Consider the following 461,373-nt stretch of genomic DNA (forward strand, 5'->3'; position numbering starts at 1 on the left):
GTTGCAAAGCCTTGCCGCCGGCCATCTGCCGGAACTGACAGCCTTGATCGGCGCGATCATTGTTCTGGCGGTTTATGCGGTGATTGGCGGCCGGGTCTATTGTTCCTGGGTTTGCCCGATCAATCCTATTACCGACGCGGCCCATTGGCTGCATGAGCGCCTTGACATTCAAAAAGGCTGGCAGCCCAACCGCAACACCCGGCTTTGGGTCCTTGGAACTGTTCTGGCCGTCAGCGCGCTAACTGGCACGATCGCCTGGGAAGTTGTCAATCCGATCACCCTGCTGCACCGCGGGCTGATATTCGGCATGGGTTTCGCCTGGACAATCGTGGCCCTGGTCTTCGTCTTCGACCTGTTTGTCTCCCGGCGCGGCTGGTGCAGCCACATCTGCCCGGTTGGCGCCTTTTATGGTCTGGTTGGAACAAAAAGCATCCTGCGGATAACCGCCGCAGAACGTGCAAGATGTGATGACTGCATGGATTGCTACGCGGTCTGTCCGGAGAACCACATCATATCCCCTGCACTCAAGGGCAAACCTGGCGATACGCCGCTGATCCTGTCCCCTGATTGCACCAATTGCGGACGTTGCATCGACGTCTGCTCAGTCGACGTGTTCGCATTTACCCACCGGTTCGACGACCGGGTCAAAAACATAGATAAGCCGGCCGGGGATTTGTCCACCGGTCCCGCAATTTGAACGGAGCAACGGAGAATAGAGATGAAACTGCAAGTTCTAGTGGGAATATCAGCCCTTGTTGTCTCTACAACTCTGGCAGGCTTTGCAATAGCGCAGTCGTCCGGATCTGTTCAGAGTTTGCGCAGCGGTGATCTGCCGGACACGCTTCGAGCCGAGCAGGTTCACAAACAAATGGAAGGCCGCATGAAGCGGAACTACCGCCAGCAGCCTCCCCTTATTCCGCATTCCAGTTCGCAATATCAGATGGACAAGCGCACCAACCAGTGCCTTGGCTGCCATGACTGGACGGTCGCCGGGGAGCGCGGAGCACCGACCCTGTCGATGACCCACTATCTGGACCGGGAAGGCAATCAGCTCGACACCGTCGCCGGAACGCGCTGGTTCTGCAACCAGTGCCACGTCCCGCAAGCGAACGCTCCAGAGCTGGTCGGCAACGACTTTCAACCGTCCAACGCATTGCGTTAACGTGGGAACAGGAGAGACACGAGCATGTCCGATCCGCAAAACAAACCGAAACAAGGCCTGATCCGCAGGCTCTGGGACGGCTTTTGGAGCCCTGTGTCCGCATTCAGCGTCGGGTTCATCGTCATCGCCGGTTTCCTAGGTGGGATCATCTTCTGGGGTGGTTTCCACTGGACCTTGGAACTGACCAACACCGAAGAGTTCTGTGTTTCCTGCCACACGATGGAGACCAACCTCGGCGAATACCGGCAAACGATCCACTACAACAACCACTCCGGTGTCCGGGCGGTTTGCTCCGACTGCCACGTGCCGCATGAATGGCAGCACAAGGTGAAAGCCAAGATCATGGCGGTCAAGGACGTCTACCATGAGATCGTTGGCACAATCAGCACGCCGGAGAAATACGAAGAGCACCGGTTGCAAATGGCGTCGATTGTCTGGCGGAAAATGAAAGCTTCCGACAGCCGCGAATGCCGCAACTGTCACTCCTTCGACTACATGGATTTCACAATCCAGGAATCACGTGCGGCTTCCGAACACCAGCGCGCCATTGACAACAGCATGACCTGTATCGATTGCCACCAGGGGATCGCGCACGCTTTGCCGCCCGGTCACCAGGAAGAGTACAACAAGATCAAGGAAGACTTTGAAGCGAACGCCGCGCCAAACACTTCGGAAACAAAAAGTGTCGCGGAAATACGCACTTACGTCGACAAACTGTCAAACTGATTCAAGCCCGGGGCGCCAGAAAACCTAACCGGCGCTCCGGAGACTCTCGATATAAAGAAAAGGTCTTAGCATGCTTGGTATTCTCGATTTGCTCGGAACCATCGGCGGAAATGTCCTTAGTTTTCCTGGCATCCTCGGCCTCGGCCTCGGCATGATGACACGCAACTGGATGCTTGCAGCCATCATGGGTGGCATCGTCGGCGTGCTGGAAACCGTTCTCTTTGCCGGTTTCAGTTTTTCGGCGATAGCGCCGCTTGATATGGCGGTTGCCATTGTCGTCGGTGTGCTGGCCGGCAGCTTGGGCTGTGCGATCCGGCACAAGGGCGCTACCGTTTAAGTCCTCTCATCACACCCGTGCAGCTTTGGGATAACTGGAGCTGCCACAACTCAAAAATCAAGATTATGGCAGACCACACTCCGATTTGCGCCGCTGTCGTTTGCTCTGACGGAGCAATGATAGACCGGCTGTTCCAGACTTTGTTCGACGCTTTACGCCAGGACAAACACCCTGTCTCCGGAGTTCTCCAACGGCGGGCCGAATTCGGTGACACGTGCTGTGCCGATATGGGCCTTGAGATGTTGTCGACCGGTGAAACCATCGAGATTTCGCAGCCACTTGGCAAAGAATCCCAAGGCTGCCGGCTTAATCCTGGTGCCTTGTCAGATATCACCGTGCGTCTCACCCGGGAATTGGACACCACACCGGACCTTCTTTTGTTGAACCGGTTTGGCAAGGGCGAGCACGATGGTCAGGGGTTCCGCCAGCTAATCGCCAAGTCACTGGATCAGAGCATTCCGGTGCTGACAGCTGTCCGCCCACCCTATCTGGACAGCTGGCGCGAGTTTACCGGAGACCTGGGTGTCGAATTGCCCGGCGATCTGGAAGCGGTCCAATCCTGGTGCAGCAGCATCTTGCCAGCCCGCCATTAGACGCAAAACTTAGGGATCCAGGAAAAACTGCTCCCTGAGTTTCCGCCAGATCTTTTCGCCGATCAGGCAGTCATACGGTTCTTCGAAGGTGATTTGGGCCGGCAGGACGCGCGGCGGCTTCATTGGCATCCGCCCGCCAATTTCCAGAACAAGTTTCCGCCGGACCGCTTCTGGGAATTGATCCCAATCATTCACCGGAATCATGAAGCTGCCAGGCCCGCCGATCACACAGCGGCGGTAATATTCGTCGAGATCGGGAATATTGAACTGAGTGCCGAAGCCGCTGGTTGTCATCAGTGGCAGGCCGTTGATGACAAATCCGGCCTCCACCGCAATATCCCGCGCGCGTGTTACCGTCAGGCCCTGATTGTTCGGCCCGTCTCCGGAAATATCGATAACAAACCGGTCGGCCGCGTAGGGCACATCCAGCAGCAATCTTGATGCATGGCGGATGGCCCCTGAGATCGAAGTCCGGCGCTGACCGTATGTGGTGTCGGCAAGAACGGCGTCCGAGAACCCTTGAGCATGCTCCAGACGCTCGATCACGGTCCAGGGCACAATTTCGCGTGCGTGGCCATCGTTGGCCCATTCGAACATGGTAAGCGCGATCCGGCCATGAACACCCTGCTTCACGGCCTTGACGACCGCCGGGTCGGCAATGGCGGCAGCATAACCTTTCCGCTGGAGCGTTATTTCATCCGGAGACATGGAGCGGGATACATCGACGGCTAAAACCAAGGCGACATCGACCAGCTCCTCCGCCTTCCCGGCAGATGAAACACCCACGGCGCCCGTCAAAACCATCAGGGCGGCCAACAAGAACAACGGCCTCCGCATGGGCAAAATGATAACCAAAAAGTTGTCAATCGCCAGCGCGGAATGACACGGAGCGGATAACGCATCCGTGAGATTTGGTCTTTTGCTCAGGTCCGCACACTCGCAGACAAGCAAGTGATCAGCTATAAAGCGTCAAACACGCAATTCAGGGAGCCCCTCATGACCGATGCCGCCGCTAACGACACCGTGGAAAAGCCGATGCTGGCAACACTGCTTCACGAAGGTGTCTACCGGATCGTCATGCAGCGCCCGGAACGGATGAATGCGCTGTCGACCGAAATGATGACGGCGCTTTCCGCAGAACTCACCAAGGCAGCTGAAAACCCCGACGTGCGTGTGGTGCTGCTTGGTGCGGAAGGCAAGGTCTTTTGCGCAGGACATGACCTGAAAGAACTGACCAGTGCCCGCGGTGAAGCTGATGGCGGCAAAGCGACCTATGAACGGATCATGCGCCAGTGCTCCGATCTGATGCAGCAGATTGTGCGCCTGCCCAAACCCGTCATTGCTGTTGTCACCGGCGTTGCGACAGCCGCCGGCTGCCAACTGGTCGCTTCATGCGATCTGGCGATTGCCACGGACACCGCCACTTTCTGCACCCCAGGTGTCAATATCGGCCTCTTCTGTTCGACACCGATGGTGGCGCTCAGCCGCAATGTTGCGCCCAAACAAGCCATGGAAATGCTGCTCACCGGTGAAAGCATCGATGCCTCTACGGCGAAAGACTTCGGCTTGATCAACCGGATCGTGCCGCGTGACTATCTGGAACAGGTTGTCCAAAAGTACGCGGAATCGATCGCGTCCAAATCCGCTCATACGGTGAAAATCGGCAAGGAAGCCTTCTACCGCCAGCTGGAAATGCCGCTGTCAGAAGCTTACGACTTTGCCGCCGAAACCATGGTCGGCAATATGATGGCCCGCGACGCGGAAGAAGGCATCAACGCCTTCCTGCAAAAACGCAAACCGGAATGGACGGACAGCTGATCTCAAAGCGGAGGGATCTCCCGAAACCAATAGCTTTCGCTCATGACCGTCAGACAATCGGCAGGAAAATATCGGTTTCTGCGTCCTGTTCAGCTACATCGGGATAGAACGTCAAGCGCTGGACGAAGAGCGGAAAATCCCGGAGGTCTTCGCCGCTTTGGGGGAGCCAATCGCCGTAAAGGCTGCGGATCTTATCTCCGGCATGATCCAGACTTCCCTTGTGGCGGATAACTGCGCAGCGGCCGGCCGGTATCGTCCGGTTGACCACACCAATACCGTTGGGTTCGGCCGGACGTGCCAGTTCACAGCAAACCCCAAACCTGAAGTCCGCCGCATCGCAGTCTTCCGGATCCTCATAAAGGATATTGAAGGTGGCAGACTTCGCGGGCGGCAGGCTGTTTTCGCGGCGCCACGTGATGAACCGCTGCACGGTGCGGGGCAAAAGCGCAGGATCACCGTGGTGAACCAGTTCGGCAACGTATGTTTGGGGAAAATCGATCAGCCGGATCTCGCCGGCCGCAAGTGCGCTGGTCATGAACATTGTCCTCGTCTTGTCAAAGGTTTCAAACACCGATTGCCAAGAAGACCAATCAGCCTCCTTCCGGAACTCTGTGGGAGAACATCCCAAGAGCCGTTTGAATGCCCGCGAAAAACTCTCTGAGTTTTCGTATCCCGCTTGCAGTCCGATGTCTGTTACGGACAGATCTGGCCGGTACGCCAGTTGTTCCCCGGCCCGTTTCAAACGGAGAAACCGGTGGTATTCGGCAACACGCAATCCTGTTACCGCCGCAAACAACCGTTGAACATGAAAGCGCGAATAGGCCGCTTGGGCAGCCATCTGATCAACATTGAGCGGCCGATCAATCGAATCTTCCAGATATTTCAACGCAGCTTGAATCCGCTGCCGGTAGAGTGTCACCTAATAACTCCGCGGTCTTCTGCTTCTGGCACCATTTGATTTAGCCCGCTCCTCCCCTAGTTGCCTGACCGGACGTGCGAAATATCCCTCATGTGCAAAAAACGTTGCTAGCCAATCGGCATCCGGTATTTATATTCACCTCTGCACAGGAGCCGTCTTTTTTCATGAATCACGACACATATTCCGACACCTACATCAAGGCCATCTTGGATGAGGTGAAGACCATTGCCTTGATCGGGGCGAGCGCCAATAGCGTACGGCCGTCCTATTTCGTTTTGAAATACATGCTCTCCAAGGGATATGAGGTTTGGCCTGTTAATCCCGGCCAGGCAGGCAAGGAAATCCTCGGCCAAACGGTCTATGCGTCTCTAGAAGACCTGCCCGGTACGCCGGACATGATCGACATTTTCCGGAATTCCGAAGCGGCCGGTCAGATTGTTGACGATGTGATCGCCAGCGGCCATCTGCCGAAAGTGATCTGGATGCAGCTGACCGTGCGCCACGACGAGGCTGCCAAGCGGGCCGAAGCTGCCGGCATCAAGATGGTGATGGACCGCTGCCCGAAGATCGAATACGGACGCCTGTCCGGTGAAATCGGCTGGGCGGGTGTCAATTCACGCACCCTCTCCTCAAAACGTCCGGCCCTGAAAGCCGGTTTTCAGCACCGGGGTTTGAAGGGGACACAAAAAGACTGAAACGCCATTTTCTCCGGCGTTGAAGCCTTACCTAATTGGTCCGTCCCAAAACTTCTGAACAGTTTTGGCGGCCACACTTGCCGACGTTCGCACAACAGAATACTGCATCAATCCGCGTGCAGCTAAAATCTGATTAACAGTCGATTAAACTGTTAATGGAAGGTTTAGGCGTATATTCATTTTCCTCATCAACACTTTAACGATCTGTTGACTCTTCAAACCGGGAGGTAGTCATGATCGATATGTTGATGCAGTTTTCCTACTTCCATATCGCGATACTGATGGCCGCAGTCATAATAGTCATAGCCAAAGCGATATAGGCCGCGCCGGCGGAAACTTGGAGACTTTCCGCTCTTAGGCCCTCGCGTGGGGCGTCTTTTCTGTTGCTCAGTTTTCCAACAGCGATCCCGCCGCGAACAATCGATACACTTTTAAACGAATTTGTCCCGAATCCGGCGAATGTCCTTACGAGATTTTCCATTCACGGTGTTTAAGATGCGCACTAGATTGAATCTTGATGCCCGAATTGGACGAATGAATGCTTCCCGAAGTTCTTGATACCGGCCTTTTTGCTTGTGCAATGCCGCTCGCGGCGAGCGTACTGCTGTTTGGCATTTACTCGGTCATCCGGACGGAGAGCGCTCTGGAACGAAGCGCACGCGCCGCTTTCGTTTCCGATCAGTCCGCTACTGCTGACGCTCAATAAGCTCAATTCCTTATCTCTCAGAAAAAGAACATTTTTTTTCGTTTTTTTGCGATCTGCGAAATCGATCCTTTGACCTCCCGCACTGCTTTCGCCAAACTGCGCGCAACATACCTAAGGGAGGTTCTTAATGAGCGAAAATATTCCAGGCTTTTCCACGCTGGCCATTCATGCCGGCGCGGCTCCAGATCCGGCGACGGGCGCCCGGGCCACGCCGATCTATCAGACCACATCCTTTGTCTTTGACGATGTCGATCATGCGGCCTCCCTTTTCGGCTTGCAGGCGTTCGGCAATATCTACACCCGCATCACCAATCCGACGACGGCCGTCTTGGAAGAGCGGGTTGCGGCACTCGAAGGCGGAACAGCAGCCCTTGCCACGGCGTCTGGCCACTCCGCGCAGCTTTTGTGCTTCCACACATTGATGCAACCTGGCGACAACATCGTTGCCGCGAACAAGCTGTATGGCGGGTCAATCAACCAGCTCAACCATTCCTTCAAGAGCTTCGGCTGGGGTGTCAAATGGGCCGATCCATCAGATATTGGATCCTTTGAAGCGGCCATTGACGACAAAACCCGTGCGATCTTCATTGAGAGCCTGGCCAATCCAGGTGGCATCATCGTCGACATCGAAGCGATTGCGGCTGTCGCCAAGGCCAAAGGCATTCCGCTGGTCGTCGACAACACCATGGCTTCGCCGTATCTCTGCCGTCCGATTGAGCACGGCGCGGACATTGTTCTGCATTCCCTGACGAAGTTCATGGGCGGCCACGGCAATTCCATGGGCGGTATCATCGTCGATGGCGGGTCTTTTGACTGGTCGGCATCCGGCAATTACCCGCTACTATCTTCGCCGCGCCCGGAATACCAGAACATGGTCCTGCATGAGACCTTTGGTAATTTTGCATTTGCAATCGCCTGCCGGGTACTCGGACTGCGTGATCTTGGCCCGGCGATCTCGCCGTTCAACGCGTTCATGATCCTGTCGGGCATCGAAACCCTGCCACTGCGCATGCAGCGCCACTCCGACAATGCCAAGAAGGTCGCCTTGCACCTGTCCGCCCATGACAAGGTGTCCTGGGTGTCTTATGCAGCGTTGCCGGAAGACCCACATCACGCCTTGCAGCAAAAGTACATGCCAAAGGGTGCCGGGGCAGTATTCACCTTTGGTGTTGAGGGCGGCTATGACGCTGGCGTGAACCTCGTTTCCAAGGTGGAACTCTTCTCGCATCTCGCCAACATCGGCGACACCCGCAGCTTGATCATCCATCCAGCCTCAACCACGCACCGTCAGCTCTCCGACGAGCAGAAAACTGTTGCCGGTGCAGGACCGGATGTGGTGCGGATTTCCGTCGGCCTGGAAGATGTCGATGACATCATTGCCGATTTGGATCAGGCCCTCGCCGGGTAAAGTCTCCAGTTTATTTCAAACAAAACAGCCCGCCAATTGGCGGGCTGTATCTATTTTCGCTTACAAGCAGCTGTCTACACCCGCACTGGGTACTCCCCCTTTAATGCCACCAAATAGTCGACGGCGGCGGCCAGAACAAAAACAGCAAACCCTTGGTGAACCAAAGCGACACCGAGCTGATGCATGGAGAGGTCGCCGGTGAACGCGCCAAATCCAAGCAGCGTTCCAATTCCGAAGACCATCTGCAGGACAACAAAAGCCGCCAGGTGGAACGCCGGCAGGCGCACGCGCTTGGCCTTTGTCTCCGAACACGTCCGCCAGACAAGAACTACGGCCAACGCGACTAGAAGATAGGCTGCCATCCGGTGCTGGAACTGCACGGTCAGGATGTTTTCAAAGAAGTTCAGCCACAGCGGTGTTTCCGACAAGAGACCGGTTGGAATGAACTGCCCGTCCATCAACGGCCAGGTGTTGTAGGTGAACCCAGCATTGAGACCGGCTACTAGCCCGCCGAAGAACAGCTGGACAAAAAGGGCTGCCATAAAAACCCAGCCGAGCGGCAGCAAAGCAGTGCTTGTGTGTTTTGGCGGGGCGTCATGAGGTGCAAGCCGCCGCGCGATCCAGAACAAATACGCAAAGATGATCAGCGCCAGCGTCAAATGCGTCGCCAGCCGGTACTGGCTAACATCGACGCGGTCCACCAGGCCGGACGCCACCATCCACCAGCCGACAAATCCTTGAAGCCCGCCGAGTGCAAGACCAACCACCAGGCGCGGTTTCAACCAGGGCTCAATCCGGCCCGCGGCCCAAAACGCCACCATCGGCACAAAAAACGCAATGCCAATGAAGCGGCCGAGCAGCCTGTGCCCCCACTCCCACCAGAAGATGAACTTGAACTCGTCCAGACTCATGCCCTTGTTGATCAGCTGGTATTCCGGGATCTGCTGGTATTTTTCGAATTCTTCCTGCCAATCGGCATCCGACAACGGCGGAATAGCACCGTGGATCGGCTTCCATTCGGTGATTGACAGTCCTGACTCGGTGAGGCGGGTCGCCCCGCCCACGACAACCATGACCAGGATCAAGAAACAAACCGCATAGAGCCACCACCTGATCATCGTCCGGCTGCTGTGAATGCGCGCTTGTTCTTTCGATCCGAAATTCTGACCGGCAGCCTGAAGGCTATCCGTGGACACTGTCATTGCCCGCTTTCTCCGAATTTTTCTAAACTGGTTTGACCTTTGGTACGGGGAGATATAGGTGCGGAGGGAAAGCGGCAAGCCTTAGCGGCTCAGTCGCGGCAAATCATCGCTTTTAAGTCCCTACCGCACGGATCACACATGGTTCCCTCGTTCCGCAAATTCTTCGGCATGGTTGTGCTGGTCATCTTCGTTGTCGTTTATGCCTTCCTGGCAATGGTGATCGGCGACATGACTTTGCAGCAAGCATCGAACCTCGTGAGATTCGGCTATTTCGCTGTTGCCGGCCTTTTATGGGTCGTTCCGGCAGGCGCAATCATTTGGTGGATGGAACGCGGCGGAAAGAAGAACTCTTAAGTCCGTGCTTTTGTCCGGTCTCTCAATCCGAAACCTGAAGACAGCCAACTGGCTGCGTTATAAAGGGCAAAGGGGGCTCCGGTCAGATACTGATCAATGATTGCCGGATCCTGATAACAGCCGTTCAGCGACACCCGCGGTAACAGCATCAAGTCGCGCGCATTCGCCGACTGCAGGATCCCTGGAAAAGTCGTGACTGCGGATGCAAATCCGTTGGCGCGCGCAATTTCGGCCGCGCCTTCATTTACTGCATTCGGTTTGCCGTAAGGATAAGCAAAGTGCTTTGGCCGCTGGCCGAGTTCATCTTCAAGCCTTTGCAAGCCTTTATCGATGTCCGCGCGAGCAAGATCCGGTTCAAGCCGGGCCAGGGCAAAATGGTCATGAGTGTGGGCCCCAATTGTCACGAGCGGATCTGAGGCGAGTTGCCGGACCTCATCCCAGGTCATCATTTCCCGGTCAGCAAGATCTTGAAGATCAACCCCGTAGCGATCAGCCAACGCTCTGATAATCGCACGTTGTTCCTGCTCACTGGCCTCAAGCGTCAGATAGTCTGTGAGCTTGTTAAAGCACGTACATTTTTCGTCCGCTGTCCGGCAAGAAATCCCCTCTCGGGCACCGTCTTCAGAGAACACAATCTCATCTTGGCTGCCGATCATCAGCTCCAGCGCTTCCCACCAGAGCTCTGTGGTCCGATCAATCAATCCGCTGGCGACAAACACCGTAAACGGCGCCTGCAGTCCTTTCAGAACCGGATAGGCAACGTCCAAATTGTCTCTATAGCCATCGTCGAAGGTCAAGACCGCATACCGCTTTCGTCCGTAGCCGGACTTCAACAGGTCCACGGCCTCATCAAGCGCCAGGATTTCATAGCCATTGGCGCGGATCCGCTCGACCGTCAGCCGTAGAAACTCAGGTGTGATTTCCAGATGACGGTTGGGCTGAAACGCACCGTCCCGCTCCGGGCGGACGTGGTGCAACATGAATACAGCGCCGCAGCCTTGCGTCATGGGCGCCAGAAGCCGGCTTAAACCCGTTTTCTGCAATATCCCAAACGCGCTCGAAAACGCTTTGTAGCGAATGCTCATCTGGCGAAAGGCCCCAACTCTAGAAAGTAATCCAATAACGCACGTTTTCTTTAATAATTATTGATATTTCTAGCGAGAGTTTAGTTCGTATTGAGTGTGAGTCCCTCCGTGTCCGCTGGCTTTTCCCTTGCCGAAAAACCCTCAGAAGTTTCCGTCAGGTCCGATGACATATCTGTGGACGTTCAGAACCAGCACCCTGTGACGACGACTGCAATCGATCTGCAACTGGTTACCGGTTTCGACCAGGCCGCCGAGGACTGGCAACAGCTTTATGAAACCGGATACGCAACGCCATACCAAAGCCGGACATGGTGCCAAGCCTATCTGGAAACGCTTGGCCGGGAGAATGATAACCAGCCGCTAATCGCCGTCGCACGTCAAGCGGGCCAGCCTGTCCTGCTGCTGCCCCTCTTATTAAAGAAGAAGGCGGGGTTTTGTTTTTTGAGTTTCTTAGGTGCCGGCATCGGCAATCAGAACACAGGACTTTGGGACCGAGCGTTTTATGACACTGTTCAAAGCGGCACGATCCAAGATCTCCTTGACCGGATCTGCAGGGCCGCAAAGGCTGATTGTCTCGCATTACAAAATGTCCCGGTCTCGTGGCACGGCCAAAAACATCCTCTTTGCCTGGACAATGCCCAGCCCAGCCCAAGTCCGGTTTTCCGGGGCAATGTCGACAGCGATTTTCAGACGCTTTTTGCTGACACCCATAGCAAGTCCGCCCGCAAAAACCTGACGCGCAAACGGCGGCATCTTCAGGACGCCGGTGACTATGAGTTTGGCCGATGCTCTCAAAAAGAAGAGATTGAAGCCGGGCTCGTGGCATTCTTATCGCAACGCGAAGCCCGTGCCCGGATCACCGGTATCCCGAATGCTTTTTCCGATAAGACAGCGCAGGCATTTTTGAGACATGCCGTAGGTCTTGAAAGGCATGTTGCAGGTACCAATCCTCCGCTTCAAATCTGGACCTTGAAAGTCAGCGGGAAAATACGCGCCACATATTTGTGCGGGCGCCATCAGGACACACTTTACGCCTACAGCAACAGTGTCGCCCATGACGAACTGCTGAAAAACAGTCCAGGGCTGGTTTTGATCCGGGAGATCATTGAAGAGATCTGTGCAGATCCTGACACGACTGTTTTGGATCTCGGCGTCGGAGAAGAAAAGTACAAAACCGGCTGGACATCGCCGGAAGCGCTTTGCGACGGCCTTCTGCCGATCACTGTCAAAGGCCAGATCTTCTCAAAAGCACTGTCTGCAAAAACCCGGCTGAAATCAGCAATCCGGAACTCTGATCGCCTGTGGCCGCTGGTGAAGAAACTCCGGCAATGGCGGGCGCCGGATAAATAGCCCCGCCCTCTCCATTTTCTCAAATTGGACCGATCACCGTTTAGGCAGCATGGCCATCACCGTTGCGCTGCGGCCCTGCACCCGGGTCTCCAGCTACAACGATTTCCACTGAAGCGCCAGTATTGTGGGCAAGAAGGTTTGCCGCGCTTTCCAGTTCATGACTGTGATCCGGCGCACTGGCTGCGATCAACACCCGGTCAGCAAAGCTGAGCATCCGGGCGCTCGCCAGCGTTCCATCGATCGCGCCAAGGTCAACCACGACAGTTTCATAGGTTGACTGGATCGCATCCAAAGCCAGTTTAAACCGGTCGGAGCGGACCATCTCATCGGTAATTGCCAGGCGTCCAGCTTCAATAATATGCGCCTTTGAGCCGGCATCCCGGTAAACAACCTTCGCAAATGGCGCTTTGCCGGCGACAATGTCGGCGAAGCCTTCTGCAGCCCGGGTATCTTCCTGCTCCGGGAAGACTTCCATAAAGAGGGCCGTGTCCCCTTCCCCCGCAGCTTTACGTGCCAGATCAAAGGCCAATTGGTGTGACAGATCCGGCTCATCTACACTCAAAACAACGATCCGCCCCTCGGCCGCAACGTCAGATGCTGCCAATGCATCAGGCGCAGCTGGTTTTGCCTTGCGGCGTGCAGGACGCGGAGAAACCGGTGTCTCCTCCACATCATCTTGTCCAGAACGCAAAGTTCCAAGCCAGTCCGGCGACACATCTTGATCGTAAGCGGCACCACGTTTCCCGCGAAGTGTTTTACGGCGGGGAGCGGGCTCTGCAGGGACTTCTTCTTCAATAGGTTCCGGTTCGTATTCCGGCTCTTCGATTTCATTTGGAGTGTCTTCAACCTCCTCAGGGCTGTTGAGATCACCAATTTTGTTGTCGAATTTGTAGCCCTGATACCCAGTTTGGTAACTCGGGCCCCATGTGAAGGACCCGCTTGTGTCTTTAGCAGGAGGAACGGGCATCTCCGCTGTATCCGGACGCATTGTCCCTTGAGGTTTGCCGGTTGAATAAAGGACCCGGCCGCTCAACAACTCACGCATAACGACATAAGCGCAGCCGAGAATAAAGGTCATCAACGCTGCTACAATTGTGCTCGGAACAACTTTCGGAGAAAACGGTTCAACTGGAACATTCGCCCGGGATACGATACGCGCATCTGCCGGTAGAATCTGCGCCCTCAAGCGGGTGTCGGCTTCCTGAAAGCTGAGCAACAGTTGATCAAGCTGGGCCGCTTTGGCATCGGCTTCCCGCTCCAATTCGCTGAGGCGCGCCTGATCGGCGTTGGATTTAGCTGCCGCTACTTTCAGGTCTTCTAAGCGCCGTCCGAGCGCGAGTGCCTGTTGGTTGGCGACCCGGGCATCGTTTTCCAAGCCCTGCAAAATTTTGCGTGCTTCAGAGCGAATCTGCCTGTCATAGTCGTTCAGCTGCGATTGCAGTGCCTTGATTTGCGGATGGTTCGGCAACAGCGTAATAGACAGTTCCGCAATATTGGACTGAATTTCCACCTGTCGTTCACGCAGCCGCTGAATGAGCTGCGAGTTCAGAACATCACTCGCAGTTTCCAGAGATCCGCCTGAATTCAGAAGTTCGCGGATCAGCTCCGCCTTTGCCTGAGCTTCAGCTTTGGTGGCTTGAGCTGCAGAATAATCGCTGCTGGTGTCTGCCAGTTGCTGCTGATTAAGTGGAATGTTATCTGCGCCAATCAAAAGATCGGCCCGCGCCCGGAAATCTGCTACGGCCTGCCGGGCCGATTGAACGTCCTTGCGCAGTTCGACAATCTGCGGCTCCAGCGCTGCAGACGTCATTTCGGTCGACTGACGCTTGGCGCTGGATTGCAGAGCGAGAAACTCGTCGACAATTGTATTAGCCACCTCGGCCGCCAAAAGCGGATCTTCTGCCGCATAGTCGACCGCAATCACCCGGGATTCATCCAAGCGATAAACGTCCAGGTTTTCAAAATAGTGCTTGAGCACCCGTTCTTCTGCGGTATCGCCCGCGGGACCGCGATCAAAACCAGCGACTGACAGCAACTTTCCAACAAGAGACTGCCCACCGCGCGCGCCAAATTCAGGAACCGCGGCTAAATCCATCTTGCGTGCGACTTTGCGCGCGAGATCCGTTGCCATCAATAGTTGGATCTGACTGGCAACCCCTTCGGAATCAAGAAGCGCCCGTTCCCCTTCAACACCCCGGTTGCCGCCCGGAATATTGATATCCGTGCTCTCAATTAGGATCCTGGCCTCGCCCTTGTATTTCGGCGCGACGAATTGAAGCGCGAAAAACACGCCAAATGCGACGATCAACGTTAAGGGTAATAACCACCCCATGGCACGGCCCAAGGCACGGAACAATCCGCCAAGATCAAGCGCCATATCATCGTCTGAAAGGGTCTGCCGCCCAGAATCCATGTTTCTATTCTCCAGATATACGGCGGATTATGTCCAGTTATGGTAAGCGTTCGGTTAAGCACCCAAAATACAGATCGTGCTGCCTGTTAATTTTTGCATACGCACATTTTACAGGTCAGATTATTTCTCCAACCGCTCTTCACTCTCAATTAACCATAGCTTGCGATCCTCTCCCAGAATTGTAGGAGAGTCGTTGATGCGAATGAGAGCGCTACTTGTTCCGGCATTGTGCCTGGGCCTGGCTGCGTGTAGCGGGTACCGGCAGCCGCCGACTGCGTTTCATGAAACTTTGACCCAGCCGTACCGTCTGGATTCCAGCGACCGGCTGCGCATCATTGTGTTTGGCCAGGACGATCTCTCAAACACCTATGTTATTGATCAGGCTGGATATATTTCATTCCCACTGGTTGGTAGTGTTGCTGCTCGCGGAAAAACCCAGCAAGGTCTGGCCGCCGAAATTTCTGCCAAACTTCGCCAGGGGTATATTCGCGATCCTGATGTATCGGTTGAAGTTGACACCTACCGTCCCGTCTTCGTCATGGGCGAAGTGCAAAACGCAGGCCAATATAACTATGTCGCCGGCATGACTGTGCAGAACGCCATTGCGACCGCGGGCGGATTCAGCTCTCGCGCCCGCCAGGAAGATGTGGATATCACCCGTCAGATAAACGGTGAAATTCTAAACGGCCGCGTTCCGATTTCGGATCCTGTCCGTCCTGGGGACACAATTTACGTCCGGGAACGGTATTTCTAACAAGTCCTGAATTAACCGAGGACTCATCTCCCTTTGTTAGGGTGCACCTTGTCAGCTGAACGGGCTCAAAAAGAAGCCTGAAAGCACAAACAGGGAATTTGCACCATGACAACGCCTCCCATGCGGATCGTGCATTGCGTCCGCGCGCCGGTCGGCGGAATATTCCGTCACGTTAGAGATTTGGCCCGCTGCCAAGAGCAGGCAGGCCATAAAGTCGGTCTGATTTGCGACAGCACGACCGGCGGCGCTTTTGAAGACGCACAGATTGAAGAGCTGCGTGCCGATTTGTCTTTGGGCCTCAGCCGTTTTCCAATGCGCCGCCAGCTGACACTTCAGGATATCTCAGCGACACTCGCCCTTTACCGGCACATAAGGGATTTGAAGCCGACGGTTCTACATGGTCATGGCGCAAAAGGTGGCGCCTATGCCCGGTTGATCGGCACTTATCTCGGCCTGCGCGGTCAAAAGACGGCCCGTATCTATTCTCCGCATGGCGGCAGCCTTCATTATCACCCGCACCGCCTCGAGGGCCGGGTCTACCATACCATTGAGAGCACACTGGGCCGGATCACGGACGGGTTGGTTTTCGTCTCCGATTACGAGAGTGCTGCCTATGAAACCAAAATCGGCACGCCAAAGGCGATTAACCGGATCGTTTACAACGGCTTGGCACCTCAAGACTTTGAGCCGGTGGTTGCCAATCCGGATGCTGCGGATTTTGTCTTTATCGGAATGCTGCGCGATCTGAAGGGGCCGGACCTCTTCATAGAAGCAATTTACAATTTGCGCCTTAAGCGCGGCGAAGCACCAACCGCGGTAATTGTTGGTGACGGACCTGATGAAGCGCGCTACCGGGAAATGGTCGAAAAGCTCGGCTTAAGCGGTTCTGTGACATTCACCGGCCCCATGAAAGCCCGCGAAGCTTTCAAGCTTGCAAAGACCGTGGTGATCCCATCCCGGGCGGAGGCCATGCCGTATATAATCCTGGAAACCGTAGCTGCGCAGCGTCCGTTGATCGCGACCCGCGCCGGCGGGATTCCTGAGATTTTTGGCCGGTTCGCCAACCGTTTGATCGAACCAGGTCATATCAGCCAATTGACACTGACCATGGAAGACGCGCTGGACAATCCAGAGCGCAAAGCGGCCGAAGCTGCCGAAATGCGTCCGTGTCTTGCCGAAACCTTCTCGGTTGAACTGATGACCGACCGGATCAACGCTGTGTACATGGAAGCAATGGGGCTTGCCCCAGCTGAGGCTCCGGCACAGCGGACAACGGCCAGCACCCGCCAGTCTTCAACCATATCTTCCGTCTATGCGAGATCGAGCCAGCGATAATGACCGAACCCGCGTATAAAATGACAGACCAAGGCAGCGCTGCGACCGCCGGTAATGGGCAGCAAGGTGTCAGAAGCCACCTTGAGAACCGGCTGCGGCGCTCGCCATTGGCTGCAATGGAAGCCGCGCAAGCCAATTTGGCCGAAGTTGCAAACAACGGGCTATCGCTTGATGCGCTCGACATTGCGCAAAGCCTGGGCAACAAGGGTATTTCCGTTCCAGTCCTCGGCGGTATGCTCCGCCTGATCGATGTTGCGATCATCCTGACAGCAGGCGCGACAGCTCTTCTTACCGGACCTGGAGCCGGTGTTGCTTCGAGCGCGCATTTTATTGCCGCTGGATTGGCCGTTCTGTTTACGCTTGCCTTCTTTCAGGCCTCTGATGTTTATCAGGTGCCGGTCATGCGCCAGCGCCTCTCCCAGATTGGCCGGGTTTCTGCCGGCTGGACACTCGTCTTTGCCATGTTTGCCGTTCTGCGCACAGCGACCGGCTTTGGCGCCGGCGTTTCCGACGCCTGGATTGGCGCTTGGTACGCGCTTGGCCTTGTCGGGCTTTGCCTGACACGACTTGTGTTGGCACAAATGGTGCGCCGCTGGACAAAATCCGGCAGCTTGGAGCGGCGGGCAATCATTGTCGGCGGCGGTACGGCTGCACAGGAGCTGATCCACGACCTGGAAGCTCAGTCGGACAATGACATCCGGATTTGCGGCATCTTCGATGATCGCTCTAACGAACGCTCGCCAGCTGTTGTTGCCGGTTATCCGAAGCTCGGCAACATCAGCGCACTGGTCGAATTTGCGCGCCTTGCCCGGATTGACATGCTGATCGTCTGCATTCCCTTGCGCGCCGAAAAACGGGTTCTGGAGCTTTTGAAAAAGCTTTGGATCTTGCCGGTGGACATTCGCCTGTCCGCACATACCGATAAGGTTCGCTTCCGTGACCGCGGCACCTCTTTCATCGGCACCGTTCCTTTCGTAGATGTCGCTGAAAAACCAATCGCTGACTGGGATATGGTGGCCAAACGGATCTTCGACCTGGTGTTTTCCGTAATTGCGATCGTCTGCTTGTTCCCGGTCATGATCGCAACCGTCATCGCGATCAAGCTAGACAGCAAGGGACCAGTGCTCTTCCGTCAGAAGCGCTATGGTTTCAACAATGAAATTATCGACGTTCTGAAATTCCGGTCCATGTATACGGATATGGCAGACCCGGACGCGAAAAAGGTTGTGACAAAGGGTGATCCGCGCGTAACCCCTGTTGGCCGGTTTATCCGCAAGAGCTCCATTGATGAGCTGCCGCAACTGTTCAACGTTCTCGCAGGCAGCCTCTCGCTGGTCGGTCCGCGTCCGCATGCAGTCAATGCGCATACCGATAACAAGACCTGGGACGATGTGGTTGACGGCTATTTCGCCCGCCACAAGGTCAAGCCCGGTGTCACCGGATGGGCCCAGATCAACGGCTGGCGCGGCGAAGTGGACACACCGGAAAAGATCCAGAAGCGCGTCGAGTGCGATGTTTATTATATCGAGAACTGGTCGGTCTTGTTTGATCTGAAGATCTTGTTCCTGACACCGCTCAAACTTCTGAACACGGAGAACGCCTATTGACCGTCTGGGCCGACCATGATGGCGGTGCGCTTCCTGCACCGCCCTCTTTTGGCCTCTCAGTCAGGTCACTGGGCAATGGCGCCCTGTGGCTGGCGGCTTTTTTGTCCGGTTTCGTGATCGAAGAGCCGGCGCCTTACGAACTCTACATGGTGATGCTGACGATCATCTGGCTCGCCTGCGGCTTGAAACTGCGCCGCGAGTTTGCCCCGCTGATCATCCTGATGATGGTGTTCATCGCCGGTGGTCTCGGTTCCACGCCGTTTGCCCGGAATTTCGGCGATGCCTTCATGTATATGGCCGTTTCCGGATTTCTGGGCCTGACAGCGATTTTCTATGCTGCAATCCTTGCAGAAACACCCGAGCGCAGCCGGATTATCGAGCACGGCTATATCGCGGGCGCGGTGATCGTCGCCCTCCTCGGTATAGCTGGTTATTTTCATCTGTTTCCAGGTGCGGAATATTTCACAAGGTTTGACCGGGCCCGGGGCACTTTTCAAGATCCCAACGTCTTTGGCCCCTTCCTGGTTCTGCCAACGCTCTTGTTGAGCCAAAGACTGTTGCTCGGTCCAATCCTGCGCAATCTGCATGTGCTTGTGCCGCTTGCCATCTTGGTGCTCGGGATTTTCTTGAGTTTTTCACGCGGTGCATGGGGCGTTCTATTTGCGTCCTTTTTGCTGCTCTACGTGATCCATCTGGTGACAGAACAAAACTCGGCCCGCCGCGGGCGGCTGGTTCTTATTGGGCTCGCCGGTGTGTTTTTAACAGCCATGCTTTTGGCCGTGGCGCTATCCATTGACACAGTCGCGGATATGTTTGCGCAGCGCGCCCGACTCGTTCAAGAGTATGACGGTGGCCGGATCGGCCGGTTTGCACGTTATGCCCTCGGGTTCCAGATGGTGATGGAACATCCGCTCGGCCTTGGACCACTGGAGTTCAACAAGTATTTTCATGAAGATGAGCACAACGTCTATCTGAAAGGCTTCACCACCTATGGCTGGATCGGCGGCCTCGCCTACATTCTGCTGGCGATCTGGACGGTCGCGGCGTTTCTGCCGCTCGTTTTCAAGTCCCGTCCCTGGACACCGTTTGTCCGGGCCGTGTTTTCCGTCTTCATTGCCCATCTGATCTTGTCCGTCATCATCGACACCGATCACTGGCGGCACATGTATATGCTGTACGGCCTCGCCTGGGGACTGATTGCTGCGGATAAACTGGAACGGCGTGGCGTTTGGAGAATTGGGTCGGCGCCGTCCCCGACCCGCTGAGCCTCAAACATCCGGCAACAAAACCAAAAGAGACAAACACAGCTGGGCAAAACCGCTGCGGACCGCGCAACAAGCATCTTGCGCAGGCCTTTCGAACAAGTTAGGTAAGGCCTGTTCGGGCAGTAGCGCAGCCTGGTAGCGCACTTCACTGGGGGTGAAGGGGTCGTCGGTTCAAATCCGGCCTGCCCGACCAACAAAATCAATTAGTTACACGTGTTCCTAGATTTTGTTTGCAAAGAAATCGCAATGAAACCTCTTTTCATCGCGGCGCACCATGGCCTTCAATCGCAAAACATTCCCACACCAAGTTTCGGTCGGAACGATCTGGAGGAATGGCCACGGTCTTCTCCTGTACTGCTTTGACCGAGATATCGACAATCGAAACTTTCATCGCCTGATCACCTGCGTGACCTGCGACGTGTCTTCGCAGACGACGTGATCATCTTCCTCGTGGATGGCGCAAGGGGAATTGGCTTGCAGGAAGGTCAGGACAACTCTGATTTGGACCGAGATACGTTGCTTGGATCGTAGACCGCGTTGCCAGCGAATGGAAAACGCATCTCAAGTTACGCTCTTTCAATTCCTATACCGAGATTTGCGTTTTATAGGCAATGTATGGCGATCCTTTTTGAAACGCCGTTCTCTAGGTTTTCTATTCAATCCCTAGGACATACGTTACATATACGGACGCCGTGACCGGACTGCGCGCATGCACAACCTCAAACGGTTGGCCCAAAAAGCATTATTCCGGTCTCTGGGCGTCGCAGGATCTGGCAGGCCGCACTCTTCATGCCTTGTTAACGCTAAAAAATACGAGTGACTTGTTCGAAAATAATTTCCGTTTGATCAGAAATCGCAGAGAATCAGCAGTTTCCGGACGATTGTAGTCGTTATCACCCTGACGCGAAGTTCTTCGAGCACGGTGCCACCATCTGCCTCCCCTTGTATTTTCTGTTCGCTCGATTATATCGCCGTCGATGAGCAAAATCGCGCGACATTTCGGCAGGATCGCAGCGACGCTATTGGTGGCGTTCGCTTTGATTGCTGGTGCGCGCGCGCCAATGCAACACCAAATGGCTGGAGCTTCCGAGCCCACAACCGTCCAAGCCGGCATGACGTGTGAGAACATGGTCAAGCACGCTGCCGTCGAGATGCCAGGTGGCACACACGACCACGGGTCCTCAGGCAATGACAGATGTTGCGGAGGAATGCTTTGCGCAGGCTATACACTTGGCGGCATTGCTGGTGGTCTCATCCCAAATCTGCTTGCTTTGAGTTTTGCGCAGTCCCCACCTGATGCGCTTCAAGTGGCAGAAATCACCCTCCCAGAACGTCCTCCACGCGTCCTCTGAAACGCCATCTCGCGGAATACCGCGAGCTTTCGTTGTTGATTGGCCCATTGGCTTCCTGCCGATGGCAACTCAGAGGTTATCATGCGTGGACGCTATTCCGCGCTCAGCATCCTGGCCCTTGCCGCAGGCGTGGCAGGTGGGGTGTTTCTTGAGCGACTTTACTTAAATCCCGCCGGCGAAACTGCGTCCGGCGACACCGAAATCCTCTATTGGGTCGCCCCAATGGACCCGAATTTCCGCCAACCCAACCCCGGCAAGTCCCCCATGGGGATGGACCTCATCCCGGTCTACGCCGGCCAGGAACCATCCGGTGATCCGGCCGAGGTGCAACTGTCGGCCGCCGAAATCAATGCAATTGGCGTGCGAACCGCTTTGGCGCGGGTCGGCGAGATAACCCAGAAAATCGAAACGGTTGGATTTGCGGGGTACGACGAACACCTCACCAGTCATATTCACACCCGTGTAGACGGCTGGATCGAAATCCTGAACGTGCGGGCTGTCGGGGATCAGGTGAAAAAGGGCGAAATTCTTTTTGAGCTTTTCTCTCCCGAATTCGGGATTGCAAGTTTTGATTTCCTGCGGTCTCTGGAAAGCGGCACCGGCCTGTCGCTGGAAGCTGCCCGCAACAAGTTGCGCAGCCTTGGCGCTTCCGAAGCGCAGATTTCCGAAATAGAAAAATCCGGCGAGGTTGCCCGAAGCATCCAGGTTGTTGCCCCGCGTGATGGTGTGGTGATTGCCCTGAACGCAGCCGACGGCATGTTTCTGCAACCCGGCACCCAGGCAATGACCATCACCGATCTGGGCGAAGTCTGGCTGATTGTCGATGTCTTTGAGCGGGACATTGCCCGTTTGTCTGAAGATATGCGCGCCGTGGCAAGGTTCGAACACCTTCCGGGCCAGACGTTTGAAGGCGAAATTGATTACATCTATCCCGCACTCGATGCGCAAACACGAACTTTGCCGGTACGCCTCAGGTTCGACAATTCCGAAGGGCTCTTGCGGCCGAACATGTTCGGAAACGTCACGCTGGAGCCGAACACAACGCGGACAGCTGTCACGGTTCCCACCGAAGCGGTCATACGCACCGGAGCTGCGGAACGCGCGATCATCAAGGTCGGGGACGGAACCTTCAAACCCCGTTTGATCACCACCGGCCTACGTGACAATTTCGGCGAGGGCGGTCGAACCGAAGTTGTTCAAGGGTTGGCCCCGGGCGAAGAAGTCGTCGCCTCTGCCCAGTTCCTGATCGACAGCGAAAGTGCGCTCAATGCTGGTCTGATGCGGATGGCCCCGACCAATGAGGCGCCCGCGCGTGGTACCGGCGAGTTGATCGCCCTTGATCGCGCGGCTCGCATTGCAACCATTCGCCATGACGCGCTTGAGAGCGTCGATTGGCCGGCAATGACCTCCAGATTTCCCGTTGTGGCCAATATCTCCCTCGAGAAGTTGAGCGAAGGGCAACAGGTGGCCTTCCGCGCAGCTCGTGGTGCAGATGGCCTTCTTGGACTGATTGACCTGGGCAGCGATGACGGTGTTGCCGCAACCGGCACCGGCATGGTGCTCGCGGTGACCCCGAACGGAAAACTGAAGATGGATCATGGTCCGGTGCCCGAACTTGGCTGGCCGGCCATGCAGATGGATTTGGATGCTGCCGGTTTCGACGCAGCGGGAGTGCCGCTCAACGTCCCGGTCGAATTCGACCTTGCCAAGGATGAGAATGGCCTGTTCTCGATCGTTGCCGTCCGCCGGTCAGGCGCAGAGGAACCTGCCGCCGAAACCGACACAGACGAGCCACAGGTAGCAGCTGCCCCAATCGTGGTCAGCGGAACGATCGACGCCGTGGACATGCAGACCCGCAAGGCCACCATTACTCACGGGCCGATCGTTGAAACTGGCATGCCAGGCATGACGATGGATTTTGCCCTGGAGGACGGTGTTGATCCTGCGGCGCTGCCGGTCGGCACCGAGACCACCCTCACCTTCTCCCGGCCCGATGGCATGACCATGGTCCTGTCCAAGGCCGAGCCGGTTGCGCCTCCGATGGAAGTGCGTGGCACAATCAATGCCGTGGACGACACGGCCCGTTCCGCGAACATTTCCCACGGCCCGATGACAGATATCGGCATGCCCGGCATGACGATGGATTTCGGCATCGATGAGGCGCTCGACTTGTCCAGCCTGCCGGTCGCCGGGGAAGTCACGCTTCTGTTCCGCCGCAATCCCGACTTCACGCTGACGCTTGTCGGCATCCGGCATGAGGAGGGCATGTAATGATCAGCGCAATCATTCGGGCCTCGATCGCGAACCGGATCATCATGCTGGCGCTGGCCGCCATGATGGTTGTGGCCGGTATCTGGGCCGTGCGCGAGACACCGGTCGACGCCATTCCGGACCTGTCTGACGTACAGGTGATCGTGCGCACCCCTTATCCGGGTCAGGCGCCCCAGGTGGTAGAAGACCAGATCACTTTCCCCATGGCGACCGCCATGCTCGCGGTCCCTGGCGCCAGCGATGTCCGCGGCTTCTCCTTCTTCGGCGACAGCTATGTCTACATCGTCTTTGAAGACGGTACGGATCTCTACTGGGCGCGGACCCGCGTCCTGGAGTATCTCGGTCAAATCACCGCAAACCTGCCGGATGGCGTCTCCCCGCAACTCGGGCCCGATGCAACGGGTGTTGGCTGGATATACCAATACGCCCTGATCGACCGGACGGGCAATCACGACCTGTCTCAGCTCAGAGCCTTGCAAGACTGGTTCCTGAAGTATGAACTGCAAACCGTCGACGGGGTATCGGAAGTTGCCACCATCGGCGGCATGGTCAAGCAGTATCAGGTCGTCGTCGATCCAAACAAGCTCAGGGCCTATGACATCACCCTGGCGCAGATCCGCAATGCGATCCAAGCCGCCAACCGGGAGACCGGGGGCAGTGTTATCGAGATGGGCGAAGCGGAGTACATGGTCCGCTCCACCGGCTATGTCGATGAACTGGAAGATCTTGCAAAAGCCCCCTTGATGGTCAACGAGCGGGGCGCCGCCCTGACACTCGGCGATGTGGCGGATATCCGGCTTGGGCCGGAAATGCGCCGCGGGGTCGGCGAATTCGGCGGCGAAGGCGATGCGGTCGGCGGGGTCGTGATCCTGCGCTGGGGTGGCAACGCGCTGGCAACGATCAAGGCCGTCGAGGCCCGGATCGAAGAGCTGCGCAGCAGCTTGCCGGAAGGCGTGGAGATCGTCACGACCTATGACCGCTCCGGCGTGATCGAACGGGCCATCGACAACCTCCAGAAGAAACTGACGGAAGAGTTCATCGTCGTTGTTCTGGTTTGTGCCGCGTTCCTCCTGCACATTCGCTCGTCCCTGGTCATCCTGTTTTCCTTGCCGCTTGGCATTGCCGCCGCCTTCATCATCATGAAGCTGCAGGGTGTGAATGCGAACATCATGTCGCTCGGGGGCATCGCAATTGCCATTGGGGCGATGGTGGACGCGGCCATCGTCATGATCGAGGCGATGCACCGGCGCCTTGAAAACGAAAAGCTGACCAACGAGAACCGGTGGCGGATCGTTGGGGAATGCGCCTCGGAAGTCGGCCCTGCCCTGTTCTTTTCGCTGGCGATCATCACGGTCAGCTTCCTGCCGGTCTTTGTTCTGGAGAGCCAGGAAGGCCGGCTCTTCAAGCCATTGGCCTACACCAAAACCTACGCAATGGCGGCGGCCGCGATCCTGTCGATCACGCTCGTTCCGGTGCTGATGGGATACTTCGTCCGCGGGCGGATCCTGTCGGAGCAAAAGAACCCGCTCAACCGGATCGTGATCTGGATGTACCGGCCATTCCTGGATGCAGCTGTCGCCTGGCCTTGGGCAACGACCCTCCTGGCAGCTCTTCTGGTCGCCTCCATGTGGTGGCCGCTGCAGCGGATCGGCACCGAGTTCATGCCGGAGCTGAACGAGGGCGATTTCCTCTATATGCCAACGCTCTATCCAGGGGTTTCCATCGGCAAGGCACGGGAGGTGCTGCAACAGTCCGATCGCCTGATCGCAACGGTTCCGGAAGTCTTGACTGTTCACGGCAAGCTTGGGCGGGCTGAATCAGCCACCGACCCGGCCCCGCTGACAATGATCGAGACCACCATCCAGCTGAAGCCGCAGTCCGATTGGCGACCTGGCATGACCATGGACGGCATCCGCAACGAACTGGACAAGGCGGTTCAGATCCCGGGCGTCACAAATGTCTGGATCCAGCCAATCAAGAACCGGATCGACATGCTGGCGACCGGCATCAAGACCCCTGTCGGCGTCAAGATCACCGGGGCCGACCTGTCCGTCATCGAGAAGATCGGCATCGAAATCGAGGGCGTTGTCGGCGGAATTGACGGAACGGCCTCGGCCTATGCAGAGCGCCCCCAAGGTGGCCGGTTCATCGAGATCGATGTCAACCGGGAAGCCGCAGCACGTTTCATGATGAGCGTGCGAGACATTCAGGACGTTGTACAGACTGCAATCGGCGGCATGCAGGTGTCTGAATCCGTCGAAGGACTGGAGAGGTTTCCGATCAACCTGCGCTATCCGCAGGACTGGCGCAACAGCCCTGAACGCTTGCGCGAACTGCCTGTGGTCACCCCCTCCGGTGCGCACATCCCACTTGGAGCGCTTGCGGACATCAAGGTCGTGGATGGGCCGGGGATGATCCGATCGGAAAACGCCCGCCGCACCGGCTTCGTCTTCATAGACATCGCCGGGCGGGATCTTGGTGGCTATGTTGCCGAAGCCCGCAAGGTGGTGGCCGACAATGTCCAGCTGCCACCGGGGTACTCGATCGCCTGGTCAGGTCAGTACGAGTACATCCAGCGCATGCAGGAACGGCTCAAGCTGGTGGCTCCGGCAACTCTCCTGATCATCACCTTGATGCTGTTCATGGCGTTCAACCGCGTCATCGAGGTCGGGATCATCCTGGCAGCTCTTCCAGTCGCTCTGGCCGGTGGTGTATGGTTCCTGTGGCACTTGAATTTCGACATGTCGGTTGCCGTCATCGTCGGTTTCATCGCGCTGGCCGGCGTGGCTGTAGAGACTGCAATCGTGATGTTGCTCTACCTCAACCTTGCCTGGGAGAAGCGCAAACAGGTGGTCGCAACCGAGGGCCGCGAGATGACCCCGCAAGACGTTGAAGACGTCGTCTTCGAGGGCGCACTTCTTCGCGTGAGGCCAAAAGTGATGACCGTTGCAACGATCTTCGCCGGCCTAATCCCGATCATGTACGGGCAAGGCACCGGATCGGAAATCATGCAGCGGATTGCAGCGCCCATGGTCGGCGGAATGGCAACCGCCACCCTGCTGACGTTGTTCGTCATTCCTTCGATTTTCGTGATCTGGAAACGTTTCGCACTCACCCGTGTCAATCGCGAGCTGAGTGCGGACATCCGGGAAAATGGCACAGCCGTGCCTGCTGAATAACCCTTTGATCAAATCCTGTATATGAGAAAGGAAACTCCATGAAACTGATCAAAAACCTGGCACTTGCAACCATTGTGGCAGCCAGCACCGCCCCTGCGGCCATTGCCGACTCCAAACACGGTTCGGATCATTCCGGAATGGACCATTCCAACATGGCGATGAACGTCGAGCAGATGGAGGGAGCTGTCCACACAAAGGCAGTCGTCAACTCCCTCGGCGACGGCACGGCCAATGTCACCCATGACCCTATCCCGGAAATCGGCTGGCCGGCCATGACCATGGATTTTACGGTCGTTAAAGGTGCGAAAATGATGGGAGACATCAAGACCGGCGACACCGTCACCTTGATGTTGATGAAGGGTGAAGACGGCTTGTACGCCATCGGCGCGATAATGCCGAACTGATCAACATCCGGCGGACTGCTGCCCGGATCGATTGATCCGGGCGGCGGTTAATGGTGCAAAACGCAACCTAAATGACAACTAAAAACTCTTTGGTGAGATCATGAAACCAAGCAGCATTTCCATCGCGATGGTTCTTGCAAGTCTGCTGACACCGAGTATGCCCCAGACTGCACTAGCAGGTTTTCACCTGCCTCAAAGCGTTGTTCCTCCTATGGACACGCAGGAGAACATGGATCATTCGGCGCTTGAACAGAGTGGCGCACAATTGGTTGGCGCGATCCATCTTCGCGGCGTCGTTAACTCGTTGTCAGAGGGAGCCGTCAACGTCAGCCACGAGGCCAATCAAAGGATCGGTTGGCCGGCGATGACCATGGACCTGCCTCTTGCTCCCTTTGTGCAAGTAACACCCAGCCTTGAACCTGGAATGTCTGTGACCCTGATGCTGACCATGAGCGACCTTGGTCGCTATCAGGTCGCTTCGATTGTTCCAGACGAACAAACCGACGACAGCACGAAAGCAACACCGGACAGCGCAACGCCAACGAAGGACGGTGTGCTGCTGTTTTAGGATCAACGCCGTTTGGAAGTACCAACTCTGGCCGCAGAACGGTGCCGTCAACTTAATCCGAGTCAATACAAGTTGGGTTCATTCCATTTGGGCGTCGAGCTTTGCGTTTCATACGAATGGACAAAAGTTAACCGCCCAAACCATGTTCACCGGTATCCTTGTGGCGTGCGATCGGATTAAATTTCTGTGGGATGATGCACCACCGCGAGTTCTTAGGTTGGGCGGAAAGAAGACGTACCTTCCACTTATATGAATAACAGAAACGGGGTAGACGCGGTCGGGGCAGTTAAAGCAATAGCCGGGCCTTTGTCAGCTCTTGAGATACAGGCTGTATCCCCAGGCGGAAGCGAGCGCCAGAGCCACGACGACCGCAAAAATGACCAGAACGATCACCGCAACCTGCCCGACTTTGGCGAGACTGACACCGGGCCTGCAAAATGGCATCAGGTTGAATGCAAGGCCAGCCACGACGACACCCACGCAACCTGCCGAAAACAGCAGATGGCTAAACGGCTGAAAGATGGAAACCAGTGCCACGACACAGAAACCGATGATCGCAAACTCCAGCCTGCGGGCCCGCGCGGCCGTCATGCCCTTTTGTGCTTGTGAACTCATGACATCACCAATTGTTCATTCTGGTCGAAGACAAGTGTCTGGCCCGGTTTGGGAGTAAGGTTCATCCGTTCGCCGACTTTCACCTTGTGGCTTCTGTCGACCACGACCCGAATATCTGCACCTTGTGTACGGGCATGCAGCAAGGTCTCGGCTCCCATTGGTTCGATCAGTTCGATCTCAACTGAAATGCCGTCTTCACTTCCATAGTCGCGCAATTGAAACGCCCGCGGCCGAATACCCAAGGTTACTTTGGATCCCAGATTCAATCCGCTACCGAGCGGCCCTGCCTCTTTCAAAAAGAGCCGGTCGAACGCGCTGAAGCCCGCCTTGCCATCTTTGGTGGCACAGAAAGTTGCTGGAAGGAGATTCATGGAAGGCGTGCCTATGAACCCGGCGACAAAGAGATTTGCCGGTCGATTAAAGATCTCGTGTGGTGTCGCGATTTGCTCAACCCGCCCCGCGCGCATGACAGCGATCCGGTCCGCCATGGTAAGAGCTTCGAGCTGGTCATGCGTAACAATTACCGTTGCCTTGGAAAGACCGGTCAAGATCTCTTTGATTTCGCCGCGCATCTGTTCACGCAGGGTGATGTCCAGTCGGCTCAGCGGCTCATCGAAAAGAAAGCAGTTTGGGTCCCTGACGATGGCGCGCGCGACGGCTACTCGCTGTTTCTCGCCTTCACCGAGCTGGCCAGGCCGTCGATTGGCGACGTCGTGAAGCTGCAGTGCCGTCATGACCGAGTTTACCTGGGCGTCGACTTCCGCTGAGCCCATTCGAATGGATCGCAGCGGAAAGGCGATGTTCTCTGCAACGGTCAAAGTTGGATAAAGTGCATAGAACTGGAACACCATGGCAATGTCGCGCTCGGATGGCGGCAAGTGATTGACCCGCGTGTTGCCGATATGAATGTCGCCCTCGGTTTCCTGTTGCAATCCGGCAATCATGCGCAACGTCGTCGTCTTGCCGCATCCCGACGGTCCGAGAAGGCACAGGACCTCACCATCTTCGATGGTCATCTCAACATCACTCACAGCTGTGAGGCTGCCGAAACGCTTGGTGAGGTTTTCAATTCTGATCTGTCCCATCTGTCCGCTCCTACTTCTTGACCGTGCCGAAGGTGACGCCACGCAGGAGATGGTTCTGCAAGATGTAGGTGAAGATGAAGATGGGAATCAGAAACAGCGTGATGATCGCCGCCAACAGACCCCAGTCCACACCCAACTGCCCTCCCATGGCACGAGCCATCGCAACCGGCACCGTTCGGGTGTCGTTCCCGGTCAGCAACAGGGCGAACAAGAATTCGTTCCAGGTCAGGATCAACGCAAAGACGACGGTTGCCGCCAGTCCTGCTTTCAGTTGCGGCAGACAGATCTTGAAGAACACTGTCAGGTCGCTTGCACCGTCTAGCCGGGCAGCGTCTTCAACATCTGGCGAAAGTTCATCAAAGAAACTCTTCATCATCCAGACCGAGAAAGCCAGGTTGAACATGGCATACAGCAGAATGATCCCGACATAACCGCCAGATAGACCTGTGACACGGAACATGAGGAAGATCGGAACGATCACGACGATCGGGGGGAGCATGCGAGTTGTTAGAATGACAAACAGGTAGGTATCATTGCCGCGCAGCGGGTACCGGGAAAAGCCATAAGCTGCGAGCGTGCCGATGACGGTTGCCAGCAACACACCGGCGCCGGCAACGAACATGGAATTGAAGAAATAGAGGCCCATACCGGTCGACAGTTGCTCGCCATCTGTGGTCACCCGGTAAAAAACGCGCACGAAGTTTTCCAGAGTTGGCTGGAAGAACAGTTTCGGAGGGGTTGCCAAGGCGTCCTGCCTTGTCTTGAAAGCCGTCAGAACGATCCAAAGGACCGGGGCGAAATAGACAAGACCTATAGCACCGGCAACAAGCGTTCTGCCCCATCCAGCTTCGCGGATCGCGCGCCTTTTCCGTGTCTTGGCTGCCATCGATTAGGCCTCCCGTTCTCGCCGATTGACGAAGTAGAGATAGAGGTTTGTCAGCACGATCACGACGAACAGCAAGATGTAGGAAAGGGCTGACGATTGGCTGGTCTTGAAGAATTGGAAGGCCATCCGGTAGACATAAACAGCGATGGTCTCCGTGGACGAACCGGGTCCACCATTTGTGATGATGTAAACCACATCAAACAGCTTGAAAGTTTCGATCGTCCTGAAGAGAAGGGCCAACAGCAGCAAGCCCTTCACATAGGGAAAGGTAACTGTCTTGAAACGTAGCCACGGCGTTGCCCGATCAACTTCGGCAGCCTCATAAAGATAGTCCGGAACGCTAACGAGACCTGCCAAGACCAGCAGCATGACAAAGGGTGACCACATCCAGGCATCAGCGATCACAATTCCCATGATTGCGCCTGTTTGCGTGGCCAGAAGACCGAACGGCTCACCGGTGAAGTACATGACCGCCTGGGACAGCAATCCAAAAGTCGGCTCATAAAAGAGCTTGAAGAAGACCCCCACCGCGACGAACGACAGCATCATGGGAGTGAGGACCAGCATCATGATCTCACGGCGCAGCGGAAACTTTTTTGCAAACAGTAGCGCCAAGCCAAATCCGATCACCATCTGCATCAGCACGCTGGCGGTAACGATGATTGCGGTTGTCTGAAACCGTTCCCAGACCACCGGGTCACTGAGAACCTTTTCATAGTAGTAGAGGCCCGCAAAACGTGGTGGTTTCAGGGACGATGCCTTGTAGTGGAAGAAACTCAGACCGAACGACCACATCAACGGAAAGATGTTCATGACGAACAGCAAAACAATTGCAGGGGTGACAAGAAGCGCACCTCTCCGTTTCGGGTCCATCAGCCATTGCAGAAAATTCGTCATAAAGTCCGTCCTTGCAGTGCGGCTCGGCACCGCCTGATCGCCATCCCGTTCGAGGGCGTGGGAGGCGGCAGCCGATTGCCGTCGCCCCCCGGTCGCTGGAGGAAGAAGTGTTTGCAGCTGAAGTCAGTCGATACGGCCGGCTTCGGTCAAAAGATCCTGCTGGAACGCGGCAATCGAATCGAGTGCTTCCTTGGCCGTTTTCTGACCGGTGATTGCCTTGTCGAATTCTTCCTGTTGCTGTGTCAGCAGCTCAAAGAATTCAGGCACATGCCAGAAATCTTTCTGCCAAGGAAGAAGCTCTACGTGAGCGCGGTTCCAGGGTTTGAAGTCGTTGTAACCGGGCGCATTCATCACGCTTTTAATGGCTGCGGTTCCCCCGTTAAAGGCAAACGCCTCCTGGGTGTCCTTGGACAGCCACCATTTCACGACATTCAATGCCTCATCGACAACTTCATCGGAGTTCCATGTTGTCAGCACAAAGGGCTGACCGCCGATATTGTCCCAACGGACCATCTCACCGTTGGCATCAATTGTACCGGGTGGCATCGCATAGGCAGTCTTGTCGGCAACCTTGGATACCTCGGGATTGACCGCGGCAGACGAAAGCGCGTTCCAGTTGATGATGGCCGCGATCTTGCCCTGCAGATACAGATCGTTGATCTGGAAGATATCCATCTGACCTGTTTTCCAGACCGGTGGTGAATATTGCAGCAGATCGAGATATTTCTGGAAGGCGGCGACCGCCTCATCGGAGTTGACCACACCGACGGCCTGGGCATTCGGCTGATCGGATTCGTCCCAAATCGAGGCGCCGCCCTGCCAGATGAAAGCGTTGATCTGTCCAGATGAGAAGTCGTATCCTTTGCCGGCTTGGTAAGCGATACCGTAAAAATCTTCAGTCAGCGTTTCACCTGCAAGCGTATCACCCGACTTACGCATGAAGAATTCACCAATATTGCCCCAGGTGTCCCAGTCTACTTCGACCCAGTCTTCGTAGGTGCAAGGCAATTTCTTATCGAATTTTTCCTTGAATGCCGAAGCTTCTCCCTCATGACAAAACAGGTCGGTGCGGAAGGAAACAACCTTGGTATCCGGCATTTGCGGGAAGCCATAGATGTTGTCGGATTTGTAGGGATAGGTTGCATAAGCTTCGGTCAGCGCCGGATGGACATCCTGCAGGATGGCGGCAAGTTCCTGGTCTGCGGCAATACGGTCGTTCAGTTTCAGAAACTGGCCGCCTTCGATGAAGGTGCCGATCCACTGACTGTCTGAAACGACCAGTTGATACTTCTCTTCCCCCGAGGCCATGGACGCAGCAACGCGCTCGTAGAAGCTTGGCCAAGGAATGAAATCGATGGCCAACGTGACATTGTTGCCTGACGGAGATTTGTAAGTCTTGTTCGCATATTCTTGCATGAACCGGGTTGGGCCCCAATCCGGTGCAGCCATTTGAATGGTTATGTCCTTGGCCCAGGCCGGAGGCGCGGTTGCAACGAGGCAGCCCGCTAGAGCGATTGCACTTCCTGTGGTCAACAATTGTTTCATTGTCGTCTCCATACGTTCCTCTCTAGAGTTTAGGCTTATGTTTTTCCTGGACCGGCTGCCTGATGACCGTTCCGGTTTCCTTCGCAAATACATGCGTGGTGTCGAGATCGAAGCCGCAGGTAAGTGAAGCGCCCGGCGGGTAGCCGATGGCCTGCTCTTCCGGCAGGACCATTTTCAGCCGGTTGCCATTGGCAATCAGGTCGAGAATGACCAGGTCGCCGATCGGCTCCGTCAGGTGAACCTTGCAGTCAAATGTCGAACCTCCATCCGCCAGCGACTTGGTCACCGGTTTGATCTCATGGGGCCTAATTCCAAAAATCAGCTCCTCGCCGACAGAAAATTCCGTCAGGGGATTTCGCCAGGGTGCTTCGCGGAATTCGCCAAATCCGGTCACAACGGACGGTTGGTTGTCGTCGCCGCCCCGTTTGGCGTCGATCAGGTTCATTTGTGGTGAACCGACCATCCCGGCAACATAAGAGCTGTCCGGACGATCGTAGAGCTCATCGGGTGTTCCGGTCTGGGCGATACGTCCATCCCGCAAGACCCCGATGCGCTCTCCCATGGTCAAGGCTTCGAGTTCATCTGGGGTGGCGTAAACGATGGTGATTTGGCGCTCACGATGAATTCGCTTGAATTCTGCCCGTGTGTCGTGGCGAAGCTTGGCGTCCAGGTTGGTGAGTGGTTCATCAAGCAGAAGCAGATGCGGCTGGCGAATGAGTGCTCGCCCGATGGCGATGCGTTGCTGTTCACCACCGCTGGCCGTTCCTGGTTTGCGGTCGAGCGTATGCGCCAATCTCAGGAGTTCTGCAATCTCGTCAATGCGCCGGTTCACTTCAGACGCGGCCAGTTTTTGCTGACGCAAAGGGTAAGCGAGGTTATCTCGCACTGTCAGGTGCGGATACAGCGCAAAGGTTTGGAAAACCATGGTGACATCGCGGTCACGCATTGCCGCGTTGGTCACATCCCGTCCGTCGATCTCAATTGTGCCGGAAGTCGGAGATTCTATGCCGCAGATGGTACGAAAGGTTGTCGTCTTACCGCTTGCGCTTGGACCCAGAAGTGCAAAGAATTCGCCGTTTTGAACATCCAAGTTCAAACCGTCAACCGCCCTCACATCGTCAAAGTACTTTACGAGATCCGTTACCCTCAATGACGACATGGGAGATCCAATCGTGGCAATTCATTGAGCGTTATCTGATGAGAGGCGTTCTTTGACATTGGACCCAACGTACGCGTTTGCGCGCGGGTACACCGGTTGCGCTGGCCGCTGGAGGCATGAAGGTTTTGGCGAAATTCGTGAAATTTCTTGCGCTGGCTCCACGCGCCAAACGCGTCAAAATCGTTTGCCGGGATTGCCGTTTTCAGGCCATGAGCCTGATGGGACATGTCACTGCATTTTTCTGACATCTTCGGGCTGCACCCCGCTGTTACAACTGCATGACGTTGCGATAACGGTATCAACTCTTGTCGGAAATGCTTTTGCGCGGCGCAGGTATTTTTATGACTATTCGCTTTTTTGTCGGGTTAGGCAGTCCAGATGGCGAATTGCATTTCTCACAATCCGGTCAGTGCTTGCCTGTATTTCTCGGCATCCCAGTCTACCAATTCCCGTTCCTCTTCCGCTGTGAGGTAGTTCAGAGAGGCTGACAGCGGCAGTCGGATTACAGTGTTCGCCAAGGCTCTCAGCATCTCATGGCCACCTGCCGACAAGGATTTGTCGTGAAACACACCTACCGAACGCAGCGCCACCGCTTTCGGCCACAACGGGTCTTCCGACGATGTTTCAAAGAAAGCGTTCAACTCGTCCTTTGTGTCGACGGCGGCGATTGATTTTCCCAGAAAAACGACATGGTCAGGATAGAGAGACCCCATGCGCGCATATTCGAAACCGTGCGGATCGAGGGCAAGTTGGTGTGTGAGATTGCACTCAGCAGCCACAAAGCCAGTGCCTGAGCAAAGTTGGTTTAGCGTTGGGAAGCAGGCTTTTTTCACCGGTCGAGCGGTTGTCATAAGTCTTGCTTCCAGCTCCAGCATGAGTGCCAGAGTTTCCTGGACCGTCTCGCTTCCAACGACAAGTCCATGATTTTGAATGACTAAAATATTGCAGGTTCTTTTCGACAATACACCGGAGACAAGACGCGTTAGGGGGAGACCCGGTTTGGAATAAGGCACAAAGGCCCAATCGAACCCCTTGAGCTTCTCGGCCAAAATGTTCTCGGCGTTTTTTTGTACTGAATGGACGATGGTATTGATCGAATGCGTATGAAAAACGACTGCGTGCGGCATCAGTGAGTGCAATGTTGTTTCAATTGAGGGACGCAGGCCTAAGACATCATCACTGTAAGATGCCCCAGACAAGGGATCCTCAATTCCCGCCCTGATCTGTTCGTTGATCCTGGTTCGGTTCACCGGGACAAACACTTCTCCGGCTTCGGCCTGCGCCAACCATTTGCCGGACGCTTTCACCCACATCCGGTCGGTTCCGGTCTTGAGTGAGGTGTTGCCGCCGGCGCCTTGTATGAACAATGGGTTCTCGCCGATCCTGCGGGATAATGAGATGAATTCCGGATCAATTTTCTGCACATCAACCTCTCAGAGTGTTGCGGCAACCCAGGTAGGTGCGAACTCGCTTTCGCTCAGCAGTTTTGCGAGGCTGACATTGAAGTCGCCCAGCTCGAATTCGGCGTGATGGATGCCGGTTAGCACCAGCAGACTGTCGAAACCGGCGCGCTCAGCACCGACAATGTCATGATGAAAGGAATCGCCAATAAACAAAGGATTCTTGCAGCCCAAAGCTGCCAATCGGCGGTCAACCCATTGGTAGATCAGGGGATGTGGCTTGCCCACCAATTGGACGTTGCCACCTAGATCACGATAGGCGTGGGCGATCGTTCCTGGGCTCACTGTCAGCCCTTGTGCATCTGGGGCAACGTTGTCCGGATTGCTGCACAGAAGCGGCGCTCCCTTAGCAACCAGGTTCGGCAGAAGGTCGTTCTCCCAGGTGGCGCTCAGGCCAGGAGACATGCCGGACAGATATACAAAATCGCACGCCTCCAGCGTATCGACGAGAGCAAGCCCGCGCACTTTCGACAAGTTCAGACGATCTGCACTGGCACTGGTGATGTTGAAACAGCGCGGCCCGTGGTTTTCCACGTAAGCGGGCAGAATTGCCTGAACAGCGACGTCTCCTGATGTGACCACACCGTCGAAAAGACGTCCTGCCAGGCCCAGTTTTTCCAGGCGGTCATAATTTTCCGGCGCACTTCGCCCGCTATTGGTCAACACTAGAGAGATCTTGCCGGACGATTTCAACTCGTTGAGGACACGCAACACATTGGGATAAAGTTCAGTGCCGTTGTGCAATACACCGAACTGATCAAACACGAAGGAATCGTACTGATCAGCGACCGCTGACAATCCCGAAACAAAAAGATTGCTGAAATCGGCAACCATCAGCGCGCGCGCCCGCCAAGCGATGCCAGCAATGCTGCGCCGTAGGCCGCTTCAGAATGACGGGCTGTCAGAACCGGCACCCCCAGAACCCGTTCGCGAATTCGGTTCCACACGAGGTTCTTGCTGCCCCCTCCAACGGTCCTGACTTGAGCCGGATAGGGAACGCCCTTTTTGCTTAACAGGTCATAACCCTGCCTTTCAATCCGGGCGATCGACTCCAGCAATCCTGCCAGGAAAGCGACATCGCAGCTCGGCCGCGGATCGGTGCTATTCTCTCGTGCCGGATCGGAGATAGGAAATCTTTCTCCCTTCTTTGTCAGCGGGTAATAGTCGAGTTTAGAAGATACCGTCGGGTCGATCTGTTTGGAGAGCCTCTCCAGCTGATCTGGCGCAAAGTATTTCAAGAGCACACCTCCTCCACTGTTGCTTGCTCCTCCTGCCACCCAGTGGTTGAACAGTTTGTGGCTGTAAACACCATTTGAACCGGCATCTACCCGACACGGAGAAACCGCCTTGAGAACCATTGTGGTTCCAAGGGAAGTAACGGCTGTCCCGGGTTTCAGGTCAGCGAAACCACTGGCTGCAAGAAAACCGGCCATTCCATCTGTGGTGCCCGTGTAGACTTTGCAGGTTGCTGACAAGCCGGTTCTGGACGCCATGCTGGCACTAAGTGTTCCGGCCAGGCTCGCTGGAATGCGCACTTCGGGAAGAGATTGTGCAGAAAAAGGCAAGCAAGCAGGGTCGAAAACCCACTCCTTTGCTGCCGGGTCATAACCCAGTTTGAGAGCGTTGTTTTCATCGCTGAAATCGAAACGGCCGCAAAACTGTCCTGCAATCCAGTCAGCCTGATGGGTAACGCGAAACGTTGATGGCCGGTCCATGGTCCAGAGATCGACAACCCGCCCGAGCGTTGGTGGCAGGCTGGCCGCCCCTTTCCCAAGAGCTTTTGCCAGCAAGTCCTTGGCATCTTCACTTGGCTCTTCATGATAGAATTTTGCCGGAGACAGAGGTTTACCGTCCGCATCGCACAGCAGGACCGTGCCGGATTGTCCATCCACAGCCAGACCGGCAATTAATTTCAGATCAACATCCTTCGACAATCGCTCAAGCACCGAGAGGCAAAAGGACACCCAGGACGTTGGTGACAGCCTTTGGGCGCTGGTGAGATACCGATCCTCGGCACCCGCAATGCAAACACCTTTTCTATCCGAAACCACGGCACGTATGCCGGAGGTACCCACATCCAGGCCGAGGTAGAGCTGTTGCTTTCCGCTGGTCAAGATCGGTCTTTCTAATACCTAGATAACACGGTCGTTGCCGCCATCGACAGGCAGCTGTGCTCCCGTCGTCTTTGGCAATGTTCCGTCGACAAATGCCGAGACAGCACGGGCAACATCGCGCGAAGTGATCTCTGTCTTCAGGAGGTTCCGAGTCTTGTATTCTTCGACGCTCAATCCGTAGCGCGCTGCGGATGTCGCAAGGGCCTGTTCGGTCCAGAGGCCGGTATCGAACACTGCATCTGGATGCACTGCATTGACGGTTATGCCGTCTGCTGCAAGTTCCAGGGCAGCCACCCGCATCAACTGGGTCAATCCGGCTTTGGACACAGAATAGGCGGCTGCACCAGCCCCAGGTGCTGTCACGTTTCGCGAGGCAATGAAAACAACAGCGGGCTCGATGCCGTGTCGAAGGAAGGGGATCGCCTGTTTGAGGACCTTACGATGAGCCGACAGGTTGATGGCCATCGACTGGTCCCAGTTGTCGTCTTCCAGCGTTTCGATGGTGTTGCCCGTTCGAAAGATGCCTGCGCTGGTTACCAGAATGTCGAGCCCGCCATAGGTCTCCGCGGTGTGCCGAAAAGCTGCTGCAACGCTGTCCTCGTCAGTCAGATCACAGACCAGACCTTCGAAACCGGGGCGGTTCATGGAGCCAAGAATTGACGGCGATATGTCCAGGCCGACGACCACTGCCCCTTTGTCGGCAAGCAATTCGGCGCAGGCATAGCCAATGCCGGAAGCAGCCCCGGCAACCATCGCAATCTTACCAGTCAATTCAGATGGAGGGGGCTGGCGCTTGAGCTTGGCCTGTTCCAGTTCCCAGTATTCCAGGCCGCGCAGATCGTCTTCACCCAATCCCTGCCAGCCTCCCATTTTGTCGGCGTAGTACATTGCCTTCAAAGAAGTTTCGGCAACGTCGGAGCTGATGGAAGCCCGTTTCAGATCCCGGCCAAAGCTGCGCGTATAGCCGTCTGAGCTGATGGCCCAATGCGGGTAAGGGGGCAACATTTGCAAACTATGATTGCCGGCGCGGTCAAAATAGCCGCGATAATCGTCACGAAAACTGAGTAATCCGGCTTCGGGGTCATCGCCGAGCAGAGCCGGAAAGGGCTTGTTGTGAATCACATGTTCAGGCGTGACCGTGCCGCCTCTCAAAAGCGTTCCATATCGCTTGGCCTTGTCTTGACCTACCTTGGCCGACTTAAGGGATATGACAGGAAAACTGGCTAATTCACTGACAAGGCGTCGAATTCGCGCGATCTCAACCGCGTCTTCGTTGCCTTCCCGGGAAAACCGTGGACTGCCATAATTGTCGAGTAGATACCGTTCAGCCTCGTCGACAACCTTGATCATAGCATTGTAGCTGTCGCGGGCACTGTCGGAGAAGGTAAAGATCCCATGGTGTTCAAGAATGACCGCTTCGTATTGAGACAGATCTTTTTCAGCGATCTGCTGACGGAATTGCAGTGCAAGATCGAAACCGGGTTTCACATAGGGTAGAACCAGAACCCTGTCGCCATAGATTTCGGCAAACCTTGCCGCACCCTCAGGACTGTTTGAAATCGTTAAAATGGCGTCCGCGTGGGAATGGTCGACAAATTTGAACGGAATGAGTGCATGAACGATCGCCTCGATCGAGGCAGCTGCTGCGTTGCTATCTAGCCGCGCCCGTGCCACTTCGTTGACCATGTCGGGGTCACTGAGGTGCTCCAGCCCGGCCAATCGTGTGACGCTGGCAAGGTCCAGGGCGGTGAAGCCTTCCGCCCCCATTGTTCCAAGGTCAAACCCGCTTGCCTTTACCCAGATGACGGGCCGCTGGGCACCGAACCTATCGGCTTCGGTCGACTTCACTGACGTGTTGCCACCGCCGTGAAGAACGAGAGCAGGGTCCTTGCCTATCAGTCTGGACGAATAGGCCCGCAACTCAAGGTCGTTTGAAGCCCGTGCGGCCTCGTCTTCGTTCCAGCGGTTCTTCATTTCGATTGTTCCCTGCTGGTTTCGATCAGGTTTGCGAGCTCTTCAACGGCACGTTCAACGAACTCTTTGTCCTCAGCTGCAGCCTCGACTTCGATGAGAGGAATATGTTTTGGCAGCAACTCGCGGACCGCGTCGTGGAAAATAGCATCGCTCTCCGCGTCAAAGAGCACTCCTCCTGGAACGGAGTAGCTACTGATCCCCTTTTTTGGCAGCATGAAAACCGTGTTCGATTTGGCAGTCCCCAGACGGTCCCGGATCTCCTCCATGATCTGGACAAGCTCAGGGCCCGTCGTGCGCGGAACCAGAATGACAGGGTTGTGGTAGCTGTGTAGGCGGTCCTTGTAGGCCTCGGGCACCGAGTGCGGTTCGTCAAGAACGATGCCGATGTGATCGACGCCACCCGGCACGACAACCTGGGGCAGACCAAGCTCTCCGGCAACCGTCAGACGGTTCTTGTCCGCAGCACGGATCCCTCCGAAAAGGGCGTCGGTTATGTCCCCCAGCGCATAGTCGAAAACCGCGCTGATGAAACCGTCCCGCATCAGTTGTTCCATGGCCCTGCCGCCGGGGCCGACCGCGTGGAAGACGATGGTCTCAAAGCCCCGCTCAGCAAAGAGTTCCATCGCCAGCATGGTTCCCTTGGTCAAAACGCCAAGATTGGTGATACCGATGACGGGTTTGCTGGAATCAAACGCGATTGCCTCGTCCGCATCGGCCATCCCCACCACAGCACCGGCCGCGTTGGACAACATACGGCGGAAAAACGGGTTCAGGCCAAGAATGTCGCTGACGGAGAACATCATCGTGATGTCCTTTATCCCGACATAACCAGATGTGTCTCCCGACGCCATGGTCGACAGCATGACTTTCGGAAATCCGTATGGGAGTGCTTGCATGACCTGACAGCAGTTGTTGGTGCCCTGGGTTCCACCCAGGCTGATGAGGCCGTCGATTTTTCCATTGCTGATCAGATCGAGAACAATGTGGCTTGCCCCCTTGATCATTACCTCTGCGGCGCGGTCGCGTGATGGATCCTGCCTCAGACGGGTAAGCGGGGTACCACCCTTCTCAGCAATCTCTGAATTGGAAATATCGGCTTCAATTTCGCTGTCACCGACGACACCCATGTCGAGCAGCAGGACCGACGCGCCCAGACGCTCAATCTCTCCCTTGAGGCAGCCGCATTCTGCACCCTTGGTGTCCAAAGTTGCCAGTATGGCGATCGTCTTGCCCATGACCGCGCCTCCGTCCTAGCTGTTGAACTTGAGTGAGGTGAACTCCGCAGCAGCGGCACTGACGGCTCGCTCAATCGGAAGCCGTTCCGTGGACGAACCAGTCCAAAAGCCATGACCGCTGGTGTTGTCGAGCATGAATTGAGCGTCTTCGGGGGTCTCCATCGCCGCACCATGAGCGACGAGGATGACGTTAGGGTCGATGGCCCGGGCCGCTTGGTAGACCTTTTCGGTCTCGTCAGCCGTTTCCTGGATGGTCAGGCCTTTGTCGTAACCGGTCAGGCCGCCCTTGGTGGTGCCCGCGTGGTAGCAAAATACATGTGGCCGGGCCTGTTCCACAATCTGAAGTGCATCTTCCATAGTGAACGCTAGGCCGATACTCACCATGTCCATTTCTTCCCGGGCAAGGCGCAGCATCTCGATTTCGTTGTCGAGCGAAATACCGGCGCTTCGGATCACGCGGCCAATTTCGCTATCCTTGTCAACGTAACTGATTGATGGACCGATATTGGACACGGAGTTGACGCCCATCCGCTTGCAGTCGTCCAGCACCATGCGCATGTCCTTGAGCGGATCATTTGCGTTCAGGCAAGCACAGACAAATGCCTTTCCCTCAAGGGCAGGCATGATGTCTTCCCTTGTGTAATCCAGTGTTTGCCGGTTGGAATCCAGGATTGGCCACATCATAGACATCGTGCCCATCCCGTTGGCACGCAGCCTTGCTCCGGAGAAGGTGTTGATGCAGTCAGATCCCGCACGTTCCAGAAGTTTCGCAACGAGGCCGCTCCCTGCACTTGAGATCATGATTGGGTCTCGTCGGTCGACCTTGGCTTGCAGGTTGCTGAGGATTTGCGCAGTAGAAATGCGTTTGGTGATCATTGCTGTCTCCTCCAAAGGGTGAGCTGCTTAGGCGTCTGCCGCCTGCAACGCGTGACTGAGAAATCGGGTGATTGTTTCGACAACGGCCGTACGGTGCTCATCAGGAGCGAGATAACGGGGCGGCGCGTGAAAATATTCCGCCTCGCCAAGGGCTCCCTGGATTTCGCGGGCAATTCTGGAAGGGTGCAGCGGGTCGGCGTTGTTTCCGATAACAAGCGCAGGCATGGAAAGACGACCGAGTTTTTCGATCCTTTGAAAGGGTTGATCCGCTATCAGCGCTCTCAAGATGCCAGCAGCTTCGACGGCCTGGGGACGCGTAAGCGCACCTTTGATCGAGGACGCGCTATTTGGATTTTCCGCTTTTATGGAGTTGAACGTTGGATGTGTTTCCAAGTGCTGTTCAGCGTCTTCCAATCCAAGCAAGTCCAGCCAGCTGCCAATCTCTTCCAGAATGTTCAGGTGCGGCCGCGCCGGACGGTCCAGCCAGGCAGGGCGGACCAGAAGAAGAGCTCTGATCAATCCGGGATGCGATAGGGCCAGGTTTAGGGCTATGCCAGCCCCCATCGAGATCCCCCCGGCGACAACCCTCCGGATACCGAGATGCTGCAAAAGTGCACTAGCAACCTCTGCATACGCATTAAAACCCACTTCAGACACCGAAAAATTGTTATTTGAGAGCCTGGTCTCGCCATGTCCCGGCATATCTACACTGATGATGCGGTAGCCGCTCAAGCCTTCAAGAGCGGCTTTGACCTGCGCTTTGTCAGCTGCCAGACCATGAAGGAAAAGAATATCTTTTCCCTCGCCATGCAGGTCATAGGAAACCTGCAGATTTTTGTGAGTGAAGAAAGCCATGGTCGTGCGAAATTCCAGGTCCCGTAGCTGGGTGAATTTTGCAAAAACCTAGCAAATAGTTCAGTTGACTGCTTTTGTGAGGCGAGTGATTTTTTGTAATTATTCGCTTATCGCCTGACTGTAATTTATTTTTGACCCCAGGTTGCGCGATATCTCTTGGGGGATTGTTCAAAGAATTTCTTGAATTGATTAGCGAAGTAACTCTGGTCTCGGAAACCGCAGGCCAGAGCCACATTGATGATGGACTCATCCGTGGATATGAGCATCTTGGACGCTGCTTGAAGTCGGGTCCGCAAGATGAACTCCTGTGGTGACAAGCGAAACTGCATGCGAAACCGCTTCCTGAAATGACTGTCGGAGAGGCAGGAGATTTTAGCAAGTTCCTTGATGTCGATTTTCTCAGCGACATTTGCCTGGATGAAGTCGATCACTTTGCTGAACTGCTGGTACTCGTCCGGCAATTGTTCCGATCGTGAGATGACGCGCGTGGTTCCCATCAATCCCTTGATTTCGCCATCGGCACCAGCAAGCGGAACCTTGTTGGTCGAAACCCAGGTCAAGTGGCCGGATTCATCCACGATGAGTTCCGTCCGGTTGATAATACGGTGATTGGTGTCAATGACAGTTCGATCATCCTGTTCGATCAATGCAGCGATTTTAGGAGGAAAGAAGTCCTTCTCTGTGGCTCCGACCACCTCGGCCTGATACCGAAAGTTCAGAAGGCGCAAGCAAGCCTGGTTGCACATGACCCATCGGCACTCCCGGTCCTTGATGTAGAAATAGATATCGGGAAGCAACTCGAACATTTGTTCGATCTGACCGCGATCACGCAGGCCTGACATGAAGTTCTCAGCATATGCTTCCAATTCGGACCTCGGGGCTGAAACATCGCAATGGGAGCCTCAGCATAGGTGAAACAAATTCAAAGCGACAAGAGGCAGCATGGAACTGCCCGCAAAGCCGCTGTTGTAATCCCGGCCGAGATCTCAGAGCGCGTCGCAATTAAATGGATCCATTTGATGCTGCAAAATGGATCGTTCGGCAAGGCGCGTCGCGTAAAGCGATCTGGTTGATCGTGCAAGCAGCGCAACGCTGCCGAGGGACTGTTTTGCAGCACCCTTCCATTTGAAACATTTGGACCTGAAAGGGCCGGGCACATTTGATCTCTGGCGTCGTTGGTGTGCGTTTATGATGATCAAACCACCGCACGCAAACCGTCTAGCCAGAAATCAAATTTGCTCCGGTCAAATGAAACCAATAAATCGCGAACCGCTGTAAGAGTTCATCTGCTGATCATGGTTTTAGTCGCGTCTCTCCAACAGGTATGTCGCGATGGCTATCCGGTCCGCTTCGGACAAATACTCTGTGCCATCTCTCACGACTTCTCCCATTGAGCCGCCAAATACGTCGCCGTTGGGCATTATCCCCGTCTGCAAGGCGTAGGATAGTGAGCTTATCGTCCACCCCCCTTCCTTTAGAGAAGCGCTGGTGATGGGGGGCGATTTGCTGCCATCAGGCAGCTTATCTGCCCCGTGCAAATAGAGCTCTGGCTGCCGGGCCCCAAGGAGATTTCGGGGCGTGTGACATGCTCCGCAGTGGGCGGGACCCTCAACAATGAACTTGCCCCGGTTCCACTCTTCGCTCCGGTCCGGATCGGGCCGAAAGGGTTCTGGATCGAGAAATACACCGCGCCAAACCTTAAGACCGGACCGCACATTGAATGGTGGAACCATTTCATGGACCTTCGAGGCTTTCGCGACCGGCGGAACTGTTTGAAATGCCGCCCATAAATCGGCAACGTCCTGATCTGAAAACTTCGCATAAAACGGATAAGGAAAAGACGGGTAGTAAGGATCACCGTCTGGAGACACGCCCTGCCGGACTGCCTTGGCAAAGTCTTCCACGGTCCAGGCACCGATACCGTTTTCCCGGTCAGTGGTCAGGTTGGGGGAATAAAACGTGCCAAAGTCGGTGGGTAGTTTCAGCCCGCCTGCGAGCGGCTTTCCGTCGCCTTCAAAATCCGTATGACACGCGATACATCCGGACATCCGGGCGAGATAGGCGCCGCGCTGCGGATCGCCCTGCGCAGTTGTAAGTTTTACAGGTTTTCCTATGGGCCAGTAATACAGCCCGGCGAACCCCGCTCCTGCTATCGCAAGAGCGGAGAACGCGCCAACAAGCCAAATCCGCACGGGCCTACTTTTTCTCGATGCGGAACTTTGTGTGACAGGCCGAGCACGTTTGCGCTGTCATGTTAAAGAGCCCCTGCACCGGCATTTGCGCAAGGAGCTCGGGATTCTGCATGTGCGACGGATCCCCCATCATGCCGCTCTGGCCCATCATGGTGTCTTGGCCCATCAAGCCGCCCTGGCTCATCATAGTGCCCCCGGCGACCGGTTTGGAAAGTCCGTTGTCTGCGGCTTCTCCCAGAGCGGTTGCGAACAGTTCCAGCTGCCCGGAAATACTGGAAAACTCTTCCCAATTGGACCAAATCTCGGGCTTGGCTTCTGAAGGCCCTTCAATACTGCCTTCAGGAAACTGCTTCGTTAGCGCTTCGCCGGAATGGCTTTGAAGGATTTCTGCCCCCTTGCGAACGGCCGATGCGTCATACTCGGTTTCACCGCGCATCATTGCGGAGAGTGACTTCATGACTTTGCCCATGGCCCCCATGGCATCCATGCGCTCTTTGACAATTCCAGTGGCGCCACCATGCGCCACAGCAGCAGCAACGCCTGAAACAACAAGCGCTCCCGAAAGAAAAAATACGGACAGTTTCATTGGTTTCTCTTTCCTATACCAGAATATATGGCGGCTTGAGCCACCGTTTTGCGCTGGGATTAGGAAAGGTGTCGTGGGGGCGGAGGTTCAACCGCGCCGGATTTTAACAAAACCAGCCCCGTTTCTATGATTTCAACATCGCTGGGGAACGCGGGCGAAATCGGTTCGAATTCGCACGTCAAAGCAAGCAGATTGGCGCCGCAGTGAACTGTTTGCGCCTCAGCAAATCCGATATCCCCTTGATCGGTGTCGACACGATGATGATCAAGTGTGTCTCCTTGCTCATGACCATGATGGTCGTGACCTGTCATCGGATGATTGAACGTGGCACCACCAACCAAAAACATCAGCACTGCGACTGACATCAAAAACTGGCTCAGGAATGTTGGCAGAGCGCTCTTCATTGGACCTTTAATAAATTCCATTGGCTCTTTGAACGAGACGGACATATGCAACAATCAGCTCAACGTTCCGCCGGGTCAAGCCTTCGACCGGGGGCATGTTCCCAAACTGCCAGTGATGTGCCCGAACTCCCTGCTTGACGGCGAGGAAAAACGAACCGTCGGCATGATGGCTCGGTTCGTAAATCTTGTGCACGAGTGGCGGAGCAATGCCTTGCTGTCCGGCAGCGTTCGAGCCATGGCAACTGGCACAATTTTCGTTGTAAGCCCGCTCACCGAGTTTTGTCGTTCCGTCTAGGGGCGGAACGACAACCTCAACCATCGCCTGCCCCTGTTCACCCGAAGGTTCACCGGACCGCTTGCCAAACAGGAAATAACCTCCAGCGGCAATTAAAGCTAAGCACAACAAAAACAGAAGCTTCCGTTGCATCAAGTCAGTTCTCCCGCTCGCTCGTCAATCAAATGCTCAAAAATCCAAACATGACCTAAGTCAGTTTCGCTTCGCCGCGTAGCTCCGTCCATCGCCGGATACACTGGACACGTCAGGGATGGACAAAGACAGTTTGTGTTTCGAGGACATAGAAGCGCCTGATGCGAAGTTAATTGGCGCTCCACAAATGGGACTTCCAGTTGCTGGAAGGTCAACAGACATACTCAAATATTTTTATACAGCTCTACCTGCTGGCCTTACCCAAGCACGAACCTTCATAACCGGCAGTATTTTCGACAAGACGTAAATCATGAAGGTCAGTGATCCGGATAGGAGCTGCGGCCACGATGTTGCAGCGCTCGATATCGCGCCCCAAATAACCTGAATGCAGCCTCGGAGCCATGCGGGTTACCGGGTTTGAACTCCATCAACGTGCGCCGCGCTAATCCGAATTTACTACGAAAAAGCGAGCGGCTGTGCTCACATTACGTTCGCACAGCCTAATGCGGGTTTTCGCCACGTGCGATTGCCAGGTGATGGCTTTGATGATGCATGCCAAGCGTCATGACCCCGATGAAACTTAGGCCCTTGATCTTGGACGCATCTTCAATGGGCCCGGTTACCGTTAACACGGCTCCTTCCGGAACTTCTTCCGCGCTCAGGTTCCAGCCGAACGTTCCGGACATTTCGAGACTGTGTGCAAGAAACATATTCTTGATCGATAGGCGAACAGTGTCCTGTTTTGATGTAACCGTGAACCGAGCGCCGTCAATCAGAGCTTCCACGGCAACGGTTGAATACAGTGTGACATTATCCATGTCAGCCAAATGAACACGGAGAGCCTCCAGATCTACCCGCTCCCAATTCGTTTGCGGATCGGAGAGCAACAGCTCTACGATTTCCTGAACAGAGGCAAAGGCCCCCTGCCCTGGCTCTTTCGGCACAAATGCATCTGAGATCCGATGTTGATGCATGTCGGCGTGACTGTGTGCTGCCGTTTCGGCAAGGCTCGAGCTGATGACAAGCATCAGGACAATGGGCAGCATCAAAAGATGTTTCATGAGAGGGCTCCCTGTAGCGATCTTCAGGGTTTACCCGGCAGACGCAAGCGCTCATATGATAGCGATCATGTCAGATCGGTTGAAAGTTCAGCTATCCAACGAGGCGCAACTTCTTCAACATTGGACAGTCTGTGCGACCACGCGAACAATTTTCAGTCAGCTGCCTCAGTGCGACATCGAGTTGACTTAACTCAGCGATTTTTTCTTGAACATTTGCTCGGTGCGTTTCAGCAATCTTCTTAACAGACTGACAATCGGTTCGCTGCTGTTCAGAGAGTTCCAACAGCGTTTTTGCATCGATCAATTTGAAACCCAGATCCCGGCATTTTCTCAGGAAACGCAACCTGCCGATATCAACAAGCGAGTAAAGCCGCCTGTTGTTGGCAGCCCGGTCAGGTTTGGGGACTATCCCTTCCCGTTCGTAATAGCGAATTGTTTCAATTCCAACTCCGCTTCGACGAGCGGCTTCTCCAATCGCAAACAAGTGGGTGGGCATCGCTTGATCCTGTAGTGGCTACAGGAGTTATAGGTCTCATTCAGCGCCGTCCACAAGGAGCGGCAAGCGAAAACGCATCAGGGAACAAAATATGAGGAGCTATCTCGGGATCAGTTACGTGGCATCCATAGGCTCGATTGGCGTCGCGTCCTGTTGCGTTTTGCCTATGACAATGATGTTGCTAGGGGTTGGCGGCGGTTGGATTGCGATATTCGGGCAAGTCACAGCATACAGCTACTATGTGCTCGGTGTATCGACGGCATTGCTTATTGCAGTCTGGTTCCTGTCGTTCAGAAGGCAGACAATTGGTAGGCTGAAATGGTGGTTGAGCGGATCGACGATCTTTACAGGGACGGCATGGATCATTGTCGCCTATGAGGCAGCGATCAACGACTTCCTAATTTCAAAAATGTAGCCATGACAGATCAAACACCAGTACTGGAAAGCACAATCACATGTCCCAATTGCGGACATGTCGAAATCGAAACCATGCCGACCGATGCGTGCCAGTGGTTCTATGAGTGCAAATCGTGTCACACAGTGCTGAAACCACTGGAAGGTGATTGTTGCGTCTTCTGTTCTTATGCGACGGTTCCGTGTCCGCCGATCCAACAGGGAAGCAATTGTTGCAATTAGGACAGATTGAATACGAAGTCGCATCCAACAAGTTGGTCACGGCTCCCACTCGACCCAGCCAAGAGAGGTCTCGAATTTCGAGAGTTCTTCCCAGGCAACAAGTTCGTTTATGATAGCGAAGTGTCTGATTGGCGTTCATAGGTATTCGCGGATGCAGTCCAGAGATCATTTGAAAAGGCGAACGCCTCTTTCATACGGGCGATGGCATCTTGAACGTGTTTTTGGTACAGGGCGGCCAGATCGATCTGGTTCGGGTCACCCCTTCGGGAAATGAGATCGTGCTGAATAGCGCCAGTCAGGACTCGGTATTGGCCGAGGCCTCTGTGTATTCAGAGGTCTATCACTGCGATGCGATTGCCCGGTGTCAAACCACAGTTGCTCAGCTTGGAACAAACGAATTCAAAGACCGCCTGGCATCCAACCGCGCCTGGGCTGAGAACTGGGCGGCCAGTCTTGCCCATTCCGTTCAAAGGGCACGCTTGAACACGGAAGTCCGCAGCCTGAAAAAAGTATCCGACCGCTTCGACTTCTGGATCAATGTCAAATACAGCTCTTATCCGGATAGACAGATTAAGGACATCGCCGCGGAAATCGGCATGTCACCAGAGGCGCTTTACCGGGAGCTGGCAAAGCGGCGCCATACCGCAAAACAATCGTAACTAGGCATGAAACCTGATCGACCGCATGTTCTAGAGACATAATTCGATAATTTTTTCGACGCTCTTGTTTGGGCGTCGGACAATCCTTACGTTGCCGTCCCTCACTTTGAGGCTAAGTTGTGCAGGGTTATACCCGCTTCTTTTTGGTCGCCTTTGGATCATCAGGCATTTTAGTATCTTCTGCATTCAGGAGGATTCAAACATGAATTTGAACACTATTCTTTTTGCAGTTCTGGCCGTGGCACTACATTTGGTGCCCTTTGCAGCAGTGGCCGAAGACTTTGATTATGTCAGCAGCAATCACAGCTGGTCGATCAGCTGCAACCCATCGGGCTATGTTTTGCGGTCCCAATATCCGGTCACCCGGTTTCATGAAGCCGGAGTCAATTCTTCCGTGACCCGGGAAAAGGAAACGCTCTATCTGGGCCGCTCCTGCGATGCCTCCCACACGGTTTTGGGTAACGGCAAATGGTGCTGGGCAAATGGCGGCTTTTCCGCCGAATTCGATAAAATGCGCATGGGCTTTCCCAGGCAGGAACTGATGTGCCCGACCCCGCAGGACGATTTTCTGGGATGCCGGTGCTAACGGCGTTGCCCGCAGATCCGCAGTGGAGACCGCCATCCCCTTTCCGGCCTAACTGAAGAACAACCTGTCCTACATCAGACGTCTCATCCAATGCAACGGCCGCTCTAACGGACGGTTGCCGGTACCTTCAGCTCCGTGTGCAGTTTCTTAAGCGCATCTTCGGCCCGCCTGATCGATGTTCCATCGACGTTTTTCGCGCTGTAGCCATATAGCGATGCAGCGTTGTCAAAAAAGTTGCCTCTTTTGAAATACGCCTTGTACAGCGTGTTGATCCGCGCGTCCGATTTATCTCCGGTATCAACATATTCAACATAGGTTTCAGCCATTCCCCAACGCTCGGAGAACCGGTCATAAGCCCAAGGGCCTTTTTCGTGGCATTTCGGATAAGTCGGATCCCGTGGCGACTTGCTGATCGGCATTCTCGTGACACTGCGATTATGATAGCCATGTTTGCCATGTTCTTGGGTATAAACAGCAAACCGATCCTGTTGCGTGATGTGGTTCATCCAGAACATCAACTCGATTTTGTCCTGTAATTTGGCCTGCTGGTTCGTGATATCGGGAATTGCCCTGAAATAAGGAGACTTTTTCAGCTCTTCGCGCAGGGTTTCTTTTTCCTTTTCGCTGCGCTTGCTGGTGTCGATCGCTGTTGCGGCCAGCAAGATCTTCAGCCGCAAGCTTCTCACATGCATCTGCAGTTTGGTTTTCATATTGTCCGGGTCTTTGATGATGCTCTCCGCGGAGGCATTCAGCGCCCCGGCAGTCAAAGCGGATTTTGCCGCCGCACTGAGATCTCCCGAAATCTTGTCGTAGACCGAGCCCAAGATGAAGTGCAAGGTGGCGTTGCTGCTGGCAAACTCTGCAGCATTGTACATGCGCATACTGTCTTTTTTGACGATGTAGTCCAGGATAGGGCCATGGAGTGCACTCAAGGCTCCCTTACCGGTCGCAGTTTTTAAGCAAGCCGTTCCGATGGTCGCGGTCAGGATAGAACCGCCGCAGACACTGAGCGCCAGCAAAGCCAAAGCCGCTTTTTCTTCGTTTGCTTTGGCTGCCGCCGCCTTGTCGGCATCTATGGTTGCTTTGAATTTCTTATATGCGTTGTTGTAGGCAATGGAGAAGGGACCGACATATTTGGTGATCCACAAATCCATGGCCGCCATCGCAGCCCGGTCGATTGTCATTCCCTTATACAAATCAGACATCACGGTCTCCCACATCCGGTTCGATGCGCAAATAAAACTTTCCGATTCACCTGAATAAACCGGTCAGCGAGCGGTACGTACCATCCACGTCACGCTCTCTTTTTATGAAAAATCGCACGCATTAACTGTAACACAGAGCACACATACTCTGATTTCAAATGGCGATTACTGAATAGCGACGGAAACACCTATACCACTTGCAGTTGCGCAAGTATCCCTTTTCAAAACCCGAACGAAGAATGGCAGCTTAGCGATCAAAAGCAGTCACCAATCCACCAAGCACCGGGATTTCCCCGGCCACTATTTCCGGGCCCGATCTTTATGTGCGTATTTGTTTTTGGCGGCCATGGATGCGTTTGAGAGTTGAATGAGCCTGTCCTCAATCTTTTGCCAGAACAAAGCTAGCGTCCTGGAGGTGATATAGCCTCTCATGTCTTTATTATAGTTTTGGGTGTTTCCTTGCCGGTCGAACCACTTGAACGATCTCGGGACATTTTCGGAAAAATCCCTCGTCGAATATTCCTTTTGGATCGCACGGTCTGCCGCCACAGCCATTTCCATCATTTGATAAGCAAACTGGGTCGAGAATTGATCGAACAACTTGTCAAATACGTGCCGGTCATAATCGATTTTCTTGATCAGCTCATCGATAATCGCTTTTTCGCTCATAGGCTTGGTGGTCTTTCCAAACAATGCCGTTCCGAGCGCCGCGGTCTGATAGCTAATCAGTTTGTCACCGCCCCTTTGATATACATTGGGGAGTTCGGGTAGCTTCTTTAGGATTTTTTGGCGGAGACCAACCATGCCGGCATTTTGCGGGCGTATCTGGTTCACGCCCTTGGCGAGATACGTCGTAGATTTATTGCCCGGTACCGCGAGGACAGAAATAAAAAATATCATGACTGCTTTGTCCCACAACGCACTGACGGAATTAAAGCGACCTTCCATCCCGACTTGCCTGATTTCATCAATCACCGCCACAGCGACACCGGCTTTCAGTCGGGAGAGAGTCTGTGTGACATATGTGGCCTCGTACCCAGCTACCATTTCGTCAGAGGCCCCAACCCCAGCCCTCCATCTCGCTATGCCTGTTAGAAATCGGGAGGCCAACCCCATTCCCACCACGGACATCGCCGCCGTCCAGAAGGCCGCCTCGCCGATTTTCGATGCGACGAAATAGTTTCCATATTGGTCTAGGGATTTTTGGTGGGCCAACATCGACCGGTAGTAGTTGGCGGCATATTGTCCGGCGTGATTGCGGTACTGCTCAAACATGGGTGGCGGCTCCAATGCTGTCGCCCGCAAGGTTGGTTCTGCGGGGTCCTGACGTTTGGTATCTGACCGCCCCAGGTCAAACGATGCGGGACCACTGTCTTCTATCCAGCCGCTAGTTGCAGTGACAGGAGTCACATTCCGTTTGCGTAATGCTTCAATTAACTTTCAGGAATGATCTCAGCTCGTCACGCCACCTGCCGCGCCTTTTCCAGGCGTCCCAAAAAATCGGACAGCCAGGCGATTTCTCTCAAATAGACCTCCATGCTGAGGGACGCCAGATCCATCAAGAGGCTTTGAGGGTCCGGGTCGTCAAAGCCCGTTTCCAGGAGAAACGCATGATATTCTTTTTGAAAAATCCCCGGCATGTGCATGCTCGCCCCCTGAAGTTCCGCTGCCCTTTGATGCAGCGCCTGTAGCAGGTGTTGGCGGACCATAAGAGAGGCCACTGGGGCATCCGCATTGTCAATTCTATCCTTTCCTCACAATCCCCAGCCGCTATCCTCTTTCGGTAGAGCCAACTGCGGAAAACCCGCTTCCCGGCTGGCGTAGGCTGCTTTTCACTTGTATTTTGAGAAGAATAGCCTTTTGACCGATTCGCCGAGATGCGCGGTCTGCACTTCTCCGTTCCATGAGCCTAGAATGAGCCACACTTCCGATCTTGCTTTTACACCGTTGTCAGATACTTTTGCCCAGGATCCCTATCCGTTTTATGCAGCGCTTCGCGCCCAGGAGGGGTTGACTTATTTCGAGGATTTTGACGTCTGGCTCGCGTCTCGCTTTGATGATGTTTCCGAAATCGTCATGAGCGAACACATGGTCCGCTCCATGGAGCATATTGCAGCTCCTGAAGAGATTGCGCGCCAAAAACGGGATGGCAATTGGCACGACATGCCACACCACTCCCGTTTCGTGCAGTTTTCCCTGCTCGACAGCGACGGCGAGGTGCACGACCGGCTCCGCAAACAGGTTTTCAGACTGTTCACCCCGGTCATGATCAACAAGCTCCGGGACGAGATTCAGGCCTATGTCGACAGTCTGATTGACGGCCTTGCCGACCGGACGGAAATCGACTTTATTGAGGATCTCGCGGCCCATGTGCCCGGCCATATCATCGGCCGTATTTTAGGTGTGCCGGACGAAGACTGTCCCCAACTGCGGATCTGGTCTGAAAACATCGTCCAGTTTTTCGACATCGACCGGTCTGATGAGCGCAAGAACCTCGCTGAGCGCAACACCACCGAGTTTTATCACTACTTGTCGGACTTAAAGCGCCAACGTGAGGCCGCGCCGAAAGACGACCTGATCTCGGTGATGATCGAAGCGCAGAAAACCGGACATATGAACGAGGACGAGTTCATATCGACCGCCATGCTGATCTTGATGGCCGGCCACGGCTCGACCATCGACGTTCTTGGCAGCGGTATGCATGCCCTATTGAAATTCCCGGACCAAATGCAACGGTTGCGGGACGATCAAAGCCTGATGAAGACGGCCGTCCAGGAAATGTTCCGCTATGAATCCCCCCTGCCATTCTTCCACCGTTATGTCAGCCAAGAGATGGACGTCTGCGGCCAAAAATTTCCGCGCGGGACCAAATTCGGCGTGCTCTATGGTTCGGCCAACCGCGATCCCAAACAATTTCCAGACGCGGAAAAATTTGATGTTGGCCGTTCGCCCAACTGGCACATCGCCTTTGGCCGCGGCCCACATTTCTGCCTCGGCAACCACCTTGCCCGATTGGATATGGACATTATCTTTTCCACATTGCTGCGCCGGTTTTCAAAAATTGAATTGGCCGCAGACGATGTCCGTTACAAGCGCGGCTTGTCCGTCAGAGGTCCGGAAGCTTTGAAAATCCAATGGTCGCCAGCATGATCTGGCCGAAAATCCAACTGCGATAATATTGTGAAAATCCGGCGGCCGACTTAGGGAGAACCTGATACCGATGCGTATATTCAAAATGGCTGCTGCGGTAGCCTTTACCGGTTTGGCGGCATCCGCATTCGCCGCCACGATTGAGCTTGGCCCCCGCCCCTATTATCTCATCGACCAGATGGATGACGGCCCGCTGAAGGAGAAACTCAGCGCCTGTATTGGCCAGCCTTTGAAAAGCACTGAGTTTTCCATCGGCCACCGGGGCGCTGCGCTACAGTTCCCGGAACATACAAGAGAAAGCTACAAGGCCGCGGCCCGGATGGGTGCTGGTATCGTTGAGTGTGATGTCACCTTTACCAAAGACAAGGAATTGGTTTGCCGGCACGCTCAAAATGATCTGCACACGACCACAAACATCCTGACGAGCGACCTGGCGGCCAAGTGCACCAGAGGCTTTAAGGCGGCGATTGGCGAAACACCGGCCTCAGCCGAATGCCGCGCTTCAGATGTGACGCTTGCCGAGTTCAAAACCCTCAACGGCAAGATGGATGCGGCCAACAAAAAAGCCACAACTGTAGAAGACTACATGGACGGCACTGCGGGTTGGCGGACCGATCTTTATGCCACCAAGGGCTCCCTGATGACCCACAAGGACTCCATCGACCTGTTTCGCGATTTAGGTGTCAAATTCACGCCTGAGCTGAAGTCACCTTCCGTGGAGATGCCTTATGAGGGATTTTCTCAGGAAGACTATGCGCAAAAGCTAATTGACGAGTACAAGGCCGCAGGTATTCCGGCAGCAGACGTATTTCCGCAGTCTTTCAATCTCAATGACGTGCTTTATTGGATCAAAAACGAGCCAGAGTTTGGCAAACAGGCTGTCTATCTCGAAGGCCGGCTGCGCCAATCCGGGTTTGACCCAATGGCTCCGGAGAACTTGTCGCCTACCATGGCCGAGTTGAAGGAGATGGGCGTCAATTACCTCGCTCCGCCGCTCTGGGTTTTGCTCACGATGGAGGAAGGGAAGATCGCGCCATCAGCCTACGCAAAGGCTGCCAACGCGGCCGGGCTCAAGCTGATTGCATGGACCCTGGAACGCTCCGGTCCGCTCACAAACGGCGGTGGCTGGTACTTCCAGACGGTCAAGGACGCAATAGACAGCGATGGTAAGGTCTATGAGGTTGTCGATGTCCTGGCGAAAGAGGCCGGAGTTGTCGGCATCTTCTCCGACTGGCCTGCAACCACATCCTTTTATGCGTCCTGCATGGGGCTGAAGTGACCGCAAAATTTGGACAAGAACCAAAGACGCCGCCCTTTTCGGGCGGCGTCTTTGGTTTCAAGTGATTTGCAGCTTTTTCCTACCGTGCCCGGTCGAGTGTGCGCTTGCATTCCAGGAGTTCGAACAAGGTCGCCTGAAGGCGGCGAATATCGTCCTTGGAGATCGCAGAGCTTGGGTCCGTTTTAGCAGGTTCCTGCTTTTCACCGCGCAGCCGCCCTAAAATATTCAAACCGCCACCGGATGACGCTGCTGGCGCTTTTTCCGATACCTCCGCCAAAACCCCGTCTGGCAAGGTCTCATATGCAGGGGCCGCCGCGACTTCGGCAACATCCTCGTTGAGGGCTTCTGTTGGTGTCACTGGCAAGGCGTCCGGCACGGGCTCTGCCTGCGGACTTACATCGTCCCGCCAGATCTGCATGACAACGCGCGGCCCTTGTTCCTTCAGGATCCGTTGCACACCTTTGATGGTATAGCCTTCACCATAAAGCAGATGACGGATGCCTCGTAACAGCTCGACGTCATCGGGACGATAATAGCGCCGCCCCCCCCCGCGTTTGAGCGGTTTGATCTGCGAGAAGCGGGTTTCCCAGAAGCGCAGCACATGCTGCGGCAAATCCAGGTCCTCAGCAACTTCGCTGATCGTTCGAAAGGCGTCCGGGCTTTTATCCTGTGAACTCATGCCACCTGTTAGTTGCCGGTCAGAGCGTCATTAATCCGTTGTTTCAATACATTGGATGGTTTGAACACCATCACCCGGCGTGGTGAGATCGGAACCTCTTCGCCGGTTTTCGGATTGCGTCCAATGCGCTCGCCTTTGGAGCGCACAACAAACGACCCGAAACTCGATAATTTTACCGATTCTCCGGTAACAAGACAGTCTGAAATTTCGGAAAGTACACGCTCTACCAATTCAGAAGATTCGGTCCGGGAAAGCCCCACCTTCTGATAAACGGCTTCACACAGATCCGCACGGGTAATAGTCCGGTTGCCCATAACCCCTCCTCAGGAACGCCATTGATCTGGCTGATATTACACAGAAACTCCGCAGCAGGGCCTTACGGTATTGCCTGAAAGGGAGCCGGTCAACAGGAACTCTGCATACCAATACGATTTGTTTAACCGCTCGGCAGAAATAACTACCAGCGCAGAAGTACCGAACCCCAGGTAAATCCGCCGCCCATCGCTTCCAGCATGACGAGATTGTCTTTTTTGACACGTCCATCGCGAACGGCCAGGTCCAGCGCCAAGGGAATCGACGCTGCGGAGGTATTGCCGTGCTTTTGAACCGTAGTCACGACCTTTTCCGGAGCGATTTTCAGCTTCTTCGCGCTGGCATCGATGATGCGTTTGTTGGCCTGATGGGGAATGAACCAGGTGAGATCCTCAGATGTCAGCCCGGTCGCCTTATAGGCATCTTCGATCACATCGGTGATCATACCCACCGCATGTTTGAAGACTTCTTTGCCTTCCATGCGCAAATACCCAACGGTCTGGGTCGAAGACGGACCGCCATCGACAAAGAGCTTGTCCTTGTGACGACCATCTGAACGAAGATGTGATGTCAGAATACCTGTGTCTGCGTTTGTCCCTGCCCCTTCGGCAGCCTCAACAACCACAGCCCCGGCGCCATCGCCAAATAGAACGCAGGTTGTCCTGTCGTTCCAATCCAGGATCCGCGAAAAGGTTTCCGCCCCAATCACCAGGCAGCGCTTGGACATGCCAGAGCGGATATAGGCATCGGCCGTGGTCAATGCGTAGACAAAACCGGAGCACACTGCGTGTACGTCAAAGGCAAAACCATGTGTGATGCCGAGACGTGCCTGAACCGACACAGCGGTTGCCGGAAAGGTGTTGTCCGGCGTGGCGGTCGCAAGAATGATCGTATCGATATCGGAAGCAGTCCGTCCGGCGCTTTCCAAAGCCCGCAAAGCAGCTTCAACAGCCAAATCTGACGTCACCTGCCCTTCAGCAGCCACATGACGCTGTTCGATCCCCGTCCGCTGAACAATCCATTCATCGGAGGTGTCGACCATTTTGGCCAGATCGCTGTTGCTAAGGACTTTTTCCGGCAGATAGCTCCCGGTACCGGTTACGATTGAACGGATCACGCTCACTTATTACCTTCCGATGTCGGCGCGGCTTCGGCGAAGCGCCCGCGATGATAATGCACAAGATCCTGAGCGATCTTATGGGTCAATTCGTTTTTCACCATGTCGTAGGCCAAATCAATAGCCGATGCGAAGCCTTCCGAGTCGGTACCGCCATGGCTCTTGATGACAATGCCATTGAGGCCAAGGAACACGCCGCCATTGACTTTGCGTGGATCCATTTTCTCACGCAGAAGGTCAAATGCCCCTTTAGCAAAAAGGTAGCCCAGCTTCGACATGAAAGTCCGGTTCATGGACGACCGCAAATAACTGCCGATTTGTTTGGCTGTGCCTTCCGCCGTCTTCAGCGCGATATTGCCGGCAAAACCTTCAGTGACAACAACGTCAACAGTGCCAGCACCGAGATCGTTGCCTTCGACAAATCCGGCATAGTCGAGCGACCGCAGTGGAGTTTCGCGCAAGAGGCGCCCCGCTGTGCGGACCTCTTCCAGTCCTTTGACCTCTTCCACACCAATGTTCAACAGGCCGACAGTCGGTTTTTGAACGCCAAACAAGGCGCGCGCCATCGCGCCGCCCAAAATCGCGAAGTCGATCAGCTGCTGTGCATCGGCGCCGATGGTCGCACCGACATCGAGCACAACGGACTCCCCGCGAAGGGTGGGCCAGATCGCGGCAATCGCTGGGCGTTCGATGTTGGCCATGGTGCGCAGGCAGAACTTGGACATGGCCATGAGCGCGCCGGTATTGCCAGCAGAAACGGACACAGCGGCATCACCGGTTTTCACAGCTTCAATGGACTTCCACATACTGGACTTCCAGCGGCCTTGGCGCAGCGCTTGGCTCGGCTTTGTGTCCATGGCGATGGACACTTCGCAATGATGCAAGACTGAGGCGTCCCGCACACGCGGGTATTTGTCCAGCAGCGGGCGGACGACGTTTTCGTTGCCATAGAGCAAGAAACGGATGTCCGGATGGCGGACAAGCGCTATTTCAGCGCCAGGGATCACGACTTCGGCTCCGTAGTCGCCGCCCATGACATCAAGTGAAATTGGAATCGTTTTCGCCATACAAAGTCTTTAGACGTTTACCGGCAAGACGTTGACCGTCTCGCTCTCCCAGATGTTAAACCGATCCCAACGGGTCTCGAACCGGGCGCGAACATAAAGGTTTTGGCTGAGGTGACAACCGTTTTCCTAACTTCTGCGCTCCACGTGCACGAAAATATCCGTGGGATTTCGCCCCGGCATAGCGGGATAGCACCAAACAGATTATTTCTCAGACGGCTCCTTCAAGGCTCCTAAAGCAGCAAAGGGCGATGGCTTTTGTTCGCCTTCCGCGCTCTCCACAACCTCATCACTGTCTCCCCCTTCGAACTCAACGCCGGGTTTACGCGGGAAAGGATCAATTGTCAGTGCCAACTCTTCGCATATCACAGCCCCCAGGTCCAAAACTCCGTCCGTGATGACATCGGGCGGATCCAGAGACTCTAGATCAATTTCGATCTCACCGTCTTCGTTGAGGTCTTTGATCTTGCGCGGCCGGCTCGAGTGGGGTTCGAAGGTTCGATCAATGTCCAGATTAAACTCTTGAACAAAGGGTTCCAGCGAGACGACACAGGTCCGTCTCACGCTTGCTTTTATCGAACCAACCACGCGCAACCCTGCTTTCCGGTAAGGTTTCAGCAGAAGATCCGCTTTTAGACTTTCAATGCCGTCTAAGTCATAGGCCTTTGCAATCGCTGCAAGGTCCCGTTCACCGGGCACCACTTCGATCCTTTGGTCCTTATCAACCACCTGTGCAGCATTGACTTTGAACGTATAGGGGAAAGTTTCGGTCGCCATTTTTGTGTCCCGGGTTCGTTTCAGGAATTCTTGTTGTCCGGATCAAGAAAACGTTCCGCATCTGGCCAGGAGATGTCTCCCTTGATGAGATCGTCCGTTGCTTGCGAGGCCAAACTTGCTGCGGCGCCGATCACATATCGGGCCAAACGCTCCTGAGCAATCGGTTCTTCGTTTTCGGGAAAAATATTCCGTCCAAGAGCTAAAGCCAGTTCTTCTACATTTTCAGTGTCGATCGCAGACATATAAGCATCGGCACGGCCATAAAAAGCCTCTCCCATCTTTCGGACTTTCTTGGGAACCCGTGTATCGCTGACCCCCATTTCCCGCAAAGAACCGTCCATATCCTGAAAGAAGAGATCGAAGACTTCCTGAGTAAATTCAGCCACTTTCTTGCCTTCTCCCTGCATGCGTCGGAAATAAAGCACAGCATGAAGCACGATTAGGTCAAAACGTCCGTCAATCGTGTCAGGTACAAGAAACTCTGAATAAAACACCGGCTGCCGCGCTTGAGCCACGATTTCGCAGTAGGTTTTGTGCTCCGCATCACGGGTTCTTCGGCGGAACAGGCCGAGTATCATTGCGGTCTCCTCAAGATTAAAGGTGTTGCCTTGTGCCCTATCCCACGATAGTGACTTTGCCAAGCAACGAAATTGAAATGCAGCCGGTATGATCTGGCGTTATGGGAATTCATCGATGAACTTCAAGGCCTGCGCCCTGTTTCTTCCCCTGATGGCAACCCTGCCTCTGGGCGGCTGTTTTACCTCAACCTATACACATGGCCATGTGATTACATCGAATATGATGAATCAGGTTCAGGTCGGCTCAAGCCGCGAACAAGTGGAACTGGTGCTGGGAACCCCGTCGACAACGTCAAGCATCGACGGCGATGCGTATTACTACATTTCGCAAAAAACGGCCACGACTGCTTTCCTGGCGCCAGATATCGTTGAGCAGCGCGTCGTCGCAGTTTACTTCGATGAAGACGGGTATGTGAGAGATATGGGCAACTACTCGCTGGAAGACGGCAAAATCGTCGATATCGTGACCCGTGAAACCCGGACGGGCGGTAAAGATTACGGCTTCCTGAGCCAGATCCTGAAAGGTGCGGCCAACCCGGGCCTCGGCCTTTGAACCTAGTCACATTGGAAAACAAAAAAGCCCCGGTTCTCAGAACCGGGGCTTTTCTTGTCAAGTGATCATTCGATCAGTGCGCCAGCACCGCGAGCAGCAGAAGCGCCACGATGTTGGTGATCTTGATCATCGGGTTCACCGCAGGGCCTGCTGTATCCTTATAAGGATCGCCGACCGTATCACCGGTAACCGATGCCTTGTGCGCATCGCTGCCCTTCTGGTGGGTCACACCATCCTTGTCGGTAAAGCCATCTTCAAAGGACTTCTTGGCGTTGTCCCAGGCACCACCACCGGCGGTCATGGAGATCGCCACGAACAGACCGGTGACAATCACACCCAGCAGCATCGCGCCGAGAGCCGCGAAGGCATCGGCTGGTGTTGCCACGGCACGGACGACAAAGAACACCACGATCGGTGACAGAACCGGCAGCAGCGACGGAATGATCATTTCCTTGATCGCCGCTTTGGTCAGCATGTCGACCGCCCGGCCATAATCCGGCCGCTCAGTGCCTTCCATGATGCCCGGCTTTTCTTTGAACTGGCGGCGAACTTCTTCAACCACTGCGCCCGCAGCCCGGCCCACAGCAGTCATGGAAATGCCGCCGAAGAGATACGGCAGCAGACCGCCAAACAGCAAGCCAGCCACAACATACGGGTTGGACAAGGAGAACAAAGTGTCGACATTGATGCCTGCGAAGATCGAACCTTCTTCAGCCGTGCTGCTGAAGTATTTCAGATCTTCCGTGTAGGCTGCGAACAGCACCAGCGCGCCGAGACCAGCAGAACCGATGGCATAGCCTTTGGTCACTGCTTTCGTGGTGTTGCCGACCGCGTCCAGAGCATCCGTTGTCGTACGCACTTCATCCGGCAGGTTGGCCATTTCCGCAATACCGCCGGCATTGTCGGTTACTGGTCCAAACGCATCAAGCGCGACAACCATACCAGCCAGAGCCAGCATCGTGGTCACGGCAATCGCGATCCCGAAGAGACCGGCAAATGCGTATGTCACGAGAATACCTGCGATGATGATCAGCGCCGGCAAGGCCGTTGCTTCCAAAGAGACCGCAAGGCCCTGGATGACGTTGGTGCCGTGACCGGTGACAGATGCCTGGGCAATCGACTTCACCGGGCGATATTCGGTGCCGGTGTAATACTCCGTGACCCAGATGATCAGGCCGGTAACGATCAAGCCAATCAGACCGCAAACAAACAGATCGAAGCCGGTAAAGACTGTGCCACCTGATGTCGTGAATTCAGTTCCAGCACCAAGCCAGCCGAAGACGATGATTGCAAGCGCCACTGCGGACAGAACGGCTGTTGCAATAAAGCCTTTGTAGAGCGCACCCATGATGGAGTTGTTTTCGCCAAGCTTGACGAAGAACGTGCCAATGATGGATGTGACGACACAGCTTGCACCGATAAGAAGTGGCAGCAGCATCAGCTGAATGGCTTCCCCACCGGTGAAGAAGATCGAGGCCAGAACCATGGTGGCAACAACGGTCACCGCGTAGGTTTCGAACAAATCGGCGGCCATGCCGGCACAGTCGCCGACGTTGTCGCCAACGTTATCGGCGATGGTTGCCGGGTTGCGCGGATCATCTTCCGGGATGCCAGCTTCAACCTTACCGACAAGGTCGCCACCAACGTCTGCGCCTTTGGTGAAGATGCCGCCACCCAGACGGGCGAAAATCGAAATTAGGGAAGCACCAAAACCGAGAGCGACCAATGCGTCGATCACACCGCGGTCGGTTGCTTCAAAACCCATTGGGCCGGTTAGGATGGCGTAATAAACGGCCACACCTAAAAGCGCGAGACCTGCGACAAGAAGACCGGTGACAGCACCAGACTTGAATGCGATTTCAAGACCTGCACCCAAACTCTGGCTTGCAGCCTGAGCGGTCCGAACGTTGGCCCGGACGGACACCATCATACCGATGTAGCCAGCCGCACCGGAAAGAACGGCACCAATCGCGAAACCGATAGCTGCAGGTCCAGAAAGCAGGATCCATGCGAGTACAAAGACAACAGCACCGACAATCGCGATTGTCGTGTATTGTCGGTTGAGATATGCGCTGGCCCCTTCCTGGATCGCTTCGGCGATCTCCTGCATACGGGCATTACCCGCATCCGATGCCATAACGGACTGAATTGCCCATGCGCCATACGCAATGGACAAAAGGCCGCAAATAATGATGACGACAAGCTCGATCATGCTTCCTCCCAAGGCTGCGACGGGTGGCTTTTGTTTGTTGTTTTGCCCGCCAAATCACCTCACACATAGATTCCCCAGCGTGAAGCGCCCACACACTAGCAACAAAGCAGCGCGGGCCGTCAAGCTCTTCAAATGTATTATTTCAATATGCCGCTGCGGCATAACATAGCGCACCGCAGCAATTTATGCTGCAATGACGAAGTAAAATTACGTATGAACTTTAAGCGGTTGTAACAGCTCTTCTTTCAGCCACGGCGAGCCAAATAAGCAGACCGATGCAAAGGACTACAAACGGGAAAACCAGGATATTGACGGTTGACCAGCCAAAGGCGTTGAGCAGGGCTCCAGAGGAAAAAGAAGCTGCTGCGACGAATCCAAAAACCAGGAAATCATTGACCGACTGGACAAGGTTGCGTTCCTCGGGTCGATAAGTGTCTGTCAGCATGGCTGTAGCGCCGATAAATCCGAAGTTCCAGCCAAGTCCCAGCAAGACCAGAGCCGTCCAAAAATGGGCCAATTCAAGACCGGCCAGAGCAACAATCGAACAGCCTGCGAGCAAAGAAAGACCTATGGAAACGATCCGTTCTTTACCAAAACGGGCAATCAGACTGCCGGTGAAGAAGCTCGGTCCGAACATTGCCAAAACGTGCCACTGGATGCCAAGCGCAGCATCGGTATCGCTGAGGCCACAACCGATCATCGCGAGCGGTGTTGCGGTCATGACCAGGCTCATCAAAGCGTAGGAGCAAATGCCGCAAGCTGCAGCGACAATAAAGCGCGGCTGCATCATGATCTGCCGCAAGGGCCGCCCACCCGCTTGCTTGTGGTTTTGCCGTGGAGGTTTCGGGATCTTGATGAACGCCAATAGGCACATTGCGATAAAGGCTAGGCCCGCCTGGGCCAGGTATGTCCCGGCAAACAGGATGGGGGCAAACATGTCCTTTGTAGCGATCACGGTCTGTGGACCGACAACCCCGGCCAGAACTCCGCCTGCCAAAACCCAGGAAATCGCCTTTGGCTTGAACGCATCGCTGGCCGTATCTGCTGCGGCAAACCGGTACTGTTGAACAAAGGCTCCGGCAAACCCGCCCACGCTGCAGGCAAAGGCAAACAGCAGGAAGTGGTTCAGCATAACCGCATAGGCAGCCAGGAGACCGGACGCGACACCCAGGAGCGCCGATCCCATGAACCCGGCCCGGCGGCCAAAACGACGCATGATCATACCGGCCGGGATGGTGCCGAAGGCCGTGCCCAAAACCATTGCAGAGACCGGGACAGTCGCCAGTGACTTGTCTTCGCCTAGCATCATGTAGCCAACGAGAGACCCGGTGGAGATCACAATAGAGGCTGAGGCTCCGCCAAGCGCCTGCGCCAGCGCCAGAAGCAGCGCGTTGCGTTTGGCCAAACGGTCATCGACAAGGGTTTCGTGCGAAACTGCGGTCATGAATTAGCGATCTCTAAATGGGCTGAGGCCCGAACAGGAAGGATTTTCTGCCTATCACGGCTTTGGGTAATCACAAAGCACCCGTTGATCAAAATCTAAAAGTGGCGGAAACCAGCACTCTGCCCAGCTGCTAGTGGTGCGCCGTTTTTCGAGAGATGAACGCCGCCAGTTCCCTCTTCCACGCGTCCGATCGCATGCACACGACATCCCGCAACTTCGCTATCCGCTGCAAATGCGGCCGCATCTTGAGCGGGAACTGCGGCCAGGATTTCGTAGTCATCACCGCCATTCAAGCAGCTGAAGAAGGTTTCCGGCGCTGCTTCTTTGATGTGCGCCATTGTCATGGACAAAGGAACAGCTTCCAAGTCGATATGCATGTCGACAGCGCTGGCAGTTGCAATGTGACGGGCATCGGACAAAAGCCCGTCGGACACATCCATGGAGGCCGATGCGTATTTGGCAATGATGGGCGCCATACGGGTGCGCGGCCGCGGTAGCAAATACCGGTCCAGGATGTGTTTTTCTTGATCTTCGTCTAGTCTACTCCGCCGGCAGAACTCAGGATCAAGCCGTGCTTTCAGTCCGGCTGCGGCATCGCCGATCGTCCCGGTGACAAAAAGCTGATCGCCTGGTTTTGCGCCGCAACGCCGCACCGCATTGCCGGCCTCAACCTCACCAATTGCAGTAATAGACACCTGCAAGCCATTGGAAGAGCGAATGGTATCGCCGCCAAAGAGGTCGATATCATAGGCCGCTTGATCGGCTGCCAGCCCATTGCAGAAGCGCTCCAGCCATTCAGCTGTCCAGTCTTTTGGGAGCGCAAGGCCGAGCAGGTATCCGCGCGGTGTCGCTCCCTTGGCAGCCAAGTCTGACAAATTGACCCGCAACGCCTTTGCAGCAATCGCTTCTGGCGCGTCATCTGCAAAAAAATGGATATCGGCGGCCAGAACATCCTTGGTTAAAACAAGGTCGTAGCCATCACGCGGCGACAACACGGCCGCATCATCGGTCAGTCCGACACTGCCCGGATTTTTGGCCAGGGGCGCAAAAAACTGTTTGATCAGCTCAAACTCACCGGGCCGTGCGGCGGACATGATCAGCCCTGTCCGTCCGCATCCTTGGCGTCGAATTCCGGGCTACGCAATTCATGCGCCAGCCGGTCGAGCACACCATTGACCAAGCCTGGTTCATCGTCTTCGAAAAACGCTTTGGCAACATCAATATATTCGGAGATGATTACTTTGGCCGGCACATCCTTGCGTCGCAAAAGCTCATAAGAACCAGAGCGCAGAATTGCCCGAAGCAGACTATCGATCCGCTTAAGCGGCCAGTCTTCCTTCAACGCTGTATGGATGTAGGGGTCCAGAAACTTCTGATCCTGAACCACACCGGCAACGATGTGCTTGAACCATTGTTCGTCGGCATCGCGGTACTGTTCGCCGTCAATTTCCTTGCCCAAACGGAAAGCGGTGTATTCGCTCACCACATTGGTCACTGGCGTTCCGCCGATGTCCATCTGGTATAGCGCTTGAACAGCAGCGAGGCGCGCAACGCCCCGCTTGTTGGCTGGGCGCACGGTTTTGCCGCCTGATTTGTTTGCAGCCGGTTTGTCCTGGTCGGCCTTTCCGGTCATTTGTCTTATACTCCGAGGCGCGCACGCAGTGCGATCATATCAAGGGCTGCCTGAGCTGCTGCTCCGCCCTTATTCTTGTCGTCGACCTTGGCACGGGCCCACGCCTGCTCACTGTTTTCAACCGTCAGAATACCATTTCCGACAGCCAGATCCGCATCAACGATCAAGTCCATGACCACGCGGTTGGATTCATTTGCGACGATGTCGTAGTGCGTGGTTTCCCCACGGATCACAACACCCAGAAGAACAAAGCCATCATACAGCGTACCCTCGTTTTCCATCGCAGTCATTGCCATGGAAAGGGCTGCCGGGATCTCCAAGACCCCCGGAACCGCTACACGATCATAGGCTGCACCGGCTGCTTCGATCGTCTTGATCGCGCCTTCGGCCAGGGAATCGGCCAGGTCATCATAGAAGCGGGCTTCAATGATCAGGAGTTTCGGTGCAGCGCTCATGGGTTTCATCCTTTATAAGGCCGCGACAGGAACCACGTCTGCCCCGGTTTGTCCAGTGTCATTCGTGCAAGACCGTTAAAACCAGGCAACATAGCTGTCACCCGGGTTCACCAGCAGGACCACCTGAGACCGGTCCTCGTTGTTCTTGAAAGTGTTGGGACGTCCCCTACCCGGTCTTGGTGAATTCCGCAAGACGTGCCGCGTAACGGGCCATCATATCCACTTCGAGATTGATCTGGTCGCCAACCTTGCGATCTGACCAGTTGGTCACTTCAAGTGTGTGCGGGATCAGAAAGACGGAAAACAGAAGGCCCTCGACTTCATTCACCGTCAGCGATGCCCCATTCAGGGCAACAGAGCCTTTTTTGGCAATGAACGGGGCCGCCTCTTCTGGTGCCCGGAACTGGAAATAGACAGAATCCGGGTGGTCTTCGCGTTTTGTGACTTCGGCAAGGCCATCAACGTGCCCCAGCACCAAGTGGCCGCCGAGTTCGGCGCCCATGGTCAAGGAGCGCTCTAAGTTGATGTCTTGACCGGCGGCCCAGTCGGCTACATTGGTCAAGGCCAGCGTTTCTGCGGCCGATTCCACTTCAAACCAATTGCCATCGGCACTGTTTTCTTTGGCTGTGACCGTGTGGCAAACACCATCGCAGGCAATCGACGCGCCGATATCGAAACTGTCCGTATCGTAGACGGTCTTTATCCGGGTGCGCTTTCCTGCTGGAATATCGTCGCACTTAATGATTTGGCCAAGGTCGGTCACAATACCGGTGAACATGTCAGGCTCCACGCCGTCTGAGGTAAGTGTATCGATCGGGACCAAAATGTCCGGCACCGATGCGGTCGAAATTGGGGTCGTTGAGCACTTTTGCAAGATCCAGATCGTGCAGAGCCGGTATGCCGCCTACGCCAATCTTGATATCGCCGGTTACGACACACAGGTCATCGATCAGCCCTGCGTTTAGGAATGACGAGGCAAGCCGCGCGCCCCCTTCGACCATGACGCGGGTGATGCCGCGTGTCGCAAGTGCGCTTAAGATCACACTGGGATCAATCCCGGTGTCTGCCGCCGGAACCCGGATAATGTTGACGCCAGCGGCGGACAAAGCATCGATCCGCTCACCATCAGCGTCATTGCTGCAAATCAGCCAGACCGGGACATCCACACAGGTTTTGACCAGCTTTGAAGTCACAGGCAAACGGGCCTGCCGGTCTACGACAACACGAACCGGCGACCGGTGATGCAATCCCGGCAGACGGCAGGTTAGTTGCGGGTCGTCGGCTAGCGCCGTTCCGCTGCCGACGAGAATGGCATCGGATGCAGCCCGGAAGCCATGAACCATACGCATGGAGAGCGGGCCGGATATTTTAATCTGCCCCTCACCTTCCCGGCCGATAAATCCATCTTGGGAAACCGCAAGTTTCAAAAACACACTTGGGCGCTGCTTTACCTGGCGCAGGGTGAAGCCATGATAGACGGCTTTGATGGAAGCTTCCCGTACGCCGGTCACAACTTCGATCCCGGCATCTTCAAGCATTTTGACGCCGCGGCCAGAAACCCGCGGATTGGGGTCGAGCATTCCGACAACCACCCGTTTGACACCGGCCTCAATCAAGGCCAACGAACAGGGCGGCGTACGTCCATAATGAGAACAAGGCTCCAGGGTGACATAACATGTAGCACCCTTTGCCTTATCACCGGCTTGATTGAGCGCGTTGACCTCCGCATGAGCCATGCCTGGCCGCGACGTCACACCCCGGCCAACGAGGGCCGGCAGACCATCTTCGGTTTCGCGGACAATCAGAGCGGCAACGGAAGGGTTCGGCCACACCCGGCCAAGCCCGCGACGGGCAAGCCGTTCGGCTGCCGCCATAAACCGGTTATCAGTGTCACTGATCTTGGACATTGGCGACGCGCGGTTCAGTCTTTGTCCGCCAGCGGCGCATCCGGATCACTCAGCTCATCCAATAGAGCCTCGAAGTCCTTGGCCTCGCGGAAATTCTTGTAAACTGAGGCAAAGCGAACATAAGCAACATCATCGACCTCTTTGAGGCCTTCCATGACGTGATTGCCAATGGTTTCTGCGGTGATTTCGCTTTCGCCGGAACTTTCCAGCTGGCGCACGATGCCGCTGACCATCCGCTCTATCCGCTCCGGATCCACCGGACGCTTGCGCACCGCGATTTGTACCGAGCGCATCAGTTTTTCCCGATCAAACGGGACACGGCGTCCAGAGCGCTTGAGCACCATTAACTCGCGCAGCTGAACCCGTTCAAAGGTGGTGTAGCGGCCGCCGCAGGTGTTGCAGATCCTGCGGCGGCGAATGGCTGTGTTGTCCTCGGTCGGGCGGGAATCCTTAACTTGGGTTTCATCGCCGCCGCAAAACGGACATTTCATGTGTCAAAGCTCCTGAACGAGCCGGTTACCCCCCGTAGATCGGGAACCGTGCTGTCAGTGCTTCTACCTTGGCTTTGACCGCGGCTTCAACCGCTGCGTTGCCCTCTTCACTGTTTGCGGCCTTCAAACCATCCAACACTTCCGTGATCAGCATGCCAACTTCGCGGAATTCGGCCACACCGAAGCCGCGCGTGGTCGCTGCCGGGGTGCCGAGGCGGATACCGGAGGTTACAAACGGCTTTTCCGGGTCGAACGGAATGCCGTTCTTGTTGCAGGTGATGTTGGCCCGGCCGAGAGATTTTTCCGCAGCCTTACCAGTCGCGTTCTTCGGACGCAGATCCACAAGCATCAAGTGGTTGTCGGTGCCGCCGGAAACGATATCCAACCCCTGTTCTTTCAAGGATTCAGCCAAAGCCTTGGAGTTGGCAACAACTGACTGGGCGTAGGCCTTAAACTCCGGCTGAAGCGCTTCCTTGAACGCAACTGCCTTCGCCGCAATCACATGCATCAGCGGGCCGCCTTGCAAACCCGGGAAGACTGCAGAATTGAATTTCTTGGCGAGCGCTTCGTCGTTGCACAGGATCATGCCACCGCGCGGACCGCGCAGGGATTTATGAGTCGTAGTGGTGCAGACATGTGCATGCGGGATCGGTGACGGATGCACACCGCCGGCAACCAGGCCAGCGATGTGGGCCATATCGACCATCAGATAGGCACCGATGCTGTCAGCGATTTCGCGGAAGCGTTTCCAGTCCCAGATGCGGGAATAGGCGGTGCCACCTGCCAGGATCAGTTTCGGCTTGTGCTCATTGGCCAGACGCTCAACTTCGTCCATGTCGAGCAGATGATCGTCTTCCCGTACACCGTAGGAAACAACGTTGAACCATTTGCCGGACATGTTAACCGGCGACCCGTGAGTCAGGTGACCACCGGAATTCAGGTCCAGACCCATGAAGGTGTCGCCCGGCTGCAGAAGCGCCAGGAACACCGCCTGGTTCATCTGGGAACCGGAGTTCGGCTGGACATTGGCGAACTGGCAGCCAAACAGTTCCTTGGCGCGCTCGATGGCCAGCGTTTCTGCCACATCAGCGAACTCGCAGCCGCCGTAGTAGCGTTTACCTGGATAGCCTTCGGCGTACTTGTTTGTGAAGATGGAGCCCTGCGCTTCCAGCACCGCGCGGGAAACAATGTTCTCGGACGCAATCAGCTCGATTTCGTGCTGTTGACGGCCCAGTTCCTTTTCGATTGTTCCGAAGATATCCGGATCGGCCTCAGCAAGACCGCGGGTGAAGAAACCGGACTGAACCGACTGACTGGAGGATTCCATCAAAGACATCGCACCATCCTTGTTAGTTGAGCAAAAGGTGTGGCGTCAGCATTTGCTCACATAGGAGCGGGATCGGGAGCTGTCTGCCATCTTGTGGCGTCGAAGTAACACAGGCTTTCGTGAAACCCAAGGGCAACAGCGACGCAAGCCTTCTTGAAACCGGCATCATTACCAATTGATCGAATTTCTCCGGCACGCACAAGATATCCATATAAAATGCTCAGCAAGAGATATAATCATCGTCATTTATTACAGTAAATACATGAATCCAAACTCATAATTATCAAAACACGTCCAGCATTCCTTAATTTTTACGCACAATAATGCAAGAATTCATCCTGGCATCACCTTGACTAATTCCGGGATCATACTTGGTGGTGAATTTATGAGAATTGCGAATTGGCTGGAAAACTCACGGCACCTTCCAACCATATCTTATTGTTTGGGTCTCGGCCTCATCGCATTAACGGTCACTGCCATTTGGCTGGCCGATATTGCGTTTATTAAAGAACAACAACGCATAGGCGTGGAAGTGAACCTCGCCGGCCGGCAGCGTATGCTGAGTCAGCGGATCGGCATGATCGCCCAGAACATGGCACGTTTTGAAAGGGTCAATGGGGCCAACCCAAGTTTCACCCTTCTGGGATGTGCAGATCAAATGATGCGGGCCCATGTAGCCCTCAAATCCACCGACATACAGCTCATCAGATCCGCACTGTCAGAAGGGTTTAGCTGCCATTTAGGCAAACCGGACGACGTGCCGGTCGGAGAATTGTCGCCAGCACTGCAGGCCGCTTTCTTTGGTGGCAATCACCCCTTAGACGCGATGCTGAGACAGTTTGCAGAAACGGCACGCCGTCTGGCTCAATCCGACCCGCCGGATGAGAAAGACATCGAGCATATTGTAAACCTCGCAAATCTGCACATGCCTGTGAAACTGAATTCACTGACCAATACCTTTCAGCATGAAGGTGAAGAGGCGCTACGTCGGCTTGACACCATTACAACGACCATGTGGGCGCTCACCCTGATTCTGATTGCTGTTGAGATTGTCCTTATTTTCCGACCAATGGCCCGCTCTATTCAACGTAATTTGAGTCGTATCAAAGAGACATTGGCGATCGCAAAACAACGTGAAACCGACCTGCACCTGGCAAACGAGCAGTTATGGGAAGGTATTACCTACGCGCGAAAGATCCAGAAAGGATTGTTGGCCGACGTCCATGAAATGCGCCATTCGGTCGCCGATGTTGCGATGCTGTGGGAACCGCTTCAGGTGGTCAGCGGCGATTTTGTCTGGTCATCAGAACAATACAACAAGGTGGTGTTCTTTGTTGCCGATTGTACCGGTCATGGGGTTCCTGGTGCGCTTTTGACAATGATCGTGTCTTCGGAACTGACAAAAATAATGGACTATGTCGACCTCGATGATCCGGAGAACCTGATGCTCTACCTGGATAAAGCCGTTCGCGCACGGCTTGGTCAGGAGATCCAGGAGGATGACAAGTTTGCAATGAGGGAATCGGACGACGGGTTCGAGGCCGCCCTTGTGATCTTCGACCGCGATGACAATACGCTGACATACGTCGGCGCCGGTATCCCCTTGTTCATCCAATCTTTCGACGGCATCCGGCGGATCGCGGCCGACCGCCGACATCTTGGCTACCGGACTCTAAAACGACCGTCATCTTTCACCGTGCATAAAATAGATATTGAACCAAACGAAACGTTTTACGTCGCAACAGACGGTGCAACTGACCACATTGGCGGGAAGAACAAACGTGCCTTTGGCCGCAAGCGATTGTTTGAGGTCCTTGAATCAAAGGCCTATGCTGACCTGGAAACGCAACTCGACAACCTGAAAGCTGTTTTGTCAGAATACCGCGGCGAAGAACCGGCAAGGGATGATTATACCGTCCTTGCGGTGACTCCAAGATCCGCTGCACAATTGGCCGAAAAAGCGGCAGAATAGGAGCAGGAGATGCTGGCTAAAGACATATATGCATTCCGCTCCGAATTGCAGAACCGGAACACGTTTTTCGCTTATTCCGGATATTTCAGCGAAAATCTGATGCTGTCACTCGGCAATGCCGTAAAGCAGCAAATGGAGCTGCAAAACACGGAGCGCAAAGTTGCGCGCCGGGTGTTCGGTGTCTTTGTGGAACAGGTTCAAAATATCATCCGCTATTCAGATGAACAGGCTTGGCTTTCGGATACCAAAGCATCGCGATTATCCAATGGTGTTGTTGCTTTCGGGCATGAAAATCAGAGTTTTTTTGTCATATGCGGCAATCCAGTCCCTCAGGAGGAAGCTGTAACATTGCGTGAACGTTTGGAGATAATCCGGGGCATGGATGGTGAAACTTTACGCAAACATTATCGGACAAAGCTTCGCGAAGAACCCGAAGCACAGAGCGAAGGCGGTTCAATTGGTCTGATTGAAATCGCAAGGCGAGCAACACAACCCTTGGAGTACGACTTTTACGATATGGACGACGGGCGGAAGTTCTTTGTCCTGAAGGCATTCGTTTAAGAGGAGATCTGAGGCATGACAATGACCCCTCTTGATATCGAAGCAACTGTAAGATCTCCAGAAATTCGCCTGGATCTGAATGCTGGTCATCTATCAATATCCGGTGAAAGCTACCCGGAAGATGCCAGTGCCTTCTTTGGGCCCATCTTGAAGGCCGTTGCCGGTTTCATTGGAGCGACCCACGATCAGACGCTGACGGTGGAGATGAAACTCATCTATTTCAACTCCTCCAGCGCCAAGGCGATCATGAACTTATTCCAGTTGCTTGAGGAAGCGGCGGAAAACGGCAAGAATATTGTCATCAACTGGTATTTTGATCCAGAAGACGACATGATGGAAGAAATGGGCGAGGACTTTTCTGAAGACTTCGAACACGCCAGCTTCCACTTGAAGCCGGAGGCGAGCGCCGAATGAACCGGACCCGAAAGAATACAGAAACGGATTTCACGCTGTTCGACAACGAAGAGCGGGTGATGGAGCACGCCGAGACGATCATTGACGGACTTGAAGAGACCACCGACCTGATCAAGACACTCTCCGCGGCCTATAAGCGCGCAGTGAAGGATCAAAAACGGATGGTCCGCCTCTGTGATCGGATGCAGGAAGAGCTGCGGGCCGTCAAGGAACGGCTCGAAGGGGAAGTGACAGCCCGTGCGGAGTTGGCGGAACAGTTTCGGGTGCAGGCCATTACTGACGGCATGACACAGATATTCAACCGCAGCCACTTCCTTGAGCTGTGCGACCACGAACTGAAATCCCGAGCCCGCACCGAAGCGCCGTTAAGTGTCGCGCTCCTGGATGTCGATCATTTCAAGTCGGTCAACGACACTTATGGCCATGCCGCCGGCGATGAAGTACTGCGGACGGTCGCCCGCACTTTAGAAAACAACCTGCGCCAGAGCGATGTCATTGCGCGCTGGGGCGGTGAAGAGTTCGGGATCTTAATGCCGCGTACCAGCCCGGAAAATGCTGCGGCTTTGGCCGAGCGCTTGCGAAAAGCGGTTCAAGACCAGTCCTTCGATGGAAAAAAGGAAAGGTTTTCCATTACAGCAAGCTTCGGCCTAACCACTTTGGAAGGTCCAAACCCAACAACTAAGAGATCGGGAATGAGCGTTATCGACGGTTTGTTCAAATGCGCCGATGATGCTCTTTATGACGCTAAAAGCTCCGGCCGGAATAAGGTGGTCGCCGCGGAATACGTAAAGGGCGTCAAATTGGACGCGACCGAAGAACCGGCCTAGCCCCAAACCGCCAACTTCGATACCAATGAGTAGGTTTAGTAAAGTGTCGGATCCTGCTGCTGTTTGGCCGCATCCGCCAGCTGGTCAATTCGGCGTTTCAGTTTCCGAACAACAACCCTTTTCAAGTCTTCTTGAGACGTTGAAGCCGGACCGAATGTGGACACTTCTATCCCGGTTGCCGCGTCGATTGCCGTGACTTGCACCTGTTTTCCGACAGGCCGGAATTCCAAATAGATCTCGCCGGGTCTTGGATCACGACTCATCCGGCACACTTCCTTTCATCGATCCCTGACACCATCCCGATCGAGGTCAAACTTTACTTTCCGCCTCAATAGACACGAAACGCCGGCCTCTGCAAGACCGGCGTTTGGAAGTTCTGTCAGGTTCAATACAGCGTTATTGCAAGCTCGCCTGGGTATCGACCCCATAAATATCGTCGCGGTTGTAAATGTCATCGCGGAAGTGAACCACGCCATCGGCATTTGCCCAAGCGGTGACATAGGCCATGTAAAGCGGAATGGACCTTTTCAGTTTCACGTCTTCGCGCGCGCCGCTGCGAATGACCGAATCAACTTTCGTGCGGTCCCAGTCCGGCGTGGTCGACTGAAGCAACCATGTGACCAGCTCGCGCACGTTTTGGACACGAACACAGCCGGAAGAATGGAACCGGTAGCCTTCGCCAAACAGTGTTTTGGACGGCGTATCGTGCAAGTAAACTTGGTGCTTGTTGTGGAAATTGATCCGCACAGACCCAAGAGAGTTTTCCTGCCCGGGATCCTGGGTGAACCGATAATTTGTCGCCTCTTCCGTGTTCCAGTCGATCTGCTGCCAGGAGATTTCCTCATTGCCGCGCCAGTTAAAGATCCGGATCTTGTTCTTGGCCAGATACTCAGGATCTTCCTTCATCTTCGGGATCAAGTCCTTGCGGATGATGGAAACCGGCACGGTCCATGTCGGATTAAAATTCAGCTCATAGATCTTGCTGTTCAAAATCGGCGTCTGCCGGTCAATCTTGCCAACAACTGCTGTATGGCGGGAACGGACACGTCCGTTCTCGACGGCTTCGATCTCGGCCGCCGGAATGTTCACCATCACATAACGGTCGCCAAGGTTCCCGGACATGGCGCGGACGCGGACAAGATTGGTTTCCAACTGCCGCAAACGCACATCAGCCGGAACGTTCAAGGCCTTGACGGTTTCCTCCCCCATAACTCCGTCCGGGATTAGACCATGGCGGAGCTGGAATCGACGTAGAGCCGCATCGACATAAGAATCGAATGTATCGGAAAGGCCAGCCTGCTGTTCCAGATCGCCGGACCCCATCAAACGGCGGCGCAGTTCAACAACCCGCGGATCTTTTTTGCCGATCCGAAGCGTTTTACCGCCCGGCGTAACAGCACCCCATCCGCCCAGCTGAACGATGCGCTGGTAGCGATTGATCGCAATCGCGATGTGATCAGCTGTTTCAGGGGACAAGGTCGGAGCAAAGGACTTCACTTCCGTGATATTGTCCGTTGCGATATCAAAGCTGTCTGCCCATTCAAGGTTCTGGCGATTGCTTTGCAGAGACTGCAGCGCAGTTTGGGCCGATGCGCTCCCGGCGATAGTTGCCGACGCAGCGAGCCCTATAGCCAAAGCGCTAATTTTTCCCAGAAAAGCGTTCCGCTTGAAAGCAAACTTCGTCCCGGCCGATGCGGAAAAAAGTGTCATTACCGACCCCACAGTGCTGCACATATCGCGCGCGTCCGCGCATTTTTGTCTATCAAGTTTCATCGGTCGTCGATTGATCCGGTCAATCTCCGGCTCGCGACCATCACAGGTACCGCAATATGGTTAACAAATCGGTTGATTCCTTAACTTTCCAGCGGACCAGCGCCCCAAAAGGCCATTCCTTTGTGACCACATCATGTCGAAGGGTCACGGGATTACTCTCACCCGAATATTGCGGAGTGTATTGGCTGTCCAACCAAATATCCGTGAGCACAAACAAAAGCACCGCCACAAGGGCGGTGCTTTGTCATCTGGATACGCCGCGAATTTCTCAGAGGCGATAAAGAATCTGATCGGTCCAGAACCGCTCCAGGCGGCGCAGCGACTTATTCAGCGCTACGAAGTCCTGCGGTCCGATTTCACCAACCTGTTCAACAGACAGCATGTGGCGCTCATAAAGATCATTGACGATCTTTGCCACTTCCTGGCCCTTGTCAGTCAGGCTAACACGGACGGACCGGCGGTCCATGCGCGAGCGCTGGTGGTGAATATAACCGGTTTCGACCAGTTTCTTCAGGTTATAGGACACGTTTGAACCGAGATAATAACCCCGGGTCCGGAGCTCGCCGGCGGTCAGCTCGGCATCACCAATGTTGAACAACAACAACGCCTGCACGCTGTTGACGTCCGACCGGCCCATGCGGTCAAATTCATCCTTGATTACGTCCAGCAAACGCCGGTGCAAACGCTCTACGAGCGTTAAGGCTTCTAGGTAGAGCGGCTTGATCGCCACTTCTTCCTCTTCACCCTGTGCCACAGCATCGACTGCCCTACTTGCGGTGATCATGTGATTGCGCCTCTTAATTGTACCTGTCAATCGGCGGATATTTTCCCGCCTTGTCAGATAATCTAACGGACTGATTCTAAAATCCGCTTAAGAGACACGCTGAATCATCAGTTAACTTTTGACCCGCTTTTTAGGTGCCTGATTCAGATTTTGTTTATGATGATCCGCGCAGGAACTTCACAATGGCAGAGAAATCCTGGGCATCGCCACCGGAATTACAGAACATAGAATAGAGCGCAGCCGACTCTGCGCCAAGCGGTGTCGCCGCGCCGGACGAGTTCGCGGCCTCTTGCGCCAATTTCAAATCCTTCAACATCATGCCGGCCGCAAATCCCGGCTGGTAGTCGCGGTTGGCCGGAGACGCAGGCAACGGTCCAGGCACAGGACAATAAGATGTCAACGCCCAGCACTGACCGGAAGCGGTGGAAGAAATGTCGAACAGTTTTTGCGCATCAAGGCCAAGGCGCTCAGCAAGCACAAATGCTTCGGACACACCGATCATGGTAATTCCGAGGATCATGTTGTTGCAGATCTTCGCGGCCTGACCATTACCTGCCCCGCCTGCATGAACAATGGTCTTGCCCATAATGTCCAGATAGGGCTTTGCAGCTTCAAAGGCGCTTTCTTCCCCCCCGACCATAAAGGTCAATGTCCCGCCAGCTGCTCCGGCAACACCACCGGATACCGGCGCATCGACCATCGGCATGGATTTTTCGGCAGCTGCAGCACTGACCACACGGGCACTGTCAACGTCGATTGTGGAGGAATCAATGAGCAAGGTGCCGGCTTTTGCGGTCTCCAAGATACCGCCCTCGCCCATATAGACTTCACGCACATGTTTGCCGGCCGGCAGCATGGTCACGATAACATCAACCTCAGCCGCCATCTCTGTTACGCTGGAAACAGCCTCGCCGCCCTCAGCCACCAGCGCATCCATTGCCGCCTTGGACATATCAAACCCAAGGACCCGGTGCCCAGCCTTCGCCAGATTGATGGCCATCGGACCACCCATATTGCCCAGACCGATAAAGCCGACAGTGGTTGACATAGTTTCCTCCAAAGAATGGTTTTAAGCGCGTTTTCAGTTACATATTCGGATCTGCTGAACAGGATGGCCAAGAACTTCAAAAGTTGAGTCACATATCCTTGTCGCAACCAATCATTTCGATGCGGCATTGATCCTGTTTTCGCGGGTCATCAGATAGGTCAGCCCCACATAGATCAATATGGTCAAAAGGTAGAAGGCGATTTCATAAGGACGGCGGCCATAAAGATCGGAAAACGCGGTGTGCATCACGATCTGACAAAAACAGCGGAACAGCCACATGACCGTTCCCCAGGACACCGTCAGCCAAAGACCGATGGCAGCGACAAGGTCCAAGACGCCAAAGAAAACAACAGCCCCTTGAATGGCAATCGGCATGTCCCAAAACCACATGCCCCGCCATTCAACAATCCCGACGATCCGCGCCCAATAGATCACGCCGCCGCCCATCAGGAGCAGGCCCATTGCCCGCAAGTACCAGATCAGCACCGTACTCCAGGGCGGGCGGGCGTAAAAAAGATCTTGAAAGCTGGTGATCATATCCGGTCCAACGTGGTTACAGCGGCAGATCTCCATCCGCCGGTTCCCGGAAATACGATGCCAGGTCGTCTATGTCTACGTGTGCAAGCTCTGACGGCGACCATTTCGGCGATTGATCCTTGTCGACCAGAAGCGCGCGCACGCCTTCAAAGAAGTCTTCGCCTTTGAGAACCTGAGAAACAATCCGGTACTCCAGCTTCATACAGTCGTTGAAGCTTGAGTTTGCGCCGCGCTGCATCTGCTCAAAGGCAATCATAACGCTGGTCGGGGATTTCTGGCGGATGGTCTCGGCTGCCTTGGTTGCAAAGTCTTCGCTGCTGCCATCCAGGCGTTCCAAGATGGCCGCAACGCTGTTTTCTGAAAAACAGGCTTCGATCAGATCGGCCTGTTGCATCAACGTTCCCGGTTCCACATCCACCAAGAAGGGTTTTAGAGCTGCGTCGGCATCATCGGCGCTAGCTAACGCCTCTTCGATGGCCGCCAGATCCGCTTCTTTCACCGTGTGTGTCAGAACGCCGGAGGCCAATGCGTCGCCCTGTTTCAAACGGCCGGCGGATAGAGCGCAATAAACACCCGTCTTTTTCGGCATGCGCGGCAGGAAATAGGTGCCGCCGACATCCGGAAAGAATCCGATCCCGGTTTCCGGCATGGCAAACATGGTCTTTTCTGTACCGACCCGGTGGCTGCCATGAACGGAAACGCCAACTCCCCCACCCATGACGATGCCGTCGATCAGCGCGATATAGGGCTTCGGATAGGCCTTGATCTGCGCGTTCAGAAGATACTCGTCTTTGAAGAACGTCCCGAGACCATCCATCTGGCCGGCCATTTTGGATTCGTAGATGCCGACAATGTCGCCGCCCGCACAGAACGCCTTGCCGCCTTCGCCGGTTATCACAACATGCGCGATTTCCGGATCCCCGGCCCAGCGTGTCAACTGATCTGCAAGGGCCGTGACCATTCCATGTGTCAGCGCATTGAGCGCCTTTGGCCGGTTGAGGGTTACGAAACCGGCCTTGCCGCGTTTTTCAAACAGAATGTCGCTCACTGCAGATCCTCAAAGGGTCGGTAACATGTCGAGTTAATATGTATTGTGCGGTTCCTACAGCCCTTCCCCCTGGAGGAGAAGGGCAGTGTTTGTCAGGTGAGAGCGTTTTTCTTTTTCAAACATCCGCTCATTGTCCCCCTTCTTTATACAAAAGAGGGCAGCGCTGATCGTTTCAACCCGCTTAGGGTCAGTCTTTCAAAAGATGCCGCGAGATGATCAGGCGCATGACCTCGTTGGTGCCTTCCAGGATTTGGTGCACCCGGACATCGCGCAAGAAGCGCTCGATCGGGTAATCCCGCAAATAGCCATATCCGCCATGAAGCTGGAGCGCGTCATTGACCACTTTGAAACCGGTGTCGGTGGCAAGGCGTTTGGCCATGGCGGCGAATTTCGGCGCTTCCGGGGTTTTGGCATCGACTTCGGTCGCAGCTTTGTAAAGCAGCAGACGGGCCGCTTCCAATTCAGTCGCCATATCCGCCAGGCGGAACTGCAGTGCCTGGAACGCGGTCAACGGTTTGCCGAACTGCTTGCGCTCACGCATATAGGCAATCGCCTGATCCAGGCATTCCTGTGCCGGACCAATGGAGCACGCACCGATGTTCAGGCGGCCGCCGTCGAGCGCTGCCATAGCAATCTTGAAGCCCTGGCCTTCGCCCCCAACAAGGTTGGATTTCGGCACGCGGCAATCCTGGAAGTTAACTTGTGCGGTCGGCTGGCTTTTCCAGCCGAGCTTCACTTCATTGGCGCCGAAGCTCAGTCCTGGAGTTCCTTTCTCGACCAACAGGCAAGAGATGCCGCCCGGTCCCTCGTCGCCTGTGCGGACCATGACCGCATAGAGATCGCTGACACCGCCGCCCGAAATGAACGCCTTGGAGCCGTTCAGGACATAATGATCGCCATCGTCTTTCGCTGTCGTGCGCAGAGCCGCCGCATCCGAGCCGGACCCCGGTTCGGTCAGGCAATAGCTGGTGAGCAGCTCCATGGTGCAGAGTTTCGGCAGAAACTTCTGTCGCAGGTCTTCATTGCCGTAGGTATCGATGATCCAGGACACCATATTATGGATAGACAGGTAAGCGGCCGTTGCCGTACAGCCCTTGGACAGCTCTTCGAAAATGAGCGCTGCGTCCAGACGGGTCAGGGCAGACCCACCGACATCATCCCGCACATATATCCCTGCCAGCCCCAGCTCAGCGGCCTTGCGCATGACCGGAATCGGGAAATAGCTGTCTTCATCCCATTGCGCAGCATGCGGCGCCAGTTCGTCCCGCGCAAAGCTTGCTGCCATGTCGCGGATTGCGCGCCGGTCTTCGTTCAATTGAAAGTCCACGATGTCCTCCCAGGAACTTGCGGGGCCGATTCTGGCCGCGCCGCTAACATTTGATCTGTGGCGCGCATAAAAACACATTTGACGCAAACGTCAAACAATCTATTTTTCTTTTTTATTTTCAGTTATTTTACAGAATGTTGGACGTCGGAAATCTGCGTGATAATGTGGCACGCATGTCCGGCGGACATTCAATCTGATGTTTCTCACATTCAAACAGGCCCGTTTCATGCCGTCCCACCGTTCCCTTCCGCCCATTACGTCCGATCACATGGATACGCTGCTTGCCGGCACCCGCATGCGCCGCAACCGGCAAACCGATTGGTCCCGCCGCCTGATAAGGGAAAACACCTTGACGGCCGATGATCTAATCTGGCCGATTTTTGTGGTCGACGGCGTAAATGTCCGCCAACCGGTGCCCTCCATGCCGGGCGTGGAACGTCTGTCTGTTGATGAAGCGGTGCGCGACGCCAATTTGGCGGCCGAACTCGGCATCCCGGCGATTGCCATTTTCCCGTACACCGATCCGGATCTACGTGATGACAGCGGGTCGGAAGCGCTGAATCCGGAGAACCTGACTTGTCAGGCCTGCCGGGCGATCAAGAAAGAAGGGCTCAACCTCGGCCTGATGACCGATGTCGCGCTCGACCCCTACACCAGCCACGGCCATGACGGTTTGATGGAAGGTGAGAGCATCTTGAACGACGAGACGGTCGACCAGCTCTGCCGCCAGGCGCTCAACCAGGCCGAAGCCGGAACAGATGTGATTGCCCCGTCCGATATGATGGACGGCCGTATCGGCGCCATTCGTCAGGCGCTGGATTCACAGGATTTCCGCGGCACGCAAATTATGGCCTATTCGGCCAAATACGCCTCTGCCTTCTATGGCCCGTTCCGCGATGCTGTCGGCTCGTCCGGCACCTTGAAAGGCGACAAGCGCACCTATCAGATGGATCCGGCCAACACGGACGAAGCGCTACGGGAGGCCGAGCTGGACATTGCCGAAGGCGCGGACATGATCATGGTGAAACCCGGCATGCCGTATCTCGACATCGTCCGGCGCCTGAAGGACGAGTTCCAGGTTCCGACCTACGCCTATCAGGTGTCCGGCGAATTCGCGATGATCAAGGCGGCCAGCGCCAACGGCTGGCTGGACGAAGACCGCGCCATGCTGGAAAGCCTTCTGGCGTTCAAACGCGCCGGCGCCGACGGAATTCTGACCTATTTTGCGCCAACTGTTGCGAAAATGCTGGCTGGTAAAGACTAACAGCAACGACGTCTGCCGCCCCGGCCTCAGCGCCGGGGCCGACTTCGGGCCGGCACAAGCATCTTCGTTCCTGAGGTCCCGAATCAAGTGCGGGAACAGTGCTTCGACAGCCAGACCATTTCAACACGGTCATCCCCGCCCATGAGCGGGGATCTACTCGCAATGCCACTTGGCGCGGGCTCAGAACGTTTACACAAAGGCTCTGCAAACGAGTGGTTCCCCGGTCTCCGCTGCGCTGCGCCGGGGATGACAGCCGTGGGTTTTGCTGAAGCACAATCCCGTCCGGTATCTTGGTCTATCGTTATATCTACACCCGATTGCCCAGCTCTTATAGAAACGGCTGGGGCAGTGGTCCAATCCTTTCTTTCAAAGTACATCAAACGAACACTACCCCCCCATTCGCCATTCGGGCCCCCTCTTCGGCGAGGGAAAAGTAAATGCAGTCCTCTTCAGCTGCGGTGCCATACAGGGACTGTTTAGATGTCAAAGACAAACATTTGCGTTTCTCTGGTCTCCACCCCATATCAAACTCATCACGAATTGGAGAGCCGCAATGTCTGCTGACACAGCATCAAGTTATTCTTCCAGGCAGGATGCGTTTGACCCGCTGCTGCAGCCGGAGCTGTTTGAAGGCGTGCGCAGCCGGCGGATCTTTGCATTTTTCATTGATGCGTTCGTGATCGCACTTCTGACCATGGGCGCGGCGGTGCTGGTCTTTATCCTCGGCATTTTCACGCTTGGCCTCGGCTTTATCCTCTATGCCATTCTGCCCGCCGGTGTTGCCCTGCTTTATGCGGCGTTCACCCTAGGCGGCCCGGCCGCCGCGACGATCGGCATGCGCGCCATGGGGTTGGAGATGCGGCTTTGGTACGGTTCCAAGCCCTACCCGCTGCTCGCTGCGGTGCATCTCTTGCTCTTCTGGTTTTCGGTTTCGCTGCTGACGCCGTTCGTGCTGCTGGTCTCGTTGTTTTCCGACCGCAAACGCCTGTTGCATGACCTGATCCTTGGAACAGTCGTCATCAATTCTGAATACCACCGGGGCTATGTCCGCGATCATCCGGCAGATAGCTGAAGTCCGCAGACGGTGAAAAATTGATCTTCTTTCAACGCATTGCGTAAAAAATCAGCGGCAAAATCAATGTGAAATGGAAAGGATGGCTCTTCCATAGACGCAGTCGGCTGGTCTAAACTGCCCTAGAGTTTTGGGCAGATTGGTTCTAGGCGGGTGAATGCACTCTATTGATATTGCGATGGTGCTGACCTTTGTGGTCATCGCCGCCACCGTCGTTCTTTATGCGTTAGAGCGGTATCCGATCGAAACGGTTGCCCTCGGCTCCGTCTCCGCCTTCATTGTCTTGTTCACGGTGATCCCGGTCACTCAGAGCGATGGCTCTTTAGTGACAACGTCTGATTTCCTGACCGGCTTTGCCAATCCGGCGCTGATCACGGTCATCTGCTTGCTGATCATTGGACAAGGACTGTTTCAAACTGACGCGTTGGAAGGCCCGGCCAAGGCCATCGTCAAATGGACCCGCGGCAAGTCCCAATGGGCGGTCATTCCGATTCTTCTGGTTGTTGCCGTCCTAAGCGCGTTTTTGAACAATACGCCTGTGGTGGTGATGTTCCTGCCGATCCTGACTGCAGTCGCAGCGTCCGCCGGCCAGTCATCGTCGCAGGTTCTAATGCCCCTGTCGTTCATTGCCATTCTCGGCGGCATGACCACCTTGATCGGATCGTCCACCAACCTTCTGGTTGCCAACTATGCGGCGCAGGTCTCGGATCTAAAGCTGACCTTCTTCAGCTTCACCCCTATTGGTTTGATGGTTGCGGGTGCGGGTGCCCTTTATGTCCTCTTCGTCATGCCGCATCTGATGCGCGCGCGGCAAACCATGGCCGAAGAGTTTCAGGCGACCTCGGGCAAACAGTTCATCGCGCAGATCGAAATCACGTATGGCCATCCATTGGTCGGCATGGAAGCTGTCTCGGGCATGTTCCCGAAACTCAAGGATATGACGGTGCGGCTGGTTCAGCGTGGCCAGCAGCCGCTCCTACCCCCTTTTGAAAACGTTGTCCTTGGCCCAGGGGACACGGTCATCGTGGCAGCCACTCGAAATGCCCTTGCGAATGCGCTGGCCAGCCGGCAACCGCTCATGGAAACCGAAACAGGGGACGGCAACACTCCCGCCCGAGACGTTCCCGCGACACAGGCCGGTTCCGTCAGCCTGGCAGAAGTGGTCGTTGCGCCGGCCTCCCGCCTCATGGGCCGGACCCTACCTCAATCTGGTTTCTACACGGATACCGGCTGCCTGGTGATGGGCATTCAGCGGCGCAGCCGCATGCCGCGCATGGCCATGAACGACATCCGTCTGGAAGCGGGCGATGTGCTTCTGGTTGCTGCATCCGAGGACGAAATCGCCCGCCTGCGTGGCAACCGCGATGTTTTGCTGCTCGACTGGTCGACGGCGGAAGTGCCCCGCCGCCGCTATGCCCCCCGCGCCTTGGCGATTTTTGGCGTTGTTGTCGCGCTCGCCGCCTCCGGCATGGTGCCGATTGTTTCGGCCGCCGTCGGCGGCACCTTCGCGATGATCGCCTCTGGCTGCCTCAACATCCGTCAAGCCATGCGTGCCATCGACAGCCGGATCTTCATGCTGGTCGGCGCCTCCCTTGCCGGCGCGGTCGCGCTGGAAGCCACGGGTGGTGCCTCCGCCATCGCCACCACGCTGGCCAGTCTTTTGGAGGGCAGCCCTCCAGCGGTGGTTCTTTCAGCCCTGTTCTTCATTGTGATGGTTCTGACCAACTTTCTGTCCAACAACGCTGCCGCTGTTTTGTTCACACCGATTGCGATCAACCTTGCAGAGCAGATCGGCCAAAAGCCGGAGGCCTTTGTCGTCTGCTTGATCATCGCGGCAAATACCTCCTTTGCGACCCCGGTCGGGTACCAAACCAACCTGATAGTTATGGGACCAGGACATTACCGTTTTGCTGACTTCCTGCGGGCTGGCGTCCCGCTGGCGCTTGTTTTATGGTTGACCTTCTCTTTAATCGCCCCATGGTATTATGGGCTGTGAGACAAGGTTCGGGCCGCAGGAAACAAAGGTGACACGCCACCCTACAGACCATCCGCAATTCTATCTGACAGCACCGGCGCCCTGCCCCTATTTGGAAGGCTGTCAGGAACGGAAGGTCTTCACGCACCTTGTTGGTCATGGTGCCCCAGCTCTCAATGAGGTCCTGACTCAAGGCGGATTCCGGCGCAGTCAGAACATTGCCTATCGCCCGGCCTGCGAGAACTGCCAGGCCTGCATTTCTGTGCGGGTGCGGGTCGATGACTTCAAATGGACGAAGTCGCTCAAGCGCGTCTGGAAATCCGGCACAGATGTTATTGGCGCCCGTTTGCCAGCCAGCCCATCTGCCGAACAATACGACCTCTTTCGCGATTACCTTCAGGCCCGTCATGAAGACGGCGGCATGACCGACATGAGCATTCTCGATTATGCAATGATGGTCGAGGACACCCATGTGGAAACCATGGTGATCGAATACCGCAAACGCGGTCCGGACACCTTCTTGACAGGTGCCGGTGAAGGCCCCCTTCTCGGCGTCGCACTCAGCGATCAGCTCAGCGATGGGCTGTCGATGGTTTATTCGTTTTACGATCCGGATTTCACCGATACAGCGCTCGGCACGTATATGATCCTGGACCATATCGAGCGTGCGCGGCAACTGAACCTGCCGTATATCTATCTCGGATATTGGGTCGAGGGCTCTGCTAAGATGGCTTATAAGGCCCGGTTCCGGCCACAGGAACATCTTGGACCCAACGGCTGGGCACTGTCAGATGCGCCATCCACGACAGAAACCGACTGAGTAAATCAGGACGTTTACGGGATATCCCTGCGGATCGACGTAAACACGGATCGGAACATCTCTTCCGTCAACCGGCCGGTGTTGGTGTTGTATCTGGAGCAATGGTAGCTGTCGTGCAGCACCAGATCCGTTCCCGGCAATTCGTGGCGGCCATTGTGGGAAAACGGATACTGCGCCCGCTTCAAATCCAAAGCCGTTAAGAAGGTCTCGTGAGCAATCCGCCCGAGCGCCAGAACGGCCCGGATCGAAGGGTTGGCCGCCATGGTCGACAGAAGGTAGGGACGGCACGTTTTAATTTCTGCGCCGGTCGGTTTGTTCTGCGGCGGCAAGCATCGGACTGCGTTGGTGATTAGAGCATCAGTCAGCTCCAACCCGTCATCTGGCCGCGCCTGATATTTGCCTTTGGCAAAGCCGAAATCCAACATGGTGTCATAAAGAAGATCGCCAGCGTAATCGCCGGTAAATGGACGTCCGGTGGCATTGGCACCGCGCATTCCCGGCGCCAAGCCAATGACCAAAAGCCGCGGCTTAGCGGAGGTAAAGGACGGAACCGGGGCGTTGAACCATTCCGGATGCTCAGCCTGCAGGCCTTCACGGAATTCCACCAAACGCGAACACGCCCGGCAATCCAGCGGCGGATCGGCGGGCGTGTTAGTATCGGACTGGATCGGCATCTAACCGCTCTTAGTAGTCATCATCCTCAATGTCGTCATCGTCCATTTCCGGGGTAGCCGGACGTTGCGGACGCTCGGACGGATCACGGCCGATCTTATTGGCAAGGCTTGCAAGATCAATGAAGTGATCGGCTTGCCGGCGGAGGTCGTCTGCGATCATCGGCGGCTGGGTTTTCAGCGTTGAGACGACGCTAACCTTCCGGCCCTTGCGTTGCAGAGCTTCGACCAGCGAGCGGAAATCGCCATCGCCGGAGAACAAAACAACGTGGTCGATAGTATCGACCAGTTCCATTGCATCGACAGCCAGTTCGATATCCATATTGCCCTTGACTTTGCGACGGCCCGCACTGTCGACAAACTCTTTCACAGGCTTGGTAATAACTTTATAGCCATTGTAGTCGAGCCAATCGATCAACGGCCGGATTGAGGAATACTCCTGATCCTCGATCAAAGCCGTATAGTAGTAGGCACGCAACAGATAGGCCTGGCCCTGAAACTCCTTCAACAGCCGCTTGTAGTCGATGTCAAAGCCGATTGCTTTGGCTGTCGAGTACAAATTTGCACCGTCGATGAACAAGGCAACCTTTTCTCGTGCATCAAACATTTTTATTGAAACCCTTCTAAGTGGTATGCGCCGCTTGTTTTGGTCCGCTGAAATAAGGCCCACTTCCCACCATTAAGAGCCTCACGGAAATCAAAACGCACTGGACGCATATGTTATCTGATCATTGCGCCTTCTGGGCTTTGGTACGGATCAGATTATTATTAGTTCTTCCAGCGCACCTCTATGAGATATAGGGCGCCAAGTACTGGCGTACACTATCTCATCTATACGCTGCAACGGCCATGCAATAAGAATGGTGAAAAAACAACCAAAATTTTTGCCAATATTTAGGCACTGCCCCGGAAAAACCACAAGGGGTTGCTTTTTGGTAAGTCGATCACTATACGCTTGAAGTTCTTGTTCCTACAGCTATGGAGACGTCGAAATGGCGCGCGTGACCGTCGAGGACTGCATCGACAAGGTCGAAAACCGGTTTGAGCTGGTGCTGCTTGCTGCGCATCGCGCTCGCATGATTTCCAGCGGATCTCCGCTGACGATCGACCGCGACAACGATAAAAACCCTGTCGTCGCCTTGCGTGAAATCGCCGAGCAGACCGTCAGCCCGGAAGACATGAAAGAAGACCTGATTCATTCGCTTCAGAAGTTTGTTGAAGTGGATGAACCGGAAGCAGAAGCCGTGCCGGTTGTCGCGGTTCCTGGCCAGCATCAGGTCACTCAGGTCAATACCGTGGACGACAGTGCCGTCGAGTTTGACCGCATGTCTGAAGAAGACCTGCTGCGCGGCCTGGAAGGCCTGGTTCCGCCAGAGCGGACCGACGACGTTTAAGCAGTTTCATTGGCCGGAGCGTTGCCGGACTGACCCGGCGCTCCGGTCGAGTTTTCTCTGATCCGCCCTATTGCCTGGCGGTTGCATGGGTCAGTCTCGGCCATGATGCGTCAATACGAATTGGTTGAGCGGGTTACCCGCTATAACCCTGAAGCCGATGAAGCCTTGCTCAACAAGGCCTATGTCTATGCCATGCAAAAACATGGCTCGCAGACACGGGCGTCTGGCGACCCCTATTTCTCCCATCCTCTTGAAGTGGCTGCGATCTTAACCGATCTGCGGCTGGATGATGCGACCATTGCGGTTGCTCTTTTGCACGACACGATTGAGGACACAGACGCGACCCGCGCCGAGATCGATTCTCTCTTTGGCGAAGAAATCGGCAAACTGGTCGATGGGCTCACCAAGATTAGCCGGTTGGATCTGGTCTCACGTAAAGCCAAGCAGGCAGAAAATTTCCGCAAGCTGCTGCTCGCCATTGCCGATGATGTGCGCGTTCTTTTGGTCAAACTGGCCGACCGCCTGCACAACATGCGCACGCTTCATCACATGCCGGAGCACAAACGCGGCCGGATCGCAGAAGAAACCATGGAGATCTATGCGCCGCTGGCCGGACGTATGGGCATGCATGACCTGCGTGAGGAACTGGAAGATATCTCCTTCCAAACACTCAATCTGGAAGCTTACGAGACCATCACCGAGCGGTTGGCGGATCTCAGAGAGCGCAACCGGGATCTGATCCTGGACATTGAAACCACCTTGACCGAACGCCTGTCGGAACGCGGCATGGCGGCCCTGGTTAAAGGGCGGGAAAAACGCCCCTATTCCATCTTCCGAAAGATGCAGCGCAAGGCCATCGGTTTTGAGCAATTGTCCGATATCTATGGTTTCCGGGTGACGGTCGGCACCATGGAAGCCTGCTACCGGGTTCTGGGTGTCATCCATACGACTTGGCCAACGGTGCCAGGACGCTTCAAAGATTACATCTCTACGCCCAAGCAAAACGACTACCGGTCTTTGCACACAACGATCGTCGGGCCGTCCCGCCAGCGTGTCGAACTGCAGATCCGCACTGTCAACATGGACCGGGTCGCCGAATATGGCATTGCCGCTCACGCCCTTTATAAGGACGGCGAATATGGCGGCCGGAACATTGCCAATCATACAGAAGATTGCCGGGCTTTTGAGTGGCTACGGCGTACAACAGAGCTTTTGGCCCAAGGCGATACGCCGGAAGAGTTCCTGGAAAACACCAAGCTGGAACTGTTCCACGATCAGGTGTTCTGCTTCACACCGAAAGGCCGTTTGATTGCGCTGCCACGCGGCGCGACCCCAATCGATTTCGCCTATGCTGTCCACACTGACATCGGCAACACCTGCGTCGGCTGTAAGGTCAACGGCAAGATCATGCCGCTGGTCACAGAACTGCACAACGGCGATGAAGTGGATGTGATCCGCTCGCAGGCCCAAACACCGCCACCGGCATGGGAAGCCATTGCGGTCACGGGTAAGGCGCGCGCCGCCATCCGCCGGGCGACCCGCGAATCTGTCCGCAAACAATATGGGGCCCTCGGCGAACATATTCTGAAGCGCGCTTTTGCGCGGGCAGACAAAGCCTATTCGGAAGACCTTCTGGAAGCCGTTCTCGGGGAACACCATCAAAACAGTGTCGCTGATCTTTTAGCGGCGGTCGGCCGCGGGGATTTGAGCGCACAAACCATTTTGAAATCCGCTCACCCGGATTATCAGGATGAACGGGTTGCGATTTTAGGCCCGCCTTCCGGCGAAGGCTGGTTCGACCTCAAACAAGGGCACGGTTTGAAGTTTCGCATTCCTCCAACTGGTCTTGCAGATGGTTCTGAGGAAGATGGGGAAGCCTGGACGGACGGCAGCGCGTTGCCAATCCGCGGCCTCTCCGGTGACATACCCGTGAGCTTTGCACCTAATGGCGGTGCCGTTCCTGGCGACCGGATTGTAGGTATCTTGAACCCGTCCGGCGGGGTGACCATTTACCCGATACAATCGCCGGCCTTGAAGGAATTCGACGACGAGACCGAGCGCTGGGTCGACGTGCGGTGGGATATCGATGTCAACAATCCTGAGCGTTTCCCGGCGCGCCTGGAGATCTCGGCGGCCAACGAACCCGGATCTCTTGCCACGATCGCACAAATAATCGGTGAGAACAGCGGCAATATTGACAATGTCAAAATGGCACAGCGGGCGCCGGACTTCCACCAAATGATTATTGATTTGGAAGTCTGGGACCTTAAACACTTGAACCGCATCATCAACCAGCTGCGCTCAAAACCAAATGTTTCTAGTGTAAGCCGCGTTAACGGCTAACCGGACCCTAAAAGTCAAAAGGACTAAATTTTATGACACGTGACGAGGTTTTGTCAGTCTTCCGCGAGGCGGGCGCTATGCTGGAAGGCCATTTTATTTTGACCTCAGGTCTGCGCAGCCCGATCTTTCTGCAAAAGGCGCGCGTGTTCATGTATCCGGACAAAACCGAGACTCTTTGCAAGGCGCTTGCAGATAAAGTCAAGGCATCCGGTCTTGGCGACATCGACTATGTTGTCTCTCCGGCCCTGGGAGGTCTCATTCCCGGATATGAGACGGCACGCCACCTAGGCATTCCCGCTATGTGGGTTGAGCGCGAAGATGGTGAGTTCCGGTTGCGCCGCTTCGAGATGCCGGAAGGCGCCCGTGTCATCATCGTTGAGGATATCGTCACAACAGGTCTTTCCTGTCGCGAAACGGTAACTTCTCTGAAAGCACTTGGTGCTGAAGTCTTGGCAGTCGCCTGCTTGATCGACCGGTCCGGCGGGGAAGCTGATGCTGGTGTTCCAGTAATAGCGTTAGCCGATTACAAAGTACCGGCCTATGAACCGGACAAATTGCCACCCGAACTTGCGGCCATTCCAGCTGTCAAACCGGGAAGCCGCGGACTGGCCTGATCCGGTCCTTCAGATTTGGGAGAGAGACAGCCGACTGATGCTGTTCCGCCGCAGAAATAGACCGACACAGATCGAGCGCTTGCGTGTTGCCGTTTGGCCGCGCCACAGCTGGGCGCGCTCGACCCGCTATTTCGGCAAGCGTGTTCTGCGATTGACGGCCACACCGCATGCCATTGCCATCGGGTTTGCGGCAGGTGCCTTCGCCTCCTTTACGCCTCTGATTGGCTTTCACTTTCTGACTGCTTTTGCGCTTGCCTGGATCCTGCGCGGCAATCTGATTGCGTCAGCCCTTGGAACCTCCATCGGCAATCCACTGACCTTTCCGTTTATCTGGGCGTTTACATACAAGATCGGCCAATGGGTGCTCTATGGCCAGGCACCGGACACTGACCCGCATGCCGTTCACGCCCAATTCCAAAGCAGCCTGTTTGAAAAATCTCTCGATTCGCTGCTGCCGATGGTCAAGCCAATGTTCATTGGCGCTGTGCCGCTCGGATTAACCGTCGCGACCGTCTCCTATTTCATCGTCTATAAAAGCGTCGAGGTGTATCAACGCCGCCGCCGCACCACGATTGAGACAAATGGCAAACGGTTGTTTCCAGCGCCTGGACGTGCCTATGACGACGAAACTGGCAACTAACCACTTTCCACCCTACATAAATGGTCCGAAACCGTAGGATTGGACGAACCGAACATGATTTTGGGCATCGGCAGCGACCTGATCGACATCCGCCGGATCGAAAAAACCCTTGAGCGTTTCGGTGAACGCTTCACAAACCGGGTTTACACCGAGGTTGAACGGGCGAAATCAGATAAGCGCGCACAGCGGGCGGCCTCTTATGCCAAGCGTTTTGCGGCCAAAGAAGCTTGTTCAAAAGCGCTTGGCAGCGGCATCCGTATGGGTGTGGCCTGGCGGGAAATGGGCGTTGTAAACCTGCCCTCCGGCAAACCAACGATGAACCTTACGGGCGGTGCAGCGGAGCGTTTGAACGCCATGGTGCCCGATGGTTTCCGCGCAACAATCGATCTGACAATCACCGATGACTTTCCGCTGGCGCAAGCTTTCGTCGTCATTTCAGCTTGGCCAAAGGACTGGCCAGAGCCGAATTCTTCAGTGTCTCTCTAACACCGGCCTTGTTTTTCTATAGCAAGTCTCAGGCAAAAATTGGGGTCACAATAGAGTTGTAAGCACCAATTTCGTTAGGACCAGCATGAACTTATCAGGGTCTGACAGTAGCAAGACGAGCAATTTTTCAGAGACGGCGAAGATAATCCTTCAGGCTCTGCTCATTGCCTTGGCGATTCGCACATTCCTGTTCCAGCCGTTTGTGATTCCATCAGGATCAATGAAGAACACGTTGCTGGTTGGCGATTATCTGTTTGTTTCCAAATACAGCTATGGATATTCACGTTACTCATTCCCCTTCGGCTTAGCACCGTTTTCCGGACGGATATGGGGCTCAAAACCGGAACGTGGCGACATTGCAGTTTTCAAACGGTCCACTGATGCGTCCACAGACTACATTAAACGTGTCATCGGATTGCCCGGCGATACGATTCAAATGGTTGACGGCATTCTTCACATTAACGGGGAAGCGGTGGAACGCGAACGCATCACCGACTTCATAGACCAAGGTCCATTTGGAAACGTCAGGCATGTACCACGCTACCGTGAAACGCTGCCCAACGGGGTCAGCTACGACACCCTCGACATGACACCTGTCGGCCAGCTGGACAACACGCGCAGACATGTTGTTCCAGATGGGCACTATTTCATGATGGGTGACAACAGAGACGTTTCCCATGACAGTCGAGTGTTTTCAGATTTCGGGGTGATTCCTCTGGCAAATTTCATTGGCCGCGCGGAAGTCCTATTCTTCTCAATAGATAAAGACACACCGGCCTGGCAGGTCTGGACTTGGCCTTGGACCGTTAAATGGAACCGGATAGGAAAGGTTCTTTGACTGTTTGGCCTGTTCTCCTGCTTTCGGCCTGCGCTAATTGTCCGCGTATCAGCATAAATTGATATGCTTCATCGGCTTTTGACTATCTGCGCAATAAAGGCTTGGCGAACAATCGGTAGCAACAGCCATCAACAGTTCTTCCAAACCCGGAAGAAGACATACAAACGCGTGCATTGCACCTGCCCGCCCGAAAGGCTAAGAGTGGCCCGTATCCAGCCGCCGGACCCGGCGGATTCTACAATTTTTTAGGGACAGCATGAGCGTGACCGAAAACGGAAAAGACAAGGAAAGTGGCCTTTACGAGACAGTTAAGGTCATTATCCAGGCACTTCTGATCGCTCTTGTGGTCCGGACATTCCTGTTCCAACCCTTCAACATTCCATCCGGATCGATGAAGGATACGCTGCTGATCGGCGACTATCTGTTTGTGTCGAAATACAGCTACGGCTATTCGCGATATTCCTTCCCGTTTGGATTGGCACCTATTTCCGGCCGGATCTGGGAAGCTGAACCGCAGCGCGGCGATATTGCCGTCTTCAAACTGCCGACTGACACCTCCATCGACTACATCAAACGGGTGATTGGCCTGCCGGGCGACACCATCCAGATGATCGACGGCGTGGTTCATATCAATGGCGAAGCCGTCGCGCGCGAACAGATCGATGACTATATCGAACAATCACCTTCCGGGGCTGTCCGCCGTGTGCCCCGCTACCGGGAAACGCTTCCCAATGGGGTCAGCTACGAAACGCTCGACCTGACCAATCGCGGCCAACTGGACAACACCCGGGAATATAAGGTCCCGGAAGGCCATTATTTCATGATGGGCGACAACCGGGACAATTCCATCGACAGCCGCGTGCTGAGCCGCGTTGGTTACGTCCCGTATGAGAATTTCATTGGCCGCGCTGAGGTCCTGTTCTTCTCCATAGGAGATGGCACACCAGCCTGGCAAATCTGGACGTGGCCTTGGACCGTGCGCTGGAGCCGGATCGGCCGCGGGCTCTAAGCCAGGTTTAAGTCCTCACACTTTCGGACAGGCAGCGTCCGCTGTATGCAGACGGGCCTCAAAAGATGACAAAAGAAAAAAAGCAAAATCCGATCGCAGCGCTGAAGGCAGCGCTGCAACATGACTTTAACGACCTGGAGCTGCTCCGGGTTGCGTTGACGCACGCCAGCGCCTTGGATCCGGCTGATACCGTGACCGGCAGCTACCAGCGGCTGGAATTCCTGGGCGACCGGGTCTTGGGGCTTGTGGTGGCATCCATGCTGCATCACCATTTCCCCAAAGCCGATGAAGGGGAGCTCGCCCGCCGCTTCAATCATATGGTCAAACGGGAAACCTGCGCGGAAATCGCAGCGGAACTCGGTGTCGGCGATGCCATGCGCATTGGCCAGGCCGAAGCCCAAACGGGAGGGCGCCAAAAGACCGCCCTCCTGGCGGACATTTGCGAAGCACTGATCGCCGCGATTTACCTCGATGGCGGATTTGACGCTGCAGACAACTTCGTCCGGCGCCTTTGGGAGCCGCGTATGTTATCGTGGACCGGACCCTTGCGAGACGCCAAGACTACGCTGCAGGAATGGGCCCAGTCGAAGAGCCTGCCGACGCCGCGATATGAGGTCAGCGGACGGGAAGGCCCCGACCATGCCCCGAGTTTTACGGTCGCGGTACTGGTTCAGGGGCTGAAGAACGGTGAAGGCAAAGGCGGATCGAAACGGATCGCCGAACAGAACGCCGCCGAAGCGGTGCTGCGCCGGGAAGGCGTTTGGAAGGACTAAGAAACTTTGAGCGACGACACCTCGAACGAACCGGACGACTTTGACGTAGATTGCGAGGACGGCACCGAGTTCGTGCCGCTGCAAGGCCGGTTTGACATTCCCCTACCCGATCCGCTCGGCGCCATGCCGTCCGACACCAAGGCCGGTTTTGTCGCGTTGATCGGTGCGCCCAATGCCGGCAAATCGACGCTGATCAACCAGCTGGTCGGCACCAAGGTCTCCATTGTCACTCACAAGGTGCAAACCACCCGCGCCATCGTACGCGGTGTGGCCATGAACGGCACGGCCCAGATTGTCTTCATCGACACCCCTGGGATATTCAAGCCCAAACGGCGGCTCGACCGGGCGATGGTCGATACGGCCTGGGGCGGTGCGCGCGATGCCGATGTCATCGCCCTTTTGATCGATGCCCGCAAAGGCATCGATGAGGAGGTGGAATCCATCCTCAAACGCCTCAAAGGGCAATCGGCACCAAAAGTCCTGATCCTGAACAAGACCGATGTGGCCAACCGCGAAAAACTCTTAAAAATTGCGCAAGCGGCCAACGAACACATTGAGTTTGAAGAAACATTCATGATCTCCGCACTGACCGGTGACGGCACGCAGGCGATCCTGGACTATTTCTCAACCAAAATCCCGGAAGGCCCCTGGCTTTATCCGGAAGACCAGCCGTCTGATCTGCCTTTGCGTATTCTGGCCGCTGAAATCACACGGGAAAAACTGTTCGAGCGCCTGCACCAGGAACTGCCTTATATCTCCACGGTCGAAACCGAACGCTGGGAAACCAAGAAAGACGGCTCGGCCAGGATCGAACAGACGATCTATGTGGAGCGGGACAGCCAGAAGAGCATCGTGCTAGGCAAGAAGGGCCAGACGATCAAACAGATATCTCAGGCATCGCGCAGCGAGATTTCCGAAATCATCGAAGCCCCCGTGCACTTGTTCCTGTTCGTCAAGGTCCGTGAGAATTGGGCCAATGACCCGGAACGCTACCGGGAAATGGGCCTGGAATTTCCAAAATAATTTGCCGATCGATCCGAATCCGGCACATTCTGGCGCCGACCTTAGCGAAGGATCCACCGGTGGAATGGAGCGGACATGGGGTGGTTTTAACCACCCGCAAACACGGCGAAAACGATGTTATTTTGGAAGTGATGACCGCCGAGCGTGGCCGTCACCTCGGCCTTGTGCGCGGCGGCCGTTCAAAACGGCACCGGCCTGCGCTGCAGCCTGGCAATGAACTTGACTTGACCTGGAAAGCGCGGCTTTCCGACCATCTCGGCCAATTCCAGATCGAACCCGTGACAGCGCGTGCGGCTGATCTGATGGCTAGCAGCATTGGTCTTGCCGCCGTTCAGCATCTAGCCTCTCTCGTCCGTCTTCTTCCGGAACGTCATCCCTACCCGCGGATCTATTCAGCGCTCAACGTGGTCCTCGATCATCTAGACGCAGCAGATGCCGCCGCAGCGCTCGTCATCCGGTTTGAGCTGGAACTCCTGCAAGAGCTCGGCGCTGGACTCGACCTGGCCTCTTGTGCCGCCACAGGCACAGAAGAAGATCTGATCTATGTTTCGCCTCGATCTGCGCGGGCCGTCAGCCGGGATGCAGGCTTGCCGTACCACGACAAACTGTTGCCCCTGCCCGCTTTCTTGCTGGACGGCCAGCGTCAAAAGGGCAGTGAACTCACCTGGACTGACATCACGCAAGGCTTTCAGCTCACAGGCTTTTTTCTCGACCGCCAGCTCAGTGAGCGCAACATCACTGACAACGGCACGCGCACGCTTCTTACCAACGCGCTGGAAAAACGCTACAGATCTGAATTCCCTTGGAATTTCTGACGCTTAGTCTAGATCAGCTGGCTCTTGGAAGCCCGTCGATTGAAGATTCAGCCCGATCCGCAAGTCCTGTTGCAAGCAGTTGAGCCAGTTCTGGGCCGTTGCACGGTTTTGAGAAGAGATAACCTTGGACGAATGATGCACCAAGTTCCTTTAAAACCCGCAGTTCATTTTCAGTCTCAACGCCCTCGACCACGCAGGAGATCCCCATGTCCCGGCTGAGTACCAGCAGCGATTTCACAATGCCGTAGCCAGTGCTTCCCGGGCAAAGACCCGAGACAAAACTGCGGTCGATCTTAATGCAGTCAAGTGGCAAACTGTGCACATGGGACAGGCTGGAATACCCAGTTCCAAAATCATCCAGCGAGATCCGGACACCTGCTTCCTTCAAGGTGTCGAGCGCACGGCGTGTCTCCTTGAAGTCCCACAGAACTGAGGTTTCGGTTACTTCACAGCTCAACCGCTGTGGGTCAATTCCCGATCGTTTGAGTATCCGTAGGAATTCAACGATGAACCCTCTCGAAGACAGATTGGATGCCGACAGGTTGAACGACAATCGCAGGCTTTCCGGCCATGTCTTGGCTTGAGACAGGGCTTTTTCGAACAGATCCAAACTGATATGATTGATCACACCGGATCTTTCGGCGAGCGGGATGAAATCGATAGGCGAGACATGGCCAAGTTGCGGATGATGCCAACGGGCAAGGCACTCGACACCCAGGATCAAATTGCTTCGGATATCGACGATCGGTTGAAAGGCTAGGTGGAGACCAATCCTGGCTTCCTCATCGAGCAACGCTGACAGGATCTCAGTGTCCCGGGACCGCCGGGCATCAAGGCAAGCATCATAAGAAACAGAGGTTCCCTTGCGGTTTTCCCGGGCGGTGGATAGGGCAAAATCGGCTCGTTCAAACAATTCCGTTGCGCTTGTAACAGCACCATTGGAGTGAGCTATCCCGGCGGAATAGTTGGGACGGAACCGCCCCTGTTTGGTTTCAACCGGCATCTCAATCAACCGCTCAAATGCCGCTTTCACCCTTTGATATTTTTCTGGATCGCAGGTGCCGAAGAAGCCGAACTCGTCGCCACCGACACGGCCAACAAACACTCCCTCGATTTCCAGGCCGGCCAACCGGTGGGCAACCTCCTTTAACACCTGATCTCCTGCATCCAGCCCGTAAATCTCAGTGATCGATTTCAGCCCGCCGATGTCGAAGATGCACAGGCCGAAACGCTCTCCTGTTTTATTTGCAGCCCGAAGCGCCCGTTCAAGCTCTTGCCGGAAAAAGCGCTTGTTTGCGACACCAGTCAGATGATCTGTGGTGGCGAGCTGATAATTCAACGCATTGAGCTTCTCGGTTTCCCGATGTTTTTGCTCCAGATAATGGCTTTGCTCCTTGAAGCGCGTGCCGGTCTTGATGAGCGAAATGAAGTCCCGATAGGTGTTCATTTCTATGAGCGCCACTAAGAACGTAACCGACACCCCAAAGAGCGCCATCAACTGATAAGCCGGGTCTCCGTACCAACTGAAGAAAAGTGTGTAGATGCCCGTGCTGGAGACTGCATTGGTGACCGCGATTGAGCGCAAATGCGTCAGGCTGAACAAGGCGCTCAAGTTACCAACGAGGATCGTCAGAAAAATCTGAACCTGCGAAAACGCAGTACCATAAGAAAACAGGACAAGAGCCCAGATTGTAAAAATCGAGGGAGCCAGGGCTGCGATGATCTGGGTCCGCTTCCGCCAAACAATCAATGCCTCCAAAGTTCTAGGAGGCGACTCTGGTTTGAACCGAAGACGGCGAATGCGGCAATAGGACCAGGCGGTTGTGCAAATCGGATAGATCAGAACCAGCCAAAGCGGCGCGTAACTTATCTGCGTGACCGCTATGGTCCAGGCGCAAATGAAACGGATTATGTAGAGATATGGGGCCTGGCGCCGCGTCGATTCATACTGCGCCTTTGCAACTTCAATGTCCTGGCTATCATCCAGCAACCAAATGGACAGTGCGGACTTTAATCCAGAAAAAGGACCATAAACTCTGTTCATATCGGTAATGGTCGACAATCCTGCTCGTTATACTTCGGGCAACTTCTCAAACACCCTCGATCCAAGGTGTTAAAAACACCATAATGCGTTTTTATTGTTATTTTTACGGTAAAAAAACAACTAATAGTCGCATCCAAAACCAAAACACCAACACGGACAACGACGATCACCATATGCGTTCGCACATCCTCCCAACACGCAGCGACTGTTGCCTGTGCATGATGCTGAAATCCGTTGAAAATCTGCCGTTTTTGCGCGGATAAGCGTCCCGGTTGATTGAACTCATTCGCCGAACCCGGTAGCAAGCAAGTATGGGAAAAGAAGTCACACCACCGCCAAGCGGCACTGAAGGCATAAATCTGAAGGATGCGCTGGAAGAGCGTTATCTCGCCTATGCTCTCTCGACCATCATGCACCGGGCCCTGCCCGACGTGCGCGATGGTCTGAAACCGGTGCACCGGCGCCTTCTCTACGCCATGCGCCTACTCAAGTTGGATCCTGGCCAGGGTTTCAAGAAATGCGCCCGTGTTGTTGGTGATGTGATCGGTAAATATCACCCGCATGGCGACCAGGCAGTCTATGACGCGCTTGTCCGCTTGGCGCAGGATTTTGCGCAGCGCTACCCGCTGATCGACGGCCAGGGCAACTTCGGCAATATCGATGGCGATAACGCGGCGGCGATGCGGTACACCGAAGCGCGCATGACCGACACGGCCAAGCGTCTGCTGGATGGTCTCGATGAGAACGCAGTCGACTGGCGCGAGACTTATGACGGTGAAGACCGCGAACCGATCGTCCTTCCCGGCGGGTTCCCGAACCTTCTTGGCAACGGCTCGTCCGGCATTGCTGTGGGCATGGCGACTTCCATTCCGCCGCACAACGCCTTTGAGCTGTGCAACGCCTGCCAGCACTTGATCAAGAACCCCGACGCCGAAGTCGATGAGCTCCTGGAGCACATCAAGGGCCCGGATTTCCCGACCGGCGGCTTGCTTGTCTCCGACCAAGGCTCGATCCGCGAAGCCTATGCGACGGGGCGCGGCAGTTTCCGTGTCCGCGCGCGCTGGGAAGTGGAAGAACTTAGCCGCGGTCAGTGGGCGATTGTCGTCACCGAAATCCCCTATCAAGTCCAGAAATCACGCTTGATTGAAAAGATCGCCGAGCTTTTGACAGCACGCAAGCTGCCGCTGCTTGATGACGTGCGTGATGAATCGGCTGAAGACCTCCGCATCGTTCTGGTGCCGCGGTCCAAGAACGTCGATGCCAACTTGCTAATGGAATCCCTGTTCAAGCTGACGGATCTGGAAAACCGGTTCTCGCTGAACATGAACGTTCTGTCCATGGGCAAGGTGCCGATGGTGATGGGCGTCAAGCAAGTTCTGCGCGAATGGCTCGATCACCGCAAGGTGGTGCTGGTCCGCCGCTCTGAACACCGGCTCGGCCAGATCAACCACCGCCTGGAGGTTCTGGAAGGCTATTTGATCGCCTATCTGAACCTGGATGAAGTCATCCGCATCATCCGCGAAGAGGACGATGCCAAGGCGGAACTGATCCGGACATTTGAGCTGACCGATGTTCAGGCCGAAGCAATCTTGAACATGCGCTTGCGCTCCTTGCGCAAGCTGGAAGAGCTGGAAATCCGCAAGGAACATGACAAGCTCTCGGAAGAAAAAGACGGCCTGACCAAACTGCTTGCGTCCGATGCCCGCCAGTGGACAAAAATTTCCAAGGAAATCGGCGAGATTGCCAAGGTCTATGGCCCGGAAACGGACATTGGGAAACGCCGCACCGATAAGGCGGAAGCGCCGGAAGCAGACCTTGTCGATATCCAGCAGGCGATGATCGAAAAAGAACCGATCACGGTGATCATCTCCGAAAAGGGCTGGATCCGGGCACTCAAAGGCCATCAGGCCGACCTATCAAGCCTGTCATTCAAACAGGGCGACAAGCTGAAACTGTCCTTCCATGCAGAAACCACGGACAAGATCCTGGTGTTCTCCACCGGCGGCAAGTTCTTCACGCTGGGCGCCGACCGCCTGCCGGGCGGGCGCGGGCACGGGGAACCGATCCGTCTCATGGTGGAGATGGACGAGGCCCAAGATGTCGTCAGTGCCTTTGTGCACAAGCCGGGCCGGAACCTGCTGTTAAGCACCAACGAAGCGCGTGGTTTTGTCGTCAGCGAAAACGACGTCATCGCCAACACGCGCAAGGGCAAACAGGTTCTGAACATGACGGCGCCGACCGAAGCGGCGCTGTGCGTCGAAGCGAGCGGCGATCACGTTGCGATCATTGGCGAAAACCGGAAACTCCTGGTGTTCCCGCTGGCCCAAATTGCGCAGATGTCCCGTGGTCGGGGTGTGCGCCTGCAGCGCTACCGTGATGGCAATGTGTCCGACATCCGGGTCTTTGCCGGAGAGACCGGTCTCACCTGGACCGACAGTTCCGGGCGCAGCTTCACCCGTTCACTGGAAGACCTTGCCGAATGGCGCGGTGATCGTGGCCAGGCCGGACGCCTGCCGCCAACCGGTTTCCCGCGGTCGAACAAGTTTGGGCCGAAGACGCTCTAAGTTTGCCTGGCGGCATTCAGGTGCCGCCATTTGCCGGGCGACATTCCGTAAGCGCGTTTGAAATGCCGGCTCATGTGGCTTTGATCGGCAAAACCGGTTGTCACAGCAGCACTCGCGAGGCTTTCGCCACCGGCCAGCTCCTGTTTCACCTGCTCCAGGCGCCGCATCACCAGATATCGGTGCGGGCTTGTTCCAAAGGCCTTGCGGAACTGTCGGGCAAGCGCAAAACGATCCAGGTTCGCGATTTCCTCCAAGTTCCCGGAGACCACCGGATCAGACGCATTTTCCTTCAAGAACTCCGCGCATTTTTTCAAGGCGGGCCAGTCAAGCGAGCGTTTGGAAACACTCTTGTCGTCCGAAAAGCGTTTCAAGCAGGCGGATAGATCGGATAAGAGGCTGCTCACTTTGAGATCGCCCATTTCCTGATCAATGTCGTCCAAAGCTTCGACCAAGCTGCGCTGAAAGGCGGGGTCAGAGAGCACGGGTGTTGGAACATGCGGCAGGGCCGATCCACCCAGCGCCTCTGCAATGTGCTCCGGCGGAATATAGAGCATCCGGTACCTGAGGCCGGTGTCCGTCCCCGCACCACCATCATGCAGTTCATCTGGATGAATGACGATGACTTGGCCGGGTTCAGAGGCCCGTTCTTCACCCCGGTATTTGAATCGCTGAATACCGCTGACGGTCAATCCGATCGCATAGGTGTCATGGCGGTGAAAGGAAAACCCGTTGCCGTGAAACTTGGCTTCGATCCGTTCGATACCCGCCTCAGGCTGGGCTGTGCGGATCTCATCTCGGTCAATATTGCACAAACGTTCAAGATCCTGACCGAGTTCATTTTCTAGACTCCCCGTCAGATCCTGCTTCTGAAATCCCCGTGTGGAGTTTCCATTCATGTTTGATACCAAATTCGTCGTTGTCGTTCGCGAAGACCTTGCCGCCTGGCAAAAGCTGAATGTGACGGCGTTTCTATCCACCGGCGTCACAGCAAGCAAACCAGAGCTGATCGGCGAAACCTATCAAGACGCCGCCGGCAATGTCTACAATCCGATGAGTGTGCAACCGATTATCGTTCTGACCGCCAATGCAGATACGATAAAAAAGATCCATCACCGCACGTTGGACCGCAATGTACCGTCCAGCCTCTATATCGAAGAAATGTTTTCCACCGGCCATGACAGCGCCAACCGCAATGTTTTTGCCAAACATTCTCCAGATGACGCCAAGGTTGTCGGCCTTGCCTTTCACACAGATAAAAAGATCGCCGACAAAATCTCCAAAGGCGCCAAGATGCATGGGTAGGTGCTAATGCCCCCACGTCATATCGATTTGCAGAGGGTTTTCTGACCAATTGCCACTCGACGAATGGTATTGAGGTATGCACACTTGGCAAAAATCGGGAGGGCATATGATCGGGGCATTCACATTCAACACCAGCCAGCGGATTGTTTTTGAAAATGGTGCGGCGGCCAAGCTCGCAGACCACGCAGCGGAATTTCTGGGCAATCGGCCGTTTTTGGTTACAGATCCGGGTATTGTTTCCCTCGGTCTTCACTCTGGATGTGAAACCAGCCTGGTCGATAAAGGCCATACCCTCGGCTGCTACTCAGATGTTGTGGCTGATCCACCGCAAAAACTGATTGATGACGCTGTTTCGGCTGCTGGAGAGCATGGCGCGACGTCCATTATCGGATTTGGCGGCGGCTCCTCTCTGGATGTGGCCAAACTGGTTGCTCTGCTCTTGGGCAGCGGTGAAGATCTGGATGACGCCTGGGGCATCGGCAACGCAAAAGGCCCTCGCCTGCCTTTAATCCTTATTCCAACCACCGCCGGCACCGGATCGGAAGTCACGCCCATCTCGATTATTACGGTCGGCGAAGATGAAAAACGTGGTGTTGTCTCCCCGCTCCTCTTGCCGGATCTTGCTGTTCTCGATCCCTTGTTGACGCTTGGCTTGCCCGCCCATGTCACAGCCGCAACCGGTGTCGATGCCATGGTGCATGCCATTGAGGCCTATGCGTCCAAATCGGCCAACAACAATCCGGTCTCCCGGACGCTGGCAGTCGAAGCTCTGAAGCTTCTCGGCGCGAACATCGAACAGGCGGTCTTTGAGCCTGCGGACGAACAGGCTCGGGGCGGCATGCTGCTCGGCTCCATGCTCGCCGGCATGGCCTTTGCCAATTCACCAGTTGCCGCCGTTCACGCCCTCGCCTACCCGATTGGCGGTACGTTTCATGTGCCGCACGGCCTTTCAAATGCTCTGGTCTTGCCGCATGTTCTTGAGTTCAATAACGCTGTCGCAGCAAAGACTTACGCGGAACTCGCTCCGGTTCTGTTTCCTGATCTGATCGATGTTTCGGATGTTGAAAACCGCGCTGATGCATTCGCCAAACGGCTCGGCGGATTGACACAAAAACTTGGTCTTCAAACCAAATTAAGCGAAGTGGGAATTTCGGCCGAAGATCTTCCCAAAATGGCGGCGGATGCCATGAAACAAACCCGCCTTCTGGTGAACAACCCCCGGGATCTCACCGAGACCGATGCCTTCAATATCTACAAGGCGGCTCTATGACGGCACAAGCCCCTCAGCAAGCCTCCCGCCCGGAGCCGCTCGACCGGTCAGAATTCAAGACATTCCTGGATATCCCCACCCGGTGGATGGATGTGGATATCTATGGACATGTGAATAACGTTCAATACCTGAGTTACTTCGATACGGCGGTGAACAGCTGGTACATAGAGAACGGCCTGCTCGACCCGGCGCGCAGCGAGACCGTCTTTCTGGTTGCCGAAACAAGCTGCAACTATTTTGCCGAACTGTTGTTTCCGAGCGTCGTGTCGGCCGGGCTCAAAATCGAAAAACTCGGCCAAAGCTCAGTGATTTTCAGGGTAGGTTTGTTTTCCGGCAAAGACCAATCGACGGCCGCCCATGGCCGGTTCGTACACATCCATGTGGATCGGCACACCCGGCGCCCTATGCCGATTTCCGGCAGCACCCGGGCGATACTGAGCACGCTTTAGCAGCGTATGACCCAACCCCAGTCTCCGGAGCTGAAAATCCTACAAATATTTTAAGCTCCGGAGGAACATAAGCTATTCCATGTTGGCCAAGTGGGCATTGAACTCACGAACAAAAACTTCCGTCTCAGAAGTTGGTTTGCACAGTACACTGTCATCATGAACGGCGACTGGATTTGCCTTGTCATGCGGAAATGGTTCTTTTCCCATCTCCTCAAAGGTCGTGTAAGCGTCCAGTACATAAGCAATAAAAGCATCCAGACGACCGACCTCGAGCTTTTTAATGCTCTGATTGATTGTAGACGCCAAATCAAACTTTATTCCAGCACTCTCGACCGCATTGCCATAGGTCATCCCATGCCGCGCTCCAACCTTTTTGCCAGCAAGATCAGAAAGCGAGTTGACCGGTGCCGACCCTGGAGCCGTCCATATGTAAACTTTTGCCTCGGTCATTGCAGTTGTCACTAGATAGTCCGCAGGATAGTCATAAAAGTCGGTGTTCTTATTTGCAGGCGACAGGCAGCAGTTCTCGCAGCGTTCGAATTCAATTGCGGCTCTGTTGGGAGGAAGAACCTTCAAAGCCACGGGAAAACTCGAGGTCATGGAGGTGAGGACCTCGTCATAGAACCCCTTTCCGTCTCCCTGGTGCAACCCTTCAATTTCGGTTGCAATGATTGTAATCCCGGCAGCTTTGACAGGCAAAGAAAACACATTTACTGACAGCAAACCGACTGCCACAGCTGTCAGAAGTTTCGATTTGTTAGTGTACATGAGGCCTAACCTTCAGCGGGAGAAACTAGGTCGCCGAAGACTATGTATGTGATGTCAACACAACCACTGACCGGGAAGAGAACAGAGTTGAGACGCCATCAAGACGTGCATTTTTGCGCACAACTACCAATACTGTTTTCTGACAATTCGGGAAACCGATTAAGAAGCCGCCAAGAATTTCCCGCTGTGCGAGCGCAATCATAAACCCACCACCTGAAACGACGAGCGGTACAAATGGCAGGTCGCCCATACACAGTGAATTTCTATTCGCCGCTGAGCAGATTCCGGCAGAAGAATTTCCACACCTTGTGAACTGTTTTCCCACCGAAAGTTAACTGGCAACAAGTCACAGGATACGCACAGGTTTCTCACAACCTATGCACTTCCAATCCACAACCAAATAGGCGATCTGTTGCCGGACGTATTGGTAAATCAGGAGAAATTCTTCATTAGCCGCGACTTTTCACGCTGCCAATCGCGTTTCTTTTCCGTTTCGCGCTTGTCGTGAAGCTTCTTACCGCGTGCCAGGGCCAGTTCCAGCTTGGCCTTGCCTTTGTCATTAAAATAGAGCTTGAGAGGGACAATCGTCTTGCCCTCTTTCTGGACTGCGCCGGCCAGCTTGCCGATTTCCCGCTTGTGCAGCAAGAGTTTGCGCGGACGGCGCGGTTCGTGGTTGAACCGGTTGCCTTGCAGGTATTCCGGAATATAGACGTTGTAGATCCAGATCTCGCCCTGATATTCCGCCGCATAAGATTCGCCAATATTCGCCTTGCCGGTCCGAAGAGATTTGACTTCCGTGCCCTTCAGCTCAAGACCAGCTTCCAGCGTATCTTCGATTTCATAATTAAACCGGGCCTTCCGGTTGTCGGAAATGATGGTCCGGCCCGGAACGCCCCCTTTTTTCGGAGCCATTTTGTCTTTCCCAGGGCGTACCAGAGCACGCCCATTTCCTTTAAATCAGTTGATCAGACCGGCGTGTGCCAAAGCGTCCCGGATCTCAGCTTGCGTTCCTTCGGTGATTGGAACCAACGGCAAACGCAGTTCTTCTTCAATCTTGCCCAGAAGGGACAATGCGTATTTCGACCCAGTCGGGTTCGGTTCCAAAAACAACGCCCGGTGGAGCGGTGCAAGCCGGTCTTGATACTCAAGTGCTGTCTTGTAGTCGCCTGCCAACGTCGCCGCCTGGAATTCTGCAGATAGGCGCGGCGCAACATTGGCGGTCACGGAAATGCAGCCGACACCACCGTGCGCGTTGAAAGCCAGAGCCGAAATATCTTCACCAGATAGCTGGTTGAACTCCGGGCCACACAATTGGCGCTGGCGCGACACCTTCGCCATGTCCGCGGTCGCATCCTTGACACCCTTGATGTTTTCACAGGTCTCAAACAGCTCAGCCATCGTTTCCGGTGTCATGTCGATAATCGACCGGCCCGGAATATTGTAAATCAGGATCGGCAAACCAACGGCATCATTGACGGCCTTGAAATGTGCTTTCAAACCCGCTTGGTTTGGCTTGTTGTAATAAGGCGTCACCACAAGAAGGCCATCAGCGCCTGCTTCTTCAGCATGCCGTGCGAAGTCGATGGCTTCAACAGTGTTGTTGGAGCCAGCGCCAGCGATGACCGGCACCCGGCCAGCAGCCGCTTCAATGCAGAGCTCAATGACCCGCTTGTGTTCGGCGTGCGACAAGGTCGGGCTTTCGCCGGTGGTGCCAACCGGGACCAGTCCGGTCGAGCCTTCCTTTATCTGCCAATCGACGAATTCCTGAAACCGTTTCTCATCAACGGCCCCGTCCTTGAATGGCGTGATTAGCGCTGGGATGGAGCCTGTGAACATCTCGGTTTCCTTTAAGATCGGCGATACAGGGTTAAGCCATGCGGGCGGATGCCCATGGAGTTCTAACGGAGGCGCAACATACTCATCCGACCGGCATCGGGCAATCCTGCAACTGCTGTTTAGGTCCCTCATTTTTGCTTTTCTTAGCGGTGTGTTGGTGCCAGCCCACACTTCACCCCTTTTGCGTGTATCTTCGCAGTGCAAACTTCTTATGGCAGCGCGCCAACGGCATCGTTATCTTAAAGAAAACCACATACAGATTCAGGGGAGAAACGCCTTGTCGTTTGCACCGGCGGAAATACCGCCCTTTGATCCAGTTTGGAACGGCGGCGTTCCTTTTTCCTATCAAAGCCCCGACGGCCTGACCCTAGCTGGCCGGGAATGGCGTCCCAGGCAAAGTGCCCCTAGCGTCGAAAAGATCCCGGTTCTCTGTTTGCCCGGGCTTTCTAGAAATACGCGCGATTTCAGAGACATTGCGGCGTTTCTTCAAAAACAAGGGCACCATGTTGTTGCGCTGGATTACCGCGGCCGGGGCGAAAGCGCTTGGGATGACGATTGGCGGAACTATGCTCTCCCTATCGAGGAAAAGGACATTGACGCGGCGATCGAAAAACTAGGTCTTTCCCGCTTTGCGATCCTCGGGACCTCACGAGGTGGCTTGCATGCCCTTGCTATGGCTCGCCGCTATACGCCTGACCGGTTGGCGGCAGTCATTTTCAATGACATTGGGCCGCATATAGAAATGCGGGCTATTCACCGGATTGCCGCAACACTCGGCCGCAACATGTCCTACAGCTCCATGACAGACGTTGCGCAATCACTCAGGCAGCTCCTTGGCATGCAGTTCCCGGTATTTTCCGAAGCCGACTGGCTGAAACTCGCAAGTCAATTGGCGTCAGGGCATGAGGGCAAAGTGGTCCTAGATTATGATCCGGCGCTCGCTCATCAATTTGCCAGTTTGGATGACGCCGCGCCGGTGCCGGATCTCTGGCCACTCTATGACGCGGTAAAAGACCGGCCGGTTTTGATCATCCGCGGATCTCAATCGGACCTTTTGAGCGAAGAGACCGCCAATAGGATGGTTGAAACACACCCAAACGCGGAATTGCATTCTGTCCAGGGTCAAGGACATGCGCCGGTTCTTTGGGAACCGGAGACCCACAAACGGATTGCCGGGTTTCTAAACCGGATTTGATTGGGGTTCGCGCGGTTCGGAGTTTTGAATATCCCGACGAACAATGCAGGCGGATGTCCTAATTCAGCGAAAAGCCTAGCTGGGACTAATTAGACTCTATTCAACAAGTGCGATGTGGCAGCGTTTCCGGCGCTTTCTAATCCCGTAGCCTGGCGCAAGGTTTAAATCACACTCTGAAAACACAAAAAGAAAACCCGGCGCTTCCGCCGGGTTTTCCATCAAACCTTAAGATAAGGATTGATTAGAAGGTGCGCTGAACACGGAAAGTCGCGGTCAGATCGTCGTTGTCGACGCCACCAGCACCGAAGTCGTTGTTGCGGTATTCCATTTCAGCACCGATAACCAGACCGGAAACCGGGGTCCAAGCAAGGGTACCGTGTGCGGACCATGCGTCAACGTCGTTGGCTGTGCCAAGAGCGTCGATGGACCAGTACTGACCCTGTACGGATGCAGACACTGTGGAAGTGAAGGAATGGGTCAGACCAGCAGCGAGGCCCCAACCAGTGGAAGTGGACAGGCCAGTGCCAGCAGCGTTCACAGTAGCGTCGTAGCCGCTGTAACCTTCGTGGATGTAGCCGATTGCGCCGTCAGCATATGCTGCGCGGAGACCCAGGCCAGTGTTGGAGCCGAGCATCGGCAGGTTGAAGCGAGCAGAAGCTGCAAGTGCCCAACCGGTAGCAGAGTCAACTGCTGCAGTGGAAGCCTGGTTGTTGCGAACAACACCAGAAAGGTGTGCCTGGCCCCAGCCCTGGTTTACGCTCAACTTACCGACGAGTGCCGGGATGCGATGACCGCCACGTGCGTAGCCACCGAGGAAGCCACCAGCGCGGCCGCCGTTGTCAGCTTCGACAGAAACGCTTGCGGACATGCCGTTGCCGAATGCAGCGGTGTAAGCAAGAACGTTAGCGCGGGAGTCAAGGCCCTGACCGATCTGAGAACCCCAGGACTCACCAGTCCAGCCGTCAAAGAAAGAACCGGTACGACCGAAGGTGAAGCCACCGAGCTGTACGAATGCTTCCCACATTTCTGTGTTGCCGCCAGCGGAAGCGAACGCAGAGTTGTTGGAAGTGAACCAAACGTCGGTGTATGTGCGCAGCAGGCCGAATTCAGTCTGTGTGCGAGCGTCAAGACGGATGTAACCACGAGCACGGAAGCGTGTGGATTCGTCGGTCTTAGCGTCCCAGTTGTTCGGGCCTGTACCTGCGAAATCCTGGAAGCGGTAGTCGGCACGAACACGGCCACCAACGCGCAGGCAGGTTTCGGTGCCCGGGATGTAGAAGAAGCGAGCGCCGTATGCGTCACAGATACGAACGTAGTCAACCGGCTCCGGAGCAACCGGAAGATCAGCTGCCTGAGCAGTGGTGGCGGTTGCAACGGCTGCAGCGCCGAGCATCATGCCTTTAAAGAGTTTCATGTCTGACCTCCAAAAATCAGTCAAATTACCAGCATCATTATGATGCCATTATCCCCGCGAATAATTTCTGTATTTGCTTCCTGACGGAGGTTGGATGTCCGAGGTATGCAAATCAGCGCGGCCCGAAGCCGCTCGCAGTTGTGACCATACGCATACCGATCTGCCGTTCAACTGAGAAATCCGTTTTGGCGGCGTCAGGAAGGGTTTTGAGAAACCGGTGTTGCGTGAATGTCACAAAATCAGGGTCGGCGTTTAGGATTTGGTAGGATTTAGAAGCGTTTGAGCCCAGAATTTCGTTCAAAATCCGCTTTCTTCTGACTTCCGCTCACTTGCAAACCCGCCCCACTCCCCCCTCGTTTCCGCAGGATTCTCCCAAGGAATCGGCAATTGCAGTGACAGGTGGGCTGCCAGACCAATCAACATCAACTCGCAGCCGGGAGTATTCCCAGGAATGGCATCTGTTCGCGAGTGTTGATTCTCAAGGTTTGGATTCGATCGTGACCGACACTTTGGAACTGTGCCCAGCCGCATCAAGAATCATAAGGTTTGCAAACCCTGTTTCCGGTGCAGACCAAAGGAGCCGTTGATCAAACGCGGCCTCGCCAACCGGAGCGCCGTTCACGAAAAGCCTATAAGGCCGCTGACCACCTTGGAATTTGACGACAAGCGGATCACGAGAACCAGACTGTCGTCTTTCAAGCTGAATTTCCGCGCCATTCGGTGGAAAGGTGATTCCCAACCGACTTTCCCGCCGTTTTTGATCTGGCCGGCTTTTTACACGCGCATAACGCAAGGCTTCTGGAACTTGCCTGGGACCGTTCGCCCCATATCCGTGAGGCGGTTGAGGCAAGGAACGGCGCCCGGCCGACAAACTCTGAAAGGCTTCAAAAAGAATCGGAACCGCTGCAGTTGCCCCCGTTTGACCCGGAACCGGCGATCCATCTGCACGCCCAGACCACACCCCAACCACATAGCGTCCGTCATAACCAACCGCCCAGGCATCCCGGTAGCCGTAAGACGTACCGGTCTTATACGCGATAAGACCTTTTTCCGGATTGAGCGGTTGTGGCAGACCGGACAGCGCTTCCGTCACCTGCCAGGCTGCCTTTTCTGGCAAGACCGGTAACGATTTCCGTCCGGACACTTCGGTGCCGGGGCATGATGACCGGCAACTGCGAAGGTGAACCGTGTCTCCCTGTCGAGCCAGAGCCGCAAAACTTTGGGTCAAGTCGCGCAACGAGAGACCAATTCCGCCAAGCCCAATAGCCAGACCCGGGCCCTGTCCTGTTTCCAGAGTCGGCCGAATACCAGCGCGTTTCAACCGGGCCAGCAGTCTGGACGGACCCACGGCTTCCAGAAGCTGGACTGCTGGTGTGTTCAAAGACAACTGCAGCGCTTCGCGTAAAGTTACAGTTCCCTGGTAGGCCAGATCGAAGTTCGTCGGGCGGTAACCGCCGATATTGGTCGGCCGGTCAACGATCAAACTCTCCGGCTGGCCAATCCCCTCTTCAAAAGCGAGACCATATATATAAGGCTTAAGGGTGGATCCTGGCGAGCGGATCGAGCGGGTCATATCGACATGTCCTGCTCGGCCTTCATCCAGAAGATCCGGAGACCCCACACTCGCCAGAATGTCACCGGTCTGATGGTCTGCAACAACCATCGCCAGCGTGAGCGGTATCGGCTGAACAGAAATGCGCCGGCGAGCAAGACTTTCCAGAGCCTGCTGCACATCCCGGTCCAGCGTCAGCTCCAATACGGCCTGCTTTGGTGAGCCCAAGCGTGCGTGGCGGCTTTCGTGGGCCGCCAAAATCGGCATTGCATGCCGCTTGGCCCGTAGCGGCTCCCGCGCTGCCGATTGAGCCTCTTCCAGATCCAAAACACCGGCAGACACCGCCCGGGCCAAAACCCGGTTCCGCGCGTTTTTGGCATTTTCCGGAAAGCGGTCCGGCCGCCGGCGCTCCGGACTTTGCGGCAGCGCGACCAAAAGAGCGGCTTCTGCCGGTGTCAGCCGGCGGGGTTCTTTGCCAAACCAAATCAAACTGGCCGCGCGGACACCCTCAACATTGCCGCCAAAAGGTGCGCGCAACGCATATAAATGCAGGATCTCGTCCTTCGTTGCAGTTTGTTCCAGTTGAACAGCTTTCAGGATCTGCAAATATTTGCGCTGAACCGTTTTTGTCGGCGTCTCCTCCAGAAGGCGGGCGACCTGCATGGTCAGCGTCGACCCGCCTGAAACAAGGCGGCCATTTTTCAGTGCCTGAAAAAACGCCCGGCCCAGCGCGCGGATATCAACGCCGCCGTGAGACCGGAACCGTTTGTCTTCGTAGGCCTGCAGCATCTCGAAATAGAGCGGGTCGATCCCGGCAGGATCGACCGGAAGCCGCCATTTGCTATCTTCACTGGTGAATGCGCGTAAAAGCCGGTCGTTCCGGTCAAGAACGACAGTGGATACGGACAGATCTGATACAGATGGCATTGGTGGCAGAGCTTGGTAGTCACTCACGACTTTCCAAGTCAGAGCAGCGGCACACAACACGCCGCTTCCTCCGATGGCAAATCCCCAACGTCTGATCGATCCTATTTTCATCCAAAGACGCTTTCCGTGTAACCAGCCTTCCCTAACGTGTCGGCCCCAGCACCACGAACCGGGATGTCTCCGTCACGGCATGCCGCTCCGGCCGGTACATATCTTCAACCGAGGCCGGCGGGTGGGCAAAGTCACCCGGCGTCGCTGCGCGCGCTAGATAGGCAAATGTCAGTTCCTGGTTGCTCCAACGGGTTTGATCAACAGACACTTCGAACGTCCCGGCGTGGAACGAACTGTATTCTGGCGTATCAATAGTTGAGAGAAACGACAGGCCGCCAAGGTCGCCGGAACGCACAAGGCGGGGATTGTCGATGGCCAGCCCTGCAGGCAACCGGTCGACCACCATCAAGCGGCCAGGTTGATCGGTAAGCGCCCGGACCGTGACCACCACAGCAACCCGCGTGTTGACCGGCACGGCGGACGGGTCGAGAAGATTGCCGTCTAGATCGTACAGCGTGCGCTCAACAGCATAGTCCTTGCCTCCGGCTGGTTCCGGGCTCAACGGCTGACCGGAGACGGACATCAGCAACTCGGCGGGTTTCGCTCCGTTGTTGCGCACGTCTACCTGTCCAGCCTTCAAGTCGTCCCATTCTAGGATCCAAGCCAAACGGCCAGGTTCTTCCACACCGCTCACGGAGATAAGCGCCTCATCTGCGGATTTGTTCAAGGCATTTGCCGCAAGCAGCAGCCAGGCCATATCCTGGGTCGACCGGCTTTGCGTGGCGGTATCGGCTGATGAGAGCGCCTCTACTGCCCGGCTATTGAGGTCATCGGTTACCGACGCCGTCACAACATAATCAGTGACACCGGCCGCATCGCGCAAAGGCGAGCCAAAGTCCTCACGATAGGACCGGCCCGGTCCAATCGACAAAGCGTCGATCGCCGCACCAAAACCTGCCGCTGCACGCTCGTCTTCGCCATAAAGAGCGAGACTTGCCGCCAGCTGAGCCTTGGCGAGCGGGGTGGCAAAGCTCTGCAATTTGGCATCGAGGTAATACCGGAGGTCGCCCATGGAAGCCCGGCCGTTTCGCGCCAAGACATAAAGCGCATAGGCAATGTCTTCCCCGCCGCTTTCAAAATCGGATGCATAGGCAATCCGGTTTTCCAAATTGTCGAGTGCAGACGTAAAGGCGATGTCCGGAACTCTGTAACCTTTCTCCCGCGCCCGGGTCAGGAAGTCGGCGACATAGGCATCCAGCCAGGTCCCGCCACTGCCATAACTGTTCCATAAGCCAAAAGAGCCGCCGGACGCCTGATTGGCCAAAACAGCCGCAATCGCCTTTATGACACGCTCCCGGATTGCATCATCGCCGCCGAGACCAGCTGCTTCCGCGACTTCACTTAGATAAAGGAGCGGCAAGGCACGGCTGGTGGTCTGCTCGGTGCAGCCATAAGGATAGCGGTCGAGCGCGCCCAAAAGCCCGGCAATATCAATCCGTGCAGCCCCGCCGGCCGTCAGCGTGACTTTCACGCTGTCATCGCGCAGATCGTCGAAGCTTGCCGCCGACACTTCCAGATTGTTGCCAGGTGCCAGATCAAAGCCATAGTTCCGCACCACAGGCGGCTGGGTATCCTTGATCTCCAAGTTCAGCCGTTTGACGACCGTCTCATCGGAGGAGTTGGACAGGGATGCCACGATTTCTGCGCGTCCCAGAGCCTCTCCGGCAGAAATGGGCACAATCACTTGTGCCTTTTTGCCTGTTTCCAGATCGAGAACCTGAGCGTACCCGCTGCCGCCCCCAAGACTAAGCCCGTCACTGGCGCTCAACTCAAGATCATAGGATCCGGACGGTGCATCGACGGGATCGATTTCCAACAAAAGACGTGAGCTATCTCCCGGCGCCAGAAACGCTGGTGTGCTCGCACTCATGACAATCGGCGCCCGAACTTCCACGTCTTGTTCGCCGTGACCAACGCCGGACGCACTCCAGGCGACCGTGATCAAGCGCAAGGCACCATTGAAGTCCGGAACGTCGAACGTGACGGTCGCTTCGCCTTTGTCATCGACCTTCACCAAACCGGAGAATAAAGCCACCGGTTCATCGTCGGGCGGCGGTGCATCCAAACGCATACCCATGCCATCCCCGCCGGAGCGGACTTTACCGCGCGCACCTGCCGTTCGGTCGATCAATTGGCCATAAAGGTCCCGAATATCAGTGCCGAGGCGGCGCTGGCCGAAATACCAGTTTTCGGGCGCCGGGGTCTCATAGGCTGTCAGATTGAGAATGCCGACATCAACGGCTGCGACTGTGATGTAAGCCTCTTCTCCAGCTTCCAGGTTGGCCAGCCGGATCGGCACATCCAATTGTGTCTGTGGCCGGATCTGTGCGGGGACATCCATGACCACCTGGAGATTTCGATCTTCCGGATCAACTTGCAGCCAGGACAGGCCCATGGCCCGCGACGGCATTTGGCCCTGCGGCAAATCCATCGGCCGGTAGAGACTGGCGGTGACATAGGCGCCCGCCCCCCAACTCTCCTCGACCGGGATATCGATTTCGGTTTCTTCTGCTGAAACATCAACCGTTTGGGTCGAAAGCACACCGTCCGCAACGACGTTGATCAGCGCTGTTCCGGCCATTTGCGGTTTCAACCGGAGTTTTGCGACCTCACCAGGCCGGTAGGTTTCCTTGTCGAGGCCGACATCCAGATAATCCGGCGTGTCAGACGTTGCATTGGCCGTATACCACCCTGCCTGGAACGTCACCCGCGTTGCAGTCTGCAAGTTGCCTGACCCTTGAACGTCCAGCCGATATTCGCCCCACTCGACAGGAAGGGACAGATTGGCCGGCTGCTCTTTGCCGATATCCAGCTTGCCCGATGAAATCCGGCGGGTTGAGGTGATCGGTTCATAGGACCAGCGGCCATCCAGCCGGTACCACTGATAGCGCCGGTCGACCTTTGAGAGCGTCCAGGTCACCCCATCGGCACTGCTGCGTTCACCGTCAGTCCCAATGACAATGACCGAAAAGTCGGCTGGGCCACCTTCATCGACCCCGCCGTCAAAAGCGGCTTTGATGCCAATGCGCGGTCCGTCAAGAACAACGGGCAAATCCAACGTGCGCTCGACATACCGTCCACCTGTTTCAACAAGGCGCGCAACAAGCTCGGCATCGTAAAGACCGGTTGTCTCCGGCAATCCGGGCAATACAGCCCCAAAAGACAGCTGGCCTTGGTCATCGGTCTTGAGACCTGAAGGAAGCGGTGAACGCTCTGAATAGGCGTTCGGGTCTTCAATGCCGAATTTGTAACCTGGATAGGTGGCAAGCGTGCGGACTGGCCGGGCAATCACATCCCCTTCCAGAGACTGGCCGCTCGCCGGCGAGCCATAGAGAAACTTCGCGGATAAAGCGACTTTCAAAGGCGCGGTGCGGCTGAAGGTATTTGCATCCGTTTCCAGGGCAAAATCGACGCGCTCGGGCTGGTAGTCCTCAACCAGAAACGTCTTGTCGGCAAGCGCTTCTCCATCCGGATCCAGGAACACCTGCCAGGACCAAATCCCCTGTTGCGCCGTCGGGCTAAGGGTCACGTCTTTCACATAACCGCCAAGACCACCATCTTGAACGGTGTAGCGGGCATGTTCCACGCCATCGGGACGGCGGATGATGAAAGTCATCGGCAGGCCGGATTGAGCCTCAGCCTTTGCCGTTCTGAGCAAGGCTTGAGCATGCACTGTCTCTCCGGCTTTATAAACGCCCCGATCCGACCAAGCGAAAACATCGAGCGGCCCTGGTGCCGGACGTCCTTCTACGCCGCGGTCGGACAGATCGAAGGCCGGTTTGCGCAAGTCCAGGAAACCGTAGTCACCCTCGGCTGTTTCTGCGACCAACACACCGGGTGCGCTGCCGCCGTGCCCCCGGGTCAGACCAGCGGCAAACTTTGCAAACCCGTCTTTATCCGTTTCTCCGGTTCCCAAGACCTCATTGTTGACCGCAATCAGCCGGACATTCACCCCGGAAATTGCTTTGGCGCGCGACAACGAGCGGACATTGGCCGAAATCCCGCTAGCGCCGGTCATAGCTGTCAGGCCGAGATCGGACACCAGGAACCACTGTGTTGCCAACGGTCCCCATTGGTTTTTCAAATCCAGTTTGGACCTGGCAGTCATGGCATAGATGCCGGGTTCCATCTGGAGCCCCGTCTCCGACAGTGGAATGGCAGTCGTGATGTCTTGATTGAGCTCATTGCCGGTCTCGATCACACCTGACCAAACCTTTTCGCCGAGATCCTGTTCAATCTTTTCGGCCTGATAGCTGCCCAACTGGCGCAGGAACCTGTTGTCCCGCAAGACGTCCGCCACACCCCTGTCGCCGACCCGATAAATGGTGGCCTCAACTTCGTTTGTGTTGACCGAGACGATTGGAATGGTCGGTTCGCCGCCCGCTGGAAGGACATAGGAGCGGCCGAGGAAATTCACCGATGGACTGCGGTCCCGAACATAGACCGACACCTCTGCGGATTTTTCCAGTTTTTCACCGTCGGCGGCCGGCAGCCCGCTGCGCGCGGTCAACTGATACCGTGCACCGTGACGCACACCTTCGGCGCAGATTTGGGCACCGTCGGCTTCAATGGAGACAGTCCCATCACCACGCACCGACACATAGGGACTGAGATCTTCACCGACCGGTAGTTTCTGCGAAAAGACCAGACAGACCCGCGGCGTAGAACTGTCAGAATCCACCTGATGGTCGACGATCCGGAAGCCATGCTGTGCCATCAGCTTGTCATACCGGCGCCGGACTGGGGCACTTTCTTCCAGGACAAGCGAAGCCCGCAGCGCCTTGATGGCGCCCTTGTAATTGTCGCGCAGAACGAGGCCGCGCCCGAGCAGATCGAGGGCGAGCGCGCGCTCGGGTTTTGTCACCGCACGCAAATAGGCGTTTGCGGTAGCCGAGATCAGGTTTTTGCGTTTCGTCTCCTTTTCCTGCCAATCCTTTGGATCCTGTACGATCAGTGCCGAACTCAACTGGACCCAAGGATCGAACTGCGCAGAATCAAACACGATCAACTGGAGAAAATCAGCTTCGGCCAAGGCGCCATCGCGGTTTGCCAGCGCATTCAATCCGTTACGACGATTTGTTTGCGGATCGAGTCCATTTGGACGCGTGGTGTTCTCGATCCTCTGAACATAGGTCTCTGCCGCTTCAAGTGTTTTCTGGCTGAGGAAGGTCAGCTCGCCCTTCCGCTCGATTGTTGCATCGGCGCGGACCGGCTGAACTTCGACAATTCGGCCAGCCACGGCTCCGGCGAAACTCTGCAATTGACCGGCACCGGATTTCAAAAAACACCAACCGGCGCTGGTGTTGAAGGTAAAGGCCCGGCACTGGTTATCGCCGATACACGCCGCCTTGCACCCCTCCAGGTCCACATCCTTGACGGTTCGATAGTCACTACCAAAGAAATCGGCATCGTCGATGGTGACGATCCGCCGGTCTTGGGCAGGCGCTGAAACAGTTGCCCCCAAAAGCGCCGCACTACTGGCCAGAAAAACGCCAGCTATTAAGCAAGTGAATCTAAAAGCGGATCTATCTGATTGTTTTAAAGACAAAAACTTCGAAAAATGCCACATGGCCAGTCCTCCCGGGCCGAATAACTTTTTCCATCAAGGCACCGGATCATGACGAGGACAAGGCAATTTTATTTTTGGTGGCCAAATGCCGCCCGGCCGGGGGTCAGAGCACCGGGCAAAAACGTGGAAGCGCTTGACCCGTCTCATTTGTCTGCTGGCAAGGCGGGCCGGCCGCAGTGGTGCAGGCACCATAAGGGCGGGCCAACGCAGGCCAGCAGGCTCATGAGACGAGGCCCTTTGGGTGACTTTGGCCAGCCCACCGGCTGCGTTGCATATCTTGCCCGATGCCCCGCATCGCGCTGCGTGCCGCGCCTACCCGGATAGACCGGCCAAAGCCATCAAACGGTTCCACGTTTACGACTGGTGCTCTAGCCCACCCGGGCAATCAATTCATCGATCAACTGGCCAACTTCCTGAGAGGCTTTGCTGGAGGGGGCATTTTCAGTCACCGCAATCCCCTTGCCCATGGCAGAGGCAAAGACAGTCCGGTTGCCAAGGCGCGCGCTCAAAGCATCGTAGCCGGAAGACGCGATCGCTTCGGCCATCTCTCCAGTGAGGGAAGCCCGCGGCGGCACCCGGTTCATGACAAGAAGCGCCGGTGTGCTTTCTCTGGCAGCCAAATCAATCGTCTGAGAGGTCGCCCAAAGGTCCACCGGGGTGGGCTGGATCGGAACAATCACAAAGTCTGCCGCATCAATGGCTGGTTTGGCATCGGTATCGGTCTTTGGCGGTGTATCGACGATCACATACCCATGAGAACGTGCCAGGGAGCGTGCTTCGCGGCGTGCCCCCCAACCGGAAGCAGTACGGAACTCCAAGCCAGTCTGGTCTTCGCCGAGGTTGTCTTCGCGGGCCTCGTACCAAGTCCCAAGAGACCCTTGCGGATCGACGTCGAGAATTGCGACCGGTTCACCAGAACGTTCCGCCAGCGCCACAGCCAGATGAGCGGCGATGGTGGTTTTTCCCGAACCGCCCTTTTGCTGCGCAACTGTAAGTATGCGTCCCGACATCACTACTCTCCTATTTTCTTAGCCGCATATTGCGACGCAACGTTTCGCAATGCAACAAAGAGCCGTGTGTTTGATTGAATTAACGTCCCTCTTACACCTTCCCGGCACCATACCTTCCGTGGGATAGTATCAGCCAAGCAACACGGGGGACCGAGCCTGGAACCTTTACTGACCAGAACGTGGCGTCTTCGCTGGCGCAACCCGGCTTTTTGCAAGAGGGTTCTGCGCCGTCGGCTTGACGGGCACTCCCCCCAAAATGTGGGTGCGCGGTCGGTAGAGTTCAATCTTGCCTGGCTGGAACGATGGAGCGGAAACTTTGATCCCGCCAATGCTTATGCCGATGCAGCATTAAAGTTGATGGACCAAAAAACCGATCCAGAGGGTTGGGTTGAAATGATGACCGTCAAAGCGGTCTGTTCCTACAGTCTGGGAAACCATACCCAGGCTGATGAGACACTCAACGAAGCTTATAACATTTTAGGACCGGCCTCCTACTCCGGTGCAGGCATTGAAGTCTTGTCCATTCTGGCAATTTTGGCGAGATACTCTGAGACATATGACAAAGCATATGAATATTTGGATCAAGCCATGCGGATCGCCGAAGATCCGCGGTTCCATTTTGAACCGGCCCGCATCCTGCAAGTAAAATCTCGCGCGGATCTTGATTCTGGTGATATTTCGGCGGCTCTAACATCGGCCCAAGAGTGCATTATTCAATGCATAGAACACCGTAATCGGCTGGTGCTCCCCTACGCCTATGAAGTTTTTTGCGCAGCCCTTGTGGCAAGCGGCGAATTTGAAGAAGCCCGTTTCAATGCGGAAAAAGGAATAGCAGCGGCTGTCTTTACTGAAGACACCCGCGTTACATGCCAGCTGCATTATGAAATCGGCAAAAGCTACCTGAAAGAACACAAACCAGATCTGGCGATCGCAGCTTTCAATACCGGCCTCTCACAGGCCAGAGCGGTTGACTACCTTCTATGGATCCGGAACTTTCACTTGCAGCTTTCACGGACTTATGAACTCAACGGTGCCTACAAAGAAGCTTTGGATCACCTCAAGATTTATACCGATATGCAAGCCGAGCAGTTTAACCGGGAAGCCCAGAGACAAAGCAATGAATTGCGCAGCCAGCTTGAGCTGCAACTTGCCCGCCGGAGCGCAACCTACGAACGCCAATTACGGGATCAGAGCGAAACCCTGAACAAAGAACTTGTGCATGCCAATTCCGCCCTTCGGGATCTTAACGAACAAATGCAATTCAATTCTTTGCATGACGCGCTAACAGGTGTTGGCAACCGCCGTATGATGCAACGTTTTTTCCGCGAGACAGTCTATTCAGATACACCTGCAACAGCGGTTGGCGCGCTCCTGATCGATCTGGACGGCTTCAAAAAGGTCAATGACGACTTTGGTCATGACATCGGAGATGAGGTGATCGTCGCAATCAGCACCCGATTGCAGAACTTGGTCCGTGAGGGAGAACTCTTGGCCCGGATGGGCGGCGATGAATTTCTGATCGCTTCACTACAACGGACAACGCCGTCAAAGCTTCAAGAGTTGGCCGAAACTGTAATCCGGGATGTCAACAGGCCTATTCGGACCGGGGAGATCGTCGTGTCAGTGGGCGCAAGTATCGGTATTTCCGTTTGTCCAGTCGCGGCAGACCTGGAACGGAAGCTGCTTACAACTGCGGACGCTGCAATGTATCGGGCCAAGCACGCCGGTAGGAACCAAACGTCCATACAACCGGTCTCTGATTTTGCGCCCTAGCTGTCCTCATCGGCCACCATCTGCGTCCTACCGCCCACCAAGCGCGTAGTAAACATTCCAGGACGGACGGCCGGTGACTTCCATTCCATACTTGGCTTCGGCAGCACGAATCCCTTTGCGAGTGGCCGGGCCAACTTTGCCGTCCGGGGCTCCAACATTGAAGCCATTTTTGTTCAAGAGTTTCTGCAGCTCGAGACGCTGGGCCCGCGAAAGGCCAGGATTGTTGGTCGGCCAGGGCGTCATGATCGGGTCACCGTCAGAAACAAGTTCTGACAGGACAGCAATCGCCAGACCGTAGGACGTTGAGGCGTTGTAAGACCGGAGCGCCTTGAAATTGCGGGTCACCAGAAAAGCTGGACCATTTGCCCCCGCCGGCCGGATCAAAGCCGTGTCGGCTTTGCTTTTGAACTTGCTGCCGTCCATGTTCCTCAAGCCGCGCTTGGTCCAGGTCGCCATGGAGGCGTATTTCTTGCGACCGGACGGGCCGGAATACCCCTTTGGCACCTTGACCTCAAAGCCCCAGAGGCGGCTGTTGCGCCAGCCTGCGTTTTTCAAGAAATTCGCAGTGGACGCCAAAGCGTCGGGCACAGAATTGACCAAATCCTTGCGGCCATCCCCGTCAAAATCGACCGCCAAGCTGTTGTAGGTCGACGGCATGAACTGAGTCTGACCGAAGGCCCCGGCCCAAGACCCATAAAAATCGCTCATCGGCACATCACCGCGTGACGCGATCTTTAAGGTTTTGATCAGCTCACCTCGGAAATACTTCTGCCGCCGTTTTCCCGCACAGACCAGGTTGGCCAGCGCATGCGGGGTATAGAAATCGCCGCGGAACTGGCCAAAATCGCTCTCAATGCCCCACACTGCAAGGACGATATGTTTGTCGACCCCATAGCGTTGTTCCACTGCATTCAGTGTGCGGGCGTGTTTCTTGAGATTTGCTTTGCCGTCCTCGATCCGTTCGGCGTCAACCAAAAACGCCATATAGTCCCAGATCTGGGTCTTGTATTCCGGCTGGGACGTCGAAAACCGGATAACTTTTTCGTCGTACTTGGCACCGGACAGCATCTTATCGGCAACCGCCGGCTTAACTCCTGCTGAAATCGCCTGCTTTTTCAAGGACGCAACACAGCTTTCAATGGCTTGCGCCGACGTCGCAAAACCTGAAACAGCCAATCCTGCGGCAATCGCCGTTGATGAAATCGTCTTGTAAAAACTCTGCCGCATAACCCGTCCCGCCAGCTGCTGAATCACCTTGAGCGAACGCTGGCACGTTACCGCGACGGAAATGGGGCAGAAAATGGATGTTGGAAGATATCAAGCGGAAAGCTGAGCCGGCAGCGCACCCCAAGGAGCTGAAACTCAGCACTCGGGAATCATGTGACACGTCTTCCCGCCGCGATATAGTTGTGGCTTTGCGCACCACACCTTCCCGCACCCCTTCTATCAATTTGGAGCCTTTCACCCATGACCTCAGCCATCCGATTGCGGCTGGACACGCTTGAAATTCCGGTCAGCGACCTTCAAACCTCCCGGAATTGGTACCAAACCGTTTTTGGTGTCCGGACCAGCTCGTCCGACGAAAACCACTGTCAGATGGCGGCGGAAGAAAACGACGGTCCCGGCGTCAAATTTTTGCTTGTTCAAACTGAATCTGGGCAATCCCTTGGCTTCAAGAACTCCTCAACGGACGTTGATCACAGTTTCGCAGACATGGAAGTCGATGACCTGGACGGGTTTTATGCCGCGTTGAAAGATAAGGGCATAAAGGTGCCGGACCTCGAAGAACCTAAATATGACTGGGCTCCGAAAGGCTTCGCGCTGCAAGATCCGGATGGCAACCGCTTCGGGATTTTCTCTTTCAGGAAAGATTGAAAACGAACTTGTGCTCTACCGGCCCGGCCTTGAGGTATGCAATCGCATTCGGAGATAAATGCGGACGCTGGAAGAGAGGAAGCTCTAACCGCACCTAAGGCAGTCATCCCCGACGCAGCACAGCGGAGATCGGGGATCCACTCGTTTGCGGAGCCTTTGCGGGAACCCTCACACTCTGCGGCAAGCGGGATTGCGAGTGGATCCCCGCATGAAGCGGGGATGACCGTTTCGGAAGTTTTGGCCGCCGACGTCCCGGCTGAAATCTCTCGGTCTGGATCCAGCTAATTCGAATTGGGATTGCCCAGCCTGCTGAGGCAAACAGCGATGGACCATGGTACCACACACGCGGCCGGTCCCGGCTCTGGGCCGGGACGGCGCAGATGGTTACTTGCCTTCGATCAGCTTGCGGCGGAGCCAGCTGGAGGTCTGGTCCATAATAATGACTACGACGATGGTCATCACGATGATATAGCTGGTGTTTTCCCAGTCGCGGGAGGTCTTCATGGTTTCGACCAGCATCAAGCCGATCCCGCCAGCCCCGAGCGCACCGATGACCGTCGCCGAGCGGGTGTTGGATTCCAGATAGTAGAGCACTTGGGAGACAAAAACTGGCAAGATCTGCGGGATCACACCAAAGCGGTATCGCTGGATCTGGCTGGCACCGGTCGCCCGCACACCTTCCACCTGCTTGTTGTCGATGTTCTCAAGTGCTTCGGAAAACAGCTTGCCGAGCGAGCCGGTATCAGTGAAGGCAATGGCCAAGGCACCGGTGAGCGGCCCAAGACCGAAAGCCCGGATAAAGATCAGCGACCAGATCAGCATGTCGATGCCGCGCAGGAAGTCGAACAGGCGGCGCGTGCCGAAGCGCAGGATCATGGAAGGTGTGAAGTTCCGGGCGGCCAGGAAGGCCAGCGGAAGACCAAAGAACGCAGCTGTCAAAGTGCCGAGAACGGCCATCATGATCGTCTCAAAAAGCGCAACGAAGATCTCGCCATGCTGCCAATCCGGATTCTCAAGGAACTCATTCACGATGAACCAGATGTTGGCGGTGTTCGGGTCCAGCCGGTCGGCGCTCAGAGCCAGGGCCCAGAGCTGGCTGAAGGACATGCCGTAAAGCTCTGAATGAAACGGGAACCAGAAGTTTTCCCAGCCGCCGAAATAATTGTGCACCTCGATCTTTGTCTTGGTGACCTGAACACGGCGATCGAGTGTCGGACGCGCATCCAGTTTCTTGGGGCCAACCTTCAGCCAATCCGGTTGATTGCCTTCGGGCAGCACATAATCAACACCAGAGTTGGTGGCCGTCGCAGTGATGAGACCGTAACCTGGGACCGTAAACTCCATGCGCTTGCCGGTGATTTCGACAAGATATCCTTGGCCGAGATCGACGACAGAGTTCGTCCCGTCGACGCTCACCCACTCGGGAAGGTCTTCTTCGCTGTAAGTCGCCCGGCGTTCGCCCTCAATGGCGACTTCCAGGATGTCCCGGCGCAGCAACTTGGTGACGTGGATTTTATAGGCAACAGAGTCGGTTGCGAGAATGACCGCACGTTCCGGCTGAGCTTTGGAAAGCAGCTCCGGCACACCAAAGGCGAACCATGTGTAAGCCAGATAAGTGATGATCGCGAGCGGCACAGCGATGGTTATCCAGGCGCGCTTTTTGACCTTTTGCCAAACCTCGTTTGGGGTAACCACCGGTTCAAATGTATCGACAGACATGTCCCGTCCCCCTAATGCGCGCGGCCGGATCCGACCAGCTTGCCCCTCAGGTAGGACGAAGTCTGATCGATGATCATGATGGTGATGAAGAGCAGGACGAAGATCGCGGCAGTCTCATCGCCCGCGCCCTTGCCCCAGCCGATTGTCCTGCGCAATTCCTGGCCAATGCCCCCTGCTCCAACAAAGCCGAGGATCGCAGAAGCCCGAACGTTGATTTCCAGGCGCAGCAGGAAGTAGCTCAAGTAATTCGGGGCGACCTGCGGCATGACCGCGAAGCGGATGCGCTGCAGCCAGCTGGCCCCACAGGCAGACAAGCCTTCAATCGGCTTGCGGTCGATGTTCTCATTCACCTCTGAGAAGAGTTTGCCCAGCGCGCCTGCGGTATGAAAGGCCACTGCGATCATGGCCGGTACCGGGCTGGAACCGAGGACAAAGATCAAAAACAGGGCGATGATCAGTTCCGGAAAGGCGCGCATGATGTCCATCATGCGGCGCACGACCGGAATGAGCGGACCATAACTGTCAACGTTGCGGGTCGACGCCATTGCCAAGACCACCGCCATGGCGCCACCTAACAGCGTCGCCACTCCAGCGATATTGAGGGTTTCCAGCATGGCCGGAATGTATCTGATGATCAGGCCGAAAAACGCCGGGCCCGCATCCCAGGCTTCCATGACAATTTCGCCCGGATAATCGAAGAACTTCTCCAGCCCTTGCAAGAATCCACCGGAATTCATCGAATTGGACTTCGAATATCCGGAAACCAGAACGGCAACAACCAGCAACAACCCGATCAGGGAATAAAGCTGGCGGCGTTTTCGAAGCGAGAGGATCTCTGCTTCCAGGGCGGCGACGGCCATGTTTTTTATACCTTAAATTATGCCCTTTTCCGCGATCTCATCCCGCGCTCTCCAACTCACCTGCGTCATCCCGGAAAAGCACCCGTTTTATCCGGGATCAGGGCATCACTGGCATCGCTGATGAAGCACTCGGCTGATCCGCTGGGGCTCACCGATCCCGGGTCTGCGCTGCGCTTTGCCCGGGATAACAATGAAGTGCGGTCATCGCAAAAACGCGGGCCGGAAACCGGCCCGCGTCTCACGAAAAGAACGCTTAGTTCTTGTTCTTTGCCTTACGCGCTTCAACGATGTTGACGTAAGCTTCGTGGGTGATCGGCATGAAGCCTTTGGTTTCACCGGCAGCAACGCCATAGGCGCACTCAGGGTCCATGGAGTTCAGAGACGCCATCAGAGCGGTCATCTTGATCTTGACGTCTTCCGGCAGCTTCTTGGACAGAACGATCGGACCTTCCGGGATCACCGGCGAGCGCCAGATTTCACGCAACTCGGTCATGTCAACCAGACCAGCGTCGGACGCCTTGCGCAGAGCGCCGGAGTTGTAGCCATCTTCCCACTCACCAAGGCCGTCAGCCCAGGTCACACCAGCGTCGATGTCGCCGTTGGACACAGCAACGATGGTCTGCTCGTGACCACCGGTGAACTTGACGTCGCCGAAGTAGTCGCCTGGCTCCATGGAGTAGCCTTCCTGCGGAATGGCGATGGACGGGATCAGGTAACCGGATGTGGAGTTCGGATCACCGAAACCGAAGACCTTGCCCTTCATGTCGGCAAGGGAGTTGATTTCAGCGTCGTTGCGGGCAAAGCCGATGGAGTAATAGCCGTAGCCGCCGTCAACGTTGACTTTAACCAGAACCGGATCAACGGCTTCCGGATCGGTGATGTAGACTTTTGCGTAGCCGGACGCACCGAGCCAAGCCATGTCGAGGTTACCGCCGAGCAGGCCTTCGATCACACCGTTGTAGTCAGCCGGTGCGAAGAGCTTGACCGGAACGCCGAGCAGGTCAGCGGTCTTTTCTTCAAGGCAAGAGTAAGCGCGCAGACGGTCGGACGCGTTTTCACCGCCGAGGATGCCGATACGGAATTCGGAGATTTCTTCAGCAACAGCAGCTGTTGCGTTCAGAGCGATCATGCTGACTGCAGCAAGCGCAGCAACTTTGGAAACCAGTTTCATTTGGGACATTCCCCTAAGAGTTCACTGTCGATGACGATTGACTTGGAAGCTGGCGGTTAAACCGCAGCTGCCGCCGGAGCCATCACACCGGCGGGTTCTGTTGCGCCGGTTTGACCGGCATCGATGGCGGTTGATGTTGCCGCCTCGTTGAAACTTTCATCCGCGCCATAAATCTCGCGGGCGACATCTGTGGTCAGGGCTTCTGGCGCCCCATCAAAAACAATGAAGCCATCGCGCATGCCGATCACGCGGTCGCAATAGCTGCGGGCCGTGTCGAGCGTATGGAGGTTGCAGATGACGATCTTGTTGTCGCGTTCGTGGATTTCGCGCAGGGCATCCATGACGATCTTGGCGTTCATCGGATCGAGCGAGGCAATTGGTTCGTCCGCCAGGATCATGTGCGGGTCCTGCATCAGCGCTCGCGCAATCGCAACGCGTTGCTGCTGGCCACCGGAGAGTTCCTCGGCCCGTTTGGTCGCTTCCTGGGCAATGCCAAGACGGTCGAGCGCGGAAAGCGCGCTGTTGACATCGTCCTGACCGAAGATGTTGAAGAGGCTTTTCAACGTGCCATGGCCATTTAGGCGGCCGAGCATGACATTGGTCACGACATCAAGGCGCGGAACCAAATTGAACTGCTGAAACACCATGGCGCAGTCGCGCTGCCAGCGGCGCATCATACCGCCCTTCAGGCTCAGAATATCCCGGTCGTTGAACAGGATCTGTCCCGACGTTGCCGGGGTCAGCCGGTTGATCATTCTGAGAAGGGTCGATTTGCCCGCACCTGACCGGCCGATGATGCCAACCATCTGCGGTTTGTCGATGTTGAAAGAGACCTTATTGACCGCAGTCCGGGACCCGAAAGTCTTGGTGACGTTCTGAAAGTGAATCACGCAGCAGCCCTGTCCGTGTTTGTTCGTATTGCTGCCGGACAAGAGCCATCACGCCATTACAGCGAGATGACAGCTCCTTGTCAGTCCCTTGAAGAAACAGTGACATTTCAATGACAAAAGCCTTCCGGAACATGCCGAGCGCTCGGAACGCGCCTGATTATCCTGCTTCCTCAGTGGGTTCTGCAAAGCTTGGTAAATCTTGGTTGCAACAGAAGAACAAAGCCCGAGAAGCGTGTTTCTGCGCTGAAATACTAGTCAGGGCGCCTGGCGCTATCTGAAACTGAGGAAAAGTCCAAGAATTCATGGATACGTCATCAAAGCGTCACGCTTCGTGATGTGACCAAGGCTATCCATCTGCGCCTGTCATAAATAAATGGAACAAACCATGTCCGCACCACACCAAAAACCCGACCTTACTGAAGCACCCAATATTCATCCGGATGCAATTGTCCAAAACTGTGAGCTCGGAAAATGGACGGAAGTCGGTGGGCTGACCGAAATGCGCGAAAGCCAGATGGACGACTATTCCTACATCGTTCAGGAAGGGGATGTGGTCTGGTCAACCATCGGCAAGTTCTGTTCGATTGCGCGGCGGGTGCGCCTCAATCCTGGCAACCACGCCACCTGGCGCGCCTCCCAGCATCATTTCACCTACCGTGCCGCCGCTTACGGGCTCGGTGACGACGACCAGGACTTCTTCCAGTGGCGCAAGGACGATTGGGTCACCATTGGCCACGATGTCTGGATCGGCCACAATGTGACGGTGCTGGCGGGCGTCACCATCGGCACGGGTGCGATCGTCGCTGCCGGGGCTGTGGTGGCCAAGGATGTCCCGCCCTACACAATCGTTGGCGGTGTTCCGGCCAAACCGATCAAGCGCCGGTTCACCGAAAAACAGGAAGAAGCGCTTTTAGAAATCGCCTGGTGGGACTGGAGCCACGACCAGCTCAAAGAGCGGCTTCCCGATTTCCGCAACCTGCCGATTGATGGTTTTATAGAGAAGTATCGCTGACCTATTATTTTGCAGGCAAATGAAATCTTAACTTGCATTGCAATTCCCTAAGGGAAAACAGTCACCTAGAAAGCGCCGTTTTCCGCGTGTTTTGGACACACTTTTGAACTTTCCCCGGAAGTCACATTGGTTAACAGGGTCGATTCGACAGCGGCAAAAACCTGTGTTGAACTCACTTTCAACAGCACGGCACCAGCCGGTTCCGGACCGCCAACCAGAACCTTCGGTCGTTGCCATCGCTGTCTGGGCACAGTCCCAAGGGGTCGATTTATCGGCTTTCGCGGACCGGCTGTGAGGCACCCAGAATGCGCTAGATGCGGAGCGCTCCGCAGACAGCGCCCCGGCACTCTGACGAGCAGCGGGTTATCTGTTTTGTTGGCGCAGGCTTTCGGACCTTCCGGGGTTTTGATGGTTTGCAGGCGGAGGTTTTCATCCGATTACCATCGTCGCGTTGAGATCAAGATGAACCTTTGGTGCGGCTCCGGCAGCTCCATAAGTTCGGAAAACTTGACCTGAACAGGGGGGTGTTAGTGGAAACTAACACCCTTTCTGTTTTTGTTTTCCGCGAACTTTCAAAGGCGCTTGCACTCCCTGATGCCTTGCGCAGACACACCTTGGAGTTGCACGCGCCACACCTCCTCAATCGCCTGACACTCTATGTCCGCAGCGTGAAAGATGTAGCGGATTTCTATTGCCGCCACTTCGGCTATACCGCTCTTCCGGCCGCCGGTGGCCTCATCGAATTAAAGGCACCTGATGCGGGATGCGATCTTCTGCTGCACCCGTTGGCCAAGGGCCGGAAAGCCGGACAGACGCTGGTCAAACTGGTATTCCAAGTGGAGGATGTTGAAACTGCAAAGTCCGGTTTTGCGGTACACGGGCTCGATTTTGGGCCAATTCATCAGGGCAACGGCTATCAATTCGCCAATGCCAAGGATCCGGCAGGTAATGCAATATCAATTTCCAACCGGATTTTTCAGGCGTCCTGAAGCCACTTCACAGGCTGTCACACCGCCGGACGTTTGATATAGTTGGCGCATGTCCGTTGCAATCATCCCCCTTGCCAAAAACCTTGGGCCCTCCTTGCGCCGCTGGCGGGTGATCAATCGTGTCAAACAGCAGGCACTGGCAGAGGAACTGAAGGTTTCACAATCGAAGATTTCCAGATGGGAAAACGGCACTTCAGAGCCGGAAAGTCCGGAGTTGCGGAGACTTTTAAACTTGCTCGAAGCCCGGCCGGAGACGGCTGCAGACCGGGCGCTGCAGGCTCTGGTCATGCAGTCGTCTCACCCGGTGCATCTGGTTTGTGATCTGACCCACCGGCTGCTGGCAGCGTCCCCAAAAAGAACACGCGACTGGCACATACCGCTGTCTGACTTGATGCATAAGCCCCTCTGGCGTTTTGCCTCTGGCGGCATCCGGGACGCGGAAGACACTCTCGGCGACAACGGCTGGTACGAGCCGCTCGGGCCGGACATTGTCTTTGACACCGAACGGGCTGATTTTGCCGAAATGACCATTCCGAAAAGCCGGATCCGGATTACCCGTTTGCCGCTGTCAGACGGCCGGTTTGTGCGCCTAGTGCGCGATGACGTGACAGTTGCTGCATAAATTATTCAAGCCCTCGCCGGAAACATCTGTGTGCGATAATCTCGCCGCATGACATCTGAGCCAAAAAAATCCCCTGCTCCAGCGATGGACGCTACCCGGCTGGCTGGTCTGCTTGCCTTTTTGCAAGAAGCCGAGCGGCTGAAGGATACGCTTCGATCCGGAACCACCCGGCAGAACCGGCCAGAAAGCACTGCCGAGCACAGTTGGCGCCTCTGCTTGATGGTTCTGCTGTTTGAACGCGAGCTTGCGGACATCGATATGCTGAGGCTTCTAAAGCTGTGTGTGATCCACGATCTGGGTGAGGCGATTTCCGGTGATGTGCCGGCTCCCTTTCAAACTCCCGACGATGACCGCGAAGCGGTCGAGCGCCGGGATTTCGTGGATCTGTGCAGACCTCTACCGGATGACTTGAAGGCTGAGTTGCTGGGTCTCTTTGATGAGTATTCTGCGGCAGAAACAGCAGAGGCAAAGCTCGCCAAAGGTTTCGACAAGCTGGAGACCATTCTGCAGCATCATCTGATGCCTAGTGCCGACGCGGAATTTCACACCTTTAATCTCGGCTACGGTTTGGAGCGGACTAACGCCCTCCCGCTCACCGGGCAGATCCGTGATGTGGTGGACCAGCAAACCCGCCAGATCATCAACCGGCTTACGCAGGTAAAGGCTGATTGAGAGACGAGGCGTATCGCCTACGCACAAACCCGCATTTGGTAAGCAATTTCTTGAACCTTCCCCTGACAGCCGCCACATTTTAAAGCGCCTAACAAGAACCACAGGTGGACGAGCAGATGTACAAGATCCTTCCGCGCAGTGACGGCGCCGTTTTGGGTGTCGAGGTTTCCGGAACAGTCACGATCGAAGAAGAGAAGGAACTGATCGACAAGGCCAATGAACTGGTATCCAAATACGGCAAGGCCAGTTTTCTGGTCGTTCTTGGCGATCACGTCGGCGTTTCATTTGAGGCTGCTGCGGCCGACATCAAGTGGATCGTGACGCACATGAACAAGATCGCCCGGCTCGCTATCGTCACAGACAGCAAACTCCTGGCAGCGTTGGTCGACATTGATGCGACCTTCGCCAAACTGGCCGGTATCAGCGAAAAACACTTCGACAGTGACGAACTTGATCAAGCCTGGGAGTGGATCGAAGAGACTATGCCGACGCCGTAAGCAGTTCTTCATCGCTCAAGAAAGCGCATTGCTCGACTTTGCCATCCGTGACGGCAATCATGTGGCCGTGCGGCACTTCCATCCAGCAGTTCCGGGCTTCGTCCAAGGGTTCGGACACTACCATGACGCCATCGTCGAACTGCCGGTAATAAAGCGTCGGCGGAAAGCGGTCGGAGGCATAGCGGGCGGCATAGAGCGTTTCGCCGTCCGACCAGGCAGAGGCAAAGCGCATATGCGGGGTGGTGCCGGAGTATTTGGAGAGCGCCTCGGCCTCCTGAACGGCACGGGCCATGGCCGCGCGCGGATGGTGTTTGAGCCCATAGGCGAGTGCGACCAAAAACAGGCTTTCACTGTCCGTGCCGCCCATGCGGTCGCGGTAGAGATCATCCGGGATCATATTGTCGAGCCGCCGGCGCACCTTGTCGTAGCCGCCCACCTGACCGTTGTGCATGAAGGTCCAACGGTCATAGGTGAAGGGATGGCAGTTGTCGCGCGTGGTGGCGGTGCCGGTTGAAGCCCGCACATGGGCCAGGAAATGTCCAGAGCGGATGTGCTGGGCAATCTGCAGAAGGTTCGGATCCGACCAGGCTGGGCGGACATCCTTATAGAGGCAGGGTGTCTCTTTCTCCCCATACCAGGCGACCCCGAAGCCGTCGGCGTTGACTGCGGTCTTGCAAGAAACGGCGTTCCGGCTCTGATCGATCAGAGAATGCTCGGGATCGCAGATCACTTCTTCCAGATATTTTGGAGCGCCGCTCCAGGCAGCCCATCGGCACATGTTTTTCGTTTCTCCTGTCAGGCTGCCTGTTCGGTCGCTTTGAACCGTGCGGTGGTCTCGTCGCAGGTGTAGCCGTTCGCGACAGGATACGGGTTGCGGGCCAATTCATCGACCGCCGCAATGATCTTATCCGCCTTTTCTTCGGTCAAAAGAACCGAGAAATTGAGACGCGTCCAGCCAGGCTTTTTCAGCTCCTCACCAGAAAGAATGCCAGCACGCAAGCTTTCAGATTCTTCTTTGCCGATCTCCAGCAAACGGTGCGCATAAGGACCTGCACAAGCGCAACCGCCGCGCGCCTGAACACCGTAAACATCCGACAGCATCCGGGTCACCAGTTGCTGGTGGATATAACCGCCGTTTTCCAGATCCTTGACCCGGAACGAAAACACCGGCAGCGTTTTCGCCGCGTTTGCGTTCCCAAGGATTTCAATGGCCGGATTGTCTTTCCAGGTTGCCAGCGCGCGCTCCCGCCAAGCAGCATTCAGCATGTCCATCTGATGCTGGCCGATGGCTTCCTTAACAAGAAAGCTGAGCGCTGCCCGGATATCGCCAATGACATTCGGCGTGCCGGCCTCTTCCCGCGTTGCAACCTTTTCCGAATAATCGTGCCCCCAAGGCGAGACAAAACGGACCGTTCCACCGCCAGGGAACACCGGCGTTTTTCTGCAAACCGCAGCATCGCGGACGATCATGACACCTGACGCTGCCGGCCCGCCGATAAACTTGTGAGGAGAAACAACAACAGCATCTTTCTCCGTCTCTGTTCTCGCCATCATATCGACCGGAAGATACGGGCCTGAGCCAGCGCAATCCCAAACATTGAGCGCACCATGACGCTTCAGGATGCGGGTAACCGCAACATCATCCGTGACGATGCCTGTGACGTTCGACATCAACGAAAAGGCGCCAACGGTCAGCCGTCCAGCGGATTTTTCTGAAAGAACCTGCTCCAGCTCGTCAAGATCCGGTCCACCGTCTGCGGCCTCATTGATCTCTATGACCTCCGCGCCGCTTTCCCGCCATGGCAGAATGTCGGAGTGATGCTCATAGGGACCCAGGATGACAAGCGGGTTCTCGCCGCGCTCTGCGGCACCGGAAACACCCAGAAGATGGACCAACCGGTTGAGACCGGCGGTCGCGCCAGACCCGCAAAAGACGGTCGAGAACTTGTCGCCCGCATTGCAAACCCGGGAAATCTCGGAACGGGCCGCCTCGCGCATCCGGGTCATGGTCATGCCGCAGTAAGAGGCTTCGGTATGGCTGTTGGCGTAGACCGGCAACACCTCTTCCATGACAAACTCTTCGATCTGGCGCAGCGCCCGGCCGGAGGCAACATAATCAGCATAGATCAGAGCTTTAGGCCCAAATGGCCCCTCAATTGTGATCCCGTCCCCAATCACGCCACTGCGCAAGCGTTCCAGCAGCCCGGGGGCGGAAAGCATGGCTTTGAACTGATCAAGCGCAGTTCCGGTCAATTGGGTTACGTTTGTGTGGGTCATAATCCGCTCCAAATCCTGATATTTGGATCATACGACCAACAACACTTGGATTTCCTCACATATTTTGATTGTTTGATACTCAATATTGTGTCAAATGATCCAATATGGACAAGAAATTCGATCATATTGACCGCGCGCTTCTCAGGGCGCTGCAACGTGACGCCAGAATGTCGCAGCGGGACCTGGCGGATCAGGTCGGCCTGTCGCAAAATGCGTGCTGGCGGCGATTGAAGACGCTCTATGAAAGCGGGCTGATAGAAAGTCACACGATCCGCCTTGATCCAGCCAAGATCGGTCTGAACCTGACGGTCTTTGTCATGATCCGAACCCGCCACCATTCAAAGGAGTGGCTGGAGACCTTCCGAGGTGAGGTTACCAAAATCCTGAATGTGATCGACTTTTACCGGCTGGCTGGGGATTACGACTACATGCTGAAGGTCGTGGCTGAAGATATGAATGCTTTCGATCAGATCTATCAGCGCCTGATCGACAAGGTCGATCTCGACACGGTCACCTCCTACATGACCATGGAAGCCATCGCCGACGCCCGGAATTTGCCGATTTGACGCTGTGAGGCAATTGAACTTGTATTGAGGAAACAGATGCACTTCCCTGTGCAGTCCCGGCCACAGCGCCGGGACCTACCCTCAAAAGGTTGCCAAAAGGTCCCGGATCATGTCCGGGACGGCACCAATGATGGGCGCTCCACCTTCCGTAACAAGAGTACGCAGCCTCTTACCGCCGGCGGCCACCGCCGCGGCCGCCACCGCCACGTGCGGCACGGCCACCGCCTCCGCGCTGCGGACGCGCTTGCTGCGGCCGGGAGCGCTGGACATTGCGCTGACGATTGACTTGCCGATTGCCGGTATTGCGGGCCCTTTGATCCCGGTTGAGATGCGCGGGTGCTTGCGGCCGTTGTGCGGGCCGTGTTGCTGGCCGGTTCGCGGGACGTTGCGCAGGCCGGGTCGCAGGCCGATTGGCCGGGCGGTTGACATTGGGCCGTTGTCCCGCGTTCGGCCGGTTTGCAGGCCGATTGACATTGGGGCGCTGACCGGCATTCGGGCGGTTCGCGGGCCGTTGGCCAGCATTTGGTCTTTGTCCCGCATTCGGTCGGTTTTGGATCCGGTCCCGCGCAGGACGGTTGGCAATCGCCGCCCCGGCGCCGCCAATCGCGGCCCCTGCCCCGATATCCCGCATACGGTCCTGAAGGGCATCGCGCGAAGGCGCATCCACGCCGTTCCAGCGTCCACCTTCAAACCGCTGCCAGTTCTGGCCGTCGCGGCGATAGACACCGCCGTCCCGGCCAGCAAACACGTCCCCGCGCCGCCCGAGTGTCGCCGCACGGCCTGGACCGCCTTGCTGCTGCCAGCGATTGGCAACATTCGTGCGCACCTGTCCCGTCCGCGCCCATTGCGGGCCGCCAACAACGCCGCCGCCTGTCCAGGAGCCATAGATGCCGCGGGCACCGCCAACCACGACCCGATTGCCGGTGCGTGGATTGTAGGCGGAGATAAATCCGGCACTGCCCCTTGGTCCGCTGATAGCGCCGCCCCGGATATATCCACCAGTGCGCGGGTTGTAGATCCCGCCTCCTGCGATACCGCGGCGCGGACCATAGGCATATCCATAGCGGCCATAAACGCCGCGGATCGGATTGTAAAACGCTCCAATTCCGTAAGTGACGGGCCTTGGGAAGTAGATCGGCCGGAAACCGGGCCGGTACCACGGCCGGTAGTACCAGCCGGTGCCGTAGACAAAGACACCCCAGGCCAGGAACCCGGTCAGATACCCCATGGTGTAGCCGTACCAGACCGCATTCGGTTCGGTTTCATAAACCCGGACATAGGTGACATTGTAGACCGGCGACGACGGCGGGATTGTGTAGATCTCTTCCGGAACGGCCTTTGCCACCTCAAACGGACCTTCCGGGCTATCGCCGACAAACCAGACCCCATCCTGCAGCACATAGTATTTCGCACCGACCTGGATCACTTGGTCGTTGGTGTTGACCGCATAGGACATTGATGTGCCCTCGATCTTTGAAAACTCCGGATCGCCCGCATAAGCGACATCGGCCTTGATCGAGCCCAGTTCTACCCGGGCGGTGGTTGGAATGCTTGCCTTAAGCCGCGCCTGGGAGGCTTCGGATGTGCCGGGAATGGAAGAGCGAACGGAGTAGTAGGGAGCGTCTTCCGGAATGTTCAGGAAATCCGATGGCATGTCGGGGGTGGTGAACTCCCAAGGCCCATCGAGCGAAGCTGATTTGAACCAGCGTCCGGACATCAGGATGTACCAGGTCGATGTGGTTTTTAAGAAAAAGACGTCGTGATCCGTATTTGACGCCCATTCCAGATCACCACCCGTGACCGGTTCCAATTTCGGTTCACCATCAAAAACAATCATCTCGGCAGGTTTGTCGGAGTAGATGACTTTTGGGGCCTTATTTTCAGGAAAGGCCTCAGCCGGGATCGCTTCTCGCGTTTCTTTCCAGTTGTCATCTTCCGGAAGTTTGCCGATGAGGTCCGGCAACTCGGTCACAACCTCCCAAGTTCCTGCAATATCCTTTGATGTCAGCCAGGACTTTTCATCGCGCAGATAAAATGCGCCGCTCTCGTCAACTTTCAAAATGTCCCAGTTGGTGTTGACGACAAAACTGAGGCCTTGATCGCCTTTGACTGGAGCTAGTATAGGCTCGCCTTCGGTTTGCACCAGGATGGCAGGTTCATAAGAAATGAAGATTGGCGGCGCTTCCGAGCTCAAGCCCTTTACATCATCCATGCGCTGGTATTCGGCGAGACCGGCCGTGATCCGATCCTCTTTCACGGTCACCGTGCCGGTTGGCATAATCTTGCCCACCTGGATCGAGAGGTCCGACATGGCCGTGCGGTCAAGCGCCGAGAAATCAAGCCGAGTCACCTTGATCTGACTGACATCCACCTCCCCTTTGGCAGGATCGTTGGTTGTCTCGCCGCTGATACCGATCACGCCGAAGACCGGCGCTGCATCCTTATCCTTGACGTATTCCGCTGCAACCAGGGCATTCAAGGTCTTGAAGTCGGTCCATTCCGTGAATTGCGGTTGATACAGGATCAGGGTCGCTCCGGCATCAGTTTCAAAAGCGCGTGGCCAACCGGTCTTGTCTTCAGCTTCCGTCAATTGCAGGTAGTTGCCACTGACAAAGCCGTTCTGGCCGTTGTAAGTGACTGAACACCAGGACCCGGTATCATTGCAGTCCAAAAGCTCAACTGGCGTTCCATTGGGAACGGTGCCCAAAGAGCCAAACCCGGTGCCCGGTCCAGACCGAAAATTCACGTTGGCGGTTGTCACAGCCGGAGCTGCCCAAGCACCATTCACAAACACGGTCTGCAGTACCAGAGCAGACGACAACACAACAGAGACCAGCTTGCGCACGAGAAAACCTCCAAGAAAAATCGGATGGCCCAGCTTCTTCCGGCGGGTTTTTTTTCAATATGGAATGACGTTAGGGGATTTTTTCGGCGAGGTCAGCCACCGGAATTGAAATTCTTCATTACAAATCAAAACGGCACGCTCCGAAGACCGTGCCGTTTACAAAGTGACAAATATGTCTGGTGTGTTCCCGAGTGCAGGAAAACAGCAATCCCGGATCAGGTATTATCGATATCTGAGAGCCCGGTGAATGCAATCAGCACTCAGTCCCGGCTCGCCCTGCGCGCGACCCGGAAGCTCTCTTTTCCTCGATGCCAGACTCAGCAAGCGACCGACGACACCGCCTTGCCGGTTAATGCGACAGCCTGTCCGGTACGCGCAGATTGCTGAGCGGCCAGACCCATTTCAACGGCCCGGCGGCCGTCTTCCAGGGAGACGTCAACTTTAGCCTTTTCGCCGCGCACCACAGCAACAAAGCCTTCATGCTGATAGAAGGTCGAACCATTGTGATCCCCGGCATCCAGAATTGTCGGGTCAACCGGAATATCCAGCTGGCGCGGCCCTTTCGGATGGCGCGGCGAGACAACCAGTTGCGGCACCGGGGGCTCACCAAGGTCTTCTGGCCAGAACCGGCCTGGACCCGGTACATAAGCTTCGATCTTGCCGTCCGGCCCAACGGCCGAGACCTCTTCCTGATAGCGGGAGCCTTCGGCGAACATGCAAAGTTCCAGCATGGCGCGGGCGCCGTTCTCGAAATCGACGATTACATACCCATTGTCGAGAATATCCGGTGTCTGGCCGTCGTAGCTCTCGTCCATATGATTGGCGTCCTGACCGGCCGACGCCATGACGCGGACTGGCTCGCTCTTCATGATCAGGCGCATTAGATCGAAGAAATGGCAGCATTTTTCGACAAAAGTGCCGCCGGAATACCGGTTGAACCGGTTCCACGCCCCGACCTTGTCGAGAAACGGAAAGCGGTGCTCGCGGATTGTCAGCATCTTGATACCGCCGGTGGCCTGTTCGGCCTGCTCGATCAGGGCGGCGATCGGCGGCATATAGCGGTATTCCATCGCAACCCAGACCGGCGCCGGATAAGACGCCTTGAACGCGTCCAGTGCGGCAATGTCCTTTGGATCGGTGAAAAGCGGTTTTTCAACGAGCAGCGGCAGAGGGCGTTTGCGGCGGATTTCTTCCATCTGCGGCACATGGCAGTGGTTGGGACTGACGATCAGAATGCAGTCCAGCTCTTCCACATCCAAAAGCGCATCGACGGAATCGACCAGCTTGGCTGAAGAAGCGAATTTCAACGCTTCCTGCGCCATGCCCACGTCAGGTTCAAAAATGGCCACAACGTCCGTGTCCGGCAGCAACGCGATGTTGCGCAAATGCTCTTGGCCCATCATGCCACAGCCGATGACGCCGTATCTTACCTTCGCAGGCATCTGGTACTCCTATTCGCAGCGGATCGTTTCATGTCCGCCTATTTCAGTCGCTGAACGTAATGCGCCCTGTCGGTATCGAACCAAGTGCGCGAGTATTCGACCGGCTCGGGCTTATCCGCCCAACTGAACCGTTCGATGTAACCTATGAGAGTCCCGGGGGCCTTGGAGAATTCCGCCGGCGCCCACTCCGGCACGGCTTTGATCGTCACCCTGTCTTCGGCGCGGACGATCCAAAAGCCAAGGTGCTTTTGGTAATAACGGTAAAGCGAATCTGAAAGCTGGTCGCGCCGGATGGCGCCGCTATCCCCATCCAACCAGATTTCCTCGACCGCAATGATGGTATCGTTGAGATATCGCAACCGTCGAATGCGTGTACCTTCTGTACTGGTGCCAAACTCCGGCAGCTCCACCGGCTTGGCTCCCCGCTCGATGTCCAGAACATCGGCTCTCGGCAGCCCGCCCCCGGACAAAAGCTCCAGGCGGAACATAGCGTAGACACTTTCAGTCGTGCCGCCTTGGCGTATGTAGTTTCCCGAACCCTGAATGCGTTCCAGCAAGCCCTTCTCCGTGAGATCGGCCAGCGCCTTCCGCAAGGTGCCGATGGAAATTCCCAGCTCTTCCGCCATGTCCCGTTCCGGCGGCAAACGTTCTCCATCCAGAAGCCGGCCAGCTGCAATATCCCTAATCAAAAGCTCACTAATTTGCACATAAAGCGGCAAAGAATTTGAGGTCTGCGGGGCGGTCGTCATGACTGTGCGGCGATCTGTCTGCGAAGAATTGATACACCATTGATTTACATCAAGGCGAATGATAAGCAAGGAAAAACTGAAGGCAAAATGAAAGCCTTCGAAAACAAAAAGTTCCTCTTAGGAGATCCTGAATGACTGTGGTTCCCGTAACCTCGCCGGACCTCGATGCTGCAGAAGTGTCCTGGTTTGCAGCGCTGTGCTCGGATGACTATCAATTCCTCGGTGTTCCGGAGGGCCAGTTGCGCTCGTCCTGGGACCACTGCTCTTCCATCGTGAAAACCGCCGAGGCCCAAGGGTTCCGCAACATCCTGTGCCCTTCATCCTATCAAGTTGGACAAGACACCTTGAGTTTTGTGGCCGGCTGCGCGCCGATCACGGATAAAATCAACCTGCTGGCAGCGGTGCGCTGCGGTGAGATGCAGCCGATCATGCTGGCGCGCACCATCGCAACGCTCGACCACATGCTGAAAGGCCGCCTGACGGTCAACATCATCTCGTCCAACTTTCCGGGTGAAGAGGCCGACAGCAAGTACCGCTATCAGCGCTCGCGTGAAGTGGTCGAAGTTTTGAAACAGGCCTGGTCCCGCGGCGAAATCGATTACGAAGGTGAGATTTACAATTTCAAAGGCCTGACCACCGATCCGGTCCGTCCTTATCAAACCGGCGGCCCGTTGCTGTATTTCGGCGGTTATTCCCCGGATGCCCTCGACCTGTGCGGGGAACATTGCGACGTCTATCTGATGTGGCCGGAAAAGATCGAGGAGCTGGAAGGCCGGATGAAGGCCGTCCATGCGGTCGCGGACACCTACGGCCGTACGCTCGACTATGGCCTCCGCGTCCATATGATCGTGCGGGACACCGAAAAAGAAGCCCAGGAATACGCCGACTACATCGTTTCCAAATTGGACGACGATCAGGGAACTGCGATCCGGGAACGGGCGCTGGACGCCAAGTCGCTCGGTGTCAGCCATCAGTCGAAGAACCGCGAGATTGCCGATGAGTTCGGCTACATCGAACCGAACCTTTGGACCGGTGTCGGCCGGGCCCGCTCCGGCTGCGGCGCTGCTCTTGTTGGTTCCACCGATCAAGTCATGAGCAAGATCGAAGCCTATCAGAAGATGGGCATCCGGGCCTTCATCTTCTCCGGCTATCCGCATGAAGAAGAAGCCATTCATTTTGGCGAACGGGTTCTGCCCAACCTGAAGACCTGTTCGCTTCCAGAAGCCTATGGCCGTGTTCCGGCCGAAACACCAGCAACCCCGCTCGGCAAGGGAGTCCGCCGCTAATGGATCGCGTCAACCTATCTGACACGCTTGATTTTTCCCGTCTCATCTACGGCATGTGGCGGCTTGGCGACGACACAGACACCTCCCCGGCTCATGTGGAGCGCAAGATCCAGACTTGCCTCGATCAAGGCATCACCACCTTCGATCAGGCGGATATCTACGGCGGTTATGCGGCTGAAGCTGTGCTGGGCGGTGCGCTGAAGGCCAATCCGTCCTTGCGCGCCAAAATGGAAATCGTCACCAAATGCGGCATCATCGCACCGGCCGGACGCTACGCGGGTGCCAAGGCAAAACATTACGACACATCCCGGGCCCATATCGAAAAGTCGGTCGAGATCTCCTTGTCCGAAATGGGCATCGACACCATCGACCTTCTTTTGATCCACCGCCCGGATCCTTTCATGGACCATCACGAGACTGGCGCGGTTCTGGACGGTCTGGTGTCATCCGGCAAAGTCAAAAATGTTGGCGTCTCCAACTTCCGCCCGTGGGACTGGGAGCTGTTGCAGTCCGCGATGAAAAACCAGCTCGTCACCAACCAGATCGAAATCTCCTTGAAGGAGATCACGCCGTTCACCAACGGTGATCTTGCCTTCCATCAGCGGCTTGGAACAAAGCTGATGGCTTGGTCTCCGCTCGGCGGCGGATCGTTAATTTCGGAAGGCGGTAACCTCGGGTCCGTCCTAGACGATATCGCCGGATCCTTCGGTGTCGACCGCTCTGCAGTGGCTGTTGCGTTTCTTTTGGCGCATCCGGCACAACTCATGCCGGTCCTTGGCACCAACAATCTCGACCGGATCGGGAAGATCTCGGACGCGCTCAAGGTCACTCTTGATCGCGAAACCTGGTACCGTCTTTACGAGGCGGCCCTTGGAAACGAGGTTCCCTAATGACCATGCACACTGCCGATCACACTGTGACCTTTGCGCCCCATTCGGAAAACACCCGGCTGCTGCGGGATGCTTTTGGACGGTTCGCCACTGGGGTCACGGTTGTGACCACCAATTCCGATGACGGCCCGGTTGGCATTACGGCCAACAGCTTTTCATCTGTCTCCATGAACCCGCCGCTGGTTCTGTGGATGCCGGATAAAGGCTCGCGCCGCTTCCGCTATTTCGAGACGGCTGAACATTATGCCATCCACGTTTTGAGCCATGAGCAGGCGGAAATTTGTAATGGCTTTGCCAGAAACGCACATGCGTTCGATCAACTCACCTACCGGCTTTGCGATGAGGGGGTTCCCCTGATCGAGAATTGCCTGGCACGGTTCGAGTGCAAACGGTTTGCGGCCTATGAGGGGGGCGATCATTTGATCGTTTTGGGCCAGGTCACACAGGCAGAAATGCGATCCGGCGATGCCTTGACGTTTTTTTCCGGAAAACTCGGACAATTCGTTCCAAAGTAGGAGCGCAAGACGGGGCGGCACCCGCCCTGTCATCATTGGGAATACCAGGGAGGAACCCATGGGGGCATTGCTTGCGGTCTTACGTCTGCTTTCCTTTTTCAATTCGCATTTGTTGCGGGTTGGTCGTGGTGTTGGGGTTGTTGCGGTTGCTTTGATGGTGGTTGCGATCCTGATCCAGGTTGTGTTCCGCTATGGGTTCAACAATGCGCTGCCCTGGCCCGATGAGGCGGCGCGGTTCTGCATGTTGTGGATGACCGGCCTGATGGCGCCGACGGCGCTGCGGCGGGGCGGATTTGTCGCCATCGATACCCTGGTGATCATGCTGCCCAGGCAGCTGGCAAGCGCCTTGTCCCTGGTGCTGTTGTTTGTCTCGCTTGCCGTTCTCGTTGTTGCCGTTCAGATCGGCTATGCGGAAGTCACCGGTTTTGGCGGCAAATTTGCCACCGCCTCGCTCTATGTGCCCAGCAATTTGAGCTTGAGTGAGTGGATGCGGGTGCCGCGCAGCTGGATGATGCTGTCGCTGCTGGTTGGCGTGGTGCTGCTTATCCTGGTGAATGTGGAACTGATCCTGCGTTCCCTGATCGGCTTGTTCGGCGGTGAAGATCAGCTGCCCCGCATTCCCGATGCAGATATGGCGGGGGCAGACTGATGCTGATCTGGTTCCTGCCTGTCTTTCTTGTGTTCCTGATGATCGGCCTGCCGGTGTTCTTCGGCCTTCTGGCCGCTCCGGGGCTGTTGTTGTGGCTGAACGGTCAGGAGCGCGACATCACGCTTTTGTACCGCAATGTCTATAACGGCATGGATAGCTTCCCGCTGATGGCGATCCCGTTCTTCATGCTGGCCGGAGAATTGATGAACAAGGGCGGCATTACGATGCGCCTGGTGGAGTTCTCTCAGGCCTTGATGGGGCATCTGCGCGGCGGCCTTGCCCATGTCAACATCCTGTCGTCGATGCTGTTTGCCGGTCTCTCCGGTTCGGCGGTCGCCGACACGTCTGCGCTCGGCTCCATGCTGATCCCGGCGATGGAAAAACAGGGGTACACCCGCCGCTTTGCCGCCGCCATCACCGCGGCCTCCTCCGTCATTGGCCCGATCATTCCGCCGTCCGGCATCATGATCATCTATGCCTATGTCATGGGCGAGAGTGTTGCCGCGCTGTTCCTGGCCGGCATTGTGCCCGGCGTCATGGTCGGTGTTGGCCTGATGCTGATGGTCAAGGTCATGGCCGACAAATACGACTTTCCGGTTGCCTCCAGAAAGTCGACCTGGCGCGAGCGCGGCCAGGCGTCCCTAAAAGCCTTCTTTCCGCTGATGACCCCGGTGATCATTCTGGGCGGCATTCTGGCCGGCGTCTTCACGCCGACAGAAGCCGCGGCCGTCGCCGTGGCCTATGCGCTGGTGATTGGTCTGTTTGTGCTTCGAACCTTGAAGCCTCATGAGATCCCGGGTGTCTTGAACCGGGCCGGCATCACCTCGGCCGTGGTTCTGCTTTTGGTTGGCGCGGCGATGGCCTTCAAGACCGTGGTCAGCTTGAGCCATGCGCCGGAGATCATGGCGGACTTTGTGCTCAGCCTGACCGACAACCCGCTGATCTTGTTGTTCTTAATCAACCTGCTTTTGTTTGTGGTCGGTATGTTTTTGGACGCCGGACCGGCGATCATCATCCTGGGGCCGATCCTGGGGCCGATCTTCACCTCAATGGGGGTCGATTCCATCCACTTTGCCATCATCATGAGCGTCAACCTGACCATCGGTCTGGCGACGCCGCCGATGGGGCTGGTTCTGTTTGTTGCGGCCTCTGTCTCCAAAGAGCGGGTGGAGACGATTGCCAAGGCCATTCTGCCGTTTCTGGCGGTGGAGATCGCGGTGATCTTTTTGATCACCTACATTCCGGCACTGTCCATGACGATCCCGCGTCTGACCGGATTTGCCAACTGATCTGAGCTCAAAAGGGAGGAACCTCATGCTCAAATCTGCCCTGAAATCCCTAACGGTCGCGGCGATGCTCGCCGGCTCCGCCTTGAGTGCGGCGGCTGCCGACTACACGCTGCGCGCCACCGCCAACTCCAATGAAAACGATGAAGACTACGACGGTCTTGTGGTGTTCAAGAACTTCGTGGAAGCAGCCTCCAACGGCGCCATCGAAGTGGAGCTCTACATCGGCACGCAGCTGTGCTCGAACGGTGCGGAGTGCCTGCAAGGGGTCGCGGGCGGCGCGATCGACATCTACATCTCCACCTCCGGCGGGGCGTCCGGCATCTTCCCGTATGTCCAGGTGCTCGACCTGCCCTACATGATGAGCGATGACCGCATTGCCGAGCATGTTCTGAGCGGGGACTTCACCCGCACCATGCGCACCATGGCGCTGGAAGATTCAGACAACACCATCCGCTTGATGACCATCGGCAACACCGGTGGCTGGCGCAACTTTGCCAACACCAAACGCCGCGTGGCCGCCCCGGCCGACATGGAAGGCCTCAAGATCCGCACGGTTGTCGCCGACCTGCCGCAGGAGCTGGTGAAAGCCCTGGGTGCGTCGCCCACCCCGATCCCGTGGCCGGAGCTGTTCACCTCCTTCCAGACCGGCGTTGTGGAGGGCTCCAAGAACGGCATCACCGACATCATGGGCATGAAGTTCCCGGATGCCGGCCTGCAGTATGTCACCCTCGACGGTCATGCCTACATGGGCGCGCTGTGGTGGATGAGCAACGAAAAGTTCCTGTCCTTGCCGGAAGACATGCGCCGGGTGGTGGTTGACGGCTTTTATGCCCTGCAGCAGGCAACCTTCGCCTCACCGAAGCGCAAGTCGATCAAGGCCTATGAAGACTTTGTCGCCGGAGGCGGCGATCTTTATGTGCCGACCCCGGCCGAAAAAGCGGCCTTCAAGGAAGCGGCAACCCCGGTCTATGCCTGGTTTAAGGAAAACGTCGGCCGCGGCGGCGAAATCTTCGGCGCCCTCGAAGAGGCCGTCAAAGCCGCAGAAACCGACATCAATGCAGCCAGAAATGCTGACCTGAACTAGAAAGACAAAGAGCCCGGCAGGTTGCCGGGCTCCCTAGGCCGTGTGGACGAATTGGAGACGCATTTCGTGAGGCAAAGGGCAAAAAATGGCGTGGAAAGACCTGCAGAGCGTATCGATGATACGGTCAAGGGGCCGTCCGCGTCAGATTGCTGGCCTTTGCCTCACCCGAAGGGACGGTCCTGCAGCGCCCAATCCTCTGCGAAAATCCGCCTTGATGATGTACCAGCATCACCTGCGCCAGATTTTCTTGCTCTTGAACGCAGCAGATCTCGGCGAAATACATCTCCAATTCGTCCACACGGCCTAACCACTTTTTTGATTTGGAGAAGGCCCGATCACAACGGCCCTCCCCTAATCAAAAATCAACGGAACGGGTACATCCAGACCTTGTAATCGGCGACAAGAACATGCGCTTTTTCAATCTCTTCCTTGGTCATCTTCTTAACGACTTCCTCCAGGGAAATCGCAGCGTCCGGATCACCGCCAATGGCCGACAGCGTGTACCACATATATGCCCGGACCAGATCGGGCGCCGGCATGCCGCGACCAATCTCGTAATACCAGCCGATGCCGGACTGCGCACCCGGATGCCCCTTCAGGGAACTTCTCAAGTACCACTCAAACGCCCGTTGGTCGTCGCGCTCAACTCCAAGGCCCATGGCGTACATGACGCCGATCAGCTCCTCGGCGTCCGCATTGCCGGACCGGGCGGCCGGCCACAGTTCCTTCATCGCCTCTTCAAATTTCCCGGCTTCCATCAGGTCGCGCGCAGCTTCGATTTCAGCTTGAGCCGGAAGACACAACGGGCTCACGGCAAGCGAAAGAGCGACAATCGCGGCTTTGGCGGTTTGCTTCATAAGGTCTGGTCCATCCCTCTGGTGTGCCTTGCGGTTTCGCCAGCACTTTCTGCAAGTTTACCTGCTCCGCTGACCCAAGACGATTTTCTGGTTTTTGACCACAAACAAGCGGCGCTCGGTCAGCTGTTATTTTACGACAAGATCCTGTCCGGGAACAGGAATATTGCGTGTGCGACCTGCCATCATCCAAAGTTTGGCACAGGCGACGGCCTGTCCCTCGGCATTGGGGAAGGCGGGGTTGGTTTGGGGCCCAAAAGAACAGCCGGAGACGGCGCCAGCCGGATTAAGAAACGGATTCCGAGAAACGCGCCAGCGCTTTGGAATTTGGGCGCAAAAGATCTTCATACCCTGTTTCATGATGGCCGGCTTTCCATCGCCGAGACTTACGAAAACGGTTTTAATTCACCTGCGGAAGAATGGTTGCCGACCGGCTTCAATTCTCTGCTTGCCGCGCAGGCGGTATTCCCGCTGGTGGCCCAATTCGAGATGTCCGGCAATCCGAAAGAAAACGAAATTGCCGGGGCGGTCCATGACCGGATTGATGCGGCCTGGCCGATCCTTGCCAAACGGGTTCGGATAATTCCTGAATACGGTCAAATGTTTATCGACGCTTTCGCGCATATTGAATCCGCTGAAGAGGTGACAATCGTCGAGATCGCCAACGCACTCGCGGCGTTCCAGGCAATTGAATGGCAGAGTTTTGACAGCCCCTTCGATCACTATCTTTCGGGGAATAAAGCCGCCCTCACCTCACCGCAAAAACGAGGTCTGGATCTCTTTTATGGCAAGGCCGGATGCGCTGCCTGCCATTCCGGCCCGCTGATGAGTGACCAGAAATTTCATGCCCTCGGCCTCCCGCCCTTCGGCCCCGGACGGACGCGGCGTTTTGATCCGATGGTTCGCGATGTCGGACGCATGGGAGAAAGTGATGCACTGGACGATGCCTACCGTTTTCGTACGCCAATGCTGCGCAATGTCGAGCTGACCGCCCCTTATGGTCACAACGGCGCCTATCCGACGCTGGACGGCATTATCCGCCATCACCTTGACCCCGATGGCATGCTGGCTAACTGGCAACCGGACGTGGCGGCGCTTCCAGATGCGCCCTGGCTCGCGCCGATTGATTTTGTCGTCTGGCGTGATAAACGGGAAATGGCCCGCCAGGCCCGGTTCCGCGATGTCGACCCGATGTCTCTGACCGATCCCGAAATTTCTGATCTCGTGGCCTTCCTCAGGGCCCTCACCGGCACAGCCTCTGTGACAACACCGCCCTTTGGCGTTCCAGATAAGGTTCCCAGCGGCCTGCCGGTCGACACTCCACAATAAGGACAAGAACAAAATGGTGGAACCATTGAAGGACCGGGCCAATCAGTTGTTCCCGGGCATAGCGATTGCCGGCCTGGTGGCAATTTCCGCGCAGTTCCTCAACGAACATTACGGCGCCCCGGCCATGCTGATGGCCATCCTCTTGGGCATGCCGCTGAACTTCCTGTCCGAGGAACAAAAGACGGCCGAAGGCATTGCCTTTTCAGCCAGAACCTTGCTGCGGATCGGCGTCGCGCTTCTGGGTGTGCGGATCAGCGTGGATATGGTGGAAGCGCTTGGCTTGCCGTTTCTGGCCCTTGTGATTGCTGGTGTCCTGGCAACGATTGGCTTTTCGCTTTTGATCGGCAACCTCTTTGGCAAGGACCGGTTGTTTTCTTTCCTGTCCGGCGGGGCCGTCGCAATCTGCGGGGCTTCGGCGGCCATGGCGATCGGTTCCATTCTGCCCAAACGCGAGCATGCTGAGCGCGACCTTGCCTTTACCGTGATCACGGTAACGGTGCTCTCCACGCTTGCCATGATCTTCTACCCGATCCTGACCGGTTCCCTAGGATTGACCACCGATGAAACCGGCGTCTTTTTGGGCGGCACAATTCATGATGTTGCTCAAGTGGTTGGCGCAGGTTTTTCGATTTCCGAAGAAACCGGCGACCTCTCAACCTTGGTCAAGCTGATCCGCGTCACGCTTTTGGCTCCGATCGTTCTGGTGGCGGCGCTTATCCTGCGGAAAGGGTCGGCACCTGATGCAGCCCGCCCGCCGCTGATGCCGGCGTTTGTTATTGCCTTTCTGATCCTGGCAACGTTCAATTCCTTTGGCCTGATCCCGGAGATGGCCAAAGATGCCGCCAGTCAGGTCTCCCGCTGGGCGCTATTGGCGGCGATCGCAGCCGTCGGCATGAAAACCTCGATCCCCAAACTCCTGGAAGTCGGCGGCCCTGCCATCTGGATGGTGGTCACCCAAACGATCTTCCTGGCGCTCTTTGTCCTGGGTGGGATTTGGTTGATTGGGGGCGCTCCCCAAACTCCGTCATTACCCGGCCTGTCCGGGTAATCCATTCCATTTTCAGGCAACACCCACTGCTGTCTGATTGGAAAGGAAGCGGCATGGATCCCCGATCAAGCCGGGGATGACGACTGTGTTACGTGCTACCATAAGTGATCGTCCAACGTTTCCTTGTTGTTTACACCTGCGCCCATGCTTTCGCGCCACAAGGGCTTTTCTTGGGACGTTGAGTGTGAAATATAGCTTTCACCTCTTCACGGCAGATTTTCTGGCTGATCCTGAGAACACAGGCGTCCCGGCCCCTGCCCAGAAATTTCGAAAGCATGTTGATGAAAAGCTACATCACCACTCCGATCTATTACGTCAACGGTTCCCCGCATATCGGCCACGCCTTCACCTCGATCATGGCCGACATCCTGAAGCGGAACCGGCAGGCGCTGGGGGTTGAGATGATGCTGTCCACCGGTGTCGACGAACACGGCCAGAAGAACCAGGAAGCGGCAGAAGCTCTCGGCATGCCGGTCACCGACTATCTCGACATGCGTTGCAAGGAATTCCGGGATGTTTTTGAGCAGCTCGGCGTGGAATTCGATTATTTCGTGCGCACCAGCCGCGACGGCCACAAGACGGCTGTTGCAGACATGGAACAACGCATCTTCGACAAGGGCCTGATCGTCAAGAAACAGTACACCGGCACCTACTGCAAGGGCTGCGAGGAGTTCAAAAAAGAGAGCGACCTCACCGAAGACGGCCAGTGCCCGCTGCACCCGACCATGAAGGTCGAGCAGACGGACGAGACCAACTATTTCCTGAAGATGGAACCGTTCCGCGAGAAGCTTCTGAAGCACATCGACGAAAATCCGGACTTTGTGCAGCCCGAGCCGTTCAAGAACGAGCTGAAGCAGATGCTGGCCGAGCCGCTGGAGGATCTGTGTATCTCCCGGCCGAAGACCCGCGTGACCCTCGGCGTTGATTTGCCGTTTGATCCGGACTTCGTGACCTATGTCTGGTTCGACGCGCTGGCCAACTACCTGACCAACATCGGCTGGCCGGAAGATGGCTACCAGGACTGGTGGGCCGAGTGTGAACACATGATCGGCAAGGACATTTTGAAGCCGCATGGCGTCTATTGGCCGTTGATGCTGATGGCCGCAGACCTGCCGCTGCCAAAAAAACTGACCGTACATAGCCACTGGGTGGGTGCCGGCGGCGTGAAAATGTCGAAATCCATCGGCAATGTGGTCGATCCGATCGAAGTGATGGACAAGCTCGGCTTCGATGCCCTGCGCTGGTATCTGGCCCGTCACATGCGCGCCGACAGCGACAGCCAGATTTCGGTCGACCTGATCACGCAGACCTACAATTCCGAACTCGGCAACAAGATCGGCAATCTGCTGTCCCGCGTCGCCAAGTTCTCCAACAAGAACTTTGACGGCAAGGTGCCTGTGCCGGGTGCGCTAACTGCGGAAGACGAGGCGCTGCGCAAAACTGTTGTTGAGGCCGCAACGGCCTTCTCCGGCTGGATAAACCTGCAGGACATTCCAGCTGCTACGCAGTCGATCGTCGATGGCGCGGTGGCCATGAACGAATACATCGACCAGCAGGCGCCGTGGTCGCTCTTCAAGAATGAAGACACCCGCGAGCGCTGCGCGACCGTGCTTTATGTCACGCTGGACTGTCAGCGGATCCTGTTTGAGGCGCTTTTGCAGGTGATCCCAGGCTCCGCCAACCGGGCTCTCGGTATGCTCAACGCTCCGGAGGCAGCAAGCCCCTGGAAGCCGGAACTCGACAAGCTGGCAGGCGGCACCGAACTCGGCGAGATCGACGCCCTGTTCCCACGGGTTCAGTAAGTTTTCGGACTTTTTCAAAAACCAAAAACGCCGGCTAGTTTGCCGGCGTTTTTTTGATCTAGTTTGCCCGGCTTAAGCTGCCAAGAATTCCAGCCGGTCATCGAGGCGCGCAGGTGTGATTTCCAGTATTTCGGCCGTGACAACCTGTTCGGCAACAAACGGATCCTTTTGAACAAAGGCTTCCAGATCGGCACGCGTTGCGTTGTGCGCCAAAATACCGCCGCCCTGATTGGGCGGCAGGCTGCCAACCATGAGAAACAGGCCGTTGTCGAAGCCTTGCTGGATCCAAGCCTTGTGCCCGTCTATCAATTCCCCTGCCCGGGCCTTGTTGTCTGCAAATTTCAATGTGACGACAAACATTATCTCTCCTTTCGTTTATCTCATTAAATTCAGTGTGGTTGGGCAGCGGGTTGAACATTTAGATCCAGCCAAGCCAGAATCTTTTCGACTTCCCGTTTGACAAACGCTTCGTCCTGAAAGGCTTGCGCCAGCGTTGCGACGCCCTGGCTCCAGCTCAGGACATGCAGCGCATGATCTTGTGCCTTGTCCTTACTGCCCAAGGCTTCGAACTGACGGGTCAGCCAGTCCCGGAACAGCGCCAGGATCCCGTTGGCTTTCTGCTTTGCCGGATGATCTAGTTTTGCAAGTTCCGCGGTCAGCGTACCGACCGGACAGCCGTAGGCCATGATTTTCGTTTGATTGGTGATGACGATTTTGATGAAACAAGCGATGCGGTCTTTCGGATCGGCCGCCGTTTCGTCCCACTTGGCCAGCAAGACCTCACGGTCCGCCAGGCGTTTTTCAATCACCGCGTCCAGGATCTCGTCCTTGGTCTTGAAGTGATAATAGAAATTGCCGCGCGAGATTTTCACGGCCGCCGCAATGTCGGCGAAAGACGTGTCACCGAAGCCACCCTCGTAAAACAGCTGATCGGCCGCCTCGATGATTTGCCGGCGCGTCTGTTTGCCCGCCATTTATCAGTTTCCCTTCATGTCCGAACCGACAGATCCAGCCCTGGTCCGGCATCAAGATCCGGGCCGCTGCATGGCCCAACACCCATTAGGACGCTTGACCTATTTTTTGAAATTAGGACAAACGACCTAATATTTCAAGAGTTGGTTTTGGGGGCAGCAATGGGAAGGTACTGACCAGGATTTTGGGGGCAGCTACGACGACAATCCTCGCCTCACGCGTCTGTGAACCGAAGTTGTCTGTCTCCTGTCACCTCCTGTCAGGGCGACAATTCCCTGACAGAATTCGCGATATCGTCTCGGCGAAAGACGGCAAGGCACCACTATTTCCCTCATAAAGTCAATTACTTGGTGTTTTTACTCTTCAAATTCGACAAATGGTGACTTTTCTCCACAAACCAGAATTTGGTAACACTTGACGTTACCGAAGCTGATCCAGTGCATTTTTGCACGGTGCTGGTGCATTCCTCCGACTTGGAAATGCCATCTCTCCACTTACGTTCAACCCGCTTGGCGGCACAACCGGCCAGCCGGGAGCGCTCCGGCTGGTTCTCTTGTGGAGGGAGAAAATGACACTCTTAGACACCCCGCTCGTGACCGATGATCCGGGTCTTCCGGCCTCTGATTTTTTTGATCAGGTGCGGGCCCGGACGTTGGCCTTGACCGACCCGCTCACCCCGGAAGACATGGGCCTTCAGTCGATGGAAGATGCCAGCCCGCCGAAGTGGCATCTGGCTCATACGACATGGTTTTTTGAAGAATTTATTCTGAAACCCTATTTGCCTGGCTATCAGTCGGCCGATGACCGCTTCGCCGTTCTCTTTAACTCCTATTATGTCCAGGCCGGCCCGCGGCACACCCGCTCCAAACGCGGACTTCTGTCCCGCCCGTCTGTACCGGAAGTCTTAAGCTATCGGGCGCATGTGGAAGAAGCGCTTCAGGACGGCCTCGCCCGTCAGGCCTTTTCCAAATCCGTGCTGGAAATTGAAGACCTGATCACCCTTGGCTGCCATCACGAGATGCAGCATCAGGAGCTGCTGGTCACCGATTTCCTGCATGCCCTTTCCTTCAATCCGCTGCTGCCCGCCTATGCCCCGGCCAAACTGGCGCCGGTTGCCGCCGTCGCGGAGCACGGTTGGACCTGCCATGACGGCGGCCTCATCGAAATCGGCCACAGCGGGCAAGGATTTGCCTATGACTGCGAAGGCCCGCGCCACAAGGTCTGGCTCAATCCCTACAAGCTCGCCGACAGGCTGGTCACCAACGGCGACTGGCTCGCTTTCATGGAAGACGGCGGTTATGAAAACCAGGCCCTGTGGCTGATGGAGGGCTGGGCTGTCCGGGAGAAAAACGACTGGGATTGCCCCCTCTATTGGTGGCAACAGGACGGTGAGTGGTGGAGTTTTTCGCTTCAAGGCCCGCGCCCGGTCGATCTGTCCGCACCCGCCGTCCATGTCAGCTATTATGAGGCCGATGCCTATGCACGCTGGGCCGGTCACCGGCTGCCGACCGAAGCGGAATGGGAGCATGCCGCATCCCGGACAGCCATTACCGGCAACTTTTTGGAAAATAACACTTTTGCGCCGGTTGGGCGGACGAACAGCCTGTGGGGCGACGTCTGGCAATGGACCTCCAGCGCCTTTTCCCCCTACCCGGGTTTCCGGCCGCCAGACGGCGCCATTGGCGAATACAACGGCAAATTCATGGTGAACCAGATGGTCTTGCGCGGGGGCTCCTGTGCCACGCCCAAAGCGCAGATGCGCGCCTCTTACCGAACCTTCTTTTATCCGCACCAGCGCTGGCAAATGCTGGGCCTCAGACTGGCGGGCGACCGATGACCAAACACGTAAAACCTGAAATCACATCTCCAGCATTCAAGACTGAGATCCTGGCGGGTCTGACCGCCGCCCGCAAAACCATCAGCAGCAAATGGCTTTATGACGATGTCGGCTCGCATCTCTTTGAGGCGATCACCGAGCTGGACGTCTATTACCCGACCCGCACCGAACTGAGTATTTTGGAGAAAAACAAGCAGAAATACGCCCGAATCCAAGGTGCGCGCGGCGCCATGGTGGAGCTCGGCAGCGGCTCCAGCCGCAAGACCAATCTGCTTCTTGGCACTTTCCATGACCTCTCGGTCTATATGCCGGTCGATATTTCCGCCAACCACTTAAAAGAAGCTGCTGACCGGGTGCGCAGGGCCTATCCGTCGCTTGCGGTCATCCCGGTGACAGCCGACTTCACCGAACCACTTGGCCAGTTGCCGCTTCTGCCGGAACTCCCGGTTCTGGTGTTCTTTCCAGGCTCAACCATTGGCAACTTTGAAAAAGAGGAAGCGTCAAACCTGCTGGCGAACATCAAAAAGGCCATGCCCGGCGCGACCATGCTGGTCGGTGTTGACCGGCCGAAGGACGAAGACACCCTGATTGAAGCCTATGACGATAAGACCGGTGTCACGGCAGCGTTCAACCAGAACCTTCTGCAGCGGATCAACCGCGAGATCGGCGCCAACTTCAACCTCAGCGCCTTCCGCCATAAAGCGGTCTGGAACAGGTCAAAAAGCCGGATCGAGATGCATCTGGAAAGCCTGTCGGATCAAAAAGTTACCGTGGCCGAGCAAACCTTGACCTTAGAAGAAGGTGAGACCATCCACACGGAAAACTCCCACAAGTATTCAGAAGACGCCTTCACAGCGATTGCCGAAGACGGCGGCTGGCAGGTTCAAGACATCGACACAGATCCGAAAAGACACTTTTCGGTCTACACCCTAACGGCTGAGTAACAGCCCTATGGAAGAAAGAGCCCTTGCCGTCATTGGCGAGGGCTCACCTTTCAGCAACCGCCAACCGCGCGGCCAACCCGACAAAGACAATCCCGGCCATCCGGTTGAGCCATACTTGTGCTTTTGGCGAGCGCTTCAGAAAGGCGCCCAGCAATCCGCCGCCTAATGCGACCCCGCCAAATACCAGGATCGTTGCAACGATGAAAAGGCCGCCAAATATCAGGATCTGACCCGGAACTGAGCCGCGTGCCGGATCAGCAAACTGCGGCAGGAAAGCCAGAAAGAAGATGGCAACCTTCGGGTTGGTGACATTCATGATAATGCCGCGCCGGTAAAGCGCGGTCAGGGAAAGCTCCGGACTGTCATTGCCGTTTATTTTGCTGCTTCCGGCGCGGAACGCCTGAACAGCCAGATAGATCAAATAGGCCGCCCCAGCGAATTTGAGCGCAGTAAACGCCAAAGCCGACGTTTGAAAAATTGCAGCGACACCCAACGCAACGGCGACAGTGTGCACGATCAAACCTGTGCAAAGCCCCAAAGTCACAATGAGACCTGCAAGACGCCCATAAAGCGCAGATTGGGTGAGCACAAAGATATTGTCCGGCCCAGGCGCCAGCCCAAGCGCTATGGCAGCTACAAAAAACACACCTAGAACATCTATGGGAATCATGCCCGCCTCCGATCTTATGTCTCCTCCATCTCCGGTTCTTTGCGACCGGTCAAGGGGCGGTTTCCGGGAATAACTGGCAACAGCAATATCCTTGGCAAATTTTCGATGTATCGAAACAATTGTTTCAGAAATTGACATTGTAAAAAACAAATGAAACAGTACGGCGATGACATCCACACCGCCGCCACAGATCCGAGCCGCCATCTCGGCGAATTACGCTGATCTCAGTGATACACTGCGCACGGCTGCGGACTATCTCGCTGATAATCAACTGGAAATTGCGACGCGCAGCCTCCGCGCCATCGCTGCGGCCAGCGGTGTATCACCGGCCAGCTACACGCGCCTCGCCCGGGCATTGGGCTTTTCCGACTACGAAACTTTACGCGAACAAGCGCGGCTGGAGCTGAGCCAGAGGGGCAGCAGTTTTCAGGATAAGGCCCGCCAGCTTCAAAACGAAGCTGACCTACCTCTTCTGCCACGCCAGGCGGCCGCCTGTGCCGACAATATCAAGGCTCTGGCAGACGACATCGATCAGGACACTCTGGAACGGGTGGTCGAATGTCTATCCAAGGCCCGCAAGAAGGTTGTTGTCGGCTCACTCGCTTCGGCCGGATTTGCCGATTATTTCGCCTATCTGGCAAACTGGTTCGATGACCGGTGGATCGTCGCCGGACGCAACGGCGCGTCTCTCGGAGGCTCGCTCGCCAGCCTCACATCAGACGATTGCATCGTGATCGTTTCAAAACACCCCTATGCGCACCGCTCAGTCAGGGCGGCCGAGCTGGCAGCAGAAAACGGTGCGAAAGTCATCGTCCTGACCGACAGCCATGCGTTTCCGGGATTGCAATTCGCCGACTTTCACTTCATTCAACGCACTGAAAGTCCACACTTTTTCTCATCTTACGCGGCCACGCTCGTGCTCATTGAAACCATCACGGGCATGCTGGTCGCGCGAGCCGGTTCCGAGGCGGAAGCCCGGATCCAGAATGTCGACAAGCACAATCGCTTGCTCGATGAACTTGAAAATGTCTAGGGTGGTTGTGCCGCTCTGGATCGATAATTGAAAATAGAGGGAAGCCTAGTCAAATGATGATGAAACTGAACCTTGCCGGTGCTGTTCTTGCGACCAGCATCGCCTTTACCGGCGCCGCCTCCGCGGAAGAATTCATCACCATCGGCACCGGCGGTGTCACCGGTGTTTATTACCCGACCGGTGGTGCGATCTGCCGTTTGGTCAACAAAGGCCGCAAAGAACACGGCATCCGCTGCTCGGTGGAATCCACCGGCGGCTCTGTCTACAACATCAACACCATCCGTGAAGGTGAGCTGGAATTCGGCGTGGCTCAGTCTGACTGGCAGTACCACGCTTACAAAGGCACCTCCAAGTTCGAAGACAAAGGTGCGTTTGAAGACCTGCGCGCTGTGTTCTCCGTACACCCGGAGCCGTTCACAGTTGTGGCTCGCGCCGATTCCGGCGTGAAGAACTTTGCCGATCTGAAAGGCAAGCGCGTCAACATCGGCAACCCGGGTTCCGGTCAGCGCGGCACCATGGAAGTTCTCATGGAAGGCATGGGCTGGACCACCGACGACTTTGAACTCGCAACCGAGTTGAAAGCTGCTGAACAGTCTGCTGCTCTGTGTGACAACCAGATCGATGCCATGGTTTACACCGTTGGCCACCCGTCTGGTTCCATCCAGGAAGCCACCACAGCTTGTGACTCTGTTCTGGTCACTGTTGATGGCGCAGCCGTCGATAAGCTGGTTGCAGACAACAGCTACTACCGCACCGCGACCATTCCGGGCGGAATGTACCGCGGCAACGACAGCGACACCGGCACCTTTGGTGTGGGCGCAACCTTCGTGACGTCTGCAAAAGTTTCTGAAGACACTGTTTACACTCTTGTAAAGTCCGTCTTTGAAAACTTTGACGCCTTCAAGAAGCTGCATCCTGCATTCGCCAACCTGAAGCCGGAAGAAATGGCTCAGGACGGTCTGTCTGCTCCGCTGCATCCGGGCGCTGCCAAGTACTACAAAGAAAAAGGCTGGGTGAACTAATCCACGCTTTGAATACGGGCCCGGGGGCATTCCCCCGGGCTTTTTCTCTGCCGGTCGCGATACAAACAATATTTGACCGGGCTGCTAACAAAACACCTTCCTAGTCCAATGCGCTTTGGCGTGCGGGACCGCAAGAAAACCATCGCACCGGCGAAACGGGGAGCCGGCAAACGGGGGAACATTCGATGTCTGAAGACTATCAATCGGACAGGAAAGCCGGATCAAGCGGCCTGTCTGAAGAAGAACTTCAGGAATTGGTCGCCGCGTCCGATTCAGGGTCACGTAATCCGGCCGGTGCCATAGGCCTTTTTCTCGCATCTATCGCACTCATCTGGTCCGCATTTCAGGTCCTTCTGGCATCTCCACTCTCGAACTATGTTCTACCCAGCGACCTCATCAACAACAGCCGTCAGGTTCACCTCGCCTTCGCCATCTTCCTGGCGTTCATGGCTTACCCCGCGCTGAAAAGCAGCCCGCGCCATCACATTCCGTTGCAAGACTGGGCGCTGGCCCTCGCTGGGACTTTCATGGCGCTTTATGGTCTGTTCTTCTACGACAAGATCGTCAACAACGGCGGTTTGGCAGATCACACGGACAAATGGTTCGCGCTCGCAGGCATCATCATCCTGTTTGAAGCTGCGCGCCGGACACTCGGTCCGGCAATGGCCGTGGTTGCAACGATCTTCCTGCTTTATGTCTTCTTCGGCTCGTCCCAATGGGTGCCTGAAGTCATGCGCTGGAAAGGCGCATCGCTGCAAAAGGCGATGAGCCACATGTGGATTACATCCGAAGGGGTCTTCGGCATCGCCCTTGGCGTCTCGACCAAATTCGTCTTCCTGTTTGTTCTCTTTGGCGCTCTGCTCGATAAGGCCGGCGCAGGCAACTACTTCATCAAGATGGCATTTGCCGCACTTGGCCACTTGAAGGGCGGACCGGCGAAGGCTGCTGTTGTCGGTTCTGCAGCAACCGGCCTCATCTCCGGCTCCTCCATCGCCAACGTGGTCACCACAGGCACTTTCACCATTCCGCTGATGAAACGGGTCGGTTTCAGCTCAGAACAAGCGGGATCTGTTGAAGTTGCCTCATCGGTGAATGGCCAGATCATGCCACCGGTTATGGGCGCCGCCGCCTTCCTGATGGTAGAATACGTCGGCATCTCCTATGTCGAAGTGATCACCCATGCCTTCCTGCCGGCGGTCATCTCCTACATCGCGCTGGTCTACATCGTGCACTTGGAAGCGGTGAAGCGGAACATGCCGACCATCGGCCATAAGACCGTTTCTACGCTGCGCACAATCCTAGGCATGTTCTTCTTCTTCGCCGGATTTGCAGCGCTGTGTTACGGCATCAAATTCCCGATTGGTTGGATTACAGCCCTTGTGCCGGATGGTGCCAGCTGGATCCTCGCAGTCCTGGTTTTTGTCGCTTACGTGGCACTTCTGAAAATGGCTGCTAGCGTCGAAGACCTGCACCCGGACGATCCGAATGCCAAAGACATTGTGCTTCCGGAAATCGCTGACATTTACAAATGCGGCCTTTATTACCTGCTGCCGATCATCGTTCTGGTTTACTTCCTGATGATCGAACAGAAATCTCCGGGCCTGTCCGCCTTCTGGGCGACCATGCTGCTCTTTGTCATCCTGCTCACCCAGCGGCCGATCAAGGCGATCTTCCGCGGTGAAAACGAGATGGTCGAGGAGTTCAAAGAAGGCATCAACGACCTTGCCAAAGGCATGATCGACGGCGCCCGCAACATGATCGGCATCGGTCTGGCAACCGCCACCGCCGGCATCATTGTAGGCACCGTGACCCTGACCGGTATCGGCCAGGTTATGGCGGACCTCGTTGAACTGGTCTCCGGCGGCAATCTGGTCCTGATGTTGGCATTTGTCGGTCTTCTGTCCCTCGTCCTGGGCATGGGCCTGCCGACAACAGCGAACTACATCGTTGTGTCCTCGCTGATGGCCGGTGTGGTTGTTGAACTCGGCGCGCAATCCGGCCTGATCGTGCCGCTGATTGCCGTTCACCTGTTCGTCTTCTACTTCGGCATCATGGCGGACGTGACACCGCCTGTGGGTCTTGCCTCCTTCGCCGCGGCAGCGGTGTCGGGCGGTGATGCCATCAAGACCGGCTTCACAGCGTTCTTCTATTCGCTGAGAACCGTTGCGCTACCGTTTGTCTTCATCTTCAACACAGACCTTCTGTTGATCGATGTGGGATGGGGCCAGGGCATCTTGGTGTTCATCATGGCAACGATAGCCATATTGGCGTTCACCGCCGGAACCATGGGTTATTTCATGACCCGGTCCCGCATCTACGAGAGCATTGCTCTGGTATTGGTCGCCTTCATCCTGTTCCGTCCGGACTTCTTCATGAACCGGATCCAGCCTCCGTATGAAATGATCGAACCGGCGAATTTCGTCCAGACAGTTGGCGAAGCACCTTCGGGAGATCAAGTGCGGGTCACCGTTTCCGGACCGGACTTTGACACAGGGTCCAAGGCCGAAACGACTTTTGAGCTGACCGTCGGCAGCGAAGCCGATGGTGATGCTCGCTTGTCGGCAGCCGGTCTCACGGTTCTCGTCGAAGACGGCGTTGTGAAACTGGATGAGCCTTTCCCTGGCACGCCGTATTTTGAAAAACTCGGCAACTTCGACTTCTATGGCGATGATCCCGTTGTCATTAAGTCTGCCCAGATCGAAATGCCTCAGATGCCGAAGGAACTCATCTACATTCCCGGCCTGTTGCTTCTCGGACTGATCTATCTGCTGCAGCTCCCAAGAGCACGGGCAAGCCGCAAAGAAGAACAAGAAGGAGCGCTGGCATGATCAAGACCGTCCTCTGTGCTGTTGACATCACCCATCCAGAAGACCGGGAAGTCTTACAGACAGCTGCCCGGCTCGCTGAGCTGGACGATGCGCAACTGGACGTCATCACCGTTGTGCCGAATGTCGGCCTGACGCTGGTGGGTTCCTACTTCGACGAAAACTTTCAGAACCAGCTGGTGACCGACACACAAAACTCGCTCAAGGAAATGGTTGGCAGTGTGGTGGGCGAAGGCCGGAACGAAAAAATCCGCCATGTGGTCACCACCGGATCCATCTATGAGGAGATCCTGACGGTGGCAGACCAAACAAAAGCGGATCTGATCGTCATCGGCGCCCACAAACCGCAGCTGCGCGAGTTCCTGCTCGGACCCAACGCTGCCCGGGTGGTGCGCCACTCGAAATGCTCGGTCTACGTGGTCCGGGTTTGATCAATAAAAACACCAAGGGCCGGATCTTCCGGCCCTTTTGCTAAGTACTTGTTTAGCAACGGAAAATATTCTGCGCGGGCTTACGTATGCAGGCGCGGGTCGAGGGCAAAGCGCTCTTGGCGAACATCCTCAAAGTGGCCGGTTGCCCGGTCGGCATCGAACATCAAGTTCCAGCTATGCCGCGACACGGTTGAGGGAACCAGAGTAAACACGTGCTCCCTCAGAAGCTGATCCCCAAAAGCCTTCTGACCCGGACCATGACTTCCCGGGACCAGCCAATTGGGGTTCGGTATATCTCCCGGATAGACGACATGAACCTTGGTAAGGTCGATCACCCGTGCCGACGTCATGACATGGGGGGCCGTGTCCAAGACCTTGAAGCCCTTATGGACAGCAACTTCCATGATCGCCGTTGACGGATCCACCGACGCGTAGACAGCCCGAATTCCTTTCGAGTTCCAGCGCCCGCCGACCCGGTAGGCGCCCTCACCTTTGTTCCAGCTGCGCGAATGCCGTTCCTGGTCCAACCGCCAGAACCGGAGTTCGCCGGATCCAAGCGGCGCTGGAAGTGGCGTCACGTATAGACCCCATATTCCATACGCGTCAGATAGTTCCCGACAGCTTCGGCGCCTGCGGCCGTTTCAAGAAGATCAATCGGCCTGCGGTTGTTGAGCCCGATCGCGGGCTCCAAGATCCACGCCTCAGCGGCTTCCTGGCTTCCCATGATGTCTGTTGCCTGCGCTATAATCCCGGCAAAGCGCCAGGCCCGGCTGCTCTGTTCCGTCGACAGCAGCTTTTGTTTTGTATCCGACTTCCGGCGTTGCAAGGTGCGGATACTGATACCGATCGCCTTGTTGAGCACATCGCCAGTCGACAAAACATGCACCCCTTCGACCAGGTGCAACAGTGATTTAGCGGGGAGGCCTTGAACGATGATGTCATGCGCATCCAGCGAATCGTTGACCGGACGTTTCATAATCTTGCGCCCGCCCAACAACCGGTAGGCGCGGGTTGCGTCATTTTCCAGCAACACCGGCGCCTCTTGAGCGGTCATATCTCTTTTCTCGGCGACTGCAGTCATGATGAAACCTCCGTGCGTCACATGTCACTAAAAATATGACACTTGTCGCTAATGTTTTCAAGATTGCCAGCATTCACCATAGGCACAGAGGATAAACAGCTTTCCTATCAATTCATCTTCTTAAACTTCACATTTTGAACGTTCAGCGGACCGACCGGGGTCATCAGGCTGGCTTTGTAGAGCAAAAGATACGGTTTTCCGGGAACTTCGGCCAGGTGGACTTCCATTGTTTTGTTGGCGGCAAGTTGCTGGATCGTCTTACGGTTTGGCCGGTGACCTGAAATTGGCCTGTAGCGGGCTTTGCACGCAAGCACGCCCCCGGAATACCGTTTGCCGCGACCCGTCATCTGGTATTTTGCCTTGTAAGATAGAACGACATCATACCGGTCCCGTCCATCGTAAATCGCAACGGTGCGGTTGCAGCTATCCCGGTGAAGACCTCTGGGAGCTGGAAACAGGACTGCGCTTAAAGGGTCGATAACGCCGCGCTTATGCGCTTCGGTCACCTTGACCCGTTCATTCATTCGGTCCTGCGCCGGATGAATTTGCCGCCCGGTTACGGAGCCCTTGGCCATGGTCATGGTGACTGTGTTCGGCTTGCCCTCTTCTTCCGCCTGCATAGTGAAGGAGGCAGGCAAGAGGCCAGCCGGAGAAACGGAACCGGTGGCGTGCACGCTGCCTGAGCCATCGGAGACGAAATTGCCGAAGGCTGCCATGTTGCCTTGGCCATGAAGGCGATACGTCTTGTCATTCAAATCGACCGACAAGGCCCCCTCTCCGATCTTTAGGCCCGTCAGAGAAATATCGTATTTCACATAAAGACTGCTGGCTTGTGCAGGCATCGTCAGCAAACACACAGCGGCTGCAATTGTTTTCAGGCGCATCGGGCTCCCCCTTTTGTCTGGCGCTCTCTCAAATCTGAAGCAGACCATGCCAAGCAAATTGGGCACCAGTACGGAGAAGTTGTTCAGCTAACGTTCAGGTTCTGAAGCCGTTTTTGCAGTCCCGCCTGCAGCTCCTTGATATCCTTCTTGCTCTGCCAAACACAGTTTTCCAGTCCGGTCAGGACTTCGCCCAGCGTACGATCGGCTTTGCCCAAGGTACGATTTCCATGCAGATTCTAGGAAATGGCGTTGCAATATGCCAAAACCGACCTATCTGATCGCAATAATGCGATGAATAATTCATGACGGCGGCGAATGTCCCGTCATGCGTAGGGCAAAACAGATCCGGAGTTGCTGACAAATGAACGATACCCCCTCCTACACCCCGCCAAAAGTCTGGACCTGGGAACAGCCAAGCGGCGGTCAGTTTGCCAGCATCAACCGGCCGATTTCTGGTGCGACCCACGAAAAGGACCTTCCGGTCGGCAAACACCCATTGCAGCTCTATTCCCTGGCTACGCCGAACGGCGTCAAGGTCACCTTGATGCTGGAAGAATTGCTGGCCTTGGGCCACAAAGGGGCGGACTATGACGCCTGGCTGATCAAGATCGGTGATGGCGATCAGTTTGGTAGCGGTTTTGTCGGCGCCAACCCGAATTCAAAGATCCCGGCTCTGGTCGATCACAGCACAGCGACCCCGACCCGCGTTTTCGAATCGGCGTCGATCCTGATGTATCTGGCCGAAAAATTCGGCGAGTTCCTGCCCGCCGAGGGCCCGGAACGCACGGAGACCTTGAACTGGCTATTCTGGCAGATGGGCTCTGCGCCCTATCTCGGCGGCGGCTTCGGCCATTTTTACGCCTACGCGCCGGAGAAATTCCAATACCCGATCGACCGTTTTTCTATGGAAACCAAACGCCAGCTGGATGTGCTCGACAAAGCGCTTGCCGAGCGTCCATTTATCGCCGGTGAAAACTACTCCATCGCCGATATGGCGATCTGGCCGTGGTACGGCGGCTTGGTCCTTGGGCGGCTCTACAACGCAGCCGAATTCCTATCGGTGCATGAGTACAAGAACCTCGTTGCCTGGGCCGAGAAAATTGACGCCCGCCCGGCGGCCGTCCGCGGCCGCATGGTCAACAAGACCTGGGGCGAAGACTATGAGCAACTGGATGAACGCCATGATGCTGCCGACATCGACGCCAAGTTGGCGTTGAAAGACGCTGCCGAATAACCGGCATTTGTTGAATGGTTCAAGAACTGGAAAGGCGGCCCAACAAGCCGCCTTTTTGCTTTCGGGGTCGGGAGGTTACGACGCGATTCCTCAGCCTCCTCTACTTCACAAAACTTCTTCCAATCCTGCATATAGGTGAGCTTGTAAGGTCGAGCCGGTCTGACGCAGCTTAACAAGCGGTGCAAACTCGTCGGAATTCCAAAAAGCCAAGGCAGCGTCCCGGCTTGGAAACCGAATAACAAATGCTGCATCAGGTGTGGTTTCATCGCCTTCAAGCACTTCTGGTTCGCCGCCTTTTACAAGGAACTCGCCGCCATTGGCTTCGATCAATGCCGGAACTTTAGCGAAATACTCCTCCATCCAGTCACGATTGTGAATGGCCATCCTGCCAACAATAAATGCGGTCATTTGCTTGGCTCCAAATCAATTAAACAAGGCGTCACAATAGTTTCATCTGATACTATCATAGTTGACCTGTGGCTGATGGGGCCACGTGCACTGACTGAAACTCACCGGCCTCGTGCCGGTTTTTTTTCAACTTCCCCTCAACCGCTCCGCTTGCGGCGCTGGGTTGGGGTTTCGCCGTATTGGGCTTTGTAGGCTTGAGAAAAAGAAGCCGCGGTCGAAAATCCGCAGGAAAGTGCGATCTCGATTTGCGGCATGCGTGTGTCAACGACCAGCGTGTGCGCTTTCTTCAAGCGGATCTTTTTGTAAAGCTTTGCCGGGGTCGTGTTGAAGTAGACCGTGAACAGCCGTTCCAAATGCCGTGTTGAGAGGCCCACTTCCTTGGCCAGATTTCCTAAGCGCAACGGCTGCTCGATGTTGGTTTCCATCAGCCGGAGCGAGTTTTGCAGCCGTTTCTCGAAATAGTTGGGGTTGTAACTGCTCCCCTTTGGCTGGTCTTTTGAAAACCCCCGGACCTCATCAAGGACCAGCAGGCTGGCGATTTCAGCGCACTCTCTTCGGCCAAGCTGGTCTGCCAAGACCCCGATCATGGCTTCGAGTGTATGACCATGGCCGGCACAGGTGAGCACGCTGCCATTCAATTCCGCAAGCTGATCGGTCAGCATCGGATAAGAGCCGATTTCGCGCAGCAACGACACGTCACGCCAATGCGCTGTTGTGGGGTCGCTGAGATTCTTGACTGCTCTGACGTATTCTCGAGACGCATCTGAGAGCAGAACAACGCGCCGCTGCAGCTTTTGCATTGCGCGCAAACGGGCAATCCAAGCCTGGGGCGAACTTGACCGGCCAGCAACAACAATCAGACAATCGCGCAAATACTGGTCGCTGATCGCCGGGTCTGCCCGGGCCATCAGTCCGGAACTGCTGCTCACCAGCCCCGGCTCATCAGACGTGATTTGCCAGGAAAACCGGTCAGAGTTCAGTACGTCGTTGGCCGTGCGCAAAACTGTTATGACAGCTGAAAGTTCAAGATCCAAAAACCCAGGTTGAACAAAAATCTCAAAGACGAATGTCTTGGTGTCCTCGTTGTCTGCGTGTTTCGACGGAACTTCGGCTTGATCATTCATGGAAATTACGCTTGTCGCCCGCCGGTCTTTTTCAAAAACCTGGATCCCTCATTGCCAGGAATTAAACCGGTCTAGCTCAAATCAATTCCGAACACCAAGAAGTTTCCGCTATTCGGCAACCTGTTTGAGGCTGGCCATCAGGTGATGGAATTTTTCGCCCTGAACCGCCACATGGGCCCGGATCACGTCGGCGGCCTTGGCGCCATCACCCTCTTCCAGCGCGGCAACAACCATTTTGTGTTCCGACATTGACTGCTTCAAACGCCCTCGCAAGCGCAGCTGAACCCTTCGGAATGGCTGCAGCCTCCGGTAAAGCCGGAGACACTCTTGTTCTAAAAAACTATTTCCGGATTGGCGATAGAGCATCGCATGGAACCCCGCATTTTCCTGGTAGTAGCCATCATAGTCCTGCGCTGCGACGGCCTCTTCACAGCGGGCGTTTGCCGCATGGAGTTCGGCGAGTGCTTCATCGGTGATCCGAGTGGCAGCAAGGCGCGCGCTGGCCGCTTCCAGCTCAGCCATCACTTCGAACATTTCAAGGAGTTCTACCGGCCCCGGCTGGCGGACAAAAACCCCGCGGCGCGGGATCTGCTCGACCAAGCCTGACAAGGACAGCCGCTGAAGGGCTTCCCGGATTGGGGTCCTAGATACTTCGAATTTTTCAGCCAGTTGAACTTCATCCAACCGCGCACCGTCTTTGTAATGCCCTTGAAAAATTAGGCTTTCCAGTTCGTCGGCAATCAGTTCGGCGCGTTTTCGTTCCATTCTTTGCAGGTATCACACATCTAACAGAAACACAATTATTTCATTCTTGTATACAAAAAGTTTGACGAAAAATACATTCGATGCAAACATGTCTGCCGAGCGCACCTCACTCAGCGCTCCTTGGGAGGAAAACAATGAACATCAAACTGACGACCACGGCTGCTGCAGCCGCTTTGCTCGGCAGCGCCTTTACCGCCAATGCAACTGAACTCCGCCTGTCTCACCAATGGTCCACCAGCGATGTCCGCCACAAGGTGGCTGAAATCGTCGCCAATGAGGTGGCCGCGGCAGACGTGGATCTGGAAATCAAGATTTTCCCGTCAAAATCGCTGTTTAAACCACGGGAACAGTACAAACCTTTGAGCCGTGGCCAGCTGGATATGACCGTGTTTCCGCTGAGCTATGCTGGTGGTCAGCAACCGGCCTATAACCTCACCTTGATGCCGGGTCTGGTGAAGAACCACGATCACGCTGCCCGCCTCAATGAGAGCCCGTTTATGGGCAAAATCGAAGAAATCATGGCCGGCGATGATGTCATGGTTCTGGTGCACGGCTATCTGGCAGGCGGTTTTGTCGGCAAGGACAAATGCATTACCGCACCGGAAGACGTGAAAGGCCAGCAGACCCGTGCGGCTGGAAAGGCCTTTGAACAGATGCTCGCAGGCGCTGGTGCGTCGATTGCATCCATGGCTTCGTCTGAAATCTACAATGCGATGCAGACCGGCGTTTTGACTGCCGCCAACACCTCGTCCTCGTCATTCGTCAGCTACCGGATCTACGAGCAGGTCAAATGCTACACACCAGCCAGCGACTTTGCGCTCTGGTTCATGTACCAGCCACTGTTGATGAACAAGTCCACCTATGAGGGCTTGACCGATGCCCAGAAGGCAGCTCTTGAAGCAGGCGCTGCCAAGGCCGAAGCTTTCTATCTGGAAGAAGCGAAAAAACAGGATGCAGCTTCTGCAGACGTCTTTGCCGAAAACGGTGTCGAGATTGCTCAAATGAGCCAAGAAGAGTTTGATGCCTGGCGCGCGCTCGCTCAGGAAACGTCCTACAAGGCCTTCATCGAACAAACACCGGGCGGCCAAGAGTTGCTCGACATGGCCCTGTCGGTAGACTGAGGACCAAAGAGGGGCGGCTCCCACCGCCCCTTCAAATTCGAAGTTCTTGATAGGAGAACCCGATGGCGGGTCACAGTTCGGCTGTCGCAGCGCACGCCGGTAACAATCCCTTTTTGCGTCTTGTCGCCGCAATTTCGACATTGGCCGGCTGGTGCTCTGCGGCCATGATCGTGGCCGCAGTCGCGATCACATGCCAGATGATCTTCGTGCGGTTTGTCCTCAACGGGTCAACCGTTTGGCAGACCGAGGCGGTCATCTATCTGGTGATCGCAGCAACCTTGATTGGCCTACCCTACGTTCAGCGCTTGCGCGGACATGTCAACGTCGACCTGGTGCCTTTGGCGCTAAAACCGCGTCCGCGTTTTTTTCTAGCCATCCTCACGTCTACGCTGTCGATCACCATCGTTGGTGTCATGTTCTACTACGGCTTTGACTACTGGCATTTTGCCTGGGAACGCGGATGGCGTTCCGACACCGTATGGGGCGTGCGGCTTTGGATCCCTTACCTCTCACTTCCCATCGGCTTCGGTCTTCTACTCTTGCAATTGATTGCCGACCTGGTCGCCGTTTTGACCGGCATTGACCGGCCTTTTGGTCTGGAGGACGCCTGATGGACCCGCTTCTTCTTGGCGCGATCGTTGCGATCGCAACGATCCTTGTGCTCTTCTCCGGTGTTTCGGTCGCCCTTGGTCTTCTGATTGTTTCAGGTGGTTTCCTGATCATTTTCGACGGCATGCGGTCACTCGAACTGATGCCGGAAATTCTGTTCGGCAAACTCGACAACTTCGCGCTTTTGTCGATCCCGATGTTCATCATCATGGGCGCATCGATTGCCTCAACCCGCGCTGGTGCTGATCTTTATGAGGCGCTGGAGCGCTGGCTCACCCGGGTTCCTGGCGGCCTTGTCGTCTCTAACCTTGGCGCCTGCGCGCTGTTTGCCGCGATGTCCGGCTCCAGCCCGGCAACTTGCGCGGCCATCGGCAAGATGGGCATTCCGGAAATGCGCAAACGCGGCTATCCAGATGGAGTTGCAGCCGGGTCGATCGCTGCAGGTGGCACGCTCGGCATCCTGATCCCGCCGTCCGTCACCATGATCGTCTACGGCATTGCCACGGAAACCTCGATCGGTCGGCTGTTTCTGGCAGGCGTGTTTCCAGGCTTGTTGCTGGTCGGCTTGTTCATGGCCTGGTCGCTCTATTCCACCTGGCGGTCTGGCAACGCGTCGGTCTTAAGTTCTGGCAGTTACACCTGGCGGCAAAGGTTTGAAATCCTGCCGCGGGTGGTGCCTTTCCTGGCGATCATCGTCGGCGTTCTTTATGCCATGTACGGCGGCATCGCGACGCCCTCGGAAACAGCAGCCGTCGGCGCCCTCCTCTGCCTGATCATCGCCATGGTGATTTACAAGCTTTGGAACCCGGGTGATCTTTGGGTGGTCCTGCGTGACAGCACCAAGGAAAGCGTGATGATCCTGTTCATCATCGCCGCTGCCGGTGTCTTTTCCTACATGCTGTCGTCGCTGTTCATCACGCAGGCGATTGCCGAGTGGATTGGCACCTTGGACGTCAACCGCTGGGTTCTGATGGGCGCGGTCAACATCTTCCTGCTGATCGCCGGATTTTTCTTACCCCCGGTTGCCGTCATCCTGATGGCTGCTCCGATCCTCTTGCCGATCATTACGACGGCTGGATTTGATCCCATCTGGTTTGCGGTTGTCCTGACCATCAACATGGAAATTGGCTTGATCTCGCCGCCGGTCGGACTCAACTTATATGTCATCAACGGCATTGCGCCGGACATCTCGCTGAAGACCATCCTCCAAGGGTCCTTACCCTTTGTGGCATGTATGGTAGTGGCGATCATCTTGCTATGCCTGTTTCCCGGTCTGGCAACCTGGTTGCCCGACGCCGTCATGGGAGCCACGCGATGACATTATTGGCCGATCTGCTTTCTTCACTGTTTGACCGCCGGTACCGGACCTTCTTGCCGGGCGGCGATGATAACCGGTCCATGGAAGAACTTACCGCCGCACTGATCGGTGCGGCCGGTGAGGTTTCGGGCAGCACGATTGCCCGGCATATCCTTGACCGTTACGAACGCGCTGACGAAAGCGAAAAACAGGCCTTTTTCCGTCATCTTGCCGAAGATATGGCCGTGTCTGTCGCGGATCTTCGGGAAGCCTTGGAGACCTATGAAAAGGGTCAATCCAAGGCTAGTTACCGCGCCCTTGTACATACCGCGGAACCCAAACGGCAGGAACTGATCCGCCGCCTCAATCAGGTGCCGGATGCCACCCGTTCATTGGTGGCCATGCGCGAAGACCTGCTGCGGTTCAGCAAGTCGGACGATGCGCTCCAGGCGCTGGATGTGGACTTCGGGCATCTTTTCGCCAGCTGGTTCAACAGGGGATTTCTCGTGCTCAGACCGATCAATTGGGAAAGCCCGGCAAACATCCTGGAAAAGATCATTGCCTATGAAGCCGTTCATGCGATCCACAGCTGGGATGACCTCCGGAGGCGGCTGCAGCCGGCCGACCGGCGGTGTTTTGCCTTCTTTCACCCGACCATGCCGGACGAACCGCTGATCTTTGTTGAGGTTGCACTGACCAAAGGCATCCCCTCGTCCGTTCAGGACCTTCTAAGTGAGGAGCGAGAGCATATCGAAGCGGAGGATGCGAACACCGCGGTGTTTTACTCCATTTCCAATTGCCAAAAGGGCCTTGCAGGCATTTCTTTTGGCAATTCCCTGATCAAACAGGTGGCGGCTGATCTCTCTTTGGAACTGCAGGGGCTCAAAACTTTTGTCACCCTGTCTCCGATCCCAGGTTTCAGGAGTTGGGCTGAGAAGGCGGAGTTAGAGCCGCTTCCGGACGATCCGAAACAACTTAAAGCCCTTGCGGCCCATTACCTGATTGCGGCCAAGCGCCCCAACGGCATGCCGCTCGATCCGGTTGCCCGGTTCCATCTGGGAAATGGCGCGCAGGTGTACCAGGTCCATGCCGACGCCGATCTTTCCGAAAAAGGTCAACAGCAATCAGCCGGCGTGATGGTCAATTACCTTTACAATCTGGCGAAGGTTTCGCAGAACCACGAACGTTTCGCTTCCTCTCATGAAATTGCGGCCTCTTCGGATATCAAGTCGCTGAGCGCGGCCGCAGAAAAACAACTCGATAGGAGCCCCACCGATGGCCAACCCGCTCTATGATCAGCTTTTCGGCAAACATGCAGGAAAGGCCACTCCGTTCCTCCATCTCGCCGACGGATCTACCCTCACCCATGCGGATTTTCTGGCGACCGGTGCGCAATTCGCACATGTTCTGACGAACCGTGGCTTGAAACCCGGCGATCGCCTGGCCGCTCAGATCCAGAAGTCGCCGGAAGCCTTGGCGCTCTACGCCGCCTGCGCCCAAGCTGGGGTGATCTTTCTGCCACTGAACACCGCCTATACCGTCGACGAGCTGACTTATTTTATCGAGAACAGCGGCGCGTCATTGGTTGTCTGCGATACGGCCAGCGAAGCAGCTCTGAAACCGGTCGCCGAAGGGCTTGGCGCGAAAACCGAAACGCTGAATGCGGATGGCTCCGGCTCCCTGACCGCAGCTGCTAAAGATATGCCTGCAACCTTCGAAACAGTCTCCCGTTCAGCTGACGATCTGGCTGCTTTTCTTTATACATCCGGAACGACCGGGCGTTCCAAAGGAGCCATGCTGACCCAGGCCAACCTCCTATCAAATGCCACGGATTTGGCGCAGTACTGGCGCTTTTCAGACAAAGATGTCCTGCTGCACGCCCTGCCGATCTTCCATACACATGGGCTTTTTGTGGCGACAAACGTGATGTTGTCTGTTGGGGGATCGATGATCTTCCTGCCGAAGTTTGATCTGGATGCGATGATAGCCAATCTGCCGAAGGCGACATCGATGATGGGGGTCCCAACCTTCTACACCCGGCTGTTGGACGATGCCCGTTTCACGAAAGAGCTGACGTCCCACATGCGCCTGTTTATTTCCGGCAGCGCGCCGCTTCTGGCCGAAACCCATGTCCGGTTTGAGGAGGTCACGGGTCATCGGATCCTCGAGCGTTACGGCATGACCGAAACCAACATGAACACATCCAATCCTTATGACGGTGAGCGGCGCGCCGGAACTGTTGGGTTCCCGCTGCCAGGTGTAGACCTAAAAATCACCAATCCGGAAACTGGAGAAACCCTTGCCAACGGCGAGGTCGGGCAAATCGAGGTGCGCGGTCCCAATGTCTTTAAAGGCTATTGGCAAATGCCGGAAAAAACCGCCGCAGAACTCCGTGAGGACGGTTTCTTTATCACCGGAGATCTCGGGAAGATCGATGAAGACGGGTATGTCCACATCGTCGGCCGCAACAAAGACCTGATCATTTCCGGCGGTTACAACATTTATCCGAAAGAAATCGAACTGGTACTGGATGAGCAGCCGGGTGTCTTGGAAAGTGCGGTCATCGGCGTGCCGCATGCCGACTTCGGCGAAACAGTGCTGGGACTGATCGTTCCAAATTCAGGCGATAATCCCGATCTGGACGCGATCCAGAACACCGTAGCAGGCGCCCTCGCCCGCTTCAAACACCCGCGCAAGCTGATCCTCGTCGACAGCCTGCCGCGCAACACCATGGGCAAGGTGCAAAAGAACGTCTTGAGGGAAACCTACGCGGACCTTTTTGCCCCGGCTGCACAGTAAACCGGAGCCCAACGTTGCCCAAAACCCCGTGTTTCGAGGCGTCCCCGGCCTTGAGCCGGGGTCCAAGAGGCTCCGCCCAAATTGATTTGGTCCCGGATCAGGTCCGGGACGGCAATGAGATCCTGGAAGGGCGCAGGTCTGCTGCCAAGCACAGAAAATTAAACCGGCAGAAGCACCGAATAATGCTGGCCCGTCACATGGCGCAATTGTTCAACCGCCGCGGCAAGTTCCGGCCCGACGCTGTCATTCATCCGCGCCTCGGTCAGAACATCTGCGGCCGCACCACTTAAAAAGGCAACCGGCTCGCTGAACTCTGACGGCCGGTAAGGCGTGGCAAGCGCATTGATAGAGGCTGAAAACCGGTCGCCGCCAGTCAGATACATGTACCCATTTGCAAGAAGGTGATCCTGGGAGCGCGCCCAGAGTTCCATGCATTCGTCAGTTTGATCTTCCGGCAGTATCGACATGATCTTGTTGCGTTCGGCTTCATTCATCGCGCCGATGTAAGCCGCGCCTGTTGACGATTTCAGCACAGGCATCCGGTAACCGACATTCAGCCAAATGGTTGCGGAGTTTTCCGGCCGCCAGGTCTTGACCATCAGCATCTCGCCATCGTCCTGAATGGCGACGCCAATCAAGGTTTTGGTGTCATTGGCAAGCTTCTGCATGATGGGTGTCGCGGTTTCGATGAAACCAAAGGCAGCAGCGGCAATGTTGCCAAGCGCAAGCGCAGACGGTCCCAACCGGTATTTGTCATGGTGACGGCCATGCGTCAGATACCCAAGCGCGCAGAGAGTGAAAGTTAGCCGGGACACCGTAGACCGCGGCAGTCCGGTCCGCTCAGAGATTTCCAAGTTCCCGAGCCCATTATCAGTGGGCCGGAAAGCTCTGAGCACACTCAGGCCGCGAGCCAGAGTATTCGCGTAGCGTTTATCGTCCTTAAGGTCCGGCATTTTTCGAGTCACTTCACATCATGTCTATGCATCTACTTATCTGATAATCCAAGATTTTTGGATACCCTTGTCTTTGTTACTTTGCGTTATTTCACAGCCTGCGACAGGAACAACGAGATTGCCGGAAAGGCAACAATGAGCGCCAGGACAATCACGTCCGCACACAGGAAGCGCCAAATCCCAGCGAAAATCGTTCCAACTGGTGCGTCCCGGCCAACCACATTGGCCAGAACAAACACATTGAGACCAACCGGCGGGGTGATCAGTCCGATCTCCAACAGTTTGACGACAACAACACCAAACCAGATTAGGTCCATGCCATTGGCTTCAACCAGTGGGATCATTAGCGGTAGTGTCAGAACCATGATCCCGATCGGATCGAGAAACATGCCAAGAACCAGATAAACCAAACAGATACAGAAAAGCAGCATGGCTGGGCTCAACTGCGCATCTGCAACGGCTTGGACCAGCGCCGGAGCCATGCCGGTGAGTGCAATGGCGGCCACAAAGATTTTTGCGCCTGCGGCAACGATGAACAGCGATGACGTCTGGATTACCGTATCACGGACCGCATGCCACAAGTCACTGAGGCTCAAACGGCGTTGCAGGAAGCCGATTGCCGTTGTGACAACAACACTGACAGCAGCAGCAGCGGTCGCAGTGAAAAAGCCGCCATAGATGCCAATAACGATGATCAGGAAAATCAAGGCGGCCGGCCAGGCATCTTTCGCGGCCCGGATTTTTTCCGCCGTACTTGCCGGTTTTTCACGCGGCGGCGCCACCTTTGGGTCCGCTGTAATCCAGAAGCCAATGACGATGACAAAGCCGATCAAGGTCAAAAGGCCAGGGAGAACGCCGGCCAGAAACAGTTTGCTGACAGAGGTCTCCGTGAAGATCGCATAGATGATGAACAACACGCTTGGCGGGATCAACGAGCCGAGCGTGCCTCCAGCAGCAACACTGGCTGTAGCCAAGCGCGGATCGTAACCAAGCCGGAGCATTTCGGGTGTACAGATCTTGCCCATGGTGGATGCACAGGCAACAGAGGATCCGCTGATCGCAGAAAACCCGCCGCAACCAATCACGGAGGCCACGGCGACACCGCCGCGCAGCTGCACCAGCCACACCCGAGCCGAATTATAGACTGCCGTCGTGATCCCGGCCTTATAGGCGATGTTGCCGAGCGCAACGAACAAGGGGATCATCGACAAGTCAAAGGAATGGATCAGGTCGAAGGAGTTGGAAAACACCATCGCCGACGTCGCCCGGAAGGCTCGTTCGGGCATGAAGGTTCCAGTGCGCAACGCAAAGATCATAAAGGCCGCGGCTGTCGCAACGCCAATGAGAGCGAAGGCGATCGGCACCCGCATCGCCAGAAGAATGAGCATGAGAGCAAAGGCGATCAAGCCAATGGTTGCCGGATCCATATAGAGAATTCCCTGAAAATCTTATTCGTCAGACCGTTCGCGGCTAGCCGCCTAATGCGTTCCGGTAAGGATTGTTCTTCCACGTAGAGCCGAGACGATGTCGCCAAGAACCATCAGCACCAACCGGATCCAGCACAAACACAGCCCCAGAACAAAGGCCAAGCGCCCTGGCCACTGCTGAAGGCCGAGATCACCGTAAAACTCGCTGCCAGTGTTCCACTGGTAGACGAATTCCTTTCCCGCAGACCAGATCAGCGGCATCAAAGCCACAACGCCAAACAGGCTGCCGAAAACGACAAACCAATTGACCAGACGCGTGGGCAGAAAGTTGGTCACAAACTCGACAGCGATATGAGACCGCCGGGTTGTGGCTGCTGCCAGTGGCATGATGATGGCCAGCACCATCAGTTCGCGCACGATAATCACCGTGTCGGGCACCGACTTGTTAAAAACGTTCAGTGCAAAAACATCGGTGAAAATCAGCAAGGCCAGCGCCATGGTGGCCACCACTGCCACGTCGACAAAAATCTGCTCTAAGCGATCAAGCATAGGTCCCTCCCCGCAGGTTGGGCCGGGGCATTTTCTGCCCCAGCCTTTTAGTCACGCACTCAGTCGCGTTCCCACGGATAGCCTTGTTCTTCAAATTCCTTGGTGAACTCGGCGACAGCCTCGGTGTATTTGGCGATCAACATATCGGCATCCAGACCAACGCTCTGGGCGTTTTCCTTCCAGCTCTCGATGAACGGCTCGGTGGCTGCATTCATAGCCGCCCGGTCATCAACGCTGAGTTCGAGCAGTTTGATATCCCGTTCAAACTCTCCGGCCGAGATCTTATCAAGCGCCCGGGTATTTGCCCCCATGACGATCTGAGCAAACTTATCGGCAAGCTCTTCTCCAGCCTGCATCAGCACAGCTTTCTGGCTGTCGGACAGAGCATCGAACGACTGCTTGTTCATGAACATGCCATAGCCACCAATCTGTCCCCAGCTCAGCAAGGTGTAGCTGTCGATGACCTCATGCCACTTTAGTGCTGGAATGATGTAGGAATAGCCTTGGCTGCAGTCGATCAAACCGGCATCAAGGGCCTGGTAAGCTTCGTAAACGCTCAGATTGACCATAGTCGCACCGAGTTCACCAAACACTTTGCCATAAACGCCCGCGCCGCGGATCCGTTTGCCTTCAATGTCCTTCACCGATGTAATTTCCGTGCCTGCGCAGGCCACGTTGACATCAGATGCGGTAAACGTGCCGATGTAAACCAGATCCTGATCGGCGAGGTTCTGGGTGATCTCCGGTGTTGTGCGCATCAGCTTGTCGGTGGCACGCAGACCTACCCATACATTCGGACCGCTGAGCGGCAGATCGGCGATGGAATAGGCAGCCATTTCTTTCTGGAAGTAGGCGGAGATGATCGACCCCGCATCGGCAACTCCATAACCAATGGCACCGGCTGCCGCGTTGGCCTTAAACAGCGCACCACCCCACTGGATATCAAGCTTCAGGTCGCCGCTAGACAATTCGCCAATGCGTTCATCGAACCACTTCAACGCCACCGGAACGGTGCCGCGGGCCGGGCCACCGTGGCCGTAGAAAATGGTGGTTTCCGCGACTGCGGCGGATGTGCTGAGACCCGTGGCAACCAATGCGCCAGCGATCAGTGACTTCAACAGTTTCATTAGGCCATATCCTCCATCGACCATTTGATTATTCCACTATATGGAATTTTGTTCCGATTAAAAGAAATAAATTGAGTTCCTCGGCATTTCTCTGGCTTGGCCTTGGAAACCGGCCAAGCTGAGCCCTGCTAGATCTAGGAAAATCCCTTCCCTAACGCCTCAAGCGGGTTCGCTGAGTTGTGCGGAGAAGGTATCGATCAGTTTTGATTTCAGAATTTTGCCCGTTGGCGCTGCAGGCAAATCTGTTGCAACAACAATTTTTGACGGACGTTTATAAGGCGCTAAACGGTCATGCAGGAAGCCTTTCAGATCGTCTTCCGAAACCTTGCTGTCCTTGGCCACTTTAACAAAGGCGAGAACTTCCTCATTGCCTTCAACTTGCCGGCCCACGACCCCGGCAACAATCACCTCCGGATGGTCAGTCAAAACTCCCTCGACTTCAACCGGATAGACATTAAAGCCGGAGCGTATGATCAACTCCTTGGAGCGCCCCGCAATGTGCAGGCGGCCTTCTTCATCAAACCGGCCAAGATCTCCGGTGCGGAAAAAGCCGGTATCCGTGATCACCTCGGCGGTGCGTTCAGGATCCCTGAAATAGCCTTTCATCACCTGCGGACCGCCCAAAAGGATCTCGCCAATCCCCTTGTCCGGTTCAGCGCCCACAGCTTCCAGATCCAACCGCAAGACACAGTCGCCCATTGGACGGCCAACACTGATGTCCGGATCGCCAATTTCATTCAAGGTTGCACAAACGCCTGCAGCGCCTTCCGTCAAACCGTAGCCGTTTTGAAGCGGCAGACCATAAAAGGCCTCAGCTTCCCGTTTCCAGGCAGGATCGAGCGGAGCACCACCGGATGAGACGAAACGCAGATGTCCTGCATCGTATTTGGACTTGTTATGCGCGCGCGTATAGTGAAAGAGATGCGCATGCATCTGGGGCACACCGGGCAGAAGAGTAACGTCCTTTTGCAGCGCCTGATACAGCCGCTCGACATCAAAACGGGGTTCTAAGCGCAACGAGGTTTGCGCAACGGCTGCCGACAAAAGCGCGATAAAACCATAAATATGCGACAACGGCAGCGCCAGATAAGTGACATCATTGTCCTCCCGGCCACGCAATTTCACAGACGCCAGCGCAGCGCTGTTCAGATTGCCATGTGTCAACATTGCCGCTTTGGGATTTCCGGTCGTTCCTGATGTGTAGAGCATCAAGCCAACCTGCTCCCGGCCGTCTTTAAAGACAGGTTCCGCTTCCGCACCTTCCCGGCGCATCAACGCCGCTTGTCCAAAGGTTCCTTCGACAGCCTCGGCGCCAAAGTGATCGGCATGGGCTTTCGCGGCTTCAGAGACATCCGTGCTGAACATCACAACGCTGGGATCGCTGTGGGCGAAGATCCGCGACAATTCCGCATCGGTCAGCCGCGCATTGATTGGAACAATGATAGCGTCCAACCGGCTGGCGGCAAAAAAGAACGCCGGAACTGAGATACAATTCTCAAAGACCATGACGATCCGGTCACCGGCCTTAAGGCCGAAAGACTTCAGCGCCTCTTCCGCCTCTCCCACGGCTTGCTTCAACCCGCTCCAGGAGATGTCCCGGTCTGCATAATCGTGAATGGCAACAGTATCTCCGCGCGCGGCGGCCGCTTCATCCAGAAAATCATGAATGCGGTTCTGCATTCCAGTTCCTCCCAAATCGCCGCTCTTTAAGCAGCGGTGTTTAACCGCTTCAAGGCACCAAGGGCATCAGCTTCCAAACGGTTGACTATCTCGGCCAAGGGTTCGACTTTATCAACAAATCCAAGGGCATGACCCGCCGACAAGATGCCGCGTGAGACATCGCCGGTGGCATAGGCCTGCCGGCCAATTGCGCCGGAGACGTGTTTCAGCAGTCCTTGTATGCCAATTTCCGGATTGTCGCGCTCCAGTTGGATGACGGTCTCTGTCGTCTCATTGCGCAGGCTGCGCACGGTATTGCGGACCGATGTCATGCTGAGCGCGGTATCCAGCTCGCTCGCATCTATCAGCGCCTGTTTGTAGCCCGGATGAGCCTGAAGCTCCTCAGCCACCAGGAACCGGGTACCAATAACAACACCGGACGCCCCCATCACAAGAGCCGCGGCCAATTGCGATCCACGGCCGATACCACCACCAATCAGCCAGGGAATGGTGAGCCGTTCGTCGGCAAGACCGGCATTGACCATGGAACCGATCATATCCATGCCCGGATGCCCGCCGCATTCGGCGCCAACAATCGATACCATATCCACGCCGACGCTTTGCGCTTTGACCGCATATCTCAGGCTGGGAACCTTATGCAGAACCGTGATCCCGGCATCCTTCAGGATCGGCAAGTAAGCCTCAGGACTGCGCCCGGACGTTTCCACGAATTTGACGCCGCAATCGGCTATCGTACGGAAAACGTCCGCGGTTTTCTCACCCGGAACCAGTTTGGGCAGCATAGAAACGTTGACACCAAACGGATTGCCATCCGACAGCTCCCGGCAGCGCTCGATTTCAGCCTTCAGGTCCTCTGCTTCCGGAAAACTAGCTGCCGTAATGAAGCCCATGATTCCGGCCCGGGCCGCCGCCGACACATAGTCGGCATTGGCCAGCCATTGCAGGCCACCGGCGACGATCGGCACCTTAGTGCCATAGGTCCGGGTCACCGGCGTATCGAAAATCGGATGTTCAAAGTATGCCGACGTCATTTCAAACTCCTCAATCGCGGAATACAGGGCGGGATTTGCTGAGAACGGCGGCGATACCTCTGCGGGCCTCTTCGCCCCCAAGAGCCTCGGCCATAGCGTCCCGCTCCGCATCAAGTTGCTCTTCCAGTGTTGCTGTCTCAGCGGACGTCAAAAGGGATTTGATGGCCGCGATGGCTTTTTCGGGACCGGCGGCGATCTTTCTGGCCAAGGCCTGTGCAGTCGCCAGAGCTTCACCTTCGCCACAGAGATCGGTCAGAACGCCCAGGTCATACAACCGTTCAGCCGTCAGTGGCGCACCCAACAAGGCCATCTTCGAAACAGTGCCGCGCGGCAGCGCGTTCATCAGAGCATGGGTAACGCCACCGTCCGGAACCAAACCGGCTTTGACATAGGCAAGCGTGAAACCCGCTCCCTTGGCGCTGACAACCATATCGCAGGCCAGAGCGATGCTGAGACCGGCGCCAGCAGCCCCGCCCTCGACCGCACAAATCACGGGTTTTGGACAAGTGCGGATTGCCTGGATCAGGGTATGGAGCTTGGCAATTGCCGCCTTGCGCTCGTCGAGCGTCATATTACGGCGCTCTTTTAGGAGATTGAGATCCCCGCCTGAGCAGAAATAGTCCCCTTCTCCCGCCAGAATGACAGCCGTGATCGACGGTGTTTCAGCGGCTTCTGCAAGGCCTTCCAGCAGTCCGTCATAATACTCAGGCGACAAAGCGTTGCGCCGGGCGGTGTTGGTGTTCCACAAGATCAGGTGATCCGGCCGAACCTCTTTTCGGAAAAGCGCGCTCATGGGTTAGGCCGCATTCAAGGAGATGAAGCGTTCCAGATGATGATCCACATCGCCGAACAGATGATCGATCATCACGATACGCCGGGCAAAATGCGACAGCGCGTATTCGTCCGTCATACCGATGCCGCCATGGAGCTGAACGGTTTCTTCCGCGACCAGCGCTCCTGCCCGGCCGATCAGGTTTTTCGTCGCGCTGACATGGCGTTCCCGCAGCGCGCGCGGGGCTTCGAGGTGGCCCGCCAGATTGATGACTGCAGAACGCGCCTGTTCGACCTCAATCAGAAGATCCGCCATACGGTGCTGCAGCGCCTGAAACTTGCCGATGGCAATGCCGAACTGTTTGCGCTCCTTCAGATACTCAATGGTCAACGCCTTAGCGGCTTCCATCGCACCGACTGCTTCTGCGCAAACAGCCAATGTGGCGCGGGCCACTGCCGTTTCAATCGCCGCGAAAGCCACGCCGGATGCACCCAGCCTTGCGCCTTCGTCCACGACGACATTTTCAAAGCGAATGGTCGCGGCAGACGTACCGTCCACATTCGGATGATCGACGATGGTCACCCCTTTGGCATCAGTAGGAACCAGAAACAAGGATATTCCCTTCTCGTCCCAGTCCGTTCCGGCCTCACGGGCGGACACAACAATCATGTCAGCCTGCGCGCCGTTCGGCACATGCGCCTTCGTGCCACTCAGCGTGATTTGGCCGCCACCAGCTTTCGCCGTAGCAGTGACATGATTGAGGTCATACCGTGAGGCCGGTTCTGTGTGGGCGAACGCCAGGATCTTTTGTCCTGCAATAACGTCGCCGATCAGTGTTTTTTGTTCGCCCGTGCCCAACTCGGAGATCAAGCCCCCAGCGAGAACCGCATTCCCCAGGATCGGTTCGATCACACCAGCGCGGCCAAGCTCTTCAAAAACAACGGCAATATCGAACCCAGCACCGCCAAGCCCGCCCTCAGCTTCTCTAAACAGAGCACCAAAGATGCCCAGGTCCGCCAGTTCCTTGAAAATTGAGGTGTCATACGCTTTGCCGGAAGCCAGCAGCTTGCGCCGCTCTTCGTGGCTGTAGTTTTCGCTCAAGAAGCGTTGCAACATGTCGCGCAGCAACGCGCGCTCTTCTGTCAGATTAAAGTCCATCTGCTTAACGCCTCAAAGTTCCAAAATCGCTTTTGTGATGATCGTGCGCTGGATCTCGTTTGAGCCACCGAAAATCGATAGTTTGCGCATGTTGAAATAGTTGGGCGCAGATGCAGGTGCATGTTCCGGGCCTTCTGCCGGCACATTGTCACCCCCATCCAGGTAGTCCGGCAGGAACGGCATGGCATCCGGTCCAGCTGCCCGGCGCAGGAGCGATGACAACTCCTGGCGGATCACCGTGCCCTTGATCTTCAGCATGGAGCTTTCCGCACCCGGCGCCTGCCCCTTTGCCGCTGCTGAAACAACCCGGAGGTTGGTGGTCGCCATCGCCATCAAGTCGATTTCAACTTGCGCCATCCGAGCGGCGAAATACGGGTTTTGATCCAGTGACTTGCCGCCGGACTGGGTGCTCGCTGCAACGTGCTTCAGGGTAGCCAATGCGGCATTGGAAAAGCCAACACCTGCAATATTGGTTCGCTCGTGGGTGAGCAGATACTTGGCGTAGGTCCAGCCCTTGTTTTCTTCGCCAACGAGGTTGCTGGCCGGTACGCGGACGTCGTCAAAGAAGACCTCGTTGACCTCGGCTTCACCGTCGATCAGCACGATCGGGCGCACGGTCACACCGGGCGTGTTCATGTCGATCAAGAGGAAGGAGATACCTTCCTGTTTCTTAGCATCTGGATCCGTGCGCACCAGGCAGAAGATCCAGTTGGCATGCTGACCAAGCGTCGTCCAGGTTTTCTGGCCGTTAACGACATAATGATCGCCATCGCGCACAGCTTTGGTCTTGAGCGCAGCAAGATCCGATCCAGCCCCCGGTTCAGAATAACCCTGGCACCACCAGTCTTCTCCATTCAGAATGCGCGGCAGATAGTGCTGGCGCTGTTCCTCAGATCCAAACGCCAACAACACGGGCGCCAGCATCGAAAGACCGAAAGGAACGATGCGCGGCGCATGGGCCAGACAGGCTTCTTCCTCGAAGATCATGCGCTGAACAGCATCCCACTCGGCGCCGCCGTACTCTTTGGGCCAGTTCGGAGCAAGCCAGCCGCGCGCGTTCAAGATTGCATGCCAGCTTTCCATATCCGACTTGGTCAAACGCTTTCCAAGCCGGACCTTCTCCTTTAGCTGACGCGGCAGCTTTTCATCGAGAAAGGACCGCACCTCAGCGCGGAAAGCTTCTTCTTCGGGCGTGTAACTGAGATCCATTGCCGCCCCCTTTAGAAGATTTCGAAGAGGCCAGCGGCACCCTGGCCACCACCAATGCACATGGTCACGACACCAAGCTTGGAACCACGGCGTCGGCCTTCCAAAAGAAGGTGGCCAGTCATGCGGGCCCCGGTCATACCAAACGGGTGACCGATGGAGATCGAGCCGCCATTGACGTTGCACTTCTCCGGATCGATGCCGAGCTGCTCGCGGCAATACAGCGCCTGGGAGGCAAACGCTTCGTTCAGTTCCCAAAGATCGATGTCATCGACGGAAAGACCGTGGCGTTTCAGGAGCCGCGGCACGGCATAAACCGGCCCGATGCCCATTTCATCCGGTTCACAGCCTGCCGTGACAAACCCTTTCAGCGCACCAAGCGGCTCAAGACCTTGTTTTTCGGCCAGATCGGCATCCATTAGAACGAGCGCGGCGGCACCATCGGAGAGCTGCGACGCATTACCGGCAGTCGTGAAGTTGCCCTCCCCGCGGACTGGCTCCAGTTTTGCCAGGCCTTCCAGCGTTGTGTTCGGGCGGTTGCAATCATCCATGGAGAACGTGACGTCCTTGCGGGTCAATTCGCCGGTTTCCTTGTCCTTGAAGGCCTGGGTGACGGTGATCGGCACGATCTCATCGTCCAGTTTGCCAGCCGCTTGAGCTGCAGCGGTGCGCTGCTGGCTGACCAAAGAGAGCTCATCTTGCGCATCGCGGCTGATGTTGTAGCGCTTGGCCACAATGTCCGAGGTCTCGATCATCGAGAGATAGACCTCCGGCTTGTGTTCATCGAGCCATTTCTCGCGCGCTGCAGGCGGACGGGACGGCGGCATCTGGCTGATGCTTTCCACACCGCCAGCGATCGCAGCTGAAGCGCCTTCGACAGAAATTGCATGGGCTGCCATAGCCACCGCCTGAAGACCTGAGGAGCAAAAGCGGTTGATGGTCACAGCTGCTGTCGTCACCGGCAGACCGGCGCGCAGAACGGATTGGCGTGCAATGTTGCTGCCTGTCCAACCTTCCGGATAACCGCAGCCGATGAAAGCATCCTCAATGATTGCCGGATCCACTTTGGACCGCTCGACGGCATGCTGGATCGCATGACCGGCCATGGTTGCACCATGTGTTTCGTTGAACGCACCCCGGTAAGACTTCGCCAGCCCGGTCCGGGCGGTCGAGACAATAACTGCTTGTTTCATGAATAAAGGCCTCACGCGTTCAGGCTGGCGAAGGTCTTGCCTTCTGCTGCCAATTTTTCCAACAGGGGAGCCGGTTGCCACAGGAAGTCATCTTCTTCGGCAAACCGTTTGATATCATTCAAGATCTTGCCGACACCAACCGTGTCCGCATATTGCATCGGACCACCACGCCAGCGCGGGAAACCGTAGCCGTTGAGCAGGGTCACATCGACGTCGAGAGGACGTTGCGCAATCCCTTCCTCAACCACAAGAGCCGCTTCATTGACCATCGCCGCCATATACCGATCGACGATTTCCTGGTCACTCAACTCGCGGGTCTTAATGCCTTTGGCATCCTGTTCATCTGAAATATATCCCAGGATATCGCCGTTCGGCATCGGCTTGTCGCCGCTGTAGTCATAGAACCCACGTCCCGTCTTGCGGCCGTGATGTCCGGCTTCGCACAAGCGGTCGGAAAACTCAGCATAGACTTCGCGCGGATCCCGTGTTTCGGCGAGACGCTGGCGCGTCATATATCCAATGTCGAGACCGGCCAGATCGCTGACCGCGAACGGTCCCATGGCGAGACCGAAATCAACCAGCGCCCGATCGACATCGAAAGGGCTGGCTCCGGCCAGAACCGCGCCATCGATGGCCTTGCGATAGGTCGCCAGAATGCGGTTTCCGATAAAGCCGTCGCAGACACCGGCGCGCACACCTATCTTGCCGAGGCGCTTGGCCAGCGCAAATCCGGTTGCGACGACATCCGGTGACGTCTTGGCGCCGACAACGATTTCCAGAAGCCGCATCACGTGGGCCGGCGAGAAGAAATGCAGGCCGATGACATCTGCCGGACGGCTGGTGATCTCGGCAATCTCGTCCACATCAAGATAAGACGTGTTGGATGCCAGGACCGCACCCGGCTTGCAAATTTTGTCGAGCTTTCCAAAGACATCCTTCTTGACGTCCATGCTCTCAAAGACTGCCTCAATCACCAGATCAGCCTCAGCCAAGGCTTCATAATCGGATCCGGCACTAAAATTACCGGTCATGATGGCGTCGAATTTTTCTTGGGCAAGCTTGCCGCGTTTCACCGCACCGGCGAGATTCTTGGAAACCGTGGCTTCCGCCTTGGCAACCGCGTCCGCATCCCGCTCGATCAGTGTGACCGTTAGTCCGGCGAGCAGAGCGGAGGTCGCGATGCCAGAGCCCATGGTTCCGCCGCCGATAATGCCTACCTTTTCAAGTGTGCGTGGCTCAACATCCTGAATCTCAGGCAATTTGCCGACCTGGCGCTCGGAGAAGAAGGCATGGATCAAAGCGGCACGCTGATCCGAATCCATAAGCTCGCGGAACAACGCGCGTTCCTGCGCCAAGCCTTCGGCAAATGGCAGCGTGACCGCACCTTCAATGGCATCGATGCATTTTTGCGGTGCGAGCTGACCACGTGCTTTTTTGGCGAGCGTTGCCCGCGCCTTATCAAACAACCCATCTTCCGGTGTGTTGCAGGGCAGACCACTTACAGGACGGGGCGCAGCACTTTCAGTTATGAGCGCGTTTGCATAGGCAATCCCAGCAGACCGCATGTCCTCTTCACCGCTCACCCGGTCGATCAGACCAAGCTCAAGCGCTTCGTTTGCGGAAATCGGTTTGCCTGATGTGATCATGTCGATGGCTTTCGCCACCGGCACCAGACGCGGCAGGCGCTGCGTGCCGCCGGCACCCGGCAGAAGGCCAAGAGACACTTCCGGCAAACCAAGTTTGGTTTTTGGCGCTGCAATGCGGTAATGCGCGCCAAGCGCCAGCTCCAGCCCGCCACCCAGCACGGTGCCATGAAGGGCCGCCACAATCGGCTTCGAGCAGGCTTCGATCTCGTTGATTAATTCGGGTAGGAACGGCTCTTTTGGTGGCTGACCGAATTCGCGGATATCGGCGCCCGCAACAAAGGTGCGCCCAGCGCCGTAAATCACAACGGCTTTGACATCGTCGTTGCTGGAAATGCCCCTAAAACTGCCTTGAAGCCCCGAGCGGACCGCATGCGACAGCGCATTGACCGGCGGATTCGAGATCTCAATGACGGCAATACTATTTTCGAAAGTCAGATTGACGCTTTGTGTCACCACAAGGCCTCCCAGTCCTAGTGATCAGATCGTGGAAACTGTTCTAATCACATCCTGAAGAAATTTCAATATGTGGAATTCAATATTTTATAATGAAATTATATTTCAAGTATAAAGGTTCTCTCAGGGTCAATTGGCCCCGGATAAAAATGTCGCCCGCGCCCCCCCCCAAATTAACCGCGTTCCACCGCTCCGGACGCAGCGCAGCGGAGATCGGCGACCAGCAGCCTCAGCGGTTAAATGGTCCCGGTTCAGGACCGGGACGGCAAGGGAGCGAGATTGTACAAACTTCAAACCTCCAGCCACTCACCACGGATGTCATCCCGGGTGATGAAGTCCTGCGGGGTGCCGGAATAAACGATCTCGCCGTGCCCCATGACATAGACCCGGGACGCAATCTTCAGCGCGATGGAGAGTTTTTGCTCCACCAGGAGGATCGAGACACCTGCCCGGGCAATTTCCGCCAGAAGCTCCCCGACCTGGGCAACAATACGCGGCGCGAGGCCTTCGGTCGGCTCATCGATCATGATCAGCTGTGGATCGCCCATCAGTGTCCGGCAAATGGTCAACATCTGCTTTTCACCGCCAGAAAGGACGCCCGCCGGCGTATCGGCGCGCTCTGCCAAATTCGGGAACATCTTCAGCATGTCCTCAATAGCCCAGCGCCCTGGCCGTTTCATGTCCTTGATGCCGAGCACAAGGTTCTGCCGGACTGTCAGGCCTGGAAAGATATCCCGATTCTCCGGGACATAACCAAGGCCCCTCAAGGCAATCTCGTGATTGGCAAGGCCTGATATGTTTTCACCCTTGAACCAGATATCGCCTTTCGGCGCGACCTCCCCCATGATCGCCTTGACCGTGGTAGAGCGGCCAACCCCATTGCGCCCGAGAAGGGCCACCACCTCCCCCTCCTCGACTTCGAGATTGACCCCGCGCAGCACATGGCTTTTCCCGTAAAACGCGTTGAGCCCGCGTACAGACAGCATGGTGTTCATCACGCGGCTCCTTCGATTTGCGGAAGATCCTCGGCTTCATCACCAAGATAGGCTTCCCGGACCTTGGCATCACCGCGGATCTGATCCGGAGGCCCGGAGGCAATGATCTGGCCGTAGACCAGCACGGATATCCGGTCGGACAATCCAAAGACCACGCTCATATCGTGTTCAACAATTATCAGGGTCTTGCCGGCCGTCGCCCGCTCAATCAGGGCGACCGCGCGTTCGGTTTCCGAGTGGCTCATACCGGCAGTCGGTTCGTCCAGAAGGATCACATCGGCGCCGCCGGCGATGGTGATCGCGATTTCCAGAGTCCGTTGATCGGCATAAGGCAGGCTTGCGGCTGGCAGTCCTGCCTTGTCGATCATGCCGACCGTTTCCAAGACTTCAGCCGTGCGTTCCTGCACATGTTTCAGGTTGCCGATGTTGCGCCAGAAGCTGTAACCAGTGCCCAGTGACCAAAGCACCGCACAGCGCACATTTTCGCGCACTGTCATATTGGCAAAGATGTTGGACACTTGAAACGAGCGCGAAAGCCCCATGCGGGTGATCTCGTGCGGTTTACGCCCTGAGATTTTCTTGCCGCTCAGATGTACACTGCCCGAAGTTGGCCGGTGCAAACCTGAAACAAGATTGAACAGGGTCGATTTACCCGCCCCGTTCGGCCCGATGATCGCGTGACGTTCTCCCGGTTGAATGTCGAGATCGACACCCCGGATGATCTCGGCCGGGCCGAAGTTTTTGGTCAGGCTGCGGATGGAAAGCGCCGGAGTGCTCATGAGCCTGCCTCCTCATTCGCCGATGCCGCAGAGCGCATCACCCAGCCACCGACGCCAAGAAAGACCGCTGCCAGCCCCCAGGTCAGTGGGCTGTTTGCTTCCAGAGCCAACCCAAAAGGCTCAAAAATCTCACCAAAACCGTTGGAGTGACGCACGACAACTTCAATCACAACCACTGAGCCAAGGAAGGCGGATAGGGCCCCTGCACCAAAGCGCGCCCAGCGCATCAGAATTGTTCCCCGGTTCGGGTTCTGCAACACGTTGCCAGCCCCAACGGCAATCCCGGCAAGGCCTGCCGGCGCGAACATGACGATCAGGATAAACAGCAGACCCAGATACAACAGCCAGGCCTCAGTGAAGTCTGACAGGTTCGACTGCATGTAAGTGAGCAGTGCCGCGCCCAGCATCGGCCCGGCGAAATAGCGGATCCCACCAACATAAGCCATCAGCAGCACAAAGCCGGACGGCAGCAGCGACAGGGATTCGGGCGTAAAGATCTCATAATTGACGGCCGCCATGCCGCCAGCGAGCCCGGCAAAACCGCCGGAGAAGATGAAAATCAGATACCGCACCCGCTGCGGATCGTAGCCGACAAACTCCACCCGTTCCGGATTGTCGCGCACCGCCTCCCCCATTTTGCCAAGCGGCGTTCGGGTGAACGCGAACATGGCAACTGTGCCGATCAAGGTCCAAGCAGCGATGAACCAATAGACCTCGTTGATCGGGCCCAAGCTCAATCCAAAGAGTTCTGTGCCGTTCATACGGTCACCGGATACACCCTCTTCCCCACCAAAGAGGCTGGTGAACATGAACCCGGCAGCCGCCACCAGTTCTGCGATCCCCAATGAGATCATGGCAAAGGGAATGCCGGCACGGCGGCAGGAGGGCCAGCCAATGACAGCACCGGCCAATGCGCCTCCGGCAAAACCGACCAGCGGCAAGGCAAAAACGGGGACAAAACCCCAGATGCCTGTTCCTGCTTCGATCGCCTGCATGGCATGCATTGCCGTGTAGCCGCCGAGGCCAAAATAGACCGCATGGCCGAAGGACAAAAGACCGGCCCGGCCGAGGAGCATATTGTAGGACAGCGCGAAAACCATGTTGATGCCGATGGCATTCAACAACGTGTAGGCCGTTCGCGACGGCCCTGTCATCGGGATCACGACCAACACGGCAGCCATGATCAAAAACGGCAGCACGCGTGTGCGAAATTTCTCCGTGCCCGAAGGAGCAATTGAGATAGCGATTGTGTCGGTCAAATTTCCCGCTCCCCCATCAAGCCACGCGGGCGGATCATCAGAATCAGGACCAGAAGCAGAAACGGCAGCATCGGCGCCAAGGAGGCAATCGAGATGCGGCCGAGGTCACTCAGCGGACTGAGCCCGGTAAAAGCAAAGATCTCCGCAAAGGTCGTGTCTATGGAAATGGCGAAGGTCTGAAGAAGGCCGATTAGGAGCGAGGCTATGAAGGCGCCTTCCAAACTGCCCATGCCGCCGACCACGACAACCACAAAAACAATCGGGCCGATGGACAAGGCCATCGCGGGTTCTGTGACCAGGTAATTACCGCCAATAACACCTGCGAGCCCGGCGAGCGCGCAGCCAAAGCCGAACACCATCATGAACACGCGCGGAACATTGTGGCCCAGATGGCCGACCATATGCGGATGGGTCAAAGCGGCCTGGATGATCAACCCGGCGCGGGTGCGCTTGAGCAAGAACCAGAGACCGCCGAGCATCGCAACGGACACCACCAGCATGAAAATCCGGTAGGCCGGGTATTGGGCACCAAAGAGCGTGAACAGCGGAAAGTCGAGGGCCGCCGGGATTTCATAGGCGACGGGGATCTTGCCCCAGATGATCTTGACCAGCTCATCGATCAAATAAGCAAGGCCGAACGTAAACAAGAGCTCGGCCAGGTGGCCGTTGACATGGACTTTGCGCAGGCCCCAGCGTTCGACAGCAGCCCCGGCAAGACCAACCATGATTGGAGCCAGGAACAAAGCAATCCAAAATCCGGTGACGGAGCCGATGGTGTAAGCGAAATAGGCGCCCAGCATATAGAAGCTGGCGTGGGCGAAGTTGAGCACGCCCATCATGCTGAAAATCAGGGTCAGACCGCTGGACAGCATAAACAGCAACAGCCCGTAGATGACCCCGTTCAGCAGGGAAAAGACAAATGTTTCCATTTAGATCCTGCCTGTCGGCCGCGCGTCTTATAACGCGCGGCTTCAATCCATTGATGATTGTGATGTACGGCTGATCAGCTGGGCCGTTTCATCTGGCAGGTGGTTTCGGTGCGCGTGGCCTCGCCCTTGATGACGCCGTCCGGATCGGTCTTGAAGCCGAAGTCCGTGCCTTCCAACTTGCGGGTGATATCATCAGAGAAGGTCGAGATGAACATCGGCTGGATCAGTTGATGATTGTCCTTGCGCATGGATACAGACCCATAGGGCGTTTCGTGGCCCATCCCTTCCAGTGCAAACGCGACCTTAACCGGGTCATTCTCGCCGACGTCATCAAGCGCGCGGTCAAACATCTCCATTAGTGTGAAAACACGCTGATAATAATAATCGGTGCCGTAGCGCTCCTGGAACCGGTCCATGTTTGCGATCTGGTCTTCGCTGGTCTCGATGTTCTGATGGAACTCCGTAATCTGCTTGACCAGTCCAATCGCGCTTTCACCCATGGTGGCAACGGCGCCAAGCCCGCCGCCGTAGTAGGTCAGATAAGGCACCTTGTGGCCCGAGGCGGAGGCCGCCTTGACGAGGAGCGTCATGTCCTGGCCCCAGTTGCCGGTGATCACGGCATCAGCTTCTGCAGAAATCATTTTCTGAATGTAAGGCGTGAAATCCTTGACCTTGCCAAGGGGATGCAGCTCATTGCCGACGATCTCGATGTCCGGCCGTTTTTCAGAAATCATCTTCACAGCTGCGCCGGCAACCGCTTTGCCGAAGGAATAATCCTGGCCAAGAATATAGACTTTCTTGATGTCCTGTTGTTCGGCCAGCCAATCGGTCATGGCCTCCATTTTCATATCCGCATCCGCATCAAAGCGGAAATGCCAGAAACTGCAGCGGTCATTGGTGAAGGCCGGATCGACAGCGGCATAATTCAAAAACAACACTTCATCGCCCGGATTGCGCTTGTTGTGTTTGTTGATGGCGTCAATCAGTGCGGACGCGACAGACGATCCATTGCCCTGAACGATGTAGCGGATGCCCTGGTCAATGGCTTTTTGCAGCTGAACCAGGCTTTCTTTCGGATTGATCTTGTTGTCGAAGGGGACGATTTCCACCGTCATTCCGGCGGCTCCGCCGGTGTCGTTGATTTTGTCCGCAGCATATCGGAAGTGCTTCAGCCCGGTATCACCGGTAAGCGCAAAGGGGCCCGACAGCGGATCAATATAGCCAATTTTCAAGGTCTCGGCGGATGAAACGCCTGCTGAACAGACGGCAAGCGCGGTGGCGGCCACAAGTGTCTTGAGATATTGCACGTTTTCCTCCCTGAGTTGCTGCCATCTGAGTTTTCTTTATTGGCAGCAAGGCCTCATGTTGCACCGCACGCGCTGGATGAGACCCTTCCAGAAGGCCATTGCAAATTGAATCAATCCGGCTTGTCAAGATTTTTACGGAATTCAATTCCGCCATCTGGAAAGTTGACGCTTACGAAAAAGGAAGCTTACAAATAGACACACTGCCATTCGCGCCGCACGGCGCCGATGTGCCATAATTGAAAGAACCGGCCTCAACCCGCCGGTCAGGAGGTGACCCCAAGAATGTTGAAATCCAGAGCACTCCCCAAGGCCCTGCAGGGCTTGCGGCTTCCGGCCGTTGCCGCACCGCTTTTCATCGTCTCCGGGCCGGAGCTGGTGATCGCCCAGTGTAAAGCCGGGATTGTCGGCAGTTTTCCGGCACTCAACGCGCGTGAAAAAGACGGCGAGCCGATCATGCTGGAAGCCTGGCTGAAGCAAATCACCGAGGAACTTGACCGGTACAATCAGGCCAATCCGGACGCTCCGGCAGCCCCTTTTGCCGTCAATCAAATCGTCCACCGGTCGAACGCACGCCTGGAACGGGACCTTGAAATCTGCGCCCGCTGGAAAGTGCCGATCTGGATCACCTCCCTCGGCGCGCGGGTAGAAGTCAACGAAGCCGCGCATTCCTGCGGCGGCATCACCTTGCACGACATCATCAACAACACCTTTGCCAAGAAAGCGATTCAAAAAGGCGCCGATGGGCTGATCGCCGTTGCTGCGGGCGCTGGAGGCCATGCCGGCCCGCAATCGCCGTTTGCCCTTATCCGGGAAATCCGGGAATGGTTCGACGGCCCTCTCCTGTTGTCCGGCGCCATCTCCACCGGCGAATCCCTGCTGGCGGCCCGGACACTGGGCGCAGATCTTGGGTATATCGGCTCCGCTTTTATCGCGACCGATGAAGCCAATGCGCAGCCGGAATACAAACAAATGCTGGTCGACAGCGGCGCAGAAGACATTGTCACCTCGTCCCTCTTCACCGGCGTTTCGGGCAACTATCTGGCGCCATCCATCGAGCGCGCCGGCCTTGACCCGGCCAATCTGGCAACGGCCGATGCGTCTTCGATGAACTTCGGCTCCGGCTCCTCCAAAGCCAAGGCCTGGAAGGAAATCTGGGGCTCGGGTCAAGGCATCGGCGCACTCAAATCCGTCGTTCCAGCCGGCCAGGTCGTCGACCGGATCGAACAGGAATACCGGAACGCCAAACAGCGGATTTGTTCAGATCCTGCGTAAGCAGGATCAAACAATACATACTGGCGCAACGCTCTAACTACCCTAGCAGCTTCCCCGGCCCCAGTGCCGGGGTCTTTACCGTTCGGGTCCCGGCTCAAGGCCGGGACTGCGCACTGGGGCCAATTTACCTCGGGTTCCGGAAACAACGTCATCCCCTGGCAGCTGCCAACAATTTCATCTTGCATACATATTATTCGCATGCGAATTAATATTAAGCTACGGGGAGGACTGCATTGGCTTATCAAGACACGTCACAGGACACAGCTGCCGCATCAATGCCGAAGATCGAGCCGATCCCAGTACCCGGTGAGCAGTTTCTGGATATGCCCGCCCGTGTCCGGGCCGCAGCCAAACTCCAAGACAGCAGAACTGTCCTGATTGACGGCACTGAGACCATCGACCGGGCAAGCCTTTGCAGTCTCATGGACAGAGCTGCCGCCTATTTGATCGCGGAGGGCTTAGAGCCCGGTGATCGGGTCGCAAGTCTTGCTGGAAACAGCGCAGACCATGTTGTCCTATATCTTGGTGTCTTGGCGGTCGGTGCCTGTATGGTGCCACTGCCGGTAACAGCCCATCCGTCCGCGCTTACCGAGATGGTCCGCAACTGCGCGCCGAAGCTGCTGTTCGCCGATGACGCAAATCTGGATGTCGCTCATAAACTCGGCTCGGCCCAAGTTCACCGGCTGGAAGGCCTCCGGCCCAAAGCGCAAAAATTTCAGCCAATCCAACCGGTCGAAATTGCGCCAACCGATTTGTTCGACATCATTTACAGTTCCGGGACCACCGGCACGCCCAAAGGCATTCAGCATGATGCCCGCTTCCGCGACCGGCAGATGAGCAGGATGCTGAAAATGGGGTTCGGCGACAACGCCGTTTCGATCGTTTCGACACCGCTTTATTCCAATACGACGCTCGCGGGCCTGCTGCCGGTGCTGGCCTATGGCGGCACTGTCATCTTGATGCGTAAATTCAACGAACGACATTTTCTGGAACTTGCCGAAGACCACCGCGCCTCCCACATCATGCTGGTGCCGGTGCAATATCAGCGCCTTCTGGCCGATCCTGACTTTGGCCAGTTTGATCTCTCGTCCTTCAAGGTGAAACTGTCGACCAGCGCCCCCCTGCCCGTCCCGCTCGTCCGTGGCCTGTTGGAGCGCTGGCCCGGCAAGCTGATCAATCTTTACGGCATGACCGAAGGCGGATTGGCCACCGTTCTCGACTGCAGAGCCCATCCGGACAAATTGCACACGGTCGGCAGTCCATCGGAAGGCACGGATTTGCGGATCATCAGCAAGGATGGCCGGGAAGCTTCGGGCGGCCAAATCGGCGAAATCGTTGGACGCTCGAACACCATTATGACCGGCTACAGGGATGCTCCAGAAAAGACCCGCGAAGCCCTGTGGCAATGCCCGGACGGTGCGTACTTCATGCGCACTGGTGACATGGGCCGGCTTGATGAGGACGGATTTCTTGTCCTGCTCGATCGGGTCAAGGACATGATCATTTCCGGCGGTTTCAACATCTATGCCGCCGACCTGGAACAGGCCCTGCTGACCCACCCGGATGTGGCGGAAGCTGCGGTGATTGGCATCCCGAGCGACAAATGGGGCGAAACGCCGCTTGGCCTGGTGGTCCTGCGCAAAGGCGCAGAAATCGGTGCAGATACGCTCCTTGCAGTGACCAATGCCCAGCTCGGCAAAACGCAGAGATTGTCCGCGGTCGAGTTCCGCCAGCATCTGCCACGCAACGCCATCGGCAAGATCCTGAAGCGGGATCTGCGCGCGGAATATGCCCCGACCAAAGCGGAGCCGCGGTAGTGGTTCTGAAATCCCGCAATTCCGCGACTTCTTATTTGGCAATACCCCAACGCTGTGTGATCAGGCGACCTTTGGCAGTTGGGCAAGTTGGCCACCTGACAAAAACGCCCCGCCACCAGGAGCGACTGCCGTCAGGTTCAGGCTTTGCAGGATCTTGCGGGTGGTCGCCACAGCCGCAGACACCGTAGGCACCCCGGATGCGCGCTCGATCATTTCAATTGCCGGCAAAGACGGCATCTGGACACAGGCCGATGCAACAATCGCGTCGACGCCGCGCGTGTCGAGCTTGCGCCAAAGCTCAGCCGGTGCCGATGGATCTTGTGCAGCGACTTCCAAATTGTCCGGGATTTCAAGCGCCAGGAAGTCCTGAACCTCGATGCCTTCATTTTCGATATAGTCGACTACAAGCTTCGTCAACGGCCGCATGTATGGACAAATAATAGACACCTTCTTGGCGCCCATGTCCTTCAAGCTGTCCACCAGCGCGCCGGCCGAGTTCAAGACCGGCGTTGGGCAGCCGTTCTCGGCCGTAGCCTTTTGCAGTTTTTTAGAAGATGCCCGGTGATAGCCAAGCCCCATGGACATGATCGCCACCAAGCACGCATAGGCCTGCACCTCAACGGCAGCGTCCGAAAGTTCGGTCGCACAGCGCAGGCTGTCGGTATCCATCGCTTCCAGCTCTTCTTTGACCACAGACTTCATACGCATGCGGGAGGAATGAAAGGTAAAGCGGTCCGGCAGGATGCTTTCCCGGGCTTTGAGAAGAGCCGGAATTTCCGTTTCCATCGTCACGTTGGAACTCGGTACAATCAGGCCGACACGGCGGTAGTTCAGTGTATTGGACATATGAAATCTCCTTTCAGGGCAGCGCTCAAAGCGCCGGGCCCATGACGAGGTTGGGCAACCAGGTGGCCAGACCGGGGAAGAGGCACAGAAGGCCGATGGCCAGCAGCATGCAGGCGACAAAGGGCAGCGAGCCGAGCAGGATCGTGCGCAATGAAATATCCGGCGCGATGCCGTTGATCACATAAAGGTTGAGCCCGACTGGCGGTGAAATCAGGCCGATCTCCATATTGATCGTCAGCACCACGGCAAACCAGATCGGATCAAAGCCAGCGCCCGTGATCACCGGCAACAGGATCGGGGCCGTCATCAAGATCACGGCAACCGGCGGCAAAAAGAACCCGGCGACGATCAGAAAGAGGTTGATCGCGCCCATCAGCACCCATCGGTTCACCTCCAGATCGCTGATCCAGGCTGCGATTGATTGGGTAATGAAGAGACTGGACAGCATGTAGGAAAAGACACCGGCAGCGGCGATGATGAACAAGATCATCACGCTTTCCTTGGTGCTGTCACGCAAGACGGCCCAGATCGCCGACGGCCGGGTCAGCTTGTAGATAATCATTGCCATGACCAGGCAAAGAAGCGCGCCTACAGCCGCCGTTTCGGACGGTGTAGCAACCCCGCCATACATGGCGTAAAGCACACCCAGAATGATTGCGACAAAAGGCAGGACGCGCGGCATGATTTCAAACCGTTCCCGCCAGCTGTAGGTCAACCGCGCAGTGCCGGTTCTGCCGCCCGACGCCCAGGTCGCATAGATTGACCAGGCCATGAACAAACCAACCAGCAGGAGGCCCGGGACAACACCGGCCAGGAAAAGGCGGCCAATCGAGGTTTCCGTCGCAATGCCATAGACGATCATTGTGATTGATGGCGGGATCAGGATCCCAAGTGTTCCACCAGCTGCAATCGATCCGGTTGCGATTTCCTCCGGGTAACCGCGCTTGCGCATTTCCGGAATGCCCATTTTGCCGATGGCCGCGCAGGTGGCGGGGCTGGATCCGGACATAGCGGCAAAGAGCGCACACGCCCCAAGATTGGAAATCACCAGACCGCCCGGAATTCTGGTCAGCCATCGCTCCAGCGCTTCATAAAGATCTGCGCCCGCACGGGTCGAGGCGATGGATGCACCCATGATGATGAACATCGGAATGGAGAGCAGCGCAAAACTGTCGAGTTTTCCAAAGAGCACCTCCGGGATCAGTTCCAAAGACCGCAATCCGTCAAACGCAAGAAGGAAACTGGCCGACACCAGCAAAAGCCCAATCGCGACGGATATCCCGGAAAACAGAACAAAGATCGTAACGGTGCCGACAACCGAACCAAGAAGAAGCGGATCCATCAGCTTGCCTCCTGTTCTGAGTGGCCCTGGAGCGTGTCCAGAAGATCGGCGATCAATTGGAGCAGCATCAAGCTGAGACCAACCGGAAGCGCCAGATACGGGATCCACAAAGGCACTGCTGTAACCGTGTCAGAAGTCCAGCCCCGCGCTTGTGCGAAGTGCCAGAACTCAAACCCGTAAAAGAGACAAACCGCGATCACTGCGACTGCCGCCGTCTGTGTGAGGATCGACAAGGCCCGCGCGGCAGCCGGGCTCAGCCACAACGGCAACAGATCGACATTCACATGGCCTTTGTGTTTCTGCACAAAGGCAAGGCCAATCAGGGTCGCCCCGACCATCAGATAGATGACGATTTCGGTTTGCCACACAGTGGATGCATTGAGAACAAAGCGGACGAAGATCATCTGACACGTGAGCAGGACAGCGCTGACGATCATTGCAGCGGCGCACCAGCCAGACACTTCCGAGATCCAGCCAACGGCCCGCTGAAATCCGCGGGCGGCAATCGGCCTGGCGGACAGAATGGTTTCCATAATTTTTTACCTGATTAAGGGGAAAAACGGGTGCAGCCTTAAGGCCACACCCGGGTGCGGTCAGTCGACGGAGAGCGCCAGGTCGAGCAGCCTCTGGCCGTCAGCAACACTTTCGGTGAAGGCCTTGTAGGAGGTCTTCTGAGCCAGGGCCTGCCAGGCGGCAAAATCCTCTTGAGACATCTCGGCAATTTCCACACCGGCCTCTTTGAAGACCTCGACTGAGGCCGCGTCCTGTTTCTTGGCTTCTTGCAGGTAATAGGCTTCCGCTTTTTCAGCCGCGGCCAGAAGCGCAGTCTGCTGGTCAGTTGTCAGCGCTTCAAAAGTCGATTTGTTCATCAAGAGCGGCTGATAGAGGAACCAGAGCGCAACATCTGAAGCTGGTGTGTAGCAGGCAACCTGTTCGAAGATCCGGTAGGAAACAAAGGACGACGACGACGTGTTTGCCCCATCCAGCACCCCTGTCTGCATGGCACTGTAGATTTCAGAGGACGCCATGGACGTAATCGATGCGCCTGCACCGACCAGCATCTGCTCAAAGGATTTGCCGGCGGCCCGCATCTGCTGACCTTCGGCATCTGCAGGTTTTACGATGCATTTGTCTTTTCCAACAAAACCGCCGGCCAGATACCCGTGCACCAGCACCATCACGTCATCTTCGGCCATCTTTGCTTCGAGCGCGTCCATGAAGGGCGAGTTTGCGAGGCGGGCCGCATGATCGTGGTTCTTCACCAGGCCGGGCATCAAAGTGAGATTGAATTCCGGCCGTTGGCCTCCGGCATAACTCAGCGGAAACACCGTCATGTCGAGAATGCCGCGACTGAGCGGCCGGTATTGCTCGCGCGGTTTGAAAAGCGACTTTGACGGGAAAATCTTGATCTCAAGATCCACGTCCGCAGCAGCAACTTCTTTCGCGACAATTTCCGCGACCGCATGGCGGACGTCCTTCGTCGACCACTGGTGCGACAGGCGCAGTTCCGCGCTTTGTACGGCTGTTGTAAGGGCCGCCGCGCAGGCCGCGGCGCAGAGGGTTGTCTTCAAGATGCGCATGATATCCTCCCATATGCGTTAATATGATATTTTTATGTATACAGATAATGATTATAAAAATGCAAACAGAAAATTTCTGCATCGACATGGCAGGTGAAGAATGCTAACGGCAGGAGGACATCAGAGGCTTGATCATGAAACGTGTCGCAGACCAGCTCATCGAAACGCTCAAACAGGAAATGCATGCCGGGATTTTGAAACCCGGTGACCAGTTGGAAGAGGCGGCCCTCGCCGACCGCTTCGAGGTGTCGCGCACACCGGTGCGCGAGGCCGTGCGCTCCCTGGTGGAAAGCGGACTGCTCGAAACACGCTCCCGAAAAGGCGCCTTTGTCCGGGTGTTGTCGGCCAAGGAGCTGATTGACCTTTTTGAGGTCGCAGCCGAGCTGGAAGCCTTGGCCAGCCGCCTGGCTTCCGAACGCTTAACCGATGAAGGGCTTATCGGCATCCAGCAGGGTCTTGAGGCTTGCGCGACCGCCGCCAACAACGACGATGCTACGGCCTATTCAGCCGCCAACCTTCAGTTTCACCGGGCGATCCATATGGCGACCGGCAATGAGTGGCTGATTGAGCAGCTGGCTCAAATCGAAACCCGGATCAATCCTTACCGCTCCATCCCTTACAAGATGCATGGCCGGCTGCGGCAATCGGTGGAAGAGCATGCGGCAATCTTGGACGCCATATCCACCGGCAAAGGTGCAGACGCAGCGCAGCTCATGCGGGACCACATGATGCTGCAAGGAAAACGCGTTCCCCTATTGCTACAAAGCGTTGGGTGACTTCCTGGCCAATTAGACAGAAGACATTGCCCTTACTTCCAAGACAATCCTTGAGTAACACCGCCTCAGTTGGACAACGGGTTTTCTGTGCATGGGGCGCAGCACCAATTGGCAAACAGAGACATGTGCCAAGCCCGTCATAAAGTTCTCAACCAGCCGATCGGCCACCCTGTCACAAAGTCTTGTTGGACCGGCTCTATTAAGCCCCGCTATAAAAGCGCAATAATTTCAAAAAGCTCGTGTACAAATATGTCCAGAATTGAAAAAGCTGCCGCCGAACATCTACCCGCCATCATCGCGATCATCAATGCCGGGGCGACCAGTGTCCGCAAGAACAAGGAATTCGCCGATTGGCAAGAATACCTGCCAACGTTTGAGGCCATGCTGGCCGCGCCGGAAATGGACATCTATGTCGCGCTTGATGAATCCGGTGAGGTTGTCGGCACGTATCAAATCCATTTTCTGAAAGGACTGGCGTTTCGCGGCCGCCCCCGGGTAGAGCTGGAAAGCGTGCATGTTCGTGCCGATCAGCGCGGCACCGGAATTGGCCGTCTGATGATGGAGCATGCCGAACAACTGGCGAAAGACGCCAATGCCTGCATGGTTCAGCTGACGTCCAACAAGGAGCGCGAAGGCTCTCATCATTTTTATAAGCGGCTCGGCTACGACCAGAGCCACCTTGGCTACAAAAAGATGTTCGCCTAATCCATCGCTTACGCAGAAAAGAACCCGCCGCTCTGCCTGAAAATGCGCCACACATTCTTTCAGCAGACAGAGCAAGCGGGCCGGAACCAAACCAACCGGTCTGGCGGAGCAGTTTTTGAAGCTTATTTCACCCGGGACCAGGTTTCGCCTTTGCAGATCAGACCGCCCATGACACAGCCTTCAAGCTTCAGCTTGTTATTGCCGTTCAGTTTAATGAAACCGGTGTAGGTCTTGCCGTCTTCAGCGTTATAGACTTTGCCCTTCCATTGGCCGTCCTTGCCGGTCGGCTTCATCGATTGGACGATCCGCACACCCAGCAGCGGCCGGCTGCGTTTAGACGCATCCGGGTTTTCTGTGTCTTTGCGCGGCTCGCGCAACCAAATCAGTTTACCGCAAAGGGCGCTGCCGCAAGAGCTGATCCGGATTTTCGAAGCCCCATTCGGACGCGCCCAATCGCCTTTGGCATCGGCAGCCAGAGATGGAGCCGCTGTGGCTGCCAGCAGCCCAGCAGCTAGAAACCCGGCGACGGCAAATATATTCATCATGTTTCTCCTCCCAAAGCGGAAAAGCTTCCGTTTACGAAAACGGAAGGTAGCTTACTTAGGTGTCTCTGCCTAGCCATCACGTAACGGAACAAAGGCAATTTTCTAAAAGTAATGTGAGCTTCGGCTCTAATCGCGCACCAATCCCAATCACCATCAATGGGATATTCAAGCATTCCGGTTCTGCAAAACACCGCACCAGTGAGTTCCAGGAATTACGACTGCCAGTTTTGGCAATATTGATAATCGGTATCTTGGCCATTGTAATGCCGAACCGTGTCTGTCACCTGGCCAAGGATGTGCGGTGTTAAGAAGCGTATTGATCTGTGTTGCAATCCTCACCACAGTCGCTGTCTTCGGCGGCACCGGATCACCGCGCGCTGACAACATCCGGGCTGCAACCGATGAATGGCCGCCGTTTCGAATTTCGACAGACACAGGTTTCGTCGGGCTCGACCTCGATTTGATCAACGAAATTAGCCGCCGCATTCAGACACAAATAGAAGTGATCAGAATGCCCTGGGGGCGGGCCCTTGCTTCCATGGAAAGTGGCGGCGTCGACATTATGACCGGACTGGCTTACCGGAAGGAACGGGCAGTCTATATCGCCTATACCGATATCCCGTACTTTTCCTGTGAAACGGCTTTTTATACGCCAGCGTCCCGACCTGCGATTATCAATCGCTACGAAGACTTGCAGGACTATGTGGTTGGTTTCGTCTTGCATTCCGCCTATTTCGAACGGTTCGACACGGATCAAGACCTTCAAAAACTCGGCGTATCGAAAGAACAGACCCTGATTGATATGACGAAGCGTGGCCGGCTGGATGTGATGATCGGAACAGATTGCCAGGTGGATTATTTTATCAAGGCCAGCGGCCTGAGTGACAAGATCACCAAGACAGATTACCGCCCTGGAAATTCGGTCGACCTTTTTCTGGGCGTATCACGGCAATCACCTTGGGCGAAACGGCTCGATGAATTCAATTCCATTATAAAGTCCCTTGTCGATGAGGGCACTATCGATGAGCTGGCCAAGCGGTACTACGATTCCCCGTCCTGATCGGTCGAGAGCATCTTGGCTGTTCAAGCTTGTCCGCCTGAACAGCCGCTGATCTAAAGATCCTACCCAAACCCTCCAAATGGCTGCATTTGCCCTGTCACCAAGCAATCACCATCAGTAAACGCTCCAGAACAGGCTGACCCTCGATTTGTCGGTATCGCCAACAACCGCAAAAAAGCCCAAAGCGTCGGCTTGGTGAATCCAAGATTAATCCGCTCTGTCGAATTTTCTGAGAATGTTATTGAAATCAAACAGGAATTCGCAACCATAAGGTTTCCAACCGGTAAATTTCAGACTTACTTAAATTTTTGTTCGGATTTCATTAAATCTAATTCTTAACTAGCTCTTCAACTGCACCTGATGAAGTAACCCTCGAGAAACGACGGGGAAAGCTTCAGATAAGCTTGCGTTTCTAAGAAAGTCTTTGAGACAAACAGGGGAGAGCGTAATGGCTCGTTTTGAAATGTATTCGGCCGACATGGCCATCATGGGCGAAAAGCCTGTAACCGCCGACATTCTGTTCCAGATGGGCCTGGACAGCGCCTGTGGCCGTCACGGCGCCACCGATCTTGTGACCGCCCATAAGTGGTTCAACATCGCCGCGCTGAAAGGCAATCAAGAAGCCGTGCGTTACCGCAAGGAAATCTCCGGTGAAATGAGCACCAGTGAAATCGCCGAAGCACAGCGCTCTGCGCGTGAATGGTTGTCGATGCATTGAGACCGGTGAGGGCTGCCAGCCGAATGGCACCTGAACGCTTTAACATCACATGACGCGGTGCGTACGAGCCGCCGCGTCACCATTTTCAAAATCACTCAATAAACAGCTGCCAGGCCAAGGTCATCCCAGAGATTTTGAGGGATCGGCGGACCCAGCGCATATTCAAACTCTTCGACTACGGTCCCGGCCGCATTTAGCCGGCAGCGGTAGGTGATTTCATACCAGTTTCTCCGGCTGCGCAGTGCAGCTGCTGGCGCAAAGATCAACTGGGCGTTTTGAACGGTATTCTTCAGCGCATAGGGCATCAATCTGTCCGGCTGAAAACCGGTGGCGTCTGCCCGCACCTGCTCCATCGCCTCCAACGCACAGATTTGCTCCCGCCGATCCTGACTGGTGACCATCGTCAGCACCCGGCGCGCTTGTGCTGAGCGCGGGTCTTTCAAGACCTCTGCGGCCCGCAGGGTTCCGGCCACCACCCAGTTGTGCGGTGATCGCCAGTCTGGCGCTGAGTGGTTTTGGTCAAAATTCTGGCCTTGAAGCAGGCGCGTATCTTGCAGAGGCTCAGCATTGTCACGGCGTATCCCCTCACCTCTTGGTACCGGCTGCAACGACAGCGGATCTGGGGCTTTGCTTTCCACGAATTGGACCTGTCTGCTGCCAATCAGCGGTTCAGAAAACACCAGCCGGTCCGTTTCTCGGACAATTTCGACCTCGACCGGAGCCGAAGTGCCGTTTAGGTGGATCACGGCGGGTGGCAGGCTTGCAAGGATAATAAACAACGCGGCATGCAGCCACACGGCGCAAACAGCCGGGAAATGGTCGATTATTAGCCGCTCGAAGACTTGGGGCTGCGCTGCCTCGATAAGCCGATCCTCACGCTTTGGTTGCAGGTGTTAGAAAACAGGAAACTGCGGCAACAATGGGTCATAACTAACACCTACCGCTTGCCAGTTGGTCCCAAAGGCTGAGTGTCTGCTTCGTCGTCCGATGTTTATGTGTGCCCTGCTAGAACAGCTGCGAACTGGCTCCGCGCAACGGAGTTGTCTCAATAAAGAAGCCGGTAGGTGGCGAGAATTTGCCCATAAATGCCGGTTTCCTTGATCGCTTCAAGCCCCTGTTTCAGGGCCTTGATCAGCTCAGGGTCGCTGTCTTTATTAAGCGCCATATAAAGGCTGCCACTGATGTCCTCCAACCGGTAGACTTGCTCAAATTGCGCCGGATCCATTTCTTCCAAAACCAATCGGTGTTGAAAGGACGCTTCGTCGAAGGCGATCAGATCCAAACGGCCGAGCGAAAGCTTGCGGATGTTCAAAACATCCTGACCAACTACTTCGAGATTGGTAAACTTTTTACTTTTAAGATATTGATATATAACGTCTTCCACAGACACGCCTATGGTGTAACCTTTGGCATCATCCAGCCCCTTGACTGTGATATCTGGCCGGTTGGCAAGTTTATATAGCGACGTGTTGTAGGGGGCGATGACACCGATCCATTCAAACAGCTCTTCGCGTTCCGGGATCCGCCCAATCGAGAAGATCAGCGTGTTCTTGCGGTTTTGGGCTGTCAGATAGGCCCGCGCCCAAGGCAAGAACTGGAAGCGGGCGTTGAGGCCAGCCTGTTCAAGAACCGCCTTCACAACGTCGCTGGATAGTCCCTTGATCTCGCCATTTTCCGAATAGTTGTAGGGTGGGAACTCTTCGGTGACGATCGTCAGGTCCTGAGCCCAAACCGGACGGGCGAACAAGCACAGCAGCAAAAGCGGCAGGAAGCGGCGCGTCACGCCAAGATGTCGACCAAAGAACATACCCTATTAGGCCAAGGAAACGGACACCCGGCAAGCTGCGAATTCTGTCATGTCCTTCGAAGGCAAGCGCAATTGCTTCCGATTGGTTCGGTTGATTTGACCGGCCGCTTTGGCGCAGACCAGTGACAGCCGCTCGCCCGCCCGGGTCCTTTTGAGGGTTTTCTGCGTCGGTTTTGAGAAACGCCCTGCGCAGAATGTGTAAATTTCAGCACACCTTCTGGCTCCTGATTTGGGCAGCGGTGGAAAAAAGACAAGGGAGCAAAAATCCCCTTGAACTCTGAAGCGTTTGTTCGTACACGGACGGTACCGGAGAGGTGGCCGAGTGGTCGAAGGCGCTCCCCTGCTAAGGGAGTAGGCGGGCAACCGTCTCGAGGGTTCGAATCCCTTCCTCTCCGCCACTTTGGCTTTACAAATTATTGTTTGTATTTATTTTTTCGCCCTCTCTTGAATATCCACCCTAAAGATTACCCTAAAAGTGGCATTTGATTGAACTCGAATTGGGGTAGTGTCATTTGATGTTGATTGCGGCTTACCCATCCCCAAAACCAGTCAGAATGAGTGCTGCTTCGCAGGCAACAGCATTGAGACACTGAAGTGTTTACTGGTGGAACGATATGCAGCGGGACCAAGATCTCAGCCCCGACAGCTACTTAGACAGACACAGCAATGCGCAGAACCAGCACAAAAATCGGAGAGCAGCCATTCGTCGGTCTCTTTTAAAAGAGTCTGGTATAGAGCAGATAGCGGGCTGGCGGGTGTTTGTCGCAAAACAGTAAAGCGGACATGGCAGATGCACCCGGGTGCGGGCATTAACGGCCCATAGCTGCCGTAGGCAGTGGTCTCAATCAATGGCAGCTTCGCGCCCCATCCCGGACGTTTGACGAACTGAGACCGCATCCCGAATGTGGACGTTTATCACCGTAAGATTAGCGTAAAGTCTACGTATTGAGGGACGTCGCTCCAAACACCATGTTCGTGATCTCCTGCGGCCATTGCGATGAGAAAACGGAATGGCCGCAGGATAGAAGGCTCACACTCCAGTTGACTCGCGGATCATGTTCTTGAATTCAACATCATTCATTTCGGCCCTCGCACTCAGGATTTGTTCGGCATCGGCACCGACGGGATAGCGCAGCGTTTCTGCATCATCCGTGGCTGCAAGGTATATTTGGTCGGCGACTTGTTGCGGATCTTGCTCCTCTTCGCTTGCCATTGCGTTCATTGACGCCTTTGCAGCCTCAAGAGATGAACTATAGATGCTGTCATCACCGGTCTCCGACCACTCTCCCGACTCCATGATGCGCGTTGGGAAGGCCCCAGGCTCAATCAGCTTCAATCGAATGCCCATTGGATTGAGTTCGTATTGGAGAGACTCAGTAAACCCTTCCACCGCGAACTTGGACGCATGATAGAATGCTGTGAAGGGGAATGCGACCCGCCCTGCGATCGAAGATACGTTGACGATGACCCCAGCTTTCTTCTCCAGAAAATGCGGCACAACAGCATTGATCACGTCGACGATCCCAAAAAAATTGACGTCAAACTGACGGCGCATCTGTGAGTCAGTCGTCGTTTGAACAACACCTTGCAAAGAATGACCGGCGTTGTTGACCAGCACATCGATTGCACCGAAACGCGCGAGCCCTGCAGACACAGCCGTCTCAATTGAGGCTTTGTCGGTTACGTCAAGTTTGCTGACCAGAACATTGTCCAGCTGGGTAAGTACGGTTTCCGCGTCCGGGGCACGCATAGTAGCGACAACGTTCCACCCTTTTTGATGAAACGTCTTCGCTGTCAGTCTCCCGAAACCGGAGCTTGCTCCCGTGATAAATACGGTCTTTGACATGTGTCTGAGCCCTACTTCACGTATTTGTCGAAGAACTCGATCATGGTTTCAGGATGATCGCCGAAGAAGTTGTAGCCGATGAAGCGACGGGTATCCCCGTCTTCGATCCAGTGCAGTTTCTTGTCTTCGCCTGGGATCAGATCGAAGGTCGTTTGAACATCATCTGGAATGGTCCATACATCGTCCTTGTTCTGAACGATGTAGGTTGGCATGGTGATATTTTGGGCGAACTTATGAGGAGACATTTCCTTTAGGGGAATGCCGCGGAGTGCTTCAACTTCTTGCGCAAAAATGTCAAAGAACTCACCCAAACCCAAGCCATCCAATGCCACTTTGGACATGATGTTGATCGACGCGGGCTGGGCGCAGACAAAAGCCTTCACATCTTCGAAGTATTGGGGGGCCTCACTCATTGCGTGGATTGCGGCGCCGCCACCTGCGCACGGATTGAACAGGCCGATTTTCATGTCTTTAAGCGTGTCTTGAGATTTGGCGTAATCAAAAGCCGCAAGAACATCTTTATACTCGTCAGAGAAGCCTTGTCCCCAGGCGTTGTCCGGTGCGGACTCGCTTTCACCGTGGTTCCGCAGATCGTAGGCAAGAACGTTGTATCCGGCGTCATGCAAAGCTTTGTGAACCTTGCCAAACTTCACTTCAACATCCTGAAAATCGCTCCACGGCTTCATATGACCCGGAAAACCATAGCGATTGAGGGTGGCCGGATGGTTGCATATGATCAGCTTGTCAGATCCGGCAGCCGGAATGAACCAGGCGGCTAGCTTAGTGCCATCCTCGGCAGTGAAAGTGATATCTTCGTACTCCATCCCATAGTCATTCGGTGTCTCCAAAATCGGTGCGCGCTCTCCGTCAATGGACACATACATACGCGCAACTGCTTTGAGGGTTGCCAATTGCTCTTCGGTTGGTTGAACGGTCATATCAGGTCTCCTTGAATTGACGTGTTTGATTGTTCGGGGCCGGTGGTGCGGGCCCGTGGAAGCGGTTCTTTATGAAAGTCGTTTGAGAAATGCGGACGCTAGTTCCGGATCGGCACCTTGTCTGGGTTGTCCGTTAGTCGGCTACGCCATTCTGCCGGTGTCTGGCTCTCCCATTTCTGGAAAGCTCGGTAGAAAGACCCCTGGTCCTCGTATCCAAGAAGATAAGCGATCTCGCTGATGTCAAATCCGGGCTCGTCCAGGTATTCGCGCGCCAGTTGGTGTCGCGTGTCTGATAGCAGCGACTTAAAGCTGTGACCTTCGTGCCTCAGGTGGCGCTGCAAGGAGCGTTCACTGATTGCCATATCACGCGCGATACTGCGTAGTTCCGGACGCCCGGCAGTTAGCGCCCGACGGAGATGCCAGCGGACTTGATCCGTAAGCGAAGTGGTGTTCTCGGCCTTGTTCAAGTCTGCGTCGAGAGCAGCGTCCAGCATCGCTAGAAGCTCTCTGTTGTAGCTGGTGAAGGGTATCTCCAGATCAGCTTTTTTGAAGGTAATTCGGGTGTGCGGAGCATTCCACGCAATCGGGCAATCGAACCAGGCCTCCAGCCGTTCGCTTCGGCTCCGACGTAACGCGATTTCTCTCGGAGATATTGTTTGTTCAGTTCCTGCACGGACCATGTTCACAAGAAATGTAAAGGTCGCATCTGTGAGCGCGTCGGGTTCTACCTGCTCTGCATAGGTCCAAGTTGAAGTCACGGTGCACCCGTCGTCCTCGACAGTCACCCGAAACTCTTCAGGAGCGCAGAGCGCTTTGAACCGTGCGATACGGTGCAAAGCCTCTCCAACATTCTTGGCATGAAATGCGACAAGGAAAGATGGCGGTAGACTCGCTCCGTGCATCGTTTCCGTGAGAGCGAGGCCAATGTCATCACCGCCGAGGGTTTGGAGTGCCTCCCACAATGCAAACAGTTGCTTCGTATTCATTCGCCCTTCTGGTGAGAATACGCTCGGCGGTAGCTTTGCGTCTCGCAAAAGCGCAGCGCGGTTGATCGACAGGCTCTCAAGAGCGTTCCAAAAGGTGTCTGGCGTCTTTATTCGGTCGGGAGTTGGCATCTGCTGTGTCCTCGGTGTCGGAACAAAACATAGCCTCTGACATCGCAGAAGTTTATGGCCGCACCCGCCAAATCAATCGCATAACGCGCCAACCAGTGCATCTCGCGGTAACGACCCGAGCGGTGGTTCAGACACGGCGCAGCATTAGTACTTTAGGCTCGGTGCAAGACTGCCCTCATGCACGATTTGCATTGGTGAAAGGCTTATCTTGCCCTCCCCCCAATGCAGAAAGTCGCTGCCGCTCAAATTTTACCAACTTCGTCCTACTGTGCTGGAGGCTCATAAGGATCGGGCTGCCCGGGAGGGATCGCAGGATAATCTTGGAACGTTGCAAGATGCTCACCCAGAAGCGGCATTGCCTGCTCCGCAGCCCACGTGTAAACCAGCAAGACGTCCTTTCGTTCCCCGGGATCGTTGATAAGATCGTAAAGGCGCGGCGTCGAATACGACTTGGTGTCGGCATAGACGGTCTCGTTCTCTTTGAACAAGATCTTCCAATCGGTCCACTTCACGCCGTAGATTTCCTCCCCCATGTAAACGATGACATGATCGCGGTTGGATTTTTCCTGCTCGCCCAGTAAGAACGCCGACTGATCCACGCCGTCAAAGGCACGGTCGTCTGGCACTTTGCCACCGGCAATCGCAGCAAGTGTTGGATAGAGGTCCATCTGGTGGACAATCTCGTTGCTGACCTCTCCTGCTGGAACCTTTCCCGGCCAACGGATCGCGAAAGGTACGCGGAGGCTGCCTTCAAACGGTGTGAACAAAGTGCCCCGCCACGGGCCCGGTGTCCCTTGAGCATGCGCCATCGGTGCAATGTCATTGCTTCCGACGCTCATAGCTTCGGGGCCGTTATCCGCGGTGAAGATGACGATAGTATTTTCTGCGATTCCAGTATCATCGAGGGCGGCTGTCAGCCGGCCGACGTAACTGTCGGTCTGGTGTAGGAGGTCTGCCCATACTCCCTTGCCGGTTGAACCGTCGAAATCGGGATGCGGGATCACCGGAGTATGGGTCGCCGTCAGCGCGAAATAGACAAAGAACGGTGCATCTTCGCGGCTCTTACGCTGGATGAAGTCAATAGCCTTGTCCGTCAGGTCGCCATCGATCTGCGCCCGATATTCCAAGTCGTACTCACGGGCGATAGTGGCTTCTTGTCCGGCCACACCTTCCACGACGTGGGGCGGCTCTAAGCCGAGCGCCTGCCACCTGCCTTGTGAGGTCCAAACGGTCTGATCGGTGCTTTCGACGCCGTAGAACTCGTCGAACCCCTGATCCTTCGGATAGCGGCCCTCACTCCAACCCAGGTGCCACTTGCCATACATGGCCGTATTGTAGCCCGCTTCCTTGAGCATTTCCGCCATGGTGATTTCCCACTGCGTCATACCATAGACGCCACCTGCGACTGGTATGGTGTGATTGCCGGAACGTATCCCATAACGTCCGGTCATCAACGCAGCGCGCGAGGGCGTACACTGGGCCTCAACATTGAAGTTTGTCAGGCGCATCCCCTCTTCGGCAAGAGCATCCATCGCTGGTGTAGCCGATCCTCGGATGATACCGCCGCCGTTAAAGCCGGGTTCCCCCCACCCGAAGTTATCGAGGTTGATCAAAACGATGTTTGGCTTTTCCTGCGCATGGCTGGCGATTGCCATCGAGAACACTGCCAAGGTTGCAGCCAAAAATGCCCTAATCGACGTCATGACGATTCTCCCAGAACTCCTATGACGTCAGCATAAGCGAGAAACTTTTGAGTGGCCCAGCACAAATGGCCCCTATCGGCTCGCAGCGAACCAATTTCGCAAACGGCACCAATGACTGACTTGGCCCGAAAACGGATTTAACTCCTGGCCCGAACACCGCCACACATCACCTGTACTTCGCAGCCGTGATGAACTCACCAAAAGCTTCGCACCAAACGAGGACGGTGGTGTAGTCGTCGATCTGGATTTCCTCTGGCCGCTTTCAAAAAAGCCAAGGACATGGACGGGCCTTTCTTGATTGAGGTGGTGATTTAGCGAGGCCTTCTGTCCAACTGGAAACGGAGGCCCGTGAAGGCGAAGGTCCTGTATTCGTAGCGGATTGCACAGATCGCCGTTCGGTGGAGCGAGGTCACCAACCGCTTTCACGTATCAAACGTCCGTTTTGTAATAACTCAAGAACATCGATACGCAATCTTCCATCACACCATCTGCGGCGGGGTTATCGCCAAGCAGAAACTCTGGCCAGAAGAAGAAGGTCTTCACCAGGCCCAGCAGCTGGTTCGCTGCATAGACCGAGTCTGCCTTTCGCAAGACACCCGCTTCCATAGCCTCTGCAATCAGATTGGTGATGGGATAGTCATGGGTCGCAAACTCGGCAAAAAAGGCCCGTGAGCGATCCAGATCGCGAAGCAATTCCGCGATCACCATGCGATTGAGCCCGATCGCCTCCGGCTCTGTGATAACGCCCACATAACGCTCAAGCGCTGTCACCAGCTGTCGGTCCAATGGCAGATCAGGATCATACCCAACCGGCGCCATGGCCGAATTGCGCTCAATCATGATTTTGGAGATTTCCTGGAAGAGCGCCTCCTTGTTTTCGAAATGCTTGTAGAGCGTGCGGCTGGAAACATCGGCGCGTTTGGCAATTCGCATGATGTTGGCGCCGAGAAACCCCTGCTCCCGGAACTCTTCAACGGCCGCCTCGATAATATTTTTTCTTTTGATTTCAGTTAGTTTCACTGATTCAGCCCTTAAACGATCGAAAAAAGTAAAAACTTCTCTTTACTTTTTATGAGTTGTGCATAAATGTAAAACGCAGATTTTACATTGCAAGCTAAAACGCTACTCGATCGGAAAGAACCGAAAAATGACAAACCAAACTCTCACTGTCGGCAAGAACGCTGTCACTTTCAAATCCTTTGGCGTCGACCTGGCCGGCGACCTCTATTTGCCCGAAGGGTTCGATCCGTCCAAAACCTACAAGGCCATCGTGGGCGCCAGCCCGTTCCCGCAGGTCAAGGAGCAGATCCCGGCAACCTACGGCCCGGAAATGGCCGCGCGCGGATTCATCTACCTGGGCTTTGACTACCTGGGCATGGGCGACTCCCCGGCGTTGCCAGGAGAGTTTAAACAGTCACGTTACAACTTCAGGCTGATAGAAAACACCTGGGACGCGGTCTCCTATCTGGGCACGCTGCCTTTCGTTGAAGAGATCTACGGGCTGGGGGTCTGCCAGGGTGGCGCGACCATTGCTTCGGCGGCCGTGACCGATCACCGCATCAAAAAGATCGCCCTGGTTTCGGGCATGATGGCAGCGGATGCATTCCAATGGACCGACCGCGATATGGCCAATCAGGTTATCACGGCTTCGAATGCGTCGATGCAGAAGATGTGTGAAACCGGAGAGCCGGATTACGTCGCGCCCTTCGGCCTGAATGACGAAATGTCCCGCGAAGAGTTCGTCAGCGCGGCTGCTTACCCAGCGATGGCCGGCGAGACCTATGACTACTACGGTCGCGACGGCGTCAAAGGGCCGGTTGCGGTTCCCAATTATACCAACATGCATATCGGCGATCAGCCCATGCAGTCGTTGTTCTCAATCGGCGAAGCCTATGCCGACAAGATCGTGCAGCCCACATTGACCATCTACGGTACAAGCGCCTCAACGGCGATCTGCTCGACAGCCTTTGTCGCAAAGCTAACCAACGAGCATGAGGAACTGGCCTTTGACGAATTCGGGCACGTGGACTTCTACTACAAACCAGAAGCCGTAAAAGCATCCACCGACGCTGCAGCCGAGTTCTTCAACCGATAAGCCGATCAGCTGGAGGCCATCCGGTGGCCTCCAGCCTGAAACCCTATGAAAATTAAATGCGATCGTCAGCTATGAAACGTCTAAACCCCTTGGAATTGATGGTTGATTTGCCCAAGCTGTTTGTAAGGCAGACAATTCAACCATTGCGCCTGTCCTTCCGAAAACCCTTGACGCAGCCTGAAACGCAGGCTGATTTGGCAAAGTTGGTTGATCATGCACTTGCCCATGAAATTCGTGCCGGGTTCACACACCGCTTCATAACTTTATTGTTCGTGACAGTGGATGAGCGTGTGTTTTGTCGACGTTATCAATATACCGAACCATCATGGCATGGTGTTTTCCTCAACGATCCGGCTGGACAGGTAAAACTCGACAAAACCGTCGTAACCATAAATGCGCATGTACCAAACGACTTGGCCAGCATACTTCCGGCAATTGATGCGGCCTATGCTGGTAAGCTTGAACAGCTTGGTGCTCGATTTTTGTTGGATGGGGCGATCGAACCAAGAGCCCAGCAGAGCACTTTGGAGTTGAAGCTAGCAAGAAAAATATCTGGCTGATCCAAAGTCAGACATTCACACTCCAAAATGAAACGGCAAGATGAATTCTTTGCGCTTTTCCAGCCGTTATTGCCGGAAGTTATCTTTGAATTGCAGCGTTCATCGCGGCTATTACACAGGAGCTAAAACAACCTCATGAGCGCATCTGATCTTTGTAATGCTTATCTCGAAGCTCTGAACAGATCCGATCTGGACGCTGTTCAAGCCATGTTCCCTACTGACGGAACGGTGGTCTCGCCGCTTTACGGGGAGCAAAACGCACACGAATTCTATGCACGGCTCTTTTCCGACACGAGCAATTCAAAAACAACGTTGCTGAATGTTTTTGCCAAATCAGAAGACAGCAATTCCGTCGCACTGCACTTCAAGTACGACTGGACATTAGCGAACGGAAAGCTGGTTGATTTCGAATGCGTCGATGTTTTCGAACTCACCAAGGATCGAACGAAGTTCCAAAAACTGACGATCATCTATGACACAGCGCCCTTGCGCGAGGATTTTGAGCGTCTGAAAACCTAGAAAAACAGGACCGCTCCGCACGAGCGCTTTGTAAATCCATTGAAGAGATGTTCGGGGCGTGCTGAGACGTTTTCAAATGTCATCAGGATACTTCGGTCATGCTGCAGCAAACCACTCGCTCATTGATCAATTTTCCAAATTGGATGCGAAGCTTGCGCGAGGTCCAACAACCGTAAGCAGAGACAAACCCGTTTCTGGCCAAGGCCATCGAAGACAAGAAGATGGTAAGTCATCGGATCGATCATTACATGAACGGTGGCCTCCTGTGCAGTTGGGCTTTGGTGGCCGATCCAGAACCCGGATCCGAGTATTCTCTACTACGAATTCTTTATCCTGATGTTCATAGGTTTGGGTTGGCTTCAGCTTCGGCTAGCAAAAGTCGGCTAGCCGAACATACAATCTAGGGAATGTCTGCTATCGCCGTTCTTTGGCTCTTAAGCAAACAGTCTGCTTCCGGACCCAGTCCCGTCATTTGACTTTACAGCAGCAAAGATCCGCTTCCCGCCCTTTCCCGAATTGTCGAAATCGGCCCAGAACCGGCATTGCGGTCGATGGAAACCTATGTCCGCTTTTACGCCGATTAATAGCAACGAACTCCTTGGATTGAGCAATCCGCTTCGCATCGAAGTGCCAACCCTCTTCGGAACCGGTTTCCTTTGGCGATTGGGATTTTTGCCGAAATCCAATGTGTCTACGGCCGATCTCTAAATCAGCTGAAACAACCACTTTCGCAGGAATTTGATTAGCTTTCGAAATAACTGGTTGGGAAGATGGTGCCACCAACCGATAGAACGGAACACTGGACAACCAATGCGTTGGATCTTGATCTGGAGTGCGGGATTCGTGCTCCTCAATCTTGGCCTCGGCCTCATTGCGCTCTTGTCGGGCGTGCAAACGACATCCGCACATTGGAGCACCGCCAGTCGGGCGCCGCTCGGCATTGCGCCTGATCCGCGAAACGAACGGCAAGCCATCATCCAGGTCTATGCTGCAAGGGCCTTTAGCTGGCGGGGCTATTTCGGGATCCACAGCTGGATATCCATAAAGGAGCCAGAGGCTGCGCACTTCACCACATACGAAGTCACAGGTTGGCGGGTGCGCCATGGCGGGAAAGCCGTATCCTCTTCTCGCCGCGCTCCGGACAGTCGTTGGTTCGGCGCAGAGCCTCGATTGATTGCCGAGTTTCGCGGTCAGGAAGCCGAAGCCGCGATTCCAAAGCTGCTGGAGGCCATCCGCCACTACCGCCACGATGATGAGTATACTGTATGGCCGGGTCCCAACTCTAACACATTCATCGCTCACCTTGGCCGGGTCGCGCCCGAGCTGAGACTGGACTTGCCGCCGACGGCGGTTGGTAAAGACTTTCTGAAGACAGGCCTGTGGGCCAAAGCGCCGAGCGGCACAGGATATCAGCTCTCTCTTTTGGGCCTTCTGGGGGTGTTGGTTGCCTGGGAAGAAGGGATTGAGATTAATCTACTCGGTCTTACTTATGGTGTTGACACAAAAGACCTTTCTATAAAGCTTCCGATGGTTGGCCGTGTGGAGCTTTCGCCACCCCGCTCTCCCGAAGCCTGAATTCGACCACAGTTCCTGCGAGCATCTGGGAACGCGGGACAAGTCTTTCGCCACTATCGGCCCATTGCAGACCATTAATAATAACTTGGCGAGGGTCCGTTCCGGTTCCAACAAAGATAGTGCTGTGTGGTATCCAGATCGCCGGTTTTCCTGCCCGTCTCGCCCTGCCTTGCGGCGCGATAGGGCAATTGGTTAAACGCCCCAATTCGGGAGAGGGGGCGAGCCCCTGGCCAACGTCACACGGCCGGTGCAAAAAGCGATGCGGCAACATCGCCCGCCTCCGACGCACTAAATCAATCCCGGGCAGGTGTTTTGTTGTCTTCTTCCTCGCTGGGGTTCTCATCAAGATCTTCGCCCGGGACCGGATCAGCCGACAGTCTTTCAGCGCCTGGCACGCTTTCCAGATCCTCATGGCCAGCTTCGGGCGAGCCCCTCGGTGGATAGTCCAGCGTGTCGTTCAACTGGTCGAGCCTTTCGGGCGCAAATCTCGGGAAAGGCAGTTTCCTGGACCGGCGCCAGGCTTTTACGCGCTGTTCGGCCTTTTGACCCGTCTCAGTGTCGAGACCATCGTCCTTGCCCATGTAGATCGTCTGCGAGGGAAAGGCGAAGCCCGTCCCGGCCTCGGTGACCAGGTCATAAATGCGAAGGAAAACATCCTCACGAATCGCAAAGTAGTCATTCCATTCCCGGGTCTTGGCGTAAATCCGGATGGTGATGTTGAGCGCACTGTCGCCGTACCCGGAAAACCGAACACGAACGGTCTCGTTGTTGATGCGTGGATGGCCATGCAGCATCTCGCGCATCTTTGCCAGCAAATACCTCAGCTGATCGGGCGTTGTCTCGTAGCGCACCCCAATGGTTTCGTCGATCAGCATCTCGTCGCAGCGCGCCCAATTGACAATCTGCATGTCAGCAAACTGGGCATTTGGTACCGAGATGAGTGTTCGATCGAGGCTGCGCAGCTGGGTTGAGCGGACGCCGATGGCTTCGACCGTGCCCATTCTTTCGCCAAAACTGCAAAAATCGCCGACACGAACGGGTTTGTCGATGTAGAGGATCATGCCGCCAATCAGGTTCTCCAGTGTTGGCCGGATGGCAAGGGCAACGGCAATGCCACCAATGCCCAGACCGGCAAGCACGCTCACAATCGGTAAACCGATTGCCTGTCCGCCATAGGCCATGACGATGGTGACACCGACGATGCCGATCAGGCGCGCAACGAGACGCAGGAGGTTGGCGTCAAGGCTCTCCTCCGAAATGCGTGGTGATCGGATGATCCATTCGAACACGAACTGAACTGCGAGCCAAAACAGCCAGGCGAACGCCAAAAAGATCAGCAGTGTCGCGCCCGTATCGATCACCGCGGAGAAACGGCCGGAGGTATTGATCTGACGATCGACAAACGGAATCAGCAAGGCGACCGCAAACAGGATCGAAACCGGACGGATCAGCCTCAAGAAGACGGCGCCTGTCCGGGATTTGGGCTCCATGAAGGACAGCTGGCGGTGAAGCGCCGCAAGCAGAAGGGCCAATACAAGTGTTACCGCGGTGGTGGCGACAACCTTCCAGACGGGTGTATCAAGCCACAAGGTCCGCAAACTCCGCGGCATCGCCTGGATCACCGACACCGGTATCAAGGGGCCGGTCATCTGTGGCAGCGATGCGCTCCAGCTCCCGATCCCGAGGGCAGACCGCAGCGGCATGTCCCTGATGCTTTGATAGAACCGGGGCGCGACGCGAACCGTGCGGGCGTTGAACAGGAACTCACCCTCCCGATCGCCTTCTCCAATCCTGGTAATCCGTATCGGCGTCCCAGGAATGCGATATTGGGCAAAACCCTCATCCCTAAAGGCATCTTCATCCGGTATGTCTTCAAGGTCCGGCAACGCCACGCGGCCGAAAATATCAAGAAGATACCCCACCGTTTCGCTTCCCGTTTCCTCACGAGAGGTTCGGGGCACTGAACTCAGATCGATGAGCGCCCTGAGCTGATCCCCAATGAGAGGAAACCGGGCGGCGTTTTGGAAAGACTGGTTTGCGCGATAGTCCAGCAACGCTTGTTCACCGTCATCCCGGAGGCGGATGAAGGTTTCCAGGGTATCGCGCGGGCTGTCCGTGCGCACCGGCTGTCTCTCTTGCCCGGCATCCACGGTGGAGGTTGCTTCTGCACCCGCAACACCGGTTATTTCCTGCGCCGTCGCCGAGGGCAGGACCGGCGCGGCCATCAGGGCAAACAGCATGGTTCGTTGCAATGCGGTCCGAAGCAAATGAAAGGTTATCTTTGCAGTCATGCAGTCCCCAACCGCAGTCGCAAGTGCGCGTAAGTGATGTAACAGACATCGGGATAATCTAAATGTCTTTTGCTCAAGCTATCTAGCCACAAGTGGCGTGTCATGATGCCTTGCGCATCAACACGATCTCCGGAAGGCGCGGGGCGTCACCCCCACCTTCGACTTGAAGAATCTCGTGAAATTACCGGCTTCGGCAAAGCCAAGCCGTGTGCCGATTCGGGAAACACTATCGTCGGTGTTCAACAGCAGCTCCTTCGCCATTTGAATACGAAGTGATTGTATCACCTTCTGAAAAGTGGTGTCTTCGCTTTTAAGGGCGGCATCCAGATCTGTCGTTGAAATGCCCAGCCGCTCCGCCACAACCAGTCTTGCATCGCGTTTTTCAAGTTCGAAAATATCTGAGGAAACGTTCTGGATTGCCAACACAGTTGACGGTGTGTCCAAGACAACCGGACCTTTCTTAGGCGGCAATCCGAATTCGTGGAAGCTTGCATGGAGCCATTCGGTCGGGAAAATAAGGCTCGTTTCACCGGGCGGGCACCGGCTAATCGAAACGCCCATATATCCGGACGGTATGGCATCCAGGTACGCGGTCTTGTAGTGCAGCAACTTTGGATCCCAAACTTCGGCATCGATCTGGCGAAACAGTCTGATGAGCGTTGCCAAACCGAACCCGTCGACTTGATCAGGAGGGTTGCCGCTCACGGTTTTACGCACGGCGCGATACGCCGACGCACTTGACCCGACCTCAAGAACATGGGTTGTGGACGATCCCATCTTCTTAATCGACTCGATCAGCTGGATCAGGACTTCTGACAGGACATTTGCGTTGCGGCTGGCCTCCGCCCAATGCGGCCAGCTCAGGACGTTGAACTGCTCGCCAACGTGAACGCCGAGATAAGGATCGCCGGCTTCAATGGCCAATTTGTGGATCAGACCATAGACCACCTCGGCATGCACAAGCCGTTTTGCATCCCTCACGTCCTGTTCTCGCAAGCCAATGTTTCTGAAAACCTTTTCTGAATCGGCACCGCGTTGTTTTGCGAGCTTCAAAAAAGGTTCGACGGTCATGAGTCTCACCAAAGGTTCCGTTGGCGAGGCTGCCGGTCCGGCTGTGCGCACTTCTTCGTTCATGGGTTGAGACTATACGTCTTCGCCGCTTCAAAATGATCATTTTTTGTACTTCGGCCTGCTCAAATCACTTCAAACGGATAATTTTCCGAGCCGGTCGCATGTTAGCGTCGTAAGTCATTTGGGAGCGCTTACATAATGAAACGACTTCTTGCAGCCTTGGCGATGACATTCACGGCAACCGGTGTGGTGGCCCAGGACGATCCCGCACAGACGCTCTTCACCAACGTCCACATCTTTGACGGTGTGAACGAAGCGCGGATCGAAAACGCCAACGTTCTGGTCGAGGGCAACCTGATCAAGACCGTCTCGACCGAGGCGATCGACGCGCCGGGCGCGACCGTGATCGACGGCAAAGGCGGCACGCTGATGCCCGGTTTCATCGATACGCATGTTCACTTTGCTTTGACCGGCAAGGATGTCTCGACCGTCGCAAGCGGCATGACGTGGGAGGATATTGCCCTTGGCCAGGCTGCAATGGCGAACATGTACCTCAACGAAGGTTTCACCACCGTGCGCGACGCAGGCGCCGCAAACGCGGGACTGCGCCGCTCGATCGACGGAGGGTTTTTGCCCGGCCCGCGGTTCTACAGTTCTGGAGCATTCATCAGCGCGCGCGGCGGCCATGGAGACATTATGCCGTACAACTCCACGCCATATGCCGCAACAAACGCGGACTTGTTGAACATGACGGCCATCGTAGCCGGTGCGGACGACGTGCTGATGCGCGCGCGCAACAACTTCAGAATGGGTGCAACGCAGATCAAGGTGATTCAGACCGGCGGTGTGGCCACGTTGTTTGATCCTTGGCAATTGATGGGAATGACCGAGGCAGAACTTGCCGCAGCGGTTGAAGTTGCCGACGCCTATGGAAGCTACGTGATGGCCCACTCTTATACGAAAGAGGCCATCATGCTCGCGTTGGAAATGGGTGTTAAGTCATGTGAGCACTGCTTCGCGTTCGATGAAGATATCGCCAAGTTGATGAAGGAAAAAGGCGCCTACATGACGACCAACATGACAGCGTTCTCACCGCTGCTGGCAGACTCCACGGCCTTGGCTGATCCAATAACCAAGGCCAAATTCGCATCGTGGGGCAAGACGTCTGCAGGATTCATTGACAACGTGAAGAAGTACAAGCCTAAGCGTGCCTTCCAGACAGACTGCGTTGGAGAAATGCGTGGATGCCAGGCTCAAAATGCCTACGAGAAATATCTCGGCGGTGAGTTCTTCGGCACCTATGAGACGTTGAAGTCGATGACCTCTGTCGCTGGCGAACTGGTCGCGCTGAGCGGTGAGGTTCTCAATCCTTATCTCGAAGGCCAGCTGGGTGTGATCGAAGAAGGCGCCTACGCTGACATCCTCGTCATTGAAGGCAATCCGCTCGAGGACCTCGCCCTAATTGGGGCACATCCCGACTGGTTTGGTGCCGAGTATCGCCCGGATGGTGTGGAGACCATCAAGGTGATCATGAAGGACGGCGATATCTACAAGAACACGCTGAACTAAAGAGTGGCAGCCGCCGCCCACCGGTGGTCGCCTGATTTCACATGCAAGGGAGAAGCAGAATGAGCATCATGCAATGGGCGAAACCGGCGCTGGCTGTCGCGGCCCTTTGGCTGAGCGCTGTGTCCGCACAGGCGCAGGACGCGCCCGCCCAGACGCTGTTTACCAACGTCCATATCTTTGACGGTGTGAACGAGGCGCGGATCGAAAACGCTCACGTTCTGGTCGAGGGCAACCTGATCAAGACCGTCTCGACTGAGGCCATCGACGCGCCGGGCGCCACCGTAATCGACGGCGGCGGCGGCACGCTGATGCCCGGCATGATTGAAGGACACGCGCACGTTGCTCTGAACGGTCCGGATATCAAGGTCATGACGGCGGATATGACCTGGGAGGAGTTGGCTATCGGCTCGGTCGGCGTGCTGGAAATGTACCTGAAAGAAGGCTTCACCACCGTGCGCGACATGGGCGGCGCCGGTGGCGGGTTGCGCCGCGCCAGGGACGCCGGGCAGTTCGTCGGCCCGCGGTTTTATCCCGCCGGCGCTTTCATCGGCACGGTTGGCGGTCACGGGGATTTTGCCTTCTACAGCTCGCTCCCTGGGGACCCGTCAAACTTCACACGCTTGAACATGATGGCAATCGTGGCCGGTGATGCGCAAATGCTCACTGCGGCGCGCATGAACTTCAGAATGGGCGCAACGCATATCAAGCTGATGCTGACCGGCGGTGTCGCCAGCTTGTACGATCCCTGGCAACTCATGGGCATGACCGTGGGAGAAATCGAAGCCGCGGTTGAAGTTGCCGAGGCCTACGGGAGCTACGCAGGTGCCCACATGTATGAGAAGGAAGCCATCATGCGCGGGATCAGAGCAGGCGTAAAAACCTGTGAGCATTGTTTCATGTTCGATGGTGAGGTCGCCGCGTTGATGGAGGAAAAGGGCGCCTATATGACGACAAACCTCACGGCGTTCTCTCCTCTTCTTGCACAAACCTCAATGTTGGCTGATCCAAGAAATCAGCGCAAATTCGCTTCGTTCAGCAAGGCGGCGACAGGGTACTTCGACATGGTCAACAAGTATAAGCCCAAGCGCGGTTTCATTACGGATTGCGGCGGACCAGCGCCTGTATGCCAGCAACAGGTTGCCTACGAAAAGTTCCTCGGCGGAGAGTTCTTTGGCAACTTTGAAACGCTGAAGTCACTGACTTCCACCAATGGTGAAATCATGGCGCTGAGCGGCGATTTCATCAATCCCTATCCGGAGGGCAAACTGGGCGTGATCGAAGAAGGCGCCTACGCCGATATATTGGTGGTTGATGGCAACCCGCTGGAAGACCTGTCCGTTATCGGCGCCAACTCCGTGTGGTTTGAAGCCGAGTATCGCCCGGATGGGGTGGAAACCATCAAGGTGATCATGATGGACGGCGAGATCATCAAGAACACCCTGAATTAACCGCGTCACGACAAGGACTGCCATCATGATCAGGTTGATACCCATAAATGGTGTAAAAAAACTGCTCATAGCAGCGGCTGGACTGTGGCTTGCGACAGGCTTGACCTGGGCGACCGAAGTCTCGTGGGAGGATTTACCCGACGCGTCCGTACAGGAGTATGACGATCCCTATCGGGACCTCACATACGATCAAATCGACAGTTTGCGCACGATCGCGCAATTGCGCGAACGACTAAATGGACCGGCATCACCGGGCCTTGCAAATGGTGACCTGACAAACCAGCTCACCAAGGCGCTCCAGGAATGGAAAACGGCCGGCATTGACCCTGATTGGCTGATTGACCAGCGGTGGGTGGTGGCCGAACGGCGCAAGCAGGCTGCAACAGCGGGGAACCCGGCGCTGGATGGCACAGAGGCAACGCTTTCCGGATTTGTGATCCCGGCCCCACCCGATGCCGACGGTCAATTCACCGCCTATCTGGTCCCGGAACGCGGCATGTGCAGCCACATGCCCCCGCCACCGCCGAACCAGCTTCTGCGGCTGGTTTTTGACGAGGCCTGGTACCCGCGGTTCATCTACGAGCCGATCAAGGTCAGCGGCCTTCTGGGAATCGCGCCGACGCAAAGATCTATCCGCGTTGTTGACGGTCCCGTCGTTATGGCCTCGACGTTCAGTCTCGAGGTTGCAAGTCTTGATTCTCTGCGAGCGCAATCCGGCACCGCGACCGAACGTCAACCCTGGCCGCTGAGGCCGCATTGGCAGGGTGGTCAGGCTGGAACAGGCCGCCCTTGAGGACGAATGTGCGACTGGCCGCGAGATTATGGGGCTGCACGGCGTTTCTTTTTCTGCTCGCGTTGGGTTCGGCTCAGGCGCAGGAGCAGAGTGGCGCGAGTCTTGGAGGGCCGAGTTCTGTTGGTGCGAATTTGTCGGACGGTGACGGCCTTACCGACCCGCAATTCCGATCCCGTTTTCCGCAGAACCTGGTTCCGCAATGGTTCGCGCTGAAAGACAGCTTGAAGGCGTCTGCGAACATCGACTTCAAGATCGACTATCTCAGCCTCGGGCAATGGTCGAACACGGATGTTGGACAGGGTCACGCCGCAGGCGGCATGGCCCGGATTTATGGGACCTGGCAGGCCTTCGAACACGGCGGACTGACAGCCAAGCTGGAACACCGCACGGCCTATACTTCTGTGGCGCCGCAGTTTTTCGGGTTCGACAGTGGGGCGCAATCCATTACCGGAACGGCGTTCAACGACATCCAGTTGGCGCTGACAAACCTGTTCTGGACGCAGCGGGCTGAAAGCGGTGCCTGGACCGTGCAGGTCGGCCAAATCGATGTGACCGATTTTGTTGATGTTTACGGTCTCGTCAGCCCCTACACAGCCTTTCAGAACCTGGCTTTCAACACCAACCCGACGATCAATGCACCGAACCAGGGCCTCGGGATTGCCGGCGGTGTCCGCCTGCATCAGAACCTCTATGCGATCGCCAGCATCGCAGATGCAAACGGGGACCCGACCCAACCGAATTTCGATGTTTTCAAAGACGGTGAAACGTTCAAGAGCTTTGAAATCGGCTACATGAGCAGTCAGGATCGGATCTATTTTGACAACATCCACCTGACCGTCTGGCAGAGTGACGGGGCCGACGACGGGTCACGCAAAGACGACTGGGGTGTCGCCGGGTCTGCAAGCTGGTTTTTCGACAATCGCTGGATGCCGTTTCTGCGGGCCGGTTTTTCTCAAGGAAAGGCCGCGCTTTACAAGAAAACCGTTTCGGCCGGGTTGGGGCTGTACACACGGGAAACGGATCTCTTCGGCGTTGGTTTGAACTGGTCGGACCCGGGCGATGCTTTTGACAAGGACCAGTACACAGCGGAGATCTTTTACCGCTTTACGGTGTCACCCAACTTCGCAATCACGCCAAGTGTCCAGTTCATCGCAAACCCTGCGCTCAATCCGGATCAAGATGGTCTGGCGCTCTTTGGTCTGAGAGGGCGCGTGGCTCTCTGAAGTATTCGCAGTCTGCGCTTGATGAAGAGATCTGCATGGCCGCTCTGCTATTTCGGCCCATACCCAAGGCGGCTTTATCGGGAACAGGCTGCTCCGCGATCAAGGGGGAAAGTAATGAAATCACTTATGATCTCAACCGGACTGGCGGTGCTCGCTGCGGCCTTCAGTTTACCAGTGCATGCGCAGGACTATTGGCTGTCGGATCAGATCACGGATTGCGAGATTTGGAGCGCTGATCAGCCGGAAGACGGTGAAATGGCCTCCTGGACGGGCGCCTGCCTGGATGGCAAGGCCCAAGGATCGGGCACACTGCTGTTCTGGGATAAAAACGGCGTTTCCGCGCGCTACACGGGCGAAATGCGTGATGGCAAGATCCATGGCCAGGGAACGGTTGAAATGCGCGCTGAAGGCGGCGACGGCTATGACAACTACACGGGAGCCTTTGAGGGTGGCCGACCGGTCGGTGAAGGGGTTCTGGTGTCGGCTTCTGGGTATCGTTTTGACGGCGAACTGATTGACGGGGTCCATCATGGCCGCGGCAAGCTCACCACGCCCGAGGGCTGGATGGTGCGCGGAGAAATCAAAGACGGGAAAGTCATTGGAGAGGGACTGGCATATTATCAGGATGAAAACAGCGACCTCTATTTCGGGGATATAGAAAACTCGCAGAGACAAGGGATCGGCATTCTTCTGATGCAGTCGGATGACGCTTATATCGGGGAGTTTCATCAGGGGGCCCCGCATGGAAATGGCATTTTTGAGGGCGCCAACGGGTATCTCTATGTCGGGCAATACGAAAACGGCAAACCAAACGGCATGGGCACGGCCATCGACACCGAGCGAACTTCTTATCAAGGTCATTTCATCGATGGCACACTCGACGGGCAAGTGCTTGTGACCACCGCAGACGGACAGCAGACAGTTGAAACCTGGGTGCAAGGGAGGAAGATGCAATGACCAAAGATCCTGTTTTCCAGAACACACTCAAGGCGGCTGTCTTTATCATGGGCAGCGCATTGATACTGCTCCAGTTTCAACCGGCCTCTGCGGGGCCGGTTATGCGGAACACCGCAAAGGGTGCGATTGCGGGCGGCGTGGTTGGTGCCATTGTCGGCGATTCAGCAAGTGGAGCGCGCGTCGGTGCGACGGTCGGCGCGGTCAAGGGGGTGAAGGAGCGGCGGGATCGCCGACGGGCCCGGGTCAATGCGCGGCGGCCATAGAAGGAGGCGATCCAAGGAGTGCGAACAGCACCAGCCTCGCAAGGCCTGATTGTCCCACTCCCGTGGACACTGGCGCCGATGGCCGCCCCACAGGTGTTCAGCTCCCGAACCTTGGCCGCAGCCCGATTCATTCCAATTTGAATCCCAAGGTTGAACCCTTGCCCCGTCTACTGAAGGCCAACACTCCGCGGCTGGCCGCCAAAAATGGTGATGGGCACATTTGCAATGCTTTGAACAACATTGGCGGGCACGTTTGATGCGGTCGTGCTTGTTTCAAAATGGCTGCCGCTTTCAAGATGCCTGCCGATCAGCTGGACCACCTCCGGAACGTCTGCAAACTTGGAGTGGTGTATGCTCGACGTGTCCTTGACCTCACTCAGGTCAACAACGGTGACCCCAAGGTCTGCAAGTCTTTCCGGATCGGCGTCCCCCACACGGGGCACATCGCCTGCCAGGAATTTCGAGATGCCCAGTGCCTTGTCATTCGCCGAAATCAGGACATAGAAATTGCGCTGGGACCGGGGAATTCCCTTCAGCTGGGTCTCGAACAGATTCACGTCAATATCTGGGGAGGCCAGGATAATGTCGCGGAACTTTCGGCTGGCGTTGAACCTGCCCTGAAGCGAGGCCTGACGCATGACCTCCATGGTCAGGAAATTGCCCATTGAATGCGCAACAAAGTCCACCCCGGAAGGGGAGGCTTCCAGGATGAGCAGGCCTGCCTCAATCAGCTTGTCCCGGGCTATCAGGACGCTGTTGAGGTCATAAACATAGTCGAAGTTGCTCCCGCGTGATGCCCAGCTGAAGACGACCGGGACACCGGTAAACCCGCTGTCATGGGCAAATTGCGCCGCCCGGAGCACCGCTTCGGTGAGGGTGGTGTTGAACCCATGAACAAACAGAAGGACATCCCGGTTTGCGGGCGGCCTGCTCCTGAGTTCGCGGCTCAATCTGTTCACAAAGGGTTTCGACCCAGAAAATACCGTCGGATCGACGATCGCAAACTCGGAGCGCGGGTCTGCCGGCGCGCGTTCCGGGCGCTCTATGGCCCCCGTCTTGTGATCCGGCGGGATTGTCACCGTGAACCGGGCGAAACCGAGTTCCGCCCCGCGCTCTCCTGAGAAAAGCAGACCGGCTTCATCTGTGGCTTGTCGGCTCGTTGCAACATAAACGACCTGTTTCGTCAGCCCCTCGACCGCCTCAAGATCTACTCGCGGATCCACTTGACCAATGATGGCGTCCGTAGGACCAGCACAGGCGGTCAGAATCGCAAGCAAAAACGATACTGTAAACACTGTTCGGAACAATCGACCCACCCTAGAACGATTATGGAGTTTGTGCCTAGCATAAGGCCCATTCTGTTGCAATTTTTCGCCATTTTGGCGCGCCTCCATCAAGCTATGGCGGCCGCAAACAAAATCCAGCCGAGCAGAGCACTTTTGGTTTCAGCTGCCGTGCCATTGGCCACGGAGACCTGGACCACGCCCTGGAGTCGTTTAGCGCTCGTCTTCAAGGTGAGGGGGGACCACTGCCCGGGGATAACATCAGCGTCTGCCTTGAGCGGCGCATAGTGTTAAACTTGAAGGCCGGACTGTTCCTCACAACAGACATTTGTGTCGCCTGCGGCGAAGGTCGGGTTTCCGCCCATCTTAAGAACTAGCTGCGCCTCAAAAGAATGTCTACTTTCGGACGCAGTCTTCAATGCGGTGAAAGACCGATGTAGCGGCCCGCTGTAGACTGGCAGCTTAGACCATGATCAGCCTGTCAAGAAACGGACTATCATGTCCGAAAAAACAGCACTTAAAAGCAATCGACAGATAATATTGGCTGTCTCCAGCGCTGTGGTGCTCGAGTACAGTTCACTCGGCACTTCAAATATGTGGAACTAGCTTTGGTTCCCTGAAACGGGCTCCGAAAAATGACCGTTCCAGACCGCTCTAGATCTTCACAAAAGTTACTGACAGGGTAAGGGATACGCTGCGACCGTTTCGCTTATGCGAAGCGAAAGCGGCGTCAGCGTACACCTCCCCTGCCTGTTTGTAAAAGAAACGGGCTGTTTGTAAACGAACCCACTGTGGATATCCGAAATCGTGGAAGGTGGTATGGGCGGAGCCCATTTGATGGCAATGGCAACAGGGTCATTGGCGCGGCGGGACACATTCCGAAATGCTATAGACGAATTGAACGGTATCGTGAAAATAAGGGGTTTTGACAATATCGAGTTAGGCTGCGTCTGTTGCCCAATGGACCAAAAAGCGACCTTCGCGTTTATTCGGCTGGATGAACTGGTCCAATCCATGGAGGCGAAATGGGTACTGCTGGATGCCGATGTTCGCCGTGAAGGATATGGCCACTAAGTTTTGAAGCCAGCCCGTTAAGCTGAGGACAGCATGTATGCTGCAATCGAGCCCAGAGGCGGATGATGAATGGTTGGCGGTATATGAATTGATTGGCGACAAAGGCCAAGGAGTCAGGTGCCGAATGCGCACCCGCCCCTTCAGCCGGTCTCAGGCACCCTATCTTCAGATGGTGAGGAAATACCGTATTAAGCCAGAGAGCTAAAGGGAATGCCGTGCGCGAAGACGAGCGCCGACAAACACGGCCTTGTCCGTATCACTTTGAGGTGTTTTCAGCTCAGAAGATCGTCACCCGAGACATGTTCATAGCGTATCAGGGCGAGATGTATCTACCTGCGATGCTGGCTGAGAATGAAGAGGTGATGCTGGCGACGGGTTAGTTGAGGAATATTTTCACTAAAGCAATGGTGGCAATAATCAGGCCTGCCGCGGCAAGGAAAGGCACAAGCAGAGTTAGCATTTCAATATGTCGGGTTTCATTATTTGCCATGCGGATATCTTCAAAAAGCCTACAGAATTCCGCTTGTCTTTTTTTGCAAATTGGATTTGTCTTTGTGTTTCTAGTCGCTTCGATTTCGGCAATGTATGCCTCTGCTCCAACACGAGGATTTGTCTTTGTGTCTCTGACCGCTTCGATTTCGGCTATATATGCTTTTGCTTCAGCACAAGGCTCAAGCTTAAGCTTGTAGCGGTATCCCGGATACTGCTTTATCACGTCTGCCATGCCACATTTCACAAACTTTGTGAGGTGACCCCGAACAGTTCTATTGGCAACATTAGTTTTTTCCGCAAGGTCTTTTGCCGTTATCCATCTACCGCAGCCTTTCAGAGCCAGAAATACTTTTACTTCGTGCTCACTAATCAAACCATGTGGCATCATTCTGTTTCCCACTGAAGCCACACAGCCCTTCACGTCCAACTTAGTTAGCTTGATCCATTTTCTAGGACTATAAGTCAGGCTGTCTGGCTCGCCACGCTTCCGGATCGGCCAGAAACGCTTTTACGTCGCTGAGTCTCCAGTAAACGCGAGCTTTTGCTCCCGCACCGTAACGAAACCCCTTCGGGAAGAGCCCTTTACGCTCCATAGTCCGCAAAGTGGTCGGATTGCACCTTAAGATCGAGCAAACTTCCGATTTTTTCAGAAGCTGATGATCCATGACGAACTTGGTATTCGAAAGCCCATTTGCGCTATCCGAATATGCGGCTGCACTTGAAGCAGAAGTTTCATGTGTGTTCATTTTTGTAAGTACCCGGACAATTAGTGTTGCCCGTACCGCGCCGTACCAAATGCGAGAGATAAACAGTATTATCTGATCGACTTATGAGGGTTATTATTTATTCGACGAATAGAGTCAATATATATTTTTCTCATTCTAATATTTTTCAATAACTACACTCTCTCCAAAATTATAACGGGCACTTCGATAAATCGGATACTTTAAAATACCCGATATTTAGGAATACCCGGTATTTTTAAATACCGGTTATTACTTAAAGTTTATTCTGAATATATTACTCATCCTGTGGCTGATTGATCGATTGGGAAGCTTGCAATTTCATCCGCATCGGAGATTTAAAGCAGCCAAAACCGTTCGCGTTGAAAGCAAGGCTGGTTGCACAGAAACAATCCCCACGTTTGGCTAATCCAGGCTGGAACCAGCCCCACCGTCGCTGACAACACTCCTGAAACTTCCCAATGGCATTGATCACTCGAAAACATCTGACAACGGTGTCAGCAGAACTCTTTCCGCGCTTCGAATGCAGGAAATCCGGCAGGTCAGTTTTGCGTTTTCCGAGAATTCAGGTTTCTCGGGATTTCAGGCAGTCTCCAATATGCCAACACACAAAGTGTTTAACTTATTTTTGGTTAATGTTATAGTGCTGTCAGATATTCAGGCACTTGCTGGGGGAAAAATGGGCGGAATTGACAATGAAAAACGCGGCCCGGGCAAACCAACGAAGTATTTTCCTGGATACTGCAAAGAAGTTATCACAATGGGCCTGAGGGGTTATAGCGTTGTTCAAATGGCCTCTGCTTTTGGGGTTGCGCGCTCAACTTTGATTGGATGGCGCGCCCAGCATGAAGACTTCGACGCTGCCGTGGAGTTGGCCTTAACTCATGCTCAAGCTGCTTGGGAAAAAATCGGCTTCGAAAGTCTTCACCGTAAAGACTTCCAAGGTGCGTCATACGTGAAGTTGATGCAAGCTCGATTTCGTGCCGATTACACTGAACGCGCAGAAATCAGTGGCCCAGACGGTGGCCCTATCGCACGTGTCACCCACATCGAGCTGGTCGCAAAGGACTTTCCGCCTGACCATCCGTCTCGACTTGAGGGCGAAACGCGCCGGGCCCCTTGCATGATAGATGTTCCGTCCACTGCAGTGAAAGCTCCAGACTTGACAGAATTTGCGGCAGCTGATGCATGCGCAAACGTTAAAAACGAACCAGAGGCCACCAGATCAGATGCCGAGTTACTTCGCCTGTACGATGATGACCCGGATATTACTGATGAATTGTCCGGCGAGGAAAGAGACAATCTAACCCGTGCCATAGTCCACGAAGCTGAAGAAAAACGCCTCGCTGCCGAGCAGGCAGAACGAATACGTGTGGCTGAGCAAACACAGCGGCGCCTCCATCTGCCGCCCAATATTGGCGCACGTAAGAGAGCCTTTAAATGACCAAGGATAAGATTATCCAAATCGATAACGTCTTCTCCGAATGGTCCAAATCTGGACACGTTGAAAGCCAGCGAACTGCTGAATTTGCATTTTCGGTTCCGGTTTGGTCAACCTGCCGATGCACCTTCCAGTTCAACCGCATCATTGCCATCGCAGTAGGTCTGCCAGGCAAGCATGAGTTCTCTCCGCTTCTCCAGCGCATCGCCGCGCCTATAGGCTCGTTCAACCGCGCTGCCAACACTGTGAGCCAATGCCTGCTCGGCAATCTCCCGTGGGTAGTGAGTTTCTTCACCACACCAGTCTCGGAATGATGATCGAAAGCCATGAATTGTAGCATCGCCAAACTTCATCCGGCGAAGTTGCATAGTCAAACTCATGTAGCTAAGAGGCCGCCCCTCTCGCTGCCCCGGGAACAAAAAATCACACGGACGACGAAAAGGTTTCAATTTTTCCAGTATCGCCAGTGAGCGCGGCGAAAGTGGAATACGATGCTCTTTACCTGCTTTCATCCTGCTGCTGGGGATGGTCCAGATCTTTTTGTGCAGATCGATTTCGGCCCATTTGGCGTTTAAGACTTCGCTGGTGCGGGTCACAGACAGTATGAGCAATTCCAGAGCCAATGCGGATATACCCTCGTGTTTGCGCAGGTCTTTCATGAATTCCGGAAGTCTTTCGTAGTCCAGCGCCTTGTGATGGCCGCGCGTCAGCTTCTTTGGACGGGGTAAAAGTGCGTCGAGGTGTCCTTTCCAAATTGCCGGATTGGCCTTTTCCCGAAGGCCCTTGGCGATGGCAGCAGCAAAGACGCGCTCTAGCCGTCCACGTAACCGGGAGGCTGTTTCTGGGCGCTCCAGCCAATGGGGTTTTAGGACTTCCAAAACGTCGGCGGTGTCGATGTCGGCAACGGGCTTGTCGCGAATTGGAGCAGCATACTCGCGGATTGTCATACGCCACTGACTTTTATGTTTTGGATTTCTGAACTCGACGAGAATGTCATCGAGAAGACTGTCCGCAAACGCTCCAAAAGTCAGCTGCTTGCTACTGCCATTGGCTTTCCGGTGCTCAATCGGATTGACGCCATCTTTGATCAGCGTTCTGGCACTCGCCGCCGCCAATCGAGCATCTGCCAGAGATACAACCGGAAATGGGCCTAGGCCCATTTCTTTGCGTTTACCGCCGAACTGAAAAATGAGCGACCAGGTTTTCGAACCGGACTTGCTGATAACCAGATACAACCCGCCGCCATCGCCAAATCGACCGGGCTCCCGAAGTGACTGGACCTGTCTCGCTGACAGCTTATTTGTCGTTCTTGCCATCTATCGCCACTTTCTGATTTAGGGATTGACCCTAATACTAACCCTAAAATCTGCATGTGATTGGGTATAATTTGACATGATGGGAGATGAAGTGGCAAGTGACAAACAGCTGGGAATAATGCGATTTTTTATCAAGTGACATTATCGAGCATCAAATATAAGGCGGACTTCCTCTCCGCCACTTCCTAATCGTGAAATTGTTGACCGTCTCCAATACGCATGTGAGCAATGCTGCGGACGGTTGGCGCAAGTGGCTTTTCAAAACAGGCCTTTGCACTGGATTTTAACCCGTGCGAAAAGACTGCGGCATTCATGTTGCAGGGAACAAATCGATGAAATTTTCTGACCTTCGTCAGGCCAACATCACCCGGCAAAAGGAATGGCCGGGAAATGACCAGGCTGACATTGCCTTTCGTGGACTGGAAGTTGCCGGTGAATTCGGTGAAGTTGCGGAATCCTTGAAAAAATATCTCCGCGGGCAGCGCGGCATCAAAGGCTCAACTGCTACACTGGAAGATGTTGCATCTGAAATGGCCGACAGCATCATCGCGCTCGATCTACTCGCAGACCTGATGGGCATTGATTTGGGAGAAGCGGTGGCGCGGAAGTTCAATGCAACGTCTGAAAAATATGGGCTGAAGACGCGCCTATCAGATGATGGCCGTCCAATCTAAGGCTTCAGGATACCCAAATCCGGCTCGGTCAAGCTGGTCACATACCGCGCGCCCTCTGCACCTTCGATCAATCCAGTCGTCAGAGCATAGCCGCCCGATGGGTCCTGCAGGGTCTCCAGAATGTCCCCGTCCTCATTTATCTTTATAACAAACCCATAACGTTGTGCTGCCGGGCGCAGGACGGCCGGAAGGCGCATGACCACTTTCTTCAAAAATGGCTTGTCCGCAATCGCATCTGCGACCGGAGACCGCGGACTGACAATCCCCACCCAGAATGTCCCTTCGGGGTTCCTATTGATGTTGTCTGGAAATCCGGGAAGGTTTTCGACAATGACTTCAGGCGCCACAGCGCCATCCACAGGCACCTTCAAAATGGAATAAGTGCCGGTTTCAACGACCAGAAAATGCGAACCGCTTTCGGTTACCGCCAGGCCGTTTGCAAAGCTGAGACCATCGAGAAACGTTGTTGTTTCACCCGTTGCAGGAGTGTAGCGCAACACCCGGCCATTGGGACCGTGCTCCATCAGATCCAGCAGCGAGGCCGGCAGCGTCCCTCCATTTTCCCTTGCACCGAATTTTGTCGAGGCGTCCGTGAAATAGACCGTCCCGTCCGTAGCAATATCCAGATCATCCGCATAGAGGATCGGCGAGCCGCTTGCTGTCTTGTTGGCCAGAGTAACGACTTCTCCGTCTCCGGAAATTCTCAAAAGTCCGCGAAAAGCATCCGCAACGTAGAGTTCTCCAGCGCGGTCAAACTCGACACCAAGCGGGCGTCCACCGGTTTCGGCAAACAGCGAAACCTTCCCGGACGCCGGATCATACTTGAGAATGCCACCTTCATGGGTCGCAATATAGAGCGCTCCATCCGGACCGAGAGCTGCGTCTTCAGGGCCGCTATGTGCCCCGAGTTTCAGCCGTTCAATTCCAGCCAAGCCCTCATTGGGGGCATAAGAACCGGTATATCCAGGGTTCTTTGGCGCGTTCCAGGCGACCGGATCTATCGGCACCGGCCAGAACAAAAGATACGCACTGAGCACAATGAGCAAAACAGCCATTGCCTGCCAAATTCTTTTGGTCATGGGTCTCTCTGAAAACGGAGAAATAGCAGACTGGCAATACTACGGATAGTGGTGCGGTACCAGTGCCCGACAGCCAGGACATACGAGCCCCGCTCCCCCCACAGGTTCATTCTCGCTGGCGCTCCCTCCTGCCTATTACCGGCATCAAAGACCAGATCAGCGGCAGGAAACAGCACTTCGGATAAGGCAGTATCATCGATGCGATTGACATTCGGGTCGCTCCAACAGGCAAAGCGCTTCCGGAATTCAACACGGTTTTTTGGAATAATGAACTGGAAACGGGACATCTCTGCAGAATCGGCAGAACTGACTTTCTTCAAAAATACGGTGTTTTGCTGGCTTCAGCCTTCAACCACGCCAAGAACTGCGCCTTGCCGCCGTCATCGTCCAAAGCATGGTGGACGTTTACATAGTAGCCGCTCTCCAAATGAACCGGCATCCGACAAGCCGGTGTCAGCTGCCCCGCCGCAATGTGATCTGCAACAACGGAGCGCCAGCCAAGCATGATGCCATCGCCGGTCAATGCAGACTGAACCGCCTGGACATAATTGCCAAAGCGCAGATCACAGGCTTCCCTTGATCTGCGGCGGCCCAAAGCCTTGAAGTAACTTTCCCAGCCGAGCCATTCCGGGTCCTGAACCGCCACATGGATAAGGCGGCGGGATGACAGGTCTTCCAGATTGTTTGCCAACCCGTGCCGCTCCAAATAATCAGGAGAACATATGGGCACAATCGTTTCTTTGAGCAGAAGCTCCCAGGGCCCATCCGGCCATTTGCCGTCGCCATAACGAAGCGCAATATCCGAGCCGTCATGCAATCCGGCTGCGCCCTGATAGGCCGCCATTACATGCACTGAAATCTCCGGATGAGCGGCGCTAAAGTAGTTCAGCCGAGGCATCAGCCAATAAGTGGCACAGCCAAGATTGCAGGAGACGGTAACCACATTGTCCTGACCATTGCCCGCTTTCCGCATATCTTCGACTGTTGAAGCCAGCCGCCCGAGGGTTTCAATGATGGTCCGGTGAAACTCATGACCAGCGTCCGTCAACCCCATCGGCCGGGTCGAACGGTCCAGGAGCGATGTGCCGACAAAATCTTCCAGCTGCCGGATCATCTGACTGACAGCGGATTGCGAGATCGCCATCTCCTTGGCCGCGCGGGTCATGGAGTGATGACGGACAACCGCATCAAACAGCTTCAGGCTTTGCAGGGACGGGATCTGATTCCACATACCATTAGCTATAACTTATTTTATGATGAAAATTCACTCTCTTTTTCGCTGACCGAAGCGACAGTATCAAACCGCCAGCATGACATCATTAGCTGGAGGAGAAGGTGATGCAAAAGGTGACTTTGGGAGACATGCTGCACGAGTGCGCAAAACAGTATGCAGACAGGCCCTTTGTCACCAACGCGGAAACCGGCGAGACTTTCTCCTATACAGATGTGGAAACGCTGACCAACCGGCTCGCCCACGGCATGAAGGAGAATCTCCCGGCCAATCTTTCGCATGCGGCCATTGTGTTAGAAAACTGCGTTGAATATCTGGCGCTCACCTATGCGCTGAAGAAGATCAACACGGTGGAAGTTTCGATCAACCGCGCGATGCGCGGGGCAGCCCTGGCCCGGATGATTGATCAAACCAAAACACCGGTCCTCTTCACCTCCGAAATTCATCTGGGCGCCCTGTTCGAAATCCGGTCCGAACTTACAGACCTGCACACCTTGGTGCTTCTGAGCGGGGCTGCAAAGGCAAGGGCATTGTTCCCAGACCTTAATGTGATTGCTTTTGAGACCCTTTTGTCGGATCGCACCGACCATATTGTCTCTCCGGCTAAAGACACCGATACAGCGACCATCTTGTTTACCTCCGGCACCACTGGGGTCTCCAAGGGCTGCTTGTTATCGCACCGCTACGCAATTCGCACAGCCGAGAACATGATCGGCCCCTTCCGGGTCACCAGCGAAGACTGCATCTACTCCCCCTACCCGCTGTCGCATATCGGCGCCGCCTACTACGATATACTGCCGACCATGATGACGGGCGGCCGTGTCATCCTGCGTGAACGCTTCAGCGTGTCAAACTTCTGGCCGGAAGTGAAAAAATTTGGCGTTACCTGGTTCATGATGCTCGGCTCGGTGCAACAGCTCTTGTGGGCGCGCCCGCCCTGTGAGGAAGAAAATACCCACAAGGTCACTCGTTGCTGGGGAACGCCCGCCCCCGTTCCGAAAGACGACTTCGACGCCCGCTTCAACCTGCACATGATCCCCGGTGGCGGCTACGGCTCCACCGATGCCGGTTGGGTTGCCGTTCCGCAGTGGGATCACTATGGCGGGATCGTGCTGCCGCATTTCGATGTCGAGATTCATGATGACAATGGTGAAGAACTGCCCGCCGGCATGGCCGGTCATATGGTCGTACGGCCGAAAGAACCCGGCGTCATGTCCGACGGTTATTTCGGCATGCCGGAGCGCACGCTGGAAAGCCGCCGAAACCTCTGGTTCCAAACCGGCGACATCTGCCGCATGGATGATGATGGTCTTCTTTATTTCCTGCACCGGGTAAGTGAACGCATCCGGGTGAAGGGGGAGATGGTGTCTGGATACGAGGTTGAAGAAGGCATTTTAAGCCACGACGCCATCGAGGACTGCGCCGTCATCGCTGTGCCGGGCGAATTTGGCGAAGAAGACATTAAAGCCTTTGTCACGGTCAAAAACGGCCGGTCTGTCGATGCAGATACGATAAAAAGCCACTGCGCCTGCCGCATGGCCAAATTCATGGTGCCCAAACACATCGCATTTCTAGACGAGATGCCGCGCACCCCCACAGGCAAACCTGAAAAGGGCAAATTGGCGGCCATTACGAGTTCTTAGCCCAGGCGTTACCGACCAAATCAGGTAATGTTTCAGTGGGGATTTCACACCAATTTCAGTCTGGGATTTGACGAAAGCTAACTGCTTCCAGTTGGCTCGTTCCGTGAGATCTGCCGGAAACGCCGCGGTGAGACACCGCTGTGTCGTTTGAAATCGCGGCTGAAATGATAGGGGTCGCTGTAGCCGCACCGCGCCGCCACACCGACGATCTGGCTGGTTGTCGCGGTGAGCAAATGCTCAGCCAGCATCATGCGTTCCTGCCGGAGCCAGAAAATCGGAGTGGTGCCGGTTGCAGCCTTGAACCGGCGGAAGAGTTGCGAGGGACTCAGTCCGGCAATGTTTGCCATCGCTTCAATTTCCCAATGCCCGTCGATCCTGCGGCGCAGTTGGCGCATGACTTCATTGATCGGATCGTTCCCAACTGCTGCCCAGGTGGCTGCCCTTTTTCTGAACAAGGCAGCCACCGCCGCAGCCACCTGAGCATTCAAATGCGCGTCACAATCCGGCAGCTGAGCGCGCAGCGCCGCAATGACAGCCTCGAAGCAATCGCAAAGATTCCCCAAATCCTCAATCACCGGGTTATCCAGCAAGGCTAATTGTTCATGCAGACGATCCAGCCCGGGGCCCGCCATAGCGAACCACAGGTACGTCCAAGGCGCCCCGCGATCGGCGCCATGACCATATTTCTGGCTGGTATCCAACCACACAAGGCTGTCTGGACCCGCCTTAAAAACCTGCCCGCCAACTTCAACCCGTCCCGCGCCCGATAACGTGAGGATGAGCACATGTTCATGATAGCTCCGCCGCACCATGCCGTCTTGATGGGTGACAATCGTCTGCCCACCCACAGGAACCGTGTACGGCCAGGGAGAGGCCAAAGGATCGGTGGCGTGAAAGAACACTTCGGATCGGTCAAAAACACGCATTGTGCGAGTATTATCCATGTTTTCTGCACAATACACCATTTTTTCTGCACTTGATGCCGGTATCATCAATTAACGCTTCAAGCGCAGTTGCTTGTCGCCAATTCAAGGATGGTTCTGATGTCCGTTGAAAACCCCGCCGCCCGCCGGATCGTCAACGACCCGGCCTTAACTGCCTCCCAAAAAGCCCGGTATTTGTCGTTGGAAGCAGAAAACGCGCTTGCTTATCCGGAGTTGGACAGCCACACACGGGCCGCGCTCGATGACCGGGTTATCTGCGACATGTATGAAGGCCATGCGCCCTATAAGCCGCGCTATGTCCTGCCGGATTACAACGTGGTGTTGACCAGAGGCAGCGACTGGCTGGAACTGCCAACTCCTCAGAGCCTGGAAGAGGCCATTCACACCTTGATGGTTGCCTATCACCATGTGCCATCGGTGACCGGCATGCCGGTCTATATCGGCCAGCTGGATGATCTGCTGCTGCCGTTTTGCGATGGCGTTTCGGACGAGCGGCTCTATCAGCAAATCAAGCTATTCTGGCGGTATCTGGACCGGGTTCTGCCGGATGCCTTCATGCACGCCAACATCGGGCCGAGCGACAACAGGGTAGCCCGTGCCATCCTGCGGGTAGATGCGGAACTGAAACAGATCGCACCGAACCTGACGTTCTTTTATGACCCTGAAGTGAGCAGCGACGACATCCTCCAAATCGCCGCCGCCAATATTGCCGAATGCTCCAAGCCGCATATCGCCAATCATCCGCTGCATGACGCTGTCTTCGGCGAGCGGGGCTACGGCATCGTCAGCTGCTATAATGCCCTGCCCGTCTGCGGCGGCGCGTCCACCCTCACCCGGGTTAACCTTGCGAAGGTGGCCGAGCGGTCAGAAGATGTGACCGATTTTCTGGATAACAAACTGCCGCAGTATGTGGATCTGAATTTCCGGCTGACCGAAGCGCGCATCGATTACCTCTTCAATCAGTCCGGCTTCATGGACAGTTTTCTGGTGACCGAAGGCTGGCTGGATGAAACCCGCTTTGCTGCCATGTTCGGCATCTTTGCCATGGCCGAGGCCGTCAACACGCTTCAGGACAAGGCGGGCGCGGCCGGGCGTTATGGCCACGATGCGGGCGCCAACGCGCTCGGCCACAAGATTTCCGCAAGGCTTGCGCAGTTGGTGGCATCCCGGCCGATGAAAAACGTCTGGCAGGGCCGCGCCATGCTGCATTCCCAGGCAGGTCTTTCCACCGACGAAGGGTTTACACCCGGCGTTCGGATCCCCTATGGCACGGAACCTGATCCGGTCAGCCACATTCGCGCGCTCGCCGCGCACCATGAGTTCTATTCGTCCGGGATCAGCGAAATTCTGACGCTAGACGAAACGGTCAAGGCAAATCCGGCCGCCATTCGCGATCTGTGCAAAGGCGCCTTTGCTTTGGGTTTCCGCGAGTTCACCGCTAATGTCGCGAGCAACGATCTGGTGCGGGTGACCGGCTATATGATCCGCTTGTCGGATGTTGAAAAGTTCAACGCCGAAGCGGGTTCGCGCACCAACACCACAGCCCTTGGCGCGGAAGCAGCAGACGTCACTTCAATCCTCGACCGCAAACCCCGGGTGGTTGCCCATGAGCTCTTTGCAGGCGCCGGTCAGTAAGATCCTGACCTGGTCCTGTGTCGACGGGCCAGGCAACCGGCTGGTTCTGTTTCTGCAGGGCTGCAACTACAATTGCATCACCTGCCACAACCCGCACACGATCGGCCAATGCAATGATTGTGGCGATTGCATTCCCGCGTGCCCCACGTCCGCGCTTTCATTGGTGGATGGCAAGATCCGCTTTGATGCGAACGCCTGCACAAATTGCGACGCCTGCCTGAAGGCTTGTCCCATTGATGCCAATCCGATGGTTCAGACCTACACCGTCGAAGACATCCTGGCGTTGCTGCGGGAAAACGCGGATTTCCTGTCCGGCATCACCATTTCCGGCGGTGAAGCGACGCTGCATCACTCCTTCATCAAGGCCCTGTTTGCCGCCATGGGCGAGGCTGAAGATCTGAAACATCTGACCCGGTTCATCGACAGCAATGGCCACCTGGGCGCGGATGGCTGGACCGACCTCCTGCCGGTCACCGATGGGGTGATGCTCGACATCAAGGCGTTTGGCGTTCAACTGCATAAGTCTTTAACAAAACGCACCAACAGCCGGAGCCTCGCCTCCGCCCGGCAATTGGCAGACGCGGGCAAGCTCTATGAGCTGCGCTATCTGATGATCCCCGGCCGGACGGACACAGATGCTGAGCTGGACGCCCTCGCTGACTTTGTGCGCTCGCTCCCTCAGCCTATCCGCCTCCGGCTCAACGGTTTTCGCACGCATGGCGTCCGGCCCGAAGCGGCCAAACTCCCGGCACTTGCCCGCGACAGACTGGAAACTGCCGCCGCTAAACTTAAAACGGCCGGTCTTGGCCCGGTCGCCTTGCCGGCGATTTAACAACCTTCTAAAGACTAGCGGCCTTTGACCGGCAAGACCGTTCCGGTCGTGCCAACCGTCTCCCAAAACCATTCCAGCTTGCCCCACCATCAGAACCCTGCCACTTTTGCGGATAGGTTTTATGGATCCGCATATTCGGGAGCTTCGGCATGAACGGCAAACGCACCCTGATCGACATTTCCGTTGCGATTGAAGCTGATATTCCCTCAGATCCGCCGATTATGCTGCCGGAGATCGAGTATCTCGATCACCAGGCAACGGTGGAGCAGATGACCGGCTTCTTTCCGGGCCTCACCAAAGATCAGCTTCCAGGCGGGGAAGGCTGGGCCGTGGAGGTGATGAAACTCTCCACCCACAACGGCACACATCTCGATGCGCCTTATCATCACCATTCAACCATGAACGGCGGCGAGCGGGCGATCACCATCGACGAAGTGCCGCTGGACTGGTGCTTCAATCCGGGCGTGAAACTGGATTTCCGGCATTTGCCGGACGGCCATGTTGTCAGCGCAGCGGAGGTCGAGGCCGAACTCGACCGGATCGGTCATGACCTGGCCCCACTCGATATCGTTCTGGTCAACACGTCTGCAGGCAAAAAATACGGCCAGCCAGACTATCTGACCTCCGGCTGCGGCATGGGGCGCGAGGCAACGATGTATCTTCTCGATCTCGGTGTTCGGCTCACCGGGACCGACGCCTGGTCCTGGGATGCGCCATTTTCCCACACCGCCCAGCGCTGGATGGAAACAAAAGATCCGTCGATCATCTGGGAAGGCCACCGTGCCTCTATGGACATCGGCTATTGCCACATCGAAAAACTCTCCAACCTGGAGGCCCTGCCCCTGTCCGGTTTTCATGTCAGCTGTTTCCCCGTGAAGATCAAAGGGGCGTCGGCGGGCTTCACCAGGGCCGTGGCGATCCTGGAGGAGTGAGCCCGCACCGGGCGCCCACTGCAACGGTCACGCCTTTGTAGCTTCGAAAACGAGGGCCTGGATCTTGCCTTCCACCTCCCCGCCCCCGCATTTTTCGGCGATCAAATCTTCGGCTTGGTCGGTAACCGCCTGCAATTGCTCTGCGTTGCGTGTTTCTATTTCATTTCTCAATGGCGTTCCCTGACAATAGGCGATGGCCGGATGGCGGGCCGACGGGGCCCTGCTGACATCGGCACGAATATCGACTGAGACATCGTTGAAACCGCTTTGCAGCAGTTCGGCCCGGATTTTTTCCGCATCGTGATTACCGTGTGGTGTCCGGGCAAGAAACAGCGGCGGATCCTCAGTGAAGATCCGCCCGGCAGCTTCTGTGGCAAGCGCGGCAAACTCATTCTCGCGGATGTGGTCCCACACACTGAATATGAAGGTTCCACCCGGTTTTAGAACCCGGTAGGCCTCGCGGTATCCCGCAACGTGATCTGGAAAAAACATGACACCAAATTGGCAAATCGCAGCATCAAATGAATTGTCTTCAAACGGCAGTTTGAGCGCGTCGGCCTGCCGCCACTCAATTGGATACGCAGCCGGATGGTTGCGTTCGGCGTGGTCCAGCATCGGCTGATTCAAATCTGTGGCGACATACTGGACCGAGTTTGCCAGTTTCGGCGCCAATGCCCTCGGCACAACCCCGCTACCAGCCGCAATTTCCAGAACCGAAGCCGGGTCCAGATCCACGACCCTGGAAACCAGATCTTCCGCATATGAACTGAAAATCAGCGGCACCAGATAGGTATCGTAAAACTCGGGGATCGAGCCGGTGAATTCCTTGTCGCTGCTGGTCATTGCGCCCCTCCCTGACATCGACGTGCCGCTAAGTCAGGCAGAACGCTAACACAGCAGCAACTCGGGAGATACAACCATCCCGAACAGGGGTAAGTTAGGCTGGCAACTGCGCGCGCAGAGCACCGGACACCGGAGACACCTCAGTCGAGAAACTTCCATGTCTCCGCGCCATCAAAGCTTCGCAAACCGATCGCCTCGATAGTTCCGGGATCCGCCAAACACAAATTCACCGCCATCCGGCCAATCGCATCTCCGGCAATGCCTTCCCAATGGGTGGTCGCCCCGCATGTTTTACAGGAGTGAAACGCCAGCTGCTTGTCCCCCCAGACATATTTTATCGTCGCATCCGGTTTTGCGGTGATCTTTATGTTTTTGGTAGAACCATGCCCCCAGACAGTTCCGAGCGACCGGCAGATCGAACAGTTGCATTTCACCGCGTGTTTTGGCGGAGAGGTCATTTCATAAGACACCGTGCCGCAGTGGCAGGCCCCTTTGACAGGAAGGGAAATATCAAGACTTGCAGTGTCTTGCGGCATGGAAAACGCTCTCCTGTGGCGGCAATATTTAAAGGCTTTGCAGTTCCGGTCATACTGTCGTTTGTGAATATATGGCCGAATTCATTTCGAAAACTCAGGCCTCAAGATCGCATTTTTACCGGGTAAACTTGGCTTCCATCGTGGGTGCTTTTCCAGAACGGAGATCGGACATAGGACCTATTCAAACCAGCTGGCGACAGTCGCTTGCACCTCTTGAAGTGATCTATCGGCTGCCCGGGCCGGCAGGATAACCGGACCGGAAGGATGGATAATCAAAAGGTGTTCCTTCCAAAGGACCAGATCAGGCGCACTCTTCGGCCACTCCCTGCGTGTCTCGAGTTTCACTCCGTCTAGATCCAGACAGGTCCCGAGATTTTGCTTGTCCAGGACAACAGTCTGCTCTTCCCCGAAAAACCGCTGATAGATGCGTTTTGCCTGCGCAAACGTCCAATATTTGTAGGCCAGCAACCCAATAACGATGCCAGCCCAAAGAATGAAGCCGCTAAGCATCAGCAGATCCGTGGGATGCAGTCCCGGGGCACTCTCAGCAAGATCTTTTCCAAGCATGAAAATCGCCGCCAGGAACGCGGCCATCACAGACACCCGAATGACAAGTCCGGTCTTGGAAATAAAGGAGAAACCCTGTCGATGTTTGGAGTTCGATTTACTTGCGCGTTTGAGCGTTTTTAACCAGTGCGCATTTGCTCGCAAATAGGCCCTGACATCTGATGGACCATAAACAAAGCTTGCTTCAATTCTTTCAGTATCCACGATGAAAACCGCCATTTTTGTAAGAAGGCTCGATAGGCAAAAAAACACCCGCCGTCCCAATTTAGTGGGAAACGGCGGGCTTCATTTCAACGGTATATTCGAACTTAGCCAGCGGCCTGGCTTACTCCACGCCGATCTTCGATTTCAGAAGATCGTTGACGGCTTGCGGGTTGGCCTTGCCCTTGGAGGCTTTCATGACCTGGCCGACGAACCAGCCCACCAGGTTTGGTTTGTCCTTGGCCTGCTGAACCTTGTCCGGGTTGGCAGCGATGATTTCGTCGACGATGGCTTCAATCGCGCCGAGATCGGTCACCTGCTTCATGCCGCGGTCTTCTACGATCTGCGCCGGGTCACCGCCCTCAGTCCAGACGATTTCAAAGACGTCCTTAGCGATCTTGCCTGAGATTGTCCCAGCCTTGATCAGATCGATGATGCCGCCGAGCTGGGCGGCAGACACCGGAGAGGTCTCCAGATCCTTGCCTTCCTTGTTCAGACGGCCGAAGAGTTCGTTGATCAGCCAGTTCGCAGCCAGTTTGGCGTCCCGGCCTTTGGCGAGCTCTTCGAAGAAATCGGCAGAGGTCTTTTCGGCGACCAGAACATCGGCATCATAGGCGGTCAGACCAAAATCCTTGACGAAACGTGCCTTCTTGTCGTCCGGCAGTTCCGGTAGGTCGGCTGCCAGTTCATCAACAAAGCCTTGTGTGAATTCCAGCGGCAGCAGATCCGGGTCCGGGAAATAGCGGTAATCGTGCGCCTCTTCCTTGGAGCGCATGGAGCGGGTCTCGCCTTTCACGCTGTCAAACAGGCGGGTTTCCTGATCGATCTCACCACCGTCTTCCAGGATCGCCATCTGGCGGCGGGCTTCATATTCAATCGCCTGACCGACAAAGCGGATGGAGTTGACGTTCTTGATTTCGCAGCGTGTGCCGAACTCACCGCCCGGACGGCGCACGGACACATTGACGTCGGCCCGCATGGAGCCCTGGTCCATGTTGCCGTCACAGGTGCCGAGATAGCGCAGGATGGTGCGCAGTTTGGTGAGATAGGCTTTTGCTTCATCTGCCGAGCGCAGATCCGGCTTGGAAACGATTTCCATCAGCGCAACGCCGGAGCGGTTTAGATCGACAAACGACATGGACGGATGCTGGTCGTGCAGGGACTTGCCGGCGTCCTGCTCCAGGTGCAGGCGTTCGACACCGATTTCCACCTGCTCGTCCGGCATGTCGAGAAGGATTTTTCCTTCGCCCACGATCGGCTGCTTGAACTGGGAGATCTGGTAGCCTTGCGGCAGATCCGGATAGAAGTAGTTCTTGCGGTCAAAAACTGACTTCAGATTGATTTCCGCTTTCATGCCGAGACCGGTGCGGATCGCTTGGCGGACGCACTCTTCGTTGATCACGGGCAGCATGCCAGGCATCGCCGCATCAACCAGCGAAACGTTGTTGTTCGGATCTTGGCCGAATTCGGTCGAGGCACCGGAAAAGAGCTTGGCTTCGGAGGTGACCTGGGCATGGACTTCCATACCGATCACGATTTCCCAGTCGCCGGTCGCGCCCTTGATGAACTTCTTCGGGTCGGGAGTGCGTACGTCGACAAGTGTCATGGAGCGTTCAATCCTGTTTTCGTCAAAAGCGCTCGCTTGGAAGGTCACGGCCGGACAGCCGGAGCGCTGATAATCACCGGATTGATGACCTACTGGGGAATTGCGGTTGCTGCAAGCGTTTCCTGAGCTAAAGCGGGTGCTTTCGCACAAGGAGCGCTGATCAGGCGGTTCGGCTCCGTCAAATGTTCCTGGGCTGAATGCACAACCCGTGCGCCCGTTATTGCGCCAGCCAGTGAACCTTGTCGGCGGCGGCCGGTTTGGCGGCCTTCTTTGGAGGAGCAGATTTTTCGGGTTTTCCGGCCTTTTGCAGTTTCATCATCAACAGGCCATAGAGGCGTTTTGCATCTTCAGCGTCGAGAATGTTGAAATTCCGGGCCCACAACTCGCCCATGAACTGCGGCATGCGCAGGTGAATACACCGCACCCGGCTGAGGATGGCATATTCCATGGCGCCGACACCAAGGATCTTACAAAGAATGGCGATGCCCATGGCATCGGTGCGCAGCATCAAGCAAGTCACATTATCCTGGCTCATGCCGGAGAATTCCGACAAGAGCCTGACGACATCGTATAGGTTCTTTTCAGTACACATGCGCGAAACAGCGGCATCCAAGTTGACCTGACCGAGCTCCACAGCCGAAAGCCATTGGTCAAACGGAATGGCAGCAACGCGCTCCTCCAAATCAGGTCCAAGAACCAGATCGTCCTTGTCCCGCATCAGGTCCTGAATGACCAGATCGTTGGATTTACGCAAGTGGCCGATGCGGCTTCCCATTTTTTCCGGCATTGCCTTCAAAAGGCGGTCAAAATCTTCCGGAGCGATGTCTGCGCCCAGATTGGCCGACACCGACAATTTGATTTCATTGTCGCCGAGCGCGATCAAGAGATCGGTGACCTCGCGGTCAAGAACATCCCTGTTGGAGATGGCAAGCCGGTGGCCGTTGCTTTGCTCACGGACCAGCTTTTTCAGATCCTTCGTCGTCAGCACCGGCGAATTGGTCAGAATTGGCGCGGCAATGGTCAATGTTTCCTGTGCCAGACGCATGGCCAATGAATTGGACGTCGCCGATGAGGACGCCAGGCTCTCCGAAATTTGGCGTTTGGCCTCATTGCCAAGACTGTCGTAGGCCCCTTCAATTGCAGAGTTCAGTTCGTTGACGTCACTTTGTGCCAAACCGCCCGCACCGGAACCCAAATGCTGAGCCACAAGAGCGGCGACCTGCTCCTTCTTGTAGTCCGGACATGTTTCCATCAGTGAGCGCAAGGCCATGATCGCAAGTACACCTGGTTGTTTGAACCGTTCGTATTTACGTAGGGCCAAAAAAAGAATTCATTTCACCAATACAGCACTTTTTAAATAATAAAATTTTCGACAGATAATTCTAAAATATATTGACCAAATTATAATTTTAACAAAATCCAGAATAAATTTTATATATTCAAACATCAACTCAAAGTCGACTTAATCTTCAAATAGAAGAACGCTGCGTCATCCATCCAATAATCTACCTAGTTTTGCCAATACGTATTTTTCAAGATCAAGTTGCTCTCCGAGACAATCCGATCACCACAACGGTCACCTGACAAAGTTTGAAGCCTGTGAATTTTTTTTCGTGTTTTTTTCAGACTTAATGTACCAGCCAGCGTTTTTTGTACGCCACGCTACACTGTAGATGCCGATATTGAGAGGATGTTATTGACAGCAGCTCAGCGGCTCTCGGGTTTTTATAGTGTTGTCGGCTGTCTCGATATCGCCACGTGTCACTCGGTTAGTGCCGAAGCAATGAGCGGACTCTGTTGCGATTGAACCACCTCCCTTCTGGCGGCCAGTCAACACCGTTGACAAAATCCGTCGGAATCTCAGAGCGAATTTCCTTGCCGGTACGTTTCGGGGATAAAGGAGCTTCTGCCCGGTAGAACTCTACATGAGATCCAGGTTTGCCCCCTCATCGTGGAGCTAATCAGGCGCATTCTGCGCCTGGCCCGTGCGCATGATGAAGCCAATGAGGACCGCGACCGCCTGATAGAGCTCTATCGGGATTTCGTGGTCCACTTCGATTTGCGACAGGGCTTCGGCCATCATCGGGTTCTGCTCGATCGGAACACCAGCTTCACGGGCAATCTCTTCGATCCGCTCGGCCGCCGTGCCTGTTCCCTTGGCGCTAACGACCGGCGCCCCCTCTTCTTGGCGGTACTCAAGGGCAACGGCGATCTTGTCTGGAGTTTTGGAACTGCTCATCACCGCCTCACGATTGCCGGTTGATCAAGGCGCCATATTTGGCGGCGGTTTTCGGCGGAAGTCCGCGAATGAAGCGCAGTTCTTGAAGATCAAGGCCAGCATCTGCAAAGGCCGCCTCCATGGTTTCTTTCTGTCCGGTCAAAAGATCCAGCGTTTCCTTGCGGTCGACCCAGAGCGAGACAAAGGTGCCACCGCCCCGCAAACTGACGGCCGCCTCCAATGGACCCGTCGCCGTCAGGTCCAGAGCAAAGCGCAACCGCCAGGCCGGTTCGTCTTCCTCTTCGCCGTTTTGACCGCCACCGTCCCGGCCGATCTGCATTTGCATGACAGCTGTTTCCTGACCAAAGGCAATCGGCAGTTCCACGACCGCGTCCATTGGCTTGCCGGTTGCTGCCTGCGCGCCGTCATCACCGGCAAGACCGCCATTGACCAGCTGGGTCAACCGCATCCGGGCCAGTGCCGCGTCGGTTTCCTGCAGCAAGGATTGAAGGTTCTGTGGCGCGGATCCGGCCCAATAGCCGCTTGAAGTCTGCGGCGCTTGGCCCTGCGGGCTGCCATGCCGCGACGTTGGTGCGGGCTGGCGCGCCGGAAACCGGACGGCAGGCTCCGCGCCAAGCTGCTGCAGCAAGGATTTGAAGGATAGCAGTGCACTCTTTAGATCCGGCAGAGGTGTTTGCTGCCCGCCCGTTTGCAGCGGCACCTGGCCTTCCTTGAATTGTCCGGACTGGCGCACAGCTTGCTGCAGGGACGTTCCTGTCACCGGTTGACTGGGATTCAACCGCAACCCCAGGATCTGCTGCATGGCCTTTTGAACCGCATCCGGCATGGACACCTTCCCCGCCGACTGGGCAGACATCAAAGAACCGATCTGGGCAAACAACGCCCCAAGGCTGGCCTGTTGCTCTGAAAGCGGCTGGCGCAGAACGGACGCGGCCTGCTGCACCGGGGTTGCGGGCGCTGTTGCCACGGACGCGGCTGTCGATGCTCCCCCGCCAGCCGTCAGACCTGTAGGCATTGCAGTTTTGGCCGCCGAATAGGCTTGAGCAGGCGCGTGCGCTGCCGATGCCCCTGACGGGTTTGCGGCGGGAAGTCCGCTTTGCTGGTGCATCGTCTGAGAGACAAGCCCTGCAGATAATCCAGGCGCAGGCCCAGCTGGTCCCGTTGGCGCCGCTGGCGGTGCAGCTGGCGCTGCCTGTTGCCCGCTCCCTGAAACAGCTGCCTGCCCACCATGGCCAGCCGCATTGGCCGGCAACGGTGAAGCCTGCGGCGCTTGCCCGCCCGGTAATTGTTGAGCACCTGGGGCCGGGACTGCACCGGTAGGAGAAGCAGCTCCAGCGGTTGGTTGGGCCAGATTTGCGGGGGCCGGTGGTCCGCCCGTTTGCGCACTGGCAGATGGTCCTGGGGCCACGGGTCCCGTTGCTGTTGGCGGAATGTTTGGTCCACCCTGTCCACCCACCGGGACCGTAGCTGCAGACGGAAGGCCGGGCAGACTTCCTGCGGACGGCTGAACCACCGTTTGTGCACCGGAGAGAGCACCAGTTTGTGGAGCGGCCGGATTGTTTGACTGCGGTACAGACGATGCAGCGCTGGCGCCTGTGCTCGCCGGACCCGGCTCAGCCGCTGATTGGGTGCTGGTTGTCAAACTTGCCCCAGCTGCCCCTGGCCCAGCCACACCGAGCGACGTGTTTCCCAAGACCGGGCTCGTGCCCCCAGTGGATCCGCCTCCAATCGGGGCACCAGCGCCGAGTGCCGCCCCCTGCCCGGCTTGAGGTGCTCCGGCCTGGGATTGCCCCAAAACCACCGGACTGCCGGAGGTCGTTGTAACGCCCCCCTGCCCGGATTGGATATTTGTCGTCGGCGTGGCTCCAGTCGAAGTGGCGCCCGTCCCCGCCGCTGGCGACGGGTTTGATACCGGTATGGTGCCTTGGGTCGAAATTGAATTGGTGCCTGCCTGGCCTGCCGCCGGTTGTCCAGGCCCAGCATTCGTAGCCCCCCCGGGCACTGGCGCCGAAGCTGTTGGCAGCACTTGGTGAAGGGGTGTTGACAGAGCTGGCGTTTGCACGGGAAAACCTGTTTGCCCCGTTTGCGGCAAAACGCCCGTGGCCTGCAAAAACTGTGTCACGACCGGGGCCGGCTGCAGCAAACCATTTGCTGGCGGCGCCGGCTGCGGAGAGCTTGCTGGTGCAGATGGTTGCGCTGCAGGCGGCGGTGTCCCGCTGCTTGGCACCTGTTGTGCTGGAGGTTGACCGGAAGCGGGCGCATTCCCAGTTCCCGTTTGCGGGGTCAGGACAATAGACGGCTGCTGCTTCGTCCCGGATACAGTTACAGTGACATCGGAGCCGACCGGCAACGGCGCCGGCACCCGGAGTTCCACCGTTTTCGCCTCCGACGTCAGACGAACGACGCCCCCCGGCAGATTGGCATCGACTTTTGCGCGCAGTTCCGTGCCCGGCTCCAGGTCTTGGGCCGCCGTTCCACTTTGTGCTGTCGCTGGCAGCGGCTGTGCGCTGACCGTTTCCACCATGCCACCATCTCCAAGGGCGCTGTTTCCTCGACTACATTAGCGCTTCGAGTATGGCGGCTTTCTTAAAGCTTGGCGAGCGTTGACACGGATCAAGGCACCGACGGCCCAAAACCGTCATCTTATGTCCAGTTGTGCGGAATTCCGGAGGAATCCGGGCATCGGCTGAACCGATTTAATAGCCGCAACCAGACACGCAGGAGAGAGGAGATACCTGTGAACTGGATGGACCGATTGAACGAACGCGCTGAGCTTATGGGGCGCATGCTTGAGACCATAGGGGCGATGAAAGGCCTGCCTGGGGAGGACCATGCCGACATCGACCTGGAAGTCGCAGCAAGGCGCTGCATCAGCTGCGAGGGAACAGAAGAATGCCGGCATTGGCTCGACAGCCATTCTGATGGGGCAGACGCGCCCTTAAAGGCATGTCCGAACGCAGCCCTGTTCCAAAGCTGGCTGAAAGTCTGAATAAGCGGGCTCCCGCGTCCCTTGTTGGCTGCGGGAGCCAAATTTTTTGCTGTTTCCTCAAATACATCTCATTGCGATGCGCGTGTCGCGATCTGTGATTGTTCAACACCAAAATGGCTGCGCCGGGCGATTTTTGTCTCGTCTCGGGTCGTCCTTGGCTGATTTGCATAACCTCCCGCATTGCAAGTCGCCTGCCAGCTTTTACACCCTGGCATCTAGCGCAGCAGTCCTCTCATGCTAGTCTGGCTGGACAAACAGGGAGGGATGTCACATGCGCTGTGTTGCGACCTTACTATTGAATCTGCTGGTGCTCTGCTGCCTGTCTATACCGGCATCGGCGCAGCTCTTTGGCCACGAGTATGAGGGAACCCAAACTCCTATCCGTCCAGGAGAACAGCCGGTCGTTCCTCTCGACACTGAAGATCCGAGCTACAACGCCTGGCGCACACCGCTTCCCAGTTTCGAGGGATCGAAAGAAGGCCGAACACCTGGCCTTGTGGATCCGCAGCGGTTTTTTGGACAGGGCTACATGCAGCTGCCGACATTCCTGCACCAGCCGCTGGCTTTTACGCCAGAGGATCTGGCGGCCGGTAAAGTTGATGTGGCCATTATGGGCGCCTTCACCGACATGGGAAGTGGTGCCCGAGGCGCCTCTCGCGGGCCGAACGCGGTGCGCAATTCGTCGATTTATCTTGGGTACGGCGGCCGGCAGCCGCATATGCATGTCATGGTCGATCCCTTGCAAGACATGACGGTCGTCGACTACGGCAATGCCCCAAATGACATGATGAGCACGGAGCGCACGATCCACGCCGTCCGGTCTTTTGTGCGCCAGGCGGCAGAAGTCCAGCATGAAGACGGCAGCCGTGTCATCCCCTTCATCATTGGCGGCGATCATTCTCTGATGTATCCGGATGTGGCTGCTCTCACCGATGTTTACGGCAAAGGCAATGTGGGTGTGGTGCATTTCGATGCTCATTACGATGCCGGAAAATACGGCATGGGACACCTGATCAATCACGGTATGCCCGTCTATAGATTGATTGAAGAAGGGCTCGTTGAGGGCAAGAATTTCATTCAGGTCGCCTTGCGCGGTTATTATCCCGACGAAAAGGCTTTCGAATGGATGCGCAACAACGGTTTCCGCTATCACACCATGGCCGAGATCGAACGGCGCGGGTTCGACGCTGTGATGGAAGACGTGATCAAAGAGGCAAATGACGGCCCGGAATACATCTTCGTCTCATTCGATATTGACACGCTCGACCCGGCGTTCGTGCCTGGAACCGGCACACCTGAGCCCGGCGGTCTGATGCCGCGCGAGGTGTTCCCGATCATTCGGCGGTTGTGCGCAGAATCGAATGTGATTGGCTTCGAGCTCGTGGAGCTCGCGCCTTTGATGGACCCTACCTATGTGTCAGCACTGAACGCCAACAGGGTGATCCGGGAATGTCTGACTGGCATCGCCATGCGCAAGCAAGGCCTGACCGACCCGCACTACCTCAGTCCTTTGACGGTCACGCATGGCCAAAGCGGAAACTAACCGCCTATTCCTGAGCGTTTTTGCACTTTTTTGGGTTTGGGGCGGATCGGCACAAGCAGACCCTGTGGCGGTGACCTGGGCCGATCTGCGCGCAGATCGGCCGCCGTCTTGCGAAACTTTGATTGAAGGTTACCAGTCTCCGGCAAAGTGCAGCCAGCAGGCGGCCTCGGCCCGGCTGCTTTCCCGTCAGTACGAGAAATGCACACCGGGAAGGAGCGACCTCAACGGCCGGATTGTCCAGATTGCCGGATACGCTCACCCGCTTGAATTCGAGTTCCGGGATGTAAAAACTTTTTTGCTGATACCGCCCTTACGCCAGGATTGCAGCCACCCGCCACCGCCTCTACCGGACCAAGTGATTTCGGTGAGCTTTCCAGATGGCCTTAATGTGAACGCCGATCCGGTCTGGGTGACGGGCAGGCTTACGGTCGAGCGCGGTAAAACGCATTTGGCAACGGCCCGGTACGCGCTCGAAGCAATATCGGTCACGCAAGCAACAATCCCTGAGGTCGCTGCCAGGAAATGAGATTTTGCAGGTCTTCGGAAGTTCTGGCCGTCGTTCTGCCTAGTCGGCAGCGCCCCGGCGGCGGCTGAGCCAATAAGCAACGCCCCCTGCGGCGGCCCCGCCAACAAAGCGGAACGGGAACATAGCCAGTGCACCGGCATCCTGGGATATCGGCAGCGGCAGTTGAATCAGTCCGACGGCAGCTTCCAGAATCAACGAGAGCGCAGCTGCGGCAAAACCGGCAATCCAGAGTTTGCCGGTCTGATCCGCGCGCCAGCCGAGATAAATCCCGATCAACAGAGCGAAGGGGTTCAAAAAACCGGACAGGGTGAAAAGGTCAACCCATGTGTCAGAGAGCGATACCATAGCGCTGTCTTAGCGCCGCTATAACCAAAAAGCGAGTGCAATTCCGCCTCTGCTTTCGTGCGCGGTCAATCAACGCCGCAATACTCCAATTGCGCAGAAATTGTTGCTTTACATTCACGCCTTCCCAGAGGATGAATGACCTGTAAAAATATTCTTCTCTGAAATCGGAAGTTTCGAACTCAAATCTGTTCGAAAAATATTAAAATGACCGCACAGACATCGGACGCTGAACAAGACCCGACAATCGGAACACTTGAGGAAAGTGACCGGAGACTGGGAATTATCTGCGGTCACTGCAGCCGGTTCCGGTATTTAAGGTCCGCGCGCTATGCTGCTGATCTCACGCTTTCGGCTCTCGGGGCCTCTTTGACCTGCTCAAGGTGCGGATCAGACGATGTTCAGGCCATTGCCATCAGCCGCGATCCCCACAACGGGTATTGGCCAGCAGAGCGCAGCTGACGCCCACTCCAAATCTTGCAGGATTGCAACACCTGTCCCGTCTTGACCGGCCAAACCGGTTAGGCCCCTTGTGGTGATTTTTCCGTTGTGATACCGCCTATACCGCATTCTTTGAGAGGTTTTATGCGCGGATACAGCGAGTCCCGGTAAAACCCGGTTCGTTTCAGGGCCCTTCAGCCAAGATCGAAGGGACCAAATTAGCCGGGTCATCAAAAGTCCCACGCCGCATGCGTTAGCTGCGGTGACGGGTTTCTTTTGCTCAAAGACTGAAAATCACAGAACAATGGACATATCGAAAGCCGAACAGCGGGTTCTGCACCTGCTGGCTCAGGGCGGCTATATCCTTACCGAAAAGGACGAGGACGGCCGTATCTTGAAATACGAGACAATCACCCGCGATGGCTGGTTTTGGGCAGGCTGCTCGCCGCAGCTTTTTCACAAACTGAAGTACCGCAGGCTGATCGCCTCAAAGAAAAGCGGGCCTTACCGGATCACCAATCTGGGCTTGCGGCGCGTCCGCTCTCAGCTGGACAACCGGTAACGGCTCCTCCTCACCAATGCTGCCCCGGACTTGATCCGGGGCCAATTTTTACACATCAGATCAGGTCCCGGCTCAAGGTCGGGACGGCACAAAAGAAAAAGCGCGCCGGAAATCCGGCGCGCTTCTAGATTTGACCAAAGCTGTGAAGGTTAGCCGATCAGAGCGTTGTCCGCGCGCTTGACGGCGATGACGGCTGAGCGGGCCAGTTTGCCGTCGCCGTCCGGGAACGGCGCCTTCGGGTGCTGGATGCCGACAAAAAGCGTGCGGCGGTCAGCGGACCAGGTGACACCCGTCACTTCGGCGCCATAGGGCACGGTCATGAAACGCTCGATCTGACCGGTGACCGGGTCGCCAACCAGCATCTGGTTGTTGCCCATACCGGCGAAATCGCCTTCGTTTTTGTAGTTGCCGTCCGTCTGGATCCACAAAAGGCCCGACGTATCGAACATCATGCCGTCCGGCGAGTTGAACATGTTGCCGGCGTTGACGTTGGACGAGCCTGCATAGGCACTGTCACCGTGAACCTCCGGGTTGCCGGCCATAACATAGAGATCCCACTTGAAGGCACTTGCCGCATGGTCGTCATTGGCCGGGTACCAGCGGACGATTTGGCCGTAGTTGTTCTTCTCGCGCGGGTTCGGGCCGTTGACGGCGGTGTCGTCGCCACCGGCGTTCGGTTTGACGCCGCGGTTCTTGTTGTTGGTCAGCGCGCAGTAGGCTTCAACAGACACCGGGTTCACAGCTACCCATTCCGGACGGTCCATGGTGGTTGCGCCAACTTTGGACGCTGCCATGCGGGAGAAGATGCAGATCTCTTCCTTGCTCATGCCAGTTGCTTCCGGAGTGAGAGCCACCCATTCACCGTTGCCGTCGTCAGCGAACTTGGCAACATAAAGCTGACCGTCGTCCAGAAGACCGTCGGTTGGGGCACCTGGCGTATAGGTGCCATTGGAGACGAATTTATACAGGAATTCGCCGCGCTCATCGTCACCCATGTAAACAACAACCTGGCCGCTCGGCGCGAGCGTACAAGCGGCGTTTTCGTGCTTGAAACGGCCGAGAGCTGTGCGTTTGACCGGCGTTGAACTCGGGTTGGTCGGATCAATCTCAACGATGTAGCCCGCGCGGCGCGGCTCGTTGACGTTTTTGGAAATGTCGAACCGCGCGTCGAATTTTTCATAGCTGTAGCGGCTCTCGTTGGAGATCCCGTAGCGCTTGTAATCGTGCGGGCGCTCGAAGGTATCATCGGTGGACCCGAAATAGCCGTTAAAGTTTTCTTCGCAGGTCAGATATGTGCCCCACGGGGTCTTGCCGGCACCACAGTTGTTGAAGGTGCCGAGAGATTTGGTGCCGGTTGGGTCGGCGTCGGTCTTCAGAAGGTCATGACCGGCCGCAGGACCGGAAATCCGCATTTCCGTGTTATGGGTGATGCGGCGGTTGAACGGGCTGTCGACGACCACTTTCCAGCCGGCCGCCCCTTCTTCAACTTCCATCACGGTCACGCCCTGGAAGTTCTGCAGCATCTTAACGTCGTCAGCCGACCGCGGTTTGCCGTCTCCGGTGTGCGGCAGGTTGATCTTCGGGTTCACATATTCGCTGTTGACGGCAATCACTTGCTTGTCGCCAACAACAAACAGCTCCATGCCGTCAGTGTTTTCGCCGAAGACACGATCAGAAGAGGCGACCGGAACACCCGTCTCGCTGTCAAAATCAGCGGCGTCTGAGAACAGCTTATCGCCCCATTTCACCAAGATGTCCCAGGTATACCCTTCCGGAACATGCACGGTCGCATCGGTGGCAATGCCAACCGGAGAGAAGGCAAACCGGCCGGATGCCGCCTGAGCTTGTACAGATGTGGACGTCATCAAGCTGGCACCGGTGCCAAGGCCCATAACAGCCGCACCGGAACCAAAGGCAACCAGACCGCCAAGGAAACCGCGGCGCGACAGGCCCGCTTCAACAACACGGTCAAATTCGGTGATTTCTTCGGCCGGACGAACCAGCTCGTCCCACTCGTCCCAGGACAATTCGTCTTTGTTGATATCGGTCATAATTGCTCTCCAGAAGGATGGCTACTTAGATACGCTCATATGTGAGGTAAACAGCGATACCGAAAACAGCGTGACGCTAGCATGACAACAACGTCAAAGTTGCCCTGTTCAGCCACGGGATAAACTTGCTTTTGATCGTCGCCGAACGAACGAGTTTGGCCGCTCCCCTTAATACACCGCTGTCTCCTTACTTTTGGGCGGCAGACCGGGTTTTCAAATTAATTTTCAGAAAGGTCAGCCCTCGTCCGGCAGATCGGGAACATCTCCCAAAAGATAGCGCGGGCCCCGCCCGTGGCGGCTGGCCGCATCGCCGGCGTTGTAGAGCTTGCATTTCTGCATCGACAGGCAACCGCAGCCAATACAGCCATCCAGTTTTTCCCGAAGAGCCATCAATCCCTCGATCTTTCGATCAAGATGCGCCCTAAAGCCCCTACTGATTTTGGTCCAGTCCGACTTTGTCGGCGCTCGGCCGTCTGGTAATTTCTGAAGTTGTTCGGCAATCTCGGTGATGGAAAATCCGAATTCCTGCGCCACCAACACAAAGGAGAGGCGCCTTAAATCTGCACGCAAAAAGCGCCTCTGGCCGCCTTTGTTGCGCACGGAGGTGACCAAGCCTTTTGTCTCGTAAAAGCGGATCGCCGACACCGACACCCCCGTCCGCTCGGCCAGCTCCCCGATTGACAATAAATCCGTGCCTTTCACAAGCACCTCCAAAAAATGATGTTTCAGCCCTTGACCTCAACTTAACTTGAGGAATTATCTCTGGTGTCCAACACAAGTCAAATCTTGAAAGGACACACAATGTCAGGCGCATTTTTGGAACATGTGAACGTCACCGTGAGTGATCCAGAGGCCACAGCAAAACGGCTGAATGACTGGTTCGGCTGGGAGATCCGCTGGAAGGGTGATAGCTTGGGCGGCGGCACCACCTACCATATCGGCAATGATACCAGTTATATCGCCGCCTATACGCCGCCAAAGAAGACCGAAGCTCTGCAAGGTGAGAGCTACGGTATCCGCGGTGGTCTCAATCACATTGCGGTCGTTGTCGACGATCTGGACGCGACGGAAGAGCTAATAAATGCCGGTGGCTATCAGACCAAGAACCACGCCGACTACGAGCCTGGCCGCCGGTTTTACTTCGACGATGACGACGGCATCGAGTTCGAAGTGGTCAGTTATTCGGACTAACGAACGCTCCGAGCCGAACCGGTATCAGATGCCAGAAAAACTGCCCCGTCTCCCAAGAGTTTTGAGAGGCGGGGGCGGTCTGGCGAACCCTCGATTTGGCAATAGGAAAATGATCTGCTGGCGTTTACGGTGTGTCCGGAATCACGAAGGACGGACCCGGAATGACAATTTCAGACTCTCGATTTGATGCACTCGAAACCCCATCGCTGATAGTTGATGAACAGCGAATGACACGAAACATCCGTCGCTTAGCAGATCACATCAAAATCAAAGGCGGCACGCTCCGGCCGCATTTGAAGACGGTCAAGTCGAAGGAGATTGCCAAGCGGCTTTTGACGGATGGAACAGGTCCAGCAACGGTCTCGACCCTCGCAGAAGCTGAAGTGTTTGCCGAAATGGGCGTGCGCGACATCACCTATGCGGTTGGTATCACGCCGCAAAAGCTAGACCGGGTGGCAGCAATCCAGACCCGCGGCTGCGATCTTTCCGTCATCCTCGACAGTGTGGCCCAGGCACAAGCCGTGGCGGATGCCTCCGAACGGCTTGGCCAAAAAATTCCTGCCCTGATCGAAATTGATTGTGATGGCCATCGCAGTGGTGTTGCCCCCGAAGATCCTGTTTTGCTCGAAATCGGCAAGATCCTGGCGGATAGCGCGGAGTTGCGCGGTGTGTTGACCCATGCCGGGGAAAGCTATGAGGTATCGGGCAAAAAAGCTCATGCGGACTTCGCCGAAATGGAACGCAGGGGCGCAACGCGGGCAGCCGATCGGCTGCGTGCCGCCGAACTGCCCTGCCCGGTCGTCAGCATTGGTTCCACCCCAACAGCGCATGCCGTTCAAAATCTCGAGGGCGTAACGGAAGTCCGCGCCGGTGTTTATGTCTTCTTTGACCTGGTGCAGGCCGGGATCGGTGTCTGTGACGTTGATGACATCGCCCTGTCCGTTCTGACAACCGTGCTGGGGCATCAGCGCGACAAGGGCTGGATCATCACTGATGCCGGTTGGATGGCCATGTCCCGGGATCGCGGCACGGCGGCACAAGAGGCCGATCAGGGCTATGGTCTTGTCTGCGATGAAACTGGCAAGGTTCTACCAGACCTAATCGTGATCAAGGCCAATCAGGAACACGGGATCATTGCCCTTCGGCCTGGAAGCACAACTCCCCTGCCCGATCTGCCACTTGGAACCCGGCTTCGCATTCTTCCCAATCACGCCTGTGCGACTGCCGCACAATATGGCGCCTACCATGTTGTCCCAGCTGCCCCCGGCGCTGACCTCAAAACATGGCGACGTTTCGGCGGCTGGTAACAATAGAAAATCGGGCGGAAGACCACCCGTTTCCTATCCCGAAACCCAAGGGCGAACACTTACCGCGGCGCCATCCGGATCGCGCCGTCGAGACGAATGGTTTCGCCGTTGAGCATGTCGTTTTCGCAGATGGCTTTAACCAGCTGAGCATATTCCGTCGCCCGGCCGAGGCGGGACGGGAACGGCACTTGCTGACCAAGGGAATCCTGAACCTCTTGAGAAAGGCCCAGCAGCATTGGGGTCTCGAAAATACCGGGCGCGATGGTCATAACCCGGATGCCGGTTTTCGAGAGATCCCGGGCAACCGGCAGCGTCATTCCGGCAACACCCGCCTTGGATGCAGCATAAGCGACTTGACCGATCTGGCCATCGAACGCCGCAACCGAAGCTGTGGAGACAATGACACCACGGCCGCCATCGGCAGTCACCGGATCAAGAGTGGTCATGCCAGTGGCAGCCAAAGAGATGCAGCGGAAAGATCCGATCAAGTTGACCGAAATGACCTTCTCGAACATATCCATCGGATGTGGCTCACCGCGCGACGTGGTTTTACCCACTGGCGCAATGCCGGCGCAATTGACCAGAATGCGTTCCTGGCCGTGGGCCGCGCGGGCTGTTTCAAACCCGGCTTCAACGCTGGCCTGATCGGTGACATCAACGTCGGCAAACACGCCGCCGATTTCCTGCGCAACGGCGGCGCCTTGTTCCGCGTTTCGATCGAACAGCGTCACCTTGACACCTTCCGCTGCCAGCATCCGCGCGGTCGCCGCGCCCAGACCTGACGCTCCACCAGTGACAACAGCTGCCAAAGATTGATCCAGCTTCATCAAAGCCTCCTCAGAATTTAATCTATTGATATTCAACAGATAATTATTAGTTGATTGACGAAAACGTCAATTTGAGAGGCAAAGTGTCTGAGTTTCCGCCATTCGTCAAGCTTGATTGCGCTGATTTGCTGGAAATGCGGAGACTGAGAAGTTGTGTCAGTTAGACAGCACTGCGAGATCGACCGGGTCCGGAATGCCGCCAACCGAGCTTGCACGGCGGATGTCCACAGCAGGTCCGGAATAACCTTGCGCTTTTGCAAGTTCCAGCGATGCACAATCGGTCAAAGCGGTACTTTTCTGCGCTTTATTGGCATCTTCCAGCTTGGCCGCCCGGTTAACCGCATCGCCGATCACTGTAAATTCAAGCCGGTCCTTGGATCCGATCACCCCGACCGTGACCGGACCGGCAGCGACCGCCGTGCCGATCCGCAATTCGTACGGCCAGCCGGCATCCTTGAACCGGTCCTGCGCCGACTTGACCGCTTCCGCCAACCCTTGTGCTGCACGCAAGGCATCGGCGGCATAGGTCTGCGATGGCGCCACTGCGCCAAAAGTGGCCAGGATACCGTCCCCCAAGAACTTATCGACCTGTCCGCCTTCCCGATTGATCACCTCAACGGCCAGATTCTGATATTCTGCGAGCACCGCTAGAACCTTTTCCGGCGGCAGCAGTGCCGATGTCGATGTAAACGATCGGATGTCGGCATAGAGGATCGCAGCTTCCCGAAGACTGCCCTCCCCGGCCTCCAAGGCTTGATGGGCGTCGGTAATGGAAGACGCCACTTCCGGCGCAAAGAACCGTTTCAGATCCTCAGCTGCGCTATGTTCCCGCGTTGCTTCAAACAGCATTGATCGCCCGCGGAACAGGGCGACGGACAACAGCACCGTGACGGCTAATATGACCATGGTCTTGTCGAGTTCCGCACCGATCAGGATGCTGTTGCCGGTGAGATATTCAACATAGTTGCGGGTCACCCGCATGCCGCCCATGTCTGAAAAAACCGCGTAAAACACCAACCCGATCCAGCCAGCGATTGCAACCATTCCCGTGGTTAGAACAAATCTTGGATCGAACCGCAGCGCCCGCAACCCAATGAAAATGAAGACATACATCAAGGTCGGTGTCTTCAAATAAAAGGTCGGATGCTGGTCATATTGAATATGGAAGGAAAAAATCAGCCCGACGAGAAGTGCCATATCCACGCAAATGGATATCAGCAGAAACCATTGCGGCAATTCAAAGCGGTAGGACAGCGCCAGCCGGGTGACGGTGAAAAGGAAATAAGTCCCAAGTGCAATCGGCACAAAATTGAACCCGGCAGATCCTTCCGCCCGGGGCGCAATGATATAGAGCGTTGAAAAAAACAGGACGAGCGCCAGTTGGACCCAACCGATCAGCCGCTCAGACGCGGCCTCACGCGCTGCGATTTCCGCCCGAACTCGATCGGGCAGGCCGGTGTCCGGCGGTCCGCCACGCAAAATATATCGGATGGTTTCGCTCAATCTCGCCATGGCACACCCGTTGACTGTTGGGCTGAATGTCGCTGCTGACGCCCAGTTTGACAAGCCGACCGCGCCGGAATGTGAGCTTATGTGATTGCCCCGGCATTTGGAGCATCTGAACCGGACATACGCAACTTCTCAACAGCCATAACGAGATCCGCCTGGCGTCGGCAGCCGCTTTTTGATAGCGCCGATTTGATCTGATTGCGCACCGTATGGATGCTCACAGACCGGTGGCTGGCAACTTCGGCTGCCGTCATGCCATCCGCCAGAAGTAATGCGATCTCAGCTTCCACCTGACTCAAACCAAGCGTACTCTGGACCACACCACCAATTTCCAGAACCGGCGCTTCCGCCTTTAGTGCCAACAAGAGCGCGGCAGTTGATCTGTCAAAAAAAGCGCCAAAGGGCGAGCGGTCCATGTCGCCAAGGCACAATCCGATCGCCCGGCAGGTCCAGCTTTGTCCCCTTTCACCGTCAATGTGCCAGCTTCGGAAGACCGATTGTTTGCCTTTGGATTGAAGGCGCGCCAGCTGAGCAATGCATGTCTGGACGGAAGATGAGGTAAGCCGCAATTTCCCGCCTAAGCTGGTCTGGATTGGCTCACCGCGCTCAATCAACCGTTCAGCTTCCGAGCTGGCATAATGAATCCGCATCTCGGGATCGACCAGAACGACAGCTGTTTGCGATCCCAATTTGTGCTGATCAGCAGCCCATTTTTCAAAGGACAGGCCCGAGATCATCCGGTTGATTTCCAAAGACTGGCGCATGATCGGGGCGATGCGTGCGCACAAGGACAACCAGCGTTGCTCGTGGCCTTCTTGATCTTTGGCGCGCATGTTGCCGCCGAACAGGAACATCCGGTTTTCATCGCGAAGAAGCAACGTCCCGCCGCCGTAATAAATGTCCTCTGACGGACGCAGCAAATCGGCATAAAAGCCGGTCTTTTTCATAACCTCAGCAGGACACAATTCAGTGGAAGAGGCAACTTGGCCCACCTTCATGGCCTCAAAGTTTAGCGCGTAAGGATTTTCATCGAGATAGTGCTCTTGGTAGAGCTCCAAGATTTCGGGGTCATAGCCAGATGCATATGCAAGCGGGGCGGCGCTAGTTTCAAGATCGTATCCCATGATCTGGGTGCAGACCTGAGGCCCAAGGACCCTGCCAAGGGAATCAACAACTTGCTGCCAGCGATCAGGTTCCATGGCCGCTGCAAGGATGTCATTAGAAACATCCGCAAATTGTTCAACTGTAACTGGCACACGCCCTCCAATTCCCTTTTGGTCCGTCGATCATGTCCAGACCTGAAACAATTTACTATGGCATAGCCCAAATGGGTCATGCCTGCTGCAAGAAATTTGTATACAAGATTTTTGATTGCGTTGATCGCTTTGCCGATACGGAGTTTTCCTCCCAAAGCATCGCGAGCCTGAATTGCACTCATGTGCTCCCACAAGCACGCAATTCAAAAAACGGATCGATTATTGAAAATCCATACTCAAGTTTGGCGGCCGTTTTGGCCGCCTCTTTTTTGAGGAACATCGCTCGAAGCGTGGCACGCCGTCACGGTGTCAAAAGCATGCCTTCGCGGGCAACGACTGTTCCGGGATGGATTTTTTGCGCCGCTTGGCCAATCTCATCGAGTTCATCATCAGACCGGCATGGATCATGATGAAACAATACGGGAGTTTTGACTTTGGCGGTTTGGGCCAGTTCGACAGCTTTTTGCCAGGTTGAATGCCCCCACCCCTTGAACCTTTCATATTCGGCATCGGTGAACATGGCGTCGTAGATCATGATATCCGCGCCTTGAACAAACTTTGGCAACGCGGCATCGATTTCGGGGTCTCCATGTTCATGATCAGTAATGATGCAAATGGACTTGCCTTGATAGTCGAACCGGTATCCGCACGCACCGCCCGGGTGGTTGAGGCGGACCGTTTTGATCACCAAATCATCGGTCCTTGGCAGGGCATCTCCTGCCGTAAAAGTTTTGAAGTCCACAGCCTTCAGTGTTTTGGCCGCGACTGGAAAAATCGGCGGCGACATGATCCGGCTGACAATGTCCACCAAACTGGTGCCATCTTGGAAATGCCCGGCCCAGGCTGTTACGGAGAAATTGGGATCGTATGCGGGCTTAAAGAACGGCAGGCCACAAATGTGATCGAGGTGCGTGTGCGTGAACAGAAGATCAAAGGAGCGAGACCCGGCGCAGCACAATTCCAGTCCCAGATTGCGGGCACCTGATCCACAATCGATCTGCACGAGCGCATCACCGGCCCGCAGCTCAAAACAGGCTGTTTCGCCGCCATACCGCAGAGTTTTTTGACCAGGCGTTGGTGTCGACCCGCGCACGCCCCAGCACCGAAGTGAGAAATTCTCTGCCACTTACAACTCCTTACCCGCCGCTGTTGCCCTGACGGGCTTCAGCTAGATCCCGGGTCGTGCGTTCCAAACGTAAGGCCAACGTCCGCATCACTTCCAGCGAGATATCCGGAAACTCATTCAAAAGCTTTAAGAAATCGTCTTTTGAGACCATCAGCACATCCATGCTGTTGGCGGCAACCAGAGTGGCCGTTCTTGGAACGTCGCAAAGAATTGCGATTTCGCCGACGATGGAGTTCTCCGAAACCTGGGCGACCTTCTTTTCACCCGCTGGGGTTTGCACCAGAACATCAGCATCACCAGCCAGAATGATAAACGCGCTGTCGCCTTCCTCCCCTTGCGTACACAGGCGTTCCCCCGCCTGAAACTCAGTCCTGTCGCTGATAAAAGCCAGCAACCGGAGCTTTGTTTCGTCAATGCCGCGGAACAAGGGCACTTTACGCAGTGCTTCAACTTCGGCTTCAAGCGTCACAATCTTCTCCATAGAGCCATTCATTCGGCCCCTTCGTGTTATTCCCCTCAAACCCGGCCTAAACAGCCGGCCACTTTTCTGTCCGGTACCGTGTTATTTTTTTGCGTCCAATACACGCCCCTGATCCAAGGTAAACCCATGTTCAAACTCAGCGGCAATTTCGGCATTGGATGTTCCGAACAGAAATGTCTTTCCGGACAATATGCTTCTGAGGTTTTCGCGCAAGACTTTGTCGTCTTCCGTCAGTCCAGTCGCTATATCGTCCAAGATGGTTGTTTGTGCGTTTTTCAGAAGCCCGCGGACCAGCGCGATCTTGCGCCGCTGTCCTGCAGACAGGCGCGACCCGGCCACGCCGACATGATAACCGAACCCGGCAAAAATGATCGGCTGGCGTAGTCCGGTTTCTTCAACAATGGTGCGGATCACTTCGTCGATCCGCCGACGGGCGTCCCGGCGGTCGACACGGGCGCGGCCGAACAGCAGGTTGTCTTCGATCGTCAACGGCGGCAGATAAACCTTAGGATCGAACGCGACAAACTCTTGGTTTGCAGCAACGACTTTGTCGAGGAACTTGGTCCGCGCCGCGATGATTTCCGCCTTCAGTTCGTCGGTCATCACACCCAAGCGATGGCGGGCCGGAACCAGCTTGAAGGCAAGCCCAGTCAAGCGAGAACGGTCATTGTCGGTCAAGCCTGGGCGGGTTTGTCCCGACCGCGCGATCCGCACGATCCGCTCGAATTCCGGCAGATCATCCTGGGTAATGAACGAATATGATCCCAAAAGCCCGCTGCTGCCAGAGACGTTGGAGAAGAGTTCCAGCATGGTTTCGGCGATCTGCAGACCAATGTCTTGAAGTTTTTTGTCAAATCCGTTGCTGGATAAGAACTCCTTGACCACCGGCAAATCTGGCACCTGATCCATTGTGATTTCCGGATCAGAGGGAACGGCAAAAAACAGGTTGTCGGCAAGGCTGGCGCTGGCATTGAACGTGCTGGGATCCCACAGCTCCACGAGCCCGGCAAGCGTCGGATCTGCTGCAATCCTGTCCGCCAATTCCTTGCGCACATTCAAGATCCGTTCGGCAAACGTGTCATTCATCGACGGATCAAACCGGGATTGGAGCCCAAGCCGGTAAATATCGGCATCCAATTTCACCGCAGCCAATAGCTCCAGTGCTTTCAGATCCAAGTCGTCGGCATTGTCGACGCCGGCGATCGCCAGATCATGCCATTCCGCCTCGAGATCATAGGACGGATTTTTTGTCTCTTTAGCTTCGCTGAGGCTTCGTTTGTAGTTTTTGAGTGCGTCGCCTTCACGCTGAACCTCAGTCATCGGCCTATGCCGGAGACCGTAATAGAGGTTTTCCCGAATCGTCCCGGTCCAGACATGGACGGCGCCACCGACATAAGCGATTTCACGGCCAAGGGTTGAATCGGTCAATTTGTCGAGATCGTGATCACCGATACAGACCTTTCCGCTCGCCGGTGACACCAGGCCAGCGGCCAATTGGAGGACTTCCGCTCGGCCCGAACCATCCGCACCGACAATTGCGCTGGAGGTCCCGCTCTTGATCGTAAGGGACACATCGGTCACTTCCTGACCCGCGGCACCACCAGAAAACGCCACATGTTCAAACTTCAGATCACCACGCAGTTTTACAGTTTCATCAGCGGTCAGCCGCTCTGTGTCATAGATGTCTTGCGGATCAAAGTTTTCGACAACCGTTTGGTATTTAATGCCGACATCAACTGTCATCTGGTAATAGGCCAGCAATTCTTTCCAGGGACCGGCAAGGTCCTTATAGGCGGCGATGACAGCCAGCAGAGCGCCGATACTCAAGTTCCCCTCAATCACCAGGTAACCGCCGATCAGGTAGAAGAAGAACGGCGTCAACTGATTCATGAAGTTGTTGAGAAACTTGATGAAAAACTTTCTGTTGTAGATTTCGTAGCGGATCTTGAAGTTTTCAAAGAGGCGGTCGGAAATGTCGGCCGAATGCCAGGCGGAAGCATCATTGGCGTGAATCTCGGCAACACCCGTAATACTCTCGCCTACCTTATCGGAGATAAGACGTATGTTTTTGACCCGCTTGCGTGACAGCAACGCCACTTTCTTTTGCAACATCGGGATAACATAGCCCTGGACAGGGTAGGACGAGATTGCGGCGAGGCCCAGAAGCGGGTCTTGCATGAAAATAAAGCCGAGCTGAACAACCAGCATACCGCCTTGGTAAGCAGGCAGAGAGAAAGCCTCCCCGACGAAACCGCCAACATCCTCCACTTCCGATGTGATCATCGGAATGATTTCACCGGAGCTGACTTTGCGGAAATGCGGCAGCCGGAACCTTAGAACACGTTGGAAAAGTTCGAACCGCAACCGGCGAAGCATGCGCTCGCCGAGGCGGCCTTTATAAACATTCAAATAAAATTTCAGCCCGTTGGAGACCACCACGAGGGTAAGAAAGCAGCAGCACAGAAAAAGCAAATACGGGATTTGATCGAGGTCGAAGCCCAAAATAGTGCGCGGAAAATTGTCTCCCTGGACTGCGTCATTGACGATCAATTTCGGCAGCTCAAGCAGGATATAGATGACCGGATAGGTCAGAACCGTGATCAGAAGAATGTAGATTTGCTGGCGTGCGCTGTACTTCCAAATGAAGCTAAAAAGGCTTTTTTCCATCAGCTTTTCCGTACAGGTCTGGATCAATCCTAATGCACATTGTCCGAATTTGGGATACTAGGTCCAGCAATCGAACGTGCCTGCCAAGATCGAAACTTGCCACACAATAATAAATTCGCGCCGCTGCTTCTTGTCGATAGTCACCAGAGTATCTGATATCTGGACGTGACAACGGCTATCCTTATGAGACATAAAGCCTACGGGGCCGCATTACAATTCCAGGGGCAGTATGAGTTCCACCACACCGAAGATCCTGATCTACAGCCATGACTCTTTCGGGCTTGGCCACTTGCGCCGGTGCCGGGCGATTGCCCAGTCTTTGGTCGGCGACTTCAGTACGCTGTCTGTCCTGATTCTGTCAGGCTCACCGATCATTGGCAGTTTTGAGTTCCGTGCGCGGGTTGATTTTGTCCGCATTCCGGGCGTGATCAAGTTACGAAACGGCGAATACACACCGCTGTCGCTACACATCAACATCGATCAAACCCTGGCCATCCGGTCCTCCATCATCGAGCATACGGCCAAGGTTTTTGAACCAGATATCTTTATTGTCGACAAGGAACCGACGGGTTTTCGCGGGGAAGTGCTTGGCACTTTGGAAGCACTCAAAGGCACGGACACCCGTCTTGTCTTGGGTTTGCGCGATGTGATGGACGATCCGGAAACGCTCGCAGAGGAATGGGACCGGAAAAATGTCTACCCGGCCTTGGAAAACCTTTACGATGAGATTTGGGTTTATGGCCCTGAGGGAATTTGCGATCCACTCGACGGCTTGGATCTCCCCGCCACGATAACGGACAAGCTTCGCTACACAGGATACCTGCGCCGGAACCTCCCGAAGTCTGCAGAAGACCAGCCTGCGCCTGCCCCATTTGGCGAAGAGCCGTACATTTTGGTCACGCCCGGCGGCGGCGGCGATGGCGTTGAAATGGTCGACTGGGTCATGAAGGCCTATGAAGCCCGTCAGCGCCCGCTCTTTCCCGCCCTGATTATTCTTGGCCCATTTATGCCGGCCGCCGCGGCAGCCGACTTCACCGAACGGGCCGAACACCTGCGTGACGTGGAGGTTCTGCGCTTCACGCCACAGATTGAGCCTTATTTGAACAGCGCGACTGCAATTGTCGGCATGGGCGGCTACAACACCTTCTGCGAGATCCTGTCGTTCGACAAACCGACCTTGATGGTGCCCCGAGTGGTTCCGCGCAAAGAACAGGCAATCCGGGCTGAGCGGGCTGAAAAAAGTAACCTTTTGAAGGTTCTGCCGATCGATCATTACCCGGATGCGGACCTGATGGCCCTGGCTCTTTCAGAACTGCCGCAATCGCCGCCGCCGAGCACTGCGGGTGTCGACAATCTTCTGGGCGGCCTTGAGGTTGTCGGCCAGCGGGTTGGAGAGATTTTTGCAGCAAAGCAAGAAACCCTTGCACCAAAACTGGTCAATTTCTAACGTCCCGTTCCTGCCAATTCCAAAGATCTGAAGTCTTGTAAATGTCCCGTATTGCCGTAGTGGTCAAAGGCTATCCACGCCTGTCTGAAACTTTTATTGCCCAGGAAATTCTGGGACTGGAACGGCGGGGAATTGAAATTCTGATCGTCGCCCTGCGCCAGCCGTATGACCCGTACATTCATGATCTTCACCGGCAGATTTCAGCCGAAGTGATGTATCTGCCGGAATACGTCAAGGACGATCCGGCCCGGGTTGCCCGGGCCAAGCGTTGGGCCCAGACGCAACCGACCTACGAAGCAGCCAAAGCGCTGTTTGACAAGGACTTTGCTCAGGAAAGCAATGCCAACCGCCAGCGGCGGTGGGCACAAGGCTGTGTCTTTGCCCATGAACTGCCTGAGGATGTGACCTGGATCCACACGCACTATCTGCATACCCCGTGTTCGGCATCCAGGTACGCGGCCCATTTGGCAGGCCGGCAATGGTCATTTTCCGCTCATGCCAAAGATATCTGGACCAGCCCGGAATGGGATCTTCGGACAAAACTGGATGATTCCGCCTGGGGCGTTACCTGTACCGGTGTAAACGCGGAATATCTCAAGAGCCTCAGCCAGGATCCGGACAAGGTAGAACTTGTCTATCACGGCCTGGACTTCTGCGGCTTCCCAATGCCCTCGGAAACACCGTCAGCACGGGACGGCAGCGGCGCGCCGGTACAACTTCTTTCCGTTGGCCGTGCGGTGGAAAAGAAAGGCTACAACGACCTTTTGACCGCGCTTAACAAGCTGCCGGATGACCTCAACTGGCACTTCACGCATATCGGCGGCGGCGCGCTTTCGGAAAAACTGAAAGCCCGGTCAGAAAAACTTGGATTGTCGGACAAGATTACCTGGCGCGGGGCACAGCCACGCGAAGAGGTGATCAAGTCGTGCCAGGAAGCGGATCTCTTCGTCCTGCCGTCCAAACTCACCAAATCCGGCGACCGCGATGGCATCCCGAACGTTTTGATGGAAGCCCAATCCATGGGCATTTGCTGCCTGTCGACCAATGTCTCGGCCATACCTGAACTGATCACAGATGGGGAAACGGGCCGACTTGTCCCGCCAGCCGAACCGGCAACTCTTGCCAAGGCCCTGGAAGAGCTGATTAAAGATCCGAAGGAACGCGACCGGCTTGGCCACGCATCGGCCAACAACGTGCGCACAAATTTTGCGACCCATCCGGGACTGGACCATTTGGCGGAGAAATTCCGAAAGGTGATTTAGGACCCAAAACGAAAAGAGTCATCCTCCGTGAAGATTGCCTTCACAGCCCCGATGAAACCGCTGGACGATCCACAGCCATCGGGCGACCGCACCATGGGCCGGCTGATCCTAAGGGCGCTGGAAATTGGCGGTCATGAGGTCCGCATCGCGACCCGCTTCCGGTCTTGGCGTAAGGAAGGCGGCGACAATGCTCTCCTGGCGGTCAAGAAAGCTGCACTGGAAGAAGCTGAACGGATTGGCGATGCCTGGACACGTGAAGGCTACCGGCCGGACCTTTTCCTGACCTATCACCTTTATCACAAGGCTCCGGACTGGATCGGCCCGGCACTCGCCGACCGCTTTGACGTGCCATATGCCGTGATTGAGGCAAGCCGCGCCCGCAAACGCCGCACAGGCCCTTGGGCTGTTGGCTTTCAAGGAGCTGATGATGCGCTGAAACGCGCCGATGGGATAGCCGCGCTGCATAATTGGGACCGGGACCGTCTCTTGCCGTTTTTTGAAGAAACGGAAACAGATCCGGCTAAGCGGCTGCGAACGGTTTTGCCGTTTCTCGATCTGAGCGCTTTTGGATCAGTCGGCAACGCTTCACCCAGCACAGAGCCTGCAGAGCCTTTAAAATTGCTGACCGTTGGCATGATGCGCGAAGGGGACAAGACGGCCTCCTATGAGGTGCTGGCAGCAGCGCTTTCAGAACTCGTAGACCGTCCCTGGCAACTGACGGTTGTTGGCGATGGGCCGAACCGCGAGAAAATTCTCAGCAAGTTCCCGCAAGACAGGATCACCTGGCTCGGTGCGCTTTCGCCGGAAAATGTGATTGTCGAATATCCGAAGCATGATCTGTTTGTCTGGCCGGCGATCCGGGAAAGCTTTGGGTTTGTGCTGCTCGAAGCCCAGGCCTCCGGCCTCGGCGTGATTGCCGGGGATGCGCTCGGTGTCCCGGAAATCATGGCCGATGGCACCTCCGGACTGCTAGCGCCGGAAGGCGCTTCCTCAGCGTTTGCCGCCAAGTTGCGGCAGGTTCTGGACACTCCGGCGCTTGCCGGACAGTTCGGGGAGGCGGCCAAAATCCGCATGATCGAGGTGCATTCGCTTCAGGCAGGTGCGGAACGGCTTGACGCCTTTCTCAAAGCCGCACTAGACCACTACCAACACCGCCAGCTTGACCAAGCCAAGGATCGCTGAACACCATGCCCCTTTCCGCCTTTATCTACGTTCAACATCTTTTGGGCACCGGCCATGTGGTACGGGCAACGGCAATCGGCAAGAAGCTTGCCGAACGCGGTGTCGACGTTACCCTGGCCTCCGGCAACCAGATCCCGCCAACCCTCGATGTCGAAGGTCTCGAAGTACTTGAGCTCCCAGGCGCCAAGACGGCCAATGCCGAATTCTCCCGGCTGATCACACTCGACGGCAAGGACCTGGACGATGACTGGCGGGCAATGCGAACTGCCGCAACCCTCAAGGCCTTCGCCGCCAAGCCCTACGACCTTCTTTTGACCGAGACCTACCCTTTTGGCCGCCGGCAGTTCGAGTTTGAGCTTTCTGTTTTGATGGATACGGCGAAAAACCGGGACAATCCGCCGGTGATCGCCAGTTCCATCCGCGACATTCTGGTGCCCAAGCAACAGCTTTGGAAAGAAGAGTGGATGGCTGATAAGGCCCGTGATTATTTCGACACGGTGCTGATCCACGCCGACCCGGATTTCATCACGCTGGCCGACAGTTTTCCCTTTGCCCACAAGGTGGAAGACCTTCTGGCCTATACCGGTTACGTGGTGCGTGAGGGCGACCGGCCGGAGCCGCCGGACGGCGATGGCGAAGACGAAGTGGTCGTCTCCTGCGGCGGCGGTGCCATGTCGGAAAGCCTGCTCAGCGCGGCTATCGATGCCAGGCCCCTCTCGCGGCGGGGCGGAGACTGCACCTGGCGGGTTCTGGCCGGCCACAATGTGCCGGAAGACGAATATCAGGACTACAAGGCCCGCGCTGGTGATGGTGTCATCGTCGAACGGGCCCGGCCCGATTTTCCGGGCCTTTTGAAGCGCGCACGCCTTTCCATCAGCCAGGGCGGCTACAACACGGTTCTTGACGTTTTAGAAGCCGGGGTTCCCTCCGTGATCGTGCCCTTCGCGCTGGCAACGGAGACCGAGCAGGAGCAGCGAGCCAAGGCCCTGGCAAACCATGGCCGGGTGGTGGTCGCCAGCGAGGACATGCTGACACCGGAGCGTCTTGCACAGGCCGCCGACGATGCGCTGGCACTGCCCCGCAGTCATCACAAGGTTCTTTTGGGCGGCGCGGATCGCAGTGCAGACATCTTGATGGAAAAACTTAAAGGCTGCAGCGCATGAACGCGGATCTCGACCGCTTCCGCTCAGAGCTGACGGCCCATCTGGACTGGTTCGCCGAGCACGGCCGCAAGGTCCGTTTTTGGTGGCGTGACGATGACGCGTTTGAGCCGACGCCACCGCTCGACCGGATGCTTGGGCTTGCCAACAAACATAATGTTGAAATCGCTCTCGCCGTTATTCCGAAGAACGCTGGCGAGGCCTTGAGCGCCCGCCTGGAGACCGAACCGCTTGCGCAAGTGCTGCAACACGGCTGGCACCACAAAAACTATCAGCGCAAGGATCTTGGCGAGCGCGCGGCCGAACTCGGCAGCCGCCGGGACATGGACGAACTGCGCGCCCAGCTCACAGACGGCAAGGCCAACCTTGAGCGGCTCTTTGGAACCAAATTCATTCCGGCCATGGTGCCACCGTGGAACCGGATTGCCCGGCCGGTTGCCGATATGCTGCCGGAGATCGGCCTGCCGGGTCTCTCAACCTTTACCTGGCTCAACGCGCCGCGCGCCCATCAGGTCCAGAGCCACGTCGACATCATCAAGTGGAAACGCGAAGTCCGCTACATCGGCTGGAAAAGCGCCGCACAGCGGTTTGACCTGCAGCTTTGCCGACGCCGGACCAACCCACAGGAGCCGCTCGGCATTCTGACCCATCATTTGGTCCATGACGACGGTTGCTGGGAATTTCTGGACGAGTTTCTCGCCATTGCCGCCCACCACCCGGGGGCTGAGTGGCCACACATCAAAGATCTTTTTGCCTGTCCGCCGACCTTATAAACCGTTGAAGGCCTGCCGTTATGACCGACACGCTTTATCTGCTGAAACCCGGATTTGAAGATCCTGCCTATCCGGACACAACCTTCTATTGCTGGCACTGCGCCCTCATGGAAGGCGTGCTGGCGTCCTTCCCGGAACTTGGTGCGGACCTGGACGTCAAGCGTATCGCCTGGCCGCGTCCGCGAACCGAAATCGTTGAGCTTTTAGGTGAAGAAAACCAGAGCCTGCCGGTGCTGATCCTGGACGACGGCGGTTTCATTGATGACAAGGATTCCATTCTGGAAGCGCTCACAGAACGTCACGGATTTCCGGAGCCACATCCGTAACGGTTTCCCCACGTCTCAATTGCTGTCCCTATCGAGATGTATCGGCATGGATTACCCGGTCAAGCCGGGTAATGACGAAGTGTGAGGATCAATGCGAGTGTATCCTCAGCCCCGCCGTTCAAAGAAAAATGTTTCCAGATACCCAGCCTCACCCCGCGTTCGTCATTGCCGGACTTGATCCGGCAATCCATGCCGTTACGGTTGTTGCATTCGCAACACTTAAGCATTTCAGCGTGTTCCCAGATCGAACCACCCAGGATTTAGGGCTTCAATCAACTCGATCTTACAAACCCAAACTGCATTAACGGACAATAACAAGTGGCATGCCGTCGCTTACAATTATCAATGCCTCTGGACCATTAAACGAATCGTCTTCCTAGCTGACTGTTAGCTGCCGGAATCCAGCAAAATAAAAACAAATGCTTTTGGGTCACCTGCTTCTACATGGCTAACCATTAAACCGACCAAATCATTGATATTTCAGGAAGATAATTCGTATTTATTATAGATACTTACAATAAAACCACACGAAAATTACAATTGCAAATTATCATGTACTACTAAAACCTTCGTCACTTTCTCATCGAGAATACCGTCTAAGTTGTTTGTCTGCATCGTGGTGTCACAGTCTTGATCACTCATACCTCCGTCACCCTCAACTCATAGACATCCCATTCAGGTGGATCTTCCTTCAAAGATTCGATTGCCAAATTGTTGATCACACCCGCAGAACCGGGATCACCGGTCATGATCTTTTTATCGAAACAAGAGGCCATTTTCAGCATGTATGAGCCGTCTGAAAACAATGGTCCGCCCTCCATGCCATAGACTTGAAGGCCACGATCATCGAGTTGTTTCAGGATCTCGAGAACTGCGGAGCGCCGGACCAAAACATCCGCCGGGCATCTCAAGTCGAAGAACTCAGACGCATTTTTAATGACTTTCCGTTGCATGCGAATTCCTTTGCAGAACCCTTTTTGGCGATTACACGATCCACACAAGATAGATAAGGAAGCACACACCACAAACTCTGTACCCGTTGAAAGAGAGCAGCATGGGTTACCCGGTCAAGCCCACTGGTATGGGAATAAGAAATTGTAAAACGGAAGCCGCAGAATTCTGCTCTTTGTTTTGACGCCCCAGAGAAGGCTGGGGTCTAGTAATCACATGAATTGAAGCTGTCTCTGATCGCTAACGACACGGAGTACTGGCTCCCAGCCTTCGCTGGGACGACAATTGAGAGAGTTCAATTTTCGTTTAGAACTCTCACAAGATGAAACTCTAATGTGATTTCAGTCACTTCAAATGCGCCGACCTGATTAAGCCGGACAGCCGGTAACTTGCTGCAAGGCCCTACTCCGCCGCCTCGACATCTTGCCGCAGGACAGCCGCATAGTCCCGCCGGAGGAGGGCCAGTTTCGGATCGATGTAACTCTTGCAGAAGGGCCGGTCCGGGCCTTTTAGATAGTAGTTCTGGAACTGGTCGTCAGACGCCTTAAAGTCCGCCAGGAACAAGGCTTTGGTGACAAGCGGTTCATCAAAACCCTTTTGGAGTTTGTGCAGAATACGCCCGACACGGACGCCGGTCCCGGCGTCATAGACGTAGATCGCACTGCGGTATTTGCCGCGCATTTTGTGGTGGGAGGTCGCTGCGTGGGTGCGCAAGTGGACTTCGATCAAGACCTCAAGAGGGAGTTCTGCAGGATCGAAAGTGATCAAGACTGCTTCCGACCACGACGCATTGGGCGGATCAGAACGAATAAAGCCCTGTTCCACCTGAGAAATGCCAGCAAGTGTCTGAAAGACGGCTTCGGTGCACCAATGGCAGCCGCCGCCAAGCCCGATCTTCACCTCAGTCTCCAATGTCCTAAAGAGAACGATCATTCTGCCGGTCCTCAAAAGATTCTCAAAACGCCCTGGCAAAGTTTCCCCCAAAGCAATGAGTTCTGACCGAGTTGACACACAACTATAACTAGAGGACGCTGCTTGAATGATCAAATGGCTACCCTTCAAGTTGCCCCTTCCTCCGGTGTTGCCTCGTCCAGGGAATACGATCGGGTTGGGTCTTCGGCCGCTTCATCATCTTGCAACCCTGTCTCGACGAACAGGGTTTCTGGCAAGACCTGCTTCCCGGCAAAATGAAGAGACCTGCCATGGATATTGACACGCCCTCTCCTGCACATTTTCAGCCAATCGCCCGCAATGTGCCGTGGGTCAACGGCTTGACCATACGCGCACAAAAACGATCCGATGCCCCCGAGATTGCAGCATTACAAAGTCTACCGGGCTACCGCTATGGCACCTTGCAAATGCCCTATCCGCGACTGGCTGATGTTGAAAAGGAGTTGGACGGCAGCACTCCCGGTCAGGTTTTGCTGGTTGGTTTCCTAGATGGCGTGCTGGTAGCCCACGCAGGTTTCAGCCGTTATTCGGGCCGCCGCAGCCATACCGCAGGACTGGGGATCGGTGTCCATGATGCCTACACGGGGCGCGGTATCGGCCAGGCCCTGCTAGCCGAACTTTTAGCCATTGCAGATGACTGGATGGACGTTCGGCGCATGGAACTAACTGTCATCGCTGACAATGCCGCCGCAGTCCGTCTTTATGAAAAAGCCGGTTTCATGATCGAAGGCACCTTGAAGGCCTATGTCTACAGGGACGGCGAATATGTGGACGCCTATGCCATGGCACGGCTGCGCAAAGCGTCATCCAGTTAGAGCGCAGAACAGGTTTGCTCCCTTGGAATTTTCCAAGAAGTGCCTAATATCCATTAGGTATTCTGATCACACCCGGAGCCACCATGTCTCACGATCACAGCCATGATCACGATCATTCGGAACTCTCCGAAATCGAATTGCGCGTGCGGGCGCTGGAAACGCTTTTGACCGACAAGGGATACATCGATCCGCCCGCGCTCGATGAGCTGATCGAGACCTATGAAACCAAGATTGGCCCGAAAAACGGTGCCCGGGTGGTGGCAAAAGCCTGGTCTGATCCGGATTATCTGGACCGGCTGAGACGTGATGCGACCGCAGCGATTGCCGAATTCGGTTTCACCGGCCGTCAGGGCGAACACATGGTGATTGCCGAAAATACCGAAGACACCCACAACATGGTCGTCTGCACCTTGTGTTCCTGTTACCCGTGGACCGTTCTGGGCCTGCCGCCGGTCTGGTACAAATCCGCACCCTACCGCTCCCGTGCGGTGCGCGACCCGCGCGGGGTTCTGGCCGAATTTGGTGTCACCTTGCCGGAGGACAAAGAAATCCGGGTGTGGGATTCGACCGCAGAAGTCCGCTATCTGGTGATCCCCGAACGGCCTACAGGCACTGAGGACTGGCCGGAGGAAAAACTCGCTGAGCTCGTCACCCGGGACAGCATGATCGGCACTGGCCTCGCTCTTAACCCTGCCACTTTGGAGGTGTCCTCATGAATGGCGCGCAGGATCTCGGCGGCCAGATGGGATTCGGCCCGATCGAGCTGGAAGAAAACGAGCCGAATTTTCACGCCAAGTGGGAAGAACGGGCCTTTGCCATCACGCTTGCCATGGGCGCCACCGGCAGCTGGAACATCGATACCTCGCGCCATGCCCGAGAAACGCTGCCGCCGCCGATCTATCTGAGCTCCAGCTACTACAAGATCTGGACTCTCGGCCTGGAAAAGCTCTGTCTCGACAAGGATCTGATCACAAAGGAAGAACTTGCCAGCGGCACAGCTCAAGACCCGGCGAAACCAGTCAAACAGATCCTCAAGGCAGACAATGTCGCCGCCGTTTTGGCCAAGGGCGGACCGGCCGACCGGCCGGAAAACGCCCCTGCCCGCTTCAAGACGGGAGACAGGATCCGCACCAAACGCATGCACCCGGAAGGCCATACCCGCCTGCCCCGCTATGCCCGTGATACGATCGGCACCATCGATGCTGTTCATGGCGTGCATGTCTTCCCGGATGCCAATGCTCATGGGCGCGGCGAACAGCCCACCTGGCTCTACAGCGTTGCTTTCAAGGGTACAGATATCTGGGGGCCGGACAGCGACCCCAAACTCACTCTTCGGATCGATCTTTGGGAGCCTTATCTTGACCCTGCCTGATCCCGTTCTTAGCACCCCGAACCTGCCGCTCGATCAGGACGGCGGTCCGGTTTTTACCGCACCTTGGGAAGCCAGGGTGTTTGCCATGACGCTGCAAGCTTATGAGAGCGGTGTGTTCACCTGGCAGGAATGGGCCGAGACTCTGGGTGCGGAACTCGCCAAGGATGGCGATGGCAGTGGCGACACACTCGGCTACTACGATCATTGGCTGAATGCGTTTGAAACCCTGCTCACTCGCAAGGAAGTAGCGGAAGCCAGCCAATTACAGGGGCTGCGGGATGCCTGGGACAAGGCGGCCAAATCCACGCCCCACGGCCAGCCGATTGTTTTGGGTTAAAGACGTGTCTTTGGAACTAAAAGTCCCGCCCGTTGTGGTTTTTCTGATCGCCTTGGCGCTCCTCTACGCCGGTCATGTCGCCCTTCCCTTTGCCAGCATTTCACCTGCTTTTCAGGGAACTGTAGCCTTTGTCGTCGCGTTGATCGGCTGTGCCTTTGGCGGTCAAGCGGTGGTTGCCTTCATCAAGGCCAAAACCACCGTACATCCAATGAAGCCCGAAGAAGCAAGCACGCTGGTCACTACGGGCTTTTTCAAGGTGAGCCGCAATCCGATGTATTTCGGGCTCCTGTGCCTTCTGCTCGCCGCTGGGATCCACTGGGGAACGCTGACGCTTGTTATCATCGGCCCGCTGTTCATCTGGTACATGACTGAATTCCAGATAAAACCCGAGGAAGAACGTCTGAAAGAGGTCTTTGGCGAAGACTATCTGGCGTATCTTGAGAAGGTCCGCCGCTGGATTTGATGACAGGCCGCATGCTTATGCGGCCCGGCTTTTTAGTAAGTGGTGAAACCTATTCTGCGGCAACTTGAAGGGCCGGTCCGCGCTCTTCCCGCTCCATGCGGTCCGCCCATCTGTCAGCAAGATTGATCATCAGCGCCCGAATGGTGCGGAAGCCGACCATCTGCATCATCAACGCCGTTATCCCGTTCTTTGGTTCAACCTTGATGACCACTGAAAACTCGGCTGCGGATCCCTTCGATGTCACAGACCAACGGCCCTGTACCCGTTTAAACGGATAAGGATAATCGACCGCGTCCGTGTGGACCTTGAAGCCGAAGACTTTGCCGTCTTGATAAAGATCGCAGGTTTCCGTCCAGCTCTCGCCTTTCGGGCCATAACATTTGCGGCGGGTGTTGGGGCCCTCTCCGCTAAGAACATCGACTTTGGAGAGATTGTCCGCGACATCGGCATACCCCGGATGATCGGTCATAACCTGCCAAACCGTTTCTGCGGAGGCGCGCGTCTCGCGGGTCACTGATATCTCAAATCCCTTACCAGCTTTGGCCATTGAAAACCGGCTGCGAGGCGGTGAAAGCCGCAGCGCTATCAAAGACTGCGAGACTGCAAATCCGGCGACCCCGGCTGCGACAGCCGCCACCGCATACCAACCAAAACTGGTCAAATGCGCGGAAAAAAACACAAGAGCGGCGATACTCGCCAATACCCATGCATCATCCGCAACGGACACAAGATAAAGATCTTTGGTCGTTAAAAACTTGTCCCTGGCGATCAGAGCGACATCGAAGGCGAAGATCAAAAGACCGCCCCCAACCAGTGCTGTTCCCAGAACATGGGCGCTTGTTGGGGCGGCAAACAGAAGGTCGGCGAAGACACCAGGGAGTAAAAGCAAGGCGAGACCGGAGATTGCGGACGTCGCTGCGTTGGCAGTCAATAAAGCTTGGGCAAACCGGCGTGTAGACATAACGAACACCTCTCAAAGATTGTGAATGCCACGAAGCATGCCTGATCGCTGAATGATCTCAATTACGTGAGAGGTAATGGACAAACGCCAATGTTCCGCTGAATAGTGTGGCATGTCTGAAAACCACACAGCTTTTCCCAGCCTTTTGAAAACCTGGCGTTCCCGGCGCCGGCTCAGCCAGCTTGACCTTGCGCTTGAGGCAGGTCTTTCCCAGCGGCACATCAGTTTTTTGGAGACCGGCCGGTCACAGCCGAGCCGTGCGGCCATTGCTCAGCTGGGCTTTGCGCTGCAAATGCCGGCGGCCGAAATCGATACCTTGTTGATTTCCGCCGGGTTTGCGGCCCCCTCCATGGACACCCGCTGGAGCGCGGACACCAGAACCGCCGTGCAGGCTTCCATTGATCATGTTCTGGCAGGCCATGAGCCGTTCCCTGCCTTCAGCGTCGACCGGATCTGGAGCATTCAAAAAGCCAATGCGGCCGCGCAATCGTTCTTCGGCGAAATCGGCAATGTCACAGAGCTCAATATCTTGAGGGCGATCATGATGCCGGGCCCGGTGCGCGACAGCCTCGTTAATTGGCAGCCGAACACCCGGGCGCTCATGCGGCTTTTAGAGATGGAAGTTGCGCGCCGGCCAAATGACCTCGACGCTCAGGCTCTTTTGAAGGAGCTTGTGGAACTACCCGGTGTACGGGAAGCGCTCGAGAGCGCACCAACATCTGCGCCTGTGCCGGTCCTGACCATGAACTTCACGGTTGGCGATGCAGACCTCAATTTATTTTCGATGATTGCGACCATCGGCATGAGCGCCGATGCGGCATTGGACGACATCCGGATTGAAACCCTGCTGCCGGCAGACGATGCCACCCGAAACTGGTTTCTGGCGCGCGTACACTAAGCGAGCAGACTATCCCCCAGTGTAAAGGCTGCCTTTGTGCGCAAAAGCCTCTGCGGCAAAGCGCATGAAGGTCCGGATGCGAGCAACATTTTTCAAGTCGGGATGGGTCAGCAGCCAAATGTCGAGATAAAACTCCGGCTCTAGCCCAGGCAACCGCATCAGTTCCGGATCCGGATCGCCCATGAAACACGGCATATTCACAATTCCGAGCCCCGCTTTGGCTGCGGCATGGGCCGCAATCATGTCATCGGCCAGCACACTGACATGGGCGTTCGGATACCGGGCCTTGATCCGCTTGGGCACACGCTGTGAAGCCCATTTGAACACAAGGCAACCGATCGAAATGTCTGAGGGACTGGCTGTCAGCGCATCGCCGAACCGGCGGGCGTAATCTTTGGAGATGTAGTAAGTGCGTTTTTGGCGTGTCGCCATTCTGCCAAACAGCGTCTCATCCGGCTTGTTTGTGACACGCACCGCAACGTCCGCCTCGCGCCTATGAAGACTCAAGACCTCGTTGGCCGCGATCATCTCCATCTGGATCCGCGGGTGCCGTTCGGCAAAGGCCTTCATGATCTCCGACAGCTGCACCTGAAACATCAACTGGGGCGCGGTGATCCGGAGTGGTCCTTCCAGCCCGGCATCTTGGGCGGTGATGCTTGTGTCGAGCGCCAGCAGTTCTTTTTCCACCCGCGCACCGGTCTCCAGGGCTTCTTGTCCGGCAGCCGTAGGCACAAACCCGTCCGGGATCCGCTCAAACAGGCGGGTCCCGAGTTCTTCTTCCAGACTGGCAAGGCGCCGCGACACGGTCGAATGTGTCACCTTCAAAAGACCCGCCGCTTTGGTGATGCTGCCCGCCTTTGCAATGGCGAGCACAAATTTCAGATCATCCCACTTTTCCATGCCGTGCATTTTTGCACAGAAGTTGTTCGATATTGAAGAATTTTTATCATGCCACCAACTGCCTATCTTGACCTTGTCACAAAAAAGGAGAGTTCCGCATGACCACTCAAGCACTTGCCCTGATCACGGTTACTGACAAAGACGCCCTCGGCGCTTATCGCGAGAAAGCCCCAGATGCCCTTGCCCGGCACGGCGGCTCAGTCGTGCGCGCAGATCCAGAGCCCGTCGTTCTGGAAACAGCCGGCGATCGGCCGAACATCGCCGCGCTGTTGTCCTTCCCAAGTGCAGAAGCTGCTCAGGCATGGATCAACGATCCGGATCTTGCCGACGTTCATGCCTTGCGCAACAAGGGCGGCAAATCCACGATTGTTGTCATCCCGAACTGAGCAAATGGACATATGGGATTGCTGCATTAGAAAAGAAAAACGGCCATCAGGTAGTCACCAGATGGCCGGCAGTTTTAGGGGGAATGAGCGCGGTAATTAGATGGGGCCACGCGCTATTTTTGGTTCAGGTCAGGTCTATTTTTTCTCTGATTTCCTGAACCAGAGCATCGATGCTGCCAAGAACGTCAGACTTCAAGCAGTCTGACATAAATTCGAAATTGGCTTCCGCTTTCTCCACGTCAGCAGCCAAGCGATCAATGTCCTCACAAATCTCAAAAAGATCTGGATCTGTGGCACATCTTTTCAAGATCGACTGCCATTCGTTCGGAAACACCCTTTTTATTCGTTCCACATCGAGCGCCGTAAGTACTTCCACCTATTCCAGTCTAACATTCCTTATCTCGCAGAGGAATGTAAGTGAAATATAGTGATACTCACGGTGACGCTAAGCCACCAAGCGTTGAAAATTAAGCGGTTTTATAGAATACTGGGCATGTTATGCCGGATCAGGTAACCACTAATATTACACGTGAATTTCACCGTGACTCGCCGGATATCCTATCTGCGCTCCATGACGTTTTAGCCAGTCCGAGCTTTTCAAATGCCGACCGGCTCAAGAGTTTTCTTGAGTATGTGGTCACCGAAACACTCTGTGGGCGCTCTGATGCAATCAGAGGCAAAACGATTGCCCAGGATGTATATGGCAGAACAGCTGCGACCGATGGTGACCCGGAAAATGTCGTTCGTGTGGATGCCAGACGCTTGCGCCGCCGCCTGGCGGACTACTACGCCGATGAAGGCCGGAATTCCCGGATTCGCATTCACATCGACAGCGGCGGCTATGTACCCCGGTTCGAGTATTCCGGACAGAAGACAGATGACCTTCAGCCGGAAACAGCTGAGAACAAGCAGGCCAGTCCGGAAACACAGAAATTTGTTCTCGGTCTGAAACCGCGACACCTGATTGCAGGCGGGCTTTCCCTGGCAGTTACAGTCCTTCTTGTCTTCGTTTATCTTGGCAATTTCCAGGTAACACAAGATAGCGGTGAAGCCGGAGAAAACAGGGCATCGCAACGCCAGGCGCTTTTAGAAAAATCTCCTACAGCGCTTCAGGCGGTGACGATGGCCGAACAAGCGCGCGATATGATGCTGCCATTGTTTGACTTGACGCGGCAAAAGCTGTCGCTCGGTTTCTTTCAACAGGCCATTAATCTGGATCCGGGATATTCGGGTGGATATGCTGGTGCCGCACAAATCCTGGGTACTCTTGCCGTTCTTTCCCCTCCCGGACCTCAAAAGACAGAGTTCACAGCCCAGTCCCGCCAGATGGCCGACAAGGCGATTGAACTTAATCCAACAGATCCTTGGTCACAGTCAGCGGCCTCCTGGTCCAAATATGCGATTAAGGAGTATGACGAAGCTGTACGCCTGTCCGCGCTGGCTTTTTCAATGGCGCCCGACAACCATCAGATTCTCGAGATTTACGGTGCGGTCGCTCTTTGGAACGGAGAGTTCCCCCTGGTGCTGGAGCTTCTGGAGACAGCGGCGATGAATCCTGTGATGGGAAGCCGGTCCGGCGCAGGAAACGTTTATGCCGCCGCAGCGTTCTTTCTTGAAGACTATAAGGGCGCTTTAAAATCAATAAGAACTTCGACAGAGGCCGGTGGGCCAGTTAGTCCTGCAGTTGTGGCAATACAGACTGCAGCAAGCCATGCCTCGGGCAACATGAAACAAGCCCGTCGTTATGCGGCCAAGCTCCAGGACACTTGGCCATCAGTTCCAATCGACAAACTGCTGTTGCGGTTGTTCAGATATCCGGAACACCCAAATGAGATCATTTGGCGTTTGAAAGACGCTGGCTGGCAAAATACTCCATCGCCAACGTCTCAATAATGCGTGCCGCCCTCCCTCTTGGGAAGAACGTCAAAGCCTCACTGCGCCTCAAACAACCGGTTTCACCAGCCGCATGCGCCAGGTGACATTCTTCTTGTCAGACTGAAGCCTATAATCGTCCAGAACGTCCCATTTGCTGTCGTCGCTTGTGGCGTCCCAAAGCTTGGCGATCAGCTTGTTGGCACCGGACTCCGGCTTGTTCGGTGCATACATGGACAGTGCAATGACACCGTCCTCTTTCAGGAACGGCACATAACGGGCAACAACTGCAGCAGGATCTTCAGCGAAATGCAGAACTTCGTTGAAAACAATCGCCGAGAACTGCTCGCCTTCGTTTGGTTCAAAGGTATGCATATCGCCCGCGCGCAAGGAGGCAATTTCCGGATCTACGTCCGCGATTTCCAAAGAGGCCGGTGACAAATCCATACCGACATACCGTTTGACACCCATCGGCTGAAGCCGCTCATAAAGCAAACCTTCGCCACAGCCGATATCCAACACTTCATCCATGGAGTTGGTCAGCGTCAACCACATGCCGATGATGCCATAACGGCCGCTTTCCGGCAGCGAGCGCAAAAAGGCCCAGCGCCCGGCTTCGTATTCTTCATCCCAGCCTTCGGCAGTGCTCGCGTTTTTCGACATATCTACTCCAATGGACAGAGCGGGCCAAACCGGCCCGCCAGTACAAATCATTTCTCAAGGGATCACTTATAGGGATCGGCGGCGTCGCGCAAACCATCCCCGAGGAAATTAAACGCCAAAACCACAATGATGATCGGGATGACCGGCGCCATCAGCCAAGGATAGACCGTCACAACAGAAATGTTCTGCGCTTCGTTCAACAGAACCCCCCAGGAGATCGCAGGACGGCGAAGCCCCAGATTGAGGTAGGACAGCGCGGTTTCACCCAAGATCATCGCCGGGATCGACAGGGTTGCCGACGCGATGATGTGGCTGGTGAAGCCTGGCAGCAGATGGCGTGTTATGACCCGCTTCGGCTTGGCGCCCATCATGACGGCGGCCTTGGCGTATTCTTCCTCGCGCAAAGACAACAGCTTGGAACGCACCGCCCTAGCAAGTCCCGGCCAATCAAGCAGTCCCAGAATGATGGTCAGGCCGAAATAGACCCAGACCGGACTCCAGGTGACAGGCAGTGCCGCCGACAGTGCCATCCACAAGGGCAATTCAGGCAGGGACCGCATAATCTCGATCAGCCGTTGGATCAGAGTGTCGGCGATGCCACCGAAATACCCGGCAATGCCGCCAAAAAACAGGCCCAGGACAATCGAGATGGTCACCCCGACAAGACCGATTGTCAGTGAAAGCCTTGCGCCATAGACAAGGCCGGAGAATTGATCACGCCCAAGCCGGTCTGTGCCAAGGAGAAAAGCTGTCCCCCCTTCAGCTGCGCAGAACAGGCGGAACTTGGCCGGAAAGAGCCCCCAGAATTGGTAGGTGTCTCCACTACAGAAAAACCGCAGTTTTTGAACCTTTTCCGGATCGGGAGAATACTCCCACTGCAGGGTTTCCATATTGATTTCGGACTTCAGGCCGTAAACGAACGGGCCGACGAATTGGCCCTCATGGAACAGGTGTAGCGGCTGCGGCGGCGCATAAAGGTGATAGCTGTCCCGGCTGTTCGGCGTGTAGGGCGCAATCACTTCGGCAAACGGAACGCAGAGGTAGAACAGCAGTAAGACCACTCCAGACCAGACGGCCAGTTTGTGGCGTTTGAACTTCCACCACATGATCTGCCACTGGGAGGCCTGATAAAACCGCTCCTGCTCCGGGCTCAGTTCTTCGACAACGGCCGGATTGAACGGCGCCGGATCGACATAATGACCGGCGTCGCGCGTGCCGTCCTTGGTTTTGACATCCTTCGTCATGATGCAGCCCCCCCGCCAAGACGGATCCTTGGATCCAGCACTGCCAGGAGGAGATCGGAAATCAACATGCCGATCAGAGTGAGTATGGCAACGAACAGCAGCACAAATCCGGCCAAAAACTGATCTTGCGATTGCAAGGCCGACAAAAGAACCGGGCCTACAGTCGGTAAGCTCATGACAACCGAAACAATGACCGAACCGGAGACCAGAGACGGGATCAAGTTCCCGATATCGGCAATAAACGGGTTGATCGCCATGCGCAGCGGATATTTCACCAACAGCTGGCCTTCCTTCAAGCCTTTGGCCCGGCCAGTAGTGACATATTGCTTGTGAAGTTCATCCAGAAGATTTGCGCGCAGACGCCGGATCATGCCGGCCGTACCAGACGTTCCGATCACGACAGTGGGCACGATCAGATGGGCCAAAACCGACATCGCCTTGTCGAAACTCCAAGGTTGATCGATGTATTCGGGAGACATCAGCCCTCCGACGGACAGGCCGAACCAACGATTGAAGAAATAAAGGAGGATCAGCGCAAGCAAGAAGTTTGGCGTTGCCAACCCCACGTATCCAATGAACGTAAACCCATAATCACCCCAGGAGTACTGGCGGGTAGCTGAATAGATGCCGATAGGGAAAGACACCACATAAACGAACAGGATCGTCGCGAAATTGAGAACAACGGTCAGCGGCAATGTCGGCCCGATCACGTCAGCAACGGGTTTGTCGAATTCAAATGACCAGCCCCAATTGCCTTGCAAAAGGCCGTCGAAGCCGTGCGGACCCGGCCACATGCCGATCCAGATCAGGTACCGCTCAAAAAACGGACGATCGAGGGAAAACTCCTTACGCAAGAATTCCAGCTTGGCAATAGAGGATTGTTCACCGGAGGTCTTCAGCGCGGCAATCTGGTTGGAAATGTAATCGCCGGTCGGCAATTCAATAATGAAGAACACCAGAAAGCTGATCACGAACAAGGTCGGGACCATCATCAATATCCGGCGCGAAATATAGTACAGCACCTACAATTCCCCTCAGCCCAATCCCTGCACGGGTTTCCCCAACCCGCGCACAGCACCTTACAGCCTTATTACTACGACGTCTTTAGAGCGAGCGTCAGCCCATCGGAAAACGGCAGCATAGATATTACGACCCGTTCGTCCTGATTGAGTTTCTGGTTTAGCTCGCGGATGTCGTCAACGGCCGGATCACTCACCGATGAATTGATGACATCGCCAAGGCGCAACATATTGTCGAAAACCAGGATCCCGCCGGTGCGCAGCAGTTTCAGCGCCAACTCGTAATAGCGTGTGTAACTCTTCTTATCGGCGTCGATAAAGATCAGATCGAAAGTGCTGCCTTCTCCAGCATCGAGCAGCGATTCGATTACCTTTTCTGCCCGCCCGACGCGAAAGTCGACCTTGTTCCGGACCCCCGCTTCCTGCCAATGGCTTTCAGCAATCGCCTGCCAATCCGGGCGTTTGTCGATCGCAATCAGCTTGCCGTCGTCCGGTAGCGCAGACGCCATCCACAAGCTGCTGTATCCGGTGAAAACACCGAGTTCCATGACCTTCTTTGCGTTCAAAGTGCGGATCAGGAAATGCAGCAGCTGCCCCTGCTCCTGCGGCACACGCATATCTGCCTCTTGGAGGCTTTGCGTGCGCTGCCGCAGTTTGGCCAAGGCCGGCGTTTCCCGTGTGCCAACCTCACACACATAGTCAATCAGCTCTGACGTCATTTCCAGCCGGTCAGCCATAGTTCGCCCTTTGAAGTCGCGTAGGGGTGGATCCAGGTCTCGTTCAGACCTTACTTAGCCATATAAAACTCATCCATGCGATGAATTCCATAATGCGCACCCGGATCCCAGCCATAGATGCCTTCGAGCGGAACGTTTTTGACCCCCTTGACCACGACAGGCTGGCGGACGCCTGAAACCAAGCCAATGCGGATGGTTTCGTCCGCATGGATCTGGAGCATTTCTTGCCAAATCGCCGTGCGCTCGTCCGGTGTCTTGGAAACCAGCCAGGCTTCATAAAGCTCCATCAACCGCTTGGCAGGCGCCCAATCCATTGGTTCACCGCCAGATCCCTTGGTTTCATAGTGATCGCCCCAGGCGTGCCAGGTCAGGCTCTCCGATTGCACCGGTGCAAGCTCCTCTGGGTCCATATCAGCGGTCGGAATACCATTATCCATGCCCCACCAAACCGACATCACCAGATCACCGGTGATCGCGCGTTCACGCAGGTTGTCGCGCTGGCTCGGCTTGGCAAACAGCTTGACGCCGATGTCTTTCCAGTTCTCAGCAATCAGTTCAAGAGCATCGGATTGGGTTTCGCTCTCGCCGGACGTCTCAACAATGATCTCCAGTGGCCGTCCGTCAGGCATCAGGCGGATCCCCTTGCCGTTCCGCTCCGTGAGGCCAATTTCGTCCAGCAGCGCATTCGCTTTTTCTGGATCGTATTCGGCCCACTTCCTGGTGTATTCCGGCAAATAAAGCGGGCTCATGCTCAACACGGTGTCGTTGCCCGGTGTTCCGAGGCCGAAAAACAGAACCCGGTTCAAGAGGTTCCGGTCGATCCCGATCGACAAAGCATGACGGAAACGGGTGTCACGCATCAGTTTCCGCCAGACAGGGTCCTTGACGGTCAAGTTTGGCAGGATCGACATTTCCGACCCCTTGGCATTGGACCAAAGCGCGGTCACATAATCGTTCAGCTTCTCGCCCTTTTTCAGCACGGTGATGTCAGAAAAGCTCAAATTACGCGCCTGAAGATTGCTTTCTCCGGCTTGGGTCTTTGCCGGGATCAGCTTGCCATCGGCAACAGTCATGATGACTTCGTCGATATACGGCAGTTGCTGGCCCGTGCTGTCGATGCGGTGGTAGTACGGATTCCGTTCTAAGATGAACCGCAGGTCACTGTTGTCATTGCTGCGCACCCAAGGCTGAAGCGTCGGCAGGTCCACATTGCGGGCGCTGTACATTTCGTCTTTCTTGCCGTGCAGAGGCGCCCAGCTGCGGGCTTTTACCTTGGCAGCCTCGGAGGCAATGAAATCCGGATCGCCGTATTTCTCATGGTATTGCTTCAAATAATGCGCCGGACGGTAGATGAACGGCGGGCGCGCCTTGGCAAGATGTGGCAAGAACAAGGGATTGGGAGCATCCCAAGTAAAGCGGACAGAAGTCTCGTCAATCACTTCGAATTTCGGACCTTTGCCATCCGCCAGAAGAAACGGCGGCAGGCCGGATGGGGTCAGCTTCTCGTTGGTGACGACATCTTCAAAATAGTAGCGGAAGTCTTCAGCCCCAAAAGGATGCCCGTCAGACCATTTGTGACCTTCCCGGGTATGCAGCGTAAAGATACGCCCGTCCTCGACTTCAACACTCTCCAGCAGATCTGGAACCAGTTCGAGCTTGTCGTTGTAGCCCATCAGGCGCGCATAGCCCCAAACATTGATCAACCGAACGTCTTTTGCTCGCCCAATCAAAGTATTCAGAGAACCACCATGCTTGCCTATGGTCCGCCCTTTGGCTTCCAAATCCACGACAAGTGGTTCAGACGGCACGCGCTCAGCAACAGGTGGCAAATTCGGATCGAGCCCCGGAATTTCTTTCAATTCCAGGGCGGCCACAGGCCCGGCGAGCGCAAAGGCGGACAGGAAGACACCTGACGCCAAGGCTTTTTTAAAGTTCATGCTGCAGTCCCCTCAAGCGCCCCGGCATTCTTAAGGCCAGGTGCGCAGACATAATGTTCTGGTTCTATTTCAAAGAGCGATGGACGGTCACCACCGGTCAGCCGAAAGGGTTCCGGCCAAAGGTGCGGTTCCGATGCACGATTGGCATCGAGAGCCGCAAAATCTAGAGGCGCCGACAGATCTGGCTCCGGAACAGCCGACAACAGCGCCTTTGTGTAAGGATGAAGCGGATTGGAGACGACTTCCCGGGTTTCTCCAAGCTCGACCAGCCGGCCGCGGCACATCACGGCGATCCGGTCTGCGATGTAGTCGACAACCGCCAAATTATGACTGACGAACAGATACGTGAGATTGAGGTCCCGCTTCAGATCTTGAAGCAGGTTCAAAATCTGCGCCTGTACCGACACGTCCAGCGCGGACGTCGGCTCATCGCACAAAATAAATTCTGGATTGAGAGCAAGCGCTCGGGCGATTCCGATCCGCTGACGCTGACCGCCGGAGAAGGAATGCGGATACCGGCGCAGGAACCTTGGGTCGAGCCCTACGAGTGTCATAAGACCGCGGACCCGCTCGGCCCGTTCTTCCGCAGTGCCAATGTTATGCACCTCGAACGGTTCGGACAGGATGTCGTTGACAGTCATTCGCGGGTTTAGCGAGGAAAACGGATCCTGGAAAATCAGCTGAACCCGGCGGCGGTAGTCCATCAAATCAGCGCCAGACAGATCGGCTATGTTTTCAAGCCCGTGGCCGCGATTGTAGACGACTTCGCCGTGTTCCAGGCCAATCGCCCTCAGGATCGCCTTAGCAGCCGTCGTTTTACCCGATCCCGATTCACCAACCAAACCAAGGCATTCGCCGCGTTTGATGGTCAAATTGATGCAATCCAGCGCTGTCAGGGTTTTGGGTTTCGATCCGAAAAAAGATCCCTTGCGAAGGGTGAATTCCTTGGTCGCATTGCGCATTTCGACCAGCGTCTCACCTGGCAACACATCACACTTCGGCCGGTTCTTCGTTAGGTCATCCGACTTTACTTCGATTGGACGGATCGGCACCAGCCGCTCGTTTTTGTCCATATGAAAGCCTGGAACCGCATTCAAAAGCGCCTTCAGGTAATCATGCTGCGGGTTGGAAAAGAGCTGCTCTGCGGTGCCTTTTTCCATGATCCGGCCATGATAAATCACCGCAATCTCGTCTGCCATATTGGCGACCACACCAAAATCATGGGTGATCATCAGAACTGACATTCTGAGTTCTGATTGCACATCGCGAATGAGTTTTAAGATCTCCGCCTGAATGGTTACATCGAGCGCAGTCGTCGGCTCGTCGGCGATCAGCAGCGCTGGCCGGCAAATCATGGCCATCGAAATCATCGCACGCTGGCGTAATCCGCCGGACAATTCGAACGGATACGTGTCCAAAGCGCGCGCGGGGTCCGGAAACTGAACCAAACGCAGCATTTCTTGTGTCAGTTCACGGGCTTCCGCTCCAGAAACGTTGCGGTGGAGCATGGCCGCTTCGCCGATCTGATCGCCGATCGTATGCAGTGGCGACAAAGACGTCATCGGCTCTTGGAAAATGATCGCGACCCGATTGCCGCGCAGATGGCGCATTTGCGGGCCCTTACGGTCCAACGCGGCAATGTCGACTGGCTGCTCGGTGCCGGTAGGATCAGATAGGATAACTTTGCCGGCGGTTACCGACGCCGCCTGCGGCAGCAAACCCATGATTGTCTGGGAAATGACCGTTTTTCCGGAACCAGACTCTCCCACGAGAGCCACGGTCTTGTTCTCCGGCACAACGAAAGACACATCGTCGACGGCCTGCGTCCGGCCTTCGGCAGTATTAAACTCTACTGTCAGCCCCTCGATGGAGAGAACATTCACCGTCATTTACCTCCCAGCGCCCGGATTGTCCGCGAGACCTACTAAGCCCATGTTGCAAAACAAAGACAATCAAATTCGTGCTGCATTAGCAACGCAATAATCTAGTATCGGGCGCTGTGATCTAAATCACATGTTCAGAATAAACTTTTGAAAGGCGTATTATGCCCACAGGTAAGGACAAAACCGCCCTTACTCTGCGGCGGAAACCGGGGCAATGCCGGGCTCTTCTTCCTGCGCTGACACCGCTCCCACTGGGTCGAGCCAATAGACATCCATTCGGCCGCTACGGCCGCGCAAGTGGTGCGCACCCACTTCTTTCTGGCTTCGCTCATTGGGAAGGCGGCGCACGGTTTCAGCGCTGGCAAGAATCGTCACCTCTGGATCCCCTGCCACCTCGCGGCCCAAATGCTGCAGCCGTTCGGCGGCGTTCACCGTGTCGCCCACAACCGTGTAGTTCCAGCGATCAAGGGCGCCGACATTGCCGACCAAGGCTGGACCGGTGTGAATGCCGATACGCATGCGAATCTGCGGCAGGCCCTCCGCTTGTGCGGCTTCATTGGCCTCTTTTAAGGCAGCCGCTATCTTGCGGGCCGTCCGCACAGCCGCTTCCGCATGATCCGGCTGGTCATCCGGCGCACCCCAGAAGGCAAGCATGCCGTCGCCCAAGAATTTGTCGACAGTCCCACCTTCACTCTCAACGGCTTCCACCAGAATCGCAAAATGCTGGTTGAGCAAAGCAGCTGCCTGTTCAGCGCTCATATTCTCAGAAAGCGCGGTGAAGCCGACAATATCGCTGAACAGAATCGTCAGCTCCGCTTTGCGGGCTTCCGCAGCCTTCTCTCCCCCAAGCCGCATCAACTTGATGAACAAAGACCGGGGCACATAGGTGTTCATGGCTTTTAGGCCTTCAACCATCGCGTTGAAAGCCGACGCCACCTGATCCATTTCGGCGATCCGGCTTCTCGGCAATGGCTCAACATCATGCAGCGATAAAGTTGCTACCTTTTCGGATTGCCGCGACAGGTTCCGCAAAGGTCGTGAGAACCGGCGGCCGAGCCAAATGGCGATCAGAACGGAAACAACAAGTGCTCCAAGGCCAACAAATCCGGACCCGGCCAAACGCTCGACTTCCCGAGAGACGGTCGCGCCCAAATAATACTGTCCGACGGTCAACGGTTCGGCACTGAAACCTGATACTGTACTCCGCATCATCAGATAAACATCAGCTTCCGTCTCGATAACTGAAACTTCGATACCAAGTTTCGACGCGCGCCCAAATTCATCCAGCGGATCTTCTTGGCCGATGGCTGCTAAAACCGGATCTCCGACGGTTTCCCAGGATCCAGGCAAGTTTTGAGATATGCTTCCGCCGGTCTGTATCCAGTCGGCGTCAGAGTGCATCAGCACCTCGCCATCACCACCCAGAATGAAAACCGTGTTGTCGACACCCTCATCCTGCCCGGCAACAATCTGCGCCAGGTTCTCCATGGAGCTTGCAGCGGTTAAGGCGGCAAACATTTCACCTTCATAGACCAAAGGCACCGTCACATTGGCGAACAAGCCCACCTCGTGACGCATAATCGGACCCCAAACCGGACCGCTCTCAGCAGTGATCTCCGGAAAATTCTCCGGTTTCATTCCCGGTGCAGGCACATCGGAGTTGATCCGCCACAGTTTTCCGCTTGGAGCACGATAAACACCAATTCGCCGCCCTTCGCTGTCTGTAACGGCAAGAGTAGTCAAATCCGTGTTGGTTTTGAGGGCAATGGAAAAGTCCTCAAAAATGCGCTTGCGATCTTCAAGGGATAGAGTGCCGTCTTCAAAAAACGGCTTGAGCCCAACCACAGCATTTTCAACGGACTGAAAATGGGTCTGAATTTGGCTTTCCAGCGCTTGGGTGCTCAAGATCGTCTTGTCGTTCAACAAAGAGAACGTATTCTTGATATTCGCTGACACTGACAAGGCCAGCACGAGCCCGATAGCGATAGCAACAAAACCGCCAAAGCCCAGCCCGACGATCGTCGCGAGCTTCAGCCGAAACCGGCTGGGTTTGCGGAAAATGCGCACCATCGGGCTTTGTCCTTTCATAACTTCAGTGTTTCATTGCCTGACAGTTGCCGTCAAATTATGGCAATCAACACAACAAAGCCTTTCCAATTTCATTTCGTATCTGAGGTAGCGAGTGTTTTGCTCAGTGCAAGATCTTGCAGGAGAATCACGGTTTTTGCATCCCGGATCCGGCCGTCGCCTATCATTTCGAGGGCCTCCGTCAGTGGAATATGAAGCACTTCAATATCTTCGCCTTCATGTTCTGCACCGCCGCCCTCACCCTTTTTGTGGCCATCGAGGTAGTGGCCGCGGAAGAAGGATAGAAATTCGGTGACCGACCCGGGGCTCATTTGCAGGTCATAGAGATGTTCCAACTCCGACACCTCAAAGCCGGTCTCTTCCATCAGTTCCGACCGCATGCGCTCTTCCGGATGAGCTCCTTCCAGGAGCCCAGCGGGCGCTTCGATGAAGCTTTCCGTCCCGTCGACCAGCCAGACCGGCAGACGGAACTGGCTTGTTAGAAGAACACATTCTGTTTCTGGATTATGGAGCAAGCAGACCGCGCCGTGGCCTCGGTCGTAAACTTCGCGGGTTTGCTGCTGCCACGCGCCGTCCCGCCGCCGGTAATTCAGCGTGTATTTGGTCAGTTTGCCCCAGTTTTGCGATAGAACCTCGGATTGAAGGATTTTCAGTTTTTCTTCATTGCTCATGAAAACTCCAAAAATCAGTCTTTTTCCGCCAATCCCAATTCCTTGAGAATCTCTGCCGTGTGTTCCCCAAGCGCTGGTGCTGCCCTTTCCAGAACGAGATTGCCGTTTTTGAAACGGATCGGCGAGCGGACCGAAGCTACAGAACCGCCCTCAACATCCGTGGCAGGCAGTTCCACTTTCATGGCGCGGTGCTGGATCTGCTTGTCTTCGAAAACGTCTTCGACGGAGTTGATCGGCCCGGCCGGCACGCCTTCCAGTTCCAACGCTGCCAGGAGGTCGTCGCGGGTCCTTGCCGCAGTCTCGGCAACCAGAATCTCAACCAGCTCAGTCCGGGAGGCGACACGTGCCGCGTTTGTTGCATACCTTGGATCTTCAGCCAGCTCCGGCCGCCCGAGCACACCGCACAAACGCCGGTATTGGCTATCATTGCCAACTGCAATGATCAGATGGCCGTCTTTTGCCGGAAACACTTGATAAGGCACGATGTTGGGATGGGCATTGCCGAGGCGCTTTGGTGTTTTGCCGGAGACAAAATAATTAAGGGCCTGGTTCGCCAGCACGCTCACCTGCGCATCCAAGAGCGCCATGTCGACCCATTCACCGTCACCGGTTTCATCCCGGCGGCGGAGCGCAGCCAGAACCCCGATCACGCCATATAGGCCGGTAAAAATGTCGGCAAAGGCAACGCCGATTTTTTGCGGATCACCGTCCGGGTCACCGGTGAGATCCATGATCCCCCCCATGCCCTGGATCATAAAGTCATAGCCGGCCCGATGCGCATACGGCCCCTCTTGGCCAAATCCGGTGACCGAGCAATAGACCAGCTTCGGGTTGACAGCAGAAAGGTGCTCGTAGTCGAGCCCGTATTTGGCAAGGCCGCCGACCTTAAAATTCTCAACCAGAACATCAGCATCCGCGACGAGTTTGCGAACAATTTCTTGCCCCTCCTCGGTGCGGAAGTCGACCGTAATCGAGCGTTTGCCGCGATTGCACGAGTGAAAGTAAGCTGCATCGCCTGCTTCGCCCTCGGACGTGGTCAAGAAAGGCGGCCCCCAGCCGCGCGTGTCATCGCCCTGCGGACTTTCGACCTTGATTACTTCGGCGCCGAGATCAGCAAGCGTCTGACCAATCCAGGGCCCCGCGAGAATACGGGCCAATTCTACGACCTTGATGCCTTTGAGCGGCGCAGTCATTCGTTTTGTCCTTGAAGTTCCGGTATCAGGCTTCGGATGTCTTGCGATAGATGAAGTTGCGGTCTGCCTTAATCCCTTCCGGGTTTTCCAGAAGTTCGAAGTTGGCCAGTTTCAATTCCAGGCCGGTCAGAACATAACCGCCGACCGCCATGCGGTCGTTGATCAAGGGGGCAAGCCAGTGAACCGTTGCAAGATCCGTTGTCGGATCGCCGGAGCCCAGATCAACATGGGCAAAGGACGCTTTGCCGCCGACACGCGGCTCGCAGAAGCCCAATGTGTCGCGAATATCGCCCTGGATCATATGGTGGGCGTCCGGCGCGCAGCTCGGATGGCAGGTGAGCGCATGATCAAAAACGAAGATTTCCTTATTCGGATAAATCTCGCGCAGGTGATCATAGGTCCGGCCGTTGCCTAGTCCCAATTCAAGGATTGGGCCTTCGACCTCGTTCACCTTGTCGACAAGGTACTCAAGGATGATTTTCTGGGAAGTCATACGGCGGATGAAGCTGTCCAAACGGCTCATTTAAAAAGTCCTGACTGTGCAACACGGTTGCACTGCATAGACCGTGTCCTGCATCAGGTCAAAGCCGATAAGGTGCAGTTTTCGAAGTATTGCTCCGCAAACACTTCAACTGCAGGGTAAAGGCGGCCTTGCCCCGTTGACGAACCGCCACAATGTCTGCAAACGGGACAGCTAACAAAAACCGCACGCACGCGGAGCACTTCGGGGAGACATCGATGCAATCCAAAACGGCGCCCGCCATCCGCCTGGAAGACTATCAGCCGCCGGCCTACCGCATCGAAACCGTTGATCTCGATATCCGTCTTGATCCCAAGGCCACGATCGTCGCCGCAGAGCTGTCGGTCGTCCGGCAGCCGGACACAGCCGGCCATGTGCCGCTGGTGCTGGATGGCGACAATTTGAAATTGCTGTCGCTTGAGCAGAACGGCAAAACCGTTCCGGAAGACCACTACAAAACATCAAAAACGGCTTTGGAACTGGCCGCGCCGGAGGAAGATCGTTTCACACTGACGATCACCACAGAAGTCAACCCGGACGCCAACACCCAGCTGATGGGGCTTTACCGTTCGTCTGGAACCTATTGCACCCAATGCGAAGCTGATGGGTTCCGCCGGATCACTTACTTTCCGGACCGCCCGGATGTTCTGTCGGTCTACACCGTGCGCCTGGAAGCGCCTAAGACCAGCTGCCCGGTTCTGCTCGCCAACGGCAATTTGAAAGAAACCGGTGAAATCGCCGGGACCGGCAACCATTTTGCCATTTGGCACGATCCGCACCCCAAACCGGCTTACTTGTTTGCGCTGGTCGCTGGGGATCTCGCTAAAGTTCCCGACAGCTTTATAACGGCCTCAGGAAACGCCGTTGAACTGAACATTTATGTCGAACACGGCAAGGAAGATCTCTGCGATTGGGCGATGGATTCTCTCAAACGGTCCATGCGCTGGGATGAAGACGCCTTCGGGCGCGAATATGACCTTGATGTCTTCAACATCGTTGCCGTCTCGGACTTCAACATGGGCGCGATGGAGAACAAGGGCCTTAACATCTTCAACGACAAATATGTGCTGGCGGACCCGGAAACGGCAACAGATCAGGACTATGCCAACATCGAAGCGGTGATCGCCCACGAATATTTCCACAATTGGACGGGCAACCGCATCACCTGCCGGGACTGGTTCCAGCTGTGCCTGAAGGAAGGCCTGACCGTCTTTCGGGACCAGGAGTTTTCAGCGGACATGCGCTCGCGACCTGTAAAGCGCATTTCCGATGTCAAACTTTTGAAAATGCACCAGTTTCCGGAAGACGCCGGGCCGCTCGCCCACCCTGTGAGGCCGCGCGCCTATCAGGAGATCAACAACTTCTACACGGCAACCGTCTATGAAAAAGGCGCGGAAATCATCCGCATGCTGAAGACCTATCTTGGAGCAGAAGATTTCCGGTCCGGTCTTGATCTTTATTTTGACCGCCATGATGGCGAAGCGACAACAATAGAAGCGTTTCTCACCTGCTTTGAAGACGCCACAGGGACCGATCTCGACCAGTTCTCTCTCTGGTACGAACAGGCCGGCACACCTTTGGTCACGGCTGACACCAAATACGATCCGGACCAGCAAACCCTCACCGTGTCGCTCTCTCAGGAAATCCCGCCTCTTCCCGGCCAGAAGACAGCAAGGCCATCTGTCGTTCCGCTGCGCTTTGGACTGATCGGCGCCAATGGCCAGGATCTTGAGATTTCCGAGTGCGACGGCGCCGACGTATCTGGCGGTGTGTTGGTGCTCAACAAGGCGCGCCAGAAAGTCACTTTCAAGCAGATCCCGGACGCCCCGGTTCTGTCGCTCCTCAGAGACTTTTCAGCGCCTGTCCGCCTGACCCAGACCCTACCCTCAGAGGATCTGGTGTTCCTCGCCCGTCATGACACCGATCCCTACAATCGCTGGCAGGCAGTCCAGACCCTCGCGACACAAACTCTGATTGCCCGCACAGAAGCCGTGCAGCAGGGCACCAGCCATACAGACACAGACAGCTTGATCGATGTTTTGCGGAGCATTGTGGACGACCAGCAACTGGATCCTGCGCTGAAAGCCCAGGCTCTAACCCTGCCGACGGAAGCCGACATTGCTCAGGAGATTGGTAAAAACGTTGACCCGGACGCCATTCATAAGGCGCGCAACAACTTGCGCTCCGATATTGGGAGCGGCTTGAGCCAACATTTCCGAATGATCGCGGAAGAATTTTCTGCAATGGGTAAGTTCACCCCGGACGCCGAATCTGCCGGAAAACGCGCCCTCTCTAACCGGGCATTGCATTATTATGCGCTGTCTGGTGATCCATCCGCCAGCGCATTGGTCTCAGACCGGTTTGCGGCCGCCAATAACATGACCGACCGGCTGGCCGCTCTCACCATCCTGGTGCATGAGGCGATGAATGGCTCTGCCGAGGCTTTGGCGGCCTTTCGCGACAGGCACCAATCCAGTGCATTGGCGATGGACAAGTGGTTCATGACCCAGGCCACGGCGCCGCAAGACGAAACGCTGGATGCGATTTCCGAGTTGATGGCTAATCCGCTTTATGACGCGACCAACCCCAACCGGGTGCGCGCTGTCTTACATTCATTTGCCACCGGAAACCCGACCCAATTTGCCCGCCCTGATGGCAAAGGTTTTGAGCTCATTGCCGAATCAGTTCTTGAAATCGACAAGCGAAACCCGCAGGTCGCCTCCCGACTTTTGACAAGTTTCCGCTCTTGGAGGGCTTTGGAGAAACACCGGTCTGCCCTTGCAGAATCTGCGCTCCTGAGGATTTCATCAAGCGAAGAACTGTCGAGAGACTGCCGCGACATTGTCGACAGGACCCTGCAATAAACTTCAATACTGAAAAGTGTTAATGTAGCCGCTCGTATAAGACGGCTTTGTTAACCATTTTCTTCTTGGCCGACTCTAGACAAATACTGGCGTATTGATTCAAATGGAAGTGATTCGGGGCCTTGCTCCGGACCGGCGGTATTGAGGCACACTTCCAATGTCAAGAGCACTGGCTGGCTCCACTTCAGAGCGGAGCGGCACTAAGGATTCAGGAAGCAAAACAGAGGCAGGCGCACAAAAAGCGGCTTGGCCGGACCTGTTGAGTGCGGCCCGCTTCCAGCTCGAACGCTCCGACGGCTTGATGCGCCGCCTCATCCCTGCTCTGGCAATCTTCTTTCTCCTAATTCTAGCCGCTTACCGCATCGCCGAATTGGCGGCTGATTACACCGACACCCGCATAGAAGCCGAAACAACGCTCGAACTGATGGCGTCGGTAACCGCAGCACCTCTCAATGCAGCCAGCACGGAGATGCCGGAGGCGGGTTATCAAACCACCTTAAAGCGCGTACTGGCTGACAGCTTACCGGCAGGCGCGACCAGCAGTGGCCGGACATTTCTTATTTCGGGCGCTGACGGCAAAATCGCGGCATCTGCCCCCTTACAACCATCACTGGAAGGCCGCCCTCTTACGGACCTGCTAGGCCCATCCCAACCGCTGACCGTCTTTGGCGCCCGCGCGGGAGTTTTGTCCATTCCGATCGATCTGGATGGCCGGGACGACGCGGAACAAGTTTTAGCAACCGTGCGCCACCTGGATGGCCAGTTGGGCATGATCGCCGCGCTTCAGCCGGAAGCTGCCGTGTTTGCCAAATGGCGCAGCGCGCTCTCTGCCAATGTGACCATGTTCGTTGGCACATCGCTGGTGCTTCTCGCGGTCATCTACGGCTTCTTCAGCCAGGCAACCCGAGCCGAACAAGCGGATGAGCATTACGCCGCAACGCGCGCCCGTATTGACACCGCACTGACCCATGGCCGCTGCGGCCTATTTGACTGGGATCTGTCCCGCGGCCGGATCTTCTGGTCGTCTTCGCTGTATGAGTTGCTTGGCCGCGAACCCAAAGACGATATCCTCAGCTTTGCGGATGTCGCAGACATCACCCACCCGGACGACATCGACCTCTTGGGCCTTGCCGAACATCTTCTGGAAAGCGGCGAAACCCTGGTCGATGAAACTTTCCGCATGCGCCATGCCGACGGCAGCTGGATCTGGCTGCGCGCCCGCGGCGAAATCCAGCCGGAACCCGGCCGCGCCGAACCTCATCTGATCGGCATCTGCATCGACATCACGGAACAGCATCAACTGGCCGAACAAAGCCAGATGGCGGACCTGCGCCTGCGCGATGCGATCGAAACGATCTCCGAGGCTTTCGTGCTTTGGAACGCCAGCAACGAGCTGGTGATTTGCAACTCCAACTATCAGGCCTTGCACAATCTACCCGCCCATGCAGTCAAGCCGGGCACGCCCTATAAGACCGTCATGGCATCGGCCGAAAACGGCGCAGTTTCTCCGCAGCCGGTTCAAACCAGCCAGCGCCCAGGCGGCCCGGAAGGCGCTTATGAAGCCCAATTGGAAGATGGCCGCTGGCTGCAGATCTCGGAACGCCGGACCAAAGACGGCGGTTTCGTCTCGGTCGGCACGGACATTACCGCACTCAAAAAACACGAGGAGCGGCTGACAGATTCCGAAAAACGCCTGAAAGCCTCCGTTGCCGATTTGCAGCGCTCCCGGAAAACGCTGGAAACGCAGACACAGCAGCTGTCAGAAATGGCGGAGAAATACCAGGAAGAAAAGACCCGCGCGGAAGCCGCCAACCAGGCAAAATCTGAGTTCCTCGCCAATATCTCCCACGAGCTGCGCACACCGCTCAATGCCATCATTGGCTTCTCCGACATCATGACGCAGGAGATGTTTGGACCGGTTGGAACCGATCGTTACGCCGATTACTGCAAGGATATCTATTCCTCCGGCACCTATTTGCTCAATGTGATCAACGACATTCTTGACATGTCGAAAATCGAAGCCGGCCGCATGCAAATCGAAACGGAGGTCGTGAACGCCTTCGAAGCGACCCTGGATGCGGCCCGGATCGTCACCGGGGCCGCGACCGAAAAGAACATCACTGTCATCACCGATGTCGCCGAAGACCTTCATGTCGATGCAGACAAGCGCGCCCTGAAACAGGTGCTGTTGAACCTCCTGGCCAATGCCGTGAAATTCACGCCGGACAATGGCACCGTCAGCCTGAAAGTCCGGCCACGTGGCGATAAGCTGCGCTTCGAAGTCACCGATACCGGCATTGGCATTTCCGAGCGCGATATCGAACGGCTGGCACAGCCGTTTGTGCAGGTGGAAAACCAGTTTACGAAAACCCACCAGGGCTCCGGACTTGGCCTCGCCATTGCCCGCTCACTGGTGGAAATGCACGGCGGCAAACTGAACATTCAGTCCGAGGTCAAAAAAGGCACCGTCGTCAGCTTCTCCCTGCCCCTGGTGGACGAGGACAGCTGCGAAGCAACTGCCCAATCCGCCTGACCCCATAAATTTGCAAATTGTCTATGACGCTCAGGCTCCATGCGCAATTGGGTGTGCTTTTGCCGTCCGCAATCCTGCCATACAAAAAATATTTCGTAAGGCGTTTTCTTTTCGCAGCTAAATTGTTTTACCAATGAGATCAACAACGAACTAAGATAAAATAAGTTTTTACTCCAAACAAAACACGCAAAACAAATTTCCTACGCTACACATACAACAATTTCAAAATTTTTATTTACCCATCATTCACTGATTCCCCAGACTATTCTTTTCCATATTCGCCTTTTCCGATAATTACTCTAGGTAAGCATTGCAATGCTTGTTATGAAATTCTTCAAAAATCTAAACTTCACTTATAAAGTTTGCGGAGGCTTTGCTGCGATCCTTCTGTTAACTGCTGTTGTTGGCGGGATGGCAACCTTGGCTATTCTTGGGTTATCCGAACGAACACAAGTGTCGGATCAAGCCTCAGCTGCCATGGCCGGGTTAAGCAGAGTCTCCAGCACCCGGGAAACCTACCTCAACGCTCCGACCGAGCAAAGCGCATCACTTGCCAAGGACAGTTTGCAGAGCCTGCAAGCCCTGCTGAAACCGCTGCGCGGTGCCGTCACTCCAGGATCAGATGAGGCAAACAAGCTCAATACAGCGATCCAGAAGGTCGGTGTTTTCAAAATTACATTACAGAAGTTGACCGCCGCGATGAGTGCGCAACGATCCGCTCTTGAAACCGTCATGGTCTCCAGTGGACAGCTGGCCAATCTGACCCAAGTGATCAGCGACCGCGTCGCCAAGGAACAGCAATCTGCCGAGTCGGCGGCGGAGGCTGCCAAAACAACCCAGGACGCCGCCCGGGTCTACGGAAGCGCCGCAGCTGCCATGCAAGCAGAAGCGCTCCGGCTTGCTCCTCGATTTGGCATTGGAGGCAAATACAAAAAGAAGGAGCTGACCGATGCAGTCATGGCCGAAATCAACGAGAGCCTAACCAAGCTGGTTGCAGCATCCAATGAACTTCAAACTGCAAACTTGTCGACGCTGAAGCCAGAAGACACAAAACTTCTGGCGGACCATGCGAAGGCTCTGACCGCGGCTCTTCCGGACCTTCTTGGAGAGACCAACCTTTTCAATAAGGCCAACAAAAAGAAGACCGTAGCCGATCTGATCGAGCACTTGAAAACCAACAGCTTGAGTGCCCGAATTGCCATTTATGAAACCTTTGGCGAAGAACTGGAAAAAGCAACACAGAACCAGACTCGTTTGGCGGCTCTGGCAGGCATCAGCCGGAACGCGATTGGCTTGGCCCAATCTGCCACATTAACCCGCGCCGGCACCGTTGAATATGCAACCGGCCTTGGCACGGCAAATGCGGATGCAATTCGGGCCATATCTAATAAACTTCAGCTGATTTCTGCCGATTTGGGAAAAGCTCACCTTACCATTCCAGAAGTCGCTGACAGTCTTGCATCCATCCAATCGGCAACAGCGGATTTTTCGAAGGCTTTCGAAAAAATCGTTACTGCAAAGACGGAACGGGATGCCTTGCTGGCGCAGATGCAAGAGTTGTCGGGTGAAGTTGCCAAGGACATCACAGCAGTTGCTGCGAGCCAATCAGACCTGACCCGATCTGCCAGCCAGAATGCTTTATTCCAGATTGGCGTCACGCTTGCCATCGCAATTGGTGCCGGCATTGTCCTGGCCTATTTCCTCAGCTTGGCTACCACACGGCCGATCCGGTCCTTGACCCTGGTCATGTCTCGCCTTGCCGGTGGCGAACGTGACATGGATATCCCGAACACGGACAGACAGGATGAAATCGGCGCCATGAGCCGCACGGTGGAAGTCTTCAAAACAAACGCACGAGAACGGGCCCGCCTTCGTGAGCAGCAAGAAACCGAGGCAGAAGCCCGACAAGCCCGCCAACGCCAAATCGACAGTCTCATCAATGGCTTTAGGGCAACTGCAAAAGACCTTTTGGGATCGGTTGGCTCAACAGCCGAAACGCTGGATGCCACGGCTCGGGACTTGACCGGAATTGCCCGGAACAGCGCAGCGAGGGCCGAGGCCACATTGGCCGCCTCGGGGGACGCTGCCCAAAACGTACAAACCGTCGCCTCGGCTGCGGAAGAATTGGCCGCCTCCATCGGCGAAATCAGTTCCCAGGTCGCCCGCACAACCGAAGTGGTTGGCCGCGCCACGGACGGCACCCGAACCACGAACCAGAAGGTTGAAGGCCTGTCTGCCTCCGCCTCCAAGATCGGCGAAGTGGTCACCCTCATCCAGGCAATTGCCGAGCAAACCAATCTGCTCGCCCTCAATGCAACCATCGAAGCCGCACGGGCGGGTGAAGCTGGCAAGGGGTTCGCGGTGGTCGCTGCCGAAGTCAAGGAACTGGCGACACAGACCTCAAAGGCGACCGAAGAGATTTCTTCCCAAATCGCAGCGATCCAGGTGGCGACGCAGGAATCAGCGGAGGCGATCGGCGCCATCACTGAAACCATGGATGAGGTGAACAGCTACACCAACGCCATCGCAATCGCAGTCGAACAACAGGGTGCGGCGACTTCAGAAATCTCCCGGAACATTCAACAAACGTCGGAGGGAACCCATGTGGTGACCAGCAATGTTACGGAGCTGAACGACGCAGTCACGCAGACCAACTCCTCAGCCGACCGGGTTGTTACCGCATCTAATGATCTCAATGCCAAAACTGACGCTCTTCAGACAGCCGTCGACCGTTTCCTGGAAGATGTTGCTGCGGCATAACACGGCATTGCACTGCGCACTAAAAGGGCATCCGCTTCATAGCGGATGCCCTGTTCTTTTGCTGTGTACCACTATGTGCGATTTACGCGTGATTTTAGGCAACCAAGTCTACAAGAATTTCCCGGGCACGGGTCCAGAGTAGGGAACCGCCCTCGTCTTCAAAGAAGTACCGGGTGGCGTTTTGAAGCCGGGTTTCCAAGAAGGCACCACCGTCCGGCGAGTGCACCGGGCTGACATCCTGGCCGCCATACCAGAGGCTGACCGGGCATGAGATACCCCCCCATTCAAACGTCCAGGGTGCCATGGCGGCTACGGTGTCCAGCGCATAACCTTTCGGGCCTTGCTGAAAACCGGCTTTGAGGCCCCGCCTGAAAGCCGACAGGAACGGTTCGGCGCTATAGAACGCCTTATCCAGATCCGAACTTGTCGATACGATGAACTCCAGAAAGCTCTCAGGTTCGGCGAAACTTTCCAGCATCGCGATCAATCCGGTCGGATCGGCTTCGGCTTGCTCGACCATCTGGCGGAGCTGGTCAGGCAGTCCGGACAAGAATTCCGGCTGGCAGAGTTCATCCTGCCCGGAGACAATTGCCAGTTTGCTCACCGGACCCATCGCGGCAAGCGCCAGGGCAAAGGGCACACCTTGGGACACCGCCGCAACCGGGATCTTTGCCGGGCTCAACCGGGTGATCAGTTCAGAAAAATCGCCGGCAACGGACAGCAAGGTCTTGTCCGGATCGAAGTCAGAACGTCCAAGACCGGGCCGGTCCGGTGCGATCAGACGGATGTTCAATTTCTCTAATGCATCCAAGCCAAAGGCAAATTCACCCGACGTCCCGGCGCCAGATATATAGAGAACCGGTTGTCCGGCCTCCGGGCCCCATTCGGACCAAGCCAGAGTGCGGCTATCTTGAAGAGTCATTTCAGCTATGCGGTCCGGCTGGCGGACGGCTTCGAGAGAGAGGGAATTCATTGTAAATCTCCGGGCAACGGAAAAGGTTCACTCGCTAGGAGTGATCAAAATCAATATTCAGGCCGCCGGCGCGGTGTGCTTCTACACCACTTTTCGATTCACTTCACCTGGAATAGTTATTTTTTACGAGGCCTCCGCCGCCTCAACAGGCCCAACAAGCCGTTCGAAGACTGCTCGAACCTGCTGCTGCAACTCGCCCAATTCGGCTTCCAGCCGTTCAAACGCCGGACTGCCCGAGGCCTGGAGCAACAGATCCAGAACGCCGCGCGGCGCTTCTGCCGGAACGAATTTGCCAGACAGTGCCAGCCGGAGAACCTGGGTCAAGCGGTGATAGAGGCGCAAGGCCTCCAGAAGCAGGCCGGAATCACCGCTCTCCAGACACCCGGCATCGCGAAGGTTTTCCAGAGCCTGTTCCGTGCCCTGCGCCAGAATCTCAGGATGATCATGGGCATGGGCCAGTTGCAGGTACTGAGCTATGAACTCGATATCGACCAGGCCTCCGGCCACCTGCTTCAAATCCCAGATGTCCTTGGTGCCTTTTTCCTTCTCGATCTTGGCCCGCATGGTCCGAACATCATCGGCGAGCTTTTGAATGTCCCGCGGCTGAACCAAAGTGCTGCAAATGCTGTCGTGGATCTTGTTTGAATAGGCCTCAGAGGTGGAGGCGATCACCCGCCCTCGGGTCAGCGCCATATGTTCCCAGGTCCAGGCCTCGTTCTTCTGATAGGAAATGAAGCCGTCAAGGTTGGTCGCCAGAGGTCCCGCATTGCCGGACGGGCGCAGCCGGAAGTCAACTTCGTACAGCGCGCCTTCTGCGGTTGGTGCCGATAAGGCCGTTACAAGCCGCTGGGTCAGCCGGGTGTAAAACTGGCTGATGGCGAGCGGGCGTTTTCCATCCGATTGTTTGACATCTTCCGGCGCTTCATAGAGCAAGATCAGATCAAGGTCAGACGCCGCCGTCATTTCGCGGCCGCCGAGTTTGCCCATGGCCAGAACCGCGACCTCTCCCCCCGGCACAGTGCCGTGGCTTTCGCCCACATGATCAACCACCTGGGTCATCAACCGGTCGACGACAACTTCCGCAAGCCGGGCAAGTGCAAAGCCGACCCGGTCTGCGGACAGGGTGTCAGAGATCAGACGGAGGCCAATCAGGAACTGCTGCTCCTGGGCAAAGATCCGCGCCCGGTCGAGCGCTTCTTCATAAAATTGGGATTGGGAGAGCGTGCGGTCGAGACCAATCCGGAACTCTTCAACACTTGGCATGGCGCCAAAAAACGCCGGATCCAGAACGGTATCAAGCACATGAACACGCTTGGACACAGTATCGGCCATGCGCGGTGCAGCGCCCATGGTTGTCGCCAAAAGCGTGAGCAGTTGCGGGTTTGATCTGAGCAACGAGAACAGTTGCACGCCCGCCGGCAGTTTGGCCATGAAGCTATCAAACGCCCGCAAGGCTGCATCCGCGTTGTCCGTTGCAGCGAGCGCGTTAAGCAGGACCGGGTGCATTTCGGTCAGACGTTCACGTGCCTTTGTCGACCGGGTGCAGGGATAGCGGCCAAAGTGCCAGGATTTGACGATCCCCGCCGCTTCGGCTGGCTGCTGAAATCCAAGTTTCGACAAGGTTTCCAGTGTGTCCGGATCATGATCATCGCCGGTGAAGACCAGATTGCCGGTTTCGGATGCAAGCGCTGGTTCGTCTTCAAACAATTCTGAATAATGATGCTGAACCTTGCGGAAATGGCCGAGAAGTTCCGTTTCAAAGGCGTCCAGCGTATCGAACCCCATCAGAGCGGATATCCGATTCAGGCCCTCCTCATCCTTGGGCAGAAGCTGGGTCTGTTCATCGTTCAGCATCTGAATGCGGTGTTCGACGGTGCGCAAAAATGTATAGGCGGCACCCATTTCATCCCGAGCCTGCGGCCGGATCCAATCTGTCTCGGTCAGTGCGTCCAGCATGTCGAGCGTGCGCCGTCCGCGCAGGGCGGGATTGCGCCCGCCGGCAATCAACTGCTGGGTTTGGACGAAAAACTCCACTTCGCGAATACCGCCGCGGCCAAGTTTGACGTTGTGGCCCGCGACCGCAATGGCACCATGGCCTTTATGCATATGGATCTGCCGCTTGATCGATTGCACATCGGCGATGGCGGCAAAGTCGAGATATTTGCGCCAGATGAACGGCGTGATTTCCTTTAAAAAGGCCTCCCCGGCCGGGATATCGCCTGCACAGGGCCGCGCCTTGATCAAGGCTGCCCGCTCCCAGTTCTGGCCGAGAGACTCGTAATAAACCAGCGCCGCCGGCATCGACATGGCCAGCGGGGTCGCACCGGGGTCCGGTCGCAGCCGCAAATCCGTGCGGAAGACATAACCGTCCGCGGTCCGGTCCTGCATGATCTTGACCAGCCGCCGGGTCATGCGCACGAATTCCACCGGCGCTTCGGCAGATCCGGCCATCGGCGCCTTGTCCGGATCGTAGAGCACGATCAAATCGATATCGGAAGAGTAATTCAGCTCATTGGCGCCGTGTTTGCCCATGGCCAGCACGATCAAACCGGAGTCGAGTTCCGGCTTCTCCGGATCTTTCGGTTCGAATTTTCCCCGCCGCGTCAGATCGCTGAGGCAGAACCGGATTGCGGCGGTCAGTGCCGCATCTGCAAATCCCGCAAGGGCTTTTGTGACTCGGTTAAGGCCAATCGCGCCGCAGATGTCGGCAAGGCCAAGCGTCAACGCCAAATCCTGTTTCAACAACCGAAGATCCCGGGTGATTCCGGCTTCATCATCGGCCTGGGCATTGCGGGCATTTTCCAAAATAGACGCCAGGCGGCGTTCCGGCGCATCTGAAACGATCTCCAGCAGCCGAACTGGATCCGTCATGATCAAATCGCGCAGATAGGAGGAGTTGCAGATGATCCCGGCCAGCAGCTCTTCCAGCTCCGGCGTTTTGTTCAAAAGGGTTTTTAGGGGCTCACCGGCTTCGGGATGCGCCAAAAGATCGGCTATGAAAAGACTGGCCCGGTCAAGATCCGTCACCAACGGAATGATCGCGATCCGGTCGGCAAGCGAACCGGCCTGTCCGTCATCCGTCTGTTGATGTGTCCCGTCCACTGCCATGCCCGTCTTGTCCATTACTGTTTCCGCCGCTTCCCGGCTCAGCCGGGGAAAGATCAATCCGGGCTATCAGACCCGGGTTTCCATTTGTGAAACGCAAGTTTCCACCATGCAAGCGGGCAACGGCTTTGACTAGGCTCAATCCCAAGCCAGTTCCAGGTTCTGACCGGCTTTCGTCCAGGCGCACGAACCGGTCCTGCACTCTTTCCTGTTGCTCATCGGGAATACCGGAACCATTGTCTTCAACACTCAACACGATCCGGGCGTCTTTTTCTTTTGCGGACAGACGGATCTTGAGATCGCCTTCTGACGGCCGACCATATTTCAAAGCATTTTCGATCAGGTTCACCAGACCTTGAACAACCAGCTCTTTCTGACAGCTGGCAAACACTCCATCTGTGACATTGATCTCCAGAACACCGCCCTCGTCTTCAATCAGCGGTTCATAAAGCTCAGCGATTTCGCTGACCAAACTCTTGACGTCAACACGCTCCAGACCGTCGCCCGGTGCCATGGCTTCGATGCGAGCGATACGCAGAAGGGCATTGAAAACCCTGAGCAATTGATCGGTTTCTGAGAGCGTATCTTCCAAAGCCGTTCGATATCCCTCACCGCTTTCCGCATCGCGCAAGGCACTTTCCACCCTGATTTGCAGCCGAGTGAGCGGCGTCTTCAAGTCGTGCGCGATGTTGTCGGTCACGTCTTTCATGGATCGCATCAGGAGTTCGATCCGGTCCAGCATCGTGTTCAAACTGACAGCAAGCCGGTCAAATTCATCATCATTTCCGGCGACCGGAAGCCGTTCGGTCAAATCCCCGGTCATGATGGTGCGGCTGGTATCGGTGATTTCATCGATCCGTTTCATCACCCGCCGGCTGACAAAAATCCAGGTGATTGCGGCCATGACAACAACCACGATGAGCCACAATCGCAGGGCATTTGCCAACAGGTTTGAGAATCTGAGTTGCTCGCCCAAATCGCGCCCGACCAACAGGCGGAAACCACCCCGCAGTTCAAAGGTGCGAACCATGGCCTGGCGTTCAACATCTGAGATATCCTGACCTTGCCGTGTGTAATGCACCCGGCGCAAACCACCATCAGCTTCTTCCAAAACAAGCGTTGGCAGGCGGGCGATGTTTCCGGCGAGGGCATTTCCAGCAAAGTCGACAAGAAGGTAGAGGCTGGCATCGGGGTGGCGGGAGCGCCGGTCGATGGTTTGCACCAGATCCCGGACACCGCCGCGGACATAGATATCCGACAGGCCGTTGAGTTCGGCATCGATGGTTTGCACCACCTGTTCCGACATCAGATTGTCGGTGTTCTGGGAAATATAGACCAGCAGGAACCCGGACAGCAGCGTGAACACCGCGATATAGAGCAGTGACAGCTTAAAAGCTGTGGTGCGGGTTACCCTACTGAGCCGCGTCACGGATCGTATATCCAGCACCGCGGATCGTGTGTAGCAACGGCGCTCCGAACCCTTTGTCGATCTTGCCGCGCAGCCTTGAGATATGCACGTCGATCACATTGGTCTGCGGATCGAAATGATACTCCCAGACGTTCTCCAACAGCATGGTCCGGGTGACCACCTGACCGGCGTTCTGCATCAGATACTCCAGCAGACGGAATTCGCGTGGCTGCAATGGAATTTCAGTTTCGCCGCGCCGGCAGGAGTGGGCCATGCGGTCCAGCGTCAAGTCACCAACCGTATAGGTCGTTTCTATCTGACTGGCTGTTTTCGGGCGCCGTGCCAGCGCTTCGACCCGCGCCTGAAGTTCGGTAAACGCATAGGGCTTCGGCAGATAGTCGTCTCCGCCGGCTTTCAGACCTGTCACCCGGTCATCGACTTGCCCCAGCGCAGACAGGATCAAAACGGGTGTGTGATTGCCGCTCTTGCGCAGCTCCTCAATGACCGACAGTCCGTCGCGCTTGGGCAGCATGCGATCAACAATCAGGATGTCATATTCGCTCTCAAGCGCCATTTGCAGGCCTGTTTCGCCGTCTCCGGCTTTGTCGGCCGTATGCCCCAGCTCGCTCAATCCCTTGACGAGATAGTTCGCAGCTTCGGGGTCATCTTCAATTACAAGAATCCGCAACATGGCTTTGTTGTACCGTGTGAGCGTTGAGAAGAAAATGGGCTGGCAACAACGTGGATGTGAAACGCTGCTGCCAGCCGTCATGCGCAAGACCGGCCCGTCGGGGTTGGGGGCAGAGGGCAGACCGGCCTTGCTCTCAAGAGCGGGAACAGGACCCGCTCCTGATCAGTGTTGGTTTACGCCAGCTTCATAGGCAGGGCGACGAACCTTGTTGTGTCGTTGGTCTCGACCCGGAACAGCACCGCTTTACGGCCGTCCTCTTCCGCTTTCTTGACCGCTTTCAGAACGTCTTCCGGTGAGTTCACCTTCATGCCCGCAACTTCCAGGATCACATCCCCTTCACGCAGGCGCTTTTCTGCTGCCGGGCCATCTGGATCGATCTCAGCGATCACCACACCGTTACCATCAAGACCGGCTTCGGCTTTGGTGGTCAGGACAAGGCCCATGTCATCAAGACTGGTCGTTTCCTCCTCAACAGCCTCAGATACGGCGGCAGCTTGCTGCTGATCCTGTAGGCGGCCAAGAGTTACGGCAATGTCCTGTTCCTTCCCATCGCGCCAGATGGTGAGGTCGACCTTGGTGTCCGGGCTGAAAGCAGCGATGATCTTGGACAGGTCCCGCGGGCCTTCGACTTTTGTACCTTCAACGGCCAGGATTGTATCTCCTGAGCGCAGGCCAGCCTTCTGAGCCGGGCTGTTATCCTGCGCCTCCGCGACAATAGCGCCGCGGGTCTCGCCAAGGCCGAGGCTCTCGGCAATGTCGTCAGTGACGTTCTGGATCTGAACCCCAAGCCAGCCACGGACAACAGTCCCGCCGTCTTTGAGTTCCATGATGACGTCTTGAGCGGTGGACGCCGGGATCGCAAAGGCAATACCGACATTGCCGCCGGATGGTGAGAAGATCGCGGCATTCACACCAATGACTTCACCGTTCATGTTGAACGCAGGGCCACCGGAGTTGCCGCGGTTTACCGGCGCGTCGATCTGAATGAAATCGTCGTACGGTCCAGCGCCGATGTCACGGCCGCGGGCAGAGACGATGCCAGCTGTCACAGAGCCGCCAAGACCGAAGGGATTTCCGATCGCCACCGTCCATTCACCAACGTCCGGTGCCTCATCGGCGAAGTCGACATAGGTGAAATCCTTGCCGCCTTCGATTTTCAACAGCGCCAGATCTGTGCGCTTGTCTGCACCGATCAAGACGGCATCATACTCTTCACCCTCATGATCAATAACTGTGAACTCAGTTCCCTTTTCGATCACATGCTGGTTTGTGACAACATACCCATCGCCTGTGATGAAGAAGCCGGACCCTTGCGACATGCCATAAGAACGCGGAGAGCGTTTGTTTGGACGGGCGTCATCGCCGCCGCGGCCGCCGAAATCACGGAAGAACTTTTCAAAGGGGTGGCCATTCGGCAGATCTTCAAAAAAGTCGCGGAAGTTATTGCGGCCTTCGAAGTTCATCATGCGCGGTTCGGCAGCCTGCTTCACCCGGACGCTGACCACCGCCGGGCTGACCGCACCAACGACGTCAGAGAAATCGACCGGGGCGGCTGCATCGACCCGGACCGGGGTTGCCTGCGCCAACTGCGCCGGAACAACGGTTTGCAGGGTCATCAAGCCAGCTGTGCCGAGCACAACCGCACCGGCCAACAGTTTGGCGCGGCGGGAGCGCAGCGGAGAGCGAGACGGACGGTTTTCCATATTATCTTCCTTTTTCGACGTCTTGACTGGAGGTCATCTCTGTCAGGAACACGCGGGGACATGTTCCCTTGTCGAATAGGAAGATAGGAAAGCCTGCCTTACAGGCGCCTGACGGTGAGATTACGGTTTTGTAATCTGGCTATTTTTTATCCCGATTGAGCTGATTGCATACCGAATTTAGGGGAACACAATTGGCTCATCCCCTGCCTGCCACTTTGCAAATTTCGGCATGATGGCAGCAAAATCCGGTGACTGTTCAAATCGAACCAACCAGTCTCTTAACGCCCGCCAGTCTTGTGTATCGAACCACTCACGGCCTGCGTTCGCAAACTGTCGGACAAAGGGCAGGATTGCGAAATCCGCGAGACACGGACGTGACCCAAACAGCCAATCAGACCTCTCTAAACGCACATTGAGACCGGCGAGAAACTCCGATGCAGCCGTCCGCTCAGAGGTTTTGTCAGCATCGGCGTAGCGAGTGTCATACTTGTAGCGGTCCAAATGGGTTTTAAAGGGGCCATCACACGCTTTGATCAGCGCAAACATGTCTTCCAAACCACCCGATTCCGGCTTCAACCAGAGTTCCGGATCGGACCTCTCCAAAGCCCACAGCATGATGTCGAGGCTTTCGTCGATCACCAGATCGCCGGATTTCAGGCATGGAACGGTGGTAGAGGGCGAGGTTTCCAAAAACTCCGGCGCTTTGTCCCGCAGAACAATCTCGCGCAGTTCCACTTCTTGGCCGCTCGATAAAAGCGCAAGGCGCGCCCGCATGGCATAAGGACAGCGGCGGAACGAATATAGGGTCGGTCTATCGGTCATATTGATCCCTTGGCGCATCCGCTCGCCGGGGTCAACCAAAGCTCCGAATCTTACCTTAAGGGAGCTCTCGCTTAGACATTTTTTTACAACTTCAGGAAATAATCTGGGCAACAGGTATTGTAATGGACGAATCACTTCTCAAACGCGCAAAAGCAAGTTCTTCTGAAAAGAAACACGAGCTCGCAGCCCATATGACAGGGCTTCTTGCAGCCCGTGACGGTGATGCTGCCGACTCCGAAGAATCTCAGCTGATGAACTCGATGCTGGAAGGCGTCTACACATCTCTTTCTGATGAAGCCAAACAGCAAATGTCAGATACCCTGGCAGACGCAACCGCCATGTCCGCGGGACTTGCTGCGGCTCTTGCCAATGAAGAGTTGCCAATCGCCAAAGCTGTTCTGGAACGCTCGGGGTCGCTCACCGAAAAAGACATCCTCAAACTCGCGGAAACGAAGGGGCAAGACTTTCTGCTGGCCCTCGCCAAGCGGGACCATGTCAGTAAGGATGTTACCAAGATCCTGATCAACCGTGGCGGAAAGGAAGTTAAACATACCGTTGCCGCCAACCTCGGCGCTGAAATCGAGATGCCGGAGTTCGAGACCCTGGTCAAAGACATGCCTAAGCAATTAGGCGATCGGATCCGTCATTTGCGCAAATCCAATGAAGAGCTGATTGAGGACTTGTTCAAGGACGACGGCGAAATTGCTGCCGGGACAGAACTCGAACCGAAACAAGCAAAAATGAGCCCCAAAGGCTGGCTGGTGGGCATCAAGATGGGCAAGACCACGCTCAATAAAGCGGTCTACCAATGTGCTCAGGAACACAATCTGCTTGATGCCGTTGCTCTGCTCGCTTTCTTCTCTGGAATGCAAACCAAATACGTCCACAACTTGATGGTCCGATTCGATTCCACCGGAATTGCCACCATTTGCCGGGCAACCGGTATTGGCGCCATGGAATTTCAGGCGATCTGCAAAGAGCGCTGCAAACATCTGAAGTTTCCCGAGACCACTGGTAGCAAATGGCTGACCAACTATCACATGTTGGATGAGACAGACGCTAAGCGGCTGCTGGCACTGATGAAGATTAAACTGAAGGCAACCGCACGCGCCGAAGCTGCATGATCAATGTCCTTTGCGCGGACCTCACTTGAAAAGAACAACGACGTAGTAAATACCACTGACACTATTATCAATCATCAAAATTTATTACGCTTTTCTTTGGTTTTTTAGACAAGTGTAAACTGTCCCCGCGGTAGCTATTGTAAGCCCTCAAGAGAACGGTCCGACAATGCTTAAAGAACTTATCGAACTGGCCAATGGCAGCACGCCGGAAAAACGGCATCAGCTTGTCGAGCATGTCACTGACCTATTCATTAATGGTGCTGACAGTTACCAGACTGAGGAAATCACGCTCTTCAATACGCTTTTGGAAAACATGCTTCCGACCATGGAAGCAGAGCAAAAGCAAAAAGTCTCTGAACAACTTGCACCAATCCCGTCAACCTCCCACGATTTGGCAGTTTCGCTCGCCGGAGAACAGATCGAGATTGCCCGGCCGATGCTGACGCAGTCGGAAGTTCTGCAGAACGAAGATATTCTCAAACTGGCCAAAACTATGGGCCAAAGTCACCTGCTTGCAATCTCTCAGCGCAAGCATCTGGAATCCAACGTGACCGATGTTCTCTTGGAACGCGGCGAACAGCCGGTTAAGCGTTCAGTCGCAGCCAACACCGGCGCGGAGATTTCAAACTGGGGTTCTCGACTTCTGGTGAAACTTGCGGAAAGTGACGATCAGATCCGCAATTCCATGATGGAACGCTCAGACATAACTGAAGCAGAACTCGAAAAACTCATCAATCAGATGCCCGGCAAACAACAAGACGCTGTCCGGGCCTTGCGCAAACAGAACGAAGACCTGGTCAACGAACTTTTCCAGAAAGCCAGCCGCGCGGTGGCGGCGACCAAACTGGAACGCAAAGCGACGCGGATTGATGCCAAAGTGATGCTCAAGGATATCCGGGCAGAAGAGATGCAGCTTGGCCAGGCGATCACCCAATTGGCCTTGTCCAACAACCTGTTTGATATCTGCTTTCTGTTATCCGAGCTGTCCGGGCTGGAGCAGAAGTACGTCACCAATGTCATGGTGCGTTACGATGCAACGGGCATTGCCGTCTTGTGCAAATCTCTTGGGATTACAGACAACGAATACTCTGCTGTTTGCAAGGCGAAAGCGACACACAACAAGCAGCCTGCAACTACGGTCAATAATTGGATTGCCGATTACCAAACCTTGTCCGACCGCGACGCTCGCAGACTGTTGTCCTTCATGAAGATCCGTCTCAGCACCCTTGAGGAACAAGCAGCCTGACGATACCGGAATTCATCAGGTCTCCACTTCCCGGGTGACAACAGCTGCGCCGGCTTCCAATGTCCGGTGGACCGGGCATTTGTCCGCAATTTCAAGCATTCTGACCCTTGTTGCCGCGTCCAAGTCGCCCTCAAGTGTGATCAGGCGTTCAAATCGGTCGATCCGCCCACCTTTGGCTTTCACCTCATCGGAACAATCTTCACAGTCCGCCGCATGCACCTTGCCGTGCAGCACCTTGGTGCCGATCCGGTCAACATCCAAGCCCTTCCGGTCGGCGTACATGCGCAGGGTCATCACGGTACAGGCGCCTAGTGCGGCTGACAAATACCCGTAAGGGGACGGCCCGCTGTCCAACCCGCCGACACCAACCGGCTCATCCGCCAGCAGCCGATGCGGACCGCTGGCAACCATCGTCTGGAATTTCCCCTGCCCTGTCTCGATTACTTCGACGCCATCCCCATCTGCACTCGCTTCCGGCTCCGCCATCGGATCCAGATAGCCGCTTGCCCAGCCTGCAATCACCTTAGCCGCATAGGCCGCGTCGCTGGCCCGCGACAGCAGGTGATCGGCCTTGTCGAGCGAAACAAAACTCTTTGGGTGTTTGGCCGCTACGAAAATATCGGTGGCATTGCCGACCCCCACCGTTTCATCCAGCGGTGCATGCATCACCAGAAGCGCTTTTCCAAGTTTTGACGCGTGATCAAGGACTGATTGCTGCTCCAGATCCTCCAGGAACTCCCGGCGGATGGTGAATGGCCGTCCGGCAAGACTGACTTCAACAGCGCCACTTTCTCGAATGTCCTCGACTGCAGATCCGAAGTTATGGGTGACATGGACAGCGTCGGACGGTGCTCCAATGGTGACCACTGCGCGAGCCTCTGGGATAGCACCGGCAACAGACAATACAGCCGCCCCACCCAACGAATGGCCGATGAGTAGCTGAGGCGCTTCATAGTTTTGACGCAGGAAATCCGCTGCCAGCTTTAAATCTTCTAGATTTGAGGAAAAGCCGGTCGAAGAAAAGTCACCGCCACTGCCGCCAAGTCCGGTGAAATCAAAGCGCAGAACCGCAATACCTTCCGCACTCAAGGCGCTGGCAATGTGGCGGGCGGCCGCAATGTCCTTAGAGCATGTAAAACAATGAGCAAAGAGCGCAAAGGCTCGAATGGGACCAGCGGGCAGATCTAGCCGCGCTGCAAGTTTTGCTCCGAGCGATCCATCAAATTCGAGTTTTTGCGGCTGCTGCGTCATCTGAAAACCCTCCAGCTTGGTTCCCGCCAGAGGTAAGGATGGAAGTTCTGAGTGCAAGTCACGCCTTGGTGTCTGCGGCGTGACTTGTTTGATCAAAATGCCTGTTAGTTTTGCTCGTCGGACTTGAGCAATTCGCTTAGGCGTTTTTCTTCCTCTGCCGACAATTTCCCGCCGGTTGGTGCGGCCGCATCAAGCCGTGTTCCAGATCGCCTGCGCAGCGCAATCACAACGGCCGCCAGCCCGGCAATCAGCGCCAGCGGGCCTGCCGCCCATAGCACCAGCGTGTGCCAGGCAAAGCGCGGCTTTAGAAGCACAAATTCGCCATAGCGGTCGACGAGATAGTTGATCACCTGGCTGTCACTGTCACCGGCCACCAACCGTTCGCGCACCAAGACCCGCAGATCCTTGGCCAGCGGGGCGTCGCTGTCGTCGATCGATTGGTTCTGACAGACCATGCAGCGCAATTCGGCCGACAGGGCCCTCGCCCGGGCTTCAAGCGCCGGATCTTTGAGCACCTCATCGGGTGTCACAGCCAGAACCGGCGCTGCGAAGAGCGAAACCAACAATGACAGGATTGCAAGAAAACGTGTCATGTACCCGCCTTACTCTGCCGGAACGCCGGAGGGGATCTTCTTTTTGGCCGCAGGTTTTGGCGCCCCGACCCGCAAACGCCGGTCGGCTACGGAGAACACTGCGCCAATCGCCATGATCACACTGCCGATCCAGATCAACGTAATCAGAGGTTTGAAATAAACCCGAACGTCCACGGCGCCATCGCCGCGGCTTTCGCCAAGCGACAGATAGAGCTGGGAAAATCCAACAGTATGAATTGCCGCTTCTGTGGTCGGCATCTGACGCGCGGTATAAACCCGTTTCGACGGTTCGAGATCGGTGACCAGAGCTCCACCCTGACGGATGGTGAAGTGGCCAACTTCCTCGGTAAAGTTTGGCCCTTGGCGCGGCGCCGCGCCATCAAAGGTCACTTCATACCCGGCAAGGTCGACCTGATCGCCAGGGCGCATGGTTTCGATACGCTCTTCCTGAAAGGCTGAGGCTGTCACAATGCCGAGCACTGTTACCCCGATGCCGAAGTGGGCAGTCGCCGTTCCCCAAGCGGAACCGGGCAAGCCAACCAGCCGGGAAAATCCGCGTTTCGGGCCGATTTCAAAGAATTTCACTCTTGTGAGAATTTCGGCAATCGCCCCGGTCATGACCCAAACAGCCAGTCCCACACCGAGCGGTGCCAGAACCTTTTCCATGCCCCAGAGCCAGAAAGTGAACAGCGTCATCAGCAAAGCCAGGCCCATGGCCGCATAGAGCCGTTGGCAAGCAGCAAGCAAATCACCGCGTTTCCAGGAAAGCACCGGCCCAAAGGGCACAGCGATCAGCAGTGGGATCATCAACGGACCGAAAGTCAGGTTGAAGAATGGCGCACCGACGGAAATCATTTCACCGGTGATCGCATCCAACACCAGCGGATAAAGCGTGCCGACCAGAACCGCCGCCGTTGCTGCCGTCAGGAATAGGTTGTTGAGCACAAGCCCGCCTTCCCGGCTGATCGGCGCGAACAGGCCGCCTTGTTTCAGCATTGGGGCCCGCCAGGCGAACAATGTCAGCGATCCGCCGATAAAGAGCATCAACAAGGCCAGGATGAAGACGCCACGAGCCGGATCAGTGGCAAAGGCATGAACGGAGGTCAAAACACCGGAGCGAACCAGGAAGGTGCCAAGCAGCGATAGGGAGAAGGTGAAAATCGCCAGAAGAACGGTCCAGACCTTCAACGCCTCGCGCTTTTCCATAACGATCGCCGAATGCAGCAAGGCAGTACCAGCCAGCCACGGCATGAAGGAGGCGTTTTCCACCGGATCCCAGAACCACCAGCCACCCCAGCCGAGCTCGTAGTAAGCCCAGTAAGAGCCCATGGCGATACCAAGGGTCAGGAAACTCCAGGCGATCAAAGCCCAGGGCCGCACCCAGCGGGCCCAAGCTGCATCCGTCCGCCCCAGAATGAGCGCCGCGACCGCAAAAGAAAAGGTAATGGAGAAGCCGACATAACCGACATAAAGCAGCGGCGGATGTATCGCCAAGCCGATGTCCTGAAGGATCGGATTGAGGTCATTGCCCTCAATCGGCGGATTGGGAATACGGGCAAACGGGTTCGAGGTCGCGAGAAGAAACAACAGGAAACCAGCGCTGATCCAACCTTGGACCGCGAGTGCTGTCGCCTTTAGATCCTTCGGCAGGTTCGCTCCGAAAACACCAACCAAGGCACCAAAAAACACCAGGATCAACACCCACAGAAGCATGGAACCTTCGTGGTTGCCCCAAACACCCGTGAATTTATAAAGGAGTGGTTTGGCGGAGTGGGAGTTTTCCCAAACATTGGCGACCGAAAAATCTGATACCAAATAGGCCGCTGTCAGAGCTATGAAGGACAGAAGCACAAATCCGAAAATCGCGATCGAAGTTGGTGCTGCAACCGCCATCAGCCGGTCGTCGCCTGTCAGCGCGCCCCACAAGGGCACAACCGACAGAATGAGCGTTAGCGCAAATGACAATACAAGCGCGTAATGTCCGATTTCGACAATCATGGTGTCTCGCGTCCCGTCCCTCGGTTCAACTGCCGCAAGCTCCTACTGCGCCAGACCTATTCAGCTTTAATTGGCAGCGCCCTCTTCGCCTTGCCAATGGCCTTGATCTTTCAAGGCCTCTGCCACTTCTTTCGGCATATAGTTTTCATCGTGTTTTGCCAAAACACTATCGGCCACAAACGTGCCATCAGCGCCCAAAACACCTTCCGTAACCACACCTTGTCCCTCGCGGAACAGGTCTGGCAGAATACCTTTATAGGTCACTGAGACTGCATTGGCAGTGTCGGTGACCCGGAACTTCACTTCCGCATTGTCGGACCGCTCAACAGACCCTTCCTCGACCAATCCGCCCAAGCGGATGCGCTGGCCAGAAGGAATGTCCTTGCTAGCGATGTCTGTCGGGCTTTGGAAAAAGACGATCTGATCGTTGAGGGCAAATAGGATCAAGCCAAGCGCCACGGCCAAAACCGCGCCTGCGGATCCAATCAAGGTCAACCGCCGTTGCTTGCGTGTCATTTTGTGTTCCGTCCTATATTAACGTCTTGCGTTTTCCGTCCTCCCCCTCAGGACGGGAAAGCTCGGATTAGGAGCCAGTTAGTCCTAGGTCTATGGCCGCGTCCTTGATCCGTGCCAAGTCGGCGGGCTTTTCAGCAAAAACTTTTTCCGCACGCTGGAGAGTTTCATTTGCTTTGACCCGATCGTCGAGGACCACATAGGACCTCATGAGCTGTTCCCATTCGGCAACCGTTCCGCCATTGGCATCAATGCGGGCGGCAAGACCGTGAACCATACTCTTGATCATGATTTGGCGATCGCCGGCGCTCATTTCGCTGGCTGCGGCCACTTCTTCCTCGCTCGGCCCGCGCAGCGCTGGCATCAATGCCGGAGTTTTACCTGTCAAATTGGCAAGCTCCCGCCGGGCAACAGCCACCCAGGCTGCTTGAGGATCGGCGCCCTCCAGAAGTGTTTCCCAAGCTGAAATTGCCGCATCATTGCGGCCTTCCTGACCGAGCGCTATTGCAAGAAAGAAATGCGGTTTGACAGCGCGCGGCTCCAATTCAACTGCGTGTTCGAAGGCTGATCTTGCCCGGTCGGTAACCACGCCCTCATTCGCAACGGTCAGAGCTTCACCCAAATCTGTCAGCCAGTCGGCACGTGGACCAAGCAGACGAATCGCATTGGCGTAGGCCTGCGCTGATCGTTGCGGTTGGCCAAGCCTCATATAAACCGGCGCGATCACAGCCCAGCCTTGACCGTCTTCTGGATCGTCTGCCAGGTGCCGTTCCACCCTGGCAACCAGCACCTCAACCGGCTGTTCTTCTGCCGGCTGATCGAAACGGGCAGCCAAAGGCTGGTCTTCAAGTTCCGGCGAGCCGATGGCGAGATAGAGACCAAGCGCTGCGGCCGGCAATGCGATCAATGCAGCAAGCTGGACGGACCGGGTTCGCAGTTTGGAAACCGTTTGATGCGAGCCCGCTTCCGACCGGTCGTGGACAGATAGGAGCCGCCGGGCTGTTTCTGTGCGCGCTGCTTCAGCCGCTTCCGGGTCTATCAAGCCTTGTGCAAGTTCCCGGTCAATCGCAGCAAGCTGCTCCCGGTAAACAGCTTCGTCCGCATTGGCGTTGGCTTCAGTGGCTGTGGCCCGCGATCTGGTCAGCGGAACAAGAACAGACAATGCGGCCAGCGCTGTCAGGACAGATATGAGGATCCAAAAAATCATGGGCGCATATAGACAACTGAATGTGTCGAAATGCAAGCAGCCCACTCTGTGACCGGCGGTCGCGGGATAATCCCTTGTTTATTTCTTTTCACGCTTGCTGCTCTGTTGCTTTCTTAAGGCCCGTTTCTCAGGCCGTGTGGACGCATTAGAGATATATTTCTCCGGCACCGCATTGTTCAAGGTCAAGGACGACCAGTATTGGTGATGCTGGTGCATCATCCAAGTGGATATGTACTGGGATGTAGCGATACAGGTCCAAGCCTCAAAACGCGAAAATGAGCTCCCTCATGCCGCTCGCTGGTTCACGAATTGGGTCCTGGCCGTCCGAACGGCCTAAGCCCGCCTGAGCGCTTTGTTGATCAACCGCCGTTCTGGAGTTGACTTGGCCAACTCATCGCTCGCCCGGGTCTTGGCTTTGGCGAGGGCGGCATGACGGCTGCGGCGTAATTGAGCGGCGTAATCCGCGCCGAAGTAAATCTCCGACAACATGATTGCCACATCGGCGGCGGCTTGATGGGCCTCCAATTGCTGACTGTTCGACTTTCCAAGGTCGGTAATCAGAGACCGAGTAACAATCTCCAGGGTCTGTTCGACCGCCTGACGCGTGCGCTTGCTGACATCGTTGACGGCAAACGTCTCTGATCCGCTGCGCACCATGGTCACCACACGCAACGCCCGGACTGCATCATCTATCGCTGATTGATTGACGTTCAGCTTTCCGTCCTGGCCGACCTTCGGCACCTGCAAGGCCCGGCGAACAGCGCTGTGCGCATTGTTCAACTCCCGCGTGACCACATCTGAGATGCTCCGCTTGGTATCTGCCAAGCGCCGGTGCCATTTCCCGGTGACCGATAGGTCCATATCCCGCTCAATGCCTTTGACGAGCGTGTTGTAATCCGACAGAGCGTTGGAGAAAGCAACTGGATCCGGATTGTTGTTGCGATGGTCGATCGCCAGGATGTTCAGACGCTCCGCTTCACTCATGACCACGTCGACAAACGGAGCGAATTGAGAACTGGCAATTGCCTTCGGATCATCATCACCTGCCAAACGGCCAGCAAAAGAACACAGCGCCGACGGTGTATCCGCCCGGTCGACCAAGGCAGCCGCCAGAACCGGAACATGATCCGGGAAACGGGCCGTACATTTGTCCACCATGCGCAGGACGTCGTGATCTTGTTTCAGCCGCCGCTCATTGATCCGTTCTGGAATGGCCTGCAGGAACGGCATAAGCCAACGTTCTGAAGAGAAAACCTTTTGAATGTCGCGCAATTCGGAAATACCGCGTTCGCCGCCAAGCTCAATGCCCATGCGGCGATGTTCCTTTTCCTCGATCTCGCCGCGCCGCAAGGCTTCGCCGATCGCATCCACAGACCGGGTGCGCAAAGCCTGAACCAAGGTGTCGACACGTTCACCGCTCACCGCTGCATTGCTGGCTTGTTCCAGCACCAGCTGAACGTCCATCGACATGACATCACGGCCGAGCCATTTCCAGACCTTGTCGAGCATGTCCCGGTTGATCCGGCCTTCCTGGCGGATCGGCAAAAACTCGTCGATCAGAAACGCATCCAAGGGCGAAAAGAACATGCGCTGAATCTGACCGCGCCGGATTTCTCCGGCTTCGATGTCCAAACCTTTTGGAAGCGGCTTGCGCAGGATTTCCAACGCAGACGCCAGAACCAATTCGATGTGCGGATCACTGTTGTTCTGAATCTTGGCGCGCTCAAGATTACGCACCAGCGCCTCAATCGCTCTCGGGCTGAGGCTGCTCAGATAGGTCCTGATTTTGGTTTCAATCTGGTCCGGTTGAGTCATTCACGTCATTCTGCGCGCAAGGTTTCTTGCGGCATGGTAAATGCCGATCCTTAAACAAGTATGTAGAAAAACGGTGGAATTAACGGATTGATATCCATCATCTGACTGCTCGAGAGCACTGCTCTTTTGCATCTGGACGGCATAATACAGATTAGACGCTTCGAAATTCGCGGTTATTAGCCGATGACCTTCCAACTGCCTTGTTTGACTTCACACGCCGTACCGCGCGCTTGCAGGACCCGGCCTTGCAAAACCATTTCATGCGTGAATTCCCGGCACCGGGTTTCGTTAACAGAATAAACCGGCCCTGGCCGGACTTTGCCGCTCCGGCCAGTCCGTTCGTTTTGCCAGGCGACAGAAACCCCAACGCCCCGTGCCTTCAAAGCCCGGTCCTGCGCTTTTTCCGCTGCCTTTTTATCGGACGGTTCCAGCGCTTCTCCAAGTTCATTATTTACAAAAACAGAAATTGCTTTGTTAGCTTCCGACCCAGCAACGCTCGCTCGAGGATCGCCAAACGACGATCCCCAGCCTCCGACGCCATTTGCCCCGGAAGCAATGGAACATCCACCCAAAAGGACGGCGGTCATCAGACAAATGGTATTGCGCAACTTCATGCGGCTGCACTCCAGAACGGCTTTGCGGTCCGAGGACCCCGGCAGGTGAATCAGTCGTAACGTGACTTTGTGGCCGAACTTGGCCACAAATGAGAATCACAGCCTGTGATTTGCATCACATATAATCATGGACTGATTAAAATCATCCTCCCCATCCACAGGGGCCTTGTTTTCAACCACCTAACTGTCCCCCAGCAAGGGCAAAACCAGCCGCGCTTTCAGGCCGCCAAGGTCTGACCTGTCGAGCTCCAGGCGACCGCCGTAAAGGGCGGCAAGATCAGCCACAATCGACAGCCCCAAGCCAGTCCCCGGCACGGTTTCGTCCAAGCGGCGGCCGCGTTTGACCGCTTCGGCCCGCCCTTCCTTGGTCAAGCCAGGACCATCATCTTCCACCAGGACTTCAAACATCTCCCGGCCGCTTACCGCACCAGGAATTGGCCCTGCGGTGACCTGAACCGATGATTGCGCCCATTTGCAGGCATTGTCGATCAGGTTTCCGCTCATTTCCTCAAGGTCCTGGCTTTCCCCCCGAAATCGCAAATCCACATCCTGAGGACACTCCATACGGATGTCACGTTCGCGGTAGATCTTGGTCATGGCGCGCACCAATCGCTCCAGAACCGGCCGTGCATCACAAGATACGCCAATGACCCGGCGCTGTGCCGCCATGCGGGCCCGCTCCAGGTGATGCTGAATCTGGTCCGACATGATCCCGGCTTGTTCGGTAACCTTGTCTGCCAAAGGCCCGTCAGTCGCCCGAGCTTCATTGGAAATCACTGACAATGGGGTTTTCAGTCCGTGGGCCAGATTGCCGACATGTGTGCGGGCACGTTCAACGATCTCGCGGTTGGAGCCGATCAGTGAATTCAATTCCACAGCAAGCGGGGCAATCTCACGCGGCAGTTCCTCGTCAATCCGGTCTGCCTCACCCTGGCGGACAGCGCTCAAGGAGGCCCGCAACCGAACCAAAGGTTTCAATCCAACACGGACCTGCAGAAATATCGCCAGGATCAATCCAAGCCCGACGATGCACAGCGTCAGAGCAACAAGCCTGGCAAATTCGTTGATGTCTGCCCAAAATCCTGCGGTGGCAGCTCCAACTGCAATGACATAGGGCGTATCGCCAACGGAAATCCGCTGCTGCATGACCCGGATCTCGTCACCGGTCGGCCCAGCAACAAAGCCGGCAATCTTCTCGCCCGCCCCGATCTCCGGCACTGGCAAGGGATCGCCAACAAGGGATTCCGAAGCATAGAGGATGTCCGGGCTGTCCGCACGCCGGACCGTCCAGTACCAGCCAGATAGAGGCAAGGAAAATCGCGGATCTCCTTGGTAACTTGGCTGACGGACAGAGGGCACGGACCGCACCGTCACGTCTTCGCCGCTTTCCAGCATTTCAGAAATCAAGGCTTTGATGTGGATTTCAAGCTGGGCATCAAAGGCGCGTTCGCTAGCGCGCTGGTAGAGGCTGACAAGAAATACACCGGCAACAGCCAAAGCCACGGTTGACCACACGGCCGCGACCAAAACCAAACGCCCGGCCAGCGACCGCTGCGGTTTGGGCTGGCTTCGCTTCTCCCGTTCAGACGGGTCAGTCGTCACTTGCATCCCCCAGGCGATACCCAAGGCCGCGGATGGTCTCGATCATGTCTGCGCCGATTTTCTTGCGCAGCCGGCCGACGAACACTTCGACCGTGTTGGAATCGCGATCAAAGTCCTGATCATAAAGATGTTCGGTCAGTTCGGTGCGCGAGATTACTTTGCCCTGGTGGTGCAGCAAATACGACAAGAGCCGGTATTCATGAGATGTCAATTTGATCGGTGCGCCATCGACCGTAACCCGCCCGGCACGCAAGTCCAGCCGCACACTGCCACACGTCAATTCATTGGAAGCATGACCGGCCGCCCGGCGGACAAGCGCCCTCACCCGGGCTAGAACCTCCTCCATGTGAAAGGGTTTGGCGACATAATCATCTGCTCCTGCGTCGATGCCGGCCACCTTGTCAGACCAGCGGTCGCGCGCGGTCAGGATCAAAACCGGCATTGTGCGTCCGTCGCGGCGCCATTTCTCCAGGACCGACAAGCCATCAAGGGTCGGCAAACCCAGATCGAGCACGACGGCGTCATAGGGCTCGGTATCGCCAAGGAAATGCCCCTCTTCGCCATCAAAGGCGCTATCGACCACATATCCGGCTTCTTCCAATGCGGTGACAAGCTGGCGGTTCAGGTCCTTGTCGTCTTCAACAATAAGCAGGCGCATTTTTCTATGATTTCAACTGACATGAGGGCGGGATGGAAAACGATTTTCTGTTTGCCGTTAGCGGCTGGCATTGACTGTGACGTTGGTCACCTTCCCGTTCTTCAGGACCGACAAAACATAGACATACCCTCCACCCTGGCGGCACAATTGGGCTTTGATGATCTCACCACCTGCCTGCCCGGCAACCGAGCCAAGCGATTTCGCCTGACCGCTGGCCACCACAGCACGCGCCTCGGCCTGCGACAGGCAATTGGCGCTCGCAGCGCCTATGGCGGCCAGAAACAGGACAATGGCGGCAATCAACACTTTCACAGAACGAATCCTTCAGACGGCGGCATTTGATTTGGAAAGGTGTAATCAATTGTTCCTGAACGCAAGCTGAACCACATGCCAGACGGCCACCAGGAATTCTATTCCAATTCGCTATTTAGCGGTTCCGATCCGGCCCGACTGCCCGGCCCAAGAACTCCAGCATTGTTGAATACAACAGAGTTTGCTGGGCCTTTTTTTGGCCAATTGCATTCACACCTGCACCTTCAATCAGATCCACGATCAATCCTGCGGTCACTGATGGATGGGGCAAGTCTGCCGGCAAATGCCGTTCAACCGCAGAAATCACACGGTGTCTGGTTCCCAGAAAATCATTCGCGATTGACGGGTTTCGGAACACTTCTGCTGTGATTTCGGCAGCCAAGGCAGCGTAAGCCGGTTCAGCGTTCAATTCATAATACGCTTTTGCAAACTCCTTGAGGGCCCCAAAGTCTCCTGGCTCTGCTTGCAATAGCTTTTCGAGAAGAGGTGTCAAACCATCGGCCTCCAGCTCGCTTATGGCCGCAATAATCTCATATTTTCCTTTGAAATGATTATAGAGGTTGCCGAGACTAATTCCCGCCTCGCCGGCAATGTCGCGCATGCCGGCCTGATGGAACCCTTTCTCAATAAAGAGCTTCGCGGCCGCTTCAACAATCTTCAACCGGCGTTCTTTTAGTTGCTCGGACCGTTTGACCGGTTTTTCCCGTTTATCAGCCACGCATCCACCTTCAGTACACTTGCGCAAATCGTCCTTGGACAGAAACGCCGTTCCCTTCTTGAAATCACCGATTTCAACGTCAAGAACAGTGCTTTCTGTTGCCAATTAGACACGACACGCTTTAATCCAAGCGGCAAGATCCCCAGCCAGCCCTTTCATTGTCTTTTCAGGTTCCGCTCTCACTTGCAATCATCAACTCAATTCACATATGACGAACGAACGTTCATTCATATAAGGTTGAATATCGATGTACGCGGATGTTGAGGCGCATTTGGCGGTACTGATACTCAATCCTTCATTCCCCTCAAAACCATAGAGGTCACATGAGACTTGATGCGCTCTTTGCCACCCTGTCAGGATATCTGGCAGTGTTTGGTGTTTTGGACCGGCCACAAACACCTCAAACACGAGATTACGTGGTTGAACATGTCCGCATTCCGGGCGGCGAGAAAGGCGTGGTGCTTGACGGAGAACTGACACTTCCCAAGGGGGATGGAAAAGTTCCGGGGCTCGTTCTGATCACCGGTTCTGGTCCGCAAAACAAAAACGAAGAAATTGTCGGCCACAAACCCTTTCTGGTGCTGTCCGATCATCTGACGAACGCGGGTTATGGTGTTCTGCGGTACGACGATCGCGGTGTTGGAAAGAGCACCGGAGATCATTCAGCAGCGACACCGACCGATCTGGCGGCTGACGCCGCTGCTGCCATGACTTACCTGAAGTCCCATCCTAGGATCTTACCCACAACCACCGGATATCTCGGGCATTCAGAAGGCGGATATCTCGCGCCGAGAGCCCATGAAGTGAGCCGATCAGCCTTCCAGATATACCTCGCCGGCCCGGCGCTTCCACTTGTACCGGATGTGATGCTGGCCCAGACGGTCGATATCACGCTGGCCGAAGGCGGCACACAGGCGGATGCGGACCGGGAAGAACGCCTGGTGAGAGCGTTGACCGAACTCCTGAAAACGGCAACCAGCCCGAAGGAGGTACGGGTCAAACTGACGGAGAGCTTGAAGCAATATGGCGCCAAGAAGAAAGATATTCAGGAAAATCTTTCAGTTTGGGCCACGCCCTGGGCGCTGGAATATGCGCATTATCAACCAGCCGAAACCTTCAAGGAACTGGAAGTTCCGGTTCTGGCGCTCTTTGGCGGAAAAGACCTTCAGGTGGCCGCGAACGCCAACGCAGATAAGATGCGAAGTTTCTTGACTCACCCGGTTTCCGAAGTCGACATTTTATCGGGTCTCAACCACCTCTTTCAGCCGACAAAGACCGGCAAGGTTTCTGAGTATTTGACGATCAAAACCACCATTGATCCACTGGCTCTCAACCGGATCACCAGCTGGTTGGATTATGTCACGGGAAAGTCCGGCGATCTGAAAAGCGGTGCCAAAGACGCAAACTGAACTGACCAGCCCTCATTTGGGAAGCACAAGCGAACGGAAAAATGTCTTCACCTCCGCTCATTTGTTGCTAGGCTGCAAAAATGGCAGAGGCAAAACTCCAGAGGTTTCTTTCGAAGTATCTCCGATCCGGGCACCGGAAAGGTCTCGCATCCGGCTGGAAAACGATGATCGGCGGATTGGCCATCCTAGGCTCGTCTACCACCGGCCATGCCTGTTCTCTGGCTCTGGTTCTGGCGATGGACAGCTCTGCTAGTGTCGATGCACGAGAATATCACTTGCAGATCAACGGCTTGGCGGATGCGGTTCAAGATCCGGATGTAATCAACGCAATCGAAGCCGTTGGCGGGATCTATCTGACAAGCTTTGAATGGAGCGGGCGGTATCAACAGGTGGAGCAATTGGGCTGGCGTTTACTGGATAATACGGACAGCGCCCGCACCGCGGCATCCATCATCCGCCAGGCCCCACGCGGGTATACGGAGTTTCCGACAGCGCTTGGTTACGCACTGGGACATGCAGCAGTTCTCATGCAGCGGGCGCCAACCCATTGCCATCGGAAAGTCATCGATGTTGCAGGCGACGGTATCAACAACGACGGTTTTGGCCCGGATAGTGCTTACAAAGCTTTCGACTTTGAAAATGTGACCGTCAATGGCCTGGTAATTGGCAGCCCGGATACGATCCCCGTGGACTATTATTATCGTGAAGTCATCAAGGGCCCCGGAGCCTTTGTTGAGATTGCCAGCACTTTCGATGACTACGCGGACGCGATGAAACGCAAGCTGATCCGGGAAATCATCGGCAACGGACTTGCCGCTGCCGATTAAGAATTAGCGTTGAGCCACTCACGGTTGACGGCGGTCCGCTTGTTCCAAGAGCGCGGTTCCAAATGCTTCACTGGTCCATTTTTCCCTCAAAGCGCGCTGCATCAACTGCTTCTGTGTTTCCGGGGCCAGACCTCCTACCGGCGGATCGCGATCCAAATTAGTGGGGAAGGAGTAGCCTTCCGCGCAGGCGGACACGGCTGCTTCCAGCAACTTCCTATCCATGCCGCCTGCCATCATTCTTTCAAGCAATACAGGATAAAGCGCCCGGCACATTGCCAAGCGATCCAAGGACTCCATGGCGCGGCCGAAAGCGGACGAAACCTGCAAGAGGTTCGCCATCCGCTGAATGTTCTGACTGGAGTTTGCCCCGGCAGCGTGAAACAGAGCCGGATTGAAGAACAACGCATCGCCTTTGGACAAAGGCAGTTGAACACAAGTATCTTCAAAATAGTCTGCAAAGGCCTGCAGCCTGTAGGCGGCGTATCCAGGCCTGTAAAGCTGCGAAAACGGCAGAAGTTTCGTCGGCCCACTCTCGACCGGCATGTCGGTGTGCGCCACCGCTCCCTGCAGCGTCATGACCGGCGAAAGGTCGTGGACATGCGCCGGATAGCGCGCGCAATCCTCCGCTGTCTGAAACCCAAGGTGATAATCCCGGTGGGCTTGCTGCGCAGCCCCGCCCGGCCGGACCAGATTGACCTGGGCGGTCATTTGATAATTCGGGCCAAGCCAGGCTTCACAAACCGTATCAAGCGCCGGGTTTGCAAAATAATCTGCAAAGACATCCGGAGCCGCCAGACACAGTTTTTGTAGCGAGTTCCAAATCCGGTCATTTGAGCCAGCAGCTGCAAAGTGATCCGCACCGCCGCCGCGTGCTTTTTCTTCGGCAATAATCTGATTGTAGACATCTGTTGCCCGGTCGACCGGTGAGGTATCGGCAAACGTACCTTCGAGAACCAGAACGCCAGACAGGTCTTTGAAAACGCGGGCCCATTCGGCCATCAAACTCCGGCGTTTGTTGGGATCGGAGAGCATAGATTGCAAATTGGCCACCCTGTAGATCGGGATATTCGCCACAATGCGGTCCGCATACAAAACGTCTGCCGCTGCAAGTCTGCGCTGTGTCAGCGCCTTAAACGCGTCCAAGTCACAGCTGGTATCATCAAAATAATCACTTGGCCCGGCTTGAAGATCCATGATGCCCTCCCTGATCTGATCTTTCATCGACCGTACCAGAGACAGCTCTTGCAAGCGGGCTCAAAAACCATCAAGAATCCATCAAATGACACATCGCTTCCCAGTCAAAGAAATCGCTCTTCAATCCGGCCTCAGTACGGCAACCGTGGACCGTGTCCTGAACAATCGTACCCATGTCAGTCCACAGACCCGCCGCCGGGTACAGGATGCGATTGAGGAGCTTGGCCGGCAGGAAAGTCAGCTGGCAGCCCGGGGACGGCGGGTGTTTATCGATGTTTTGGTAGAGGCACCCAACCGATTTAATCGCGAAGTTCTACGTGCTTGCGAGGCCATCCTGGGTGAATTCAGGCCACTCGCAATCCGGCCACGGTTCAGGCTGTTTGAGACGATGACACCAGAAGACTGCGCTCTGGAACTGGACAGGATCAGCAAACGGGGCAGCCAAGGTGTTTGCCTCAAGGCCCGCGACACAGAATTGACCCGGTCAGCAATCTCCAAATTGGCAGACAAGGGCATTCCTGTCGTAACCATCTTCACCGACAATCCGGGATCCAAGCGGTTTGCTTATGCTGGGCTCAACAACAAAAGGGCTGGAGAAACAGCGGCCTATTTGATGCATCAATGGCTTCCACTTGAGGCCCGCACCGTCCTTACCACCTTGAGCCAGCACAGTTTTCAAGGCGAAGAAGACCGGTACTCCGGATACCGCTCCAGTTTGCTTGCCTTACGCCCCGGCCTCTCTCTTATCGACGCGAGCGGCGGCGGGGGCCATAATCCGGCCACCGGCCGGGAGGTCGCCGGCAAGATCCGGCCCGGCCAACCAGTTGATGGTGTCTATTCCATGGGGGGTGGCAACCGCGCGATCCTCACCGCGCTGGACGATGCAGGTATCTCACCGGCAGTGTTCATTGCCCACGATCTCGACGAAGACAATCTCGACCTGTTGAAGCAAGGGAAGTTGTCGGCTGTGCTCTACCATGATCTCAAAAACGACATGCGGGCGGCCTTTCGGGTGTGCCTTGCCCATCATGGGATCGTAGAAGCACCGACACAAATGGAGAGCGATATCCAAATTGTCACGCCGATGAACATTCCTGCCGGCAGTTTCTAACCACCGGGCCGTGTACAGGCCTCAATACTCCGGCTTGCCGTGTTCCTCTTCCATTTGCCGGTAAAAATCCTTGAGCGTGGTGCCCGGTTCCGGGCGGAACTTGTCGCCGGTTTCCTTCACATCCGTCATCCGGTCGAGCCGGAACATGCGGAAATCCTTCCGAAGTTCGCACCAGGCGACCAGGGTCCACACCTTGCCCCAGAACCACAAGCCGAGCGGCCGAAGCACGCGTTCTGATGACCGCTCCTTGGCATCGATGTAAGTGACCGACAGGCATTTGCGCTTGTCGGAGGCCACTTCCAGAAAATCGATCAGCGCCCGGACCTCTTCGGTCATTTCCGGGGCAAAGGCGTGGATCTCCACCTCGTTCTGCCGCACCCGCATTTTTTCCGGGATCACGGCATCGATCTTGATCATCGCCTCTTCTGCAGCCCGGGCCATCGCCGCCCCGCCCCACGCCCGGATGAGCCGGGCGCCGGCAAGAAGGGCAACGATTTCGTCCCGGGTGAACATGAGCGGCGGCAGATCATAGCCATCGCGCAGAATATAACCGACCCCGGCCGCGCCCTCGATGGGCACACCAGAGGCCTGCAGATCGGCGATATCCCGGTAGATGGTCCGTTCAGAGACTTCCAGCCATTCAGACAGCTGGCGGGCCCTGACGAGGCGGCCGCCACGCAGATACTGAACAATCTGAAACAAGCGGTCGGCGCGCCTCATGGCAAAAGCACCTTACGCGTTGACGGCAAACATGCCGATGGAATTGCCGTCCAAATCTTCGCCATAAGCAAAGCGGCCGGCTGGAATCGGGATCGGATCGGACAAAACCTCACCGCCGGCCTTGGCAAAGCGCTCCATGGTTTCTTCCAAAGTATCCGGGCAGGCAAGATGGATGGTTGGGCCAGTGCCCTTTGGCGCAGGTTTGCCGGGATAGAGATGTCCGGCAATTCCGTTTTCACAGTTGCATGGGAACATGGCAATGTGGTTGGGGCCCATATCGGTGATGAGATTGAGTTCGGTCTTAAAAACGTTGTTGTAGAACTCGATCGCCTTGTCCAGATCAGAAACGGGGATTTCCATCCAGACATTGAAATTGTCGGGCTTGAAGGTCATGGGTAACTCCTGAATTGCGTTAACAGGAGGGACACTAGCAGCCCCCTCCTGACAGCTTCCTGTCAGGAGGTTTCAGGAATATTCTGTTTTGTTTCGATCAAGGCTTTCGATTTCCAACCCTTGATCATTTTCGTGCCGACAATCCGCGCGCAAGGCTCTTTGCGCCATCGACCAGGAAGAGGCTGGTCACAATCGCCCCGCCCCAGTCGCGCAACACTGGAACTTCGGCAATCTGCCAGCCAAAGTGAAACACGCTATCAAAGCAAACCGCCGCCCACCAAAGGCCAAGCGGCAGAACAAAAACCAGCCGCCCCAACCGGCCAGCGGACAAGAAATGGCCGGTTTCTGCGATCAACACCGTGCGGGCCTGCTGGCGCGCGGTGATTTCGGCCCGGATTTCCTCCGCCGCAAGATCTGCCTCGATCCGGCGGTTTTCAATTTGCGCAGCCGTCCGTTTTCCAGATGCTGCAGCAAACGGCCCAAAATTCCGGAACTGAGAATTTGCAGAAGCCAGCCGATCACCTGCCGCTACCCTTACGCCAGCCGGCCGGGCCGGACGTGATGTGGCGCAGCACAATATTGGCCAGTCCAATCCCCAGCATCACCAGCGCCGCCCGTTCCGGCGGCATGATTGCATTCCAATCGGCCGCCCCCAAAAATGTCAGCATCTCAAGAAGCACGACAGCCGCACCAACAGCGCCATTCAGGACAAGCGTTTTCCAGCCACGCATAGGGACCTCCAGGGTCTATTGGGGAAGAGATGGGATTTCTTGACGGTATAGCTGCGGCACGAAAAGGTGCGCCCCAGCTTTCACATCTCCCGAGGCGGAGATGTCGCGGCACCCAGCCAGTGAGTTCTTAGTAAGATTTTGTTGGTTGGATCTCTTCCACACGGTCATCCCCGCCCCAGGAAGCTGAAGTGTGTGGGGATCTACTCGCGATCCCACTTGCCGCAGGTTATGCGCGTTTGAAGGTAGGCTCTGCAAACGAGTGGATCCCCGGTCTACGCTGCGCTGCGCCGGGGATGACCGCTGTAGAAGGTGGGAAATTTGATCAAAGAAACGAAGTTCAAAACCGGCCGAGCCGGTGTTTTAATTCCAGAAGGAGTGCCCCGCGTTGGGTCCAAAGCCAAAGGGCTCCGGCACCGGTTGCCGCCACACCGGCGAGAAGCAGCAGTGTGAGCGGGCCCGGCACCTTCTCCAGCAACAGGCCGCCGCCGGTCAGGAGGGTCAACACGCCAACAAGGCCGGTGCCGTTGCGCAGCGCGCTGGTCCGCTCTAACGCGGCGCGGGTTGCCGGGCCGGGAATACCGTCCACCACCAGGGGAGGATTGGCCTTTTGAAAGGCGCGCACTGCCGCCTTGGTCAATGGGCCAAAATAGCCGTCGATCGGGCCGGGATCGCAGCCGAGGGCTTTCAAGGCGCGTTGCAGGTCTATGATATCACTGCCAGGAGCGGGCGCAGACGCAACTGCTGCCAGGCCATAATCGCCGTGCTCCAACAATCTGGCTTCAGCGGCCCGGCGTTTGACGAGACCTTTTAACCGGCGCCCGCCTGCAGTGGTTCCCGTCTGGCTCAAGAGGCGGGCTGCCTCACCGGTGCGGCCGTCTTTTAGTTTAAGGGCCCAGCGCCAGGACAGCGCCCGGGACCCGAGATTATAAACCACCGACACACAGGCATCGAATTGCTCCTGGGTCAGCTTCGGCAGGGTTTTGCGCACAGGCGGTGCGTATTCCTGATCCAGCAGGGTCAGAAGCAGTTTGTTGGCATGTTCGCGGGACAGGCGGTCCCCTACAGCCAGACGTTTGCCGTGGCGTTTGCGCCACCAGCCGGAGAAAATCCGGCTGCGCATGGTAAACCCATATCCGATCGTGACGATCCCGGCGGGATCGAGATATCCGCGGGACACAAACCCCTCGTGCGCTGCTAAAAAGGCAAGCCCCTGATCACTGACCTTCATAAAAGCCCCCTCCCGGACTGTGCGGTTGGACATAAAGACGCGATGAAGCTGCAACTGTGATTGTGCACGCCGCGGCCTAAGCCGAGGGCGCAACCGGCACAAAACAATGGACAGCCAATCGCACGGTGCCGCCTGAAAAACTGCCGCCATTGGCGGTGAGGCGCACGGCAGTATCGGAATAAAAAGCCGTCGGGCCGATCACACCAAGATTGCTGCTCCCAGCAGAAACACCCAGAGAGCCGCCGAATTTGGATTGTTCACCAGCCAAGCCACAGTCGTAGGACGTGGCTCCGGTCACGGTGACGGTTGTCCGGGACGACACACAATAGACAATGGCCCGGTCCGGGATGATTGCAGCCGTTTCCACATAAGCACCTGACAGCGCTGTGAGTTCTGCTTCAATCACTCGGTGTTCGCTCAGGGCACCAAAACTGCCGCGCGCCAAAAGGCGTGTGTCAGAAAAGACTCCATCCATTTCCTGCCAGGCACCGGATAGATACTTCAGGCCAATGCCTTCCATGGTTACATGGACAGACAGCCCCTCGAAGGGGGCATAAAACTCCCAAACGCCATTGCGCCATTCCGCGATTTGGCCATCCCGCCCTGCCCATTCGGCTGTTGCAGAAGCGGCGACCAAATAAAGATCGCCTTCAGTTGCCGCCGGCGGTGCTGTCAGCGTGCGCGATTTCACGGCCGGATGGCTGAGCGCATCCATTCGCAAGAGGGATTCATTGTGGGTGACGTGCTTCTGGGCTTGGGCAGCAGCCAGCAGCGGCAGCGCCAGACGGGATGTCTCAGACATGACAGGTGGCCTTTCGTTCAAAGCCGCGCCCGACGCGGCGGGACAGCTGGGCAACGGCGACATTCAAACTGGTCACCGGACTGCCGAAATCCAGGAGTTCATCTGCCGAGGAATAAAGAACCTCGGACGTCCCGCTGGTCACTGTCCGCAAAACGGCATCTCCCGGTGACAGAATGTCGACCTCATAAGCTTCCAGATCTTCGCCGAGCGGCACCTCGCTTTGCTCCCAGCTGACGCCACCTTCCCGCGTTTGGCGGATCCAGGAGACCAAAACACCACCTACGGTCCGCCTGGCCTTCAGATGCACCGGCGCAAGAGGCTTGGCGGCCCGCTGCGTGCTGGTGTGCAAGAGCGCAACCACCGCTGGGTCATCCAGCGCACGGCCTTGGGGCACCAGCCGGTAGTTTAAGCCAAGCCCCGACTGCTCCGCTGACAGTGGCACCAACGGAACGCGGTCCTCCGACAAGAAAACCACATCCGCGCCGGAGGCTGCGCCCGACAGCATCTCCGGTTCCGTACCGCGTTGCGCCCGCAGCAATGTGCTCAGACGGTACGTGTTTGTTCCGGTAAGTTCAGCGGTTTGGAACTGCAGGACTTCCCAGCCGCCGTTCTGACAGCGCACGGCCAGTGCATTGGCACCTGCCAAAACATCGGTTTCTGATCGGCTCTGCAGTTGCCCCTCGTAAAGTTCGACGGTCATTGTGTTGGCACGGTCGAATACCCAAAGCGGACCAGCGCTCAAAGGCGCGGTCAATTTGCCCATCACGGCGGGCGCGTCGAGTGTCATGACCGGAGCAAATCCGCTGCCAGAGGCACTGCGCATCACGCTCAGAACTCCAGGCCAGGGCTTTGCGCGCGCGGCCAGGCGCACCGCGTCGTCCGGGTCGCTCTCAATGAGCTTCGGCAAATCCAGAAAGACAGCATGAGCTGGACTGAGATCGCTGTTTTGAAAAACTGTTCCAGGCTTGTCACTGGCATTTGCTGCAGGCGATAAATCCGCCGCGACCCGAACCGCCTCAATCCGGCGCAGCCCGGCGTCTTCGATCGCGGTCACCCGCACCATCAACGGCGGATCGAATGTGGTCGTAGGCGTGCCGTTGATCGCAACAACATCACCTGGTTCCAGGCCAATCCGGTCCGGTCCGACGGCAAAGGTCACCCGCTCGCGCTCCGACCAGATTCGGTAAAGCCGTCTGTCAGCAGCAATGTGCAAAGGCTCGGTCATGGAACTGGCTGGCAGGGTCTGCGTTTCAACTTGCTGGCTGCCGCCCTCCAGACGCCGGGAGGCGGCAATCCGGCGCCGAAAATCACTCACCGGATCGTCCGCTCCGAGCCGGATTTCGGCAGACAATTCATTGGCCTGCGCCCGTGTCCGCGACAAAAGCGGTTCCTCTTCGCCCGGCTCGGCCAGATCCGCGGCGTTTAAAGAAACCACAGCTTCCGGCGGTATGGACGAGAGCTCCACATGAGTGCGCCGGTCGGACGCCAATCCGGAAAAGGCTGTCAGAACCGGCTCCAGAACGTCGCGAGCGCTTACCGGACCGCTCAAGAGGTATCCGTCGAGACTTCCCCCAAGCCCGGTCACTTTCACGTCTGCATCAGAAATACCGTAGTCGGCCAGCACTGCTTTGCAGAGCCCTTGAATACTGATCCCTCCGAGACGCCCGGAGAGCCAATGGCCAAGCCGCCAATTGCCGCCGTCCGCCCAGACATCTGAAAACATCGGAAACGCAGGAAACGGCCGCGCGTCCCAGGTCCAAAGGTAAATCCCGTCCGGATCCACCATTGGCCCGCCATAAACGGCGGACACCGGATTGTCACCAGCAGCCACCTCCGGATGGCTGTCCGACCACCAGCTCAAAGAGGCTTCCAGCGCCCGGCGCTGGCTGACGTCATCCCGAAAGCCCCTGGAAAAATGCGGCACGGCACTTTCCGAGGATTTCGGATCCACAAAGACATTCGGTTGATTGGCGCCCCGGTCCACCGCCGGAAACCCCAGTTCGGTCATACGGATCGGCTTGGATTGAGGCACCCAAGCTGTCGGCGACGCTACTTCGGTGCCGCCGACACGCTCATAATGGAGGTTTTGCCAAAAGCCCCAAAGATCCTTGGTCCGGTAGACCCAAGGTTTGTTATGCGCGCCATCTGTAATGGCGGTGCGGTGTCCAGAGGTGCGGTCAGCCTCAGAGGCGTAGTACCAGTCATAATACTCACCGCCTTGAACACCTGCGCGCGAGTCTTTGAGATCATAAGGATTGACGCCGCCGTCCGGATCGCCGCCGTCGCGCACATCAGTGAGCGGCAGGTAGTTGTCGATGCCGATGAAATCGACGTCCGGTGAGGACCAGACGGTATCCAGTGGAAACCGCAATTCGGTTCCCGAGACCTGATGAGCCCCATACTCGGACCAATCGGCGGCATAGGAAATTTTCGTGTCACTGCCTACGAGCGCCCGGACATCTGCTGCGAGCGCCCGCAAAGCGTCGGCAAACGGGTAACTGCCGCCGCCCGCATGAGATCGTGTCAGCCCGCGCAATTCCGATCCGACCAAAATGCTCTCCACTCCGCCCGCCGCCTTGGAGAGCGCGGCACAATGGAGAATATGGCGGCGGAAGGACCACTCAGCCGGACCTGTATAAGAAATGCTGCCGCCGGAAACAGAGAAATGAGCCGCCGTTGCCGTGCCAACAAAGCTTGCAACATCGGCCCCGACTGTTCCGCTGGTCACGATCCGCCCGCGCCAGGGATACGGCGCTTGTTCCGCCCCGCCATGGGGATCCGGCAAGCCGTTGCCGGCCGGAACATCCATCATGATGAACGGATAAAGCAGCACCTCCAGTCCGCGGCTTTTCAGGTCCTGAATTGCGGCAATCACCGTGTCGTCAGAGGGCGTTCCGCCATAAGCGGGCCGCCCGTCAATTCTTGAAACTTCGTCTGCATCTGCCCGGTTGAGCCCGGCAACGCTCCAGGTGGCGCCCTCCGTGACCGTGCCGTTGGCTTCCACCTTAGGGCGGACGGTGCACTGGCCCGCACGCAAATCATCGCCGAACCAGGAGACAACCAGAGCCACCCGTTTCAAGTTCGGACAGAGCGCTTGCAGCTCATCTATGCTTTCACGCCAGTCAGATTCTGCAGCCACCACATGGCGGTTGATCGAGCGCTGCTCTCCGGGCCCTAGAACTTCAGAGACGACGGTCGGCGAATAGGCAAACTCTCCTGCGCCCGGAATGATGGTTATCGCCCGAACCTGCGTTTCCAGCGGCTCCACGGGCCGGATCACCTCAAAACTCAGTTGCGGCAGGCGGTTGCCAAATTGCTCCAGCGCCAGCCGCTCAAACACCACATAGGCAGTCCCCCGATAGGCTGGAGCGGCCGTTTGATGCGCCGAGATCAGCGGATCGGGCATTTGATCCTCCGATCCATTGTAAACCCGCATCACAATCTGCCGGGTGTCGAGCACTTTTCCATCGGCCCAGATGCGGCCAATACGGGCGATCTTTCCGGAGCACAGGCCGACAGCGAAATTGGCAAAGTAGCTGTAGGTGGTGACCGTGGACGTTCTACGGTTGCCGCCGGCCTTGCCGCCCTGTTCTTCCGTCGTGATGACTTCCTCAAAACTGGTCGCCCAGATCAGCTGACCCGCCAACCGGACCCGGCCATAGACTCTCGGCAAGGACGCGCCTTCACTCGACGACTGAACAGAGAAATCAGCCAGCCGCGCGCCTTCAACATTTCTGGATGCCCCGCCGCCAAACAAGGATTGGTCAATGAGATTGCCGGCAAGCGACCCTGCGGCCTTACCGATGACACCGCCAATGCCGCCTAAACCAAGGACACCGCCGACGGCCTTTCCGGCCGCGGCAAGCACGAGTGTTGCCATTAGATGCCCTCCTTTGGGAAAGAAAACACTGCCGCGATGCGCCTGTGCCAGGCCGGCACCAGCGGGCTTTCGAGGACGCCGACGCGCTCATAGGCGTGGATGAGCATTGGGCTTTCGGTGAGCGGGCCACTCAAAATGCCAACATGTTTTGCCGGAACGCCATCGCGCCAGCGGAACACCAGGACATCTCCGGGCTGAGCAACTTCAAGCGTGATTTCCTGCAGCCAGGTCCGCCCGGCTTCTATCAGCGTCTCCGCGCCACCGGTTTCCGCCCAATCCGCCGTATAGCTCGGGATATCCTGCGGTTCGAGACCGTAAAGCGCCCGCCAAATGCCGCGCAGCAATCCGAGGCAATCGCAGCCTCCTCCTTTGCAGCTTGCTTGGTGCCGGTATGGGGACCCAATCCAGGTCCGGGCCTCAGTCAGAACTGCAGCACGAACGGTCTCCACAGCAACGCTGCTTGGTCTAGGGAACAAGGGCACTGCCATCATTTTCCCCTGTGTTGCTGCCCGGATAAGACAAGGCAAAGTCACTGCCCGGCATGTGCGGAAAACCTTGGTAATTCAGATGATTGGCAAACTTGGCTCGACACGTTTCCAAGTCTTTCGCGCAGCCGGCCCGGACTTGAACCTGTGTGCCGGGTTCCAAAGACGTTGGTGCTGGCTGAAACAGGGACAGCACCGATGCACCATCTTCCTGCCGGTGATTGGCAACTTCCGAGGCAAACCCTGCCAATGGTCCACTTAGAACCGCGATGCGGCCCCGGCTGAACCAGCCCTCTGAAAAACTTTCCAAGCCGCTGACGCGAAACCATTCGCGGGCAGCTGTCAGCACGGTTCCTGTGCCCTGATAGGCGGCAGTCTCCAAATTGACTTTACAGCGGCTGTCGCCAAGATCTGCATCGCAGCCCCGGGCAAACACCCGACCCTGCCGGGCTTCCAAAAGATGAGAAAGTCCGCGCAGTTCTGAGCGGAACACATGCCCTGCCCGGCTGACTTCGCCGATCCGGGCGCGCCGCAACAAGAGATGGTCTGCGGGAAATTGCCAGTTGACCAGATAAACTTGAACTTCGGCGTTGTCCCAAAGCCCAGCCTCCAGATCAATCTCTGAAAGGGACGAGCTCGCCAATGTGCCAGAAACGTCACCGCCACCGGTTGCCAGATCCGGGCCATCGGTGATCGCCGATGCGGTCAAACCGTTTTGTGGTTCACATATAACGCCTGAGACTGTGAGCGGCCGGTCGTGATCGGTAAAGCCGAGTTTGACGGTATCCTGACGCACTATGATCCAGCAGGAGGCAAGCGTGGTAATCCGGCCAGCGACATGCGCAGCCAGGCTTTCAGGTAGAACTTTCATGTGGGTTCTCTAGATAAAGAGCTCAGCAGACAGTCCGGCCTATAGCCGGATTTCGATCAACGGAATGGACGGAATATCGCCGGCTTCAAAGTGGGTCAGACTGAGGTCCAATCGGTCGGTGTCGAACCGGACCGGCACATCGAAAAGGAAACCCCCGGTCAAGACGCTGTCAGTGGCAGGCGCCAGGTTAAAGACGATGTCACCAGTGGCTTCCTCCACCTGAAAATCGGTCCCTTCTGACTGCTCAATGCCATCAAGCGCCACCCGGACGGTTCCTGTAACCGGCAAGCGGATGTCGCGGGAATAGGCCAGAACGCCCGATCCATATGTCTTGGAGAGAGGAAACCGGACTGCAGATCCGTCGCCGGTTCCCAGCGATTGGTCGAATGCGCCGGGCGCCACAGTTCCCGGGGCCGTGCTGTGATCAAAGGGATCCCGTAAACGGAAGCCATATAAACGGCCACGCGCCTTTTCAAAAAGCGCGACGACCGCTTTCAGATCGTCCAGCGATCTGATCCCGGTTGCCGCATCATACCGCCGCCGGCTGCCGGCCCAGCGCGCATTGCGGGTCTCATAACCGGTGGCCAGCTGGACAATTTCCGTCCGCCGCTCAGGCCCTCCCAACACGCCAAAGGCGATCGCACCGGGAAAATTCTCGTTCAAGAAGGCTTCCATTGAATTCTCCGGCGCAAATCAGACCGAGATTGATCTTGCTCAAGGAGTTTAAAATCGCGGGGCGGCACTTTGTGAGCCTCTAAAGGAGGCAAATAAGAATGAGTCACGTTCCTCACGAACTGCATGAAGAATTCCCGGAAGCTACGGAAGTGCTTCACACCCTGAAAACCAGCGATGCGCACTTCAGCCGCCTTGCTGACGAATACCACACGGTCAACCGCGAAGTGCACCGCATTGAAACCGACGTCGCGCCAGCTTCCGATGAAGTTCTGGAAGATCTGAAGAAGAAACGTCTTCACTTGAAGGATCAAATCGCCGCCATGATTGCGGCTGCGGCAAACACCGCGTCCTGAGCCCCTCCTTTTCAGGCCGGTGTTAGAGCCCGCGTCGTCCCCGTCCGACGGCGCGGGCCACCATCGCCGAGACCTGTGCTTCAGATCTCCGGAAGCTCTCCGCGTCCTGTGTATTCACTGTGATTTGCACAGCTGGCATGGGGGGCTGCCCGCGTCCCGCGGACCTCACCCCCAGGCGCCCATCGGCGCCGCGCGCGAGCGGCAAGATCGCTTCTGCTCCGGCTTCTCCCATGAGACCGGAAACCCCATTTCCCAGACCGAAAATCGTTGGCGCCGTGACGACCCCACCCTTGGCAAACGGCAATATGGTGTCAAAAAGGTTCCCGGCGGCTTTTTCCAACGGCTGCAACGCCGAATACAAAAGCCGGGACGAGGCCGACAGAGCGATCTTTTTAAAAACGCTTTCAAGCGACTTTCCATCGACCAAGGCAGATCTGAGCCCGCTGACCAGGCTGCGGGAAATGTTCTGCGCGCTCCGGTCTATGTCTTCCATCTGAAGCCGGAAGTCTGCGATCTCCTGCAAGGGAATATCGAACTCTAAAGACCGGTCGGTCATATCCTACTCCCCAGCCTGTCCGGCTGTCTCGATATCATCCGGGTGCTGTTTCATCATGGTTGTCAAATCACTCCGGTCCAAAAGCGATATCCGGCCGCACAGGCCGAGCGCCAGGTCCAATTCCTTGGGCGTTGCGCTCCAGAATGCTTTGGGAGGCCACAAGAGTTTCTGAGCTGCCAGCTGAAAAAGAAGTGCCCAGGGAAACATCAGCAGCCGGCGCCCTCTTCGCTCTCATCTGACACGTCCTGATCGCCGAAGGTCGCACGCAGCAAATCCGCAGCAATTGCGGCAAATCCGGCCGCTCCACCCGCCGTTTGCATCATGGCGACCTGATCATCAGAGACATCATTGCCCGCGCCCCGCAACCCCGCCCCCAAAAGGGTGATGATGTCCTTCGCCGACAAGGTTTCAGCGGAAAACCGGGAGAGCAGGTCAGTGAGGCTCTTACAGGAAAACGCCTCTTCCAATTCCGCCAATGCGCCCAATGTCAGCACCAGGGTCCATTTGCGGCCATCCAATGCGGCCGAAATCTCCCCCCTCAACCGGTTCACCATTGCTAGTCCTCCCACAATGCTATCGTTCACTCGGCCGTGAAGCTCAGCTCCCCGGCCGACGACAGGGCGATCTCAAAAGTCACCTCGCTGTCGTGGCGCCCGGCATATTCCAAGGCTGTGATCTGAAACAGGCCTTCCAGGGTCCCGAAATCGGGAATGACCACCTGCCAGGGGCGAATGGCGCCGTCGAAGAACAATTGGCGCACGGCGGCATCGCTGGCGCCATCGCGGAAGAGACCGGATCCGGACAGGCTTGCTGCCCGGGTTCCGGCACCTTCCAGCAATTCCCGCCAACGCCCAGCGCTTTCGGACGTAGTGATGTCGACGCTAGTGGCGTTGAGGGCAATCTGGCGCGCCCGCAAACCTGCAACTGTGACAAAGGACCCATTCGGTTCCTGATCCAATTTCAACAATAGATCGCGTCCGCGCTGTGCACCCATTTCGGCTGCCTCCTATTATTTCAAATTCAGGTTCCAGCTTGCCGTCCCCTGCGCTCCGCGGCTCTCAAATTGCCGGTGCCGGGCTTTGCGAACTTTGCCAGGCAGCCCCGGCCTCTAGCCGGGATCTGCATCCCAAAGGCCCTCATTCGAGCACCCAGGCAGGAACGACGACCGCCAGGAAGCCAGCACAAATCAGGTCAGCGGTTCGGTGACCGCGCGCAGGGAACTGGTCGCTCTATAGCCACGGCCATCGCGCAGCCGGCGACTTGAAATCGTGGTCATGGTTAGGTTGACCAGTCGATGACCGGCGAGCGCGATTGGCCCGTTCATCAGAACCTCTGCGGCACGGCCCGCGGCTGACGCGGCCTCATCTCGGCTGCGCTCACGGGAAAAAACGCTCAAGCTTAGAGCATGCACAGCCCCTTCGCCGATTTCGGCCAGCAGCGGACGGGTCTCCAGTGCTTCTAAAACCAAATAAGGAAAGGCTTCCGCCCGTGGCGGGGTTTCAAAAATCCGGTCACTGCCCAAAAGGTTTTGAAGCACTCCGTCGGCTGCCAAAAGGCTGAAGAACCCAGCCCGGACCGCCGTTTGTACATCGGCAAGGCTCATGTGCTCTCCTCCTCGGCATCACACACAAGCCCGCGGACGCGGCCATCTGGGTCAGCAACGGAAAGCACGCGGAACACCCGAACGCCGGACACGATCCGCCAGCCACCGGTCAGGCTGGAAAAGGGCCGCAGCCGGATTTCCCAAAGTTTCCGAGACAATAGGCGCTCACCGTCAAACCGCTCGGCCTGACTTTTGAGCCGAAGAGCTGCAAAGCCAGTCCCGGCGGTCTCAAACGTGAGCGTGACTTCGCCGGACGTCGCGCGCACCTCCACGGGCCTTTGCAAGACGATGGGCAGCCGGTAATCGCCCGCCCTCATAGGAGCGGCACCCGGGCTGTCGACAAAAGCCGGTCGAGCCCTTGAGGCAAGCTGGCAACCGCCAGATCGCTTCCCGCTTCCCGGTGTTCGAACCAATGTCCGGCAAGCAGGCGAACGGCCTGACGGAATTCTTCCGGGATATCTGTGGCGGTGGCGCCATATCCCGCCGTAAAGTCGATTTCTGCGGCCATCAACTGGTTCGCCGGCAGTCCGGCACCGAGCTTAACCTTCACCCGTTCCGGCTGTGCGGACCGGTCGAGTTGCCAATCGTCCGTTGCCAGCTGGGTCGCATTGCCGTCCGTGTCGTAGACCGTAATTTGGTCAACCGACAGCACCGGGGACACCGGCAGGCGGACAATCCGGCCGACCGGCCAGCCATCCAGGTAGAGCCGCCACGTTTGCGAGATCAGTGCACGGCGGGTGGATTGCTCAATGTGGCTGCGCGCCGCTTTCAAGAACCCGGCAAGACTGCTGTCTTCGTCCGAGCCGTTCAGCCGCAAATGGGCGCGCATTTCTTCCACGGTCACCGGCTCGGTGGCCGGGTCCGTCAAACGGATCGATGTCATGGGAGGCTCCCAAAAAAGAAGGCGCCGCATACTCAAGATTGAGCGCGGCGCCAGTCTGGGGAGGAACGACCCTCATCGTTCATAAGAACATGTGGGTCTGCGAGTTAAGACTTACAAGGCACCATTTTGTGAGCCCAGCGTGAGACAATCATGCAGAGAACATCAACAATTTGATCGCATCGAAGTCCTGAACACCACCGCCGACACGCTTGGTGGTGTAGAATAAGACGTAGGGTTTGGCCGAATAAGGATCCCGCAAAAGGCGCACGCCCATGCGGTCAACCACCAGATATCCGCGCCGGAAATCACCAAAGGCAATGGCCGGGGCATCCGCCGCTATGTCCGGCATGTCTTCAGCTTCGGTAATCGGGAAATTGAGCAAGGTTGCTGCGCCCTCAGTCCCGGCTGGTGGCTGCCAGAGATAATTGCCGTCACCATCTTTGAGTTTACGGATTTCGCTCTGAGTCTTGCGGTTCATGACAAACCGGCCGTTTTGCCGGTAGCCGCTTTTGGCCGAATAAATCAGGTCAATCAGCGTGTCTGCCGGGTTGGAGGCAGGAAAGGCCCCCGCTGCGCCCGTCGACACCGTTCCAAGGGATCCCCATGCCCAGCTTGCCTCGGCTACACGCGGCACCTGCAAAAATCCGACCGGCTTGTTGGTGCCATCCCCGTTGATGAAAGCCGAGCCCTCCTGTTCGGCAAAGGCGGTTTCCACTTCCTCGGCAATCCACTGGTCCATATCGACTGCCGCATCATCCAGCAGCGAAGATGTCGCGGCCGGCATGGCGTAAAGCTCCATCGCCGGGAAAGTCAGTTCAGCCAATTGCGGGCTGGTGGTCTGAGGCCGGGCATCGGTTTCCCCAACCCAGCCGGATTGCGGACCGGAGACGGCAAAGGGTTTTTTATAAGTCGATGACGACACTTGGCGGTTTCCGGCAATCGCCCGGATCGGCGAAACCTGGGACAAGCGCCGCATGATCCCAGCTTCGGTTTCTTCTGGAACCAAATACCCACCGTCCGGGTCAGATCCGGCCGACAGGGCTTTTGTTTCCAAGGGGCGCAGGATCTGCTCCTGTCCGGAGCGGACGTAGGCTTCAAATGCAGCTTTATGCTCCAATGCCGCAGAGGTGAGCTGACGCGGCTCACGGGCTCTGATCTGCGGACGTCGGCTTTTTAATGTGAGATCATCAAGCCGCCGCTGGGTGGCATCAAGTGCCGCATCCAGCCGGTTAAGCTTTTCCAGCGAGATCACATCCGCGCTGCCCCGGCTTTCGATGTCGGCAAGCCGCGCGTCATTCACCGCGCGGTAGCTCTCGAACGTGCGGAAGAATTCATCAAACGTGCGCGCAACCTCGCCGCCGTCAACACCATCCGGCATCGCGGGTGGTATCGGTGTTGCCGGTGGCAGGCTACCTGGCACATCCGCCTTGATTTCAAAGGACTGCGCTTGTGCTTTCAACTCAGCAGGTCCGGACATCATGCATACTCCGTAGATCTGGTTTGAACTGATTGTGGCCAATGGGCCGGTGCGGGTGGCGATGGGGATAAAAGACGCACGCGCGCCTCATCGGCTTGCGGAAAGGTCACCAATGAAATTTCCCAAAGATCGATGTCCTGAAGGATCCGGCCCGTACCGCGCGCAGTGCCCCATCCTGAGCCCCGCCCCAGGTAGCGGGCCTTGCGCGCTTTGAAGCCGATGGACAGCCCGCTCAAGGCACCAGAGGCAATCAGACTGGCAGCCTCTTGCGCCGCCTTGACACCGTTGGCCAATTCACCTTCTGCCCAGAGCCCGTGGCGGGTTTCCAGGAGTTTTGTCCAGCGACCGATGGGGCGGGTGGGATCGTGCTGCCACAACAAAGCAATGCGCGCGGGCGGACGGAGCGCCAGGGATCTGCGGAATGCGCCAGAAACAACTGTGTCGCCCGCGCCATCCGGTTTGCCAAAAACGCTGGCATAACCCGCAATCCGCACCGGTGATGACCGTACGGCGGTCACGATTTTCCTTCCTTGGCTCGGCTTGAACCATCTGCCTGGACAGAAACGGCGAGCTGATAAAGACGGCCTGAAAAATCGCGGAACACTGGCACGTGTGCCGTTCTGCGGTTTTCCATTCTGGGGTTTTGCCGCCCGGTAATTGACCGCTGCGAAACATCCCTTGCGCGTAAACGGTGCACGCAGTTACCCGTCCGCACGCTCCCTATGGACCTGCGTTGAAGGCTCATTCGGCCCTCCTTCTCAAATGTCAGTGTTTTCGGCAGTCTTGGATCTAAAGACTGCTCAACTCGGCCAGATAGCGGTTCAGCCGGGCGACTTCGCTGACGAAGTCAGAAAAGCGCCGATTGGAGAGGCTCAGTTCGCGCACCAGTACGAGACCGATCAGCGTTGCGGTCACGGCCCATAGAAACAGAGCCAAATGCGCCAAATCCCCGCGGGTGAGGACGCTGGCCACAAGGTCGTCAAGCATTTCCGGCTTCCCCTCCGTCTGGGTCCCGCGCGCTATATCCGACGGCGATGCGTTTTTCATCCTCTGAGAGGAAGCCAGCTTCCCCAACCCGGCGCCATAAGGCTTCGCGTTCGGACGACAGCGCCTCAATGGCATCCAGATCCGGTTCCAACCGAAGGTCACTGCCAAAGGCTGGCCCCAACCAGACCGCAAGGTGGGATGCCGTCCGCCGCACCAACGGCAGAACGGCGCCACGCCACAGCGCCCGCCCGGCTTCCTGATAATTGGCATAGGTGTTGTCACCCGGAATGCCGAGCAACATCGGCGGCACGCCAAAGGCCAGCGCAATCTCCCGGGCAGCCTGGTTCTTCGCTTCGATGAAATCCATGTCCTTGGGTGTCAGGCCCATCGGTTTCCAATCGAGCCCGCCTTCCAGGAGCAGCGGTCGCCCGGCGTTGCGCGCGCCCTGATAGCCGTCTTCCAATTCCGCCTTTAGGCGATCGAACTGATCGCTCGTCAGGTTGAGCGCATCTCCCGCCCCATAGATCAGCGCACCGGATGGGCGGGCCGCATTGTCCAAAAGCGCCTTGTTCCAGCTGGCCGCCGCGTTGTGAATGTCGAGCGCCATCTGCGCAGCTTCCACCGGGGCAAAGCCATAGTGATCGTTTAGAGGGTGGAACAGTTTGAGATGCCGCACGGCAGAAACGCCGCCATCGCCGTCTGCTGGAAGGCGCACCGTGCGCCCGCTCACGGTGTACTCAAAGGCCTCTGGCCAGCCTTCGGTGCCCGGCACCACCTTCACCCGGTCGGGCCGAAGCGCATAAAGCTCTCTGGGCACGCCATCGACCGGGACTTGTTCCAGATAAGCGTTGCCGGAAACCAGGAGATAACCATAAAGCGCTTCCAGAAAATCCGCCCCGGTCTCATGGGCATTGGGCCGGGCCAGCAGCAACAGCAGCGGGTGCCTGGTCAGTTCTTCATCGTCTTCGAACAGCAGCAGCGGCACGGCGGCTGCCGTTTCCGAAAGCAGCCGGACCGCCCGGTGGACCACCGGGTTTTTGGCAAAGCCTTCGCGCGCAAGGGCTGCATAGTCGCGTGGGCTCCAGACCGGTTGGGACGTGCCCTGGATCGCCAGAAGCGGCCCGGTGCGCGATGCCTTTTGTTCCAGTGCCGCAACGGGAGCTGTCCGGAAAATTGATTCAATTGATTGTCTTAAGCGCATGTTTTATCGGCCCTTTCAGCGCCCGTTAAAGCGCTCCTTCAAGACTTTCAGAAACGGATTCAATTTCTTGGCAAAGTGATTCAAAAAGAACCTCACAGCCCCCGCACTTTCGGCTGTGCCTTCGGACCTAGCATCAGCTCCGAGACCGCCCAAACAAGCGCGTCGAGCCTATCAGGGGAGCGGCGGGAGGACAGCCCGCCAGGGCCGAAGTCGGCCATCTCATCTTCGAGTTCGGGAAAGGCACCGGCATGAAACACCTTGCCCTGGTCATAAAGCATGGCGATCGGCTCGGCCCTTGAGAATTTGCCACGTGTTGCCCGCACCTGTTTGACAGGAACAGACGGATCGGCACTGGCGATAACTTCTGACACCATGTCACCGCCCTGATTGACCTCAGCGATCAGGCAATCGGCCTTCAGTCCATGCCACAGGCCAATCGCCGCCTCCGCCCAGTCGGACGGTTTGGCGGGACGGCGGCTGCGATCGGCCAGAACATAGGCCTTGCCATCTTCTCCCAGCCCGGCGGCGACAATACCGCAGGCATCAGAGGTCTTGTGTGCCGTCACCGGTGGATCAATCGCGATGACGATCCGGGTCAAGCTGTCCGGCGCTGCGTCCACCCGAACCGCTTCCAGACCCTCCCGCGACCACAACGCATCGGGCCGGTCCTCAATCAATTCGCCATCAAGCTCCTGGCGGCCAAGGCGTGTGCCGCCATAGCGGCCGACCACCGTCTCCAGAAACCCCGGCGCCAGAAACAAGGCATTTGCCTTGGTCGGCGCATGGGTGATCGCGGTGCCTGCCTGTTTCATCAGGCGTTTGAGGAGCGGCACCGGTTTCGGTGTCGTCGTTACCAATTGGCGGGGTTTCTGGCCCAGCCTCAGGCCGAACTGCAACATGTCGAACGTCTCCTCGGCATAGGTCCATTTCGCGAGTTCATCACACCAGGCGATGTCGAATTGCGGCCCCCTCAAAGCCTCCGGATCTTCGGCGGAGAAGGCCTGCGCCACCGCGCCGTTCGGCCATTCAAGCCGCCGCCGGGTCGGGGTCCACTGCGGCCGCTCGTCCTTCGGATGCACCGCCAAAAGCCCGGACACGCCTTCCACCATCACCTCGCGCACATCGGCAAAGGTTTCGCCGATCAAGGCGATCCGTCCGGCAAATCCCGGTTCGCACCAGCCATGGCCGAGCGCCCGCGCCCGGATCCATTCCGCACCGGCCCGGGTTTTGCCAGCGCCGCGCCCGCCCATCAAAAGCCACAGCGACCAGTTGGTTTGGGGTGGCAGCTGATGGGTATGGGCAAACACCGGCCAGTCGAACGCCAGAAATTTCAGTTCTTCATCCGACAGTGCAGATAGGACTGCTTCAACCTTTTGATCGTTCGCACAAGCGCTCAAGACGCTGCGCAAGCGCCGCGCGCAGCTCCTCCCGGTCGTCAAGGTTTTTGCCCTCCCCGTCCGGTTCGGTGTCCGATTTCAAATCCATCAAGGCTCCAAGCGTTTTGGCAAGGCTTGCGAGCGTTTTGACGGTCTTGTCGATCTCCTGGAGACCGGCCGCCCCCTCCCGGCCTGCCTCAGCAAAGAGATCCTTCAGGTGGGCCTCAAGCTGGTCCATCTGCCCGGCGAAGGCCCGGTAGAGCCTAATGGCCATATCGCGCGGGCTCCGCGCCTCATGCAGCGCCTCGTTTGGCGGACTAGCAGCTGGTAACGGATCGGCAGACGGCGGTTCGGCGGGTGGCGCTGGTTCCCGTCGCTTTTTCTCTTTGCGCACCAGCGCCCTTTCCCGCTTGAGCGTGTCCACCAACCCCTGCCCGGACAACCGCTGCTTGACCGATAGATGCTCGCGTTCTGCCGTCAATGGGACCTCCAGACTGAAGAATGAGCCAGGGCGGTCAAAACCGCTCCTGCTGTCCTCCCCGGCCCGACCGGGGTTCCACGCGCTGTTCCACCTTCCGAAGCGTCGGCCAATTTCACTTTATGCTCTTCAAGCGAGGAAGCCTCGGATCTCTGATTTCCAGCTTCCGAGACGACGAAATGTGTTCTGACACCTCGATACTCCCAACGACGTCATCCCATGGCTTGACCGTGGGATCCATGCCGTTCCCGTGCCTCACGATGGGCGGTGCTTGATGCAAGGTTACGAATTGGATTGCCGGATCAAGTCCCCCAATGACGGAGAGACGCGGCAGATAAGAACCACCCCATTTCTCTTGACGGTCCGGCCTCAGCTCCGCCATTCTTCCGGTGCGTCATTCATCGGAATTCATCATGCTGACCTTCCGCATTCCCCTGCTTGTGCTGACTGCCCTTCTTTTCACGGTTCAGGGTGCCTGGGCGGCTGATCACTGTGCAGCGGTCAATTCGCAAAAAGGCTGGCAGACGCTCAGCCTGCCCAACGGCAAAATCCGGAAAGTCGGATATTCCGGCAAATGGTCCGTAATCAACGGGCTCTACAAACCCGTCGGCCCGCGCGGATACTCCGGCAAGGACGCCAAGGCGCTTGGCCCGCTTTATGGCTATAAGTTTGATCAATCCTATGCCTTTGGCGAGATGCTGGTGCGCGATCAAGCTGGCCGGATCGTTCCCTTCGCCGAGTTCGCCGCCTTGGCGGTCAACGCCCGCGACCCCGCCGGCACCTACGCGTTCCGGATCAACGACAAGAACATCGCGCTTTGGGATAACAAGGGCACCATCCGGGTCTGTATCTCCATGCGCTGAGCTCCCGGCCTCTTAAGACCCAACGGTCATTCGCCGGGCAACCACTTGCCAGTCAGCCGCGATCAAATTGTCAAAAACCTTATCCACGCCCCCGCCGCCGCATGCGATACTGCGGTCCTGGCAAAGCAGCCAACAAGCCCTCTGCTCAACGGTCTAAACTCAGGTGCAACACGGGATCTCATCGGCAAGCTCCTCACCAGAGGGCAACAAAAAAGGCCTCCGCGCCATCGCCGGAAGCCTTTCCCGATCCGCAACTATCGGATCATGACAAAACCATGCCACATCACCGTTACGGTGTCAAGGAATTTTTTCCTATTTTTATCTCGCCGGTCCGAATCGCAGTCAGAGCCAGGCGTTTACTCATTGAAGTGATTACTTTTTTCCCTGATCCAGCAAGTTTCACCCGAGTGAATTGACCTTGCCCGTCCCGACCGCTAGCGTTCACGTCCACCCCAACAGCCCGCTTTCAAAACCCAAGTTCCAAAAATATGACCGAAAAAATTGCTCTAGTGACCGGCGCGGCGCGCGGGATTGGTTTGGCGACCACCAAGCTGCTCATTGAAAAAGGCTGGAAGGTTGCGATGGTCGACCGGGACGGCGCGGAGCTGACAAAAGCCGCTGCCGGAATCAACGCCGGGTCGGCCTACATCTATGACGTCTCGATCGAGACCCAAGTCGATGAAATGATGACCAAAATCATCGAACACTTCGGCCGGCTGGATGCGGTGGTCAACAATGCGGGGGTGGCGAATTTCGGGCCGATCGAAGACGCCGATTTGAGCCTGTGGCGCACAGTGATGGCGACCAATCTGGACGGGGTATTCATAGTGTCTCAGGCCGCGGTACCGCATCTTAAAAAAACCAAGGGCGCGATCGTCAACATCGGCTCGATTTCAGGCCTCAGAGCATCAACGCTTAGAGTTGCCTATGGCACGTCGAAAGCGGCCGTCATTCATCTGACCAAACAGCAGGCTGCAGAACTCGGCGAATATGGCATCCGCGCCAATTGTGTCTGCCCGGGACCGGTGCGGACCAAACTGGCGATGGCGGTGCATTCTCAGGAAATCATCGATGCTTATCACGACGCCATTCCGCTCAACCGCTATGGCTCAGAAGCGGAAATCGCCTCAGTCATCGCCTTCCTGTGCTCAGAAGAGGCGAGCTATGTCACCGGCCAAGTGATTGCCTCTGATGGCGGCTTTGAGAGTACCGGCGTCGGCCTGCCTGCCCTCAGGCAATAGTTTTTTCGGTTCACCGGTCGGGTAAAAAATGTGCAGCGACCTGGCGCTGGTGCGGCCGGTCGCGGTGTTCAAACAGATAAATCCCCTGCCAGGTGCCCAAGAGCATCTCGCCGTTTGCAACCGGGATCGATAGAGACACCGGCAAAACAGACGCCTTGATGTGCGCTGGCATATCGTCCGGCCCTTCATAGGTGTGGATCAGATACCCCATCGACGGGTTAGTCGTGGGCGGCACCAGCCGGCTGAAAAAGGCCTTGAGATCAACCTGAACATCCGGATCGGCATTTTCCTGAATGAGCAACGAACAGGACGTGTGACGCACCAATAGGGTCAGCAGTCCGTCGCCGGCGCCCTCTTCCGCCAGCCATGTGCTGACGTTCCGGGTGAACTCATAAAGCCCCTGACCGTTGGTTGTGAGCGAAAACAGCGTTTGCATACGAAATAACACCTGACTGCGGGAAAACGGATGAATTGTCCGACAGGTGGCGAGGACTACCGGTACTTCCCATGAATGGCATCATAGGTGCCATCTTCACGCATCTCTGCCAAGGCGGCATTGAAGTGTTCAACAAGGTCCTCAACGCCCGGAAAATTCCGCGAAAAGCAGAAATGGAAATCCTTTGTGGTCAGCGAAATAAATTTGAACTGACCGGATAACCCCTCCTGGCGGATGGTGTATTCAATCTGCTCACGGGCACCGAGCAGGTAATCGAACCGGCCGGCAGCGAGCATCCGCAAACCGATCTCGGTCGTTTGCGCTTCTATAGGTTTGGCGCCCAGGTTCTGCAGAACCTTCAAGCTTTCATAACCGGCCATAGAGGCAACTGGCTGGCCGACAACATCTTCAACCTTCTGGATGACCGGTCCATCGTGCGCTTTTCTGATGAAAAAGCCATTGGTGAAGACACTGATCGGGTCCGAGAAAAGAATGAAACGCTCCCGGTCAGGATGATGGGCGCAGGTCAAAATGCCAGAGGTCGTGCCGTTTTCCGCTTCGCTCAAGGCCCGTTTCCACGGCAGGAACCGGATATCTGCATGAAATCCCATTCGCCGGAACGCTTCGACAGCCACTTCATAATCGAACCCGCGCAACCCACCGCCAGGCTCCGCCATTTCATAGGGCGGATAATCTTCTGTGACGATATCAATGCGCGATGCAGCCTGTCCTGGTGCAACCAACACCCAGACAAATCCCGCCAGAAGGACGATCAGCTGAAAACTCTGCCCCTTGACCATCGTCAACCTATTGCATTCCAGATTTCACTAAGCTTTTTATCTCATGCCCCCCTAACAAAGTCGCAATTTGCACGGTCAGCATGCCCTAAAAACACCAATTCCCCTGCGCAAAAGAAGACTCGCAAATTATTCGCTACTCCCCCACCACTCACAGATTGCATTCTCCGGCCAAAACAGCCACAAGAAGGATCTTCTTGTCCAGAAAACCGCCTATGGCATCAACAAAACCAAAAATCCTGATCGCGACACTGGGCACCCGTGGTGATGTCCAGCCCTATGCTGCGCTTGCCGGTGAGCTGGTCCGACTTGGTGCACAGGTGGTCGTTGTCACCGGACACGGATTTGACAGCATGATCGGGAAAGCCGGCGCCCGGCCCCGCTCTGTTCCAGTTGATTACGAAGCGCTCTTACGTGCGCCGGAAGTCCGCGAAGCGCTTTTCACCGTCCGGGGCAAAATCCGGGTGGCGCGCAAAAGTGTTTCCGAACAACAAGAGGTCACCCGGGCGTTGTGGACGGCTGCGCTTGAAGAAAAACCGGATCTCATCCTGTTTAATCTCAAAGCGACAGTCGTAACCCTCGCCGCCCGGCGGCTGAACGTTCCGGCTCTACCGACCGTTCTCCAGCCAGTATCTGCCGCAACCGGTGACTTCCCGGTCCCACTGTTTGGCCTGCCGGACCTTGGCCGGACACTCAACCGGGCGGGTTATTTGGCGGCCCGCAAGCTTATGCGCCTTGGCCTGGCGCCGCTTCTCAAGCCGCTCAAATCTGAGATTTCTGATGATATTCTAGGACCGGAAGATCCACTTGACGGACATATGCCGGATGGCTCACAGGCGCTCAGTCTGCAGGGATTTTCAAGTGCCCTCATCCCGCGGCCGGAAGACTGGCCGGACCATGCTTGGCTCACCGGCTATTGGTTTTCCAAACCAGACAGAAAATATCAGCCAAAACTCGATCTGCTCCAATTTCTGGATAGCGGCCCGGCGCCTGTTTACGTCGGCTTCGGCTCAATGCCGAGCCGCAAACCGGATGATTTGACCGGCCTGATCTTGAGCGCTCTGAGCCAAACGGGACAACGGGCGGTCCTTGCGCGCGGCTGGGGCGGTCTCAATGCTGGTGAATTGCCAGACGTCCTCAAAGACAAAGTCTACCTGATCGACAAAGCCCCACACAGCTGGCTGTTTCCCCGTTGCAGCGGCATAATTCATCACGGCGGAGCAGGGACAACCCACGAAGCGCTGCGCTGGGGCAAACCCTCACTGGTTTGCCCGGTTTTTGCTGACCAGCCCTTTTGGGGAAGCCGAGTCCATAAGTCCGGTGCAGGTCCAGCGCCTATTCCGCAGCACAAACTAACCACCGGGCAGCTGATAAAAGCTCTCTACGCCCTTGATGTGCCCGCCTATGCAGACAATGCGCAAAAGGCGGCGGAGGTCATGCAGAACGAGCCCGGCGCCGAGGGAGCGGCAAAACAAATCATGAAGCATCTTGAAACAGCAAATCGCGTGACTGCCGAAAGGCCGATAGCCGCTCAATAGGCGCGCTGTGTCCGGTTCACTCTGAAAACCGAAAAAATTCCTTACTTGAACAAGCTGGAAAAGTACTTCTGATAGTCTTCGGACTGCCGGACTTTTTCAATCTCATCATATAATGCGGCCGCCAGCTCGGGTTTGTCTTGCGCCAATTTGTGCGACAGCATCAGATAATAATGCTTTTTGACCAGGGGAACTTCGACTTTGCGCACCACGTGTTGAAGATCGGGATTGCTCTGGATGTAGTAGTCGGCCTTAGAGGTCAAGGATGCAACGCCGGACAGGTTGCCAGCAATCAACATCTTGAAGAGCTGGTCCAAGTCATCCCCTTCAAAAACTGACGCGTTGTTTTCTTTCAAAACATCAATGACAGAATAGCCGTATATCGCCCCAACATCGCCACCCAGGTTCTTGAAGGTCTGCCCTGTCCAATCGGCAGGTGAAGACTTAAGCGTATATAAGGAATAGCTTTCTGTATGGGTGCGTTTCGCCGGATCGGGCTTGCCATCCGCCATGGGATACACCCCAAATCCCATCCGCTCTGGCTTGAAACTTGCCGAGTAGCATCCGTCAAAATTGTTGTTGGCAATTTGGTTCAGGCATCTGTTCCAGGGGACTTTTTTGAACTCAATCGCATAGCCCAAATTGCGCGCAGCGGTTTCGATCAAATAGGTATCAGCCCCCATGCCATCCATCAGCTGCCACGGAAAGTTCACTGTATTCTCACGGGCAACAATCAGCTCACCCGCTGAGACAGCGATTGGTTGCATCAACAGTGCAGCAGTTGCAGCAAAGGTCCGAATGGGTATCATCTATCCTCCATACGGAGTCGAGCGCGAACGGTTTTCAGTTTGATGTCATTGCAGAAAACCATTTTACCTTACCAAATTGGAATAATGATCCCGATAACCGGCTGACTGGCGGATCCTTTCAATTTCTTCATAGAAATCCGCAACCAGCGCCGGATGGGTGTTCGCCATTTTGTGTGAAAACATCAGATAATAATGTTTTTCTGCCAACGGTATTTCAGCTTTCAGGATGCGTTCACCGTAGCCGGGCGTTCGCTGGATGATATAATCTGCCTGCAAGGTAAGTGAAGCGACAGCGTCGAGCCGGCCAGCATCCAGCATTTTGAACAATCGCTCCAGGCTATGCGCCTCATAAACATTTGCATTGTTGTTTTTTAGATGTTCGATGATCGAGTAACCGAAAATGGCGCCAATATCTCCATTCAGGTTTTCAAACCCGGCCCCGGTCCAGTTCACACTGGATTGGTCCTGCACGTAAAGTGAATAGCTCTCCGAATGAAGTCGTTTGGCAGGGTCTGGCCGGTCTCCGGCCATCGGAAAAACGCCATGCTTCATCCTCTCCGGTTCGAAACTGGCAGAATAACAGCCGTCAAATTTGTTGTTGCCGATTTGATTGAGGCAGCGGGTCCAGGGAACGCGTTTGAAAATTAGCCGGTGTCCCAAGTTCCGAGCCGCAGTTTCGATCAAATAGGTATCTGCACCAATGCCGCTTTCCAGCTGCCATGGAAAGTACTCAGCATCTTCAAGTGCGATTGTCAGTTCGGCAGCGCGCGCTGAATATGGCAGCACAAGAAAAAACAAAAGGAAAGCGAGGCTTCGCATCAAACACATAACACTCCGCCCTTTCGCCGAATTGACATGCAATCCAATTCTTTCTCACCCGCCCCAACACAACAATATAATAATTGATTTAACTGCTGGTTATTTTGAATTATTCGCACTACTAACTAGACATAATAGATTTAACACTCGGATTTATTACAATCACCAACGTCTTCATCAAGTGTATCCTAATCGCCGGGGCATCCCCTGTCACACCAGTCCGGAGGGCACTTTCTTTTTGGCTTTGAGCCTGACAAGACTAAGAAGAGGTTTAAGGGAGAGGTCCAAACGTGTTTCCAGCCCACTATAGTGTTTTTGTTATTTGCATCATTGTCCTGCTTTTCAGTCTTCTTCTGGCGATCACGGTCAATGGGCATTTCCTCTGGGCGGCGGCCGTCTCCGCTGCGCTAGTCGGTGTCGGGGTGACGGACCTTCTGCAAACCAGACATGCGGTCTTGCGCAATTATCCGGTTGCTGGCCATTTCCGGTTTTTGTTTGAGGCCATCCGCCCCGAACTGCGCCAGTACTTTTTTGAAAGCAATCAGGATGGGAGACCGTTTTCGCGCGAGCGCCGGTCAATGGTCTATGACCGGGCGAAGAACAGCGAAAGTGTTCTTCCCTTCGGCACAGAACTGGATGTTTATGACCGCTCTTATGGCTGGGTCAATCATTCCGTTTGCCCGCAGCCGCACCATCGGGAGGACCTTCGGGTCACCATCGGCGGACCGGACTGCACACAGCCCTATTCCGCCTCGCTGTTCAACATTTCGGCGATGAGCTTCGGCTCCTTATCCGGCAATGCCATACTCGCGCTGAACACAGGCGCAAAGGCCGGCAACTTCTATCACGACACGGGCGAAGGCAGTGTCTCGAGGTATCACCGGCAAGGCGGCGGCGACCTCGTTTGGGAGCTCGGCAGCGGCTATTTTGGCTGCCGCGCAGATGATGGCGGATTTGATGCGGACAAATTCGAAAAACAGGCTGCCGATCCGCAGATCAAGATGATTGAAATCAAGATGAGCCAGGGCGCCAAACCCGGCCACGGCGGCGTGCTCCCGGGGGCGAAGGTGACCGAAGAAATCGCGGAAGCTCGCGGCATTCCCCTTGGCAAGGAGTGTATTTCTCCTGCCAGCCATTCCGCCTTTTCATCTCCTCTGGAGCTGCTGGACTTCATCCAAAGGCTGCGCGAACTGTCCGGTGGCAAGCCAGTTGGCTTTAAACTGTGCATCGGCCACCGCTGGGAGTTCATGGCGATCGTCAAGGCGATGTTAAAAACCGGTATCAAACCGGATTTCATTGTCGTGGATGGTGCGGAAGGCGGCACGGGCGCGGCGCCCGTTGAATTTGCCAACCGGCTCGGAACCCCGCTGCGCCAGGGTCTTTTGTTCGTGCACAATTGCCTCGTTGGTGCGGGCATACGTGAAGACATCAAGATCGGCGCCAGCGGCAAGCTGATCAGCGCGTTTGATATCGCCGGCACGATGGCTCTGGGGGCGGACTGGGTGAACTCCGCGCGCGGCTTCATGTTCGCGGTCGGCTGCATCCAGTCGCAAAGCTGCCACACCAACAAATGCCCGACAGGAGTTGCGACACAGGATCCAAAACGGCAAAAGGCCTTGAATGTGCCCGATAAAGCCCAGCGCGTTGCCAACTTTCACCGCAATACCATGAAATCCCTGATCGAATTCACAGCAGCAGCTGGTCTTGATCACCCAAAGGAATTCCGGCCGGAACATTTTTATTTGCGGGCCGGCCAACGCGAAATAATGCCGGCCAGCGCAGCGCTCACCTGGGTCAAGACCGGCGCCTTGTTAGACCCCAGCCACGACATTGCCGGCTATTCCACCTATTGGGCGATGGCCGAAGCGGACAGCTTTGCACCGGCCAAACCACTCGCCGTCGCAAAGGCGGAGTTCCGTCATCATCTGAGCCATCATTGAGCAGAAGGAACGGAACTAAATAGTCGAGCTGCCGGCCAGAACATTCGTCAAAATCGTCTCACCTGACGAGGGCAACTGGTTTTGCAAAAGGGTCCAACCCGCAGGAAGGCTCACCCCATCCTGTTTGGCCTGGACTTCCGGTCGTCGGCAATACGTTAAGCCATCACAAAAAAAGCCCGGCACATGCCGGGCTTTCCTAACGATCAGTTGCTTTATTCGGCGACCGCCTGGGATTCTTCAGATTGCCGCATGTTTTGCTGAGCCGGTTCAACGGGGAGTTCTGCCAAAGCATCACCATCGATTGCGCTTGATGGTTCGTTTTCCTCAACTGCACTCTGCAAAGCCGACTTCAGAGCGCTTTCATCGATCACCGCCGGACTTTTTGTCTCCATAAGACCGTTGGTCAGGCCAGACAGACCGGAGCCATCCAGGCCAACTTCCTTCATCATCGCATCCAGCAGCGGGGCTTGGGACCGGTATTTTAGGGCAGAAGACACCATCTGGTCGGCCAGATTCCCGCTTCCTCCGCCGTTTGGAGCAGCGCCATTTCCAGACCCAGATGTTCCACCAGTCATGCCATCGACTTGGATGATCTTGATGCCATCAATCTGCTCAAGCGGCTTCACGCTTTCGGCAATGATGTCCGGCAGTTGCTCCAAGAGCTTGATGCGGACCTGCATGGCGATCTGGTCTGGTGACAGCAAGTTGGCCGCTTCGTTGATCGCCCGTTGACCATTGGCTTCCACCTCATAGAGCGCTCTTTCAGCTTCGGCACGCAGTTTGTCGGCTTCTGCCGAACCTTCCGCCTCAATTCGGAGCTTTGAGGCCTCAGCTTCCGCCGTAATCCGGACAGCCTCGGCTTGGTCGGCAGCCGCCTGCTTTTGCGCTTCCGCACCGACGGTGATCGCGACTGCGTCCATCTCGGCCGCCTTGCGGGCTTCGATCAGTTCGATCTGCTTATCGCGTTCCGCGATTTCTGTATCGCGTGCGGTTGCAACCTGCTCGGCCGCTTTGGCTGCCACCGCCCGGGCCTCATCGGCCTCGGCTTCCGCCTCGGATTTCTCACGGGATTTGGCCGCAACCGCAATGTCGCGATCTTGTTCCGCAAGTTCGATCAGTTTTTGTTTTTCGACATTTGCCGCCTCAACGGTGCGTTCTTTGGAAATCTCCCGTTCGCGCACCTGCTGATCCATGGCAATCTGGCGTTCCGTAACCACCTGGTTGGATTCAATGTCCTTTTCTTTGACCTTTTGCGCAGCTTGAATTTTCGCTTCCTCTGCTTCGCGTTCACGCTCAGCTTGCTGTTTGGCAATCAGAGACACTTGTTCGGCTCTGCGGATTTCGACCTCGCGCTGCTGTTCCAGCTTTGCGAACTCTTCATCCCGGCTGATCTGCAGCCTTTCCTGCTCGGCTTCCAAGTTCTTGCGCTGAATGAGAACTTCAGTCTCCTGTTCGATGTCGTTGCGCTTTTTGCGGCGCTCCTCAATCGCCTGGGTGAGTTTGGTCAAACCTTCCGCATCAAATGCGTTTTCCGGATTGAAGTATTCCCGGTTGGTTTGGTCCAAACCCGTCAGCGAGACCGACTCCAATTCAAGGCCGTTTTTCAAAATATCTTCAGAAACAGCAGCTTGCACCTTCTGAACAAAGTTGACCCGTTGCTCGTGCAGTTCTTCCATGGCCATTTCGGCCGCAACTGCACGAAGTGCATCTACGAACTTGCCTTCAACCAGCTCCCGCAAAGCCTCCGGCCTCATGGTGCGTTGGCCGAGTGTCTGCGCGGCATTGGCGATGGATTCGACGGTCGGCTGAACACGGACATAAAACTCAGCCAATACATCGACCCGCATCCGGTCCTTGGTGATCAGGGCCTGATCATTCGACCGGCGAACCTCTAGCCGCAGTGTATTCATGTTGACGGGAATGATGTCATGAAGAACAGGCAACACCAGTGTTCCGCCGTTCATGACGACCCGCTGACCACCAAAGCCTGTCCGAACAAACGACACTTCCTTGGTGGAACGCCTGTACAACCGGGAGACAATCAGACCGATTGTGAGAAGCGCAACAAATGCGATGCCAACGAGAATACCAATGCCAACGAGTTGATCCATAATCCACTCACTCCTTTAGATATTTTGATAAAAATTCGGTAGATTCCGAGCTTCCTAACCGGCGGAACCGGACAATGACTCATTTGTGTTCCGGATGGCGGCGAATCTGGCGCCAACCTGCCGGACTATGATGATTTCAGACCCCTGCTCCAAAATGACACCGTCCTCATCCGGCTCGACCAGAACATAGTGACTTTGGCCGGTATGATCCTTCAACCGCGCCTGGGCAGGCAGACCCTTTTCCGCATTCCCTTGAACGATAATTGCCGGCTTTCCGACAAATGTTTTGCGCGAGACGGCGTCTGTCTCTTCCGTCGGCATGATTTTCGCCAGGCCAAGTGCAGTAACCCTGGTAAACGGCAGAGCCCCGGCAAATGCTCCTGCCGAAGCTAGCGCCCCGGGAAGCAGCCAGCCCGTGACCGAGTGAATGACGCCCTGCAGCACATAGCCTGCGACGCCAAAGCCAGTCAGGAAAAGCACCAGGATGATTAGCGCAGGAACCCGCCCGAAGCACAGCCAGCCAAGAAATTGGCTGAACAGGCCCTGCCCCGCGCCCGACGCATCCGGTGCATTGGCGCCGACAACTTCCAGGTCCCCGGTCAACACCCCACTGGGTGTCTCCATATCAAACTCCGGCCCGTCAAAGTCCGGGATATCAGCATCCGGCAGATCGAACTCCGGCAGCAGGCTGTCGATCATGCTCGACAGCCCAAGCCCCATCAAAGTTCCAACCCCTTCCGCCAATGCGATGGCCATCATCAGGCCAAGAGCAACGGCAAAGGGTGTGTTTTGATCTGCGAGTATAAACCCGACCATGTTCAAGCGTCTTTCGCAGCTGCTTTCAGAGCAGCCAAACGCTCTGAAACCCTGTTTTTGCGTGCCAGATCTTCAAGCTCGGCAAGTTTGGCTGCATTTTCCCTGTTGGCCGGACCACTGCCGGGAAGTCCGGTCGACCGGGACATGACCCGGTCAAACGCTTCTTCGGCCTTGCGCATCCGTCCTTCGACACTGTCAGCACCCGCAGCTTCGCCAGCAACAGCACTGTCTGCCGCATTTTGTTGCTGCGCCTTGCGGAACGCGGCAAGCTCGCTTTCGAGTTCCCGTTTGCGCGCCTTCAGCGCGTTGATGTAGCCTTCCAGTTCCTTTTCTTCGCGCACGGCATCAGCCACGGCGGTCTCCAAGACCGGGATTTGAACTTCCAGATCCAGCTGTTGCGCAATGGCCGCCTCTGCGAGATCGTCACGCCCCTCCCGGACCGCGAGCGCAATCTGCCCTTGCAGCTCTTCATGGCGCGAAGAAGTCTCGCTTAACCGTGTATTTGCCAAATGCTTGTTTGCAAGGACGCCGGCCAGTTCGTCACGCACTTGATCCGTCGCCCGGTCCACTTCCCGGATCGCTTCGGCCATCACGGTTTCCGGCGTCGCATTCTCAATTGAATCAACAATTTGATTAACTCCGCCAGAGACCAGGCGCTTGACTCGTCCAACAAGACCTTCTGCCATATTCTCCAACCTTTCCTTTTTGTTTAAAATCTATTCGCCTGCCGTTTCCTGGCGCTTGCGTTCAAGAAGACGCGCAATTTCAAGCACAGGTTCCAGCCTGCCTTCCATCAACCTTGGTTCATATGTCCGGCTCTGGGATGTCAGACCCAAATCAAACACTTCTTCAATCAGCGCAAACAACTCGGCGGCGAGAGCAGCTTCGAACCGTTTCAGTTCCGCCTCGCCTCCACCGGCTTCAGGCGCGGCAGCGACCAGCTCTGCCATCATTTCCGGAAGCCGCTCGTAAAGCTTGATCACCAAGTCCGACCGCTGACCGGTTTCTCGTTGAAGCTGGCGGATCCTTCGTTCCGAGGGGCGCGCCATTTGCCGCAAGAGTTCTTCACAAGCCGTAGCGTCCTGTCCGCCTTCCTGCCGTGCCCGAGCTTCCCGCAATATGTCACGCAGTTTTTCACTGGGTGTTCTTGCGCCTTGGGCTTCATATTCGGCCAAAAAAGCGACGTCATCGTCACTGAGCCGCACACTGATCGGGATGCTTTTGGGCATTTCCTTCACGCCACTCGTTTTCAAATTTCGATACCGTTTACATATGTATACGTTTGTATTGAAATGTCAACATATTTCACTTTATAATTGCATTTTCATAGTTAAACATCTTTAAATATCGCGACAAAATAAGGAAGACGCAGACCTAAATCAGCTAAGAGAAACAAAATCTTGTAACAAGAATACGAATGCCTGACAGGCTCTGACCTGTCTCGCCCCCGCCGCTCTGGCACATCAGGTTGTTTGGATGGAATGGTCCGCTGGCATCTGATGTCAAACTGACCGGAGACCCTGAACCGATTTGGCTGGACCTGAAACTCGGCTCACATTGCTATGCAGTTGTCTTGGCTATTTGGAATCGACCACTTTTTTGTTCAGCTCGTAGTTCCGGCTGTTCAAAATCCACCTGCCGACATTGTCCGCCAGCAGGCGGGCTGCTGTGCCATCGGACAACAATTCACTATAGCGTTGACTGACGTATGGATTGAGGTGGACGCAAGGCGATGTCCGCACGAATCCGCTGTGAATGAAGCCATTCATGACGTTCCAGTCGAGCGGCACAATGTTTTCGCCGCCATCAATGGCCCCAAACTGGGCCTGGCCGACGTACCGGCCGTGAATGATGTAATCCACGCGTTCAATCAAAAGCCGGTTTACATTCTCAAGAAAGGAAAAATTGTCGGACAGCTCAAGGACATTCAAGACATAGGTGTCAAACGGTTCGCCATATCGGTCACCGGCGTTTTTTGCGCCGAATTTTCCCTTTAGATCGATCCACGTCAGCAATGGAAATTGTCTTGTTTTCAAGGTGAATACCGTAAAAGGATTTTCGAAGGCGGGTGCCTCTGTATAAAGAAGAAACTTGGACCGCTGCGGTGTCTTTTTCAGCGACATCAAAAAATCTACATCGCCATTTTCGGCAGTTTTCAAGACCCGCTTCCAAGGGCCGGTGTAGACCGCTTCAAACGGGATGTCGATTTCGCTGAAGATCAATTTGTTCAGATCTACGCTCGCACCAACAATCCGCCCGCCTTCCCGCCAGTGGTAGGGCGGATAGTCGGGGTGTGCGGACGCAATTACCCGGTCGCAAGCCGAACCGGCTGCGTAAGCCCCGCTGATACTTCCTAACAGGAAAATCAGCCCGAGCCGGAATGCCAACATGCTTTCCTCCGAGACCGCGCCGTAAAGGTGTGGGTGCGCCTACTTATTCTACGAGCGGTCCACGATATTGCAAAACACTTAAGGCTCCCCAAACAGGCTTAGGCCCCGTTCCCTAATCCACGGAGGGATTAGTCCAACGCGCTGGACCAAATGGGTGTTGAAGCGCCCGCTCCACCAGCATCAGATGATCCTGACCGTAGAATGGATCGCCATCGACGATATAAGTGGGTGACCCGAACACATTCTGCTGTTTGGCCCATTCCGTGTTTTCCTGAAGTTTTGCTTGAACTTCTTCAGACGCTGCCTTCTCCAGCAGGATATCTGCATCAAAACCCAGTTTCGTTCCGATGGCTTTGAGCGCAGGAATATCGGAAAGGTCACAGTCCTCGTTCCAATGGGCTTCAAACAAGGCGTGCGCCATTCGATCGGGTTCAAGGCCATTTTCGCCAAGCGCAATAATCATTCCTGACGCGACGCTATAGTCGGCATCGTGGAAGGTCGGCCGGTTCGAAATGATCGGAACAGATCTGTATTCCGCCCACCGTTCGATTTCACGTCCGAAAAAGTAGTCCACATGGGCTTGTGTCCGGCCACGAAACCCCGCGCTTCTCTGGGCCTCAACGACCGGAGACAACAGCACCGGCCTGTGAACCAGCGTGGCATTGTACGCCTTGCAAATTCTCAGAATTTCCGCTGATCCGAGGTAAGCAAATGCAGAATGAGCGGAATAAACATATTCGATGGTTGGCATGTGGTGACCGGTTCAATTGAGGGTTCGGGACTTGGAAGGGTATTGCACAAGGATACACGGGAAGGGCCCGTGTCAGATGCTGTCCGCCAGGTTTTCTGCAAATTCCCCGGCTTCATGAGACCGCACCAGTGCGTGGCGGACGAGATCGTCAAAGTGTTTGGAAAACAGCTGCACATGACGGGTGTTGGAAAAGGCGAGGTAGCGCTGACCGAGATAAAGCGCTGCCCATTTCTGGCCAAACACGGTGAAAGGCGCGGAATACCGGTCATTTGCACCAAACAAATGCAGGCGCAAGGACGGATAGTGCTCGGCCAACGTCTGCCCCATCACATTCAGCTGCTCCTTCCGGCAGTCTGTGGAGAGGCCAGACCACATGCCCTCGCCCCGCGCAAAGGCCTCCAGAGCCTCCTTGGATAGGCAGATTTCCATGTCTGTTTCAGCACGGCTCAACAACGCCCGCTGGTCGCGTGTTCCCGTGATTGCCTGCCCCGCGGTCCGTAAGGTCTCGCCGGAGTACTCATGCGCTAAAACCGCTTCGGTTTTCAAAACATCGGGCAAGTTCGCTGGAACATGCCGAATTTTCGCGCCCACGGCATCGCGGTACCAGGCCAGTAGGTGTTCATCGACCGGATGCCGGTCGGTTTCGGCCACCTGCACTGCCTGATCCAGGATTTCCGCAGCTGCGCCCTTGTGCGCCGATAGTCCCAGCAGCCAATCGGCCGAAACGCCAAGGGCTGTGGCAATCGCCGCCAAAGCCTGCCCATTCGGCAACCGCGGGCTGTCTTCAGACAGCAGCTGGGAGACGGTCGACCGGTCTAAATCGGCACCACGGGCCAAATCGGAGCGGTTCATTTCCCGCTCCCGCAAGGCGGTGCTCAAACGCTCGCGGAACAATTCTGCTCTGTCTCGCTTATCCATTTGCGAGTATTGTCACTGAAGTTTTGGAAAATCAATCAATGGGCTATTTTTTCATCAAAGTAGTCTACTCCGAAGTGACCTTGCCTGCTCCCGGCGATGTGCATGCAGATCTCAACGAAAAGAGCGTCTAAGTATAATTAGCGATAAAGTGGGGAAAACAGGAACTTTAAAAGTGAATGCCTCGCTCAAAACATAAATCATTAGATCTGTCCCGTTGCGTTAATTCAATATAGTCTAGCTCCAAGGTGCATCTATTCAATTTCAATAATTGCAGTTGAGGCTGGACACGTTTGGTGGGGTGTTTTGAGTTTTGCGGATATTCATTGATAAGGCCAAAGATTTTGCCCGGTGGACACTCGTCCGGGACTGCGATCCGGAACTGGCATTAGCCCAGTGCAAGGAGCTGAATTTCCAAATTCCGCTGCTCTATGTGCTTTTGATGCTGAATGCGATTGCAGTGTCATTTACCCATCGCGACGTCGCGCCGACTTTTTTAACGATCGGCATCCTTGTACCAATCCTCTTGTTAACGATCTTCCGCCTACTGGTATGGGTCCGCTCGCGCCATGATCAACTCACACCGGACCAGGCAATCAATAAACTGCGCAGAACTGTGATTATGGCGAGCGTTATCTCGGTTATTTATATCACTTGGTCACTCAGTCTCGACAGCTATGGAGGCCCGACAGAACGAGGCCATGTCGCCCTTTTTATCGCGATCACGGTGATTGGCTGTATCTTTTGTCTGATGCACCTGCCCCAGGCGGCCATCATGGTCATGCTGATAGTGACGGTGCCCTATCTTGTTCACTATCTCGGCCAGAATGAAGATGTTTATACGGCGATTGCGCTGAATATCTTTCTCGTCTGTCTTGTTATTTTGAAAGTGCTGTTCAATGGCTATTTTGCGTTTTCTGACCTGATAAAATCCAGATCCGAGCTCTCTGCCAAACAGCGGGAAACCGAACTTCTGAATGCAGAAAATGAGCGTTTGTCACAAACCGACTATCTAACCGATCTGCCGAACCGCAGGCATTTTTTCAAAAGGCTGGATCAACACATAAAAGAGGCCGCCAGTTCAGATAGCGTTTTTGCGGTTGGCGTCATCGATCTCGATCAGTTCAAACCGGTCAATGACACCTATGGCCATCAAATAGGTGATCAGCTTCTGACCGCAGTCGGCGCCCGGCTTGAAGAGCTTAGCCTCCCTGGGCTGGAAATTAGCCGTCTGGGCGGCGATGAATTCGGCTTGCTGTTTCCGGGCGGGCCGGATACAGCACCGCTTGCTGCCAGAACCGTTTGCGATGGCCTCCAACAACCGTTCCAGATCGGCGATCTCTCGATTTCTATTGGCGCTTCTTGCGGCTTGGCCTTTTATCCAGAGGCTGGTGAAACAGCGCATGCCCTGTTCGACCGCTCTGACTATGCGCTTTACAATTCCAAGGCGTCATCGCGCGGCAGCCTGACAATCTACTCGGCAGACCACGAAGCCAAAATGCGCTCCACAAAAGCTATTGAGAGCGCGTTACAGAGTGCAAACATAAGGGAAGAGTTCGAAGTTCATTTTCAGCCGATTGTGGCCTTGCCGGACCAAAAAGTAGTTGGGTTTGAGGCGCTTGCGCGCTGGACCAGCCCCAAACTGGGCTCGATTCCACCTGATGTTTTCATTCAAGTGGCGGAACGCACGGGTCAGATCCAGCGTTTGACTATCCAGTTTTTCACCATGGCTATCGAACAGATCAATAATCTGCCAGATCACATCAAGCTCGGGTTCAACCTGTCGGCGCATGACATCACCTCGCCCGAAACGGTTGCCAGGCTACTGGACATCATCAAAACCAACAAAATCAATCCCAAACGGGTCACATTCGAACTTACGGAAACATCTGTCATCGGCAATTATGATGCCGCTGTTTCGTGCCTTCATGCATTGCGGAATGCGGGCTGCCGGCTGGCTCTGGATGACTTTGGCACCGGTTATTCAAGCCTCAGTTACTTGCACCGATTGCCAATCGATTGCGTCAAGGTCGACCGCAGCTTTGTTGCAAATCTGAGCGATCCCGTGGCCAATGGCGTTATCACGTCGGTTGTAAACCTGTGCCAATCGATGCAGCTAGTCTGTGTGGTGGAAGGGGTCGAACAAGAAAGTCAGGCAGAAGCGCTGAAAGACATGAATTGCCAGCTTGTTCAGGGTTTTCTGTTCAGCCGCCCACGGCCATTTTCAGAAATTGAAACCAGTATCGGGAACTCCGGAACAGTTGCAGGATTGCCGCTTACATCAGAAATCCCAGAAGACCTCCTGCGCCGCTCAGCAATGTAGAAGCGGTTTACTCACCAGCACCAGTGTAAGCCCCCGCTAAAACTGGATTTCAAGCACAACAACCATATGTCAAACTGAAATATAACGCCCGCCTTTACATTACGTTCAGCGTATAAAAACAGCTCATGATGTACAGTTTTGATCTCACGGACGTTTATCAGAACGCATAACTACAGCCTGTAAAATCTCTTTGCATAGGCATTTATTACAATCCCAAAATCAAAAGAAACAATTGAGAAACAATTCTTTTGGCAAATTCCAAATAAACTTACGTCACCGTTACGTAATTTAAACAATTTCCCTCTCAGTGTGAGCCTATCAGATTTTTACAATAATCTACCTGAGATTTACTATGAATTTTCACCCATACTTTAAGATGCAAACCATTGTCGAAAAGTCGCGGTATTTTATTCGTTGGTTTTTGATTGATACACTTGAGCCAGAAATCGCACTCGCAAAGTGCAAAGAACTGAATTCTCAGATCCCGCCGCTTTATCTGCTTATCATTTTGAACGCAGTTGCAGCTGCTTATACATACCGCGATTTGGCACCGGCTTACCTGACAATCGGCACCCTCACGCCAATCCTTGCCTTTACAGCGTTACGGCTTACTTCTTGGGTCCGCTCCCGCCATATTGAGCTCACTCCCCAACAAGCAATCCGCAAATTGCGCCAGACAGCTGTGTTGGCCGGTGTGGTAGCGGCTCTGTACGTTTCATGGTCTTTCGCTCTGAAAAGCTATGGCGGCATCACAGAACAAAGTCATGTCGCAATCGTCATCACAACGACGGTCTTTGGCTGTGTCTTCTGCCTCATGCATTTGCCGCAAGCTGCCATCTTGGTCATGCTGATTGTAACTGCGCCATATCTTGTTTTTTTTCTCAGCAAAAATCAGGAAGTTTATGCGGCAATCGCCTTGAACCTTTTCCTAGTGTCCCTTGTTATCCTGAAAGTCCTGTTCAACAGCTACAACGCTTTTGTAAACTTGATAAAATCCCGGACTGAGCTGGCAACCAAACACCAAGAAACAGAACGGCTGAATAGCGAAAACGAGCGGCTGTCCCACACCGACTTTCTTACAGATCTGCCCAACCGCCGGTACTTCTTCAAGAAAATAGACAAGCACTTGGAAGCCGTCAAAGACAGCAGAGAGCCTTTTACGGTCGGTGTGATTGACTTAGACCACTTCAAGCAAGTCAACGATACCTATGGCCACAAAACTGGCGATCAGCTTTTGGTGGCGGTGGCGTCCCGTATTCAAAACCTTGACCTGCCGGACCTCGAAATCTGCCGGCTCGGCGGTGATGAATTTGGACTGTTGTTTTTAGGCGCGCCAAACACCGCAGCCTCGGTCGCGCAAACAATCTGCGACCGCCTTCAGCGCCCCTATCAAATCGGCGAAATGAGCATCACCATCGGCGCCTCTTGCGGGCTGGCCAAATTCCCGGAAGCGGGCGAGACCACACACGAATTGTTCGACCGCTCAGATTATGCGCTCTACAATTCCAAAACCACGGTCCGCGGCAGCGTCACGGTTTATTCTGCCGACCACGAAGCCAAGATCCGCTCTGACAGAGCTATCGAAAGCGCTTTGCAACGGGCTGATGTTTACGTGCAATTCCAGGTACATCTTCAGCCTATTGTTGCCCTTCCGGACCGGACGATCACTGGTTTTGAAGCGCTCGCACGCTGGACCAGTCCAGAACTCGGCCAAATCTCACCGGATGTTTTCATTCAAGTCGCGGAGCGTACCGGACAAATTCAACGGCTCACAGTTCAGCTGTTTGCTATGGCCGTAGACCAAATCAGCGCTCTGCCGGACAACTTGAGGCTGTCTTTCAATCTTTCGGCCCACGATATCTCGTCCCCTGAAACCGTTGGCCGATTGCTGAAGATTATTAAAAACCACCACATCGATCCGGCTCGGATTACTTTTGAAATCACCGAGACATCGGTCATTGACAGTTATGAGGCGGCCGAAACCTGCTTGAACAAACTGCGGGACGCAGGGTGTAGATTGGCGCTGGACGATTTCGGCACCGGATACTCCAGCCTTGGCTATCTCCATAAGCTTCCGATCGATTGTGTGAAAATCGACCGGAGTTTCATAGCCAATCTCGATGATCCGATTTCAGGCGGTGTTGTGACATCGGTTTTGAACCTTTGCCGCACTATGCAAATTGCTTGTGTCGTAGAAGGTGTTGAAAATCTCAGTCAGCTGGACGCTTTGGAAGAACTGCATTGCCCATTCGTTCAAGGCTATCTGTTTTGCCCGCCAATGCCGTTTGACGAAATTTCGGAAAGTCTGGCGAGCTCCGAGGCTATTGCCGGTTTGCCGCTTGCGCCAAAGAACGAAACAAAACACCATCATCAGGCCGCAATTTAGGGGATGGATTTAACAACTCAGCTGGTGTTCGCAATCCGGTAAACGCAGCGGCGGTCCCCCGACAAGAGGTGCTCTTGGCGCTCCACCGCGACTCCGCCGCCCAACACAGCCTTAAACAGACTAAGTTCGGACCGGCAGAAGCCCTGACAAGCTGTGGCAGCCGCGCAGATCGAACAATGGTTCTCAATCAACAAGAACCCGTCATCGTCCGCTTCCACTTCGGCCATATAGCCTTCCCGGCTGCGAAGGGCCGCCAGTGCCGCAACCTTGCCACCCAGATCATCGTTCGCGCTAACAGCCTCTGAATATAGCTGTCGGCTTTGCTCTTCGCGCCGCGCAATCAATTTGTCGAGACCGTCCTTGCCATAGAGATCTGTAACGCCGTTCAACAACCCCAAAATCAGCGCCGCATGATTGTCTGGAAACTGGCCATGGCCTTGCTCGCTCAACGACCAGTTCCGTTTTGGCCGGCCAACGGTCCCTTTAAGGTCTTCAAAAACGACCAGCTTGTCCTCCAGCAGCCCATCGAGCTGTTGGCGGACGGCAACGGAAGTGACCTCCAGCGTCTTGGCAAGTTCGGCTGCGGTCTGCGGGCCGGACACCTTCAGGGCATTGAGCAATCGGGTACGTGTGCGGTCTGACATAACTTATGAATATAACCACGCTTACGATAAAGAAAAGGATCGCTTATCTAATCTTTGGACCAATTGCGTTCATTTTCTTGAACTGTGCTTTGTGGTACCCGACCCATATGACTGGTGGCACCAAACGGCAGAAAGACATGCGCAAGGCGCTCCGCATTTTGGTGCCACGGGTACCGATGGCCGATGCAGAAGCGATTTTGGCCTTGGCGCTGGCCGGTCACTTGCGTCATCTGCCGCCCTACATTGCCGTTTGGCAGGCAACAACCAGCCACATCCGCCACAATCACACGGACTATGATGCTTTATTGGACGAAGGCTATGATCGGGATGCTGCGCGTTTTTTTGTCATCGATGCCATGAATTTGGTTTTGGAAAACTGGGGCTGCCAGAAACGGCTTTCGGCAGACGACAACAGTCTTGACTAACCATGGCGTCATCCTTTCCTCTCCACCCTATACCTTGTCATATTTGCCAATTATCCTAGGTGAAAGGATACTTATCAAAGATCGGGCCAGGGAGGTCGCCAATCGTGTCCCATTCATTGCTAAAAGCGCTTGTTTTTACAGCTTTCTCCTCAATTTTGGTGCCAGTAGAAGCCATGTCTGAAAACCGGATTGACCTCATCCGCCCGGATGCCCCGGAGCTCGCCGCCCACGGACCACACAGTGTTGGCCGGCTGACGCTGGAGCTAACGAACCCCGATCAATACGACATTGTCCGGATCGCAGCGGACGAAACACCGGAACGATACGACCGCCCGTTAACACTAGAAGTGTTTTATCCGGCTGAGCCTCATGACGCCTCGGAAGCGATGCGCGTGATTTTGCGCGATGGCCAACGGCAAGCCGATATACTCGGGCTTTCCAAGCAAAACGCCACCGCTGACCGGAACACTGCCCCCTACCCGCTTGTTTTGATTTCTCATGGCTATCCGGGCAACCGGTTTTTGATGAGCCATTTGGCAGAAAACCTCGCGACAAAGGGCTATGTGGTCGCTTCGATCGATCACACCGACAGCCTCTATCACGATAAGGCGGCTTTTGGTTCAACGCTGGTCAACCGGCCGTTGGATCAGATGTTTGTCCTGAATGAAATGGACAGGCTGTCAAAGGCCAAGGAGACACCTCTCGCGGGTCTCATCAACACGGAGCGGACAGCCTTAATCGGCTATTCCATGGGCGGTTATGGCGCCATTATTTCCGCCGGCGGCGGGGTGACCGACAAGGCGATCGACTATGATTGGGGAGCTCCCGATGGCTTGCTTGGCATACATAAAGCCGGCAGCAGCAGCCATGAAGCGCTTTTGGATCCACGGCTAAAAGCCATTGTTGCAATTGGTCCCTGGGGCCGGAACCGGGATTTCTGGGATGCTAAGGGGCTTTCGGGTGTCCGCATCCCAGCGCTCTACGTTGCCGGCAGCGTGGATGATGTTTCTGAATACGAAACCGGCATCCGCAAGATCTGGGAGGAAAGCACAGGTACTATCCGGCATTTATTGACGTTTGTCAGCGCCAATCACAACGCAGCTGCGCCGATGCCGGCACCGGCAGAATCCTATGCTTTTAGTGAGGAGCTTGGCTGGGCCCCATTTGATCATTACGCCGATGCGGTTTGGGATACGGTGCGTATGAACAACATCTTGCAGCACTTCACGACCGCCTTTGTCGACCTGCATCTGAAACACGACACCGACAAAGCCGCTTATCTCGACCTTGTGCCGACCGCAGAAGATGGTGTCATGGCCAAGAACGACGATGGGACGCTGTCTCCGGATCACACCTATTGGCACGGTTTTGCGGATCGGACAGCCAAGGGGCTGAAATTCGAAACGCTAGGCAAAGGCAAATAGCGCAATTCTGCTGGCCCGACGGTAGGACGCGATCCTTGCCAATGACATGGTTATGGGTCACCTGCTCAAGGCATGGCGTGTTGAAGATCAGGTCCGATCCGAGCTCGAAAAAGACAAACCGATCAGCGTCCATTTTTTCGAAGACTTTTCTGAAGCCAAATCCAGGATTTCTGGTGGCCTTTAACAAGGCCGTCCCCGGCTGCCGCGGGCAAGTAGACACCAACGAGAAACTGAGTTTTTAAAAATACGTGCTGAACACTATTGTTCTGTGCATTCGGGTTTGAACTTAAACTGCAGACACCAATTCAATTGTTTTTGCGCCCGAAGAAGGAAAGAAGCTTGATCGCGAGACTTTTTTTGGGGGGAGGAAGGATTCCCACAAACTCGGCAAGGTCAATGTACCCATCGTGCCGGAAGTTCAAGTAACTATCAGCAAGATCAAGCGGTATTTCGAAAACATGATCGCAAGGGTACTCGTCTCCGTCGTCCTGAACACGCTGGTTGGTAATATGTTCACCCCTTATCGAATGATACGCCTCAGGGAATTGCCCTTCCTCCTGTAAATGCAGCGGATCATCATTGTTTCCATCGTGCGTAACTTTCCATTTTGTTCGGCCATTCGATAAGAATTGCGCTGAACACCACATGATAATCTCGTTGACTTCACAAGCGATGATATCTGTTTTTTGAGAAATTGTTTCGATCAAAGAAGCATTTTTTCTAATGAAACTGTCATCTTCAAGCCAAACAATTGTCCAGTTCGTATTGCGGCCTCGCCCTATCCAAGACGCAGTAACCGGACCATGGTCGCAAACCTTGCGACCCAGCTCGAACTGAAAATATTCACCAACCTCTTCAATCGAACACTTCAAACCAATGTAACAAAGCCTGTAACCCATTCATTTCTATCCCAATACTTTTTCGCATAACCCGATCGGAGAAAAGAGGCACGTCTGCGGCTTTGCCAGCAAATGACCAGATCGTGTTTCATGTTCTTATGGCCGGCGGGCGATCAGATCGATCTCGACCAAGGCACCAACGGCAAGACCGGTCACCCCAATACAAGTGCGGCCCGGCAACTTGCCGTCTTCGAAGAACGAGCGATAGGTCTCGTTCATCTCTTCATAGTCCCGTTCGAATTGTGTCAGATACACTCGAGCGAAGGTCACATTCTCCAGCCCCAGTTCCAGCCCACCCAATACGATCTTGAGGTTCTCCATAACCCGTTCGGTCTGGGCGGCCACCCCATCCGGCAAGGGCGCATCAGGAGCATCTGGATCTGTCGGCATTTGTCCGGTGACAAATACCCAGCCGTCAACTTCCACCGCGTGAGAAAATGGAGCAACTGGTCGTGGACCTCGATCGATCATGTGATGGATTGGCAGCATAGGGGTCTCCTTAATCAACTAACAGGCTGATAGATCCATTGCTCCGGAATGTGAGCGGTCACAGCCTCGCCGACAAGAACCTCACCAGGTTTTTCAATGAATCCAACGAGTCCACGCAGACGGCGCGCCTTTTGCGCAAACAGAAGATCCAACCCGTCGCGGTCAGGATAGTTTTTCGCAATGGCCGCCCCGGCGAAGCGGCACGGTGCGTTATCGCCATCGACCCGGATCACCAATCCACCTTCAAACACGAGCCGTGTTCGTGGCGGCACCAGCGACAGATTGGGAACGCCGGACAGGGTAATGTTACCGCCGATCCATTCCGATTTCAGGTCAGGGATCTCCATCCGTTCAGCAATGATGCCGAGCTCCTCAACAGACAGGATCGAAATCTGGCGCTCGTTGCACATCTCGGTGCCGCGCGGATACCAAGGCTCCCGTCCACCGGACTTGCGTGTAAACCCTGCATGCCGGTCGCCCGGAATACCTTCAAAAGTCAGTTCAAGGCGGTCTACTGGCAGGGTTTGAAAATCATCGATGGCCGGTGTGCCAAACACGCCTTCCACCTGTCCGGAGAGTTTGAATTTGCGGGTTACCTGCAGATCATCAGGAAGACTGACAAGATGGTCGGCCATGAATGTATCCTATTTAATCGGTCGTGATGATCTGTTTAGGCGAAACAGCCTCCGACAACCAGCAAATCCCGTTGATGGAAACATTTGATTTCTTGATACATTTGGTAAGGTTACAGCGTCAAAATGATGAGAGTGGTTTCTGAGTGACTTGAAAGGATCAGCGTTGGATAAACATCCAAAGTCATCTGTTCCCAAGGTGTTCGGCATTTTGGCGGGTCTGGCTCAAGTGTGTTTTGCCAATTCTGACGCATTGGCGGACCGGGTATTGTTTGTGCAAGACAACGCCTATCCACCTTATATGACTGTAAAAGACGGTGCGGCCGGTGGTCTTTACGCGGCAATCTTAAATGAGGCCAAAGAACGCCTCGGGTCGAGTGAGTTGGAAATTCTAGCGGTTCCTTGGACAAGGGCAACGGTTCTCGTCAAGAACGGCAGTGCGCAAGGATTGGTTGGAAGCTACTACAAACCGCAGGACCGCCCCTGGATCCGGCATTGGTCCGAGCCGATTTTCCATGAAGAAGTCAGCATTTTCTGCCGGTCAGGTATTGCGCAACCTGGCTGGATCTATCCTGATGACTACAAAGGCCTCCTGTTTGGCAATGTCGCCGGATATAGAGCCCCGGGCGACCGATTTTTCGAGTTGGTCGCGCAAGGCCAGATCAAATTGGAAGAAGCCCAGACCACGGAACAAAACTTGAGCAAACTTTCCCTCGAACGGATCGATTGTTACGTGGTGGAGCGTGTCGCAACGGAAATTCTAATCCGCGAAAAGAACATCACCAATGTCGACAACGTCGGCACCGCCTCCATGGAAGCGGCTTACATCGGCTATTCCGATAAGTGGACCGGCCCGGAAGCGGACGCGTTTATCGAGGCGATGGACGCTGTAATAAAAACCATGAAAAAAGATGGGACGATTGACAGGATCGTCTCCCGTTATCCGGAAAGTTGACAATAACTCTTCAAAATCCTCTTCGGTCATGACGTAAGGACACCCCCCCTTTTTCCCTGTTTTCGGGCATATTTGGCGCTCATGGATTTGTCTTTGATTAAGTTTCCTTAAGTAGCTTACCTAATCGACATCAGTGGAAAGGACCGTCAGATTGCGGGCTCGAATTTCGTGGCATTTTACCTCACCGTGGCAAAACCTTTTTTGCCGCGTGGAAGGAGACGCGGTATCCAAGCAAAGCGCATGACGATAAAGAAAACTCTCACTGTTCTGGCTTCGGCCGTCTCCATCATCTGGCTTGGTAGCTACCAGTTGAGCGCCAGCGGAGACATCAAAACAATTACATTGGTTCAGGATTCCGACTATCCCCCATTTATGATTGCTGAGCATGCTGGTCCGGCCGGAATTTATGCAGACATTGTTCGCGCAGCCGACGAACGTTTGCCAGGCTACAACATTCTGCTGACTGCCTCTCCCTGGCCGCGGGCCAAATTCCTGGTCGAAACCGGCCGGGCCAATGGTCTTGTGGGAACTTACCATAAACCGATACGCCGGCCCTGGATCCGGCACTTCTCAACTCCACTGGCAACCGAAACGATTTATGTCTATTGCCGGGATGGAGTCGCCAAGGAGACCTGGAACTACCCGCAAGATTATGCGGGCCTTCTGTTTACCAACAATGCCGGATTTGCAACTCCAGGCACTAAGTTCTTCGAGTTGGTCGAGCAAGGCAAGATCGAAGTCATTGAAGAACAGACAACCGATGAGAACCTGCGCTTACTGCATATCGGGCGTGCCGATTGCTATGTGCAGGAACAAGTTGCTGTTGAGATCTCCTTACGCTTGAATAAGTTTCACAACATCAAACCGATCCGCAAAGTGCTGAAAGAACCGGCGCATATTGGCTATAGCGAGCATTGGAGCGCGTCGGACGGGGATGCATTTATCCAAGAGATGGACCAAGTTCTGGAAGAGATGGCCCAAGACGGAACAATCAGCGACATCATCATGAAGTGGACCGACGGCACGATCTAGCGCCGTAGTTCTCCCGTCGCCGGACAGGTTTTCTGCCATCAACTGTTGTGCCCCAAACTGAGTGCATACCAATATTTATGCAATCTGCACAAGATTTCCCCTTCGCACTGCACAATACAGGATTGTAAACTTACCTTGAGAAAGCAAAGGTGAGCCTGTCCGATGACGCAGCCGGAGTTGAACGAAAGTACATTTGCCAGATTGATCAACATCGCTGGCCGGCAACGCATGTTGTCCCAGCGTGTCGGCTTTCTATCGGCGGTTCTCAATTCCGTTCAATCGCAAACAGAAGATCAAGAACTGCAGCAATCCGACAGCCGTCTTGAAATGCTAAAGATGGCCGCTGCCGATTTTGAGCGCGGTTTTACAGTACTTCGACAAGGGGACCCGTCTCAGGATCTGCCATTTTGGGATTCAGAGGGTATCCGCGCCATATTAGCGGGGACCGGCAGTCAAAAGGGCCTGCGAACAATCAGTCACTTTATGACTGAAACCCGGCATACAATCAGCGTTTTGGAAAGTGGCAAAACCCGGCCAGACCAGGAGCTTGAGGCATTCTCCACATTCGTTTTGACCGATGTACTTGGCGTTTTGCAGCAAATTGTCACCGCCCTTGAACACGACTTTCAAACAGAAACGGCAAAGCGGCAGAAACAACGTGACCAGGAAATCGACAGGGTCCGGGCTGCGGTCGAAGAAATCCAGCGCGCTTCGAAATTCTCGCGCCTAATTGCCCTGAACGCCAAGATTTCGGCCAACAGGGCCGGCCAACATGGTAGCGAATTCCGGGCATTGACCGATGAAATCAAACAGATTTCAGACGATATTACGGAAAGCTCTGATGATATCATCCGCTTTCTTGCCTTTGCCTGACACCGCAAAATTCTAAAAGTTATTGCGCCCGAACAATGCACCCCAGCCAGCTCAAGCTGGTTGCCGCAACCTCATTTGTGAGTCCGATCTCGCGTCTATCCCGCCCAATAATACAGACATCTCGATTTTTACGGATTGAATTGCATGTAAATACAATCATTAATTGCATATTGTTGTTTGGGAGACGGTCATGGCGATTACGATAAAACTTACCAATGATACGGGTATGAGCACGGGCAATGGGACTGTTTGGGTGGCCGGCTGGATCAATGCCAGTGACAGCAGCAGTTTCAAAATCTTGCAAAAAGGTGGCAGTTTTGCTGCCCCGGCAAACCCGTCCGAACTGCCATTTCACAGTTTGCCGGATGTCGCTACGGTTACGCTCGACGAGAGCACCAACGGCAATGACCGCTTGTTGTTCGTGGTTGCCCAAAACCAGCCTGCGGCCCTTGCCATCAGTAACAACGCCCCAACTCAATATGCGCAGTACCCCTATGCGGCAGAACCGGGGGACGGAGTGCAGCCGGCCGGGCCGTACGACGTGTTTGAATTCGGAATGGACGCACAATTCAATGTAACCGCAGTCAGCGGATTCGGCCTGAATTTGCGGTTTTCAGCCACCAATCCAGCAACCGGCCACCTGCAGTACTATGGCATCGACGCTAGTGTCAGCCGGGAACAAATTGGTGCAGCCTTTACCGCATTTGTTGCCAATGAGGCCAAAACCTATGCACCTGCTGCCGATTTTGCAGAGCTTTTGTATTCCGCGCCGCTTCCAGGTACCACTTATATGCCGCCGATGATCGGCAATGAGTTTTTTGCGCTTTGCGACCCCAATGACATGCTCGCGGCCAAAAGCGGCAACTACACCGGCAGCACATCCGATCCACTTGCAAGCTATTGGGACACGGTGCTGGCCCAGTTCTTTGCCGAAGGCAACCGGATCAGCCTCAACTTAAGCGCAAATCCAGCGGCTCCAGAAATTTATTCTGGAATTTGCGGACCAAAAACCAACCCCGAAACTGGCTACGCCACACAGGCTTACTGCCTGAGTAACGGCACCAACTCCTACGACATCTACAAACCGAAACCTGGACTTCAAAGTGCGCAGTATGTTTTCCAGCAAGCCTTCGGAAACCTGACCCCAGCTGGTAGCGCGGGTGACGCAGGCTTGTTGCAGGACGCCATTTGGGAAGCTCTTTGCAGGGGCGTCGCCATGTCGGGCGTACTTCTTCCGACAACACCGCTGGAGCTGGAGCCTGGCTTTTCAACGCTGGCCTGGAACAATGCAGCGAGCTGGTACCGGGCAGGCAGCACCTGCCACTATTACGCAAAGTTCCTGCATTGCAGCGATATCGATGGCAACGACTGCCGGATCAGCGGAAAATCGCCGATCTACTATGGCGGCGCGGCCTATGGGTTCTCCATGGATGAAGATCCACTTGGCCCCTATTCCGGCCCGAATGTCCCCTCCAAGACGCCCTTTAATGTCTCCTCAGGTACCATCAAACTGTCCATTGGTCCCTGGCTCGGCACCACTCAAGCATCCTTTGCTCCGAGTGCGGCAGTTAGATAGTGGGGGTTCGCCTAGGCAATTGTTTTGATCCCGGCTCCACGCCCAGACCGGACTGAAGCTTTAGTCGGCCGGATCCCAATCTGCGATCGGAGCACCGAGGGCTGCAGCCATACGGCCGATCGCTGCGATTTGGGGAGCGTCTTTGCTTAGGAAATCTGAAGCGGCATAGCCCCACCAATCCCAGCAGCCTTTCGGATTGCCGCCAATCGCGCCAAACCAATTGAAAATATCACCGGGAATGACAGCCGCTTGCGGGTACAAAACGACAATCCGGTTGCTTTCCGCCCAGCGATTGTACTGAGTCAGGCGCGCATATTTTTCGCCGATCAGCCCACTGAACTGCTGGCAGCCGTGAAGCGCGATATGAAGGCGGCAGGTTTCCACATCTGCGCAAGCTGTCGGAATATAGGCATACCCAGTATCCCCCATTCCCGGCACACCGTCTGCATAAAGTGTCTGATCAAAGGACTTCAAGTTGGTTTCGACGGGTTCCGCCTCAGGTTCAAGCGAACCGTATAGCCAGGAGAGGATATCGCGCGCCTGCTCGATCTTCCCCGACGCCCCGTGCGGCGCGGGGCAGCTGTTCAAATAGTCCGGAGCTGTGATCGCGCAATCGACCACCCCACAAGAGAGATCCATTTTGGCGTCTTGCCGGTTGGCCGGGCAGGCATTGGTTGCCTCAGACGCGGTCAGAAACCCGTGACCGGCGTCGACATCCCGCACAAACCGAATGTTTTCCGGCGGGACATTTAGCGCGGCATAGACGTCAGCGAGCGCTGCCATGGTTGGCCGGCGCACCGTTTCATCCGCTGACCCGTGAAACAGATAAATCCGGTCATCGGCAATATGTGCGATCGGATCAATTTCTTCTTCGTATTGCTGCATCACCGCCAGCGACTGCGCCGGCTCCGGCGGGCTCGGAGTGTTGTCCATGCACACGCCGACCGCTTTCACCACACGATAGTGGCGGATCATATTCCACCAGGACTGCACCACAGCACAGCCATAGGGACCGCCGGCCACAACCCCGGCCCCGGCAATGTTTCTGGAAAAGGCTGTTTGCAGCTGCACTGCCATGAAGGCCCCGCTGGAGAGCCCCGAAACGGTCGTCTCGGTGACATCCAGGGTCAACTTGGGCAATGGCTCGGCCGCCACAGACGTGCACATAGCCAATCCGAGCATCAAACAACCGGCTGAATTTGCAGAAACCCATCTTGAAAAGCGCATTGCAACCACCTCACAAAAACAATCAATGATTGAATTTATCAAGGCCACCAACTTCACGCAACGGCAACGCACAATTTCCTATCGCGACGCAATAGAAATGCCCCTCTCCCCTCACCGGCACGGTTTGCGAGGGGAGCTAGACGATCCAAATCATTACTGGATTGGAACCGGGCAAACCATCTGAGTGTGCTGCGAATTAATCCAGCAGTTCGGCGGAAGCGGTCCAGATGGGATCGGATAGTAGTAGTACACCGGCTGCTTGTTGGCATTGGCGATCGCCGCGCCTGTTGCCACACCAGCTGCATAGGCGGCACCCGGGTGATAATAGGGACCATAGGGCGGATATGGCGGGTAGTATGGGTGATAAGGATGATGCCAGGCCCGGCACTTCGGATCTTGTGGTGCGTGGTAACAATAAGGTCCGTAAGGCTCGAACCCGACCGCGCCCTGCTGAGGTGCTGCAGCCATATGCCGATGCCGCGGCTTTGGGCCGTGGTCAATGAACAAGGCAACTCCAGTTGCGCTTTCCGGCAACTCACCGCGCAGTACTTTTACGCCGTAAACGACCGTCGAGCCTTCGGTTGTTGCTGATGTCAGTTCGACCATTGCCGGTGGTTTATCAGTTCCGCTCAAGACACTCACCACCGCGTTGGGCGGAACTTGATTGAACGTGTTGCCGTCTTCCCAATAGACCGAAAAGTCGGCGTTCGAGATTTGACCGCCCACCCGGTAGGGCCGTTCACTGAAAAACAAAACACCGGTATTGGCGTCCTTTAAGGTGAGCGTTTTCCCGTCGAACGTCATCGATCCGGCCTGCTGGACATAATCATAGGCCGGCGGCGGGGCCGGATCGCCTCCGGTTGCCGTCTGAGCCGACGCAATCCCGCAGGTAAAACAGATGGCCAAGACGGCCGGTAGTGCAGACGAGACTTTCATGAACCCCTCCTCCCAGTTTCAAAATGACTCCGATGCCGGTCGTGCGAGATTGGCATGTGCAACCAGCAAGCCCTGTGACGTGGAACACATTTTCAGGCAAATGCATCGGAAAGACGGCACCAGGATGAAGCTTTTGTTAGGTAAGCATCCGCAGATCAGCTGGCTGTTCTGCAAACAGACTTGGCAATTTCCGGCGAACACGCAAGACTACGGTCCTATCGACAGCCACCGGAAATGCGATCATGATCCTTCGCAGCCTTTGCATCACAGCCCTGATTCTGCTGCCAGCCACTGCGCACAGCGGTGATTTAACCGTCAACGCAGGGGACGTGATTTCTGCGGTCAGTGGATATCAGAATGGCGACTATTACCGGGCTGTGCTGGTCAACAACGACGGCGATGCGGATCTTTATCTTTTCAGCCGGGACATCAATGAAATTCACCTGGAGGCCACAGCACCCGGCATTGCCGTCACCGGGATTGGCGGATCAGATGCCGCGCTCACCACCACGGACAAAGGCGCCCTCAAGGTCCAATCAGAAAACATCGCCATCGGCCGGCACCGCTGGCAGCAAACACTGACGATCTTTCATCGCAATGGCCGGTTTGTGGTCGCCGGCTACACTTATTCCTTCTATGACACGCTGGCGGTGGACGCCAATGGGGAGGTCCTGACCGGCGAATGCGACGTTAACCTACTGACCGGAAAAGGTTTCTTGGACGGCAAGGCAATCCGCACCAACCTGAAAGCGCTGCCCGTTTCTGAGTGGTCCATGGACACCAGTCCGCCGGAATGCTCCTGGGAATAAAAAAGGGAGACTTCTTACACTGAAAGTTATCTCAGGCGCCAAAAATCACGCTGAAAGTATGCACAATGAAAATCTGAACCAGGATCACATTTTCAGGCTATCTCTATTAATTCTTTCAAATAGTCATAGGCTCAGCTTTCAATCCAATACATTTTTAAGAACCAGAATAGACCATCTGAAATATCTCCCAATATTTGGAGGACTATCGGATGAAACAGCATCTTATTCTCGCAAGCCTTGTTCTTTCTCTTGTTCCTGCCTCTGCCTCTTCTCAAGACGTCCTGCTGGTTCAGGACGAGGCCTACCCACCGTTCATGGATAAACAGGATGGCAAACCGGCCGGGATCCTGGCAGATATCATCCAGGCAGCAGCAACCAGGATGGCAAATCAAGGCGCCTTCAAACTGGATACGGTTCCCTGGTCCCGCGCCGTAAAGCTTGTGGAGGGCGACAGGGCCCATGGATTGGTTGGAACATACTACAAGCCCGAGGCGCGTCCTTGGATCGGAACCTACTCAGAACCATTGATGACAGAAGAAGTTGGCATCTATTGCAAGCCTGGGGTCGCAAACGCCAGCTGGGCCTATCCAGATGACTATAAAGGCCTCACATTCGGCAACAACACAGGTTTCCAATCGCCCGGCGCAGCGTTTTTTGCCCTCGTCGACGCCGGAGACATCAAACTCGAAGAAGCCCAAACCACAGCGCAAAACCTGAAGAAACTATCGTCCGGTCGGATCGATTGTTATGTGCAAGAGCGGTTGACGACGGAAATCGCGATTAACAAACACAAACTCGATAACATTGAGTTCGTGGCGAATGCGAGTGAAGAGAAATCCTTTATCGGTTTCCGGAAGTCCTGGAATGGACCAGAGGCTGACGCCTTTATTGAGGCGATGGATGCAGCCATTGTGTCCCTCAGGGAAGATGGGACCATAGACAAGATCATTGCCAGCCACGTCGGCAGTTAGGTCAGACAATAGATGTAAGTCCCTTGAGCGTGCCTTGGGGGACTTTCCATTAGTCTAGAGACCCGAGGCAGCCTTTTTCATTTCGTGGACCGAAAGAGGCTCGATTTTGGGGCTAAAATTCCCGAATCGACTTTAATGTTCCCCCAAAAACAATAATTTCTTCGTTGCTGATTTTCATACACCGCTAGCTAAACATCTTGTTCTCGTACCCTTGCAATCGTTCCTTAAGTTTTTAAAACGACCATCTTTTGATCTCGGCACATGGACGAGGATAACTCGTGCGACAAGTATTGCTTGCAGCCAGTCTTCTACTCACTTCATCTTCGGTGTTTGCTGAAGTCCGCTTCGTGCTGGACGAGGCCTATCCACCCTACATGACGAAATCGGACGGCGAACCTGCCGGCATACTCACAGACATTGTTCGTGCAGCAGCGGCACGCATGGATACAAACGACCATCTGCGACTTGACGCGCTGCCCTGGCCAAGAGCGGTTAAACTGACGGAAGTCGGCAGGGCACAGGGTCTTGTCGGAGCATATTACCAGCCCGAAGCACGCCCATGGATTCAAGCCTACTCCGAACCCTTGCTGATAGAGCAGGTCGGCATCTACTGCAGAAAAGGTGTTGCGAGCCCGGACTGGTCGTACCCAACTGATTACAAGGGACTGATTTTCGGAAACAATTCCAGCTTTGAAACACCGGGCCATCAGTTTTTTACAATGGTGGACGCTGGCGACATTACGCTGGAAGAGGCGCTGACAACCGAGCAAAACTTGATGAAGGTCGATCTTGGCCGCGTTGACTGTTACGTGCAGGAACGTTTGGTTGCCGAAAAGGTCATTAGAGACAGCCAACTGGACAACGTAGACTTCATCAGCATCGCCAGCGAAGAAAGGTCAATGGTTGCCTATCCAAAAGCCTGGGAAGGCCCCGGCGCGAAGGCTTTCATAAAAGCCTTTGATGCTGCCATCGTTGAGATGAAACAAGACGGCACGATCGAAAAGATCATAGCCGGGCACACCGCCAACTGACCGAAAAACGAATATTTTTGCAACAAAAACCCGGAATGTGTTTCCGGGTTTTATGAGTGTATGCAGCCACTGCATTACCACGTCAGCGGCTTATACTTGATGCGGCGCGGGTCGGCGGCGGTGGACACCTATGGCGAGGCCCCAACCGCCGAATGTGACGCTAACCTTTTGACCGGAAAAGCTTCTTGAACGGCAAAACAATCCGGAGCAACCTGGAAGCGCTGCCCGTTTCTGAGTGGTCTATGGACACCAGCCCGGCGGAGTGCGCATGGGAGTGATCAGTTAGAACACGTTGCAATTCAATGGTTTCATGTGACCGAGGCACATGACGCCAACTCCTCCCGGGTCTGAGATATCTGTCAAGCCACGGCGATCATCTTGCGTGGATCATAAAACGGCTTTTCGACAATGACGGCGCGTTCCGGCCCCTCTGGAATGTCGATCTGAAGCTCCGCTCCAAGACGGTCACAATCGGCAGAAATCATCGCTAGAGCAATATTCTGTTGCAACCGCGGCGAATACACCGCCGATGTTACTTTTCCAATCGCCTCCCCATCTTTGCGAACCGCCCAGAAGGTGGTGTTCGGACCACGCAACGGGGCGCCGCCAATGACAAGGCCAACCTGTTTGCGGGCAACACCGGCATCGCGGATCCGCTGAAGTGCGGCTTTGCCGATGAAATCAGCATCCATCGACAGGTCCACCAGGCGATCCAGACCTAATTCAAACGGATTTGTCTGAAGGTCCGCATCGGCATGATACGACAGCATGGCGCCCTCGATGCGGCGGATCGACGATGTGTGGCCCGGCTTGAGGCCCAGCGGCGCACCCGCTGCCATGATTTTTTCCCACAGCTCGCCGCCGCGGCTGCCATCGCGCAGAAATAGCTCATAACCTAGTTCGCTGGACCAGCCCGTGCGGGACACGATCAACGGAATTCCGTCCAACTCGACCTCGCGATGCCAATAGTAGCGCAGGTCCATGATCTCTTGACCAAACAGAGCCTGCATGATCGTCCCGGATTTTGGGCCTTGAAGCTGCAGCGGCGCAACGTCCGGCTCGGAGATCGAGACATCCAATCCCGAATTCAACGCAACGCCTTGCGCCCACAACAGGACATCGCTGTCGGAAATGGAGATCCAGAAGTGGTTCTCGCCAAGCCGAAGGAGGATGGGATCATTGATGATCCCGCCGTCGGCATTGGTGATCAGGATGTATTTGCACTGGCCAACCGCCATGCTGGACAGGTTGCGCGGTGTCAGTTTCTGGACAAAAGCCGCCGCATCCGGACCGGTGATCTCCACCTGCCGTTCGACAGCCACATCACACAGGATGGCATCCTTGACGAGATTCCAGAAGTTTTGTTCAGGGTCGCCAAAGTCGCGCGGAATATACATGTGATTGTAGACGGAGAACGCCTTAGCGCCCCAACGCACCGTCGCCTCGAAATAGGGCGACTTTCTGATCTGCGTTCCGAATCCGAATTCAGCGGCTGCGCTCACGTGTTCCTCCCACGCTTGATAGGATGTTGTTTGACCTTCGGCAGATCGTTGCCGGCAGCTCTCTTCCGGCAAAATTGGACGTCAAACATCAGGCCTGCTTGACGCAAAGTAATAAATACAGCTGCGAGCTAAAAGCCAAAGAGGGTCACCCCCTGTCACAAGTGCGACATCGGAAAACCTATATACATGTTTCGGTTCAGGACGCGGTTAAGCTCAAAAAAAGGCGACCCAATGGACCGCCTTTTAGGTTCATATCGAAATCAATTTACCACTCATTCGTCGTTACCCGGCTTGACCGGGTCATCCAGACCGTTCCCCCTTTTTTACCCAACGGTGCATGGGGCAACGAAACGGCATGGATCCTCGGGTCACGCCCGACGATGACGGGGCAGAGGCAAAGCCGAGTGCGCAAAAAGCCTCTCTCTCAAAAAAAGAGGCGGAGCAAAGCCCCGCCTTTTCAAATCGCTCAATGAGGTCAGAACTTACCGCGTCAGCGGCTTGTACTTGATGCGGCGCGGGTCGGCGGCATGGGCGCCGAGGCGGCGGACCTTGTCTTTCTCGTAGTCCTCAAAGTTGCCTTCAAACCACTCCACATGGCTGTCGCCTTCAAAGGCGAGCATGTGTGTGGCCAGACGGTCGAGGAACATACGATCGTGCGAGATCACCACGGCACAGCCGGCGTAGTTTTCCAGCGCGTCTTCGAGGGCGGCCAAGGTCTCGGTGTCGAGGTCGTTGGTCGGCTCATCGAGCAGCAGCACGTTGGCGCCTTTTTTCAAGACCTTCGCCAGGTGCACGCGGTTGCGCTGACCACCGGAGAGATCGCCAACTTTCGCCTGCTGAGCCGGGCCCTTGAAGTTGAAGGACGAGCAATAAGCGCGCGAGTTGATCTCCTTGCCGTCGAGATAGATGATCTCGTTGCCGTCGGAAATCTCTTCCCAAACAGTCTTGTTCGGGTCCAACTTGTCGCGGGACTGGTCAACATAACCAAGATGCACGCTGTCACCGACGGTGATGTTGCCCTTGTCCGGGTTTTCCTGGCCGGTCAGCATTTTAAAGAGCGTCGATTTACCGGCGCCGTTCGGGCCGATGACACCGACAATACCGCCGCGCGGCAGCTTGAAGGACAGATCTTCGATCAACAGGCGGTCTTCAAAACCTTTGGACACGCCATCCAGTTCGATGACGTTGGCGCCGAGGCGCTCGCCCACCGGAATAAGGATCTGCTCAATGGTCGGCAGACGCTCTTCCTGCATGGCAACCAGATCCTGGTAGGCCTTGATACGGGCCTTGGATTTTGTCTGGCGGCCTTTGGGCGACATGCCCATCCACTCGCGCTCGCGGTCGATAGCCTTGGAGCGGGCCATGTTTTCACGCCCCTCCTGCTGCATGCGCTTGGTCTTCTTTTCCAGATAGACCGAGTAGTTGCCTTCATAAGGAATGCCCTGACCGCGGTCGAGCTCCAGGATCCAGCCGGTGACGTTGTCCAGGAAGTAGCGGTCGTGGGTGATGATCAGGACGGAGCCTTTGAACTCACGCAGGTGGCGTTCCAGCCAGTGAACGGTTTCCGCGTCCAGGTGGTTGGTCGGTTCGTCAAGCAACAGAAGGTCCGGCTCGGAAAGCAGCAGCTGGCAGAGCGCCACCCGGCGGCGCTCACCACCAGAAAGATTTTCAACGGAGCTGTCTGACGGCGGGCAGCGCAAGGCTTCCATCGCCATTTCCACCTGGCTTTCCAGGTTCCACAGGTCCTGGGCGTCGATCTCGTCCTGAAGAGCAGCACCTTCGTCGGCGGTCTCTTCGGAGTAGTTCATCATCAGTTCGTTGTAGCGGTCGATCTTGGCTTGCTTGTGGGCAACGCCTTCCATGACGTTCTCAAGGACCGTCTTGGTCTCGTCGAGCTTCGGCTCCTGCGGTAGATAACCGACTTTCGCGCCTTCCGCGGCCCAAGCCTCACCAGAATACTCGGTGTCGAGACCGGCCATGATCTTCAAAAGTGTCGACTTACCGGCGCCGTTCGGGCCCAGAATACCGATCTTGGCGTCCGGGTAGAATGACAGATGGATGTTGTCGAGGACTTTCTTGTCGTTATAGGCCTTGGACAGGCCATGCATGTGATAGATGAACTGGCGCGCCATGGGGCTCGTCGTCTCCGCAAGTTGGAATGTCGGGATTCTTTCGAAAAAATCTGGCGCCCTTTTACGCGAAAGGGCTCTTTGGGGCAATGGGGGGATTTTGGCAATGTTCCTTAGGCCAGCCGCTCTGGGGAACGAGCGTCACGCAGCTCCGTCACTGCAGGGCCTGATCCTGCAATCTATTCCGTAATCTCAGCCCATAGCACGGCTGATCGAGTGGAAAGGAAGCGGTATGGATCCCGCATCAAGTGCGGGATGACGATGGTTTATTTCGCGAGGCTCGCATCTAAAACTAGTGAGAAAGTCAACCAGAGCATTAAGCCTGAACAACTTTGGACCCGTTTACGGCCCGTGTGTTTGCTTCTCCATGGGCACAAAACCGCTGAACTCCCCGCACTTCATTCCGTCCCCATTTCGGCGCAGAACCATTTTGTGAACTGGCGGACTTTTTTCGTCTCCTGACGGTCCGGCGCGATGATCACGCGGTAGCTCAGGCCTTCCAGCGCCGTTTCGGGATGCACAGCCACAAGCCAGCCGCGCTGAACGTAGTCGCCAGCCAGAACAGAGCTGGCCAACGCAAGCCCTTGCCCGGCGAGGCAAGCGTTGATCACATGCTGCTCGTCCTGGAACCGGCGGATCCCTGCCGTCCCCCCCAACTCTTTTCCGTGCGCGTCGAACCAGGCCTGCCAGGTTATTCCAGGCAGGTTTTCCGATTGCCATTCCGTTTCGATGAGGGTGTCAAACAGTCTCTCGTTTGAGGCTTCCAGATAGGCGGGCGCGGCATAGGCCCCGAACACCTCGGTAAAGGCGATCCCACCATCTTCTGGCGGCTGCCCATACCGGATCGCAAGATCGAAACTCCGGTCCCGGCGCATGTCTGACGCTCGAACAGACGTATCGACATGAACGGCAATCCCCGGATGCGCGGCCTCAAAGGTACGAAGGCGCGGGATGAGCCAAAGCGCGGCAAAGGCCGGCGTTGTGGTCAAAGACAGCTTCTGCCCCTCACAGGCAATCTCCTCGACCGCCGCCTCAAGCTGCTGAAATGCCGGTCCTGTCGCGGCAAGCAACCTCTGGCCGGCGGATGTCAGCACCACCTTGCGGGTGCCCCGCTCAAACAGGCCGGTGCCCAAATGCGCCTCCAACCCGCGGATCTGATGAGACACGGCGGCGGGGGTCACATTCAATGCGTTGGCGGCAGCCTTAAAGCTGCCCAGCCGGGCCGCCGCATCAAATACCCTGAGAGCAGTCGCGGATGGAAAAGCCATGAGCCTCATAGATTAATTTTTCTTACTTATACGTCAGAAAGATGCGTTTGTTCTCAAAGAATTTCAATGCAATTTTTTGCCAAGAGACACATTGGCCTAATCTATCGAGATCATTGGACACGCTCATCATGACCACCATTCTCAGACTTGACGCTTCCACAAGGGTCAGCGGCTCGCTCAGCCGGGCGCTCGCCGACACATTTCAAGAAAACCTCGCCAAGAGCCAGCAAGACCTTAAAGTCATCCGCCGCGATGTCGGAAAAAACCCGCCGTTCCTCATCGACGAAGATTGGATTACCGCGGCGTTCGAACCGGAAAACACACGCTCAGACACACAAAAAGAAGTTCTGAAGCTCTCCGACACGCTGATTGAAGAGCTTCAGGCTGCCGATCTCATTCTGATATCTTCGCCGCTTTACAACTACGGCATGCCGGCAGGCCTCAAGGCCTGGGTCGATCAGGTGATCAGGATCGGCAAGACATTTACCTTTGATCTTGCGCGCGGCGACCGTCCGCTAGAACCGATCTTCTCAGGTAAGACGCTCGTTCTGGCGGGCGCCTCCGGTGAGTTCGGCTTTGGCCCTGGCGAGCTCAATGACGGCCGCAATCATCTGGTGGCGCACCTTCAAACCTTGACCGGGTACTTGGGAGCGCGCGAGATGCATCACATTGCGGTCGAATACCAGGAATTTAAGGACGCGCGCCATGCGCGATCGCTAGAGAATGCCCATCGTGAAGCGCGTGAATTGGCAAAAAGGCTGGCGGGAGAGATAGATGCGGCAGCCGCATAGGCGCAACAGTCAGGACCTTTACCGGGATGACGTCTGAGGGTGTGGCGTAACCTTTCACAAATTCAGGCGGTCATCCCCGCCCCACGAAGTGGAAACGTGCGGGGATCCATTCCAACACGCCACTATGGCGCGCTTGGCCGTAATTTTTGCCGCCAGTTCTCTGGAAATGAGTAGATCCCCGCACAGGGCGGGGATGACCGGGTTTCATGTGGCTTTGCCCAATCCCGATGACGTCCCGGCCTTCGCGCCGGGACCTGCTAACACATCAGAACCTTTTTGTTTGCCCCCGGATCAGGTCCGGGGCAGCGCTCTTGGCATAGGCTAGGGGTCTGTGCCAAAAAAATCTGCCGTGATCAGCGTCCGGGTGCGCAAGCCGGCAATTGTTCAGGTTCTTCTGCCTGAACGCCCGCCTCTTTGCGCAATGCCCGTTCCTCGTCGATGACCTCTTGCGGGAATTGACCCATGAAGCAGCAGCAAACGCCCTGATCGATCATGGTGCGCGGGCCGTTCGGGTGGGCGATGTGCTTGTAGACGCCGTGGCTGTGACCGTGATCGTGGCCATGCCCATGGTGATGGTGATGGCCGTGCCCATGCCCGTGAGAGTGGTCATGACCGTGGTCGTGGCCAGCGTTCGGCGCTTCATCATCGTCCGGATCGCGGTATTCGGCATGGTGGTGATGAACATCTACCTCGCCGCGCGCCAGGCGCTCCTTGAAGGAGGCCATCAGGTCGGTGGTTTCCACCAGAGAGCCCTCTGCCGCTTCCGTGATCCGCTCGACAAACGTGTCGATCACATGCGCCTGATCGGCCAGGTAATGGGCTTTCAGGAAGGTGACATCCGGCGCGGTTGCCGCAACGGTGTCGACATAATTGTAAATCCGGTCGATCAGCTTGCCCGAAAACAGAAAGTACGGCGCAACGACGATCTTCTTGTAGCCAAGCTTCAAGGCCATCTCCAGGCCGCGCCCGACGGATGGGAAGGTGACGCCGGAATAAACGGTTTCCGACCAGCCGAAACCCAAGTTTTCGGTGACAATGCGAGTGAGGCGCGCAGCCTCTGCATTGGCGAGAGTGTCAGACGTGCCGCGCCCCACAACGATCAGCATGGTGTCGTAAAGATCACCGTCGTGCACGTGATCCACGCCCAGCGCCTCCAGAATGCGCGATTCAAAGGCGGCAATCATCTGCGGATGCAGGCCGAGCTCCCGGCCATAGCTGACGGTCAGTCCCGGGTTCTTTTCCTGATACGTTGTCAAAACGGAGGGAATATCATTCTTGGCATGGGTGGCAGCAAACAGCATGCCCGGAACCGCCAGAATGTGGGTGACGCCCTGATCGCGCAGGGAATCAAGGCCCATATGAATGTTCGGCGCAGAGTATTCCAGAAAGCCGTACTCAACCGGCATTTCCGGATAGCGGTCCCGCAAGCCCTTGGCGAGCAATGCAAATTCTTCTTCGGCAATTTTGGCGCGGCTGCCGTGCCCGCAAATCATAATGCCCGTCTTCGACATAAGCGGCCTCTCTTTGTTGCGCCGTAGATAGCCCGCAATGCCAGCCGGTTGAAAGCAGAATTTTCTGGGCCGGTGTCCAGTCTGGTTTCGCGGCCGGTTTTTGGCCCTGTCTCCAGACTTATTGGGTCCGGCGCCACCAGCACGTATCTTCCAATGTCCGGGTCCATCTTTGGGCGATCCAACAAAGACACCTCGACGCGAAGTCTGAATCCATTTACCAGTGGGCGCTCCTGTCCAATAACCCATTTCCGGATTTCTCCATGGCCAAACCCGACATTCTGATGCCGTACCGTCTGCTGCCGATCGCGGAAGCTGAGCTTGAAAAACGTTTTACCGTTCACAAACTCTTTGAGGCGGACGACAAGGACACGCAGCTGGCGAAGATCTCTGAAAAAATTCGCGGGGTTGCGCTGGGGTTTGGCCCCTTTGGACCTGACCTTCTGGAAAAATTGCCGAATGTGGAAATCGTTGCCGGCTTCGGTGTTGGGTATGACCACATCGATGTGCCGGCCTGCCTTGGCCAGAACGTCATGGTGACCCACACCCCGGATGTCCTCAATGAGGAGGTTGCCGATACCGCCATCGGCCTGATGATCATGGCAATCCGCGAACTCGGCCAGGCCGAACAATGGGTGCGAGAGGGCAAGTGGGCTGAGCGCAAGCCCTATCCGACGACCCAAGCCACGGTGCGCGGCCGCACCCTCGGGATTTTTGGGCTTGGCCGGATCGGAAAGGCGATCGCCAAACGGGCGGAAGCCTTTGGTTTGGACATCCACTATTACGGCCGCTCAAAACAAGACGGTGTCGACTACACCTACCACGCAAGCCTCACAGAGCTGGCCGCAGCCTGCGATACGCTCATGGTTGTGGCGCCCGGCGGTCCGGCCACACAGCATGCGGTCAACGCCGAAGTCCTGAAAGCGCTCGGCCCCACCGGAGTTGTCATCAACATCGGCCGTGGTTCGGTCATAGATGAGACCGCGCTGATTGCGGCCCTTGAAGACGGCACCATCTATGGCGCCGGGCTGGATGTCTTTGAAGACGAGCCCAATGTTCCGGATGCCTTGCTGAAGCTGCCAAGGGTGACGGTCCTGCCTCATGTCGGCTCGGCCAGTCAGGCGACCCGCGACGCCATGGCCTTGCTCGTCGCAGACAATATCAAAAGCTGGTTTGAAACCGGCAAAGCCATTACGCCGGTTCCAGAGATGAAAAAGTGAAATATAGACGGCCCGACAACTCCGTTGGGCCGATGCACCTGACGTAAAAGCCCCATGCCCTAAATTACATTAGCCGCTAGCCGATCACTTCCCCGATCAACAACTGCGGCTTGGTGTTGGTGTAGTTCGGAATATCGGCGGTCACGGGACCGGCCGCAGCTGATGCAGCCTGAAGTTTTTCCTGATTTTCAAAAATCATGGTCGCCACGGCATAAAACTCCGGTGGTGTATCCGGACCGCCAGCCAAGCCTTTGACCGCTTGCACGCTGACAGCGTGCGGTCCCATGTGCTCGGCGACCAACGCCATATGGGTCTTCGCGTAATAGTCGTAATCAAATCTCGTTTCCGGACCAACGGGATAAAGCACTTGTAAAGAAACAGCCATTTCGAAAATCCCCTTTTATTGCGGTGTCTTGATGCAGACATAGCAATAGCAAAGGACACTCACCCAAACGTCAAGGCTCGCGTTGTTGAGCGAGATTGTTTCTGTAAAACTAGAAACAAAACATATAACCCGCACAACAAATGCAACTACTGATAGGAACTCACCGCAGCGATTACGCAATTGAGTTTGAAATGAAATTACATCCTATCAAACAAACCAGAACTTATCTTATTGTTCATCTATTCATGCGCATGTTTTAGTCTGTTTAAAGGCCTCCACCCGATCTACCTGGCAAGTAAAGATCCGAACCGGGGCACAAAAGACCGGACGAGGATATGGCACGATACGCGTTTGGCATACGTTTCCTGATTTCGGCTGCGGCAGCGCTGATATTTCTGGCGCTTCCTATCGCCGGCAGCGCGGCAGTAGATATCAACGCCGTACCGAATATCACCACAGCCCAAGTTGATGCCTTTTCAGCACTGAGTTGGACCACCGGACCAACTGGCTTAATCCTGATCACCTTGGGTTCGGCCATAATTGCCGCTTTTGCTGGATGGCGCTACATGAGCGCACTGTCCGTGAACCGCCAACTGCACCAGTCTCACAAGCGGCTGGCAGACAAGAATGAAACGCTTGAAGCCCAGGTCGAAAGACGCGCGCTTGAGTTGTCCAGGGAAGTTGAAGAACACAAGCATAGTCAGCAATTTGCAGAAACTTTTTTCAAACAGTCCCAGTCACTAAATATGATTGCCGAGTTCGACGGCAAAATCCTCCGATTGAACAGCGCTTGGGAAGATACGCTTGGATACGACCCTCGGAACCGGACTGACGTTGCCCCCAGCAATCTCCTCCATCCCGATGACCGCCAAAACACGGCCAATCAATTCAAGCTGCTTATCGCCGGGGAAAATGTAGACGGTTTTGAAAACCGCTGGATTTGCGAAAATGGCGGCTACAGGCATTTGCGTTGGTCCGCTCGAACCGACCCAGACCGGCGGCTTATCTATGCTGTCGCGCAGGATGTGACGGAGAAGAAAACCGCGGAAAATGCGCTGAAGCTCAACGCCAGTGTTTTCACGTTTGCCCATGAAGGGATCTTTATCGCTGACGCGACAGGCCGCTTCCTGGATGTCAACGGTGCCTTTACCGACATTACCGGGTATGGTCTGTCGGATCTTCACAACAAGAATGCAGGTCTGCTTCATCCGGAAACCGACAGCGCATCGGCCTATCGCGACCGCTTGGATGCCGTCAATGCCAATGGCGTTTGGCGCGGAGACGTCAACATCCGGAAAAAGGATGGCCAATCTTTTCCCGCCTTGCTCACGTTGAGTGCTGTAGAGGACGAAAGCGGCCAGGTTGACAACTATATTGGCCTGTTTTCCGATATCACAAAACTCAAGAACAACGAGAAGGCGCTGGAAAAACTCGCAAGGCACGACAAGCTCACAGGGCTGCCAAATAGGGATCTGCTGGCGGACCGGCTCACCCAGGCGATGGCGCGGGCGCGCCGCCACGATCTTTTCATCGCTGTGGCTTTCATTGACCTCGATGGTTTTAAGGCCGTCAACGACACCTATGGACATTCCACCGGCGATGCACTTTTGGTGGCGATCGCCCGGCGGCTCAAGGCCGCTTTGCGGATAGAGGACACGTTGGCGCGGATAGGTGGTGATGAATTTGTCGCCATCATTACGGACCTGCACCACGAACGCGACTGCGTTGGTACATTGGAGCGGATTTTGAGGGCTGCTTCCGAGCAATTTATTCTCGGCCCAATTACCACCTCCGTCACCGCCAGCATTGGTGTCGCCTTCTATCCCCAAGACCATGCCATATCTGGGGAGCAGTTGGAGCGGCAAGCGGATCAAGCAATGTATGAAGCCAAATTGGCCGGCCGCAACCGTTACCGCTTTTTTGATCCTGACAAGGACAAGGCGCTGGCGACCTACCACACACAGGTTGCCGAAGCACAGACCGCGTTGGAGAAGAATGAATTCCGGCTGTTTTATCAACCAAAGGCAGATCTCGAGACTGGCCTGATCATCGGCTGCGAAGCACTCTTGCGCTGGCAGCATCCGGATCGCGGATTGCTCGTCCCGCAAGAGTTTCTTCCGCCCATCCGCAAGCACCCCGCCCTGGCCCTCGCAATTGGCAACTGGGTCCTGGATCAGACATTGCGGCAACTGCAGAACTGGCAAAAACAGGGCCTGGACCTGAATGTCAGTGTCAATTTGAGCGGACTTCAGGTTATGGCGCCGGATTTCAAGGAGGTTCTCCACGGGCATCTTGACCGGCATACCGACATCACACCGGAGCACCTGGAAATCGAATTTGTTGAATCCGACGTCTTGCTTGATATCAGCACGATGAAGTCCGTTATCGAGAGCTGTCAGGACCTCGGCGTACGCTTCGCCCTTGATGATTTCGGCGCAGGTTATTCATCTCTCACCTGCCTTAAGCACCTTCCGCTCAACACCTTGAAAATACATCAAGACTTGGTACGCGGCAGCCCAGAAAACCTGCGTGACCAGGAGATCTTGAAAACCATCATCTCAATGGGCCGGGTATTCAATCTCGACATTCTCGCAGAAGGCATCGAAACCGATGGCCATACCAGCTGGCTGCGCAAACATGGCTGCCGGTACGGTCAGGGGAATGCCATTGCCGAACCGATGGCCGCACAGGAACTTCCAGATTGGTATTCCAGACAGATCAACAACCAATTTGCTGGCCCGGATCTGCAAAAACACTCGTCAGCGAGCTAAGCCGCTTGCTCCAGTGCTGAAGTTTAAGCCGCCTTGCGGCCAATCACCATTTCCCGCTTTCCCGCATAGCCCTTGACCTTTTTGATTTCAAACCCCGCGGCTTGAAGGTTCCGGCGCACCCAGCCGGCGGCTGTATAAGTTGCCAGTGTGCCACCGTCGGCGGTTAAGTCTGCCGCGGATTTCAACAACTCCGCGTCCCAAAGTTCCGGATTTTTCGCCGGACTGAACCCATCCAGAAACCAGGCATCCACCGGCGGCATCGGCCCGTCCTGTAAGGGGGCAACGGCCTGATCTCGAAATTCGCCAATGAGATGGCGCGCATCGCCAGTTCCAAGAACCAGCTGTGCGCCACCGACGGTCATGACGCTCCAGCCGGGATTTGGTGCCCAAACCGCCGCCAATTGACCAGGCAGATCACCGAGCTCGGGAAAAGCCGCCAAAGCCCTCAATAGCTGATCTGCTGTCATTGGGCGAAGTTCGAACGACACAAAGGTCAGGGCCGGCGCCGGATTGACGTCTTTCAAGGCCAAGAGCGTTGCCAGGAAATTCAGGCCGGTGCCAAAACCAAATTCTGCGATTGTGAATTTCTTGCGCCCGATAAACCTCTGCGGAAGCCCATTACCGGACAGAAAAACATGGCGCGTTTCGGCCAGCCCACCTGCTTTGGAAAAATAGGTGTCATCGAACCCTTCGGCGCGCGGCACATCCCCGTCCAACCATTCCAGTTCCGGCGGTCGAATGGCCGCATCTGTTTTTCTTTGCTCTTCGTCCGTCACAGCACTAAACCAAGCCTCTGTTCAATGGCCCCTCATAAGGGAGCCCCCTGACCCGATCAAGCGTGAGGACCAACGTGGCTCCGACCTCCAACACTTATGACGTGGCGATTGCCGGTGCCGGGATTTTTGGCCTTTCAGTCGCTTATATGGCGCTCAAGGCAGGCCTCAAGGTCGTGGTATTCGACGGCAAACATGTTGGCGCAGGGGCAAGCGGCGGCCTGCTCGGTGCCTTGATGCCGCATATGCCGGCCCGCTGGAACCCAAAAAAGGAGTTCCAGTTTCAAGCGCTCTTAACCCTGCCCGATCATATCAAGGAACTTGAAGCCGCGACGGGTGTCAACTGCGGATACAAACGTTTAGGCCGGATCTTACCGTTGACCACACAGGACAAGCTGGACCATCATCTGGAGCGGGCAGAAGAAAGCAAATTGCGCTGGCAGCCGGACGAAACCGGATTTTCCTATACTGTGGAACCTCAGGGCAGCCGCTCGGATTGGCTGAGCGCAGACGCGGCTCCTTTTGGCATCGTTTTTGAAACTCTGGCGGCCCGGGCTGCGCCGCGTCTTTATCTAAAAGCACTTGCCGCCTATATCGCTGCCAGAGGTTCGCTTGTGGAAGGCACACGCGTTACAGATTTTGAGGAAACAACGGGAACTGTTCTTCTTGCCGATGGCGCGACAGTCCAAGCCAGCAATTTTGTCGTTGCTGGAGGCCATTCGGCGTTCACCTTGATTGAAAAACTCACCGGCGAGAACATTGGCCGGGGCGAAAAAGGCCAAGCCCTTTTGTTAGACGGCCATGGTCTGGAAGACCGGCCGGCAATCTATTGCGATGGGCTTTATGTGGTTCCTCATGCCGACGGCACTGTCGCAATCGGCAGCACATCGGACCGGACGTCCCAGGATACAGACGTTGATCCGGAACGCTCAGCGGATCTGATCCGCCGGGCAACGGCCTTTTGCCCGTCGCTGGAGGGAAGGAATGTTTTGACAGATTGGGCCGGGATCCGGCCAAGGTGCAACAAGCGCGACCCGCTCATCGGCTTGCTTCCCGGCCACACAAAAACCTATGCGGCAACTGGTGGCTTCAAGATTTCTTATGGCATAGCGCATTTGGTGGCCGATGCGCTGGTCTCAGAGATTGCTGGCAGGCAGGCGATCGCCGATCTGCCGGAAACATTCCGTCCCGATCATCATTTTGGCGTCAACAGGCTGGATACGGATAACTAGAGTCTAAAACGCTGGTCGCGTTTTGGAGGGGCCGGGAGCCAATCGTTAGAGAAAAAGTGAAACTGCAGCGTAGATCGCCGCCATCGACAAGGCCATTGAGCCCCAAAACAGGCTGTTCTTGACAACAAGAAAGACGACGCTGTCAGGATCTCCGTCCGGCATTTTGCGCTGACGCGCGGCATCCGCCTCAATGCGGCGCTGGCGATCTTGTGCAAATGCTGGCATGGCTTTAGCCATTGGCGTGTCCTATTTACCTCTTGGTATGTGCTGTCTGCCGCCTTGGATGACGGGTTTCAGCCACCATACGCTGTTCTCCATAAAACCAGCTCAGGTTATGAAATCATAGTGAACGAATTCTTGACGATCACCACACTGCCTGTGAACTTACACACAAACAATGTAGGGTTGCCAGGAATTTTGGAAAGCTCGCATATCTTCCCCTAAGGTATGAACCCCAATTTACTCCCGAAAAGGTTCTCGAATGTCGCTTGAGTCTGTCCGTTCTCATCTGGCGGAAGCTGCGCCCGATCTCGAAGTTCTCGTCACAAAAGACAGCAGCGCCACGGTGGACCTGGCCGCCGCAGCCCATGGCGTTGAGCCGGGGCAAATCGCCAAAACGCTCTCTTTCCGCGTGAAAGATACCGTGTTTTTGCTGGTTGCCCGCGGCGATGCCCGTCTAGACAACAAAAAGGCAAAAGCAGCCTTTGGCGGCAAAGCCAAGATGTTGAGTGCCGAGGACGTTGTCGATCTGACCAGCCATCCGGTCGGCGGCGTCTGCCCCTTCGGCCTGCCCTCCCCGCTCAAGGTTTACTGCGACATCTCCTTGAAGGACTTTGACGTGGTTATTCCTGCGGCCGGTGCGACCAATGCAGCGGTACGCATAGCGCCTGATCACATGGCAGAGATCACGAACGCGGAATGGGTGGATGTTTGCCAGGCGGTGGTTGCAGCCTGAGGAGTAGCTAGCCTATCCGGCTAGATCATCCTGCGTTCAGTTGAAAACAGGATGATCTAGCTGCCAATAATCGATCAGCTTTTGGCCGCTCTAAGTCTGATGGACATACGTCCCTGGTGCGTCACACAAGACACGATACGGCGCAGCCTCACTGCCCATAGAAGGAGGAGGTGTCTGTTCTCCTGAAAGCCTGCTGATCCAGGTTTGCCATGCCGGCCACCAGGATCCTTCCTGGCGGGGTACTGTCTCGATCCATTTCGATGGATGGATGTATTTGGCGTTTTCGGCTTTCGACGCGATCTGGTAGTGGCGTTTGGGATTACCGGGTGGATTAACGATCCCCGCGTTGTGCCCGCCGCTCGTGAGCACGAAGGTCACATCCGTATCTGTGTAGAGATTGAGCATGTAAACCGATGTCCAGGGGGCCACATGGTCTGAGATCGTGCCGACGGCAAAAATCGGCACCTTGATATCCCGCAGCGCGACTGCCTTGCCCTCGACCTTGAAGTGCCCTTCGGACAATTCGTTGTTCAGATAGAGCTTGCGCAAATATTCGGAGTGCATGCGGTATGGCATCCGTGTGGCGTCAGAATTCCAGGCCATCAAATCGTTCGGAGGCCTTCGCTCACCGATCAAATAGCTGTGGATCAGACGCGACCAGATCAGATCGTTCGACCGCAGCATGTTGAACGCACCGGCCATCTGATGTTTGTCCAGATAGCCTTGTTCCCACATTTGATCTTCTGTGTAAGCCAGCTGACTGTCATCGGTGAACAGCATCAATTCCCCAGCTTCCTCAAAGTCCACTTGCGCGGCGAACAGCGTGATGGATTTAAGGTCATTGGCCGGACGTTTGGCCAGCGCAGCTGCTGCCGCCATCAGCAACGTGCCACCTAGGCAATAACCGACCGCGTGAATTTTCTGGTTTGGGACAAGGTGACTGACGGCTGACAAACCCTCCAGCACCCCCATTTGGATATAGTCTTCGAACCCGAGATCGCGGTCGGCGGCCTCCGGGTTCCGCCACGACACCATGAACACCGTATGGCCTTTGTTGACCAGGTATTTCACCAGTGAATTCTGCGGCGATAGATCGAGAATATAATATTTCATGATCCAGGCCGGAACGATGAACACCGGTTCGGCGTAAACTTTATCCGTCGCCGGGCTGTATTGGATGAGCTCCATCAGGTGATTTCGATAAACCACCTTACCTGGTGTTATCGCGATTTCCTTGCCGGGCCGGAATTCTCCATTCCCGGGCGGCAAACCGCCGTCGGCCAAAAGGCTCATATCCTCCAGAAAGTTACCAAATCCCTTAACAAAATTGGCGCCACAGTGCGTGCGGGCAGTCTCCATCACCTCCGGGTTCATCCAGGGGACATTGGATGGTGACAGCGTATCGACCAGCTGGCGCACCGCGAAATTCACCACTTCGCTATGATGTCGGGATACGCCGTGAATGCCTTTTGTCGCTTCGTCCCACCATTGTTCACCAAGCAGGAATGCCTGCTGATAGGCGTTGAACGGCCATACCGACCAGCCTTCATGTTTGAACCGCCGGTCGCGCGGTTCCGGCTCTGCGACCGGCACAACATCCTGATCCGCAGCGGCTTGGCAGAGATAGGCCAAATACGCCAACCACTTGTCCGCTGCGCAACGCGCTAGATCTGACCGCCTAGATGGATACACGGCCAGATGCGCGGCCCAATCAAAAAACGCCATGGATACGGAGATGGGCGAGATGCCCGCGGTCGCTCGGGCCATCGTTGCATGCAACAACCGATCAAAAGGATATGGTTTCTTGAGCTCAGCCATCTCCGGCGTATGCAGCTCAGGAGTTCCGACTGCCTTTAGGAGCGCCCCCGGATCGGGCGCCAGTGCGTTGAGATCATTTGGTGAAAGTTCTTTGCGTCCGGCAATATCGGCCACAATCCTGTCCTCGCAACCGTTCTGTGATGCCAGGACAAGATACCCCGTCTAGGGAAAAGATGTTTGACCCCGGTCAAAACGCCGTCAAACACAGATAAAACTGGCTGGATGCCTCAATTGAAATTCATGCCCCCCCGGGCCACAGCAAAACTGGGCCCGGAAGGGCGTTTGATTGGACCTTAGGACTTAGATCCCGTCACCATACATCCCGAACACACTCAAGAAGCCGCGTTCTCTTAAGAAGTTGACGATCTCGTCCGCAACTTCTTCAGGCGGGCGGCCGACGTTTTGGATGCGGATCTCCGGGTTTTCCGGCGCTTCATAGGGGCTGTCGATCCCGGTGAAGTTCTTGATCTCACCCCGCTCAGCCTTGGCATAAAGCCCCTTCGGATCGCGCTTCTTGCACTCCTCGATGGGTGTGTCGACAAAGACTTCGATGAAGCTGCCTTCTGGCAGAAGATCGCGCGCCATCTGCCGCTCTGAGCGGAACGGCGAGATGAAGGAGACCAGCGTGATCAGCCCTGCATCAGCCATCAGCTTGGCGACCTCGCCCACACGGCGGATGTTCTCCACCCGGTCTGCATCGGTAAAGCCGAGATCCCGGTTGAGCCCGTGGCGGACGTTATCGCCATCAAGCGTGTAGGTGTGCCGGCCTTCCGCGTGCAGTTTCTTTTCAACGAGCGAGGCAATGGTCGACTTGCCCGACCCCGATAGCCCGGTGAACCACAGCACCGCCGGCTGCTGACCCATCTTGTCAGCGCGGGCCTTTTGATCGACCTCCAGCGCCTGCCAATGGATGTTGGTTGCCCGGCGCAGGGCAAACCACACCATGCCTGCCCCGACCGTTTGGTTGCTCATCCGGTCGATCAGGATGAAGGACCCGGTGGTCCGGTTGGCCTCGTACGGGTCAAAGGCAACATCGGAGGATAGGCTCAAGTTGCAGAAGGCGATCTCATTCAATTCCAGCGTCTTACCAGCCATATGTTCGAAGGTATTGACGTTGATCTTGTGTTTGATCTCCGTCACCTGGGCATTGACGGTTTTTGCGCCGATCTTCAGGAGATAGGAGCGGCCTGGCAAAAGCGCGTCTTCCGACATCCAGATGAGGTGCGCCGCCATCTGGTCCGCGACATCCGGACGGGCGGACGGCGTTGCCAGCAGATCGCCGCGGGAGATATCGATCTCATCTTCGAGCGTCAGCGTCACCGCTTCGCCTGCCCGCGCTGAGCTGACATCCCCATCAGGTGCAATGATCTGTTTGATCCGGCTGGTTTTCGCGGGACCTGCCACGACGATCTCATCACCAACGGCCACTTTGCCGCTGGCGATGGTGCCGGAATAGCCACGGAAATCCAGGTTCGGCCGGTTCACCCATTGCACGGGAAAGCGGAATGGGGCGTCCAGCTCATGCTCGCCGACCTCAATCGTTTCCAGATGCTCCAACAGGGTTGGTCCAGCGTACCAGGCAAGATGTTCGCTTTTGGCGGTGACATTGTCGCCGTAGCGCGCCGACATCGGGATCGCCTGCAGGCTTTCAAAGTCAAAGCCATTGGCGAAGGTCTCGAACTCCTTGCGGATCTCGTCGAACCGGTCTTCTGAGTACCCAACAAGGTCGATCTTGTTGACCGCCAGGACCACATGGCGAATGCCAAGCAGCGAGGCAATGAAGGCATGGCGGCGGGTTTGCACCTGCAGGCCATTGCGCGCATCGACTAGAAGCACGGCAAGATCGGCGGTTGAGGCGCCGGTTGCCATGTTGCGGGTGTATTGCTCGTGGCCGGGCGTATCGGCGACGATGAACTTGCGCTTTTCGGTGGCAAAGAAACGGTAGGCGACGTCGATTGTGATGCCCTGCTCGCGCTCTGCTTCCAGGCCGTCGACCAGCAGCGCCAGATCGATGTCCTCGCCGACCGTGCCATGTTTTTTGCTGTCGCGTTCCAGGGCGGCCAGCTGATCTTCAAAAATCAGCTTGGTGTCATAAAGCAGGCGGCCGATCAGCGTCGACTTGCCGTCATCCACCGAACCGCAGGTTAAAAACCGCAGCTGGTCTTTTTGCTCTTGAGCGGCGACATAAGCAGTCACCGCATCGGCACTTGTCAGGGTCTCTTCCAGAACGCTCATCAGAAATACCCCTCACGCTTTTTCTTTTCCATCGAGGCGCTTTCGTCCTTGTCGATCAGGCGGCCCTGACGCTCGGACGTGCGGGCAATCAGCATTTCCTTGACGATTTCCGGCAATGTAGCCGCGTCCGATTCAATCGCACCGGTCAGCGGGTAACAGCCGAGCGTGCGGAAACGGATCATCTTTTCTTCGATTTTTTCGCCCGGCTGCAGAACCAAACGGTCATCGTCGGCCATGATCAGCATGCCGTCGCGCTCCACTACCGGACGCTTTTTGGCAAAATACAGCGGCACCATCGGGATGTTTTCCGTCAGGATGTATTGCCAGATATCCAGCTCGGTCCAGTTGGACAGCGGAAAGGCGCGGATGCTCTCGCCTTTGGCGACACGGGCGTTGTAGAGGTTCCACAGCTCCGGACGCTGGTTTTTCGGATCCCAGCCGTGATGGGCATTCCTGAAGGAAAACACCCGTTCCTTGGCCCGGCTCTTTTCTTCATCCCGGCGCGCGCCGCCAAAAGCAGCATCAAAGCCGTATTTGTCGAGTGCCTGTTTCAGCGCCTCGGTTTTCATCACATGGGTGTGCACGGATGAGCCGTGGGAGAACGGGCCGATGCCCTTTTCCAGTCCTTCCGGATTGGTGTGCACCAAGAGATCCAGGCCCAGGCGCTTGGCGGTCTCGTCCCGGAAGGTGATCATGTCCTTGAACTTCCAAGTGGTATCAACATGAAGCAAAGGAAACGGCGGTTTGGACGGATAAAACGCCTTCATCGCCAGGTGCAGCATGACACCGCTGTCCTTGCCGATGGAATATAACATCACCGGATTAGAGAACTCAGCCGCCACCTCGCGGATGATGTGAATGCTCTCCGCCTCTAATCGGCGGAGGTTACTAAGGCGCTCTGACGTCACTTCTATCGGCCCAATATCCATATTCGTATCTAGTCCCGACCCCGAATAACCGGGGTTTCACCAAGTAGTACTGGTTAGTCTGGTACTCACCAAGTCTCCAAGTTGTAGATCAATTGACCTTTTCCGGAGCAGGCAACGTGCAGCATTCTTGTTAAAAACAGGCGGAAACTCTGTGCTTCAGGCCCTGGTGTGTGACCGTAGAGATAGAGACCTATCCATAATCAATTCAAGGAATGACATTCCACGATCTGCTCAGATCATAAAAAGCGTTAGTCTTTTTATCGAGTCCGACTCCCAAATTATTAAAAGAGCTGACGACATTCTGGCGTTGTATTCATTTCGATTCACGGATTGGAAAGCATTCCTGAATAGGATGCGATTTGAGCCGTGTGCGCGACTTTCGAAATGCCGGATCAAACAGTTATGTCCGATGAAAAGCAAGAACAGGCACTTATGAGTGGTCAGGATACCGGGGCGCCTGAAAACCGTCCACGGCGAACCCGCGTTCTGAAAAAAGGCAAGATCGTTTTTCAAGGCGGCTTGCGTTCGTTTCCATGCATAGTACGTAATCTGTCCGATGGCGGCGCACTCTTGCAGTTTGAAACCGCCTTCATGGCACCGCCGCAATTCGACTTGCATATCGATCTGGAGAACTTTGAAGTCAGCTGCGAGAAGCGCTGGGAAGATGGCCTAAAGCTTGGCGTCCAATTTATCACCGAAAAGCGGACCGTCAGTGCTCAGCGTGCACAGACCCTAAAAACGTCAGAAGAAGCGCTGAAGTCCGAAATCGACATCATGCATGACAGCCCGGACAATTTCTTTACGCGGCAGCACATGGTCGATGATCAAAAACGCGCTCACCAGCCGGTCCGCAGAACTCGTCCAGCAGGAAGCGGCAAAACAGGTTTCGGCAAACGTCGATAAATACCTTCGCCTCCGGCAATATACCAGATCAGCTGACATACAGTAGTCCCTTTCGCCGGAAGGACGACATTGCTGCTTGGATACAAGCAGGCCCCGTTATCACATTGTGGGGAGATTTGGTTTCTTCAATTTCAGTAGCGGACCGGTCTCCAAAATAGAACGTTTTTGGACAATTCGCAGCACTCGAAATAGATGCTCAAGTTATGTCCGGTGTCCGTCGGCTGGGTATCGGCGGGCAGTTTCTGCACCCTTGGCCAGCTCAGAAACAGCCTAAAGCGACGTCATCGCAAGCTGCTCCCGATCTTGACGACAAAATCATCCTTGGTTATGCGACCAAGCCCCGCCCCCCGCACAACTTTTGCGGTTACTCCTGAAAATATGAATAACAAAATCGACCCACACCTAAATAAGTATTACTACTATATTTAGTAATATCTATCATATTATTGACAAATATTACAATACACCTCACTATTTCAAGCCAGCTGCAATTGAGCAAAAGAACAATATACGCCATTTAACTTTTCTTTCCTTTTAGTTGTCATAATTTTCTTGATTTCAAAAATAACAGTTACTGCTCAATTTAGGTGGCTGATGGCACATTATATTAATCGCGACTGTGATGCTTGGGCCTTGCTCGAGTGCCTCGTCTCATCTGTCCATCAGGGTATTACTGTCGTCGACAAAGACTTGAACATCGACTTGTTTAACAACGAAGCTATTAGGTTACTTGATCTTAGCCCGGAGATTGTTGCCCAGACACCGACCTTTGAAGGTTTAATTCGGTACAATGCCGAACGCGGAGATTATGGCCCAGGCGATCCGGATGAACAGGTTGCCGAACGGATCGCAATAGCCAAAAAATTTGAACCTCATGATTTTGTCCGCGAGCGCCCTGATGGTACCCGTATACGAATCCAGGGCACCCCAATGTCCAATGGCGGATTTGTCACCATCTATACCGATGTCACCGAGGAGTACCGGCAGAAAACTGAGCTGGAAGATGCTCGCGAACGCCTCGAAGGACGGCTTTCAGAGAGCTCAAGGGAACTGGATCGCAACCGTGATCTCTTGTTAAACGCGATCAACGCCATATCGGACGGACTTGGCATTGCCAATCCAAGAGGTGAAGTCATCCTCGCCAACGACAAGATGCGCAAAATCTATCCGCGTATCGATGAGTTTATTGACAACAAGGGCAGCGCCGTTGACGTCATCCGAACCGTTTTCCCGGAAAAAACCGGACGCAATTTCGAAAACGATGACGAAGGCCCGTTTGGTGATGGCGAATGGCGTTTTCCTGATGGCCGCTGGTACAAAGTCACCCGGACCAGAGCCAGCGATGGCAGCCTGATCTCTGTCTATTCAGACGTCACATCCTATAAGGAACAACATGCCGTTTTGCAGAGCCACACGGACGAGTTGATCCGGCATCTTCGAAAAGAAAAGAAGCTCACCGAGATGCAGCGGGAATTCGTCTCCATGGCATCGCATGAATTCCGAACCCCACTGGCGATTATCGACAGCAACGCGCAACGCATGGCGCGAAAGATCGACAAACTCGAACCGACCATGGTTATGGATCGGATTACGAACATCCGTCAAAGCGTTGAACGGATGCAGTATCTCATAACGCGTTTCTTGAATTTTTCGCAGTCACAGTCGGGAGAAGTCGACCTACAGACCGAGGACACAGCAATCCGGGATCTCGTCGACCGGGTCTGCAGATCAATACAAAGCGTCAACAAAAACCACGATATTCATATTGATATTTCGGACCTGCCCGAGAATGCGACACTCGACCCCAAGTTGTTTGAACACTGCCTAAACAACATCATTTCGAATGCGATCAAATACTCCCCTGAAAGAAAAAACATCTGGGTGACTGGCAGCCAGATTGACGGCAGCTTTCAGATTTCGGTCCGGGATGAAGGGGTTGGCATTCCCACTGACGAAATTCCGAAAATCTTCAACCGGTACTTTAGGGCCTCGACGTCCAGCGGGATCGCCGGGACCGGGATTGGGCTCAATATGACCGAGATGATCATTCAAAAACACAACGGTAAAGTCGATGTGGACAGTCAGGTCGGGGAAGGAACGACCGTCACTATGACCTTGCCGACAGCCGTCAGGGCTGCAGCTTGACCGATGAAGAGGCAATTGGAAACCGCTCTTAAAACCAGGGCCAGCTTTTTGGAGCTACCATGACTGAAAAGGCAACTATTCTGTGTGTCGAAGACGAGAGCTTGCTCTTGGAAGACCTACGCGATGAATTGATAGAAGAAGGTTACCGGGTGTTGACGGCTGGAGACGGCAAGGCAGCGCTGGAAGTATTGAGCACAGACCGTCCGGACTTAATTCTCTGCGATATGATGATGCCGCGTATGGATGGCCCAAGTTTGCTGAAGGAAATCCGGGATAATCATAAGAAACTGGACAATGTTCCATTTATATTTCTAACGGCCAAAGCCACCAGAGATGACATCATCATGGGAAAACGGCTTGGCGTGGACGACTATCTGACCAAGCCCGTCGATTACGATCTTCTTCTGGCAACCGTCGATGCCTCGATTGGCCAAATCAAACGCATTGAGGAACAGAACAACAAAAAACTGCGGATGCTGTATAAAGCACTGCAAGACAAACGGCACAAAGGCCCAGCGACAAAAAAACCGCGGCCTTTAACCATCTCGATCATTACGGCAAAGCCGAACCTCATTCAGCCGCTGACAACGGCGATGCGGGAACTGGGGTGCGAGGTGAGCTTCATTTCCGAAGACCAGCTGGCAAAACGGTCCTTTGATTTGCAGAATGTCGACCTCCTGTTCATGATGTACAGCAAGGTCGTTCACTACTACTTGAAATATGTGACGGAAGAACGCCCCCAAGACTGGGATGGCGAGACCATCATTCTGGCCCCTCCGAAAATCACCGTCGAACAACGCAACATCATAACCGACAGCGGCGTCGATGACTTTATCGAATACCCCTATCCGCCCGTCGATATATTCAAGCTGATCTTGAAGAAAGTTAAGGGCGCGCCGGCAATGGCCAGCGGAACCACACACTGAGCCCACCGTATCGCCTGGCACACCGGTAGGCGATGGTTGCGGCTGCGTCGAAGAAGACACTGCAAAGCGTCTTCTTCATCCTGCAGATGATGAGCCTCGTTCGCCTTTCCTGATCCGTGGTTACTGCGCCGTCCAGCCACCATCGACCGGGATGGTTGTTCCGGTGACATTATGCGCAACCGGATTACACAGCCACAGTGCCAGCTCGCCGATTTCCGATGGGTTCGATGTCCGTTTTGTCGGCTGTTTTTCGGCCAAAAGGTCGGCAATTCCGAGGTCTCTATCACCACCGTGAAGGGCCGCGCGGGCGGCAACTTGCGGCTCGATCAGCACTGTTTCGGTCCAGCCTGGCGCTATGCAATTGACGGTGACACCGCCTTTGGCCTTGGTTCCGGCCGCCGCATATTCCAATGCTGCCACCTTGCTCATGCCGACCAGGCCGAATTTGGAGGCAACATAAGGCGCCTTGTTGACTGACGCGACCAAGCCATGCACGGACGCTATGTTGATCACCCGGCCATAACCGCGCTCGGCCATCACGGGCAGCGCATGACGCATGGTGTGAAAGGCGCCGGAGAGGTTGACGCCGATAATGGCGTCCCAAGTCGCCGCATCCAGCTCTGCGTAGCTGGCAGTTTTTTGGATACCGGCATTGTTTACCAGAATGTCGGCGCCGCCCCACTCCGCAACGGCCTGCATCATTGCATCGACGGCTGCGATATCGCGTATATCGGCGTCAAAGAACTTCGCTTCCGGAGCCCCAGCACCTTTGACTGCAGCGACCGCCTCCGCCGCCTGTTCCGGTGTTGCCAGGCCATGCAAGGCCACCCGGGCACCGGCCTTGGCCAGGCAGGTTGCAATCGACAGCCCAATGCCCTGGACCGAGCCAGTGACCAGCGCTGTTTTTCCTGTCAGTTCAGTCATTTTTCCTCCTCCTCTGCCGCCAGCAGATTGCGCAAGTCGGTTTTCAGGACTTTGCCGTAATTGTTCTTCGGCAGCGCCTCGGCAAACCGGTAAATTTTGGGGCGTTTGAACCGGGCGATCTGATCGAGACACAGCGCATCGAGCGCCGCTGCCTCAACTGACAGTCCTTCGGCACAGACGACGAAGGCCACAACGATCTCGCCCCATTCCGGATCCGGTATGCCGATGACGGCCACTTCATGGACCGCTGGATGGCGTAAGAGTACCTCTTCCACTTCTCTCGGATAGATGTTGGTACCGCCGGAAATGATCACATCCTTTGAGCGGTCTTGCAGGGTCAGATAGCCCTCGTCATCCAACCGGCCCATGTCGCCGGTCCAGAGCCAAGCGTCCCGGATCGTGGCATCGGTTGCTTCAGGGTTCTGCCAATAGCCTTTCATCACGGTGGAGCCCCGCACTGTGATCTCGCCGACTTCGCCGGCGGGAAGCTCGGCGCCCTCCCCGTCCACGACCTTCACCCGGACCGAAGACTGCGCCGTACCGACGGAATTGAGCCGCGTGCGCCAGCGCGCATGGCTGCGGTCCGAAACCTCTGTGCGCGAAAGGGCAGTGATCCCCATCGGGCATTCGCCCTGACCGTAGATCTGAACAAACCGCGCGCCCATCACCTCGACCGCCTCCAGAATGTCGGCCTCATACATTGGCCCGCCGGCATAAACGACGGTACGGATGCCCTCTCCCGTCCCGCCTGAGACCTTCGCCTCATCGACCATCCGGCGCACCATAGTGGGCGCGGCAAACATGCTGACAGATGTCAGCTCCGGTGCGATGTTCAGAATTTCCGCGGCATCGAAACCGCCGCTTTCCGGAACAACATGGCGTGCGCCGCGCAAGACATGCATGAAATTATAAAGCCCGGCGCCGTGGCTCATCGGCGCGGCATAAAGAATCGCATCGCCGGTCTTTACTTCGTCGACATCAACGAAATAGTTCAGCGTCATGGAAGTGATATTGCCGCAGGTGATCATCACACCCTTCGGCCGTCCGGTGGTGCCCGACGTATAGAACAGCCAGGCAAGCTCGTCCGTTTCCATCGGCACGGGCTGGTTCATCGCTGGAGTGCCACGCAGGACCGCATAGTCTGGGCCCTGGCAAGAAACGACGGTCACATCCTCCGCCACATATTTGGGAAGGGCTGCGGCGGATTTGTCGTCGCAAAACACCAGCCGCGCACCGGCGTCAGAAACCATCCAGGCCGCTTCCTTGCCGTGCAGTTTCGCATTGATTGGCACGGCCGCCGCCCCGGCCCACCAGATGCCGTAAAGCACCTCAAGATAGGCGGGGCTGTTCGACATAAACACCGCCACCCGGTCGCCACGCTCTATGCCGCGCTGTTGCAGCGCGGCGGCAATGGCTGCGGCTGCTTTTGCAAATTTTGCATAGTCTGCAATCTGCTTTGTTCCGGAAAAAAGCGCCGGAGCGCCGGGCGTCTTGGTCGCGGTGCGGTACAGCCATTCAGCCGGGTTCATTGCTTGCCTCCCTTAGATACCTTTCGGATACTCTTTCAGGGCTTTATCTGGATATTCCGTCAAAACACGTAACGGAGACCCACTTGGAGGACATCGCGGCTTTTGCCTTTGAACACGCACCCGTCGGACTGATCTATTCGGAGGACCGGATGATCCGGCGTTGCAACCCGCGTTTTGCGGCCATGTTCCAATACTCCGTTGCCGAGCTGACGGATGTCTCGCTGTCGCAGCTTTATCCGTCCTCGGAAGAATTCCTGCGTATCGGCCAGATCGGCGCGGAAAAGATGCTTGGCACTGGCGCGTATCGGGACGAGCGCATCATGCGCCGCAAATCCGGTGTGCTCTTCTGGTGCCGGGTGCGGGGCCAGTCGCTCGACAAGGATCATCCGTTTGCCCGCGCGGTCTGGAGCTTTGCCGATATTTCGGACGACCGCCCGCTGGCCGAGATGAGCTTGAGGGAACGTCAAGTCGCGACCATGCTGGCGGAAGGTCTGACGTCCAAGGAAATCGCCCGGGCGCTCGATATTTCCCACCGCACCGTCGAAGTCCACCGCGCGCGGCTCATGAAAAAATTCAACGCCCGCAACAGCCTGGAACTCATTGCGCTTATTGCCGGCGTGCCAGTTTAGGTTTTTTGGCATTTGCCGTGCTCAGGCAAGTGTCCCTGCCCCGCTGTCATCCTGGACTTGATCCGGTCAAACAAAACTATAATAGAAGGGCCGTTCAGAGGCAAAACCGGCGCATAGCCGCCATAGGCAGTGGTCTCAATCAATGGCCGCTTCGGGCCCCTAGTCGGACATTCAGCGCGTCGCAAGTTTATTCTGGAAGCCGACATTCATTCGAGGCGCAGCTAATTCACGGTATGGGCGGTAACTGGACCTGCGCGGCGTAACAAACGAATGGCGGCTCCAGTCGTTCAGACCACAGTCCTTGTACCGCTCAAAAATCTTGTGTCCCGTGACCCGGGAAATCCCAAACTCACGGCAAAGCGGTGCCATTTTGCAGCTCTATGAAACCCTCGTCAGATCCTGGATTTCGGACGCCAGATGCAATCTGGCACATGCGACCGTTTCAGCGCTTTCCGTTCTGGATTTTGAATCCGTTGTCATCGACGGCGCTCTGCCTGTTCAAGTGAAAGACCGCCTGGTGGCAGAGGTGCGAGATCAGCTGGAAAAAACGGATCTGCAAGGGGTTCACAGGCCGGAAATTGAAGCCGGCACTCTGGGGCACCGTGCTCGAACACTTGGTGCAGCCGCCACTTTGATCAGCGCAGAATACATGAACGAGCTCAATCCGATCGGGGCGTGATTGGGTGAGAATGCTAGACGTGGATTGTGTGACAGATCCAGAGAGAGCCGAACCAGTTTTCAAGTTCGTCTCTCTCCAGGCAGGACACGGATCACGTCGCAACATGGCTGACTTCCCGGTCCGGTGAGTAAATATCGAGGATGTTCCAATGACCCGTGGTTGGGGTCGGGTTGTTGATCATGGGCACATCCAGCACTGTAGGCCTGCCGCTCTCAACGGCAGCCTGGAGCGTCGGAAGCAGCTCATCCGCATTGCCAACCTTAATGCCGACTGCGCCATAGGCTCGTGCGATTTGAGCGTAGTCCGGGCCATGTTCTGGTTCCGCTGAGGTGCCCGGGAACGTAGTCCCGTAAGTTAGTCCGTAATGGGCTTTCTGAAGCCCAGCGATCGTTCCAAATGCATTGTTGTTCATCACCAGCCAGATGATGCCGAGGTCGAGCTCAACAGCGGTCGCCAACATGGCAGGGTTCTGGCCGAAACCACCATCGCCGACGAGGCTGAGGACCACACGCTCCGGAACAGCAAGTTTGGCGCCAATAGCACCCGGAGGGCCAAAGCCCATCGTAGCGAAACCGCCTGGCGTGAGGATCGAGCCCGGTGTCAGGATGTCGAACTGCTGTCCCACCCCGTTCTTGTTCCAGCCCACATCTGTCGTGATGATCGCATCGTCCGGCAACGCCTTGCGGGTATCGGAGAGAATGCGTTCCGGCATCATCGGAAACGCTGGAGAAGTTGCCATCTCCGTGTTGGACGCTTTGAAGTCTTTTCGGAATTCGGAAATCTTGGAAAAAAGGTCCGAACGTTTGAACCCCTCCGGATAAAGCTCTCGGGCAACGCGTGTTAGGGTCCGCAGAGCAGCCTTGGCATCAGCGACGACGCCGATTTCGGTCGGATAGTTGCGACCGATTTCAGAGGGTTCGATGTCGATGTGAATCACCTTGGACCCAGGAATGTTGAATGTGTAGCCCGGATACCAGCTGGAGCAGTCGGCCTCTTTGAACCTCGTTCCCACAGCAAAGACATAGTCTGCGTCGAGACACGTCTGGTTGACCAGGCTTGTTCCCCAGAAACCCGTCATTCCAAGCACTTGGGGATGATCGTCACGCAAAGCGCCCTTGCCCATGAGCGAATGCGCGACCGGCATCCCCATGTGTTCAACGAATTCACGCAGCTCCTCGCTTGCCTTGGCAAGCAGGATACCGCCTCCGACATAGGCAACCGGCTTGTCCGCTTCGGCCAGTCTGGTCACGATCTGTCGCGCTGTTTCATCATCTATGGACGGTTTGACCAGAGCTCGGGTGTTCGAAGCGATCCGGTCGAAACTGTCGGAGCTGATGCGTTCGCTGAAGATGTCCATAGGAACATTGACAAGCACCGGGCCGGGCTGACCACTTTCAGCCAGATGAAAGGCTTTTTCCAGAATTTCGGCCATCAGGTCTGCGCGATCCACCCGCCAGGCTCTCTTGACGAACGGGCGATAGATCTCCCACTGCGCAGCGTCGGCGTGAAGGTTCACTTCCTGATGCGGGTGTTTACCGTAATAATGAGTTGGAATATCACCGGCGATGACAACCATCGGAATACAGTCGAGCGCTGCGTTGGCGACGCCAGTTGCGCAATTGGTCAACCCCGGAGACAGGTGCGACAGGACGACGGATGCCTTTCCTGTCACCCGCGCATAGGCGTCGGCCGCATGGCTGGCGATCTGCTCATGGCGCACAGTGACGAAGTCGATCGGACTGTCTGCCAGCGCTGCCAGCACGGCAATGTTGGTGTGACCGCAAAGACCGAAGATGTGCTTTACATGACGCCTTTCCAGATAATCGACGATGTGCTCTGCAACGGTTTTGGGCTTCTTCAGGATGGCGTCCATCACGCAACCTCCCGACCGAAAAACTCGCCGAAGAGCTCTTCATCAGATGGCTTGTCTTCCGCAATAGGACGGCTGACCCAAGTGTAGTTCATCATGTGTTTGAGCGTGACATTCTCATTCGTAATGTTGCCGCCCCAGATGCCGCATCCCAATGAACTGGTCATGGGCATGCCGTTGGTGAAGCTGCCTGCATTTGCTTTCGACTGGGGCTGTCGAACCATCATGCGGCTGACAGGCGCCAGGCGCGCAAGACGATCAATATGGTCATCGTTATGACTATAGATGCCGCAGGAATGCCCCTTGCCCCCGACTTCGTAGATTTTGCTCACGGTGTTAAGCGCATCATCGAAGTTTTCGAAGTGATAAAGCGCCATCAAAGTGGTGAGCTTCTCCTTTGAAAATTTGTGCTCTGGTCCAATGCACCCCTGGTTTTCCACCATCAAGAACTTGCGATCTTCCGGAATGGCAAAACCCGCGACTTCCGCTGTCTGTTGTGGCTTGCAGGCAATCGTCGGGAACGTCCGGTTGCCCTTTTCGTCCCACATTGCCTTTTCCAGCAGGGCCTTTTCTTCGTCGTTGCAAAGGTATCCACCTTCATCTTCGAGCGCCTTCACCATCTTCTCGTAGATCGAGTTTTGAATGATGATGTTGCCGTCCGCCGAACACCCGGACCCAAAATCGCTGGTCTTGGACATGCGGGTGTTTTTGGCAGCGATCTCGATATCGGCCGTCTCGTCGATCACGATGGAGGAGTTGCCCGCCCCCACCCCGAACGCCGGTTTGCCGCTAGAATAAGCAGCCTTCACCATTGGCTTGCCACCTGTCGCCAGCGTGAGATCGCAAATTTCCATCAAATGCTGGGTCAGCGGGATCGAAGGATGGGTTACGCACTGGAAGAGGTCTTCCGGCGCGCCGACATCCCGACAGGCCTGCCTCAGCACATCGGTCATCTGGGAGGTTGTTAGTCGGGTTCGTGGATGCGGAGAAAAGATCACCGCGTTCCGAGCTTTGGCAGCGTAGATGCCGGTAACCGGAGGTGTCAGCGCTGGGTTGGTCATCGGAATGAGCGAAGCGATCACACCGGCAGGCTTTGCGTATTTGACCAGGCCCCTGGCCTCGTCCACTTCCACGATCCCGGTCGATTTCTGGCGCAATGCGTCCCGCAATACACCATAGATCTTGAAACGCTTGCCGGGACGCCCTTCCCTGTCGCCAATACCGCTTTCGTCGACGCCCTGTTGCGCCAGCCGCGTGAAGGTTTTTTCATTGCCCGCATACCAGCCGATGGCCTGCGCAAGACGGTCCAGGTCTTCCTGGCTCCAGTCCTCGATCTCGGCCATGGCTGCGCGTGCACGCGCCAGCATTTCATTTGCCAATGCGCGGTCTTCTTCAGTGAGCTCTTTGCCCATAACTGTCCTCTTTGGTCTGAAGGGGAACGAGGTCTATCGTGCGGCGCTGTGACCGGGTGGCCCCGAATTTCTGTTTGGCGTGGTGCAGGCAGCGGCGAGCATGTTCTTCATATCCAAGCTCAGCGATACGTGCGGTGTTGGGAAGTTCAATGGAATAGTCGACCGGCGGCATGCGCTCGATAATGCCGGCAAAGTCGATCCAGCCTTCGCCCGGATAAAGCCGTGCATCGCGGGCCAGCTGGATCATGCCTTCGCGCGTATCTGCGATCCCCGGCAGGCAGTCTGAAATGTGAAGGAAATGCAGAAGATCGGACGGAACGTGGAGCAACTCGCCTATGTCCACTCGGCTCAGGTGCAAATAAAGGGTATCGACGAGGATGCCGCCATTTGTCCTGTCCGCGGCGCGAACGATATCGAGGGCCTCGTCCAACGTGCGCAACCTGGAAAAGGAAGGAAACTCGAGGTCGACGGTTAATCCGTAAGGCTCTGCAAGGTCACAGGTTTCGCCATAGACATCGATCAGGAAGTTCCGGTCGTCGCGCGTCTGCGTCCAAGCACTCATGATCATGCGCCTGGCACCCAATTCGCCGCCAAGCTCCAACGCCCGTTCGAAACCTCGTGGATCGCAATCTTCCGTGATCCTTGCAAGCTCGATATCGAGGACTTTCAGTCCTGTCGTGGCGAGCGCCGTTTTCGTCGCCTGGACCTGGGTCTTGCTGATCGGTGACTGGGTGAACTCGCCCGGAATATGCATGGGAAGAAAGCGCGGCGACACCGCATCATAACCTGCGCGCGCGGCAACGTAGATCAACTCCGGCACCGTCGCGTTGATCAGCGTCAGATGAGCGAGGGAATAGAGTGGCTGTTCCGGGTCTGCCTGATGTTTCGCGGGCATGCGCGGGCTCCGTAAGGCGTGACACAATTTATCCTGCGTTTTTAAAAATATCTGATATTTTTGTATTTATCAAATATTTTATGCCTGCGCTTTCGAAGACTTTAAAAACGAAGAAAACCTATTCTTTTCATACAACTACCCCTCAGCTAGCGGCATCTGCCAACTGAGGGGTCGAGTTTTTGTCAGATTTTTTGCCAGCTGGATTCTGTTTCCGCAGAGTTTGCGGAGGCCTCCACGAAGTGAACGCCCTTGGCCCCTTGAGTTACAGTCGGGTAGTTCAGCCAGTGCTGGGGAGGTGTCACGCCGTCTCTGCGAGCCGCAACCGCCATGGCAAATTCCGTATAGAGGTTCGCCCAGGCTTCGATGATCCCTTCCGGGAAACCCCGTGCCGCACGCACGAAACGTTCCGTTTTAGCGCTGACACCGTGGCCATGCCCCCGGCTGATGATCCGGTCAGGTTCGCCAAAACGGTTGAACTTGAGCTGTTCCGACTTTTCCAGATCCCACTCCAGCCCCCCTTCGCTGCCAAAAACACGCAGACGCAAACCACCGCGATTTCCGGGAGCAAGCCGCGTTGCCATCAATGTCCCGGGCACATCGTTTTCAAACCGGGTAAACATAAAGACCGTATCTTCAAGAGGTTTTGGAGCACCGCAAACATGCATTTCCGCACGCAGATGTGTCATCTCCAGCCCTGAAACAAAACTGGCGAGGTGGGCCGCATGCGTGCCGATATCACCCGTACAGCTGGTTCTTCCGGACTTGGCCGGGTCCAGACGCCATTTGACATGATCAGCTTCGGCAACGGCCTCAGGTGTCATCCAGTCCTGCAAAAACTCGACATGGATCTGATTGATCCTTCCAATGCCGCCCTGTTTCACAATTTCCCGAGCCTGACGGATCATGGGAAAACAGGACATTGTGTAACCGACGGCGAAGACGAGACCCGTTTCCCTGGCAATCGAGACGAGTTCATCCGCCTCACCCGGATCATTGGTCAGCGGCTTGTCACATAAAACGTCAATGCCCTTGTCCAGAAAGGCCTTGGCAGCATCGAAATGAACGTGATTGGGCGTCGTGATCATGACTGCGTCGACACCATCCGGCCGACCGGCTTCGACAGATGCCATCTCATTGAATGTTGCGTAGCTTCGGTCCGGCTGAATGAACCACTCTTCGGCTCGCTGACGTGCCTTTACCGGGTCCGAGCTCAGCGCCCCAGCGACGACCTCCCAGCGGTCGGTCAATCGGGCGGCGGTTGCCTGTGTAACAGAGATGCGCCCTCCCCCGACAACCCCCAGCCTCAGCCGGCGGCTCTGACGGGGGAACGGTCCGTCGAAGTCCAAACTCGCAGGCAAAATTCTACTCATGGCCTCACCTCAAACTGGAACCTGCGCGCCTTCAGGCAGCATTTCCACTGCCATGAACACACTCGGCGTGATTGTTTCAAACTGGTGCCAGGGATAGTTGCCGTCCGCATCAAACATGGGCCGATGTGTGTGGCCTGGGGCCATAACTTCTTCCAGGTATAGGGTGGAGAGATTCTTCTCCCGGCACTGCTGCATCTTGCCGAAACCGACGATCTGTGTGTGCACTTCCCGGAAGCCCGGAACGGGACAGAACGGATGCTCTTTGTGGAGGCCGACATTGAGTGGAACGGAGGCAGAGTGGTAAATGGTGAAGCCGATCCTATCCACCCAGGTCTTTGGCGACATGTAATGTTCGACACCGCGCAATCGCTCTTCACCGCGCACTTCGAAGGCTGAGGGCCATTTGTCCCGGATGCGTGTCATGAGTTCCGCATCATCATCTTCAGCATCGAACCGATCGATAACGATGATCTTCTCGATCTCCGAAATCGTGCAGCTCTCGAGAATGGTCGACTGTAGGGGCGCAAGCTTCTGGCCCTCGACAAAAACGGATTCAGTACCGAGATTGAGAACAATTGCCCGCCCTTCAAGCTGAAAGGCCGCCTCGCCGGTCACGTGGCGCAGGCCAAAAAACGGTTCACCAATTTCAAGGTATTCAACAGGCATGGGAAGTCTCGGTCAGATCTTTCTTGAAATTCAGGGGCAAGGGTTCCGGGCGATCGCAACGGCTTGTAATCGATTGATAAATGCCTTCCCTCGGAGCCTTCTCGATTGCGGCCATCACCTCGAAGACGTGATAGGCGAGCGCTCCACTGGCTCGCGGCTCGCGCCCCTCGGAAACGGCAAGAGCCAGATCAAGCAAGCCCAGCCCCCTGCTGTCCTCGTTAAAGCCGTGGCGGTTGTTGGCAACTTGCCAGGCGTCGCGACCGACCGGTCTTGGCTGATGTGTCCAACGAGCTGTCTCCCTGGTTCTGTAGAGAACATCACCTTGAAAGACATTTGCTCCATGAACCGGGTCTGGGTCTGGAATACAAATAGTCCCGTCTTCGCCATAAATTTCGAAACGCGGTGCTTCACTGTCCCAGACATCGAAGCTCATGGTCATGTCGCCGATAGCGCCACTGTCGAACTCCAACAGGCTCAACGAATGGGTATCTACATCAACCGGCATCCATTGCCCGTTGCGCGGTCCGTTTTCAATCATGCGCCTATCAAAGGTCCGGCGGGACATCCCCGCGACACGCGAAATCGGTCCAAGGCAGAAGACCATGGCTGTCAGATAATAAGGCCCCAGATCCAGAAGCGGGCCGCCGCCCCTTGCATAGTAGAAGTCAGGATTGGGATGATGACGCTCGGTGCCGTGCGTTCCGACATGCGCAAAGACACCGGTCGGTTTTCCGATCACACCCTCATCAATGAGCGATCGGACGGTCTGCCAACGGCCACCGAGGAATGTGTCGGGTGCGTTCCCTACAAGCAGTCCTTTCGAAGCCGCCACGTCCAGAATTCGGGCTCCGTCCGCGAAATCCGTCACAAAGGGCTTTTCGGAATAGACATGCTTCCCCGCCTTCAAAGCCCGCAAGGAAACATCGGCATGTGCGGCGGGAACCGTCAGGTTCAAAACACAGTCAATCTCAGCGTCTGCAAAGATTTCGTCCGGCAGACACGCTTTCGGTATCCCGTATTTCACCGCCTTCGCCTGGCTTTCCTCAATATCGAGGCTCGCACAGGCGACCACGTCAATCTCATGAAACTTTGCAAGCGTTTTCAGATAGATGTCACTTATTCGGCCACATCCGATCAGGCCGACCCGGAAGGATTTCGCTCTTTCATCCAGCATTGTCTTCAGGTTCGTATTGAGGGAGAAAACGAGGTGGCATTGGCCCCTTGTTGCGCCCGCCCTGGCCCATTTGTTCCCAGGCATGGGCGAGAATTCCGACAGAGCGCGACAGGCAGAACAATCCTCTAGAAAGAGGTGCGGGGAATCCCAGCTCGCAAAAGATCACAGCCGTCGCCCCGTCGATGTTCATTGCAATCGGCACGCCGCGCGAACGTCCCAGTTCAGCCTGTACCGCTTCTCCTATGTCCGCAAAGCGCCCAGAGACGGTTCCTTTTGCTGCCGCGTCGCGGACGAGTTTCATCAACCTAGGGGCACGTGGATCGGTCGGCTTGTGAAACCGATGACCGAAACCGGAGACGATCTTGCCGTATTCAGAGCGCCAGTGATCAAGACCTTGAACAACCGCCGTCTCCAGCCGCGCCTCCGCATCCATCCGATCTGCGATATCATAGTAGAGCTCAGCGCATTGTTCGCCGGCTCCCCCGTGAACGTCGCCTAGCATATTGATGCCCGTCGCCATGACGTTGTTGAGTCCAAGCCCACAAGTCGCAGCCATCCTGCTAGCCGCGATCGATGGGGCCTGGGGTCCATGATCGACGCCCGCCACAAGGGCCGCTTCGAAGAGCCTTGCTTCCTCTTCGGTGGGCGTGCCTCCGCGAACCATGAGCCAGATCATCTGCGGAAAGTTGACTGTACCGATCAGCTCCTCGATCGGTGTTCCGCGGAAAACGATCTTCCCGGGTTCCATGTCGATGATGGAGGTTCGCCACCAGTTCTGGATTGCTTCGCTATCCGTCGTGGTCATGCAGCCGTTTCCTTGTTCTCGTTATTGTTTTGCTGCAAGAGGCCTTCAAGAGTGGCCTTCATGCGTTCCGCGTCGGGCTCATGACCCGTAATGAGCCTAAAGGCTTCCACTGCCTGCCAAAGTGCCATTGTCGTGCCATCCATCACCTGACACCCATGAGCATCCGCGAGCTTCAAAAAGGCTGTTTTTCGAGGAAAATAGACAATATCTGCGACCCAGGCTGCACGGTTCAACCGCCACGGATCAAACGCCATGCCTGGGTGCGAAGCCATACCTAGGGGCGTACAATTTACTGCGCCGGAGATTTGATCGAACGGGACGCTCTCAACGTTTTCAGACGCAACGGTTTGAAGCCGGGGACGGAGCTTCTTTAACCTCACTTTCAAATCGCTTGCTCGTTTTGCGACTGGATCAATGATGAACAATGATCCGACGCCCAAGTCGGCGAGTGCGAGCGCAACGGATGCACCTGCTCCACCTGCACCGCACAATACGACACTGTCTCCAGCGATGGAGGCAATTTCGCTTTGAATTGCTCTGCGAAAACCACCGTAATCTGTATTGTAGCCAATTCGCTCTCCAGCCCGCAGAATAACGGTATTTGCTGTCTCAAGCTCTTTAGCCGGCCCTTCAAGCCGGTGGAGAAATTCGACTACAGCCGATTTGTGAGGATGCGTTACATTCAAGCCCACAAGACCATCTGTTTCAGCATCGACGAGAAACTGTTCTAAATCTGCCGGTGACAGCTTCTTGCCTCCGGTATCAATTCGCGAGTATCGGTAATCGAGCCCGAGCGCGGCTCCTTCGAGTTCGTGTTGTGCTGGGGTCAAGGAGGGGCCGATATGGTCCCCCAGAAGAGCTGCTCTCATCGCAAAGGCATTCCTTCTGCGCGCTGAAGACGCATCTGGGCAGCCAGGCGGATCGGCGCATTCGACGCACCGTATCCCTGATATCCAGAGCGTCGTTCGACGATTTCAAAGAAGAAGCCGTTAAAGATTGGGCGGCTGTAGATCTGGAAGTACTCCATGCCCCCATCCCGGTCATATAGGATGTTGGCCGAACGCATGGTCTCGACAAGTTCCATATCCAGACCAAAACGAACCCTGAGGTCGTCATAGTAATTTGCAGGCATTTCCAACCTCGGAAAACCAGCAGCATCCAGGATGCTCGATGTTTCGAAGATATCGTCAGAGAGAAACGCGATGTGCTGAACCCCAGCCCCGAATTGGTCGGCCAGGAATGAGCCAGCAAATGTTCGGTGCCCTGCTGCCCCGTTCAGATTCAGGCGCATTTCCCCTTCCGGCGTTTCCAGCGCCTGCGAACGAACGACGCCCGCTGGATCGGCAACATCGACGATCTCACATTTACGCATATCGAATGTCGTCATGTAATAAATCGCCCAGCTACGCATTTCACTGCTAGCCATCGTCTGGGCGACATGGTCGACCCTCCGGAGACCAGCCGGGCGGGTCGCAGCTGTTTTCTTCACAGGTTCGAACTCGATGTCCCAGACCCGGTGAAGATCCGACTTCTCGTCAATAAAGTGAACCACGGATCCCCCCACGCCGCGGATTGCGGGGATTTCAAGTTCGCCGGTCCCAACTGCTTGCGTGAAGGGTTCTGTTCCGAGTTCAGTCGCCCTTGCGACAGTCTGACTGGCATCATCAACACGCATACCCACGTCGCAAACACACGGACCATGACTTAGAAAGGCGGAATGGGCAAAGCCGGTCTGGTCAGAATTGATGACGATATTAATCGCGCCTTGGCGCCAGAGTTCTACGGATTTGGAAACGTGTCGCCGTTCCATCCTGAAGCACAAAGATTGGAGAATGCCGGCCAGTTGCCGATGGCTCTTGTCGTCCGTGGCAAATTCGATGAACTCGACGCCTCGGACATGTCCGCGATCTGGCAGTGTAGGTGCGCCTAGCCCAAGCCCGGGTTCCGAGCCTGAAACGTCGTCCAGCAAAGTGGCAAGAGCACGATACCCGTCTCGGGTGATCTGTTCGGCCCGGACCTCCTGATCCTGTTCATTCAAACGCGCTATCGACCAGGGGCCGCGGTATCCGCTACGTGCCAAGACTTTTACAAAACCGGAGAGATTCAACCGGCCAAGTCCAGGAAGGAGGCCGAAATGACGTTTCAACATCCGGATATCGGTGTCGAGCCGAGGAGCATCAGAGAGCTGCGCATGGAAGAGCGCGGACAGATCCAGATCGCGCAGGTCGACGGGGCGACGCCCACCGGCAAGCGAAAAAAAACTGTTCAGTGCAAGGCCGAAACTGTCGCTCGCAACGGCTTCGACCAATTCACTTGCCTGGAGGTCATTTGTTGTAACTTGCGCCCAGGGCAACGCCAGATAGGCAATTTTCAATCCACGCCTTTGTGCCCGGTCGGCCGCGTTGCTGAGGTCTTCAACGATGCTGTCCCGCTCGATCCCCGTCTGCATGGTTCTGGCGGAACCGACCAGCAGCATTTTCGTTCCCAGGGCTTCCATGAGATCGAACTTGGCTTCGAGTCGGTCGAAGGCGACTTGCTGGTCAGCCTGACCCTCCAGGTCATGGAACGGTTTCAGCAACGCAACCTTCAAGCCGAGCCCGGAAACAATTTCCCGGACTTCCCCGGCAGTGCCGTGAAAGCTGGTGAAGTCGGGATCGTGAAGTTCCACACTGTCGAAGCCAGCCGAGGCAATAGCTCTCAGTTTCGTCGGCAAGTCGCCGGGAATGGATGTTGTCGAGATGCAAAGGGACATCAGCCTACATATCCAAGAAGCCTGGGCAGAAAGAGTACGATTTCCGGGAATAGGATCATCAAGATTAGCGCCCCGATAAGCACCACCAGGAAAGCCCAGACCTCCGAGATGATCTCCCTTAGTGGAATGCCGGTCACAGCGTTTATGACAAAGAGCAGGATACCGTACGGCGGAGTGATCAGACCGATCATCGAATTGACAACGACCAGGACACCGAAGTGAACCAGATCGATGCCGAGATCCTTACAGGTTGGAATAAACAACGGGACAATCACCAGGATGATTGTTGTCGCGTCCAGGATACATCCCAAAAGGAGAACGAGAATATTCACGCCTATCAAGAACACCAGCGGATGAACATCGATGCCCTGAAGGAACTCAGACATCATTCCCGGGATGTTTTCCGAAATGACCACGAAGTTAAGGATCAATGCGCCACCTATGACGACACCAACTGCTGCTGACGAGCGGGCGCTCTCGACGAAGATCCGATAAAGGCCATGCAGCGACAGAGCCCGGTAGAAGAGCCCTGCAAGCAACAGGGCATAAAGCGCTGCAACAGCCGCAGCTTCTGTCGGGGTCGTAACACCGCCATAGATGCCAAAAAGCAGGATGACAGGCATCAACAGCGCGGGAAACGCGTTGGCCGTATACCGGGGTAGCTCCCTCAAGGGCACAGGTTCTTCAAGCGCAAAGCCGCGCTTGCTCGCCAGGTAGTAGTTCATGGCCATCAACACTGCACCCATCACCAGGCCAGGCAGGATTCCGGCCAGGAACAACGCTCCGATCGAAGCATTGGAGACAAGTGCATAGAGAACCATGGGGATTGACGGCGGAATGATGGGGCCAATCGTGGCTGAAGCCGCCGTGATTGCCGCAGCATATCCTCTCGAATATCGGCCATCCTTTGTCATCATTCCAATGATGATCTTGCCGATCCCGGCCGCATCGGCGACCGCGGACCCGGACATGCCGGAGAAGATAAGTGAGGCAACCACATTCACATGTCCTAGCCCGCCCTTGAAGCGCCCGACGGCGGCAACACAAAAGCTGAGCAGACGTTCGGAAATCGTACCTGCATTCATGATATTGGCAGCCGCGATGAAAAGCGGCACAGCCAGCAAAACGAAACTCTTGTAGAGACCTTGCAGAATTTTTTCTCCTGCCAACGCAAGGTCTAAATCCGCCGCCCCTAAGTAAACGAGAGACGCCAGGATGATGGAATATCCAATCGGCGTACCGATCCCGGCCAACCCGAAGAGGGTGACCAGACAGAGGGCAAGTTCCATACTCATACCGCTTCGTCTCCGTGCTGAATGGAGGGCGGTTCATGGTCATGCCCGGGAATGTCGTGCTCGCCGCTTGGTGGTCCGTGGCGCAGAATGTCGATAAAGCGCCAAGAATAGCGGATTATGATGGCAATCATGAATATGAGGTAGATGGAGAAGATCGTGCGTAAGGGGATTTTCTTGCCAGTAAGCGGGTTTTCGACTGTTGTGGTCTTCCGGATTTTCATCCAGTCGATGTAGTCCCAAGTCGGCAGGAAGGACCAAGCCATTCCGGCAACAATGGATGCAGCAGCGATCAGGGCAAGGGTTTTTTGGCCGCGGCGAGGCATCGCCAGATAGAGTATGTCGAAGGTGACGTGGTCTTTCTCGTGCACGATGAAGGCATTGCCGAAAAACACAATCCAAACCCACAGGATCAAGCAAAGCTCAAGTGTCCAACCAAAAGGCGTGACAAGTACATACCTTGAAAAAATCTGGAGCAAGAATGTGAAGAACATCGCCGCAAGCATGGCCGCGGCGACCCCTTCAGCCCCACAGGTGAACCAAGTCGAAATGCGTTTCATATCAGCTCTCCTGCGGGGACGAGTACCTGATTACTTGCCGAGTGCGTTGATCTTTTCCAGAACTCCTTCCGGCCATGTGGCCGCGAATTCACTTTCAAGATACATGGACTGAACCTGGTTGCGGAACGCATCAAGATCCGGCTCGTAGATCGCCATGCCCTGCTCTTCCAGGAAGGCGACAAGTTCCTGTTCTTTTTGCAATTGCGCTTTGCGCCCGGCCTCTGCGGCTGCGTCAGCTGCCTTTTGGACAGTAGCCTGCTGGTCAGGTGTCAGATTGTTAAAAACCTCTGCATTGATGGCAATGTAGTTCAAATCGACGAGGTGCGACGTCAGGATGATCTGATTTGTCACTTCGTAAAACTTTGCATCCACCACTGTAGGAAGTGGATTGTCCTGGCCATCAACCGCCCCTGCCGAAAGGGCTGTATAGACTTCAGCAAATGCCATCGGGGTTGGGGATGCTCCCAGCGCCTTGCCTAGGAATTGCCAAGCGTCCGTGCCAGGCATGCGCAGATTCACACCTGCCAGGTCTGCTGGTGTTTTCACCGTTAGTTCGTCTTTGGATTGCCGGAGGTTCACCTGACGGCGCCCAAGATACATCACTGACAGGAGTTTCACGCCAAGCTCTTCTTCAGCCTTCTGCTTGAAGGCATCCATCAGTTCATCATTGAAGACAGCAACCTGGTGGGCAGCGTCCTGATGGACATAACCTGCGGTAAAAATTGAAAACTCAGGGAAAAACTGCGCAAGCTCCTGGGCTGATGCGATCGACATCTCCAAATTGCCACGGCTGATAGCATCCAATTCAGTGCCTTGGGCAAAAATGGTGCCATTGTAACTCGGCTGGTAGTCAGCAAATTCGGCCACCATGGGTCCAAATACATCGCGCATGGCGACGGAACGTTGATCGGTTTCCGACCCGGATGTAGCCAGGCGCAGCTGTACTTTGTCAGCAGCTAAGCCAGCAGCGGAACTACCAGCGAGTACCCCAGCAGCAACAAAAGCCGAAAGCGCGGCCCGGCGCGTAAAATACGTGATCATCTCTTCCTCCTTGAGATTTCTATATTCACTGTTCAATTTTGAGCATGCCTGACTATTTTTGTTTTGCAAGATATTTTTAAAAATATCGGATATTTTATCAAACTACCGTCCGATACGCCTCCACATCCGAAGCGGTGAGATCTTGAATATCCAACCGGGTGCGGTGTTTGGCTGAGAGCTGAATGGTTTCGATCACCTGTAGTGTTCGCAATCCTTCCTGCCCGGAAACAAGCGGGATCGCTTTCTTCATAATCACGTCCTTGAAATGAGCGATCTGGTTGACGAGAGGATCAGATGCCGCGCGCGTTAATGTCGTTGATGAAAGTGGTGTCCACCAATCTTGCCGCCTATCCAGGTGTGACCAGAGCCGAAGATCGGGCAGCGAAAGAGACCCTTCCGAACCGCCTATGAGGTAACAACTTTCTGGAATCGGCGGATATTGAGGGTTCTCGCGAGAGGTAAACTCCCAGCTCCACGGCGCCACCACACTGTCGGAAACAGATATGGTTCCAATCACACCATTGCTGAACTCCAAGATTGCGCTTGCAACATCTTCATTTTCGAACCCTCGGACAGAGGGGGCAGCAACAGCATGCACCGCAGTCACCTCACCGCAAAGATAGCGGATCAGATCAATGTCATGGACCAAGTTCACAGAAACCGGACCGGCTCCATTACGTTTCCGCCAGGGGGCCGCCTCAAAATAGTGATCAGGTTTGTAGAACCAGCAAGTACCCTGAACCGCGCGGATAGTACCAATCAACCCGCCGTCGAGAGCTTCCTTTGCCTTCTGAATGAGAGGATTGTGCCGCCGGTGATGACCGACAAGAAGCGGTATGTCCCGAGCTCTGGCCATCTGCACAAGCGCTAAAGCTTCCTTTGTGGAAGCACCAATCGGCTTTTCAACCAGAACAGGACATTTGTTTTCGATACATGTGATCGCCTGTTCGACATGTAACAGCGTCGGTGTTGCAAGAATAACACCGTCCAACTGGACGCTCTTAAACATGCCATGAATTGTCTCAAAACATGGGATTCCCATTCCCACGGCGGCATCTTGGCCACTTTCGTTCGGATCGGCCACTGCGACCAGTTCAACATCCGGAACAAGAGCTACTGCATCTGCGTGACGTTTGCCCACCAAGCCGAGACCGACAATGGCGAGTCGTAAAGTTGATTGCACTTAAGGCTCCTATGCACCTGTATCTTGTGCGGTCGCCAGCTTTCGACTGTCGCCGGATCAATGTCGCTGATGTTAGGGACAAACAATATGATTTGCAATAATATCTGATATTTTTATTTTTTACTTACATTTCTGGAATTTGCCCTACAGAATCGAATATGGTAAATGCAGGACGATTTTCATTTCATCGGCAAAAAAATGATACAGCAGACACCCGCGACAATCGGATCCAGCACCTATCAGAAGATCAAACACGACATTATCTTCGGCGAACTCGAGCCCGGTTCAAAACTGAAACTCGAAGCCCTCAAGCAACGCTATTCAACCAGTCCCTCGACTTTGCGTGAAACCTTAAGCCGTCTGGCAAGCGAAGGTTTTGTTGAAGCTCCTGAGCAGCGCGGATTTCGGGTGACACCCGTTTCGAAGGAGGACTTGGTCGAAATCGGAGGGCTTCGTGTTCTCCTGGAATGTCACGCTTTGAAACTGTCCGTCGAAAACGGCGACACGGATTGGGAGGGCAATCTTGTGGCCGCGCATCATAAATTGCATCTGATGGAGCAGAAAATGCTCGCTGGTGATGAGAGCGAAAAGGAAACCTGGAAACGCTATGACTGGGAATTTCACCTTGCCATGATCCAGGCTTGCAACAACGCCAACCTGCTTTCGCTGCATGCAATCATGTATGACAAGTATCTGCGCTACCAAATGCTCGTGTTAACCTATCGCGGTGAAATAGCGGCCAAAGAACACAAGGATATGTTTGAAGCAGCCCTTGCAAGAGACACAAAAGCCGCCTGCAAGATGCTCGAAAGTCATATTAACAATGGCGTAGAGCACACGCTTGCTGCGATGAGCTAGATACTAAAACCAGCCAGTGGCAGGGTAACAAATAAGCGTCTGCTTTGGGCCGGGAAATGGCGGGAAGGGAAAACTTGGTCACGGTCTCGCAAGGCGGGAAACCGTCGTTCGCTGCTGAAGGCGCCAAGGTCAGCAATGCGCTCCCCCATACCGCTCGAAGCTCATAAGCAGTTGAGCATTGTAGTGGCTAACCCTGTTCCGGACCTTCAGATAAATAGCAATCTCTGACCCGAACTATCAGTTTGTAGTTTCGAGAAAACTTGGGCTCCCGAACATTCGTTTCCCGCTACATTAGAATTGTTGTTAAGTCGGGAATCTTATGCCTTACTACGTGCTTGATCGATCATATTGCGACCGCAGATGAACTGGGCGGATCCGTTTGGCAATGAAACGCTATTTTCCGAAAAGATTCCGTAAAATACCGGAATATCTGACAATTCTGTCTCTTCTGCCCTTTTTTTTATCCGGGTCAGTTGCCGCCGGGAATTTATATTCTGACGGCCTCTCGAATCACAATTTTGATGTTGGCGCGATTGCGCAGCTGAAGAAGTACCTCGCTGATGTCGATGCGCGAGAAAAACGGCAATCCAACCGTGATCCAAGCCTTATCCTGGCCGCAGGTGAAAACGACCCGCTGTTATTAGAAACTGACGAAGCGGGGCTGGAGAGTTCCGACAGCCAGGACACTGAGGATGATCTCCTTCTGGAACCGGAAGCCGAAAACGACGGCCTCCTGGTTTCGGATGACGATGAATTGTTGACTGACGAAGATTCACTTCTGGCAGACGACGATGACGACAGTCTTCTGGAATCGGATGACGGACTGCTGATCGCCGATGATGATGATGACGATCTGCTGACGGTTGACGGCGAAAGCGCCACGGAGTCAGTCGAGGGCAAAAAGAAAGAAGAGCAGGCGGCAAAACGCCGATCAGCAAACGAGGAACATGAAAAACTGTTCCTGGAGAGCAAATATCCCTCTGCCAATACCTGTGCGACCTGTCATCCGAAACAATATGAAGAATGGTCTGTGTCGCAGCATGCCTATGCGCAGTTAAGCCCGATCTACATGGCGATGCAGACCACCATCAACATGAAGACCAGTGCTACGAACGGAGACTTCTGCATCCGCTGTCACAATCCGGTCGGGATGAACATTGGAGAGTCGCTCTATGTTTCAAATTTGGAGCGTACACCGACATCCCGCGAGGGCATAACCTGTGTTGCCTGTCATCGGGTGAACAGAAATTATGGCAAGATTAGTGGCCGCTTTGCGCTTGAAGAAGGCGATGTTTTTTCGCCCGTTTATGGCCCCAAAGGCGGTGCGGAGCTGGCACGGGTTTTGAGCAAGCCTGAAGAATATCGGGTGTCCCAATCCCAGGATGATCCGGGGCGGAGCATTCACACCGAAGCAAACCAATTTTTTGCACTGACGAAACCTGGGTTCTGTGGCACTTGCCATGATGTGACGCTGTTTAACGGCTTTCGTCTGGAAGAAGCCTTTGCCGAATACAAGCAGTCACCAGCCGCAAAGCGTGGTGAGACTTGCCAGGATTGCCACATGGGCAAAATCCAGGGCGTTGCCTCGGGATATGATTATGGCCCTGCAGCCGTCGTCGGAGATGTGCCGACCCGCAATCGGAAATTGACCAATCATTTCTTTGCTGGCCCGGATTACTCGGTGATCCATCCCGGTATCTTTCCGCACAATGTTGAAGCGGCCGAATTCAAAACACTCAAGGAATGGCTCCAGTTCAACTATAAGGCGGGTTGGGGAACGGACAAATTTGAAGACCGGATAACCGACAGTTACAAGTTTCCGAAAGCCTGGGAATCCATCGATGACCGTTATGATGCGCGGGAGATCCTCAAGGTTCAATTTGAACGTTTGGCCAAAGCTCGTAGGCTGCGTGAGCAAGTGTTGCGCAACGGTTTCAAACTCAGTGACATCACCATTTTGAACAATACAAATGGCAAGTTGTCATTTTCCGTCGATGTTAGCAGTGGCACCGATGGTCATGGTGTGCCGACAGGATTTGACGCCGAGCGTCTCATTTTCCTTGAGGTGACGGTAAAGGACAGCCGCGGTAATGTTGTATTTGTCTCCGGGGACCGTGACCCTAATGGCGATGTGAGAGATGCGCACTCTCTTTATGTCCACAACGGCGAACTGAAATTGGACAAGAACCTGTTCAGCCTTCAATCGAAATTTGTTGTCAGATTGTTGCGCGGCGGCGAAAGAGAACAGGTTCTGGCGGTCAATACATCCTCTGATGTACTGCCATTTGTGCGTCCGGAGCGCCGCGCGACAACAATTTATGGTCGGCCACGAGGTGCTCGAAAACATAAGCAAAACCTAGAACCCGGAGCCAGCCGGACTGCAAAATACAAGGTGCCTTCCAATAAACTCAAAAAGGGCGAGCGCTATACAGTATCGGTCAAACTGGTCTCCCAGATGGTGCCAGTCAACCTGATTGCAGCAATTCAGGGAGCCGGCTTCGACTACGGAATGAGCCCGGCTCAAATCGCTCGAGAAGTTGTGAAGGGCAGTTCCGTTTTGTGGTCCAGAAAAACGTCGGTGAAACTGAAATGAGCCGAGTTTTGATCAGGGCAGTCCGGCAAAGGTCCAAGGGTCTCCTGACCGCGCTGTCGCTTGCGGGGCTATCTATTCTCACAAGCGGTCAGCCTTCAGTGGCAGCTGGCAGTGCGCTAAGTGAAAAGCCGATCAGGCTTTTGACTGAAGAGGAAGTTCGCAAGGGCAAACGGAATGACGCTCACCACAGCAGTGAGTTGAGCGAAGCGCCGGCTCCATTGCTTCCCGAAGCCAAACAACCAAAACCGACGCCACCGATATTCGAGCGGGGTGAGAAGTTTCTTGCTGCGGGAAACCTCAACCCGGGTATTGAGCTGCCGACAGGGGCGATCTGGCAACCGTCTCTTTGGGTGTTCGGGGACTACCGGACCAGCATCGGACATTTTGCAAATGGCAACACCAATAGCAGGCAATACTGGGCAAACCGCCTGGACATTTTCGTAAACCTAAAACTCACACCCACCGAGCGTATTTTGCTTGGGTTTTCGCCGCTGTCTGATGGTGGAAACCATACTGGCTTGCTTTACACCGATGCCGATGGGCTTGAGTTCAACAATGCGCTCAACCCGTACATTACAACCTTGTTTTTTGAAGGTGAGTTCGGGGAGATATTCCCAAATCTCGATCCGGACGACTCCAAGAGCTACGATTGGGGATTTTCAATTGGTCGGCAGCCAATCCTGTTTCAGGAAGGCATTATGATCAATGACTCGATCGATGCTATCGGGATTACGCGTGACACCATCGTCATCCCAGGTCTCACGCCGGATATGCGCGCCACAGCTCTGGTCGGTCTGCATAACATTCGCCGCAACAACAACGTTCTGGATCATGGAGCCATGTTGTTCGGTCTCTTCACAGAAACAGACCTTAGAAAGAGCACCGTCAATCTCGATGCCGCCTATGTCTTCAGTAACGATTCCAGCGGAGGAGATGGGCTCTATTTCGGAGCATCGGCAACGCAGCGCATTGGGCATTTCAACACGTCCTTCAGAGTGAATACATCAACAGCTCTAGACAATCGTGGTTCTGCAGTAAATGACGGCGTTTTACTGTTTTCGGAAGTTTCCAGAACAGCCACTGGGTCTAACAACGTTTATTATGGAAACTTGTTTTGGGGCTTGGGAAATTACACATCAGCTGCCCGTGACAAGGGAACTGGTGGCCCGCTCGGACGTGTCGGCGTGTTGTTCGCCGCCCCTCAAGTAAGCCTTGGGGGCGCGGCGCTTTCCAATAGAGCGGACCATGCGTTTGGTGGGTCATTTGGTCATCAGATGTTTTTCAATGAAGACAAAACCCAGCTGACCCTCGAGATTGGCGGTAGAAAAGACACGGACGGTTCAGGTCAAGGGGCTGCCGCGATCGGCGGCCAGTTTCTTCATGCGCTGAACAATCGAACCAGTCTTCAGGTTGATGGCTTTGTTTCGGCAAATGAGAACCGTCGCGCCGGAACCGGATTTCGTATGGAACTGAGGACAAGGTTCTGATGAAAAACCAAGACCAGGCTCATTTCAGCAAAGAGTGCCCTGCATGATTCAGGTGTTGCAGATCGGCGGCGGGTTGGTTCTCCTAACGGTCTTAGTGCAAGGATGCCTGGCGGTTTATGGACAGTTCTCCCGAATTGTTCAGGAAAGGCGAATGGCGGCGAAACGACTGGAGCAGTTTCAAAGCCAGGCGAAAAACATATTTCAACAAGCTGAACTGGATCGTAGTACGTCCGAGCTCACCTGGTCGGGCAAGCGGAAATTCAGGATCGTTTCAAAAATTCCAGAAAATAAAAGCGGCGATATCTGCTCGTTTTATCTAGCGCCCCATGACGGCGGCAGCTTGCCCCCCTTTAGTCCTGGCCAGTTTCTGACTTTCGAGCTTCAAATTCCAGGGCAAGCAAAACCTGTTGTTCGTTGTTACTCCTTGTCCAACAGTCCTGCGAATTTGAAAACGTACCGGGTGTCAATCAAACGAATTCCGCCACCGCCGGATGCATCGATCAACCTGCCTGCTGGCTTGTCATCCGGGTTTTTCCATTCAAGCCTGAATGAGGGCGATGTCGTCGATGTCCTTGCGCCAAGTGGTCAGTTCGTTCTCAATCTTCGGTCCGAAAGACCAGTTGTCCTTATTGCAGGTGGTGTTGGTCTAACGCCGATTCTGTCCATGTTAAAATGGCTCTCCGATAAGAACAGCCATCGGGAAACCTGGATATTCTATGCTGTGCGCAATGGTGAAGACATTGCGTTTCGGGATGAAATCCGGAAAATCATTACTCAGCACGACAACTTCCATGCTGTTTTTGCCTACAGTCGGCCGACTGAGGAGTGTGTTGAAGGTGTAGATTTTGATTGTGCCGGGTTTGTTACGACAGACCTTCTTAAGCAATATCTGAACTCATCCAACTACGAATTCTATATCTGCGGCCCGCCGCCGATGATGGAAATGCTGACAGCGCAACTAAGCGACTGGGGCGTGCCGGATGAAGATATCAATTTCGAAGCATTTGGACCCGCATCGGTCAAAAAAACCCAACATGTCAGTTCCGAACAAGATACCGGCGATAAAGAGCTTACTGTCGAATTCGCTAGATCAGGAAAATCAGTCACCTGGACTGCAGCAAATGGTACAATTCTGGATCTCGCAGAAGAGAATGGCGTTACGATAAACTGCGGATGTAGAGCCGGAAATTGTGGAACATGCGCGACGGCAGTTAAGAGCGGAAATGTGTCTTATGTTGCAAAATCTGCAAGCACACCTGCGCAAGGAACCGCTCTCGTTTGTATTGCTCGGCCGGAGGGAGATCTGGTGTTGGATGCTTAGAATGCTTGCAGATTAGCCATGCTGTAATTGATTTATTGGGGGAGAGATTATGTTTGAGGCGCTTCTGGTCCGGGCGACCAAATTCTGGTTGCTCAAGTTCTTTGCGGCTGCAGTTCTTGTTGGCGTGAGCGGAGCTGGGGCCATAGCCAATCCGGATATGATTGTCGGACCGAATGAATGTGCGGAGTGCCACAAGAAGGAGACTTCGGCTTGGCAAAACACGCATCACTTCTCGACTTTCAGAGAGTTGCCAAAGAGTAAGGAAGCCAAGGAAATCGCCGGAAAAATGGGCGTTAAGCGCCTGAAAGCAGACAGTCTTTGCCTGGGATGTCATTTCACGGTTAAAACCGAGAAGGACAAACCGAAAGCGATTTCAGGTATCTCCTGCGAATCTTGCCACGCGCCAGGCAAGGACTGGTACAAATTGCATTCCGGCTTTAGCGGGAAAAAAGAAGGCCAGGAGAGCAAAGAAGAAATCGCGTCCAGATGGGAAAAGTCGGAAGCCGCCGGCATGATCCGACCTTCAATGACTTATGCGCTGGCGAAAAACTGTTTCAGCTGTCATCTCGTGCCAAATGAGGAGTTGGTCAACAAAGGTGGACATGCGGCAGGGAGCCCGTTTGAACTGGTAAGCTGGTCCCAAGGCGAAGTACGGCACAATTCCTGGTACAACAAAGGCAAAGGCAATCCCGAAGCATCTCTGGAAAGAAAGCGGATGCTCTTTTTGGTCGGGCGGATTGTGGAACTGGAAACCGCTTTGATCGGCGTCAGCAAGGCGACGGTGAAAAAAGACTACGCTCTCAAGATGGCAAAACGGGCCAGCAATGCTCGAAAGGCTATGGGAAGTCTCGCAAAGCTATTGCCGGATGCACCCGAGCTGGCGGAGATTGCAAATGTCGCAAAGGCTGCAAAACTGAAACTCAACAATGAAGATGCCCTGGTGGAAACTGCGGGGAAGATTTCCGTGTTGGGATTAAAATTTGCGCAGACCTACGATGGCTCGACCTTCGGTGCGATAGATAAATACATTCCCAAGTCAGACAAATTCAAAGGGAAGCCTACGAACTAGAAAGTAAGGCTTGGGAGGGCGTGAACTTGTCTCTTGAACAGCGTGATGAGCGCAACAGGCGTTGGGATACAACGTTTGGAGAAGAGCCGTTGGACAGTGCAGCTGTTGCGCGGGTTCTGGCTCTTCCCGCATTTGCTGATGTCCAAGCAGACAGTTTTCCCGCGCATCTTAGTCTGGAAGCACTAATTGCGAACGAGGGCCGTATTCGAACCTGCAAGCGCGGAGAGGTCATCCTGCGCCAAGGAGATTATGGAAATTCCCTTTTCATAATTCTGTCAGGTTCCGTGATAGGCGTGAATGATCCAGACGTAACAGGGAAGACGGCCGGAAGGCGTTCAAAAAAAACGGCTTCATGGAAGCGGTCGTTGGCACAATTGTTTGCGGCCTACCGGCCTCCAGAGTATCGCCGTGCGAGAAGCCTTGGTGCCAATGACCGGAGGTCACGCGGGGCTGCGGGCAACACCTACCAGTTTGAAGGCATCACTGCTGTTGATGTTGATGAACTGCAGGTGCGCTATACGACTTTCTCCTTTGAAGCCCCTCAAATGTTTGGTGAACTGGCAGCTCTGACACGCAGCCCCAGAAGCGCAACCATATTTGCTGCTGAAGACGATACGCTTTTGTTTGAGATGAGCTGGCAAGGATTGCGTGAAATCCGTGATTGGTCCGAGAGTTTTCGTCAGCAAATAGATAGTCTCTATCATGAACGCGGTCTGGTCATTCGCCTCAGGGAATGTCCGGTCTTCGATCATGTCGATGATGAGACACTCGATAAGATCGCGAAAGAGGCCCTATTCGAGACCTACGGAAATTTTAACTGGACCCATCGCTTCAAACGGGAAATTGGCAAAAGCGACAAGGCAGATACCATAATAGGCCTCGAAACGCTCATTTGCGAAGAAGGGGATCATGTTGATGGGCTTTTGCTGATCAACAATGGTTTTGCGCGGGTCAGTCAACGAGTGGATCATGGAGAAAGGACAATTGGGCACCTTTCAAAAAATGATTTCTTCGGCTTGGATGATATCTTTGTAGCCAACAAGGGAGGCGGAACGTCACTTCGTAGCAGCTTGCGTGCAATTGGGTATGTCGATGTCATACGCATCCCGACTTACCTGGTACACGAACATATTCTCCCAGGATTGAATGCCGGCTTTTTGCGCCTTTCTGATGTTGATGGGGGATCAGTCGAACGTGAAGAACTGAAGCAAGGCATGATGGATTTTCTTGTCGATCACCGCTTCATCAACGGTGAACAGGCGATGGTTATCAATCTGGATCGCTGCGTTGGTTGCGATGATTGTGTCCGCGCTTGTGCGGTTGCGCATGACAATAATCCCAGGTTCGTTCGTGCCGGGCCTGCATATGAAAATGCTCTTGTGGCGAATGCCTGTATGCACTGTACAGATCCGGTGTGCCTAATTGGATGCCCGACTGGGGCGATACATCGCTCTTGGGACACAGGTACCGTTGTTATCAACGACAACACCTGTATCGGCTGCGCAACCTGTGCAAACTCATGTCCCTACAACAACATTCAGATGGTTGAGATACGCGGCGAAAGCGGTGATTTTCTGCTGGACCTTGAGGGCAAGACGATTGCCCGGGCGACAAAGTGTGATTTATGCAGTGACCAGTTGACGGGGCCAGCCTGTGTTCAGGCTTGTCCGCATGATGCGCTGATGCGAACCAACATTCGTGACACAGACAACCTCGTGAAGTGGCTCAGATGAGTATCTTTTTGAACAAAAAGATGCTTGCGAGTTTGACCGCAGCAGCCCTGTTGTCGGCTGTGATCTTTATTTTGAACAACGCCTACAGCATATCTCTGCGTGATGTTCAGTATTTCAATGGGTGGGTTTTGCTCACACTCATCGTGGCAATGCTGTTTCTGACTATCCGCAAAAAGCTCGTTATATTGCCGTTTGGCCGCACCAAGCATTGGCTCCAGTTGCACTATTATCTCGGCCTGATAACTCTTGTGGCGTTTTTGATCCATACCGATTTACGCTTGCCAAATGCGCCTGCTGAATGGGTTTTGTGGCTTTTGTTTTGCCTTGTTGCGGTGAGTGGCTTGTTTGGCGGACTTGTCAGCAAAGTCGTGCCCAAACGTCTTGAAGAACATGACAATCAGATATCGTTTGAGAATTTGCCATCCCTGCGTGCACAGCTGGCGGAGCAGGCAGAAGCCCTTGCAATGAGCTCACTTCAAGGGGGGGATTCCCGAAGCCTGGCAGAGCTTTATGTTGATCGGCTGCATCACTTTTTTGCAGCGCCCCGAAACATCTGGGCACATCTCAGATTGTCTGATTTGCCGCTTGCACGAATATTGGGCGAAGTGGACTCCATTCAAAGATACCTCGATGACACAGGCCAAGCTCGGCTAGATGAAATGAAATCGTTGGTGAAGGCTAAAAACGCTCTCGATTTCCATTACGCCCATGGGAGTGTTTTGAAGTTCTGGCTGTTCGTCCATGTTCCTCAAACCTATGCAATGATTGTGTTCATCCTTGTGCATGTCGCAATTGCGTACGGCTTTTCTTCGGGTATTGCGTGATATGTCAGATCGTTTCGATCCTACCCGGCAAACACAAGGCTATGCACGCCCGCAAGACCCTTGGATTTGCGGGCGTCTTGCGGAGGGGAAACCCTGCGTCCGCGGACCTGACGAGAAGGGTGGATGCCGAGGCGGATACGAATGTCAGCCATGGCTCAAAAATGACAGATGGGAATGTCGGAGGTCTCATCTGCAGGGTGGTCCCTGTGAACAAGGCCCGCTTTCAGACGGAACCTGTTGCCGGAAGATCGAGACTTGCGTACCGGTCGCAAGTGTAAGGACGCGGCGAAGCAGCATTACCAGATGGGCAATTGCATTGGCCGTAGGTTTGGTTGCTGTCATTTTGGCCGGGGGCATTGGCAATGAGTTATTGATGCCGGGGCCATTGAACTCCTCACATGCGAACTTAGGCGATTGCAAGACGTGCCATGCAGCTGTCGGGACAGGTAAGCTGGATTGGGTCCACAATCTGGTCGAAGGTGCGAGCGCTCAAAAAAACGCAAAACTCTGCATACGTTGTCATGAAGTGGGAGAAGATGCTTTTGCAGCCCACACCCATCCTGTTGCAGACCTCAGGCGTCTTACTGAGCTGAGAGTGTCTTCTGAGCCGAACACACCCTTTCCCGAAGAAAAATTCGGGGATTGGGTCCGATATTCAATTCCTGCGCCGCAATCTAGACCGGGTAAATCCGAAATCTATTGCGCGACATGTCATGAAGAACACCAAGGTTCCGCTGGCAACCTGATGGAAGTCCCCGATACGCGCTGCCAGACCTGTCATGTCAAGAAGTTCGGCAAATTCGCTCAGTCCCATCCGCAATTCACGGATTATCCGTTTACCCGGCGTACGCGCTTGATTTTTGATCATAAGTCACACTTTGCAAAGCATTTCCCGAAAACAAAAGAAACGAATGATAGAGCTATCTCCGCGCCGGGCTATTGCTCTGACTGCCATGTTCAAGGTGAAGACAAGAAATACATGGAGACCGGTTCATTCAATGCCATGTGTTCCCAATGTCATACCGCCGATATTCGCGGTGTGAATCGGGCAAGCGGACCCAAAGGAATACAATTCCTGACAGTTCCAGGATTGGATCTTGCAGTTATTTCAGAGCGTGGTGTCGATATCGGCGCATGGCCAGAGGACTCTGAAGCTGAGGTGACACCCTTTATGCGTTCCCTTCTGGCCTCTATTCTGGATGGCAGGGATATCGTCAGCGAAGTGTCAGATCTTGAGCTCCTTGATCTCACGGATGCCAGCGACGAAGATTTGGCTAAAGTTCAGGATCTTGCGTGGGCTGTCAAAAGGCTTTTCTGGCAAACAGAAAACTCCGGCCTTCAGTCCTTTATGAGCTTGCCGTTGAATTCAGAAGGCGATGACCTGGAACACAAACAGATGGGGAACATGAGCGGTGTAATGTCCCGGGATGTCATCGCGTCGGCCAATCGTGAGTGGTTCCCCAGTTTGACTGACGAACTTCAAAAACATGCCGCCGGAGAAAAAACTCATCATTTCGCTGCTCTCATTGAAGAGAATGAGCAAAATACTGAAGCCCCTGAACAAGAAACAGAAGAAAGCGATCTCGAAATAACAGACAGTGACATTCTTGACGAGGGCGACGACGGTGTATTGGGCGATGAATTGGAAACAGAGACCGATGAACTGTTTGTAGATGATCTGTCTCTGGAGGACGCAGCCGGGACTGATGATGAAATCTTGAATGGTATAGCGAAAGACGAAGACCTAGAGAGCCTTGACCTAGAGGCGGGCGCAGAAGACGCGGCTATACTTGAAGAGACGGATGATGGAGACATTCTCGGTGACAGTCTGGAAACGCCGAACTCCGACCCTCTATTGTCTTCTGACGAGAGTGATGACGTTTTGGTGGTCGACGATTCCACGCTCAACACCCCTTTGGAAGAGAACGCTGCTGAACAAGCGGACGATATGGCAGGAAGTGTATCGCTTCTGGGATCGGAAAGCCTGGATCCGGAAGCCTGGGCAGCTCTTGGGGGGTGGTATAGACGAGACTATTCTCTCAACTTCCGGCCATCGGGTCATTCTGACAAGTTCCTTTGGGCGTGGTTGACGTTTTCCGGGTACTCCTACGGGTCTCCGAAGGAAAGCCAGTTTGCGCCGGTATTTGAGCAATTGTCGCCTTCAGACGCCGTTGGACGTTGTACCAAGTGCCATAGTGTCGATGACGAAAGCGGCCATAAGCATGTGCAATGGCACGCCTTCAGTTCCGAGCGCGAAGCAAATCGCTTCACAACATTCTCTCATGGTCCGCACATCGGGACTGAAAATTCCGAAGGGTGTGCAATGTGCCATCAAATGACCGGGGGACATCAGGGGTTTTTGGACACATACAATGCCGGCAACACGAGCGACTTCGTTAAAACGTTCAAGCCAATCGAAAAAGCAACTTGCTCTTCTTGCCACACCGAACGGGCAGCTGGTGAAGAATGCACTTTGTGTCATCAGTATCATACAACTGACATCGGGCACCCAATGACGAGAACAAGCTTACCTACGGAGTAGGAGAGCATTGAATGGAGCCGCTATTCAAAACGGCGCCGGTATTTTTCGTGACCGTATTTCACGTTGAGGACAATTGCCTTTTTATAGTCTGACTTCGCGAGATCCGTCATACCCATATCAAACATCAGAGCAGCGCGTTGATAGTAGGCCTTCGCAAAGGAACCATGCGCGTTTATTGCTGCATCAAGGTCTTTTTTGGCCTGTTCCGTCCGCTCTAGCGCGATAAAGGCCAGCGCACGATTGTACAAAAACAAGGGGTGACCAGGGCTCAATTTGAGGGATTGAGTGTAGTCTGAGATGGCTTCCTCGTACAAACCCAGTTTGTTTTTTGAGAAACCGCGATTGAACCACGCGGTTGCATGCCCCGGTTTGAGCTCGATCGCTCGGTCATAGTCTGCGATCGCGGCTTTATATCGTTTTAGCTTCCGGTTTGCGTAGCCGCGATTGTTATAGGCGTTTGCATAATTCGGCGCTTTAGCGATAGCCACGTTGTAATTTAAAATGGCATCCTCGAACCTGCCAAGTTTCCGATAGACGAGACCGCGATTGTTGTAGGCGTGAGGAAAGTTGGGTTTTAGTCGGATGGCAGTGGAATAACGCAGCAAGGCTGCTTTGTAATCACCATTTTGGGAAAGTTTTAAGGCCCGGTTGTAGTAGGTATTGGCAAAACGGCGTTGCAGTGGGGCTTCTATCTGGCGGAATTCCTCACAAGCGGACTGAAAATCCTTTGTTTCATCCAGCGTGTAGTCCACGTCCGGTCCGGTACCCTTTTTCCAAACATTCGCCCGATGGCCCGTGATCGAATAGACGTAATTTCTGGTCTCGGCCGGCAGGCGAGATTGTCCCCGGCGCCAAGCGTCAACACGTTTTTCCCCGGCATTGTAAGCTGCTGCGGCGAGGCCGAGATTGCCATAACCTTTGGCTAGATAGCCGAGTAGTCTTGAAGAGGCCGAAATCGCCTCGAGCGGTTCAAACGCGTTTTCAAGCCCCCAGGTGTCGGCTGTGTAAGGCATAAATTGGGCGATGCCTTCAGCTCCTGCAGGACTGATTGCATTTGGGTCAAACCGGCTTTCTTTCCAGATCAGTTTTGCCAAAAAACCAGCTGGCAATTCAGCTCTTTTTGCAGATTTTTCAATATGAACGCAAACGTCAGAGATGAATTGAGGAGCGCCACTGGACGTGGTTTCCAACTTAGAAGTGACTTGTGAAGTTGGTGTTGGCGGGTTTGCAACAGGAGTATCTTGGGTAAAGGCTGAAACGCTCGTTGGGAACACGCTGATCGCCAACAAGGCGATCAATCGGATACCGCTCATGCGTTGTTTAGAATGCAGCATGTACGACAAATCCAGTTCAACACACTGAAATCACAAACCTGCTAAATTTTACTGAAACGGGAATAGCAGCTCAAGAAAGAATATTGTTTATTCAGTCGGCCCTAGGCCGAGTGGACGAATTGGCTCCGCTTCAAATAGCTGATTGTTGGTGGGTTGCGAATACGGTAGATTTCACGAAGTAATTCAGCGTCAGCTTTTTGTTCCTACCGATTAGATCTCCAATGTTTCAATAGATCGAGTGATCGACAACCCAATTACATTGGCAGGTCGGACGGAATTCACTTGATCGATTAGCGTCATCAGGTGATCGTGCGGTCAAACAACGGTTCATTTGGAGATAACGGATAAAGTGATTCTAATCGGTCATTATAAAACGGTTCAACAACTTAACTGGGAACAGAATTCGATGTTAGTCCATTGCCAGCCTGCGATTTCTGCTATCGGTGTTGTCCATGGCTGATCAGATGGCATTTTCTTCTGAGAATTCGGACTTTCAGAAGTCATATAATGTCTTTTCTCCGACTGAATACACGAGCATGTTGCTCGGCTTTCTGCAGGAAAATGTAGATCAGGTCGAGGGTCGAAGTGTCTGCGAAATTGGCACGGGCAATGGTGTGGTCGCTATGCAGGCTGCCTTGCTCGGAGCGCGGAACGTAACTGTAAGTGATATCGAATGCAGTGCGCTTGAGGCTGTGTCAGCTTCTTTTAGCCAACTGCCGCAGGGAACAGCGGATCTGAGGTGCCTGAATGGCCCCCTCTGGCAACCTTACGATACAAGCCGCTTTGATTTGATTCTGGCAAACCTTCCGCACTTTCCGACACCCGCTCTGACATTGCCCGGGCGTTTGCCCAGCTGGTCCTCGGGCGGAGATGACGGACGCAATCTGCTCGACCCGTTCCTTGAAGGGCTGCCGAAACATCTGACGCCAGAGGGAGTTGCTGTATTCACCCACAACTGTTTTGTAGGTATCGAGCAAACCCGAAAATTCTTACAAGGACATGGATTGTCACTTGATATCTGCCGCGAAACAATTGTTCACTTGTCCCCGCTTAAGGTCCAGGCATTGACGCACGGCGCGGACGGGTACGGGAACGAAGTATTTACCTTGGGACAGCATGTTTTTGCCCGTGTCTGTCTTGCCGTCGCGAGTTGGGCGTAAAACCGGGATAACAGATGCCAAGATCCTTGCTGTCATTGCTGTTGCTTGCTTTGATGCTTTTAGCGCTGCCTTCCTCGGTCACGGCACAAAGTTCAGCTGAATTGGTTGACCAGGCCAGGGCGAAAGCACGTCTTCTGTGCACTGAGGCTGACCGCGGCGACCGTCTGTATGACATACTCTGCACTGGGGTGATCCGCGTTGGTGTTCGTGGCGGGTATTCCCGATTTGCTACCAACCGCCAAGGCATTCGCGAAGGTTTCGAGATCGATGTAGCAGAACAGATCGGCGCCTTGATGGGCGTTGAGGTCGAATTTATCGACGTCACTCCGGTGACCAGAATTTCCGCATTGTCTGACAATCAGATCGATTTGGTCATCGCAACCATGGGGCACAATTCGACCCGCGATGCCAACGCCCGTTTCATCAGGCCGCATTATTATTCAAGCCAAACGGTCGTCATTGGACCCAAGCGGATTGAGGTCGGCTCATGGGACGATATGTCGGACAAAACCGTCTGCACAACAGTCGGCAACTACGCAAACACTCTGCTTGTGCCGCGCGTAGCCAGAGTGATGCTGTTCGATACGCCTGCGCGCCTGGTTTCAAATCTCCGGTCAGGCACCTGCACCTTCATAGCGCAGGACGATAGCGTATTGGCCAATGCCATGGCTGATCCCGAGACAGCAGCGGAGTTCGAACGCAAGCTCGGGTTTGGTGAGATCCCGTGGGGCATGGCGGTGTCTCTTCAAGGTAGCGATCGACTGGCTGTCCTGCTCGATCAACTGTCAATTGGCATGCACGCGGACGGGCTGCTTCTGGACCTCGCCCAGCCGCATTTAATCGAGACCGAGTTTCTCGTTCGCATGCAAACACTATGGCAACGGGACGAATGCCTGCAAACGCCGTCAAAATGCTATGCCGCGCCGCTCAAAGCTGAAATCACACCAAGCCCCTTCAAAGCCTTCGTTGAATCGGCCTATGCCTGGGCTCAGGAGTATCTTGCTGTGTTTTACAGCGAAGTTGCCTGGGACCTATTCATCAATGGTATCCAAGTTTCATTGATCGCTGTCGCCGGTGCACTGATCGTCACACTTGCCATGAGTCTTCTTTTTGCGGTCTGCCTGACATCGGATAAGAAAGTGTTGAAATGGCCTTTGGCGGTCCTGCTGGCGGTTTTCCAAAGCAGCCCGCCCATTCTCATCCTTGTGTTGGTTGCAACCATGGCGAACAGCCTATTCTCCTATTCGCAAGTTGTGGCCCTTTCCGTTGCGATCCTGTCCATTGCCCTGATGAATGGGGCCTTTGCCGGTCAGGCGATAGCCGATGCCTGGCGGTCCCTTGAGCCAACGTCCGGAAGGGCTAACCGCTGGCAAAAGGCGGTGATCCAATCGGCATCTCAGATCGAGGCTTTCCTGACCAATGCCACGCGTGGCATATCGGCGGCCAGTTTCGTGGGGGTGGCCGATCTTACCAATGCGTTGAACGACATCACGTCCTTTTCGCGAAACCAGTCTACAACGTATTGGATTTTATTGATTTTCTATATTCTGATCGTCATGGCGGTGGTTCGCCTTTGCCGCAGCCTGCGGGCGCGTATTGAGCTGCTGGAATTGAAGGGTTGATGAAATGATTGGACCTTTCTCGAACGATCTGCCTCTGCGTATTGCCGAAGGTTTGCTGGTGAACTTCCAGATTGCGATTTCCGCTCTGGTCATCGGCCTCCTCAGCGGGGGGCTTTTGGCCTATTTGAGCAATCTCCGAAATCCGGTCGTGAAATGGGGGATTGAGTCGTCTATCTCGATCCTGCGGGCGACGCCGGTATTCATCGCAATGTTTTTTCTCGCAGGCGTTTTGCGGCCGCACTATACAGGTCTTGAGGCCTACTTCACCGATCCCAAGATCATGTTCGTGGCTTTGGCCTGCCTGCCATACATCACGTCCTATGCCTATGATCAGGTCAGCGAAGCTTTGTCGCAATGGCGCCGCGGCGCCCATCGTGCGGCCATGTTGCTCATCCCAAATATGGCGCGGTCCTTTCAGGTTCTGGTATCTGCATCCTGTTTCGGGGCGGCCATCGGGGTTAACGAGGCGATGAGTGTTGTTCTGTCCGAGGCCGAGTTGCTCGGCGACTCGGCATGGCGGTTCGTTCTCTACGCTTTGACAGTGCTGATGTTTTTTGGGCTTATGCAAACCGTCGTCGCTTCATCCCGCATGCTGCACCGGTTTGTAATAGCCCGTTTCTCGGATGTTCCGCAGGCAGGCTAAAGCGCTTCTTCATCTACCCTGTGGTGTTCTATTTCAGCGAGAACCGCTTTGGCGACCGGGTCGTCCGGGTAGTCTCTGAGGATTTGGCGATACGAGGCGATTGCCTGTTTCTCGTTTCCGGCCACGCGCTGGTCGAAAGCGGTGCGGCTCATCTCGGCAAGTTTTAGAACATCTTCCGTCGGTTCATACTCCGCCCCCTGGCCGAACGCGCCAAGCAACTCGTAGACTGTGATGCTCGCGCGCCGCCCCTTGACCTTGACGTCACCAATCGGGCGGACACAAAGACTGTCTCCCGCTTCCTTGTAAACCGAGTGGCTGAGGCAGATATCGGTCCGATAAGTTTTGTTCAGGCCCTCCAGCCGCGAGGCTATGTTCACGCCATCGCCGAGCACTGTGTAACTCATCCGTTCGGCCGAACCTATGTTACCGACAATAACAGCATCGCTATGGATGCCGACGCGAACTTTAAGCGGGCTTTCACCCTCTGCCAGAACCTCGGCGTTCAACGCATTAACGGCTTTTTGGATATGCAAGGCGGCCATGCAAGCCCGCCTTGCATGATCTTCCATGATGGTCGGAGCCCCCCAGAAGGCCATGACTCCGTCTCCGATAAACTTGTCGATTGTACCTGCTTCACGATTTACAGACTTCGTCGCGATGTTGAGGTAGTCCGAAACCCTCTGGACCAGCGCCTTGGAGGGTATTTTCTCTGAAAGATCTGAAAATCCTTCAAGATCGGAAAAGAATATCGTCAAGAAGCGGCTGCTGCCGCCGATTTCCAGTTTTTGTTCTGACTGGAGCAAGTCTCTTACCAGACTGACGGGAACAAACGATGCGAAGGACCGGATCGCAGTATCCAGCGTTTCAACCGCACGGGACAACATCGAGATTTCTCGAATGCGGGTCTTGGGCAGATCGGTCACGGTTTCGTGGCGCAAGTCACGAATACTCTCAACGTAGCTCGCCAGCCGTTCCAGCGGTGTCGACAGTTTCTGAGCCAGCAGCCAGATGATCAGGATTTGTAGAACTGTTGCCCCAAGGCCCAGGAACAGCATTCGGCGGTTATTGAGCTTTATTTCAGCGTTAAAGTCATCCATCGGCGCGATGACGAAGATTTGCCAGTCTTTTTCCGAAACGGATTCAATCGGCTTGAGAGAGGCAACATATTCTTGACTGGCGTGATGGACAAAATAGGATTGCTCGCTATTTCCCTGGATCTTGCGTTGACTGTAGACGATGCCAATCAACTGATCGGCCCATTCACTTACGTGGGTTAGTCTGAGCGTGTCCCCGACATTTTGGGTGACCGTACGCTCGTTCGAATTTGCAATGATATTGCCCTGGCTGTCGAGAATGAAACCGACAGAATTCGGACTGACCTTTCGTTCGGCCAAATAGCTCGACAGTCCGTCAAGCGTCAGATCGATCGCAACGATGCCTGAGAGCTCGTCTTGCCAATAGATCGGTGCGGCGATCGTGAAACCAACCAAAGACAAAGTCGCAAACAGGTCGGGATCGGAGATGGTAAGCGTATCAGCAGCCTTTGTGACCCTGTACCAGAGACGTTTGCGGGGGTCATAGGTGCTGGTCGCACGGGATGTTCCTGTGCCTTGGTTGTCGGCGTTTAGGAACTCGTAGGTTTCGTCAGATGGTCCATTTGAGTTGGGAAGGATCCAGCGGTGTGCGAACGTTGTACCGGTGGGCAAGGGCTTACCATGGACATCGTGACCTTCCTTCATCCGTCTGGCCTGCAGGAAAGTGCCGTCAGACTCAAGCCCAACGTAGGCGCTTAGAACGTCCGGAGTTCCGCGTGCCACCGCAGCCAGAAAATCCAGCGAACTTAGATCCTGGAAAAGATCCGGTTGGATGTGTCCGGCGCTCGCCATGGTTTCCACACTGGCCGAGACTTCCCGGAAAAGGTTCTCGACACTGGCAGCTGCGTTCGACTGGTGTTGCGCGATCCTTTTCAGAGAGTCGCTGCGAGCAATGGTTTCACTGGAAATATAGTTGAAGGCGATGACGCCTACAAAAACGGGAACGGTCAAAATCAGGAACAACGTCAGGATTACGGATTTCAGGCTTAGACTTCGCATTCGTTCTTGCCGTTTCCATCTAAATCCAACCCAGACGGCTGATTGCAGACTGCATTCTCAAAGTATACTGGCGTTCGACGGCAAGATGGCCTGATCATGGCAACGGATCAAGCATTTTCAATGTGGTAACTGACAAGTCATTACGCCTATCAGCCGTCGACTCAAACTCTTGCCGTGCGAATTTTATGGACACTGGATGTTTGTTCGAGAATTCTGACCGGCTACTAGTAGTTAGCCGTTCGCCGAATGTGCCTTGGAGTAGTAAATCTCAGTTTTGAGCGATAATGGCATGTTCATTAATTTAAGATTGGATTGTGTGCAGTGAAAATCCGGAAAATACTTTGTTTAAACCGTTTCGGGAGTTGAAACTATTCGCCAGAAAACAACACCCAGCGGCATTCAAACTAGGGAATTACGGACCTTGTTTTTGTCCGATATTCACTTGGGAACGCGAGGATGCCAGGCTGAATTGCTTCTTGATTTCCTGCAGCATCACAATGCGGAAACGATATATCTGATTGGGGACATCATTGATGGATGGCGGCTTCGGAGAAAGAAATATTGGCCAGCCAGCCATCAGGAGGTTTTCGATGTTCTGCTGGAGCGCGGGCGAAACGGCACGAGAATTATCTATTTACCGGGCAACCATGATGAGTTTTTAAGGCAGTCTCACAAACACCGGTTTGGCTGTATCGAGATCGTCGATAATGCCCAATATGTTACGGCCGATGGCCGCAGCTATCTGGTTATTCATGGAGATCAATACGACGTTGTCATCCAGAATGCAAAATGGCTCGCATTCCTGGGGGACCGCTTCTATGCCACAGCTTTGGCGCTTAATACTTGGCTAAACATTGTTCGCAGATCTCTGGGATTGAAATACTGGTCCTTAGGAGCTTTCGCAAAAAAGCATGTGAAGCAGTTTGTCAGTATCATCGGCCAGTTTGAAGCCGCGGTTGCCACAGACATAAAGCAACGGCGTCTCCATGGAGTGATTTGCGGGCATATCCACCATGCAGCTGACCGTGAAATGAACGGCATCCACTATCTCAATTCAGGAGATTGGGTTGAGAGCTGTACGGCAATTTGCGAGCTGTATGATGGTACGCTTGAAATTGTCCGTTGGGATGAGACGGGATATTTCGGCGCTTCTACAAGCCTTGATAAAGAACGTATTGTTGCTGCATGAAATCGATTCTCTTTGTTACTGACGCTTGGCACCCTCAAATCAACGGCGTCGTGCGTACCATTGAGTACACTGCGCATGAATTGATAAAGCGTGGCATCCGTGTTGAGTATTTAACTCCGCAAAGTTTCAGAACGTTGCCCTGTCCGACCTATCCGGAAATCCGGCTCGCTCTTACCACAAAAGGCACGGTCCGAAGGATCATTCGCGAGCATGATTGCGAGCACATCCATATCGCAACAGAAGGACCACTCGGGTTGTTGGCAGCTGCAGCGGCAAAGAAAGAAGGACGCCCTTTTTCAACCAGCTATCACACACGGTTTCCAGAATATGTTTCGGCAAGGGTGCCATTGCCAAAAACGCCTTTTTACGTGTGGTTTCGGCGGTTTCACAACTCCGGCACCAGCTGCATGGTGGCAACTGCCGAACTTGAAAACTCATTAAAATACTGGAAGTTTCAAAATCTGATGCGTTGGCCTCGTGGCGTAGATACAGATTTATTCCAACCCTATGAAGGCTCGGTACTGCCACCAGACCTTCCCCGTCCAGTGTTCATGAATGTTGGACGCGTGTCGGTGGAAAAAAACATTAAAGCATTTCTAGATCTGGATCTTCCGGGAAGCAAAGTGGTTGTCGGTGAAGGGCCACAGTTGGACAGCCTTCGCAGGGCGTATCCCGACGTCCTTTTCACAGGGTCTAAAACGGGTGTCGAACTCGCCCAGCACTATTCCAGTGCCGACGTGTTTGTATTTCCCTCCAAGACCGACACCTTCGGACTGGTGCTATTGGAGGCCCTTGCTTGCGGTGTTCCAGTCGCAGCTTATCCGATCATGGGACCTATTGACGTCGTTGGTGACAGCCGAACTGGGGTTCTTTCCTCTGACCTGCGCACAGCGTGTCTTGAAGCGCTCAATATCCAGAGTGACCTTTGTCGCGCAGCGGCGCTAGAACAAAGCTGGTCTACCTGCACCGATAAGTTCCTGGAAAACATAGATGCTGCCAATCGAGCCCACGGCACAACTTCTGCTTAGAGCACTACACTAGCTCGCCAAGGATCTGGCTCCAGTCCGGGCTTCCAAAAACTGATCTGTTAAGGCGCCTTTGCTGTCGGTAATTGCGAGCGGGACAAAATCCTTGGCAAAGTGAGCAGGCATATGAAAAAGCGGTCGGTATGCGCTGCGCAGTTTGTCCGTGGTGGCGTTATAGGTCAAAGCTGGTTCTTTGAAGGATTGGAACATCTGGCGCGGATTACCGATACCCAAATTGCTGTAGAAACGATGGAGGGGACGAACTGCTGCCAGGACCGATTGCTCCCACTCATATTGCTTGCGCCAATGCCATGCGTGCCGCAATGAATGGCGGGTGAGTGCAAACTTGCGTCCACGAAACTGCAGGAGGTCTCGCAAGTACGGCACCACTGTTTCCAATGGCTCTTTGGGCCACTCGACAAGTTTTTGGCCATCCATGTCGCTCAAAAGAACATTTGGCATCAGGCGGTCTGAGCGCGCAGCTTCTTCAAAATAAGGTGTGCCGACAATTGGAATTGTCAGCGACAGAAGGCTGGGCAAGGGAATTGTCTGGTCCACCAGTATCTCCGAAATCTGAGCTTCGATTTCCGCGATGGTCTGTTGTCCAAAGTCGACAATCATGCCGTAGTCAAAAGAGATGCCGTATTGTGCGCAAGCTTCTGTTAGAGATTTTGGATCGGAAGCTAGACTCTGTTTTTTGTTAAAGGTCTTCAGCACCTGAGGGTCGAGATTTTCAACACCTGAGAAAATACCTTTGCAGCCATTTTCCGCCATCAGCTTGAGATTCTCGGGTCTTTTGAAGAAATCTCCGGTCACAAGCGCGCCCCAACCACGAAACTGACCTTGGCGCCAACGTTCTCCGATTAACCTGACCCGGGCCTCAAATGTGGACCGGTTGTTGCCGTAAAAATTGTTGTCCAGCACCATGACGGCGAACGCTTTGCCCATGGCGTCTAGCTGAGTCTCGATCGATGCCCTGGAGTGCGCTGTGTAGGCCCGTCCTTCACCGGACAGGGAACAGAACGAGCAGGCAAAATTGCAGTTCTTCGTCGTCTCGAGATACCCGACGCCCATTGAAGGGGCCGTCAGATCAAATCTTGGCGCGGTATGGTGTGCCCGATGCCCGGGATCAAAAATGCTTTCGATAACCTCGCCAATCTCCTCCACATCGCCTTGGCAGGTGTAGTCGAAGACGTCATTGCAGATCGCCGGTAAAGCGCGCGCAATCGGCCCGCCGATAACGGTTGCGACCTTGGGGCTAAAATGCCGGCAATAGGCGGCCAGTTGCCGTGTCCGGTCAAACGCAGCTGTCAGTCCGGTGAAAACGGCCACATCCGGCCATTCGAACACAGAACGTTGCAGAAGCGCTCCATGGTACATCTCGTCCCAGACCCTGACCTCACAATGAGTCTGGTCGAAGTAACCGGCCAAATAGTAGGGAGCCATGGCGCGGGGCACGAACAAGCGCGTTGGTGATGAAGATCTCCACGGATCAAAATAGGCGTTCACGATAAGAATGCGTCGTTTTCGACCCGTTGGCATTCAGCCTCCAAACAGCTTGGTCAATCTTCAGCAATTCAACGACTTCGGAACTTGTCCACGCGCTTATTCAAGTTTCAACAAGCGTTCGTTCGCTGCACTGTTGTCTCTTCCGTTCTTCCCTGAAACCAGCAGCATCCTTCAAAAGCTATGTCCCGCGTCACTTACTTCAATTTCGGAAATTCACTTTTTGAGCGAGTAGTATTTTATGAAAGTCTAAACGTTAGATGTGTATCAGATGAAGTCCTGCACTTTATACAATTTCCACCGATTGCTGCTCCATGGAAATAATCGAATATCTCAGAGAACACGAAGCATTTTCGCATTTAAGCGATGCCGTACTTCAGCGGATCGTTTCGGTGTCCGAGGTAGTTCATTTTGCTGGAGACCATGCGATTGTCCGAGAAGGCGAGGAAACATCTGACTTGTTCCTCCTTGTTGAAGGTCAGGCACGTGTCACCAGGGTTGGCCCCGAAGGCGAAATCATACCTTTGGGCACGGTTTCTGTCGGCGATTGTATTGGGGAATTGGCATTTTTAGACGGAGAGCCTCGGGCGGCGTCGGTCATAGCCCAAATTCCCTGCACACTTGTGAAAGTTCCAGAGGAAACGCTGAAAGCCCTTCCTGATGGGGCAGCCGTTGCAGGTGACTTGAAAGCGGCACTTGCGAGTGTCGTGGTAAAGCGTGCCCGCAGTTTGAGCGATGACATGTTGTCTGCTCTTCGCGAACAGCTGGCGACCAAGTCATTACAGAACCAGTTCGGCTACTTTCTGGTCTTCACAATCGCGCTCTATTCCATTTCAACAACCCTCTTTTATCTTGTGGCCGAACGCTACGTGAAAGACGTCTACGATCCCGGTTTTTCTTGGCAAACGGTGCTTCTGTTTGCGGTTCCATGCCTGATCATCATCAAAGCCATGAAAATCCCGCCAAGCCAGTTGGGTTTGCGACGGGAGGGGCTGTTCCGGTCAGTTGGTGAAGCATTGGCACTCTGTCTGGTGCTGTCCGTTCCAGCGTTGATTTATTATCTTTTCTTCAAAGATGCCCAGGCTCCTGATACTGGTGGCGTCAAAGTAGACGCTTTGTTCCTGGCGCAATACTTCATTCATACCGTTATGCAGGAAATCGGATCCCGCGGCCTGCTTCAGGGGTTGTTCCAGAAGTTTCTGGCGGACACGAGGGGTCATCGTTCGGTACTGCTCACGAGTACAATTTTCGCGTCCCTGCATCTGACCTTCGGTGTTGATGCCGTGGTCATCACATTCTTTGCGAGCATTGTTTTTGGCTATGTTTATCTGCGTCAGAACAATTTGGCCGGGGTTATCGTTCTGCACTACTGGCTCGGCGTTCTTGCGGCCTTGATGGTCGCGATCTAACTCGCCTCACTGCCCGCGCAGCAGCTTCTCTAGCCGGTGGTCCCCTTCAGCAACCGTGAGACATATCGGCGAAATTTCTTAGTTAGGATTTCTGGTACAACTTGGCCCGCCAAGGGGGGAAAGATAAGATAGAAATCCGGGCCACGGGAAACGGCCCAAGAGCAAGTGAAAGATATTCGCCGGAGGACACGGCGCAAATTCTCTGCGGAGAAGAAGATCCGCATTGTTCTGGAAGGTTTGCGCGGGGAGTATTCGATCGCCGAACTGTGCCGCCGCGAGCGGATTTCTCAAGGCCTTTGTTACACATGATCGAAGGAGTTTATTGAGGCCGGCAAGAAACGGCTTTCATCCATTGGCTGCAACAGATCCGCACCCCATCCATCAAAGACCTCACATTCCTGTTCGGCCAAACAGCTTGAGATCTTGGATCTGATTGATATGCCAACGGCATCTGGTCCTCGATTCTGGCCTAAAAGCAGAGCTGGAAGGTCCCGAGCGTTCGAGCAACCATCAGCAGACTTCGCGCCGCCGGGTAACCCTGACCACGGACTGGCTCTTGCGCCAGACGTTACCAAGCAGCTTTGAAGAACAGCGTACCCTTATTCGTTCTATCGGCTAGCCAACCAATTCCAAACTCCATGCGCAAAAAGCGCAAACTGAGACTTTTGCGATTTAGCGCCAGAGTAAAGGCAGGACCTGTCTTCACCTGCAAAACAGAGACAGCACAAGACTTTGAGAAGTCGGACAATTGCCGACCGATCATGATAAATTATTGAAAATTTGGGAAAACTGGCTGTGCATTTATTTTTTGGCGAGCTGGTCTCGGTTTTTGCGCGCTGAAAATCACGATACCAGGTAAAAAACCGCCCCTTTCAAATCTTCAAAAAGACAATATTATTCAAAAACTTGAACGGTATGGTACGGATATCTTGTTTCGGAAATGCGGGTGAGATGGGCATTCGGGGCCACCTGACACCCATTGTTCAGCGAGATAAGTCGGCCCAAATCGTGCCGTTGGGTGCAAGACAATTGCAGTTAGACGGAATTGGATTGTCGTTAAGCGGGATCGGATTGCCGTTATGCGGGATTGTCCGCCGTTTTACCGGTCGCAACATGCCCTAACCCGGGATCGCTATGTCTTTGCGCAAACTGATTTTGGCGTGACTTGGTGTTGTGCTATGGCGTTTTGCGGTTGTGTGATCCGTGATTTACGAGGTCTGTCAGACACTTGCTCACGTGCATTATGCATGGTTTGAGAATGGGCGTACGCGAGCCTTTTCGGCCTCTTCATTCTAATATTCGCCATAATCCACAGACGGATTGGAAAAATATTCTATGATAATGGAACCGATTTTGGCGTGGCACGGCAAACTTGTTTTAAACGGGTCTTAAACACCTCTTAAAGGGTCTTTAAACGGCTTTTAAACACCAACAGCATTGACCGGAAACAGTTTTGCTTTCTGCCTCAGGCCGGTTGCGGGCGTTGGTTGTGGTTTTGTAACCTTCTCCTTAGTTCCAGCGTATTCAAATCATCGAACATGGCCCTTTGCCTTGACGGCGGGCCAAATGGAGAATGCAGATGCATCCGCCAAATGAAGACCTGTGTCCGATCGAGCGCCTTGCTCCTTACAAGAACAACGCCCGAACCCATTCAAAGAAACAAATCAAACAGATCGTAGAAAGCATCAAACGGTTTGGCTTTTGCAATCCAGTGCTCATATCGGATAACAACACGATCATTGCTGGCCATGGCCGTGTCGAAGCTGCCAAACTGATCGGCATGGCTGACGTTCCAGTTCGCAGGCTATCGCACCTGTCGCACGAAGAGGTTCGGGCCTACATTCTTGCTGACAACAAATTGGCAGAAAATGCAGGCTGGGACCGGGATCTGCTCGCCATCGAAATGCAAGGCCTGATGGATCTCGATTTTGACATTGAGGATCTAGGGTTTTCGACGGCAGAAATCGACCTGACCATCGCCAGCAACCAAAGCAGTTCTTCCGTAACAAACGATCATTTGGATATGGTTGAACCGGTCGCATCGGGTCCAGCGGTGACACAATCAGGCGATCTCTGGATTTTGGGACAGCACCGGCTGCTATGCGGCGATGCTCGGTCCCAGGACGATGTCGGTCGGCTCTGCGGAGATCGACCGGCATCCCTGCTATTTACTGACCCTCCATACAATGTCCCAATCGATGGTCATGTCAGCGGTTTGGGCCGGATAAAACATCGCGAATTTGCCTTTGCGTCCGGAGAAATGGACGAGGCTGGGTTTACAGACTTCCTGCGCCAGTCATTTGAGACTTCTGCTTCACGGCTTGCCGACGGGGCGATTGCTTTTGTCTGCATGGATTGGCGACATATGCGCGAGGTGCTGAATGCGGGCCTGACTGTCTTTGATGAACTCAAGAACTTGTGTGTTTGGAACAAGACCAACGGCGGCATGGGATCATTTTACCGCTCCAAACATGAACTTGTCTTCGTGTTCAAAAAGGGAACCGCGCCACACGTCAATAATTTTGGTCTGGGCGAGACCGGCCGCTATCGCTCAAATGTTTGGGACTATCCTGGTATCAGTTCTCTTGGCACGACTCGGCAATCCGATCTTGCCATGCATCCGACCGTCAAACCGGTAGCGCTCATAGCTGATGCCATTCGGGACTGCTCAAAACGCGGCGATGTTGTTCTGGATGTATTTGGCGGTTCGGGTTCTACCCTGATAGCCGCTGATCAATGCGGCCGTAAAGCCAGGCTGATCGAGATTGATGCGCTCTATTGCGACACCATCATTCGAAGATTTGAACGCATCACTGGTGAGCCGGCGCATTTGGCTGAGACCAAACTGTCTTTTGCCGAGGTTACACGCCAGCGTGCGTTCGAACCTGAGGCCGGACGCAATATCGCACCGACCGCTGAGAGCTGGTCTGGCGAGGGAGCGCGATAATGGCTGTTAAGAGAAACAAGTCCCGCCGCCCCGCATCAAGTGCCGAGCGCCCTGCCCTCACCTCGTTGCAACAGGCACTTCTGGATGAAGCGGACCGCAAGGTCACGATCGTCAGTGAAGGCGAACAACAAGAAGTGAGCATTCATCAGGTTGTGTCGCGGAAACTTCTGCAAACAGCAGCGAATGGCTCCGTTCACGCCCTCAGTAACGCGTTCAACGAAATCAATGCAGCTCAGCAACTGCACCAACAACAGATCAACGATGACGTTGAACTCGGGCAGAAATACAAAGACCTCCAGCAACAGCTCCTCGATCAGGCGCTCGCAAAGGGTGAAGACCCGGAAAAAGTCCTTCCGCATCCAGATGACATAAAGGTACTGCCTGGCAAGGGTTTTAAGATTGCAGGGCCATCTGATGAAACTGAACTAATAACCGTCAGAGAATGCTGTGCTCTGCGAGATGTACTGATTTTGCAATCCGTGCTTGAGGAACGGATTGGAGAGCCGGCGGTTATCGCTTCGACAGAAAACACTGGAGAGCCCTTTGCCGGCGCGTTGGCGATGGTTCTTGCACAAGTCATGAACCACAGCCTGCCAAAGCGCTTCATCAAATCAGAAACGGAACTCACTTACGACTTGATGCACCACAACAGATGGACAAAGCGCGAGTTATTGCGGGAAACACATCGTGCATGGACCGCGATCGGACGGCCGAAGCCAAGGGGATGGGTGTTGCCCCCCTATCAGCAATCGCTTGTGAGAATTGGGCAATATCTGTCCTTATGCGCCGACCTCTTCAAACTCGCGCAAGACGGCAAATTGAATTCCGACAGAGAAATTGAAGCTGAACTGCAGAACCGGATCTCCCGAAACTTTGAATGATCAGCGCAGCGGAGACCATGCCAAAACAGTCACTTGAACTCCAAGTAAAGCGATATTCAATCTCGATGCGGTAGCCCGTGCAAAGACAACAAAGGGCGGGATCCGGACGTTCGTTGCGGTGCAAGCAGATGTCCGCTTTCTTGCAGGCTGACTAAAGCATCGAATTTTCAACAATCACGGAGAACTGACGTGGTCTTCGGGTCAATCTCGTCACGTATTTGACCCATGAATCGCCTGAATCACGGCATCGGTCACTTCGCGCGTCGTCGCCTTGCCGCCGACGTCAGGCGTGAGGATGCCTGCATCGCAAACGCGTTCAACGGCAGTCATCAAACGCCGGCTGGATTCCTGTTCGCCCAGATGATCCAGCATCTGGGAAGCCGTCCAGAATGTTGCCACGGGATTGGCAATGCCCTTGCCGGTGATATCGAAAGCCGAGCCGTGAATGGGTTCGAACATGGACGGAAACCGCCGCTCCGGATCTATGTTGGCCGTCGGCGCAACGCCGAGGCTGCCGGCAAGCGCGCCCGCGAGATCGGAAAGAATGTCCGCGTGCAGGTTGGTGGCAACGATCGTGTCGAGGCTTTGCGGATTCTTGACCATGCGAACCGTCATGGCATCGACCAGCATCTTATCCCACGTCACGTCCGGAAACTCCTGCGCGACCTCTGCCGCGATTTCATCCCATAGCACCATCCCGTGCCGCTGCGCGTTCGACTTTGTCACGACCGTCAGCAGCTTGCGCGGCCGCGACTGAGCCAGCTTGAAGGCGTAGCGCATGATCCGCGCGATGCCGACGCGGGTGAAGATTGCGACCTCGGTGCCGACTTCCTCCGGCAGACCCCGGTGGGCGCGCCCACCATTTCCCGAATATTCGCCTTCGGAGTTTTCCCGGACGATCACCCAGTCGAGATCCCCAACCCCGATATTGCGCAGGGGCGAGGTGACGCCGGGAATAATCTTGGTGGGCCGCACGTTGGCATATTGATCGAACCCCTGGCAGATCGGCAATCTGAGGCCCCAGAGCGTGATATGGTCCGGGACATCCGGTGCGCCGACGGCACCGAAATAGATCGCGTCGAAGGGCTTGAGTTGTTCCAGTCCGTCGGAGGGCATCATCTCGCCATGCTTCTTGTACCGGTCTGATCCCCAGTCGAAGAAGGTCAGGTCAAAACTCACATCCCCGGAGCGCTGTCCGAGCGCAGCCAGAACTTCCGATCCCGCTTCAATCACTTCCGGACCAATGCCGTCGGCCGGGATGGCTGCAATCTGATAGCTGCGCATGACAAATTCCTGCTTTTGGGGGCTGGCAGCAGCGCATGTCCTCCCACGCCTGCCGTCGAATTGCCGCCAGACTTGCAATCTCTGTTCATTCCGGCAATGCTGGTTCGATCATATAAAAAAATGATATAATCAAAGAGACCCATGGAACTCCGTCAACTGAAGTGCTTTATCGCAGTCGCAGATACGCTGCATTTTGGCCGCGCCGCACAAAAGCTCGATATCCTCCCTGCGTCACTGGGACGCCAGATCAAGATGCTGGAGGACAGTCTCGGTAGCCGGTTGCTGACGCGAACGACCCGGACCGTAGCATTAACCCAGGCCGGCAGCGATCTTCTGGAAGCTGCCCGCGATGTCGTGGACCGCGCCGACCGGCTCGAAGCCGAATTCCGGGAGAGCCAGCGGGACAACGCGTCTGTCCTGCGGATTGGGGCCATAGACAGTGCCGCCGTCGGTCTTGTGCCACAACTGATCCCGCTCTTCAGAGAGGCGCATCCGGAGATCGACATCCAGCTCCTTGAGCAGAAGACCATTCGCCTGTTGCCCCGTCTGCTGACGGGACGGCTCGATGTCGCAATCGTCAGGCCACCCGAGGTTCTGGACCCCCGCCTTGTTCTGAGATCCCTTTTCTTCGAAACAGCTGTTGTTGCTGTTCCGGATACGCATCCGCTTGCAAAAAAGGATCGAATACGCGTCGAGGACATGGCGGATGAGCCGCTAATCGTCCCGGACAAGGGATCGCGGCCGCATAGCCATGATCTGACGATGAAGCTGTTTCTCGAGGCAGGTTTGCCCGCGCGTGTTGCGCAGATTGCGGAGGAGAAACAGACCATTGTCAATTTGGTGAGTACAGGTGTCGGCATTGCCATTGTTCCACGCTGGATTTCCAGGCTGGCAGTTGGCGGCGTTACGTTCGTTCCGCTTGACTTGCCCACCGGGCCTGCGAAGAACAAACTGGCTCTTTCGGTCGCCTGGGTTCGTGACACGCGGGATTCATCGCGCGACGCTCTTCTGCAAACGCTCGATCAGCATGTGGAGCAGCTTGCCATTTCGGCATAGTCATTAATTATTCCATTTTTTTATATAATTTCTCTGCGCTGTGCAGCGCCGTGGCGGCGGATTAGCGTGCAATCTTGGTGAAGGGCCGGTCTTTGCCGTCCGCAGGAGGATGTGGGCTCGGACAACGGACCTTTCATGAAGAATATCTGGAGGAACTCATGAAATTCAGCATGATGACCGGCGCCTTTGTGATCGCCGCATTGACCGCAACCGCAGCGGTCGCAGACACAGTCGACAAGACCGGCTGGCCCGAGAGCTTTACCGTGGGAACGGGATCGCAGGGCGGCACCTATTTCGGATACGGTACAGGCTGGGCGAACATTGCCGGTGAAGAGCTTGGTGTGTCCGGTGCTGCCGAAGTCACCGGCGGGCCGATGCAGAACATGGCCCTGGTTCATTCAGGCGACCTGCCGTTCGGCATGACCACCATGGGACCTGCGGCGGAATCAATAGCCGGGTCCAATCCCATCGCTCCGGGACTGCAGATGGACAAGGCCTGCGCCATGTTCCCGATGTACCAGACCCCGTTTTCGATCACGGCCCTGAGCTCCTCGGGCATCACAACCGTTGCCGATATTCCTGAGGGTGCGCGCATTGGCTTTGGCCCGGCCGGATCGACGTCCGACACCTATTTCCCACGCATGATGGAAGAACTCGGTGTCAAGTTTGAACGCCGCAACGGCGGCTGGTCGGACCTCGGCAGCCAGTTGCAGGATGGCCTTCTGGACGTTATCGCTTTTGCCGCGGGCGTGCCGGTTCCGGCTGTCAGCCAGCTCGAAGTGCAGACAGACATCAACATCATCGAGTTCACGGAAGAAGAACAGGCATCAATCACCAAGGCGTTCCCCGTGGCGAATTTCGACATTGCAGCAGACAGCTACACAACGCTGGAGGCCCCGGCACGGTCCGTCTCCATGTGGAACTTCGCGATCGCCAACTGCGATCTGCCTGAAACCTTCGTGTACGGCATCGTGAAGGCGGTCATGTCCGACAATGAGCGCATGGTCGCCACTCACAAGGCGGCCCGTTCGACGCTGCCGGAGTTCTGGGACCGCAACCAGGTCATGAAGTGGCACCCGGGAGCAGCGCGCTGGTTCCAGGAAACACAGGGCGCCGACATTGCCGCCGACATGATCTACGGCAACTGATCGCTGGTCGTGTCTGCACGGGATCTCCCCGTGCAGACACTGGACTGCACCGCTGTCCGTCTGACCTCGAGGCAGTGACGGCATCCGGCAAAATAAGATTTGGCCGCTCGCATCGGCCGCTGCAGGACCCCATGACAAACAAGACCGACCAGTCAGCCGAGGACCCAGGCGACAAAGTTCTTGCTGAAGGTGTTGATGAAGAACCGATCGAGAGCAATCGTCGTCTCTTCGACGGGCGCGCCTATCTCTTTATGGCGGGCCTGTCCGCGATTTACGCTGCTTTTCATATGGTTGCGCTTAATGGCGTGTCCATTTCAGAATGGACCGGGATTACCATTCCCTTCCTGCCGCAGTTTCCGATGGAAACCTGGAACTTCCGTATCGCGCATATTGCCGGTGCCTTGGCACTCGGTTTCCTGCTCTTTTCCGCTCATGTCTTTCATGCCGCGGGAGCGCCGCATCGCGAAACACGTCTGGTCAGCATCCTCGCGCTGCTTCTTCTGGTGCCGGCCTTCGTTTCAGGGGAAACGGCAATCACTTTCGTTCATACGATCCATTCCGGAACACTGCCCCAAATGGGTGGCCTAACGACCTGGGCAGCCTTTCCGGGCACGGAGATCTACGAAAACGAAGTCTGGTGGTTCGGCATACCGTTGCTGATTGCAACTTTTGGGGCGATTGTCGCGAGCTGGCTCGAGCGCCGGGGCCGCGAACGCTTTGCTTCGTCCGATGTCGTGCTCGCAGGCTGCGCCATTGTTGTGGCGATCTATTTCATCGCGATCTATGACACCGCGGCCAGAAATTCCGTCGGCACCGCGTTTGTGCCGATTGGGGTCGCCTTTGCCGCAACGGCAGGTTCCGCGATGATCCTGGAACTCACGCGCCGGGTTGCAGGCCTTGCGCTTGTCATTATCACCGCCGTGTTTCTGGTTTACACGTTCACCGCCCATCTGCTTCCCGGCATTCTGGCAGTTCAAAGCGCCTACACATGGCAGCGCTTCTTCGGTCATGTTTATTCCGATGCCGGAATTCTGGGGCCGACCACGGCCGTCTCGTCGACCTATATTATTCTCTTCATCATCTTCGCCGCTTTCCTTCAGGCCTCCAAGGTGGGCGACTATTTCGTGAACTTTGCGTTTGCCGCGGCCGGGCGCGCACGTGGCGGTCCGGCTAAGGTGGCGATCTTCGCATCCGGGCTGATGGGCATGATCAACGGCACCTCCGCCGGAAACGTTGTCGCCACCGGTTCTCTCACCATTCCGCTGATGAAACGGGTCGGCTACGAGAAAAGGACAGCGGGAGCCGTCGAGGCAGCCGCATCGACAGGGGGGCAGATCATGCCGCCGATCATGGGAGCGGGCGCCTTTATCATGGCTGAGATCACCGGCATTCCCTATCAGGACATCGCGATCGCAGCGATCATTCCGGCGGTGCTCTACTTTGTTTCGATATACTTCATGGTCGATTTCGAGGCAGCAAAGCTCGGCATGCGGGGCATGCGCGACGATGAACTGCCAAATTTCCGCGACATGGTGGCGAGGGTCTATCTCTTCCTGCCGATCATCATACTGATCGCTGCCCTCTTCATGGGGTATTCTGTGATCCGCGCCGGAACGCTTGCGACTGTCGCGGCCGCTGTCGTCTCTTGGTTCACGCCTCATCGCATGGGACTGCACGCGATCATCAAGGCCTTTGAACTGGCCGGTGTCATGTCGATCCAGATCATCGCCGTGTGCGCCTGCGCCGGCATCATCGTCGGCGTGATCAGCCTGACAGGCGTCGGCGCGCGGTTTTCGAGCCTGCTTCTCGATCTTGCTGCAACCAGCCAACTTCTCGCCCTGTTCTTTGCCATGTGCATCGCGATCCTGCTGGGCATGGGAATGCCGACAACCGCAGCCTACGCGGTTGCAGCGTCGGTGGTTGCCCCGGGGCTGGTGCAGCTTGGAATTCCGACCCTGACGGCACATTTCTTCGTCTTTTATTTCGCCGTTCTTTCGGCGATCACGCCACCGGTGGCATTGGCGAGCTACGCAGCTGCGGGGATCTCTGGCGCCAACCCGATGGCGACCTCCGTGACTTCCTTCAAGTTTGGGTTGGCCGCGTTCATCGTGCCGTTCATGTTTTTCTACAATTCGGCAATTCTGATGGAGGGGGATGCAATCGACATTATACGCGCTGGCGGAACGGCAATCGTGGGCGTGTTCCTCTTGAGTTCAGGCGTCCAGGGCTGGTTCCTCGGCAAGGCCGCAGCGTCCTATCTGCGCCTGGGTCTGGCTGCCTCTGCCCTCCTGATGATCGAAGGCGGCCTCTGGACCGATCTGGCAGGCTTGTCTGTTGCGGCCGTTGTGTTTGTTGTGCAACGTCTCGTTCATCCCAAGGCCGGGGAGAGCATTCCTGTTCGCGGTGCCGACTAAAGCCGCGCCGCCGGTATCCCGGTATGCTGTTAGATTAAGGTCCAAGGATCACGCACATGGGCGCGGAGGCTGACGAGCAGGACGTTGATAGAAATACCAGGCAGGGTTTGAGTGTTCGACCAGCGACCCTGCATTTCAATACATCTGCCAATCGTCATAAGGAGGAAAAATGGAGTCCAAGAACTCTCTGTTATGAGGTGTGTCCTTTAGCGTCTTGATCAAATCCACCAGTTCCGTCGCCAGTTCACGGCCTGTCTCGTTATTTTGAACGCCAACACCCAATGGAATGGACTTGAGATATTCCCGATGGATATTGCTCAGATCTGCTCCGCGCAATGCACGGTCCACGACGCTCTGTTCTCCGATGAACCCGTCAATTCTTCCAAGAGACACCTTTATCAATCCACTCCGCGGATTGTCTTCTGTGCCGATTTCAATGCCGAACTCCTTCAGTTGGCCGCCGCCGATCGCTTCGACAAGTTTCCCGGACCAATCGCCGCCCGGACGCAACGGCGCTTCAATTCTCGAATAAAGAACCAGCGGTAACTCCAGAAGTGGTTCCGGGACGAAATGAAGCTTTGAATTCGCGGTTGCAGGACCCATTGGAAAATGAATATCGGCCTGGCCCGAAGCGATGTTGTTGAAGGATCTTGCAAAGGGAAACACTCCAATCTTAAAGCTCACGCCTTCATACACGTCATCCAACCTGCGGAAAATCTCGACATAGGTGCCCCAAGGTTTTCCATCAGGGCCCATTTCGGCGCGGTTGGGTATTTCGCCCAAACTGACAGCAATACTGCGGTCGGCTGCGAAAGAGGAAGCAGTTCCGAGGATCAAGCAAACACCTGCGAACAGGTTTTGAAAAAACCGTTTCATTACGTCTTCAATGAACATTGACGATCTCCCCTCCTGCTTTTTCATCAATAAGGCATCGCCGTAAACGGATAGTATCCTTGCGGAAAATTAACTGGTTCATCTTCCTGTTTGCGCCCAATATTCTGGAAATGACCAGAGCCGGAGGATCCCCCAGCTGGGCTTGAAACCCGGTCACAGCTCAAGAACGCACCCGCTTCGGGCGTTGTTGCGTGGCAGAGCAATAGCCAGAATGGGCGGGATGCTGCCGTTTGCTGTGGTCCGGTCAAATGACCGGATTGGGGCCGTTTTTACCTCTAAACGATCTTGTTTGTTTCGATGCACTGGACGTTTGGGCCGGTTTTAACCGGCCCTTCTTGTTAGATCTCAACGCTCTCTGATATCGAAAGCGCATCCTCCAGGTCAACGCCTAGGTAACGTACAGTACTATCCATCTTTGTGTGACCAAGAAGTAACTGGACGGCCCGCAAGTTGCCGGTCTTCTTGTAGATCTGAGCAACCTTTGTTCGACGCATCGAATGGGTTCCATAGGCACTGGGTTCCAATCCGATCGACTTCACCCAGTCTTTAAGCAGACGCGCATATTGCCGGGTAGAGATATGGGGACTGTCATGAAATCGGCCGGGCCATAGATACTCATGCCCGATCATCATTGGATGAGAGATCCACTGCAGGAGAGTATTCCGGGTCCCATCACAGATTTCAAACCGGACAGATGTCTTCGTTTTCCGTTGAACAATCGACACCCGTTCTTTGACAGCGCCTGCAGCGAAGACATCCGCAACCCGGAGACTGACCAAATCGCAGCCCCTCAGCTTGCTGTCGATGGCGAGATTAAAGAGCGCCAAATTGCGAACGGCTCCTGCTAACTCCAATCGTACTCGAATGGCCCAAACGTGTTTTGGCAGCAGCGGACGTTTCTGACCCAACAATCGTCCTTTGTTCCACGTCTTCTGAGCCTGAATAATCATGGGTAGATTTGAAGAAGACATAGCAATCTCCTTAACCGCTCCATCCCGCCTCAACGTTCAAGACATTTGAACGCTCAAGCATACAAAAAGCGCTACCAAACATTAAAACGGCCCATAGCCGCCATAGGCAGTGGCCTCAATGAGTGGCAGCTTCGCATCCTCAAACCAGACAATCTGAAGGTCTTGTTCTTCACCCAAAAGCGGACATTTCAAGCAAGCAAACTACCGCTGTGTGTAAGTTAATTTCACTTGGTATCAACCTGCTCTCAAAAGTTAATCGGAAAGTGCGCAGCCATGCAGCTGGCCATTCCGTACTTCCGAGTGCTACCGTCATCTGAATTCACGATCTTGAACAGCCACTTTACCCTTTGACGGCCAGCCAGTTGGATCACCTTGCATGATTGAATTCTTGCGTTTGTGTCTGTGTTTTTCGTTTCTTCTGGCAGGTGCGTTTTCAGCCACGGCCCAAACAGCAACACAGCCGGATTATGTAGGCAGCGCGGCATGCATCGGTTGCCATGAGACAGAAGCGGCCGCGTGGCAAAAGTCTCACCACGCAAAGGCTTGGATGGAACCGAGCGAAGCCACAGTCGATGGAGATTTCGGCGACGCTGAGTTCACCCACAAGGGACGCACGACCAGATTCTTTGAGGAAGATGGCACCTATTTTGTTGAAACAGAAGACATTGCAGATGCACCCAAGGTTCTGAAAGTCGTTGGCGTGGGCGGCATTTATCCGCTTCAGCAATACCTGATCGAAACAGAACCGGGTCGAATGCAATCGCTTGATGTCGCCTGGGATCAGCAAAAAAAGACCTGGTACCACATCTATGAAGATCAGGAATTAAAGCCAGAAGACGGATTTCACTGGAGCAGGTCGTACAAAAACTGGAACGGCCGGTGCGCCGAGTGCCATGCAACAGGATTTGAAAAGAACTACGATATTCGGGATCGCCAATATCACAGTACTCAAGTCGAGGTCGGCGTTGGGTGCGAAGCCTGTCATGGGCCGGGAGACGCGCATGTCGCCTGGGCAAATGGCGGAACTGCAAAATCCGAAAGCCCGTTTCCGGGTTTGACCAATGCCCGGCTGGTGATTGGCTTTTCGAAGGACAGCGCAGAAACAGAAATCCAACAATGCGCGGGCTGTCATTCCAGACGAGAGCCTTATGAGGACGGCAACCCGCTTCCCGGAACACCTTATCATGATGCCTACAGGCTCGCCCTCTTAAGACAGGGCCTTTATCACGCGGACGGACAGATCCTGGACGAGGTCTATGTCTATGGGTCTTTCCTGCAGTCCAAGATGTATGAGGAAGGCGTGCGCTGTTCCAATTGCCACGATGTCCATAGCGGCGTACTGAAAGCGGACGGTAATGCAGTCTGCACCCAGTGCCACTCGCTTGCAGGCAATGCGGATTTTCCAACGCTTGTTCTCAAAAACTACGACAACCCAACCCATCATTTCCACGAGCCGGACACGGACGGCGCGCAATGCGTTTCCTGTCACATGATCGATCGCACCTACATGGGCATCGACGATCGCCGGGACCATTCCTACCGGATTCCAAGGCCAGACCTTTCCGTCAGAATCGGAACACCGAACGCCTGTACGGATTGCCATGAGGACCAAACAGCTGAATGGGCGGCAAAGGAACTTGAGGATTGGTTTCCAGGCAGCCCACACCGGGGCCAACATTTCGGTGATACCTTTCATGCGGCAAGAAATGGTTCGCCCGGTGCGGGGAAAGACCTTCTCGAAATCGCCCGTCACGAAACGTTTCCGACCATTATCCGGGCGTCCGCACTGGATTTGTTGTCCGGCTATCGCGATCAGGGCCTGTCCGAAGCGGCAGCAAGCCTCCTAAGCGATGACAGTCCGATTGTCAGAGCTGCTGCTTTGAAACTTCAGGAGACTGTTCCGGACCAGCAAAGAGTGGACCGGGTTGTAGCGGCTTTGGAAGATCCCACCAAAACCGTCAGGATCGAGGCTGCGCGCCAGCTGCTTGGATTACGAGGGATCCGCCTTCCAGAAACGGCTGTTGCAAACGCGCAAAGAGTTTCGAATGAATGGCAGTCATCGCTCGCCGCCAAGGCAGACTTTCCAGAAACGCACATGGCCATCGGCGGAGCCAGCCTGACGATGAGAAACTGGCAAGCCGCAATCGCCGCATTCAAGGAAGTCACGATCCTTGATCCTCAGCTGGTTCAGGCCTGGGTGTTCATCGTCCGGCTTCAACTTGGCTTGCAGGATTTTGCTTCGGCGCAGACAACCCTTCAAAAGGCCCTCTCAGCCAATCCAGGCACACCTGAACTTCTGGCGCTTAAAGACCAGTTCCCGCGCCGGTGAGGTTGGATACCTTTTCACGAAATGCAACTAGCGAGGCAGCAAGTTCCGGCTACGGATGGTGCGGCGAAGGAAGTCTGTGAGCAGTCGAATGCGCAGCGGAACAGCCGTGCTCGCAGCATAGACGATGTGCAAGGGGATGCTTGGCGGTGACCAGTCCGGCAATAGTTTGATCAGCCGCCCGGACTTCAGGTGGTCCGACATGATCCATTCCGGCATCATAACCACGCCTGCTCCGGCGGCCGCATATTCTACAAGGGTGTCGCCTTGGTCGGCCAACAAGCTGGCGGTGATCGTCACTTCCTCAACTTCTTCTCCTTTCGAGAAGTGCCAGGTTTGGGCGGATCTCATCCGGCTGAAGGCTACACATCGATGTGCCGATAAGTCTGTTGGCGTATCCAGTTTGCCTGCCTTCTCAAGGTAGGATGGGGCAGCTGCCAGGGACAGAGGATTGGATGAAATCCGGGAGGCGATCAGGGTGGAATCGTCCAAATGACGCGCGCGAATGGCCAGATCAACGCCCTCACCAACAATGTCGACATGCTGTTCTGTTAAGAAAGACAGCACCTCAATACGGGGGTATTCCTGAACAAATTCTGCGATCAATGGAGCGATGACCAGACGCGATAGAACCGGTGACATGGACAGACGGACAAGTCCCGCTGGGGTTTGCGCATCCGTGCGGATCTGCGTTTCAGCCGCGTTTAGATCATCCAGAATACGCAGGCAGTTTTCGTAATAGTTTTCACCGAGGGTTGTCAGGGAAACCTCGCGTTGATTGCGGCGAAGTAGCTGGACGCCGAGGTGTTTTTCGAGCGCCGCTACGCGCTTGCTGATCGTTCCCTGAGCCAGCCCTTCCAGCTTTGCAGCCTCGATAAAGCTTTTTGCCTGGGCGACACGCACAAAGGCGCGCATTGCAACAAATTGATCCATCTATATTATTCTATTTTGGAATTATAAAAATTCCAAGTACCTAGTTGGTCAAACTGCCTGAGTGTGACAGAGTTCATTCTAGGCCAACGAGCCAATCAAAACATATCGAAAGAAGAAACGCCTCCAAAAGCACAGCTTTTGAGGGAACGGGAAAACTGCGCCTGGCGACAGGCCAAACGAAGGAGATACGGCAATGACAACGCTTTCTGAAAAGCTGTCGGACCTGTCTGTTCGTGTCGGCGATATCGAAGCCCGAATAACAGCCTTCAAGGCAACGAAAACGAAGCAACGGGATCGCAAAGTTAGTGAACTCAAGGCAGACGTTGAGACATTTTTTCAGGAACTCGAAAACGAAATCCGCACCGCTGACGACGAAGTCTCTGCAACCTGGACCGACATGAACCAATCGCTGAAGGACAAGGCGCACAAGCTGAAAGTCCTCATTGAGAGCAAGAAGCAGGCAGTCAGCGCAGAACGCGCTGAACATCGGGCCGATCGTTTGGAGAAGAACGCGTTCTTCGCAATCGATTTTGCAACTCTTGCTGTCGGAGAGGCCGAGGTAGCCGTCTCCGAAGCGGTCGATGCCCGGCTACACGCTGACAGTGTTAAGACCGAATAAGGTCCGACTAACCAACCCTGAAAATAAGCGTCAACGCGCATGAGTAGGAACACCACGAATTGAAGTGAAACCGGTGCTCCTATTGGGAGTGCTTACCCTGAAGCTCGCCTTTGGATTGCTGAATTGAACTTACGCAATCAAAAACTGGAGGAAATCATGAGGAATATTGCGACAACAACTTCTCTGCTGGCTTTGCTGCTTACAGCTACTCCGGCCGCATTGGCCATAGAACCAGATGGCCCGCATCTCGATTTTGCTAAGCGCAACGCAGCCGCTTGGGCCTCTGAGGATGCTGACATTAATCAAAAGCTCGCTGCTCTTGAGGAGCGCTTCGGCAAGAAACCAAACATCGTCTACATCCTGACAGACGATATCGGCTGGGGTGAGCTTGGCTGGCAGGGCGGAGGCAAACACCGCGGCACGCCATCAGCAGAACTGGATGCAATGGCGTTTGAAGGCATGCGGCTATGGTCAGCCTACGCCGAACCATCCTGTACCCCCACTCGCATTGCACTCAACACAGGCCGTCATCCAGTGCGGACGGGGCTTCTGTCAGTCCTGTGGCCCGGTATGGAAGACGGCTTGTCAGAAGACGAAGTCACCATCGCCGAAATTCTGAGTGAGGAAGGCTACAACACAGCCATGTGGGGCAAGTGGCATCTCGGCGATCTACCGGAGCACGCCCCCGAGAACCAAGGTTATGACTACGCCTATTACGGCCTCTTCAACGGTGCCCCGGACTACTGGCAGGCGTCATATGAGGATAAGAGCGGTACGTTCCCCTTTGCCGATTTCCCAGGTTACGAGACCTACAAGGAACGCACCGGCATAGATCTCTCGATCGCAGGTTATGTCGGTCGCAAGGGGGAAGGCCGGTCACCGATCGAGGGCGACGCTGGCATTCTTTCTCCTGAGCGGCAGGAAGCCTTTGAAAACGAGTCGATTGCGCAGATCACCGACTATGTCAAAGATCATGCGAATGACGATGATCCCTTCTTTATCTACTGGGCATCCTATGCCCTTCAGATAGCACCGTCCCAGGAGTTTCTTGATGCTCCCGGTGTTGACAAGAACAATCGGCAGGCATCGTTCATGATGCTTCACAACAAGCATGTGAAGCAGCTGCTCGATACCCTGAAATCTGAGGGCATTGCGGAAAACACACTGGTGGTCTGGATCAGCGACAACGGTCCGATGTACGCCTTCTATCCGACTTCCGGCTACACCCTGTTACAGGGTTCCAAGGGTGAGCTTCTGGAGGGTGGTATTCGGGTTCCGGCGATGGCCTGGTGGCCCGGCATGATCGAGCCCGGTCAAGATCCGGCCGACATGCTTCATGTGACCGATCTTTACACCACTGCTGCCCGTCTGGGCGGTGCCATGGACAATATCCCGAACGACCGGATTACTGACGGTGTCGACCAGACGTCTTTGTTCTTGAACGGCGAAGGCCACGGCCGCCGGAACTTTATGGCCCACTACAGCGGACCTGTTCTTGGCGCGCTGCGCTACGAAGACTTCAAGATCCATATCAAAGAAGCTCAGGGTGGTTTGCCGGGAATGGATTTCTATAACGTCAAACGCGACCCGGGCGAGAAATACGGCAAGCTCTATCCAGGTCTGTTCGCCGTTGCCCCGATGCAGAAATTGCTCGGATCTCACATGGGCCGGGTTCAGCAATTCCCGCACCGTCAGCCAATGACACCGCAAGACGAAACTCTGACGGCTCACGACTGATCCTTACGAAAAGTAGAAAACCAAAATGAGGGGCGTTCGCGCCCCTCAATCTCAATAGACCGCAAAGGAAGAGTTCCAATGGATATCCTTAGTATCTTTGCTCTGGTGGTGCTCCTGGTGCTGATTGCAGCTGTCATCGGCATCTGGCTTTTCCTGGCGATCTGGCCCGGAAAAATCGCAACCCAGAGGAACCACCCCCGTTCCGAGGCTGTCGCGATGTGCGGATATTGGGGGGCTCTAACCCTAGGCATTCTCATGCCGCTGGCATTCATCTGGGCCTACGCTGATGGCTCAGAGCCAGTCGGCGAAACTGAGGAGACATCGACATGATCGCGTTTCTCACTCTTTGTTATTGCGGTGTTCTTTATGGACTGGTGAAGGTCGCGATCATCAGGCTCAACATCTTCTGGAAGGTCTCACCGCTGATCTGGCTGGTACTTCTGTTGATCGTCTTGTTCATCCCCATGCAGTGGGGCGCGCCAAGCGGACCAGTTCGCTCCTACGCGTCGGTGATTGAAATCGTCCCGAATGTCTCTGGCGAAGTGATTGATGTTCCTGTCAGAGCTCTGGAGCCGGTTAAGGAAGGCACCGTCCTGTTCAAGATCGATCCGGTTCCGTTCCAGGCGGTCGTTGATCAGAAAAAAGCAGCACTTGAAGAAGCGCGTCAGGCAGTACCGCAACTGGAAGCCAGCCTGAATGCAGCAACTGCAACGGTTAAAGAAGCGGAAGCCTATCGGGACCGGTCAAAGGACGATTTTGATCGCTACCGCACAGCCAATGAAAACGCCGTCCGGGCGAATGCTCAAAGCACGCCTTTCAGCGAAAGCGAAGTGGAACAGCGGCGTTTGACCTATCTGGCTGCCGAAGCGTCCGTAGAACGCGCCAAGGCAACCGAAGAGCAAGCCCGGCTGGCGTTCCGATCCGAAATTGATGGTGTCAACACCACGGTGGCGCGCCTGGAAGCTGATTTGCAAAAGGCAATCTACGATCTGGAACAAACCTCTGTACTTGCACCGGCTGACGGTATGGTTCTTGCGCTGACTTTGCGGCCAGGGCAGAGGGTCAGCAACCTTCCGCTCAGATCCTGGATGGCGTTTGCACCTGCGACCAAGAACAGGGTCGTCGTTGCAATACCGCAGACCAGGGCACGGTTCGTTCACACCGGTCAGGCCGCTGAAATCACATTCGCTTACCAGCCGGGGCAGATCTACAAAGCGACAGTCGATTCGATCGTATCGATCAATGTTGCAGGCCAGTTGCCACCGGATGGCATTTTACCATCACTCGAGTCGCATCATGATGCCAATGAAGACATGGGCGTCGTCTTGACTGTCGAAAATATTCCGACCGAAGACATCAGGCCAATTGGCGGTGCAGGCGGCAGTGCAGCGGTTTACACTGATAGCG

419 protein-coding genes, 2 tRNA genes and 2 pseudogenes (2 of these 423 cut by a window edge) are annotated in these 461,373 nt (G+C 55.5%); 182 read left to right on the top strand and 241 right to left on the bottom strand.

Annotation, left to right across the window (positions count from 1 at the left end; translation table 11 throughout):
- The 5 genes from napH to FJ695_RS21045 all read left to right on the top strand — a co-directional run.
- Window positions 1–697, top strand: the 3' portion of a protein-coding gene (gene napH / locus FJ695_RS21025) for a quinol dehydrogenase ferredoxin subunit NapH (protein ID WP_141187262.1). It extends 215 nt beyond the left edge of the window; only the last 697 of its 912 coding nucleotides appear in the window; its start codon lies beyond the left edge, outside the window; the stop codon is at window positions 695–697.
- Window positions 698–718: 21 nt separating this feature from the next.
- Window positions 719–1,162 carry a nitrate reductase cytochrome c-type subunit gene (locus FJ695_RS21030; RefSeq protein WP_141187263.1) on the top strand — a complete coding sequence of 148 codons (444 nt, stop codon included), beginning with the start codon at window positions 719–721 and terminating at the stop codon, window positions 1,160–1,162.
- Window positions 1,163–1,186: 24 nt separating this feature from the next.
- Window positions 1,187–1,888 (top strand): NapC/NirT family cytochrome c, encoded by a 702-nt coding sequence (locus FJ695_RS21035; RefSeq protein ID WP_141187264.1) that lies wholly within the window; start codon window positions 1,187–1,189, stop codon window positions 1,886–1,888.
- Window positions 1,889–1,958: 70 nt separating this feature from the next.
- Window positions 1,959–2,225 (top strand): hypothetical protein, encoded by a 267-nt coding sequence (locus FJ695_RS21040; RefSeq protein ID WP_209010756.1) that lies wholly within the window; start codon window positions 1,959–1,961, stop codon window positions 2,223–2,225.
- A gap of 65 nt (window positions 2,226–2,290) precedes the next feature.
- Complete coding sequence (locus FJ695_RS21045) at window positions 2,291–2,818, top strand: DUF2478 domain-containing protein (RefSeq protein WP_141187265.1); 528 nt, start codon at window positions 2,291–2,293, stop codon at window positions 2,816–2,818.
- Between the two features lie 9 nt (window positions 2,819–2,827).
- On the opposite strand, the gene FJ695_RS21050 is transcribed toward FJ695_RS21045, so the two are convergent.
- Window positions 2,828–3,637, bottom strand: a complete 810-nt coding sequence (locus tag FJ695_RS21050) for a DUF1194 domain-containing protein (RefSeq protein ID WP_247653697.1) — start codon at window positions 3,635–3,637, stop codon at window positions 2,828–2,830.
- A gap of 177 nt (window positions 3,638–3,814) precedes the next feature.
- Here FJ695_RS21050 and FJ695_RS21055 point away from each other — a divergent pair, with 177 nt between their 5' ends.
- Window positions 3,815–4,636: an enoyl-CoA hydratase gene (locus FJ695_RS21055; protein WP_141187267.1), complete on the top strand. Its 822-nt coding sequence runs from the start codon at window positions 3,815–3,817 to the stop codon at window positions 4,634–4,636.
- Between the two features lie 49 nt (window positions 4,637–4,685).
- Here FJ695_RS21055 and FJ695_RS21060 read toward each other — a convergent pair whose 3' ends face one another.
- Window positions 4,686–5,555, bottom strand: coding sequence for a GyrI-like domain-containing protein (locus FJ695_RS21060; protein ID WP_141187268.1), 870 nt, complete (start codon window positions 5,553–5,555; stop codon window positions 4,686–4,688).
- Window positions 5,556–5,719: 164 nt separating this feature from the next.
- Here FJ695_RS21060 and FJ695_RS21065 point away from each other — a divergent pair, with 164 nt between their 5' ends.
- The 3 genes from FJ695_RS21065 to FJ695_RS21070 all read left to right on the top strand — a co-directional run bounded on the left by FJ695_RS21065 (window position 5,720) and on the right by FJ695_RS21070 (window position 8,364).
- Window positions 5,720–6,250: a CoA-binding protein gene (locus FJ695_RS21065; RefSeq protein WP_141187269.1), complete on the top strand. Its 531-nt coding sequence runs from the start codon at window positions 5,720–5,722 to the stop codon at window positions 6,248–6,250.
- Window positions 6,251–6,788: 538 nt separating this feature from the next.
- Complete coding sequence (locus FJ695_RS28080; RefSeq protein ID WP_168206446.1) at window positions 6,789–6,956, top strand: hypothetical protein; 168 nt, start codon at window positions 6,789–6,791, stop codon at window positions 6,954–6,956.
- 127 nt (window positions 6,957–7,083) lie between these two features.
- A complete protein-coding gene (locus tag FJ695_RS21070) occupies window positions 7,084–8,364 on the top strand; it encodes an O-acetylhomoserine aminocarboxypropyltransferase (RefSeq protein WP_141187270.1) in 1,281 nt (426 codons plus the stop codon).
- Between the two features lie 74 nt (window positions 8,365–8,438).
- Here FJ695_RS21070 and FJ695_RS21075 read toward each other — a convergent pair whose 3' ends face one another.
- Complete coding sequence (locus FJ695_RS21075; protein ID WP_141187271.1) at window positions 8,439–9,566, bottom strand: COX15/CtaA family protein; 1,128 nt, start codon at window positions 9,564–9,566, stop codon at window positions 8,439–8,441.
- A gap of 138 nt (window positions 9,567–9,704) precedes the next feature.
- On the opposite strand from FJ695_RS21075, the gene FJ695_RS21080 reads away from it, so the two are divergent.
- Window positions 9,705–9,920 carry a DUF2842 domain-containing protein gene (locus FJ695_RS21080; protein ID WP_141187272.1) on the top strand — a complete coding sequence of 72 codons (216 nt, stop codon included), beginning with the start codon at window positions 9,705–9,707 and terminating at the stop codon, window positions 9,918–9,920.
- Here FJ695_RS21080 and FJ695_RS21085 read toward each other — a convergent pair.
- Window positions 9,917–11,005, bottom strand: coding sequence for a polysaccharide deacetylase family protein (locus FJ695_RS21085; protein ID WP_141187273.1), 1,089 nt, complete (start codon window positions 11,003–11,005; stop codon window positions 9,917–9,919). The two genes, FJ695_RS21080 and FJ695_RS21085, sit on opposite strands and share 4 nt — an antisense overlap.
- A 108-nt stretch (window positions 11,006–11,113) precedes the next feature.
- On the opposite strand from FJ695_RS21085, the gene FJ695_RS21090 reads away from it, so the two are divergent.
- Window positions 11,114–12,355 carry a GNAT family N-acetyltransferase gene (locus FJ695_RS21090; RefSeq protein ID WP_168206447.1) on the top strand — a complete coding sequence of 414 codons (1,242 nt, stop codon included), beginning with the start codon at window positions 11,114–11,116 and terminating at the stop codon, window positions 12,353–12,355.
- 40 nt (window positions 12,356–12,395) lie between these two features.
- Here the strand turns inward: FJ695_RS21090 and FJ695_RS21095 are convergent, their stop codons facing one another.
- On the bottom strand, window positions 12,396–14,768 hold the full coding sequence (locus tag FJ695_RS21095) for an exopolysaccharide transport family protein (protein WP_141187275.1): 2,373 nt from the start codon (window positions 14,766–14,768) through the stop codon (window positions 12,396–12,398).
- Window positions 14,769–14,964: 196 nt separating this feature from the next.
- Between FJ695_RS21095 and FJ695_RS21100 the strand changes: the two genes are divergently transcribed.
- From FJ695_RS21100 to FJ695_RS21120, 5 genes are all read left to right on the top strand, one after another.
- Window positions 14,965–15,522 carry a polysaccharide biosynthesis/export family protein gene (locus tag FJ695_RS21100; protein ID WP_141187276.1) on the top strand — a complete coding sequence of 186 codons (558 nt, stop codon included), beginning with the start codon at window positions 14,965–14,967 and terminating at the stop codon, window positions 15,520–15,522.
- Window positions 15,523–15,627: 105 nt separating this feature from the next.
- A complete protein-coding gene (locus tag FJ695_RS21105) occupies window positions 15,628–16,857 on the top strand; it encodes a glycosyltransferase family 4 protein (protein ID WP_168206448.1) in 1,230 nt (409 codons plus the stop codon).
- On the top strand, window positions 16,857–18,464 hold the full coding sequence (locus FJ695_RS21110) for an undecaprenyl-phosphate glucose phosphotransferase (RefSeq protein ID WP_141187277.1): 1,608 nt from the start codon (window positions 16,857–16,859) through the stop codon (window positions 18,462–18,464). Before FJ695_RS21105 ends, FJ695_RS21110 begins: the two co-directional genes overlap by 1 nt.
- A complete protein-coding gene (locus tag FJ695_RS21115; RefSeq protein ID WP_141187278.1) occupies window positions 18,461–19,729 on the top strand; it encodes an O-antigen ligase in 1,269 nt (422 codons plus the stop codon). The genes FJ695_RS21110 and FJ695_RS21115 overlap by 4 nt, the downstream gene beginning before the upstream one ends.
- 116 nt (window positions 19,730–19,845) lie before the next feature.
- Window positions 19,846–19,922, top strand: a tRNA-Pro gene (locus FJ695_RS21120).
- A 66-nt stretch (window positions 19,923–19,988) separates the two neighbouring features.
- Here FJ695_RS21120 and FJ695_RS28420 read toward each other — a convergent pair.
- Complete coding sequence (locus FJ695_RS28420; protein ID WP_256370131.1) at window positions 19,989–20,120, bottom strand: hypothetical protein; 132 nt, start codon at window positions 20,118–20,120, stop codon at window positions 19,989–19,991.
- A 1,042-nt stretch (window positions 20,121–21,162) separates the two neighbouring features.
- Here FJ695_RS28420 and FJ695_RS21125 point away from each other — a divergent pair.
- From FJ695_RS21125 to FJ695_RS21140, 4 genes are all read left to right on the top strand, one after another.
- On the top strand, window positions 21,163–23,352 hold the full coding sequence (locus tag FJ695_RS21125; protein WP_141187279.1) for an efflux RND transporter periplasmic adaptor subunit: 2,190 nt from the start codon (window positions 21,163–21,165) through the stop codon (window positions 23,350–23,352).
- Window positions 23,352–26,531: an efflux RND transporter permease subunit gene (locus tag FJ695_RS21130; protein WP_141187280.1), complete on the top strand. Its 3,180-nt coding sequence runs from the start codon at window positions 23,352–23,354 to the stop codon at window positions 26,529–26,531. Before FJ695_RS21125 ends, FJ695_RS21130 begins: the two co-directional genes overlap by 1 nt.
- 38 nt (window positions 26,532–26,569) lie before the next feature.
- Window positions 26,570–26,935, top strand: a complete 366-nt coding sequence (locus FJ695_RS21135) for a copper-binding protein (protein WP_141187281.1) — start codon at window positions 26,570–26,572, stop codon at window positions 26,933–26,935.
- A gap of 100 nt (window positions 26,936–27,035) precedes the next feature.
- Window positions 27,036–27,503 carry a copper-binding protein gene (locus tag FJ695_RS21140; protein ID WP_209010757.1) on the top strand — a complete coding sequence of 156 codons (468 nt, stop codon included), beginning with the start codon at window positions 27,036–27,038 and terminating at the stop codon, window positions 27,501–27,503.
- Window positions 27,504–27,812: 309 nt separating this feature from the next.
- Here FJ695_RS21140 and FJ695_RS21145 read toward each other — a convergent pair whose 3' ends face one another.
- From FJ695_RS21145 to FJ695_RS21240, 20 genes are all read right to left on the bottom strand, one after another.
- Window positions 27,813–28,118: a hypothetical protein gene (locus tag FJ695_RS21145; RefSeq protein ID WP_141187282.1), complete on the bottom strand. Its 306-nt coding sequence runs from the start codon at window positions 28,116–28,118 to the stop codon at window positions 27,813–27,815.
- Window positions 28,115–29,203 carry an ABC transporter ATP-binding protein gene (locus FJ695_RS21150; RefSeq protein WP_141187283.1) on the bottom strand — a complete coding sequence of 363 codons (1,089 nt, stop codon included), beginning with the start codon at window positions 29,201–29,203 and terminating at the stop codon, window positions 28,115–28,117. Before FJ695_RS21150 ends, FJ695_RS21145 begins: the two co-directional genes overlap by 4 nt.
- A 10-nt stretch (window positions 29,204–29,213) precedes the next feature.
- On the bottom strand, window positions 29,214–30,089 hold the full coding sequence (locus FJ695_RS21155) for a carbohydrate ABC transporter permease (protein ID WP_141187284.1): 876 nt from the start codon (window positions 30,087–30,089) through the stop codon (window positions 29,214–29,216).
- Window positions 30,090–30,092: 3 nt separating this feature from the next.
- On the bottom strand, window positions 30,093–30,986 hold the full coding sequence (locus tag FJ695_RS21160; RefSeq protein ID WP_141187285.1) for a carbohydrate ABC transporter permease: 894 nt from the start codon (window positions 30,984–30,986) through the stop codon (window positions 30,093–30,095).
- A gap of 123 nt (window positions 30,987–31,109) precedes the next feature.
- Window positions 31,110–32,531, bottom strand: coding sequence for an ABC transporter substrate-binding protein (locus tag FJ695_RS21165; protein WP_141187286.1), 1,422 nt, complete (start codon window positions 32,529–32,531; stop codon window positions 31,110–31,112).
- 22 nt (window positions 32,532–32,553) lie between these two features.
- Window positions 32,554–33,690, bottom strand: a complete 1,137-nt coding sequence (locus tag FJ695_RS21170) for an ABC transporter ATP-binding protein (RefSeq protein WP_141187287.1) — start codon at window positions 33,688–33,690, stop codon at window positions 32,554–32,556.
- 395 nt (window positions 33,691–34,085) lie between these two features.
- On the bottom strand, window positions 34,086–35,114 hold the full coding sequence (locus FJ695_RS21175; RefSeq protein ID WP_141187288.1) for a class II aldolase/adducin family protein: 1,029 nt from the start codon (window positions 35,112–35,114) through the stop codon (window positions 34,086–34,088).
- Between the two features lie 9 nt (window positions 35,115–35,123).
- The gene (locus FJ695_RS21180; protein WP_141187289.1) at window positions 35,124–35,984 is read right to left on the bottom strand and encodes a TIGR01459 family HAD-type hydrolase; all 861 of its coding nucleotides are present in this window, start codon (window positions 35,982–35,984) and stop codon (window positions 35,124–35,126) included.
- Complete coding sequence (locus tag FJ695_RS21185; RefSeq protein WP_141187290.1) at window positions 35,984–37,264, bottom strand: FGGY-family carbohydrate kinase; 1,281 nt, start codon at window positions 37,262–37,264, stop codon at window positions 35,984–35,986. The genes FJ695_RS21180 and FJ695_RS21185 overlap by 1 nt, the downstream gene beginning before the upstream one ends.
- 18 nt (window positions 37,265–37,282) lie before the next feature.
- Entirely contained in the window at window positions 37,283–39,238 is a 1,956-nt protein-coding gene (locus tag FJ695_RS21190; RefSeq protein ID WP_141187291.1) for an SDR family oxidoreductase, read from the bottom strand.
- Complete coding sequence (locus FJ695_RS21195; protein ID WP_141187292.1) at window positions 39,235–40,473, bottom strand: Tm-1-like ATP-binding domain-containing protein; 1,239 nt, start codon at window positions 40,471–40,473, stop codon at window positions 39,235–39,237. The genes FJ695_RS21190 and FJ695_RS21195 overlap by 4 nt, the downstream gene beginning before the upstream one ends.
- A 15-nt stretch (window positions 40,474–40,488) precedes the next feature.
- Window positions 40,489–41,349, bottom strand: coding sequence for a phosphoenolpyruvate hydrolase family protein (locus tag FJ695_RS21200; protein WP_141187293.1), 861 nt, complete (start codon window positions 41,347–41,349; stop codon window positions 40,489–40,491).
- A 27-nt stretch (window positions 41,350–41,376) separates the two neighbouring features.
- Window positions 41,377–42,204: an alpha/beta fold hydrolase gene (locus tag FJ695_RS21205; RefSeq protein ID WP_141187294.1), complete on the bottom strand. Its 828-nt coding sequence runs from the start codon at window positions 42,202–42,204 to the stop codon at window positions 41,377–41,379.
- A 125-nt stretch (window positions 42,205–42,329) separates the two neighbouring features.
- The gene (locus FJ695_RS21210) at window positions 42,330–43,046 is read right to left on the bottom strand and encodes an AraC family transcriptional regulator (protein ID WP_141187295.1); all 717 of its coding nucleotides are present in this window, start codon (window positions 43,044–43,046) and stop codon (window positions 42,330–42,332) included.
- Window positions 43,047–43,505: 459 nt separating this feature from the next.
- Complete coding sequence (locus tag FJ695_RS21215; RefSeq protein ID WP_141187296.1) at window positions 43,506–44,396, bottom strand: cytochrome c; 891 nt, start codon at window positions 44,394–44,396, stop codon at window positions 43,506–43,508.
- A 4-nt stretch (window positions 44,397–44,400) separates the two neighbouring features.
- Window positions 44,401–44,982: a cytochrome c gene (locus FJ695_RS21220; protein ID WP_141187297.1), complete on the bottom strand. Its 582-nt coding sequence runs from the start codon at window positions 44,980–44,982 to the stop codon at window positions 44,401–44,403.
- Between the two features lie 59 nt (window positions 44,983–45,041).
- Window positions 45,042–45,386 (bottom strand): hypothetical protein, encoded by a 345-nt coding sequence (locus FJ695_RS21225; protein ID WP_141187298.1) that lies wholly within the window; start codon window positions 45,384–45,386, stop codon window positions 45,042–45,044.
- A 7-nt stretch (window positions 45,387–45,393) separates the two neighbouring features.
- On the bottom strand, window positions 45,394–45,813 hold the full coding sequence (locus FJ695_RS21230; protein ID WP_141187299.1) for a cytochrome c: 420 nt from the start codon (window positions 45,811–45,813) through the stop codon (window positions 45,394–45,396).
- A gap of 500 nt (window positions 45,814–46,313) precedes the next feature.
- Window positions 46,314–46,874, bottom strand: coding sequence for a hypothetical protein (locus FJ695_RS21235; protein WP_141187300.1), 561 nt, complete (start codon window positions 46,872–46,874; stop codon window positions 46,314–46,316).
- Window positions 46,875–46,965: 91 nt separating this feature from the next.
- Window positions 46,966–47,370 carry a MerR family transcriptional regulator gene (locus FJ695_RS21240; protein ID WP_209010759.1) on the bottom strand — a complete coding sequence of 135 codons (405 nt, stop codon included), beginning with the start codon at window positions 47,368–47,370 and terminating at the stop codon, window positions 46,966–46,968.
- A 91-nt stretch (window positions 47,371–47,461) separates the two neighbouring features.
- On the opposite strand from FJ695_RS21240, the gene FJ695_RS21245 reads away from it, so the two are divergent.
- The 4 genes and pseudogenes from FJ695_RS21245 (at window position 47,462) to FJ695_RS21260 (ending at window position 49,251) form a co-directional block, all read left to right on the top strand.
- Entirely contained in the window at window positions 47,462–47,785 is a 324-nt protein-coding gene (locus FJ695_RS21245; RefSeq protein WP_141187301.1) for a hypothetical protein, read from the top strand.
- Between the two features lie 2 nt (window positions 47,786–47,787).
- Window positions 47,788–48,006, top strand: coding sequence for a GDCCVxC domain-containing (seleno)protein (locus tag FJ695_RS28355; RefSeq protein ID WP_141187302.1), 219 nt, complete (start codon window positions 47,788–47,790; stop codon window positions 48,004–48,006).
- 185 nt (window positions 48,007–48,191) lie between these two features.
- Window positions 48,192–48,665: pseudogene (locus FJ695_RS21255) on the top strand (Crp/Fnr family transcriptional regulator); the annotation flags it as partial.
- A 202-nt stretch (window positions 48,666–48,867) separates the two neighbouring features.
- A complete protein-coding gene (locus tag FJ695_RS21260) occupies window positions 48,868–49,251 on the top strand; it encodes a hypothetical protein (protein ID WP_141187304.1) in 384 nt (127 codons plus the stop codon).
- Window positions 49,252–49,355: 104 nt separating this feature from the next.
- On the opposite strand, the gene FJ695_RS21265 is transcribed toward FJ695_RS21260, so the two are convergent.
- The 3 genes from FJ695_RS21265 to FJ695_RS21275 form a co-directional block, all read right to left on the bottom strand.
- Window positions 49,356–50,456 carry a hypothetical protein gene (locus FJ695_RS21265; RefSeq protein WP_141187305.1) on the bottom strand — a complete coding sequence of 367 codons (1,101 nt, stop codon included), beginning with the start codon at window positions 50,454–50,456 and terminating at the stop codon, window positions 49,356–49,358.
- 300 nt (window positions 50,457–50,756) lie between these two features.
- Window positions 50,757–51,731, bottom strand: coding sequence for a hypothetical protein (locus FJ695_RS21270; RefSeq protein WP_141187306.1), 975 nt, complete (start codon window positions 51,729–51,731; stop codon window positions 50,757–50,759).
- Window positions 51,732–51,916: 185 nt separating this feature from the next.
- The gene (locus FJ695_RS21275; RefSeq protein ID WP_209010760.1) at window positions 51,917–52,177 is read right to left on the bottom strand and encodes a hypothetical protein; all 261 of its coding nucleotides are present in this window, start codon (window positions 52,175–52,177) and stop codon (window positions 51,917–51,919) included.
- Between the two features lie 193 nt (window positions 52,178–52,370).
- Between FJ695_RS21275 and FJ695_RS21280 the strand changes: the two genes are divergently transcribed.
- Together FJ695_RS21280 and FJ695_RS21285 are read left to right on the top strand one after the other, a co-directional pair.
- Complete coding sequence (locus tag FJ695_RS21280) at window positions 52,371–53,606, top strand: cytochrome P450 (RefSeq protein WP_141187307.1); 1,236 nt, start codon at window positions 52,371–52,373, stop codon at window positions 53,604–53,606.
- A 70-nt stretch (window positions 53,607–53,676) separates the two neighbouring features.
- The gene (locus FJ695_RS21285) at window positions 53,677–54,885 is read left to right on the top strand and encodes a glycerophosphodiester phosphodiesterase family protein (RefSeq protein ID WP_209010761.1); all 1,209 of its coding nucleotides are present in this window, start codon (window positions 53,677–53,679) and stop codon (window positions 54,883–54,885) included.
- Window positions 54,886–54,964: 79 nt separating this feature from the next.
- Here the strand turns inward: FJ695_RS21285 and FJ695_RS21290 are convergent, their stop codons facing one another.
- The 6 genes from FJ695_RS21290 to FJ695_RS21315 all read right to left on the bottom strand — a co-directional run bounded on the left by FJ695_RS21290 (window position 54,965) and on the right by FJ695_RS21315 (window position 59,412).
- The gene (locus FJ695_RS21290; protein ID WP_141187308.1) at window positions 54,965–55,564 is read right to left on the bottom strand and encodes a MerR family transcriptional regulator; all 600 of its coding nucleotides are present in this window, start codon (window positions 55,562–55,564) and stop codon (window positions 54,965–54,967) included.
- A gap of 8 nt (window positions 55,565–55,572) precedes the next feature.
- Window positions 55,573–55,878, bottom strand: coding sequence for an integration host factor subunit alpha (locus FJ695_RS21295; protein ID WP_141187309.1), 306 nt, complete (start codon window positions 55,876–55,878; stop codon window positions 55,573–55,575).
- A gap of 143 nt (window positions 55,879–56,021) precedes the next feature.
- Window positions 56,022–56,999: a beta-ketoacyl-ACP synthase III gene (locus FJ695_RS21300; RefSeq protein WP_141187310.1), complete on the bottom strand. Its 978-nt coding sequence runs from the start codon at window positions 56,997–56,999 to the stop codon at window positions 56,022–56,024.
- A complete protein-coding gene (gene plsX, locus FJ695_RS21305; protein WP_141187311.1) occupies window positions 56,996–58,060 on the bottom strand; it encodes a phosphate acyltransferase PlsX in 1,065 nt (354 codons plus the stop codon). Before plsX ends, FJ695_RS21300 begins: the two co-directional genes overlap by 4 nt.
- Window positions 58,061–58,261: 201 nt before the next feature.
- Complete coding sequence (locus FJ695_RS21310; RefSeq protein WP_141187312.1) at window positions 58,262–58,834, bottom strand: DUF177 domain-containing protein; 573 nt, start codon at window positions 58,832–58,834, stop codon at window positions 58,262–58,264.
- 20 nt (window positions 58,835–58,854) lie between these two features.
- The gene (locus FJ695_RS21315) at window positions 58,855–59,412 is read right to left on the bottom strand and encodes a ubiquinol-cytochrome C chaperone family protein (RefSeq protein WP_141187313.1); all 558 of its coding nucleotides are present in this window, start codon (window positions 59,410–59,412) and stop codon (window positions 58,855–58,857) included.
- A gap of 115 nt (window positions 59,413–59,527) precedes the next feature.
- Between FJ695_RS21315 and FJ695_RS21320 the strand changes: the two genes are divergently transcribed.
- Window positions 59,528–59,965, top strand: coding sequence for an outer membrane protein assembly factor BamE (locus tag FJ695_RS21320; RefSeq protein ID WP_141187314.1), 438 nt, complete (start codon window positions 59,528–59,530; stop codon window positions 59,963–59,965).
- Window positions 59,966–60,038: 73 nt separating this feature from the next.
- Here FJ695_RS21320 and FJ695_RS21325 read toward each other — a convergent pair whose 3' ends face one another.
- From FJ695_RS21325 to glyA, 9 genes are all read right to left on the bottom strand, one after another.
- Window positions 60,039–62,177 carry a sodium-translocating pyrophosphatase gene (locus FJ695_RS21325; protein ID WP_141187315.1) on the bottom strand — a complete coding sequence of 713 codons (2,139 nt, stop codon included), beginning with the start codon at window positions 62,175–62,177 and terminating at the stop codon, window positions 60,039–60,041.
- 220 nt (window positions 62,178–62,397) lie between these two features.
- A complete protein-coding gene (locus FJ695_RS21330) occupies window positions 62,398–63,621 on the bottom strand; it encodes an MFS transporter (RefSeq protein WP_141187316.1) in 1,224 nt (407 codons plus the stop codon).
- Window positions 63,622–63,716: 95 nt separating this feature from the next.
- On the bottom strand, window positions 63,717–64,715 hold the full coding sequence (thiL, locus tag FJ695_RS21335; protein WP_141187317.1) for a thiamine-phosphate kinase: 999 nt from the start codon (window positions 64,713–64,715) through the stop codon (window positions 63,717–63,719).
- Window positions 64,716–64,717: 2 nt separating this feature from the next.
- Window positions 64,718–65,254, bottom strand: coding sequence for a transcription antitermination factor NusB (nusB, locus tag FJ695_RS21340; protein ID WP_141187318.1), 537 nt, complete (start codon window positions 65,252–65,254; stop codon window positions 64,718–64,720).
- Between the two features lie 5 nt (window positions 65,255–65,259).
- A complete protein-coding gene (gene ribH, locus FJ695_RS21345; protein ID WP_141187319.1) occupies window positions 65,260–65,709 on the bottom strand; it encodes a 6,7-dimethyl-8-ribityllumazine synthase in 450 nt (149 codons plus the stop codon).
- A gap of 166 nt (window positions 65,710–65,875) precedes the next feature.
- Window positions 65,876–66,487: a riboflavin synthase gene (locus FJ695_RS21350; RefSeq protein WP_141187320.1), complete on the bottom strand. Its 612-nt coding sequence runs from the start codon at window positions 66,485–66,487 to the stop codon at window positions 65,876–65,878.
- Window position 66,488: 1 nt separating this feature from the next.
- Window positions 66,489–67,616: a bifunctional diaminohydroxyphosphoribosylaminopyrimidine deaminase/5-amino-6-(5-phosphoribosylamino)uracil reductase RibD gene (gene ribD, locus FJ695_RS21355; RefSeq protein ID WP_141187321.1), complete on the bottom strand. Its 1,128-nt coding sequence runs from the start codon at window positions 67,614–67,616 to the stop codon at window positions 66,489–66,491.
- A 14-nt stretch (window positions 67,617–67,630) separates the two neighbouring features.
- Window positions 67,631–68,107, bottom strand: coding sequence for a transcriptional regulator NrdR (nrdR, locus tag FJ695_RS21360; RefSeq protein WP_141187322.1), 477 nt, complete (start codon window positions 68,105–68,107; stop codon window positions 67,631–67,633).
- Window positions 68,108–68,132: 25 nt separating this feature from the next.
- Complete coding sequence (gene glyA, locus FJ695_RS21365) at window positions 68,133–69,434, bottom strand: serine hydroxymethyltransferase (RefSeq protein WP_371708996.1); 1,302 nt, start codon at window positions 69,432–69,434, stop codon at window positions 68,133–68,135.
- A 385-nt stretch (window positions 69,435–69,819) separates the two neighbouring features.
- On the opposite strand from glyA, the gene FJ695_RS21370 reads away from it, so the two are divergent.
- From FJ695_RS21370 to FJ695_RS21385, 4 genes are read left to right on the top strand one after another with little or no spacing between them, the layout of a single operon-like run.
- Window positions 69,820–71,406, top strand: coding sequence for a PP2C family protein-serine/threonine phosphatase (locus FJ695_RS21370; protein WP_141187324.1), 1,587 nt, complete (start codon window positions 69,820–69,822; stop codon window positions 71,404–71,406).
- A gap of 9 nt (window positions 71,407–71,415) precedes the next feature.
- On the top strand, window positions 71,416–71,967 hold the full coding sequence (locus FJ695_RS21375; protein ID WP_141187325.1) for a SiaB family protein kinase: 552 nt from the start codon (window positions 71,416–71,418) through the stop codon (window positions 71,965–71,967).
- A gap of 15 nt (window positions 71,968–71,982) precedes the next feature.
- Entirely contained in the window at window positions 71,983–72,381 is a 399-nt protein-coding gene (locus tag FJ695_RS21380) for a DUF1987 domain-containing protein (RefSeq protein ID WP_247653700.1), read from the top strand.
- On the top strand, window positions 72,378–73,208 hold the full coding sequence (locus FJ695_RS21385) for a GGDEF domain-containing protein (RefSeq protein ID WP_141187326.1): 831 nt from the start codon (window positions 72,378–72,380) through the stop codon (window positions 73,206–73,208). Before FJ695_RS21380 ends, FJ695_RS21385 begins: the two co-directional genes overlap by 4 nt.
- Window positions 73,209–73,243: 35 nt before the next feature.
- Here FJ695_RS21385 and FJ695_RS21390 read toward each other — a convergent pair whose 3' ends face one another.
- From FJ695_RS21390 to FJ695_RS21420, 7 genes are all read right to left on the bottom strand, one after another.
- Entirely contained in the window at window positions 73,244–73,471 is a 228-nt protein-coding gene (locus FJ695_RS21390) for a serine hydroxymethyltransferase (RefSeq protein ID WP_141187327.1), read from the bottom strand.
- Window positions 73,472–73,604: 133 nt separating this feature from the next.
- Entirely contained in the window at window positions 73,605–74,918 is a 1,314-nt protein-coding gene (locus FJ695_RS21395) for a murein L,D-transpeptidase (RefSeq protein WP_141187328.1), read from the bottom strand.
- Window positions 74,919–75,249: 331 nt separating this feature from the next.
- Entirely contained in the window at window positions 75,250–75,765 is a 516-nt protein-coding gene (ldtR, locus tag FJ695_RS21400) for a transcriptional regulator LdtR (protein WP_141187329.1), read from the bottom strand.
- Between the two features lie 154 nt (window positions 75,766–75,919).
- Entirely contained in the window at window positions 75,920–76,813 is an 894-nt protein-coding gene (mmsB, locus tag FJ695_RS21405; RefSeq protein ID WP_141187330.1) for a 3-hydroxyisobutyrate dehydrogenase, read from the bottom strand.
- Between the two features lie 111 nt (window positions 76,814–76,924).
- Window positions 76,925–77,350, bottom strand: a complete 426-nt coding sequence (locus FJ695_RS21410) for a DUF6163 family protein (protein ID WP_141187331.1) — start codon at window positions 77,348–77,350, stop codon at window positions 76,925–76,927.
- Window positions 77,351–77,366: 16 nt separating this feature from the next.
- Window positions 77,367–78,398, bottom strand: coding sequence for an enoyl-CoA hydratase/isomerase family protein (locus FJ695_RS21415; RefSeq protein ID WP_141187332.1), 1,032 nt, complete (start codon window positions 78,396–78,398; stop codon window positions 77,367–77,369).
- Window positions 78,399–78,585: 187 nt separating this feature from the next.
- On the bottom strand, window positions 78,586–79,725 hold the full coding sequence (locus FJ695_RS21420; RefSeq protein WP_141187333.1) for an isobutyryl-CoA dehydrogenase: 1,140 nt from the start codon (window positions 79,723–79,725) through the stop codon (window positions 78,586–78,588).
- Window positions 79,726–79,993: 268 nt separating this feature from the next.
- Here FJ695_RS21420 and hemB point away from each other — a divergent pair, with 268 nt between their 5' ends.
- The 4 genes from hemB (at window position 79,994) to FJ695_RS21440 (ending at window position 84,856) form a co-directional block, all read left to right on the top strand.
- A complete protein-coding gene (gene hemB / locus FJ695_RS21425) occupies window positions 79,994–80,989 on the top strand; it encodes a porphobilinogen synthase (RefSeq protein ID WP_141188863.1) in 996 nt (331 codons plus the stop codon).
- Between the two features lie 553 nt (window positions 80,990–81,542).
- Window positions 81,543–82,061, top strand: coding sequence for an RDD family protein (locus tag FJ695_RS21430; protein ID WP_141187334.1), 519 nt, complete (start codon window positions 81,543–81,545; stop codon window positions 82,059–82,061).
- 157 nt (window positions 82,062–82,218) lie between these two features.
- Window positions 82,219–84,057 carry an SLC13 family permease gene (locus FJ695_RS21435; protein WP_141187335.1) on the top strand — a complete coding sequence of 613 codons (1,839 nt, stop codon included), beginning with the start codon at window positions 82,219–82,221 and terminating at the stop codon, window positions 84,055–84,057.
- A 28-nt stretch (window positions 84,058–84,085) separates the two neighbouring features.
- The gene (locus FJ695_RS21440) at window positions 84,086–84,856 is read left to right on the top strand and encodes an arginyltransferase (RefSeq protein ID WP_141187336.1); all 771 of its coding nucleotides are present in this window, start codon (window positions 84,086–84,088) and stop codon (window positions 84,854–84,856) included.
- A gap of 14 nt (window positions 84,857–84,870) precedes the next feature.
- Here the strand turns inward: FJ695_RS21440 and FJ695_RS21445 are convergent, their stop codons facing one another.
- Together FJ695_RS21445 and FJ695_RS21450 are read right to left on the bottom strand one after the other, a co-directional pair.
- Complete coding sequence (locus FJ695_RS21445) at window positions 84,871–85,530, bottom strand: uracil-DNA glycosylase (protein ID WP_141187337.1); 660 nt, start codon at window positions 85,528–85,530, stop codon at window positions 84,871–84,873.
- Between the two features lie 10 nt (window positions 85,531–85,540).
- Window positions 85,541–86,134, bottom strand: coding sequence for an NYN domain-containing protein (locus FJ695_RS21450; protein WP_141187338.1), 594 nt, complete (start codon window positions 86,132–86,134; stop codon window positions 85,541–85,543).
- A gap of 385 nt (window positions 86,135–86,519) precedes the next feature.
- Between FJ695_RS21450 and rpoZ the strand changes: the two genes are divergently transcribed.
- The 10 genes from rpoZ (at window position 86,520) to recO (ending at window position 95,462) form a co-directional block, all read left to right on the top strand.
- Window positions 86,520–86,921: a DNA-directed RNA polymerase subunit omega gene (rpoZ, locus tag FJ695_RS21455; RefSeq protein WP_141187339.1), complete on the top strand. Its 402-nt coding sequence runs from the start codon at window positions 86,520–86,522 to the stop codon at window positions 86,919–86,921.
- Between the two features lie 102 nt (window positions 86,922–87,023).
- Entirely contained in the window at window positions 87,024–89,264 is a 2,241-nt protein-coding gene (locus FJ695_RS21460) for a bifunctional (p)ppGpp synthetase/guanosine-3',5'-bis(diphosphate) 3'-pyrophosphohydrolase (RefSeq protein ID WP_141187340.1), read from the top strand.
- Between the two features lie 32 nt (window positions 89,265–89,296).
- A complete protein-coding gene (gene pyrE / locus FJ695_RS21465) occupies window positions 89,297–89,878 on the top strand; it encodes an orotate phosphoribosyltransferase (RefSeq protein WP_141187341.1) in 582 nt (193 codons plus the stop codon).
- A gap of 37 nt (window positions 89,879–89,915) precedes the next feature.
- On the top strand, window positions 89,916–90,518 hold the full coding sequence (locus FJ695_RS21470; RefSeq protein ID WP_141187342.1) for a DUF2062 domain-containing protein: 603 nt from the start codon (window positions 89,916–89,918) through the stop codon (window positions 90,516–90,518).
- 54 nt (window positions 90,519–90,572) lie between these two features.
- The gene (acpS, locus tag FJ695_RS21475) at window positions 90,573–91,004 is read left to right on the top strand and encodes a holo-ACP synthase (protein WP_141187343.1); all 432 of its coding nucleotides are present in this window, start codon (window positions 90,573–90,575) and stop codon (window positions 91,002–91,004) included.
- A gap of 85 nt (window positions 91,005–91,089) precedes the next feature.
- Entirely contained in the window at window positions 91,090–91,842 is a 753-nt protein-coding gene (gene lepB, locus FJ695_RS21480; protein ID WP_141187344.1) for a signal peptidase I, read from the top strand.
- Between the two features lie 256 nt (window positions 91,843–92,098).
- Window positions 92,099–92,851, top strand: a complete 753-nt coding sequence (gene lepB / locus FJ695_RS21485; RefSeq protein WP_141187345.1) for a signal peptidase I — start codon at window positions 92,099–92,101, stop codon at window positions 92,849–92,851.
- 65 nt (window positions 92,852–92,916) lie between these two features.
- Window positions 92,917–93,624, top strand: a complete 708-nt coding sequence (gene rnc / locus FJ695_RS21490; RefSeq protein WP_141187346.1) for a ribonuclease III — start codon at window positions 92,917–92,919, stop codon at window positions 93,622–93,624.
- Window positions 93,625–93,747: 123 nt separating this feature from the next.
- On the top strand, window positions 93,748–94,647 hold the full coding sequence (era, locus tag FJ695_RS21495) for a GTPase Era (RefSeq protein WP_168206551.1): 900 nt from the start codon (window positions 93,748–93,750) through the stop codon (window positions 94,645–94,647).
- Window positions 94,648–94,706: 59 nt separating this feature from the next.
- Window positions 94,707–95,462 carry a DNA repair protein RecO gene (recO, locus tag FJ695_RS21500; RefSeq protein WP_141187348.1) on the top strand — a complete coding sequence of 252 codons (756 nt, stop codon included), beginning with the start codon at window positions 94,707–94,709 and terminating at the stop codon, window positions 95,460–95,462.
- Window positions 95,463–95,475: 13 nt separating this feature from the next.
- On the opposite strand, the gene FJ695_RS21505 is transcribed toward recO, so the two are convergent.
- The gene (locus FJ695_RS21505; protein WP_141187349.1) at window positions 95,476–97,524 is read right to left on the bottom strand and encodes a bifunctional diguanylate cyclase/phosphodiesterase; all 2,049 of its coding nucleotides are present in this window, start codon (window positions 97,522–97,524) and stop codon (window positions 95,476–95,478) included.
- 293 nt (window positions 97,525–97,817) lie between these two features.
- Here FJ695_RS21505 and parC point away from each other — a divergent pair, with 293 nt between their 5' ends.
- Window positions 97,818–100,070 (top strand): DNA topoisomerase IV subunit A, encoded by a 2,253-nt coding sequence (parC, locus tag FJ695_RS21510; protein WP_141187350.1) that lies wholly within the window; start codon window positions 97,818–97,820, stop codon window positions 100,068–100,070.
- Here the strand turns inward: parC and FJ695_RS21515 are convergent.
- Window positions 100,067–100,966, bottom strand: coding sequence for an AraC family transcriptional regulator (locus tag FJ695_RS21515; RefSeq protein WP_141187351.1), 900 nt, complete (start codon window positions 100,964–100,966; stop codon window positions 100,067–100,069). The genes parC and FJ695_RS21515 overlap by 4 nt on opposite strands.
- Between FJ695_RS21515 and FJ695_RS21520 the strand changes: the two genes are divergently transcribed.
- The 3 genes from FJ695_RS21520 (at window position 100,965) to FJ695_RS21530 (ending at window position 103,091) form a co-directional block, all read left to right on the top strand.
- Window positions 100,965–101,372 (top strand): DUF2000 family protein, encoded by a 408-nt coding sequence (locus FJ695_RS21520; RefSeq protein ID WP_141187352.1) that lies wholly within the window; start codon window positions 100,965–100,967, stop codon window positions 101,370–101,372. The two genes, FJ695_RS21515 and FJ695_RS21520, sit on opposite strands and share 2 nt — an antisense overlap.
- A 106-nt stretch (window positions 101,373–101,478) precedes the next feature.
- Window positions 101,479–102,642, top strand: coding sequence for an iron-containing alcohol dehydrogenase (locus tag FJ695_RS21525; RefSeq protein ID WP_247653702.1), 1,164 nt, complete (start codon window positions 101,479–101,481; stop codon window positions 102,640–102,642).
- Entirely contained in the window at window positions 102,639–103,091 is a 453-nt protein-coding gene (locus FJ695_RS21530; RefSeq protein WP_141187353.1) for a thioesterase family protein, read from the top strand. The genes FJ695_RS21525 and FJ695_RS21530 overlap by 4 nt, the downstream gene beginning before the upstream one ends.
- Window positions 103,092–103,163: 72 nt before the next feature.
- Here FJ695_RS21530 and FJ695_RS21535 read toward each other — a convergent pair whose 3' ends face one another.
- The 3 genes from FJ695_RS21535 to dapA all read right to left on the bottom strand — a co-directional run bounded on the left by FJ695_RS21535 (window position 103,164) and on the right by dapA (window position 105,695).
- A complete protein-coding gene (locus FJ695_RS21535; protein WP_141187354.1) occupies window positions 103,164–103,859 on the bottom strand; it encodes a transporter substrate-binding domain-containing protein in 696 nt (231 codons plus the stop codon).
- A 432-nt stretch (window positions 103,860–104,291) separates the two neighbouring features.
- Window positions 104,292–104,771 (bottom strand): SsrA-binding protein SmpB, encoded by a 480-nt coding sequence (smpB, locus tag FJ695_RS21540; protein WP_141187355.1) that lies wholly within the window; start codon window positions 104,769–104,771, stop codon window positions 104,292–104,294.
- 45 nt (window positions 104,772–104,816) lie between these two features.
- Entirely contained in the window at window positions 104,817–105,695 is an 879-nt protein-coding gene (gene dapA / locus FJ695_RS21545) for a 4-hydroxy-tetrahydrodipicolinate synthase (protein ID WP_141187356.1), read from the bottom strand.
- A gap of 277 nt (window positions 105,696–105,972) precedes the next feature.
- Here dapA and FJ695_RS21550 point away from each other — a divergent pair, with 277 nt between their 5' ends.
- Complete coding sequence (locus FJ695_RS21550) at window positions 105,973–106,890, top strand: alpha/beta fold hydrolase (RefSeq protein ID WP_209010763.1); 918 nt, start codon at window positions 105,973–105,975, stop codon at window positions 106,888–106,890.
- A 241-nt stretch (window positions 106,891–107,131) separates the two neighbouring features.
- Here FJ695_RS21550 and FJ695_RS21555 read toward each other — a convergent pair whose 3' ends face one another.
- From FJ695_RS21555 to parA, 4 genes are all read right to left on the bottom strand, one after another.
- Window positions 107,132–108,304: a porin gene (locus FJ695_RS21555; protein ID WP_141187358.1), complete on the bottom strand. Its 1,173-nt coding sequence runs from the start codon at window positions 108,302–108,304 to the stop codon at window positions 107,132–107,134.
- Window positions 108,305–108,782: 478 nt separating this feature from the next.
- Window positions 108,783–110,810, bottom strand: a complete 2,028-nt coding sequence (gene pbpC / locus FJ695_RS21560; RefSeq protein WP_209010764.1) for a penicillin-binding protein 1C — start codon at window positions 110,808–110,810, stop codon at window positions 108,783–108,785.
- A gap of 115 nt (window positions 110,811–110,925) precedes the next feature.
- Window positions 110,926–116,358 (bottom strand): alpha-2-macroglobulin family protein, encoded by a 5,433-nt coding sequence (locus FJ695_RS21565; protein ID WP_209010765.1) that lies wholly within the window; start codon window positions 116,356–116,358, stop codon window positions 110,926–110,928.
- 473 nt (window positions 116,359–116,831) lie between these two features.
- Entirely contained in the window at window positions 116,832–117,473 is a 642-nt protein-coding gene (parA, locus tag FJ695_RS21570; protein WP_141187361.1) for a ParA family partition ATPase, read from the bottom strand.
- A 357-nt stretch (window positions 117,474–117,830) separates the two neighbouring features.
- Between parA and FJ695_RS21575 the strand changes: the two genes are divergently transcribed.
- Window positions 117,831–119,246: a GGDEF domain-containing protein gene (locus FJ695_RS21575; RefSeq protein WP_141187362.1), complete on the top strand. Its 1,416-nt coding sequence runs from the start codon at window positions 117,831–117,833 to the stop codon at window positions 119,244–119,246.
- A 27-nt stretch (window positions 119,247–119,273) separates the two neighbouring features.
- On the opposite strand, the gene FJ695_RS21580 is transcribed toward FJ695_RS21575, so the two are convergent.
- Window positions 119,274–120,473: a lytic murein transglycosylase gene (locus FJ695_RS21580; RefSeq protein ID WP_141187363.1), complete on the bottom strand. Its 1,200-nt coding sequence runs from the start codon at window positions 120,471–120,473 to the stop codon at window positions 119,274–119,276.
- A gap of 240 nt (window positions 120,474–120,713) precedes the next feature.
- On the opposite strand from FJ695_RS21580, the gene FJ695_RS21585 reads away from it, so the two are divergent.
- Entirely contained in the window at window positions 120,714–121,121 is a 408-nt protein-coding gene (locus FJ695_RS21585; protein ID WP_141187364.1) for a VOC family protein, read from the top strand.
- A gap of 384 nt (window positions 121,122–121,505) precedes the next feature.
- Here the strand turns inward: FJ695_RS21585 and phnE (FJ695_RS21590) are convergent, their stop codons facing one another.
- The 4 genes from phnE (FJ695_RS21590) to phnC form a co-directional block, all read right to left on the bottom strand.
- Window positions 121,506–122,840, bottom strand: coding sequence for a phosphonate ABC transporter, permease protein PhnE (gene phnE / locus FJ695_RS21590; protein WP_141187365.1), 1,335 nt, complete (start codon window positions 122,838–122,840; stop codon window positions 121,506–121,508).
- A gap of 11 nt (window positions 122,841–122,851) precedes the next feature.
- Window positions 122,852–123,700 carry a phosphonate ABC transporter, permease protein PhnE gene (phnE, locus tag FJ695_RS21595; RefSeq protein WP_141187366.1) on the bottom strand — a complete coding sequence of 283 codons (849 nt, stop codon included), beginning with the start codon at window positions 123,698–123,700 and terminating at the stop codon, window positions 122,852–122,854.
- 253 nt (window positions 123,701–123,953) lie between these two features.
- On the bottom strand, window positions 123,954–124,871 hold the full coding sequence (gene phnD / locus FJ695_RS21600; protein WP_141187367.1) for a phosphonate ABC transporter substrate-binding protein: 918 nt from the start codon (window positions 124,869–124,871) through the stop codon (window positions 123,954–123,956).
- Between the two features lie 56 nt (window positions 124,872–124,927).
- Window positions 124,928–125,761 carry a phosphonate ABC transporter ATP-binding protein gene (gene phnC / locus FJ695_RS21605; RefSeq protein ID WP_141187368.1) on the bottom strand — a complete coding sequence of 278 codons (834 nt, stop codon included), beginning with the start codon at window positions 125,759–125,761 and terminating at the stop codon, window positions 124,928–124,930.
- Between the two features lie 385 nt (window positions 125,762–126,146).
- Between phnC and FJ695_RS21610 the strand changes: the two genes are divergently transcribed.
- The 5 genes from FJ695_RS21610 (at window position 126,147) to FJ695_RS21630 (ending at window position 129,553) form a co-directional block, all read left to right on the top strand.
- Window positions 126,147–126,773, top strand: a complete 627-nt coding sequence (locus FJ695_RS21610) for a DapH/DapD/GlmU-related protein (protein ID WP_168206450.1) — start codon at window positions 126,147–126,149, stop codon at window positions 126,771–126,773.
- Window positions 126,774–127,303: 530 nt separating this feature from the next.
- Window positions 127,304–127,762 carry a VOC family protein gene (locus FJ695_RS21615; protein WP_247653704.1) on the top strand — a complete coding sequence of 153 codons (459 nt, stop codon included), beginning with the start codon at window positions 127,304–127,306 and terminating at the stop codon, window positions 127,760–127,762.
- A 49-nt stretch (window positions 127,763–127,811) separates the two neighbouring features.
- Complete coding sequence (locus tag FJ695_RS21620; protein ID WP_141187370.1) at window positions 127,812–128,384, top strand: helix-turn-helix transcriptional regulator; 573 nt, start codon at window positions 127,812–127,814, stop codon at window positions 128,382–128,384.
- 48 nt (window positions 128,385–128,432) lie between these two features.
- Entirely contained in the window at window positions 128,433–129,056 is a 624-nt protein-coding gene (locus FJ695_RS21625) for an HD family hydrolase (RefSeq protein ID WP_141187371.1), read from the top strand.
- A gap of 116 nt (window positions 129,057–129,172) precedes the next feature.
- A complete protein-coding gene (locus tag FJ695_RS21630) occupies window positions 129,173–129,553 on the top strand; it encodes an STAS/SEC14 domain-containing protein (protein WP_141187372.1) in 381 nt (126 codons plus the stop codon).
- Here the strand turns inward: FJ695_RS21630 and FJ695_RS21635 are convergent.
- Window positions 129,537–130,331 carry a class II glutamine amidotransferase gene (locus tag FJ695_RS21635; protein WP_141187373.1) on the bottom strand — a complete coding sequence of 265 codons (795 nt, stop codon included), beginning with the start codon at window positions 130,329–130,331 and terminating at the stop codon, window positions 129,537–129,539. The two genes, FJ695_RS21630 and FJ695_RS21635, sit on opposite strands and share 17 nt — an antisense overlap.
- Window positions 130,332–130,348: 17 nt before the next feature.
- Window positions 130,349–131,830, bottom strand: a complete 1,482-nt coding sequence (locus FJ695_RS21640) for an aminotransferase class V-fold PLP-dependent enzyme (RefSeq protein WP_141187374.1) — start codon at window positions 131,828–131,830, stop codon at window positions 130,349–130,351.
- Window positions 131,831–131,934: 104 nt separating this feature from the next.
- Between FJ695_RS21640 and FJ695_RS21645 the strand changes: the two genes are divergently transcribed.
- The gene (locus FJ695_RS21645; RefSeq protein ID WP_141187375.1) at window positions 131,935–132,396 is read left to right on the top strand and encodes an Lrp/AsnC family transcriptional regulator; all 462 of its coding nucleotides are present in this window, start codon (window positions 131,935–131,937) and stop codon (window positions 132,394–132,396) included.
- Window positions 132,397–132,565: 169 nt separating this feature from the next.
- Here the strand turns inward: FJ695_RS21645 and FJ695_RS21650 are convergent, their stop codons facing one another.
- The 3 genes from FJ695_RS21650 to FJ695_RS21660 form a co-directional block, all read right to left on the bottom strand.
- Window positions 132,566–135,241 carry an SH3 domain-containing protein gene (locus FJ695_RS21650; RefSeq protein ID WP_141187376.1) on the bottom strand — a complete coding sequence of 892 codons (2,676 nt, stop codon included), beginning with the start codon at window positions 135,239–135,241 and terminating at the stop codon, window positions 132,566–132,568.
- 317 nt (window positions 135,242–135,558) lie between these two features.
- Window positions 135,559–136,683 carry a Gfo/Idh/MocA family protein gene (locus FJ695_RS21655; RefSeq protein ID WP_141187377.1) on the bottom strand — a complete coding sequence of 375 codons (1,125 nt, stop codon included), beginning with the start codon at window positions 136,681–136,683 and terminating at the stop codon, window positions 135,559–135,561.
- Between the two features lie 38 nt (window positions 136,684–136,721).
- Complete coding sequence (locus FJ695_RS21660) at window positions 136,722–137,432, bottom strand: GntR family transcriptional regulator (RefSeq protein ID WP_141187378.1); 711 nt, start codon at window positions 137,430–137,432, stop codon at window positions 136,722–136,724.
- A 131-nt stretch (window positions 137,433–137,563) separates the two neighbouring features.
- On the opposite strand from FJ695_RS21660, the gene FJ695_RS21665 reads away from it, so the two are divergent.
- From FJ695_RS21665 to dctP (FJ695_RS21690), 6 genes are read left to right on the top strand one after another with little or no spacing between them, the layout of a single operon-like run.
- The gene (locus FJ695_RS21665) at window positions 137,564–138,718 is read left to right on the top strand and encodes an LLM class flavin-dependent oxidoreductase (RefSeq protein ID WP_141187379.1); all 1,155 of its coding nucleotides are present in this window, start codon (window positions 137,564–137,566) and stop codon (window positions 138,716–138,718) included.
- Window positions 138,718–139,608, top strand: a complete 891-nt coding sequence (locus tag FJ695_RS21670) for an aldo/keto reductase family oxidoreductase (protein ID WP_141187380.1) — start codon at window positions 138,718–138,720, stop codon at window positions 139,606–139,608. Before FJ695_RS21665 ends, FJ695_RS21670 begins: the two co-directional genes overlap by 1 nt.
- Entirely contained in the window at window positions 139,608–140,123 is a 516-nt protein-coding gene (locus FJ695_RS21675; protein WP_141187381.1) for a flavin reductase family protein, read from the top strand. The genes FJ695_RS21670 and FJ695_RS21675 overlap by 1 nt, the downstream gene beginning before the upstream one ends.
- Before the next feature lie 58 nt (window positions 140,124–140,181).
- Window positions 140,182–140,772, top strand: coding sequence for a TRAP transporter small permease (locus tag FJ695_RS21680; protein WP_141187382.1), 591 nt, complete (start codon window positions 140,182–140,184; stop codon window positions 140,770–140,772).
- The gene (locus tag FJ695_RS21685) at window positions 140,772–142,061 is read left to right on the top strand and encodes a TRAP transporter large permease (protein WP_141187383.1); all 1,290 of its coding nucleotides are present in this window, start codon (window positions 140,772–140,774) and stop codon (window positions 142,059–142,061) included. The genes FJ695_RS21680 and FJ695_RS21685 overlap by 1 nt, the downstream gene beginning before the upstream one ends.
- 25 nt (window positions 142,062–142,086) lie before the next feature.
- Window positions 142,087–143,145 carry a TRAP transporter substrate-binding protein DctP gene (gene dctP, locus FJ695_RS21690; RefSeq protein WP_141185299.1) on the top strand — a complete coding sequence of 353 codons (1,059 nt, stop codon included), beginning with the start codon at window positions 142,087–142,089 and terminating at the stop codon, window positions 143,143–143,145.
- Between the two features lie 362 nt (window positions 143,146–143,507).
- On the opposite strand, the gene FJ695_RS21695 is transcribed toward dctP (FJ695_RS21690), so the two are convergent.
- Entirely contained in the window at window positions 143,508–144,002 is a 495-nt protein-coding gene (locus FJ695_RS21695; RefSeq protein ID WP_209010767.1) for a tetratricopeptide repeat protein, read from the bottom strand.
- On the opposite strand from FJ695_RS21695, the gene FJ695_RS21700 reads away from it, so the two are divergent.
- The 3 genes from FJ695_RS21700 to metG all read left to right on the top strand — a co-directional run bounded on the left by FJ695_RS21700 (window position 143,994) and on the right by metG (window position 148,178).
- Complete coding sequence (locus FJ695_RS21700; protein WP_209010768.1) at window positions 143,994–145,328, top strand: cytochrome-c peroxidase; 1,335 nt, start codon at window positions 143,994–143,996, stop codon at window positions 145,326–145,328. The genes FJ695_RS21695 and FJ695_RS21700 overlap by 9 nt on opposite strands.
- Before the next feature lie 13 nt (window positions 145,329–145,341).
- A complete protein-coding gene (locus FJ695_RS21705) occupies window positions 145,342–146,376 on the top strand; it encodes a YeiH family protein (RefSeq protein WP_141187384.1) in 1,035 nt (344 codons plus the stop codon).
- Window positions 146,377–146,657: 281 nt separating this feature from the next.
- Entirely contained in the window at window positions 146,658–148,178 is a 1,521-nt protein-coding gene (metG, locus tag FJ695_RS21710; RefSeq protein ID WP_209010769.1) for a methionine--tRNA ligase, read from the top strand.
- A gap of 72 nt (window positions 148,179–148,250) precedes the next feature.
- Here metG and FJ695_RS21715 read toward each other — a convergent pair whose 3' ends face one another.
- Complete coding sequence (locus FJ695_RS21715) at window positions 148,251–148,538, bottom strand: YciI family protein (RefSeq protein WP_141187386.1); 288 nt, start codon at window positions 148,536–148,538, stop codon at window positions 148,251–148,253.
- 29 nt (window positions 148,539–148,567) lie between these two features.
- Window positions 148,568–149,152 (bottom strand): TetR/AcrR family transcriptional regulator, encoded by a 585-nt coding sequence (locus FJ695_RS21720; protein WP_141187387.1) that lies wholly within the window; start codon window positions 149,150–149,152, stop codon window positions 148,568–148,570.
- Window positions 149,153–149,718: 566 nt separating this feature from the next.
- On the opposite strand from FJ695_RS21720, the gene egtB reads away from it, so the two are divergent.
- Window positions 149,719–150,987, top strand: a complete 1,269-nt coding sequence (egtB, locus tag FJ695_RS21725; protein ID WP_141187388.1) for an ergothioneine biosynthesis protein EgtB — start codon at window positions 149,719–149,721, stop codon at window positions 150,985–150,987.
- On the top strand, window positions 150,984–151,931 hold the full coding sequence (egtD, locus tag FJ695_RS21730; protein WP_141187389.1) for an L-histidine N(alpha)-methyltransferase: 948 nt from the start codon (window positions 150,984–150,986) through the stop codon (window positions 151,929–151,931). The genes egtB and egtD overlap by 4 nt, the downstream gene beginning before the upstream one ends.
- 43 nt (window positions 151,932–151,974) lie before the next feature.
- On the opposite strand, the gene FJ695_RS21735 is transcribed toward egtD, so the two are convergent.
- On the bottom strand, window positions 151,975–152,601 hold the full coding sequence (locus tag FJ695_RS21735) for a LysE family translocator (RefSeq protein ID WP_141187390.1): 627 nt from the start codon (window positions 152,599–152,601) through the stop codon (window positions 151,975–151,977).
- A 166-nt stretch (window positions 152,602–152,767) separates the two neighbouring features.
- Here FJ695_RS21735 and FJ695_RS21740 point away from each other — a divergent pair, with 166 nt between their 5' ends.
- The 4 genes from FJ695_RS21740 (at window position 152,768) to FJ695_RS21755 (ending at window position 157,912) form a co-directional block, all read left to right on the top strand.
- On the top strand, window positions 152,768–153,634 hold the full coding sequence (locus tag FJ695_RS21740; protein WP_141187391.1) for a MurR/RpiR family transcriptional regulator: 867 nt from the start codon (window positions 152,768–152,770) through the stop codon (window positions 153,632–153,634).
- Window positions 153,635–153,687: 53 nt separating this feature from the next.
- Entirely contained in the window at window positions 153,688–154,656 is a 969-nt protein-coding gene (locus FJ695_RS21745) for a TAXI family TRAP transporter solute-binding subunit (protein WP_371708796.1), read from the top strand.
- Window positions 154,657–154,841: 185 nt separating this feature from the next.
- Window positions 154,842–157,484, top strand: a complete 2,643-nt coding sequence (locus FJ695_RS21750) for a TRAP transporter permease (RefSeq protein ID WP_141187392.1) — start codon at window positions 154,842–154,844, stop codon at window positions 157,482–157,484.
- The gene (locus FJ695_RS21755) at window positions 157,481–157,912 is read left to right on the top strand and encodes a universal stress protein (protein WP_141187393.1); all 432 of its coding nucleotides are present in this window, start codon (window positions 157,481–157,483) and stop codon (window positions 157,910–157,912) included. Before FJ695_RS21750 ends, FJ695_RS21755 begins: the two co-directional genes overlap by 4 nt.
- An 80-nt stretch (window positions 157,913–157,992) precedes the next feature.
- Here the strand turns inward: FJ695_RS21755 and FJ695_RS21760 are convergent, their stop codons facing one another.
- From FJ695_RS21760 to FJ695_RS28425, 4 genes are all read right to left on the bottom strand, one after another.
- Window positions 157,993–158,490, bottom strand: coding sequence for an RES family NAD+ phosphorylase (locus FJ695_RS21760; RefSeq protein ID WP_141187394.1), 498 nt, complete (start codon window positions 158,488–158,490; stop codon window positions 157,993–157,995).
- The gene (locus FJ695_RS21765; RefSeq protein WP_141187395.1) at window positions 158,487–158,993 is read right to left on the bottom strand and encodes an antitoxin Xre/MbcA/ParS toxin-binding domain-containing protein; all 507 of its coding nucleotides are present in this window, start codon (window positions 158,991–158,993) and stop codon (window positions 158,487–158,489) included. Before FJ695_RS21765 ends, FJ695_RS21760 begins: the two co-directional genes overlap by 4 nt.
- A 107-nt stretch (window positions 158,994–159,100) precedes the next feature.
- Window positions 159,101–159,877 (bottom strand): DUF3108 domain-containing protein, encoded by a 777-nt coding sequence (locus FJ695_RS21770; protein WP_141187396.1) that lies wholly within the window; start codon window positions 159,875–159,877, stop codon window positions 159,101–159,103.
- Between the two features lie 83 nt (window positions 159,878–159,960).
- Window positions 159,961–160,092, bottom strand: a complete 132-nt coding sequence (locus tag FJ695_RS28425) for a hypothetical protein (protein ID WP_256370132.1) — start codon at window positions 160,090–160,092, stop codon at window positions 159,961–159,963.
- A gap of 146 nt (window positions 160,093–160,238) precedes the next feature.
- Between FJ695_RS28425 and yghU the strand changes: the two genes are divergently transcribed.
- Window positions 160,239–161,111 (top strand): glutathione-dependent disulfide-bond oxidoreductase, encoded by an 873-nt coding sequence (gene yghU / locus FJ695_RS21775; protein ID WP_141187397.1) that lies wholly within the window; start codon window positions 160,239–160,241, stop codon window positions 161,109–161,111.
- A 105-nt stretch (window positions 161,112–161,216) separates the two neighbouring features.
- Here yghU and FJ695_RS21780 read toward each other — a convergent pair whose 3' ends face one another.
- The 3 genes from FJ695_RS21780 to FJ695_RS21790 all read right to left on the bottom strand — a co-directional run bounded on the left by FJ695_RS21780 (window position 161,217) and on the right by FJ695_RS21790 (window position 163,408).
- On the bottom strand, window positions 161,217–161,519 hold the full coding sequence (locus FJ695_RS21780; protein ID WP_141187398.1) for a DUF1330 domain-containing protein: 303 nt from the start codon (window positions 161,517–161,519) through the stop codon (window positions 161,217–161,219).
- Between the two features lie 137 nt (window positions 161,520–161,656).
- On the bottom strand, window positions 161,657–162,643 hold the full coding sequence (locus FJ695_RS21785; protein ID WP_141187399.1) for a GlxA family transcriptional regulator: 987 nt from the start codon (window positions 162,641–162,643) through the stop codon (window positions 161,657–161,659).
- Window positions 162,644–162,751: 108 nt separating this feature from the next.
- On the bottom strand, window positions 162,752–163,408 hold the full coding sequence (locus FJ695_RS21790; protein WP_141187400.1) for a GntR family transcriptional regulator: 657 nt from the start codon (window positions 163,406–163,408) through the stop codon (window positions 162,752–162,754).
- 134 nt (window positions 163,409–163,542) lie between these two features.
- Between FJ695_RS21790 and dctP (FJ695_RS21795) the strand changes: the two genes are divergently transcribed.
- The 5 genes from dctP (FJ695_RS21795) to FJ695_RS21815 all read left to right on the top strand — a co-directional run bounded on the left by dctP (FJ695_RS21795) (window position 163,543) and on the right by FJ695_RS21815 (window position 169,234).
- Window positions 163,543–164,529, top strand: a complete 987-nt coding sequence (gene dctP / locus FJ695_RS21795; protein ID WP_141187401.1) for a TRAP transporter substrate-binding protein DctP — start codon at window positions 163,543–163,545, stop codon at window positions 164,527–164,529.
- Between the two features lie 62 nt (window positions 164,530–164,591).
- Window positions 164,592–165,140, top strand: a complete 549-nt coding sequence (locus tag FJ695_RS21800) for a TRAP transporter small permease (protein ID WP_141187402.1) — start codon at window positions 164,592–164,594, stop codon at window positions 165,138–165,140.
- Window positions 165,140–166,456 (top strand): TRAP transporter large permease, encoded by a 1,317-nt coding sequence (locus tag FJ695_RS21805; protein WP_141187403.1) that lies wholly within the window; start codon window positions 165,140–165,142, stop codon window positions 166,454–166,456. Before FJ695_RS21800 ends, FJ695_RS21805 begins: the two co-directional genes overlap by 1 nt.
- On the top strand, window positions 166,453–167,730 hold the full coding sequence (locus tag FJ695_RS21810; RefSeq protein ID WP_141187404.1) for a malonyl-CoA decarboxylase: 1,278 nt from the start codon (window positions 166,453–166,455) through the stop codon (window positions 167,728–167,730). Before FJ695_RS21805 ends, FJ695_RS21810 begins: the two co-directional genes overlap by 4 nt.
- Window positions 167,711–169,234, top strand: a complete 1,524-nt coding sequence (locus FJ695_RS21815) for a malonyl-CoA synthase (RefSeq protein ID WP_141187405.1) — start codon at window positions 167,711–167,713, stop codon at window positions 169,232–169,234. The genes FJ695_RS21810 and FJ695_RS21815 overlap by 20 nt, the downstream gene beginning before the upstream one ends.
- 158 nt (window positions 169,235–169,392) lie before the next feature.
- Here FJ695_RS21815 and FJ695_RS21820 read toward each other — a convergent pair whose 3' ends face one another.
- From FJ695_RS21820 to FJ695_RS21895, 16 genes are all read right to left on the bottom strand, one after another.
- Window positions 169,393–170,187, bottom strand: coding sequence for an IclR family transcriptional regulator (locus FJ695_RS21820; RefSeq protein ID WP_141187406.1), 795 nt, complete (start codon window positions 170,185–170,187; stop codon window positions 169,393–169,395).
- 86 nt (window positions 170,188–170,273) lie between these two features.
- Window positions 170,274–171,614, bottom strand: coding sequence for a TRAP transporter large permease (locus FJ695_RS21825; protein ID WP_141187407.1), 1,341 nt, complete (start codon window positions 171,612–171,614; stop codon window positions 170,274–170,276).
- Window positions 171,615–171,665: 51 nt separating this feature from the next.
- The gene (locus FJ695_RS21830) at window positions 171,666–172,163 is read right to left on the bottom strand and encodes a TRAP transporter small permease (RefSeq protein ID WP_141187408.1); all 498 of its coding nucleotides are present in this window, start codon (window positions 172,161–172,163) and stop codon (window positions 171,666–171,668) included.
- 59 nt (window positions 172,164–172,222) lie between these two features.
- On the bottom strand, window positions 172,223–173,290 hold the full coding sequence (locus tag FJ695_RS21835; protein ID WP_141187409.1) for a C4-dicarboxylate TRAP transporter substrate-binding protein: 1,068 nt from the start codon (window positions 173,288–173,290) through the stop codon (window positions 172,223–172,225).
- A 159-nt stretch (window positions 173,291–173,449) separates the two neighbouring features.
- Complete coding sequence (locus FJ695_RS21840; protein ID WP_141187410.1) at window positions 173,450–174,970, bottom strand: class I adenylate-forming enzyme family protein; 1,521 nt, start codon at window positions 174,968–174,970, stop codon at window positions 173,450–173,452.
- A gap of 26 nt (window positions 174,971–174,996) precedes the next feature.
- Window positions 174,997–176,001: a nitronate monooxygenase family protein gene (locus FJ695_RS21845; RefSeq protein WP_141187411.1), complete on the bottom strand. Its 1,005-nt coding sequence runs from the start codon at window positions 175,999–176,001 to the stop codon at window positions 174,997–174,999.
- Between the two features lie 10 nt (window positions 176,002–176,011).
- Window positions 176,012–176,794 (bottom strand): oxepin-CoA hydrolase, alternative type, encoded by a 783-nt coding sequence (locus FJ695_RS21850; RefSeq protein WP_141187412.1) that lies wholly within the window; start codon window positions 176,792–176,794, stop codon window positions 176,012–176,014.
- Window positions 176,795–176,797: 3 nt separating this feature from the next.
- Window positions 176,798–177,931 carry an acyl-CoA dehydrogenase family protein gene (locus FJ695_RS21855; protein ID WP_141187413.1) on the bottom strand — a complete coding sequence of 378 codons (1,134 nt, stop codon included), beginning with the start codon at window positions 177,929–177,931 and terminating at the stop codon, window positions 176,798–176,800.
- Between the two features lie 12 nt (window positions 177,932–177,943).
- The gene (locus tag FJ695_RS21860; protein ID WP_141187414.1) at window positions 177,944–179,140 is read right to left on the bottom strand and encodes an acyl-CoA dehydrogenase family protein; all 1,197 of its coding nucleotides are present in this window, start codon (window positions 179,138–179,140) and stop codon (window positions 177,944–177,946) included.
- 11 nt (window positions 179,141–179,151) lie between these two features.
- Window positions 179,152–180,330 (bottom strand): acetyl-CoA C-acyltransferase, encoded by a 1,179-nt coding sequence (locus FJ695_RS21865; RefSeq protein ID WP_141187415.1) that lies wholly within the window; start codon window positions 180,328–180,330, stop codon window positions 179,152–179,154.
- 11 nt (window positions 180,331–180,341) lie between these two features.
- Window positions 180,342–182,429 carry a 3-hydroxyacyl-CoA dehydrogenase NAD-binding domain-containing protein gene (locus tag FJ695_RS21870; protein ID WP_168206451.1) on the bottom strand — a complete coding sequence of 696 codons (2,088 nt, stop codon included), beginning with the start codon at window positions 182,427–182,429 and terminating at the stop codon, window positions 180,342–180,344.
- A 290-nt stretch (window positions 182,430–182,719) separates the two neighbouring features.
- Window positions 182,720–183,415: an ABC transporter ATP-binding protein gene (locus FJ695_RS21875; protein WP_141188869.1), complete on the bottom strand. Its 696-nt coding sequence runs from the start codon at window positions 183,413–183,415 to the stop codon at window positions 182,720–182,722.
- A gap of 8 nt (window positions 183,416–183,423) precedes the next feature.
- Window positions 183,424–184,203 carry an ABC transporter ATP-binding protein gene (locus FJ695_RS21880; RefSeq protein WP_141187417.1) on the bottom strand — a complete coding sequence of 260 codons (780 nt, stop codon included), beginning with the start codon at window positions 184,201–184,203 and terminating at the stop codon, window positions 183,424–183,426.
- Window positions 184,200–185,462, bottom strand: a complete 1,263-nt coding sequence (locus FJ695_RS21885) for a branched-chain amino acid ABC transporter permease (protein WP_209010770.1) — start codon at window positions 185,460–185,462, stop codon at window positions 184,200–184,202. Before FJ695_RS21885 ends, FJ695_RS21880 begins: the two co-directional genes overlap by 4 nt.
- Window positions 185,459–186,391 carry a branched-chain amino acid ABC transporter permease gene (locus FJ695_RS21890; RefSeq protein ID WP_141187418.1) on the bottom strand — a complete coding sequence of 311 codons (933 nt, stop codon included), beginning with the start codon at window positions 186,389–186,391 and terminating at the stop codon, window positions 185,459–185,461. Before FJ695_RS21890 ends, FJ695_RS21885 begins: the two co-directional genes overlap by 4 nt.
- A gap of 74 nt (window positions 186,392–186,465) precedes the next feature.
- Complete coding sequence (locus FJ695_RS21895; RefSeq protein WP_141187419.1) at window positions 186,466–187,698, bottom strand: branched-chain amino acid ABC transporter substrate-binding protein; 1,233 nt, start codon at window positions 187,696–187,698, stop codon at window positions 186,466–186,468.
- A 282-nt stretch (window positions 187,699–187,980) separates the two neighbouring features.
- Here FJ695_RS21895 and FJ695_RS21900 point away from each other — a divergent pair, with 282 nt between their 5' ends.
- Both FJ695_RS21900 and FJ695_RS21905 read left to right on the top strand, forming a co-directional pair.
- The gene (locus FJ695_RS21900) at window positions 187,981–188,970 is read left to right on the top strand and encodes a nitronate monooxygenase family protein (protein ID WP_141187420.1); all 990 of its coding nucleotides are present in this window, start codon (window positions 187,981–187,983) and stop codon (window positions 188,968–188,970) included.
- A gap of 233 nt (window positions 188,971–189,203) precedes the next feature.
- Window positions 189,204–190,787 carry a class I adenylate-forming enzyme family protein gene (locus FJ695_RS21905; protein ID WP_247653706.1) on the top strand — a complete coding sequence of 528 codons (1,584 nt, stop codon included), beginning with the start codon at window positions 189,204–189,206 and terminating at the stop codon, window positions 190,785–190,787.
- Window positions 190,788–190,847: 60 nt separating this feature from the next.
- Here the strand turns inward: FJ695_RS21905 and FJ695_RS21910 are convergent, their stop codons facing one another.
- From FJ695_RS21910 to dctP (FJ695_RS21925), 4 genes are read right to left on the bottom strand one after another with little or no spacing between them, the layout of a single operon-like run.
- Window positions 190,848–191,633: an aspartate/glutamate racemase family protein gene (locus tag FJ695_RS21910; protein WP_168206452.1), complete on the bottom strand. Its 786-nt coding sequence runs from the start codon at window positions 191,631–191,633 to the stop codon at window positions 190,848–190,850.
- Window positions 191,634–191,658: 25 nt separating this feature from the next.
- Window positions 191,659–192,975 carry a TRAP transporter large permease gene (locus FJ695_RS21915; RefSeq protein ID WP_141187421.1) on the bottom strand — a complete coding sequence of 439 codons (1,317 nt, stop codon included), beginning with the start codon at window positions 192,973–192,975 and terminating at the stop codon, window positions 191,659–191,661.
- Window positions 192,975–193,508 carry a TRAP transporter small permease gene (locus FJ695_RS21920; RefSeq protein WP_141187422.1) on the bottom strand — a complete coding sequence of 178 codons (534 nt, stop codon included), beginning with the start codon at window positions 193,506–193,508 and terminating at the stop codon, window positions 192,975–192,977. The genes FJ695_RS21915 and FJ695_RS21920 overlap by 1 nt, the downstream gene beginning before the upstream one ends.
- 60 nt (window positions 193,509–193,568) lie before the next feature.
- Entirely contained in the window at window positions 193,569–194,555 is a 987-nt protein-coding gene (gene dctP, locus FJ695_RS21925; protein WP_141187423.1) for a TRAP transporter substrate-binding protein DctP, read from the bottom strand.
- 134 nt (window positions 194,556–194,689) lie between these two features.
- On the opposite strand from dctP (FJ695_RS21925), the gene FJ695_RS21930 reads away from it, so the two are divergent.
- Window positions 194,690–195,331: a GntR family transcriptional regulator gene (locus FJ695_RS21930; protein ID WP_141187424.1), complete on the top strand. Its 642-nt coding sequence runs from the start codon at window positions 194,690–194,692 to the stop codon at window positions 195,329–195,331.
- A gap of 249 nt (window positions 195,332–195,580) precedes the next feature.
- A complete protein-coding gene (locus FJ695_RS21935; protein ID WP_141187425.1) occupies window positions 195,581–196,036 on the top strand; it encodes a GNAT family N-acetyltransferase in 456 nt (151 codons plus the stop codon).
- Between the two features lie 122 nt (window positions 196,037–196,158).
- Here the strand turns inward: FJ695_RS21935 and FJ695_RS21940 are convergent, their stop codons facing one another.
- Window positions 196,159–196,581, bottom strand: a complete 423-nt coding sequence (locus tag FJ695_RS21940) for a DUF2147 domain-containing protein (RefSeq protein ID WP_247653708.1) — start codon at window positions 196,579–196,581, stop codon at window positions 196,159–196,161.
- 301 nt (window positions 196,582–196,882) lie between these two features.
- Here FJ695_RS21940 and FJ695_RS21945 point away from each other — a divergent pair, with 301 nt between their 5' ends.
- Both FJ695_RS21945 and FJ695_RS21950 read left to right on the top strand, forming a co-directional pair.
- On the top strand, window positions 196,883–197,641 hold the full coding sequence (locus tag FJ695_RS21945; RefSeq protein WP_209010771.1) for an ABC transporter substrate-binding protein: 759 nt from the start codon (window positions 196,883–196,885) through the stop codon (window positions 197,639–197,641).
- A 478-nt stretch (window positions 197,642–198,119) separates the two neighbouring features.
- On the top strand, window positions 198,120–198,359 hold the full coding sequence (locus tag FJ695_RS21950) for a hypothetical protein (protein WP_141188875.1): 240 nt from the start codon (window positions 198,120–198,122) through the stop codon (window positions 198,357–198,359).
- A 95-nt stretch (window positions 198,360–198,454) separates the two neighbouring features.
- Here the strand turns inward: FJ695_RS21950 and FJ695_RS21955 are convergent, their stop codons facing one another.
- Together FJ695_RS21955 and FJ695_RS21960 are read right to left on the bottom strand one after the other, a co-directional pair.
- Window positions 198,455–199,138 (bottom strand): DUF930 domain-containing protein, encoded by a 684-nt coding sequence (locus FJ695_RS21955; RefSeq protein WP_141187426.1) that lies wholly within the window; start codon window positions 199,136–199,138, stop codon window positions 198,455–198,457.
- Window positions 199,139–199,404: 266 nt separating this feature from the next.
- Window positions 199,405–200,166 carry an ABC transporter substrate-binding protein gene (locus FJ695_RS21960; protein WP_141187427.1) on the bottom strand — a complete coding sequence of 254 codons (762 nt, stop codon included), beginning with the start codon at window positions 200,164–200,166 and terminating at the stop codon, window positions 199,405–199,407.
- Between the two features lie 308 nt (window positions 200,167–200,474).
- On the opposite strand from FJ695_RS21960, the gene FJ695_RS21965 reads away from it, so the two are divergent.
- Window positions 200,475–200,564: transfer RNA gene (locus tag FJ695_RS21965), tRNA-Ser, on the top strand.
- Between the two features lie 632 nt (window positions 200,565–201,196).
- Here the strand turns inward: FJ695_RS21965 and FJ695_RS21970 are convergent.
- The 6 genes from FJ695_RS21970 to FJ695_RS21995 all read right to left on the bottom strand — a co-directional run bounded on the left by FJ695_RS21970 (window position 201,197) and on the right by FJ695_RS21995 (window position 206,788).
- The gene (locus FJ695_RS21970; RefSeq protein WP_141187428.1) at window positions 201,197–202,012 is read right to left on the bottom strand and encodes an SDR family oxidoreductase; all 816 of its coding nucleotides are present in this window, start codon (window positions 202,010–202,012) and stop codon (window positions 201,197–201,199) included.
- An 11-nt stretch (window positions 202,013–202,023) separates the two neighbouring features.
- A complete protein-coding gene (locus FJ695_RS21975; protein ID WP_141187429.1) occupies window positions 202,024–202,950 on the bottom strand; it encodes a S9 family peptidase in 927 nt (308 codons plus the stop codon).
- A gap of 98 nt (window positions 202,951–203,048) precedes the next feature.
- Complete coding sequence (locus FJ695_RS21980) at window positions 203,049–204,065, bottom strand: AraC family transcriptional regulator (protein WP_141187430.1); 1,017 nt, start codon at window positions 204,063–204,065, stop codon at window positions 203,049–203,051.
- A 263-nt stretch (window positions 204,066–204,328) separates the two neighbouring features.
- Entirely contained in the window at window positions 204,329–205,768 is a 1,440-nt protein-coding gene (locus FJ695_RS21985) for an arylsulfatase (RefSeq protein WP_141187431.1), read from the bottom strand.
- Between the two features lie 166 nt (window positions 205,769–205,934).
- Window positions 205,935–206,015: a DM13 domain-containing protein gene (locus tag FJ695_RS21990; protein ID WP_209011195.1), complete on the bottom strand. Its 81-nt coding sequence runs from the start codon at window positions 206,013–206,015 to the stop codon at window positions 205,935–205,937.
- Between the two features lie 182 nt (window positions 206,016–206,197).
- On the bottom strand, window positions 206,198–206,788 hold the full coding sequence (locus FJ695_RS21995; RefSeq protein ID WP_141187432.1) for a TetR/AcrR family transcriptional regulator: 591 nt from the start codon (window positions 206,786–206,788) through the stop codon (window positions 206,198–206,200).
- Window positions 206,789–206,915: 127 nt separating this feature from the next.
- Here FJ695_RS21995 and FJ695_RS22000 point away from each other — a divergent pair, with 127 nt between their 5' ends.
- The 4 genes from FJ695_RS22000 (at window position 206,916) to FJ695_RS22015 (ending at window position 210,517) form a co-directional block, all read left to right on the top strand.
- Window positions 206,916–207,863 carry an alpha/beta hydrolase gene (locus tag FJ695_RS22000; RefSeq protein ID WP_141187433.1) on the top strand — a complete coding sequence of 316 codons (948 nt, stop codon included), beginning with the start codon at window positions 206,916–206,918 and terminating at the stop codon, window positions 207,861–207,863.
- Window positions 207,864–207,934: 71 nt separating this feature from the next.
- Window positions 207,935–208,423 (top strand): DUF2255 family protein, encoded by a 489-nt coding sequence (locus FJ695_RS22005; RefSeq protein ID WP_168206453.1) that lies wholly within the window; start codon window positions 207,935–207,937, stop codon window positions 208,421–208,423.
- A 135-nt stretch (window positions 208,424–208,558) separates the two neighbouring features.
- A complete protein-coding gene (locus FJ695_RS22010) occupies window positions 208,559–208,942 on the top strand; it encodes a nuclear transport factor 2 family protein (protein ID WP_141187435.1) in 384 nt (127 codons plus the stop codon).
- Window positions 208,943–209,752: 810 nt separating this feature from the next.
- Window positions 209,753–210,517 (top strand): DUF3750 domain-containing protein, encoded by a 765-nt coding sequence (locus FJ695_RS22015; RefSeq protein ID WP_141187436.1) that lies wholly within the window; start codon window positions 209,753–209,755, stop codon window positions 210,515–210,517.
- A 293-nt stretch (window positions 210,518–210,810) separates the two neighbouring features.
- Here FJ695_RS22015 and FJ695_RS22020 read toward each other — a convergent pair whose 3' ends face one another.
- The gene (locus FJ695_RS22020; protein ID WP_141187437.1) at window positions 210,811–212,808 is read right to left on the bottom strand and encodes a mechanosensitive ion channel family protein; all 1,998 of its coding nucleotides are present in this window, start codon (window positions 212,806–212,808) and stop codon (window positions 210,811–210,813) included.
- 117 nt (window positions 212,809–212,925) lie between these two features.
- Window positions 212,926–213,879 carry an AraC family transcriptional regulator gene (locus tag FJ695_RS22025; protein WP_168206454.1) on the bottom strand — a complete coding sequence of 318 codons (954 nt, stop codon included), beginning with the start codon at window positions 213,877–213,879 and terminating at the stop codon, window positions 212,926–212,928.
- A 198-nt stretch (window positions 213,880–214,077) separates the two neighbouring features.
- Here FJ695_RS22025 and FJ695_RS22030 point away from each other — a divergent pair, with 198 nt between their 5' ends.
- The 6 genes from FJ695_RS22030 (at window position 214,078) to FJ695_RS22055 (ending at window position 220,132) form a co-directional block, all read left to right on the top strand.
- The gene (locus tag FJ695_RS22030; protein WP_141187439.1) at window positions 214,078–215,448 is read left to right on the top strand and encodes an amidohydrolase family protein; all 1,371 of its coding nucleotides are present in this window, start codon (window positions 214,078–214,080) and stop codon (window positions 215,446–215,448) included.
- Window positions 215,449–215,507: 59 nt separating this feature from the next.
- Window positions 215,508–216,896, top strand: a complete 1,389-nt coding sequence (locus tag FJ695_RS22035) for an amidohydrolase family protein (protein WP_209010773.1) — start codon at window positions 215,508–215,510, stop codon at window positions 216,894–216,896.
- Window positions 216,897–216,921: 25 nt separating this feature from the next.
- Window positions 216,922–217,689, top strand: a complete 768-nt coding sequence (locus tag FJ695_RS22040) for a DUF3299 domain-containing protein (RefSeq protein WP_141187440.1) — start codon at window positions 216,922–216,924, stop codon at window positions 217,687–217,689.
- 131 nt (window positions 217,690–217,820) lie between these two features.
- Window positions 217,821–218,912, top strand: coding sequence for a carbohydrate porin (locus FJ695_RS22045; RefSeq protein WP_209010774.1), 1,092 nt, complete (start codon window positions 217,821–217,823; stop codon window positions 218,910–218,912).
- A 114-nt stretch (window positions 218,913–219,026) separates the two neighbouring features.
- Entirely contained in the window at window positions 219,027–219,869 is an 843-nt protein-coding gene (locus FJ695_RS22050; protein WP_168206455.1) for an MORN repeat-containing protein, read from the top strand.
- Complete coding sequence (locus FJ695_RS22055) at window positions 219,866–220,132, top strand: glycine zipper family protein (protein WP_141187442.1); 267 nt, start codon at window positions 219,866–219,868, stop codon at window positions 220,130–220,132. Before FJ695_RS22050 ends, FJ695_RS22055 begins: the two co-directional genes overlap by 4 nt.
- A 167-nt stretch (window positions 220,133–220,299) precedes the next feature.
- Here the strand turns inward: FJ695_RS22055 and FJ695_RS22060 are convergent, their stop codons facing one another.
- Window positions 220,300–221,439, bottom strand: coding sequence for an alpha/beta hydrolase (locus FJ695_RS22060; RefSeq protein ID WP_168206456.1), 1,140 nt, complete (start codon window positions 221,437–221,439; stop codon window positions 220,300–220,302).
- 795 nt (window positions 221,440–222,234) lie between these two features.
- On the opposite strand from FJ695_RS22060, the gene FJ695_RS22065 reads away from it, so the two are divergent.
- Window positions 222,235–222,489, top strand: a complete 255-nt coding sequence (locus FJ695_RS22065; RefSeq protein ID WP_141187444.1) for a hypothetical protein — start codon at window positions 222,235–222,237, stop codon at window positions 222,487–222,489.
- Between the two features lie 376 nt (window positions 222,490–222,865).
- On the opposite strand, the gene FJ695_RS22070 is transcribed toward FJ695_RS22065, so the two are convergent.
- Entirely contained in the window at window positions 222,866–223,369 is a 504-nt protein-coding gene (locus tag FJ695_RS22070; protein ID WP_141187445.1) for a hypothetical protein, read from the bottom strand.
- An 878-nt stretch (window positions 223,370–224,247) separates the two neighbouring features.
- Between FJ695_RS22070 and FJ695_RS22075 the strand changes: the two genes are divergently transcribed.
- Window positions 224,248–225,168, top strand: coding sequence for a hypothetical protein (locus FJ695_RS22075; RefSeq protein ID WP_141187446.1), 921 nt, complete (start codon window positions 224,248–224,250; stop codon window positions 225,166–225,168).
- Between the two features lie 107 nt (window positions 225,169–225,275).
- Here the strand turns inward: FJ695_RS22075 and FJ695_RS22080 are convergent, their stop codons facing one another.
- Window positions 225,276–226,481 carry a site-specific integrase gene (locus FJ695_RS22080; RefSeq protein WP_141187447.1) on the bottom strand — a complete coding sequence of 402 codons (1,206 nt, stop codon included), beginning with the start codon at window positions 226,479–226,481 and terminating at the stop codon, window positions 225,276–225,278.
- Window positions 226,482–226,813: 332 nt separating this feature from the next.
- Between FJ695_RS22080 and FJ695_RS22085 the strand changes: the two genes are divergently transcribed.
- Window positions 226,814–227,155, top strand: a complete 342-nt coding sequence (locus tag FJ695_RS22085; protein ID WP_141187448.1) for a MazG-like family protein — start codon at window positions 226,814–226,816, stop codon at window positions 227,153–227,155.
- Here FJ695_RS22085 and FJ695_RS22090 read toward each other — a convergent pair.
- Window positions 227,152–228,234, bottom strand: a complete 1,083-nt coding sequence (locus FJ695_RS22090) for an SMP-30/gluconolactonase/LRE family protein (RefSeq protein ID WP_209010775.1) — start codon at window positions 228,232–228,234, stop codon at window positions 227,152–227,154. The two genes, FJ695_RS22085 and FJ695_RS22090, sit on opposite strands and share 4 nt — an antisense overlap.
- 316 nt (window positions 228,235–228,550) lie before the next feature.
- Window positions 228,551–229,465, bottom strand: coding sequence for a LysR substrate-binding domain-containing protein (locus FJ695_RS22095; RefSeq protein ID WP_141187449.1), 915 nt, complete (start codon window positions 229,463–229,465; stop codon window positions 228,551–228,553).
- Window positions 229,466–229,572: 107 nt separating this feature from the next.
- Here FJ695_RS22095 and FJ695_RS22100 point away from each other — a divergent pair, with 107 nt between their 5' ends.
- Complete coding sequence (locus tag FJ695_RS22100; protein ID WP_209010776.1) at window positions 229,573–231,108, top strand: AMP-binding protein; 1,536 nt, start codon at window positions 229,573–229,575, stop codon at window positions 231,106–231,108.
- Window positions 231,109–231,185: 77 nt separating this feature from the next.
- Here the strand turns inward: FJ695_RS22100 and FJ695_RS22105 are convergent, their stop codons facing one another.
- Window positions 231,186–232,052, bottom strand: a complete 867-nt coding sequence (locus tag FJ695_RS22105) for an AraC family transcriptional regulator (RefSeq protein ID WP_168206457.1) — start codon at window positions 232,050–232,052, stop codon at window positions 231,186–231,188.
- A 99-nt stretch (window positions 232,053–232,151) separates the two neighbouring features.
- On the opposite strand from FJ695_RS22105, the gene FJ695_RS22110 reads away from it, so the two are divergent.
- The 3 genes from FJ695_RS22110 to FJ695_RS22120 all read left to right on the top strand — a co-directional run bounded on the left by FJ695_RS22110 (window position 232,152) and on the right by FJ695_RS22120 (window position 235,451).
- Window positions 232,152–233,687, top strand: a complete 1,536-nt coding sequence (locus FJ695_RS22110; protein WP_141187452.1) for a YjjI family glycine radical enzyme — start codon at window positions 232,152–232,154, stop codon at window positions 233,685–233,687.
- On the top strand, window positions 233,659–234,519 hold the full coding sequence (locus FJ695_RS22115; RefSeq protein WP_141187453.1) for a YjjW family glycine radical enzyme activase: 861 nt from the start codon (window positions 233,659–233,661) through the stop codon (window positions 234,517–234,519). Before FJ695_RS22110 ends, FJ695_RS22115 begins: the two co-directional genes overlap by 29 nt.
- Window positions 234,520–234,668: 149 nt before the next feature.
- Window positions 234,669–235,451: a cyclase family protein gene (locus FJ695_RS22120; RefSeq protein WP_141187454.1), complete on the top strand. Its 783-nt coding sequence runs from the start codon at window positions 234,669–234,671 to the stop codon at window positions 235,449–235,451.
- A gap of 27 nt (window positions 235,452–235,478) precedes the next feature.
- On the opposite strand, the gene FJ695_RS22125 is transcribed toward FJ695_RS22120, so the two are convergent.
- The 7 genes from FJ695_RS22125 to FJ695_RS22155 all read right to left on the bottom strand — a co-directional run bounded on the left by FJ695_RS22125 (window position 235,479) and on the right by FJ695_RS22155 (window position 243,967).
- Entirely contained in the window at window positions 235,479–236,294 is an 816-nt protein-coding gene (locus FJ695_RS22125; RefSeq protein WP_141187455.1) for a class I SAM-dependent methyltransferase, read from the bottom strand.
- A 140-nt stretch (window positions 236,295–236,434) separates the two neighbouring features.
- Window positions 236,435–236,830 (bottom strand): GFA family protein, encoded by a 396-nt coding sequence (locus FJ695_RS22130; protein WP_141187456.1) that lies wholly within the window; start codon window positions 236,828–236,830, stop codon window positions 236,435–236,437.
- 177 nt (window positions 236,831–237,007) lie between these two features.
- Window positions 237,008–237,601, bottom strand: coding sequence for a hypothetical protein (locus FJ695_RS22135; RefSeq protein WP_141187457.1), 594 nt, complete (start codon window positions 237,599–237,601; stop codon window positions 237,008–237,010).
- A 121-nt stretch (window positions 237,602–237,722) separates the two neighbouring features.
- On the bottom strand, window positions 237,723–239,204 hold the full coding sequence (gatB, locus tag FJ695_RS22140; RefSeq protein WP_141187458.1) for an Asp-tRNA(Asn)/Glu-tRNA(Gln) amidotransferase subunit GatB: 1,482 nt from the start codon (window positions 239,202–239,204) through the stop codon (window positions 237,723–237,725).
- A gap of 217 nt (window positions 239,205–239,421) precedes the next feature.
- Window positions 239,422–240,525, bottom strand: coding sequence for a DUF2336 domain-containing protein (locus tag FJ695_RS22145; RefSeq protein WP_141187459.1), 1,104 nt, complete (start codon window positions 240,523–240,525; stop codon window positions 239,422–239,424).
- A gap of 636 nt (window positions 240,526–241,161) precedes the next feature.
- Entirely contained in the window at window positions 241,162–241,443 is a 282-nt protein-coding gene (locus FJ695_RS22150) for an EscU/YscU/HrcU family type III secretion system export apparatus switch protein (protein WP_141187460.1), read from the bottom strand.
- A gap of 7 nt (window positions 241,444–241,450) precedes the next feature.
- Complete coding sequence (locus FJ695_RS22155) at window positions 241,451–243,967, bottom strand: flagellar hook-length control protein FliK (RefSeq protein ID WP_141187461.1); 2,517 nt, start codon at window positions 243,965–243,967, stop codon at window positions 241,451–241,453.
- Between the two features lie 222 nt (window positions 243,968–244,189).
- Here FJ695_RS22155 and FJ695_RS22160 point away from each other — a divergent pair, with 222 nt between their 5' ends.
- The 3 genes from FJ695_RS22160 to FJ695_RS22170 all read left to right on the top strand — a co-directional run bounded on the left by FJ695_RS22160 (window position 244,190) and on the right by FJ695_RS22170 (window position 246,501).
- Window positions 244,190–244,432, top strand: a complete 243-nt coding sequence (locus tag FJ695_RS22160) for a DUF6455 family protein (protein ID WP_168206554.1) — start codon at window positions 244,190–244,192, stop codon at window positions 244,430–244,432.
- 271 nt (window positions 244,433–244,703) lie between these two features.
- Entirely contained in the window at window positions 244,704–245,975 is a 1,272-nt protein-coding gene (locus tag FJ695_RS22165) for an agmatinase family protein (protein WP_209010777.1), read from the top strand.
- Window positions 245,956–246,501: a DUF3299 domain-containing protein gene (locus FJ695_RS22170; RefSeq protein ID WP_141187463.1), complete on the top strand. Its 546-nt coding sequence runs from the start codon at window positions 245,956–245,958 to the stop codon at window positions 246,499–246,501. The genes FJ695_RS22165 and FJ695_RS22170 overlap by 20 nt, the downstream gene beginning before the upstream one ends.
- A gap of 39 nt (window positions 246,502–246,540) precedes the next feature.
- Here FJ695_RS22170 and FJ695_RS22175 read toward each other — a convergent pair whose 3' ends face one another.
- The gene (locus FJ695_RS22175) at window positions 246,541–246,846 is read right to left on the bottom strand and encodes a phosphatidylglycerophosphatase (protein WP_141187464.1); all 306 of its coding nucleotides are present in this window, start codon (window positions 246,844–246,846) and stop codon (window positions 246,541–246,543) included.
- A gap of 742 nt (window positions 246,847–247,588) precedes the next feature.
- Between FJ695_RS22175 and FJ695_RS22180 the strand changes: the two genes are divergently transcribed.
- Window positions 247,589–247,846, top strand: a complete 258-nt coding sequence (locus FJ695_RS22180; protein WP_141187465.1) for a YjhX family toxin — start codon at window positions 247,589–247,591, stop codon at window positions 247,844–247,846.
- A gap of 149 nt (window positions 247,847–247,995) precedes the next feature.
- Here FJ695_RS22180 and FJ695_RS22185 read toward each other — a convergent pair whose 3' ends face one another.
- Both FJ695_RS22185 and soxR read right to left on the bottom strand, forming a co-directional pair.
- On the bottom strand, window positions 247,996–249,897 hold the full coding sequence (locus FJ695_RS22185) for a PhoX family phosphatase (RefSeq protein ID WP_141187466.1): 1,902 nt from the start codon (window positions 249,895–249,897) through the stop codon (window positions 247,996–247,998).
- Between the two features lie 234 nt (window positions 249,898–250,131).
- Window positions 250,132–250,599, bottom strand: a complete 468-nt coding sequence (soxR, locus tag FJ695_RS22190; protein ID WP_141187467.1) for a redox-sensitive transcriptional activator SoxR — start codon at window positions 250,597–250,599, stop codon at window positions 250,132–250,134.
- A 99-nt stretch (window positions 250,600–250,698) separates the two neighbouring features.
- On the opposite strand from soxR, the gene FJ695_RS22195 reads away from it, so the two are divergent.
- On the top strand, window positions 250,699–251,088 hold the full coding sequence (locus FJ695_RS22195; protein WP_141187468.1) for a VOC family protein: 390 nt from the start codon (window positions 250,699–250,701) through the stop codon (window positions 251,086–251,088).
- A 161-nt stretch (window positions 251,089–251,249) separates the two neighbouring features.
- Window positions 251,250–252,395: a DSD1 family PLP-dependent enzyme gene (locus tag FJ695_RS22200; protein ID WP_141187469.1), complete on the top strand. Its 1,146-nt coding sequence runs from the start codon at window positions 251,250–251,252 to the stop codon at window positions 252,393–252,395.
- Between the two features lie 59 nt (window positions 252,396–252,454).
- On the opposite strand, the gene FJ695_RS22205 is transcribed toward FJ695_RS22200, so the two are convergent.
- From FJ695_RS22205 to FJ695_RS22230, 6 genes are all read right to left on the bottom strand, one after another.
- Complete coding sequence (locus tag FJ695_RS22205) at window positions 252,455–253,222, bottom strand: SDR family NAD(P)-dependent oxidoreductase (protein WP_141187470.1); 768 nt, start codon at window positions 253,220–253,222, stop codon at window positions 252,455–252,457.
- A gap of 156 nt (window positions 253,223–253,378) precedes the next feature.
- Window positions 253,379–254,734, bottom strand: a complete 1,356-nt coding sequence (locus FJ695_RS22210) for an adenylate/guanylate cyclase domain-containing protein (protein WP_141187471.1) — start codon at window positions 254,732–254,734, stop codon at window positions 253,379–253,381.
- A 77-nt stretch (window positions 254,735–254,811) separates the two neighbouring features.
- Window positions 254,812–255,987, bottom strand: a complete 1,176-nt coding sequence (locus tag FJ695_RS22215; protein ID WP_141187472.1) for a helix-turn-helix transcriptional regulator — start codon at window positions 255,985–255,987, stop codon at window positions 254,812–254,814.
- 301 nt (window positions 255,988–256,288) lie between these two features.
- Window positions 256,289–257,113: an MBL fold metallo-hydrolase gene (locus tag FJ695_RS22220; RefSeq protein WP_141187473.1), complete on the bottom strand. Its 825-nt coding sequence runs from the start codon at window positions 257,111–257,113 to the stop codon at window positions 256,289–256,291.
- 10 nt (window positions 257,114–257,123) lie between these two features.
- Window positions 257,124–257,582 (bottom strand): cyclic nucleotide-binding domain-containing protein, encoded by a 459-nt coding sequence (locus FJ695_RS22225; protein ID WP_168206458.1) that lies wholly within the window; start codon window positions 257,580–257,582, stop codon window positions 257,124–257,126.
- A 93-nt stretch (window positions 257,583–257,675) separates the two neighbouring features.
- Window positions 257,676–260,261 (bottom strand): ABC transporter ATP-binding protein, encoded by a 2,586-nt coding sequence (locus FJ695_RS22230; protein ID WP_141187474.1) that lies wholly within the window; start codon window positions 260,259–260,261, stop codon window positions 257,676–257,678.
- Window positions 260,262–260,490: 229 nt separating this feature from the next.
- Here FJ695_RS22230 and FJ695_RS22235 point away from each other — a divergent pair, with 229 nt between their 5' ends.
- From FJ695_RS22235 to FJ695_RS22260, 6 genes are read left to right on the top strand one after another with little or no spacing between them, the layout of a single operon-like run.
- On the top strand, window positions 260,491–261,708 hold the full coding sequence (locus FJ695_RS22235) for a glycosyltransferase family protein (RefSeq protein WP_141187475.1): 1,218 nt from the start codon (window positions 260,491–260,493) through the stop codon (window positions 261,706–261,708).
- A gap of 41 nt (window positions 261,709–261,749) precedes the next feature.
- Window positions 261,750–262,970 (top strand): glycosyltransferase family 4 protein, encoded by a 1,221-nt coding sequence (locus tag FJ695_RS22240; RefSeq protein WP_141187476.1) that lies wholly within the window; start codon window positions 261,750–261,752, stop codon window positions 262,968–262,970.
- 27 nt (window positions 262,971–262,997) lie between these two features.
- Window positions 262,998–264,152, top strand: a complete 1,155-nt coding sequence (locus tag FJ695_RS22245; RefSeq protein WP_141187477.1) for a glycosyltransferase family 4 protein — start codon at window positions 262,998–263,000, stop codon at window positions 264,150–264,152.
- A gap of 5 nt (window positions 264,153–264,157) precedes the next feature.
- On the top strand, window positions 264,158–265,315 hold the full coding sequence (locus tag FJ695_RS22250) for a glycosyltransferase family protein (protein WP_141187478.1): 1,158 nt from the start codon (window positions 264,158–264,160) through the stop codon (window positions 265,313–265,315).
- On the top strand, window positions 265,312–266,085 hold the full coding sequence (locus FJ695_RS22255; RefSeq protein WP_141187479.1) for a polysaccharide deacetylase family protein: 774 nt from the start codon (window positions 265,312–265,314) through the stop codon (window positions 266,083–266,085). The genes FJ695_RS22250 and FJ695_RS22255 overlap by 4 nt, the downstream gene beginning before the upstream one ends.
- 20 nt (window positions 266,086–266,105) lie before the next feature.
- Complete coding sequence (locus FJ695_RS22260) at window positions 266,106–266,411, top strand: DUF3088 domain-containing protein (protein WP_141187480.1); 306 nt, start codon at window positions 266,106–266,108, stop codon at window positions 266,409–266,411.
- A 638-nt stretch (window positions 266,412–267,049) separates the two neighbouring features.
- Here FJ695_RS22260 and FJ695_RS22265 read toward each other — a convergent pair.
- On the bottom strand, window positions 267,050–267,364 hold the full coding sequence (locus FJ695_RS22265) for a hypothetical protein (protein WP_141187481.1): 315 nt from the start codon (window positions 267,362–267,364) through the stop codon (window positions 267,050–267,052).
- A gap of 400 nt (window positions 267,365–267,764) precedes the next feature.
- Window positions 267,765–268,295 carry a peptide-methionine (S)-S-oxide reductase gene (locus FJ695_RS22270; protein WP_141187482.1) on the bottom strand — a complete coding sequence of 177 codons (531 nt, stop codon included), beginning with the start codon at window positions 268,293–268,295 and terminating at the stop codon, window positions 267,765–267,767.
- Window positions 268,296–268,564: 269 nt separating this feature from the next.
- Between FJ695_RS22270 and FJ695_RS22275 the strand changes: the two genes are divergently transcribed.
- From FJ695_RS22275 to FJ695_RS22295, 5 genes are all read left to right on the top strand, one after another.
- Window positions 268,565–269,128, top strand: a complete 564-nt coding sequence (locus tag FJ695_RS22275) for a GNAT family N-acetyltransferase (RefSeq protein WP_141187483.1) — start codon at window positions 268,565–268,567, stop codon at window positions 269,126–269,128.
- Window positions 269,129–269,211: 83 nt separating this feature from the next.
- Complete coding sequence (gene nthA / locus FJ695_RS22280) at window positions 269,212–269,844, top strand: nitrile hydratase subunit alpha (protein ID WP_141187484.1); 633 nt, start codon at window positions 269,212–269,214, stop codon at window positions 269,842–269,844.
- Window positions 269,841–270,500, top strand: a complete 660-nt coding sequence (gene nthB / locus FJ695_RS22285) for a nitrile hydratase subunit beta (protein WP_141187485.1) — start codon at window positions 269,841–269,843, stop codon at window positions 270,498–270,500. Before nthA ends, nthB begins: the two co-directional genes overlap by 4 nt.
- Entirely contained in the window at window positions 270,487–270,837 is a 351-nt protein-coding gene (locus tag FJ695_RS22290) for a nitrile hydratase accessory protein (protein ID WP_371708797.1), read from the top strand. Before nthB ends, FJ695_RS22290 begins: the two co-directional genes overlap by 14 nt.
- A gap of 4 nt (window positions 270,838–270,841) precedes the next feature.
- Window positions 270,842–271,300, top strand: a complete 459-nt coding sequence (locus FJ695_RS22295) for an isoprenylcysteine carboxylmethyltransferase family protein (protein WP_209010778.1) — start codon at window positions 270,842–270,844, stop codon at window positions 271,298–271,300.
- Between the two features lie 49 nt (window positions 271,301–271,349).
- On the opposite strand, the gene FJ695_RS22300 is transcribed toward FJ695_RS22295, so the two are convergent.
- Window positions 271,350–272,261 carry an SRPBCC family protein gene (locus tag FJ695_RS22300; RefSeq protein WP_141187488.1) on the bottom strand — a complete coding sequence of 304 codons (912 nt, stop codon included), beginning with the start codon at window positions 272,259–272,261 and terminating at the stop codon, window positions 271,350–271,352.
- 112 nt (window positions 272,262–272,373) lie between these two features.
- Here FJ695_RS22300 and FJ695_RS22305 point away from each other — a divergent pair, with 112 nt between their 5' ends.
- A complete protein-coding gene (locus FJ695_RS22305) occupies window positions 272,374–273,159 on the top strand; it encodes a helix-turn-helix domain-containing protein (RefSeq protein WP_141187489.1) in 786 nt (261 codons plus the stop codon).
- Between the two features lie 9 nt (window positions 273,160–273,168).
- Here the strand turns inward: FJ695_RS22305 and FJ695_RS22310 are convergent, their stop codons facing one another.
- Window positions 273,169–274,059 carry a LysR family transcriptional regulator gene (locus FJ695_RS22310; RefSeq protein WP_141187490.1) on the bottom strand — a complete coding sequence of 297 codons (891 nt, stop codon included), beginning with the start codon at window positions 274,057–274,059 and terminating at the stop codon, window positions 273,169–273,171.
- Window positions 274,060–274,157: 98 nt separating this feature from the next.
- Here FJ695_RS22310 and FJ695_RS22315 point away from each other — a divergent pair, with 98 nt between their 5' ends.
- Window positions 274,158–274,445: a DUF1330 domain-containing protein gene (locus tag FJ695_RS22315; RefSeq protein ID WP_141187491.1), complete on the top strand. Its 288-nt coding sequence runs from the start codon at window positions 274,158–274,160 to the stop codon at window positions 274,443–274,445.
- A gap of 124 nt (window positions 274,446–274,569) precedes the next feature.
- Here the strand turns inward: FJ695_RS22315 and FJ695_RS22320 are convergent, their stop codons facing one another.
- A complete protein-coding gene (locus tag FJ695_RS22320) occupies window positions 274,570–274,821 on the bottom strand; it encodes a hypothetical protein (protein WP_141187492.1) in 252 nt (83 codons plus the stop codon).
- 122 nt (window positions 274,822–274,943) lie between these two features.
- On the opposite strand from FJ695_RS22320, the gene FJ695_RS22325 reads away from it, so the two are divergent.
- On the top strand, window positions 274,944–276,338 hold the full coding sequence (locus tag FJ695_RS22325; protein ID WP_141187493.1) for a tetratricopeptide repeat protein: 1,395 nt from the start codon (window positions 274,944–274,946) through the stop codon (window positions 276,336–276,338).
- A 48-nt stretch (window positions 276,339–276,386) separates the two neighbouring features.
- Here FJ695_RS22325 and FJ695_RS22330 read toward each other — a convergent pair whose 3' ends face one another.
- The 10 genes from FJ695_RS22330 to FJ695_RS22375 form a co-directional block, all read right to left on the bottom strand.
- On the bottom strand, window positions 276,387–276,980 hold the full coding sequence (locus tag FJ695_RS22330; RefSeq protein ID WP_141187494.1) for a trans-aconitate 2-methyltransferase: 594 nt from the start codon (window positions 276,978–276,980) through the stop codon (window positions 276,387–276,389).
- Window positions 276,981–277,042: 62 nt separating this feature from the next.
- Window positions 277,043–278,224 (bottom strand): ABC transporter permease, encoded by a 1,182-nt coding sequence (locus FJ695_RS22335; RefSeq protein ID WP_141187495.1) that lies wholly within the window; start codon window positions 278,222–278,224, stop codon window positions 277,043–277,045.
- Window positions 278,221–279,246: an ABC transporter permease gene (locus FJ695_RS22340; RefSeq protein ID WP_141187496.1), complete on the bottom strand. Its 1,026-nt coding sequence runs from the start codon at window positions 279,244–279,246 to the stop codon at window positions 278,221–278,223. Before FJ695_RS22340 ends, FJ695_RS22335 begins: the two co-directional genes overlap by 4 nt.
- Before the next feature lie 71 nt (window positions 279,247–279,317).
- Window positions 279,318–279,980 carry an O-methyltransferase gene (locus tag FJ695_RS22345; protein WP_141187497.1) on the bottom strand — a complete coding sequence of 221 codons (663 nt, stop codon included), beginning with the start codon at window positions 279,978–279,980 and terminating at the stop codon, window positions 279,318–279,320.
- Between the two features lie 50 nt (window positions 279,981–280,030).
- Entirely contained in the window at window positions 280,031–281,917 is a 1,887-nt protein-coding gene (locus FJ695_RS22350; protein WP_141187498.1) for an ABC transporter substrate-binding protein, read from the bottom strand.
- Window positions 281,914–283,806 carry an ABC transporter ATP-binding protein gene (locus FJ695_RS22355; RefSeq protein WP_209010779.1) on the bottom strand — a complete coding sequence of 631 codons (1,893 nt, stop codon included), beginning with the start codon at window positions 283,804–283,806 and terminating at the stop codon, window positions 281,914–281,916. Before FJ695_RS22355 ends, FJ695_RS22350 begins: the two co-directional genes overlap by 4 nt.
- A gap of 183 nt (window positions 283,807–283,989) precedes the next feature.
- Window positions 283,990–285,870, bottom strand: a complete 1,881-nt coding sequence (locus tag FJ695_RS22360; RefSeq protein WP_141187499.1) for an adenylate/guanylate cyclase domain-containing protein — start codon at window positions 285,868–285,870, stop codon at window positions 283,990–283,992.
- An 89-nt stretch (window positions 285,871–285,959) separates the two neighbouring features.
- Window positions 285,960–286,559, bottom strand: a complete 600-nt coding sequence (locus tag FJ695_RS22365) for an NUDIX domain-containing protein (protein ID WP_141187500.1) — start codon at window positions 286,557–286,559, stop codon at window positions 285,960–285,962.
- A gap of 14 nt (window positions 286,560–286,573) precedes the next feature.
- Complete coding sequence (locus tag FJ695_RS22370; RefSeq protein ID WP_141187501.1) at window positions 286,574–287,752, bottom strand: CaiB/BaiF CoA-transferase family protein; 1,179 nt, start codon at window positions 287,750–287,752, stop codon at window positions 286,574–286,576.
- A 25-nt stretch (window positions 287,753–287,777) separates the two neighbouring features.
- Window positions 287,778–288,275: a class I SAM-dependent methyltransferase gene (locus FJ695_RS22375; protein ID WP_141187502.1), complete on the bottom strand. Its 498-nt coding sequence runs from the start codon at window positions 288,273–288,275 to the stop codon at window positions 287,778–287,780.
- Between the two features lie 215 nt (window positions 288,276–288,490).
- On the opposite strand from FJ695_RS22375, the gene pepN reads away from it, so the two are divergent.
- From pepN to FJ695_RS28205, 3 genes are all read left to right on the top strand, one after another.
- Window positions 288,491–291,136, top strand: a complete 2,646-nt coding sequence (gene pepN / locus FJ695_RS22380) for an aminopeptidase N (protein WP_141187503.1) — start codon at window positions 288,491–288,493, stop codon at window positions 291,134–291,136.
- A 157-nt stretch (window positions 291,137–291,293) separates the two neighbouring features.
- Complete coding sequence (locus FJ695_RS22385) at window positions 291,294–293,669, top strand: ATP-binding protein (RefSeq protein WP_141187504.1); 2,376 nt, start codon at window positions 291,294–291,296, stop codon at window positions 293,667–293,669.
- A gap of 315 nt (window positions 293,670–293,984) precedes the next feature.
- Entirely contained in the window at window positions 293,985–296,429 is a 2,445-nt protein-coding gene (locus FJ695_RS28205; protein ID WP_209010780.1) for a methyl-accepting chemotaxis protein, read from the top strand.
- 94 nt (window positions 296,430–296,523) lie between these two features.
- Here the strand turns inward: FJ695_RS28205 and FJ695_RS22395 are convergent, their stop codons facing one another.
- The 6 genes from FJ695_RS22395 to FJ695_RS22420 form a co-directional block, all read right to left on the bottom strand.
- The gene (locus FJ695_RS22395) at window positions 296,524–297,402 is read right to left on the bottom strand and encodes an alpha/beta fold hydrolase (RefSeq protein ID WP_141187505.1); all 879 of its coding nucleotides are present in this window, start codon (window positions 297,400–297,402) and stop codon (window positions 296,524–296,526) included.
- Between the two features lie 123 nt (window positions 297,403–297,525).
- Complete coding sequence (locus FJ695_RS22400; protein WP_209010781.1) at window positions 297,526–300,525, bottom strand: bifunctional [glutamine synthetase] adenylyltransferase/[glutamine synthetase]-adenylyl-L-tyrosine phosphorylase; 3,000 nt, start codon at window positions 300,523–300,525, stop codon at window positions 297,526–297,528.
- A complete protein-coding gene (locus tag FJ695_RS22405) occupies window positions 300,476–301,936 on the bottom strand; it encodes a HAMP domain-containing sensor histidine kinase (RefSeq protein ID WP_141187506.1) in 1,461 nt (486 codons plus the stop codon). Before FJ695_RS22405 ends, FJ695_RS22400 begins: the two co-directional genes overlap by 50 nt.
- The gene (locus FJ695_RS22410; RefSeq protein WP_141187507.1) at window positions 301,920–302,606 is read right to left on the bottom strand and encodes a response regulator transcription factor; all 687 of its coding nucleotides are present in this window, start codon (window positions 302,604–302,606) and stop codon (window positions 301,920–301,922) included. The genes FJ695_RS22405 and FJ695_RS22410 overlap by 17 nt, the downstream gene beginning before the upstream one ends.
- Window positions 302,607–302,779: 173 nt before the next feature.
- Complete coding sequence (locus FJ695_RS22415) at window positions 302,780–304,309, bottom strand: Do family serine endopeptidase (protein ID WP_141187508.1); 1,530 nt, start codon at window positions 304,307–304,309, stop codon at window positions 302,780–302,782.
- Between the two features lie 177 nt (window positions 304,310–304,486).
- Window positions 304,487–305,131 (bottom strand): glutathione S-transferase, encoded by a 645-nt coding sequence (locus FJ695_RS22420; RefSeq protein ID WP_141187509.1) that lies wholly within the window; start codon window positions 305,129–305,131, stop codon window positions 304,487–304,489.
- Window positions 305,132–305,253: 122 nt separating this feature from the next.
- Between FJ695_RS22420 and FJ695_RS22425 the strand changes: the two genes are divergently transcribed.
- Complete coding sequence (locus tag FJ695_RS22425) at window positions 305,254–306,255, top strand: DUF2336 domain-containing protein (protein ID WP_141187510.1); 1,002 nt, start codon at window positions 305,254–305,256, stop codon at window positions 306,253–306,255.
- Between the two features lie 166 nt (window positions 306,256–306,421).
- A complete protein-coding gene (locus tag FJ695_RS22430) occupies window positions 306,422–307,501 on the top strand; it encodes a DUF2336 domain-containing protein (protein WP_141187511.1) in 1,080 nt (359 codons plus the stop codon).
- 15 nt (window positions 307,502–307,516) lie between these two features.
- Here the strand turns inward: FJ695_RS22430 and FJ695_RS22435 are convergent, their stop codons facing one another.
- The 11 genes from FJ695_RS22435 to FJ695_RS22485 all read right to left on the bottom strand — a co-directional run bounded on the left by FJ695_RS22435 (window position 307,517) and on the right by FJ695_RS22485 (window position 318,782).
- Window positions 307,517–308,752 carry a bifunctional alpha/beta hydrolase/OsmC family protein gene (locus tag FJ695_RS22435; protein WP_141187512.1) on the bottom strand — a complete coding sequence of 412 codons (1,236 nt, stop codon included), beginning with the start codon at window positions 308,750–308,752 and terminating at the stop codon, window positions 307,517–307,519.
- A gap of 104 nt (window positions 308,753–308,856) precedes the next feature.
- Window positions 308,857–309,345: a cytochrome c-type biogenesis protein gene (locus FJ695_RS22440; protein ID WP_141187513.1), complete on the bottom strand. Its 489-nt coding sequence runs from the start codon at window positions 309,343–309,345 to the stop codon at window positions 308,857–308,859.
- Between the two features lie 9 nt (window positions 309,346–309,354).
- On the bottom strand, window positions 309,355–311,343 hold the full coding sequence (locus FJ695_RS22445) for a heme lyase CcmF/NrfE family subunit (protein WP_141187514.1): 1,989 nt from the start codon (window positions 311,341–311,343) through the stop codon (window positions 309,355–309,357).
- Between the two features lie 66 nt (window positions 311,344–311,409).
- A complete protein-coding gene (gene ccmE / locus FJ695_RS22450; protein WP_141187515.1) occupies window positions 311,410–311,859 on the bottom strand; it encodes a cytochrome c maturation protein CcmE in 450 nt (149 codons plus the stop codon).
- A gap of 67 nt (window positions 311,860–311,926) precedes the next feature.
- On the bottom strand, window positions 311,927–313,063 hold the full coding sequence (ccmI, locus tag FJ695_RS22455; RefSeq protein WP_141187516.1) for a c-type cytochrome biogenesis protein CcmI: 1,137 nt from the start codon (window positions 313,061–313,063) through the stop codon (window positions 311,927–311,929).
- A 333-nt stretch (window positions 313,064–313,396) separates the two neighbouring features.
- Entirely contained in the window at window positions 313,397–314,878 is a 1,482-nt protein-coding gene (locus tag FJ695_RS22460; RefSeq protein ID WP_141187517.1) for a hypothetical protein, read from the bottom strand.
- 176 nt (window positions 314,879–315,054) lie between these two features.
- On the bottom strand, window positions 315,055–315,492 hold the full coding sequence (locus tag FJ695_RS22465; protein ID WP_141187518.1) for an RT0821/Lpp0805 family surface protein: 438 nt from the start codon (window positions 315,490–315,492) through the stop codon (window positions 315,055–315,057).
- Window positions 315,493–315,672: 180 nt separating this feature from the next.
- Window positions 315,673–317,094, bottom strand: coding sequence for an ATP-binding protein (locus tag FJ695_RS22470; protein WP_247653711.1), 1,422 nt, complete (start codon window positions 317,092–317,094; stop codon window positions 315,673–315,675).
- On the bottom strand, window positions 317,084–317,752 hold the full coding sequence (locus tag FJ695_RS22475) for a response regulator transcription factor (RefSeq protein WP_141187520.1): 669 nt from the start codon (window positions 317,750–317,752) through the stop codon (window positions 317,084–317,086). Before FJ695_RS22475 ends, FJ695_RS22470 begins: the two co-directional genes overlap by 11 nt.
- A gap of 57 nt (window positions 317,753–317,809) precedes the next feature.
- Window positions 317,810–318,064 carry a PepSY domain-containing protein gene (locus FJ695_RS22480; RefSeq protein ID WP_209010782.1) on the bottom strand — a complete coding sequence of 85 codons (255 nt, stop codon included), beginning with the start codon at window positions 318,062–318,064 and terminating at the stop codon, window positions 317,810–317,812.
- 115 nt (window positions 318,065–318,179) lie between these two features.
- Window positions 318,180–318,782: a TetR/AcrR family transcriptional regulator gene (locus FJ695_RS22485; RefSeq protein ID WP_168206459.1), complete on the bottom strand. Its 603-nt coding sequence runs from the start codon at window positions 318,780–318,782 to the stop codon at window positions 318,180–318,182.
- 323 nt (window positions 318,783–319,105) lie between these two features.
- Between FJ695_RS22485 and FJ695_RS22490 the strand changes: the two genes are divergently transcribed.
- Window positions 319,106–320,191 (top strand): alpha/beta fold hydrolase, encoded by a 1,086-nt coding sequence (locus FJ695_RS22490; protein WP_141187522.1) that lies wholly within the window; start codon window positions 319,106–319,108, stop codon window positions 320,189–320,191.
- A gap of 80 nt (window positions 320,192–320,271) precedes the next feature.
- Window positions 320,272–321,018 (top strand): DUF1194 domain-containing protein, encoded by a 747-nt coding sequence (locus tag FJ695_RS22495; protein WP_141187523.1) that lies wholly within the window; start codon window positions 320,272–320,274, stop codon window positions 321,016–321,018.
- Between the two features lie 18 nt (window positions 321,019–321,036).
- Here FJ695_RS22495 and FJ695_RS22500 read toward each other — a convergent pair whose 3' ends face one another.
- A complete protein-coding gene (locus FJ695_RS22500) occupies window positions 321,037–322,212 on the bottom strand; it encodes a phytanoyl-CoA dioxygenase family protein (protein ID WP_141187524.1) in 1,176 nt (391 codons plus the stop codon).
- Between the two features lie 85 nt (window positions 322,213–322,297).
- On the opposite strand from FJ695_RS22500, the gene FJ695_RS22505 reads away from it, so the two are divergent.
- Window positions 322,298–323,323, top strand: a complete 1,026-nt coding sequence (locus FJ695_RS22505) for a LacI family DNA-binding transcriptional regulator (RefSeq protein WP_141187525.1) — start codon at window positions 322,298–322,300, stop codon at window positions 323,321–323,323.
- Window positions 323,324–323,344: 21 nt separating this feature from the next.
- Here FJ695_RS22505 and FJ695_RS22510 read toward each other — a convergent pair whose 3' ends face one another.
- From FJ695_RS22510 to FJ695_RS22555, 10 genes are all read right to left on the bottom strand, one after another.
- Window positions 323,345–324,043 (bottom strand): YafY family protein, encoded by a 699-nt coding sequence (locus FJ695_RS22510; RefSeq protein WP_141187526.1) that lies wholly within the window; start codon window positions 324,041–324,043, stop codon window positions 323,345–323,347.
- A gap of 12 nt (window positions 324,044–324,055) precedes the next feature.
- Window positions 324,056–324,436, bottom strand: a complete 381-nt coding sequence (locus tag FJ695_RS22515) for a VOC family protein (protein ID WP_141187527.1) — start codon at window positions 324,434–324,436, stop codon at window positions 324,056–324,058.
- Window positions 324,437–324,560: 124 nt separating this feature from the next.
- Window positions 324,561–325,028: a hypothetical protein gene (locus tag FJ695_RS28085; RefSeq protein ID WP_168206460.1), complete on the bottom strand. Its 468-nt coding sequence runs from the start codon at window positions 325,026–325,028 to the stop codon at window positions 324,561–324,563.
- Window positions 324,955–325,167, bottom strand: a complete 213-nt coding sequence (locus tag FJ695_RS22525) for a hypothetical protein (protein WP_141187529.1) — start codon at window positions 325,165–325,167, stop codon at window positions 324,955–324,957. Before FJ695_RS22525 ends, FJ695_RS28085 begins: the two co-directional genes overlap by 74 nt.
- Before the next feature lie 337 nt (window positions 325,168–325,504).
- Window positions 325,505–326,395 (bottom strand): glycoside hydrolase family protein, encoded by an 891-nt coding sequence (locus FJ695_RS22530; RefSeq protein WP_141187530.1) that lies wholly within the window; start codon window positions 326,393–326,395, stop codon window positions 325,505–325,507.
- Between the two features lie 76 nt (window positions 326,396–326,471).
- Window positions 326,472–327,197 carry a DUF2793 domain-containing protein gene (locus tag FJ695_RS22535; protein ID WP_141187531.1) on the bottom strand — a complete coding sequence of 242 codons (726 nt, stop codon included), beginning with the start codon at window positions 327,195–327,197 and terminating at the stop codon, window positions 326,472–326,474.
- Window positions 327,190–331,077: a glycoside hydrolase/phage tail family protein gene (locus FJ695_RS22540; protein ID WP_141187532.1), complete on the bottom strand. Its 3,888-nt coding sequence runs from the start codon at window positions 331,075–331,077 to the stop codon at window positions 327,190–327,192. Before FJ695_RS22540 ends, FJ695_RS22535 begins: the two co-directional genes overlap by 8 nt.
- On the bottom strand, window positions 331,077–331,526 hold the full coding sequence (locus tag FJ695_RS22545; RefSeq protein WP_371708798.1) for an NlpC/P60 family protein: 450 nt from the start codon (window positions 331,524–331,526) through the stop codon (window positions 331,077–331,079). The genes FJ695_RS22540 and FJ695_RS22545 overlap by 1 nt, the downstream gene beginning before the upstream one ends.
- A 16-nt stretch (window positions 331,527–331,542) precedes the next feature.
- Complete coding sequence (locus FJ695_RS22550; protein WP_141187533.1) at window positions 331,543–332,433, bottom strand: DUF2163 domain-containing protein; 891 nt, start codon at window positions 332,431–332,433, stop codon at window positions 331,543–331,545.
- A 39-nt stretch (window positions 332,434–332,472) separates the two neighbouring features.
- On the bottom strand, window positions 332,473–333,108 hold the full coding sequence (locus FJ695_RS22555; protein ID WP_141187534.1) for a DUF2460 domain-containing protein: 636 nt from the start codon (window positions 333,106–333,108) through the stop codon (window positions 332,473–332,475).
- Between the two features lie 98 nt (window positions 333,109–333,206).
- On the opposite strand from FJ695_RS22555, the gene FJ695_RS22560 reads away from it, so the two are divergent.
- Entirely contained in the window at window positions 333,207–333,461 is a 255-nt protein-coding gene (locus tag FJ695_RS22560; protein WP_141187535.1) for a YdcH family protein, read from the top strand.
- A gap of 22 nt (window positions 333,462–333,483) precedes the next feature.
- Here FJ695_RS22560 and FJ695_RS22565 read toward each other — a convergent pair whose 3' ends face one another.
- The 13 genes from FJ695_RS22565 to FJ695_RS22625 form a co-directional block, all read right to left on the bottom strand.
- Window positions 333,484–334,017 (bottom strand): phage tail tape measure protein, encoded by a 534-nt coding sequence (locus FJ695_RS22565; protein WP_371708799.1) that lies wholly within the window; start codon window positions 334,015–334,017, stop codon window positions 333,484–333,486.
- A 3-nt stretch (window positions 334,018–334,020) separates the two neighbouring features.
- Window positions 334,021–334,224, bottom strand: coding sequence for a phage tail assembly chaperone (locus tag FJ695_RS22570; protein WP_141187536.1), 204 nt, complete (start codon window positions 334,222–334,224; stop codon window positions 334,021–334,023).
- Complete coding sequence (locus FJ695_RS22575; protein ID WP_141187537.1) at window positions 334,224–334,571, bottom strand: gene transfer agent family protein; 348 nt, start codon at window positions 334,569–334,571, stop codon at window positions 334,224–334,226. The genes FJ695_RS22570 and FJ695_RS22575 overlap by 1 nt, the downstream gene beginning before the upstream one ends.
- A gap of 26 nt (window positions 334,572–334,597) precedes the next feature.
- Window positions 334,598–335,011, bottom strand: coding sequence for a phage major tail protein, TP901-1 family (locus FJ695_RS22580; protein WP_141187538.1), 414 nt, complete (start codon window positions 335,009–335,011; stop codon window positions 334,598–334,600).
- Between the two features lie 192 nt (window positions 335,012–335,203).
- Window positions 335,204–335,620: a DUF3168 domain-containing protein gene (locus tag FJ695_RS22585; protein WP_141187539.1), complete on the bottom strand. Its 417-nt coding sequence runs from the start codon at window positions 335,618–335,620 to the stop codon at window positions 335,204–335,206.
- Window positions 335,617–335,937, bottom strand: coding sequence for a head-tail adaptor protein (locus FJ695_RS22590; protein ID WP_141187540.1), 321 nt, complete (start codon window positions 335,935–335,937; stop codon window positions 335,617–335,619). Before FJ695_RS22590 ends, FJ695_RS22585 begins: the two co-directional genes overlap by 4 nt.
- Window positions 335,934–336,503, bottom strand: a complete 570-nt coding sequence (locus tag FJ695_RS22595) for a head-tail connector protein (protein ID WP_141187541.1) — start codon at window positions 336,501–336,503, stop codon at window positions 335,934–335,936. The genes FJ695_RS22590 and FJ695_RS22595 overlap by 4 nt, the downstream gene beginning before the upstream one ends.
- Window positions 336,504–336,651: 148 nt before the next feature.
- Window positions 336,652–337,881, bottom strand: coding sequence for a phage major capsid protein (locus tag FJ695_RS22600; RefSeq protein WP_141188887.1), 1,230 nt, complete (start codon window positions 337,879–337,881; stop codon window positions 336,652–336,654).
- Between the two features lie 98 nt (window positions 337,882–337,979).
- A complete protein-coding gene (locus FJ695_RS22605; RefSeq protein ID WP_141187542.1) occupies window positions 337,980–338,498 on the bottom strand; it encodes an HK97 family phage prohead protease in 519 nt (172 codons plus the stop codon).
- A gap of 271 nt (window positions 338,499–338,769) precedes the next feature.
- Entirely contained in the window at window positions 338,770–338,967 is a 198-nt protein-coding gene (locus FJ695_RS22610; protein WP_141187543.1) for a hypothetical protein, read from the bottom strand.
- Window positions 338,960–340,168, bottom strand: coding sequence for a phage portal protein (locus FJ695_RS22615; protein WP_141187544.1), 1,209 nt, complete (start codon window positions 340,166–340,168; stop codon window positions 338,960–338,962). Before FJ695_RS22615 ends, FJ695_RS22610 begins: the two co-directional genes overlap by 8 nt.
- 92 nt (window positions 340,169–340,260) lie before the next feature.
- A complete protein-coding gene (locus FJ695_RS22620) occupies window positions 340,261–341,577 on the bottom strand; it encodes a DNA-packaging protein (RefSeq protein WP_141187545.1) in 1,317 nt (438 codons plus the stop codon).
- Window positions 341,534–342,025, bottom strand: a complete 492-nt coding sequence (locus FJ695_RS22625) for a hypothetical protein (protein WP_141187546.1) — start codon at window positions 342,023–342,025, stop codon at window positions 341,534–341,536. The genes FJ695_RS22620 and FJ695_RS22625 overlap by 44 nt, the downstream gene beginning before the upstream one ends.
- 410 nt (window positions 342,026–342,435) lie before the next feature.
- Between FJ695_RS22625 and FJ695_RS22630 the strand changes: the two genes are divergently transcribed.
- Together FJ695_RS22630 and FJ695_RS22635 are read left to right on the top strand one after the other, a co-directional pair.
- Window positions 342,436–342,885: a hypothetical protein gene (locus FJ695_RS22630; protein ID WP_141187547.1), complete on the top strand. Its 450-nt coding sequence runs from the start codon at window positions 342,436–342,438 to the stop codon at window positions 342,883–342,885.
- Window positions 342,886–343,373: 488 nt separating this feature from the next.
- On the top strand, window positions 343,374–344,126 hold the full coding sequence (locus tag FJ695_RS22635; protein WP_141187548.1) for an SDR family NAD(P)-dependent oxidoreductase: 753 nt from the start codon (window positions 343,374–343,376) through the stop codon (window positions 344,124–344,126).
- A gap of 10 nt (window positions 344,127–344,136) precedes the next feature.
- On the opposite strand, the gene FJ695_RS22640 is transcribed toward FJ695_RS22635, so the two are convergent.
- Together FJ695_RS22640 and FJ695_RS22645 are read right to left on the bottom strand one after the other, a co-directional pair.
- Window positions 344,137–344,562, bottom strand: coding sequence for a secondary thiamine-phosphate synthase enzyme YjbQ (locus FJ695_RS22640; RefSeq protein WP_141187549.1), 426 nt, complete (start codon window positions 344,560–344,562; stop codon window positions 344,137–344,139).
- Between the two features lie 56 nt (window positions 344,563–344,618).
- Window positions 344,619–345,362, bottom strand: a complete 744-nt coding sequence (locus tag FJ695_RS22645; protein ID WP_247653884.1) for an ABC transporter substrate-binding protein — start codon at window positions 345,360–345,362, stop codon at window positions 344,619–344,621.
- A 212-nt stretch (window positions 345,363–345,574) separates the two neighbouring features.
- Here FJ695_RS22645 and FJ695_RS22650 point away from each other — a divergent pair, with 212 nt between their 5' ends.
- Entirely contained in the window at window positions 345,575–346,897 is a 1,323-nt protein-coding gene (locus tag FJ695_RS22650; protein ID WP_141187551.1) for a glycosyltransferase, read from the top strand.
- Window positions 346,898–346,938: 41 nt separating this feature from the next.
- Here the strand turns inward: FJ695_RS22650 and FJ695_RS22655 are convergent, their stop codons facing one another.
- Both FJ695_RS22655 and FJ695_RS22660 read right to left on the bottom strand, forming a co-directional pair.
- Complete coding sequence (locus FJ695_RS22655) at window positions 346,939–347,703, bottom strand: ABC transporter substrate-binding protein (RefSeq protein ID WP_141187552.1); 765 nt, start codon at window positions 347,701–347,703, stop codon at window positions 346,939–346,941.
- Window positions 347,704–347,766: 63 nt separating this feature from the next.
- Window positions 347,767–348,522 (bottom strand): ABC transporter substrate-binding protein, encoded by a 756-nt coding sequence (locus FJ695_RS22660; protein WP_168206461.1) that lies wholly within the window; start codon window positions 348,520–348,522, stop codon window positions 347,767–347,769.
- 290 nt (window positions 348,523–348,812) lie between these two features.
- Between FJ695_RS22660 and FJ695_RS22665 the strand changes: the two genes are divergently transcribed.
- Window positions 348,813–350,462: an FMN-binding glutamate synthase family protein gene (locus FJ695_RS22665; protein WP_141187554.1), complete on the top strand. Its 1,650-nt coding sequence runs from the start codon at window positions 348,813–348,815 to the stop codon at window positions 350,460–350,462.
- Window positions 350,463–350,674: 212 nt separating this feature from the next.
- Here FJ695_RS22665 and FJ695_RS22670 read toward each other — a convergent pair whose 3' ends face one another.
- From FJ695_RS22670 to FJ695_RS22700, 7 genes are all read right to left on the bottom strand, one after another.
- Complete coding sequence (locus FJ695_RS22670) at window positions 350,675–352,573, bottom strand: flotillin family protein (RefSeq protein ID WP_141187555.1); 1,899 nt, start codon at window positions 352,571–352,573, stop codon at window positions 350,675–350,677.
- 54 nt (window positions 352,574–352,627) lie between these two features.
- A complete protein-coding gene (locus FJ695_RS22675; protein ID WP_141187556.1) occupies window positions 352,628–353,389 on the bottom strand; it encodes a YqiJ family protein in 762 nt (253 codons plus the stop codon).
- A 2-nt stretch (window positions 353,390–353,391) separates the two neighbouring features.
- A complete protein-coding gene (locus tag FJ695_RS22680) occupies window positions 353,392–354,075 on the bottom strand; it encodes a PspA/IM30 family protein (protein WP_141187557.1) in 684 nt (227 codons plus the stop codon).
- A 30-nt stretch (window positions 354,076–354,105) separates the two neighbouring features.
- Window positions 354,106–354,618, bottom strand: coding sequence for a hypothetical protein (locus FJ695_RS22685; RefSeq protein ID WP_141187558.1), 513 nt, complete (start codon window positions 354,616–354,618; stop codon window positions 354,106–354,108).
- 348 nt (window positions 354,619–354,966) lie between these two features.
- Window positions 354,967–355,779 carry an ABC transporter substrate-binding protein gene (locus tag FJ695_RS22690; protein WP_141187559.1) on the bottom strand — a complete coding sequence of 271 codons (813 nt, stop codon included), beginning with the start codon at window positions 355,777–355,779 and terminating at the stop codon, window positions 354,967–354,969.
- Between the two features lie 112 nt (window positions 355,780–355,891).
- Window positions 355,892–356,530, bottom strand: a complete 639-nt coding sequence (locus tag FJ695_RS22695; RefSeq protein ID WP_141187560.1) for a 2-hydroxychromene-2-carboxylate isomerase — start codon at window positions 356,528–356,530, stop codon at window positions 355,892–355,894.
- 72 nt (window positions 356,531–356,602) lie between these two features.
- Window positions 356,603–357,448, bottom strand: coding sequence for a helix-turn-helix domain-containing protein (locus tag FJ695_RS22700; protein ID WP_141187561.1), 846 nt, complete (start codon window positions 357,446–357,448; stop codon window positions 356,603–356,605).
- Window positions 357,449–357,758: 310 nt separating this feature from the next.
- On the opposite strand from FJ695_RS22700, the gene FJ695_RS22705 reads away from it, so the two are divergent.
- Both FJ695_RS22705 and FJ695_RS22710 read left to right on the top strand, forming a co-directional pair.
- Complete coding sequence (locus FJ695_RS22705) at window positions 357,759–359,768, top strand: bifunctional diguanylate cyclase/phosphodiesterase (protein ID WP_141187562.1); 2,010 nt, start codon at window positions 357,759–357,761, stop codon at window positions 359,766–359,768.
- A gap of 352 nt (window positions 359,769–360,120) precedes the next feature.
- Window positions 360,121–362,154: a bifunctional diguanylate cyclase/phosphodiesterase gene (locus FJ695_RS22710; RefSeq protein WP_209010784.1), complete on the top strand. Its 2,034-nt coding sequence runs from the start codon at window positions 360,121–360,123 to the stop codon at window positions 362,152–362,154.
- Between the two features lie 17 nt (window positions 362,155–362,171).
- Here the strand turns inward: FJ695_RS22710 and FJ695_RS22715 are convergent, their stop codons facing one another.
- Window positions 362,172–362,798 carry a metalloregulator ArsR/SmtB family transcription factor gene (locus FJ695_RS22715; protein ID WP_141187563.1) on the bottom strand — a complete coding sequence of 209 codons (627 nt, stop codon included), beginning with the start codon at window positions 362,796–362,798 and terminating at the stop codon, window positions 362,172–362,174.
- 107 nt (window positions 362,799–362,905) lie between these two features.
- On the opposite strand from FJ695_RS22715, the gene FJ695_RS22720 reads away from it, so the two are divergent.
- Window positions 362,906–363,223: a DUF2293 domain-containing protein gene (locus tag FJ695_RS22720; RefSeq protein WP_141187564.1), complete on the top strand. Its 318-nt coding sequence runs from the start codon at window positions 362,906–362,908 to the stop codon at window positions 363,221–363,223.
- Window positions 363,224–363,327: 104 nt separating this feature from the next.
- Complete coding sequence (locus FJ695_RS22725; protein WP_209010785.1) at window positions 363,328–364,647, top strand: dienelactone hydrolase; 1,320 nt, start codon at window positions 363,328–363,330, stop codon at window positions 364,645–364,647.
- Window positions 364,648–364,952: 305 nt separating this feature from the next.
- Here FJ695_RS22725 and FJ695_RS22730 read toward each other — a convergent pair whose 3' ends face one another.
- From FJ695_RS22730 to FJ695_RS22740, 3 genes are all read right to left on the bottom strand, one after another.
- The gene (locus tag FJ695_RS22730; RefSeq protein ID WP_141187565.1) at window positions 364,953–365,546 is read right to left on the bottom strand and encodes a hypothetical protein; all 594 of its coding nucleotides are present in this window, start codon (window positions 365,544–365,546) and stop codon (window positions 364,953–364,955) included.
- A gap of 96 nt (window positions 365,547–365,642) precedes the next feature.
- Window positions 365,643–366,035 carry a RidA family protein gene (locus FJ695_RS22735; protein WP_168206462.1) on the bottom strand — a complete coding sequence of 131 codons (393 nt, stop codon included), beginning with the start codon at window positions 366,033–366,035 and terminating at the stop codon, window positions 365,643–365,645.
- A gap of 14 nt (window positions 366,036–366,049) precedes the next feature.
- Window positions 366,050–366,670, bottom strand: a complete 621-nt coding sequence (locus FJ695_RS22740) for an MOSC domain-containing protein (RefSeq protein WP_141187566.1) — start codon at window positions 366,668–366,670, stop codon at window positions 366,050–366,052.
- Between the two features lie 163 nt (window positions 366,671–366,833).
- Here FJ695_RS22740 and FJ695_RS22745 point away from each other — a divergent pair, with 163 nt between their 5' ends.
- From FJ695_RS22745 to FJ695_RS22760, 4 genes are all read left to right on the top strand, one after another.
- On the top strand, window positions 366,834–367,622 hold the full coding sequence (locus tag FJ695_RS22745; protein WP_209010786.1) for an ABC transporter substrate-binding protein: 789 nt from the start codon (window positions 366,834–366,836) through the stop codon (window positions 367,620–367,622).
- Between the two features lie 240 nt (window positions 367,623–367,862).
- Entirely contained in the window at window positions 367,863–368,654 is a 792-nt protein-coding gene (locus tag FJ695_RS22750) for an ABC transporter substrate-binding protein (RefSeq protein ID WP_141187567.1), read from the top strand.
- Window positions 368,655–368,816: 162 nt separating this feature from the next.
- Window positions 368,817–369,527: a type IV pili methyl-accepting chemotaxis transducer N-terminal domain-containing protein gene (locus FJ695_RS22755; RefSeq protein WP_141187568.1), complete on the top strand. Its 711-nt coding sequence runs from the start codon at window positions 368,817–368,819 to the stop codon at window positions 369,525–369,527.
- 190 nt (window positions 369,528–369,717) lie between these two features.
- On the top strand, window positions 369,718–371,103 hold the full coding sequence (locus FJ695_RS22760; RefSeq protein ID WP_141187569.1) for a hypothetical protein: 1,386 nt from the start codon (window positions 369,718–369,720) through the stop codon (window positions 371,101–371,103).
- Between the two features lie 60 nt (window positions 371,104–371,163).
- Here FJ695_RS22760 and FJ695_RS22765 read toward each other — a convergent pair whose 3' ends face one another.
- Window positions 371,164–372,330 (bottom strand): hypothetical protein, encoded by a 1,167-nt coding sequence (locus tag FJ695_RS22765; protein WP_209010787.1) that lies wholly within the window; start codon window positions 372,328–372,330, stop codon window positions 371,164–371,166.
- Between the two features lie 153 nt (window positions 372,331–372,483).
- Window positions 372,484–373,266, bottom strand: coding sequence for a hypothetical protein (locus FJ695_RS22770; RefSeq protein WP_141187570.1), 783 nt, complete (start codon window positions 373,264–373,266; stop codon window positions 372,484–372,486).
- Between the two features lie 242 nt (window positions 373,267–373,508).
- Between FJ695_RS22770 and FJ695_RS22775 the strand changes: the two genes are divergently transcribed.
- From FJ695_RS22775 to FJ695_RS22785, 3 genes are all read left to right on the top strand, one after another.
- Window positions 373,509–374,075, top strand: coding sequence for a hypothetical protein (locus tag FJ695_RS22775; RefSeq protein WP_141187571.1), 567 nt, complete (start codon window positions 373,509–373,511; stop codon window positions 374,073–374,075).
- 209 nt (window positions 374,076–374,284) lie between these two features.
- Complete coding sequence (locus tag FJ695_RS22780) at window positions 374,285–375,046, top strand: ABC transporter substrate-binding protein (RefSeq protein ID WP_141187572.1); 762 nt, start codon at window positions 374,285–374,287, stop codon at window positions 375,044–375,046.
- Window positions 375,047–375,324: 278 nt separating this feature from the next.
- Window positions 375,325–376,077, top strand: coding sequence for an ABC transporter substrate-binding protein (locus tag FJ695_RS22785; protein ID WP_209010788.1), 753 nt, complete (start codon window positions 375,325–375,327; stop codon window positions 376,075–376,077).
- Between the two features lie 359 nt (window positions 376,078–376,436).
- Here FJ695_RS22785 and FJ695_RS22790 read toward each other — a convergent pair whose 3' ends face one another.
- The 3 genes from FJ695_RS22790 to FJ695_RS22800 all read right to left on the bottom strand — a co-directional run bounded on the left by FJ695_RS22790 (window position 376,437) and on the right by FJ695_RS22800 (window position 380,976).
- Window positions 376,437–377,579, bottom strand: coding sequence for a glycine cleavage T C-terminal barrel domain-containing protein (locus tag FJ695_RS22790; RefSeq protein ID WP_141187573.1), 1,143 nt, complete (start codon window positions 377,577–377,579; stop codon window positions 376,437–376,439).
- A 482-nt stretch (window positions 377,580–378,061) separates the two neighbouring features.
- On the bottom strand, window positions 378,062–379,711 hold the full coding sequence (gene ettA, locus FJ695_RS22795; RefSeq protein WP_141187574.1) for an energy-dependent translational throttle protein EttA: 1,650 nt from the start codon (window positions 379,709–379,711) through the stop codon (window positions 378,062–378,064).
- A gap of 395 nt (window positions 379,712–380,106) precedes the next feature.
- Window positions 380,107–380,976, bottom strand: coding sequence for a LysR family transcriptional regulator (locus tag FJ695_RS22800; protein ID WP_168206463.1), 870 nt, complete (start codon window positions 380,974–380,976; stop codon window positions 380,107–380,109).
- A gap of 128 nt (window positions 380,977–381,104) precedes the next feature.
- Between FJ695_RS22800 and FJ695_RS22805 the strand changes: the two genes are divergently transcribed.
- The gene (locus tag FJ695_RS22805) at window positions 381,105–381,767 is read left to right on the top strand and encodes an FMN-dependent NADH-azoreductase (RefSeq protein WP_141187576.1); all 663 of its coding nucleotides are present in this window, start codon (window positions 381,105–381,107) and stop codon (window positions 381,765–381,767) included.
- A 353-nt stretch (window positions 381,768–382,120) separates the two neighbouring features.
- On the opposite strand, the gene FJ695_RS22810 is transcribed toward FJ695_RS22805, so the two are convergent.
- A complete protein-coding gene (locus tag FJ695_RS22810) occupies window positions 382,121–383,278 on the bottom strand; it encodes a sirohydrochlorin chelatase (RefSeq protein ID WP_141187577.1) in 1,158 nt (385 codons plus the stop codon).
- A 260-nt stretch (window positions 383,279–383,538) separates the two neighbouring features.
- On the opposite strand from FJ695_RS22810, the gene FJ695_RS22815 reads away from it, so the two are divergent.
- Complete coding sequence (locus FJ695_RS22815; protein ID WP_141187578.1) at window positions 383,539–384,495, top strand: 2-hydroxyacid dehydrogenase; 957 nt, start codon at window positions 383,539–383,541, stop codon at window positions 384,493–384,495.
- A 76-nt stretch (window positions 384,496–384,571) separates the two neighbouring features.
- Here the strand turns inward: FJ695_RS22815 and FJ695_RS22820 are convergent, their stop codons facing one another.
- Window positions 384,572–384,880 (bottom strand): EthD family reductase, encoded by a 309-nt coding sequence (locus FJ695_RS22820; protein WP_141187579.1) that lies wholly within the window; start codon window positions 384,878–384,880, stop codon window positions 384,572–384,574.
- A 335-nt stretch (window positions 384,881–385,215) separates the two neighbouring features.
- Here FJ695_RS22820 and FJ695_RS22825 point away from each other — a divergent pair, with 335 nt between their 5' ends.
- Window positions 385,216–387,651 (top strand): EAL domain-containing protein, encoded by a 2,436-nt coding sequence (locus tag FJ695_RS22825; RefSeq protein ID WP_141187580.1) that lies wholly within the window; start codon window positions 385,216–385,218, stop codon window positions 387,649–387,651.
- Window positions 387,652–387,674: 23 nt separating this feature from the next.
- Here the strand turns inward: FJ695_RS22825 and mnmD are convergent, their stop codons facing one another.
- A complete protein-coding gene (gene mnmD, locus FJ695_RS22830; RefSeq protein WP_141187581.1) occupies window positions 387,675–388,427 on the bottom strand; it encodes a tRNA (5-methylaminomethyl-2-thiouridine)(34)-methyltransferase MnmD in 753 nt (250 codons plus the stop codon).
- A 74-nt stretch (window positions 388,428–388,501) separates the two neighbouring features.
- Between mnmD and FJ695_RS22835 the strand changes: the two genes are divergently transcribed.
- Window positions 388,502–389,656, top strand: coding sequence for an FAD-binding oxidoreductase (locus FJ695_RS22835; RefSeq protein ID WP_141187582.1), 1,155 nt, complete (start codon window positions 388,502–388,504; stop codon window positions 389,654–389,656).
- A gap of 45 nt (window positions 389,657–389,701) precedes the next feature.
- Here FJ695_RS22835 and FJ695_RS22840 read toward each other — a convergent pair whose 3' ends face one another.
- Window positions 389,702–389,893 (bottom strand): hypothetical protein, encoded by a 192-nt coding sequence (locus FJ695_RS22840; protein WP_141187583.1) that lies wholly within the window; start codon window positions 389,891–389,893, stop codon window positions 389,702–389,704.
- 244 nt (window positions 389,894–390,137) lie between these two features.
- On the opposite strand from FJ695_RS22840, the gene FJ695_RS22845 reads away from it, so the two are divergent.
- A complete protein-coding gene (locus FJ695_RS22845; protein ID WP_141187584.1) occupies window positions 390,138–390,611 on the top strand; it encodes a YbaK/EbsC family protein in 474 nt (157 codons plus the stop codon).
- Window positions 390,612–390,701: 90 nt separating this feature from the next.
- On the opposite strand, the gene FJ695_RS22850 is transcribed toward FJ695_RS22845, so the two are convergent.
- From FJ695_RS22850 to cysD, 3 genes are all read right to left on the bottom strand, one after another.
- Window positions 390,702–392,543: an alpha/beta hydrolase gene (locus FJ695_RS22850; protein ID WP_247653714.1), complete on the bottom strand. Its 1,842-nt coding sequence runs from the start codon at window positions 392,541–392,543 to the stop codon at window positions 390,702–390,704.
- Window positions 392,544–392,729: 186 nt separating this feature from the next.
- Entirely contained in the window at window positions 392,730–394,664 is a 1,935-nt protein-coding gene (gene cysN, locus FJ695_RS22855; RefSeq protein WP_141187585.1) for a sulfate adenylyltransferase subunit CysN, read from the bottom strand.
- Complete coding sequence (cysD, locus tag FJ695_RS22860) at window positions 394,664–395,593, bottom strand: sulfate adenylyltransferase subunit CysD (RefSeq protein ID WP_141187586.1); 930 nt, start codon at window positions 395,591–395,593, stop codon at window positions 394,664–394,666. The genes cysN and cysD overlap by 1 nt, the downstream gene beginning before the upstream one ends.
- A gap of 402 nt (window positions 395,594–395,995) precedes the next feature.
- On the opposite strand from cysD, the gene FJ695_RS22865 reads away from it, so the two are divergent.
- The 3 genes from FJ695_RS22865 to FJ695_RS22875 all read left to right on the top strand — a co-directional run bounded on the left by FJ695_RS22865 (window position 395,996) and on the right by FJ695_RS22875 (window position 399,567).
- The gene (locus tag FJ695_RS22865) at window positions 395,996–396,496 is read left to right on the top strand and encodes a PilZ domain-containing protein (RefSeq protein ID WP_168206464.1); all 501 of its coding nucleotides are present in this window, start codon (window positions 395,996–395,998) and stop codon (window positions 396,494–396,496) included.
- A gap of 594 nt (window positions 396,497–397,090) precedes the next feature.
- On the top strand, window positions 397,091–398,641 hold the full coding sequence (locus FJ695_RS22870; protein ID WP_141187588.1) for a PAS-domain containing protein: 1,551 nt from the start codon (window positions 397,091–397,093) through the stop codon (window positions 398,639–398,641).
- Window positions 398,642–398,700: 59 nt separating this feature from the next.
- Entirely contained in the window at window positions 398,701–399,567 is an 867-nt protein-coding gene (locus FJ695_RS22875; RefSeq protein WP_141187589.1) for a response regulator transcription factor, read from the top strand.
- 120 nt (window positions 399,568–399,687) lie between these two features.
- On the opposite strand, the gene FJ695_RS22880 is transcribed toward FJ695_RS22875, so the two are convergent.
- On the bottom strand, window positions 399,688–400,491 hold the full coding sequence (locus FJ695_RS22880; protein WP_141187590.1) for an SDR family NAD(P)-dependent oxidoreductase: 804 nt from the start codon (window positions 400,489–400,491) through the stop codon (window positions 399,688–399,690).
- The gene (locus FJ695_RS22885; RefSeq protein ID WP_141187591.1) at window positions 400,488–402,020 is read right to left on the bottom strand and encodes an AMP-binding protein; all 1,533 of its coding nucleotides are present in this window, start codon (window positions 402,018–402,020) and stop codon (window positions 400,488–400,490) included. The genes FJ695_RS22880 and FJ695_RS22885 overlap by 4 nt, the downstream gene beginning before the upstream one ends.
- Before the next feature lie 83 nt (window positions 402,021–402,103).
- On the opposite strand from FJ695_RS22885, the gene FJ695_RS22890 reads away from it, so the two are divergent.
- On the top strand, window positions 402,104–402,649 hold the full coding sequence (locus FJ695_RS22890) for a PAS and helix-turn-helix domain-containing protein (protein WP_209010789.1): 546 nt from the start codon (window positions 402,104–402,106) through the stop codon (window positions 402,647–402,649).
- 328 nt (window positions 402,650–402,977) lie between these two features.
- Window positions 402,978–403,328, top strand: a complete 351-nt coding sequence (locus tag FJ695_RS22900) for an ROK family protein (protein ID WP_168206214.1) — start codon at window positions 402,978–402,980, stop codon at window positions 403,326–403,328.
- A gap of 91 nt (window positions 403,329–403,419) precedes the next feature.
- Here FJ695_RS22900 and FJ695_RS22905 read toward each other — a convergent pair whose 3' ends face one another.
- From FJ695_RS22905 to FJ695_RS22965, 13 genes are all read right to left on the bottom strand, one after another.
- On the bottom strand, window positions 403,420–405,201 hold the full coding sequence (locus FJ695_RS22905; protein WP_141187594.1) for a thiamine pyrophosphate-binding protein: 1,782 nt from the start codon (window positions 405,199–405,201) through the stop codon (window positions 403,420–403,422).
- Window positions 405,201–406,610, bottom strand: a complete 1,410-nt coding sequence (locus tag FJ695_RS22910) for an aldehyde dehydrogenase family protein (RefSeq protein ID WP_141187595.1) — start codon at window positions 406,608–406,610, stop codon at window positions 405,201–405,203. The genes FJ695_RS22905 and FJ695_RS22910 overlap by 1 nt, the downstream gene beginning before the upstream one ends.
- Entirely contained in the window at window positions 406,591–407,505 is a 915-nt protein-coding gene (locus tag FJ695_RS22915) for a sugar phosphate isomerase/epimerase (RefSeq protein WP_141187596.1), read from the bottom strand. The genes FJ695_RS22910 and FJ695_RS22915 overlap by 20 nt, the downstream gene beginning before the upstream one ends.
- 182 nt (window positions 407,506–407,687) lie before the next feature.
- Window positions 407,688–408,875, bottom strand: a complete 1,188-nt coding sequence (locus tag FJ695_RS22920) for a Gfo/Idh/MocA family protein (protein ID WP_141187597.1) — start codon at window positions 408,873–408,875, stop codon at window positions 407,688–407,690.
- Between the two features lie 9 nt (window positions 408,876–408,884).
- Complete coding sequence (locus FJ695_RS22925; RefSeq protein ID WP_141187598.1) at window positions 408,885–409,541, bottom strand: hypothetical protein; 657 nt, start codon at window positions 409,539–409,541, stop codon at window positions 408,885–408,887.
- Window positions 409,531–410,715 (bottom strand): Gfo/Idh/MocA family protein, encoded by a 1,185-nt coding sequence (locus tag FJ695_RS22930; protein ID WP_141187599.1) that lies wholly within the window; start codon window positions 410,713–410,715, stop codon window positions 409,531–409,533. Before FJ695_RS22930 ends, FJ695_RS22925 begins: the two co-directional genes overlap by 11 nt.
- Window positions 410,705–411,520 carry a citryl-CoA lyase gene (locus tag FJ695_RS22935; RefSeq protein WP_141187600.1) on the bottom strand — a complete coding sequence of 272 codons (816 nt, stop codon included), beginning with the start codon at window positions 411,518–411,520 and terminating at the stop codon, window positions 410,705–410,707. The genes FJ695_RS22930 and FJ695_RS22935 overlap by 11 nt, the downstream gene beginning before the upstream one ends.
- The gene (locus tag FJ695_RS22940; protein ID WP_141187601.1) at window positions 411,517–412,389 is read right to left on the bottom strand and encodes a shikimate dehydrogenase; all 873 of its coding nucleotides are present in this window, start codon (window positions 412,387–412,389) and stop codon (window positions 411,517–411,519) included. Before FJ695_RS22940 ends, FJ695_RS22935 begins: the two co-directional genes overlap by 4 nt.
- Window positions 412,386–414,272 (bottom strand): bifunctional sugar phosphate isomerase/epimerase/4-hydroxyphenylpyruvate dioxygenase family protein, encoded by a 1,887-nt coding sequence (locus FJ695_RS22945; protein WP_141187602.1) that lies wholly within the window; start codon window positions 414,270–414,272, stop codon window positions 412,386–412,388. Before FJ695_RS22945 ends, FJ695_RS22940 begins: the two co-directional genes overlap by 4 nt.
- A complete protein-coding gene (locus tag FJ695_RS22950; protein ID WP_141187603.1) occupies window positions 414,272–415,567 on the bottom strand; it encodes a TRAP transporter large permease in 1,296 nt (431 codons plus the stop codon). Before FJ695_RS22950 ends, FJ695_RS22945 begins: the two co-directional genes overlap by 1 nt.
- Window positions 415,564–416,124 carry a TRAP transporter small permease gene (locus FJ695_RS22955; RefSeq protein WP_141187604.1) on the bottom strand — a complete coding sequence of 187 codons (561 nt, stop codon included), beginning with the start codon at window positions 416,122–416,124 and terminating at the stop codon, window positions 415,564–415,566. Before FJ695_RS22955 ends, FJ695_RS22950 begins: the two co-directional genes overlap by 4 nt.
- Before the next feature lie 30 nt (window positions 416,125–416,154).
- A complete protein-coding gene (dctP, locus tag FJ695_RS22960; protein ID WP_141187605.1) occupies window positions 416,155–417,165 on the bottom strand; it encodes a TRAP transporter substrate-binding protein DctP in 1,011 nt (336 codons plus the stop codon).
- 97 nt (window positions 417,166–417,262) lie between these two features.
- The gene (locus FJ695_RS22965; protein ID WP_141187606.1) at window positions 417,263–418,348 is read right to left on the bottom strand and encodes a Gfo/Idh/MocA family protein; all 1,086 of its coding nucleotides are present in this window, start codon (window positions 418,346–418,348) and stop codon (window positions 417,263–417,265) included.
- 165 nt (window positions 418,349–418,513) lie between these two features.
- Between FJ695_RS22965 and FJ695_RS22970 the strand changes: the two genes are divergently transcribed.
- The 8 genes from FJ695_RS22970 (at window position 418,514) to FJ695_RS23005 (ending at window position 430,775) form a co-directional block, all read left to right on the top strand.
- Window positions 418,514–419,206: a GntR family transcriptional regulator gene (locus FJ695_RS22970; protein ID WP_247653716.1), complete on the top strand. Its 693-nt coding sequence runs from the start codon at window positions 418,514–418,516 to the stop codon at window positions 419,204–419,206.
- A 385-nt stretch (window positions 419,207–419,591) separates the two neighbouring features.
- On the top strand, window positions 419,592–421,799 hold the full coding sequence (locus FJ695_RS22975; protein WP_141187607.1) for a multiheme c-type cytochrome: 2,208 nt from the start codon (window positions 419,592–419,594) through the stop codon (window positions 421,797–421,799).
- Window positions 421,796–423,286, top strand: coding sequence for a hypothetical protein (locus FJ695_RS22980; RefSeq protein WP_141187608.1), 1,491 nt, complete (start codon window positions 421,796–421,798; stop codon window positions 423,284–423,286). The genes FJ695_RS22975 and FJ695_RS22980 overlap by 4 nt, the downstream gene beginning before the upstream one ends.
- A 151-nt stretch (window positions 423,287–423,437) precedes the next feature.
- Window positions 423,438–424,607: a 2Fe-2S iron-sulfur cluster-binding protein gene (locus tag FJ695_RS22985; RefSeq protein WP_168206465.1), complete on the top strand. Its 1,170-nt coding sequence runs from the start codon at window positions 423,438–423,440 to the stop codon at window positions 424,605–424,607.
- A gap of 49 nt (window positions 424,608–424,656) precedes the next feature.
- Entirely contained in the window at window positions 424,657–425,676 is a 1,020-nt protein-coding gene (locus tag FJ695_RS22990; protein ID WP_141187610.1) for a cytochrome c family protein, read from the top strand.
- 365 nt (window positions 425,677–426,041) lie between these two features.
- Window positions 426,042–427,409, top strand: coding sequence for a cyclic nucleotide-binding domain-containing protein (locus tag FJ695_RS22995; protein WP_141187611.1), 1,368 nt, complete (start codon window positions 426,042–426,044; stop codon window positions 427,407–427,409).
- Entirely contained in the window at window positions 427,406–428,233 is an 828-nt protein-coding gene (locus tag FJ695_RS23000; RefSeq protein ID WP_141187612.1) for a hypothetical protein, read from the top strand. Before FJ695_RS22995 ends, FJ695_RS23000 begins: the two co-directional genes overlap by 4 nt.
- A gap of 373 nt (window positions 428,234–428,606) precedes the next feature.
- On the top strand, window positions 428,607–430,775 hold the full coding sequence (locus FJ695_RS23005) for a hypothetical protein (protein ID WP_141187613.1): 2,169 nt from the start codon (window positions 428,607–428,609) through the stop codon (window positions 430,773–430,775).
- Window positions 430,776–430,795: 20 nt separating this feature from the next.
- Here the strand turns inward: FJ695_RS23005 and FJ695_RS23010 are convergent, their stop codons facing one another.
- Window positions 430,796–432,109: a tetratricopeptide repeat protein gene (locus tag FJ695_RS23010; RefSeq protein ID WP_141187614.1), complete on the bottom strand. Its 1,314-nt coding sequence runs from the start codon at window positions 432,107–432,109 to the stop codon at window positions 430,796–430,798.
- A 452-nt stretch (window positions 432,110–432,561) separates the two neighbouring features.
- On the opposite strand from FJ695_RS23010, the gene FJ695_RS23015 reads away from it, so the two are divergent.
- Genes FJ695_RS23015 through FJ695_RS23025 form a run of 3 tightly spaced genes read left to right on the top strand, consistent with a single transcriptional unit; the run spans window position 432,562 to window position 435,534 of the window.
- Window positions 432,562–433,269 carry a methyltransferase gene (locus FJ695_RS23015; protein ID WP_141187615.1) on the top strand — a complete coding sequence of 236 codons (708 nt, stop codon included), beginning with the start codon at window positions 432,562–432,564 and terminating at the stop codon, window positions 433,267–433,269.
- Window positions 433,270–433,283: 14 nt separating this feature from the next.
- A complete protein-coding gene (locus tag FJ695_RS23020; RefSeq protein ID WP_141187616.1) occupies window positions 433,284–434,891 on the top strand; it encodes a transporter substrate-binding domain-containing protein in 1,608 nt (535 codons plus the stop codon).
- A gap of 4 nt (window positions 434,892–434,895) precedes the next feature.
- A complete protein-coding gene (locus FJ695_RS23025; protein WP_141187617.1) occupies window positions 434,896–435,534 on the top strand; it encodes a hypothetical protein in 639 nt (212 codons plus the stop codon).
- On the opposite strand, the gene FJ695_RS23030 is transcribed toward FJ695_RS23025, so the two are convergent.
- Window positions 435,531–437,627, bottom strand: a complete 2,097-nt coding sequence (locus FJ695_RS23030) for an adenylate/guanylate cyclase domain-containing protein (protein ID WP_141187618.1) — start codon at window positions 437,625–437,627, stop codon at window positions 435,531–435,533. The two genes, FJ695_RS23025 and FJ695_RS23030, sit on opposite strands and share 4 nt — an antisense overlap.
- A gap of 421 nt (window positions 437,628–438,048) precedes the next feature.
- Between FJ695_RS23030 and FJ695_RS23035 the strand changes: the two genes are divergently transcribed.
- Window positions 438,049–438,816, top strand: a complete 768-nt coding sequence (locus FJ695_RS23035; RefSeq protein WP_141187619.1) for a UDP-2,3-diacylglucosamine diphosphatase — start codon at window positions 438,049–438,051, stop codon at window positions 438,814–438,816.
- A complete protein-coding gene (locus FJ695_RS23040) occupies window positions 438,813–439,844 on the top strand; it encodes a glycosyltransferase family 1 protein (protein WP_141187620.1) in 1,032 nt (343 codons plus the stop codon). The genes FJ695_RS23035 and FJ695_RS23040 overlap by 4 nt, the downstream gene beginning before the upstream one ends.
- Before the next feature lie 9 nt (window positions 439,845–439,853).
- Here the strand turns inward: FJ695_RS23040 and FJ695_RS23045 are convergent, their stop codons facing one another.
- Complete coding sequence (locus FJ695_RS23045; protein WP_141187621.1) at window positions 439,854–441,383, bottom strand: radical SAM protein; 1,530 nt, start codon at window positions 441,381–441,383, stop codon at window positions 439,854–439,856.
- A gap of 356 nt (window positions 441,384–441,739) precedes the next feature.
- Between FJ695_RS23045 and FJ695_RS23050 the strand changes: the two genes are divergently transcribed.
- The 4 genes and pseudogenes from FJ695_RS23050 to FJ695_RS23065 all read left to right on the top strand — a co-directional run bounded on the left by FJ695_RS23050 (window position 441,740) and on the right by FJ695_RS23065 (window position 446,584).
- Window positions 441,740–442,756, top strand: coding sequence for a cyclic nucleotide-binding domain-containing protein (locus FJ695_RS23050; protein WP_168206466.1), 1,017 nt, complete (start codon window positions 441,740–441,742; stop codon window positions 442,754–442,756).
- A gap of 165 nt (window positions 442,757–442,921) precedes the next feature.
- A pseudogene (locus tag FJ695_RS23055) lies at window positions 442,922–443,062 on the top strand (transposase); the annotation flags it as partial.
- Between the two features lie 1,273 nt (window positions 443,063–444,335).
- A complete protein-coding gene (locus FJ695_RS23060; RefSeq protein ID WP_141187623.1) occupies window positions 444,336–445,703 on the top strand; it encodes a DNA methyltransferase in 1,368 nt (455 codons plus the stop codon).
- Window positions 445,703–446,584 carry a hypothetical protein gene (locus FJ695_RS23065; RefSeq protein ID WP_141187624.1) on the top strand — a complete coding sequence of 294 codons (882 nt, stop codon included), beginning with the start codon at window positions 445,703–445,705 and terminating at the stop codon, window positions 446,582–446,584. The genes FJ695_RS23060 and FJ695_RS23065 overlap by 1 nt, the downstream gene beginning before the upstream one ends.
- Before the next feature lie 210 nt (window positions 446,585–446,794).
- Here the strand turns inward: FJ695_RS23065 and FJ695_RS23070 are convergent, their stop codons facing one another.
- Window positions 446,795–447,868, bottom strand: coding sequence for a tartrate dehydrogenase (locus FJ695_RS23070; protein ID WP_141187625.1), 1,074 nt, complete (start codon window positions 447,866–447,868; stop codon window positions 446,795–446,797).
- A gap of 141 nt (window positions 447,869–448,009) precedes the next feature.
- Between FJ695_RS23070 and FJ695_RS23075 the strand changes: the two genes are divergently transcribed.
- From FJ695_RS23075 to FJ695_RS23085, 3 genes are all read left to right on the top strand, one after another.
- Window positions 448,010–448,924 (top strand): LysR family transcriptional regulator, encoded by a 915-nt coding sequence (locus FJ695_RS23075; RefSeq protein ID WP_141187626.1) that lies wholly within the window; start codon window positions 448,010–448,012, stop codon window positions 448,922–448,924.
- Between the two features lie 158 nt (window positions 448,925–449,082).
- A complete protein-coding gene (locus FJ695_RS23080; protein ID WP_141187627.1) occupies window positions 449,083–450,072 on the top strand; it encodes a TAXI family TRAP transporter solute-binding subunit in 990 nt (329 codons plus the stop codon).
- A gap of 131 nt (window positions 450,073–450,203) precedes the next feature.
- On the top strand, window positions 450,204–452,486 hold the full coding sequence (locus tag FJ695_RS23085) for a TRAP transporter fused permease subunit (RefSeq protein ID WP_141187628.1): 2,283 nt from the start codon (window positions 450,204–450,206) through the stop codon (window positions 452,484–452,486).
- Between the two features lie 135 nt (window positions 452,487–452,621).
- Here FJ695_RS23085 and FJ695_RS23090 read toward each other — a convergent pair whose 3' ends face one another.
- Window positions 452,622–453,380 (bottom strand): hypothetical protein, encoded by a 759-nt coding sequence (locus tag FJ695_RS23090; RefSeq protein WP_141187629.1) that lies wholly within the window; start codon window positions 453,378–453,380, stop codon window positions 452,622–452,624.
- A gap of 338 nt (window positions 453,381–453,718) precedes the next feature.
- Window positions 453,719–454,351 carry a tyrosine-type recombinase/integrase gene (locus FJ695_RS23095; protein ID WP_141187630.1) on the bottom strand — a complete coding sequence of 211 codons (633 nt, stop codon included), beginning with the start codon at window positions 454,349–454,351 and terminating at the stop codon, window positions 453,719–453,721.
- A 376-nt stretch (window positions 454,352–454,727) separates the two neighbouring features.
- On the opposite strand from FJ695_RS23095, the gene FJ695_RS23100 reads away from it, so the two are divergent.
- Window positions 454,728–456,680, top strand: coding sequence for a multiheme c-type cytochrome (locus FJ695_RS23100; RefSeq protein ID WP_141187631.1), 1,953 nt, complete (start codon window positions 454,728–454,730; stop codon window positions 456,678–456,680).
- A gap of 27 nt (window positions 456,681–456,707) precedes the next feature.
- Here the strand turns inward: FJ695_RS23100 and FJ695_RS23105 are convergent, their stop codons facing one another.
- Window positions 456,708–457,610, bottom strand: coding sequence for a LysR family transcriptional regulator (locus FJ695_RS23105; RefSeq protein WP_141187632.1), 903 nt, complete (start codon window positions 457,608–457,610; stop codon window positions 456,708–456,710).
- A gap of 193 nt (window positions 457,611–457,803) precedes the next feature.
- Between FJ695_RS23105 and FJ695_RS23110 the strand changes: the two genes are divergently transcribed.
- The 4 genes from FJ695_RS23110 to FJ695_RS23125 all read left to right on the top strand — a co-directional run.
- Window positions 457,804–458,229, top strand: coding sequence for a hypothetical protein (locus FJ695_RS23110; protein ID WP_141187633.1), 426 nt, complete (start codon window positions 457,804–457,806; stop codon window positions 458,227–458,229).
- 156 nt (window positions 458,230–458,385) lie between these two features.
- Window positions 458,386–459,966 (top strand): sulfatase-like hydrolase/transferase, encoded by a 1,581-nt coding sequence (locus FJ695_RS23115; RefSeq protein ID WP_141187634.1) that lies wholly within the window; start codon window positions 458,386–458,388, stop codon window positions 459,964–459,966.
- A 78-nt stretch (window positions 459,967–460,044) separates the two neighbouring features.
- Entirely contained in the window at window positions 460,045–460,296 is a 252-nt protein-coding gene (locus FJ695_RS23120; protein ID WP_141187635.1) for a DUF3302 domain-containing protein, read from the top strand.
- On the top strand, window positions 460,293–461,373 hold the 5' portion of the coding sequence (locus FJ695_RS23125) for an HlyD family secretion protein (protein ID WP_141187636.1). 74 nt of this gene lie beyond the right edge of the window; the window shows 1,081 of its 1,155 coding nt (coding positions 1–1,081); its start codon is at window positions 460,293–460,295; the stop codon falls past the right edge of the window. The genes FJ695_RS23120 and FJ695_RS23125 overlap by 4 nt, the downstream gene beginning before the upstream one ends.

The organism is Labrenzia sp. PHM005 (assembly GCF_006517275.1).
Lineage (GTDB): Bacteria > Pseudomonadota > Alphaproteobacteria > Rhizobiales > Stappiaceae > Roseibium.

Bases quoted from the DNA above. Each gene is read 5' to 3' on its own strand.
- FJ695_RS22360 (WP_141187499.1), bottom strand. From the start codon at position 285,870: ATGGTGCGCATTTTCCGCAAACCCAGCCGGTTTCGGCTGAAGCTCGCG.
- FJ695_RS21310 (WP_141187312.1), bottom strand. From the start codon at position 58,834: ATGGCGACCGAAACTTTCCCCTATACGTTCAAAGTCAATGCTGCACAG.
- FJ695_RS21645 (WP_141187375.1), top strand. From the start codon at position 131,935: ATGGACAAGAAATTCGATCATATTGACCGCGCGCTTCTCAGGGCGCTG.
- FJ695_RS22525 (WP_141187529.1), bottom strand. From the start codon at position 325,167: ATGCGTGGCTGGAAAACGCTTGTCCTGAATGGCGCTGTTGGTGCGGCT.
- FJ695_RS22600 (WP_141188887.1), bottom strand. From the start codon at position 337,881: ATGCCGGATGGTGTTGACGGCGGCGAGGTTGCGCGCACGTTTGATGAA.
- plsX (WP_141187311.1), bottom strand. From the start codon at position 58,060: ATGGCGAAAACGATTCCAATTTCACTTGATGTCATGGGCGGCGACTAC.
- FJ695_RS22200 (WP_141187469.1), top strand. From the start codon at position 251,250: ATGACAATTTCAGACTCTCGATTTGATGCACTCGAAACCCCATCGCTG.
- FJ695_RS22030 (WP_141187439.1), top strand. From the start codon at position 214,078: ATGAAACGACTTCTTGCAGCCTTGGCGATGACATTCACGGCAACCGGT.
- FJ695_RS22985 (WP_168206465.1), top strand. From the start codon at position 423,438: ATGGCGGCGAAACGACTGGAGCAGTTTCAAAGCCAGGCGAAAAACATA.
- FJ695_RS21070 (WP_141187270.1), top strand. From the start codon at position 7,084: ATGAGCGAAAATATTCCAGGCTTTTCCACGCTGGCCATTCATGCCGGC.
- FJ695_RS21750 (WP_141187392.1), top strand. From the start codon at position 154,842: ATGTCTGAAGACTATCAATCGGACAGGAAAGCCGGATCAAGCGGCCTG.
- FJ695_RS22435 (WP_141187512.1), bottom strand. From the start codon at position 308,752: ATGACGCAGCAGCCGCAAAAACTCGAATTTGATGGATCGCTCGGAGCA.
- parA (WP_141187361.1), bottom strand. From the start codon at position 117,473: ATGTCGGGACGCATACTTACAGTTGCGCAGCAAAAGGGCGGTTCGGGA.
- FJ695_RS21900 (WP_141187420.1), top strand. From the start codon at position 187,981: ATGTTGAAATCCAGAGCACTCCCCAAGGCCCTGCAGGGCTTGCGGCTT.
- FJ695_RS22040 (WP_141187440.1), top strand. From the start codon at position 216,922: ATGATCAGGTTGATACCCATAAATGGTGTAAAAAAACTGCTCATAGCA.
- FJ695_RS22345 (WP_141187497.1), bottom strand. From the start codon at position 279,980: ATGGCTGACCGGCTGGAAATGACGTCAGAGCTGATTGACTATGTGTGT.
- FJ695_RS21620 (WP_141187370.1), top strand. From the start codon at position 127,812: ATGTCCGTTGCAATCATCCCCCTTGCCAAAAACCTTGGGCCCTCCTTG.
- FJ695_RS21125 (WP_141187279.1), top strand. From the start codon at position 21,163: ATGCGTGGACGCTATTCCGCGCTCAGCATCCTGGCCCTTGCCGCAGGC.
- FJ695_RS22640 (WP_141187549.1), bottom strand. From the start codon at position 344,562: ATGCAAACGCTGTTTTCGCTCACAACCAACGGTCAGGGGCTTTATGAG.
- FJ695_RS21520 (WP_141187352.1), top strand. From the start codon at position 100,965: ATGTTTGATACCAAATTCGTCGTTGTCGTTCGCGAAGACCTTGCCGCC.
- FJ695_RS21635 (WP_141187373.1), bottom strand. From the start codon at position 130,331: ATGTGCCGATGGGCTGCCTGGAGCGGCGCTCCAAAATATCTGGAAGAA.
- lepB (WP_141187345.1), top strand. From the start codon at position 92,099: ATGAGCGTGACCGAAAACGGAAAAGACAAGGAAAGTGGCCTTTACGAG.
- FJ695_RS22710 (WP_209010784.1), top strand. From the start codon at position 360,121: ATGAATTTTCACCCATACTTTAAGATGCAAACCATTGTCGAAAAGTCG.
- ldtR (WP_141187329.1), bottom strand. From the start codon at position 75,765: ATGATCACCGCAAGTAGGGCAGTCGATGCTGTGGCACAGGGTGAAGAG.
- FJ695_RS22585 (WP_141187539.1), bottom strand. From the start codon at position 335,620: ATGAGCCTTGCCGATGTACAAACGGCGGTCCGGGCTGGGTTCTTCAGC.
- FJ695_RS21845 (WP_141187411.1), bottom strand. From the start codon at position 176,001: ATGACGTCGGCATACTTTGAACATCCGATTTTCGATACGCCGGTGACC.
- FJ695_RS21810 (WP_141187404.1), top strand. From the start codon at position 166,453: ATGACATTATTGGCCGATCTGCTTTCTTCACTGTTTGACCGCCGGTAC.
- FJ695_RS22530 (WP_141187530.1), bottom strand. From the start codon at position 326,395: ATGAAGGTCAGTGATCAGGGGCTTGCCTTTTTAGCAGCGCACGAGGGG.
- FJ695_RS21325 (WP_141187315.1), bottom strand. From the start codon at position 62,177: ATGATCGAGCTTGTCGTCATCATTATTTGCGGCCTTTTGTCCATTGCG.
- FJ695_RS21315 (WP_141187313.1), bottom strand. From the start codon at position 59,412: ATGATACTCGGCCTGTTCCGCCGAAGAACCCGTGATGCGGAGCACAAA.
- FJ695_RS23005 (WP_141187613.1), top strand. From the start codon at position 428,607: ATGCCGGGGCCATTGAACTCCTCACATGCGAACTTAGGCGATTGCAAG.
- FJ695_RS23000 (WP_141187612.1), top strand. From the start codon at position 427,406: ATGAGTATCTTTTTGAACAAAAAGATGCTTGCGAGTTTGACCGCAGCA.
- FJ695_RS23115 (WP_141187634.1), top strand. From the start codon at position 458,386: ATGAGGAATATTGCGACAACAACTTCTCTGCTGGCTTTGCTGCTTACA.
- FJ695_RS21285 (WP_209010761.1), top strand. From the start codon at position 53,677: ATGCGTATATTCAAAATGGCTGCTGCGGTAGCCTTTACCGGTTTGGCG.
- FJ695_RS21390 (WP_141187327.1), bottom strand. From the start codon at position 73,471: ATGAGTCGTGATCCAAGACCCGGCGAGATCTATTTGGAATTCCGGCCT.
- FJ695_RS21640 (WP_141187374.1), bottom strand. From the start codon at position 131,830: ATGACCCACACAAACGTAACCCAATTGACCGGAACTGCGCTTGATCAG.
- FJ695_RS21610 (WP_168206450.1), top strand. From the start codon at position 126,147: ATGTCCGCACCACACCAAAAACCCGACCTTACTGAAGCACCCAATATT.
- FJ695_RS22775 (WP_141187571.1), top strand. From the start codon at position 373,509: ATGATCCTTCGCAGCCTTTGCATCACAGCCCTGATTCTGCTGCCAGCC.
- lepB (WP_141187344.1), top strand. From the start codon at position 91,090: ATGAACTTATCAGGGTCTGACAGTAGCAAGACGAGCAATTTTTCAGAG.
- dctP (WP_141185299.1), top strand. From the start codon at position 142,087: ATGCTCAAATCTGCCCTGAAATCCCTAACGGTCGCGGCGATGCTCGCC.
- FJ695_RS21100 (WP_141187276.1), top strand. From the start codon at position 14,965: ATGCGAATGAGAGCGCTACTTGTTCCGGCATTGTGCCTGGGCCTGGCT.
- FJ695_RS21065 (WP_141187269.1), top strand. From the start codon at position 5,720: ATGAATCACGACACATATTCCGACACCTACATCAAGGCCATCTTGGAT.
- FJ695_RS22840 (WP_141187583.1), bottom strand. From the start codon at position 389,893: ATGGCTAAAGCCATGCCAGCATTTGCACAAGATCGCCAGCGCCGCATT.
- FJ695_RS22075 (WP_141187446.1), top strand. From the start codon at position 224,248: ATGCAGGAAATCCGGCAGGTCAGTTTTGCGTTTTCCGAGAATTCAGGT.
- FJ695_RS22335 (WP_141187495.1), bottom strand. From the start codon at position 278,224: ATGACGAAGGATGTCAAAACCAAGGACGGCACGCGCGACGCCGGTCAT.
- FJ695_RS22800 (WP_168206463.1), bottom strand. From the start codon at position 380,976: ATGGCTTTTCCATCCGCGACTGCTCTCAGGGTATTTGATGCGGCGGCC.
- FJ695_RS21370 (WP_141187324.1), top strand. From the start codon at position 69,820: ATGAGAATTGCGAATTGGCTGGAAAACTCACGGCACCTTCCAACCATA.
- FJ695_RS22820 (WP_141187579.1), bottom strand. From the start codon at position 384,880: ATGGCTGTTTCTTTACAAGTGCTTTATCCCGTTGGTCCGGAAACGAGA.
- FJ695_RS21080 (WP_141187272.1), top strand. From the start codon at position 9,705: ATGGTTCCCTCGTTCCGCAAATTCTTCGGCATGGTTGTGCTGGTCATC.
- FJ695_RS21135 (WP_141187281.1), top strand. From the start codon at position 26,570: ATGAAACTGATCAAAAACCTGGCACTTGCAACCATTGTGGCAGCCAGC.
- FJ695_RS22210 (WP_141187471.1), bottom strand. From the start codon at position 254,734: ATGGCGAGATTGAGCGAAACCATCCGATATATTTTGCGTGGCGGACCG.
- nrdR (WP_141187322.1), bottom strand. From the start codon at position 68,107: ATGAAATGTCCGTTTTGCGGCGGCGATGAAACCCAAGTTAAGGATTCC.
- FJ695_RS22415 (WP_141187508.1), bottom strand. From the start codon at position 304,309: ATGGAAAACCGTCCGTCTCGCTCTCCGCTGCGCTCCCGCCGCGCCAAA.
- FJ695_RS21295 (WP_141187309.1), bottom strand. From the start codon at position 55,878: ATGGGCAACCGGACTATTACCCGTGCGGATCTGTGTGAAGCCGTTTAT.
- cysN (WP_141187585.1), bottom strand. From the start codon at position 394,664: ATGAGCGTTCTGGAAGAGACCCTGACAAGTGCCGATGCGGTGACTGCT.
- FJ695_RS21670 (WP_141187380.1), top strand. From the start codon at position 138,718: ATGGATCGCGTCAACCTATCTGACACGCTTGATTTTTCCCGTCTCATC.
- FJ695_RS22540 (WP_141187532.1), bottom strand. From the start codon at position 331,077: ATGGCAACACTCGTGCTTGCCGCGGCCGGAAAGGCCGTCGGCGGTGTC.
- FJ695_RS21960 (WP_141187427.1), bottom strand. From the start codon at position 200,166: ATGTTCTTTGGTCGACATCTTGGCGTGACGCGCCGCTTCCTGCCGCTT.
- FJ695_RS23010 (WP_141187614.1), bottom strand. From the start codon at position 432,109: ATGCTGCATTCTAAACAACGCATGAGCGGTATCCGATTGATCGCCTTG.
- FJ695_RS21110 (WP_141187277.1), top strand. From the start codon at position 16,857: ATGACCGAACCCGCGTATAAAATGACAGACCAAGGCAGCGCTGCGACC.
- FJ695_RS23045 (WP_141187621.1), bottom strand. From the start codon at position 441,383: ATGCCAACGGGTCGAAAACGACGCATTCTTATCGTGAACGCCTATTTT.
- FJ695_RS28420 (WP_256370131.1), bottom strand. From the start codon at position 20,120: ATGAAAGTTTCGATTGTCGATATCTCGGTCAAAGCAGTACAGGAGAAG.
- FJ695_RS22815 (WP_141187578.1), top strand. From the start codon at position 383,539: ATGGCCAAACCCGACATTCTGATGCCGTACCGTCTGCTGCCGATCGCG.
- FJ695_RS22270 (WP_141187482.1), bottom strand. From the start codon at position 268,295: ATGATCGTTCTCTTTAGGACATTGGAGACTGAGGTGAAGATCGGGCTT.
- FJ695_RS22970 (WP_247653716.1), top strand. From the start codon at position 418,514: ATGCAGGACGATTTTCATTTCATCGGCAAAAAAATGATACAGCAGACA.
- FJ695_RS22240 (WP_141187476.1), top strand. From the start codon at position 261,750: ATGTCCCGTATTGCCGTAGTGGTCAAAGGCTATCCACGCCTGTCTGAA.
- FJ695_RS21200 (WP_141187293.1), bottom strand. From the start codon at position 41,349: ATGATCACCAAACGCATTTCTACTGCGCAAATCCTCAGCAACCTGCAA.
- FJ695_RS21915 (WP_141187421.1), bottom strand. From the start codon at position 192,975: ATGGATCCGCTTCTTCTTGGTTCGGTTGTCGGCACCGTTACGATCTTT.
- FJ695_RS21240 (WP_209010759.1), bottom strand. From the start codon at position 47,370: ATGCCCACCCACTTGTTTGCGATTGGAGAAGCCGCTCGTCGAAGCGGA.
- FJ695_RS21190 (WP_141187291.1), bottom strand. From the start codon at position 39,238: ATGAAGAACCGCTGGAACGAAGACGAGGCCGCACGGGCTTCAAACGAC.
- FJ695_RS22780 (WP_141187572.1), top strand. From the start codon at position 374,285: ATGAAACAGCATCTTATTCTCGCAAGCCTTGTTCTTTCTCTTGTTCCT.
- FJ695_RS22695 (WP_141187560.1), bottom strand. From the start codon at position 356,530: ATGCCAACCATCGAATATGTTTATTCCGCTCATTCTGCATTTGCTTAC.
- FJ695_RS22250 (WP_141187478.1), top strand. From the start codon at position 264,158: ATGCCCCTTTCCGCCTTTATCTACGTTCAACATCTTTTGGGCACCGGC.
- FJ695_RS23105 (WP_141187632.1), bottom strand. From the start codon at position 457,610: ATGGATCAATTTGTTGCAATGCGCGCCTTTGTGCGTGTCGCCCAGGCA.
- FJ695_RS21230 (WP_141187299.1), bottom strand. From the start codon at position 45,813: ATGCAACGGAAGCTTCTGTTTTTGTTGTGCTTAGCTTTAATTGCCGCT.
- FJ695_RS21825 (WP_141187407.1), bottom strand. From the start codon at position 171,614: ATGGATCCGGCAACCATTGGCTTGATCGCCTTTGCTCTCATGCTCATT.
- dctP (WP_141187605.1), bottom strand. From the start codon at position 417,165: ATGATCACGTATTTTACGCGCCGGGCCGCGCTTTCGGCTTTTGTTGCT.
- FJ695_RS22955 (WP_141187604.1), bottom strand. From the start codon at position 416,124: ATGAAACGCATTTCGACTTGGTTCACCTGTGGGGCTGAAGGGGTCGCC.
- FJ695_RS22050 (WP_168206455.1), top strand. From the start codon at position 219,027: ATGAAATCACTTATGATCTCAACCGGACTGGCGGTGCTCGCTGCGGCC.
- FJ695_RS22195 (WP_141187468.1), top strand. From the start codon at position 250,699: ATGTCAGGCGCATTTTTGGAACATGTGAACGTCACCGTGAGTGATCCA.
- FJ695_RS21850 (WP_141187412.1), bottom strand. From the start codon at position 176,794: ATGAGCGCGCTTTTCCGAAAAGAGGTTCGGCCGGATCACCTGATCTTG.
- FJ695_RS22500 (WP_141187524.1), bottom strand. From the start codon at position 322,212: ATGGATCTTCAAGCCGGGCCAAGTGATTATTTTGATGATACCAGCTGT.
- FJ695_RS21790 (WP_141187400.1), bottom strand. From the start codon at position 163,408: ATGGAACGAAAACGCGCCGAACTGATTGCCGACGAACTGGAAAGCCTA.
- FJ695_RS21270 (WP_141187306.1), bottom strand. From the start codon at position 51,731: ATGTTTGAGCAGTACCGCAATCACGCCGGACAATATGCCGCCAACTAC.
- ccmE (WP_141187515.1), bottom strand. From the start codon at position 311,859: ATGACACGCAAGCAACGGCGGTTGACCTTGATTGGATCCGCAGGCGCG.
- FJ695_RS22300 (WP_141187488.1), bottom strand. From the start codon at position 272,261: ATGTCTACACGCCGGTTTGCCCAAGCTTTATTGACTGCCAACGCAGCG.
- FJ695_RS21075 (WP_141187271.1), bottom strand. From the start codon at position 9,566: ATGACAGTGTCCACGGATAGCCTTCAGGCTGCCGGTCAGAATTTCGGA.
- FJ695_RS28355 (WP_141187302.1), top strand. From the start codon at position 47,788: ATGACAGATCAAACACCAGTACTGGAAAGCACAATCACATGTCCCAAT.
- FJ695_RS21910 (WP_168206452.1), bottom strand. From the start codon at position 191,633: ATGTCCAATACACTGAACTACCGCCGTGTCGGCCTGATTGTACCGAGT.
- hemB (WP_141188863.1), top strand. From the start codon at position 79,994: ATGGATACGCTGCTTGCCGGCACCCGCATGCGCCGCAACCGGCAAACC.
- FJ695_RS22930 (WP_141187599.1), bottom strand. From the start codon at position 410,715: ATGCTGGATGAAAGAGCGAAATCCTTCCGGGTCGGCCTGATCGGATGT.
- FJ695_RS22385 (WP_141187504.1), top strand. From the start codon at position 291,294: ATGTCAAGAGCACTGGCTGGCTCCACTTCAGAGCGGAGCGGCACTAAG.
- FJ695_RS21375 (WP_141187325.1), top strand. From the start codon at position 71,416: ATGCTGGCTAAAGACATATATGCATTCCGCTCCGAATTGCAGAACCGG.
- FJ695_RS21395 (WP_141187328.1), bottom strand. From the start codon at position 74,918: ATGACACTTTTTTCCGCATCGGCCGGGACGAAGTTTGCTTTCAAGCGG.
- FJ695_RS21890 (WP_141187418.1), bottom strand. From the start codon at position 186,391: ATGGAAACATTTGTCTTTTCCCTGCTGAACGGGGTCATCTACGGGCTG.
- cysD (WP_141187586.1), bottom strand. From the start codon at position 395,593: ATGGATATTGGGCCGATAGAAGTGACGTCAGAGCGCCTTAGTAACCTC.
- FJ695_RS22425 (WP_141187510.1), top strand. From the start codon at position 305,254: ATGGACGAATCACTTCTCAAACGCGCAAAAGCAAGTTCTTCTGAAAAG.
- nusB (WP_141187318.1), bottom strand. From the start codon at position 65,254: ATGACCGGAAAGGCCGACCAGGACAAACCGGCTGCAAACAAATCAGGC.
- FJ695_RS21385 (WP_141187326.1), top strand. From the start codon at position 72,378: ATGAACCGGACCCGAAAGAATACAGAAACGGATTTCACGCTGTTCGAC.
- dctP (WP_141187423.1), bottom strand. From the start codon at position 194,555: ATGCGCATCTTGAAGACAACCCTCTGCGCCGCGGCCTGCGCGGCGGCC.
- rpoZ (WP_141187339.1), top strand. From the start codon at position 86,520: ATGGCGCGCGTGACCGTCGAGGACTGCATCGACAAGGTCGAAAACCGG.
- FJ695_RS22770 (WP_141187570.1), bottom strand. From the start codon at position 373,266: ATGAAAGTCTCGTCTGCACTACCGGCCGTCTTGGCCATCTGTTTTACC.
- FJ695_RS21205 (WP_141187294.1), bottom strand. From the start codon at position 42,204: ATGGCTTTCTTCACTCACAAAAATCTGCAGGTTTCCTATGACCTGCAT.
- FJ695_RS22235 (WP_141187475.1), top strand. From the start codon at position 260,491: ATGAGTTCCACCACACCGAAGATCCTGATCTACAGCCATGACTCTTTC.
- FJ695_RS21740 (WP_141187391.1), top strand. From the start codon at position 152,768: ATGACATCCACACCGCCGCCACAGATCCGAGCCGCCATCTCGGCGAAT.
- FJ695_RS22330 (WP_141187494.1), bottom strand. From the start codon at position 276,980: ATGTCGAAAAACGCGAGCACTGCCGAAGGCTGGGATGAAGAATACGAA.
- FJ695_RS22750 (WP_141187567.1), top strand. From the start codon at position 367,863: ATGACGATAAAGAAAACTCTCACTGTTCTGGCTTCGGCCGTCTCCATC.
- FJ695_RS21445 (WP_141187337.1), bottom strand. From the start codon at position 85,530: ATGCCGATCCAGTCCGATACTAACACGCCCGCCGATCCGCCGCTGGAT.
- FJ695_RS21150 (WP_141187283.1), bottom strand. From the start codon at position 29,203: ATGGGACAGATCAGAATTGAAAACCTCACCAAGCGTTTCGGCAGCCTC.
- FJ695_RS21855 (WP_141187413.1), bottom strand. From the start codon at position 177,931: ATGGACTTTAATCTGACAGAAGAGCGCGCGTTGCTGCGCGACATGTTG.
- FJ695_RS23030 (WP_141187618.1), bottom strand. From the start codon at position 437,627: ATGCGAAGTCTAAGCCTGAAATCCGTAATCCTGACGTTGTTCCTGATT.
- FJ695_RS23060 (WP_141187623.1), top strand. From the start codon at position 444,336: ATGCATCCGCCAAATGAAGACCTGTGTCCGATCGAGCGCCTTGCTCCT.
- FJ695_RS22700 (WP_141187561.1), bottom strand. From the start codon at position 357,448: ATGGATAAGCGAGACAGAGCAGAATTGTTCCGCGAGCGTTTGAGCACC.
- FJ695_RS21935 (WP_141187425.1), top strand. From the start codon at position 195,581: ATGTCCAGAATTGAAAAAGCTGCCGCCGAACATCTACCCGCCATCATC.
- nthB (WP_141187485.1), top strand. From the start codon at position 269,841: ATGAATGGCGCGCAGGATCTCGGCGGCCAGATGGGATTCGGCCCGATC.
- FJ695_RS22070 (WP_141187445.1), bottom strand. From the start codon at position 223,369: ATGATGCCACATGGTTTGATTAGTGAGCACGAAGTAAAAGTATTTCTG.
- FJ695_RS21435 (WP_141187335.1), top strand. From the start codon at position 82,219: ATGCACTCTATTGATATTGCGATGGTGCTGACCTTTGTGGTCATCGCC.
- FJ695_RS22230 (WP_141187474.1), bottom strand. From the start codon at position 260,261: ATGGAAAAAAGCCTTTTTAGCTTCATTTGGAAGTACAGCGCACGCCAG.
- FJ695_RS22350 (WP_141187498.1), bottom strand. From the start codon at position 281,917: ATGAACTTTAAAAAAGCCTTGGCGTCAGGTGTCTTCCTGTCCGCCTTT.
- FJ695_RS21245 (WP_141187301.1), top strand. From the start codon at position 47,462: ATGAGGAGCTATCTCGGGATCAGTTACGTGGCATCCATAGGCTCGATT.
- FJ695_RS21985 (WP_141187431.1), bottom strand. From the start codon at position 205,768: ATGACGTCGATTAGGGCATTTTTGGCTGCAACCTTGGCAGTGTTCTCG.
- FJ695_RS22925 (WP_141187598.1), bottom strand. From the start codon at position 409,541: ATGCCTGTTGAATACCTTGAAATTGGTGAACCGTTTTTTGGCCTGCGC.
- FJ695_RS21950 (WP_141188875.1), top strand. From the start codon at position 198,120: ATGGCCATCATGGGCGAAAAGCCTGTAACCGCCGACATTCTGTTCCAG.
- FJ695_RS22155 (WP_141187461.1), bottom strand. From the start codon at position 243,967: ATGGTGGAAACGGTCAGCGCACAGCCGCTGCCAGCGACAGCACAAAGT.
- phnE (WP_141187365.1), bottom strand. From the start codon at position 122,840: ATGTCTGTCGATACATTTGAACCGGTGGTTACCCCAAACGAGGTTTGG.
- FJ695_RS22630 (WP_141187547.1), top strand. From the start codon at position 342,436: ATGCTGACCTTCCGCATTCCCCTGCTTGTGCTGACTGCCCTTCTTTTC.
- FJ695_RS23025 (WP_141187617.1), top strand. From the start codon at position 434,896: ATGATTGGACCTTTCTCGAACGATCTGCCTCTGCGTATTGCCGAAGGT.
- FJ695_RS22910 (WP_141187595.1), bottom strand. From the start codon at position 406,610: ATGGGCAAAGAGCTCACTGAAGAAGACCGCGCATTGGCAAATGAAATG.
- FJ695_RS21220 (WP_141187297.1), bottom strand. From the start codon at position 44,982: ATGAAACTGTCCGTATTTTTTCTTTCGGGAGCGCTTGTTGTTTCAGGC.
- FJ695_RS22875 (WP_141187589.1), top strand. From the start codon at position 398,701: ATGACTGAAAAGGCAACTATTCTGTGTGTCGAAGACGAGAGCTTGCTC.
- FJ695_RS21470 (WP_141187342.1), top strand. From the start codon at position 89,916: ATGCTGTTCCGCCGCAGAAATAGACCGACACAGATCGAGCGCTTGCGT.
- FJ695_RS21705 (WP_141187384.1), top strand. From the start codon at position 145,342: ATGGTGGAACCATTGAAGGACCGGGCCAATCAGTTGTTCCCGGGCATA.
- FJ695_RS21820 (WP_141187406.1), bottom strand. From the start codon at position 170,187: ATGCCGGACCTTAAGGACGATAAACGCTACGCGAATACTCTGGCTCGC.
- FJ695_RS22025 (WP_168206454.1), bottom strand. From the start codon at position 213,879: ATGACCGTCGAACCTTTTTTGAAGCTCGCAAAACAACGCGGTGCCGAT.
- FJ695_RS21160 (WP_141187285.1), bottom strand. From the start codon at position 30,986: ATGACGAATTTTCTGCAATGGCTGATGGACCCGAAACGGAGAGGTGCG.
- FJ695_RS21130 (WP_141187280.1), top strand. From the start codon at position 23,352: ATGATCAGCGCAATCATTCGGGCCTCGATCGCGAACCGGATCATCATG.
- FJ695_RS23065 (WP_141187624.1), top strand. From the start codon at position 445,703: ATGGCTGTTAAGAGAAACAAGTCCCGCCGCCCCGCATCAAGTGCCGAG.
- FJ695_RS21165 (WP_141187286.1), bottom strand. From the start codon at position 32,531: ATGAAACAATTGTTGACCACAGGAAGTGCAATCGCTCTAGCGGGCTGC.
- FJ695_RS21630 (WP_141187372.1), top strand. From the start codon at position 129,173: ATGTACAAGATCCTTCCGCGCAGTGACGGCGCCGTTTTGGGTGTCGAG.
- FJ695_RS21330 (WP_141187316.1), bottom strand. From the start codon at position 63,621: ATGACCGCAGTTTCGCACGAAACCCTTGTCGATGACCGTTTGGCCAAA.
- FJ695_RS22505 (WP_141187525.1), top strand. From the start codon at position 322,298: ATGACACATCGCTTCCCAGTCAAAGAAATCGCTCTTCAATCCGGCCTC.
- FJ695_RS22120 (WP_141187454.1), top strand. From the start codon at position 234,669: ATGAACGGCAAACGCACCCTGATCGACATTTCCGTTGCGATTGAAGCT.
- FJ695_RS22000 (WP_141187433.1), top strand. From the start codon at position 206,916: ATGACAAACCAAACTCTCACTGTCGGCAAGAACGCTGTCACTTTCAAA.
- FJ695_RS22720 (WP_141187564.1), top strand. From the start codon at position 362,906: ATGACTGGTGGCACCAAACGGCAGAAAGACATGCGCAAGGCGCTCCGC.
- FJ695_RS28080 (WP_168206446.1), top strand. From the start codon at position 6,789: ATGCTTCCCGAAGTTCTTGATACCGGCCTTTTTGCTTGTGCAATGCCG.
- FJ695_RS21140 (WP_209010757.1), top strand. From the start codon at position 27,036: ATGAAACCAAGCAGCATTTCCATCGCGATGGTTCTTGCAAGTCTGCTG.
- FJ695_RS22160 (WP_168206554.1), top strand. From the start codon at position 244,190: ATGGACCGATTGAACGAACGCGCTGAGCTTATGGGGCGCATGCTTGAG.
- FJ695_RS21580 (WP_141187363.1), bottom strand. From the start codon at position 120,473: ATGCGGCAGAGTTTTTACAAGACGATTTCATCAACGGCGATTGCCGCA.
- FJ695_RS21030 (WP_141187263.1), top strand. From the start codon at position 719: ATGAAACTGCAAGTTCTAGTGGGAATATCAGCCCTTGTTGTCTCTACA.
- FJ695_RS22205 (WP_141187470.1), bottom strand. From the start codon at position 253,222: ATGAAGCTGGATCAATCTTTGGCAGCTGTTGTCACTGGTGGAGCGTCA.
- FJ695_RS22110 (WP_141187452.1), top strand. From the start codon at position 232,152: ATGTCCGTTGAAAACCCCGCCGCCCGCCGGATCGTCAACGACCCGGCC.
- FJ695_RS22810 (WP_141187577.1), bottom strand. From the start codon at position 383,278: ATGTCGAAGACGGGCATTATGATTTGCGGGCACGGCAGCCGCGCCAAA.
- yghU (WP_141187397.1), top strand. From the start codon at position 160,239: ATGAACGATACCCCCTCCTACACCCCGCCAAAAGTCTGGACCTGGGAA.
- dapA (WP_141187356.1), bottom strand. From the start codon at position 105,695: ATGTTCACAGGCTCCATCCCAGCGCTAATCACGCCATTCAAGGACGGG.
- FJ695_RS21155 (WP_141187284.1), bottom strand. From the start codon at position 30,089: ATGGCAGCCAAGACACGGAAAAGGCGCGCGATCCGCGAAGCTGGATGG.
- FJ695_RS22400 (WP_209010781.1), bottom strand. From the start codon at position 300,525: ATGGACAAGACGGGCATGGCAGTGGACGGGACACATCAACAGACGGAT.
- FJ695_RS22440 (WP_141187513.1), bottom strand. From the start codon at position 309,345: ATGACACGTTTTCTTGCAATCCTGTCATTGTTGGTTTCGCTCTTCGCA.
- FJ695_RS21930 (WP_141187424.1), top strand. From the start codon at position 194,690: ATGAAACGTGTCGCAGACCAGCTCATCGAAACGCTCAAACAGGAAATG.
- FJ695_RS21535 (WP_141187354.1), bottom strand. From the start codon at position 103,859: ATGTACACTAACAAATCGAAACTTCTGACAGCTGTGGCAGTCGGTTTG.
- FJ695_RS22310 (WP_141187490.1), bottom strand. From the start codon at position 274,059: ATGGAAAAGTGGGATGATCTGAAATTTGTGCTCGCCATTGCAAAGGCG.
- FJ695_RS21785 (WP_141187399.1), bottom strand. From the start codon at position 162,643: ATGAATGATCAAGCCGAAGTTCCGTCGAAACACGCAGACAACGAGGAC.
- FJ695_RS21745 (WP_371708796.1), top strand. From the start codon at position 153,688: ATGATGATGAAACTGAACCTTGCCGGTGCTGTTCTTGCGACCAGCATC.
- FJ695_RS22130 (WP_141187456.1), bottom strand. From the start codon at position 236,830: ATGCCGCAAGACACTGCAAGTCTTGATATTTCCCTTCCTGTCAAAGGG.
- FJ695_RS21195 (WP_141187292.1), bottom strand. From the start codon at position 40,473: ATGGGCAAGACGATCGCCATACTGGCAACTTTGGACACCAAGGGTGCA.
- FJ695_RS21665 (WP_141187379.1), top strand. From the start codon at position 137,564: ATGACTGTGGTTCCCGTAACCTCGCCGGACCTCGATGCTGCAGAAGTG.
- FJ695_RS22560 (WP_141187535.1), top strand. From the start codon at position 333,207: ATGAGTCACGTTCCTCACGAACTGCATGAAGAATTCCCGGAAGCTACG.
- FJ695_RS22730 (WP_141187565.1), bottom strand. From the start codon at position 365,546: ATGGGTTACAGGCTTTGTTACATTGGTTTGAAGTGTTCGATTGAAGAG.
- FJ695_RS22005 (WP_168206453.1), top strand. From the start codon at position 207,935: ATGAAACGTCTAAACCCCTTGGAATTGATGGTTGATTTGCCCAAGCTG.
- FJ695_RS22170 (WP_141187463.1), top strand. From the start codon at position 245,956: ATGGCCAAAGCGGAAACTAACCGCCTATTCCTGAGCGTTTTTGCACTT.
- FJ695_RS21410 (WP_141187331.1), bottom strand. From the start codon at position 77,350: ATGATCACCAGCTTTCAAGATCTTTTTTACGCCCGCCCGCCCTGGAGT.
- FJ695_RS22465 (WP_141187518.1), bottom strand. From the start codon at position 315,492: ATGAAGTTGCGCAATACCATTTGTCTGATGACCGCCGTCCTTTTGGGT.
- FJ695_RS22765 (WP_209010787.1), bottom strand. From the start codon at position 372,330: ATGCGCTTTTCAAGATGGGTTTCTGCAAATTCAGCCGGTTGTTTGATG.
- FJ695_RS22940 (WP_141187601.1), bottom strand. From the start codon at position 412,389: ATGAGAGCAGCTCTTCTGGGGGACCATATCGGCCCCTCCTTGACCCCA.
- FJ695_RS22420 (WP_141187509.1), bottom strand. From the start codon at position 305,131: ATGACCGATAGACCGACCCTATATTCGTTCCGCCGCTGTCCTTATGCC.
- dctP (WP_141187401.1), top strand. From the start codon at position 163,543: ATGAACATCAAACTGACGACCACGGCTGCTGCAGCCGCTTTGCTCGGC.
- FJ695_RS21145 (WP_141187282.1), bottom strand. From the start codon at position 28,118: ATGAGTTCACAAGCACAAAAGGGCATGACGGCCGCGCGGGCCCGCAGG.
- FJ695_RS21585 (WP_141187364.1), top strand. From the start codon at position 120,714: ATGACCTCAGCCATCCGATTGCGGCTGGACACGCTTGAAATTCCGGTC.
- FJ695_RS22755 (WP_141187568.1), top strand. From the start codon at position 368,817: ATGACGCAGCCGGAGTTGAACGAAAGTACATTTGCCAGATTGATCAAC.
- FJ695_RS21430 (WP_141187334.1), top strand. From the start codon at position 81,543: ATGTCTGCTGACACAGCATCAAGTTATTCTTCCAGGCAGGATGCGTTT.
- FJ695_RS21975 (WP_141187429.1), bottom strand. From the start codon at position 202,950: ATGACCGTTCAACCAACCGAAGAGCAATTGGCAACCCTCAAAGCAGTT.
- FJ695_RS21920 (WP_141187422.1), bottom strand. From the start codon at position 193,508: ATGGAAACCATTCTGTCCGCCAGGCCGATTGCCGCCCGCGGATTTCAG.
- FJ695_RS21040 (WP_209010756.1), top strand. From the start codon at position 1,959: ATGCTTGGTATTCTCGATTTGCTCGGAACCATCGGCGGAAATGTCCTT.
- FJ695_RS21830 (WP_141187408.1), bottom strand. From the start codon at position 172,163: ATGCTTGATCGCTTAGAGCAGATTTTTGTCGACGTGGCAGTGGTGGCC.
- FJ695_RS22255 (WP_141187479.1), top strand. From the start codon at position 265,312: ATGAACGCGGATCTCGACCGCTTCCGCTCAGAGCTGACGGCCCATCTG.
- FJ695_RS21980 (WP_141187430.1), bottom strand. From the start codon at position 204,065: ATGCCAACTCCCGACCGAATAAAGACGCCAGACACCTTTTGGAACGCT.
- FJ695_RS21840 (WP_141187410.1), bottom strand. From the start codon at position 174,970: ATGCAGAACCGCATTCATGATTTTCTGGATGAAGCGGCCGCCGCGCGC.
- FJ695_RS22580 (WP_141187538.1), bottom strand. From the start codon at position 335,011: ATGGGTGCACAGCGCGGACGCGATCTATTGTTGAAATTGGATCAGGAA.
- FJ695_RS21765 (WP_141187395.1), bottom strand. From the start codon at position 158,993: ATGACTGCAGTCGCCGAGAAAAGAGATATGACCGCTCAAGAGGCGCCG.
- FJ695_RS22410 (WP_141187507.1), bottom strand. From the start codon at position 302,606: ATGTTGCGGATTCTTGTAATTGAAGATGACCCCGAAGCTGCGAACTAT.
- FJ695_RS21180 (WP_141187289.1), bottom strand. From the start codon at position 35,984: ATGGTTGCCGATTTCAGCAATCTTTTTGTTTCGGGATTGTCAGCGGTC.
- FJ695_RS22670 (WP_141187555.1), bottom strand. From the start codon at position 352,573: ATGGATCAACTCGTTGGCATTGGTATTCTCGTTGGCATCGCATTTGTT.
- FJ695_RS21735 (WP_141187390.1), bottom strand. From the start codon at position 152,601: ATGATTCCCATAGATGTTCTAGGTGTGTTTTTTGTAGCTGCCATAGCG.
- FJ695_RS22080 (WP_141187447.1), bottom strand. From the start codon at position 226,481: ATGGCAAGAACGACAAATAAGCTGTCAGCGAGACAGGTCCAGTCACTT.
- FJ695_RS22510 (WP_141187526.1), bottom strand. From the start codon at position 324,043: ATGAGGCGCGCCGACCGCTTGTTTCAGATTGTTCAGTATCTGCGTGGC.
- FJ695_RS22740 (WP_141187566.1), bottom strand. From the start codon at position 366,670: ATGGCCGACCATCTTGTCAGTCTTCCTGATGATCTGCAGGTAACCCGC.
- ribH (WP_141187319.1), bottom strand. From the start codon at position 65,709: ATGAGCGCTGCACCGAAACTCCTGATCATTGAAGCCCGCTTCTATGAT.
- FJ695_RS23120 (WP_141187635.1), top strand. From the start codon at position 460,045: ATGGATATCCTTAGTATCTTTGCTCTGGTGGTGCTCCTGGTGCTGATT.
- FJ695_RS21235 (WP_141187300.1), bottom strand. From the start codon at position 46,874: ATGAAACATCTTTTGATGCTGCCCATTGTCCTGATGCTTGTCATCAGC.
- FJ695_RS22660 (WP_168206461.1), bottom strand. From the start codon at position 348,522: ATGCGAAGCCTCGCTTTCCTTTTGTTTTTTCTTGTGCTGCCATATTCA.
- FJ695_RS21695 (WP_209010767.1), bottom strand. From the start codon at position 144,002: ATGAAGCAAACCGCCAAAGCCGCGATTGTCGCTCTTTCGCTTGCCGTG.
- FJ695_RS22735 (WP_168206462.1), bottom strand. From the start codon at position 366,035: ATGCTGCCAATCCATCACATGATCGATCGAGGTCCACGACCAGTTGCT.
- FJ695_RS22150 (WP_141187460.1), bottom strand. From the start codon at position 241,443: ATGAGCAGTTCCAAAACTCCAGACAAGATCGCCGTTGCCCTTGAGTAC.
- FJ695_RS22865 (WP_168206464.1), top strand. From the start codon at position 395,996: ATGTCCGATGAAAAGCAAGAACAGGCACTTATGAGTGGTCAGGATACC.
- pepN (WP_141187503.1), top strand. From the start codon at position 288,491: ATGCAATCCAAAACGGCGCCCGCCATCCGCCTGGAAGACTATCAGCCG.
- FJ695_RS23075 (WP_141187626.1), top strand. From the start codon at position 448,010: ATGGAACTCCGTCAACTGAAGTGCTTTATCGCAGTCGCAGATACGCTG.
- parC (WP_141187350.1), top strand. From the start codon at position 97,818: ATGGGAAAAGAAGTCACACCACCGCCAAGCGGCACTGAAGGCATAAAT.
- FJ695_RS22035 (WP_209010773.1), top strand. From the start codon at position 215,508: ATGAGCATCATGCAATGGGCGAAACCGGCGCTGGCTGTCGCGGCCCTT.
- FJ695_RS21655 (WP_141187377.1), bottom strand. From the start codon at position 136,683: ATGCCTGCGAAGGTAAGATACGGCGTCATCGGCTGTGGCATGATGGGC.
- FJ695_RS22315 (WP_141187491.1), top strand. From the start codon at position 274,158: ATGACCACTCAAGCACTTGCCCTGATCACGGTTACTGACAAAGACGCC.
- FJ695_RS21380 (WP_247653700.1), top strand. From the start codon at position 71,983: ATGACAATGACCCCTCTTGATATCGAAGCAACTGTAAGATCTCCAGAA.
- FJ695_RS22265 (WP_141187481.1), bottom strand. From the start codon at position 267,364: ATGCAACGGAAAGTCATTAAAAATGCGTCTGAGTTCTTCGACTTGAGA.
- FJ695_RS22715 (WP_141187563.1), bottom strand. From the start codon at position 362,798: ATGTCAGACCGCACACGTACCCGATTGCTCAATGCCCTGAAGGTGTCC.
- FJ695_RS21055 (WP_141187267.1), top strand. From the start codon at position 3,815: ATGACCGATGCCGCCGCTAACGACACCGTGGAAAAGCCGATGCTGGCA.
- FJ695_RS22590 (WP_141187540.1), bottom strand. From the start codon at position 335,937: ATGAGGGCGGGCGATTACCGGCTGCCCATCGTCTTGCAAAGGCCCGTG.
- ribD (WP_141187321.1), bottom strand. From the start codon at position 67,616: ATGTCCAAGATCAGTGACACTGATAACCGGTTTATGGCGGCAGCCGAA.
- phnD (WP_141187367.1), bottom strand. From the start codon at position 124,871: ATGAAACTGGTTTCCAAAGTTGCTGCGCTTGCTGCAGTCAGCATGATC.
- ccmI (WP_141187516.1), bottom strand. From the start codon at position 313,063: ATGATTTTTTGGATCCTCATATCTGTCCTGACAGCGCTGGCCGCATTG.
- FJ695_RS21715 (WP_141187386.1), bottom strand. From the start codon at position 148,538: ATGTTTGTCGTCACATTGAAATTTGCAGACAACAAGGCCCGGGCAGGG.
- FJ695_RS22275 (WP_141187483.1), top strand. From the start codon at position 268,565: ATGGATATTGACACGCCCTCTCCTGCACATTTTCAGCCAATCGCCCGC.
- FJ695_RS22370 (WP_141187501.1), bottom strand. From the start codon at position 287,752: ATGACTGCGCCGCTCAAAGGCATCAAGGTCGTAGAATTGGCCCGTATT.
- FJ695_RS22180 (WP_141187465.1), top strand. From the start codon at position 247,589: ATGGACATATCGAAAGCCGAACAGCGGGTTCTGCACCTGCTGGCTCAG.
- metG (WP_209010769.1), top strand. From the start codon at position 146,658: ATGAAAAGCTACATCACCACTCCGATCTATTACGTCAACGGTTCCCCG.
- FJ695_RS22645 (WP_247653884.1), bottom strand. From the start codon at position 345,362: ATGGTCAAGGGGCAGAGTTTTCAGCTGATCGTCCTTCTGGCGGGATTT.
- egtB (WP_141187388.1), top strand. From the start codon at position 149,719: ATGACACTCTTAGACACCCCGCTCGTGACCGATGATCCGGGTCTTCCG.
- FJ695_RS22305 (WP_141187489.1), top strand. From the start codon at position 272,374: ATGTCTGAAAACCACACAGCTTTTCCCAGCCTTTTGAAAACCTGGCGT.
- pyrE (WP_141187341.1), top strand. From the start codon at position 89,297: ATGACACGTGACGAGGTTTTGTCAGTCTTCCGCGAGGCGGGCGCTATG.
- FJ695_RS21035 (WP_141187264.1), top strand. From the start codon at position 1,187: ATGTCCGATCCGCAAAACAAACCGAAACAAGGCCTGATCCGCAGGCTC.
- FJ695_RS22365 (WP_141187500.1), bottom strand. From the start codon at position 286,559: ATGAGCAATGAAGAAAAACTGAAAATCCTTCAATCCGAGGTTCTATCG.
- egtD (WP_141187389.1), top strand. From the start codon at position 150,984: ATGACCAAACACGTAAAACCTGAAATCACATCTCCAGCATTCAAGACT.
- FJ695_RS23015 (WP_141187615.1), top strand. From the start codon at position 432,562: ATGGCTGATCAGATGGCATTTTCTTCTGAGAATTCGGACTTTCAGAAG.
- FJ695_RS21555 (WP_141187358.1), bottom strand. From the start codon at position 108,304: ATGAAACTCTTTAAAGGCATGATGCTCGGCGCTGCAGCCGTTGCAACC.
- FJ695_RS22920 (WP_141187597.1), bottom strand. From the start codon at position 408,875: ATGAGTAGAATTTTGCCTGCGAGTTTGGACTTCGACGGACCGTTCCCC.
- FJ695_RS22260 (WP_141187480.1), top strand. From the start codon at position 266,106: ATGACCGACACGCTTTATCTGCTGAAACCCGGATTTGAAGATCCTGCC.
- FJ695_RS21045 (WP_141187265.1), top strand. From the start codon at position 2,291: ATGGCAGACCACACTCCGATTTGCGCCGCTGTCGTTTGCTCTGACGGA.
- FJ695_RS22870 (WP_141187588.1), top strand. From the start codon at position 397,091: ATGGCACATTATATTAATCGCGACTGTGATGCTTGGGCCTTGCTCGAG.
- FJ695_RS21105 (WP_168206448.1), top strand. From the start codon at position 15,628: ATGACAACGCCTCCCATGCGGATCGTGCATTGCGTCCGCGCGCCGGTC.
- FJ695_RS21625 (WP_141187371.1), top strand. From the start codon at position 128,433: ATGACATCTGAGCCAAAAAAATCCCCTGCTCCAGCGATGGACGCTACC.
- FJ695_RS23040 (WP_141187620.1), top strand. From the start codon at position 438,813: ATGAAATCGATTCTCTTTGTTACTGACGCTTGGCACCCTCAAATCAAC.
- FJ695_RS21350 (WP_141187320.1), bottom strand. From the start codon at position 66,487: ATGTTCACCGGTATTGTGACCGACCTTGGCCAAATCATTAAGTGCGAC.
- FJ695_RS22185 (WP_141187466.1), bottom strand. From the start codon at position 249,897: ATGACCGATATCAACAAAGACGAATTGTCCTGGGACGAGTGGGACGAG.
- FJ695_RS21450 (WP_141187338.1), bottom strand. From the start codon at position 86,134: ATGTTTGATGCACGAGAAAAGGTTGCCTTGTTCATCGACGGTGCAAAT.
- FJ695_RS22615 (WP_141187544.1), bottom strand. From the start codon at position 340,168: ATGCGCTTAAGACAATCAATTGAATCAATTTTCCGGACAGCTCCCGTT.
- FJ695_RS22125 (WP_141187455.1), bottom strand. From the start codon at position 236,294: ATGACCAGCAGCGACAAGGAATTCACCGGCTCGATCCCCGAGTTTTAC.
- FJ695_RS22325 (WP_141187493.1), top strand. From the start codon at position 274,944: ATGCCGGATCAGGTAACCACTAATATTACACGTGAATTTCACCGTGAC.
- FJ695_RS23080 (WP_141187627.1), top strand. From the start codon at position 449,083: ATGAAATTCAGCATGATGACCGGCGCCTTTGTGATCGCCGCATTGACC.
- FJ695_RS22165 (WP_209010777.1), top strand. From the start codon at position 244,704: ATGCGCTGTGTTGCGACCTTACTATTGAATCTGCTGGTGCTCTGCTGC.
- ettA (WP_141187574.1), bottom strand. From the start codon at position 379,711: ATGGCGCGCCAGTTCATCTATCACATGCATGGCCTGTCCAAGGCCTAT.
- FJ695_RS22675 (WP_141187556.1), bottom strand. From the start codon at position 353,389: ATGGTCGGGTTTATACTCGCAGATCAAAACACACCCTTTGCCGTTGCT.
- FJ695_RS22020 (WP_141187437.1), bottom strand. From the start codon at position 212,808: ATGACTGCAAAGATAACCTTTCATTTGCTTCGGACCGCATTGCAACGA.
- FJ695_RS22760 (WP_141187569.1), top strand. From the start codon at position 369,718: ATGGCGATTACGATAAAACTTACCAATGATACGGGTATGAGCACGGGC.
- FJ695_RS22905 (WP_141187594.1), bottom strand. From the start codon at position 405,201: ATGGACGCCATCCTGAAGAAGCCCAAAACCGTTGCAGAGCACATCGTC.
- thiL (WP_141187317.1), bottom strand. From the start codon at position 64,715: ATGTCCGCCGCACGGCCCGGTGAGTTTGAGCTGATCAAACAGTTTTTT.
- FJ695_RS22980 (WP_141187608.1), top strand. From the start codon at position 421,796: ATGAGCCGAGTTTTGATCAGGGCAGTCCGGCAAAGGTCCAAGGGTCTC.
- FJ695_RS21320 (WP_141187314.1), top strand. From the start codon at position 59,528: ATGAACTTCAAGGCCTGCGCCCTGTTTCTTCCCCTGATGGCAACCCTG.
- FJ695_RS22065 (WP_141187444.1), top strand. From the start codon at position 222,235: ATGGGCGGAGCCCATTTGATGGCAATGGCAACAGGGTCATTGGCGCGG.
- FJ695_RS23020 (WP_141187616.1), top strand. From the start codon at position 433,284: ATGCCAAGATCCTTGCTGTCATTGCTGTTGCTTGCTTTGATGCTTTTA.
- FJ695_RS22990 (WP_141187610.1), top strand. From the start codon at position 424,657: ATGTTTGAGGCGCTTCTGGTCCGGGCGACCAAATTCTGGTTGCTCAAG.
- FJ695_RS23110 (WP_141187633.1), top strand. From the start codon at position 457,804: ATGACAACGCTTTCTGAAAAGCTGTCGGACCTGTCTGTTCGTGTCGGC.
- gatB (WP_141187458.1), bottom strand. From the start codon at position 239,204: ATGACACTTGTCGACGTACGCACTCCCGACCCGAAGAAGTTCATCAAG.
- smpB (WP_141187355.1), bottom strand. From the start codon at position 104,771: ATGGCTCCGAAAAAAGGGGGCGTTCCGGGCCGGACCATCATTTCCGAC.
- FJ695_RS22475 (WP_141187520.1), bottom strand. From the start codon at position 317,752: ATGCGCCTGCTTATTGTTGAAGACGACAAGGACCTGAACCGCCAGCTT.
- rnc (WP_141187346.1), top strand. From the start codon at position 92,917: ATGACAAAAGAAAAAAAGCAAAATCCGATCGCAGCGCTGAAGGCAGCG.
- FJ695_RS22395 (WP_141187505.1), bottom strand. From the start codon at position 297,402: ATGAATTCCCTCTCTCTCGAAGCCGTCCGCCAGCCGGACCGCATAGCT.
- FJ695_RS21280 (WP_141187307.1), top strand. From the start codon at position 52,371: ATGAGCCACACTTCCGATCTTGCTTTTACACCGTTGTCAGATACTTTT.
- FJ695_RS23100 (WP_141187631.1), top strand. From the start codon at position 454,728: ATGATTGAATTCTTGCGTTTGTGTCTGTGTTTTTCGTTTCTTCTGGCA.
- FJ695_RS22565 (WP_371708799.1), bottom strand. From the start codon at position 334,017: ATGACCGACCGGTCTTTAGAGTTCGATATTCCCTTGCAGGAGATCGCA.
- FJ695_RS22575 (WP_141187537.1), bottom strand. From the start codon at position 334,571: ATGGTGAACCGGTTGAGGGGGGAGATTTCGGCCGCATTGGATGGCCGC.
- mmsB (WP_141187330.1), bottom strand. From the start codon at position 76,813: ATGTCAACCACTGTCGGCTTTATCGGTCTGGGCAATATGGGTGGTCCG.
- FJ695_RS22610 (WP_141187543.1), bottom strand. From the start codon at position 338,967: ATGCTTGACGACCTTGTGGCCAGCGTCCTCACCCGCGGGGATTTGGCG.
- FJ695_RS22115 (WP_141187453.1), top strand. From the start codon at position 233,659: ATGAGCTCTTTGCAGGCGCCGGTCAGTAAGATCCTGACCTGGTCCTGT.
- FJ695_RS21940 (WP_247653708.1), bottom strand. From the start codon at position 196,581: ATGATGAATATATTTGCCGTCGCCGGGTTTCTAGCTGCTGGGCTGCTG.
- FJ695_RS21860 (WP_141187414.1), bottom strand. From the start codon at position 179,140: ATGGATCTCAGTTACACGCCCGAAGAAGAAGCTTTCCGCGCTGAGGTG.
- FJ695_RS22375 (WP_141187502.1), bottom strand. From the start codon at position 288,275: ATGAGCCGTTTGGACAGCTTCATCCGCCGTATGACTTCCCAGAAAATC.
- FJ695_RS21260 (WP_141187304.1), top strand. From the start codon at position 48,868: ATGAATTTGAACACTATTCTTTTTGCAGTTCTGGCCGTGGCACTACAT.
- FJ695_RS21880 (WP_141187417.1), bottom strand. From the start codon at position 184,203: ATGAGCACTCCGGCGCTTTCCATCCGCAGCCTGACCAAAAACTTCGGC.
- FJ695_RS22055 (WP_141187442.1), top strand. From the start codon at position 219,866: ATGACCAAAGATCCTGTTTTCCAGAACACACTCAAGGCGGCTGTCTTT.
- FJ695_RS22430 (WP_141187511.1), top strand. From the start codon at position 306,422: ATGCTTAAAGAACTTATCGAACTGGCCAATGGCAGCACGCCGGAAAAA.
- FJ695_RS23085 (WP_141187628.1), top strand. From the start codon at position 450,204: ATGACAAACAAGACCGACCAGTCAGCCGAGGACCCAGGCGACAAAGTT.
- FJ695_RS22635 (WP_141187548.1), top strand. From the start codon at position 343,374: ATGACCGAAAAAATTGCTCTAGTGACCGGCGCGGCGCGCGGGATTGGT.
- FJ695_RS22550 (WP_141187533.1), bottom strand. From the start codon at position 332,433: ATGAAAGTTCTACCTGAAAGCCTGGCTGCGCATGTCGCTGGCCGGATT.
- FJ695_RS22175 (WP_141187464.1), bottom strand. From the start codon at position 246,846: ATGGTATCGCTCTCTGACACATGGGTTGACCTTTTCACCCTGTCCGGT.
- FJ695_RS21530 (WP_141187353.1), top strand. From the start codon at position 102,639: ATGACGGCACAAGCCCCTCAGCAAGCCTCCCGCCCGGAGCCGCTCGAC.
- FJ695_RS21290 (WP_141187308.1), bottom strand. From the start codon at position 55,564: ATGAGTTCACAGGATAAAAGCCCGGACGCCTTTCGAACGATCAGCGAA.
- FJ695_RS22690 (WP_141187559.1), bottom strand. From the start codon at position 355,779: ATGTTGGCATTCCGGCTCGGGCTGATTTTCCTGTTAGGAAGTATCAGC.
- FJ695_RS21680 (WP_141187382.1), top strand. From the start codon at position 140,182: ATGGGGGCATTGCTTGCGGTCTTACGTCTGCTTTCCTTTTTCAATTCG.
- FJ695_RS21755 (WP_141187393.1), top strand. From the start codon at position 157,481: ATGATCAAGACCGTCCTCTGTGCTGTTGACATCACCCATCCAGAAGAC.
- FJ695_RS22100 (WP_209010776.1), top strand. From the start codon at position 229,573: ATGCAAAAGGTGACTTTGGGAGACATGCTGCACGAGTGCGCAAAACAG.
- FJ695_RS21095 (WP_141187275.1), bottom strand. From the start codon at position 14,768: ATGGATTCTGGGCGGCAGACCCTTTCAGACGATGATATGGCGCTTGAT.
- FJ695_RS21720 (WP_141187387.1), bottom strand. From the start codon at position 149,152: ATGGCGGGCAAACAGACGCGCCGGCAAATCATCGAGGCGGCCGATCAG.
- FJ695_RS21575 (WP_141187362.1), top strand. From the start codon at position 117,831: ATGGACCAAAAAACCGATCCAGAGGGTTGGGTTGAAATGATGACCGTC.
- FJ695_RS22355 (WP_209010779.1), bottom strand. From the start codon at position 283,806: ATGACGGTGAATGTTCTCTCCATCGAGGGGCTGACAGTAGAGTTTAAT.
- FJ695_RS22105 (WP_168206457.1), bottom strand. From the start codon at position 232,052: ATGGATAATACTCGCACAATGCGTGTTTTTGACCGATCCGAAGTGTTC.
- FJ695_RS21805 (WP_141187403.1), top strand. From the start codon at position 165,140: ATGGACCCGCTTCTTCTTGGCGCGATCGTTGCGATCGCAACGATCCTT.
- FJ695_RS21085 (WP_141187273.1), bottom strand. From the start codon at position 11,005: ATGAGCATTCGCTACAAAGCGTTTTCGAGCGCGTTTGGGATATTGCAG.
- FJ695_RS21675 (WP_141187381.1), top strand. From the start codon at position 139,608: ATGACCATGCACACTGCCGATCACACTGTGACCTTTGCGCCCCATTCG.
- FJ695_RS21210 (WP_141187295.1), bottom strand. From the start codon at position 43,046: ATGTCAGGCCTGCGTGATCGCGGTCAGATCGAACAAATGTTCGAGTTG.
- FJ695_RS21660 (WP_141187378.1), bottom strand. From the start codon at position 137,432: ATGACGACCGCCCCGCAGACCTCAAATTCTTTGCCGCTTTATGTGCAA.
- FJ695_RS22885 (WP_141187591.1), bottom strand. From the start codon at position 402,020: ATGAACCCGGCTGAATGGCTGTACCGCACCGCGACCAAGACGCCCGGC.
- FJ695_RS21835 (WP_141187409.1), bottom strand. From the start codon at position 173,290: ATGAAACTGTTGAAGTCACTGATCGCTGGCGCATTGGTTGCCACGGGT.
- FJ695_RS21265 (WP_141187305.1), bottom strand. From the start codon at position 50,456: ATGTCTGATTTGTATAAGGGAATGACAATCGACCGGGCTGCGATGGCG.
- FJ695_RS21875 (WP_141188869.1), bottom strand. From the start codon at position 183,415: ATGCTGTCTGTACGCGGGCTCAACGCGTTTTACGGGAAAAGCCATGTG.
- FJ695_RS22685 (WP_141187558.1), bottom strand. From the start codon at position 354,618: ATGCCCAAAAGCATCCCGATCAGTGTGCGGCTCAGTGACGATGACGTC.
- FJ695_RS22915 (WP_141187596.1), bottom strand. From the start codon at position 407,505: ATGCCCGCGAAACATCAGGCAGACCCGGAACAGCCACTCTATTCCCTC.
- FJ695_RS22650 (WP_141187551.1), top strand. From the start codon at position 345,575: ATGGCATCAACAAAACCAAAAATCCTGATCGCGACACTGGGCACCCGT.
- nthA (WP_141187484.1), top strand. From the start codon at position 269,212: ATGTCTCACGATCACAGCCATGATCACGATCATTCGGAACTCTCCGAA.
- FJ695_RS21225 (WP_141187298.1), bottom strand. From the start codon at position 45,386: ATGAAGAGCGCTCTGCCAACATTCCTGAGCCAGTTTTTGATGTCAGTC.
- FJ695_RS23095 (WP_141187630.1), bottom strand. From the start codon at position 454,351: ATGTCTTCTTCAAATCTACCCATGATTATTCAGGCTCAGAAGACGTGG.
- FJ695_RS23090 (WP_141187629.1), bottom strand. From the start codon at position 453,380: ATGTTCATTGAAGACGTAATGAAACGGTTTTTTCAAAACCTGTTCGCA.
- FJ695_RS22975 (WP_141187607.1), top strand. From the start codon at position 419,592: ATGAAACGCTATTTTCCGAAAAGATTCCGTAAAATACCGGAATATCTG.
- FJ695_RS23070 (WP_141187625.1), bottom strand. From the start codon at position 447,868: ATGCGCAGCTATCAGATTGCAGCCATCCCGGCCGACGGCATTGGTCCG.
- FJ695_RS22095 (WP_141187449.1), bottom strand. From the start codon at position 229,465: ATGTGGAATCAGATCCCGTCCCTGCAAAGCCTGAAGCTGTTTGATGCG.
- FJ695_RS22680 (WP_141187557.1), bottom strand. From the start codon at position 354,075: ATGGCAGAAGGTCTTGTTGGACGAGTCAAGCGCCTGGTCTCTGGCGGA.
- FJ695_RS22445 (WP_141187514.1), bottom strand. From the start codon at position 311,343: ATGATTGTCGAAATCGGACATTACGCGCTTGTATTGTCATTTGCGCTA.
- FJ695_RS22495 (WP_141187523.1), top strand. From the start codon at position 320,272: ATGGCAGAGGCAAAACTCCAGAGGTTTCTTTCGAAGTATCTCCGATCC.
- FJ695_RS21685 (WP_141187383.1), top strand. From the start codon at position 140,772: ATGCTGATCTGGTTCCTGCCTGTCTTTCTTGTGTTCCTGATGATCGGC.
- FJ695_RS22460 (WP_141187517.1), bottom strand. From the start codon at position 314,878: ATGACTCAACCGGACCAGATTGAAACCAAAATCAGGACCTATCTGAGC.
- FJ695_RS22085 (WP_141187448.1), top strand. From the start codon at position 226,814: ATGAAATTTTCTGACCTTCGTCAGGCCAACATCACCCGGCAAAAGGAA.
- FJ695_RS22880 (WP_141187590.1), bottom strand. From the start codon at position 400,491: ATGACTGAACTGACAGGAAAAACAGCGCTGGTCACTGGCTCGGTCCAG.
- FJ695_RS21780 (WP_141187398.1), bottom strand. From the start codon at position 161,519: ATGACCGCATTTATTGTTGGCAGGATGGCCATTCACAATCGTGACTGG.
- FJ695_RS22490 (WP_141187522.1), top strand. From the start codon at position 319,106: ATGAGACTTGATGCGCTCTTTGCCACCCTGTCAGGATATCTGGCAGTG.
- FJ695_RS22825 (WP_141187580.1), top strand. From the start codon at position 385,216: ATGGCACGATACGCGTTTGGCATACGTTTCCTGATTTCGGCTGCGGCA.
- FJ695_RS22515 (WP_141187527.1), bottom strand. From the start codon at position 324,436: ATGACCTTCAAGCCCGACAATTTCAATGTCTGGATGGAAATCCCCGTT.
- FJ695_RS22090 (WP_209010775.1), bottom strand. From the start codon at position 228,234: ATGACCAAAAGAATTTGGCAGGCAATGGCTGTTTTGCTCATTGTGCTC.
- FJ695_RS22595 (WP_141187541.1), bottom strand. From the start codon at position 336,503: ATGACATCGATCCGTTTGACGGACCCGGCCACCGAGCCGGTGACCGTG.
- FJ695_RS22015 (WP_141187436.1), top strand. From the start codon at position 209,753: ATGCGTTGGATCTTGATCTGGAGTGCGGGATTCGTGCTCCTCAATCTT.
- FJ695_RS21800 (WP_141187402.1), top strand. From the start codon at position 164,592: ATGGCGGGTCACAGTTCGGCTGTCGCAGCGCACGCCGGTAACAATCCC.
- acpS (WP_141187343.1), top strand. From the start codon at position 90,573: ATGATTTTGGGCATCGGCAGCGACCTGATCGACATCCGCCGGATCGAA.
- FJ695_RS21770 (WP_141187396.1), bottom strand. From the start codon at position 159,877: ATGCGCCTGAAAACAATTGCAGCCGCTGTGTGTTTGCTGACGATGCCT.
- FJ695_RS22945 (WP_141187602.1), bottom strand. From the start codon at position 414,272: ATGTCCCTTTGCATCTCGACAACATCCATTCCCGGCGACTTGCCGACG.
- FJ695_RS22010 (WP_141187435.1), top strand. From the start codon at position 208,559: ATGAGCGCATCTGATCTTTGTAATGCTTATCTCGAAGCTCTGAACAGA.
- FJ695_RS22935 (WP_141187600.1), bottom strand. From the start codon at position 411,520: ATGACCACGACGGATAGCGAAGCAATCCAGAACTGGTGGCGAACCTCC.
- FJ695_RS22655 (WP_141187552.1), bottom strand. From the start codon at position 347,703: ATGATACCCATTCGGACCTTTGCTGCAACTGCTGCACTGTTGATGCAA.
- FJ695_RS21970 (WP_141187428.1), bottom strand. From the start codon at position 202,012: ATGTCAAAGACCGTATTTATCACGGGAGCAAGCTCCGGTTTCGGGAGA.
- era (WP_168206551.1), top strand. From the start codon at position 93,748: ATGCCGTCCGACACCAAGGCCGGTTTTGTCGCGTTGATCGGTGCGCCC.
- FJ695_RS22570 (WP_141187536.1), bottom strand. From the start codon at position 334,224: ATGTTTCCCTGGGCACTTCTTTTTCAGCTGGCAGCTCAGAAACTCTTG.
- glyA (WP_371708996.1), bottom strand. From the start codon at position 69,434: ATGGAATCCTCCAGTCAGTCGGTTCAGTCCGGTTTCTTCACCCGCGGT.
- FJ695_RS21865 (WP_141187415.1), bottom strand. From the start codon at position 180,330: ATGAAACAAGCAGTTATTGTCTCGACCGCCCGGACCGGGCTGGCGAAG.
- FJ695_RS28205 (WP_209010780.1), top strand. From the start codon at position 293,985: ATGCTTGTTATGAAATTCTTCAAAAATCTAAACTTCACTTATAAAGTT.
- FJ695_RS22555 (WP_141187534.1), bottom strand. From the start codon at position 333,108: ATGGAAGCCTTCTTGAACGAGAATTTTCCCGGTGCGATCGCCTTTGGC.
- FJ695_RS21515 (WP_141187351.1), bottom strand. From the start codon at position 100,966: ATGAATGGAAACTCCACACGGGGATTTCAGAAGCAGGATCTGACGGGG.
- FJ695_RS21460 (WP_141187340.1), top strand. From the start codon at position 87,024: ATGATGCGTCAATACGAATTGGTTGAGCGGGTTACCCGCTATAACCCT.
- FJ695_RS22805 (WP_141187576.1), top strand. From the start codon at position 381,105: ATGACCACCATTCTCAGACTTGACGCTTCCACAAGGGTCAGCGGCTCG.
- FJ695_RS21525 (WP_247653702.1), top strand. From the start codon at position 101,479: ATGATCGGGGCATTCACATTCAACACCAGCCAGCGGATTGTTTTTGAA.
- FJ695_RS22845 (WP_141187584.1), top strand. From the start codon at position 390,138: ATGTCGCTTGAGTCTGTCCGTTCTCATCTGGCGGAAGCTGCGCCCGAT.
- FJ695_RS22950 (WP_141187603.1), bottom strand. From the start codon at position 415,567: ATGAGTATGGAACTTGCCCTCTGTCTGGTCACCCTCTTCGGGTTGGCC.
- phnE (WP_141187366.1), bottom strand. From the start codon at position 123,700: ATGGCCGTCGCCGCCCTGGAAGCAGAGATCCTCTCGCTTCGAAAACGC.
- FJ695_RS22535 (WP_141187531.1), bottom strand. From the start codon at position 327,197: ATGTCTGAGACATCCCGTCTGGCGCTGCCGCTGCTGGCTGCTGCCCAA.
- FJ695_RS21815 (WP_141187405.1), top strand. From the start codon at position 167,711: ATGGCCAACCCGCTCTATGATCAGCTTTTCGGCAAACATGCAGGAAAG.
- FJ695_RS21170 (WP_141187287.1), bottom strand. From the start codon at position 33,690: ATGTCGTCATTGAGGGTAACGGATCTCGTAAAGTACTTTGACGATGTG.